Here is a 397,969-nt window from a genome sequence, read left to right as displayed (position 1 = left end):
TGTCATAGCCGCCGCCGACCTCCTCGTAGACGAGGTCGTCGCTGTCGGCGATGAGGATGTCGTTGCCGCCGAACCCGACCAGCTGGTCGATCCCGCCCCCGCCGCGAAGGACGTTCGCGCCATTGTTGCCGATCACGACCTGGCCGAACTCGTTGCCGGTCAGATTGATGTCCGCGGTGCCGCCATGGTTCGTCGTCGACAGAATCTCGACCGCGGCACCGGCGGTCAGGACGAGGCTCTCCAGCGCGAACACATTGTCATAGCCGCCGCCGACCTCCTCGTAGACGAGGTCGTCGCTGTCGGCGATGAGGATGTCGTTGCCGCCGAACCCGACCAGCTGGTCGATCCCGCCCCCGCCGCGAAGGACGTTCGCGCCGTTGTTGCCGATCACCGCCTGGTCGTAGTTGTTGCCGGTCAGATTGATGTTGTCGGTGCCGGAATGATCGGTGGTCGAAAGGAATTCGATCTGGGTGTCGGCGACGAGCACATAGTTCGTCCGTGCCAGGACGTTGTCGATTCCGCCTCCGGACCCAGCTCCAGGACGATGTCGTCGGCGTCGACGAAATAGAAGTCGTTGCCGGCCTGCCCCTTCAGCACGTCGGCGCCGCCACCCCCGTCGAGATAGTTGGCGCCGGTATTGCCGAAGATCTCCTGATCGTACTGATTGCCGGTGAGCCGGATGGTCATACCGTTCAGAGCGGTATAGTCGGCCGGTCCGAACCGTTCGACGACGGCATCGGCGCTGAGCACGAAATCAGTTCTAGCCAGCACCGTATCGATGCCACCGCCGGCCACTTCCACGACAATGTCCCCGGCCTGGACTGAATAGGTGTCATTGCCCTCAAGGCCAATAAGGATATCGCCCCCACCGCGACTATCGATGAAGTCGATGCTCCTGGCACCCGTGATCGTCTGGTGAAGCTCATTACCGGTCAGGAACGTGGTGCCGAAATTCGACGTCGGGTTCGGGTTGCGAATGATCTCGACATGCACGCCCGGCGCAAGCGTAAAGCTGGACGCGATGACCGTATCGATGCCGCCATCAGGTCCTTCGACGATGATGTCCGTGCTTCCAGCGCCGATATAGGTGTCATCTCCGCCGAGGCCGATGAGAGTGACCTGGACGAGGGAATCCGCCGTGAGGATATTGTTTCCGGCATTTCCGGTAATGACTTCAGTGTCATCGGACCCCGTCAGGTTGATCGGGTCCGTCCCTGCGTCGTCGGTCGTGGAGAGAAACTGGATACCACTAAACGGAAGGACATAAGAGACGCTGGCATAGACCCGATTGATACCCTGATTATTGCCCACCTCGACGGGCATATCGCCGGCGTTATCGACGAAGTAGATGTCATCGCCCTCTCCACCCCGCATCTCGTCGGCGCCTTCGCCACCGTCGAGCGTGTCATTGCCGGCGAGCCCCTCAAGGACATCATTGCCGCCGAGCCCGTAGATCGCGTCATTGCCATCCGTGCCCGTGAGAGTCTCGCCCGCCCCCGTGCCAATGATTTGCTCCAACCCGAGATTGAAGGCGGTCAGGTTGCTTGCCTGGATATTGAGCAGTTGCACATAGACGGTCTGAGTGGAGGTTTCGACGATCCAGGTATCGGCGCCCTCCTGTCGTGCCTCGAATCGGCCCGAACCAAAGGGATCGGGCCCGAACGCGCTGAAATCGAGTCGATCGCCTCCGGTTCCGGCAGTGAAATCGACAATTCTGGCGCCGGAGCCGATCATCCTGACGGTGTCCGAGCCGGCGCCAAGTGTGATCGGGGTGAACAGATCGTCGGGCGAATCGTAGGTAATCCGGTCGTCACCGTCGCCGGCGTCGATCGTGCCGGCGAGCGACTGGAAGGCGCCGCCCGAATAATAGATCGTGTCATTGCCGGCGCCGCCGCCGATCGTCGCGGCTGCGATCCTCGCCTGAATGACATCGTCGCCATCGCCTCCGTCCAGGAGGACCGCCGCAACGTCGCGCACCGTCATGATGAGGATGTCATTGCCGCCCTCGCCGTAGAGCTGGTCGCTGCCGCCGGTGGTGGACGTCAGCCGATCGTTGTCGTCACCGCCCCGGAGGATGTCATCGCCGCCTTCCCCGTCCAGAACATCCGCGCCCGTGCCGCCGTTGATCGTATCATTCCCGCCACGGCCCTGGATTTCGTCGTTGCCGCCGAGCCCGTCCATGATGTCGTTCTCGTTCGTTCCCGAAAGGAAGTCATCGCCCGAAGTGCCTTCGAACCGCGCCATATTTGGAAACTCCAGGATTGGGATTTGCGGGTTACACCCATCGCTGTGGGGCTTCAAGGAAAGGCTTGTGCCCGGGGGCTCGCCGAGCCGACCCTGGACCGGTGATGCCGGCGGCTAGGATTCGCAGCTGAGCCAATATGCTGCGGTGAGGTCCTGCACGATACTGCCGAGCGACTTGTAGGCGGTGACGTCGGCCGGGCCGAGGCGGCCGGGGAGGGTGCCGGCCATGACCGCGCCGATCTCGCCGAGGACATGGGCGTCATCGACCAGGCGGGCGGCCTTGGCGCTGAGGAATTCGGCGCCCTGGGCGAGAACCCCGTCGCGGTGGTCGGCGAAGAAGCGGGCGCGAGCGACGAGGACATTGTCGATCTCGGCAGGGCCGGCACGACTGGAGCCGACCAGGTTGAGATGGGTGCCGTCGGCGATCCAGTCGCTGAACAGGATGGGCTCGGCGGTGGCGGTGGTCGTGCAGACGATGTCGGCGCGCTCGACCGCGCCCTGCACGTCGGAGGCAGCCTCGGCGCCCAGCTCCGCGGCGAGCGCCGCCGCCTTGTCCGGATCGCGGCCCCAGATCGTCACCCGCGCGATCGGGCGGACGCGGCGGATCGCCTCGACATGGCGGCGCGCCTGCTCGCCGGTGCCGAGCACGGCGAGGATGCGGGCGTCGGGGCGGGCGAGGGTGTCGGTGGCGGCGGCCGAGGCGGCGGCGGTGCGGATCGCGGTGAGTTCGCCGGCGTCGATCACCGCGGTCGGGGCGCCGGTGTCGGGGTTGAAGAGCAGGACGAGGCCCTGGTGCGAGAGGCCGCCCGTCGCGACATTGCCGGGAAAGACGCTGACCAGCTTGGCGCCGAACGGTCCGTCGTCGAGCGATCCGGGCATGACGCCGAAGGCGTTGCCCCGATCGAGGTCGATGATGCCGCGCAGCAGCTGGCGGGTGCGGCCCTGCGACAGGGCGATCATCGCCTCGCGCATCAGCGGGATGCAGGCCTCGTAGGTCAGCCGCTCGGCGACCTCCGCCGCGCCGATGACCCGGAGGCTCACGCCGCCTCCGGCGCCTCGGCGGCGATCCGGGCGCGCCACCAGCGGATCAGCAGGGTGGCGTTGAGGATCATGAGGACGCCGTAGATGTTCTGGGTGACCGCGAGCGGCAGGCTGCCGAGGACGGTCAAGGTCAGGAACAGGGCGAGGGTGACGTTCTGGACGCCGGTCTCGATCCCCAGCGTCATCGCGTCGCGGTTCGACACGCCCATCAGCCGGCCGATGCCGAGGCCGAGCGCCATCGCGGCGACGTTCAGCGTCCAGATCGCCGGCGTCGCGGCGACGAGCCGCTCGAGCACCATTTCGATGCTGACCGCCACCGAGACGCCGATCACCGCGATCAGGATCACGAAGGAGGTCGGCCGCAGCCAGCGTGCCATCTTCTGCGCGGCCTCGGGGGCAAAGCGGCGGACCAGCATGCCGGCGGCGATCGGCAGGACGGTGATGCGCACGAGTTGCAGGATCGTGGTCGGGACGGAAAGGCTCGGCACCTCGCGCCCTTCGCTGCTCAGGAACCAGGGCACCGCCCAGCTCAGCAGCAGCGGGATGGTGAAGACGGTGACGAGGCTGGTGAGCGCGGTCAGGATCACTGCCAGCGCGACGTTGCCGCGGCCGACGAAGGTCAGCGCGTTGGAGGTCGTGCCCGCCGGACAGATCGAGATGATGAAGAGGCCGAGCGCCAGCTCCGGCGGCAGGCGGAAGAGGGCGCCGATCGCGAGGCCGAGCAGCGGCAGCAGGAACAGGTGCGTGCCGAAGCCGGCGGCGACCAGCTTGGGATCGCGCGCGACGAGGGCGAAGTCGCGCAGCGTCAGGGTCAGGCCCATGCTGAACATGATCAGCATCAGCCCGATCGGCACGAGCGTCGCGTTGAAGAAGGCGACCGATGCCTCGCTCATGCGCCCCAGACCTCCCGCGCGTACCGCACGAAGTTCAGGCCCATGATCTTCTCGCTCCGCCCGGTCGAATAGCCGTGTTGCCCCAGCAGCCGGATGAGGTCGCGGAACTGGTCCGGGCCGCTGAGGCGCTCGACGAAGGGCAATGTGTCGGGAGTCTCGCCGGCGGCGCCGATGCCGGCGGCACGGCGCTCGGCGATCTCCTCGCGGGTGCGGGCGCGATAGGCCGCCATGTCGTCGACGCCGGTGGTGCCGCCGTCGGTGCCGATGCCGACATGGTCCTCGCCGCAGACGTTCACCGCATGGTCGATATGGGCGACGACGTCCGCCGGCTCGGCGACGCTGTCGGGGCTGAGGAACGGCATGAAGTAGATGCCGACGAAGCCGCCGCGCTCGGCGACGCGGCGCAGCTCGGCGTCGGTCTTGTTGCGCGGCAGATCGGTGAGCGCGCGGCAACCGGTATGGTTGATCGAGATCGGCTGGCGCGAGATCCCGGCCGCCTCGAGGCAGGTGCGCTCGCCGCTGTGCGAGAGATCGACCATCACCCGGTTGCGGTTCAGCGCCGCGATCACCTCGCGGCCGAACGGCGTGACGCCGCGATTGCCCGGCGCCATCGATCCGTCGCCGATCTGGTTGGCGGGATTGTAGGTGAGCTGGATCACGCGCACGCCGAGATCGGCGAAGATGTCGGCGCGGCTGGCGTCCGTGCCCATCATCGCGGCGTTCTGGAAGCCGTAGATGACGCCGATCCGGCCCTCCTCACGGGCGCGCAGGATGTCCGCGGCGGTCAGCACCTGGATGAGGTCGGTCTGGTGACGACGCAGCCGCGCGTCCCACAGGCCGATCTCGCGGACGCTGTGCTCGAAGGGGTCCATGTCGCCCGAAACATAGCCCAGTGTCACGTTGACCGCGTTCATGCCCGACGCCTTGGCGTCGGCGATCATCCGCGCCTCGATCTCACGTCGGCGGGTGCCCTGGATCGCGCCCGGCTGGCGCACCGCATTGGGATTGCCGAAGCCGCCGAGCGCATTGACGATCAGCATGTCGGTCCCTTGGCCTTGCGCGGCGGCGGGGATCGCAAGCGTCACGGCGCCGAGCCCCGCCATCTGCAGGAAGAGGCGCCGGTCAGGTCGGTGGGTGTCGGTCATCACCGGGGCGTAACAGCTGCGCCCCGGCTGGGCCAGGGATCCTCAGCGCAGGCGCTTATCGGACTCGGGGGCCGCCGAACGGCAGGGGCGGCGGCGGCTTGCGGTCGCGGCGCGGCAGCTGCGCCTGATAGGCGACGCCGCAATGCTCGACGCAATAGGGGAAGCCCGGATTGGCCGGATTGCCGCAGAAGTGGAAATCGGGCTCGCCGGGATGGCCGATCGGCCATTTGCAGATCCGCTCGTTGAGATCGAGCAGGCTGGTCTTGTCGGCGATCTCCGGGCTCGGCTTGGCCGGCACCAGCCGGCGCGGCGGCGCCGGCGGGATCGGCGCCTGCTGGTCGCTCGGCCCCTGGCGGACGAAGCCGCCCGGGCCGATCGAGCGGACGATCGGCTGGGGCTTCTCGGCCGCGCCGTCCGCGGGGGCGGGGGCGGGCTGGGCCGGGCGGGCGACGGGTTCCGATCGGGGTTCCCGGACCGGGGCCTCCGCCCTGGGTGCCGCGGCGGGCTTCTCGGCCTTGGCCTTCGATGCAGGGGCCGGCGCGGGCTCGTTGGGCTTCACCGGCGACGGGCGCGACTGGAGGCCGAGGCGGTGCGCCTTGCCGATCACGGCGTTGCGGCTGACCCCGCCGAGTTCGTCGGCGATCTGGCTGGCGGTGACGCCCTGGCTCCACAATTCCCTGAGCCGGTCAATTCTCTCGTCGGTCCACGACATGCTTGCTTTGCTTCCTCAACAGGTTTCGCGGGTTTCCTGATTAGGGCGTTCATGTCCGAAGGCGGCGCCACCAGCGACGAGCCTTCGAATTGCGTCCGAATCAGCTTCCCTGCGCTCCAGCGGGGCTGGGAGCGTCAATCGGAGTGATCGTTCACTTATGTGAAGGAGGCCACGCTATTGTTCAAGGGGCGCCCCCTCTGGGCCCCCGTCCTTAATCACGCTTGCGTGCGAGATGGCAAGGGAAAGTCGGCAAAAGGGCGGTCCCGTCACAGCGGGACCGCCTCCAAAGTTGGAATCGCCATATTAATCTGTTCGGCATCAGGGATTAACCCAATCGCCCATTTCTCCAAGCCCCAAGACCTTGGTAAAGTGTTTTCCGGATACTCGTGACACGTCCTCGACAGTCAGTTCCCTGGCGAGAAGTCGAGATGCAATTCTAGATTCGCTCTTTGATTCGACGCCAAAGGAAACGCCAGATTCTGTCATGGCACGACTCCTTATGATGCGGCAGCATCGCCGCGATCAAAGAGTATCTCGCATAAATTACGTGTCAATGTACCTGGAGCCATTCCTTTCTGACAGATCATATCGAGATACTTCAATAAACATGGCCAACCGGGGTTTAGTTGATTGACACCCTGGATGCCTTATGGAATTGATTCGACTGACTTGTTGGAGCTGTAATGAGCATCTTGGTGATCTCTTCGGCGAACGATCAACATGCCACTCTTGCATATTTCGTGCTGTGCGAGCGGGGTTACCAGGTTTCCTTCTGGTGCCCTTCTGACATTCCGGTATTTGATCAGGCCTCGATTTACATCGAAAACAGCACAATAAAACTGCATTCTGGCCGAAGGCAGTTGAAACCATACAAGACCATTCTGTTTCGTAAATATGCCAAGCCGCAGCCACCTGACGGCTTGCACCCCACAGACAGGCTAATCGCTGAGCGGGAGTTCGGACATTTTTTTGACGGATTCCTCGATGCAATTCCAAAGGATACGTTCTGGGCCAATCAACCGATTAGCCTGCTTACCAGCAACAAGGTATCTCAACTCAGGGCAGCGATTGATGTCGGTCTAAAGATACCTCCGACTCTCATATCCTGCGACTCCAGAGATATAAGAGAATTTGTCGCAAGTGCGCGCGGGCGGGGCGTGATTCTAAAGTCTTTTGCGCCAGCGTTATGGGAAAATTCTCATGGGGGAAAAGTTGCCGCCATGACCGCCGAGGTCAACAAAGAGGTACTCGCAAATGACATTGCGTTGACAAGCTCTCCCGCCATCTATCAGCATCTTATTCCGAAATCGTACGAGATACGAGTTACGATATTTGGAAGCCATGCCACATTTGTGAAGCTGGACAGTCAGCACGATGATATCTCTTCACTCGATTGGCGAATGGGTGGATCTGACCTCCCGATCGAACCGATGGCACCCGATGAGCGCCTGAGGGAAGCGTGCGCGAGGGTGATGGAGCGACTGAACCTTGCCTTTGGATGTTTCGATTTTATCGTCGATAAGGAAGGACAGACGGTATTCCTTGAGGTGAATCCTGCCGGTCAATTCCTTTGGATGGAAGAGCTTAACCCAGACATCCGGCTGTTGGCGCCATTCTGCGAGTTCCTCGTCGGGGGCGCTTTCTTATTCACCCCGACCGGGAAGCTTGGATTTCCATCCTTGATCGACGTGGCCGATTCGCAGGAGTTACGTGAGTTCGAAACGGCGTTCGAGCAGGCACATGTAAGCCAGAGCTCGAGTTTCGTGTATCAAGAGTAGCAAGGTCAATGCGGACGGCAGCCGCCGAGGATGGCCACGTATGAATAGATTGCCGAGAAGCGCGCTTCGATCTCACAAAAGTGCCTTCATTCTTCTCGCGCTCTTCGTCTCCGCGCCGCAGGCCGCAGCACAAACTGCAATACCGCCGGATGCAGGCGGCGCGCCCCCGGCAGCTGCAAACGAGGCTGCGCCCAATGAGATTACGATAATCGGCAGGCGACAGGTGTCCGGCATTGATGTGAGCCAGTATTTGAACGCCATCCTCGCCGAGACGCGAAATGGGCGCGTGGCAAGGTGGGCCGATCGCATTTGCCTCAACGTCGTTGGTGTAGGTAACGACTACCGAAACTATCTGGTGGACCGCATGGAGGCCGTCGCGCAAAATCTCAGACTGGAGATCGTGCCTCAGCGGCCTTGTGAGCCTTCGGCCTATATCATCTTCACGCCCGATCCGACCGCCTTGCGGGCGCGGTTGGAGGATCAGCGCCCGGGATTTTTCGGTTCCCTCTCGGGCGCCGAACGTGAGGCATTCTGGGCGTCGGCGGCCCCTGTTCGATGGCTTTCGTCGGCCCAGTTGCGAGGAGCGCACGGGGAAACCCCCTTCAGCTTCTCCGTAGATCCGAAAACCGGCGGGGTGGAACGGCCCGTGCCGGGCATGCGAGGCACCGCCTCGCGACTTGCGACCGGCTCACGGATGGATTTGCAAACCATGTTGGTGCTCGTTGACACGTCGAAGATCGCGGGTCTCTCGAACCAGTCTTTGGCGGATTATCTCACCATGGTCGTGCTCGGGAACATCCGCCCTGAACATGACGTCATAGCCCGGGAGTCCATTCTTTCGATATTCGCCAGGGATCGCGTGGAGGGCGCTATCATTGCAGACGGGATGTCGGACTGGGACCGGGCATATTTGCGGTCGTTCTACTCGGGAGACTGGAGCGTCCCGCCCGAGCAGAGAGTCGATCGAATCCGCGACTCGATGGCGCGTAACCTCGACAGCGAGCACAGCGAAGGCCGCTAACGACTCCTTGCGGGCCACGGCGTCTGCGACTAGCGACGGCGCCTGTGAACGACCAGCCTTCGAATTGGGTTCGAACCGCCCCCGGCGTCCCCGTCATCCGGAACGTCAATTGGGGCGGCCTCAAGACCCTCTATGTGAAGGAGGTGAGGCGTTTCTTCAAGGTCCAGCTGCAGACCGTGTGGGCGCCGGCGGTCACGACCATGCTGTTCCTGATCATTTTCACCGTCGCCTTGGGCCGCGACGGGCGCACCGTGCCGCTGGGCGGGGCGCAGATCCGCTTCGCCGATTTCCTCGCCCCCGGCCTCATCGTCATGGGGATGATCCAGAACGCCTTCGCCAATTCCAGCTTCTCGCTGCTGGTCGGCAAGATCCAGGGAACGATCGTCGACTATCTGATGCCGCCGCTCTCGGTCGGCGAGCTGATCACCGGCCTGATCGGTGCGTCGGTGACCCGCGCCTTCCTGGTCGGCCTCGCGGTCTGGGCGGCGATGCTGCTCTGGCCCGGCGTCCATGTGATGCCGCAGCATATCTGGGCGGTGTTCTGGTTCGGGCTGATGGGCAGCATGATGCTCGGCTTCCTCGGCCTCGTCACCTCGATCTGGGCGGAGAAGTTCGATCATGCCGCCGCCGTCACCAATTTCGTGGTGGCGCCGCTGTCGCTGCTGTCGGGCACCTTCTATTCGATCGACTCGCTGTCGCCGACCTTCGCCGCGGTCAGCCACGCCAACCCGTTCTTCTTCGTGATCTCGGGCTTCCGCTACGGCTTCGTCGGCGAGGCCGATTCGCCGATCCTGTTCGGCGCGCTGCTCCTGCTCGGCATCAATGTCGCCTTGGGGCTGCTCTGCTTCGCGCTGCTCCGGACCGGCTGGAAGCTCAAGCCCTGAAGCCTTCCGCCTCGACCGGAGAGGCAATCCAGCAGCGCCGAATCAGCCCGAGGGTTCGACGTGCGTAAATTAGTTGACAACGGCAACTAATTTACGCACGTTTTCGCGCATGCTCGACGCCGTGCCCGCCGTTCGCGCCTTCAACCGCTTCTACATGCGCTTCGCCGGCGCGCTGGATGCGCATTACATGGACAGCGAGCTGTCGCTGGCCGAGGCGCGGCTGATCTACGAGATCGCCAATCGCGAGGCGCCGGTGGCGGCGGAGCTGCAGGCAGTGCTCGGGCTCGACGCCGGCTATGTCAGCCGCATGCTGCGCCGCTTCCAGACCAAGGGCTGGATCGCGCGCGGCCGCGGCAGCGATGCGCGGCGGCGGCCGATCTCGCTGACGCCGGCGGGCCGCACGATGTTCGATGCGCTTGACGCGCGCACCCGCGCCGCGACCGCCGCGCGGATCGAGGGGCTGGGCGCGGCCGATCGCGAGATGCTGGTCGAGGCGCTGAAGGCGGTCACCGGCCTGCTCGGCGGCGGCGAGGCGCCCTGGCACATCCGCACCTTCCGGACCGGCGATCTCGCCCTGATCGCCGCGCGCCAGTCGATCCTCTACGAGCCCTATGGCTGGAAGCGGCCGATGGAGGTGCTGCAGGGCGAGGTGACCACCGCCTTCCTCCGCGATTTCAAGCCGGGCCGCGAGCAGTGCTGGGTCGCCGAGCGCGGCGGCATGATGGCGGGCGCGATCATGCTGGTCGATGCGGGCGACGGTGTCGGGCAGCTGCGCCTGCTCCATGTCGAACCCTGGGCGCGCGGGCTCGGCATCGGCTCGGCGCTGGTGGCAGAATGCGTCAAATTCGCACGCGAGGCCGGCTATCACACCATCCGGCTGTGGACCCACACGGTCCTGACCAGCGCCCGGCGCATCTACGAAAGCCAGGGCTTCCGCATCGTCGCGACCGAGGAGCATCGCGAATTCGGCAAGGCCGAGACGGGCGAGACCTGGGAGCTTGCGCTGGGCTGATGCGGCGCTGGGACCTTTTTCGAGTTAAATTGAACCGCTCATCCTGGGTAGGGACCGCGCTTGTCCTTCGATACGCGGCTTCGACAAGCTCAGCCGCTACTCAGGATGAGCGGGGGTAGTTCAAATTCAATCAGACAGACTCTAAGTCCTACCCATGGCCGCTCCTACCACCATTGCCCTGATCGGTCCCGGTGCGATCGGCAGCACGGTCGCCGCGTGGCTGGCGCAGTCGCCGGCGCTGGCGGTCACGCTCTGCGCCCGCACCCCGGTCGCGCGGCTGGCGGTCGAAACGCCGGACGGGCCGATCGCGGCGGCGCCGGCGGTGCTGACCGATCCCGCCGCGGCGCGGCCGGTCGACTGGGTGCTGGTCTGCACCAAGACCTATGACGCGCCCGGCGCCGCGGGCTGGATCGAACGCCTGCTCGGACCCGAAACCCGCGTCGCGGTGCTGCAGAACGGGGTCGAGCATCTCGCCCGCTTCGCACCCTGGGTCCCGCTCGAGCGGATCGTGCCGGCGATGGTCGACATCCCCGCCGAGCGCGACGCGCCGGGACGGGTGCGGCAGCGGCGCGAGGGCGTGATCGTCGTCCCGGCCGGCGTGAACGGGGCCGCGTTCGTCGACCTGTTCCGGCACACGGCATTGAGGGTTTCCACCTCCGACGACTTCACCAGCGTCCTGTGGCGCAAGCTCGCGGTCAATTGCGCCGGGGCGGTGAGTGCGCTGACGCTGAAGCCGCACATCGTCACCCGCGATCCCGACATCGCTGAACTGATGTACGGGCTGCTCGCCGAATGCGTCGCGGTCGGGCGGGCCGAGGGCGCGGTGCTGGACGACGACACGGCGCGCCGCGTGGTCGAGGGCTATCAGGCTTCGCCGCCGGATTCGGTCAACTCGATCCACGCCGACCGGATGGCCGGCGGACGGATGGAATGGGACGCGCGCAACGGGGTGATCGCCCGGCTGGGGGAGACGCACGGCATATCGGCGCCGCTCAACCGGCTCGTCGCCACCATCCTGCGCGCTGCGGAGCCGGGGCCGGCTTGACGGACGCGAACGCGTGTGTGCTACATATGTAGCATAATTGCCAATGGAGACTTGCATGAAGATTTCTACCGCCCTCATCGCGGGCCTGCTTGCGGCTGTGCCGGCGGCTGCGCAGACGGGCGAGAAGCCCGCCCTGCTGATCGTCGGCACGCCGCATTTCGGCAATCCCGGGCGAGATGTGGTCAACATCCGCGTCCCCGACGTGCTTTCGCCCGAGCGGCAGCGCGAGATCGAAGCCGTCGTCGAGCGGCTGGCGGCCTTCAGGCCGACCCGCGTCGCCGTGGAATGGCCGGCAAGCGAGCAGGCCCGGCTCGACCGGCGCTATGCCGACTATCGTGCCGGGCACTTCGCATTGACGGCCAATGAGCGCGACCAGATCGGCCTCAGACTTGCGGCGCGGCTCGGCCTGCCCCGCGTCGATGCGGTGGACTGGAGCGAAAATGCGCCCGGAGCGGAGTCCGACTACGACTATCCCGCCTGGGCGGAGGCACACGGCCGGGGCGCGGCGTTCCGGACCTGGGTGAGCCAGTTCCAGGCCGAGGCCGATGCGAGCGCGCGGCTGATGGCCTGCACGCCCGTTTCGGCCTGGGTGCGCGCCGTCAACACATCCGCCTACCGGCTCGCCAACCACCGGACCTATTATTACGTCGCGCAGCTCGGCGAGCTCAATGGCGCCAATCCGGGCGCGGCCTGGGTCGGCACCTGGTACACGCGCAACCTGCGTATCCTGAACAACCTGCGCGCGCTCGCCAGCGGCCCGCACGAGCGCATCGTCGCGATCTATGGTGCCGGCCATGGCTACCTGCTCGAGCAGCAGAGCCGGGAATCGGAGGACTTTGCCGTGGCGGATGCGTTGCAATGGTTGCCGGCCTCGCCGCGCGACACATGGACGCGCTGCCCGGATTGACCCCCCTCGTCATTCCGGCGAAAGCCGGAATCTCATTTTCTTCCTCACCGAAGTTCAGGGAGATTCCAGCTTTCGCTGGAATGACGAGAGTTTGACCGAGCGTTTCGCCTTTTCAATCGCCGCCACCGACGGGCGCGCCCGCACCGGCACGATCCGGATGCGCCGCGGCGACATCCGCACGCCCGCGTTCATGCCGGTCGGCACCGCGGCGACGGTGAAGGCGATGAAGCCCGCCGACGTGCGCGCGTCGGGCGCCGACATCCTGCTCGGCAACACCTATCACCTGATGCTGCGCCCCGGCGCCGAGCGGGTGGCGAAGCTGGGCGGCCTGCACCGCTTCATGGGCTGGGAGCGGCCGATCCTGACCGACAGCGGCGGCTATCAGGTGATGAGCCTCAGCGAGCTCACCAAGGTCGGCGAGGACGGGGTCGCCTTCGCCAGTCATCTCGACGGCAGCCGGCACCTGCTCACCCCGGAGCGGTCGATGGAGATCCAGACCCTGCTCGGCTCGGACATCGTGATGGCCTTCGACCAGCTGGTGAAGACCACCGACGTCGAGAAGGCGCAGAAGGCGGCGATGGAGCGATCGATGCGCTGGGCGAAGCGCTCGCGCGACGCGTTCGACGCGCTCGGCAACGGGGGTGCGTTGTTCGGCATCCAGCAGGGCGGGCTGGACGAAGAGTTGCGCAAAGCATCGGCGGACGCGCTGGTCGACATCGGCTTCGATGGCTATGCGGTCGGCGGCCTGGCGGTCGGTGAAGGGCAGGACGCGATGTTCGGCTGCCTCGATTTCGCGCCGGGACAGCTTCCCGCCGACAAGCCGCGCTACCTGATGGGGGTCGGCAAGCCCGACGACATCGTCGGCGCGGTCGAGCGCGGCATCGACATGTTCGATTGCGTGCTGCCGACGCGCAGCGGGCGGACGGGGCAGGCCTTCACCCGGGACGGCCCGATCAACATCCGCAACGCGAAGTTCGCGGAGGATCCCGAGCCGCTCGATCCCGATTCGCCCGTGGCAGGCTGGTCGAAAGCCTATCTCCACCATCTCGTCCGTTCGAACGAGATCCTCGGCGCGATGCTGATGACCGAGCACAATCTCTGGTTCTACCAGCGGCTGATGCAGGAATTGCGCGCGGCGATCGCCGAGGCGCGGCTGGCCGCCTATGCCGCCGCGTTCCGCGCCCGCTACCGGAGTCGCTAGAGTCTCCGAACTGACCTTTTCCTGAAACCGCGCCGCCATCGCACGATCAGCGTCGTGTCACATCCTCCCGCCATAGCTGGGCGCGGGGCATGCGCGCCCCGCCTGATTCTTCCGACACAGCAGATGGGGCCTTGCGATGAACGATCATGCGCTTTCGGGCGGCTATACGGACGGCGACGTCGACACCAACCTTTCGGACAATCCGCACCTCTCCAGCCTGATCGAGGCCCGCTACTCGCGCCGCCAGGCGCTGCGCGGCGGCGTCGCGGCGCTCACCATGGCGACGCTCTCGTCCAGCCTGCTCGCGGCCTGCGACGACGATGACGGCGGGGACGCCGATCCGAGCGTCAACGCCGGCCAGAACGGCACGTCGCGGACCGGCAAGGTGGTGAGGCTGGTCGGCTCGGTGTCGGGCGGGCTCGAGGTGATCGGCTGGACCCAGACTTCGGGGCCGGCCGTGACGCTGACCAATGCCGGCACCACCGAGGCGAGCTTCATCGCGCCGGCGGTGTCCGGGCCGACCCCCCTGGGCTTCCTCTTCTCGGCGCGCGATTCGCGCGGCGGCAGCGTCGGCGCGAACACGACCGTCACGGTCGACGTCGCGACGCTCGATTTCACCGCGGTGGCCAAGAATCTGGACGACAGGGTCACCGTCCCGGAAGGCTATACGGTCAGCGTCCTCTACCGGCTCGGCGATCCGCTCGCAGCCGGCGTGCCGGCCTATGCCAATGACGGCACCGACACCAATTTCGCCCAGCGCGCCGGCGACCATTGCGACGGCATGTACTGGTACGGCCTCAATGCCGCCGGCACCGCCCGCGACGACAACAGCAGCGCGCGCGGCCTGCTCACCATGAATCACGAGAACATCAACCAGCCCTATCTCCATCCCAACGGGCCGACCGGCAACGGCACGACGACGCCCCGCCCGGAGGGCGAGGCGATCAAGGAGATCGAAGCGCACGGTGTCAGCGTGGTCGAGATCGCCAGGGGCACGAACGGCACCTGGGCCTACAACCAGAGTTCGGCCTTCAACCACCGCGTCACGCCGAACACGCCCGTCCAGTTCAACGGACCCGTGCGCGGCAATGCGCAGCTCAGGACCGCCTTCTCGACCGACGGCACACGCGGCCGCGGCACGATCAACAATTGCGCGCTCGGCTTCACCCTGTGGGGCACCTTCATCACCTGCGAGGAAAACTGGGCGGGGTATTTCCGCCGCGCGGCCGGCGACAATGCCAATCGCAGCGCCCGGGAGATCACCGCCTTCAACCGCTACGGCATCCCGCAGGGGGCCAATGGCAATTACGGCTGGGCCAGCGTCACGCCGGCCGCCGGCGCCAGCGACACCCGCTTCCGCCGCTGGAACATCACCGTCGACACCGCCCAGCCGGCCGACGGGACGGGCGACTATCGCAACGAGGCCAATCAGTTCGGCTGGGTCGTCGAGATCGATCCCTATGACAAGACCAGGGCGCCCCGCAAACGGACCGCGCTCGGCCGGCTCGGCCACGAGGGCGCGTGGCACGGCCAGTGGGTCTCGGGCCGAAAGGTCACGATCTATACCGGCGACGACGCCCGCAACGAATATTTCTACAAGTTCATCTCGGCCAATGCCTGGAACCCGGCCGACGCGCAGGCGGCCGACCGGCTCGCGATCGGCGACAAATATTTCGACAACGGCACACTCTACGTCGCCAGGTTCAACGCCGACGGGACCGGCAGCTGGATCCCGCTGGTGTTCGGCCAGAACGGCATCACGCCGGCCAGCCCGATCTTCCCGTTCCAGGATCAGGCCGACGTGCTGCTCTACACGCGCCTCGCCGCCGATGCCGTCGGCGCGACCAAGATGGACCGTCCGGAATGGACGGCAACCCAGTATCAGACCGGCGAAATCTATCTGACGCTGACCAACAACCGGACGAACGAGCGCCCGCTCAACGCCACCGATGCCGCCAATCCGCGGCATTATGCCGATCCCCGGACATCGGGCTCGGCCAATCCGCTCGGCAATCCCAATGGCCACATCCTGCGGCTGCGCGAGGCCAACGACAACAGCGAGTCGCTGACCTTCACCTGGGACATCTACCTGTTTGGCGCCAATGGCGATGCGGATCCCAACAACATCAACCTGTCCGGCCTCGATGCGACCAACGATTTCTCCAGCCCGGACGGCATCTGGTTCGCCCGGCCGACCAATCCGTCGGGCCTGATCAACCCGCTGCTGTGGATCCAGACCGACGACGGCGCCTTCACCGACGTCACCAACAACCAGATGCTGGTCGCCATTCCGGGCCGCACCGGCGACGGCGGGGCGAGAACGATCACCAACACCGGCGCGGGCGGCGCGACCGCCCAGCAGAGCACGTTCGTCGGCGCCAGTCCGGGCGTGAAGCTGAAGCGCTTCATGGTCGGCCCGAAGGAGTGCGAACTCACCGGCGTCGATACCACGCCGGACGGGCGCACGCTCTTCGTCAACATCCAGCATCCGGGCGAGAATGGCGGCCCGACCAACATCACCAGCAACTGGCCGCAGAGCCAGGGCGGCACCGCCAGCGGCCGGCCGCGCTCGGCGACGATCGTCGTCACCAAGAACGACGGGGGCATCGTCGCGCTCTGACGGCGGCCACGGGGCGATGGGGAGCGGGCGCAGATGTTCGCCCGCTCCCTTTTGTTTTCCTGCATTGCCTCTGGCCCGGATCGGCCGTCCCCTGCTAAGCAGCGTCCTGCTGCTCCGCGCTGGTTGGATTCGAACCGATGGTGTCGAAGATCGCGGGGCTTTGCGCGGCGGCGTTGCTCGCCGGCTGCACGACCAATCCCTACGGGCGGCTGGAGCCGCTGTCCGACGCAGAACGAACCGAACTCGACTGCGCCGCCATCGCGGCGGCGCTGTCGCGGGTTCAGGGCTTCGAGGGGCATGTCAGCGAGGTGGCGCGCGCTGCCGCGCTCGCCGGTCACCAGGCCGGGCGCGGCTATGGCGTCGCCGATTCGAAGACGCGCCGCCGCGCGGAACGCTCGGCCTCGGAGCGCCGCCGCCAGCTCTGGCGGCTCGAGGCCGAGCGCGGTTGCCGCTAGGACGGATCGACATTCGGTTTGTACCCTCTCCCTTGAGGGAGAGGGCAGGGTGAGGGTGTCGGGCATTTGGGACTATTCTCGGAGGCAGAACCCCCTCACCCCAACCCTCTCCCCGCTGGGGAGAGGGAGTTTCATGCTGAATGTCGATTGGTCCTAGCTGATCAGCTCCCTCGTCAGGGCAACTTCGCAGAATTCGAAGGCGAGCGTGGCGATATGGGCATCGTGGATGGCGCGCGCGGGAAGGGTGCCGCCCTGGCCGTCCGGCAGGTCGAAACAGTCGCAGGCGTCCGGCACCAGCAGCAGTGTCCAGCCCATGTTCGCGCCGGTGCGGATCGTGGTCGAGACGCACATGTCGGTCGAGATGCCGAAGGTGACGATCCTCTCCGCGCCGAGCCGGCGCAGGCGCAGGTCCAGGTCGGTGCCGATGAAGGCCGAGTTGACGCTCTTCGCGACGACCGGCTCGCCCGGCAGCGGTTCGAACCCGCCCCGAAAGCCGTTGCCGGGATGGCCGGGCGCGAGGGTCGATCCGGGCTGCACCGAATCGTGGCGGACGTGGATGATCGGCGCGCCCGCCGCCCGCCACCGGGCCAGCAATGCCCGGCCGTTCGCTTCCATGTCGGCGTTCCAGCGCCTGGGCCAAGCGGGATCGTCGAACCCCTGCTGGACGTCGATCGGCAGCAGTACGGTGCGGGAAAGATCGGGGGTCATGGGCTTCTCCTTCTCGCCGCCCCTTGCCCGCGCGTGCTGCCGGTTTCATTGAGCAATGCGACGGCGAGACCGGCAAAGTGCCGGCGGAGGTGCGATGGACGAGAAGGACCGGCTGCTGCTGACCCTGCTCCGGCGCGACGCGCGCCGGTCGGTGGTGGCGCTCGCCCGCGATCTCGGCCTGTCCCGCACCGCGACGCAGGACCGGTTGGCCAAGCTCCAGGCGTCGGGTGCGATCGCCGGATTCACCGTGGTGGAGGGAAGCGCAGCGGCGCGGGAGAGCGCCTATCTCACCATCAAGTTCGCGTCCGGCTATCGCTGTCCGCAGGTCGTGCCGATGCTGAAGCGCATCCCCGCGATCGAGATGATCCATTCGGTCACCGGCCCGGTCGACCTCATCGTCCGCGTCGCGGCGGAGACCGTTGCCGGCATCGAGGCGGCCCGCGCCGCGATCGCCGAGGTGCCGGGCATCGCGGAGGTGTCGACGCACGTGGTGCTGGAACGCCACCTCGGCTGATCAAGGTCCGCGTTCGCAATCCCCCTCCCTGGAAGGGAGGGGTAGGGGTGGGTGTGAGATGGGCGGCTCGATGCCGCTCATCTCACCTTATCCTGTTTCTGAAGGCTCGCTTCGCTCGCAACCCACCCTCGGCCCCTCCCGTCCAGGGAGGGGAGCTTGATCTGCGTGTATCGCAGCAAGCCGGGCGGCGGCATCGGCGACGATCTCGAGCTGGCGCGCGCGAGGCGCCGATGCCCATTCGGCGATCTCGTCGAGAGTGCGGCCGCAACCGGTGCAGGTGTCGGTGCCCGGATCGAGCGTGCAGACGAGGATGCAGGGGGAGGGCACCGCCTCCTTGGACATCGGCCTTAGCTACCGAAGCCCTGGCCGAGGAAGCTCGGGACCGGGCCGTTCCAGCCTTCGTCGGACATGTTGTCGTCCGGCTCGGGACGGCGTTCGCGGCGGGGTGCGCGTTCGGGCCTGGCGGCCGCGCGGTCCGGCTTCGGCCGGTCCTCCCGGGCCGCGGGTTTGTCGCTGCGGCGCGGTCGGCGCTCGCGGCCGCGCCTGGGCTTTTCATCTCCAGCGTCGGCCTCGGCCTCCCCGGCCGAGGGCGCTGACGCGGCCCTGCCTCCGTCCAGCTCCGGGATTTTGGTGCTCGTCAGCTTCTGGATGTTGTCGATCGCCTCGGCATCGGCGCGGGTCACCAGGGTGATCGCGATGCCGGTCTTGCCGGCGCGGCCGGTGCGGCCGATGCGGTGGACATAGTCGTCGGGATGCCAGGGCACGTCATAGTTGAAGACGTGGCTGACGCCCTTGATGTCGAGGCCTCGAGCCGCGACGTCGGAGGCGATCAGGATGTTGATCTCGTCCGCCTTGAAGCGCTCGAGCTCCTTGATCCGCTCGGACTGCTCCATGTCGCCATGGATCTGGCCAACGCTGAGGCCGCCGCGCTTCAGGCTGGTGGCGAGCTCGCGCACCGTCGTCTTGCGGTTGCAGAAGACGATCGCGGTGCGCACGTCGCCATGGCGCAGGATATCCGCCAGCGCGTCGCGCTTCTTGGCGGTGCTGACGCGCAGGATGCGCTGGTCGATGAGGCTGTTGGTCTGTGCCGGCCGCGCGACCTCGATCGACTTGGGGTTCGACAGGAACTTGTCGGCCAGCTTCTTGATCGGCGGCGGCATCGTCGCGGAGAAGAGCAGGGTCTGGCGGTTGGCCGGCAGCTTCGAGCAGATCTCCTCGATGTCCGGAATGAAGCCCATGTCGAGCATCCGGTCCGCCTCGTCGATGACGAGCAGGTTGCAGCCGGTGAGCAGGATCTTGCCGCGGCCGAACAGGTCCATCAGCCGGCCCGGCGTCGCGATCAGCACGTCGACGCCCTTTTCGAGCTTCTTGATCTGGTCGGCCATGTTGGTGCCGCCGATCAGCAGCGCCATGTTGAGCTTGTGATGCTTGCCGTACTTCTCGAAATTCTCCGAGACCTGCATGGCGAGCTCGCGGGTCGGCTCCAGGATCAGCGAGCGCGGCATGCGCGCGCGGCTCCGGCCCTGACCCAATATGTCGATCATCGGCAGGACGAAGGCGGCGGTCTTGCCGGTGCCGGTCTGGGCGATGCCGATCAGGTCGCGGCCCATCAGCACCGAGGGCACCGCCTGCTTCTGAATCGGCGTGGGCGTGTCGTAGCCCGCCTCGGCTACGGCGCGGAGCAATTCGTCGGAAAGGCCGAGATCGGCAAAGCTCATGCAAGGTCCGGGATTGGCGGATCGACGGAGACGGGCCGCTTCAAGGGAGGCGCTTGTGCGAAGCGGAGGGGCTTGTCAAGCAAGCGCCGCTCCGGCGGGCTCTATTCCGCCACCGGAGACAGCGTGCGGAACTGCTCGATCTCGCATTCGGCGCCGGCGCGCGAGCGGATCGCGTCGCGGTCGGCGCAGATCCGGCCGTCCTCGGTCGCGGTGATGTAGAAGCCCCGGTAGAAATCGAGCGCCGGGCAGCGGCCGCCGAGGCGGGCGCGAATACGGCGGTCGTCGTTGAGGATGAGGTCGACGCTGTTCTCGCCGACCAGGCCGACCCCCGCGACCCGGGTGGCCGGGATGCAGCGCGGCCCGCGGCCCTCCCGCCAGTTGGTGCGCCGGGCGGCGCTGCGCTGGGCGCCGCTCGTGCGGGGAATGCGGATGATGACCTGCTGGCGGATCGAGATGCTGCCGGCCTGGGCGTATTGCACGCGCACGTCACCGCCGCCGTCGCTCCATGCGACCAGTAACAGGGCGGCGGCACCCCACAGCATCTACCGGATTCCCTCCATCGCGCCGGCTGGCTTTTACGGGCCTTGTTGAACAGCCGATGAATTGCCGTGCCGCGAGCGCGTGATTATCTCGCCGCTATGGCTTTCGCGTCCCCCGTCCTGCTCGACCGACTCGCCGCCCTGCTGGGCCCCAAGGGCTTCACCGCCGATCCCGGGGCGATGGCGCCCTGGCTGACCGACTGGCGCGGACGATTCCATGGCGTGGCGGCCGCGATGCTGTCGCCGGCCGGCCGCGAGGAGGTGGCCGGGATCGTCCGGCTGTGCGCCGCCGAAGGCGTGCCGCTGGTGCCGCAGGGCGGCAACACCTCGATGGTGGGCGGCGCGACGCCCGACGGGTCCGGTGCGGCGCTGGTCGTCTCGCTCAGGCGGATGAACCGGATTCGCGAGCTGGACGCCGAGGCTGGCCTGGCGGTCTGCGACGCCGGCGTGGTGCTCGCCGACCTGCATGAGACGGCGCGGGCGGCGGGGCGCCGTTTCCCGCTCAGCCTTGCCGCCAAGGGCTCCGCGACGATCGGCGGATTGGTGTCGACCAATGCCGGCGGCACCCAGGTGCTGCGCTTCGGCACGATGCGCGGGCTCGTCCAGGGCATCGAGGCGGTGCTGCCCGACGGGTCGCTCTATGACGGGCTCACTGCGCTCAAGAAGGACAATCGCGGCTACGACCTGCGCCAGCTGCTGATCGGCGCGGAAGGAACGCTCGGCATCGTCACCGCGGCCAGCCTGCGGCTCGTGCCGGCGATCGGGGCGCGCGCGGTCGCCTGGATCGGCCTCGGGACCCCGGATACGGCCATGCGCCTGCTGCGCCACCTCGACGCGGCGCTCGGCGACGCGGTCGAGAGCTTCGAGCTGGTGCCGCGGCTGTCGCTCGACCTGGTCCTTGCCCACGTGCCGGGCACGCGCGATCCGCTCGATGCGCCGCATCCCTGGTATGCGCTGGTCGAGGCGGTGGCGCCGATGGGCGCGCCGGGGCCCGAGCCCTTGCTCTACGAGGCGCTGCGCGCCGCGTTCGAGACCGGGCTCGCGTCCGACGCGACGATCGCCGCCAGCGAGGCGCAGGCCGAGGCGCTGTGGCGCCTGCGCGAGAACATTGCCGAGGGGGAGAAGGCGGCGGGGCCGGCGGCGAAGCACGACATTTCGGTCGCGATTGCGGACATGCCGCGCTTCGTGACCGAGGGTGCTCGGACGGTGGAGGCGCGGTTTCCCGGGACGCGCGTCAACGCCTTCGGCCATCTCGGCGACGGCAACATCCATTTCAACGTGATGGCGCCCGCCGGCGCGGCGCCCGCCTGGCTGGAGGCCGAGGCGCCGGCGGTGAGCGCGCTGGTGCACGATCTCGTCACCGCCGCCGGCGGGTCGATCTCGGCCGAGCACGGCATCGGCCAGATGAAGCTCGCGGAATTTGCCCGGCTCGGCGGCGATGCGCGCCTCAACGCCTTGCGCGCGATCAAGCGGGCGCTGGACCCCGGGGGAATAATGAATCCCGGCAAGCTGGTCCCGCTTGCCTAAATCGCTCCGGGCCCATAGACCGATGGTCTGAAATTGCGGCCTGCCACCGGCATGCCGTGATCCAATCCCGAGATGGAGAACGTCATGGCGACCCAGCCGCCGCCCAACCTTCCAGTGATGTACAACGATCTGAGGCCGCTTTCGAGCAACGAGCACGGCGCCTATCACAGCCGGCCGAGCGACAAGGCGCCGTTCTTCGCCAGGATCCATGCGGTCCCGCTGACCATCGACGAGTTCATCCACGCGCAGCGCCACACGCCGATCGTCTTCTCGAGCGGCGAGAACAGCGTGCCGCTGGCGCTGTTCGGCCTCAACGAGGGGGTCAACACCTTCGTCGACGAGGAGGGCAAGCCGCACAATCCGTTCTACGTGCCCGCCTATGTGCGGCGCTATCCCTATCTGCTCGCGCGGCTGCGGCCCGAGGTGGACGAGCTGTCGCTGTGCTTCGATCCGACCACCGATCTGGTCGGCGCGTTCGACGAGGGGCAGGCGCTGTTCGACGACGAGAAGCCGAGCGAGCATCTGAACAATGTGCTCAAATTCTGCGAAGATTTCGAACTTGCCGGCCAACGCACCACCGCGTTCATGAACGAGCTCAAGGGCCTGGATCTGCTGATCGACGGCGAAGTCTCGATCCAGCCCGAAGGTTCCGACCAGCCGTTCGTCTATCGCGGCTTCCAGATGGTCTCGGAAGAGAAGTTCCGCGAGCTGCATGGCGACCAGTTGCGGAAGATCAACCAGAACGGCATTCTCGCGCTCATCGTCGCGCACCTGTTCTCGCTCTCGCTGGTCCGCGACATTTTCGCGCGGCAGATGTCGCAGGGCAAGGTGCCCGGCGCGCCGGAACTGACCCCGGTCAACGCCTGAAATCCTGAAAAAGCTGCGGTGAGCCATCACCGCGGCCTTTTCTGCTCCTGTCGTCTTCCCGCGTCGCCCGAGGCTCAAGTTCCGGGCGCGAGAAAATGTGCGTCTGTCATTGAAACGGAAAAAAACCCGCCTATTTTATGGTTCGCGTCGTCGTATTCCCCCCTTTGCGGCGGCGCGACGCACCTCCATCGCGAGGTGCTCCTCCCTGAACCTGGCCGCCTCACGGCAACGTGAGGCGGTCATTTTTTATTCAGCGGCCTTCTACTCCGCGGCGAGGGGCTGGGCGGTGCCGAGGATCCGGGCTTCCAGCGCTTCCGCGACGGCCGCGACCAGCCGGCAGATCGCGGCAAAGCCCGGCCCGGGGGCGCGCAGCTCGGTGTCGAGATAGGCCGACCGGTCGATCTCGATCTGAAGCGCATGGATGTTCCGGTCGGGCCGCCCGTGGCGCGCCACGACATGGCCGCCGGCATAGGGATCGTTGAGCGCCGAGCGATAGCCGAGCACGGCCGCCGCCGAAACGGCGGCGTCGAGCAGGCCCGGCGCGGCCGCGGTGCCGTGGCGATCGCCGAACACGATCGGCGGCTCGCCGTCGGGACGCGGCGGCATCGAATGGCAGTCGAGCAGCACTGCGGCGCCGAATCGCGCGCGCGCCGCCCGCAGCGCGGCGTCGATTGCAGCGTGATAGGGGCGGTGGATCTGGGTGATCCGCCGGGTCAACTCGTCGCGCGGGATCGGGCTGCGCCAGATCGCGCCGAAGCCGGTGATCCGGGTCGGGATCAGGCCGATCCCGCCGCGGATGCGCGCGGACTGGACGACATGGGCGGGCGGCAGCGGCGGCGCGATGATGGCCGGATCCAGTTCGCGCTCCTCGCGGTTGAGATCGATCTCGGCGCGCGGCGCCTGGGCGACGAAGGTGACGACGCCGGCCTCGGTGGCGCGCCAGACCAGCCGGTCGGCCAGCCGGTCCTCCAGAAGCTCGAGCGCCGATTGCGGCAGGCGGGATCCTCCCAGTAGCTGCGGTCCATAATTGCGGCCGGCATGGGGAACCGAGACGACCACCGGCGAATTGGGTTCATCGGGCCCGAGACGGATAAACGGCGGCGCGGCGTCGCTGGTCATGATCGGTCCACAAGTAGAACCAGGTTGGGACAGGCGCAATCTTGCGTTCAGTGCGACTGTTCAAAGCGGGGCGCAGGGCGCATACACCGCCCCATGGAGTCGCTTGATGACACTGCCGGTCGGGACGCGCGGATGCTGAAGATTCTTCTCGCCGAAGACGATGACTCGATGCGCATCTATCTTGCCCGCGCGCTGGAGCGCGTCGGCTATGCGGTGACCTCGGTCGACCGCGGCACCGCGGCGCTGCCGCTGCTGGAGAGCGAGCGCTTCGACCTCCTGCTCACCGACATCGTCATGCCGGAAATGGACGGCATCGAGCTCGCGCAGAAGGCGGCCGCGCTGGTTCCCGACATCCGCGTGATGTTCATCACCGGCTTCGCCGCGGTCGCGCTGAAGGCCGGCCGCAAGACGCCGGATGCCAAGGTCCTGTCGAAGCCCTTCCACCTCAAGGACCTGGTCGCCGAAGTGGAACGGATGTTCCAGAGCGAGGATCAGCACGGGCGGCTGTAGGCCCGCTCTCAGGCGAAGGTTGCCAGCCTAACCTTGGCCATTCGACCTACATTTGCGTAGACCCGGGCCTGGACGCACCGGCCACGACTTCGCGGAAAAGGCGCCTTGCGCCGCCGCAAGCGTGCCGCTACATGCGCCCCCCGGTATCTTGAATACGGGCCCGATGAATCGGGTCCGGTGGGCGTGTAGCTCAGTGGTAGAGCACTGTGTTGACATCGCAGGGGTCGCAAGTTCAATCCTTGCCACGCCCACCATTTACCCCGCCAAGGCCCTGCCGCGGCGGGGTTTTTCTTGACGGTCATTCGCCCGGGAAGCTCTCCCACGCATCGTTCGGCCAGCGGAAGTTGGTGTAGGTGAGCGTCACGCTGAAGTCGCGGGCGCGGACCTGGTGCCACCAGCCGACAGGGATGTAGACGACGTCGCCCGCCTGCAGCTCGACCGCATAGGAACGCACGTCACGCGCCAGCGGATGGGCCTCCAGCCGCGCCGCGTCGGCGAGGTCGTGGACGTCGCTGAACACGTGACGCCGATTGTACATGTTCGGCGTCTCGGACGGCGGGACGAGCAGCAGCTCCTTGGTGCCGACGATCTGCGCGATCAGATTGTTGGTGAGATCGAAATGGAGCGGCGTGAACGTGCCGCCCGGCCCGATCCAGATCATGCCCGGACCGCGCGTCAGATAGGCGTCGAGATGGCCGAGATCGCGCTCCAATGGCTTCAGCGCGGCGCGATTGGCGCTGCTGTTGTAGGCGGTGAGATAGGCGTCGTTGCCGGGGCGGCGGATGGCGTCGATGAAGGCGTCGAACGGCGCGCCGACCTTGTGCCGGTCCTTGTAGAGCTCGAAATCGGGATCGCCGTCGCGCCCGGCCTGATATTCGATCCGCGCCTTGCCGACCTTGCGCTTGAGATAGTCGGGGGTCCAACGGATGCGCGCCGGCCAGTCTTCCAGCGCGCCCTCGATCACCACCGGCCGGCTGGCGGCATAGTAGCGTGCCAGGAATTCATCGCCGGGGAGTCCCCGTTCCCGCGGCACGGCGCCGTTGCTGGCGAGGCCGCGCTGGCGCTCCATCGCGGCGAGCAACCAGTCGCGCCGTTTTTCGGCGAGTCCTCCGGCGGGCTTGGCCTGAACGGGAAGGGCGAGGGCAGGCGCCTGCGCCTGCGGCGCGGCATTGAAGCCGAGCCGGTCGAGGGTGAGCGCCAGCGCCGGATTCTGCAGCGGCGCGGCGGCCGCCAGGATCGCCGGCGCCGCAGCGGCCGGGACGGACTGGTGCGCGACCGGGCAGGCGGCTTTCGGCTCGGGCGGTTCCATCAGGCTGCCGTCGGGAGTGCGGAAGGGCTTGAGCCTCAGCTTCGACTTGTGATCCCCGGGGCCGGGCGACCCGTCCGGGCGCTGGCCGCGGAAATAGAGCTTCTGCCACTTGTCGGCCGAGGCTTCGGGCGGGTTCTCGGCGATCCACTTGTGGAAGTCGTCGCGCGACTTGCTCCACGCCTCGAACGCCTCCTTGAGCCCCGGCTCCTCGGTCATCGGCCGGATGCTCGGCTCGGTCTCGAGCAGCACCTCGCGCTGGACGGGAAAGAGGAAGCAGAACGGCTCGTTCTCCTCGAACCGCACCCAGTGGTTCGGCCGGGTGAAGCGCCAGTTCATCGTGAAGGTGTAGGGCGACCAGTCGGTCTCGATCACGCCGCCCAGCGCGGCGATCCCGTCCTTGGCGGCATTGGGCGGGCCGCCGGCCCACAGGTTCCAGCCCTCCGGCGTGCGGAAGATGCCCTCGACATGGAAGGTGATCGTGCCATGGCCGAACAGGGCGACCGGCTTCTGCTTGCCCTCATTGCCTGGATCGACGCGGATCTCGACGCCATCGGCGGCCAGGCTGCCGGTCCAGCGCGCCTCGAACCCGCAGGGCGAGAGCAGCTCCCAGCCATGGGCGTTGGCGATGGCGAGCGGCAGGCAGCGATAGGCGAAGCGCTCGGGCGTCTTCTCCATCCAGTCGCGCTTCGGCGAGGCGGGCCGGATGCGCGGCGCCCAACCCGGATAGGTGTAGCAGATGAGGTCCATGGAGCGCCGCATCCTGCGCGGCGATCGTGACAGTTTTGTTGCGATCAGGCGGCCTGGCGGCGGCGGCGTCCTTCGGCGAGGTGGCTGCTGAGCAACGCGTCGAGCTCGTCGAGGGTGAACGGCTTCTCCAGCACGCTCACATCCTCGCCCGCCGCGTTGCGCAACGCCCGCAGCGCCGCGTGGCCGGTCGAGAAGATGACCGGCAGATCGGCATCGATCCCGGCGATCGCCCGCGCCACCTCGGCCCCGTCCATGTCCGGCATGCGATAGTCGAGGATCACCAGCTCCGGCCGCTCCTCACCGAGCGCTGCAAGCGCGGCCGGCCCGTCCGCGGCCTCGCGGACCGGATAGCCGAGCTCGCCAAGCGCGCGGGCGATGGCGGTGCGGACCTCTTCATCGTCGTCGACGACCAGGATCATGGGTTTTTCCGTAACCTGTTCCGTCTCAACCGTGCATGAATGCCAGGGCGGATCATTCCGCCGCCTGATTCAGATAGCCTTCGTGGCTGACGCTTTGGCGGAGCAGCGGAAAGGCGTCCGGATAGCCATAGTCGACCACCGCGCGCAGCCGGTAGGACAAGGCGGCCGGCGCGCGCCGCTGCGGCGGCTCGACCGGCGGCAGGATCCGCGGCCGCGACTGCGGGCGGCGCACCACCATGTCCTTGTACCATTCGCCGACATAGGTGCCGTCGAAGCGGTGGACGCGCGAGCCGATGATGCGGGCCAGCGGCGTGCCTTCCAGATCGTAGATGTTCATTTCGAAAACGAAGCCGACGGGCTCGCCGTCGGTGCTGTAAACGTACATGGCCATTGAAGAAATCGCCCCGATACCAGGCGGGCCCCACGCATCCGCCTCGGTCCAGCCTGCGCAGGATTCGCTTCATCGCGCGAGGGACGCTGCGGCGGGTTGTTTTCCGGCGTCGGCGAGTGGATGATCGGGCCTGTCAAAATACCGTAATAACCACATAAGCCATTGAGAAAACAGGGAGTTGGAGGACGAGATGGGGCAGAGAATCGCCTTGCTCCTGGCCGCTGCGGCGACCGGATTCGCGGTGCCGCTGGCGGCGCAGAACACGACCGCGACGCAGCCGGCCTCGCCGCCGCCCGCAACGACGACTTCTCCGCCCGCGGGCACGGTGCCGGCACCCCCGGCGACCGGGACGGCGCCGCCGGTCGTGACGATCCCGCCATCGGAGGCGCCGCCCGCGCCGGCGCCGGTCGAGACCGCCCCCGAACCCACGCCCGCGCCGCCGCCGACCGTCACCATCTCGCCCGATGCGGCCTATCCCAACGGCTTCGCGGATCCCGAGGACCCCTTCGGCAACGACCTGTCGCTGGCGCGCCAGTCCGAAGGCGGCGGATTCAATTGGGGATTGCTGGGGCTGCTCGGCCTGCTCGGCCTCGTCCCGCTGTTCCGCAAGGGGAGCCGGACGACGCGCACCGTCTATGTCGATCGTGACGATCCAAGGCGCGTGATCCGCGAGGAGGTGGAAGAATAGTCGCTTTCGTCATTGCGAGCCCCGAAGGGGCGCGGCAATCCAGCCGCACTGGATTGCCACGGCGCTGACGCGCCTCGCAATGACGAAACAAGCTAGCGTGCGTCGACCAGGACGATCTCGGCGTCGTCGAGCGCCGTGATCGCGATCTTGGCCTCGCCGGTGACGGCAACGCCGTCGCGGGCATCGGCGCGCACGCCATTGACCTCGATCGCGCCGTGCGTCGCGACCAGATAGACGTGTCGGGCCGGATCGAGCTGAAGCTCGGCGCTTTCGCCGGCTTTGAGCGTCGCGCCGAGCACGCGGGCGGCCGAATTGATCTTCAGCGCCTCGCCGTCCTCGGCATAGCCGCTGGCCAGCGTCACGAACTTGCCCGAGCGGTCGGCCTTGGGGAATTTGGCCGCGCCCCAGCTGGGCTCGGCATTCGGCCGGTCGGTCAGTACCCAGATCTGGAAGAGCGTCGTCTGTTCGTCCTCCAGATTGTATTCGGCGTGGCGCACGCCGGTGCCGGCGCTCATCACCTGCACGTCGCCGGCCGCGGTGCGACCCTGGTTGCCGATCGAATCCTGATGGGTGATCGCGCCCTGCCGGACATAGGTGATGATCTCCATGTCGCGGTGGGGATGCGGCGGAAAGCCGGACTTGGCGGCGATCGCATCGTCGTTCCAGACGCGAATCGCGCCCCAGCCCATGCGGGCCGGATCGTGATAGTCGGCGAAGGAGAAATGGTGGCGCGCATCCAGCCAGCCATGGTCGGCATGGCCGAGCGACTCGAACTTGCGGACGTCGATCATGATGTCTCTCCCATCAAAAGCCCCTCCCGGACGGGGAGGGGCCATGGGTTGAAGCGGGGCGCCGCGGCGTCGGGGGACACACCGGGGCGCCCCGCCTCATATCGTCCCTCCGGGTGGGCGGTGGAGGGACGCGTTGAAGATCAGGCCGCGAGCTTGAGCTCCTCGCGGGCCAAGGTTTCCAGCACCTCGGTCGCCTCGGCAATCGCCGCGAATGCCGCTTCCTGGCCGAAGGCGAGCTTCTCGGCCCGGACATAGGTCACGTCGTCGAGGCCGACGAAGCCGAGCAGGGTGCGGATGTGCGGCTCCTGCCCGTCCATCGCGCCCGCCGGGCCGTCGCTGTAGAAGCCGGCGCGGCTTTCGATGACGATCGTCTTCTTGCCGGTGAGCAGCCCCTCGGGCCCGGCCTCGGTGTAGCGGAAGGTGACGCCGGCGCGCAGGACGTGGTCGAACCAGGCCTTGAGCGTCGAGCTCATGCCGAAATTGTACATCGGCGAGGCAATGACGATCACGTCGGCCTGCTGCAGCTCCGCGATCAGCGAGTCCGAGAGGGCGCGTGCCTCGTGCTCCGCCGGCGTGGCCGGCTCGCTTTTGATCGCCGCGACCGTCGCGGCAGTGAGGTGGGGCAGCGGATTGGCGCCGACGTCGCGCAGCACGATATGGGCGGCCGGATGGGCCGACTGGACGCTGTCGACGAAGCGGGTGACGAGGCCGTTGGAGACGGAGGCGTCGCCATTGGCGCTGCTGCTGACAACCAGGATGTTCATGTCTCTTCTCCCCTTGGGATGAATTTGCAGGGAGGGATCTAGTCCGGTAAGGGTGTTGCCAGAAGATCAGCAACAATCATCATGGTGTTTCGAAAAATGGAACGCTCATCCACCGATCTCGTCGATGTCCTGTCCTTCGTCCGCGTGGTGGAGACCGGCTCCTTTGCCCGCGCCGCGGAGCGGATGGGGCTCTCCAAGCCGGTCCTGTCGCGCCGCGTCGCGCGGCTCGAGGAGCAATTGGGCGCGCGCCTCCTCACCCGCACCGCGCGCGGCGCGCAGCCGACCGACATCGGCCAGGCCTATTATGCCCGCGCCGCCAATATCCTGACCGAGCTGGAAGCGGCCGAGGAGGTGGTCGCCGAGGCGGTGACACAGATTGCCGGTCCGATCCGGATCACCGCGCCGCTGACCTTCGGCGTGGCCCATCTTGCCCCCGCGCTCGCGGATTTCGTCAAGCTGCATCCCAAGGTTGAGCTCGACGTCGAGTTCGAGGACCGCACGGTCGACCTCGCCGGCGGCGGCTACGACCTCGCGGTCCGGATCGGCCGGTTGGCGGATTCGGCGCTGATCGCGCGACGGATCGCGCCTGTGCGCAAGCATGTGTTTGCGAGCCCCACCTATCTGGAAGCGCGCGGCCGCCCGTCCCGTCCCGCCGATTTCGCCGACCATGACATCCTTCTCTACGCGAACGAGCAGTGGCGCTTCCGGGTTGGCGAGCGCTGGGAGACGGTGCGGGTCGCGCCGCGGCTGCGCAGCAACAATGGCGACATGCTGCTCGCCGCCTGCGAGGCGGGTCTGGGCCTGTGCATGCTGCCGAGTTTCATCGCGGCGCCGGCGCTCGCCCGGCGGACGATCGAAGGGCTGGTGCTCGACTATCCGGCGGAGGAAGGCGCGCTGCACGCCGTGATGCCGCCGGGCCGCGCGACGACGGCGCGGGTACGGGCGCTGGTCGATTTCCTCGTCGCCCGCTTCGGGCCGGAGCCCAGCTGGGACCCGTGCTGGCACGTCCAGAAGGCGTACGAGAGAGGCGCGGTCGAGGCGGCCTGAACCGCCGGGCGCGACAAACTGCGACAAATTTTGCCTGGGGTTCGGGGCAGGATCGCCCTACCCAGGAACAGGTTTGTCCGAACTTCCGCCGCCCGCGCACCCCCAGCGATGAGGAGACGATGATGATCGACCGCCGTAGCCTGCTTGCCGGCCTTGCCTCCCTCCCCTTTGCCGCCAGCGCGGCCTGCGCCCAGTCCTCGGGCCAGCCGCCGGCGCCAGCCACCGGCGGCGCGCTGCGCACCGTCCGGATTCCCGGCGCCGATGTCGAGGTGCCGATCGTCGGCGTCGGCACGGCGCGGCGCTATGACGATCCGCAGGGCGCCGAGGCGCTGGCGCCGCTGCGCGACACGATCCGGCGCTTCGCCGAGCTGGGCGGACAGGTGATCGACACGGCGCCCTCCTACGGCCGGGCTGAGGAGGTGGTGGGCCAGCTCGTCGAGGAGCTCGGCGTGCGCGACCGGCTGTTCCTCGCCACCAAAGTCGGCGTCGACACCCGCGAGGAAGGCGTGGCGCAGATCGAGGAGTCGTTCCGCAAGCTGCGCACCGCGCGGATCGACCTCATCGCCGTCCACAACCTGCGCGACGTCGACAACCAGCTCGCCATCCTGCGCGACCTCAAGTCGGCCGGACGCATCCGCGCACTCGGCATCACCACCTCGTCCGACCGCCAGTATGAGCAATTCGAGGCGGTGATGCGCCGAGAGGCGCTCGACACGATCCAGGTCGATTATGCGCTCGACAACCGCAATGCCGCCGAGCGCATCCTGCCGCTCGCGCAGGAGCGGGGCTTCGCGGTGTTCATCAACCTGCCGTTCGGCCGCGATCGGCTGTTCGGCGCGACCCGCGACCGGCCGCTGCCCGACTGGGCGGCGGAGATCGGTGCGACCAGCTGGGCACAGGTCTTCCTCAAGTATGTGCTGTCGCATCCGTGCCGGCCGATCGCGATCCCGGGCATGGCGCAGGTCCGCTACGTCGAGGACAATCTCGGCGCAGCGCGCGCGCCGCTGCCGGATGCGGCGATGCGGACGCGGATGGAGCAGTTTATCGATGGCCTCTGAGGCGCCGGCGGACGGCGTCCTCGGCCGGCTCTTCGGGGCGCGCGGCCATGAGCTGCCGGCGGTGCTCGCCGGCTTCGCGCTCTTCTTCCTGCTGTTCGCCAGCTATTTCATGCTGCGGCCGGTGCGCGAGACGTTCGGCATCGCCAGCGGCGTCGAGAACCTCCACCTGCTCTGGACCGGCACCTTTGTCGCCGCGCTGATCGTCGTGCCGCTCTATGGCTGGCTGAGCCGCAAGGTGCCGCGACGCGCCCTGCTGCCGGCCACCTATATCGTCTCCGGTCTGGTGATGATCGGCTTCGCGATCAGCCTCGCGACCGATCCCGACAATATCTGGGCAGCGCGCGGCTTCTACGTCTGGCTGTCGGTGATGAACCTGTTTCTCATCTCGATCGCCTGGAGCCTGATGGCGGACGTGTTCGCGACCGACCAGGGCCGCCGCCTGTTCGGCCAGATCGCCGCCGGTGCGAGCCTTGGCGGGCTGGCCGGCCCGCTGATCAGCGGCCTGCTGGTGGCGCCGCTCGGGCATGCCGGCCTGCTTGTCCTGTCGGTCGTGCTGCTGCTCGCCACCTTGCCCTTCGCCTGGTGGCTGCTGCGCTGGCGCGAACGTCATGGCCGCCCGGACGACGCCCGTCCGTCTGATGAAATAATCGGCGGCTCGATCTGGGCGGGCCTGATCCTCATCTGGCGCACGCCCTGGCTGATGGCGATCTCGGCCTTCGTCATCCTGCTGACCTCGGCCACCACCTTCCTCTATTTCGAGCAGGCGCGGATCGTCGAGGCGACCTTCCCGGACCGCACGGCACAGACCCAGGTGTTCGCCGCGATCGACACGATCGTGCAGGCGCTGACCATCCTCCTCCAGATCTTCGCGACCGGCCAGCTCGCCCGCCGGCTCGGCGTCACTGTGCTGTTGACCGCAGTGCCGATCCTGATGGTCTTCGGCTTCGGCCTGCTCGCCCTCGCCGCGACCTTCCCGGTGCTCGCCGGGGTGATGATCGCGCGGCGGGTCGGCGAATATGCCTTCGTCCGGGTGGGCCGCGAGATGCTGTTCACCCGGGTCGATGCCGAGACCAAGTACAAGGCGAAGAATGCGATCGACACCTTCGTCTATCGCGGCGGCGACCTGATCAGCGGCTGGGCCAATGCCGGGTTGGTTGCGGTCGGATCGTCGGCGCTCGCGGCGCTTGGCGGCGTGGCGATCTCGGTCGCCTGGGCCGCGCTCGGCTTCGCGATCGGCCGGCGCGACGATCGGGTCGACGCGGCCAGTGGACGCGCCGCGATCAGCCGTTATTAAGCACTAACACACCGATAAGGGGGATCCTGCCTTGAAGCGCTACCTTCCGCTCGCCGCGTTGCTGCTCGCCACCACCGGCCTCGCCGGCGCCCAGCCCCAGGCCGCGTCGGGCCCGGCCGCCGGCGCGGTGCCGACGACCAGCGCCACCGCGACGCCGAACGCGGAGGACGCGCGCCTCACGACCTTTCTCGACGCCGCCTTCGACGAATCGATCGCCGACAGCCCGCAGACGCTGACCAGCCTGGGGTCGAAGGAGAAGTACGACCGCCTCAACGACTTTACCGATGGCTTCCGCGAGCGGCAGATGCAGCTGCGCGAGCGCCAGCTCGCGGCGATGCGCGCCCAGTTCAACCCGGAGCGGCTGAGCCCGGCCGGACGGCTCAGCTACCGTCTCTTCGAGGAGGATGTGGAGGACGACCGCGCCGCCTTCCGCTGGCGGTGGCACAGCTTCCCGGCGACCAATTTCAGCAGCCCGATGGGCAGCATCCCGGTCTTCATGATCAACAACCATCGCATCGACAATGTGTCGGACGCGGAGGCCTATGTGTCGCGCCTCGCCGACGTCGAGCGGGTGATGGGCGAGATCAGCGCCAACATGCGCCACCAGACCGGGCTCGGCATCGTGCCGCCGGCTTTCAACTTCGCGCCGGTGCTCGAGGACGGCCAGCGCATCCTGACCGGCGCGCCGTTCACCGAGGGTGCGGACGGCGCCCTGTTCGCCGACTTCAAGCGCAAGGTGAACGCGCTGGAGATTGCGCAGGGCGAGAAGGACCGGCTGATCGCGGCGGCGCGCGCGGCGCTCACCGGCCCGTTCCGGCGCGGCTACGAGACGATGCTGGAAACGGTGCGGGAGATCCAGCCGCGCGCCACCGGCAACAACGGCGCGTGGAGCCTGCCCGACGGCGCCGCCCTCTATGCCCAGCGCCTGCGCCAATCGACCACCACCGACCTCAGCGCCGAGCAGATCCACCAGATCGGCCTGCAGCAGGTCGCGCGCATCCATGGCGAGATGGAACGGATCAAGGCGCAGGTTGGCTTCACCGGCACGCTCACCCAGTTCTTCGCCCACATCAATGCGGGCGCCGAGTTCAAATATCCGAACACGGCGGACGGCCGCGAGCAGTATCTCGCCGACGCGCGCCGCTACATCGCGCAGGTGATGGAGGTGGCGCCGCGCTGGTTCCGCCGGCTGCCGCGCGCACCGCTGGAGGTCCGCGCGGTCGAGGCGTTCCGGCAGGAGACGGCCGCGGTCGCCTTCTACAACCGCCCGTCGCCGGACGGGTCGCGGCCGGGCATCTACTACGTCAACCTCGCCGACATGAACCAGGTGCTGAAGCCGCAGACCGAGGCGATCTCCTACCATGAGGGCGCGCCCGGCCACCATTTCCAGAGCGCGCTGGCGCAGGAGCTGCCCAACGTGCCCAAGTTCCGCCGGTTCGGCGGCAACAGCGCCTATGGCGAGGGCTGGGGACTCTATGCCGAGCAGCTCGGCCAGGAGATGGGCTTCTACCAGGATCCCATGTCCGAGTTCGGCATGCTCTCGACCCAGTTGTGGCGGGCGATCCGGCTGGTCGTCGACACCGGCATCCACCATCACCGCTGGACGCGCGAGCAGGCGATCGACTATTTCATGGAGAACGGTCTCCTGTCGCGGCGCGACGCGACCAAGGAGATCGAACGCTACTTCAACATCCCCGGCCAGGCGACCAGCTACATGATCGGCCGGCTGAAGATCCTGGAGCTGCGCGATCGGGCGCGGGCGGCTCTCGGCGACCGGTTCGATATCCGCGATTTCCACGCGGTGGTGCTCGAGAACGGCAATGTGCCGCTCGACGTGCTCGAAAGCCTGGTCGACGCGTGGATCGCCGAACGGAGGAATGGCTAATGGCGGAAACGCCCCCGGATCGCCTGTCGAACAACCCAAGGAGCCCGCATTTCGACATGGAGGCACTGCAGCGCGGCGTCGGCATCCGCTTCAAGGGGCGGGTGCGCGAGGATGTCGAGGAATATTGCGTCTCCGAAGGCTGGGTCCGCGTCGCCGCCGGCAAGGCGGTCGACCGCCACGGCCTGCCGGTGACGGTGAAGCTCAACGGCGAGATCGAGACCTGGTGGCGCGACGAGGGCGAGGCCGGGGACGAAGACGCCCGTTAACCCGGTCTTGGCGGACGTCATGCGATGGCGTCCGCCATGTCGGGCAACACTCTGTTCTGGGCGGGCGCGCTGCTGATCGGGGCAGTGCTGCTCTTGCCCGATGGATCGCGCGAAGCCGCCGGTCCGGCGCCCGAGGCGGGCGGGAAGCCGCCGGCGCCGGCACCCGTCGCGGCCCGCGGGTTCGCCAGCCATGAGCTGCGCCGCGGCCCGGACGGCCATTTCTATGCCGAGGCCGACGTCAACGGCGCGCGCATCCGCTTCCTCGTCGACACCGGCGCGAGCCTGGTCGCGTTGACCGCCGAAGACGCGCGGCGGGCAGGGATCCGGCCGGGCGACGCCCGCGCCTCGGCGATGGGGGCAGGCGGCGAGATCGAGATCGCGCCGGTGACGATCGACCGGATCGCGGTCGGCCCGATCGAGACACGGGGCGTCCGCGGCGCCGTCGTCGAGAAGCTGCCCGTCTCGCTGCTCGGCCAGAGCTTCCTGCAGGAGGCCGACGGGGTCGAGATCGCGGGCGACCGGATGGTGCTGCGCTAGGTTGTCCGACCGGGTCTCGCCGGACTAAGGCGCGGCGATGCCCGCGATGATCCTGGTCGATGCCGATGCCTGCCCGGTCAAGGACGAGGTCTACAAGGTCGCCTGGCGCCACGAGGTCGCGGTCCGCATCGTCAGCAATGCCTGGCTGCGCGTGCCGCAGCATCCGCTGATCGAGCGTGTCGTCGTGGACGCCGGCTTCGACGCGGCCGACGACTGGATCGCGGTGCATATCGATGCCGACACGGTGGTGGTGACTGGCGACATCCTGCTCGCCGACCGCTGCCTCAAGGCCGGCGCGGCGGCAGTGATCGCGCCCAACGGCAAGCCCTTCACGACGGCTTCGATCGGCGGCGCCATTGCCACCCGCGCGATCATGGCCGACCTGCGCGCCGGGGCGGATGGGGTTGGCGGCGGGCCGGCGCCCTTCGCCAAAGCCGACCGCTCGCGCTTCCTCTCGGCGCTGGACGAAGCGCTGGTGCGGTTGAAGCGGACGCGGCCCGCTTAGTGCTTCTTCTTCGCGGCGTGCAGGGCTGCGACAATGACGCCGCCGACGATCAGGCCGACGATGCCTGATCCGATCGCGCCCACGATCCATTGGACGGCGCCTTGGGCGACGGGGACGGCGTGGCCGGCGACCTCGGCAGCATGGTGAACCCAGTGCGGGATCGGGGTGAGATGGAAGACCTCGAGGCCATGGACGATGATGCCGCCGCCGACCCAGATCATCGCCGCGGTGCCGATGATCGACAAAGCCTTCAGCAGGATGGGCATGGTCCTGACCAGCCCGCGGCCGAGCGCCTGGGCGCTGCCGTTGGGCCGGCCGGCGAGGTGGAGGCCGACATCGTCCATCTTCACGATCAGCGCGACGACGCCGTAGACGCCGACCGTGATCGCGATCGCGACCGCGGCGAGGACGGCGGCCTGCATCACCGCCGACTGCTCGGGCAGCTCGGCGAGCGCGATCGCCATGATCTCGGCCGAGAGGATGAAATCGGTGCGGATCGCACCGGCGACCTGCCGATCCTCCAGCTCCCGGGGATCGGTGATCTCGACCACCTCGGCGCCATGATCCTCGCCGCGCGCCGCCTCGACCACCTTCTCGGTGCCCTCGAAGCAGAGATAGGCGCCGCCGACCATCAGGATCGGCACGATCGCCCAGGGCGCGAGCAGGCTGAGGCCGACTGCGGCCGGGAGCAGGAAGAGCAGCTTGTTCTTGAGCGAGCCGCGCGCGATCTTGGCGATGATCGGCAGCTCGCGCTCCGGCGAGAGGCCGACGACGTAGCGCGGCGTCACCGCCGTGTCGTCGATCACCACACCGGCCGCCTTGGCTCCGGCCTTGCCGGCCGCGCCGGCCACGTCGTCGAGCGACGAGGCCGCCAGTTTCGTGAGCGCCGCCACGTCGTCGAGCAGCGCGACCAATCCCCCGGGCATGCGAATCCTCTGATCGTAAGAGCTGAAGACTGGCTAGCGGGCTATGCGGCGCGGCGCATCCCAAAACTGCCTTGGCCTCTACCCATCAGGGCGTGATCTGCTGTATTGACACGGCAGGACAGCAAAATATAACAGCACTTATGTATTATACCCGACCAACCTTGGGTACACTTCTCCGACGGCTGATCGAGCATCTCGATGGCGCGGTCGAGGCCAGCTATACCGGTGACGGGCTGGACTACCGCCCCCGCTACACGCCGATCGTCCGCGCGCTGGTGCGGGACGGGCCGGCCACGATCCGCGATCTCGCCGCGCGAACCGGCGTTTCCCACTCGGCCGCGAGCCAGACCGTTGCCCAGATGGCGGAACATGCGCTGGTGACGCTGGTGCCGGGCGCCGACGCCCGCGAGCGTATCGTCGCCGCCGCACCGGCGCTCGAAGCGATGTTGCCGCAGCTTGAACGCCGCTGGGCCGCCACCGAAGCTGCCGCCCGCTCCATCGACACCGATCTCGGCCTTCCGCTCGCGGATGTCGTGGCGCAGGCGCTCGACGCTCTGGAATGCCAGCCTTTCGCCGACCGCATCCGCCAGTCCGAAGCCGTCCATCCGGAGACCTGACAATGATACCCAGGACCCTCGTCGCGGCGATCGCCGCATTGACCCCCCTCGCCCCGGCGCCCGCGCTCGCCCAGCGCGCCGCCCCGACCGCTGTCGCGCGGTCCGATGCACTGACCGCGCTCACCGTCGAGCAGCGAACCGCGGCGATCGAGGCGATCATCGCCGCCGTGCGAGAGAAATATGTGTTTCCCGACCGGGTGCCGGTGATCGAGGCGCGGCTGCGCGCGAGTCTTGCCAACGGTCGCTACACGACGGAGTCGCCCGGAAACTTCGCCGAGCGCGTGACCGAGGACCTGCGCGAGTCGAGTCAGGACCGCCACATGTACGTCAACGTGGATCCGGCTCAGTATCGGCTGGCCGTCGCGGCGACCGGCGCGCCGGAGGAAGATCCGGCGATGGCGGCCTACTGGCGCCGGCTGGCTGTGCGATCGAACCATGGCCTTCGGGACATGCGCATCCTCCCCGGCAACGTCCGCTACCTCAAGGTGGCCGGCTTCAACTGGGTCGATGACGAAAGCGGGGCCGCCTACGATGCGGCGGCGCGTTTCCTAAGAGACGGCGACGCGATCGTCATCGACCTGCGCGGCAATGGCGGCGGCTCGCACGGCGCGGTCAACTACCTGATCAGCCATTTCCTGGCACCCAACCGGCTGGAAATGACCTTCCTGCAGGGCGGCGAAACGCCGTCCCAGTCACGGAGTCTCGGATATCTCCCCGCAGGCCGGCTGACCGGACGGCCGCTCTACGTCCTGATCGATGGCCGCACCGGATCGGCGGCGGAGGCGTTCGCCTATGACGTGCAGCAGTTCCGGCTCGGCCGGCTGGTCGGGGCAAAGACCGGAGGTGCGGCCAACAACAACGGCTTCACCCCGATCGCCCCGGGCTTCATGCTGAGTGTCTCCTTCGGGCGACCGGTCCATGCGGTCAGCCAGTCGAACTGGGAAGGCGTCGGCGTCAGCCCCGACGTCGCGGTGGCGCCGCAGCAGGCGCTGGACACCGCCCTCTCGTTGGCGCTGGCCGATCTGGAAGGTCGCACCGGGGCCGATGCGGCGGACCGGGCCGACTGGGCCTGGGCGCGAAGCGGAATCGAGGCACGGTTGCATCCGGTTGCAGTCCCCGCCGATCGGCTGCGGCCACTCGCCGGCACATATGGTAGCAACCGCGTCGTATTCAGGGACGGCGCGCTCTGGCTGGAACGGGCGGATCGCCCGACGGCCCGGCTGATGCCAATGACCAGTGACGGCCTGTTCCTGGCGGAAGGCTATGACGATGCGCTCAGGCTGCGTCTCACCGGGCCGGCAATGGAGATCATGTGGATCGATGAACCGGCGTCGCGCACCGTTCCCCGGTCTGCCGACTGATCGTTCTGCAGCGCATGCCAGCCGAACAGCACATGGCTGGCCGAAGATCCTATGCCGATAGCACCGGCAGGTTGTCGATCAGCCGGGTGCGGCCCATTCGGGCGGCGGCGAGCAGGCGAGCCGGTCGGTCGAGGGTAGCCAGTGGCGCGAGACTTTCGGCGTCGCTCAGGGTGACATAGTCGATCGGATCGAAGCCGGCAGCGGCGAGGCGAGTGCGGGCGCGGTCCAGCACTTCGGCCACGTCGCCGCCCTCGATCATCGCCTGGGCGGCCTCGCCGAGCGACCGCGGCAGGGCGCGGGCGGCCTTGCGTTCCTCGTCCGAGAGATAGGCGTTGCGCGATGAGAGGGCGAGGCCGTCGGCGTCGCGCTGGGTGGGGACGCCGACGATCTCGATCGCGAGATCGAGGTCGCGGACCAGCCGGCGGATGACGCAGAGCTGCTGATAATCCTTCTCGCCGAACAGGGCGACGTCGGGGCGGACCTGGTTGAACAATTTGACGACGACGGTGGCGACGCCGTCGAAATGGCCGGGGCGGGCGGCACCGTCGAGCCCCTCGCTGACGCCGGCGACGCTGATGTTGGTCGCGAAGCCGTCCGGATACATGGCGGCCACGTCCGGCGCCCAGAGGATCGCGCAGCCCTCGTCCTCCAGCATCCGGGCATCGCCCGCCTCGCGGCGGGGATAGGTGGAGAGATCCTCGGTCGGCGCGAACTGCTTCGGATTGACGAAGATCGAGGCGACGACATGGGCGGCGCGGCGGCGGCCTTCGGCGACCAGCGCCATGTGGCCGGCATGGAGCGCGCCCATGGTCGGCACCATCGCCACCCGGCCGCCGTCGGCGCGCAGCGCCGTCACCGCCTCGCGGAGCGCCTCGGTCTCACGGATGATTTGCACGGCCCGACGGCCTCCGATAGAGGGACTGGAGCGCGGTTCCTTGGCCGTGCGACGGTTCAAGATCAAGTGTTGGGGCAGTGATCGACATGGCCGGCTCTGGCCCGCATTTTCTCGTCTTCGCCAACGAAAAGGGCGGCACCGGCAAGTCCACCACCGCGGTGCACAGCGCGGTCGCGCTTGCCGCGCAGGGGCGCAAGGTCGCGGCGCTCGACCTCGACACGCGCCAGCGCACGCTCGGCCGCTATCTCGACAACCGCGCAGCGACGGTGAAGCGGATCGGTGTCGCGCTGCCGATCCCGGTCCACGATACGTTCGACCCGGCGAAGGGCGAGAGCCTCGACGACGTGATCGCGCGGGTGTCGGAGGGCGCCGACGTGCTCGTCATCGACACGCCCGGGCGCGACGATCCGCATGCCCGCGCGGCGATGGTGCGCGCGGACACGCTGGTCACGCCGATCAACGACAGCTTCGTCGATCTCGACCTGATCGGCGAGGTCGATGCCGAGACCTACCGGGTGCGCCGGCCGAGCTTCTATGCCGAGCTGGTCTGGAACAGCCGCACCCAGCGCGCCAAGACGCAGGGGCAGAGCGTCGACTGGGTCGTGCTGAGGAACCGCATGCAGCATGTCGAGGCGAAGAACATGCGCCGCGTCGGCGAGGCGCTCGGCGAGCTCTCGCGCCGGGTCGGTTTCCGGATCATCCCGGGCCTCGGCGAGCGTGTCATCTACCGCGAGCTCTTCCCCAAGGGGCTGACCCTGCTCGACCTCAAGCAGATCGGCGAGGTTGGCATCGCCCATATCGCCGCGCGGCAGGAGCTGCGCGAGATGATCGCCGGTTTCGCGCTGCCCGAGGCGGACGGCGCGGGCGCCCCGCGTCAGGCGGTCGCCGGCTGATGTTGAAGCTGCTCCTGCTCCTCGCCCTTGTGGCGGGGGCCTGGTGGTGGTGGCAGAACGGCCGCAAGCGCCCTGCCATGCCGCCCGCCGAGGCACGCGCGCTGCTCGGCGTCGGCGAGGACGCGACGCTGGCGGACATCCGCGAGGCGCACCGGCGGCTGATCCAGAAGGTCCATCCGGATGCCGGCGGATCGGCTGAGCTTGCCACAAGGGTCAATATGGCGCGCGACGCGTTGGTGGCGGAGTTGCAGCGCAGTACATCGCGCATGCGCTGATTCGGCCGCATGAACGGAGTATCCATGACCCACCAGTTCCACCCCACGTCCCTGCGCGAGTACGACATTCGCGGCGTCGTCGGAAAAACGCTCGGGGAGATGGATGCTTATGCCCTGGGGCGCAGCTTCGGAACTTTGGTGCGGCGCGCGGGTGGCGCAAAGGTCGCGGTCGGGCGCGACGGGCGGCAGAGTTCTCCGGCCATGGAAACGGCGCTGGTGCGCGGCCTGAACGAGAGCGGCGTCGATGTCGTGCGCGTGGGCCTCGGCCCGACGCCGATGCTCTATTTCGCGGCGGCCGAACTGGACGTCGACGGCGGCATCATGATCACCGGCAGCCACAATCCGGCCGACTATAACGGCTTCAAGATGGTTCTCGGCGGCAACGCCTTCTTCGGCCAGGACATCCAGGGTGTCGGCAGGATGGCGGCCGCCGGCGACTGGGAGACGGGCGAGGGCGCGGTGTCTGACGAGGACGTGATGGACCGCTATGTCGACCGGCTGCTCCAGGGCTTCGACGGCCACGCGTTCCGGATCGGCTGGGACGCCGGCAACGGTGCCGCCGGCCCGGTCGTCGAGCGGCTCGTCCAGAAGCTGCCGGGCGAGCATCATGTGCTGTTCTCCGAGGTCGACGGGCGCTTCCCCAACCACCATCCCGATCCGACCGACGAGAAGAATCTCGCGGACCTGAAGCAGCTCGTCCACGCCCACGGGCTCGATTTCGGCATCGCCTTCGACGGCGACGGCGACCGGATCGGCGCGGTCGACGGGCTCGGCCGGGTCGTCTGGGGCGACCAGCTCCTCGCCATCCTCGCCGAGCCGGTGCTGAAGGCCGTGCCGGGCGCGACGATCATCGCCGACGTGAAGGCGAGCCAGGCGCTGTTCGATCGGATCGCCGAGCTGGGCGGCACACCCTGCATGTGGAAGACCGGCCACAGCCTGATCAAGTCGAAGATGAAGGAAACCGGCGCGCCGCTCGCCGGCGAGATGAGCGGCCACATCTTCTTCGCGCATGACTATTACGGCTTCGACGACGCGCCCTATGCCGCGGTGCGGCTGATCCGGGCGGTGTCCGAGCTCGGCGGCTCGCTGACCGCCTTGCGGTCTGCGATGCCGGACGTCGTGAACACCCCCGAGATGCGTTTCCAGGTCGACGAGACCCGCAAGTTCGCGGTGGTCGACGAGGTGCTGGACCGGCTCGCGGCGGACGGAGCGGACGTCAACCGCACCGACGGCGCGCGGGTGAGCACCGACGACGGCTGGTGGCTGCTGCGCGCGTCCAACACCCAGGACGTGCTCGTCGCCCGCGCCGAGGCGAAGGACGAAGCGGGGCTCGGCCGGCTTGTCGCGCAGATCGACGATCAGCTGGCGCGCTCAGGCCTGCAGCGCGGGCCGCAGGCAGCGCACTAGCAGGCGCTGCGCTCCAGGGCGCGGGTGACGGCCGCGGCGAAACCCCGAGGATCGTCCAGCCAGACGGCATGGCCGCCGTCGCGGATCGGCGTCACGTTAAGGCAGCGGACAAGCGGGCCGCCCTCCCCGGCCAGCGCCGACCAGCCGGCGGCCGACGGATCGACATAGTCCTGATCGCCCTGGATCACGCTGATCGGGATCCGGCGCGCGCCGAGCATGGCGGGCACGTCCCAGTCTCCGGTCAAGCTGTTGCCCAGGCGCCCGCCGGTCTCGCCGTTGTAGAAGGCGCGGCCGCCCTCCATGTCGCGCCAGCGCTCGACATGGACCATGTTCACGCCGGCGAAGCGAATCCGCCAGTTGAGCGTACGCTGCCGGTCCGTCGAGGCCTCGGTCAGCTCCGCCACCCCCTCGGCGGCGAGGACGGCGGCGACCTCCGGCCGGCTGGTCATCGCGGTGCCGCGCTGGTTGATCGCGTCGAACGACCCGCCGCCGCGCGGCGGGAAGGCGCCGACCAGGATCAGGCCCGCGACCCGATCGGGGAAGCGGCGCAGATATTCATAGGCGAGTCGTGATCCCATCGAATGGGCGAATAGCACGAGGCGCTCCTCGCCGAGCTGGACGCGGAGCCGCTCGAGATCGTCGACCAGGTTCTCGACCGACAGGGTGTCGAGCGCGGCGCGGTGCGGCGAGAGCAGGCTGCCGCGCTGATCGTAAAGGACGAACTCGCGCACGCCGAGATGTGGCTCGATCGCGCGGACCATATAATAGAGATTGGCGCCGAACCCGCCGTGCAGCACGACCACGCGCGGGCCCCGGCCGAGCGAGGTCACGTAAACCAACGAGGTCCGGTCGCCGGTGGTCAGGTACCAGGCGTTGGCCTGGAGCTGGTGGAACAGGTCGTCGGGCGCCGCCGGTGCGGCCGATGCCGCACCGAGCAGGATTGCCGCAAGGATCGCTTTCACCCGCATCGCCCGCCTCCGTCGAAACCTCTCCTCAAGGCTAAGAGCGGTCAGCCCCGGCATTCCGCCATTGCGCTGTGCGGGCATTCGGCTATCGGCAGGAACCGATGCCCAAGCTCAACACCGACGCCTTGCTCTTCGCGCTCGCCTGGGCGGCGCTGGCGATGGCGGGCGGCGTGTCTGGCGGCTTCTTCCTCGGCGGTGCGCTGGCGCTGGCACTGCTCATCGTGGTGATGCCGCTGAGCGGCCTCATCCTGTCGAAGACCGGCAATTTCACGCTGGAGCGGCAGGTGCGCTGGGCGATCCTCGCGGCCGCCGCTGTCGGTGTGGCCGCCATCGCGACGCTCTAGTCGTCCTCGTCCTCGTAGCCGACCAGGTTCAGCTCGCGCGCCTTGATCTGGCGGGTCATGCACCAATGCTTCAGCGCGTCCTCGCGACCGTGCGTGATCCAGACCTCGCGCGGGGCGAGCTCCCGGATCGTCTCGGTAAGCTCGTCCCAATCGGCATGGTCGGAGACGATGAGCGGCATTTCGACCAGCCGCTGGCGCGCGCGCTGGCGGATGCGCATCCAGCCCGAGGCCATGGCGGTGATCGGATCGGGCAGGCGCCGCGACCAGCGATCGTTGAGTGAGCCAGGTGGGGCAAGGATGATCCGGCCCTTCAGCTTCTCCTTGGACACGCCGGTGGCCGGACGGAGGTCGCCGAGCGGCACGCCGAATTGGGCGTAGAGATCGCACAATCGTTCGAGAGCGCCGTGGATATAGATCGGATCGTGGTGGCCGCGGCAGCGCATCTCGACGATCAGCCGCTGCGCCTTGCCGAGCGCATAGGCGCCGACGAGGATGCAGCGATCGGGATTGTCGTGGAGGCGCTGGAGCAGGCGATCGATCTCCTCGGCGGTCGCCGGATGGCGGAAGACGGGCAGGCCGAAGGTCGCCTCGGTGACGAACACGTCGCAGGGCACCGGCTCGAAGGGCGCGCAGGTCGGGTCCGGCCGGCGCTTGTAGTCGCCGGAGACGACGATCCGCTCGCCGCCATGGTCGAGCACGATCTGGGCCGATCCGAGGACGTGACCGGCGGGGATGAAGCGGATGTCGACCTCGCCGAGCCGGACGCTCTCGCCATAGGCCACCGGGTTCTCGGGTTGCGGCCCGTAGCGGCAGGCCATGATCGCCAGCGTCTCGGGCGTCGCCCAGACCTTGTCATGGCCGCCGCGGGCATGATCCGCATGACCGTGGGTGACCAGCGCCCTGGCCTTCGGCTGGGAGGGATCGATCCACGCATCGGCCGGACGGACATAGATGCCCTCGGGACGCGGCTCGATCCAGGCGCCGAGGCGGGCCATCAGCGCTTGCGCCCCACGATGGCGAAGGCACCGGGCGCCGCGAACGTGCGGACGTCGGTGAAGCCGCGCGCCTCCAATGAGCGCAGGACCGGTTCAGTCGATTTGGCAAGGTCCGCGTCATAGAGGATCCAAGCCTCGCCACCGGAGCGCAGGCTGGCGGCGAGGTTCGGGAGCGCGACCCCCGGTTTTGTCCAGAAGCTGTTCACCCGCAGCGCGAAGGTGCGATCGAAGTCGCGGGGCGGGATGGGCGCCGTGTCGATGTCGCCCGAACGGACCTCGGCCTGGCCGGCGGCGATGGCGCCGGCATTGACAATGCGCGCGCGCGCGACGGCGGTGTCGGACCGATCGATGGCGACGACTCGGGCGGAGGTCCGCGCGCAGATCAGCGCGGTGGCCTGGCCGGTGCCGCAGCCGATCTCGAGCAGGCGCTCGCCGTCCCGGGGCGCGAACAGGTCGATTGCCGCCACGATCCGGGCAGATACGGCGATCGGAAAGTGCTCGATCCGGGAACCCTGGAAGGCCATGAAACCTATATGACCGCGATGCCGCGAAGTTCCGAGTCCCCGGCCCTACCCGCCGTCCTCGCGGACTGGTTCGCCGGGCGCGGCTGGGCGCCGCGGCGGCACCAGCTGGAGATGCTGGCGGCGGCGCGGGCCGGGAAGAGCGCGATGCTGGTCGCGCCGACCGGGGCGGGCAAGACGATGGCGGGGTTCCTGCCGAGCCTCGTCGAGCTGATCGAGGCGCCGACCGAAGGCCTGCATACACTCTACGTGTCGCCGCTCAAGGCGCTCGCGGTCGACGTGCAGCGCAACCTCCTCGACCCGGTCCGGGAAATGGGCCTGGACATCCGGGTCGAGACCCGCACCGGCGATACGCCGTCCGACCGCAAGCAGCGCCAACGCGTCCGCCCGCCGCAGATGCTGCTGACCACGCCGGAATCGATGAGCCTGCTGCTGAGCCACGAGGACAGCCCGATGCTGTTCGCCGATCTGAGCACGGTCGTGGTCGACGAGATCCACGCCTTCGCCAGCGGCAAGCGTGGCGACCTCTTGAGCCTGGCGCTGGCGCGGCTGCAGAGGATCGTGCCGGGGCTGCGCCGGGTCGGCCTCTCCGCCACCGTCGCCGATTCCGAGGCCTATCAGGGCTGGCTTGCCCCCCATGGCGATGCCGAGGACGTGGCCCTGGTCTGGGGCGACCCAGGCGCGGAGCCGACGATCCGCATCATGCTGCCCGATGACGAGCGCATTCCCTGGTCCGGCCACAGCGGCAAATGGGCGGCGCTGCAGGTGATGAAGGAGATCGAGGCGCATCGAACGACACTCGTCTTCTGCAACACGCGCGGGCTCGCCGAGCTGATCTTCCAGGAATTGTGGAACGCGAACCCCGCGAATCTGCCGATCGGCATCCATCACGGCAGCCTCGCGGTGGAGGCGCGGCGCAAGGTCGAGGCGGCGGTGGCGGCGGGCAAGCTCCGGGCGCTGGTCTGCACCGCCAGCCTCGACCTCGGCGTCGACTGGGGCGACGTCGATCTCGTCATCCAGATGGGTGCGCCCAAAGGCGCCTCGCGCCTGATCCAGCGCATCGGCCGCGCCAATCATCGGCTCGACGAGCCCTCGGAGGCGATCCTCGTCCCCGGCAACCGCTTCGAATATCTGGAGGCGCGCGCGGCGTTCGACGCGATCGATGCGGGCGAACTCGACGCCGAGACCTTCCGGCCCGGCGCGCTGGACGTGCTCGCCCAGCATGTGATGGCGGTCGCCTGCGCCGGGCCGTTCCGCGAAGACGAATTGCTCGACGAGGTACGCGGCGCGGCACCCTATGCCGGGCTGGACGTGGAAACCTTCGCGCGCATCCTCGGCTTCATCGAGAGCGGCGGATATGCGCTGCGCGCCTACGACAAGTTCAAGCGGCTGACGCGCGAGCCGGACGGGACATGGCGGGTCAGCCATCCGCGCTTCATCCTCCAGCACCGGATGAACGCCGGCATCATCGTCGATGCGCCGGTGTTGTTGGTGCGGTTCAGGAACGGGCGCAAGCTCGGCACGGTCGAGGACTATTTCGCTTCGACGCTCAGCGTCGGCGACACCTTCTTCTTCTCCGGCCTCAGCCTCGAGGTCGAGCGGATGGACGCCGCCGAGATCGTGGTGCGCGCGACGACGAAATCGGCGCGCATCCCGACCTATGCCGGAACGCGGCTGGCGATGACGACGCGGCTCGCCGACCGGGTCCGCCAGTTCCTCGCCGATCCGGAGTCGTGGCGGCGCTTCCCGGACGATGTGCGCGAGTGGCTGGAGGTGCAGAAGTACCGCTCCGTCCTGCCCCGGCCCGACCAGCTGCTCGTCGAGACCTTCCCGCACGAGGGGCGGCACCACATGATCGCCTACAGCTTCGAGGGATGGAACGCACACCAGTCGCTCGGCATGCTGCTCACCCGGCGGATGGACACGGCCGGACTGAAGCCGCTCGGCTTCGTCGCCAACGATTATGCGCTGGCCTGCTACGGGCTGGAGCCGATCACCGATCCCGCCAGCCTGTTCGGCGCCGACCTGTTCGAACACGAATTCGTCGACTGGGTGCAGCAATCGAGCCTGCTGAAGCGCGCCTTCCGCGAGGTGGCGGTGATCGGCGGGCTGGTCGAGCGCCAGCATCCGGGCCAGCGCAAGTCGGGGCGGCAGGTCACCTTCTCGACCGACCTCATCTACGATGTGCTGCGGCGCTACGAGCCCGACCATCTCCTCCTGCGCGCCGCGTGGGACGACGCGCGCACGCGTCTCACCGACGTGGCGCGGCTCGGGGCGCTGCTCGACCGGGCGGCGGGGACGATGCTCCATGTCGATCTCGACCGCGTCTCGCCGCTCGCCGTGCCGACCCTGATCATGATCGGGCGCGAGACGGTGCCCGCCGGCGTGGCCGAGGACGAGCTCCTGATCCAGGCCGAGGAACTGGCTGCCGAAGCGATGCGGTTGACGGATGACGCGCGGACCCCTTGAATGGGCCGCCACCAAATCCGGAGACACCCCCGATGCGCTTCGCCCTTGCCCTGCCGCTTGCCGCCCTGTTCGCCATCCCCGCCTCCGCCCAGGGCGATCCGGACGTGACGCCCCAGATTCGCGAGCTGCACGAGCGGGCGATCGTGCTCGACACCCATCTCGACATCCCGTCGCGCTTCGACGACGGCCAGTGGGACTTCACCGAGCGCCACCATTTCGACTGGGACGGCAGTCAGGTCGACCTGCCCCGCATGATCGAGGGCGGGCTCGATGGTGGCGTCTTCGTCATCTACACCGGCCAGGGCGAGAACACGCCTGAGGGCTATCGTCAGGCGCGCGACCGGGCGCTGGTCCGCGCCGCCGCGATCCGCCGGGTGATCGGCGAGAATCGGGACCATATGGGCCTGGCGCTCACCGCCGACGATGCCGAGCGGCTCGCGCGCGAAGGCAAGCGCATCGCCTTCCTCTCGATCGAGAACAGCTGGCCGCTCGGCGAGGACCTGTCGCTGCTCACCACCTTCTACAATCTCGGCGTGCGGATGGCGGGACCGGTGCACAGCCGCGACAACCAGCTCGCCGATTCGACCACCGGCGAGGGGCGCTGGCGCGGCCTCAGCCCGCTCGGACGGCAATGGGTCGCCGAGATGAACCGGCTCGGCATCATCATCGACGGCAGCCATTCCTCGGACGCGGCAATCGACCAGATGCTGGAGCTGTCGCGCGTGCCGATCGTGCTCTCGCACCACGGCCCGCGCGATCTCTACAACCATCCGCGCAACACCACCGACGAGCGGCTGCGCCGCGTCGCGCAGGGCGGCGGCGTGATCTTCATGAACACCCTGTTCCTCGCGCCCGACGACCGGTCGCCGGAGCGCAGCCAGATCGAGGAACGGCAGGGGCGCTGGGCGAGCCTGAGCCCGGCGGAACGCCGTCAGCTGCTCGCCGACAAGGCCGCGCTCGACGCCCGCCAGCGCTTCACCCAGGTCGATTTCGACCTGTTCATGCGCAGCGTGATGCACGTCGTCCGGCTGGTTGGCGCGGACCATGTCGGCCTTGGCGCCGACTGGGACGGCGGCGGCGGCGTGATCGGCATGGAGGACATCGCGCTGCTGCCGCGCATCACCGCGCGCCTGAAGCGCGAGGGCCTCAGCGACGGCGATGTCGAGAAGATCCTGGGCGGCAACCTCCTGCGCGTGATGCGCCAGGTGCAGGCCGGTGCCGCAAGGCCCGCCGCTTAGGGCTTTTTTCATGCCGCTGAGGCAGTTAGGGTGGCGCACGAGCGTGGAAGGAGAGCCGCAAGCCTCCGATGAAATCGATCCTGCCCCAGCCGGGCGCGGCCGGCCTGCCGCTGCCGCCGGGCGGCAATGCCTCGGCGGCCTGGGCGCATGACTGGGCGGCGACGCCGCTGGGTCCGCCGGAGGATTGGCCGCAATCGCTAAAGACGGCGGCGAGCATCGTGCTTGGGTCGAACGTACCGATGTTCCTCGCCTGGGGGCCGGAACTCTCCGTTCTCCACAATGACAGTTACGGCGAGGTGCTGGGCGACCGCCGCCCGGCGCTGGGCAAGCCGCTGCCCGAGATCTGGTCGGACATCTGGGACCAGCTCGATCCGCTGAGGGCAAAGGTGCTGTCGGGCGAGACCGTGTTCGTCGAGGCGGCGCCGCGGCCGCGGCGCCGTGGTGGTGTCGCAGAGACGATCTGGGTCACCTCCTGCTACACGCCGGTCCGCGGCGAGGGCGGCGGGATCGAAGGCATCTTCGGCGTCGTCGCGGGCATCAGCGACGAAAGCGGCGAGCAGCGAATAAGGGAAAGCGAGGAGCGCTTCCGCCTGATCGCCGATTCCGCGCCGGTGCCGATGTGGGTGACCCGGCTCGACCGCAAGCGCAGCTTCGTCAACCGCGCCTATGTCGACTTCCTCGCCATCAGCTACGAGGAGGCGGTCGACTATGACTGGCGGCACATCATCCATCCCGAGGACGGGCCGCGCATCCTCGCCGAATCGCTCGCCGGCGAGGCTTCACTGGAGACCTTCATGCTGGAGGGGCGCTTCCGCCGCGGCGACGGCGAGTGGCGGTGGCTGCGCTCGATCTCGCAGCCGCGCTGGGGGCCGGGTGGCGAGCATATCGGCTTCATCGGCGTCGCTCACGACATCACCGAATGGAAGCTGGCCGAGGAGGCGATGCTCGGCGCCAACCGGACGCTGCAGCGCAGCGTCACCGAGCGCACCGCCGATCTCGGTGCGGCGCTGGCGCAATTGCGCGCCGAGCAGACCGAGCGCGAACGGGCCGAGGAGGCGCTGCGGCAGGCGCAAAAAATGGAGGCGGTCGGGCGTCTGACGGGCGGCATCGCGCACGATTTCAACAATCTGCTGACGCCGGTCATCGGCGGGCTGGAGATGATCGTCGGCAGGCTCGACGACCCGCGGCTGAAACGGATCGCCGAGGCGGCGCTCGAATCCGGTCGGCGCGGCGCAAAGCTCACCACCCAGCTCCTCGCCTTCTCGCGCATCCAGCGGCTCAGCATGGCCCCGGTGGCGGTGAACCAGGTGATCGGCAATCTCAGGCAGATCCTGGCCCACACGATCGGCCCGGACATCGACGTGCGCACCGTGTTGGACAGGGTCGCGGGCCATGCCCTGTGCGACGAGAACCAACTCGAGAACGCGATTCTCAACCTCGCGATCAACGCCCGCGACGCGATGCCGGACGGCGGCGTGCTCACCATCTCCACCGCCGCCGTCGACGAGCCCGGCGACGCGGAGCTGGCCGCCGGCACCTATGTCCGGGTCAGCGTCGCCGACACCGGACATGGCATGACCGCCGAGGTGGCGGCGCGCGCGACCGAGCCCTTCTTCTCCACCAAGCCGTTCGGCAAGGGTACCGGCCTCGGCCTCGCCCAGGTTCATGGCATCGCCCACCAGTCGGGCGGCACGCTCAGGATCGACAGTCGCGAAACCGCGGGCACGACGGTGCAGATCCTGCTGCCCCGGGTCGAGCCCGAGGGGGTCACGGCGACCCCGCCCGGTCCCCGCGAGACCAGGTCGGACGATGGCCCCGTCGCCGATATCCTGGTGGTCGATGACGATGCCGACGTGCGCGCCTTCATCGCGGCGGCACTGGGCGATCTCGGCCATCGGGGGGCAGTGGCGCCGAGCGGACAGGCCGCGCTCGCGGCGCTCGACGAGGCCGTGCCGGACCTGATGCTGGTCGATTTCGCGATGCCGGACATGAACGGCGCCGAGCTCGCCATGGCGGTGCGGGCGCGCCATCCGGACCTGCCGATCCTGTTCATCACCGGCTATGCCGAGAGCGGCCAGATCGAGCAGGCGCTGGGGCGGAGCGTCATGGTGCTGCGCAAGCCGTTCGGGATCGACGAGCTGGCACAGATAATCCGCGCCGCCTTACCCGCGCGAATCAGGCGCTGAGCGCCGCCTTCAGCCAGTCCGGCACCAGCGCATTGCCCAGATCGTCGACCCGGCGATGCTCGACCGCGAGGCCGAGCTCCGGATAGTGGATACGGGTACGTTCGCTCGCGGCCCCGGCGGGAACCACGACGAGGCGGCGGTTGACCTTGTTGCGCCAGTTCATCCGCGCCGTATTCTCCTGGCCGACATAGCAGCCCTTGGCGAAGCTGACGCCGTTCAACTCGGCGGCATTGCATTCGAGCCAGAGCGTCTTGTCCTGCCCCAGCTCCGCCGTCCCCTCGGTGACGCCGAGCGAGAGACGGTGTTTCAGCCAGCCCTCGGCCGGGTCGGCCGCCGGTCCGAGCCAGCGACGACCCAGCTCCGGCAATCGCGGGTCGGCCGGGTGATCCCCGTCCGGTGCCCATTGGACGGCGAGAGTCTCTTCGCGGGCAATCGTGACCGGACGGCGCAAACGGTAGAGCGTCAGGCGCTTCGCCAGTGCTTCAGCCTGATCGTCCTCGCAATCGATCAGCACGTCGTCGCCGTCGGCCCACAAGATGAAGTCGAACAGCGCCTTGCCCTGCGCGCTCAGCAGTCCGGCCCAGAGCGGCCGCTCCGGCGCGAGCTGGGCGACATCATTGGTGACGAGCCCCTGAAGGAAGCCGCGAACGTCTTCACCGGACAAACGGACGAGCGCGCGATCGATGAGGGTGGTCCCGGTCATGATCCGCAGTTAGGGAGGCCGGAGCCGAAAATGAAGAAGCCCCGATGACCGAACCGCAGCGCCTCACCCTCCGCCGCCCCGACGACTGGCACGTGCATCTGCGCGACGGCGAGATGCTGAAGGCGGTCGTGCCCTATACGGCGCGGCAGTTCGCGCGGGCGATCGTGATGCCGAACCTGGCGGCGCCGGTGACCGGCGTCGCGGCCGCCGGGGCCTATCGGGAGCGTATCCGCGCGGCGGTGCCCGAAGGCGTTGACTTCACGCCGCTGATGACCTGCTACCTGACCGACCAGGCCGATGCGGCGGAGATCGCGCTCGGCTTCGAGACCGGCGTCTGGGCGGCCGCCAAGCTTTACCCCGCCCACGCGACGACGAATTCCGCGCGTGGCGTCACCGATATCGGCAATCTCTATCCGGCGCTGGAGAGGATGCAGCGGATCGGCATGCCGCTCCTCGTCCACGGCGAGGTCACCGATCCGGAGATCGACATCTTCGACCGCGAGGCGGTGTTCATCGAACGCGTGTTCGCGCGGCTGGTGCGCGACTTTCCGGCGCTGAAGATCGTCTTCGAGCATATCACCACGGCCGACGCGGTGGATTTCGTGACCGGCGCCGGCCCGAACATCGGGGCGACGATCACGCCGCAGCATCTCGTCATCAACCGCAATGCGATCTTCGAGGGCGGACTCCGGCCCCACGCCTATTGCCTCCCGGTCGCCAAGCGCGAGGCGCACCGGCTCGCCGTGCGCCGCGCCGCCGTATCGGGCTCGCCGAAATTCTTCCTGGGCACCGACAGCGCACCGCATGCGGTGGAGAAGAAGGAGGCGGCCTGCGGCTGCGCCGGCATTTTCAACGCGCCGTTCGCGCTCGAATCCTATGCGAGCGTGTTCGACGAGGAAAGCGCGCTCGAGCGGCTGGAAGCGTTCGCGTCTGAGAACGGACCGCGTTTCTACGGCCTGCCGCTGAACGAGGCGCGGATCACACTGGAACGGTCACCGGTCGATGTGCCCGAAACCCTGCCGGCCGCTGGGACACGGATCGTGCCGTTCCACGCCGGCGAGATGCTTCCCTGGCGTCTGATCGCCTAGAAGGGCAGCCAGCGGTTGCGTTCGGAGAAGCGCATATAGCCGGCATTGACGCCGAGCCGGACGCCGACGCCGAGCCGGACCGGGATCAGCACCACGTCGCCGCGGCGCATATACTGGGCATTGAAGCCGCCGACGAAATAGGCATGGCCCTCGGCGCCCGGATAGCGACGGAACAGGTCCTGGCTGTCGTGGAGATTGTAGACGAGCACGAACACCTTGTTGGCGTCGGCGCCCACGTCGAAACCGATCGACGGACCGGTCCAGTAGACATTGCGCTCACCCTCGATCTGGTGGTGCATCACACCGGAGCCGTAGCGCACACCGATCACGAAGGCGCCGCTCGCCTCCTCGCCGGCGATATAAGCGCTGGGCTCGCCCTGATCGCGCAGGATGCTCTCGAGGATCTCGCCAAGTCCGCGCGCACCGCGGCCAAACACGCCCTCGGCGGCGGTGAACACGTCCTCGCGGGGAACGGTCGCGCGGGATTCATAGGGATTGGCCGGTGCCGCGTAGACATCACGCTGGCTGCCAGAGTTGTCGGGCGCTGCCACCGGAGGCTGCTGCTCGATCGGGGTCCAGGCCGAATCGGCGGGGGCGGCCTCGTTGTCGGCCGGCAGCGGATCGGACTGATAGGGTTCCGGTTCGGGATAAGCGGGTGCGGCGTCGGGGGCGGGCCGATATTCCTGATAGGCTTGGTTGGGGTCGACCGTCTCGACCTGCGCGAGCGCCGGCATCGTAGCCACGAACGCTGCTGCAGCGGCGAGATTCATGAAGAATTTCAACATCGCAATAACCCCCGAACGCTCCTGCCGCGAAATAGCGCGCGCGAAGCTTGCCCGTCCATGAACGGTCGGCGAGCCGAGTCGATCCTGCGGCCAAGCGAGTCGATTTCAGCCGGTTGAACCTTTGGAATCGCCCCTCTATAGCCACATCGGCCTTCCCGGAGACGTGGGTGAGCGGCTGAAACCAGCGGTTTGCTAAACCGCCGTAGGGGGATTACTCCTACCGAGGGTTCGAATCCCTCCGTCTCCGCCAGGGACAGAATGCGCCGAACCGCCCCTTTCGATGTTTGACTCTCGGCGAGATCGAACTAGCGTATTTTCCTTCCGGAAATACGCTGGCCGCGGGGGCGACATGATCCAGCAGACGTTCCAGCATCGCTCGGGGCGAGTCATCTCGCTCAGCCGCCTCGTGCTGGCTGCGGCCTTTCCGGTCGGGATCTGGCTCGATCCCAGCCAGCCGCTCCGTCACCCCGAGTTCGGCTATCCGATGCTCGCGAGCTATCTCGTCGCGGCATTCGTCTTTCTCCTGGTCACCTGGAATGACTGGCGGCTGGAGACACGGCTCGCGCTCCCTGCGTTGATCGTCGATCTGGCCCTTTTTGCGGCACTGGTCTTCCTGACCGAAGGCTATGCCAACCCGTTCTTCCCGATCTTCGTCTTCATCATCATGTCGGCCGCGCTGCGCTGGGGCTGGCGCGAGACCGCCGTCACCGCGGCAGTGCTGATCGTGCTGTTCTTCGCGGCGAGCGCGGCAGGGCTCATCTGGGATGCAGCGGATTTCAGTGCGCGGAGATTCTTCTTCCGCAGCATCTTCCTGGTGGTGCTGTCATTCATCCTGATCTGGTTCGGGCTCAACCAGTTGCGCCCCCGTATGCCGCGGTTCGAGCAGAGCAGGCTCTCCGATCCGTCGAGCGCAGCCCCTCCAGTCCGGGAAGTCGCCGCATTCGTTGCGGCCTATACCGGCGCCAAGCGGGTGATCCTGGCCTGGTGGAGCAATGAAGAACCGGGAACCGATGTCGTTTTCCTGGAAGACGGGAGGTTCGGCGAGGCGCGGCATGGTCCCGACGTTTTCGGTCCACTTGTCGACGGCAAGTTGAAGGGCGACGCCTTTCTGTTCGACGTCGATCATGGCTGGATTCTTCGATGCGATGGGCGTCGCAGACATTTGCTGGCGCTGGCGACCACGTTGGAGAGCAAATTCATCGAGCATTATCGCCTGACCAGCGGCCTTGCGGTACCGGTGGCCTCCAGCGGCTATGGTGGCGTGATCTTCGCGCTCGACGTACCTGGTCTCTGCTCGGACGACATCGCCCAAGGTGAGAGTCTCGGCGAGGAAATCTCGGCGGCGTTCGAGCGCGCCTCCGCGATGGCCTTGCTTGAGGAGGCGGCTTCGGTCCGTGTTCGTCTGTCGCTGTCACGCGACCTGCACGACAGCGTGCTTCAGCTGTTGGCGGGCACGACATTCCGGTTGGAAGGAGTCAAGAGGTCGGTGTTGAAGGGCGGAAACATCGACGAGGAAATCAGCATCCTCCAGACAGATCTCGTTGCCGAACAGCGCGACCTGCGAGCGCTCATCGAGCAGCTGCGTGGCCGCGGCCCTGACTGCACGGCCGATCTCCATCAGGGTCTTCGCGACCTTGCGGCACGTATGTCGCGGCAATGGGATGTCGCATGCAGCATCGATCACTGCCCGCCGGGTCTCGAGACATCGGCGCTGCTCGAGCGTGATTGCCATCAACTGATTCGGGAGGCGGTCGCGAACGCGGTCCGGCATGGCAAAGCGAGCAATGTCGCCATTCGGGTGGACAGCAATGACGATGCAATGGAACTCGTCGTGACCGATGACGGCTCGGGCTTCCCTGGAGATGGTCACTTCGCCACCGAGCGTGGCGGCAAGGCGCCCTGGTCGCTCAGCGAGCGCGTCCGCGCCCTTGGCGGGCATATGGCGCTCGTCTCCAGCACCGCGGGTTCTCAGATCACGATTTCCCTACCGATCGGTCGCGCGGCATGACACGTATCCTCATCGCGGATGACCACCCCATCATCCTGTCGGGTGTCGAGGCGGTTCTCAAAGACACCCCGTACGACATCGTTGGCAGTGCGCGCGACGGCGCGAGCGCCCTCAAGCTCGTCGACGAGAAGAGGCCGGATATCCTGGTTCTGGACGAGCGCATGCCCGAGCTGAGCGGCATCGAAGTCCTGCGCGCACTGCGCCAAAGAGGAGACCGCAGACCGGTCGTGTTGCTGACGGCCGATCTCAGCGATCGCAAGCTGCTCGACGCGGTCGAGCTTGGCGTGGAAGGCATCGTCCTGAAAGAAAATGCACATAGCCATTTGCTCTCATGCCTGGACGAGGTGGCGCGTGGCGGGCGCTGGCTTGAACCGGGCCTCGTTCAGCAGGCGCTGGATCTCAAATTGCGTGAAAGCATGGCCACGCCCAACAGCTTCTCGACGCTCAGCCCGCGAGAAGGCACGATCGTCGCACTTGTGGCGCAAGGCTTGCGCAACCGCGACATCGCTGCCCAACTCGGGCTGACCGAGGGAACGATCAAAGTCTATCTCAACCGTATTTACGAGAAGCTCCAGGTCACCAATCGGACCGAGCTCGCGATCCTGGTCCGCGAGAACAACGATCGGCTTATCAAGGATTGATCGGAAGCACCTGATGATCTGTTGCAGCGCTGCAACGCCAGCGACATATTCGTGTGCTTGCGGATGGCGCGCCTAGTTCCTTGTCTAAGACGCCATCGCGGGAAATCTGTCCAAAGTTAGCTCCCCCAATAACCTTCGACAAATCGTGGAGCCTGGGGCTTCCTGTTACGCCGCCTCATCCAACTGGCGCGAGAATCTATTCGAGAAAAGGCCGCCAGATGCTCCCGACCGCAAAGCGGCGGGGGTGGGGACCTATTGCAACCCAAGGGGGTAAGAATGACCTTGATTACGTCGAAGAGCGCTTTTCACGCCGCCCTGCTCAGCACGGCGGCGCTTGTCGTCGCCGCGCCCGCACAGGCGCAGGACAATCAGACGACCGTTGCGACTGGCGAGTCTGACACCGGCGAGGCGATCGTCATCACCGGTTCGCGCATCGCCCGGCGCGACCTCACGTCCGCCAGCCCGCTGGCGGTGGTGAACAGCGAGGAGTTCCAGCTGTCCGGTGCGGTCAACGTCGAGCAGGTGATCAACACCCTGCCGCAGGTGATCCCGGGCACGACCTCCTTCTCGAACAATCCGGGCGGCGGTTTCGCGACGCTGAACCTGCGCGGTCTCGGCTCGCAGCGCACCCTGGTGCTGGTCAACGGCCGGCGCTGGGTGTTCTTCTCGCCGACCCAGACGGTCGACCTCAACACGATCCCGCAGTTCCTGATCGACAGCGTCGACGTGGTCACCGGCGGTGCCTCGGCGGTCTACGGCTCGGACGCGCTCGCCGGCGTCGTCAACTTCCGCCTGCGCCAGGATCTCGACGGTCTGATTGCCGGCGCGCAGTACAACATCACCGAGGAAGGCGACGGCCGTCGTTACAACGCCTATATCGCGATGGGCACCCAGTTCGCCGACGGTCGCGGCCACGTCGCGGTGTTCGGCGAATATTACAATCGCGGCCAGATCATGCAGGCCGATCGCGACTGGTCCTTCTTCGCGCTTGGCGAAGGGACGGGCGCGGCGGCTGGCACGCTCGTGCCGGCAGGCTCGGCCAACACGCCGTTCGGCCGTATCGCCGTTCCGGGAACGGTTGCGGTCGGCCCGGGTGCGAGCTGCGGCGGCGCAGGGCAGCCTCCACGTAATGCCGGATGTCGGCCGATCGCCGAAGGGACCAACTATCAGGGCCTCGGCGCTTTCTTTGCGACCCCGGCGGTCAGCCGGCCGTACGTCAACAACGTCGATGCGTGGAACTACGCGCCTGAGAACTACCTAATGGTTCCGCAGGAGCGCTGGATGCTGGGCGGCTACGGCGAATATGCCGTGACCGACGACATCAACATCTATACCGAGGTCGCCTTCGTCAACAACACCGTTGCCAACGAGCTGGCGGCGACGCCGATCACGCAGACGGTCGACGTCAACCTGGCCGCCGTCGCGCCGTTCCTCTCGCCGGCCGACCGCACCGCGCTCGCGACGATTTCGACCAACCAGTTGGCGGCCAATGCTGCCGCTGCGGCCGCCGGTGTCGCCTTGCCGTTCGGTGCCTTCACCTTCAACACCGGTGGCAGCCTGGTCAACGTGGGGGCGCTTCAGCCCGGGTTTGCTCGCATCGAGGTCAACCAGCGCGTGACCCAGGTCGGTTCGCGCAACGCCGATTTCGAGCGCAACTCCTGGCGGGCCCTGGTTGGTACACGCGGGAACATCACCGACTCGCTGACCTACGACGTCTACTATCTGTATGCGCGCAACCGGAACTCCAACATCCAGGAAGGCAATATTTCGCGCCGGGCCTTCTACAACAACGTCGCGAACGGCACCTGCAACGTATTCGGCTTCGGGCAGCTCAGCTCGCAGTGCATCGCGAACATCACCATCGTCGCGCAGAACACCGAAATCTCGACGCTCCAGGTTGCTCAGGCGAGCATCTCCGGACCGCTCTTCACCTTCGGCACCGCGACCGATCCGGTGGCGTTCGCGGCCGGTGTCGAGTGGCGCAGCATGCGCGGCCAGTTCATCCCGGATACGGCCCTGGCCTCGGGCGACGTGGTCGGCTTCAACGCCGGCAGCCCGACCTTGGGATCCTATGACGTGAAGGAAGTGTTCGCCGAGCTTCGCGTCCCGATCATCCAGGACAATTTCATCCATCGCCTGGAGCTCAGCGGCGCCGGTCGTTATTCCGACTATTCGCTGGACAATGTCGGCGGCGTTTGGACCTATGCGGGCGGTGTCGAGCTGGCGCCGATCCGCGACATCACCTTCCGCGGTCAATATCAGCGTGCGGTGCGCGCCCCGAACGTCGGCGAGCTGTTCGGTGGCCAGTCGATCGGCTTCCCGCAGGCGACCGATCCGTGCGCCGTGCCGGCCAACGCCGGCCGATCCGATGCGGCGACCATTCGGGCCTTGTGCCAAGCCACGGGCGTGCCGGCGTCAGCGGTGTTCACCACCGCCCTGCAGCCGAATCCCCAGATCCAGGGAACGTTCGGCGGCAACCCGAACCTTCAGGAAGAAGTCTCCGATACCTGGACGGTCGGTGCGGTGATCCGGCCGAGGTTCATTCCGCGGCTCAACATCACGATCGACTATTTCGACATCGAGGTGCGCAATGCGATCGCGGCGGCGGCCGGCGGCGTCGCCAACATTCTGAACCTGTGCTACCTCACCATCCAGGATGCCGCCAATCCGCTCTGCCAGGCGATCATCCGCAACCCGCTGAACGGCGTCATCTCCGGCGGCCAGTTCGTCGTCCGGGCGAACAATGCCAACCTCGGTGCGCTGCTCACGGACGGCATCGACCTCGGCGTCGACTACAGCCTGCCGCTGGGCTTCAGCGCGCTTGGCTCCGGCAGTTCGCGCCTTGCGTTCAGCTTCCTCGGCACGTGGACGAACACCAGCGACTTCATTCCGGTCGTCGGTCTCGATACGGTCAACGTATGCGCCGGCGCGTTCGGCTCGACCTGCGGCGAGCCGACCCCGGTCTGGAAGTGGGCGACCCGCCTGACCTGGATCGACGGGCCGCTTACCGCCAGCCTCCGCTGGCGTCATGTGAGCGCGGTCGACGACGACGCCGCCGCGGTCCGCGTGACCGAGCGCATCCCGGCGTTCGATTATTTCGATCTCGCCTTCTCGTTCGACGTCAACGACAATCTGTCGATGACCGCGGGCGTGAACAACCTGTTCGATAAGAAGCCGCCGATCATGGGTGCCAACGCCCAGCAGGGGAACACCTGGCCGGGCACCTATGACGTGCTTGGTCGCGACTTCTTCATCTCGGCCGCCTTCCGCTTCTAGGGGTCGGCGTTCGTTCAAATGCGGTCTTTTTCCTGGGCGGTTCCCTAGCCCGTCCAGGAACTGACCGAAGAAATCATCTACCTGGGCCGGGAGCGACGCTTCCGGCCCTCTTCTTTGGCAGCGGCCACCTTTGTGTCCGCTTGCACAACTGCCAGGCTTCGCATCTTGCGAGCGCACCGGCATATCGGACATTTCCCAGGCTCCGATCCAAAGCTGTTGCACCTGAATTTCATTCTCAATAAGGCCCCCTGAGCAAGAACCAGCGGAAAAGGGGGAATGATGATTCTGCGAACGACGATGCTTGCCGGCGCGAGCCTGGCGGCCCTGGCAGCGCCTACTCATGCCCTGATCGCCGACGGCGCGGGCGACGAGATCGTCGTCACTGCAGAGCGGACCGACCGAACCCTCGCGCAGACCGCCGCCAGCGTGTCGGTCGCGACCCAGGCCGACGTCGACCGTCTCGGTGGCGCCTACAGCACCGACGACGTGATCGGCCGCACCCCTAACCTCGTCACCACCCGGCCGTCGAGCACCGCGCCGGCGATCCGCGGCATCGACGGCACCGGCCCGGCGATCGGCGGCGACGCCTTCTTCGGCGGCACCCGGCCGCGCGTGAACTTCCAGGTCGACAACCGGACGCTGAGCTTCAACGAGACGATCTATATCGACGGCCTGCTCTGGGACCTCCAGCAAATCGAGGTCTATCGCGGCCCGCAATCGACGCTGCAGGGGCGCAACGCGATCGGCGGGGTGGTCGCGGTCAAGACCGCGGATCCCGGCTTCGATTGGAGCGGCCGGGCGCGCGCGCTGATCGGCGAGCAACGCACCCGCCAGATCTCCGGCGCCGTCGGCGGCCCGATCGTGCCGGACATGCTCGCCTTCCGCGTCGCCGCCGACTGGCGCACCGATCGCTCGTTCATCGACTTCGCGCTGTTCACCGCCCGCCGCACCGGCTTGTCGATCGAGACGCGCGAGATCGAAGACCCGGAACTCTCGCGCTCCCTGACCCTGCGCGGCAAGCTCCTGTTCACGCCCTCGCCGGACGTGCGCGCGCTGCTCACGGTCTCGCACAACGACTCTTTCGCGCCGCAGGATGCCGGCCTCGTCCGTCCGTTCGAGGACCATGTCGCCTCCTTCCCGCCGATGCCGCGCTTCCGCACCCGTGCCAATGTGGCGATCGCCGACACCGAATTGCGGATTTCCGACCTCTTCACCTTGGCCTTCCTCGGCACCGTCTCGGACTTCCGCATCCAGCGTTTCGCCCAGCTCGGCGGCGGCAACGCGCTCATCGACGGCCGCGAATATACCGCCGAGCCACGGCTGCGCTTCGGGTCGGGCGACGATAGGGTCTCCGGCTTCATCGCTGGCCTGATCTACCGCGCAAGCCAGGACGAGGAGATCGACCTGTTCGACGGCGTCTTCGACGACAGCACCGAGACGAACGCGGTGTTCGGCGAGGTGCGCGTCCGCGCGACGCCGATTCTCGACGTGACTCTCGGCGCCCGCTACGAATCCGAGGAGCGCGACCGCACCGGCGGCGCCGGCCCGTTCGTCATCGATTTCCACCGCACCTTCGAAGCCTTCCTGCCGCGCATCACCGTCGCCGTGCAGGCGAGCGACCGGGTAACGGTCGGCGCCACCGTCGGACGCGGCTACAATGCCGGCGGCGCCGGCTTCAGCTTCGAGCCGCCGTTCCCGAGCTATACCTACGACAAGGAGACGGTGACCAATTACGAAGGCTTCGTCCGTGCGTCGCTCGCCGGCGGCCGGTTGAACCTGCGCGCCAATGTCTTTTTCAACGACTATGCCGGGCTGCAGCTGCCCTTCGACATCAATCCCGATCCGGCGATCTTCTCCTACGTCATCCGCAATGCCGAACGGGCGACCACCTACGGCGCCGAGATCGAGACCCGCTTTCGTGCGCTGGACGGCCTGACGCTCTTCGCCAATGCGGGCCTCCTCAAGACCAGGGTCAACCGCTATGCCGAGCCGGGCGTCGAGGGGAACGATCTGCCGCGCGCGCCGGCCTTCACGCTGAACGCCGGCCTGTTCGCCCAGCCGGTCGCGCCGCTCGAGCTGTCCTTCGATCTGCGCTACACCGACGCCTATTATTCCGACGCGTTCAACAACGCCCGGGGCCGCACCGATCCCTATCTGATCGCCAATGCCCAGATCGCCTGGCAGACCGGCCCGGCGCGGCTGTTCGTGGCCGCCTCCAACCTGTTCGACACGACCGATGCGGTGCTGCTGGCGCCGGGCGCGACCTATGCGCAGGACAATGGCAACATCATCCGCCCGCGGCGCGTGACGGCCGGCGTGGAGGTGAGCTTCTGACCTCCCGGTGGGCTGATGCACCGTCGCCTTGACTACTGCTCGTCATTGCGAGGAGCGAAGCGACGAAGCAATCCAGTGGGGTCTTCCAAGATCGTACTGGATTGCTTCGCAGCGCTCGCAATGACGACCAACGAGAAGGGGGAGCTAACTAGCCGCCCCAGACTTCGCCGAACAGCCGGACGAAATTGCCGCCGAGCACCTTCTCGACCCGCGCCGTGCTCCAGCCGCGGCGGCGAAGATCCGCGCCGATCCGGTCGTACCGGTCGGCGCTGTTATAGCCTTCGACCAGGTTGAGCACGTCCGCCGCCTCACCGGGGGCCGCGATGCCGCGGCGCTGCCGGTCCTCGAAGAAACGCCGCTGCTGCGCGCGCGTCTCGTCGTTGATCTCATAGCCCAGGAACGGGTTGTCGGTACCGATCCCGACATGGTCTTCGCCGCACACGTTCACCGCATGCTCGACATGCCTCAGCAGATCCTCGGTGCCCGGCTGGCCGCTCGTGCGCAGGAAGGGCATCAGGTAGACGCCGAACACGCCGCCCTTCCCGGCGAGCGCGCGCATTTCGGCGTCGTGGGTGTTGCGGGGAAGATCGGCCAGCGCCCGGCAGCCGCTGTGGGTGATCGCCGGCGGCGCGCTGCTCGCTGCGATGCCCTCAGCCTGGGTGCGCTGCCCGGCATGGCTGAGATCGAGCAGCACCTTGGCGGTATTGATCCTGGCGATCACCTCGCGGCCGAAATCGGAGAGGCCGGCATTGGCGCCCTCCAAGCAGCCGTCGCCGGCCAGGTTGCGCTTGTTGTAGGTGAGCTGGATCTGCTTCACGCCGAGCGTCGCGAAGGTATCGACCCGCGACGCATCGCCTTCGAGCGCGACCGTGTCCTGGAAATTGTAGAGGATGGCGAGCTTGCCGGCATTGTGGGCCGCCCGGATGTCGGCCGCGCTTTCGATCTTGTGCAGCAGGCTGGCGTTGGCGGCGATGATCCGGTCCCAGCTGGCGATCGCCTCGGTCGATTCGCGGAAGCGGTGGTCGCCATTGCCGACCGGCGCGACGGTGGCGCTGATCAGGTCGATGCGGCGCGCGCGCATCGCGTCGATCAGCCGCTGGTTCGGCACGTAGCGGCCGGGTTCCGGCTCGTCGAATCCGTCGGGCGCGCCCTGCGCGTCGACATAGATCGATCGGGCGCCGCGCGGCCGGGCCGGGGCGTCCTGCGCCGCGACCGGAAAGGCGAGGGTGGCGCCCGCGGCGCCGGCGGCGAGGAGAAAGCTGCGACGGTCCATCTGGTCTGCCCCCTTGCTGTGTTGGAACGGTAATACGGGAATGGCCGGGGCTCAAGGGCGATGACGGACGGCCACCGCGGCGGCCGTGGAGCAGCCCCGGCAGGCGTCCGGCACCTCGCCGGCGTTCAGCGCGGCGCGCAAGGCCGCGCGCCGCGCCGCGACGGCATCCGGCGCGGTCAGCGGCCCGAGCGCGTCGTCCTTCATGAAGCAGCAGCCGGTGACACGGCCGTCCTGCGCAAGATAGGCGCCGCGCTCCAGCCACGGGCAAGAGCTGCCGTCGAAGCCGGCGAACAGCGAGAAATAGAAGAAGTCCTCCGTCCGCCGGACCGGCGCGCGACGGGCGAGGGTGCGGCGCAGCTCGGCAAAGTGCGGCATCAGCGATGCCGGCAGCATCTGGGCGGCGATCCCCGCGCGATAATGGCGCCGGTAGGCGGGCATGGTCTGAAGCGGCTGGGCGACGATGCCGCCGTCGAGCCCGAGCGCGTCATAAAGGCGACAGATGCCGTCGACCGCCGCCAGCGTGTCGCGCAGCACGGTGACGGCAAGGCCGATCACCGGCTGCTCCAGCCCGAGGGCGCGGCGGGAGTCGATGAGCCGGACCAAGCCTTCGCACACCTTGGCGAACCTGCCGCCGCGGATCGCCTCGAATTGACCCGGGTCGCTGCTTTCCATCGAAACGTGGATCGACGTGAGGCCGGCACCGAGCAGCCGCGCGACCCGTTCCTCGCCCAGCAGGCTGCCGTTGGTGATGAGGCCGACCCGGATGCCGCGCGCCCGGCAGGCATCGACCATGTCGAAGAAGCGTGGATGCAACATCGGCTCGCCTTCGCCCTGCAACTCGACATGGGCGAGGTCCGGATGGATGTCGAGGAAGCGGGTGAAGTCGTTCCAGTCGAGGTCGCCCTGCGCCATCGCGCGGCCGGCGCAGAAGCCGCAGGTGAAGTTGCAGCGCGTCGTCGGCTCGATCTGGGCATGGGTGATCCCGGCCATGGCCGAGCATAGCGCGGAAATCCGCGCCGTCACGACCGTTGCCCGCCCTGAATCTGGCCCCTAAAGCAAAGGGCGTGGACCAGGACCGCCTCACTACCCCCGAACGCCGCCCGGAGGACCTGGACGCCGCCCTGCGTCCGAAGTCGTTGGACGAGTTCGTCGGACAGAAGGCGGCGCGGGAGAATCTGCGCGTGTTCATCGCGGCTGCCAAGGCCCGCGGCGACGCGCTCGACCACGTCCTCTTCTTCGGCCCGCCGGGGCTGGGCAAGACGACGCTGGCGCAGATCATCGCGCGCGAGCTCGGCGTCGGCTTTCGCGCCACCTCCGGGCCGGTGATCGCCAAGTCGGGCGATCTCGCCGCCTTGCTGACCAATCTCGAGGACGGCGACGTCCTGTTCATCGACGAGATCCACCGGCTCGCGCCGGCGGTCGAGGAAATCCTCTATCCAGCGATGGAGGACCGGGTGCTGGACCTGATGATCGGCGAGGGGCCGTCAGCCCGCTCGGTCCGGATCGACCTCCCCAAATTCACCCTGGTGGGGGCGACGACCCGGCAGGGGCTGATCACGACGCCGCTGCGCGACCGCTTCGGCATTCCGGTGCGGCTCAACTTCTACACCGTGGACGAGCTGGAGCAGGTCGTGCGCCGTGCGGCGCGGCTGCTCGGGCTTCACCTCACCGGGGACGGAGCGAAGGAGGTCGCGCGCCGCTCGCGCGGCACGCCGCGGATCGCCGGGCGGCTGCTCCGCCGGGTGCGCGACTTCGCCCAGGCCGCAGGCGACGGCGAGGTCGACGCGAAGGTCGCCGATGCCGCGCTCAACCGGATGGAGGTGGACCATCTCGGCCTCGACGCGATGGACCGCCGCTACCTCCACATGATCGCCGACATCTATCGCGGTGGCCCGGTCGGCGTGGAGACGCTCGCCGCCGGCCTCAGCGAGCCGCGCGACACGATCGAGGAAGTGATCGAGCCCTACCTCATCCAGCTGGGTCTCATTGCCCGCACCGCCCGGGGGCGGATGCTGAATGGCCCCGGCTGGACCCATCTCGGCCTGCCCCAGCCCAGCACCGGCCAGGCCGGCCTGTTCGATGCGAAGTGAAGGAGTGCCGATGAAGACGCTGCTCGCCGTTCTGGCTCTGGGTCTCGCCGTCCCTGCCGCGGCGCAGGCGCCGGCCGAGGCGCCGGCACAGGTCGACTATGCCAATCAGGCGAGCTGGCTCTGCCTGCCCGGCCGCGCCGACGCCTGCGGCGCGCCGCAGCAGGTGGCCGACCTCACGCCGGCCGGCTACGGGCCGGTGACGCGGAGCGCGCCGGCGGCCGATCCGCCGATCGACTGCTTCTACGTCTATCCGACCCTGTCGCGCGACAGCACGCTGAACAGCGACATGAATCCCGGGCCGGAGGAGCAGGCCGCCGCCGCGGTGCAGCTCGCGCGCTTCGGCAGCGTCTGCAAGACCTATGCGCCGCTCTACCGCCAGGCGACGCTCGCCAGCATCTTCGCGATGGCGCAGGGCACCGATGTCGCCCCGGTGATGGCGCTCGCCTATCGCGACGTGCTCGCCGCCTGGCGCCACTACATGGCGCACTACAATCGCGGCCGGCCCTATGTCCTGATCGGCCACAGCCAGGGCATGATCCACCTCCAGGGCCTGATCGCGCAGGAGATCGAGGGTAAGCCGGCGGCCGCGCAGATGGTGTCGGCGATCCTGCTCGGCTGGGCAGTCGAGGTGCCGGAGGGGCAGACGACCGGGGGGACCTTCCGCCAGACCCCGCTCTGCACCCGCGCCGGCCAGACCGGCTGCGTGGTGAGCTACATGACCTTCCGCGCCGATGCGCCGCCGCCGGACGGATCGATGTTCGGCCGCGCCGTGCGGCCGGGCATGACGGCGGCCTGCACCAACCCCGCCAACCTCGGAGGTGGCACCGGCCGGCTCGACTCCTACTGGTTCACCGCGGCGCCGCTGCAGCCGGGCGCCGAGCCGATTACCTGGTCGCGCACCGGCCCGCCGCCGGCGCAGTTCCTGCACACCGAAGGCCTGGTCTCCGGCAATTGCGTCCATAGCGGACAGGTCGGCTATCTCGCGCTCACCGTGAATGCCGATCCGGCCGACGCGCGGACCGACCGGATACCGGGCGACGTCTATCTGCTCGGGCAGCGCAATCCGGGCTGGGGCACCCACCTCATCGACATGGCGGTGGCGCAGGGCGACCTCGTCCGGCTGGTGGGCGCGCAGGCCGCCGCCTTCGCCCGGCGTTAGGGTCCAGACCCGCTATCCATGCGTCCCACCCCTTCGGGGCAGGGCTTTTCCGGGCGCCTGGCGGCGTCGGACCGCTCAAGCGGGCTGCACAGCCCGCTTTTCACGGTCCTCCTCCTTGCCATGCATCCCGGCCAAGCCCTGTCACGACCTCATGGATAGCGGGTCTGGACCCTCACCTATCGCGCGGAAGGCTCGGTTCGTCCCGCCCTGCCCTGTGGGGGTTGGACACTGAGTCACCCCCCGATAGAGCCTCGGACGTGACGGACCCGATCGATCAGCCCTATGCCGGCGCCTGGATGGGCGGCACCCACCATTTCGCGCTGCGGGTCTATTTCGAGGACACCGACACGGCCGGCATCGTCTATTATGCCAACTATCTGAAATTCATGGAAAGAGCGCGCTCGGACATGCTGCGCGCCGCGGGCATCGACCAGCGCGCGACGCTGGAGGCGGGGGAGGGCGTCTATGTCGTCGCCGAGGCCCACATCCGCTATCGCGCCTCGGCGCGGCTGGACGAAGATCTCCGGGTGCTGAGCGTGGTGCGCGCGGTGCGGGCCGCCTCCTGCCTCATTCATCAACGAGTCATGCGCGGGCGGGAACTTTTGGCCGACGCCGAGATTACGGCCGCTTTCCTGAAGCGCGGCCGTCCGGCGCGCCAGCCGCGTGCGTGGGTGGAACGGTTCGAGCGGCTGAAAGGGGAAGGAGTCGAGTGACGCATCTGGCAGTTTCGGGCGACGTGATGTCGCCGGTGGCGCTGTTCATGCAGGCCGACATCGTCGTGAAGACGGTGATGGTGGGCCTGCTCGTGGCGAGCATCTGGACCTGGGCGATCATCATCGGCCAGTGGCTGAAGATGCGCCGGCTCGGCAAGGAGAACGAGCGGTTCGAGCGCGATTTCTGGAAATCCGAGGACATCGACAGCTTCTACGAGAGCCGCGGCAAGGGCGAGTTGCCCGCCGCGAGGATCCTCGCCGCCGGCATCGCCGAGTGGCGCCGGTCCACCGCCGGGCGCGCCGTCGACAAGGAGGGGACGCGCTCGCGCCTCGCCATCGCGCTCCATTCCGCTGTGGGCGCCGAGACGGACAAGCTGGCGAACCGGCTGAACATCCTCGCCACCGTCGGCTCGGTCGCGCCGTTCGTCGGCCTGTTCGGCACGGTCTGGGGCATCATGCGCAGCTTCACCGACATCGCCGGGCAGCAGAGCACCAGCCTCGCCGTCGTCGCGCCGGGCATCGCCGAGGCGCTGTTCGCGACCGCGCTCGGCCTGTTCGCGGCGATCCCGGCGGTTATCGCCTACAACCGGTTCAGCTATGCCGTGAACCGTGCCGAGGCCAGGCTCCAGCGCTTCGCCGACGGCTTCCACGGCACGCTCAGCCGGGAACTGGAGATGGAGGGATGAGGATGGTGACCCATATCCTCCCCTCCCTGCAAGGGAGGGGCCGGGGGTGGGTAGCGCCGCAGGCGCTCCAAACGCCGTGCCCGCCGAAAGGCTCGCTTCGCTCGCACCCACCCCTCAATCCCCTCCCTGGAAGGGAGGGGAGGCGCTGATGGCCATGGGCCCCATCCTCGGTCCCGGCCGGCGCGGGCGCCGCGCGCCGATGGCGGAGATCAACGTCACGCCGATGGTCGACGTGATGCTGGTGCTGCTGATCATCTTCATGGTGACCGCGCCGCTGCTCGCCACCGGCGTCCAGGTCGACCTGCCGGACAGCAAGGCGGCGCCGCTCGATCAGGACAACGAGCCGGTGTCGATCTCGATCGACCGGACCGGCGCGATCTTCGTCGACGACACGCCGGTGGGAATGGAGGAACTGGGGCCGCGGCTCCAGTCGATCGCGGCCGGCTCCTCCGAGGAGGGCGGCCCCCGCATCTTCCTGCGCGCCGACACCAGCCTGGAATATGGCCGGGTCATGCAGGTGATGGGCGAGATCAACCGCGCCGGCCTTAGGCGGATGGCGATGGTCAGCACCGCGCAGGACGAGGCGCGCTAGGATGGAGCGCGCGGAGGCAACCGGCCTGGGCGTCGCGGTGGTGGGCCATGCGGCCCTGCTCGCCGCGCTCACTTTCGGCCTGTTCGCCGCCGGCAGCCCGCCGCCGATCTCCGACGCGGTCGAAGTGTCCTTCGTCGACGAGGTCGCGCTCGAATCGGCGTCGCCCACCCCTGCCGCCGAGCCGCCCGCCGCGGCTTCGGCGCCCGATCTCGGCCCGGCCGAGGAGGCCGCGCCCGCCCCGGCGCCACCCGCCCCCGCTCCCACCCCGCGCGAGGCGTCGCCCTCGCCCCAGCGCGCCCAGCCGAAGCAGCGCACCGCCCAGACCGACCCGCGCGACCGCCGCCGGCCCGAGGAGGCGCGCAACCGCGACGGCCATCGCAGCCGCGCGCCGCGCCTCGCCGATCTCGATCTCAGCAATCTCGGCCGCGATCCTTCGCGCGCGCGGACGCAGAACGCCGCGCCCGCCGCAACGATGAGCGCCGCCGCCGCGGCCAGCATCGGCCAGGCGATCCAGCGCCAGATCCAGCCCTGCGCCGACCGGCAGGTCTATCCCGGGCCCGGCGCCGAGCGGATCGTCACCCAGGTCAATCTTCGCCTCAATCGCGACGGCTCGCTCGCCGCCCGCCCGCGCGTCGGCCGCCAGTCCGGCGTGGACGACGAGAACCGCCGCTACGCCGATCGCGTCGCCGACCTCGCCATCGCCGCCTTCACCGGCTGCTCGCCGCTGCGCGGCCTGCCGCAGGAGCTGTATGACGTGCCGCGCGGCTGGAGCAATTTCACCATGAACTACCGCCTGCCAGGATGAGGAGCTGACCCGTGCGTATCCCCCTGATCATCGCCGCCGCCTGGAGCCTGGTCCTCGGCGCCGCCGCCTTCGCCCAGACCCCGCCGCCGCCGCCTCCGGCCCAGCAGGGCCAGGATCAGGTCGGCGAGGACGGGCAGCTCGTCGTCGACGTGACCGGCGGCCGCCGCGCCGCGCTGCCGATCGCCGTCCCCTACATGCCCACCCCGGCCCCCGCCGACACGCCGGCCGGCAACACCCAGGCGCTCGGCCGCCAGGTCGCCGAGATCGTCTCCACAGATTTGCGCAATTCCGGCCTGTTCACCCCGATCGGCCCCAATGGCCTGAGGCCGGTCGCCTATCCGCAGGTGACCGCGCCCGATTTCGGCTATTTCCAGACGACCGGCGCGCAGAATCTCGTCCAGGGCTTCGTCCAGGCCAACGGCAACGGCTCGATCACCGTCGGCTGCTACCTCTACGACGTCTCGGCGCGGAGCGAACTCGCCAGGCAGGGATATGTGGTCAATCCGCGTGACTGGCGCCGCGCCGCGCACCGCTGCGCCGACACGATCTATTCGCGCCTGACCGGCGAGGGCGCCTATTTCGACACCCGCATCGTCTATGTTTCGGAAACCGGCCCCGCGCGGCGGCGGATCAAGCGCCTCGCCATCATGGACTATGACGGCGCCAACCACCGCTTCCTCACAAACGGCCAGTTTACCGTGCTGACCCCGCGCTTCGCGCCGAACCAGCAAACGATCACCTTCATGACCTATGAGGGCGACCGGCCGCGCGTCATGCTCTACGAGCTCGATTCCGGGCAGACCCGGCCGCTCGTCCAGCAGCCGCACATGACCTTCGCGCCGCGCTACTCGCCGGATAGCCGCTACATCATCTTCTCGATGGCGATGAACGGGAACACCGACATCTACCGGATCCCGGTCGGGGGCGGCACGCCGCAGCGGCTCACCAACGCGCCCGGCATCGACACCGGCGGCTCCTACTCGCCGGACGGCAGCCAGATCGTGTTCGAAAGCGACCGCAGCGGCACGCAGCAGCTCTACGTCATGAACGCCAACGGCTCGAACCAGCGCCGGATCAGCTTCGGGGGCGGCGGCTATGCGACGCCGGTGTGGAGCCCGCGCGGCGACCTCATCGCCTTCACCCGCACCGGCAGCTTCGCGATCGGCGTGATGCCCCCGAGCGGCGGCGCCGGGCGCATCCTGACCAGCGGCGGCGCCGAGGGGCCGAGCTGGGCGCCCAACGGCCGCGCGATCATGTTCACCCGCGGCCTCGGCGCCGGCCAGCTCTGGTATGTCGACGTCGCTTCCGGGACGACGCGGCGGGTGCCGACGCCTTTGGGTGGATCCGATCCGGCCTGGTCGCCGTTACGCGACTGACACGAGTTTCACGACGAACGAAAAGGAGACAATCATGAAGATGCGAACGACGGGCCTCATCGCCATCGCCGCCGCTCTCACGCTGACCGCGGGCTGCGCCCGCCGCACCCAGGAGCTGCCGCCCGAGCCGCCGAGCTCGACCACGCCGGAGGACGCCACCCAGGACACCGGCGTCGGCACCACCGTCGTCCCGGGCTCGCGCGCCGACTTCCTGCAGAACGTGCCGTCCGACCGGGTCTTCTTCGCGCTCGATTCCTATTCGATCGACGCGGCGGCGCGCAGCACGCTCGACGCGCAGGCCGAATGGCTGAACCGCAACCAGAATACCCGAGTCACCATCGAGGGCCATGCCGACGAGCGCGGCACCCGCGAATACAATCTCGCGCTCGGCGACCGCCGCGCCAATGCGGCCCGTGACTATCTCCAGTCGCGCGGCGTCGCGGCGAACCGGATGCAGACGATCAGCTGGGGCAAGGAGCGCCCGGCGGTCGAAGGCGCGAACGAGAGCGCCTGGGCGCAGAATCGTCGCGCCGTGACGGTGGTGCCGGAATAAGGCCGGTCTCCTCCCCGGCTCCGCGCCGGGGAGGATCCCCTCGTGGACTGAATCGTTTCTCGCTAGCGCATCCGTCCGCGCCCGTCGTGCGTTCTCGTTTCGCCCCGGAAAGGGCCCGCAAAGGACGCCGCCATGTTCACCGCCCTTCTTGCCCTCGTCACTGCCGCCCTGTTCGCCGGCGGCGCCCTCTATGTCAGCGTCGCCGAGCATCCGGCCCGCATGCGCCTCGCCGAACCCGCCGCGCTGGCCCAGTGGCAGCCGAGCTATGCCCGCGCGGCGCCGCTCCAGGCCGGCCTCGCCCTGCTCTCCTTCCTGCTCGGGGCTTGGACCTGGTGGACGCTCGGCGATCCCTGGCTGCTCGCCGGCGCGCTGGCGATCGGCGCGAACATCCCGCTGACATTGCTCGTCATCATGCCGGCCAACCGTCGTCTCAAGGCGACCGACATCGAGGCCGCCGGCCCGGAGACGCGCGTCTTGCTCGCCCGCTGGGGCAGTCTCCACGCCTTGCGCACCCTGCTCGGCCTCGCCGCCGTCGCCCTCTATTTCATCGCCTTCCTGCAGCCCTGAGTGCGGGCGCTCAGACGATGCGGAGGCGCACCCGCACCGTCTCCCCGGCCACGATCCCCTCGCGCCGCCGGACCTCGGCCTTGACCGGCAGCAGGTAGCCGCCGGTCTCGCGGTGCGGGAAGAGCGAGGTGTGGAAGGCCATGCCGCCGATCGTCGCCGCGACGCGCACCGATCCGAAGCCCCGCGCCAGGCCCGCCGCCCGCGCCTCCATCGCTGCCGCGCGCACCTGATCCGCGGCGCCGCCGGTCACCCGGATGAAATGCCAGGATGCCGTCGCCGGCGGCTCGGGCGTCCACAGGAAGAGCGCGCTCTCGATGACGATGCCGTCGTCCACTGGTCTGCCTCCCGATCAGCCGTGCCGGAACGGCGGCGGCCCGAAAGTGTTGATGTCTTCAGGACCCAGTCGCTTTACGGGAAGGAGGCCGTCATGGCTCGCATCTTCCGCGCGTCCGCGCTCGCCGCCGCACTGCTCGTCGCCGCCTGCGCCACGCCCACACCCTATCAGCCGATCGGTGCGCCCGGCGCGCGCTCCTCCGGGGGCTTTGCCGAGCAGCGGATCGCCCGCAACCGCTGGCAGGTGAGCTTCGCCGGCAACAGCCTCACCTCGCGCCAGCGGGTCGAGACCTACCTCCTGTTCCGCGCTGCCGAGCTGACGCTGGAACAGGGCCATGACGGCTTCACCATTGTCGACCGCGTCACCGATCGCAATGTCGAGACCCGCGTCTACCGCGATCCGTTCCCGGGCGGCCCCTATGGCTGGTGGCGCCCGTCCTGGCGCTATCGCGGCGCCTGGGGCTGGCGGCGCTGGGACCCCTGGTTCGGCGATCCCTTCTGGGCCGACAATATCGACGTGCGCACCGTCCAGAGCTTCGAGGCGGTCGCCGAGATCCTGATGTATGACGGCCAGCGTCAGGGCCGCCGCGACTTCAACGCCCGCGAGGTCGTCGCCAATCTGGGGCCGACGATCGAGGTGCCGCGGGGTTGACCGCGCTCGTCACAAACTCCGTTCGCCCTGAGCTTGTCGAAGGGCTGCCTTTCTTGCTGGTGCAGGGGAAAAGGGCAAAGCTTCGACAAGCTCAGCCCGAACGGTGTTGAGATGAACCCCGCCTCGCCGCGCCGACACGGCTGTGGCACAAGCGGGCATGACCCAATCACCCGACGCCTCGACAATCCTTACCGGTGGCTGCCTCTGCGGCGCCGTCCGCTACCGCGCCACCGGTGCTCCCAACGCCACCTCGCTCTGCCATTGCGACTCCTGCCGTCGGGCGACCGGCGGACCGTCGCTCGCCTGGGCGATCTTCCCGGAGGAGGCGGTCGAGATCGTCGCCGGCACGCTCGCCATCTACGAATCGTCGCCCGGCGTCGAACGCGGCTTCTGCGCCCGCTGCGGCACGTCGCTCAGTTACACCCGCGCCAACCGCCCCGGCCTGTTCGATGTCACCACCGCTTCGCTCGATGACCCCGAGGCCTGCCCGCCGTCCAAGGAAATCTGGACCAGGGAGCGCCTCTCCTGGGAGGCGGCCAATCCCGCGCTCCCGCAATTCGCCCGCTTCAGCACGCCGGGGAGCTGACGCACATCCCCTCTCGCCGTCGCGGCGCACCGATGGCATGATCGGGTCATGCCGTTCCGCCGCCTGCGCCCCGCTTCCGCCCGGTCGATGCTCCGCGCTTTCCAGGCGATCCATCGCGGCGCGCCCGATCCCGGCTTCATGGCCGATCTCGCTTATGCGCAGCACAAGGATCTCGACCTGTCGGTCCGGATCGGCGCCCTGCTCGCCTTCGATGCGCTGCTCATTACCGCCGGCATCAACCCGCTCACCGCCTCGCCCGGCGCGCCCCTGAGCCTCGATGCGGCGAACCAGCCGTTCGAGGTCGTGCTGATCGGCCTCGGCGTGATCCTGCTCGCGGCCTCGTCGCTGCTCTGCGTGCGCGCGATCATGATCGGCGAGGAATTCTCGCCGGAAGGGATCGAGGACGATCCCGTCGCGCTCGCCCAGCGCCTGCTCGCCGCCTATGTCGCGTCGGTCGACGCCCAGAGCCGCCTCGTTGCCTGGGCGGCCCGCCTGACCGTGGCCGGCGGCGCCGTCACCATCCTCGGCTGCGCCTGGGTGCTGCTGCTCAAGATGGCGTGAGAGGGTGCCGACCAGCCCAAACTCCCCTTGATCTCCCGCCCGGAATCTCGTCCTCATCGGCATTGCTGGCCGCGCCCGCCGATCCTAGACCATCCGCCTCTGTCAGGAGGTCCACCATGACAACCACCGCCGCGATCGCCTACGCCGTCGCCTTGTTCATCGCCGCCGCCACGCCCGGCCCGGCGATGCTCGCCGTGCTCTCCACCGGCGTGGTCAGGGGCGCCCGTCCGGCGCTCGCCATGGGCCTTGGCGTCGCGATCGGCGACGTTGTCCTCGTCGGCCTCGCCATCCTCGGTCTCGCCGCCGCCGCCGCGGCGTTCGGCTGGCTGTTCGCCTTCGTCAAATATGCTGGTGCCGCCTGGCTCGTCTGGCTCGGCATCCGGATGTGGCGTGCGCCGGTCCAGCCGCTGGGCGACGCGGCGGCGCGCGAGCATCGCCTGTCGCGCCAGCTCTGGCTCGGCGGGGCGATCGCGCTCGGCAATCCCAAGGCGATCCTGTTCCATGCCAGCCTCATGCCGCTGCTGATGGACGTGACCCGGCTGACCCTCGCCGACGCGCTGGTGATCGCCGCCATAGTCTTTGCGGTGAACCTCCTGATCATGAGCGCTTATGCGCTGCTCGCCGGCCGCGCGGCGCGCTGGCTGCGCACGCCGGCGCGAATCCGGGCGGTGAACCGCGCCGCCGGCGGCACGATGGTCGGCGCCGGGGCCTTGATCGCGACGCGCTAGCGGCCGAGAAGGGCCGCATGGCCCTGAAACAGTTTGAGACCGCGGACAATGCAGTCGTCGCACGCCCGACCGGATTCGGCCGCTTCCAGGCGGAGATCGCAGTGCGCGGCGGCGTCATCCTCGCCGACGAGCCGGAGGCGGTCGGCGGTGGCGGCACGGGTCCGACGCCCTATGAGCTGCTCTCCGCCGCGCTCGCCGCCTGCACCGCGATGACGCTACGCCTCTATGCCGAGCGCAAGGGGTGGGAGCTGCCGCCCTTGAGCGTCGAGGTCGCCCACGTCCTGTTGCCGGGCACCGAGGGCGCGCCGCCGCGCGACCGCTTCAACCGGCTGATCGTGCTGGAGGGCGGCCTCGCGCCCGAACGGCGTGCGAAGCTGCTCGAGATCGCCGACAAATGCCCGGTCCACCGCACCTTCATGCGCGGCTTCGAGGTCGTGACCGACACCGGCTCGCCCGCCGAGCACATGCCCGGCGAGCCGGCCGAGCGTCACGAGCAGCAGATGCAGCAGGCGTTGACCTAGGCGCCCGCCGCCGCCCGCAGTCGCGCCACTGTCTCGTCCCTGCCGATCAGCGGCAACAGGGCCGCCATTTCCGGCCCGCTGTCCCGCCCGGTGAGCGCCCGGCGCAGCGGATGGAACAGGCTCTTGCCGGCGCGCCCGCTGGTGTCCTTGAGCCGTGCCACGAGCTGGGTCCAGGGCGCTGCCGCCCAGTCGATCGCCGCTGCGGCCTCTGCCGCTTCGGCGAGAAATGCGCGGTCCTCCGCGGGCGCCGCCTGCTCGACATGGCCGTGCAGGATCTCCCACCAGTCCGCTGCCTCGGCGACGGCCTTGAGGTTCGGCCGGAGCGCATCCCAGTCCGCCGCACCCATGCCCGCCGGAAGGCGCCCGGCGACACGTTCGAAGGGCAGCTGGTGCACGATCCGCGCACTCAGCGCCGCCAACTCGTCCATATCGAACCGCGCCGGCGCCCGCCCGAATGTCGCAAAATCGAACCCATCGATGAGCGGTCCCGCGTCGACGAACGCCTCGACCGGCAGCGACGTCCCGATCCGCGCCACTTTCGACACCATCGCCTCCGGCTCCACCCCCGCCTCGCGCATCGCGTCGACCCCGAGCGACCCCAGCCGCTTGGAAAGCTTGCCTTCCGATCCGGTCAGCAGCGCCTCGTGCGCGAAGACCGGGGGCGTCGCGCCGAGCGCCTCGAACATCTGGAGCTGGAGGCCGGTGTTGGTGACATGGTCCTCGCCGCGCACGACATGGGTCACCGCCATGTCGATGTCGTCGACGACGCTCGGCAGCATATAGAGCCAGCTCCCGTCCTCGCGCCGGATGACGGGATCGCTGAGCAGCGCCGGATCGAACTTCTGCGGCCCCCGGATCAGGTCGTCCCAGACAATCGGCGCTTCATGATCGAGCTTGAAGCGCCAGTGCGGCCGGCGCCCCTCGGCCTCCAGCTTTGCCCGCTCCGCCTCGGTCAGCGCCAGTGCCGCGCGATCATAGACTGGCGGCAGGCCGCGCCCGAGCAGCACCTTGCGCCTGAGATCCAGCTCCTGCGCCGTCTCATAGGCCGGATAGACCCGCCCGCTTGCGATCAGCTGCTGGAGCGCCGCCTCGTAGCGGCCGAAGCGGGCGGACTGGCGCTCCTCCGCGTCCGGCCTCAGCCCGAGCCAGGCGAGATCGGCCCGGATCGCCGCGACGAACGCCTCCTCGCTGCGTGCCCGGTCGGTGTCGTCGAGCCGGAGCAGGAAGCGCCCGCCGTTCTTCTTCGCCCACAGCCAGTTATGGACGGCCGCCCGGATGTTGCCGACATGGAGCCGGCCGGTCGGGGAGGGAGCGAAGCGGGTGACGACGGTCATCGCGCCCGCCTAGGCCCCCACCCGCAGGTCGACAAGCTTTCAGAGCTTCGGGGGTCCGGCACGCTCGAGATGTCCGCGCAGCGATATCAGCTGATCGGGCGGTAACGCCCGCTTCGGAATCCCGATATACAAGCGCTCGGACAGGAAGAGCATGAACAGCCTGTCATCCTCCAGCCAGCGATGGAATTCCGCCCAGTCCTGTCTGAAGCTGCCCCGTTCGGCGACGCTCTCAAAACCCTGGTCGTCCCAGGCGATCCGGTACTCGTCGGCGAGATTGCGCTGCTGGGCGAAGTTGCGGCGGGCGTAGCGAACGGCATAGAGCCGGTTCCCGAGCAGGATGAGGGCCAGGACCGCGAGCCCGATCACGAAGCCTCCCAGAGCGGACGGCCATATCGTCTTTCGATCGAGCATCGCCATCACCGCGCCCGTGCCCGCGCACCAGATGATCATGAACGTCGCGAAGAACAACGCCTTACGGCTGCGCAGCTGGGTGCGCTGAAAGGCGTGGTTCGCCGCGATGAGATCGGCCTCAGTGTATCGGAAGGTGGTTTGCCCCATGACCGGCACCCTAATTGGGACCGGGGCCCGAACAACACCCTTTTCGAGCGCGCCACGCCCGCCTAAGGGTGCGGCTTCACGAAACTGTCGCAGCCGGGGCTCTTGGCGCATGAAGTTGATGTCGGGCAATTCGAACGCGCCGCTGGTCCAGGCGATCGCCCAGTATCTCGAAATCCCGATCACCCAGGCGAGCGTGCGCCGCTTCGCCGACGAGGAGATTTTCGTCGAGATCCACGAGAATGTCCGCGGCGAAGACGTGTTCGTTGTCCAGTCGACCTCCTATCCCGCCAACGACAATCTCATGGAGCTTTTGATCTGCATCGATGCGCTGCGTCGCGCCTCGGCCAAGCGGATCACCGCGGTGATGCCCTATTTCGGCTATGCCCGGCAGGACCGGAAGCCCGGCCCGCGCACGCCGATCTCGGCCAAGCTGGTCGCCAACCTCCTGACCACCGCCGGCGCCAACCGCGTCCTCTCGGTCGACCTCCACGCCGGCCAGATCCAGGGCTTCTTCGACATCCCGACCGACAATCTCTACGGCGCTCCGGTCATGTCGGCGGATATCCAGGCGCGCTTCGCCGGCAAGCCGATCACCGTCGTGTCGCCGGACGTCGGCGGCGTGGTTCGCGCCCGCGCGCTCGCCAAGCGGCTCGACAACGCCCCGCTCGCCATCGTCGACAAGCGCCGCGAGCGGGCCGGCGAATCCGAGGTGATGAACATCATCGGCGACGTCGAGGGCCGCTTCTGCATCCTGATCGACGATATCGTCGATTCGGCCGGCACTTTGTCCAACGCCGCCGCGGCCCTCAAGGAAGGCGGCGCGACGGACGTGGTCGCCTATTGCACTCACGGCGTCCTCTCCGGCGCGGCGGTGACCCGGGTCGAGGGCTCGGTGCTGCACGAGCTCGTCATCACCGACTCGATCGCCGCCTACGAGGCCGCGGACGCCACCGACAAGATCCGCATCCTGACGATCGCGCCGCTGCTCGCCGAGGCGATCAAGCGGATCGCCGATGAAAGCTCCGTCTCCAGCCTGTTCGACTGAGCTCAGCGCTCAACCAGGCGGCGATCCTCGCGGCGCGAGCCGTATGAGCCGCCCGGCTGATGGATCGTCCCCGCCGCCGCCGTCTTCCAGGAGCCAGACCGCGCCGTCGGGCCCCTGTTCGACCTCGCGCAGGCGGGCGTTCAGGGGGAAGCGCTCGGCTTCGCAGATCGTGCGGAAGGCCAGGGTGCACTGGAAGGTGACGCGGATCAGGGCCTTGGAAGTCAGCCCGGCGAGCAGGGCCGAGCCGCGCCATTCGGGGAACAGGTCGCCGGAATAGAAGATCATGCTCGTGGGCGAAATGACGGGATTCCAATAGGCTTCGGGGGCGCGGAGATCGGGACGGGTGTCGTGGCCCGGGATGTCGCCGCCGCGATAGTTGTCGCCATAGGAGACGAGCGGCCAGCCATAGTTCAGGCCGGGCTCGATCCTCTGGAGCTCGTCACCGCCGGTGGGTCCCATTTCGGTCTCCCACAGCTCGCCTTGCGCGTTGAAGGCGATGCCGACCAGGCTGCGATGGCCGTAGGACCAGATCTCGGCGGTCGCGCCGCCCTGGCTGTACATCGGATTGCCGGGCGCGGCCCGACCGTCGGGGGTCAGGCGTAGCACAGCGCCAAGATTGTCGCTGTTGTCCTGGGCGGTCTCGGGCATCCAGCGATCGCCCGAGGTGACGAACAGATGCTGGCCGTCCGGCGAGAAGGCCATGCGATAGGAGTAATGACGCTCCTGCGCCACCTTGGGGGTCTGGCGCCACAGCACCTCGAAGCCCTCCAGCCGCAGCGTCTCCGGGTTCAGGCGGCCGCGGCCCATGGCGGCGCCGCTCGTGCCGCCTTCGCCGGCTTCGGCCCAGGTCAGATAGACCAAGCCGTTTTCCGCAAAGCTCGGGTGCAGCACCACGTCGCCCAAACCGCCATGAACGTTGTAGACGACCGGGGGCACGCCGCTGATCGCCCGCGAGACCTGACCCTCCCGGGTCACCAGATGCAGAGTCCCGCGCTTCTCCGTGACCAGCATCCGCCCGTCAGGCAGGAAGGTCATCGCCCAGGGTTCCGCCAGGTCGGCCACCAACTCGGCGTTGAATGGCGGGCCCACGTCGATGGCGCGGCCTCGTTGCTGGGCGGCGGCAGGAACGGCTAGGACGCCAACAGCGAGGGCGGTGGTCAGAACGCTGTAGAATCGCGTGCCGCGCATTGACGAGTCTCCCCTCAATATTTGCACGCCAGTCATAGACTGCGGGCCCGGCCCGGAAAGAGCCAAATTAAGCGCCGGGTTCGGCCCAGGGATCGTAGCTGCCGAAGTTCCAGACATAGCCTCCGGGATCGCGGGCATCGTAGCTGCGGCCGGGATAGCCGGGATTGTCGTGCGGGGCCGTGACGATCTCGGCGCCCGCCGCCCTGGCGCGGTCGTGGTGCGCGTCGGGATCGGCGACGAAAGCGGCGATGCAGGAAGTGATGCCGCCCGCCTCGGCCACCGTCTTCCAGCCGTAGCGTTCGACATATTCGCCCGGCCTTGCCGAACCCAGCATCACCATCGAGCTGCCGAGGGTGAGCTGGGCGTGGTGGACGATGCCGGGATCCTGTTCGTCGGTGTAGACCGCGTGGCGGGCAAAGCCGAAGGCCTCGCACAGGAAGTCGATCGCGGCCGGCGCGTCGTCGTAGCGCAGACAGGGGAAGATGACGGCATTGCTCATGGTCTTGCTCCTTTCGTCTGCCGGATAGGCGGATCGCGGGGCCGTTTCTTGTATCGTTGTTACCTCAATCGTGGCGCACGCCGCCGCCGCCGGGGATCAGCCGCGTGCGCAGCTCGCCGGGCGTCATGTCGGCGAAGGCGCGCACGTCGCGGGCGAGATGGGCCTGGTCGACGAAGCCGCAGTCCGCCGCCAGGCCGGCGAGGCCGTCGTCCGGCCTGGCGGCAATGGCGGCGGCGAATCGCTCGAACCGGGCGATGCGGCGATAGCGGTCGGGCGAGACGCCGGTCGCGTCGCGGAAGCGCTGGATGAAATGCTTGCGGCTCCAGCCGATCTCGGCGGCGAGCTTCGAAGTCAGCGGGCCGACCGCGGAGGCGAGGTGCGGCATCGCCCAGGGGACCGACCGGTCCGTCTCCTGCGCGTCCGCGAATCGCCGTGCAAAGAAGGCGTCGAGCAGGTCGAACCGGGCTTCGGCATTCACCGCGTCGCAAAGCGCATTGCCGAAATCGTCGGCGCCCCGGCCGATGAGGTCGCGCAGCGGCGCCACGCAGTTGGCAATCTCGGCCACCGGCGCGCCGGTTACTGTCGCCATGCTGGCGAGCGGCATGAAAACATGGATGCCGGCTTGCGGGCCGAGGCCGCGCGACAATGAAGTCGCATCGGAAATGCCGCCGACGAACGCCTCGCCGGCTCGGACCGTGACCACGCGGCCATCAGCGCCGGTAATCTCCAGCGGCGCGGCGAGCGCGTAGATCAGCACGACTTCGGTCGTGGCGAGCTCGCGCCGGGCGGCAAAGCTCGCAATCTCCTCCCAATAGTCGGAATAGCGGCCGATCCGTCCGCGCAGCTCAGGGGACGGCGCAGCATCGACCATCTCCCAGCGGTCGACGCCGTCATCGTGCCGTCGCACCGAGATCGGGCGCGGGTCCATCGGGCGGGTGTTCAGGCCTTGACCGGTGCGCCGATCGACCAGCGGAAGCCGAACGGGTCGCGGACCTGGCCGTAGCGGTCGCCCCAGAACTGGTCGTCGAGCGGCAGCACGATCTCGGCGCCCGCGTCCACCGCCCGGGCCCAGGCGGCGTCGGCATCCATTACCTGCAGATGCAGGGTGAGGCTGCCCGGCGCGGTCTCGCCGCCGCTATATTCGGGGAAGTCGTCATTGAGCATCAGGTGGCCGCCATTGAGCAGCAGATGGGCATGCATGATCCGCTCGCCGTCGTCGGCCTTGACCGGATCCATCGCCGTCTCGGCGCCGAACGCCGCTTTGTAGAATTCCACGGCCTCGGCGGCGCGCTTGTCGCGGATGGTGAGATGGGCGGTGACGCCGCCGGCTGGACCCTGTTCCTCGTGCGCCATCGACTTAGCTCCCTTGCAAGAATCGCCGGAGCCGCTTATAGGCGCGCGCTTTCCAGATTGGTGGAAAAACGAACCGCCTGGCGACAAGGGCTGCCATGGCTGTTCTCGAATGTCGGACAAGCGCCGAAAAAGGAGACGAAATGCCCAAGCTCAAGACCAAGAGCGGTGTGAAGAAGCGCTTCAAGCTCACCGCGACCGGCAAGATCAAGCACGGCGTCGCCGGCAAGCGGCACCGGCTGATCAGCCACAATGCCAAGTATATCCGCCAGAACCGCGGCACCGACGTGCTCGCCGACGCCGATACGGCGCGGGTGAAGCTCTGGGCGCCCTACGGCCTGAAATAAGGGAGTACTGAGGCATGTCACGCATCAAGCGCGGCGTCACGACGCGCGCCAAGCACAAGCGGATCCTGGAACAGGCGAAGGGCTATTACGGCCGCCGCAAGAACACGATCCGCATCGCCCGCCAGGCGGTCGAGAAGGCCGGCCAGTACGCCTATCGCGACCGCAAGGTGAAGAAGCGGACCTTCCGCGGCCTGTGGATCCAGCGCATCAACGCCGGCGTCCGGGCCGAGGGTCTGACCTACAGCCAGTTCATGCACGGCCTGAAGCTGGCCGGCGTCGAGCTGGACCGCAAGGTCCTCGCCGACATCGCGATGCACGAAGGCGACGCCTTCAAAGCGATCGTAGCGCAAGCGAAAGCGGCCCTGCCGGCCTGACCAGGTCATAGCCGCGACGAATCAGCGGGCGTGGGGCCAATTCCCCGCGCCCGTTTTCGTTTGGCCGCGGCTCGGGGCGCTTGACCGATACGACGCGCAGCGGGCGCGGCAGGTCGACCGCATCGTTGGGCGACAGGAACAGGCCGTGGCGGGCGAACCAGTCGCCGGCATCTCCGCGCGAGGTCGCCATGCAGATGAAGGGCGCCGCGACGAGCCCGATCGCGACCGGTGCGACCCAGCCGATCGACTGGCCGGCCGCGATCGCGGCGGTGGCGAGCAGGACGCCGACGAGGACGTGCGGTGCATAGAAGCGGGCCGCTTCGCCGAACGTGATCCCGTCCACCTGACGGCGCTGCGCCGACCAGCCCGAGCTGCGGCCGCGCAGGATATCGACCACCACGATCGTTTGGGTCATCATCACCATCGGCGCCAGCAGCATGGCGAGCGGGATCTCGATCGCGGTGCTCACCAGGACGCGGCGGGCGCCACCGAACGTGGCACGCCGCACGGGATCGGCGAGCGTCCAGGCGAGGCCGAGCAGCTTCGGCCCGAACAGCAGGACCAGGGTCACGAAGATCGTCACCTCGCCCACGGGCAAATGGTTCCAGTCCGAGCCGGTGCCGAGACTGGCGGCGATGCCGGCGATGAGCAGCAGCAGCCACATCGGCGAGGTGAAATAGGCCGAGCAACCCATCAACAGCTGCAGCCGGCTGACCCAGTGAAAGCCGCGGGCGTTGAGCAGCCGGACATGCTGGGCGTTGCCCTGGCACCAGCGCCGGTCGCGGATCGCGTGGTCGATCGTCGACGGTGGCGTCTCCTCGTAGCTCCCCGGGAGATCGACCATATGCACGGCCCAGCCCGACCGGCGCAGCATCGCGGCCTCGACCAGGTCGTGGCTGAGGATCGGGCCGCCGAGCGGTTCGGGTCCGGGCAGCGAAGGCAGGCCGCAGGATTCGGCGAAGGCGCGGGTGCGCACGATCGCATTGTGGCCCCAGAAGCCGGCTTCCGCCCCGGACCACCAGATGAGGCCGGCGGTGCCGATCGACCCGTAGAGGCTGGAGGTGAACTGCTGCCAACGCGCGAAGAGTGTCCGCGCGCCGACGATCCGCGGCACGGTCTGGATCAGGCCGACGCGGGGGCGCCGCTCCATCGTCGCCGCCAGCCGGACGATGGTGCGGCCATCGACCAGGCTGTCGGCGTCGAGCACGAACATATGCTCATAGGCGTCGCCGAACCGACCGATCCATTCGGCGATGTTGCCGGGCTTGCGCCCGACATTCTTCGGCCGGAGGCGGTAGTAGAGGCGGACCGGGAAGCGTTCGCGCATACGCAGATAGGCCGCGCGTTCCGCCTTGCGGGCCTCGGGCCGGGTGCTGTCGCTCAGGATGAACATGTCGAACATGGCGCCCTGGCCGGTCGCGGCGAGCTGATCGGCCATCCGCCGCAGGCGCGCCAGCACCTCCTCGATATCCTCGTTGTAGACCGGGCTGAGAACGGCTGTGCGGTGGCGCAGGCGCCCGATGGGCGAGATCGCGATCGTATCATGCTGCGCGGCGCCGATCATGCACAGGAAGCCGGCGACCGCGCTGACGAAGGACAATGCGATCCAGGCGAAGAGGGGCGTGAAGATCATGATCAGCAGCGTCTCGCGCAAGTCGATCCCGTCCATCGCCGCGAAGCCCGCCATGCGGGTGCTGGCGATGATCGTCACCAGCAGGGTGGTACCGATCATGATCGCGCGGCGGATGCCGATGTTGAGCGGCGAGGTGGGCAGCGGCGCGGTCCGGGGCGGACGCGCCCTGAAATCCTGCACCGGCATGTCGAGCGGCGCTTCAGGCGGCAGAACCTCGAGAATGTCGCCGTCGAGCTGGCTCCACGGCCCGGTCATGACGGCCACCGCATCAGCCAGGTCTCGCCGACCGGCGTGCCGCCGGGGGCGAGATTCAGGCGCAGGTCCGCAGTACCCGAGGCCGGTGGCGCGAAGGCGAAGCTGGCGCGCGCCAACCCACCGGGAATGATCTCGAGACGCGCATCGCTGATCGTGCCGGCGCTCGCCGAAACAACTGGGCTCAAGCTGTTCAACTCCCCCGCATTGCGGTCGGGCTCGTAATCGACCGCATAGAAACGGGTATTTTCGGTTTGGTTGCCGGCGAAACGAGCCCCGGTTCTGGTGGCTTTAACTCGCAACGGCGGATTTGGTGCCACGGCCGCATTGCCCCAGTGCAGACGGTAGGCGAGGCGAACCTCGCGGCGGGCCGGCCAGGGGGCCGCCGGACGCCAGAAGGCGGCGACATTGTCATGATATTCGTTCTCGGTCGGAATCTCGAGGAGTTGGACGCTGCCGCGACCCCAGTCGCCGAGCGGCTCGACCCAGAGATTGGGACGCTGGTGATAATGCGCCTCCGCGTCCTCGAAATCGGCGAAATCGCGCGACCGCTGCATCAGGCCGAAACCCTTCGGCGATTCGTCGGCAAAGGCGCTGATCGCCAGCGCTGTGGGGTTGCCGAGCGGCCGCCACAGCCGCTCGTCGCGCCCGGTCCAGATTTCGAGGCCGTCGGAATCGTGCACCGCGGGGCGGTAGTCGTCGAAGCGGCGCGCGCTGGCAGATCCGGAGCGGAACATGCTGCTCATCGGCGCCACGCAGGCGGCGCCGAGCGCGACGCGCGGATAGAGGCGCGCAGCGATGTCGAAACGCGTCATCTCTCCGGGGCGGATGTTCATATGATAGGCGCCGGCGACGCTCGGCCCGTCGAGCAAGGCATGGACGCGCAGGCTGCCGTCCGCTGCCGGGCGCTCGATCCAGAAGGCGCGGAAGACCGGGAATTCCTCCGCCGGGCCGCCGGTTCCGAGTGCGAGACCGCGGGCGGAGAGGCCGTAGAGGCTGCCCCGTCCGAGCGCGCGGAAATAGCTAGCGCCCTGGAACACCGCGATCTCGTCGATGAGGCCCGGGCGATTAAGCTCGCCCAGCAACCGAAAGCCCGAGAATCCGAACTCCGGATCGGTCGGCAGCCGCACGCCCGCCGGCACCTCGGCATAGGCGGCGGGATCGAACGGGATCGGCTGCGCCTGTCCGCCATCCACGGTCGAAAGCTCGATCCGGTCGCGGTAGAGCGGGCCGCCGCGCGGCATCGGTTCGAGCTGGATCGGGCTGTCGGGGAAGATCAGGCGGCTTCGCGCCGGCCTCAGGCCGCGATAGCCGTCATAGCCGATCCCGGCGAGATCGGCCGGCACATCGGTGCTGGGCGCCTGATAGGGCGCGCCGGCGAGGCGGCGCGCGATCCGGTCGACCTCCGCGGCCGAGAACGGCGTCGCCGCGCGGACGGCCTTGGCGGGCAGGCCGAGAACGGCCCCCACGGCCGCGCCGAGCAGGATATCGCGTCGTGCAAAAAGCATGGACGGCGCTTAGCCACGGGAAAGATGAACGCCGCCCGAAATGGGCCGCAAAGCCGATGGACGGCGCAAAAAGCGGGCCGAGCCGACATGCGGCCCGGCCCAGTGCTGCCACCCTCTCCTGGCTTTTAGTGCACGGTCTCCGCCGCGATCGAATAGCGGGTGTTGGCCGGGTCGGTGCCCGGGCTGTAGGTCAGGCGCATCCATTCGTTGCGGGCCTTGCCTTCGCAATCGAACGGGCCGGCCATCGTCTCGCTGCCGGGGATCAGGGTGCGGAAGTCCGGGTCCTCATATTCTCCCCCGACGATCCAGTAACGCATGGTCATCTCGGGCCTCCTCAAGCGGCTTCTTTGGTGAACTGGTCGGCCTCGGTCGATTCGGCGAGCGCCGTGGTCGACGAATTGCCGCCGGCAAGGGTGGTCGCGACGAGATCGAAATAGCCGGTGCCGACCTCGCGCTGGTGGCGCGTCGCGGTGTAACCCGCCGCCTCGCTGGCGAACTCGGCCTGCTGCAGCTCGGAATAGGCGGCCATGCCGCGATCCCGGTAACCGCGAGCCAGCTCGAACATGCCGTGGTTGAGCTGGTGGAAGCCGGCCAGGGTCACGAATTGGAACTTGTAGCCCATCGCGCCCAGCTCGCGCTGGAATCTGGCGATCGTCTCCTTGTCGAGCTTCGCCTCCCAGTTGAAGCTGGGCGAGCAATTATAGGCCATCATCTTGCCCGGATAGGCCTTCTGCACCGCCTCGGCGAAGCGCCTCGCATCCTCCAGATTCGGGTGGCTTGTTTCCCACCACAAGAGATCGGCGTGCTCCGCGAAGGCGATGCCGCGCTTGATGCAGTGATCGACGCCGGTACCCTCTTTCAAGCGGAAGAAGCCCTCTGGCGTGCGCTCGCCGGTCAGGAACTCGCGATCGCGCTCGTCGACGTCCGAGGTGATGAGCTTCGCGCTCTCCGCGTCGGTGCGGGCGACGAGGATCGTCGGCACGCCGCAAACGTCGGCGGCCAGGCGCGCGGCATCAAGATTGCGGATATGGGCCTGGGTCGGGATCAGCACCTTGCCGCCCAGATGGCCGCATTTCTTCTCGGAGGCGAGCTGGTCCTCGTAATGCACCCCGGCGACACCGGCCGCGATATAGGCCTTCATGATCTCGAAGCAGTTGAGCGGCCCGCCGAACCCGGCCTCGGCATCGGCGACGATCGGCGCCAGCCAGTCGCGGGTGACGCCGCCCTCGCTATGCTCGATCTGGTCGGCGCGCAGCAGCGCGTTGTTGATCTTGCGGGCGAGTTCCGGGCCGGCATTGGCCGGATAGAGCGATTGATCGGGATACATCGCGCCCGCCGTGTTGGCGTCGGCCGCGACCTGCCAGCCGGAGAGGTAGATGGCCTTCAGGCCGGCGCGGACCTGCTGCATCGCCTGATTGCCGCTCATCGCGCCCAGCGCGTTGATGTAGTCCTCGGTCTGGAGCAGCTCCCAGAGGCGGTTGGCGCCGCGGCGGGCGAGGCTGTGCTCGATCGGCACCGAGCCGCGAAGCCGCGCGACCTCGGCCGGGGTGTAGGGCCGGGTGATGCCGTCGAAACGGCCGGTCGGGGCGGGGACGAGATCGGCGAAATCGGTCATCGGTCGAATCCAAAAAGTCAGTCAAAGGTCAGGCCAAGAACCACGAAGGCGCCCGTCTGGCAGCAGGGAAAGAGGTCGTGAAGTCGTGTTACGACTTGCGACTTTTGTAAAATCATGACAATTCTACAGATATGGCGGAACGAAAGCTGTATCTGGGTGGGCGCCTGCGGCGACTGCGCCGCGAGCTGGGGCTGAACCAGAACGCGATGGCGGGCGAGATCGGCGTGTCGCCCTCCTATCTCAACCATATGGAGCGCAACCAGCGGCCGGTGACGGCGCAGGTGCTGCTGCGTTTGAGCGAGGCCTATGACCTCGACCTCAAAACCTTCGCCGCCGAGGGCGCGGACGGGACGGGGCCGGATGAGCTCGGCGAGATCTTCGCCGATCCGATGTTCGCCGATCTCGGCATCCCGCGCTACGAGCTGGTCGAGATCGCCAACAGCGCGCCCGCCGTGGCGGATGCCGTGTCACGGCTGTATGCGGCTTATGCCGAGCTGAGGCGGCGTCCGGCGGACGGCGACGTCGCAGCGCCGACCCTGACACCGGAAAGCTGGGTGCGCGATTTCATCCAGGCGCAGCGCAACCATTTCCCCTATATCGAGGACGCGGCGGAGACGCTGGCCGGGGCGCTTGGCGATCCGCTCGCCATCGCCGAGCCGTTGCGGCGGCGCCTCAGGGAGGCGTTCGGAATCGAGGCACGGGTGGTGCCGCCCGAGCTGCTCGACGGGGCGAGCCAGCATTACGATCTGCACCGCAAGCGCCTGATGCTCTCGGCGCTGCTGCGCGCCGAGAGCCGGACCTTCGCGATCGCCTACCAGCTGGCCCTGATCGAGTTCCGGCCGCTGCTCGAGCGGATGATCGAGGCCGCCGCGCCGCCGGACGCGCCGACCCGGCGGCTCTTGCACATGAGCCTCGCCAATTATGCGGCGGGCGCGATCATGATGCCCTATGCGCCCTTCCTGAAGGCGGCGGAGCAGCACCTTTACGATATCGACCGCCTCTGCGCCGAGTTCGGCGCGAGCGTCGAGCAGGTCGCGCACCGGCTGACCACGCTGAATCGCAGCGGCGCGCGCGGCATTCCCTTCTTCATGCTGCGCGTCGATGCGGCCGGCAACGTCTCGAAGCGCTTCGCCGGCGAAAGCTTCCCCTTCTCGCGTTTCGGCGGCACCTGTCCGCGCTGGAACCTGCATTCGGCCTTCCAGACGCCCGGCCGAGTGGTCACGCAAGTGGTCGAGACGCCGGACGGCCAGCGCTATTTCACCATCGGCTGCACCGTCGACCGCTCGGTCCGGCTCGACCCGCGCGAGGACAGCAAGCTCGCCATCGGCCTCGGCTGCGACCTCAGGCACGCGGCCCGCATCGCCTACGCCGCCGGCCTCGACCTCGCCGCCCCCTACGTCACCCCGATCGGCCCCGCCTGCACCCTCTGCCCCCGCGCCCGCTGCCCCCAGCGCGCCGCCGCGCCCGCCGGGCGGACCCTGACCGTGCAGGAGACGCGGAAGACGATCTCGCCCTATCCGTTTCTGGGGGGATAGCAGTCGGCATGACGCTTGGTCGCGAAAGCGAATTCAAAGTCTGGACCGAGGGAGATTCAGTCGTTTGCCTTTCGCCGGGTGGCGCAGCTCTTCGACTTCGGATCCCCGATCTCGAAGCAGTCTATTTCACCACTGGTGATGGCCCTTATGATCCAGATTGGTGGATACTCGAGGGAGCCTTGTCGGCTATCGATATCTGCTTCCCTCTCGGCTCGACCGGAGAAGCCGAGGTTTTAGCGCGTCTTGGTCAGCTTCCGGGCTTCGAAGTGCGAGGTATGAACGGCGTAGTTCCGGAACGGCATGCCTGCTGGCAGAAGCAGGCGCCTAATTCTCGATCGATTCGACGCTCATCACCTCGATCGCGTTCGCCTTCCCGTTGAAGCCGGCGAAATCGCCGGGGCCGGTACCGATCAGCGCCCGGGCGAGCGGGGCGGAGAAGGCGATCTTGCCCGCGGCAGGATCGGCCTCATCGTCGCCGACGACGTCGATAGTGCGCTGCTGCCCGTTCAGGCGGAAGGTGACGCGGCTGCCGAAGGCGACCTCATCCGCGGGCGGCGGTGGCGCGAGTTCGGCGGTGACGAGGCGGGTGCGCCAGTAGCGCAGGGTGCGCTGCTTGTCCGCCAGCGCGGCTTCGTCGGTTTCGGCGGCGACTTCGGCTTCGAGGGCCGCGACCATGTCTTCGGCCTGTCTGAGGCCGGAGGCGGTGACGAGATTGGGGCCTGGCGGGAGCGGCAGCTCAAACCGGGGTTCCTTATGCTCCTCGTCGCTCTCGCGGCGGAAGGCGACGCTCACCTGTCCATCTCCTTCATCCTGAAGCCATATTCGTCATGCTGACGAAAGTCAGCAGCCATGAACGCGACCGGTGCCGGTCCGTATCCCACGGTGTTCATGGATCCCGGATCAAGTCCGGGATGACGATGGTGGTTTCAGACGGCGCGGGGAATGCCGGGGTGGCCGGTGGCGCATTCGAGCGCGGCACGGTCCCAGCCGGCCAGGTCGGCAGCAGCGGCATAGGTGCTGTCGAGGAAGGCGAGCAGCGCCGCGTCGGGGTCCGGGGCAGTGCGGACGGCTTCATAGTCGAGGATGAACTCGCCCAAGGTCGTGTCGAACCGCGCGGCCTCGGGCGCAACCTTTGCCGCGGCGAAGCCGTCCGGGGTGGGATAGGCATAGGAATAGAAGAAGGGGCCGCCCGGGCCGCCGGCGCCGCCGGGCCAGAAGCCGGCGCTCGACACTTCGTGGCTGTAGGCCTCGCGGGTGACATCGTCGGGGAGGTTGGGGATGCCGCCGGGATGACGCGGCGCCGTCCGGCCGGAAAAGCGGGTCACGGCAAGATCGAAGCTGCCCCAGAAGAAATGGACCGGGCTGACCTTGCCGAGGAAGGACGAACGGAAGAGCCGGAAGACGCGGTCGGCCGAGAGCAGGGCGCCGAGCAGCCGGCGGGCGCTGGCCGGATCGTAGGTGCGTGGGGCGGTGTCCTCGTCGAAGGGGATGGCCGGATCAATCTCGTTGGGCGCGGCATGGATGGCGATGTCGTGGCCGGCCGCCTTCAGCAGATCGAACACGCTCCGGTGGAAGTCGGCGACGCTCATCGAGGCGAGCGGCGCCGTGGCGCGGCCGGAAGTGTCTTCGTAGACGATCTGATGACCGGCAAGGTCGAACGCCAGCGTGAACGTCCCGCCCTCGGCATGGACCGGCTCGGTCGAAAGGCCGCGCGGGCCGACATGGAGGGTGAGGTGCCAGCCATGGTTGCGCCAGGGCAGGACCGCGGTCGGCACCTTGCCGATCACCTGGCTGAACAGGTGCAGGGCGGCGATGGTCGGGCCGTCGCGTTCGGCCGACAGCGCCGGCCACCGGGGATCGTTCGCCATATGCGATTCCATGCGCTGTGAGCGCCCTTCGCTAGACGGCTTCAATCCGCGCGGAAAGTCCTCTAGGGCCGCCGGTCATGGCTGATCTCGAACAGATGACCGGGGACTGGCTCGCCCGGATCGGCGCCGCGGGCGACCTTGCCGCGCTGGAGACGGAGCGCGTCGCGGCGCTCGGCAAGCAGGGTGTGGTGACGGGCCTGCTCAAGACGTTGGGCGGCATGTCGCCGGAGGAACGGCAAAGCGAGGGGCCGCGCATCCACGCGCTGCGCGAGGCGGTGACGGCGGCGATCGCGGACCGCAAGGCGGCATTGGAGGGGGCCGAGCTGGAGCGGCGGCTGGCGACCGAGGGGCTGGACATGACGTTGCCGGTCGCCGGCGCAAGCGAGGGCAGCGTCCATCCGGTCAGCCAGGTGATGGACGAGCTCGCCGAGATTTTCGCCGATCTCGGCTTCGCGGTCGCGACCGGGCCGGAGATCGAGGACGACTGGCGCAACTTCACCGCGCTCAACATTCCCGAAAGCCATCCGGCGCGGGCGATGCACGACACCTTCTATTTCGACCGCAAGGACGGCGAGGGCCGTTCCATGCTGCTGCGTACCCACACCTCGCCGGTGCAGATCCGCACGATGCAGAGCCAGGAGCCGCCGATCTACGTGATCGCGCCGGGGCGGACCTACCGTTCGGACAGCGACGCGACGCACACGCCGATGTTCCATCAGGTCGAGGGGCTGGTGATCGACCGGGGGATCACGCTCGGCCATCTCAAATGGACGCTGGAGACCTTCCTCAAGGCCTATTTCGAGCGGGACGACATCGTGCTGCGGCTGCGACCGTCCTATTTCCCCTTCACCGAGCCCTCGGCGGAGGTCGATGTCGGCTACACCATCCAGAACGGCCGGCGCGTGCTCGGCGGGACCGATCACTGGATGGAGCTGCTGGGCTCCGGCATGGTCCATCCGCGCGTCATCGCCAATTGCGGGCTCGACCCCGACGATTGGCAGGGCTTTGCCTTCGGCTGCGGCATCGACCGGCTCGCGATGCTGAAATACGGTATGGACGATCTGCGCGCCTTCTTCGACGGCGATATGCGCTGGCTGCGCCACTACGGCTTCCGCGCGCTCGATGTGCCCACGCTCTCCGGGGGAGTCGGCGCATGAAGTTCACCTTGTCCTGGCTCAAGGAGCATCTCGACACGGGGGCGGACCTCCAGGCCGTGCTCGACACGCTGACGGCGATCGGGCTCGAGGTCGAGGGCGTCGAGAATCCGGCCGAGAAGCTCGCCGCCTTCCGCGTCGCCAGGGTGCTGACCGCGGCGCCGCATCCGCAGGCGGACAAATTGCAGGTGCTGACCGTCGATGCGGGCGATGGGCCGCTCCAGGTGGTGTGCGGGGCGCCCAATGCCCGCGCCGGCTTGGTCGGCGTGTTCGGCGCGCCGGGCGCGGTGGTGCCAGCCAACGGCATGGTGCTGAAGGTCGCGGCGATCCGCGGCGTCGAATCGAACGGCATGATGTGCTCGACCCGCGAGCTGGAGCTGGGCGAGGATCATGAGGGGATCATCGAGCTCGCGGCCGATGCGCCGGTGGGCGCGCGCTTCGCCGATTATGCCGGCCTCGACGATCCGGTGATCGACGTCTCGGTGACGCCGAACCGGCAGGACGCGATGGGCGTGCACGGCATCGCGCGCGATCTCGCCGCGGCGGGGCTGGGGACGCTGAAGGCCGTCGACGTGCCCGACATCGCCGGCACTTACCCCTGCCCGGTTCCGATCGCGATCGAGGACGCAGAAGGCTGTCCGGCCTTTTACGGCCGGGTCGTGCGCGGCGTGACCAATGGGCCGTCGCCGGACTGGCTGCAGCAGCGGCTGAAGGCGGTCGGCCAGCGGCCGATCAGCGCCTTGGTCGACATGACCAACTATATCTCGCTGAGCTATGGGCGGCCGTTGCACGTCTACGATCTCGCGAAGCTGAAGGGCGGCCTCACCGCCCGGCGTGGGCGCGAGGGCGAGGAGGTGCTAGCGCTCAACGGCAAGGTCTACGGGCTCGATCCCAGCATCACCGTCATCGCCAATGACGAAGGGCCGGACGGGATCGGCGGCATCATGGGCGGCGAGGAATCGAGCGTCTCGGAGACGACGACCAACGTCTTCATCGAATGCGCCTTCTTCGACCCGGAGCGCATCGCCCTGTCGGGCCAGAAGCTGGCGCTGACCTCGGATGCGCGCAGCCGCTTCGAGCGCGGCGTCGATCCGGCGTTTGTCGAGGCCGGATTGCAGCTCGGCACGGCGATGGTGCTGGAACTGGCCGGCGGCGAGCCGTCGCAGGTCACCCATGCCGGGACGTTGCCGATCCCGCACAGGCATGTCGACTATCGGCCGGAACGCTGCGCCGAACTGGCCGGGGTCGCGGTGCCGGGGGACCGGCAGGCACAGATCCTGCAGCGGCTCGGCTTCACCGTGACGCGGGACGATGTGTGGAAGATCGCGGTGCCCTCGTGGCGGCGCGATATCGACGGTGCCGCGGACATCGTCGAGGAGGTGATCCGGATCGAGGGGCTGGACAAGGTGCCGTCGACGCCGCTGCCGCGTGCACCGGGCGTGGCCAAGCCGACCGCGACCGCCGCACAGATGGCAGAGCGCTGGGTCCGCCGGACGGCGGCAGCGCGCGGGCTCAACGAAGCGGTGACATGGAGCTTCATCTCGGAAGAGGAAGCGGCCCCGTTCGGTGGCTCGGCCTGGGTGCTCGCCAATCCGATCAGCGAGGACATGAAGGCGATGCGTCCCTCGCTGTTGCCGGGCCTGCTCGCCGCAGCGCGGCGCAACCTCGCGCGCGGCGCCGAGGGTGTGAAATTGTTCGAGGTCGGCCGGCGCTATCTGGGCGACACCGAGCATCCGACGGTGGGCATCGTCCTCGCCGGTGCCGAGCCGCGCGACTGGCGCGGCGGCAAGCGCAGCTTCGATGCCTATGACGCCAAGGCGGAGGCGCTGGTCCTGCTCGCCGCGGCGGGCGCGCCGGTCGAGAACCTGCAGGTGCCGACGGCGGCGTCGGACGTCTACCATCCCGGCCGGTCGGGCAGGCTGACCCTGGGCCCGAAGACGGTGCTGGCCGAGTTCGGCGTGCTCCATCCGCGCGTCGCCAGGGCGTTCGATCTCGACGGACCGGTCGTCGCGGCGGAGGTCTATCTCGACGCGATCCCGCCGAAGCGCGGCGGGCAGGGGCGGATGCGCAGCGCCTATGCGCCACCGGCGCTCCAGCCGGTGCGGCGCGACTTCGCCTTCCTTGTGCCCGAAAGCCTTGCCGCCGACCAGCTGCTGCGCGCGGTCAAGGGGGCGGACAAGGCCGCGATCACCAGTGTGAGCCTGTTCGACGTCTTCACTGGCGCGGGCGTGCCCGAAGGGCAGAAGAGCCTGGCGATCGAGGTGGTGCTGCAGCCGACCGAGAAGAGCTTCACCGACGAGGAGCTGAAGGCGATTTCCGACCGGGTCGTCACGGCGGCAGCGAAGCTCGGGGCGAGCCTGCGCGCCTGACTCCCTACGTCATTGCGAGCGAAGCGAAGCAATCCAGTGCGGCGTTGAGGTCGATCTGGATTGCTTCGTCGCTACGCTCCTCGCAATGACGGCTGATTGTCTATTGCGTCTGCACCAGTTCGTCGGTCACGTTCCAGTGACCGTCGAGCCAGCTGACGATCTCGCGCGCGGCCGGGTGGTCGAAGGCGGCGTAGCGCTCGCGCAGGGCGGCGCGACGGTCGTCGCCGAGACGGTCGAGGCCGCGGTCCTGCAGGGTGAGAATGTCCCTGGCGAGGCGCGCGGCGAGCGTGCCGCCGAGTACTGTTTGCGCGGCCCGATCGAAAGCCGTGCCGTAATCATAGCCGTCGCCTTCGCGGTAGCTTTCAGAAAGGGTCAGGGCGGGGATACGGCTGAGCAACGGTTGCGAGGCGGGGTTGATGGCGTGGCCGGCGATCAGCCCGCCGATCGTTGCCGGGCGGCCGGTGAAGGCGCGCAAGTGCAGGTGCTGCGACATGCGGGCGCCGTCATTGACCGGATAATTGTCCCAGAGGATGGGCTTGCGCCGTATCTGGCCGGCGACGCGGGCGAGGTGGCCGGGCGTATATTCGCGCGAACAGACCTCCGGGCCGGTCCAGAACATGTCGATGGCGGGATCGAGCAGGCGGCCGAGTTGCTCGAGATAGAAAGGCGGGCGGACGCCGAACGCCACGTCGAGGATCGGATCGTCCGAATAGTAGGACGGGCACATCAGCACGCGGCGGCAGCCGCTCCGCTCGGCGGCGAAATGGACGATGGCGGCCTGCCGCTCGGCGAGGTCGGGGATGTCGCCGCGCATGTCGTCGAACAGGATGGCGAGATCGTCGGGCTTCAGTTGCGCCAGCTCGGCGAGCTTGGCGGCGAGCCGGTCCTGCCAGCCGCGCTCGGGGTGGAGGTGCAGCTCGAACGGACTGAGGCCGATGCCGAAGCGCACGCCCTCGGCGCGGCAGGTGTCGCGAAAGGCGGCGAGCTCGGTAAAGGTCGCCTCGGGCCAGGGCTCCTGCCAGCGCTTGCGCAGATGTGCATCGGCCTTGGGCGCATAGAAATAGAAGCTGTAGCCATGGGGGCGGAGGACGCGGATCGTTTCGGCGCGATCTGCCCAATTCCAGGGGCGGCCGAAAAAGCCCTCGATGATGCCAAGCTCCGGCATCACGCCTTCATCTCCAGCGCGTTGATCGCGGTGTGGACCTGCGCCTCCATCTCGCGCCGCGGCAGGCCCGGCGGGACGGGCGGGAGGAAGCGCATGGTGACGATCCCCGGACGCTTCACGAAGCTGTTGCGCGGCCACAGGCGGCCGCTGTCGAGCGCGATCGGGGCGACCGGCAGGCCGAGCGCGCGGTAGAGGCCGGCGAAGCCCGGTTGAAGCGGCGGCGTCTCGCCGACCGGGACGCGGGTGCCCTCAGGGAAGATCAGGATGGGGCGTCCTTCCGCGATCGCCGCCTCGGCAGCACGCATCATCCGCCTCAGCGCCGTCGCGCCGGCGCCGCGGTCGACCGGGATGACGCCATAACGCCGCACCACCCAGCCCCAGAGCGGGATGGCGGCGAGCTCGCGCTTCAGCACCACCGCCGGCTCGTTGAACATGAGGAGCAGTTCCAGCGTCTCGAACATCGACTGATGCTTGGCGGCGGCGAGGACTGCGCCTGCGGGTGGCGCTCCCTCAACGACGGTGCGGATGCCGAGCAGGTGGCGGGCGCAGGTACGGTGGAACCGGACCCACAAGTGCGCCCAGCCGCGGATTGCGCGCTGCCCGAACAGGCCGATCGGGAAGGACAGCAGCACAGCGATCACCGTCCATGCATAGAAGACGAGCGCGAACAGGGTCGAACGGAGGAGGTTCATCAGATGCCGATCAGATCCGCGGCTCGGCCGAGCAGATACTTGTTGTACTCGATGAAGATCGCCTCGAAGCTCGGGCTGGTCGGCACCGCGTCGGACACGATCCGGATATCATCGCCAATCCGCTTCCTCAGTTCATAGCCGGCGCGCGGCATGTGCAGGTCGTTGGTGACGAGGCGGAGCGAGCGGTAGCGCCGCCGCTCCATCCAGCGCGCGACCTCGTCGCCGTTGGACCGGGTGTCGAAGGATTCGCGGCCGAGCGCGATGCAGCACTCGAACAGGCCGGGCTCGACATGATAGGCCGCGGCAAGCTCCTGCGGGCGCACCGTGCGGGCGACGCCGGAGATCAGCATGCGCTGGGCGAGGCCGCGGCGGAGGATCTCGAAGCCCCGCTCCAGCCGGCCGCTGCCGCCGGTCAGCACCACGACCGCGTCGGTCCGCTCGTCGCCGGCCGGTTTGGGCAGGGTCACGGCGAAGATCGCGTAGCCGAGCGCGTAGATCAGCAGCAGGAAGGCGAAGAGGCGGACGAGGATTTTGATCACAGCATCCGCCCCAGTGCGCGCAGGATGGTGACGCGGGCAACCAGCATGGCGAGCGCCACGCCGAACAGCGGCAGCGCGACGAGCACCGCCCAGCCGAGAGGCGAGATCGCCGCCGAGCCGAGCAGCTCCGATCCCAGGGCCGCGACCCGGTCGCCGAGCGCGACCAGCACGGCGCCGGCGAGGAGGAAGCCGACAGCCCCGCCGAACAGGGCATCGAGCGCGATGCGGCGCTGGAAGAGGCGGGCGACCTGGACGTCGGTCGCGCCCATCATGTGGAGGATCTCGATCGTCTCGCGATGGGTGTCGAGCGCGGCGCGGGCGGCCAGCACCACGGTGGCCGCGGTCGCGCCGACCATCAGCACGACGAGGCCGGCGGAAAGCCATTTGAGCGCGCCGATCAGGGAGGCGAGCGGCGCCAGCCATTGCGCATTGTCGTCGACACGGGCTGCGGGGGCCGCCGCGGCCACGGCAGCGCGCAGGCGGTCGAGCGATCCGCGTCCTTCCTCGGTCAGGTCGACGTCGATCAGGGCCGGCACGGGGAGATCCGCCTCCAGGCCGCCCGCGCCGATCCATGGCTCGAGCAAGGCCGAGATTTCCGCGTCGGGGACGATCCGGACGGCGGCAACGCCCGGAATCGCTTGAGCAGCTTCTGCCGCGGCCGTGGCCTGTGCCCGCCGCGTGTCCGGGTTGGCCTCGACCACCTGAATGGTGACGCGCCCCCCGATCTGTCCGGCGAGCCGGGCCGCGGCGCCGGAAAGGCCGATCCCGGCCGCGGCGGCGAGCACGGTCAGGAACATCATGATCGCGATCACCCACGGCATCGGCCCGGCGAGCCGGCCCTCGGGGAGCAAACCGCGCTCGGCCGCGCCGAACTTGCGGACGCCGGCCTTCATTGGTCCGCCCGCTTCGGCGGGTGCCGGAGCGCCCCGGTGGGATCGGACACCTGGCCGCGGTCGAGCCGCAGCATCTCGGCGCGCTGGATGCGGGCGAGCAGATGCAGATCGTGGGTGGCGACGATCACTGTGGTGCCGAGCTTGTTCAGGGAATCGAACAGATGGAGCAGGCGCTGCGCCATCTCCGGATCGACATTGCCGGTCGGCTCGTCGGCGACCAGCAGCTCGGGCCGGCCGATCACCGCCCGTGCGATCGCGACGCGCTGCTGCTCGCCGCCAGAGAGGGTTGCAGGGCGGGCCGAGGCGCGATCGGCAAGGCCGACCCAGGCGAGCATTTCCCGGACCGGCGTCTCGAGATCGCTCTCCTCGACCCCGGCAACGCGCAGCGGCAGTGCGACATTGTCATAGGCGGAAAGGTGCGGAACGAGACGGAACTCCTGGAAGACGACACCGATCCGGCGGCGGAAGCCGGGCAGGCGGCCGCGCGGCATGGTGACGATGTCCTCGCCGAACAGCCGGATGAGGCCGCGGCTGGGACGAAGCGCCAGATAGAGCAGCTTGAGAAGCGACGTCTTGCCGGCGCCGGACGGCCCGGTGAGGAAGTAAAAACCCCCTTCCTTCAGCGAGAAGGTGAGATCGGACAGCGTCTCGGCGCCCGTGCCGTAGCGCAGGCCCACATTCTCGAACTGGACGATGGAACCGCTGCTGCTCAAAAACGTCTCCCGGCGAACCAGCAATGGCACGGGCGTGGGGGGCGCTTCAAGCGCGGCTTCATGCGAAACATCTCCCGAAAACCCGCGCATTTGCTTGCACGATGCGCCCGCGTGATGTTTAGAGTCCCATGAACGCAACGGGGGTGCGCCGCATCGATGATCCTGTCCTGTCCGTCCTGCCAGTCCCGCTACGTCGTGCCGGACAGCGCGATCGGGCCGACCGGAAGGAAGGTGCGCTGCGCGAAATGCCGGCACAGCTGGTTCCAGGAGCCTGCCCCGCTCGATCTCGCCTCGCCGGCCGCGGCGCCCATCCCTACACTTGCGCCCGCGCCTCCGCAGTCGTCGGAGCCCGCGCCGTGGCCTGAGGCGCCGGCCCCTGCTACGGCCGCGCCTGCGCAGCCGGAGAGCTACGACTACGATGAGGATCCCTATGCGCGGCCGCGGCGCAATCCGGCCAAGCTCTGGACGATCGCCGCGATCCTCGTCGCCGTACTGATGGCCGGTGCGGTGTTCGCGATCCAGTATTTCGGACTGCCGCAGATCGGCGAGCGGATCGGCCTTCCGGTCCAGTCAGGCGACGCGCTCAGCCTCGATGGTGACGCCGAGCGGCGGCGCCTCGCCAGCGGCAACGAGCTGCTCGAGGTGCGCGGCGAGATCGTCAACCGGACAGAGCAGGTCCAGCGCGTGCCACAGATCCGTGCCGATCTGAAGGACGCCCAGGGCCGCGTCGTCTACACTTGGTCGATCGCGCCGCCGGTCCGCGAGCTCCAGCCGAGCGGCCGCGTCGCTTTCACCAGCGCCAATGTCGATGTGCCGCGCGGCGGATCGACCGTCAGCCTGACCTTCGGCCCGGTGTCCTGACGTTTCCGGCCATTGCGGGACGGGCCCGCGGACCGTAGGGCGACGCCATGATTCCCGCGCTGGCCCATGTCGAGAACTGGATCTTCGACCTCGACAACAGCCTATACCCCGCTTCGTGCGACCTCTTCGCGCTCGTCGATCAACGGATCGGCGACTATGTGCAGCGGCTGCTCCGCCTCGATCCGGTCGAGGCGCGGCGGGTGCAGAAGGGTTATTTCGCGACCCACGGCACGACCCTTGCCGGGCTGATGGCAACGCACGGGATCGATCCGCACGACTTCCTCGATTTCGTCCACGACATCGACATGGCGCGCGTCGTCGCCGATCCCGATCTGGTCGCGGCGCTGGATCGGCTGCCGGGGCGCAAGTTCGTCTTCACCAATGCGGACGAGAGCTATGCCCGGCGCGTGCTCGACAAGCTCGGCCTCGCCAATGCGTTCGACGGTTTCCACGACATCCATAAGATGGGCTATGTGCCCAAGCCGAGTCCGTCCGCCTACCGGCTGATCTGCGACCGGCACGACATCGATCCGGCGCGCGCGCTCTTTGCCGACGACATGGCGCGCAACCTCGCGCCGGCCAAGGCGATCGGCATGGCGACGCTCTGGGTCGACAACGGCTCGGAGCAGGCGGGCGGGGTCGCGGCGCCGGACTATATCGACCATCGCACCGGCGACATCGCCGCCTGGCTGCACGAGATACTGGGGGAGGAAGTGGCATGACGCTTCAGCAGGTCATCGAGGACGCCTGGGAGCGTCGTGACAGCGTCGGGGCGGGCGACGTCGCGGTGGCGACCGCGGTCGCCGAGGCGATCGGGCTGCTCGATACGGGCGCGGCGCGAGTGGCTGAGAAGCGGGCCGACGGCTGGACCGTCAACCAGTGGCTCAAGAAGGCGGTTCTGCTCTCCTTCCGCCTCAATCCGATGGAGCCGATCTCCGGCGGGCCCGGCGGCTCGGTTTGGTGGGACAAGGTGCCGTCGAAGTTCCTCGGCTGGACGAGCGCCGAGTTCGAGGCGGCCGGCTTCCGCGCCGTGCCGGGCGCGATCGTGCGGCGCGGCGCCCATATCGCCAGGGGCGCGGTGCTGATGCCGAGCTTCGTCAATATCGGCGCCCATGTCGGCGAGGGAACGATGATCGACACCTGGGCAACGGTCGGGAGCTGCGCCCAGATCGGCCGCAACGTCCACATTTCCGGCGGCACCGGCATCGGCGGCGTGCTCGAGCCGCTGCAGGCCGGGCCGGTGATCATCGAGGACGACTGCTTCATCGGCGCGAGATCCGAAGTCGCGGAGGGCGTCGTCGTCGAGCAGGGCGCAGTGCTGTCGATGGGCGTGTTCATCGGCGCCTCGACCAGGATCGTCGACCGCGCGACCGGCGAGGTCTTCTTAGGGAGAGTGCCGAGCTATTCCGTGGTGGTCCCCGGCACCCTGCCCGGCAAGGATGGCGGCCCCGGCCTCGCCTGCGCCGTGATCGTGAAGCGCGTCGATGCCCAGACCCGGTCCAAGACGGCAATCAACGAGCTGCTCAGGGATTAGCCGTCGATAAGCCGAGTTTATCAGTTCGGCCGCAAGTTTCGTGACGCCCCACCCTTTCGAATGCCTATGTCCGTCGCATGGCGACCCAACCGACCAGCATGAGCGGCAGGGACTGGGCGATTCTGCTCGCGCTGTCCGTGCTGTGGGGTGGCTCCTTCTTCTTCATCGAGATCGCGGTGGAATCCGTGGCGCCGTTCAGCCTGGTGCTGGCGCGGCTGGTGCTCGCCGGCGCGGTGCTGTGGGGCGTGCTGCTGGCGAAGCGCGAGCGGCTGCCGCTGCCGCCCGGCGCGGCGAGCGCGTTCCTGATCCTGGCGCTGCTCAACAATGTCGTGCCCTTCATCCTGTTCGCCTGGGCGCAGGGGACGATCACCGGCGGGCTCGGCTCGATCCTCAACGCGACGACGCCGATCTGGGGCGTGATCGTCGCGCATATCGCCACCACGGATGAAAGGGCGACGCCGGGCAAGGTCGCGGGCGTGGTCCTCGGCTTCGGCGGCGTCGCCGTCATGATCGGGCCAAGCCTCCTCGGACAGATCGGTTCCGATGCGCTCGCCCAGCTCGCCTGCCTCGGCGCGACGCTCTGCTATGCGCTGGCCGGCGTCTATGCCCGCCGTTTCCGGCCGATGGGGATCGCGCCGATCTCGGTCGCGACCGGCCAGCTGACCGCGGGCGCGATCGTGATGTTGCCGCTGGTCCTGTTCTTCGAACCGCCCTGGACCTCGCCCGCCCCCCCGCCGGAGGCCTGGGTCGCACTCGTCGCGCTCGCGATCTTCTGCACCAGCCTTGCCTACATCCTCTATTTCCGCCTGCTCGCCTCTGCGGGCGCGACCAACTCGCTGCTCGTCACCTTCCTGATCCCGATCAGTGCGATCCTGCTCGGCGCCCTGTTTCTCGGCGAGCGGCTGGAGCCCCGCCAGTTCGCCGGCATGGCGCTGATCGGACTGGGCCTCGCGGCGATCGACGGGCGGCTGCTGCGGCTGCTCCGTCGGGAGCGACCTGCGGCGGTCTAAGCTATCCCGCCTCTGCCTCGTCGAGCAGCCGCGTCGTGCGCGTGTCGCCCCATTCGGCCATGCCGGTCATCCGCCAGACCTCCCGCCCTTCGGCGTCGTAGAGGATGGTGGTAGGCAGCGTGTCGACGCGCAGGCCCATCATGAAGTCGAGGCGCGAGTCGAGATAGGGCTGGAGCGCCGAAAAGCGGCGGGCCGCGAAGAAGTCGGTGACCTTCCGGCGGCCGTCCATGTCCTGGCTGATCGCGACCACCTGGAGATTTTCGCCCTCGCGTGCCGCAAGCGCGTCGAGCGCCGGCATCTCGACGACGCAGGGGCCACACCAGGTCGCCCAGAGATTGACCAGCACCGGCCGGCCGCGGAAGGCGGCCATGGTGGTCGGGCGGCCCTCGGGGTCCTCGAAATTGATCGTTGGAGCCGGCATGCCCGCATGGGAGCGGTCGAGCCGGCCGGTCGGGTAGCGCTGGCCCTGAGGCTCGGCGGCATTGGCCGTGGCGGTGTCGTTGCCTTGCGGGGCGGAGGCGTTTTGCCTATCGCATCCGGCCAGCGCGAGGCCCATAGACAGGGCAGGGAGAAGGGCGATTACGAGCCGCAAGGATCAAGACTCCAACACCATGTGGGGCGGGCGGTTCGCCGAAGGCCCTTCGGCGATCATGCGCGAGATAAATGCCTCGATCGGCTTCGACAAGCGATTGTGGCGGCAGGATATCGCCGCGAGCAAGGTCCATGTCGCGATGCTCGCCGCGCAGGGCATCGTCGCCGAGGAGGACGCCGATGCGATCGAGGAGGGGCTCGACCGGATCGCCGACGAATATGAGGCGGACGGCGTGCCGGAGGATGCGGCGCTTGAGGATATCCACATGCACGTCGAGAGCCGGCTGGCCGAGCTGATCGGGCCGGCGGCCGGGCGGCTGCACACGGCGCGCTCGCGCAACGACCAGGTGGCGACCGATTTCCGCCTCTGGGTGCGCGACGCGATGGACGGCGCTCTGGCGGGAATCTCGGCGCTGCAGCAGGCATTGGTGGCGCGGGCGGAGGAACAGGCTGGGGCGGTGATGCCGGGCTTCACCCACCTCCAGTCCGCCCAGCCGGTGACATTGGGCCATCACCTCATGGCCTATTACGAGATGCTGCGGCGCGACGCCTCGCGTTTCGCCGACGCGCGGGCGCGGATGAACCAGTGTCCGCTGGGGAGTGCGGCGCTGGCCGGCACCTCCTTCCCGATCGACCGCAAGGCGACCGCGGCGGCTTTGGGCTTCGACCGGCCCACCGCCAATTCGCTCGATGCAGTCTCGGACCGCGATTTCGCGCTCGATTACCTGATGGCGGCCGCCCAGTGCGCGCTTCACCTCTCGCGCCTTGCCGAGGAATTCGTGCTGTGGGCAAGTCAGCCCTTCGGCTTCATCGCGCTGTCCGACAGCTTCTCGACCGGCTCGTCGATCATGCCGCAGAAGCGCAACCCCGACGCGGCCGAGCTGGTGCGCGGCCACAGCGGACGGATCATGGGGACGCTCGTCGCCCTCTCGACGACGATGAAGGGCCTGCCGCTCGCTTATTCCAAGGACATGCAGGACGACAAGGAGCCGGTGTTCGAGGCGCACGACCTTCTGACGCTCTCACTCGCCGCGATGGCCGGGATGGTGGAGACGGTCGCCTTCCGCACCGATCGGATGCGGGCGCTCGCCGAATCCGGCCATGCCACCGCGACCGATCTCGCCGACTGGCTGGTGCGCGCCGCCGGCGTGCCGTTCCGTGAGGCGCATCACATCACCGGACGGGCGGTGCGGCTCGCCGACGAGCGCGGGGTGCCGCTCTGGGAATTGCCGCTGGACGCGCTCAAGGGCGTGGACGACCGAATCACGGGCGAGGTCTTCAATATCCTCTCGCCCGATGCGTCGGTCGACAGCCGGACGAGCTTCGGCGGCACCGCGCCGTCGGAGGTCCGGGCGCGCATTGCGGAGGCGAAGAGGATATTGGGGGCAAGGACATGAAGCGCACCGCCCTTCTGATTCTGCCGCTGGTCGCGGGGGCCTGCGGCCTGCGCGAGCCGCTGCAGCCGGTCGAAGGCGCCACCGCGGCGCCCGCGCCGGCGGCGATGGATCGTCCGCTCACCACCGACGAGCTGCTCGCCCAGCCCGTCATCGCGCGCCCCCAGCGGGTCGACGAATTGCTCCGGCGCTCCGAGGAGCGTGAGGACGATCACTTCGACCTGCCCCCGCCCGACGTGCCCGCCGGCACCATTCCCGTTCCTGAAGACAGTGAAGGCCCCCGATGAAGCCCTTGCGTAAGGCCGTGTTCCCGGTCGCCGGTCTCGGCACCCGCATCCTTCCCGCCACCAAGGCGATGCCGAAGGAGATGCTGACGATCGTCGACAAGCCGCTCATCCAATATGCGGTCGAGGAGGCGCGCGAGGCGGGCATCGAGCAGTTCATCTTCGTCAACGGCCGCGGCAAGGGTGCGCTCGAGGACCATTTCGACATTGGATACGAGCTGGAAGCGACGATGACGGCGCGCGGCAAGAGCCTGGCGCCGCTCGAGGGCACCCGCTTCCCGCCCGGCGCAGTCATGTCGGTGCGCCAGCAGTCGCCGCTGGGCCTCGGCCACGCTGTCTGGTGTGCGCGCGCCATCGTCGGCGACGAGCCGTTCGCGGTGCTGCTCCCCGACGATCTCATGGTGGGTCGTCCCGGCTGCCTCGCGCAGATGGTCGAGGCCTACAACAAGGTCGGCGGCAACATCGTCTGCGCCCAGGACGTGCCGCGTGCGCGCACCGCGAGCTACGGCATCATCACGCCCGGCGCGCAACACGGCGCGTTGACCGAAGTGAGGGGCCTGGTCGAGAAACCGAAGCCCGAGGAAGCACCGTCGACGCTCGGGATAGTCGGCCGCTACATCCTCCAGCCTGGAATCATGCCGATCCTGGAGACGATCGGCAAAGGCGCGGGCGGCGAGATCCAGCTCACCGACGGCATGGCCGCCTTGATCGGCAAGCAGCCGTTCCATGCGGTGACGTTCGATGGCGACCGGCATGATTGCGGCGACGCCAAGGGCTTCGTCATCGCCAATCTGGCGCTGGCCCTGGCGCGGGACGATGTCGGCCCGGCGGTGCGCGCGCATCTGGAGAGCATCGCCTGATGGAAGGGGCGGTCGTCGTCGGCGACGGGCCGCCCAAGCGCCTCGGCCTCGACGAAGCCGCCGCCTATCGCGGTCCCGGCTTCCTCTGGGTCCATTTCGAAGGGAAGGACGAGGACGATCTCGCGCGCCTCAAGACCCAGAAGGACATCCCCCATGTCGCGGCCGGCGCGCTCGTCGCGACCGAGACCCGGCCGCGCTGCGACGCGATCGACAATGGCGCGATCATCAACCTGCGCGGTCCCGGCGACTGCGATCCGCAGGATTCGGACCGATTGGTCTCGATCCGCCTCTGGGTCACCCACAACAAGGTGACGTCGCTCAGCCGCCGCACCCTCAGCGCCACGAACGCGGTGGTCGCCAAGATGGAGGCGGGCCACGTCCAGGATTCCGGCGATCTCGTCGCCGCCTACGCCTGGGCGATCAGCACCGAGCTCGATCCGCAGGTGGCGGGGCTCGGCGACACGCTCGACGAGGTGGAGAGCGACCTCGAATCGAGCCAGCTCTATGCGTTGCGCCGCAGGATCACGGCGGTGCGCTCCGACGCGATCGGCTTCCGCCGCTTCGTCGCGCCGGACCGGGACGCGCTGCGCACCCTCGCCACGCTCGATTTCGACTGGCTGGCGCAGGATGATCGGCTGCACATCGTCGAGGCCGCTGACCGCTTCGCGCGCATGGCCGAGGAGCTGGAGGCGGTGCGGGAGCGCGCCGCTTTGCTCCACGAGCAGATCACCGACCTGCGCGCCGAGCAGATCGACAACCGGGCGCTCTACATCTCGATCGTCGCCTTCATCTTCCTGCCACTGACCTTCATCACCGGTTTGTTCGGGATGAACGTGCAAGGCATTCCCTATGCGACCCACGCCTCCGCCTTCTGGGTGATGGTCGCGATCTGCGTCGCGATCGGGGTCGGCGTGTTCGGCTGGTTCTACTGGAGGCACTGGATCAACCGGTGAGCGACGCGCCATCGGACTGCTTCCTGCGCGGTCGTCCGCTCGGGCGCCGGATCGAATGGCACCATCCGTTGCCGAAGAGCCGCGGCGGGCGCGACACAGTGCCGATCCATCCGATCTGCCACCGCACCATCCACGCGGCGATCGACAACAAGGCGCTTGAGCGCGACTATGTCGATGCCGCGGCGCTGCGGGCACATCCCGAGATCGCAAGGTTCATCGCCTGGGTGCAGGACAAGGACCCGGATTTCCACGCGCCGACGCGACGGCGGCGCTGACGTTACGCCTCCAGCTCGACGTCCCAGTAGAGATAGTCGTGCCAGCTCTCGTGGAGATAGCCCGGCGGGAAGCTGCGGCCATGCTCCTGGAGCTGCCAGCTGGTCGGCCGGTAGGGATGGCGGAAGATGTGCATGTGCGCCTCTCTGGGCGTGCGGCCGCCTTTCTTGAGGTTGCACGGTGCGCAGGCGGTGGCGACATTCTCCCAGGTCGTCCGGCCGCCTTGGGCGCGAGGCACGACATGGTCGAAGGTGAGCTCCGAGAAGGTCCCGCAATATTGGCACTGGAAGCGGTCGCGCAGGAACAGGTTGAACCGGGTGAAGGCCGGATATTCGCTCGGGCGCACATATTGCCGAAGCGCGATCACGCTCGGCAAGCTCATCTCGAAGCTCGGGCTGTGCACCTTGCGCCGATATTGGGCGACGATGTCGACCCGCTCCAGGAACACCGCCTTGACCGCGGTCTGCCACGGCCACAGGCTCAGCGGATAGTAGCTCAGGGGGGTGTAGTCCGCGTTCAGGACGAGCGCGGGGCAGCTTTCGGGGTGGCGGAGGAGATCGGGATGGTACACGGTTCAAAAGGCTCCCGTTTCGCGGAGACTACTCCCGAAACGCCGCCCCCGATACCGTCGCACCCGAAACGAGGGAGAAAGCGGTCGGTCCGGCCGTCTTCTCCTGTCCGCCACGCCCATGGCTGGTGGACGTGACGCCATGATGACACCATAGGTTGCGACTCCCGGTCAAGCGCGGAATTTTACGAAGGCCATGCATCCCGTCACCCGCTTCGCTCCCTCGCCGACCGGCCGGCTCCATCTGGGGCACGCCTTCTCGGCGCTGGCAGCCCATGATTTCGCCCGGGAACGGGACGGGACCTTTCTGCTTCGGATCGAGGACATCGATCCCGGCCGGTCGCGCCTCGAGCATGTCGATGCGATCCTCGAGGACCTGATCTGGCTCGGGCTCGAATGGGACGGGGAGATGATCTACCAGTCCGAGCGGCTGGATCTGTACGCCGCAGCCTTGGACCAGCTGAAGGCTGCAGGTCTGGTCTATCCCTGCTTCTGCACCCGCGCGGACATTGCCGCGAGCGTGGCGGCGCCGCATGGGCCCGACGGTCCCGTCTATCCGGGGACGTGCCGCGGGCTCGTCGATCGCGATCTAAGCCGGCCCCATGCCTGGCGGCTCGACATGACGAAAGCCCTTCCCGTGTTCTCCCGCGGACGCGGGAGCATGCCGAATTGGATGGACGACGACAAAGAGATCATCGCCACCCCCGAAGCGTTCGGCGACATCGTGCTCGCCCGCAAGGACGCGCCGGCGAGCTATCATCTCGCCGTCACCGTCGACGATGCGGCGCAGGGCGTGACCGACATCGTGCGGGGGCAGGACCTGTTCGCCGCGACCCACGTCCACCGCCTGCTCCAGGCGCTGCTCGACCTGCCGACCCCGCGCTACCACCATCACGGCCTCCTCACCGGCGCCGACGGGTCGCGCCTCGCCAAGCGGCACGGCGCCCCGACCATCGCCAGCCTGCGCGAGGCGGGCGCCGATCCGGCGGCGCTGGTGGCGGCCATGCGTCGAGGGGAATATCCGGCTGGATATTCGCTCGTAGAAGCCGAGGGCCCAGACCCATGATCGGCAATGGTCGTAATCGCCCGGAGAAGGCGGGCATGGGCAGGTCGCCATGCCCCCGGCATGGCCGCGAATGTCCGCGGGACATTCGCACCTGCCCATTTTTCGCCAGGGCAGCGTCGCTCGTCGGTCACGATGCGCCAAGCATCGCTCCCTCCTCGCTCCTTGCCCTGACCCAAAATCCGCTCCGTCACGGCCGTTGCCGATCATGGGTCTGGGCCCTAGATAGGCGCCATGACCTGGCTTCTGGTGATCCTGCTCGTCCTCGCCGCCGGCGCGACCCTGTTCGTGCTGATCAAGGGCGTCATCAACATGGCGCAGCAGAAGGACCTCACTGGCCAGCGCTCGCAGGAGCTGATGCGCAAGCGCGTCCTCTTCCAGGCGGTCGCGATTCTGATCGCCGTCGTGCTGCTGCTCGTCGCGGGCGGCGGCCGCCGCTAGCGTCGACTCCGGGGCGGTGGTCAGGCTCAACAAGATCTATACCCGCACCGGCGATGCCGGCGAGACCGGGCTGGTCGACGGCTCGCGCGTCTCGAAGGCGGACCCGCGCATGGCGGCGATCGGCGACGTCGACGAGGCGAACAGCGCGATCGGGGTCGCACTGCTTCATGCGGACGCAGACGCTGCGGCGATGCTCGGGCGGATCCAGAACGAGCTGTTCGATCTCGGCGCCGATCTCGCGACCCCCGGCGAGACCTTCGCGCCGGGCGAGATGACGCTCCGGATCGTGGCCGAACAGATCGACCGGCTGGAGCGCGAGATCGACGCCATGAATGCCGACCTCGAACCGCTGCGCAGCTTCATCCTGCCGGGCGGCCCCAAGGCGGCCCATCTCCACCTCGCGCGCGCCGTGGTGCGCCGGGCGGAGCGCGCCGCGGTGGAGGCGGCGGCACGCGTGTCGCTCAATCCGCTGGCGCTCACCTACCTCAACCGCCTGTCGGACCATTTGTTCGTGCTCGCGCGTTGGGTGACGCGTGAGCATGGCGGGGACATTCTCTGGCAGCCTGGCGCAACACGTGGGGACGCGTAGATTGTTCTTGTTTTGTACCGTGTATTGCGGTAGCTGAAATCCGCCCGACAACGGGAGACGAAGGATGGCGACGCAGGCCCGGCCGGACACGAGCGACAGCTTTGCGTCGCGTTATGCGGCGGTACGGCAGCTCAGCCTCGCCATCGCGGCGCCGCTCTCAGACGCCGACGCGACGATCCAGCCGATGCCTGATGCTTCGCCGGCCAAATGGCACCTCGCCCACACGACCTGGTTCTTCGAGACCTTCCTGCTGCGCGACCATGTGCCGGGCTATCGTGCCCATGACGAGCGCTGGGCGTTCTTGTTCAATTCCTATTACGAAGCCGAGGGGGAGCGTCACGCCCGCCCGCGTCGCGGCATGCTGAGCCGGCCATCGCTCGATGAGGTACGCGCCTATCGCGGCGCGGTCGACGCCGTGATGATGGCGGCGCTGCCGGGCTTTTCGGCGGAGGCGTTGGCGCTGGTCGAGCTCGGGCTCAACCACGAGCAGCAGCATCAGGAACTGATGCTGATGGATCTGACCGCCGCGATGGCGGAAAATCCGCTGAAGCCGGCGGTGTGGCCGGCCGCGCCGTGGCGCCCGCGCCCCGATTATGACGCGCCGAGGATGCTCCACATCGAGGGCGGCGTGGTCGAGATCGGCCATGATGGCACCGGCCCTTCGACGTCGCTCAGGACAGGCTTCGCCTTCGACGCGGAGACGCCGCGCCACCAGCATGTCCTGCGTCCCTACCAGATCGCCGACCGGCCGGTGCTGGTGCAGGAATGGCTCCGGTTCATGGACGAGGGCGGCTATGCCGATCCTCTGCTCTGGCTGTCGGACGGCTGGGCCTGGGTGCAGGCCGAGGGCATCGAGGCGCCGCTCTACTGGGAAAAGGGCGAGACTGGCTGGCTGCGGTTCGGGCTCGACGGCCTGCAGCCGGTCAACCCAGCCGAACCGGTCTGCCACATCAGCTATTACGAGGCGGACGCCTATGCCCGCTGGGCCGGCGCCCGGCTGCCCACCGAGCAGGAATGGGAACATGCCGCACGAATGAGCGACCCTGACGCCGGCGATTTCTTTGACGCCGCTGGCCCGGTGCGGCCGAAGCCGCCGCTCGAGCCGCCCAGAATCGAGAAGTTCTTCGGCGGGGTCTGGGAATGGACGGCGAGCGCCTTCCTTCCCTATCCGGGCTTCCGACCGACCGAGGGCGCGGTCGGCGAATATAACGGCAAGTTCATGAGCGGGCAGATGGTGTTGCGCGGCGGCTCGTCCGGCACCCCGCGCGGCCACATGCGCGCCAGCTATCGAAACTTCTTCTATCCCCATCAGCGCTGGATGTTCTCCGGCCTCAGGCTCGCAAAGGATCTCTAGACCGTGGACGCCATCGCCATCCGGCCGCGGGTCGACCCTGCCTTCCGCAACGACGTGCTCGCCGGCCTTGCCGCACCGGTCCCGGCGGTGCCGGCGCGCTGGTTCTACGACCATCGCGGCTCCGAGCTGTTCGAGGCGATCACCGAGCTTCCCGAATATTATCCGACGCGGACGGAGGCCGATCTGCTCCGGCGGCACAGCCACGAATTTGCGCGTCTGCTCGGCCGTGGCGAGGCGGTGGTGGAGTTCGGCTCGGGTTCGTCGACCAAGACGCCGATCCTGCTGAGCGCGATCCGGCCCGGCGCCTATGTGCCGATCGACATCAGCGGCGATTTCCTGCGCGAATCCGCCGATGCGCTGCAGGCCCAGTTCCCCGGCCTCCCGATCCATCCCGTCGAGGCGGACTTCATGCGGCCGATCACCCTGCCGGCCGAGGTGACGTGGATGCAGAAGCTCGGCTTCTTTCCCGGCTCGACGATCGGCAATCTCGTCGCGCGCACCGCGGTCGATCTGTTGCGCGTGATGAAGGAGACGCTGGGCGAGGGTGCGCGCCTGCTGATCGGCATGGACCGGATCAAGGACGTCAACGTGCTCCTGAACGCCTATGACGATGCGGCGGGCGTGACGGCCGCGTTCAACCTCAACCTCCTCCACCGGATCAATGCCGAGCTCGTCGGCGACATCCCCGTCGACGCCTTCCGCCACCGCGCGATCTGGAACGATCCGCTGAGCCGCATCGAAATGCATCTGGAAGCGGTGCGCGACGTCAGCTTCACCGTCTCCGGTGAGCGCTTCTCCTTCCGCGAGGGCGCGACGATCCACACCGAGAACAGCCACAAATACGGCCATCGCGACAGCCGTATCCTGCTGCGCGCCGCCGGCTGGGGCGTGGTGCAGGAATGGACCGACGAGAAGGAATGGTTCTCGATCCTGCTCGCCGAAGCGGAGCCACCGAGATTTGCGCCATAGATGTGCAGAAGGGCGGCTGCATGAATCGTCATTGCGAGGAGTTTTGCGACGAAGCAATCCAGTGAGCTTATGACGCGTACTGGATTGCCTCGCGTCGCTCGCAGTGACGGAGAGGCAGTGCCTACCGCCCTCTGACGCGGGTCCGCCAGACCGTGATATAGTCGCGGGCGCCGCGGCATTCGCCCATGGCCGATTGACGCAGCAGCCGGAAGCGCTGGCCGTCCCAGCCGTAGAGGGAGCGTGTGCCGCAATCGCCGATGCCCCGGCCCAGCGACAGCTCGCTGATCGTCCGCGCCCCCGAATCCCATTCGGCGTTGATCAGCTCGGCGCGGCCTCCGTCCGCCTGGGCCCATTGCGCGTCGAACAGGGCGGGCGCGATCTCGGTGCGGCCGTCCTGCCCGGCGCTCGCGACGAACGGCATCCAGGTCACATTGTAGGCGCCGCTGCCGCAGGCGAGCAGGATCAGGGTCTTGCCCTCGTCCAGCGGTACGGCGCGATACTCGTCGGGCCCTCCGACGTCGCCGACGGTGCAGCCGATGTCCCGCCGCAGCCGCGCGATCCGTGCATCGTCCACCGATGGCGTCTCGCCACGCGGGAACGGCGCTATCCGTATCTCCGGCACGACCGGTGGCACCGGCACGGCGGAGGCGGGGCGGTCGCCGGGGCGGACCAGCGCGGTCACCGTCCCGGTCCGCAGCTGTGCCTCATCCATCGCCAGCAACGCAGCCGAGGCGCCGGCGAGCGAGACGCGGCCGAGATCGCTTCCATCCGCCGCGGTCACCGTGATCTGGGCGGCCGAGCGCAAGGCCCTCAGCAGGGCCGGCACATCGGCCGGATGAACGATCGTGCAGTCAGGCCCCTCGAGGATCCGTACCGGCAAGGGACGGCCGTCGGCGCTGACCTGCGCGCCGCACAAATCCTCATCGTCGTAGCGATAGAAGGAGAAGACCGGCTCCGCATCGGCGGCGGGATTGCGCCGTACACTCAGCGAACGCCCATCGTCGCTTCCCTCCGGCACCAGCGAGACCGCCTGGCAGTAGCGGCCATTGTCGCAGCCGACGGTCCAGTCCTGGAAAGTGCGCAGCTCGCCTGGCTGCGGCGCGGCGGCCTGAAGGGCGAGGGCGAGAAGGATCATGACGGCAGCGTATCCTTCTCCGGCCCCGAACGGAAGCTGGCAGCCGCCATTGCCCGCTCCCGCCGCCTCGCCTACATGCGTGGCTCGATTTCGAGCGGGAGACCTTGATGCTGTTGGCCTTGTTCGGCGTTGCCGATCTGTTGCTGCGGGTGGCGATGTACGTGATCATCGCCCAGGCGATCCTGTCGTGGCTCGTCGCCTTCAACGTGATCAACACCTATAACGACTTCGTGCGCTCCTTCCTGGGCGCGCTCGACCGGATCACCGAGCCGCTCTACCGGCCGATCCGCAAGATCCTGCCCGATTTCGGCGGGCTCGATTTCTCGCCGATGGTCGTGCTGCTGCTGATTTACGTGATCCGCATCCTGCTCTCCGGCGTCGCCGCCGACATCGCCATGGCGGGCTGAGCGGATGGCAGCATCGGTCATCGACGGCAAGGCGTTCGCCGAGGGGCTGCGGGCGCGGGTCGGCAAAGCCGGGGCCGCTTTCGAGGCACAGACCGGGCGCAAGGCGGGGCTGGCCGTGGTGCTGGTCGGCGAGGATCCGGCGAGTCAGGTCTATGTCCGCTCCAAGGGCAAGGCGACCGTGGCGGCCGGCCTGGAAAGCTTCGAGCACCGCCTGCCTGTCCACACCAGCCAGGCCGACCTGCTCGCGCTCGTGGCGCGGCTCAATGGCGACGAGGCGGTCGACGGCATCCTCGTCCAGCTGCCGCTGCCGCCGCAGATCGACGAGAAGGCGGTGATCGACGCGATCGACCCCGCCAAGGACGTCGACGGCTTCCACGTCGTCAATGCCGGCCGGCTCGCGATCGGCGAGGACGCGCTGGTGCCCTGCACCCCGCTCGGCTGCCTGATGCTGCTGAAGGATCGGCTCGGCGACCTCTCCGGTCTCGAGGCGGTGGTGATCGGCCGCTCCAACATCGTCGGCAAGCCGATGGCGCAGCTGCTGCTGCGCGAGAGCTGCACGGTGACGGTCGCGCACAGCCGCACCCGCGATCTGCCCGCGGTCGTCCGCCGCGCCGATATCGTCGTCGCCGCCGTCGGCCGGCCGGAGATGGTGACCGGCGACTGGCTGAAGCCCGGCGCGACGGTGATCGACGTCGGCATCAACCGCGTGCCCGCCGCCGATGAAGGCAGGACCCGGTTGGTCGGCGACGTCGATTTTGCCAGCGCCGCCGGGGTCGCGGGCGCGATCACGCCGGTGCCGGGCGGGGTCGGGCCGATGACCATCGCCGTCCTGCTGCGCAACACCCTCGTCGCGGCCCATGCCCGCGCCGGCCTGCCGCCGCCAGAGGACCTGTGACCGAGCTCTTCGTCTCGGCCTTCGTCACCTTCCTGGTGGTGATCGATCCGCCGGGCTGCGCGCCGATCTTCGCCAGCCTGACCCAGGGCGCGACGCCGCAGCATCGCCGGGCCATGGCGGTCCGCTCGGTGCTGGTCGCGACCGGCATCCTGCTGTTCTTCGCGGTGCTTGGCGAGGACCTGCTGCGCGCGCTCGGCATCTCGCTCTCGGCCTTCCGCATCGCCGGTGGCATCATGCTGTTCCTGATCGCGCTCGAAATGGTGTTCGAGAAGCGCACCGAGCGACGCGAGCACCGCGCCGAGGAGGTGAGCGCGGCGAAGGTCGAGGACATCTCGGTCTTCCCGATGGCGATCCCGATGATCGCCGGGCCCGGCTCGATCGCGTCGGTGATGCTGCTGACCGCGCGCGGCAACGGCCTCAATGAATCACTGATCGTGCTCGCCGCGCTCGGCGCGACGCTGGCTTTGACCCTGCTTGCCCTCCTCCTGGCCGGGCCGCTGATGCGGCTCCTGGGGCACAAGATGGAGGCGATGATCACCCGCCTGCTCGGCGTCATCCTCGCCGCGCTCGCCGCCCAGTTCGTGATCGACGGGATCGAGCGCAGCTTCAGCTGATCACGCGCCACATTTTGTAGGGCGAACCGGAGGGGAGCTGCACCGGCTGGAGCCAGCCTGGGACCCGGCCGCGGGCGAGTTGGGCATAGAGGCCTTCCGGCGCCTCCGACCGGTAGATCGTCGATTCCGACATGTTCGGGCAGATCAGCACATAGGCGACGCGATACTGGCGGATGGCCTGACGGGCATTCTCGGCCGTGCCGCGCCAGGCATGCATGACATCGAGGATCTGCTGCGCGTTGCGGTGGTAAGGACCGGCGATCGCGTCATGGTGGGTGACAGTGATCAGGCGCGGGCCCAGGTCGACGAAGGTGAGGACCGTGCCCTTCGGCTGCTGCGCCACCGGTCGCAGGGCGCGCAGCGTCGGGCAGGTCGCGTTGGCGATGTTGACGCTCTTGCGATAGGCGCTGACGCTGCTCGGAAAGAGGCTGTTTAGATAGCCGGTGACGGTGCCCGACACGATCAGGAAGACGACGAGGATGCCCGCGACGCGCAGGACGATTTGCCTGAGGCTGGCGAGCCACAGGATGGCCGCCCAGACCAAGGCGGTGGCGCCGGGAACGGACAGGAGCTGGGCCGCGGGCCCGGCGCGGGTCTGCCAGAACAGCAGCGCGAGCGCGAGGATTGCGGGAATGGCGACGGCGGCCCAGGGGAGCCAGCGCGCCGGATCGCGTCGATGCGTCCAGAGCATCAGCGCGTAGCCGATCAACCCGGCGATCGGCAGCGTCAGCGTTGCCGCCGCAGTCTGGAAGCCGTGCCGATAGATCGGCATCGCCTCGCGCACCCGGCTCAGCCACAGGCGGTCGAGCTCGGGGGGCGCCTGCTCCAGCCGGCCGAGGCAGCCCGGCCAGGTCAGCGCGAACGCGCCGGCGATGACGAGTCCGCCCGCGGCCGCCGCGGCGAGGCGCCAGTGGCGCGCGTGCGGGTTCGCCCAGGCGAGGCCGACGGCAATCGCGCCGGCCGCGGTCATGGCAGACAGCCAGACGGGAGAGAGAGCGTCGCAAACGGGCGCGCGGTTCGCATAGGAGGCGAAGGCCAGAAATCCGAACGCGCAGCCGCCGGCAAGCGACACGCCATAGGCGCCGAGCCGCCTGGCTTCCTCACCGTCCCACACCCAGCGCAGCACGGTGACGATGCCGGCCAGCGCCAGATAGAGCAGCATCTCGAGGCCGATTGTCAGCGAGGCGGCGGTGGCGAGGCCGAGAATGACGCCGCCGCGGCCGCGCTTCGGATCGGTCAGCGCCATCACCGCCAGCGCCAGCATGGCGAGCTGCCAGCCATGATGGTCGATCCTGAGCGGCGCCCACATGCCGCGCGCCGAGCCTGCGCAGGCGAGGAGCAGGATCGCGATGAGGAAGGCGCGGTTGTCGAGCAGCCGGCGGACCGCGACTGCAAGCGCGGCCATCGCGACCAGCATCGGCAGCAGGGGTGCGACCGCCACCGCGACCTGCTCGGCCCGCGCGCCACCGAGGATCGGCATGAGCAGCAGTTTGAGCCCGGCGATCGGCAGGTCGACGAGCCGGGACCAGTGGACGTCGGCGCCCATCGGCGGATTGAGCCGATATTGGCGGAGATCGTACCAGGCCTGCCCGCCGAGCCAGGCGCGCACCTGCATCATCCTCAGATTGTCGTCGGTGTCGCCGAGCCCGAAACCCTGGATCGCTGCCCAGCGCGCATAGATCGAATAGCCGGCGACGATCAGCCAGAAGGCGAGCAGCCACCAGCGCCAGTGCCGTTCGATCTGGTCCAGCGCCTTCATCGACTTTCGCCCCTTTTCAACCCCTTGCAAGGGCATTAGTCGCTCGGCGTCAAAGGGCAAGCGCGGCAGGAAAGGCAGGTGCCGACGAAAATGGAGCGAAGCGGCGCGATTCCCGCGATCATCGGACAGCTGGTCCGGTTCGGCCTGGTCGGCGGCTTCGTCACCGGGCTCTACGCGCTCGTCTATTCGCCGCTCGCGAGCCTGGAGATCACCTCGCCGCAAATTGCCAATCTCGCAGGCTATTTCGTCGCGATGGTGACCGGCTACATCCTCCACAGCCGCTGGAGCTTCCGCGGCCACGGCGTGCGCGACAACGCCGCGCGGACGACGAGCCGTTTCTTCATCGTCTCGCTGGTGAGCCTGGGGCTCAACGCGCTGTTCGTCTTCGTGCTGACCGACAGCACGATGCTCGACGGCCCCTGGTGGTGGCCGCTGATCCCGATCCTGTTCGTGACCCCGCTCGTCACCTTCGCGCTCAACCGCCAGTGGGTGTTCGGGTCATGATCTCGTTCGCACTCGCACTGCACCAGCGAGCTGGTGCCGCCCGGGAGACGAAAGCCTGATGGAACGCATCGTCTACGACCGGATGGCCGAGCTCGACGAGCAGCATTGGTGGTATCGTGCCCGCCGCGAAATCCTTTCCGATCTGATCGCGCGGCGGATCGCGCCACCGGTCGGCGCACGCATCCTTGAGATCGGCTGCGGCACCGGCCACAACCTGGCGATGCTCGGCGGTTTCGGCCGGGTGGACGCGATCGAGGTGGATGGCGCGGCGCGCGACATCGCGAGCAGGCGGCTCGGCCGCGTCGTGATGAATGCGCCGCTGCCCGCGCTCACCGGTGTCGAGGACGGCGCCTACGATCTCATCGCCATCCTCGACGTGCTGGAGCATGTCGAGGAGGATCGCGCCGCGCTGGAAGGCATGGCGCGCAAGCTGAAGCCCGGCGGGCGCATCCTGATCACCGTCCCGGCCCATCCCTGGATGTGGAGCGCGCATGACGTCGTCAACCACCACAAGCGGCGCTACACGCGCGCCACGCTGAGATCGGTGATCGGCGAGGCCGGCCTGAAGATCGAGATGCTGAGCTGGTTCAACAGCCTGCTGTTCCCGCTCGCCGCGGGCGCGCGCGTTGCGGGACGGATCACCGGCAAGGAAGACAGCGACGACAGCCTGCCGCCGAGACCGGTCAACAGCCTGTTCGAGAAGATTTTCGGCCTGGAGCGCTATGCGATCGGCCGGCTGCCGTTCCCGCCCGGCGTCTCGCTCGCGGCGATCGTCTCGCTGCCCTGAGCGCCGCCTTCGGCGACATGGCCGAGGCTCGGGCGGCCGCCGGCGCGGCCGGCGATCTCCGAGACGATGTACAGCGGCCGGCGCTTCGCCTCGATGTAGAGCCGTCCGAGATATTCGCCGATCATGCCGAGCACGAACATCTGCACGGCGCCGAGGACCACCACGACCAGCATCAGCGATGTCCAGCCCTGGATCGCGCTGCCCGTAAAGAAGCCGATCCCGATATAGATGAACAGGAGGATCGAGGCGGCGACGAGCCAGAGGCCGATGTGGCTGGCGAAGCGCAGCGGCGCGGTGGAGAAACCGGTCACCGCATCGAGCGCGAGGCGCATCATCTTGGCGAGCGGATAATTGGTCTCGCCGGCATGGCGCTCGGCCCGGTCATAGGCGATCGGCACCTGGCGGAAGCCGACCCACGCGACCATGCCGCGGATGAAACGCGCCTGCTCGGGCAGGCTGAGCAGCGCGTCCAGCGCCCGCCGGCTCATCAGGCGGAAATCGCCGGTGTCGACCGGAATCTCGATGTCGGCAAGGCGGGAGAGCAGGCGGTAGAAGGCTTTGGCAGTGCCGCGCTTGAACGCGGTCTCGCCGGCCCGGGCGCGACGCACCGCATAGACCACGTCGGCCTTTTGACGATCCATCTCGGCCATCATGTCCGGCAGCAATTCGGGCGGGTCCTGCAGGTCCGCGTCGATGACCAGGATCCGCTCGCCGGCGCACAGGTCGAGGCCGGCGGTGAGCGCGAGCTGGTGGCCGTGATTGCGCGACAGGTTGATCGCGACGAGATGCGGGTCGGTTCCGGCCAGCTCCTGCATGATCGCCCAGGTGCGGTCGCGTGAGCCGTCGTTGATCAGGACGATTTCGTAATCGTCGCCGGCAACGGCGGCGGCCGCCTTCGTCAAACGGGCATGCAGCTCGCCGAGGCAGCCTTCCTCGTTGTAGCAGGGAACGACGATCGAAAGCGGCAGCGGCACGCGAAGCATCCTTGTGGGGCAGCCTCAAAGGCTGCGGTCATCGACCCTATAGAGGACGCTGGTCCCATCGCGCCAGATCGGCGTGAGGCCCTCGGTCAGCGCTGGATCGTAACGGGGCGGATCGATCAGCCAGACATAGTCGAAGCCGTGACGCGGGAAGGTCTTGAGCGCGACGTCGATCGTCCGCCACACCTCGTTGCGGCAGCGCCAGTAGGTCACGACCTGGCTGGCGTCGCGGATGAACGGCCAGCCCGGCCGGTAACGGACCTGAAGGAGCTGCGCGCCGGCCATCGTCCACTGGTCGTTCGAGAAGGCCTCGCGCCGCACGATCGCCATCGCCGGCAGATGGAGCAGCCGGGTCATCGCCCAGCGCTCGGTGCACGGGCGGCCGACGAAGCTCACCATCCGCGCACCGTGCGGGACATGCGCCAGTGCGGCGAGTTCGCGGTCGTAGCGCTGATCGTAGATCCAGGTGCTCGCGGTCGTGGCGGCGGTCCGGACGAGGAAGAAGGACAGGCCGATGATGCCGATCGCCGTTACAGCGCTGTGGCGGAAGCGATACGGGAAGCGGATCGCGACGAGACCGATCGCGAACAGATAAGGCGCCAGACGCATATCGGCATAGGCCGAGCCGAACACGATCCGCGGCAACAGGATGAAGACGACTATTAGGAACAGCGTGGAGGCGAGCAGGTTGCGCGAATAGCTGCGCGGGAAAAGGATCGTGCCGGCGAGAATCAGGCTGACGAGGCCGACCGAAGCCAGATCGAACCATTCCCAGCGATCGCGCAGCGCCTGGGTCACCCATTCCCATTTGCGCTCCCAGTTGAACCAGTCGCCGGTCTGCCCGCCGGCCTCGCTACGCCAGAGCAGCATCAGCCCGAGTGGTGGCGCCAACGCGAGACAGTGGAGGCCGGCGAAGAAGCCCGCGGCGACGAAACATTGAACGCCGCCCAGCAGGTCTGGCGGGCAGGCGCTGCGACGCTGGTCGAACTGGCGGACCAGCTCGGCCGAGAAGGCGAGCACGCCGAGCGTGCCCCAGCCGAAGGCATGAACCACCCACAGGATCATCGAGATCGGCACGAACAGGATCGCGCGCAGCCCAGGTCGGCCCTTGCGGGCGAGCCGCAGCCACAGCGCGAAGGCGAGCAAGGCCAGCGCCATCGACAATGCGAAATTCGCAAAGCCGAAGAAGAAAGGAAAATTATACGCAAACGGCAACGCGAAAAGTGTTGTCGGCGGAATCCGTCCATGCACTTCGTGCGCGACCCAGAGCAGCCCGCCGGCCGTAAGCGGCGGGATCGCGAGAACGATGAGCCTGACCGCCAGCTCCAACCCGATCAACGGCGCGAGCAGCTCGACAAGGAGATCGACTCCGAGATTGCCAATCAGCCGCCAGTCGAACATGTAGAATTGCTGGAGCGCTGGCGAACTCGCGAGGTCGAGCTGGACCCGGTAGCGGCCCATATGTCCGGGAAGGTCGAGCAGGGGCGGCACGTTCGGCCAAACCATCGGCAAGGCGGTGAGGACGAGCAGCAGCACGAGCACGATCCGCCTTTCCCAGAAGGCGTCGCGTTCCTTGGCCGTCGGGAAAGGTTCTGAAGGATGCATCTCGTGGCTGGGTCCCCGCCACGATGCCTTCCGTCATTCGTCCGAAACTTCAACAGGAAAAGTGCACGCCCGCCAACGGCCTGCTCGTCAGGCAATTGCGGCGGCGGCCTCCATCGGCTTGGGCTGGCGTTCGAGACGTTCGGCGATTCGTCCCGCCACGGTCCAGATTCCCCAGGCCAATGCAATCGAGACGATGCCGTCGATCGCATAGTGCCAGCCGAGGTGGATCGAGCCGATCCAGATCAGCGCCGCGAATGCCGTCATTGTCCAGCCCGCCCAGCGGTTGAGCCGGAAGGCCGCAAAGGCGAAAAGAGCAGCCAGGCCATTGTGGACCGAAGGCATGGCGGAAATCCCGCCACCGACCCTCAGCGTATCGCTGCCGAATGAATCAAGGAGGCCGTTCTGAAAGGTCAGCGCGGAGAGCGGCGCGCCGAGTGTCGCCTGGTCTGCGGCCAATCGGTTCATGAGCGCCTGGAATTCGGGCGCTGGGCCGACGAAATGGGAATAGAAACAGGGGCCGGCCGCGGGAAGGAGGAAGGCGAGCACGCTTCCCACACCGATCCACATGGCAATATAGCTCAGCAGATACTGCGTGCGCAGCCGATAGCTGCTATCGGGCAGCCAGGCGCAGATCATGACCCCGAGCGCCATCGGTACAAACCAGCCATGATAGGCGGCGTTGATGAGCCCCGTCGCTGCCGGCGAGCTCAGCAAAGCGTGCGTGACACGCCACGGGTCGTGGCCAAGGAAGAGCGTCCGGTCCATCGCCGCAAACAGCGGATCGAAGCGAAAGCCGGCGAGGGGCAGCACCATTTGCTTGAAGGCGTTGAACGACGCCATCAGCGACGCGAAGAGAAGCGGCGGCCAGAAGAACGAAATGCCATGATCGCGTGCCCAGCGCGTTCGTCCCCATGCAAGCATGACCGCGAACGGCGATGGTGCCGGCCCGCTCCTCGGCCGGTTCTGGTAGAGCTTCCAGACCAGACCCAGCAGGCCGATCACCAGCCACAATCCGAAGCTGCCCTTGAGATAGGTCAGGAAGAGCCGCCCGAAATCCGTTGGGTCAACGCGCCCGGTCGCCAGGACGAGCGCCATATAGATCGCGACGGTGGCGATCCCGAGGCCTGCCGCGTGTGCTTCCCTGCGGTCCGTCATCTCCCCTCCGGGGCGCGCGCACGACAGGTGCGGCGCCTTGGCGAGGCGCTAGCGGAACAGGGTTAACAATGGGTTCGTCGGTCGCCTGGGTGCTCAGGCCAACGCCGCCTGTTTTTCCGCCGCGATTCGGTCCAGTTCGGCGCGGCTCTTCTTTTCCGCCGCGGATTTGAGCTGCCCGCAGGCGGCCATGATGTCGCGGCCCCGCGGGCGGCGGATCGGGGCGGAGATGCCGGCCTCGAAGACGATGTCGGAGAAACGCTGCACGCGTTCGTCCGACGAGCATTCGTAGTCGGCGCCGGGCCAGGGGTTGAACGGGATCAGGTTCACCTTGGCGGGCAGCTTGTACTTGCGGATCAGGCGGACCAGCTCGCGGGCATCTGCGTCGCTGTCGTTCTTGTCCTTCAGCATCACATATTCGAAGGTGATGCGCCGCGCATTGTTGGCGCCGGGATAGGCGGCGCAGGCCTCGAGCAGCTCGTCGATGCCGTATTTGCGGTTCAGAGGCACGATCTCGTCGCGGATTTCCTTGGTCACCGCATGGAGCGAGACGGCGAGGTTGACGCCGATCTCCTCCCCGGCGCGCGCCATCATCGGCACCACACCGGAGGTCGACAGCGTGATCCGCCGCCGCGACAGGCCGAGGCCGTCGCCGTCCATGACAATTTTCAAAGCATCGCGAACATTGTCAAAATTGTACAATGGCTCGCCCATGCCCATCATGACGATGTTGGAGAGCATCCGGCCCTCGGGCTGGCTCGGCCACTCCCCGAGCGAATCGCGCGCCAGCATCACCTGGCCGACGATCTCGCCGGCATCGAGGTTGCGCACCAGGCGCATCGTGCCGGTGTGGCAGAAGCGGCAGTTGAGCGTGCAGCCGACCTGGCTGGAGACGCAGAGCGTGCCGCGGTCCGCGTCGGGGATGAACACCATCTCGAAATCGTGGCCGTCGACGGTGCGCAGCAGCCACTTGCGCGTCCCGTCGGTCGAGACCTGCGCGACGACCACCTCCGGCCGGCCGATGGTGAAGCGCTCGGCGAGCCAAGCGCGCTGCGGCTTGGCGATGTCGCTCATCGCGGCAAAGCCGGTGGCGCCGCGATTGTAGATCTGGTGCCAGAGCTGCTTGGCGCGCAGCTTCGCCTGCTTGTCGTCGAGCCCGGCGGCCGCCAGCGCCTCGCGCATTTCGGCCTTGGACAGGCCGACCAGCTCGACGCGCGCATCCTCGCGCGCCGGCGCGGGGCGCGGCACGGTGACCGGGTCGATATGACCGGGAATGGGCATCGCTTGCGTCATGGGTGCGCGTATCTAGTGGGAAGAGCGCCGGTTTTCCAGTGCCCTGCCGGCAGCGCGCAGGTACGCCCGGTTCCGGGATCCGGCGGCTAGCCTTTCGGACCCCGCGGCGTCAGCATGCCGGGGACGACGAAGCCGATGCCGCCGGAGCCGATGCTGCGCGCCTCCTGCTTGAGGCTGGCCTGGATCTGCTCATAGTCGCGCTCCATCTCCTCGGTGACCGAGGGACGGGTGTCGTCGAGGGCGCGTTCGAACTCCGCCATCGTGACGGTGGCCGCCTCGATCCGCTCGCGCAGCGCGAACAGGCCGGCGCGGCGGACGAGATCCTCGAGGTCCGCGCCGGTAAAGCGCAGGGTGCGCTGGGCAAGCGAATCGAGATCGACGTCGTCGGCGAGCGGCATGTTCTTGGTGTGGATGCCGAGGATGTGGCGGCGGCCCTCCGCGTCGGGAACGGGGACATAGACGAGCTCGTCGAAACGGCCAGGGCGGAGCAGCGCCGGATCGATGAGGTTCGGCCGGTTGGTCGCGCCGATGACGACGACCGATTGCAGCTCCTCGAGGCCGTCCATCTCCGCGAGGATCGTATTGACCACGCGCTCGGTGACCTGCGGCTCGCCGAGGCCGCCGCCGCGCGCCGGAACCAAGCTGTCCAGCTCGTCGATGAAGATCACCGTCGGCGCGACCTGGCGGGCGCGGGCGAACAGGCGGGCGATCTGCTGCTCGCTCTCGCCATACCATTTGGAGAGGAGGTCGGAGGACTTGGTGGCGATGAAGTTCGCCTCCGCCTCACGCGCCGTCGCCTTGGCGAGGAGGGTCTTGCCGGTGCCGGGCGGACCATAGAGCAGGAAGCCCTTGGCCGGCCGGATGCCGAGCCGTCGGAAGGCGTCGGGGTGCTTCAGGGGCAGCTCGACGCCCTCGCGCAGCCGCTCGCGCGCGTCGTCGACGCCGCCGACATCGGCCCAGCCGATGTTCGGCGCCTGGACCATCACCTCACGCATCGCGGACGGCTGAACGCGCTTCAGCGCCTCCTCGAAATCCTTGCGGGTGACCGAGAGCGTGTCGAGCACCTCGGGCGGGATCGTCCCTTCCTCGAGATTGAGCTCCGGCATGATCCGCCGCACCGCCTCGATCGCCGCCTCGCGGGTGAGCGCGGCGAGGTCGGCGCCGACGAAGCCGTAGGTCTGGCGGGCGAGACCGCCCAGCTCGACGTCGGTGGCGAGCGGCATGCCGCGGGTGTGAATGGCGAGGATCTCGCGGCGGCCGCTCTCGTCGGGGACGCCGATCACGATCTCGCGGTCGAAGCGGCCGGGCCGCCTGAGGGCTTCATCGATCGCCTCGGGCCGGTTGGTCGCGGCGATGACGACGAGATTCTGCCTGGGCTCCAGGCCGTCGAGCAGGGTGAGGAGCTGGGCGACGAGCCGCTTCTCGGTCTCGCCGGTCACCTGCCCGCGCTTGGGGGCGATCGAATCGATCTCGTCGATGAAGATGATCGCCGGCGCATTGGCGGAGGCTTCCTCGAACAGGTCGCGCAGGCGCTTCTCGCTCTCGCCATAGGCCGATCCCATGATCTCCGGGCCGGCGATGTGGAAGAAGCTGGCATCGCTCTCGTTGGCGACGGCGCGCGCCAGGCGGGTCTTGCCGGTGCCGGGCGGGCCATGCAGCAGCACGCCCTTGGGCGGATCGACGCCCAGCCGCTCGAAGATCTCGGGATAGCGCAAGGGAAGCTCGACCATCTCGCGCAGCTGATCGATCGTGCTGCCGATGCCGCCGATATCGTCATAGGTGACGTCGGCGCGGCGCGTCTCCTTGGCCTCGGTATATTCGGGGCGAAGCTCGACCTCGGTATTGGCGTCGATGAGGACGATGCCCTTGGGCACGGTCGAGACGACGACGAGCCGGATCTCCTGGAGCGCATAGGCCGGCGCGGTCAGCATCTGCCGCAGCTCCGGCGGCAGATCGCCGCGCGGCATCTGCTGCTGGCCGGTGGTGGCGACGACGTCGCCGGCGGTGATCGGCTTCATGCCGAAGCTGCGCTTCAGCGCCTGGGCGGAGCCGTGCAGGCGGAGATTCTTTTGTGCAGGTGCGAAGACGACGCGCTGGGCCGGCTTGGCGTCGGCCTTGCGGACCTCGACGAAATCGCCGGTGCCGATCTCGGCATTGGCGCGCTGCAGGCCGTCGAGGCGGATGATCGCAAGCTCCTCGTCCTCGGGATAGGGGCCGACGGCGCGGGCCGGCGTGGTGCGCTTGCCCGCCAGCTCGATCACGTCGCCTTCCGCCAAACCCAGCTCGGTCATCGTTGCGCGCGGCAGGCGGGCGATGCCGCGACCGCTGTCGCCCGGCCGCATCGTCGCGACCTGCAAGCGCTTGGGTTGGCGTTCCTGATCGGCCATCGGCTCCAGTCTTTCCCTTATGAAGCACCCCACATAGGGACCGACAACGGATCGTACACCTTACGGTTCAAAATTTTGAAGCGCGTCATACCAGGACTGGTTTGCCGCCCCGTAACTCGATGTCTGGAAGAGCATAAGCGGCTGCATCGCGAAGCTTGGTGGCAGGCTTCCTTAGGCCGAAGGTATGGGTGCGGCCGCCTTGCGATGCCCCGGCTCTGCTGCCTTCGTATTTCCAGTCTTCCGTTTCCAGGAATGCTACGTCCACTCGCCAAATCACCACGGATCGATCGGGTCGAATCGTCTTTGTTTCGTCAACAAGATAGCGCCAAACGATATACCAACCGGGATGATTGTAATGGGACTGGATCGGCCAATCTCGCGAACTTCCCTTGGATTCCAACGCTTCCGAAGGGGACGGATTGAGCTTGCCCCCGAGCGACAAGTCCGGAAAGCGCTGTTGAGCGATATCCGGGTGTTTGTGCCGCTTATACGGACTGAACACGTCGAGGGCTCGAATCCCCAGTATCCCGATCACCGCGCTGAATATATTCGCCTGTTCCCAGTAGAGATCGACGAGTTCCGTCGCTCCCTTTTCGATATATTCGACGGCGCGCTCAATCTGGCTCTGCTGGAGATTCTTTGGCAGCGGCATAACTTCCCCCCGGGGCGACAATCGTTGCAGCTTGAAAAGCCGATTGGCAAGTCGGGAGGAATGGCGTTCATTCAGGCTCAACGGGGCGTGAGCGTGCTTAGCTTGGCGATTGCCTCGTCCGCCAAACGCACAAATTTCGGATCAGCTTCTACCCCTATGCTCTCGTAACCAAGTGCATTGGCGGCGGCTAACGTCGAACCCGATCCAGCGAAAGGATCAAGCACCACGCCCTCGCCGAGAGGTAATGAGCCTCGCACTATTCTTCTTAAAAAGCTCTGCGGCTTCAAAGAGGGATGAGGTGCAATGAGTCGCTCGGCCCTGGGGGTAGGGCTCGACTTAATTACATCTCCGAAAGGAAGATCGTCGGAAATTCTCCTGAAGCCGCCTGTTTTCCATTTTCTAAGATTGTCCTGAACACGTCCTTCTAAGGGCTTACGCAACACAACCCAAGGCTCCCACATGGAACGGGGCATCACGCTTACAGAGCTAAATTCATGATGGGCATTCTTCGGCCGATCACCTCCCCGCATCGTCATGCTGAGCCGAACGATCGTACCGCGCAGTTCAAGGCCGGCGTCGGACATTGCTGAGGCGACAAGATGTGACAATAATGGATTGCTTGCGACCACCACGTTCGCCCCTGGCACGAGCACCTTGCGCAGACGCTTTGCGAAGAGATTGAAGAAGGAATGGAGTTGCACCCGATCTTGTGCACTTAAAACGGTAAAGCGAGGTAAGGGTGCTCGGCGATGACCATCAAAGGCCGGCGGTATGCGCCAGATCCCGCCGTTCCCTTCTCTCAATTTAGTGAGTTCGCGTTCGCTATATTCGACGAGACCGTAGGGAGGATCGGTTACGACGGCATGGATCGAATTTGGGTCCCTGCTCCGTAGCCAGTCCATACAATTCGCATGATAAAGTGAGGCTTTGTCGACGGTCACGGCGGGCGCAAGAGCGACATGGCTGACATTGCCGTCATCGATGGCGGAAAGCGAGTACTTGCCTCGTTCCGTCCTGCTAAAGAGCGACGGGACATTCAGCGTCAAATATGATCGCACTGAGGAAGGGGAGACACGACCTAAGCTGGCCGAAACAGCGTCAAGTATCTCTTTGACCGAAGCGGGCTCGTCTCTCGTTTCAAGGAAGCCAATCACTGCGTCTCGTACGAGACCCGGTGCCACCGCCATGGTTGTCGCCCTTTCGCCTAGTTGCTTTGACTTTGACGTCTGGACGTCTTCCGGTCAAGACCATCTGAAGCGCGTGGGCAAAAAAAGGCCGACCCGAAGGCCGGCCTGGAAGTTTTAGGAGAGGATGCCTGAAAGGCAGGGCTCTTTTTGCGCTTGCGAAGAAATTGTGCAAGTGCGAAATGGGCAATCACGAGTGCAAAAAATGCACTCCAGATGCGCGGATTTCACAGGCTTGTAGCAAAAGCGCCGCAATGTGCGCTGCACAATAGGGATGCCCGAACACGGAAAGGCCCCGCATGAAGAGGTTGCCGCCGCTCACCGCCATCGAAGCCTTCGTCCAGACCGCGCGCCTGGGCTCGGTCAAGGCTGCCGCTGACGCGCTGGCCTTGTCGTCGCCGGCGCTGACCCGGCGAATCCAGGCGCTCGAGCGCCATGTGAACCGGCCCCTGTTCGAGCGGCGCCACCAGTCGATCCACCTCAACGAGGATGGCGAGCGGCTGCTCGCCGAGGTCGGCCCGGTGCTCGACGAGCTCGGCCAGGCGCTGGAGCGGGCGACCGGCGGCGGGGCGCATCTGCGTCTCAGGCTCGGCGTGCTGCCGCTCTTCGCCTCCTACCGGCTGATGCCGCGCCTGCCGGAGCTCAAGCAACTGCATCCCGAGCTGCATCTCGATCTCGACACCGGCGCGGGCGCCGTCGGCCGGCTCGAGGACGGACTCGACGCGGCGATCATCCTGGCGCGCGAGCCGGAGCCGGGCCTTTACGCCCACGAGCTCGGCCTCAACCGGGTGATCGCGATCGGCGCCAGCAAGTTCGCCGAAGGACCGGAGGCGCTCGCCGATCCGGGGCAGCTCGCCGGCATGACCGCGCTCATCCACCGCGACCTGCCGAACGCCTTCGACTATTGGCGCGAGGCGGCGGGCGTTCCGGATCTCCACATGGCCGAGACCGATATGTTCGATTCGGGCCAGCTCCTGCTCAACGCGGCGATCCAGGGGCTCGGCGTCGCCTTCATGTTCGAAATGCACCTGGAGGGCGCGCATGACGAGCGGCTGGCCCAATTGTTCGGCATCGCGGCCGAAAGCCCCTATGCCTATTGGTTCGTCTGCCGTCGCGCCGCGCTCAATCGTCGTGCCGTGCGGATTTTCCGGGACTGGCTGGTGGGCACGCCGGGATAGGGTCTGGACCCAAGGCTGCGCCAGTCATGATTGGACCGCGGCGGCCGGCCCGGCGTAGAATGTCGCCATGAGCTTCTTCGAGAGCCTGGTCGTCCTGCTGCTGGTGGCGATCGTGCTGCTGCAGGTGTCGCGGCGGACGGCGATCCCCTATCCGACGATGCTGGCCGGGGCGGGGGTGGTCGTGGCGCTGATTCCGGGCACGCCGGCGATCGGGCTGGAAGGGCATACCGCGCTCGCCCTGTTCCTCGCGCCGGTGCTGGCCGATGCGGCGTTCGATTTCCCGCTGGCGGCGATCCGGACGCTGTGGCGGCAATTGCTGGCGCTGGCCGTGGTCGCGGTGCTGCTGACGACGGCCGTGGTGGCCTGGATCGGCTGGGCCTTTGCCGGCCTGCCGATCGCGGCGGCGATCGCTCTCGGGGCGATCGTCGCGCCCCCGGATGCGGCGGCGGCGACCTCGATCCTGCGCTCGGCGACCCTGCCGCGGCGGACCGTCGAGGTGCTGACCGGCGAGAGCCTGCTCAACGACGCGTCGGCGCTGCTGATCTTCAGCGCCGCAGTCGCGATCCAGAGCCAGGGCGGCATCGGCGGCGGGCTGGGGCTGCAGCTGTCGCTCGCAGTGCCCGGCGGGATCGCACTGGGCCTCGCCTCGGGCTGGCTGTTCCGCCAGATCATGCCGTTCACGCGCAACTCGCTGGGCGGCAACCTGCTCGAGTTCGTCAACGCCTATCTGCTGTGGTTCATTGCCGAGCGGCTCCATCTGTCCGCGGTGCTCGCGGTGGTCGCGATGGCGATGTACATGGCGAACGTGCCGGCGGTGCAGCAGGCGCCGCGGCATCGCGTCCAGTCCTTCGCCGTGTGGAGCGCGGCGGTGTTCCTGCTGAATGTGCTCGCCTTCCTCCTGATGGGGATGCAGGCCCGCGAGATCGTCGGCGCGATGTCGCCGGGCGAGCTCGGCGAGGCGCTGCGCTTCGCCGGGATCGTGGTGGCCGCGGTGATCATGACGCGGCTCGGCTGGGTGCTCGCCTACAACCGGCTGGCCGCGCGGTTCGGCTGGCTGCGCGGCAAGGCCCCGGCGGCCAGCGTCAAACAGGGGCTGCTGGTCGGCTGGTGCGGGATGCGCGGGCTCGTGTCGCTCGCCGCCGCCTTCGCGCTGCCGGCGGATTTTCCCCAGCGCGACCTGATCGTGCTCGCCGCGTTCAGCGTGGTGCTGGCGACCCTGGTGTTCCAGGGGCTGACGCTGGCGCCGCTGATCCGCCTGCTCGGCATGCAGGACAGCAGCGAGCGCGCGCGCGAGTTCGTGGCGGCGCGCTGCGCGCTCGCCGACGTCGCGCTGGCGGCAGTGGCCGGCGCCAAGGGGCGGGTCGCGGACGAGACCCGGCGGCAGCTCGAGATCGACCGCGCCGCCGCCGACGAAGGGGAGGGGCACAAGGAGTTCGTCGCGCGCCGCCGGTTGAAGCTCGCTGCGATCGCCGCCCAGCGCGACAAGCTCCAGGCGCTGCGCGACGACGAGACGATCGGCGAGGACGTCTATCAGGCGCTGCAGGAGGAGCTCGACTGGCGCGAGCTCGCCATGCTGCCGGAAGGCGGCCGCACGATGGAGGAGGGATAGGGGCGGGTGGCCCTATACGGGCCGCGTGCCCTCCACGGCATATTCGGCAACCAGCGGCTCGAAAACGGGCAGGTCCGGTATGCCTCCGAAGCTGTGCTTCGCCGGAGTTGTCGCCCAGGGCAGCTTCTCGTCCGTACAGGTTTCGACATGGGGTTCGAACCAGTCGTGGTCGTCGAGCATGGTCGGCCGCAGATTCACGAACCCCGCCGCGCGCCCCGGACGGGTGAACATCCAGGTCATGCAGCTCGGGCAGAAATAATGCACGTCGCGGTTGAGGCCGCCGAGAACCGGCGCGCCGGCGGTGATTTCGAAGCCGTCGGCGGGGATCGCGAGCGAGAGCGAAAAGGCGCTGGCGCTCATCGACTGGCAGCCGGCGCAGTGGCAGGCCATGGCGAGCAGCGGCGGCTTCGTCACCCGGATCCGCACCTCGCCGCAGCGGCAGCCGCCGTCCCAGGGCAGTTTCCAGTCGTCCATCACCTCTCTCCCTTGTGGCGGCGATTGAACTACAACGCGGTTCGGGAATTGGGGAGCCATGGCGAGGCTCGATCGCGACAAGGTGTACCGGGAGTTCGGCGAGGCCGTGAACATGGCGCCGGCCGAGCTTGAACGCTGGCTGGACACCGAGGACAGCCGCAAGGTCGGCTGGAAGGGGTCGGACGGGAAAGGTGCAGGCGAAAGCATCGGCCACGCGTCCGGCCGGCGGATCTTGCAGATCCTGCGCCGGCGGAAGGCCGAGCTTGGCGACGACGACTATGCCCATATGCGCAAGGTGGTCGGCTATGTCCGCCGTCATCTCGCGCAGCGGCCGGAGAATGAGGTCACCTCGCGCTGGCGCTATTCGCTGATGAACTGGGGGCACGATCCCGTGAAGTGACCCGGCGCCGCCATGGACGGCTAGCGGTCGAGCTTCAGCGGATAGGCGGTGGTGCTCTTCACCCGCTCCATGGCGAAGCGGGAGGTGACGTTCTTCAAGGGCACGTCGGCGATGAGGCGTCTGTAGAAATCGTCGAACTCGGCCATGCTGCCGACGGCGACGCGCAACAGATAGTCGACGTCGCCGGCCATGCGGTAGACGTCCATGACCTCGGGCATGGCCGCGACGGATTCGGCGAAGCGGGCCAGCCATTCGGGCGAATGATCGGCCGCCTCGACCTCGACGAAGACAGAGATGCCGAGGCCGATCGAGACCGGATCGACCAGGGCGACGCGCTTTTCGATCACGCCCTGCGCCTCCAGCTTCTGGATGCGCCGCCAGCAGGGGGTCTGCGACAGGTTCACCCGGTTGGCGACTTCGGCCACGGGCAGCGATGCGTCCTCTTGGAGGATGGCGAGGATCTTGAGGTCGGTGCGGTCCATGTCGTGCTTTCAGAAGTGGAACGATCTTCCAATAACCGGCCCATGGAGTGGTTCAAGAGCAATAATCTTCTCCATGTGAACAATTCACCTTATCGATCGGGTGGGCTTTCGACCAAGCGCCACGGCTTTTCTGCCAGGCGCGGTGTCCCGGATCGCGCGTGGTTGGCGCCCGCCCCAGGATCGAATCGAAGTCGGTTTGCGAGGTGCGACATGCGACGAGCGACCCGGCGGTGCTCGACCGCCAGAGCCGGAGCCTCAGCAACGCCGAGCAGGCCTTTTCGGACAACGCGCAGCGGATCGGCATCGGCCCGGCCTTCCGCGAGGCCGGTGCGCCCGATGCGATGAACATGGGCGCCGGCGCCGGTTTCACGATCGGCAACGCGGCGATCGGAGAGCTGGTCGCCTCATCCGAACCCGGCAGCCCGGTCAGCGGGATGATCCGGTCCAACGGGCCGGTGCCGGAGGGGCGGCCGACGGCGGCGCCCATGTTCATCGCATCGGGCGCCGGGCTGCGCCGGACCGGCCGTGGCGCTATATTGCCGAGTGAGCGGCCAGAGCAGGCGGGTTGACTTGGGCGCCCCCCGCGACTAGGTGGGCGCCTCTTTTCAGCAACAGAATCGCAAGAAGACAGGCAGGCGTTCCGAGCCATGAAGATCCGCAACTCTCTGAAGTCCTTGAAGTCGCGCCACCGCGACTGCCGCGTGATCCGTCGCCGGGGCCGCACCTACGTCATCAACAAGACGAACCGCCGCTTCAAGGCGCGCCAGGGCTAAACAGCGCTTTCCGGCAAGAGCGGTTTCCGGTTTTGCGGCCGGAAAGCGCGCGCCCATGGCTCCGGCCGCAACGGCTGCCGGCTTCGACGCGGACCGCGTCTCCCCGCGCAGACATCGAGATGGAGGACCGTTGCAGAGACGGAGCCGAGCTGGAATGATGGCCGGCACCCGTTCTCGAAGGAGCCGCCGTGAAGAAAGCGCTTGGCCTCATTCTGCTGCTCGCGGCCTGCACCGCCGAGCCTTCGGCGCCTGATCATTCAGCCGACGAAGCGGCGATCCGGCAGGTGATCGCCGACATGGAGGCGGCGTGGAATCGCGGCGACTTCCGCGGCTATATGGCCGGCTTCAAGAATCCCGATGTCGTCTTCGTGTCGCGCGGCCGGTTCCAGCGCGACTGGCAAGGGACGCTCGATCATTATGTCCGCGATTATGGCGGCGATCCGGAACGGCGCGGCCGGCTTCATTTTTCTGACATCCGGATCGAGATGCTGTCGCCCGATGCCGCGCAACTGATCAGCCGTTACCGGCTCGAAGGCGGCGGGCAGCCGCAGGACGGCATCAACACCCGCCTGATGCGCAAGGTCGACGGCCGCTGGGTCATCGCGCTCAATCATGTGAGCTCGCGCGAGGCCACGGAGCCGTCGCCGGATTCGAACGTTCAGCAGGGACGATAGCATCTCCGTACCCGAAAGGAGGGAGAGATGGCGACCGTTCCCGAAGCCACGCCGCAGCGGGAGGTCCTGCTGCGCTACACCGACGGGGCAATCCTTCTGCACTGGCTGATGGCCGCTCTGGTGGTCGTCCAGGTCTGGATCGGCTTCACGTTCCACAACATGCCGAGGGGGCCGGAGCGTGCCGACATGTTCCTGTGGCACAAGACCGTCGGCGCCACGATCCTGATGCTCGCGATCATCCGGCTGATCTGGCGGCTCCTGCACAAGCCGCCGCCCTTTCCGGAGGACCTGCCGCATTGGGAGCGGATCGCCGCCGTCTGGAATCACCGGATCTTCTACGCGCTGCTCATCGTCATTCCGCTGACCGGCCTGTCCGCCGTTTCGGGCGGCGCCGAGGAGGCGATGACGCCGTTGAAGTTCGGCCTCGCCTTGCCGGTCATCCCGGGCCTTTCCGAGGCGGCGGGCGACCTGTTCGGCGGGGCGCACGAGGCGCTGGTCAAACTCACCATCGCGCTCCTCGTCATCCACGTCGCCGCGGCGCTGAAGCACCAGTTCATCGACCGCGCCCGCGTTGCCGGCCGCATGCCGCCGTTCCGGGCGCCAGGCGGCATCGAGGCACGCCCGCGCGACGATGTCTAGCGGCCGGTCCGCGCCAGCAGGTCGATCAACTCCTGTCGCCAGAAGCGCGCCCAGGTATGGGTGCCGTGGCCGCGGGTTTCGGCGCTTGCCGGGATGAGGACGTAGCGCGCACTCGGCATCCGCCGCGCCGCAGCCTCGGCGATGCCGTAGGCGGGCGGATTGATGAAATCGTCGGCGCTGTTCACCCAGGTCATCGGCACGCGGATGCGCTCAAGATCGGGCAGCGGATTGTAGGTCCGGGATGAATCGAGCTGGTAGATCAGATCGTTGGCATCGCGGCTAGCGATGTCGCGGGTGACACGCTCATCGATATAGGCCTCGGCCGCGTCGCGGGTCGGGTAGGCGACCTGGAGCTGGAGCGGGTTCATGCCGGCGATCTGGAGGATCGAGACGGCGGTGCGCAGGCCCTGGACCGGCTGGTTGGTGTAGTTGCCGTCGTTCCAGGCCGGATCCTGGCGGATGCCCTCGGCGGCCATGCGGCGCCACATCCGGTTGTGGCCGGCGATCTCGGTTGGCAGGCACGCCATCGGCATCGCGGCGCGGGCGAAATCGGGATGCGCCTCGGCCCAGACGAAGATGTGCATGCAGCCCATCGACGTGCCCATGACGAGCCTGAGCTGCCGTACGCCGAGCTCGGCCAGCATGCGCCGCTGCGCCTCGACCATGTCGTCATAGTCGTAGTGCGGGAAGCGGGTGCGCAGGCCGTCGCTCGGCTTGGACGAGCGGCCGTGACCGATATTGTCGGGCAGGATGATGAAGTAGCGGGTGATGTCGAGCGGCTGGCCGGGGCCGTAGAGCTGGTCGGCGAACTGGGGGCTGAGGAACTGTCGTCCGCTGCCGCCGGTGCCGTGCAGGACCATCACCGCATTGGTGACGTTGCCGGCGGCGTCGCGCTGCGGCGTGCCGAGCGTCGCGTAGTGCATCCGGAGTTCCGGCAACGTCTCGCCCGAGCGGAAGCGGAAATTGCGCAGCGTCACATCGCCTTCGGTCAGGCGCGCCGCCCAGTCGGTCTGCGCGGCAGCCGGCACGCCAAGCAGCAGCACGGCGAGGAAAATCAAAGCACGCATCTGAAACCCCTCAAGATCAGTCCGCGCGATCAAGCATATCCCGGATGCGCGCGGCAAGATCGGCATAGGCGAACGGCTTGGTGATCAGCTCGACGCCCGCGTCGAGGCGGCCGTGATGGACGATGGCGTTGCGGGCATAGCCGGTGGTGAACAGGACCCTGAGATCGGGCCGGAGCACGCGTGCCTCCTTCGCCAGGACCGCGCCCGTCATGCCGCCGGGCAGGACGACGTCGGTGAACAGCAGGTCGACGCGGCCTTCCTGCCGCTCGAGCAGGCGCAAGGCGGAGGGGCCGTCATGCGCCTCGAGCACGCGGTAGCCGAGCTCGCGCAGCGCTTCGACCGTATAGGCGCGGACATCGTCGTCGTCCTCGCAGACGAGGATGGTCTCCTCGCGCGAGCCTTCGGGCACCGGCGCGTCGAGCCGCTCCTCCTCGACCGCCGCATTGCCGGCCAGCCGCGGCAGATAGATCCGCACCGTCGTCCCCTGCTTCTCCTCCGAATAGATTTTGAGATGGCCGCCCGATTGCTTGACGAAGCCGTAGACCATCGAGAGGCCGAGGCCGGTGCCCTTGCCGACCTCCTTGGTGGTGAAGAAGGGCTCGAAGGCGCGGCTGCGCGTCTCCTCGTCCATGCCGCCGCCGATGTCCGACACGCAGATCGAGACATATTGGCCCGGCACGACGCCGGGATTGGCGCGGGCATAGTCGCGGTCGAAATGGGTGTTGGCGGTCTCGATCGTGAGCTTGCCGCCGTTCGGCATCGCGTCGCGGGCGTTGACCGCGAGGTTCAGGATCGCATTTTCGAGCTGGTGGGGATCGGCCTCGACTCGCCACAGGCCGGCCGCCAGAACCGTCTCCATCTCGACCGTCTCGCCGAGGGTGCGGTGGAGCAGCTCGGACATGCCGGTGACCAGCCGGTTGGCGTCGATCGGCTTGGGCGCGAGCGGCTGGCGGCGCGAGAAGGCGAGCAGCCGCTGGGTGAGCATCGCCGCCCGCTCGGCGCCGGTCAGCGCGCTGCCGAGCGCGCGCTGCACCCGCGCCTCGGCCTCAGGGCCGAGATGGCGGCGGGCGGCGTCGACATTGCCAGTGATGATGGTGAGCAGATTGTTGAAGTCGTGCGCGATGCCGCCGGTCAGCTGACCCACCGCTTCCATCTTCTGCGCCTGCCGGAGCGCCTCCTCGATCTGCTCGCGTTCGGCGACGGCAGCCGCGATCCGCGTCTCCAGCGAGCGATTGAGCTCCCCCATGGCTTCCTCGGCCCGGCGCCGCTCGGCGATCTCGCGCTGCGCGGCCTCGTAGAGCCGGGCATTGTCGATCGCGACGGCCGCCTGGCCGGCGATGCCGACGAGCAGCTCCTCGTGGCGCGCGGTGAAGCGGCCGGGTTCCGCATGGCCGAAGAACAGGCCGCCGATCACTTCGCCCGATCGCGAGACGACCGGGACGGCGAGATAGGAGGTGACCGGCAGATGCCCCTCCGGCATGCCTTGGCGCGGCGTGTTCCGGCCGTAGCGGGAGTCTTTCGTGATGTCGTCGGAACGGACCACGCCCTCGCCGTCGAAGGTCGGCGCGAAAATCGCCGTCTTGCGCGGCATCGGGAATTTCTCGAACTCGGCCCGGTCGGCGCCCGAGATCGTGAACAGCATGTAGCGGTCGCCCGCCGGGTCGATCACGTTGTAGAAGAAGGCGCCGAACTGCGCGCCGATCAGCGCGACGCCGGCATCGGTGACCTGCTGCACGACGCGCTGGACGTCGAGCTCGCCGGCCAGCGCCGCGCCCGTCCGGTTCAGCGTCTCGAGCCGCCGGGTCTCCTCGTGCAGCGCCGCTTCGGCCGCCTTGGCGGCGCTGATGTCCTGGACCAGCGCATAATAGCCCGCGACCGCCCCGTCGCCCTGCCGGTCCGGCACATATTCGATATGGACGAACCGCTCGCCGCCGTCCCTGTAGTGGAGGACGCGCTCGACCGTCAGCCGTCTGCCGGCCAGAACCTCCTCGACCGTCGGCTGGACCTCCTGATAGGCGGTCTCGCCGAGCACGTCGCGCAGATGCGCGCCGAACAGATCCTCGCGCCGGCAGCCGAACCACTCCTCATAGGCCTTGTTGTTGAAACGGTAGCGCTGACCGGAATCGACGTAGCAGATGAGAATGGACAGGGCATCTGCCAGCCTGCGGATCTGCGCCTCGTGCGACGACGCGGCGCCGAACCGTTCCAGCGCCGTCTCGCGCTCCGCCAGTGCGGCACGCAGGCGGGCATTCTCGGCCTCCAGCGCCGCAAGGCGGCCGTCGTCCGGCCGTGCCGCCATGCGTTCGCCGTCGGAAAGTTCGGACATGGCGCCCCCTTGAGCAACCCGGCTTGGTCGGTTCCCGGATCTCGAATCGCAGCGATTTCCGTCATCCTACCCCGTCCGGGCGGCGGGCATAGACGGTTTCAGTCGCCGATCGCGTCGCCGTACAAGTCGGGCTTGAACCCCAGCAGGCGCTGGTCGCCGAGGTCGAGCACCGGTCGCTTGATCATGGACGGCTGCGCCAGCATCAGTGCGACCGCCTTGTCCTCGTCGAGGCCCTGTTTTTCGGCATCCGGCAGCGCGCGAAAGGTCGTGCCCGCGCGGTTGAGCAGCTTGTCCCAGCCCAGCTCCTTCACCCAGCCGCGCAGGCGAGGTTCGTCGATGCCGGCGGTCTTGTAGTCGTGGAAGGCGTAAGGGATCCCCTGGGCGTCGAGCCAGGCGCGCGCCTTCTTGACCGTGTCGCAATTCTTGATGCCGTACATCGTGATCATGTCAGGAAGCGTCCCAGGGTTATGACGGACTGGCGCTCCAGGCCGAGCGCCTCGTAGAAGCCCAGGGCCGCGACATTGTCGTCGCGGACCATGAGCTGGATCTTCGGCACGCTGCGGGCCCGCAGCCAGGCTTCGGCGGCCGCCATCATCTCGCGGCCGAGGCCCGCCCGCCGCCGGTCCGGCGCCACCGCCAGGTAATAGACCCAGCCGCGATGGCCGTCATGACCGACCATGACGCTGGCGGTCAGGATGTCGCCTTCCCGGTCGAGCAGGATTGCAGAGGCCGCGCCGTCGACCGCACGCGCGAAATCCGCGGCGGGATCGTTCCAGGGGCGGGTGAGGCCGCAGGCATGCCAGAGCGCGATGACGTCCTCTGCGTCTTGCCGGCCAGCCACGATCATCGCGCTTCCCTTGCACAGGAGAGGCAGGTCTCGAAAGGCAAATATTCTTGACTCGATGTTATATATAACTAACATGATGTCATGTGGATTAAACCTAGGAGTGCCCGTATGACCTTTCACGAGAAGAGCCGCTGGATCGCGCTGCTCGCCAACCTCGCGGCGTGGAGCTGGTACTTCGTCGCCGTCGCGCGGCTCCATGCGGCGGGCGTGCCGAACGTGCCCTATATGATCGCGATGATGCTGCCGGTGATCGTCGCCATCACCGTCATCCACATTGTCGCCCATGTCGCCGTGGCATTGTGGAAGCCGGGCGAGGCGCGCAGCGAGACGGACGAGCGTGAACAAGCCATCGCCCGGCGAGCCGCCAGCATCGCCTACAATGTCCTGGCGGTCGGGCTCGTCCTCGCGGTCGGCGCGACCCTGTTCAACTGGACCGCCTTCTTCGCGGTCAACGCGGTGATGCTCGTCTTCATCCTGGCCGAGAGCGTCCGCTACACGCTCGAGATCGTCGCCTATCGCCGCATGGCCGCCTGACCATGGCGAAACGGCTCACCAACGCGATCCGCACCCTGCGCTTCCATGCCGGCGAGATGACGCAGGCGGAGCTGGGCGAGAAGATCGGCGTCACCCGCCAGACGGTCGCGGCGATCGAGCAGGGCAAATATTCGCCGACACTGGAAACCGCCTTCCGGATCGCCGACGTGTTCGGTGTCCGGCTGGACGAGGCGTTCCAGTGGGAGGAAGGCTAGCAGGCAGCCTCGACGGCGGCGGGCATCCGCCGCGGCCTCGCCCGCGTCGCCAGCACGAGCGCGAGACCGGCCGCCGCCATCGCCGCGCCGGCGATCGACACCGCCGGATAGCCGAGACCCAGCTCGATCACGCCGCCGCCGACGGCCGCGCCGATCGCATTGCCGAGGTTGAAGGCGCCGATGTTCATCGCCGAGGCGAGGTTGGGCGCATCGGCGGCGGTCGCCATCACCCGCATCTGGAGCGGCGGCACCAAAGCGAAGGTGGCGACGCCCCAGGCGAAGATCGACAGCGCCGCCGGGACCGGCCACCGCATCGTCACCGCGAAGAGCAGCAGGAGGGCGGTCAGGAGGGCGAGAGTGACGATCAGCGCCCGGTCGATCGACCGGTCGGCATAGCAGCCGCCGAGCCAGTTCCCGACCGTCAGGCCGACGCCGTAGATCACCAGCATGGCGGTCACGAACAGGGTGGAGGCCTGCGTCTCCTCGTGCAGGATCGGGGCGATGTAGGTGAAGACGGTGAACATCGCGCTGGAGCCGAGCACGGTGAGCAGCAGCGCGACCAACACCTCGCTGCGGCCGAGCACGCGCAGCTCCGCCATCGCGTCGCTGGGACCGTCCATCGCGATGCGCGGCAGGGCCAGCCAGAGCGAGGCCATCGCGACCGCGCCCAGCCCCGCAATCCCGGCGAACGCGATGCGCCAGCCGAGCTGTTCGCCGACCCATGACGCGAGCGGCACGCCGCCGATCGTCGCGACTGTGAGGCCCATGAACATCGCCGCGACCGCACCGGCGCGCTTGTCCGGCGGAACCAGCCCGGTCGCGACGACGGAGCCGACGCCGAAGAAGGCGCCGTGGTTCAGCGACGTGACGATCCGCGCGGCGAGCAGCATGGTGTAGCCGTCGGCCACGGCGGAGAGGAAGTTGCCGAGCGTGAAGATGCCCATGAGGCCGATCAGCAGCGTCTTGCGCGGCACCCGACCGGTGGTGAGCGTCATCAGCGGCGCGCCGAGCACCACACCGAGGGCATAGGCGCTGACCAGCAGGCCCGCGGTCGGGATCGAGACGCCGAGATCGCTGGCGAGCAGGGGCAGGATGCCCATCGGGGTGAATTCGGTGACGCCGATGCCGAACGCGCCGACGGCGAGCGCGACGAGGCCCAGGTTGAGCTTCATGGGATCAGACCTTCCTGACGGGGTGCGCGGATCAGACGGCCGGCGGATTGAGCCGGGCGAAGCCGTCCTGGGTGCGATAGGGATAATAGGGATAGGCGACCGGGCCGGCGCTGGCGGCGTCGAGCGCGGCGATCTGCTCGGGCGTCAGCGCCCAGCCGACCGCGCCGAGATTGTCCATGAGCTGCGACTCGTTGCGCGCGCCGATGATCACCGAGGAGACGGTCGGGCGCTGCAACAGCCAGCTGATGGCGATCTGCGGCACCGTTTTTCCGGTTTCGGCGGCGATCGCGTCGATCGCGTCGACGATGCGGTAGAGCCGCTCTTCCTCGACCGGCGGACCCCATTGCGCAGTGTCGTGGAGGCGGCTGCCTTCGGGCAGGGGTTGGCCGCGGCGGACCCTGCCGGTGAGCCGGCCCCAGCCGAGCGGGCTCCAGACCAGCGCGCCGAGGCCCTGGTCGAGGCCGAGCGGCATCAGCTCCCACTCATAGTCGCGGCCGACGAGGGAATAGTAGGTCTGCTGCGCGACATAGCGCGGCCAGCCGTGGCGGTCCGCGGCAGCGAGCGACTTCATGACCTGCCAGCCGGAGAAATTGGAGACGCCGGCATAGCGGACCTTGCCGTCGCGAACGAGCTGGTCGAGCGTCTGCAAGACTTCCTCGACGGGCGTTGCGGCGTCGAAGGCGTGGAGCTGCAGGAGGTCGACATAGTCGGTGCCGAGGCGGCGCAGCGCGTCCTCGACCGCGCGGATCAGGCGAAGGCGCGACGTGCCGGCGTCGTTCGGCCCGTCGCCCATCGGCAGGCCGGTCTTGGTGGAGATCAGCACCGCGTCGCGCCGGCCTTTGATCGCAGCGCCCAGCACCTCTTCCGAGGCGCCGCCGGAATAGACGTCGGCGGTGTCGAACAGGTTGACCCCGGCCTCCAGGCAGATGTCGACCAGCCTGCGTGCGTCGTCGGCATCGCTGGTGCCCCAGGCGCTGAACAATGGCCCCTTGCCGCCGAATGTGCCCGCACCGAAGCTCAGTGCCGGGACGATGAGGCCGGAATTTCCGAGACGACGATAGTCCATGACAAACCCCTTATCTGTGTTCTACGCACAGATGGCCGCCGCCCTGCGCGGCTTTTAGACACGATTTCGGTCAAACATCTGTGAGCAGGACGCAAAGATGACACGCGAGCGCGTCAACCGGGCAGCCGATATGGAGGTGTTCGCGACCGCGATCGAGCGCGGCAGCTTCTCGGCGGCGGCGCGGGTGCTCGGGCTCTCGCCGTCGGCGGTCAGCCGGACCGTCGCGGGGATCGAGGCGCGGCTTGGGGTGCGGCTCGTCATCAGGACCACCCGGCAGCTCGCGGTGACGCCGGAGGGCGAGGCCTATCACCGCGCCGCGCGCCGCATCCTCGAGGACCTGGCCGAGGCCGAGCATGCGATCTGCAACCAGGGATCTCCGCGCGGGCGGTTGCGGGTGAGCTCCACCCTGTCGCACGGGCGGCACGTCCTCATCCCGCTGCTGCCCGAGTTCCTCGAACGCTATCCGGCGATCAAGGTCGATCTCAGCCTCACCGATGCCCGGATCGATCTGGTCGAGGAGCGTGCCGATGTCGCGATCCGGATCGGGCCGCTGCCCGACAGCAATCTGATGGCGCGCCGGCTTGGCGACAGTGGCCGGACGGTTATCGCATCGCCCGCCTATCTCGCCCGTCACGGCACGCCGCGCGAGCCGGAGGACCTGCGCAATCACAATATCATCAACTTCAATTTCCGCCGCCACAACCCCGACTGGTCGTTCCGGCGCGACGGCGAGGATTTCGAGCTCGATGTCGCCGGCAATATCGAGGCGAACAACGGTGAGACGGTGGTGCAACTGGTCGAGGAGGGGATCGGCATCGCCCGGGTCGGCACCTTCCACGTCGCCCGGATGATCGAGGAGGGCCGGTTGGTGCCGCTGCTCGATGACTATAACCCCGGTGACCGCGAGCCGATCCACGCGCTCTTCATCGGCGGCACGACGATGCCGGCGCGGGTCCGCGTGTTCGTCGATTATCTGGTCGAGAAGCTGCGCTAGACCTGCGCACGCCGGAAGCAGGTCGCGGCATGATCGTTGACGATGCCGACCGCCTGCATCCAGGCATAGACGATCGTCGACCCGACGAACTTGAAACCGCGCCGCTTCAGTTCTTTCGAGACCGTTTCGGAGAGCGGCGTGGTGGCGGGAAAGGTCCTGCCGTCGCCCGTCACCACCTTGCCGTCGGTGAACGACCAGCAGAAGGCGGCGAAGTCCTCGCCGCGGTCGGCCATGTCGCAATAGAGGCGGGCAGCGTGGATCGTCGCTTCGATCTTGGCGCGTGAGCGGACGATGCCGGCATTACCGAGCAGGCGCGCCACATCGGCTTCGCCGAAGCGGGCGACCAGGTGCGGTTCGAAGCCAAGGAAGGCGGCGCGGAAGGCGTCGCGCTTGTAGAGGATGGTGCTCCACGAGAGGCCGGCCTGGAAGCCGTCGAGCATCAGTTTCTCCCAGAGCGCGCGGGAGTCGCGTTCGGGAACGCCCCATTCGGTGTCGTGATAGGCCTGCATGCGCGGATCGCTGCCGGCCCAGGCGCAGCGCCGGGGAATGGTCATCGGGCGAGCTTGAACCGGCGCTTCCGTCCGATCAAGCCGGTCCGACGACTATCGCCGATTTGATCGCCGCCGCCGCGGCCTCGCGGGCCTGCTCCGCCTCAGCGCCGAGCCAGTCGCGAAACCGGGCGAGCTTGGCGCTGTGCTGGCGGACGACCGGATAGACGAACCAGAAGGCGCGGCCATCCCCGGTCACGAGATCGTGCACCGGCACCAGTCGTCCCGCCTCGATCTCGCTGCGGAACAGGATCGGCGAGGCGATCGCGATGCCGTGCCCGGCAAGCGCCGCGGCGACATCGAGGTGCTCGGCGGAAAGGCTGGTGCCGAAGCGGTCCGCCGCCGGCGTCCGTTTCGCCCCCAGCGCACGATACCAGAGCGTCCACCAGTCTGGCCGGCCAAGCAACGGCACGTCGGGCAGCGCGTCAGGATCGACGAGCTTCGCCGCAGCTGATTTCAGGGCCGGCGCGCAGAGCGGCGTGAAGATGGCCGGGAAGAGGAAGGTCGTGCGCAGTCCCGGCCAGCGGCCATGGCCATTACGGATCGCGGCGTCGAAGCGGCCGGCGCCCAACTCCTCCGGCTCGGCGGACAGGTCGAGCGCGACGGTGATTTCCGGATGAAGCGCGCGGAAGCGGCCCAGACGGGGTGTCAGCCAACTCGTTCCGAGTGTCGGGAGTGTCGTGATCGACAGCCGCGCCTCGTCGAGATCGGCGGCACGGACGAAGCTGGCGCGCAGTGCCGCGAAGGCCTTGGTCGCCTCGCCTGCGATCAGCGAGCCAGCCTCGGTGAGCGCGACCCGCTGCGGATGGCGGATGAAGAGGACGAGGCCCAGCTGCCGCTCGAGCTGGCGCACATGATAGCTGACCGATGCCGCCGACATGTCGAGCTCGCGCGCGGCCCCCGCGAAATTGCCGAGCCGTGCCGCCGCCTCGAAGGCGCGGATGGAAGCCAGGGACGGGAAGCGTTGCGCGTCGACCATAAGTTTGCCTTAGCCTCTGCCGGCGATCTTTGCATGTCAATTCAGGGCGCCCGCGGCGAGACAGGTCGGACGGAAATCGCAGGGGTCCCCATGTTTCAAAGCTCGCCAAATCGGCGCGATCTTCTCGCCGGACTGATCGGCGCCGGTACCGGGATCGCGGCGCTTCCGAAGCTCGCGTTCGCCCAGTCGCCGCAGCGCGATCTGGCGGCGCGGGCGCGCGACTGGGAATGGCTGGTCGGCAACTGGGACGTCCACCACCGGCGCCTGAGGCGGCGGCTCGCCGGCAGCACCGACTGGGACACATTCGAAGGCACGAGCGCGATGTGGCTGACCATGGGCGGGCTCGGCACGATCGACGACAATATCCTCGACCTGCCGGGCGGCATCTATCGCGCCGCCGGCATCCGCGCCTACGATCCGGCAACGGACCGCTGGTCGATCTGGTGGCTGGACGGGCGCAATCCGACCCGGATCGATCCGCCGGTCATGGGCCGCTTCGACGGCGACGCCGGCACCTTCACCGGCACCGACACGTTCGAGGGCCGACCCATCGACGTGCGGTTCCACTGGCAGGCGATCCACGGGCGGCGGCCGCACTGGCAGCAGAGCTTCTCGCCCGACCGCGGTGCGACCTGGGAAATGAACTGGGAGAATTTCTTCACCCGCACCGCCGCACAGCCGACACCATTGCCGTTGCTCCCGGCGGGCGACCCCGAACGCGCGCCGGATGACTGGGCCTTTCTCGCCGGCCGCTGGCGGGTGCATCACCGCAAGCTGCGGCGGCGGCTCGCGGGCAGCAACGACTGGGACGAGTTCGGCGGGACCTTCGTCAACTGGCCGATCCTGGGCGGCAACGGCAATGCCGGCGACAATCTGATGGAGGCGCCGACCGGCACGTTCCGCGGCGTCGGTTTCCGTGCCTGGGATCCCACGACACGCGAATGGCTGAGCTGGTGGCTGGACGGACGCGACCCGACGCGAATCGGCACACCCTTGCGCGGACGCTTCGTCAACGGCGTCGGCCTCTACCTGTCCGACGACGTGCACGAGGGGCGCCCGGTCAAGGCGCGGGTCACCTGGTCGCGGATCAGCGGAGCGACGGCGCGCTGGGAGCAGGCCTTCTCCGCCGACGGCGGACAGAGCTGGGAGATCAACTGGACCTCCGATTTCACGAGGGTTGTATGATGCAGGCGGATCGTCGGATGTTGATGAAGGGCGCCGCCCTGACGCTTGCCGGCCTCGCCGCACCGGGGTTGGCTCAGGAGACGGCCGCGCCGCTTCCCGAAGGCACGGCGTCCCGAACGGATTTCGACTATTTTCTCGGCACCTGGCAGGTCGAGCATCGCCGCCTGCGTCAGCGTCTGGCCGGCAGCACCGACTGGGAGGAGTTTCCCGGCCGTACCCATTGCCAGCAGCTGTTCGGCGGGCTGGTCAACCTCAACGAGAGCATCTCGCAGCGCGGCGGTCGCACCTCCTACGGGATGGGCCTGCGCGCGCTCGACGAGCCGGGCGGGCGCTGGGTCGACTGGTATCTCGCGGCGAGCGACCTCAGCAAGATCGATCCGCCGCTCTACGGCCGCTTCGCGGGCGGCGTCGGCACCTTCTATTCGCGCGAAACCTATGAAGGACGGCCGGTGCTGGTGCGCGGGCAGTTCTCCTCCGTCAGCGATAGCGAAGCGCGCTGGGACCAGGCCTTCTCGACCGATGAGGGGGCGACCTGGGAGACCAACTGGGTGATGCGTTACTTGCGGACGGCCTAGCGGTCTGCCGTCTCAGCCATGTTCGTCGTCGGGGAGGTTCGCGGGATTCCAGACGACCTCCCAGAGATGGCCGTCGAGGTCCCGGAAATACGCGGCATAGCCGCCGTAGAAGGTATCCTGCGGCGACTTCACGATCTCGGCGCCGGCTTGACGCGCCTGCGCGATCACCTCGTCCACTTCTTCGCGGCGGGCGACATTGTGCCCGATCGAGAAGGATGTGGGGCTGATTGCAGCCTTGGGAAGGCCGCTGTCATGGGAGAGGTCGTCCTGCGCCCAGACGGCGAGCTTCAGCCCGCCGGAAAGATCGAAGAAGGCAACCGCGCCATGCTCGAACTCGCGGCCGACGATGCCCTCCGTCGGCAGGCCGAGGCCGTCGCGATAGAAGCCAACGGCGCGCTCGAGATCGGCGACGGCCAGGGTCAGGACGGATATCCGCGGCTTCATACTGCACGCAGGAATGTACGAGCGCAGACTCGGTTCCTGTCGACCCGCCGCCGCGACCGGTTTGGCGGCGAGCCGACCGATCTCACACGTTGCGCTGCGGATGGATCATCTCGCCGCGTTTCAGCATGTTGACGAAGGTCGCGATCTTCTTCTTCCGGCCGGCTTCGGTCTTGATGTTGTGGAGCCGGAAGGCGAGGGCGAAGCGATTTTTTGCGTTCAGCTTGGTCAGCATCGTCTTTGCCGCGGGCTCGGCGTCGATCGCGGCTTGCAGATCGGGCGGGATCGGCATCGTCTGGCTGCCGCCATAGGCGCGATCCCAGCGGCCGTCGGCCTTGGCCGCCTCGACCGCCTTGAGGCCGTGCGCGGTCATCCGGCCGTCGGCGATCAGCCGGGCGACATTCTCGACGTTGATGCGGCTCCAGACGCTCTTCGGCCCGCGTGGCGTGTAGCGCTGGAGAAAGCTCTTCTCGTCGAAGCCCTTGCGGATGGCGTCGATCCAGCCCCAGCAGAGCACGACCTGGATCGCCTCCTCGGGCGTGATCGACCTGAGGCCCGATTTCACCTTGTGGATCTTGATCCACACTTCACTTTCGGTGGCATGATGCACGCCGAGCCACGCGTAGAAGCTCGCCGCGTCGGCGAATTCATGGACCTTGTCGGGATCGACGTGGACGGGCGCCATCAGCGATCCCGCGCGTCGCCGCCCTCGTTGGGCTCAGAGAAGCGGATGCTGTTGCCGAAGGGGTCGTGCGCCGTCACCAGCCGCGCGTCCCATTCGGCCTGCTCGAGACCCGGGCGGTTGTAGCCATAGTTCTTCGCCATCAGGGCGCGGTGGAACTCCTCGATCCCCTGCATCCACACGAACACGGTGGAGCCCGGCGTCGCGTCGCCGTGATGCTCGCTGAGATGCAGGCGCAGCCCATCGCGCGAGACCTGCATGTAGAGCGGCATGCCGGGGCCGAAGCGATGCTCCCAGTCGATCGAGAAGCCGAGGAAATCGACATAGAATTCCCGCGCCTTCTCCTCGGAAAAGATGCGCAGGATCGGGATGGCGGTCCAGGCGGATCGACCGGGATTTTCTTCCGTCATGGCCTGGACCTCGTGCGTTGGCTTCGTCTCGCGATACGGCGGCAACCCGGATTCGTCGAGGGCCAGCAGGATCAGCGGCTGCCTTTGTGCAGGTCGTCGGAATGTCCGGCCTCCAGGCGGGGCCATTGGGAGAGGGGGCGGCCGTCGCGACGGAACGGATGGTTGGTTTCGCCCCAATATTGTGGCCAGCTGGCGGGCGAATCTTCCCAGTCTTCCTGCCGGCCGTAGACGGTCAGGTCGAGCAGGCGATAGCTGTTGTCCATCGCCTCGACGCCGCGCATCCACGTCCAGTAGGTCTCGAACACATCCGACCCCTGCCGCAGGTAGCAGACGAGGTGCATCATGCCGATCCGGCGACCGGCGAGAAGCGTGTCGAGCGACTCCTGGGCCGAGTACCAGGGCATCGTCCAGCCCATGAAGTCGCGATAGCGGACGCTTTCCTCGTAGGGACCCTGGCAGAACGTCGCGTAGGTCACGTCGCGGCTGTGGAGATGGGACAGCTCGCGGACCTGGGTCGTGAACCAAGTACATCCCTCGCACTGATTGGCGGCCGGACGGCCGGGGAACCACATGAAATAATAGGCGACGAGCAGCCGCCGGCCCTCGAAGGCATCGAGCAGCGTCAGCGGGCCTTGCGGGCCGACAAGGGGCGTCGCTCCGTCGACCGCCACCATGGGCAGCCGCCGGCGGGCGGCCGCGATGACGTCGCCTTCGCGCATGTGTTCCTTCTCCCGAATCCGCAATGCGTCCAGTTCAGCCTGGAAGGTGGCGCGATCGACCACCTCGGGGGCGGCGCGGTCGTTGGTCGTGACGTCGTTCATGCGTCTCTCCTCGAGGAATTGAAGCGGCTCGCACGCGGTTCGGCAATCCGTCCTACGTGACGTCCTGTTGCGGTGGCGGCGGCATCTTCTCGAACCGGGGCAGTGCCGGATCGATATGGTCCCAGGCATGGCCGGCCGCTGTCCACATGACGAGCTGCGGCTTGTAGCGGGCAGGATCGTCGAGACTCCCCGCGCTGGCGACAAACACCTCCGGCATGTCGGGGAAGGCGATAAAGACCGGCGCGCCGCACGTCGGGCAGAAGGCGCGGCTCTTGCGGGTTCCCTCCTCTCCGGCGGTCGTCCGCAGACTGGCCTCGCCGGTGACCTGCACGGGCGCGCCGACGAAGGTCAGATGGGAACTGTGGCCGGTTCCACTTTCGCGCTGGCAATTGCGGCACTGGCAGTCGTTCATCATCATCGGCTCGCCCGAAACTTCGTAGCGCACGGCGCCGCAGGCGCAGCCGCCGGTATAGGGTTCAGTCATCTGCTTTCCTTCGTCAGAATGCGGTGAGGCGACGATCGCGCCACCTGGAGATCAGCTTGAGCCAGGGCGGCGCATGGAAGACACTCATCAGGACATACATCGGCACCATGCCGCCGAACGGCGAGGAACCGTGCGCGGCCGAACACAGGATGTCCGCCGGGCCGCCGCCGTGCGTGGCCGTCACCAGCGCCATGGCCGCGAAGGCCGGTGCCGCCGCGAGGCTCAGCCAGGCGGCGGCCCGCTCGGCGATAGGATATTCGCTCATGCTCTTGCTCCCGTGGCTGTGCGTCGCCGCGGTGCCGGTACGCCGCCACGCCGGCCTCTCGATCTGTCACTCTCGGCCAGGATCCGTGTCGAGGTCGTCATGCCAGACCCACCAGCCGTAGGGGGGTGTCTGAGGATAGCCCTCCGGCGAGTCTTCCCACTCCTCCTGGCGTCCGAGCGCGGTCATATCGAGATAGTTCCAGGGGTTGCCCATCTGCTCGTCGCCGCGACCGTTGATGAAATAGGTGCGGAACACCTTGTCGCCCTCCCGGATGAAGGCGTTCGTGCCGTGCCATTCATCCACCCCGAAGTCGGCATCGAAATCGTCGGTCAGCGTGTACCAGGGGATGTGCTCCCAGCCCATCTGCGCTTTCATGCGACCGAGGTCCGCCTGCGCTACGCGCGAGACGAACGCGAGGCTCGTATCGCGGGCGTTGATATGCGCTGGGTGGGCGACCTGATCGGCAATCAGGGAGCAGCCGATGCAGCCATGCTCGGGCCATTTCCCTGTGCCGGGCTCCATGAATGCGCGGTAGACGATCAGCTGCCGGCGGCCGTCGAACAGATCGAGCAGGCTCATCTTGCCGTCGGGGCCGATGAACGCATAGTCCTTCTCGACGGCCAGCCATGGCATCCGCCGCCGCTCGGCGGCCAGCGCATCGCGTTCGCGCATCACGGCTTTTTCCTTCGCGCGCAACCGCTGGTACGCTGCCTCCCATTCCTCGGCCGATACGGTCGGTGGTCGATTCTTCAGCGCTTCGTCACGCGAGAGCGTATCATGTTCCATGGCTGTTGCTCCTGTCGTTCAAGAGACCCCACCGCATCACTCTGGATTCTTCGACCTCCCCGGTTCGCCGGCATCGCGCATGGGCTTTCCACTTCTGCCGGACCCGGCAACTAGGCTTGGTCGGGTTTCTCCCACGCCGCCTGTCCCGCCTCGGATATCTCGACCCATTTCGGGTCGGGTGTGGCGCCAGCGACATAGTTGTCGTGCCAGTTTATCCACTTGTACGGCGGGGTTTGCGGATAGCCTTCCGGCGAGTCCTCCCACGCCTCCTGGCGGCCGAGCGCGGTGATGTCGAGATAGGCCCAGGTGGGCCCCATCGTCTCGTCGCCGCGCCAGTTGACGAAATAGGTGCGGAACACGCGGTCGCCGTCGCGGATGAAGGCGTTCGTCCCATGCCATTCGTCCACGTCGAAATCGGCATCGAAATCGTCGGTCAGGGTGTACCAGGGGATATGCTCCCAGCCCATCCGCGCCTTCACCCGCGCGATGTCCGCCTGCGGCGCGCGCGAGACGAACGCGAAGCTGGTGTCGCGCGCGTTGAGATGAGCGGGGTGGCCCACCTGATCGGCGATCTGGGAGCAGCCCCGGCAGGCATGTTCGGGCCAGCCGAACACGCCGGGCTCGAAGAAGGCGCGGTAGACGATCAATTGACGGCGGCCGCCGAACAGATCGAGCAGGCTCAGCTTGCCGTCGAGGCCGATGAATTCGTAGTCCTTCTCCACTGCAAGCCATGGCATTCGCCGGCGCTCGGCGGCCAGGGCGTCGCCGGCGCGCGTGTGGGCCTTTTCCTTGACGAGCAGCTGGTCCCACGCGGCTTTCCATTCGTCCCGCGGGACGACGGGCGGGTGGTTCCCCAATGCTTCGTCGCGCAAATGCGTGTCTTTTCCCATAGCTATTGCTCCTGCCACTCACGTCCCCCGTCGCATCATTGGGATTTCGTCGAGGGGCCTGGTCGCGGTGATCGAAGCGCGTGAGGCCCTGATCCCAGAAAAGAAGAGACAATCGGGCGAGTCCCCTGACAGGCCATGTGTCCAAAATGGCGTCGAACCGCTGACTGACATATGCGCATGTTATGGAGGCAGGTGTGCGTTTGGTTCACAGCTTGCGGGCCGTCTCTCGACTTGCGCCAAGACCGACAGTCATTCAGAGCTGCGGTATGGTTGAACCACGGCGTCCGCCGGCGCTCAGTGGCCTGGACATAACCGGCACGGGTGTGGCTCTTTTCCTTCGCGAGTGATTGGCCCCCAGCGGCTTTCCACTCATCTCGCGAGACGACGGGCGGGTGGTGCTCCAGGGGTCCGCTTTCCTGCTCCATGGCGGCATCTCCGATTTCAACGTCCCCCGCATCAGTCGCCTCTAATCCTGTTCGTCCGTGAGCGTCCCGATGCGCGGAACGACCTGCGACCAGCCGCCGCTCATGTTCCGATAGGCCGTCTCGTTCCTCGGGAAGACGAAGCCAGAATGAAACAGGCGGACGCGTGTTCCCTCGGCAACTTTGGAAAGGGTGAACGTCACCACCGTATCGAGAAGCGAGCCGTAGCCGACATTGCCTTCGTGCCCGCCCTTCCAGGAATAAGCGAAGCGTTCGTTCGGGATAACTTCCAGCACTTCGCACCGGATGGTGCCGTCCCATTTGCCGGCGGGGTTGGTCCTGTAGGTGAAGCGGTTGCCGACCACCGGTTCGAATCCGGCCGGCGCCATGCCGAGCCACCGGCCCATCAGTTCGCCCGAGGTCAGCGTTTTCCAGATCGTCTCGGGCGCATGCGGGAAGACCTCGTCGACCACGATCTCCTCAGTACCGGAATGCATTGGACCGTGGTTCACGGATCGATCTCCTTCAGAAGCGTGCGCAGGTTGGCGAAGCGTTCACGCCAGAAGCCGTCATAATGGCTCAGCCAATCGAACAGCGGGGCGAGGCCCTCCGGCCTGGCGCGGTAATAGACGTTGCGGCCCGCCGGGCGCTCGGCGACCAGGCCGGCGCGCTTCAAGGCCTTGAGATGCTGGGATACGGCGCCCTGCGTCACGCCGCTGCCCCGCGTCAGCTCGACCACGGTGATCTCGTCGACCCGGGAAATCCGCTCGAACACCGCACGGCGCGTCGGATCGCCGAGGGCGCGCATGACGGTGTCGATGGGAATGCCTCCGATCATGAGACGAATCATTAGCAACGACTAATTCATTAGTCAACGCTAATCCTTAGGATGGTGATTTCGAGGTGCTCATTGGAAGATCTCGGTGGTTGGGGCCGAAATCAGTAGCCGCGGCCCGCTCTGGCGAAAATGACAAAAGATTGTCATTATCTGCCAATGCCCCACAAGATCGTGCTGTTGGCCCTGCCCGACTTCGAGCTGCTCGATGTGACCGGCCCGGCCTCGGTCTTTGCCTCCGCCAACTACGCCCTGGAGCTGACCGGCAGGAAGCCGGCCTATTCCGTCGAGCTGGCGTCTCCGGAGGGAGGCCCCTTGCAGAGCTGCAGCATCCTCCAGCTGCACTCACGCGCCGTCGCCGAGATTCCGCCCGATCGGATCGACACGCTCCTTGTGACAGGCGGTCATACGTCGGACCTCGCCCGGCTCGCGATCGCACCGGATGTCGCGCAATGGGTGATCCGTTGCGCCAGCGCCGCGGCGCGCTTCGGGTCCATCTGTACCGGCACGTTCATCCTCGCCGAACTGGGCCTGATCGACGGCCGGCGGGTGACCACGCATTGGGAAGCGTGCGACTTGCTGACGCGAAGCTTCCCTGCCGTCGATGTCGATCCGGATGCCCTGTTCGTGGTGGACGACAGTCTCTGGACGTCGGCCGGCGTCACCGCCGGGATCGATCTCGCGCTCGCCATGATTGCCCGTGACGTGGGCGTGGACATTGCCAATATGGTCGCGCGCGGGCTCGTCCTCTATGCCCGCCGTCCGGGGCACCAGTCGCAGTTCAGCCCGCTGCTGCGCGCCCAGGCGCGGGCCGATCATCCGTTCGGCGCCTTGGCCGACTGGATCCAGGCCAATCTGGACGGCGTCCTCGATGTTGCCACTCTCGCGGCGCAGGCGGGGCTGAGCGAGCGCAGCTTCCATCGCAAGTTCATGGCCGCGATGGGCATGTCGCCGGCACGCTATGTGGAGAATATCCGTCTCGATGCCGCGCGGATGCTGCTTTCACGCGGCCTGCCGATCAAGGCGGTGGCGGCCCAGGTGGGACTGTCCCCGACGGCGCGTTTCAGCAAGGTCTTCACGCGCCGGTTCGGAATGGCGCCGAACCTGTACCAGAAGATGCACGCGGAGCCGTGACGGCGACGGCCAGCAGAGGCTGACTTTCCGGTGATCAGGAACAATGCGGCGCCGAGCCGGTTCGAAGGCTGCAGGAACCGCCATGCCGAACCGCCGCTATGTCATTGTCGAGGCGCCCTCCACGCTTGGGCTGGCGACGGACGGCGTGGAGGGGTTGCCGCAGCGGCTGTTGGAACTCGGCCTCGCCGACCGGATCGGGGCGCGCCGCGCCGGGCGGCTCGCCACCCCTCCCAAGAATCCGACGCCTGATCCCGACACCCTGACGCTGAATGCCGGGGCGATCGCCGCCTGGTCGCCGGTGCTTGCCGATGCGGTGGAAGCGGTGCTCGATGCCGGCGAGTTCCCGGTGGTGCTGGGCGGCGACTGCACGATCGTGCTGGGCTCCATGCTCGCGCTGCGCCGGCGCGGCCGTTATGGCCTGCTCTTCATCGACGGCAACGCCGACTTCTTCCAGCCGGAGGCCGAGCCCAATGGCGAGGGCGCGTCGATGGATCTCGCGTTCGCGACCGGTTACGGGCCGCCGCTGCTCACCGATCTGGAGGGGCGTCGCCCCCTGGTGCGGGCGAGCGACAGCGTCGCGTTCGCCTTCCGTGACCATGAGGACCAGGCCGAGTTCGGCAGCCAGCCCTTGCCAGCCGAGCTGCGCAGCTATGATCTTCCCGCGATCCGTCGCTTGGGCGTGGAGGCTGCGGCGCACGCGGCGGTCGCCCATCTGACACGAGAAGAGCTCGACGGCTTCTTCATCCACGTCGATGCCGACTGCCTGGACGATGCGATCATGCCCGCCGTTGATTTCCGCGTGCCCTACGGTCTGTCCTGGGACGAGCTGGCAGCGGCGCTCGCGATCGCGCTGGCGAGCGAAGAGGCGGTCGGGATCGAGATCACGATCTACAACCCGAATCTCGACGCGGATGGCAGCGCCGGCCGCGGTCTCGTCGAGGTGCTGGCCTCTGCCCTCGCGGCGCCTGCGACCGTCCCGGTCTAGCCGGTCATTCCCACTCGATCGTGCCGGGCGGCTTCGACGTATAGTCGTAGACGACCCGGTTGATCCCCCGCACCTCGTTGACGATCCGTGTCGCCACTCGGCTCAGGAAGGCGGCGTCGAAGGGATAGATGTCGGCGGTCATGCCGTCGGTCGATGTGACGGCGCGCAGGGCGCAGACATGGTCGTAGGTGCGATGATCGCCCATCACGCCGACGGTGCGGACGGGGAGCAGCACGGCGAAGGCCTGCCAGATCGCGTCGTAGAGGCCGGCGTTGCGGATTTCCTCGAGATAGATCGTGTCGGCCCTCCTGAGGATGTCGCATTTCTCGCGCGTCACCTCGCCCGGAATGCGGATGGCGAGGCCGGGGCCGGGGAAGGGGTGGCGGGCGACGAAGGCTTCGGGGAGGCCGAGCTCGCGCCCGAGCGCACGGACCTCGTCCTTGAAGAGTTCGCGCAAGGGTTCGACGAGCTGCATGTTCATGCGCTCGGGGAGGCCGCCGACATTGTGGTGGCTCTTGATCGTCACGGACGGCCCGCCCGTGAAGCTGACGCTCTCGATCACGTCGGGATAGAGCGTGCCCTGGGCGAGGAAATCGGCGCCGCCGATCTTCTGCGCCTCCGCCTCGAACACGTCGATGAAGGTCTTGCCGATGAACTTTCGCTTGGCCTCGGGGTCGTCGACGCCCTTGAGGCCGGAGAGGAAGAGCTGCTCGGCTTCGACGTGGACGAGCGGAATGTTGTAGCTGTTGCGGAACAGGCTCACGACCTGCTCGGCCTCGTTGGCGCGCATCAGGCCGTGGTCGACGAAGACGCAGGTGAGCTGGCTGCCGATCGCCTCGTGGATCAGCACCGCGGCGACGGCGCTGTCGACGCCGCCGGACAGGCCGCAGATGACTCGCCCGTCGCCGACCTGCGCGCGGATGTCGGCGATCTTGGTCTGGCGATATTCGGCCATCGTCCAGTCGCCGGGCAGGCCGCAGACGTGGCGGACGAAATTGGCAAGCAGCTTGCCGCCGTCCGGTGTGTGGACCACCTCCGGGTGGAACATCAGGCTGAAGAAGCGGCGCTTTTCGTCGGTGGCAATGGCATAGGGCGCGCCTTCCGACGCAGCGACGACGCTGAAGCCCTCGGGCAGCGCCTCGACCCGGTCGCCGTGGCTCATCCAGACCTGGTGGACCTCGCCCTGTTTCCACAGGCCGTCGAACAGCATGCTCTCGCCGGTGATCTCGATGAAGGCGCGGCCGAACTCGCGATTGTCGGACGGCGCGACGCGACCGCCGAGCTGATGCGCCATCGTCTGCTGGCCGTAGCAGATCGCGAGGATCGGCAGGCCCGCGTCGAAGAAATGCTGCGGCGCGCGCGGGCTGTCGTCCCACATCACCGAGGAGGGGCCGCCGGAGAGGATGATGCCCTTCGGCCTGAGGCGCTCGAACGCCTCGGCGGCGTGGCTGAACGGGGCGATCTCGCTGTAGACGCCGGCCTCGCGCACGCGCCGCGCGATGAGCTGCGTCACCTGGCTTCCGAAGTCGACGATGAGGATGGAATCGGCGGGCTGGACTGTCATGGGCAGCCGATAGGCAGGGTCGTGGCATCTGGCAAGCGCACTTGAATCGTCACACGAACGTGGCAAAGGCGCCGTCAAGAGGTCCGGGAAGGGAGTCCATGAAGCTCAAGCTTTTCGCCGCCGCTTTGGTGTTGGCGGCCAGTGCCGCCGCCGTTGCCCAGGCGCCGCGGAACCCGCCGAAGCTGATCGTCGCCATTTCGGTGGATCAGTTTTCCGGCGATCTGTTCGCCGAGTACCGCCAGTATTTCACCGGTGGTCTCAGGCGGCTGAGCGAGGGGGCGGTGTTTCCCGCCGGCTTCCAGTCCCATGCCGCGACCGAGACCTGCCCGGGCCATTCGACGATCCTCACCGGCGCGCGGCCGGCGCGAACCGGGATCATCGCCAACAACTGGTTCGATCTCGGGACGGAGCGGCCCGACAAGCTCATTTACTGTGCCGAAGATGAGCGCGTACCGGGGAGCAATTCCGAGGATTACACGCCGTCGGGTGTCCACCTGCGCGTGCCCACCCTCGGCGATCTGATGCGCCGGCGCGATCCGCGCAGCCGCGTCGTCGCGGTCGCCGGCAAGGACCGCGCGGCGATCATGATGAGCGGGCACAACCCCACCCAGCGCTGGTTCCGCAGCGGCACCCGCTTCGTCAGCGACCGCGAAACCCCGGCCCCAGCCGCGGTGGCATCGGCGAATCAGGATATTGCGCGGCGGCTGGCCGAGACCGCGCCGCCCATGGCGCTGCCCGCGCCGTGCCAGCCGCGCAGCCGTGCCGTGCCGGTGGGCCCGGCCGGCCGGACCGTGGGCGACGGACGTTTCGGCCACGCCGCCGGCGATGGCGAGGCGTTGCTCGATTCGCCCGAATATGACGAGATCGTGCTCGGCCTCGCCGAAGGCATAAGCGGCGAGATGCGGCTCGGCCAGGGTGCGGGGACCGACCTGCTGATCGTCGGCCTCTCGGCGACCGACTATGTCGGCCATCGCTTCGGCACCCAGGGCAGCGAGATGTGCATCCAGCTGCTGGCGCTCGACCGGATGCTCGGCGGCTTCTTCGACCGGCTGGACACGCAAGGCATCGACTATGCCGTCGTGCTCACCGCCGATCATGGCGGGCATGACCTGCCGGAGCGGGTGCGCGAACAGGCAGGCGGGCAGGCGGAGCGTGCCGATGCGGACCTCAGGGCGCGGGTCATGGGCCCGGCGATCGGGCAACGGCTGGGGCTTCCCGGCCAGCTGATCTATGGCGACTCGGTGTTCGGCGATTTCTACGTCGATCGCGCGCTGGCCGAGGCCGATCGCCGGCGTGTGCTCGACGAGGCGGTTCAGGCCTATCGCGCCCATCCGCACGTCGCTGCGGTGTTCACCCGCGTGGAGATTGAAGCGGCCCCCGCGCCGGCCGGGCCGCCTGATACGTGGAGTGTGCTGCAGCGGATCCGCGCCTCGTTCGACGCCGAACGCTCGGGCGACTTCTATGTGGTGCTGAAGCCCCGGGTGACGCCGATCCCGACGGTGGGCGCGACCGGATCGATCGCCACGCACGGCAGCGTCTGGGACTATGACCGGCGGGTGCCGATCCTGTTCTGGCGGCGCGGCATGACCGCGTTCGAGCAGCCGCTCAGCGTCGAGACGGTCGACATCATGCCGACCCTCGCCGGGCTGATCGGCCTGCCGCTCGCGCCGGGTTCCGTCGACGGGCGCTGCCTGGATCTCGACCCGGGTCCGGCCACGACCTGCCCGCGCTAGCGCGACCACAATCCTACCCGAGCGGTAATTGCCGGTCGCCCCCTCGGCACGTAGCGGCATGCGAGGGGCTGTGAGCCAAAAGTTAAGCGACGGCTAAAGCTTTGTTGACAGGGTCGCCGACTCGCAATACTTAAGCTCATGCTTAACGATTCGGCCCTGCTCGACCGGACATTCCAGGCCCTCGCCGATCCGACCCGGCGCGGCATCCTGGCCCGGCTGAGCCGTGGCCCCGCATCGGTAAGCGATCTCGCCCGGCCTTTGCCGATGAGCCTTCCGGCCGTACTCCAGCACCTGCAGGCGCTGGAGGCGAGCGGACTGGTCAGCTCGGCAAAGCAAGGGAGGGTGCGCACAGTCTCGATCGAGCCCGCGGCGATGAATGCTGCCGAGAACTGGTTCACCGAGCAGCGTTCGAACTGGGAAGCCAGCGCCGACCGGCTCGAAGATTATCTCGCAACCCTGCAAGACGACGGAGAGAAACATGAGTGAGCAAATCGACCTGGTGCTGGAACGCACCCTCAACGCCCCGCGCGACTTGGTCTGGAAGGCCTGGACCGATCCGGAGCATCTCAAGCGCTGGTTCGCGCCGAAGCCCTACGAGATCAGCGAGATGGAGCTGGACCTGCGTCCGGGGGGCATCTTCCGCCTGCGCATGGTGGGCCCGGACGGCTTCGACACCGGCCACGGCAATCCCGGCTGCGTGCTCGAAGTGGTGGAGGGCGAGAAGCTCGTTTGGACGAACGCGCTTTCGCCCGAATATCGCCCGGCCGAGATGGGTGAGGGCTGCGAATCCTTTCCGATGACTGCGGTCATCACCTTCGCCGATGCGGGCGACGGCAAGACCTTCTACCGCGCCGTTGCACTGCACCGGAACGCGGCGGACCGCGAGACCCACGAGAAAATGGGCTTCCAGGAAGGCTGGGGCCTTTGCGCCGATCAGCTCGAGGAGCTTGCCGCCGGCCTGGGCGCCGACGCCTAGGACGGATCGACATTCAGTTTTGTACCCTCTCCCTTGAGGGAGAGGGCAGGGTGAGGGTGTCGGGCATTTGGGACTATTCTCGGAGGCAGAACCCCCTCACCCCAACCCTCTCCCCGCTGGGGAGAGGGAGTTTCATGCTGAATGTCGATTGGTCGTAGACTGTCCCGGCGAGCCGGAAGTCGCGTCGGCCATGGAGCCAACGCCTGGAAAAAGGGCCCGGCCGAGCAAATGCTCAGCCGGGCCTTTCTTTTGTCTAGACTAGAGGCTCAGCAGCCGCGGTCGATCTCGCGCCCGACGAGTGCGCCGACGGCACCGCCGATGATCGCGCCGGTCGTGCCGCTGCCGCCACGGCGGTAGCCGTAACGGCCATAGCGCCCGCCGCGTCCGATCTCGCGTCCGAGCAACGCCCCGGTGGCGCCGCCGATGATCGCGCCGGTCGTGCCGCTCCCGCAGCGATAGCGCCGGCCATAATAGCCGCGGTCATAATAGCCGTAGCCGCGGCCGTAATAGCCGCGATCGCGATAATAGCGCCGGCCGCGATAGCCGCGGTAGCCGCCATAATAGTCGCCGCGCCGGTAGCGGCGGGGGTAGTCGCGATAATAGCCGCGATCGTAGTAACCGCGGTCGTAGTAGCCACGACCGTAATAGCCGTCGCCATAATATTGGGCCTCGGCCGCCGCGGGCAGCGCGATCAGCGCCGTCACCGACGCTGCGGCGCCGAAGATGAGAGTCTTGAGCATGATACGGGCTCCTTGCGACATCGTGGCGGACTCAGCACGGAGTTCGCCCCAATCTCGCCATAATCCTTAAAGGCTGAGCCTGACATGAACCGGATCCCGGCCCCGTCCGGGGGGATTTATTGGACGGGGCCGGAAACGGACGGATCGCAATACAACGCGGCCCGACCGTCGGGGACGTGAAAGTCACGCGGCTGGACGCCGAGCCGTTTCGGCTCGAACACCCGTAGACGACGGTTGGCTGCGTCGTCATCCGGTTATCTTCGGTTAAGCCTGCAGGTTGGAGGATTCAGCCGGAGAGCGACCGGTGTCAGCCGGGCGCGACGAACGTCACAAATCCGGCAGCGCTCTGCCCTCGTCGGCAATGCCGCGTACCTTCGTCAGGAGCGCGCGCAGTCCGCTGACGTAGCGGCGGCCGACGGGCGCTTCACCGCCACTCACGAGCTGGACGGTCAAGGCGCCGGTCGCCTTGCGCCTGAGACCGGTGATCGCGCGCGTCCGGCAGATGGCGGAGCGATGGACGCGGATGAACTCGTTCGGGTCAAGCCGATCGGCCAGATGGGTCAGGGTCTCGCGCATCAGGCCGCCGCCATTGTCGGCATGGAGGCGCACATAGTCGCCCTCCGCCTCGATCCATTCGATTCCGCCGATCGGAACGCGAATGAACTCACCGCGCCGATGCACCCAGAGACTGTCCTGCGCGCCCAGTTTGTCGGCGCTTTCGGAGGCGACGGAGCGCCGGCCGCGCAACCAGGTACGCGCCTTCTCCAGTGCCGCGGCGAGTCGGTCGGGCGCGACCGGCTTCATCAGATAGTCGGCGGCGTCGGTGTCGAAGGCGCGTACCGCGTAGCGGTCATAGGCGGTGACGAAGATGATCGCGGGTCGGAGCCGTGCCGGGACACGCGCGGCGACGTCGAACCCGCCAAGACCCGGCATCGCGATATCGAGGAAGACGATATCGGGATTGTGCTCGTCGATGAGCTGCACGGCGCGGCGCGCGCTGGTCGTGCAATCGACCACCTCGATGTCGTCGAATGCGGCGAGGGAATGGGCGAGGCGCCGGACCGCGAGCGGCTCGTCGTCGACGATCAGCGCACGCAGCCGGCTCATGCCGCCAGCTCCAGCGGCAGCTCGATGGCAGCGCGATAGCCGGAAGGAGAGAGCGGGCCGGCGGTCAGTCGACCGTGATCGCCGAAATGGGCCTGGAGCCGCTCGCCGACATTCGCGAGGCCGAGGCCGGTGCCGCGGCGGGACGGCCCATCGCCCTCGCCATCGTCTTCCACCACAAGGCGAAGCTGGCCGCGATCCGCCGCCGCGACGATGCGGATCGTGGTGATCTGCTCGGACCGGTCGACGCCATGGCGCACCGCATTCTCGATCAGCGGTTGCAGGATCAGGGTCGGCACGCGGGCATGGGCCAGGGCTTCGGGCACCTCGATCGTCACCTTCATCCGCTCGGAGAATCGCGCCGCCTCGATGTCGAGATAGCGTCGCTGGAGAGCGATCTCCTCGTCGAGGCCGATCGTCCCCTCGCGATCGGCGGCAAGCGTGGAATGAAGAAAGGCGGCGAGGTTGAGCAGCATCACCTCCGCTTCCTCATTGCGCCGCTCCAGAACGAGAGAGGAGATCGAGTTCAATGCATTGAACAGGAAATGCGGGTTCACCTGGTAACGCAGGGCCGCGATCCGCGCTTCCTGGGCGAGCTCGCGCATCGCGGCGGTGCGCATCTGCTGGTCCTGCGCATCCCAGTGATAGGTGAGCGCGAGGTGGGTGCCGGTCCAGGCGAGGAAATAACCCAGCCAGACCACCATCCACTGCACGAAAATGCTGACGCTCATCGGTGCGATGCCCGGGATGGGAAACAGCTCTCGCACGATGACGTTGTTGAACAGCGACTGGACGACCGCCATCAGGATCGCGCCGGCAACGCCCCAGAGGACTCGCCGGGAAAAGGTGCTGCCATGCAACCGATCCAGGGCATAGACCATGCCGACGCACATCAGCGTGCCGAAGCAGGCGTAGACGAAGCGGCGCGGCGCCATCACCTCGAACGGTATCGTATCGACAAAGGCGGCGCGCAGCGACAGGACGACGAACGCGAACAGCCAGAACAGACCGATGAGGACCAAGGTCGCGCGTCGGCGCTCGGCAAGCAGCGTCTCGCGTTCCGCTACGATCGAGATGGGCGCGTTCATGCGCGTCTATGCCGACTTTGTCCGCTCACGGCGCAACGCCCGTAGCATCAAAGCCGACCGGAAGTCAGCGCCTTGTAAACGCCTTCGGTCCGATAGCCCTGGCCGGCCGGGTGCTTAGGGGGCGGTGGTGCTGCCTGCCGGCACGTTCAGCCCTGTGAAATGGGCGATGAACGCGTACATGTCGCTATATTCCTCGATCTGCTTGTCGGTCGGCTTGCCGGAGCCGTGGCCGGCGCGCGTCTCGATGCGGATGAGGTGCGGCTGCGGGCCGGCATCGGCGGCCTGGAGCGCGGCGATATATTTGAAGCTGTGCCCCGGCACGACGCGGTCGTCCGTGTCGGCGGTCGTGACCAGCACGGCCGGGTAGGGCGCGCCCGCGCGGATGTTGTGATAGGGCGAATAGGCGCGCAGGATCCGGAAGTCCGGCTCGCGGTCCGGATAGCCGTAATCGTCGACCCAGTAGCGGCCCGCGGTGAACCGGTCGAAGCGCAGCATGTCCATGACGCCGACGCCGGGCAGCGCCGCGGCGAACAGGTCCGGCCGCTGATTGACCACCGCGCCGACGAGAAGGCCGCCGTTCGAGCGGCCCTCGATCGCAAGATTGCGGTTCGAGGTGACGCCCTCGCGGATCAGATATTCGGCCGCGCCGATGAAGTCGTCGAACACGTTCTGCTTGTTGGCGCGCCGCCCGGCATCGTGCCAGGCCTGACCATATTCGCCGCCGCCGCGGATGTTGGCGACCGCGAGCACGCCGCCCATGTCGACCCAGGTCATCCAGCGCGGCTGGAAGGCCGGGGTCGAGGAGACGTTGAAGCCGCCATAGCCGTAGAGCAGGGTCGGCTGCGGCCGCGCCCGATCGAGATCCCTGCGGTGGACGAGGAACATCGGCACCCGTGTTCCGTCGCGCGAATTGAAGAAGACCTGGCGGACCTCGTAATTGTTCGGATCAAAGGCGAGCTCGGTCTGGGCGAAGACGCTGCTCTGGCCGGTCGCGCTGTCGTAGCGGTAGACGGTCGGCGGCCGGTTGTAGCTCGCAAACGCATAGAAGGTCTCGGTGCTGCTGCCATGGCCCTGGAAGCCCGTGGCGGTACCGATGCCGGGCAGGGCGACGGCGCCGGTGCGGCGGCCGTTCAGGTCAAAGGTCCGAACCTCGCTCTTCGCGTCGACGAGATATTCGGCGACGAGCTGGTCGCCGATGATCGAGGCGCCATCGAGCGTCGCCGCGTCCTCCGGCACGATCTCGCGGGCCTCGGCGACCGGACGGGTGATGTCGGCAGTGACGATGCGCTGGCGCGCCGCGCCGCTGTTCGTCCGCCAGTAGAAGGTGGTGCCGCGATTGCCGACATAGGTCCAGTCATGCTCGCGCCCGATGACGTAGGGCTGCGGCCGGGCATTGGGCACGGTGAGGTCGACGAGGGTGATGTCGTAGCGCGCGTCGGTGCCTTCCGACGTGTAGATCACCAGCCAGCGGCCGTCGTCCGAAACCTGCGCGTTGTGATTGTAGCGGGGATGATCCGGCGTGGCGTAGATCAGCCGGTCTGCGCTCTGCGGCGTGCCGAGACGGTGGAAGTAGACCGCCTGATTCTCGTTCAACGACTGGAACTGTGCGCCCTGGGCCGGCTCGGGAAAGCGGGAATAATAGAAGCCGGAGCCGTCCTTCGCCCAGTCGATGTTGGAGAATTTGACCCAGCGGATCTCGTCCTGGGTGGGCTGGCCGGTCGCGACATCGAGCACGCGCACGGTCCGCCAGTCGGTGCCGCCGTCCTGCACCGAATAGATGAGGTGGCGGCCGTCTTCCGAGGGCGACCATTCGGCGAGCGCGGTGGCGCCGTCCTGCGACCAGCCATTGGGGTCGATCAGCACCCGCGGCGTGCCATTGAGGCCATCGCGGACATAGAGGACCGACTGGTTCTGCAGACCGTCGTTGCGGGTGTAGAAATAATGGCCGCCGGCTTCCTCGGGCAAGCCGAACCGCTCGTAATCGTACATCTGCGTCATCCGCGCGCGGAAGGCGTCGCGGCCCGGCAGGGTGGCGAGATAGGCGTTGGTGACCTCGTTCTGCGACGTCACCCAGGCACGGACCTGCGCATCTTCGCGCACATCGTTCTCGAGCCAGCGATAGGGATCGGCGATCCGCTCGCCGAACTGCTCCTCGACCACGGTCCCGCGCGTCGTCTCGGGATAGGTGAGGGCGGGCCCGGCGGTCTGGGCCGGCGCGTTCATGGCCAAAGCGGCGAGGGAAATGGCGAGGAGGGCAGCGGGCAGACGCATGGATCGGCACCTTCGTTTCGGCAAGAGCGATGCGAGGTCTAACAGCCGATGATCGGCTGTCAATTTTCCGCCATCCGGCTTGCGCCGACCGCCAAAGCGGCCGATGAGCGCCGCCGGGTGAAGGAGGTGCGCATGCGGTGGATGGCAGTGGTGCTGGCGGGGCTTGCGGTGCTGGCGGCGCCGGCCGGTGCGACCGACCCCGCATCGCCCGAATCCTATGCGCCGATCGACCTGCAGCGCCTGTCCGACTGGACCCGCGCGCTCGCCTCCGACGAACTGCAGGGCCGCGCCCCCGGCACCGAGGGCGAGACGCGGACGATCGCGTATCTCACCGAGCAGTTCCGCGCGCTCGGCCTGGAGCCGGGCGGCGAGAATGGCGGCTGGACCCAGCGCGTGCCGCTCGTCCACACCCAGGTCCGGTCGCCCGCAAGCTTCACGGTGTCTTCGCATGGCGAGGCGCTGACGCTGCAATCGCCGCGCGACATCTACGTGAACACCGCCCGCGAGACGCAGAACGTGCGCATCGCCGACGCGCCGATGGTGTTCGTCGGCTACGGCATCACCGCGCCGGAGCGGAGCTGGGACGATTTCGGCGACGTCGACCTCAGCGGCAAGATCGCCGTCTTCCTGGTCAACGATCCCGATTTCGAGGCTGCCGAGGGTGATCCGGTCGCGGGCCGCTTCGGCGGACGGGCGATGACCTATTACGGCCGCTGGACCTACAAGTTCGAAGAGGCCGCCCGGCGCGGCGCGATCGGCGCGCTCGTCGTCCACGAGACCGAAGGCGCCGGCTATGGCTGGAACACCGTCCAGGCGCCCGCGGGCGAGAATTACAGCGTGGTGTTGGCCGAAGGCGCCCGCCCGCCGGTGCTGCTGCAGGGGTGGATCCAGCGCGAGATTGCTGCAGACCTGCTGCGCCGCGCGGGGCAGGATTTCGAAGCGGTCAAACGTCAGGCACGCTCCGGTAGCTTCCGGCCGATCGATCTCGGTGCGACCTTCTCCACCGACCTGCCGGTTACGGTCGAGCGGGTCGAGAGCCACAATGTCATCGCCCGCCTCCCCGGCGCGCGGCGGCCGAACGAGACGATCATGCTTGCCGGCCACTGGGACGCCTACGGCATCGGCCCGGCCGATGCGCGCGGCGACACGATCCGCAACGGCGCGCATGACGATGCGGTGGGGATCGCCGGCGTGCTGGAGATCGCCCGCCACTTCGCCGCCGGGCCGCGGCCGGACCGCACCTTGCTGTTCGCCGCCTGGACCGGCGAGGAGCGCGGACTGCTCGGCTCCGAATATTTCGCCGCCAACCCGATCTATCCCGCCGAGACGATGGTCGCGAGCCTCGCGCTCGACACGCTGCAGAGCGCCGGCGCGGCGCGCGACGTGATCCTGATCGGCCAGGGCCAGTCGAGCCTCGAGGACCTGATGGCGCGCTTCGCGCGGGAGCAGGGCCGGACGGTGACGCCGGATGCGCAGCCGCAGCGCGGCCTGTTCTACCGCGCCGACCATTTCCCCTTCGCCAAGCGCGGCGTGCCGGTGCTGCTGCTGATGGCCCTGGGCGGCGGCGCCGACCTGGTCAACGGCGGGCGCGCGGCGGGCGACCGCTGGGTCAGCGAGTTCACCGCCAATTGCTACCACCAGCCTTGCGACGAATGGCGACCCGACTGGGACTTGCGCGGCGCCGCGCAGGACGTGTCGCTCGCCTACCGCATCGCCCGCCACCTCGCGACCACGGCCGAATGGCCGCAATGGCGCGACGGCTCGGAATTCCGCGCGGTGCGCGAGACGTCCGCGGATCGCCGGCGCTAGAGGATCACGTTGCGCACGAAGCGCACCGTGCCGCCGCCGCCGTTGGCGAAGACATAGGGCTGTGCGCTGCTGAAGATCAGGAAGTCGCCGGCGCCGATTTCGTGCCGGCCGTCGGCGGCCTCGACGACGAGGACGCCTTCGATCACCAGCAGCATCTCGTGCCAGTTCTCGGAGTCCGCCTCGGACGGATAGCGTTCGCCCTCCGCCAGCGACCAGAGCCAGAGCTCCGCCTCGCGCGTTGCCGGGGCCGTGCCGAGCAGCACGCCCTTGCTCTCCGGATCGGCGCCGCGCCAGGCGATGCTGTCGATGCGGCGGTTGTCGGGCGCGTCGGGCGGACGGACCAGCTCCGAAAGGCTGCAGCCCAGGGCCGCGGCGAGGCGATCGAGCGTCGACAGGCTGACATTGGCCTCGTCGGTCTCGATCGCGATGACCATCCGGCGGCTGATGCCGGACAGTTCGGAGAGCCCGGCCTGGCTGAGACCCCGCGCCTGGCGTCGGGCGCGGACATTTTCGGCGACATGCGCCAGCACCTCGGGGCGCGCTTGACTGTGCAATATACTGCTCATATCGATTGCGCATTATGTTGCACAGACTCGCCCGTGCCAAGCTGGCCGCCGCCGCGCTCATGCTCCTCGTCCTGCTGCCCTCGCCCGGTCGGGCCCAGGCAACGCCCTCGCTTGCGCAGGTCATCGACTCCTTTGCCGGCGAGCATGAGTTCAGCGGCACGATCCTGCTGCGCGCCCGGGGCCGCACCCTCTATGCCCGCAGCTTCGGGCTCGCCGATCGCGCCTTCGACATCCCGGCCGCCGCCGACACCCGCTTCAGGATCGCGTCGATCACCAAGCTGTTTACCGCGGTCCTAGCGCTCCAGCTGGTCGAGGACGGGCGGCTTCGCCTCGACGCGCCGATCCGTACCTACCTTCCCGACTATCCCGGCCAGGGCGCCGACCGGGTCACCGTCCATCACCTGCTCAACCACACGTCGGGCCTTGTCCAATATGACCGAATATCGAGCTATCAAGAAGGGTTCGCGAACGGAATCGAGCAGTATCAGCGGCCGCTTTCGCCTGCCGCTATGCTGCAGCGTTGCTGCAGCGGGCCGCTGGCGCGCGCCCCGGGGACGGCGTTCGACTACAACAATGCGGACTATATCGTGCTCGGCCGGATCATCGAGCGGATTGCCGACAGGCCGTTCGAGGCGGTGCTGGCCGAGCGCATCCTGCGTCCGCTCGGGCTCGACGGGACCGGCATGTCGCACTGGGACCGGATCGTCCCGCGCCTGGCGCCGACCTATTTCTTCCGCGACGACACGCGCCGGCTCGTTCCGGACATGCCGGTCTATTTCGAGAATTGGGATGCCGCGGGCGGCATGTATTCGACCGCCGCGGACCTCGCGGATTTCGCCGATGCGCTCTATGGCGGGCGTCTGATCGGGCGCGACATGCTGGCCCGGATGCTGATGCCGGGCCTGGACGATTATGGCTACGGCCTCTGGTCCTACACGATCACCCGCGGCGGCCGTCCGCACCGTGTCGCCAAGCGTCCGGGCAGCGTGATGGGGGCGAACGCGGTCCTCTACCGGCTACTCGATCGCGACGCGACGGTGGTGCTCCTCGCCAACACGAACCGCGCGGATCTCGACGTCTTCGCCCAGCGGATCGGCGACGTGTTCGTCCGCTAGTGAACGGCGCGATTCTCGGTTTCGGCCTTGGTTGCCAGCGAGAAGCGGGGTTCGGGCGTCGCCAGCCGGCCGAGGACGAGGTCGGCGGCATAGCGGCCGACGGCCGGACCGTGCTTGAAGCCGTGACCCGAGCCGGCGCCGACGAGGACGACGTTGCGCCAGCGCGGATGACGGTCGATCAGCAGGTCGCCGTTCGAGCTGTTCTCATACTGGCAGACCCGCGCCTCGCTTAACGGGCGGTCGGCGAGGGCAGGAAAGCGGCGGGCCATGAAGGCGCGGACGTCGGCGAGGGCTGCCGCGGACGGCGTCCGGTCTCCGGTGTCCGGGTCCATCCGCGGGCCGTGCGCGTCATGGGCGATCTTGAAGCCACGCGCCTCGAGATCGGGGAAACCGTAATAGATGTCGCCGCCGTTGAAATCGGCCCAGCCGGGGAACCGGTCGGGCGCGAAGCGCCGGTCGCCGGGTGGGGGCGCGAAGAAGAAGACCTCCTGCCGCGTCGGGAAGATACGCGCGGCGAGCAGATCCGGGAAGACGCGCCCGAGCCACGGCCCGCAGGCAAAGACGAAGCGCTCGGCCGCAACGGTGGCGCCGTCCACGGTGCGGATCGCCGCCAGGGTGTCGGCGTCCGACCGGGGCGGCGCGACCGCGGCCTGCCGGTAGCCGCCGCCGGCACGGACGAAACCGGCGACCAGGGTCTGCACCGCGCGGCGGGCCATCAGCGCGCCGAAGCCGGGCTCGAACAAACCGGCCTCGATGCCGGCGAAGTCGATCTGCGGGAAGCGTCGGCGGAGCGCCGCGGCGTCGAGCAATTCGGTCGGCAGGCCGATCCGCCGATGCACCGCCATCGTCTGCTCGAGGAACGGCTCCACCCGCGGAAAGAAGAACAGCACGCCGGTGCGATGGAAGAGCGGGAGGCCGGCGCGGTCCGACAGCGCCTGCCAGTCGGACAGGGAGTCGGTCGCCATCCGCGTATAGACCTCGTCGGCGCCATAGGCACCGCGCGTCATGCGGGATTCTCCACCCGATGAGGCACGGGCATGGGCCGGTCCCCAGGCGTCGAGCAGCAGCACGCTGCGTCCCCCCTCCTGCAGCCGCTTCGCCGTCCAGGCGCCGAACACGCCGGCGCCGACCACGACGATGTCGGGCCGGCGCCGGGATTGTGCGCGGAGCGATTTCGGCAGCACGGCCGACCCGGCCGCGGCGGCGCTGGCGGTGAGCAGGAAGCGGCGCGTCAGTCCGGACATGCGGACATCATCCCGATCCTCCCCGCCGAGTCCAGCGGGGAGGAGGGAAGCGGGATCTACGACCCGAACGTCTTGCGCACAGTGATGCCGATCGTGCGCGGCTGCCCGATGTTGAAGCCGAGCCGGGCCCGCCCGCCACGCTCGCGGTCGAACGACAGCAAGGTATTCTCGTCGAGCAGATTGTTGACGTAGACACTGACGCCCAGGCCGTTGTCCCAATCGATGCCGGCGGTGAGGTTGACCAGCTGATAGCTGGGCAGCTGGAGGTTCACCACCGTCGCTTCGTTGCCGGTCGCGCCGCCGAACGGCAGGCCGGAGACGAAGGCGCGCGGATTGTTCTCCTGGTCGCTCGGCTGGGTGTAGCGCGTGCCGACATGCTGGAAGGTGAAGCCGAAGAAGCCTTCCGCGCGATCATTGACCGGGAAGCTGTAGTTGACGCTCGCCGCGATCTGGAAGTTCGGCACCGACGGCAGGCGGTTGCCGTCGCGGATGCCGCCGATCACGGTGCCGGTGCCGTCCACGACGGTCGAATCGAACTTCGCGTCGAGGACGCTTCCGGCGAGCGACACGTCGAGGCCGTCCAGCGGGGTGAAGCCCACCTCGAACTCGACGCCCGCAGTATGGGCCTTGGGCACGTTGAACACGATGCGCGACGAGCAGGACCCGGCATCGAGCGTGACCTGGAGATTGCTGATGTCGGTGTAGAATCCCGCGGCGGAGAAGCGGATTCCGCGACGCTGGCCGCGAAGGCCGACCTCATAGTTCCACAGCGTCTCGTCGTCATAATCCTGGAAGCCACCGAAGATCGCTTCGTCTTCGGGCGTGCACAATGGCAGGTTCAGCGGATCGTTGACACCGCCGAGACGGAAGCCCTTGGATGCCTGGGCATTCAGGAAGATGTTGTTGTCGACCTCGTACTGGGCGATCACGCGCGGGCTGAAGCCGTTCGACGAGGTCTCGTCGGTGCGGTTGTCGCCATTGGCGAAGAGGCCGCCGGAAATGAAGCTGCGCTCCTCCTTGAAGTCGTAGTAGCGGCCGCCGGCCGTGACGGTGAAGCGCTCCGTGATGTCGAGGCTCGCCTCGCCGAACACCGCGAACTGGCGGATGTCGTAGGGCAGATCCGAATTGTAGGGCGAATCGGCCGGGAATCCGTTCGCCACGGCCGCCGAGGTGCCGGCGCCCAAGGTGGCATCGGTGAACGCGTCATAGCCGGGGGTCGGCAGGCGCTGGCGATAGAAGCGGTCGACCTTGGAATAGAAGGCGCCGACCAGCCACTGGAACGGACCGCTGCGGCTAGAGCCCAGACGGACCTCCTGCGACCAGGTCTCGAGATCGGTGGTGTCGACCAGGTTCGACGGCAGCAGCACCGCGGCGGTCGGGAAGCCGAGGTCGACCGAGACGCTGCCGCTCAGTGCGCTGGCGTCGCGGCTGACGACGATATCGCGATTGATATAAGTGGTGACCGAAGTGAGCGTCACGGCACCGAAGTCGATGCTGGCATTGAGGTCGGCGAGCAGCGTGTCGTCGGCGAAGCTCTCGTCGAGCAGCAGGAACTGCTCCCGCTCGTCGAAGACGACGGGCGGGCGGGTGGTGGTGAAGGGATTGGCGTAGAGGTTGTAGACCTCTTGCCGGTTGAAGCCGTCGGCGCGGATTTCCTGGTAGAGGACACGCGGCGTGATCACGATGCCGTCGCTGGGTTCCCAGCGCAGCGAGATGCGGCCGCCGACGCGGTGGCCGTCATTGACATTCTGGTCGATTGTGCCGTCTTCGCGCAGCGCGTCCACGAAGCCGCCATATTGGGTGTAGTAGCCGACGGCGCGGATCGCGGCGGTGTCGCCGAGCGGCACGTTGATCGCGCCCTTGAGATGGCCGCCCCAGTCGTCCTCGGCGACCGTGTTGAGATTGGCCTCGACCACGCCTTCGAAGGCGCCGAGCACCGGCTGGTTGGTGATGTAGCGCAGGGTGCCGCCGACCGAGCCGGCGCCGAACAGGGTGCCCTGCGGCCCGCGCAGCGTCTCGACGCGGTTGAGGTCGAACAGATCGAGGTCCGGGGTGAACAGCGAGAGCGAGATCACCGAATCGTCGAGATAGACGCCGACCTGCTCCTTCACGCCTGGCTGGTCGCGCACGACCTGGCCGGCGGACACGCCGCGGACGGAAACCTGGCTCTGGCCCGGCCCGAGATTCTGCACGGTGAGGCCGGCGACGTTGCGCGAGAGATCCTCGATCGTGTTCGCATTGGCGCGCCGGATGTCCTCCTCCGTCTGCGCATTGATCGAGAACGGCACGTCGAGCAGCGAGGTCTCGCGCAAGGTGGCGGTGACGACGATCGTGCCTTCTTCGTCGACGGGTTGCGCCGTCTCCTGCGCCGCCGCTGGTGTTGCGGCGCCAATGGCGATCAGCGACGTGGCGGCAAGCATCGCGCACGCGCGCAAGGTTGCACGGTCAAGCATTCGGTCCCTCCCTGGGTTTATGTTTATGCTGCGCAAAATACAGGAGGGCGGGACGGGCGAACAGGTTGCCGCTACGTAAGCTCAAGCGAATGTGACAGCCATGTTGCGGGCCAGCCACAACTGCGGTTTTGCCGGTAAGGGGTTGGCGGCGGGGCCGGATCGGCTATCGTCGCGACAATACAGGAAAAAGGGGGTTCGAAATCATGCGCCTGGCTGCCGTGTTGCCATTTGTCGCCCTGATTCTCTCCGGCGCCGCGGCGGTTTCCGCGCAGCAACCGGCTTCGGCTCCTGCCGCAGATGTGGTGGTGATCCATGCGGGGACGTTGCTCGACCGGCCCGGCCGTGCGCCGCGCCGCAACGTGAGCATCGTCGTGCGGGGCGACCGGATCGAGTCCGTGCAGGACGGGTTCGTGCCGGCGCCGGAAGGGGCGCGGCTGATTGATCTCTCCGATCGCTTCGTGCTGCCCGGCCTCATCGACAGCCATGTCCATCTCGATTCGGACCGGGCGGGCGTGGAGGGCACGCTCGCCGCGGTCACGGACAATGTCGCACTGACCGCGCACGAGGCCGCATGGAATGCGCGCAAGACGCTGCGGGCGGGCTTCACCACGGTGCGCAATCTCGGCTCCAGCGACGGGGTTACCCTCGGCCTGCGCGATGCGATCAGCCGCGGCTGGGCGATCGGGCCGCGCATCGTCGATGCGGGCACCAGCCTGTCGGCGACCACCGGGCATATGGATCCGACCCTGGGCGTGCGCGAGGAGTTCCACGATGTGCTGCGCCATTCGGGCAGCACCTGCGATGGCCCCGACGATTGCCGCCGCGCGGTGCGCCGCCAGATCGCCCGCGGCGTCGACGTCATCAAGATCGCGACCACGGGCGGGGTGAACAGCCGCATCGGCCTCGGGCTCGGCGCCCAGATGTTCGAGGACGAGGCGCGGGCGATCGTCGAGACAGCGCACCTCTACGGGAAGCGCGTCGCGGTCCATGCGCACGGCGCCGACGGGATCAACCTGGCGCTGCGCGTCGGCGCGGATTCGATCGAGCACGGCACGCTGATCGACGACGAGAGCCTGCGGCTGTTCCGGCAGACCAACGCCTACTACGTGCCGACCCTGTCGACCGTGAACGGCTATATCGAGCGGATGCGCGCCAATCCCAATGCCTATACCGGCGAAGTGCGCGAGAAGATCGAATGGCGGATCTCGATCACCGGCCAGGCGCTCCGCCGCGCCGTGCCGGCCGGCGTCCGCATCGCGTTCGGCACCGATGCCGGGGTCTCGATGCACGGCCGCAATGCCGACGAGTTCCTGCTGATGGTCGAGCACGGCATGACGCCGATGAGCGCGATCCAGGCCGCGACGGTGAATGCCGCGGACTTGCTCGGCCTCGCCGATCAGGTCGGCACGATCGAGCCGGGCAAGTCCGCCGACATCGTGGCGGTGCGCGGCGATCCCTTGAGCGACGTCGGCGTGCTGAGGCAGATGAATTTCGTCATGGCGCGCGGCCGGGTCCACCGCCAGGAGCCATGACTCACGCGTCACCCTGAACTTGTTTCAGGGTCCAGATCGACATACGCCGAGGCGTCGGAGACCTGGATGCTGAAACAAGTTCAGCATGACAAAAAACGGGCACGGGATCACGCGCCGACGAAAGAGGAAGACTATGTCCATGACATTGGATCGCCGCCAGTTCCTGACGGGGTCGGCCGCTGCCGGTGCGCTGGCGCTCACCGGCTGCGCGGGCATGGCGCCGCGTTCGGAGACGGCCTCGGCGCGGGCGCTCTACGACAGCATCTTCGAAGGGATGTTGCGGACAGCGCCGGAAATGGCGACGAGCCTCGGCCTCGACACCGGCGAGCTGGCCTGGCTCAAGAGCCGGCTCGGCGATTCCGGACCATCCGGCAAGATGGGTGTCTACCGGCCGCTGCTCGATCATCTGGAGCGTCTCCGCCAGATTGATCGGTCGGCGCTGCAGGGGCAGGAGCGCGGCTGGCTCGACACCGTGCTCTGGCTCGGCGACCGGATGAGCGAGGTCGCGACCTTTCCCTATGGCGGGATCGGCGGCTATTCCTATCCGGTTCCCTATGCGCTGTCGCAGCTGACCGGCGCCTATCAGACCGTCCCCGATTTCCTCGACAGCCAGCACGGCATCGACACGCGCGAGGATTGCGACGCCTATCTCGCCCGGCTGGGGGCCTTTGCCGAGGCGGTCAACCAGGACGTCGACCATGCCCGCGCCGATGCCGGCCGCGCCGTCATCCCGCCGACCTACATCCTCGACAAGGCGCTGACCCAGACACGGGCCCTGAGGTCCGAACGGGGCGAGCGCTCCGGTCTGGTACGCTCGCTGGTGCGCCGGGCGCGGGAGAAGAACATAGCGGGCGACTGGGGCACCGCCGCGGCCGCGATCGTCGACGGCCGGCTCGCCGCCGCGCTCGACCGGCAGATCCAGATCCTGACGGCGATGCAGCACGACGCCGGCACCAACCCGGCGGTCAGCCACCTCCCGGACGGCGAGCGCTTCTACAATCTGTGCCTGCGCTATCACACCAGCACCGGCCTGACGCCCGACCAGGCGCATCAGATCGGCCTGACTCAGGTGGCGGAGCTCACCGCCGAGCTCGATCCGCTGCTGCGCCGCGAGGGCCTGACGCAGGGCAGCGTCGGCGCGCGTCTCCGCGCGTTGGGCCAAGAAGATCGCTATCTCTACCCCAACACCGATGCAGGCCGCGAGCAGCTGCTCGGCGACCTGCGCCGCCAGCTCGAGGCGATCCGGGCGCGGATGCCCGACTATTTCGGCGTGATCCCGACCACTGGCATGGAAATCCGTCGCGTGCCGCCGGCAATCGAAGTCGGTGCGCCGCGCGGCTATGCACAGGGCGGCAGCCTCGACGGCACCCGGCCTGGCACCTACTATATCAACCTCGTCGACACCCGGATCTGGCCGAAATGGGCGCTGCCGACACTCACCTATCACGAGAGCGTGCCGGGCCACCTCTGGCAGGGCGCGACCGTGCTCGGCAACCAAGCGATCCCGCTCCTCCACCGCAACATCGGCGTGTCGGCGTTCGGCGAGGGCTGGGGGCTCTATGCCGAGCAGCTCGCCGACGAGATCGGCATGTATGACGAATTCCCCCAAGGCCGGATCGGTCGCCTGCAGAGCTTCCTCTACCGCGCCGCCCGCATCGTCATGGACACCGGTATGCACGCCAGGGGCTGGAGCCGCGAACAGTCGATCCGCTATTTCACCGACGAGGTCGGGCTCGATCCCATTTCGGCGACCAGCGAGGTCGAGCGCTACATCGTCTGGCCGGGCCAGGCCTGCGCCTACAAGATCGGCCACACCGAGATCGTCCGCCTGCGTGAGCAGGCGCGGGCGGCGACCGGCGCCAACTTCGATCTCAAGTCGTTCCACGATACGGTGATCGGCAGCGGCGACATGCCGCTGGAGGTGCTGGCGACCGTCGTGGCGGAATGGACCGCGGCGCGGAGAGCCTGACATGACTTCGTCATCGCGAGGCGCGGAGCGCCGCGGCGATCCAGTCTCGGCATCCGGATCGCCGCGCCCTCTCGGGGCTCGCAATGACGAAAAGGGCCGATGACGGCGGCCGAGCATGTCGACGTCCTGATCGTCGGCGCCGGCATTTCCGGGATCGACGCGGCCTATCGCGTGAAGAGGCGCTGCCCCGGCAAGTCCTGGCTGGTCCTTGAAGCGCGCGACGCAATCGGCGGGACCTGGGACCTGTTCCGCTATCCCGGCATCCGGTCCGACAGCGACATGTACACGCTGGGGTTCCCGTTCCGGCCGTGGACAGGCGAGAAGGCGATCGCCGACGGCGCCTCGATCCGGGCCTATATCGAGGAGACGGCACAGGCGTTCGGAATCGATACCCATGTTCGCTTCGGTCATCGGGTGAGCAAGGCGAGCTGGTCGACCGGGGAGGCGCGCTGGACAGTGGAGACGCAAACGGCGGACGGACCCCGCCGTTTCACCTGCGCCCTCCTGTTCCTGGGCAGCGGCTATTACGATTATGAAAGGGGCTACCGCCCGGACTGGCCGGGCGAGGAGGCGTATCGGGGCCGGGTCGTCCATCCGCAATCCTGGCCGGACGATCTCGATCTTGCCGGCAAGCGGGTCGTCGTCATCGGCAGCGGCGCGACGGCGGTGACGCTGGTGCCGGCGCTGGCGGAGAGGGCGGCGCATGTGACCATGCTCCAGCGATCGCCCTCCTACATCGTCGCGCGCCCGTCCGAGGACGTCGTTGCACGCGGGCTCCAGAGGATGCTTCCGGCCGGTCTGTCGGCCAGGGCGATCCGGTGGAAGAACGTGCTGCTCGGCCTGTCCTTCTTCTCGCGGTCGCGCAAGAAGCCGGAGCGGGTGCGGGCCCTGCTCCTGAAGATGGTGGCCAACGAGCTGCCCGGCCATGACGTGGAGCGCGACTTCGGGCCGGCTTACAATCCGTGGGACCAGCGGGTCTGCCTGGTGCCCGACGGTGATCTCTTTCAGGCGATGCGAGAGGGCAAGGTCGAGGTCGTTACCGACACGATCGAGAGCTTCACCGAGATCGGCCTGCGCCTTGCCTCGGGCCGGGAGATCGCGGCGGACATCGTCGTCACCGCGACCGGGCTGGTGGTGAAGCTCTTCGGCGGCATCGCGCTGGAGGTGGACGGCGTGCCGGTCAACGTCGCCGATCGGATCAGCTACAAGGGCATGATGCTGAACGACGTGCCGAACCTGGTCCTGTCGTTCGGCTACACCAACGCCTCCTGGACGCTGAAGAGCGATCTCACCGCGCGCTATGCCTGCCGGCTGATCAATCATATGGACCGGCACGATCTCGCCCTCTGCGTGCCGCGGCTGCCGGCAGGTGGAGTCGCGCGGCAGCCGATGATCGACTTCAGCTCCGGCTACGTCCGGCGCGCCGCTGCGAGCCTGCCGGGACAGGGGCCGAAGCCGCCGTGGCGGGTCCACCAGAATTATCTCAAGGACCGGCTGATGCTGGGGCTCGGCACGATCACCGACGAGGCGATGGAATTCCGGCGCCGCCGATGAGGTGCCGGTTGACTCCTTGGCGCATGCGCGGCACTTGACGTTTACGTAAAGGAGAGGAGTCGGATGACCGACCTGGAGACGTTCCGCCAGGAAACGCGGGCATGGCTTGAAGCCAATTGCCCGCCCGAGATGCGCGAGCCCGTGCGCGACGAGACCGACATGTGCTGGGGTGGCCGCAATCCGGTCTTCAAGAACGACGCACAGAAGCAGTGGATGGAGGCGATGGCGGCGCGCGGCTGGACCGTGCCGGACTGGCCGACCGCCTATGGTGGCGGCGGACTCTCGCCGGAGGAGACCAAGATCCTGCGTCAGGAAATGGCCCGGATCGGGGCGCGCAATCCGCTCTACAGCTTCGGCATTTCGATGCTCGGGCCGGCGCTGCTGAAATATGGGACGGAAGCGCAGAAGACGCATTATCTGACCCGGATCGCCCGCGGCGAGATTCGCTGGTGCCAGGGCTATTCCGAGCCGGGCGCCGGCTCCGACCTCGCCAGCTTGCAGACCAAGTGTGAAGACAAGGGCGATCACTGGCTGGTCAATGGCCAGAAGGTCTGGACCTCCTATGCCGACAAGGCGGACTGGATTTTCTGCCTGGTCCGCACCGATCCCCAGGCGCCCAAGCATCAAGGGATCAGCTTCCTGCTGTTCGACATGGCTTCGCCCGGCGTCTCGACCAGGCCGATTCTGCTGATCTCCGGCTATTCGCCCTTCTGCGAAACCTTCTTCGACGATGTGCAGGTGCCGAAGGACCAGATCGTCGGCGAACTCAATAAGGGTTGGGACGTCGCCAAATACCTGCTCGGCCACGAGCGCGAGATGATCTCCGGCATGGGGCTGGGCGGCCAGTCGGGCACGCTCGGCGAAGCGCTGGGCGAGGCGGTCGCCGCCGATCCGCTGCTGCGTGGCGAGGTGGCGCGCTTCGACGTGGATTCGCTCGCCTTCCGGGCGATGAGCGAGAAGTTCATCGACGAGCTGAAGGCCGGCAAGGCGCATCCCGCTCAGCCCTCGATGATGAAATATGCCGGCACCGAGTTGAACAAGGCGCGGCACGAGCTGGTGATGGCGGCCGGCGGATCGAACACGCTCGAATGGGAAAGCGACCGTTCGAAGAAGGGCAAGGCGGCGCGCGAGTGGCTCCGCACAAAGGCCAATTCGATCGAAGGCGGCACCAGCGAAATCCAGCTGGGCATCATCGCCAAGCGCATCCTCGACCTGCCGGGCGCCTAGTTGTCGTCATGCCGGCGAAGGCCCGGCATCTCGGCGGGAAAAGACGCCGAGCCCTTCACCCCCTGAGACCCCGGCCTTCGCCGGGGCGACGGAGATAAGAATGCCGCTCTATCTGACCGACGACCAGACCATGCTGCGCGATACGGCGCGCGATTTCATGGCGGCCGAGGGCGCGATCGCGACGCAGCTGCGTCACTGGCGCGGGATCAACTGCAAGGACGGTTTCGGCCACGGCCTGTGGAAGCAGTTCGCCGAGATGGGGTTCACCGGCATCCTGATCGACGAGGCGGAGGGCGGGCTCGGCCTCGGCCATGTCGAGGCTGGCATCGTGCTGGAGGAGATCGGCCGCAACCTGACGCCCTCGCCCTTCCTGATGACCGCGCTCGCCTTCGTTGAGGCGGTGAAAGGCACCACCCATGCGGCGCGCTGGTATCCCGGCATCCTTGCCGGCGAGACGGTCGCGGCACTGGCGCTCGACGAAGGGGCGAAGCACCGGCCCGAGGCGATCGCAATGCGCGCCGAGCGCGCGGGCAATGGGTTCAAACTGTCGGGCGCCAAGCAGTTCGTGGTGCAGGGCGCGTCGGCCGACGTCACGCTCGTCGCCGCGCAGGCCGACGAAGGGCTCACCCTGTTCGCCGTCGAGAAGGGTATGGCCGGGCTGGAGGTCGAAGGCGTGCGCCTCGCCGACAGCAGCATCGGCGCGCGGCTGACCTTCGCCGATGTCGAGGTCGATGCGGACGCGGTGGTCGGTGAGATGGGCGGCGGCGCGGCGGTGCTGTCGCGCGTGCTGAAGGCCGGGCGCACGGGCGCCGCGGCGGAGTTGGTCGGCTTGGGCACGGCGGCAATGGACATGACCGTCGACTATCTCAAGCAGCGCAAGCAGTTCGGCCGCCTGATCGGCGAGTTCCAGGCGCTGCAATTCCGCTCCGCCCATCTCTATTCCGAGCTGGAGATCGCCCGCGCCGCGACCTTGAAGGCGCAGCAACTGCTCGACGAGGGGTCAGAGAACGCGGAGGCGATGGTCTCCGTCGCCAAGGCCAAGGCGGGCCGCGCCTCGCAGCTCGCAGTGCAGGAGGGCGTGCAAATGCACGGCGGCATCGGCATGACCGACGAATATGACATCGGCCTCTACATGAAGCGCGACCGTGTCCTGAACGAGCTGTTCGGCGACGCGAACTATCATGCGGACCGGCTGGCCAGGCTGAAGGGATACTGACGCCGGTCAAATTGACGAGTCCGGATACGGCCGCCATGGTCGCGCATCAACATAGGGGGCCGGAATGACGAAGATGCTTGTGCTGGCGATGCTCGCGTCCGGGATCGCGAGCGGTGCCAGCGCACAGGATTCGGCGCTGCGCGAGTCGGTCGCGGCCGACTATCGGGCCAATCTCGGCGCGCTGTTCGACCATTTCCACCGCAATCCGGAGCTGTCCGGCCGCGAGGTCCAGACGTCGGCGCGGATGGCGCAGGAGCTGCGCGCGCTCGGCTATGAGGTGACCACCGGTATCGGCGGCCATGGCGTGGTCGCATTGCTGCGCAACGGCGACGGGCCGACCGTATTGCTGCGCGCCGACATGGACGGGCTGCCACTCGAGGAGCGCTCGGGCCTGCCCAATGCCTCGCGGGCACGGCAGACGGATGCGAGCGGCGCCGAGCAGCCGGTCATGCATGCCTGCGGCCATGACGTGCACATCACCGCGCTGGTTGGCACCGCGCGGCAACTGATGGCGCGCCGGGCGAACTGGTCGGGCACCCTCGTCCTCATCGCCCAACCCGCGGAGGAGACCATTTCCGGCGCGCGCACGATGGTCGAGGACGGCCTCTACACCCGCTTTCCCAAACCCGACTACGCGGTGGCCTTCCATGTCGCGGCGGGCCTGCCGGCGGGCCGGATCAGCGTGCCATCGACCATCGCCTATTCCAGCGCGGATTCGGTCGAGATCGAGGTGCGCGGCACGGGCACCCATGGCGCCTATCCCCATCTCGGCGTCGATCCGGTGTTGGTTGCATCGCAGATCGTCGTGTCGCTCCAGTCGATGGTCGGGCGCGACATCGATCCGCTCCAGGGGGCGGTGATCAGCGTCGGCTCGATCCATGGCGGCGTGAAGAGCAACATCATTCCGGAGCGCGTCGTTCTCCAGATGACGGTGCGCGCGGACACGCCGGAGGTGCGCACCCGGCTGCTCGACGGGATCGACCGGGTGGCGCGCGGCACGGCACTGGCGCTGGGCGTGCCGGAGGACCGGCTGCCGGTCGTGACCCGCTCGCCGACCGAGACGACGCCGGCCACGATCAACGACAGTGCGACGGCCGATATCGTGCGCCGGGCGATCGCCACCCAAATGGGCGCGGACCGGCTGACCGATCAGCCGCGCGACGGCATGGGCGCGGAGGACTTCGCCTATTTCGTCACACCCGAAAGCGGCGTGAAAGGTGTCTATTTCGCCGTCGGCGGCACGCCGGCCGATCAGGTCGCGACCGCGCCCGGCCATCACTCGCCGCTGTTCCGTATCCAGCCGGAACCGTCGGTCACCACCGGCGTCGAGGCGATGGTGATCGCGGCCGAGACGCTGATGCCGCGGCGCTGACCGGGGTTCAGTGCGCGATCGCCATCAGCGCGATCAGCAGGACCAGGACGATCATCACGATCCCGACCAGACACCCGAGCACGCCGAAGGTGCCGAGGTCGTTGTCGAGCCGGATCCTCACCGCCGGATCAGCACGTTCATCTGCGCCGAGGCGATCGGCCGGACCCGGTCGTGCTGCCAGGCATGGGCCTCGACATTGGCGACGCGCTTGCCGAGGCGGGTGACGATCGCGCCGGCGAACGTGTCGTGATTGGTGCCGCCGCGCATATACTGGACGGTGACGTTGATCGGCTTGACGGTGACGCCGTCGCGGGTGCCGAGCGCATCGTAGAGCGCGCCCAGGGCGGCAAATTCGAGCAGGCCGGCGATCGCGCCGCCATGGAGGTAGCCGGGGCGGCCGAGCACGGCATCGCCGAACGGCATGACGAACTGCAGCGCGCCATCGTCGGCGCGGCGCTTCTCGATGCCGAGCAGGCGGGCATAGGGCGGCAACGGGTTCATGCCACCGCCTTGGAGCCTATCGAAATGATGCGCAAGGCATGGCCGGCGGGGCTTTCTGCGAAGCGGCGCGCGCGCTAGCACCGGTCTGTGGCAAGGCGGTGGACAGCGCGGCGGGCGGTTCGGGTCGCTCTCAAGGTCCTCCTCGGGATCGTCGCGGTGCCGCTCGCCTATTTTCTCTTCGCCCTGATCCTCGGCGCGATCCCGGCCAATGTCAGCTGGCGCGAGCCGTCGCAGGGGATCACGATCTTCGTGCGCACCAACGGCGTCCATACCTGGATCGTTATGCCCAAGACCAATCGCTACGTGGACTGGGCGACCTACGCGCCGGGCGCACACCTGCGCGATCCGCGCTGGGGCAACGGCAATTATGTCGCGATCGGCTACGGCAATCGGGAATTCTACCTGAACACGCCGACCTGGGGCGATCTGTCGCTGCGCACCGCCGCCGCGGCGCTGTTCGGGCGGGGGCCGACCCTCCTCCATGTCGAGCACGATCACAATCCGCATCCCGACCGATGGCAGCGCGCGATCAAGGTGACGCCGGCGCAATATCAACGGCTGACCGCCTTCATTCGCGGCCGATTCCGGCTGGACGCGCAGGGGCGGACCATTCCGGTGCTCGGCCGCGGCTACAATACCAACGACATGTTTTACGAAGCCAATGGCGGATACAGCTTCATTCTCACTTGTAATGAGTGGACCGGCCGCGCGCTGCGCACCGCCGGCATCCGGATGGGCCTGTGGACGCCGCTGGAGCAGAGCATCATGTGGCGTCTCGATTGAGTCGGGGAGTTGCGTTACAGCGGTGGAACGAACGGACAGGGGAGAGAAAAATGGCGAAGATTCTCGGCAACTTCCACCTGGCGCTCGGCATCGGCGTGGTGCTGCTCGTGCTCGCGATGTTCGGGCTGCACGGCGACGCGATCGGGCAGCCGGGCTATTGGGCGCAGTGGCTGCGTTACCTCCACGTCTTCGCCGGCATCCTGTGGATCGGGCTGCTCTACTATTTCAACTTCGTGCAGATCCCGACCATGCCGAAGGTGCCGGCCGAGCTGAAGCCGGGCGTCACCAAATATATCGCGCCGGCGGCGCTCTTCTGGTTCCGCTGGGCGGCGCTGGTCACGGTCGTGCTCGGCTTCCTCGTCGCCGAGCTGCAGCAGGGCGGCTATGCCGCGCGGGCGCTGGGGCTGGAGACGGGCTATCGGACGATCGGCATCGGCATGTGGCTCGGGCTCATCATGGCGGCGAACGTCTGGTTCGTCATCTGGCCGAACCAGAAGAAGGCGCTCGGCATCGTGGCGGCAGAGGACGACGTGAAGGCGAAGGCCGCCTCGACCGCGATGATGGCCTCGCGCACCAACCTCATCCTCTCGATCCCGATGCTCTACTGCATGGTCGCGCAGACGCACATCGGGGGCTGACGCGCGACCGGGGAACCGTAACGGAGCCGCGACATTCTGATACAATGTCGCGGCCCGACGGGGATAGTTGCGCGACACCGGTCGGGGAGTAGGGGCGGGTGATGCGTCGTATAGTGATCCCCGTAAGCGCGCTGGCCCTCGCGGCCTGCACCACCGTCGGCCCCGATTACCGGGCACCCGAGGCGGCGTCGCTGGCGGTGCCGGAAGCCTATGCCGGCCCGGCCGGCGCCCTGCCCGCGCAGGACCTGTCGCTGTGGTGGGAGCAGTTCGACGATCCCCTGCTCACCCGGCTGATCGACGAGGCGAGCGCCGGCAATCTCGATCTGGCGGTTTCGAGCGCCCGGCTGACCCAGGCGCGCGAGGCGCTGGTGCAGGCCCGCGCCGGGCTGGTGCCGCAGGTCGGCGCGTCGGCCGGTGCGGGACGCAATTTCGGCCCCGGCGACGACAACAGCAATTTCAACATCGGCGCCGACGCCTCCTGGGAGATCGACCTGTTCGGCCGCCTCCGCCGGGGCGTCGAGGCCGCAGGCGCGGATGCGGAAGGCGCCTGGTACGACCGCGAGGCGCTGCGCACGTCGATCGCGGCCGAGGTCGCGGCCAATTATATCATCGCGCGTCTCACGCAGGACCGGCTCGCCATCGCCCGTGATACGTTGGCGATCGCCGACGATAATCTGCAGATCGCGCAATGGCGGGTGCAGGCGGGGCTCGCCTCGTCGCTCGATTCCGAGCAGGCGCGTTCGGCGCGGGCGAGTGCGGCCGCGTCCATCCCGGCGCTCGAGACCAGCTTCGCCAGCGCCACCTATCGCCTCGCCGTGCTGACCGGGCGGGCGCCCGGCACGCTCACCGCCGAGCTGACGCAAGCGCAGCCGATCCCGGAAGGGCCGGAGCAGATCGCGACCGGCATTCCGGCGGACACGCTGCGCCAGCGCCCCGACGTGCGCAGCGCCGAGCGCAACCTCGCCGCCGCGACGGCGCGGGTCGGCGTGGCCGAGGCCCAGCTCTATCCGGGTTTCAGGCTCTCCGGCAGCATCGGCACGTCGGCCTTCTCGCTGGGCGGGCTGTTCGAGGCGATCACCGGATCGATCCTCGGCGGCATCGATCAGACCCTGTTCGACGGCGGGCGGCTGCGCTCGCAGCTCCGCTCCCAGCAGGCGGCGACGGAAGGCGCGCTGGCGAGCTATCGCCAGTCCGTGCTGGCCGCGCTCGAGGAGGTCGAGAATGCGCTGGTCGACCTGCAGTCGGCGCGCCAGCGCCAGCAGCAGTTCGCGATCGCGCTCGATGCCGCCAACAACAGCGCCATCCTGGCCCGCATCCAGTACCGCTCGGGCCTCACCGATTTCCAGACCCTGCTGACGGCAGAGCGTACGTTCCTGTCCGCGCGCGACGGCATGGCCGGCAGCCGCGGCGATGAGGCGCAGGCGCTTGTCCAGCTTTATCGTGCCCTCGGCGGCGGCTGGGATGCCAGCGCGCCGCCGGCGACCGGAGTCAGTTCATGAGCGACACCACCCAGCCGGCCGACAAGCAGAACCTCGACGATTTCCTCGGCGCGCCCGCGACGCGGCCGTGGTGGCGGCGGCCGACCTTCATTGTCGGCGCGGTCATCCTCGTCGTGCTCGTGCTGCTCCTGTCGCGCTGCTTCGCCGGCGAGGCGGAGGGCGGCTATGCGACCCAGTCGGTGCGCCGCGGCGACCTCCAGGTCACCGTCTCGGCGACCGGCAACCTCCAGCCGACCAACCAGGTCGAGGTCGGTTCGGAGCAGTCCGGCCTGATCACCGAGGTCTATGTCGACAACAACGACCGGGTGACCCAGGGCCAGCCCCTCGCCCGGCTCGATCCGGCACGGCTCCAGGATGCGGTGACCCAGGCGCAGGCGGGACTGAGTTCCGCCCAGGCGCAGGTGGCGACCGCGCAAGCGTCCGCAGCGCTGGCGCGCGCCAACCTCGCCCGGCAGGAAGAAGTCTATCGCGTTTCCGGCGGTCGTGTGCCTTCGGAAACCGAACTTGATTCAGCCCGTGCCGAGAATCGGCAGGCACAGGCTGGGGTCCGCTCGGCCGATGCGCAGGTTTCCCAGGCCCGCGCCCAGCTCTCCTCCGCCCAGTTCAACCTGTCGCGCGCGACGATATTCTCGCCTGTGACGGGCGTCGTCCTGTCGCGCTCGATCGATCCCGGCCAGACGGTCGCCGCCTCGTTCAATGCGCCGATCCTGTTCATCATTGCGGAGGACCTGTCGGAGATGAAGCTCGAGGTGCGCGTCGACGAAGCCGATGTCGGACAGGTTCGTGAAGGCCAGCGCGCCAGCTTCAACGTCGATGCCTATCCGGGCCGCACCTTCGAGGCGCGGGTGAGCCGCGTCGATGTCGGCGCGAACGCCTCGGGCTCCACCAGTTCGTCCTCGTCGAGCAGCTCAACTGCCGCCTCCGGGACTGGCAGCGTCGTCGCCTATACGGCGGTGCTCCTGGTCGACAATCCGGACTTGCTGCTGCGCCCGGGCATGACTGCGACCGCGGACATCATCACCAGCGAGCGGCAGAACGTCCTGCTCGTTCCCAATGCGGCGCTGCGCTTCAATCCGAACCAGGATGCGCAGGCCGGCCAGCAGGGCGGCATCACCAGCGTCCTCGTCCCGCGCGGGCCGCGGCGCGGGGGGCGGGGCGGCCGCGCCCAGCGCGAGGTCGGCATCGGCGCCGGCAGCCGCCAGACGGTCTATGTCCTCGGCGAGGACGGCAATCCGCGCCCCGTCCAGGTCGTCGTCGGCCAGAGTGACGGATCGCGCACCGAGATCACCGGCGGCGAGCTCCAGGAAGGCATGCAGGTGATCACCGCCCGCCTCGCGCCGGGCCAGGTCCAGGAAGACAAGAACGGCGATGGCCAGCGCGGCCAGGGCCGCCAGCGCGAGGGCCAGCGCGGGGGCGGTGGCGAGGACGGCAATGCGGCGGCGACCAACGCGACCGCGCCGGCACCGGCTGCCGGTACGCCGCCCTCCTCGCAGCCGCCACGCCAGCCCTCGCCGGAGGCACCGCCGGTCGGGCCGCAGCCCTCGCCGGACGCCCGTCCCGCCCCCGGTGCCGCAGGCGGCGGCGGAGAGCGGCAGCGGATGCGCGACATGACGCCGGAGCAGCGCAAGGCCTATCTCGAGAGCCTGACGCCCGAACAGCGTGCCGCGATGAACGAGCGGCGGCGTCAGCGGCGCGAGGCGCGCCCGGATGGCGGAGAGGCGAGCCCGCCCGATGGCGAATGAGCCGATCATCTCGCTGCGCGGCGTCACCAAGACCTATGGCAGCGGCGCAACCGCCTTCCAGGCGCTGAAGGGCATCGACCTCGACGTCGCCGCCGGGGACTTCATGGCGGTGATGGGTCCGTCGGGATCGGGCAAGTCGACCGCGATGAACATCCTCGGCTGTCTCGACGTGCCGACCGACGGTTCCTTCCGGTTCAAGGGCCTGCCGGTCGAATCGCTCGACCGCGACCAGCGGGCGCTGCTCCGGCGCCGCTATCTCGGCTTCGTCTTCCAGGGCTTCAACCTGCTCGCCCGCACCGACGCGCTCGAGAATGTCGAGCTGCCGTTGCTCTATCGCGGCGAGGACCGCGCCAAACGCCGCGAGGCCGGCATGGCCGCGCTGGAGAAGGTCGGCCTCCGGGACTGGTGGGATCATACGCCCGCGGAGCTGTCCGGCGGCCAGCAGCAGCGCGTCGCCATCGCCCGCGCGATCGTCACCAATCCGGACGTGCTGCTCGCCGACGAGCCGACGGGCAATCTCGATTCCAGGACCTCGGTCGAGATCATGGAGTTGCTCACCGGTCTCAACCGCGATGTCGGCATCACCGTCCTGATGGTGACGCACGAACCGGACATGGCGAAATATGCCCGTACCATCGTCCATTTCCGCGACGGGCTGGTGGAGCGGGTCGACCGGAACGGGACCGCGGCATGAGGGGATTTGCGCAAGAGACTCCGTTCGCCCTGAGCTTGTCGAAGGGCTGTCCTCTTCTTTGCGGCCGAAGAGAAGGGCAGGGCTTCGACAATGGCCGGGTGCGAATGTCCCCCGGACATCCGCAGCCAAGCCGGGGGCTTGGCGACCCGACCATCAGCCCGAACGGGTTCGGAATGGGATTGGCCTGACATGTTCTTCACCACCATCCTGCTCGCGGTGCGCGAGATCCGGCGGCACCTGCTGCGCTCCTTCCTGACCACGCTCGGCATCGTCATCGGCGTTGCCGCGGTGGTGACGATGGTCACCCTGGGCAATGGCGCGACCGAAGCGGTGGCGCAGCAGATTTCCAGCCTTGGCGCCAACATCCTCCAGATCCGTCCCGGTCAGGGCTTTGGCCGCGGTGGCGGCGGGCCGCAACCGCCCGATTTCGAGATGGCGGACGTGGAGGCGATCGCCGAGCAGATCCCGGGGGTGCGCGCCGTCGCGCCGCAGGCCCAGAGTTCGGGCCTCGCCGTCTACAATGCCGCCAACTGGCAGACGACGATCAACGGCACCACCAGCCAGTTCTTCACCGCCCAGCAATGGGCGCTGAGCGAGGGGCGGATCTGGAATGACGCCGAAGAGCAGGCTGGCAAGGCGGTGTGCGTCATCGGCCACACGGTGCAGCAGAACCTGTTCCGGGACGTCGATCCGATCGGCAAGCGTTTCCGCCTGCGCGACCTCTCCTGCGAGGTGATCGGCACGCTCGCCGCGCGCGGGCAGGGCGGCTTCCAGGACCAGGACGATGTCGTGCTGATGCCGATCAAGGCGGTGCAGCGGCGCTTCACCGGCAATCGCGACATCCGCTTCATCATGGTCGCGGTCGACGACGCCTATGACACGACTTCGGTCCAGTCCTCGATCCAGTCGCTGCTGCGCGAGCGGCGCCGTATCACGCGCGGGCAGGACGATAATTTCAACATCTTCGACACCCGCCAGATCGCCGATACGCTGCAGGGGACGACGCGCATCCTCACCATGGTGATGGGCGCGGTCGCGGCGGTGAGCCTGATCGTCGGCGGCATCGGCATCATGAACATCATGCTGGTCTCGGTGACCGAGCGGACGCGCGAGATCGGCATCCGCCTCGCCATCGGCGCGGTGGCGAGCGAGGTCCTGATGCAGTTCCTGGTCGAGGCGGTGGTGCTCGCCTGCCTGGGCGGCCTGATCGGCCTGGTCCTCGCCCTCATCGCGACCGTGATTGTCGCGCCGCTCATCCAGGTGCCGTTCCTGTTCGACCCGCAGATCAACCTGGTCGCGTTCAGCGTCTCGGCGCTGATCGGGATCGTGTTCGGCTACTTCCCGGCCCGACGCGCGGCCGCGCTCAACCCGATCGACGCATTGAGGCACGAGTAACCATACTCGTCATTGCGAGGAGCTTAGCGACGAAGCAATCCAACGGGCCTCTGAAGCCGCACTGGATTGCTTCGCTTCGCTCGCAATGACGGCTAATTTTGTGCAGGCGACCTCACGTTCGCCTCCGCCGTCACCACCTCGCGCTGCCAGCCGCCGCCGAGCGCCCGGAACAGGTCGATCTGCGCGCTGGTGATGCGCGCCTCGGACTGGACCAGCACCGCCTCCGCCTCCGCCAGCGTGCGCTCGGCGTCGAGCACCTCGAGCGAGTTGGCGCGGCCGGCACGCAGGCGTGCGCGCTCGATCTCGGCGGCGCGCTGGGCGGCATTGCGGGCGTCGGCGAGGGCGACGCGGCGGTCGAGCTCGTGGCGGTAGGCGGAGAGCGCCGTCTCGGTCTCCTGCAGCGCGCGCAGCACCGTCCCGTCGAAATTCGCCAGAGCCCCTTCCGCCGAGGCCTCGGCGGCGCGGATGCGGGCGCGAATCGCCTCCTGGTTGGGGAAGGACCAGCTGATCAGCGGTCCCAAGAGGAAGCGGAACGGCCCGCCGGTGAAGAGGTCGCCGAGCGACGGGCCGGTCGCCCCGACCGAGCCGCCAAGCGTGATGCGGGGATAGAGGTCCGCGGTCGCGACGCCGACCCGCGCCGTCTCGGCGGCGAGCCGCCGCTCGGCCTCGCGCACGTCCGGACGGCGGGCGAGCAGGGTCGCGCCGTCGCCGACGGGGATCGCCTGATCGAGCTGCACGATGGTCCGGCGCGCGCCCGCCGAGGGGGGGAGTTCGGCGGGCGCGCGGCCGGTGAGCGTGGCGAGGCGAAACAATGCCCCGTCCCGCTCGGCCCGAAGCGGAGGCAGCTCGGCACGCTGTTGGTCGCGTAGGGACGTCACGCGAACAACGTCCAGCCGCGTGCCGAGACCCGCTTCGAAGCGTCGGGTGGTGACTCGCAATGTCTGATCGATGAGGGCGAGGCTGCGCTCGGCAACCTCCAACCGCTCGCCTGCCGCGGCGGCATCGGTATAGGCGCGCACCGTATCGGCGACGACCGCGACCTGGACGGCGCGGCGCAGCGCGTCGACCGCTTCCGCGTCGGCACGGGCGGCCTCGATCGTGCGGCTCACCCGGCCGAACAGGTCGACCTCGTAGGAGATGTCGAGGCCGGCGTCGAAGCTCCAGTCCTCGCGGTCGATATTGGCCGGCACCTGGTTTTCGGGCAGGCGGCCGTAGGTTGCGCCGGCGCCGATGCCGGTCTGCGGCAGCCGCCCGGCGCGGCTCTCGCGCAGCAGCGCGCGGGCGCGCCGCAGGTTGGCGGTGGCGACGCGCAGATCGGTGTTCGCCCGGAAGGCGTCCTCGATCAGGCTGTCGAGGACGGGATCCTGATAGAGCCGCCACCAATCCTCGCGGATCTCCTGCGCGGTGAAGACCGGCCGGTCGGCGCCGATGAAGGCGCCGGCCGCTGCACTCGGCGTGACAGGCGCGGCATGGTCCGGCCCGACCGTGCAGGCGGCAAGCGCGAGCAGGCTGGCAAGAAGCGGAACGCGGAAACGTGACATTGTCAGAAACTCCTCACTCGGCCGGCTGCAGGACGGGCGCCGGCTCCGGGTCCCGGCGGCGCCAGGGGAGCCGGTCGGCCAGCGTGCGGCAGGCGACGTAGAAGGTCGGCGTGAAGACGAGGCCGAAGAAGGTCACGCCGATCATGCCGAAGAAGACGGCGGTGCCGAGGGCCTGGCGGTGCTCCGCGCCCGCGCCGGTCGCGGTGACCAGCGGCAGCACGCCCAGGATGAAGGCGAAGCTGGTCATCAGGATCGGGCGAAGCCGGATCCGCGCGGCCTCGATCGCCGCGTCGATCGGGCCGAGGCCGCGATCTTCCGCCTGCTTGGCGAACTCGACGATCAGGATCGCGTTCTTGGCGGCGAGGCCGATCAGCACGATGAGGCCGATCTGGGTCAGGATGTTGTTGTCCATGCCCCGGAGGTTGACGCCCGCCATCGCGGCGAGCAGCGTCATCGGCACGATCAGGATCACCGACAGCGGCAGCATCAGGCTCTCGAACTGGGCGGCGAGCACCAGGAAGACGAACACCACCGCCATGCCGAAGGCGATCGCGGCGACATTGCCGGCGGCCTTCTGCTGGAAGGCGATGTCGGTCCATTCGCCGCGGAAACCCTGCGGCAGATCGGCCGCGAGCCGCTCCATCGCCGCCACGGACTGGCCGCTGGAATAGCCCGGCGCCGTCTCGCCATCGACCTCGATCGCACGGAAGAGGTTGTAGCGGGTGACGCGATAGGGGCCGGTCCGGTCCTCGAAGTTCGCGACCGCGCCGATCGGCACCATCCGGCCGGAATTGGAGCGGGTCTCGAGCTGGCGGATGTCGGCGAGATCGTCGCGGAACCGGGTGTCGGCCTGGGCGGTCACCCGGAAGGTGCGGCCCAGCAGGTTGAAGTCGTTCACATAGGCCGAGCCCAGATAGACCTGCAGCGCCTCGAACACGCGGGCCGGGGGCACGCCGAGCATGTCGGCCTTCACCCGGTCGATGTCGGCATAGATGCGTGGCGTCGCGGTGTTGAACAGGGTGTAGATCTGGGTGAGGCCCGGCGTCTGGTTGGCGGCGCCGATCAGGCCGCCCGCGGCCTGCTCCAGCTCGTGCGGGCTCTGGCCGGCGAGGCCCTGGACCATCATCCGGTAGCCCGAGCCGTTGCCGATGCCCTGGATGACCGGCGGGCCGATCACCAGCACCATCGCCTCGTCGATGTCGGCGACCGCGGCGCGCATGTCGGCGATGATCGCCTGCTCGGTGCGGCCGTTGCCGGCGCGCTCCTCATAGGGATCGAAGGTGACGTAGGCCGCGCCGGCGTTCGACGCCTGGGTCTGCGAGGCGCCGTCGAAGCCGGCGAACATCACCGCCTCGTTGATGCCGGGCACTTCCCTCAGCCGCGCGCTCACCTCGCGCAGCACCCGATCGGTCCGATCGATCGCCGATCCGGGCGGGAGCTGGACGACGGCCAGCGCATAATTCTGGTCCTGCGGCGGAATGAAGCCGGTCGGGGTCGACCAGAACAGCACGCCGGTGGCGATGATCAGGCCGGCATAGGCGGCGAGCGTCCGCTTCGGGCGGGCCAGCAGCACGCGGGTCACCCGGCCGTACCAGGCGCTCAGCGCCTCGAAGCCGCGGTTGAACCGCTCGGCGCCGGCATGGATGAGCCGCCGCCAGCCGCGGGTCGGCACTGCGGTGCTCTTGGGCCGCAGCAGCAGGGCGGCGAGCGCCGGCGACAGGGTGAGCGAGAGCAGCAGCGAGATCAGGGTCGCGGCCGAAATCGTCACCGCGAACTGGCGGTAGAATTCGCCGGAGATGCCGGTCAGGAACATGGTCGGCACGAACACGGCGCAGAGCACCAACACGATCGCGACCAGCGCGACCGACACCTCGTCCATCGACCGGAACGCCGCCTCACGCGGGGTGAGGCCATGCTCCAGGTTCCGCTCGACATTCTCGACGACGACGATCGCGTCGTCGACGACGATGCCGATCGCCAGCACCATGCCGAACAGCGACAGGGTGTTGAGCGAATAGCCGAGGCCGGCGAGCACCGCGAAGGTGCCGATCAGCGACACGGGAATCGCGACGATCGGGATGATCGCGGCGCGCCAGCTCTGCAGGAAGACGAGGATCACGATCACGACCAGCGCGATTGCCTCGATCACCGTCATCCTGACCGCGCTGATCGAGTCGCTGATGAACTGGGTCGGGTTCCAGATGACGCGATAGTCGAGGCCGCGTGGGAAGCTCGCCCTGGCCGCCTCCAACTCGTCGAGCACGCCCTGCATCGCGGCGAGCGCGTTGGTGCCCGGCCGCTGGGTGATGCCCATGATGATCGAATCCTGGCCGGAGAGATAGGCGTTGACGCCGTAATCCTCCGCGCCGAGCTCGACCCGGGCGACGTCGGAAAGACGCGTCACCCGCCCGTCCGGGCTGGTCTTGATGACGATACGCGCGAACTCCTCGGGCTGGTCGAAGCGGCCCTGGGTCTCGACGTTGAGCTGATAGGCGCCGCCGCTGTCATAAGGCGGCTGGTTGATCGTGCCGGCGGCGACCTGGACGTTCTGGGCGCGCAGCGCCTGGACGATCTCGCCGGCGGTGAGGCCGAGCTGGGAGGCGCGGGTCGGATCGATCCACACCCGCATCGCATAGTCGCGGCCGCCGAAGATCTGGACGTCGCCGATGCCGTCGACGCGGGTCAGCCGGTCGCGGATCTGGGTCAGCGTGTAGTTGGAGACATAGGCGCGATCGAGCGAGTTGTCGGGCGACAGCACGTTGACCGCCATCAGCCAGGACGGCGAGGTCTTGCGCACGACGACGCCCTGGCGCCGGACTTCCTCGGGGAGGCGCGGCGTGGCGAGCGCGACGCGGTTCTGGACCAGCACCTGCGCGGTATCGAGATCGGTGCCGAGGCGGAAAGTGACGGTGATGGTGAGCCGCCCGTCGCCGGTCGACTGGCTCGACATGTAGAGCATGTCGTCGACGCCGTTGATCTCCTGCTCGATCGGCGCTGCGACGGTGTCGGCGACGGTCTCCGCCGAGGCACCCGGATAGGTGGCGCTGACCGTCACGGTCGGCGGCACCACGTCCGGATATTGCGAGATCGGCAGGGTGAAATAGGCGAAGGCGCCGACGATCGTGATCACGATCGCGATGACCGCGGCAAAGATCGGCCGCCGGATGAAGATGTGGCTGAGGCGCATCGTTCTGTCTTTCGTTGCGGCCGCCTCTCCCGGGGTGGGGCGGAAGGGAGAGGCGGCCGCTAGGGGTTAGTTGGCAAGCGTCGCCTGTGAGGCGGCGGGCGCCAGATCGGGCGTGGCCGCGGCCTGGGCGGCCTGCTGCGCCGGGGCCTGGACCCGGGTCATGCGGATGTTCACGCGGGCGCCGGGCTGGGCCATCTGCACGCCCTCGACCACCACCCGGTCGCTGGGCCTGAGGCCCGAGCGGATAGTGCGCAGCGTGCCGATGCGGGCGCCGATCTGGACCGGGCGGGCCTCGACGGTGCCGTTGGCGGCGACCACCAGCACGATCTTGCGCGCCTGATCGGTCATCACCGCGGCGTCGGGGACGAGCAGCGCCGGCCGTTCCCCGCCGGAGGCGAGGCGCATGTTGCCGAACATGCCGGGGGCGAGGAAGCCGTTCGGGTTGGCGATCACCGCGCGGCCGCGCATCGTGCCGGAATCGGCGGCGATTGCATTGTCGGTGAAGTCGACCCGGCCACGCCAGTTATAGTCGGCCTCGTCCTGCAGGCGGATCTCGACCTCCTGTGCGCCGCTGCCATTGGCGTCGCGGTTGCGCAGCGAGCGCAGGTACAGCGCCTCCGATCCGTCGAACACGAAATGGATCGGATCCAGCGACATGACGGTGGTCAGCATCGACTCGTTGGCAACGACGAGATTGCCCGGGTGGACGCGGCGGTCCGAAATGCGCCCGGTCAGCGGCGCGCGGATGCGGGTGAAGTCGAGGTCGAGCGCGCGCTGCTGGACGACCGCGTCGGCCGCGGCGACCTGGGCCTGGGCCGAGGCGACGGCGGCGCGGCGGGTATCGACCTCCTCGCGCGACACCGCCTCGTCGTCGGTGAGCGCCGAGGCGCGGGCGAACTCGCTCTGCGCCAGCGTGAGCGCGGTGCGCGCCGCCTGGGCGCGGGCGCGAGCCTCGTTCAATGCGGCGAGGAACGGCCGCTGATCGATGGTGAAGAGCAGCTGGCCGGCACGCACCGTCTCGCCGTCGCGGAAATGGACGGACTGGAGCTGGCCGGAGACGCGCGGCCTGATCTCGACCGACTGCACCGCCTCGAACCGGCCGGAATAATCGTCCCATTCGACGACGTTGCGCTGGATCGGCTGGGCGACGGTGACGGTCGGGGTCGGCGGCGCATCGGCCTTGGCCTCGTTGCCGCCGAAGACCTGCAGCCCGACATAGGCGAGCAGGGCGGCGACGAGGATCGCGGCGATCCCGCCGACGCGCGGCGATCGGCGCCAGAAGGGCAGGGCGACGGCCGCGTCCGCCGGCGGATCGATCGGCGTGCTCCGCTGGTCCTGGGGAGAAGAGAGATACATGGGGCTGGCTCCGTCAACGGGCGGAAAGGGGAAGGGCGCGGCGCAGCAGCGTCACCGCCTGAAAGGTGGAGAAACCGGCGGCGAGGAAGCGCTCGGTCTCGGCGACCGGCGGCCGTCCGCCGGTCTGCCTCGCAAGCAGGGCGAAGCGGCGCAGTGCCTCGAGCCGGGAATTGGCGAGCGGTGTCGCGACACGGAATCCGAACCAGCGCGCGAGGAACCGCCCCAGCCGGTTGGGCTGAAGCAGCCGACGCTCGGCTTCGATGACGGCGAGCGCGATGACCTGAAGCTCGGATGATTCGAATGGAGCTTGGTTTTCGTCCCCCGAACGCGACTCGATGTCCAGCGCGGGCACGAACGGCTCCGCGAAATCGCGGTATGCCATGGCTTTCCTCCTTGAATTCAGTACATACCGCATCACATAAATGTAACAGACCGGTACGTCTCTTGCGTGTTACGTACCGTTCAGTTACATTTAGTCAAGAGCCATTCAGGAAAATTTTTTGCAATGCGGCAGAAAAAGCAGGTTTCAGAGGCGGAAGAGGGTTGCTGTGAACCCAAGAAGAATGCGGCGACTCGCATCTTCGAGACCGCCCAGCAGCTGTTCTACCAGCGCGGCATCCGCGCGGTCGGGGTGGACGAGATCGTCTGCACGGCCGGCGTGACCAAGCCGAGCCTCTATCGTAGTTTCGCGTCGAAGGACGATCTCGTCGCGGCCTGCCTCGAATCCTATGCCGAGGAAGGCAAGGACGCGCTGATGGTGCGGATCGCGCGGGCCGGCGGGCAGCCGCTCGACGAGCTGCGTGCGATCATCGGCCATTATGCCGACGAGATGAGCGAGCCGGGTTTCCGCGGCTGTCCGATGTCCAACACCGCCGTCGAGTTCCCCGAGGAGGACAATCCCGGCCGCGCGATTGCGGAAAGCTGCAAGGCGGAGCTGCGCGAGCTGATCGTCGGCATCACCCGCCGGCTCGACATCGACGATCCCGAGGGCCTGGGCGACGGCCTGCTGCTCCTGATCGAGGGCGCCTACAGCGCCCACCAGATTTTCGGCTCGCAGGGGCCGAGCCATACCTTCATCAAATCGGCCGAGCGCCTGATCGGCGCTTACGTGGGGCAAGGCGCTCGCCCGGCGGATCTCGCCCGGCAAAAGACGGGCTGATCGCCGCCGATCCTCTGGTCGGGCGAATGCGACCGGTCGTGCTTCACGCGTCCCGCCCGTTCCGCTACATCCCCACCAATGAATGCCGATCTTTCGAGTGAGCGTATCACCCTGACCCGCAGTGCCGGTCGGTTCGGCCGTTTCGGCGAAGCGGTCTCTTCCGCATGGCGAAAGCGCTGGGTGAAGGTGCTCGCGGTGCTGCTGGCGCTGCCGATCCTCGGCTATTTCGCGCTCTGGGCGATCTTCGCGCGCGACCTGCCGTCGGCCGAATCGCTGCTCAACTACGAGCCGGCCCTGCCCACCTATGTGCGCGACGTGAGCGGCCAGCCGGTCCAGACCTTTGCGCGCGAGCGGCGCGTGCAGCTCACCTATGAGGAATATCCGCAGCAGCTCATCGATGCCTTCACCTCGGCGGAAGACCGCACCTTCTTCAGCCATCCGGGCGTGGACATCCCCGGGATCATCACCGCGATGTTCACCAATCTCACCAGCGACGGCCGGCCGGTCGGCGCCTCGACGATCACACAGCAAGTCGCCAAGAATCTGCTGCTGACCAACGAGGTGACCTACACCCGCAAGATTCGCGAACTCTTTCTTGCGCGCCGCATCGAATCGACGCTGACAAAGGAACAGATCCTCGAACTTTATCTGAACCAGATTTTCCTGGGTCGGAACGCTTATGGCGTGCAGGCGGCGGCACGGGCCTATTTCAACAAGGACGTCGACGAACTCACACTACCTGAAGTGGCCTATCTGGCCGTGCTGCCCAAGGCACCGAGCAACTATGATCCCGTCCGGCATCCCGAGCGCGCGGTGGAACGACGCAATTGGGTGCTGGGCGAAATGGCCCGCAACGGTCGGATCACCGCGGCCCAGCGCGACGCGGCGATGCGCGAGCCGTTGGGCACGGTGCGCGGTGGCCAGGAGGCAGTGAGCAATGTCGGCGGCTATTTCATGGAGGAGATCCGCCGCCAGCTGATCGAGCGGTTCGGCGCCACCGCCGATCCGGAGCATCCGAACAGCGTCTATGCCGGCGGCCTGTGGGTGCGCAGCTCCTACGACCCCCGGATGCAGCAGGCGGCCGAGGAGGCGCTGCGCGACGGCCTCGTCCGCTACGAGCGCGGCCGCGGCTGGCGCGATCCGGGCCTCAGCGTCGACCTGTCGGGCGACTGGCGTTCGCAGCTTGCCGCAGCGCAGTTCGGCGCCGGATATCCCAACTGGCGTGCCGCGGTGGTCCTGTCCAAGTCCGGCGACAGCGCCGAGATCGGCTTCGCCGACGGCCGGACCGGAACGCTGCCCGCCAATCTTGCCTCGATGCCGCGGCGCGGTACCGGCGAGCCGGCGTTCAGCGCGCTTCGCCCCGGCGCCATCGTCGCGGTCGAGCAGGAGGGCAGTGCCTGGGCGTTGCGCTCGATCCCCGAAATCTCCGGCGCCATCGTTGCCGAAGAGGTCGGCACCGGCCGCGTGCTCGCCATGCAGGGCGGCTTCGATTCGCGACTCAGCGACTTCAACCGCGCCACTCAGGCGCAGCGGCAGCCCGGCTCGACCTTCAAGCCGATCGTCTATGCCGCCGCGCTCGACGGCGGTATGACGCCTGCCTCGATCATCATCGACGGCCCGTTCTGCGTGAACCAGGGCCGGCCGGGCCAATATTGTTTCCGTAACTTCTCGGGCGGCTATGCCGGTCCGCAGACGATGCGCTGGGGCCTCGAACAGTCGCGCAACCTGATGACGGTGCGCGCCGCCAACCAGGTCGGCATGGACCGGGTGATCCGCACCTCCCGCCAGCTCGGCGTCGGCGATTATTCGCGCACGCCCTATCTGCCGATCTCGCTCGGCGCCGGCGACACCACGGCGCTCAGGCTCACCAACGCCTATGCGATCCTCGCCAATCAGGGCCGGGCGGTGACGCCGACCGTGATCGACTATGTCCAGGACCGTCGCGGCCAGGTGATCTGGCGGGCCGATACGCGGCCCTGCGAAGGCTGCAACGCGGCCGACTGGAACGGCCGGCCGATGCCGCGTCCGCCCCTTCGCACCCGCCAGGTGATCGACGCGATGACCGCCTATCAGGTCGTCCACATGCTCGAAGGCGTCGTCCAGCGGGGCACCGCGACGATCCTGCGCGATCTCGATCGGCCGCTGTTCGGCAAGACCGGCACCACCTCCGGCCCGACCAACGTCTGGTTCGTCGGCGGTTCGCAGCAGGTCGTCGCCGGCGTCTATATGGGTTTCGATCGGCCGCGGCCGATGGGCGGCTATGCCCAGGGCGGCACGCTCGCCGCGCCGATCTTCCGTCAGTTCGCGAGGCAAGCCTTCGAGGGCATGCCGGTGATCCCCTTCCGTGCGCCGCAGGGCATCCGCATGGTGCCGATCGATCGGCGCAGCGGCCGGCGCGCCTTCGGCCTGTGGCCCGGCACCGATCCGCGCGCGGCCGTGATCTGGGAGGCCTTCAAGCCGGAAAGCGAGCCGCGGCGCACCGCGACACGCGAGGACATCGACCGCGGCGCCCGTCGCGAAGCCGCCCGCCAGAACGCGGTCCGCACCGACCGCCGCGACAGCGACTTCTTGCAAAGTCAGGGCGGGATTTACTAGGTCGCAATTCAGGTTGCGACCGTGTCTCCGCGAAAGCGGGGATCCAGTCATGAAGAAACGCCTGGGCTCCCGCCGTCGCGTGAGCACAGTCAACTGAGGATTCAATATGCGCGCCGAAGCGCAAGCGTCCATCGACCAGATCAACTCCGCCCTCGACCTGCTGCGCCGTTTCCTCGACTGGGATCGGGCGCTGAAGCGGCTCGACGAGCTCAATGCGCGCGTCGAGGACCCCACCCTCTGGGACGATGCGAAAGGGGCGCAGGAGGTCATGCGCGAGCGCCGGCGCCTCGACGAGGCGATCGGCGCGACGCGGGCGATCGAGCGTGAGCTGACGGATACGGTCGAGCTGATCGAGATGGCCGAGGCCGAGGGCGACGAGGCGCTCGTCAATGACGGCGTCACTGCGCTCGCCGAATTGGCCGAGCGGGCGGAGCGCGACAAGGTGGCCGCGCTCCTCGCCGGCGAGGCCGACGCCAACGACACCTATATCGAGATCAACGCCGGCGCCGGCGGCACCGAGAGCCAGGACTGGGCCGAGATGCTGCAGCGCATGTACACGCGCTGGGCCGAGCGCCACCGGATGAAGGTCGAGCTGGTCGACTATCATGCCGGCGAGCAGGCGGGGATCAAGTCGGCGACGCTGATGGTCAGGGGCGAGAATGCCTATGGCTACGCCAAGACCGAGAGCGGCGTGCACCGGCTGGTGCGGATCAGCCCCTACGATTCCAACGCCCGGCGCCACACCAGCTTCTCGAGCGTCTGGGTCTATCCGGTGGTCGACGACGACATCGACATCGACATCAACGAGGGCGATCTCAAGATCGATACCTACCGCGCGTCGGGCGCGGGCGGGCAGCATGTGAACACGACCGATTCGGCGGTGCGCATCACCCATCTGCCGACCGGGATCATCGTCGCCTGCCAGAACCAGCGCAGCCAGCACAAGAACCGCGCCGAGGCGATGAAGCAATTGAAGGCCCGGATTTACGAGGCCGAGCTGCAGAAGCGCGAGGCGGAGGCGAGCGCCCAGCACGCCGCCAAGACCGACATCGGCTGGGGCCACCAGATCCGCTCCTACGTCCTCCAGCCCTATCAGCTGGTGAAGGACCTCAGGACCGGCGTCACCTCGACCGCGCCGGGCGACGTTCTCGACGGCGATCTCGACCGGTTCATGGCCGCTGCGCTCTCGCAGCGCGTCACCGGCGAGAAGGTCGAGGTGGAGGATGTCGACTAGGATGCGTGGCGCGGCCGCCTTCCTCGTCCTCGCGCTGCTCGGCGGCTGCCGCCAGCAGGAGGAGAAGGCGACCTTTCCCGCGCCGCAGCGTCCGGTCGCGCCGATCACCTCGTCGGCCTATCGCGACGAGGATGCCCGCGACAGCGTCGGCGAGTTCGAGACGGTGACGCGCCTCGCCGAGGTCCGCCCCGGCATGTCGATCGCCGACATCGGCGCGGGCGAAGGCTATTACACCGTCCGCCTCTCGCCGATGGTCGGCCGCCAAGGGCGGGTGCTCGCCGAGGACATCGTGCCGGAGACGATCCGGGCGCTCGGCCAGCGCGTCCAGAACGAGCGGCTCGACAATGTCGCGCTGAAGCTCGGGCAGCCCAACGATCCGCAGCTCCCCGACCGTTCGTTCGACCGGATCCTGATGATCCACATGTATCACGAGATCGCACAGCCCTTCGAATTCCTCTGGCATCTGCGGGACGATCTCAAGAACGGCGGCAGCATCGTCGTCGTCGACGCCGACCGCTCGACCGACCGCCACGGCACCCCGCCGCGCCTGCTCGTCTGCGAGTTCAACGCGGTCGGCTACGAGCTGAAGCGGTTCGAGCGTCTGCCGGACAGCGAATCCTATTTCGCCTGGTTCGAGGCCCAGGGACCGCGGCCGGAGCCCGGAGCGATCCCGTCCTGCGCCACCTGAATCTTCCGTTTATCCCGTCCGCAGGAACCTTCGTGCGAAATGAGCCTCGATCGCGCGGCGCATGCCGTCGGCGATCTGGCTGCGGCCTTCCCCGGATTGGAGATAGGCGGCGTCGCGCGCGTTGGTGAGATAGCCGGCTTCGAACAGGATCGACGGGATGTCGGGCGCCTTCAATACGATGAAGGCGGCGAAACGGTGCCAATTGGGCCGAAACGGGAAGACCGGCCCGGCCTCGCGGTAGAGCAGGCGGGCGAATTCGGCCGAGCGATCCATGCTCTCGCGCTGTGCGAGGTCGATCAGGATCAGGTTGACATTGGGATCGGCGCTGAGCCGTGCGCCGGGGATCAGGCCGGCCGCATTCTCCTGGGCGGCGAGCTGGGCCGCCTCACGGTCGGAGGCGACCTCGGAGAGCGTGTAGATGGTGGCGCCATGCGCCTGGTCGTTCGACGGCGCGGCATCGGCGTGAATCGAGATGAAGAGATCGGCCCCGAGCCGGCGGGCAATGCCGTAGCGATCCTCCAGCACCAGGAATTGGTCATCGGACCGGGTCAGGGCGACGCGCACGCGGCCCGTCTCGGCGAGCGCGTCGCGGATCGCGACCGCCAGCGCAAGGGTCACGTCCTTCTCGGGCCGGGTGCTGAACTCGGAAGCGGCGCCCGGATCGCGTCCGCCGTGACCGGCGTCGATCACCACCAAGGGGGCGTCAGGGCTGCGGGCGCGCGTCACCGCCGGCAGCGGGTCGCCCGCATCCGCGGCTTCCTGTGCCGGCGCGAGCGCGATGGTGACGCCGCGCCCCGCCGCATTGCCGCCGCCGCCCGTCAGCGGCAGGATTGCGGCAACCAGCGTCAGTAACCATGTCATGCTTCTGTCTTGCCGCCTCTGACCCCTCGGGGCCAGATGAAAAACGGGCCGGACCGGTTGCCGCCCGCCCCGGGGGGTGCTAGCAGCCTGTCATCGCGCCGAAACAGTCGGATATCCTGGCCAGGCGGCGCGACGGAAGTTTGCCGGCGCCCTGCCGGCCATCAAGGTTGACGCTGCATGTGGCATGTTTCCTCCAGCTCGATGCGCCGCCCTGCGGGCGGCCGCATGGCTGAAGGCACGCGCGGCCCGGCATATATGACCGGCATGTCACAGGCGGCAGACGCGACATTTCATCTTTCAACCCGGACATATGACGCGCGGCACACAAGCCCCGCGCGGCCGTCCATATTCGAGCGCCCACACGGCAGGCCTTTCAGGGCCGCGCTGCGGGCGTGGAGTGACATCAATGACCATGCGCATGTTGATCGACGCGCGCCACCAGGAAGAGACCCGGGTGGCCGTGATCAAGGGAAATCGGATCGAGGAATTTGATTTCGAATCCGCCGAGCACAAGCAGCTCAAGGGGAATATCTATCTCGCCAAAGTAACCAGGGTTGAACCGTCGCTGCAGGCGGCGTTCGTCGACTATGGCGGCAACCGCCACGGTTTCCTGGCCTTCAGCGAAATCCACCCGGACTATTACCAGATCCCCAAGGAGGATCGCGAGGCGCTGCTGCGCGAGGAGGCGGAGCACGCCGCCGAGGAAGAGCGGCTGCGCGCCGCCGAGTTCGAGCGTGAGGACGAGGGCGAGGTCGTCGAGGCCGAGGACGAACCGATCGAGGCCGAGACGGTGACCGCCGACGAGGTCGAGGGCGAGGCCGAGGAGGGCGAGGAAGAAGCCGCACCGCCGCCCGCCGCCGAGGAGGCCGAGAGCGCCTCCGAGGAGAGCGCTGCCGAGACGCTGCGGCGCAAGCGCCAGAATCTGCGCCGCCGCTACAAGATCCAGGACGTGATCCGCCGCCGCCAGGTGCTGCTCGTCCAGGTCGTCAAGGAAGAGCGCGGCAACAAGGGCGCGGCGCTCACCACCTATCTCAGCCTCGCCGGCCGCTATTGCGTGCTGATGCCGAACACGTCGCACGGCGGCGGGATCAGCCGGAAGATTTCCAACGGGTCCGACCGCAAGCGGCTGAAGCAGATCATGGCGGACCTCAATCTGCCGACGACGATGGGCCTCATCGTCCGCACCGCGGGCCTCCAGCGCACCAAGGTCGAGATCAAGCGGGACTTCGACTATCTCGCCCGCCTCTGGGACGAGATCCGCGAGAACACGCTGAAGAGCTCGGCGCCGGCGTTGATCTACCAGGACAGCGACCTCATCAAGCGCGCGATCCGGGACATCTACAACAAGGACATCGACGAGGTGATCGTCGAGGGCGACGGCGGCTACAGGGACGCCCGCAGCTTCATGAAGCTGCTGATGCCGAGCCACGTCCGGCGGGTGAAGCAATATGTCGATCCGGTGCCGCTCTTCCAGCGCTTCGGCGCCGAGGACCAGCTGTCGGCGATGTACCAGCCGGTCGTGCAGCTGAAGTCGGGCGGCTACATCGTCATCAACCCGACCGAGGCTTTGGTCTCGATCGACATCAACTCGGGCCGCTCGACCCGCGAGCACAATATCGAGCAGACCGCCTACGCGACCAACATCGAGGCGGCGCACGAGATCGCGCGGCAACTCCGGCTGCGCGACATGGCGGGCCTGGTCGTCATCGACTTCATCGACATGGAATCGAACGGCCACATCCGCAAGGTCGAGAAGGCGATGAAGGAGTCGCTGAAGAACGATCGCGCGCGTATCCAGGTCGGCCGGATCAGCTCGTTCGGCCTGATGGAGATGAGCCGCCAGCGGCTGCGCACCGGCGTGCTCGAAGCCTCGACCAAGCCCTGCCCGCATTGCGAGGGCACCGGGCTGATGCGCACCGCCTCGTCGGCGGGCCTTTCGGCGCTGCGCATGCTGGAGGACGAGGCGGCGCGGGGCCGCGGATCGATCATTCGCCTCCGCGCCGGGCGCGAGGCGGCGATCTACGTGCTCAACCGCAAGCGTGACGAGATCGTCGAGATCGAGCGGCGCTACGGCGTCGCCATCGAGATCGTGATCGAGGAGGCGTTCGAGGGCGCCCGCATGGCGGTCGAATCGATGGGTCCGCCGCCGGCCGAGCGGCCGCGCCCGGCGCCGGTAGCGCTGATCGAGGCCGAGGACGAAGACGAGGAGATCGTCGAGGAAGAGGCCGAGGACGAAGAGGAAGAGGAGGCCGAAGCCGCCGCCGACCGCCCCCGCGAAGACCGCGAAGAGCGCGGCGATGCGCGCCGTCGCCGTCGCCGTCGCGGTCGTCGCGGTGGCCGTCGCCGCGACCGGGAGGGCGAGGGCGACGCCTCGGCCGAACCGGTGGAGGCGGAGGACGCTGCCGAAGAGGCCGTCGCCGAAGCGGCGCCGGCCCCGGTGCCGGCCGAGGATGTGACCGAGGAAGCGCCGCGCAAGAGCCGTCGCCGGCCCCGCGCGCGCAAGCGCGACGAAGCGGCCGAGACCGCAGAGCCGGTCGAGGACGTGCCGGCCGCTCCCGAGCCGGTCGTGGCGGCGCCCGAGCCGGCGCCCGAGAAGCCGAAGCGCAGCCGCCGCAAGAAAGCCGAGCCCGCCGTCGAAGCGGCGCCGGTCGAGGCGGAAGCGGCTCCGGCCGAGCCGGTCCCGGCGGCCGCCAACGACAGCGGCCCGCCGCCGCGTCGCCGCCGCACCAAGGCGGCCGCGGCCGCCCCGACTGCGTCCGAAGCACCGGATTCTGACACTGCGCCACCCGAATCCGCTGACGAGGAGGGAAGTCAATCGCCTCGTCGCGGCTGGTGGCAGAGGACCTTTGGCGCCTGAGCGTTCGGCGCCAGCATCTTCGGGAGTTCAGCTTTCATCCGGAGTTCAGGCGATGGGAGGGATAGCGACGCAATGGCCGAAGCGTCCCTGATGCGGCGCCGGAGGGTGGGGACCCTGCTTGCCCGGCTGCTCATGCTCGTCGCGCTGGGCTTCGCGGTGATGGCCCGCCCGGCTGCCGCCCAGTCGATCCTGCGCGACGCCGAGACCGAGGCGCTGCTGCGCGACATGTCGCGCCCGCTGATCGAGGCGGCGGGCCTGCGCCCCGACAATGTCCAGGTCGTCCTGCTCAACAATTCGGAGATCAACGCCTTCGTCGCCGGGGGCCAGATCGTCTATCTGCATTCGGGCCTGATCACCAACGCCGACAATGCCAATGAAGTGCAGGGCGTGATCGCGCACGAGCTCGGCCACGTCACCGGCGGCCATATCATCCGCCTCCAGGAAGGCGCGACGCAGGCCACCGGGATCATGATCCTGTCCCTGATCCTCGCCGGTGCGGCGATGGCGGCCGGCGCGGGCGAGGCGGGCATGGCCGGGCTGATGGCGGGGCAGCAGGCGGCGATGGGCCGCTTCCTCGCCTTCAGCCGCATCCAGGAGAACAGCGCCGACCAGGCCGGCGCGACCTACTTGACCCGCGCCGGCATCAGCGGGCGCGGCAGCCTCGCTTTCTTCCGTCGTCTGCAGAATCTGGAATTCCGGCTGAACATCCCGCAGGACAATGGCTATGCGCGCACCCACCCGCTGAATGCGGAGCGCATCGCCCGGCTCGAGAACATCTACGAGAACGACCCGGCCTGGAACCGCCCGACCGATCCGGCGCTGGAGGCGCGCTTCCAGCGGGTGAAGGCGAAGCTCGCCGGCTATGTCGATCCGACGCAGCAGGTGTTCAGCCGCTATCCCGAGAGCGACCGATCGGTGCCGGCGCGCTATGCCCGCGCCTATGCGTGGCACCGCACTGCCCATCCGGATCGCGCGCTCGGCGAGGTCCAGAGCCTGCTGACCGACAACCCGCACGATCCCTATTTCCTGGAGCTGCTCGGCCAGATCCAGCTGGAGTCCGGCCATCCGCAGGAGGCGCTGACCGCGCTGCGCGAGGCGGTGTCGCGCGCTCCGGATCAGCCGCTGATCGGGGCGCTGCTCGGCCATGCGCTGATCGCGACCGAGGACCCGGGCAATTTCGAGGAGGCCAAACGGGTGCTGCGCATCGCCGTCCAGCGCGACAATTCCAATCCCTTCGCCTGGTATCAGCTCGGCATCGTCTACGACCGCGAAGGCGATCAGCCGCGCGCCGCGCTCGCCACTGCCGAGCGCTACAGCCTCACCGGCCAGCCGCAGCTCGCTTTGCCCAATGCCGAGCAGGCGATGATGGGGCTCCAGGTCGGCACACCCGATTGGCTGCGCGCGCAGGACATCGCGATGGCCTCGCGCGCCGCGGTCGAGCAATCGCGGCGGCGGAACCGCTGATGGCCGAGCCGACGCGCGCCGCCGCGCCCGGCTGGAAGACGGGTGCGATCGCCGGCCTCGCCGGCATCCTGGTCGGTGCCGCGGCCGTGGGCGCCTGGTACGGCTTCCGTGCCCCGGACCGCGCGGCGACCGAGCAGATCGTGCGCGACTATATCCTGAACAACGGCGAGATCCTGCCCGAGGCGATGGAGCGGCTGCGCACCCGCCAGGCGAGCGCCGCGGTCGGCCAGTATCGCAGCGCGCTGGAACGGCCGTTCCACGGCGCCTGGGCGGGGGCAGAGGATGGCGACGTCGTGCTGGTCGAGTTCTTCGACTATGCCTGCCCCTATTGCCGCGCCTCCAATGCCGACGTCGCGCGGCTCCTGCGCGAGGATCCGCGGCTGAAGCTGGTCTGGCGCGACTATCCGGTGCTGGGGCCGGCGAGCGAGCAGGCGGCGGTCGCCAGCCTCGCCGCCGCCCGGGCCGGCCGCTACAAGGATTTCCACGACCGTCTCTATGCCGCCGGCCGCCCGACCGAAGCGACGATCGCGGCGACCGTGCAGGCGACCGGGCTCGGCGCGCCGGCCCTCACCGACGAGGTTCGCACCGAGCTCCAGCGCAATTTCGAGCTCGCCCGCAATCTCGGCATCAACGGCACGCCGACCTTCGTCGTCGGCGACCGCATCCTCTCGGGCGCGGTCGGCTACGACGCGCTGCGGGAAGCGGTCGCCGCGGCCAGGGCGGCCCGCCGCTAGCCCTTGAACCCCTGGGCCACGACATACCATTCCGACGAGCCCTTGCGGCTCGCCGGCGGCTTGGCATGCTTGACGGTGGCGAAGCGGCGCTTGAGCTCGGCGACCAGATTGGCATCGGCGCCACCGGCCAGCACCTTGGCGACGAACGCGCCGCCGGGCTTCAGCACCCCGGTCGCGAACTCCAGCCCCGCCTCGACCAGGCCCATGGTGCGCAGATGGTCAGTCTGGGGGTGGCCGACCGTGTTGGCGGCCATGTCGGAGAGGACGAGATCGGCCATGCCGCCGAGCGCCGCCTTCAGCTGGCCCGGCGCGGCATCGTCCATGAAGTCCATCTGGAGGATGGTCGCGCCGTCGATCGGGTCGGTGGGCAGGAGATCGATGCCGACGACGGCGGATTTCGGCAGCCGCTGGCGGACGACCTGCGTCCACCCGCCCGGCGCGATGCCGAGATCGATGACCCGCTCCGCGCCCTTCAGGAAGCCGAACCGCTCGTCCAGCTCGATCAGCTTGTAGGCGGCGCGCGAGCGATAGCCCTCAGCCTTGGCGCGTTTCACATAGGGATCGTTGAGCTGCCGCTCGAGCCAGCGGGTCGAGCTCACCCGGCGCCCCTTGGCGGTGCGGACCCGCGTGCGCGGCCCGCTGCCGCTGCGGCTCATATGCCGTGTCCGTCGCGCGCCATCAGCGAGCGCAGGATCCCTTCGCGGATGCCGCGGTCGGCGACGCCCAGCGTCTGGGCCGGCCAGATGTCCATGATCGCTTCCAGGATCGCGCAGCCGGCGACGACCAGGTCGGCGCGCTCATGGCCGATGCAGGGGAACTGGGAACGCTCGTTGCGGTCCATGCGCGACATCATCGTGCTGATCTCGCGCATCGAATCGGTCGGCACCATCAGGCCGTCGATCGCGCGCCGGTCGTAGCTCGGCAGGGCGAGGTGGACGCTGGCGAGCGTGGTGACGGTCCCGCTCGTCCCCATCAGCCGGATGCCCTCGCGTGTCTCCGGCAGCAGCTCGGAGAAACGGCGGAAGGCGTGGCGGACGCGCTCGCGCATCCGGCCATAGGCGGCCAGCCGCTCGTCGGCGCTGGCGAAGGTCCGGCCCTCGCTCTCGGTGAGCGAATAGACGCCCCAGGGCGCGCTCCACCAGCAGCGGATCTTCGGCTCGCCCTCGTCGGTGTCGATCAGCACCAGCTCGGTCGAGCCGCCGCCGATGTCGAAGATCAGCGCCGGCCCGTCGCCCGGCTCGAGCAGCCGGTGGCAGCCGAGCATGGCGAGCCGCGCCTCCTCCTCCGGCGCGATGATCTCGAGGCGGATGCCGGTCTCGCGGCGCACCCGCTCGACGAAGTGACGGCCGTTGACGGCGCGGCGGCAGGCCTCGGTCGCGACCGAACGGGCAAGGCTGACGCGCCGCCGGCGCAGCTTGTCGGCGCAGATCGAGAGCGCCGCGACCGCGCGGTCCATCGAGGCATCGCTGAGCTTGCCGCTCGTCGCCATGCCCTCGCCGAGGCGGACGATGCGGGAGAAGGCGTCGATGACGGTGAAGCCCTCGTCGGTCGGCCGGGCGATCAGCAGCCGGCAATTGTTGGTGCCGAGATCGATCGCCCCATAGGTGTGTCGGGAGGCCCAGCGCCGCGGCGGCGGGCCGGCGGAAACCATCTCTGGGGTTTCCAGGGGGGCCGGTTCCGGGGCCGGCGCTCTGTGAGCCTGGGCGGCTGGCTGCGGCATCGAACGGGTTACTCGTTATGTTTTCATTTCGGAGACGTGGCTTGGTCCGCCGTCTCCTGACCTGAGGCCGTTGTACACAAAGCCGGTTTTGGCGGCAAGGCGAGGCCGATCCGGCGTTGACAGCCCCGCGCGGTCTGCCTATTTCGCCCGCCTCCGATTGCCCGATCGTCTAACGGTAAGACTACGGACTCTGACTCCGTCAATCGTGGTTCGAATCCACGTCGGGCATCCATCTCTCGCTGTCGGATAAGTGCCGCCCACTCCCGCGGAGAAGCGCAGCCTGTTGACCTTGCCGGGCCAATCCCTCAACCTGGCTTGAGGTTCAGTATTGCGAGGTGCCATGCCCCGGACCGACCTGCTCCCGATCGGCCACCTCGCCGAGCGCACCGGCCTCTCCGTCTCGGCGATCCGCTTCTACGAGGCGCGCGGACTGGTGAGCGCGCTGCGCAACCGCGGCGGCCAGCGCCGCTTCCTGCGCTCGGACATCCGGCGCCTCTCCTTCATCCGCATCGCCCAGCAGCTCGGCCTCAGCATCGAGGAGATCCAGGCCGAGCTCGCCGCCCTGCCGCAGGGCCGCACGCCGACCCAAGCGGATTGGACGCGGATCAGCCGCAGCATCCGCGCCACGCTCGACCGGCGGATCGCGATGCTGGAGCGGATGCGCGACCGGCTCGACGGCTGCATCGGCTGCGGCTGCCTCTCCCTGCCGAAGTGCGCGCTCTACAACCCGCAAGATCGCGTGCACGCCCGCGGCCCGGGCCCGCGCCTCATCATCGACGACGAGGTCCAACCGCTCTAGGCTCGCGGCGAGGGAGGGGCGCCATGGAGGAGATTCTCGCCGAAGCGCTGGCGGTCGCCGCGCCGCAGCGCGCGGCCGGGCGGGTCGCCGACTATATTCCGGCGCTGGCCCGGGTCGATCCGGACAAGCTCGGCATCGCCTTCGCCGGCGCGGATGGCACCGTGCATGGCGCGGGCGACTGCGACGAGCCCTTCTCGATCCAGTCCATCTCCAAGGTGTTCATGCTGGCGCTCGCGCTGGAGAAGGTCGGCGTGAAGCTGTGGGACAAGGTCGGGCGCGAGCCCTCGGGCGATCCGTTCAACTCGATCGTCCAGCTCGAGCACGAGCGGGGCAAGCCGCGCAACCCGCTGATCAATGCCGGCGCGGTGGTGGTCACCGACGCGCTGATCGGCGACGGGCCCGCCGAGGCGGCGATCGACGCGCTGCTCGCCTTGCTCCGCGGCCAGGCAGGCAGCGGGAACATCGCGGTGGACGAGGAGGTCGCAGCTTCCGAATCGCAGACCGGCGCGCGCAACCGCAGCCTCGGCTGGTTCATGCGCAGCTTCGGCAACCTCTCCAATCCGGTCGAGGAGGTGCTCGGCATCTATTTCCGGCAATGCGCGGTGGCGATGAGCTGCCGCCAGCTCGCCCGCGCCGGCTTGTTCCTCGCCTTCGACGGCCGCGATCCGGTGACGGGGCGGGCGGTGTGCCCCTGGCACCGCGCCCGGCGGATCAACAGCGTGATGATGCTGTGCGGCCACTACGACAACAGCGGCGAGTTCGCCTTCCGCGTCGGCCTGCCGGGCAAGAGCGGCGTGGGTGGCGGGATCCTTGCCATCGCGCCCGGCCATGGGGCGATCGCCGCCTGGTCGCCGGCCCTCAACGCCGCCGGCACCAGCGCGGCCGGCGCCGCGGCGCTGGAGGCCCTGGTCGAGCGGACGGGGTGGTCCGTCTTCGTCTGACCCGATTCTTCGTCGCCGCGACGGGCGCTTTCGTCGTTCCGCGCCGCCCTCGTCGAACATCCTGCCACCGCCGTCTCATCCTGCGCGCAAGCCGGCGCCCGGCGGCGTAACCGCTCGCCAACGGCAACCGGGCCGTTTGGACAAGGGAAGAAAGACGATGATCGCGGACAAGTTCCGGACCTTTTCCACCTGCTTCGCGGCGATGTTCGTCAGCGCGATGCTGGTGGTTGCGTCCACCTCGACCGCCCCGATTCTGGGCTGATCGCGGTGTCGCAAGGCTGGAGGCCGGGGAACGCCTGACGGACCTACCCCATGAGGTTCCGTCGGGGATCCCCGGTCTTCTTCATTTGTCCTTGTCGTCCAGCCCGAGCGCGTCCTTGATCGCTTCCGTATAGCTCGGGCCGACCTGGACCTCCGCGCCGTCGGCGAGGATCAGGCTCAGCGAGCGCCCCGCGCGCCGCACTTCCGTCACCTTGTCCGGCCGCACGAAGGCCGATCGGTGCGCCCGCACCAGCGGCGAGCCCTTCAGCCGTTCCTCCAGCGCCGACATCGTGATCCTGAGCAAATGGCTGCGCAGGCTCGTGTGGAGCAGCACATAGTCGCGCGCCGCCTCGATCCAGTCGATGGTTTCGATCGGCACGCGCCGCTGGCCGTGCCGTTCCGGCACCCAGAAGCCGTCCTCGCCCAGCGGACCGGCGCTCTCCCTGAGCTTCTCGACCTCGGCTTCCAGCGTGGCCGCGCGGGCGGCGTCGGACCGGATCGCCCGCCGCCGCCGGGCCCGGTCCACCGCCTGGCGCAGCCGGTCGAAGCGCACCGGCTTCAGCAGATAGTCGGCCGCGTCGACCTCGAACGCATCGGGGGCATAATGTTCGTGCGCGGTGACGAAGATCAGCTCCGGCCGCGGCTCGACGTCCATCTCGGCGGCGGCGCGCAGGCCCGTGCGGCCCGGCATCTGGATGTCCATGACGACGAGGTCGGGCGTCAACGCGGAAATCTGCGCCAGCGCCTCGTTGCCGTCGGACGCCTCGCCGACGACCTCGACGCCCTCGATGTCGTCGAAGAAGGCACGCAGCCGGGCAAGCGCAAGCGGTTCGTCGTCGACCAGCAGGATGCGCATGGACTCTTCCCCCTCGACGTGCCGAAGCACCAAGGGGGTTCTTGCCGCCAGCCGGGCGGCAAAGTCAATTTGCGAGCTGCGCCTCGGGGATCGCGATGGTCACGACGAACCGATTGCCGGCCACGCCGGCGGTCAGCGCCACGCGTTGCCCGTAGACCGCCTCGATCCGGCGGCGGACATTGTCGAGGCCTTCCCCGTCGCCGTCCGCCAGATCTTCCGCGTTCGATCCCGGCGGCGCCAGATCGTTGGCGACCGTGATCCTGAGCGCGCCGTCGGAGATCGCCGCGCCGATGTCGATCGCCACCGGCTGCCGAGAGGGGGAAACGCCGTGCTTGATCGCATTCTCGACCAGCGGCTGGACGAGGAAGCTCGGCACCAGCACCCGGCAGGCGGCATCGGCGCAGTCGACGGACACGATCAGGCGGTCGCCGAAGCGCACGCTTTCGATGTCGAGATAATCCTCGGTGAGGGCGAACTCCTCCTCGAGCGGGATCAGCTCGGCGGGGTCGGCATTGAGCGAGCGGCGCAGGAAGCGCGACAGCTTCTCGGTCATCGCTTCGGCGTCGTCGTTGCGCTTGGTGACGATCAGGGCGGAGACCGAGTTCAGTGCGTTGAACAGGAAATGCGGGTTGAGCTGGTAGCGCAGGGCCGCAAGCTGGGCGCCCTGGGCCGCGCTGTTCGCCGCGGCGAGACGGCGTTCCCGGGCGATGCCGGCGCGCCGGGTGTAGTTGAGGTGGAACAGGATCATGTTCACGCTGAACACGAGCATGTAGTTGAACGTGGAGGAATAGGCGCGGCCGAAGTCGGTCGGCAGCGACGCCCAGGCGGCAGCCACATGGTCGGCGACCCAGCCCTGAAAGATGAGATCCATCGTGGTGTTGAGCGCGGCCAGCGCGATCACCGTCCCGGCGCGGACCAGGACGCGGGCCGGCGACGGCACCGTGATGGTGGCGCGATAAATGGCGAACATGCCGAGCGCGAGGGCAATCGAATAGAGGATGGTCGAGCAATCGAGCGCGACCCCGGTCCACGGCTCCTTGCCGTGCCGCTGGATGATGATCGGCAGGAAGATCATGAGGACGAACAGCCACAGCGCCACGGTGGCGCGGATCGCTTCCCCCCAGCGCGCATGGCTCAGCTGCGACGCCATCTTCTTCGTCCGTCCCCCCGGCAAGGCCCCGGCAAAATCCAGCCCCAGGGCGAGAAGGGTATTATGAGCAACGGTGCTCAAGGCAAGCTCCACAACATGAGATGGCCATGGCGGCTCTCCGAAGCAGGGGCCAGCCCGGTGTGACGAAAACGCGCCGCCCTGCGACGAAGGTTACGGTTCGCGGATCAGCGCGCCGCCCTTCATCACCAGCCGCACGCGCCGCAGCGCAGCGAGGTCGCGGGTCGGGTCGCCCTCGACCGCGATCAGGTCGGCGAGGAGGCCGGGGCGGATCGCGCCCAGCCGATCGGCAAGGCGGAAGATGCGTGCGTTGCCGGACGTTGCCGCGACCAGCACCTCAGGCAACGGCATGCCGTAATCAGCCATGAGCTCCATTTCGCGGACATTTTCACCATGGGCGTAGACGCCGGCATCGCCGCCCATGCAGATCGCGACCCCGGCCGCGCGGGCCGCGGCGAAGCTGGCGCGCTTGTCGCGCACCCCCTGCGGCTCCGGCGCCGCGCCGTTCCACCCACCATAGCGCGAGATCGCGTCGGTCGCGGCGAGGGTGGGGCAGAGCGCGACTCCGCGTTGGCGCATCAGCCGGAAGATCTCGGCCGTTCCGGCATTGCCATGCTCGATCGTGTCGACCCCGGCGAGGATGGCGCGGTGCATGCCCTCGGGGGTCGAGGCATGGGCGGCGACGGTGCGGCCGGCGGCATGGGCGATTTCGGTCGCGGCGCGCATCTCCTCCATGGTGAAGGTCGGCCGGCTCGGCTCGCCGGGGCGCCAGCGATAGTCGGCATAGAATTTGATCACGTCGGCGCCGCCGCCGATCTGGCGGCGCACTGCGGCGACGAGGTTTGCGCCGTCCGCCTCCTCGGCGCCGAGCAGCGGCGCTTGCGGGTCGGGCGTGCGCGGGCCGTAGCTGCCGGTGGCGACGAGCGCGCGGGTCGCGACCAGCATGCGCGGCCCCGGCACGATGCCCTGGTCGATCGCATCCTTGAGGCCGACATCGGCATAGCCGGCGCCCTCGGTGCCGAGGTCGCGCACCGTGGTGACTCCGGCCATCAGCGTGGCGCGGGCATGGGCAACGGCGCGGGCGGTGCGCAGCGCCAGCGGCTCGCCGAGCACCTGATCGTCCCAGCTCGTCTCGTTGTACGGATGCAGGAAGAGGTGCGAATGACCCTCGATCAGGCCGGGCATCAGCGTCATGCCCGGCAGGTCGATCACCCGCGCGTCGGCCGGGGCCGCGACGTCGGGGCCCGCCGCCGCGATCCGGTCCCCGCGCACCAGCACCTGCCAGCCTGCGTGCGCGGTCCGGCTTTCACCGTCGAACACCCGGTCGGGGCGGAGCAGCAGGACTGGCGCCTGCGCCATGGCGGGCAGGGCGAGGGCGAACAGCAGCAGAGCGGTCAGGATGCGCATGAGCAAGGCTTAGCGCGGCCGGTATGGCGAGGGGAGAGTGGATGCAAAAAATGCACTCCATCATGGTGTCTTTGCACCGTCACGGGGGTGAAATCTTCCCGGCATTGGGCTAGGGGAGAGCGCGAAGGGATGGGCGAAGGTGACTGACGCCGAGACCGCATTGCTGCTGGCGCGACTGCAGTTCGCGTTCACCGTCTCGTTCCACTTCATCTTTCCCGCCTTCTCGATCGGCCTCGCCTCCTATCTCGCGGTGCTCGAGGGGCTGTGGCTGAAGACGGGCAAGGACGCCTATCTCAACCTCTTCAGATACTGGCTGAAGATCTTTGCCGTCACCTTCGCGATGGGCGTCGTCTCGGGCATCGTCATGTCCTACCAGTTCGGCACCAACTGGTCGGTCTTCTCCGATCGCGCCGGGCCGGTGATCGGCCCGCTGATGGCCTATGAGGTGCTGACCGCCTTCTTCCTCGAGGCAGGCTTCCTCGGCGTCATGCTGTTCGGCATGAACCGGGTGGGAAGGGGCCTGCACTTCACCGCGACCCTGATGGTCGCGATCGGCACCGCGATCTCCGCCTTCTGGATCCTCTCGGTCAATTCGTGGATGCAGACGCCGGTCGGCTGGGCCTACAACGAGGTCGGGCAGTTCGTGCCGGCCGGCAGCTGGCTCGACATCATCTTCAATCCGAGCTTCCCCTATCGCCTCGTCCATACCGTGATCGCGGCCTATCTCACCACGGCGCTCGTCGTGGGCGGCGTCGGCGCCTGGCACCTGCTGGGTCGCCGCGACACGCCCGAGGTCCGCAAGATGTTCTCGATGGCGATGTGGATGCTGGCCCTCGTCGCGCCGGTCCAGGTGTTCGTCGGCGACCTCCACGGCCTCAACACGCTGGAGCACCAGCCGGCGAAGGTCATGGCGATGGAGGGGCATTACCAGAGCCATCCGGACGGCGCGCCGCTGATCCTGTTCGGCATCCCCGATTCCGATGCGCAGACGATGCGCTGGTCGGTCGAGATCCCCAAGCTCTCCTCGCTGATCCTGAAGCACGACCTCAACGCGCCGCTCGCCGGCCTCGACACGGTGCCGCGCGAGGATCAGCCGCCGGTCGGCATCGTCTTCTGGTCGTTCCGGATCATGGTCGGCATGGGCGTGCTCATGCTGACCCTCGGCCTCGTCAGCCTGCTCGCGCGCACCCGGCGCAAGCTCTACGACTGGCGCTGGCTGCACCGCTTCGCCCTGGTCATGGGCCCGGCCGGCTTCGTCGCGGTGATCGCCGGCTGGGTGACGACCGAGGTCGGCCGCCAGCCCTGGGTGATCTACGGCCTGCTGCGCACCGCCGACGCCGTCTCGCCGATCGCGACCCCGGCCGTCACCGGCTCGCTGATCGCCTTCGTCATCGTCTACTTCACCTGCTTCGCCGCCGGCACCTGGTACATCCTGAAGCTGATGAGCCACGCGCCGGCGGAGGGCGAATCCGATGTGGAGAAGGAAGGCCCGATCCGTACCGCGGGCATTACCCCGGCGCCGTCGGTGGAAAGGTGAGGTGCCGATGAATAGCTATCTCGTCATCCCGGCGCAGGCCGGGATCTCAGGACAGGAAGTCGCGGCCCGTCTCCGCGAGGCCCCGGCCTGCGCCGGGGCGACGGTCAGATCATGATCGATCTGACCGTCATCTGGGCCGTCATCATCGCCGTCGCGGTCGCGATGTACGTGCTGATGGACGGCTTCGATCTCGGCATCGGCATCCTCTTCCCCGGCTTCAGGGTCGGCAAGGAGCGCGACCAGGCGATGAACGCGATCGCGCCGGTCTGGGACGGCAACGAGACCTGGCTGGTGCTCGGCGGTGGCGGCCTCCTCGCCGCCTTCCCGCTCGCTTATGCGATCATCCTGCCGGCGCTCTATGCGCCGCTGATCGCGATGCTGCTCGGCCTCGTCTTCCGCGGCGTCGCCTTCGAGTTCCGCTGGCGCGATCCGGCGCACCGCAGATATTGGGACGCCGCCTTCTGCCTCGGCTCGCTGGTCGCGACCTTCGCGCAGGGAATCACGCTCGGCGCGCTGCTGCAGGGCATCACGATCGAGGGCCGCGCCTATGCCGGCAGCTGGTGGGAATGGCTGAGCGGGTTCAGCCTGCTGACCGGATTCGCGCTCGTCGTCGCCTATGCCCTGCTCGGGGCCGCCTGGCTGATCTGGAAGACGGAGGGGCAGCTCCATGACGACGCCCGCCGCTACGCTACCTGGCTGCTCCCCGCCTTCCTCCTCGTCGTCGGCGCGGTCAGCTTGGCGACGCCGTTCCTCGAGGAGCAGTATCACCAGCGCTGGTTCCAGTGGCCGGGCCTGCTCGTCACCGCGATCATGCCGCTGCTGTTCGGCGGCATCGCGCTGACCGCCTGGGAAGGGATCCGCCGCGGCCGCGACTGGCTGCCGTTCGCCGCGGCGCTCGGCCTGTTCGCGCTCACGCTCATCGGCCTCGGCATCTCGATCTGGCCGGACGTGATCCCCGGCCGGGTGACGATCTGGGAGGCGGCGGCGCCCTATTCGAGCCAGCTCTTCATGCTGGTCGGTGCCGCGGTGCTGGTGCCGGTCATCCTCGCCTACACCGCCTGGGCCTATTGGGTGTTCCGCGGCAAGGTGGGCGAGGAAGGCTATCATTGATCCGCGCGAAGCAGCTCGCCTGGTTCGTCGGCCTGTGGCTCGCCGGCGTCGCGGTCATCGGCAGCATCGCCTACCTGCTGCGCTGGTGGCTGCATCCTTGAGGGGGTCGCTCAACCGTCATGCTGAACTTGTTTCAGCATCCAGGTGCCCACCTCCCGGGAGGCGTCCGGCTGGACCCTGAGACAGGTTCAGGGTGACGCGCCCCGGTGGCGACAGCCCTCAGGCCGCTTCCCAGGCCCTGACCCGCCGCTCCAGAACGGTGAGCGGCATCGCGCCGCCGAGCAGCACGACGTCGTGGAACGCCTTGATGTCGAAGCGCGATCCCATCCGCCGCTCCGCCTCGGTGCGCAGGTTGGCGATCACCGTCTGGCCGATCTTGTAGGCGCAGGCCTGGCCCGGCCAGACGGCATAGCGCTCGATCTCGCGTACCGCGCTGCCCTCGGGCTCGGCGGCGTTCTCCATCATATACTGGATCGCCCGCTCGCGGCTCCAGCGATGGTGGTGCATGCCGGAATCGACGACGAGGCGCACCGCGCGGAACAGGTAGGACTGGAGATAGCCGATCTTGCCCCACGGATCGTCCGCGTAGACGCCGAGCTCGTCCGCCACCCGCTCGGCATAGAGCGCCCAGCCCTCGCTATAGGCCGAAAAGCCGCCGGTGCGCCGATAGAGCGGCAGCGACCCCGCCTCGCGCGCGACCGTGACCTGGAAGTGATGGCCCGGCACCGCCTCGTGATAGGAGAGCGTGGGCAGGCCGAGGCTCGGTCGCTCATGGGTGTCGCGCAGGTTGATATAGTAGGCGCCGGGGCGTGACCCGTCGAGCGAGGCGCCCTGATAATAGCCGCCGGGCGCGCCGATCTCGATCTCGATCGGCACGCGCCGGATCTCGACGCTGGCACGCGGCAGGGTGCTGAAGACGCGCGGCAGCAGCGGCGTGATCTCCTCGACCTGGCGGTTCAACGAGGCGAGCAGCTCGGCGCGCCCGGCATCGGTGTTCGGGAAGAGGAAACGCTCCTCGGTGTTGGTGCGGTTGAGCCGCTCGCCGACCGTGCCCTCAGTCCAGCCCTGCGCCTTCAACAGCTCGTCCAGCCGGGCGTTGAGCTCCGCCACCTGCTCGAGGCCGGTGCGGTGGATGTCCTCGCCGGTCATGTCGGTGGTGGTGTTCGATCGGATGCCGAGCCGGTAATAGGCCTCGCCCTCGGGCAGCCGCCAGCAGCCGGCATCGTGCACCGCATTGGCGCGGATCGCCCGCAGCGCCTCGATCTGCCGGCCGAGCGCAGCGTTGACCGGGCCGGAGACGATCGCCGTCGCCCGCGCACTCCAGTCGCCGGCGATGTTCTGCTCGCCGGTGCGGCGGACGATCGAGCGCACGAGCGTCGCCTCCGCCGCCGGCGTGGCGCGGAAGCGCTCGAGGCTCCCGATCGTCTTGTCGATGATGAAATCGGGCGGCGTCACCCCGATCGAGGCGTCGTGACGGACGCGCTCGACCTCCTGATCGAGGTTGCGGGCGAAGTCGTCCAGCCGCGAAAGATAATAGTCCGCATCCTGCGCGTTGCGGATCGGATGCTGGGTGTCGAGGAAGTCCGGCACGCCGTAATAGGCGCCGCCGAGCTGGCTCAGCACATAGGGCGCCGGCCGCCCGCCGGCACCGCCATAGGTGAAGCCGGCGCCCTGGTTCGCCACCGACCAGCGGAATTCGGCGATGTCGTAGTTGAGCTGGCCGTCGGGCGAGAGGCCGTCGCGGCTGAAGCCCTGGATTGCCCGGTAACGCTCGCGCGCCTTGGCGCGGTCGCGCTCGACTTCGGCCAGCGAGGCCTCGCCGAGCTTTCCGCGCAGGGCGGCGCGTTCGCCGGTGTCGAGGCCGAGATTGGTGGCGAAGGCCGGATTCTCGATCAGGTCCGCGTCGAACCAGCCGGTCAGGATCCGGTCGAGCTCGGCGTCGCGGGCGTTCGCCGCCGGCGCCTGCGCGCCGGCGGGCAGGGCGGTCAGCGCCAGTGCGGCGGTGGAGCTGGCGAGAAAGGTGCGGCGATCGAGCAACATCAGGCGGTCTCCCAAATCGTATACGGAAAGCTGCCTAATCCTGCTGCCGTATCGGCGCAACACGCTTGAGCGGGGTCAGACCGATTCCTGCTCGCTCATCAGGCCGACCAGATTGCCTTCGCTGTCGCGGCAGATGGCGAGCCAGATGTCGCGGTCCGCGACGCGCGCGATGAAATGTGCGCCCTGCTCGAACGTCACGCCCGCGGCCGTGAGCTCGGCTTCGGCGGCCCGGGCGTCCGGCACCGCATAATAGAGGATCGAGGCGGCGGCGGTCTCCGGGCCCTCCGGCGGGCTCAGCATCAGGCGGGTCTGGCCGCACTGGAAGAAGGCGAGGCCGGGCGGCGCATCGAAGAGATGGGCGAGCCCCAGCGTGTCGCGATAGAAGGTCCGGGCGCGGTCGGTGTCGCGAACGGGAATGGCGACCTGGGCGATATGCGAGGGAGTCAGCGGCATGGCTCTGATATCCATCCTATGCTAACAATTCATCTGAACTAATTATTAGCATAGCTAACTGTAGGTGTAAACACGATCGAGGACGAGCTGAGGGATATCGCGGGCCGGCTGCATTCCGCATCGATCCGGCTGCTGCGCACGTTGCGGCGGGAGGACGACGGCAGCGGCCTGTCGGCACCGCGCCTGTCGGCGCTGTCGGTGGTGGTGTTCGCCGGCCCGCTCTCGCTCGGCGACCTGGCCGCGGCGGAGCAGGTCCGGCCGCCGACGATGAGCCGGATCGTCGACGCGCTGGTGGGCAAGGGACTGGTCAGTCGCGAGACCGATCCGGCCAACCGGCGCAGCGTTCGCATCTCCGCGACTGGGGCCGGTCGTCAGTTGCTGGAGGAGGGGCGCGAGCGCCGCGTGCGCGCGCTGGTCGACCGCCTCCATGCGCTCACCGACTATGAGCGCCGCGCCCTGGCGCGGGGCACCGAAATCCTGGAGCGCGTGACACGGTAACGTCCTTGCCGCACACTGTCTCGAAACGGGAAAGTCAAGATTTGCCGGGCTGTTAACTTTGCTTTGACAAGGCCGGAATTCCGTTTCAGTCTCGTTCTCTCGGGCTGGATTCGAGCGCGTCCGCGCCAACCGGATTCATCTCTGAAAAACAAAAATGACGGGGCGAAGGCCTCACACGGGGAAGGCATTTCTTGCTGGGTGGGCTGGCTCGCATTGCACCGAAGGCGATTCTGCCGCTGGCCGCGGCGGGCGCGGGCGTGAGCCCTGCGGCCGCCGCCACTCCGCTCCAGATCTGGCAGGATGTGTCGCGGATCGGCGTGCAATGCGTCGTCGCCGCCGCGCAGAGCGACCTGCGGCAGGCCCTCCAGGCGTCGATCTGCGATCGCGTGCGCTCGCTGGCGATGCCCGGCGCACCGGCCCCGCTCGACATCATTCCGATCGGCGATCCCGCGATCCTGGCGCCGGGCACGGTGACGCTGCTCGTCCATGCCTCGGCCGAGCCCGTGCCCGGCGGCCAACTCGTCGCCTTCACCATCCGTCCGTTCCGCGCCGCCGCGGAGCAGACGACCGTGCTTTACGGCGCCGCCCCGCGCGCGGCGACGCTTCAGAATTCAGGCGCCTTGAACGAGGCCCTGGACGCGGCCCTGGGGACCGCATTGTCCGAGACCCTGCCATGGCTCGGGAGGCGGCGTTCGCGGCCGCTCGATCCGGCAGGCTCATGAACTTGGGGGAGACGGTGAATGCCAAGTTATTACGCAACCGAATTTGAAGGCGCCGACGACGATTTTCCGGGGATCAGCCTCGACGAGATCAGTCTTGCTGGCGACGTCCATCATCTGCTCGGCCTCGATCCGCTTTCGGCCAATGTCGACGGGCAGGGTGGCACGATCAATGGCAAGCCGGTGTGGACTCTCGATCAGGTCATCTCGAACCTCAATCGTTCGAACCAGGCTCCCAATCCGGGCGTGGACATCCGGCCGGGCTGGCAGGACGGCAGCTTGGACAGCTACAAGGAAATCCTGAAGAGCGGCGACGCGATGGAGTTCCGCTTCGGCTTCCACACCCAGGAGTCGATCAACGCCATTCCGTTCTTCCTGCCGGGCGGCGGCGGCCGCGGCGAGGCGGCCCAGTTCGCCGCTTTCACCGATGCGCAGCGTGCCGCGGCCCGCGAAGCCGTCGACTTTTGGGATGACCTGATGGCGCCGACCTTCGTCGAGACCGCGCCTGGGGACGCGGACATCAACTTTGCGAACCTGACGGCGTCGCCCAACACTCAGGCCTATGCCTATCTGCCGTACAATTATGCTCCGCCGTTCGACGAGCTGACCGGCGACGTGTTCGTCGGTGCGTCGCAGGCGAGCAATTTCCAGTTCCTGCCCAACGGCTATGGCATGAATACGCTGACCCACGAGATCGGGCACGCGCTCGGCCTCAGCCATCCGGGTGCCTATAATTTCGGCCCGGGATTCTCGGTCACCTACGCCAACGGCGCGGAATATTTCCAGGACGCGCGCAACTATTCGATCATGTCCTACTGGAATCCGCGCGACGTCGGCGCCCGCGACTTCAACTGGGATCTGGGCGCGATCGCCTATGGCGGTACGCCGATGATCCACGATATCGCCACCATCCAGTGGATGTACGGCGCGGATCCCACGACGCGGACCGGCAACACGACTTACGGCTTCAACAGCAATGCCGGCAAGGACGTGTTTGACTTCACCAAGAATGCCTGGCCGACCATCGCCATCTATGACGCCGGCGGCAACGACACGCTCGACGCCTCGGGCTACAAGGTCAATCAGCTGATCGACCTGACGCCGGGCGCGCTCAGCAGCATCGGCGGTATCCTCTACGAGGACCGGCCGACGTTCGAACAGGTGAACGCCAACCGCGCGGCGTTCGGCTATGCGCCGGTCTCGCTCGCCACCTACACCGCCAACATGAACGCGTTCGCGAACAACCCGACCTTCCTCGGCCGGCTCACCGACAATGTCGGCATCGCCTACGGCACCTATATCGAGAATGCCGTCGGCGGTTCGGGCAACGACGTGCTGGTCAGCAACTCGGTCGCCAACGTGCTGAACGGCGGCGACGGCGTCGACACGGCCAGCTACCGCTCGGCCCTGTCCGGCGTGACCGCGTCGCTCGCCAGCAAGTCGGGCACCGGCGGCGAGGCCGCGGGCGACCGCTACATCAGCATCGAGCAGCTCGAAGGCAGCAAGTTCGCCGACACGCTCCTCGGCGGCAATGCCAATGACGGGCTGTGGGGCCTCGACGGCAACGACACGCTGTCCGGCGGCAACGGCAACGACACGCTCGACGGCGGTCTCGGCGACGACACGCTCGACGGCGGCAACGGCGCCGACACGCTGGCCGGCGGCGACGGCGCCGATCTGCTGCGCGGCGGCAACGAAGCCGACGTGCTGAACGGCGGCGCCGGCATCGACCGCCTCGAGGGCGGCAATGGCGACGACAAGCTGAACGGCGGGACGGGCAACGACACGCTGCTCGGCGGCAACGGCAACGACATCTTCATCATCGCCGATCAGGGCGGCCTCGATGTCATCGCCGATTTCCGCCGCGGCGCCGACAAGATCGACGTGAGCGCGCTGGGCGACTTCACCTGGGTCGGGTCGGGCGCGTTCAGCGGGACGGGCGGCGCGGAGCTGCGCGGCTACTCGCAGTTCGGCGACTTCTACCTGTCCGGCGACGTCAACGGCGACGGCATCAGCGACTTCATGATCGAGGTCAACACCAGCCTGACCAGCGCCGACATCATCCTCACCTAGCCGGCGGGGATCGTCTCACGGAAAGCGCCCCGGCCCCACGCCGGGGCGCTTTTCTTTGGCCCGCATCCGCCGCACGCCCTTGTTGCAGCGCAGCACTTCCGCTATGGGCGCGGGCACATTTCACCTCCCGCGCGAGTTATACGAAGATGAGCCTTCGCAACGTGGCGATCATCGCCCACGTCGATCACGGCAAGACGACCCTTGTCGACCAGCTGTTTCGCCAGTCCGGCACCTTCCGCGACAACCAGCGCGTGGAGGAGCGGGCGATGGATTCGAACGACCTCGAAAAGGAGCGCGGGATCACCATCCTTGCCAAGTGCACCTCGGTCGAGTGGCAGGATTACCGGATCAACATCGTCGACACGCCCGGCCACGCCGATTTCGGCGCCGAGGTGGAGCGCATTCTCTCGATGGTCGACGGCGTCATCCTGCTCGTCGACGCCGCCGAAGGCCCGATGCCGCAGACCAAGTTCGTCACCGGCAAGGCGCTCGCGCTCGGCCTCAAGCCCATCGTCGTCGTCAACAAGATCGACCGGCCCGACGCCCGCCCCGCCGAGGTGCTCGACGAATGTTTCGAGCTCTTCCTCAGCCTCGACGCCAATGACGAGCAGCTCGATTTCCCGACCCTCTACGCCAGCGGCCGCGCCGGCTATGCGGGCCGCACCGACGACGTCCGCGCGGGCGACCTGACGCCTTTGTTCGAGACCATCGTCAGCCACATCCCCGAGCCGGGCCTCGACACCGAGGGCGAGTTCAGGATGCTCGCCACCCTGCTCGACCGCGATCCGTTCCTCGGCCGCATCCTCACCGGCCGCGTGGAAAGCGGCCGCCTCGACGTCAACGCCCCGATCCACGCCATCGACGTCGACGGCAACCCGGTCGAGGCCGGCCGCGCGACCAAGATGTTCGCCTTCCGCGGCCTCGAGCGCGTCCCCGTCGACAGCGCCCAGGCGGGCGACATCATCGCCATAGCCGGCCTGACGAAAGCCACCGTCTCCAACACCATCGCCGCGCCCGGCGTCACCACCCCGGTCGCCGCCCGCCCGATCGATCCGCCGACGCTGGCGATGAGCTTCGCGGTCAACGACAGCCCTTATGCCGGCAAGGACGGCGACAAGGTGCAGAGCCGCGTCATCCGCGACCGGCTGGAGCGCGAGGCGGAGACCAATGTCGCGATCCGCGTCACCGCCGCCCACGACAATGACGCGTTCGAGGTCGCCGGCCGCGGCGAGCTCCAGCTCGGCGTGCTGATCGAGACGATGCGTCGCGAAGGCTTCGAGCTCTCGATCAGCCGCCCCCGCGTCCTCTTCCGCGACGGCCCGTCAGGGCGCGAGGAGCCCTATGAGACGGTCGTCATCGACGTCGACGACGAGCATTCGGGCACGGTGGTCGAGAAGATGGCGCTCCGCAAGGCGGAGATGACCGACATGCGCCCCTCGGGCGGCGGCAAGACCCGCCTCACCTTCAGCGCCCCCTCGCGCGGCCTGATCGGCTATCATGGCGAGTTCCTGTCCGACACGCGCGGCACCGGCATCATGAACCGGCTGTTCGAGAAATACGGGCCGTACAAGGGCCCGATCACCGGCCGCCAGAACGGCGTCCTCATCTCGATGGAGCAGGGCGAGGCCGTCGCCTACGCGCTGAACGCGCTGGAGGAGCGCGGCATCCTGTTCATCTCGCCGGGCGACAGGCTCTACGAAGGCATGGTCATCGGCGAGAACGCCAAGCCCCAGGACCTCGAGGTGAACCCGCTCAAGTCCAAACAGCTCACCAACTTCCGCGCCAGCGGCAAGGACGAAGGCATCCGCCTCACCCCGCCCAAGCGCATGACCTTGGAACAGGCGATCGCCTACATCCAGGACGACGAGCTGGTCGAGGTGACGCCGAAGGTGGTGCGAATCAGGAAGCGGTATCTCGACCCGCACGAGCGGAAGAGACAGAGCCGGAAGGCGGAAGCGGCCTAGAGACGCGGTACTTGAAAGCCGCTGCAGGCCGCCCCAGAAGGGCCTATGTCATTTTCTGAATGTCGGGCTTCTGCGGGCCTCTCGGTCGAAGAAATTGCACGGGAGTTTCGCGTCTCTCAGCAAACCGTCCGCGTTTGGGAGCAGGGGCTTGCGACGCCACCCTCCCACGTGCTCAACTCGCTGAAAATGCTTGGAACCTACGCGCCACTCGCCAACAACGCTCTTCAAACGCACGAGCCCCAACTGCCTCTGGGAGATCGTACTGCGATCCTGCTGACACCTGGCGCTAAACCAACGGCTCTGGAGGACGCAGGCTTTCCATTCGAGCGCATAAGCGAGATTGCTGAGGTCGAGAGCTGGCGTAAGGAGATTAATCGCCCAATCTATCACATACACAAGTGGTGGGCTCAGAGACTAGGGACGGTCTTTCGAGCGATCATTATCGGAGCGTTCGCGCCCAAGGGGAGTGACGTCCTGAGGTTGTTCTACGAACCTGTCCGCATTCCTGATGCGATGATCTTTGACCCATTCATGGGGTCCGGCACAACCATAGGGGAGGCGCTGAAGCTGGGGGCTCGCGCGATCGGGCGTGACATCAATCCGGTCGCATACTTCCTGGTGCGCAACGCGATGGCGGTGCATGATCGAGCCGCCGTCCTACGGACTTTTGATGAGGTTAAACGCGACGTCTGGCAGTCACTTCGCCATTACTATCGGACCACCCTCCCCGGGGGCGGGCAGGGCGAGGTGTTGTACTACTTCTGGGTGAAGACCGTTGGCTGCCCTTCCTGCTCGCAGCACGTTGATCTGTTCTCCACATATGTGTTCGCGCGTCATGCTTATCCAAAGCGTCATCCGGATGCGCAGGCAGTCTGTCCGGGATGTGGCGGCATCAGTGCCACACGCTATGATGCTACTGAAACGACCTGTGAGACTTGTCGCCTGACTTTCAATCCTCAGGACGGACCTGCAAAGGGTCAGCACGCGCGCTGCAATAGCTGCCAGCACGAGTTCTCAATAGCTAAAGAGGTGCGCCAGAGCGACCTACCGCCGAGCCATCGGCTGTACGCAAAGTTGGCCCTGACGCCGCAAGGCCGCAAAATTTACCTTCCTGCGACAGCGGAGGATGTGGCGATCTTTAAAGAGGCGGAAGAGGCGTTGGCCGCAAGACCGCACGCCTACCCGCTCGATAGCATTGAGCCCGGCTACAACACCAACCAGGCGCTCGGATACAATTACCGGCATTGGTATCAGATGTTCAATGCCCGGCAGTTGCTTTGCATATCGATGCTGAGTGCGCGTGTCGGGACGATAGATGACCCGGTGCTGCGGGACCTTTTTACGTGCCTTCTTTCTGGTACGCTTGAGTTCAACAACATGTTCGCTTCCTATAAGGGTGAGGGCACGGGCGCAGTCCGCCATATGTTCGCTCACCACATTCTTAAGCCCGAAAGAGTGCCGCTCGAGGCAAATCTTTGGGGAACGCCCAAGAGCTCAGGGTCCTTTTCGACACTCTTTGAGGGTCGCCTTCGCCGAGCGTTGGACTACGCTGATGAGCCATTTGAGTTAAGGCTTGAGAAGGAGAAAGGGAGGACAGTCGCGAAGAAGATCTACGGTCTATCTGAACCGCTAGGTCACACCGTCTCCACTTCCTATGCCGACTTTCAGCCGCGCCGGCGAGTATATCTTTCCTGCGGTAACTCTGCCGATACGGACTTGCTCACAGGGAGCGTGGACGCAGTTATCACAGATCCTCCTTTTTTCGACAATGTACACTATTCGGAGTTGGCTGATTTCTTCCATGTCTGGCAGCGGCACACCCTTGGACATGGACCGAACGTCAGCCAAGGCTCGACCCGGTCAGCTAGTGAGGTTCAGGACAGCGACGTTCAAGCTTTCACGACCAAGCTTGGGAAGGTCTTTGCCGAGGCCCATAGGGTGCTGAAAGATGATGGGCTCTTGGCCTTCTCGTATCACCACTCGCGGCAGGATGGGTGGCGGTCGATCTTGGCAGCAATCATGGAGGCTGGTTTTTGGGTTTCCGCCGTGCAACCGATCAAGTCAGAGATGTCGGTCGCCATGCCAAAGAACCAAGCGAAGGAGCCTATCGATCTGGACGTTATCATGGTCTGCCGAAAGCGGACTGCCGTTAGTCAGGTCGACCCCGAAGGCGACCTGTGGAGCCTCGTATCACCGGATGTTATCGCACAGGTAGATAGGTTTACGAGGGCTGGCCGAAGGCTGAGTCGCAACGACATTCGAGTGGTCGCTATGGCTCAAACGCTTCGTCACCTGTCATATTACAGCTCGACAGCATCAGCTTTGGAACGCTTGGAAGACGCCTTTGGGAAGATTGACGAAGGTATCGAGCACCTTCATGCCAATCATCAAGCAAGGATTTGATGTGAGTATCGCGCCAACCATCTTTAGGCACTGTGTTGAGGCCATCCGTGACGGTGAGCTGATCCGGCGCGAGGGTGTCGCCGACAAGGAGTTTCATTTTCAAAACTGGTTCAAGCGTCAGCTTGAGAAGGTTGGCCTCAACTTCGACGCGCCCGGACGCAACACTTATTCTGACTTCCGCCTGGTTCAGGCCCACGAGGGATATGAACTCAAAGGACTTGCGTATCCCGGCCGCGAGGCAAACTATGACTGTAACAGCCAAGTGCCTAGCGGCGAGCACAATGGTCGGCAGGTGTACTATGTTTTCGGTCGCTACCCTGCGAAGCCTGATGGCAACTCCTATCCTGTGCTGGACCTAGTGCTTTGCCACGGCAGCTTGCTCAATGCCGACAACGCCTACGTGCACCTGAATAAAAGCTTTCGCGGATTTGGCAGCTACGGTGACATCCTCGTGCGGGACAGGAAGATGTATGTCGCGCCCACGCCTTTTGCCCTTGTCCAAGGCACTGCCCATCGCCGTACCTTGATTGTGCCAGCAGACGAGGACGTAGGGGCCGACTTTGTCCAAGTAGGTGCATTCACCCGCCAAGAGGTTGACGAGGTCGTAGTCGCTTACAGCTTCGACCTGCGGACCAACACGCTTGAGACGCGTAAACTGCCAAACCCGGGAGCAGGCACCCAGCATCATTTTCGGGCGTATCGCCTCTCTGGAGACCCTGAGGAACAGGTAACATTGCGGCCCGCCGATCAGATCGTAGCCGACTTGGTCGCTTCGGCCGGAAACGAGGACGAATAGAGCCTACTGTCGTGTCTAGCTTTCGGATCGACTGCCCGACGGCTGAACTATACGGATGGGTGTATCGCGGACGAGGTGACATCACGGGCGTGAATCCCGTGACGTCATCCCTGTGTCGCCCCCTCGCTTCGCTCAGGCCGCAGGCTGGCCGGCTCTCGCGTTCTCTTCACGCTACTCCGGTGGCTACTTCGCAGCTGGCGTCGCTGCGCTCGGGCGCTCGGTACAAACCAGGAACAAAACCCTTTCCTACAGCCCCCCTTTTGAGACATAAGCTGATCGATTCACCTCGGCTCAAGGAGGCCAGCTCATGCGCAAGAAAGGTGCCGCGCTGCGCGCGGTTCAGGAGGAGCGACTTCATCCTTCCGGTGCTCGCCATGCCCCCGGCATGGCTGCGCTCGGAAGCCCGGCGGTACCGGCGCAGGGAGGGGAGGTCGCTACGCGCCCACCCCTGCCAGAATTTGCGCCGGTACCTCGCCGCTATCGCCATGACGGCTGGACGCCGGAGCGGCAGAAGGCGTTCATCGAGGCGCTGGCCGATACCGGGTGCGTCACGCGCGCGGCGGCCATGGTCAATATGAGCCAGGCCAATTGCTATGCGCTGCGGCGGGCGCCGGGGGCGGAGGAATTCCGGCGGGCGTGGGACGCGGCGCTCGATTTCGGGCTGAAGCGATTGAAGGACATCGCCTTCGAGCGGGCGATCGAGGGGCAGCTCGTGCCCGTCTTCGTCGCCGGCAAGCTGATGGGGTTCCGCAGGAAACGCAACGACGCGCTGCTGATGTTCTGCCTGCGCCACTACGGGCAGGATGCGGAGGGCAAGCGGACGACGATCAATTATTTTTCGACGCGGGCGAGCGCGGGGGCTGTTGCGGCACCTTCGGAAGGGGCCCCTCCACCGCCTTCGGCGGTCCCCCTCCCCCAGAAATCTGGGGGAGGATTGGTTGGCGCCGAAGCTTCGACGATGACGGTGCGGACTGTGATCAGCGGTGTGCCGGGCGGCGGCGATATGGCGGCACGGGACGATGCGACGGCGGGGGTGCTGAACGGCTTTGCGGGGGTGGCGCTCGATGCCGAGGCCGAGGCGGCGATCGCGGCGGCGCTGGAGGCGTGCGCGGCGCGGGCGCGGGCGGCCGAGGCGGCTTATGCCGAAGGCGGGTTGGCGGCAGCGGATGCCGCAGCGGACGATCCGGACGAGAGCTTCGTGCGCTCGGAGGATTATCGCGGCGAGCTGGTGCCGGCGGTGACGCTTGAGGAGTTCGTGCCGTTCGTCGAGGGCGAGCCGCACTGGAGCTTGGCCGGGGCTGAGAAGCCGGCAGCGCTGGTACAGTGGGAGGGCGAGCGGGCAAAGGGCGAGAAGGGCTGAAACTTCACCCCGACGCCAAAGGCATACCCCGCCCAACTTTTGCGCCTCGCGCCGGGTGATCCGGGCGGCTAGCGTGGCGGCGGAAGTGGAGAGGGAGGAGAGCAAACCATGACGCGCCGGTTCGTCGCCCTCATCGCCGCCGTGCTGGCCGCCGGCCCTGCGGTCGCCGCGCAGGATGCACAGGAGCCCGCCTTCGACGCCGCGCTCGCCGAATTCCGCCAGCTTCACCGCGCCGAGGTGCGCCGCGCGAATATCGCCGGGAGCAGCTTCACGTTCGTCCGCGACGGCCGCACCGTCGCCGCCGATCATTTCGGGCTTCAGGACGTCGACGCGAACGTCCCGGTCGATGCCGATACCATTTACCACTGGGCGTCGATCACCAAGACGATGACGGGCATCGCGATCCTGCAGCTGCGCGACCGCGGCCTGCTCTCGCTCGACGATCCCGTCGTCCGCTACGTCCCCGAGCTCGCCCGGGTGCACAATCCGTTCGGCCCGATGGAGGCGATCACGATCCGCCAGCTGATGAGCCACAGCGCCGGCTTTCGCGGCGGCACCTGGCCGTGGCGGGACCAGGAATGGCAGCCGTTCGAGCCGCCGGGCTGGGAGCAGCTGGCGGCGATGCTGCCTTACACGGAGGTGCAGTTCGCGCCGGGCTCGCGCTACAGCTATTCCAATCCCGGCATCGTCTATCTGGGGCAGGTGATCGAGCGGCTGAGCGGCGAGGATTTCGAGGTCTATGTCGACAAGAACATCCTGCGCCCGCTCGGCATGCACGCCAGCTATTTCGACCGGACCCCGCCGCACCTGCTGCGGCACCGTGCGCACAGCTACTATATCCGCGATGGCCGGCGGACGGCGGCGCCGTTCGACGTCGATACCGGCGTCACCGTCTCGAACGGCGGCCTCAACGCGCCGATGACCGACATGGCGCGCTACCTCGCCTTCCTGATCGGCGATCCGGCCCGGGCGGCGGACTACGACCTCGTGCTCCGGCGGTCCTCGCTCGAGGAGATGTGGCGGCCGGTGATCGCGCTCGAAGGCGACTCGACCGAGGGGCGGCGGCCGGGCGCCACGCACAGCGGGCTCAATTTCTTCGTCGGCCAGCGCGGACCGGTCCGGCTGGTCGGCCACAGCGGCGACCAGAACGGCTTTCGCGCCTATCTCAGCCTCTGTCCGGACCAGCGCGCCGGCAGCCTGCTCGCCTTCAACACCGAACCCGCGCGGGAACGCGGCGGCGAGAGCGCCGACGCCCGGATCGCGCGGGCGACGGACGCGCTGTGCGAAGCGCTGGCGCGGTGACGGATCACGAGCTCCACGCGCACCTGATCGGGCAGCAGGGCTCGCGCGCGGCGCTCAACACGCCGGTGCTGGTGCTCGATCTCGACGCGCTCGACCGCAACATCGCGGCGATGGCGGCGCTGATGGCGGCGCACGATGTGGCGCTCCGGCCGCATGCCAAGACCCACAAGAGCGTCGACATCGCCCGCCGCCAGGTCGCCGCCGGCGCGGTGGGCCTGTGCTGTGCGAAGATCGGCGAGGCGGAGGCGCTGGCCGACGGCGGCATCGCGAACCTGCTGATCACCTCGCCGGTCGCCGCGCCTGTTGCGATCGAGCGGTTGGCGGCGCTGGCGGCGCGTTCGCCGGGGCTGATGACGGTGGTCGATCATCCCGCCGTGGTCGCGGCGATCGACCGCGCGCTGGCCGGGGCCGGGGCGACGCTCGACGTCCTCATCGACGTGGATCCCGGCGCGCACCGGACCGGCGTCGCTTCCGCCACCGAGGCCGTGGCGCTGGCCCGCGCGATCGAAGCGGCGCCGCGCCTCCGCTATCGCGGCGTCCAATATTATTGCGGGTCGCAGCAGCATATTGCCGGCTTCGCCGACCGCCGCGCCGCGATCGGGGAGCGCACCCGCTACCTCGGGGAGGTGATCGCCGCGCTGGCCGATACCGGCTTCGTGCCGGACATCGTGACCGGCGGCGGGACGGGCACGCACCGCATCGATCTGGCGCTGGGCGTGTTCACCGAGCTGCAGGCCGGCTCCTACATCTTCATGGACACGCAGTATCTCGACTGCGACCTCGCCGACGGCCCGTCGCCGCCGTTCGAGACCGCGCTCGGCGTCGACGCGCGGGTGGTGAGCGCCAACCATGCCGGGCAGGTGACGATCGATGCCGGCTACAAGTCGCTCTCCACCGATGGCGGGACCGCGATCGTCCGGCGCGGGACGCCGCCCGATGCGCAGTTCCGGTTTATGGGCGACGAACATGGCGCGCTGGTCAGCCCCGGCATCGGCGACGCGCTGGCCCCGGGCGATCCGGTGACGCTGACCGTCCCGCACTGCGATCCGACGGTCAATCTCTACGACACCTACCATGTCGTGCGCGGCGAGACGCTGGTCGACCTGTGGCCGGTCAGCGCGCGGGGACGGGCGCGGTGAGGTCAGCTTGCCGGGTTGAGGACAGTGCGGCCCGTCGCCCGGGCGTCGACCGCGGCCCGGCTGAACAGCAGCGGCTGCATCGCGCCGTTGATCCATGGGGCATAGAGGTCGCGGTAATGGGGTGAGCGGGGGTCGTTGGCATTGCCGGGGAGGTTCAGGAACACCGAATTGTCCCACCCGCCGACGTCGATCACCTGCAGGTAGCTCGCCCCGCCGCTGACGCTCCACCCGCCGCCGCGGACCCAGCGGGCCATCGGGGTGTAGGAATCGCCGCCCGATCCCTCGCCCTCGATAGGCGGGAAGGCGGCGGCGATGGCCGGGATGCGGTGCAGCGGATGGCGGATGTTGACCCGGTGCAGCGTCCCCCAGCGCCAGGCGGTGGGGTTCGGCCCGAGCGCTTCCTGTGCCTGGGTCCAGGCAGCGACGAGGGCGGCGTCGACCATCGCGTCGCGCGCCGCGGCGGGGTTGGGACCGAGCCGCGTGTCGGGCGTGGCGAGCAGGCCGAGCAGCACCGACGGCGCGATCTCGTCGACCAGTTCGCGCGCCCGCTCCGGCACGATCACGGCCAGCATGCGCCTGCCGAGTTCCCGCCAGAGCAGCTGGAAGAGCGCCGCCGGCCCGCTGTCGGCATCGAGCCGCCCGTCCCAGCCGCGCAGCATCGCCAGCGCCGGCGCCGCCTCCGCCGAGGCCCGCTCAGGGAGCAGCGCGACCAGCTGCCGCGCCGGCGTCGAGAGCGTGTCGTGGATCAGCGAGATGCTGTCGGCGAGCGTGTGGCGCGGCTGGGCGGAAAGCACATCGACGATCCGCTCGTAGCGATAGGGATCGCGGAACGAGAAGGCCGGGATGCGGTCGCGCGGCCAATCCGGCGGCAGGTTGTTCTGGTTGGCCGAGGCGAACCAGCCCCTGGCAGGATTGTATTCGCTGGGCAGCGACCGGAAGTCGCGCATCCCGGTCCAGTCGTAGCGCCCGTCGCCCGGCACCGGCATCAGCCCGTCGCCGGCGCGCCGGACCGGCGCGAAGCCGATCACCTGCCAGCCATGGTTCCCGTCGACGTCGGCATAGTGGAAGTTGGTCGGCGAGGGGTGGAAGCGGAACGCGGCCTCCCGCAGGCTCTCCCAGTCCCGCGCCAGATTGATCGCGATCATCGCGAAGGCGCCGCTCGCGCCCGGCTGCAGCTCGATCGCGGCCAGCGCGGTGGCCCGGCGCCGTGCGGGATCGTGGGAGATCACCGGTCCCTGCACGCTGTAGCGAAGCGTGGCGGCATGCGGCGCCGCGTCCTTGATCGGGATCGACACCTCGGCCCGCTCGAACGCCCGCCACCCGTCGCCGTGGCGGTAGCGTTCCGGATCATCCGGATGCAGCTCCAGGACGAACAGGTCCTCCTGGTCGATATGGAAATTGGTGCGGCCGAAGGCGAAGCGGTCGGTGTGGCCCTGCATGATCCCCGGCAGCCCGGGCGAGCCGCCGCCGATCACGTCCAGCCCCGGCGCGGTGAGGTGCGCGACATGGCGCGGGCCGAAGCCGCCGATGCCGAGATGCGGATCGTTGGCGAGGATCGGCCGCCCCGTCGCGCTGCGCGACGGCGCGACGGTCCAGGCGTTGCTGCCGGCCTCGCCGCGGTCGTTGGTGGGAGGCGGGGAGGGGGCGAGAGAGGCAAACGGCAGGCTGCCGAGGCGCAGGACGCCAAGGTCGGCCTCCGACACCGCCGCCGCGTCGAGCCCTTCGGGCACGCGCAGATCCCAGGCCGGACGGAGCGGTGCCATCACTGCGTCGAGCTCGAGCAGGCCCAAGCCGGCGAGGCGGGCGCGGCGCACCGCGTCCCCGACGTTGCCGAACCCGCTGCCGCGCGCCAGCACCATGTCCCTGAGGTCCCATTTCAACGGGCTGACGCCGAGGATGCCATATTCCAGCGGCAACAGGGTCGGGTCGGCCGTCACCTCGTCGATCCGGGCGTTGATTCCCGCCACATACGCACGGGCGCAGGCGAGGATGTTGTCGGGGATACGGGCCAGCTCCGCGTCGAGATCCCCCCGGAACAGGAACAGCCGCGCCACGGCGTCATGCTCGGCGAATCCGGCGCCGAAGGCTTCGGCCAGCCGTCCGAGCTCGCGACGGTGATCGAGGTCGATCTGGAACAGCCGGTCGCGCGCGACGACATAGCCCTGGCCGAAATAGGCATCGGGGATCGACTGCGCCCGGATGTGCGGGACGCCATAGGGGTCGTCGACGATCTCGATCGGCGCCGACAGACCTGTGGCGCCTACCTGCTGCGTGCGCGACATGATCGCCGGTTGCGCGCGGCCGGCGGCGGAGAGGAGCGCCATCGTCGCGGTCGAGCCAAGCAGGAACGAGCGGCGGTTGAGCATCGGCGACAGTCTCCCGGCATGACGCATCAGCTTAGCGGCGGTCTGGCCCGCGCGTCGCATCACAAGCGCGCGGGCGACCATAGGGACAAGCTATGGGCCGGTGGAAGCCGCCGGTGCCGCAAGGGCCGGGAAAGCGGTCAGGAATCCCGCCTGTGGACCTGGCGCCGCGGGCAGGGCCGGGCGCCACCCCGCTCGCCTGCGTTCATCAGCCTTGGGGCGGGCTCCAGTCGGCCGACGGGATGGTGTTGACCATCCAGGGCACGCCGAACCTGTCGACCAGGGCGCCATAGCCGGGCGACCAGAATGTCTCCGAGAACGGCATGACGGCACGCCCACCCTCTGACAGGGCATCGAACCAGCGCTGGGCTTCAGCCTTGTCGTCGGTGTGCAGGGTCACGTCGAAGCCGTTCTTGGGCTTGTCGATGTTCGGCGCCCAGGCGACGTCCATGTCGGCCCCCATGATCGCCTGGTCGCCGACCTCCAGCCAGCAATGCATCAGCCAATCCTTGTATTTGGGATCGCTGATCGGCATGTCCGGCGGCGCGTCGCCATAGGAATGCGCGGCGGTGATCTTGCCGCCCAAAACCCTGGCGTAGAACTCGAACGCCTCGCGGCACTGGCCTTGGAAACTCAGGCTCGTCACGATCTTCATTGCAGCCTCCCTTGTTTTCAGTGCGAGTCCATCCGAGTCTAAGGACGCCGCGCGAGGCTGTCATCCATACCGAAGCCCTGCCGATGCTGTGTCTTGGAGTGCCCGTTGCGAACGGAAATGCAGTTCTGCGAGTCACCATCATTGATTCAGGTGACGACATCATGACTGTGGTCACTGGCCGGGACCGATCCCGGGAGGCAATCTTCGTGCGACCGTCCGATCTGCGGCAGTCAAATTCGCAAGGCTCGGGAGAGACGCATGCGGAATTTCGTGACGGCCATGGCCTTGCTTGGTGCGGGGCTCCTGCAGATGAGCGGAGACAGCGAGACCGCTTCATCGAGGATGGAGTCTGTTGCGGTCACCGGTGAACAGCGCGCGGAACTCCTCGTCGCCCGCGAAACCGCGTGGCGCAGCTTCTTCAGCGATGATCCGGCTCGGCTGGAACGGTTGCTGGGCCCGGAAGTGATCGCGATCCAGCCGCATCAGGAAAACTGGGAGAATCGGGATCAGCTGATCGCCCTGGCGCGCGGCATGCAGCGGCAAGGGACGCGAATCACGCGACTGGAGTTCCCGCGAACCGAGATTCAGATCTTCGGGGACGTGGCCATACTCTACTTCACCTATGTCTTCGGAACCGCCACCGCCGAGAGGTCCGGGACGTTTTCGGGGCGCGGCACCGAAATATTCGTCCGCCGCGACGGGCGATGGATCGACGTGGGCTGGCACACCGACAACGGCGCGTTTGTTCGGCGCGACGGCACATGGACTCGGGTCGGCGCGGACCCGTCATCGCCGTCCTGATCATAGCGAGAGTCGCTCGAAGGCACTTCAGGCAAGGCGGCGCTCAAGCGCCACCAGCACGGCTTTGGTCCGATCGCCGACGCCCAGCTTCGAGAGAATGTTGGACACATGGTTGCGAACCGTCCCCTCCCGCAGCGAAAGCGCCCGGGCGATCTCGGCGTTGGAGATTCCGCTCGTCATCAGCGTCAGCACGTCGCGCTCGCGTGTGGTGAGCGGGTCGGGGCAATCGAGCATGTCATCGCGCCAGCTCGCCTTGCCGTCGGGCGCCGGGGCCGCCGCCAGCGGCGCGAACAGATAGGTACCGCCGGTGGCGAGCGTCCTGATGGCATCGACCAGGATCTCGGCCGTGACCCCCTTGAGCAGGAAGCCGCGGGCCCCGGCCCGGATTCCGGCCACCAGCACCGCATCGTCCTGAAACGTCGTCAGGAGGAGGGTGGGGGGCAACGCATCGCGCCCCGCGAGCACGTCGATCACTTGCAGCCCGTTTTTGCCCGGCATGCGGATGTCGAGAAGGAGAACGTCGCACGAATGGCGCAGCACGGCCTCGATCGCAGCATCGCCATCCTCGGCCTCGGCGACGACATCGATGTCATCGAAGAATCTAAGCAGGGCGCCGATGCCGTTGCGCACGAGCGCCTGATCGTCGGCCAGGCAGACGCGGATCATGCCCGGCTCCCAAGGGACGGAACGGCGGCATAGATGCCGAAGCCCTTGCCCGGCACGGTGACGTGGCGGAACCGACCGCCCAGAAGCTCGAAGCGCTCGCGCATCCCGGTCAATCCCCGACCCTCGACGACCTCGCCACCGCGACCATTGTCTCTGGCGGCGACCTGGAGCTCGCTGCCGGCCTGGCTGATGTCGATGACGAGCTCGCTGGCCCCGGCATGGCGCTAGGCGTTGGTGATCAGCTCCTGAACGCAGCGGATGATCACATCGGCCCTCGAACCGTCGACCGCGCTCAATGCGCCAGAAAAGTTGAGGCGCACGTCGAGCGTATCGACCGCCGCGACGATCGCAACGAGACGGGCCTTGAGGTCGACCGGCGCGACGCGTGCGTTTGCGACCACGTCACGAACGTCGTCGAGGAGACCGGAGGCGAGACGGCGTGCCGTGCGGATATGATCTCCCGCCTCGCCGCGCGCCATGCGGCCCGCGACGTCGAGGCGGATGGCGAGGCTGGTAAGGTTGTGGCCAAGTGCATCATGGAGGTCGCGCGACAGGCGCAGGCGCTCGGCCATCTGCGCGTTCTCGGTGAGGAAGGCCTGGGTCGTGCGGAGCTGCGCATTGGTCCGCTCCAGCTGCTCCTTCGCCACGGTCTCGTTCCGGGCGAGATGGGCGACGCTGACCGCGAACAGCTCGAATGCGCCGGTGGTCACCAGGACGAGCGGCGACATCTCCTGAGCCGGTCCCAGATATTTGAGGCCGGCAAGAACAGCGGATTGGACCGCGATCGCGCCCAATGCGGGGCCAAGGGGGAGCGTCCAGGCGATCCGCCAGGCGGTGACCACGAACAGAACCGTGACGATGAAATTGGGATAGAGCCACAGAAGATAGGTCGCCGACAGGCTCTGGATGAGGAGCAGGGCGATGCGTGTCCCCGCCCCGGCGGCGCGCAGATGAGAGCCCGAATAAGCGGCGATGAAGACCAGGTAGCCAGCCGTCCAGTTGAGCGCCCAGTTCGGAGCTTGCGTGAGCGGCGCGTGGTCGATCGCGCCCGCGCAATAGGCCCGCAAGCCCGCGGCGGCGATCAGCATCGTGCAGCCGATCTGCACGAGCAATGTTCCCCGGGCCGGTGGGTCCGACATGCGCACCGATCGTTCGCTCCTGAGCCCGGACATTACGCGGCAACGGGGTCGCTGTCACATGACTCTCGTCATGATCGGCCGGCTGACGCATCTCGCTGGCATGTGCGCCAGCGAAGCGGAATAGTCCTAGGCGCAGCCCTCGATATATTGGATGGCGGAGATGCGGGTGAGGCGCCGCGCCTCGAACATGAAGCTGAGGCCGGGAAAACCGCGCACGGCGGACATCTGGATGCAGGCGTCCGGACCCTCCTCCAGCGGCGTGCCGCGCAGGCGCACGGCGAGCGCCCGCTCGACCTGGGCGCGGGTCATGCCGATCCTGACCGGGCCGTAACCGTCCGGTGTCAGATGCCAGCGCGCCGGCCGCGATTGGGACAGGACAGGCGCCGCGGCGGCCACAGCCAGCGCCGCAACGAGAGCGAGGCGGCCGAGCCCGCCCACGCTCAGGCTCCGGCCATCTTCAGCACCAGCGCCCATTCCTCGTCGCGCACCGGCGAGACGGAGAGACGGGACTGGCGGACCAGCTCCATCTCAGCAAGCTTCGGCTCGGCCTTGATGTCCTTGAGGGTGACGGGATTGAGCGGCTTCACCGGCGCGACCGGGACCTTGACCCAGGCGCCGTCCTCGCCGTCCGGCTTGCCCGCGCCGGTGACCTTCATGATCCCGACCACCGCCTTCACGTCGCCCGAATGGTAGAAGAACGCCTGGTCGCCGGGCTTCATCGCGCGCAGATGCAGGCGGGCGGCATTGTTGCGGACCCCGTCCCAGTCGGTCGCTTTGTCCCGACTGAGGTCGTCCCAGCTGTAAACCTCGGGTTCGGACTTCATCAGCCATTTGGCCATCGCATCGGCTCCCACTCGCGTTCGCTCGGGCGATTGACTAGACCAGAGGCGATGAAGGCTCAACTTGGACTCGTGGCGGCCTTGCTGCTCGCCGGGTGCGGCGAGCGGGCGCCGGATCCGAACGTGCAGGGATCGACCACCCCGCCCTATGTCCGCGCCGCCGACAATGAGACGGTGCTGCGCGATACGGTGATGCCGGTCCGGATCGGCGAACTCGGCCCGAACTTCGCCGCCTGCAACGCGCGGGGCGCGGTACGTGAGCGCAGCAGCGCGGAGGCGGTGCCGGTCCGCGCCGCGCCGTTCGAGGCCAATGAGGAGATCGACTATCTCGAAGCCGGCGCCGAATTCTTCATCTGCGCGCGCAGCCAGGACCAGCGCTGGTTCGGCATCGTCTACGATTCGGGCGGTGAGGCGGCGGCGCGCTGCGGCGTCTCGGCGCCGGTGCCGCGCCGGCGCGCCTATCCGGGGCCGTGCGCGGCCGGCTGGGTTCCGAGCGCGCGGGTCCGGCTGGTCTCCGGCGTGACGCATCAGGTCCCTGCGGAGGGCAACACGCTACCGTAGTTCCACGGTTCGCCCCGGCCCTGGCTCGATTCATCGTTGCACTGCAGCATAACATTTGACTCTGCGGACACCGGTGGACAGGTCCACGCCAACAGTTTCAACGAGCGGGTGCCGCTGACGCAGTGCGGAGTGGCCGGTGCAAGTCGGCGAGCGTATGGACCGGGTGCGTGGAGCGCATCCGAATGGGGACCGCCCGCCGCACTGGATGCGGATATAATGCAGCGATCGTTTCGCGCCGCGGGGCTTGCCGCGGCGGCGTTCGGCCTTGCGGCCCTGCTCTGGGGCGGGCCATTGAGCGCCTGGCAGGGCGATGCCCCGCCGGCCGCGGTCACCTCCTATCTCGCCCATGCGACGACGGGCGCGGACATCACCGAGCTCGGACTCAACGACGAGACGCCGGCCGACCCGGCGGGCGACGATGCCCGTCTCGCCGTCCATCTCTCGCAGGTACCGGACGAGCTGCCGGCGCCGCCGCTCCCCGAACTGGTGGAGGAGCATGAGGGCGTCGAAACTGCCAATGCCGAGCAGGACTGCCTTGCCAGCGCCGTCTATTTCGAAGCGCAGGGCGAACCGCTCGAAGGCCAACTCGCCGTCGCCGAGGTGGTGCTGAACCGCACCCGGTCCGGCCTCTATCCGATCACCATCTGCGCCGTCGTCACCCAGCCCTGGCAATTCTCCTTCGTGCGCCGCGGCGTCATTCCCCGCGCCGACCGGCGGACCTCCGCGTGGCGCCGCGCGGTCGCAGTGGCGCGGATCGCGCAGGCCGGCGAGTTGCGGCTGCTGCCGCGCGACGTGCTCTGGTACCATGCCAATTATGTGGCGCCCGGCTGGGGCCGGCGGCTGGAGCGCAACACGCAGATCGGGCTGCATATTTTCTATTCCTGATTGTCCTTGACGATCGTTGTGCATTGCAGCAAGGTTTCGCGGAACCCGCTCCCGAGACGCTTCGTTCTTTCCCGGTGGCGAGCCGCCCGGCTCCCGTCAGGCGCGTTTCGAAGGAGGGTCTTGTGCGCATCGCCCATATCGCGCCGCTGGCGGAAGCCGTACCGCCGAAGCTCTATGGCGGCACCGAGCGGGTCATCTGGTGGCTCACCGAGGCTTTGGTCGACCAGGGCCATGACGTCACATTGTTCGCCGCCGGCGATTCGGTCACCTCGGCCCGGCTCGTTCCCTGCGCCCCGACTGGCCTGAGGCTGAGCGGAATCAACGATCACCTGGCCAGCCTGCTCGCGATGCTCGATCGCGTCCTCGTCCGCGCCGACGATTTCGACATCCTCCATTTCCACATCGATTTCCTCCACTTCCCGACGTTCCGGCACATGACGGGCAAATGCCTCACCACGCTGCACGGGCGGCAGGACTTTCCCGATTTCTGGCCGGCCTACCGGACCTTTCCCGAGATGAACCTGGTGTCGATCTCGGACAACCAGCGCCTCCCCATCGCCCATGCGAACTTCGTCAGCACGGTGCACCACGGCATGCCCCGGAACCTGATCCCGTTCGGCGAGGGCGCCGGCGACTATCTCGCCTTCATCGGGCGCATATCGCCCGAGAAGCGCCCCGACCGCGCCATCGAGATCGCGCGCCGTGCGGGCATGAAGCTGAAGATCGCCGCCAAGGTCGATCGCGCGGACACCGCCTATTTCGAGGAGCGGATCAAGCCGCTGCTGGACGATCCGGCGGTCGAATTCATCGGCGAGATCGGCGATGCGGAGAAACCGGACTTCCTCGGCAATGCGCGCGCGCTGCTTTTCCCGATCGACTGGCCGGAGCCGTTCGGGCTGGTGATGATCGAGGCGATGGCGGCGGGGACGCCGGTCATCGCCTGGCGCAACGGCTCCACGCCCGAGGTGATCGAGCATGGCCGCAGCGGCTTCCTGGTCGAGAGCATCGACGAGGCGGTGGCTGCGGTCGATGCGGCGGCCTCGCTGTCGCGCAGGCTCGTGCGGACCGCGTTCGAGGAACGCTTCACCGCCGATCGCATGGCGCGAGACTATGTCGCGCTCTATCAGGCTCTCGGTGCCGACACGCGCGGCGCCCTGTTCGGAGACTCGATGACCGTGGCGGCATGAACGAGATCGCCCTCAAGGCCGGCTGGACCGGCGCGCCGCCGGCCCTCGAGAGCTATCATATCGAGGCGACCAAATCGCTCGTCGAGCGGACGCTGAGGACCCTGAAGCAGGGCGACCTGTTCGGCGTGTTCGACAAGCAGGGCGATTGCCGTGGCGGCGAGGGTGGGCCGGACGGCCTGTTCTATCGGGACACGCGGTTCCTCTCGCACCTCCAGGTGAAGCTCGGCGGGATGGACCCGCTGCTGCTCGGCTCGGTCGTGCTCGACGACAATGGCGCGCTGGTCGTCGACCTCGCAAATGCCGACCTGCATGACGCCGAGGGCCATGTTCGGCTGCAGCGCGATAGCATCCATCTGGGGCGCCTGAAGTTCCTGCACGACTGCACCTGCTACGAGCGCTTCCGGCTGCGGCGGTTCAACCCGATCCCGCACCCGATCCCGTTCGAGATCGCCTTCGGTTCGGACTTCGCCGACCTGTTCGAGGTGCGCGGCGAGATCCGCGCGCGGCGCGGGAGCCTCACCACCGAGCGGCTGGACGACCGCCGCGTCCGCTTCACCTATTACGGCCTCGATGCGGTGATACGCACTGCCACCGTCCAGTTCGATCCGCCGCCGGAAGAGCTGACCGCGCGGGGTGCCCGATGGGACCTCGATTTCTCAGAAACCGAGCGGCTCCACGTGGTGATGAAGACCATCTGCGGCCTGGATGGCGAGGATCAGCTCGACCTGCCCGAGCTCATTCCCGCCTATCGCGCGGTGCGGCAGGCGAGCCGCGACCGGGTCGAGCGGCAGGGCGGGGTGGCCAGCTCCAACGAACTCTTCGACACGGTGATCGACCGCTCGGTCTCCGACATCGACATGCTGCTGACCGAGACGCCCTACGGCTTGTACCCCTATGCGGGTGTTCCCTGGTACAGCACCATCTTCGGCCGCGACGGACTGATCACCGCGATCGAGCTGCTGTGGATCGCGCCGGACATCGCCAAGGGCGTGCTGAAGGCGCTCGCGCTGACCCAGGCGACCGAGGTGGACGAGGCGGCGGACGCGCAGCCCGGCAAGATCCTCCACGAGATGCGCGGCGGCGAGATGGCGATGCTCGGCGAGGTGCCGTTCCGCCGCTATTACGGCTCGGTCGATTCGACGCCGCTTTTCGTCCTGCTCGCCGGGCTCTACTTGGACCGTTCGGGCGACCTGGCGACGATCCGCGAGATCTGGCCGAACCTGCACGCGGCCCTGGGCTGGATCGACCGATGGGGCGACATCGACGGCGACGGCTTCATCGAATATGCCCGGATGACCGACCGGGGTCTTGCCAACCAGGGCTGGAAGGACAGCTTCGATTCGGTCTTCCATGCCGACGGCCGCGCCGCCGAAGGGCCGATCGCGCTTTGCGAGGTGCAGGCCTATGTGTTTGCCGCCAAGCGCGGCGCGGCGGGAATCGCCCAAGCGCTCGGCGAGGCGGACCTGGCGCACAGCCTGGCGGAAGAGGCCGAGGTGCTGCAGCAGCGCTTCGAGGACCGGTTCTGGGTCGATGAGCTGGGCTGCTATGCGCTGGCGCTCGACGGGCGCAAGCAGCCCTGTCGCGTGCGCTCCTCCAATGCCGGTCACGCGCTGTTCGCCGGGATCGCCGATCCGGAGCGCGCAGCGCGGATGGCGCGGCTGTTCACCGGGCGGGACTTCTTCTCGGGCTGGGGCGTGCGCACGATCGCGCAGGGCGAGGCGCGCTACAATCCGATGTCCTATCACAACGGTTCGGTCTGGCCGCACGACAACGCGCTGATCGCGCTCGGCCTGGCGCGTTACGGTCACAAGGACGCGGTGCTGAGGATCTTCCAGGGGCTGATCGAGGCGGCGATCTATGACGAGTTCCGGCGCCTGCCGGAGCTGTTCTGCGGCTTTACCCGGCGGCGCAAGCGCGGCCCGACCGCCTATCCGGTCGCCTGCTCGCCCCAGGCCTGGGCCGCCGCGGCGCCCTTCGCGCTGGTCGCCGCGGCGACCGGCCTGACGCTCGACGACGCCAACAATTGCGTGCTGCTCCACAATCCCAGCCTGCCCGCCTTCATCGACCATCTGTCGCTCGGCGGCGTGCGGGTGGCGGGCTCGCGGCTGGACCTGTCGCTGTCGCGGGTCGGTGCGGACGTGACCACCGCCGTCGTCCACCGCGAAGGCGATGCGCAGCTCCTGATCGTGAAATAGGGTTGACGCGGCGCAGTGAAATCGGAAATCATAAGGGCATGAACGCGACCGCGTCCCGTTTCGGTGACCTGACCGCCCGTCCGGCGGCTGCGGCGGCGCATGCATGGCGTTGGTGGTGGAGCGATCCCGCCGCGGCGCGCCTGTATCGATGGTGACGGCTCTCTAAGAGCCCCAAGTCCCCACTCGAAGACCACAGAGCCCGCCGCTTCCGGCGGGCTTTTTCTTGCGCCCAACCCCAGCCTGACAGGACCACGCCATGTACATGACCGCCGCCCCCGCGCTCCAGATCGACCCGCTTCCCGCCGCCGATCCGGTCGAGGAGGCGCTCAGTAGCCTCTTCGCCGGCCGCTCGCTCTCGCAAGGCGAGGCCGAGCAGCTGTTCGGCGCGCTTGTCGCCGGCCAGCTCTCCGAACCGTCGATCGCGGCGTTGCTGGTCGCGCTCAAGGTGAAGGGCGAGACCGCCGACGAGCTGATCGGCGCGGCCCGCGCGCTGCGCGCCGCCGACCTGCCGTTCGCGCGGCCGGACTATCTCTTCGCCGACAGCTGCGGCACCGGCGGCGACGGTTCGGGCACGATCAACCTGTCGACGGCGGTCGCCTTCGTATCAGCGGCGGCGGGGCTGCCGGTGGCGAAGCATGGCAACCGATCGGTCACCTCGCGCTGCGGTTCGGCCGACGTGCTGGAGTTTCTGGGCGTGCAACTGAGCGTGCCGGCCGAAACCTCGCGCCGCGCGCTCGACGAGGCGGGCGTCTGCTTCCTGTTCGCGCCGGACTATCATCCGGGCCTGCGCCATGCCGGGCCGGTGCGGCGCGCGCTCAAGGTGCGCACGATCATGAACGTGCTCGGCCCCTGCGTGAACCCGGCCGAGCCGCCGGTGCAGCTGCTCGGCGTCGCCGATGGCGGGTTGCTGCAGCCGGTCGCCGAGGTGCTGGTGGCGCTCGGCGTCCGGCGGGCGATGGTCGTCCATGGCGGCGGCCTCGACGAGGTGGCGCTGCACGAGGCGACCGAGGCGGTGCGGGTCGATGACGGCCGGTTGGAGCGTTTCACCTTCGCGCCGGAGGACGCCAATCTACGACGGGCGCCGCTTTCGGCGCTCAGCGGCGGCGGGCCCGAGGAGAATGCAGCACGGTTGACGGCGCTGCTCACCGGGCGCGGGGAGGTTGCGGAAACCCATGCGGTCGCGCTCAATGCCGGCGCGTTGCTGATGACGGCGGGTCTGGCCGAGGATTTGCGCAGTGGCGTCGCGCTGGCGCTGCGCACGATCGCGTCCGGCGCGCCGTTCGAGCGGCTCAAGCGTCTCGCCGAAGTCACGACCCATGCGTGAACCCGGCGGCGTTCTCGGCGAGATTCTCGCCCTCAAGCGGCGTGATGTCGCCGCCCGGCTCGGTGCGGCCTTGATCGGCGACCTGCGCGGCCGAGCGGAGCCGACGCGGCGGAGCCTGAAGCAGGTGCTTGGACAGAAGGGTGCCCGTTTCGTCATGGAGGTCAAGAAGGCATCGCCCTCCGGCGGGGCGATCCGGCCGGATGCCGATCCGGCAGGGATCGCGTGCGCCTATGCCGGCGCCGCCTCGGCGATCAGCGTGCTCACCGACGCGCCGTTCTTCGGCGGCTCGCTCGACGACCTTCGCGCGGTGCGGCGGGTGTTCGACGGACCGATCCTTGCCAAGGATTTCGTGATCGATCCGCGCCAGGTGGTCGAGGCGCGGCTGGCCGGCGCCGATGCGGTGCTGGTGATGCTCTCGGTGCTCGACGACGCAGAGGCGGCCGAGGTGCTGCGCGAGGCTGAAGTCCTGGGGATGGATGCGCTGGTCGAGGCGCATGACGAGACCGAACTGCGCCGCGCGGTCGCGCTCGGCGCGCCGGTCATCGGCATCAACAACCGGGATTTGCGGACGCTCGAGGTCGATCTCGCCACCACCGAGCGGCTTGCCCATCTGGTACCCGGGGACCGTGTGCTCGTCGCCGAATCGGGGATCGCCGACCGCGCCGATGTCGAGCGGCTGGCGCCTTTTGCCGATGCTTTCCTGGTCGGTTCGTCGCTGATGCGTGCGCCCAGCCCGGCGCAGGCCGCACGGGCGCTCGCCTTCGGGCGGGTGAAGGTCTGCGGGCTGCGCGACACGGCGAGCGTCGAGGCGGCGGCGAAGGCGGGCGCGAGCTATGCCGGTGCCATCCTGGTGCCCGGCACGCCGCGCGCGGTGACAACGGCTGAGGCCGAGCCGGCGGTTGCGGCGGCGAAGGCGCGCGGGTTGGAGACGGTCGGCGTGTTCCGGAACGAGAAGCTGATGCAGGTGGCACGGACGGCGCGGGTGCTCGAACTCGATACGGTCCAGCTCCATGGCGAGGAGGATGGCGACTATATCGCCGGGCTCAAGAATTCGCTGCCGGAGGGCGTCGAGGTGTGGGCGGCTGGCGCGGTGGGTCGGGACGTGCCGGCGCCGCGGATGAATGCCGATCGGACGATCTTCGACACCCAAGTGGCGGGCCGCTCCGGCGGGACCGGCGTCGCGTTCGATTGGGCGCGCGTGCATGGACGTGAGGACCTGGAATCGGGCCTTCTGGCCGGCGGTCTCAATCCGGACAATGCCGCCGCAGCGTCGAAGGTCGGCGCCTGGGCGCTGGATGTCAGCTCGGGTGTCGAAAGCGCGCCGGGCGTCAAGGACGCGGGCAAGCTCGCAGCCTTTTTCGGGGCGCTGCGGCCGGCGGTGCGCGGGGAGATCGCGCCATGCTGAATCGCGGCCGGTTCGGCGCCTATGGCGGCGCCTATGTGCCGGAAATCCTGGTGCCCGCGCTGGAGGAGCTCGATGCGGCCTTCATCGACGCGCAGGACGATCCCGGCTTCCGCGTCGAACTCGACACGCTGCTGCGCAAATATGCCGGACGGCCGACGCCGCTGACCCGTTGCCGCAACCTCGGTACGGGCAGGGCGTGCATCTACCTGAAGCGCGAGGACCTGCTTCATGGTGGGGCGCACAAGACCAATCAGGTGCTGGGGCAGGCACTGCTCGCCCGGCGGATGGGCAAGACCCGGCTGATCGCCGAGACTGGCGCCGGCCAGCATGGCGTGGCGACGGCGCTCGCCGGGGCGTTGTTCGGGCTCAGGACCTGCATCTACATGGGCGCGCATGACGTCGAGCGGCAGAAGCTCAACGTGTTCCGGATGCGGCTGATGGGCGCCGAGGTGGTTCCCGTGGAAAGCGGGCAGCGCGGGCTCAAGGATGCGATCAACGAGGCGTTGCGCGACTGGACGGCGAGCTTCGCCGACACCCACTATCTGCTCGGCACCGTAGCAGGACCGCATCCGTTCCCGACGATCGTGCGCGATTTCCAGCGGGTGATCGGCGAGGAGGCGCGGGCGCAGATTCTGGACGAGGAAGGCCGGTTGCCAGACGCGGTGATCGCCTGCGTCGGCGGCGGCTCGAACGCGATGGGCATCTTCGCGGATTTCGCGCCCGACGCCGAGGTGAAGCTGATCGGAGTCGAGCCGGCCGGCAAGGGGTTGGACGGCGACCAGCACGGCGCGACCCTGCTGCGCGGCCGGCCCGGTATCCTGCACGGGGCGGAGACCTACGTACTGCAGGATGCGGACGGGCAGATCAGCGAGAGTTGGTCGGTATCGGCGGGCCTCGACTATCCCGCGGTCGGGCCGGAGCACGCCCATCTCAGGGACAGCGGCCGCGCGGAATATGTCGGCGCGACGGATGCGGAGGCGCTCGCCGCCTTCCAGGCGCTCGCCGCGGGCGAGGGGATCATCTGCGCCTTCGAATCGGCCCATGCGCTGGCGCACGCACTGAAGCTGGCCGAGGCGGCGACCGACAATCCGGTGCTGGTCGTCAACCTCTCCGGGCGCGGGGACAAGGACATGGAACAGGCGCAGCGCCTGCTGGAGTTGCCGTAATGAGCCGCTACGCGACGATGTTCGACCGGCTAAGCGGGGAGGGGGCGTTCGGCGCCTTCATCATGCTCGGCGATCCGGATCTTGCCCGGTCCGCAGCGATCCTCGATGCGCTGGTCGAGGGCGGGGCGGACATGATCGAGGTCGGCATTCCCTTCTCCGATCCCGTCGCCGACGGGCCGGTCATCCAGGCGGCGGCGACCCGTGCGCTCGCCAAGGGCGTGACGCCGGCGGATTGCTTCGATCTCATCGCCGGCTTCCGGGCGCGCCACCCGAACGTGCCAGTGGGCATCCTCACCTACGCCAATCTCGTCGTCGCACGCGGCCGCGACGCCTTCTATGCGAGGGCCGCGGCGGCGGGCGCCGACAGCGTGCTGGTCGCCGACGTGCCGCTGCTGGAGGCGGAGCCCTTCGCATCTTCGGCCCGGCTGCACGGGCTCGATCCGGTGCTGATCGCCGCCGCCAACACCCCGCCCGAGCGGCTGGCGGCGATCGCGCGGCGGGGCGGCGGCTACACCTATTGCGTGGCGCGGGCCGGGGTGACCGGCGCCGACCGCGCGGCGGAGTTCGATCATGCCGATATGCTGGATGCGCTCCTGACGAACAATGCGCCGCCGCCGGTCTTCGGTTTCGGCATCTCGCGGCCGGAGCATGTCCGCGCGGCGCTGGCGGCAGGCGCCGCGGGGGTGATCTGCGGTTCGGCGATCGTCGACCTGCTCGCCAAGCACGCCGATCCGCTTCCCGCGCTGCGGGCGTTCATCGCGGCGATGAAGGAAGCGACGCGGATCAGGGAGGCGGCATAGCTTTGCCAGCTTGCGCCGGATCGACTAAGCCTCGCCTTCATGTCCACCTATACGATCGACACCGCGACGAGCCGCGCGACGCCGAGCCCGGCGCCGATGAAGCGGCTCACCGTGCCGGCGCTCCGCGACCGCAAGGGCAAGGAGCCGATCGTCGCGCTCACCGCCTACACGATGCGGATGGCGCAATTGCTCGATCCGCATTGCGACCTGCTGCTCGTCGGCGACAGCCTGGGGCAGGTGATCTACGGCCTGCCGTCGACCATCCCGGTCAGCCTCGACATGATGTGCGCGCATGGCGCGGCGGTGGTGCGCGGCTCATGGCACGCGCTGGTCGCGGTCGACATGCCGTTCGGCGCCTACGAGGCGAGCCCGGCCCAGGCGTTCGAGAGCGCGTCGCGCGTGCTCAAGGAAACCGGCTGCGCGGCGGTAAAGCTGGAGGGCGGCGAAGCGATGGCGGAGACGGTCGCCTTCCTCACCGCGCGCGGCATCCCGGTGATCGGCCATGTCGGGCTGACGCCGCAGGCGGTGAACGCGCTCGGCGGCTATGGCGCGCGCGGCAAGGGCAATGCCGAGCATGCCCAGATCATCGACGACGCCAGGGCGATCGCCGCCGCCGGCGCCTTCTCGATCGTCGTCGAGGGCGTGATCGAGACCGTGGCCAACGAAGTGACGGCCGCGGTCTCCTGCCCGGTGATCGGCATCGGCGCCTCGGCCGAGTGCGACGGGCAGATCCTGGTGATCGACGACATGCTGGGCATGTTCGAGCGCACGCCGCGCTTCGTGAAGCGTTATGACGACCTCGCGACGCGGGTCGGCGCCGCGGCCGCAGCCTATGCCGACGAGGTGCGCCGCCGTGCCTTTCCGACCGCCGACCAGACCTACCGCGCCAAGTGAGGGGTCTTTCCCTTCGCGGCGGGCATCGGTAAGGAGCGCCATGGCGATGCGCCGGCCGGCGCGTCCGGCGGGCGTCGTTCAGGCAGGGTTAGGACGGGCGCCGCAAGGTACCCTCGAACAGTGGAGACTTGAGGTTGGCGATCAAGCCGAGTGATGGCGAGACATTCGTCCGGGAAGTGGACGAGGAACTTCGCAAGGAGCGGATCAACACGTTCGTCACCCGCTACGGCTGGGCGATCATCGCCGGGGTCGTGCTGTTCCTGGGCGCGATCGGCGGCTGGATCTGGTGGCAGCACCGCCAGGCCGAGCAGGCCGGCAAGCAGGGCGAGACCCTGCTCGAGGCGCTCAATGCGGCCGAGAGCGGCAACCGCAACGCCGCCCAGCCCAAGATCGAAGAGCTCGCGAAGAGCGACATCGAGGGCTACCGCGTCGCCGCCCTGTTCGCGCGGGCCAATGCCGAGATCGGCGCCAACAACAATCGTGCGGCGATCGCGACGCTGAAGAGCATCGCGGACAACCAGGATTTCGACGAGACCTACCGGCAGGCCGCCCTGGTCCGCCAGACCGCGCTCGAATTCGATTCGCTGCAGCCGCAGGTGGTCATCCAGCGCCTCCAGCCACTGGCCCGGCCGGGCCAGCCCTGGTTCGGCACGGCCGGCGAGATGGTCGGCATCGCCTATATGAAGATGAACCAGCCGAACCGGGCCGGTCCGCTGTTCGGCCAGATCGCGCAGGACGATACCGTGCCGCCGTCGATCCGCACCCGCACGGCGCAGATGGCCGGCTCGCTCGGCGTCAACGCGCTGCCCGAGCCGGCGGCCGGACCTGCCGGCGCCCCGTCAGCGCCCACCGCCGCCCCGGCGTCCGCGCCTGCCGCGCCTCCGCCCACCACCAATTCGCCCGCAACGAGGGAAAAAGCCGAATGAAGCGTCTTGTCGTCGCGTTGACCGCCGCCAGCCTGCTCGCCGGCTGCGGCATGCTGGGGGGAAGAGAACGCGGGCCGACCACGCCGACGGTGGGCGAACGCATTCCGGTGCTGGGCCGCGAAGGCCAGGTCGAGGCCGATCCGAGCCTCGCCGACGTGCCGGTCACCGTGCCGATGGCGGTCGCCAACACGGATTGGCCGCAGCCGGGCGGCAATGCCGCCCATGTGATGATCCATGTCGCGCTGCCGGATACGATCAGCCAGGCATGGAGCGTCAGCATCGGTGACGGCAGCAGCAACCGGGCGCGCCTGGCCGCCGAGCCCGTGGTCGCCGAGGGGCGCGTCTATACGATCGACACCCGTGCGATGGTGCGCGCCTTCAGTGCCGATACCGGCGCGCAAATTTGGGAACGTCAGGTTCGCGGCGAGAACTCCCCGCGCGAGACCTTGTTCGGCGGCGGCGTCGCCTTCGACAATGGTCGCGTTTATGTGACGAACGGCGCCGGTGACGCGGCGGCGCTCAATGCGGCCACTGGCGAGGTCGCCTGGATCAAGAAGCCGGGCGGCCCGCTGCGCGGCGCCCCTTCGATCGGTGCCGATGCCATCTATGTCATCAGCCAGGACAACCAGCTCTACGCGCTCAACCCGGAGAATGGCGATACGCGCTGGACCGGATCGGGTTCGTTCGAGCTTGCCGGCGTGTTCGGCACCGCGGCGCCGGCCGTGGCGCAGAGCACCGTCGTCGCTGGTTTCTCCTCGGGCGAGCTGACCGCCTATCGCTACGAGAACGGCCAGGTGGTGTGGCAGGACGCGCTGTCGCGCACCGGCGTCTCCACCACGGTCGGCACCCTGTCCGACGTCGATGCCGATCCGGTGATCGACAATGGCCGGGTGTTCGCGGTCGGCCAGGGCGGCCGCATGGTCGCGGTCGAGCTGATCACCGGCCAGCGCGCCTGGGAGCTCAACATCGCCGGCCTCTCGACGCCCTGGGTGGCCGGCGAGTGGGTGTTCGTCGTGACCGACCGCGCCCAGCTGCTCGCCGTCGCCCGCTCCTCGGGCCGCATCCGCTGGATCGCGCAGCTTCCCGCCTTCCGCAGGCCGGAGCGTCGCAGCGATCCGGACCGCCGGACCGGCGAGGTCCGGGTGCGGCCGGGTCAGGACCAGATCTTCTGGCGCGGCCCGATCCTGGCCGGCAACCGGCTGCTACTGGTGAACTCGCTCGGCCAGATGGTGAATGTGTCGCCCACAGACGGCTCTGTCATTTCGACGACGGAAATGCAGCCGCAGAGCGGGCTCGGCGCGTTCTTCTCGACCGGCGGTCCGCGGACGCTGATCTCCTTGCCGCCAGTTGTGGCGAACAACACGCTCTACATCCTCGACGACACCGGCCGGTTGACCGCCTGGAGGTAACGGGGCAAGGGCAGCGGCTTATGGCCAGGCTGCCCACCATCGCGATCGTCGGCCGGCCGAATGTCGGCAAGTCGACCCTTTTCAACCGGCTGGTTGGGAGGAAGCTCGCGCTCGTCGACGATCGGCCGGGGGTGACGCGCGACCGGCGCGAGGGCGACGCGACGTTGCTCGGCCTCGAATTCCGGGTGATCGACACCGCCGGCTACGAGGACGAGGATGCCGAGACGCTGCCCGGCCGGATGCGCGCGCAGACGATCGCGGCGGTGCGCGAGGCGGATGCCGCGCTCTTCCTGATCGACGCGCGCGCCGGCACGACCCCGCTCGACGAGGAGATCGCCCGCTGGCTGCGCTCCGAGACGACGCCGGTCATCCTCGCCGGCAACAAGGCCGAGGGACGCGCCGGCGAGGCCGGGCTGCTGGAAGCCTACAGCCTGGGGCTTGGCGAGCCGATCGCGATCAGCGCCGAGCATGGCGAGGGCGTCGTCGATCTGTTCGAGCATCTGCGCCCGTTCGTGGAGCGCGAGGAGATCGACGACGAGGAGACGCCGGAGGGCGATGCGCCGCTCAAGCTCGCCATCGTCGGCCGGCCCAATGCGGGCAAGTCGACGCTGATCAACCGGATGCTGGGGCAGGACCGGCTGATCACCGGGCCGGAGGCCGGGATCACCCGCGATTCGATCGCGATCGACTGGTCCTGGCCGGCCGGGGACGGGACGGCGCGCGCGGTGCGCCTGATCGACACGGCCGGCATGCGCAAGAAGGCGAAGGTCGAGGACAAGCTGGAGAAGCTTTCCGTCGCCGACGCCCGTCGTGCGGTCGACTTCGCCGAGGTGGTCGTGCTGCTGCTCGACGGAACACGCGGGCTGGAGGCGCAGGACCTCAGGATCGCCGACAACGTGATCCAGGAAGGCCGCGCGCTGATCATCGCGATCAGCAAATGGGACGTGGCGGAAAATGCCAGCGCCCTGTTCAACGGCATCAAGGCGGCGCTCGACGAGGGCCTGTCCCAGGCGCGGGGCGTGCCGGTGCTCACCGTCTCGGGCAAGACCGGCAAGGGGATCGACCAACTCGTCGCCGCCGCGTTCGAGATGCGCGAGATCTGGTCGAAGCGGGTGTCGACGGGCCAGCTCAACCGCTGGTTCGAGGAGGTGGTCGAGAAGAACCCGCCGCCGGCGCCCGGCGGCAAGCGGATCAAGCTCAGATACATCACCCAGGTAAACACCCGGCCGCCGAGCTTCGTCCTGTTCGGCAACCGGGTCGATCAGCTGCCGGACTCCTACCTGCGCTATCTGGTGAACGGGATCCGGCGCGAGCTCGGCTTTGGCGCCGTGCCGGTGCGCCTTGCCGCCCGGGCGTCCCGCAACCCGTTCCGCCAGTAACCGCCAAGTCGCGGCCTTTCGTCGGCTGCGCGTCAACCGCATGTTTACTTGGCGCCACTAAAGCTCCGCTTCACGTGGACGAAGAAGGAATATCGGCGTTGCAGGGCGCATCCGATCAGCTCGTGGACTGGGCGGAGTTCCAGCGCGTACGCGCGGAGCTCGGCGCCAATTTCGTGCGCATCCTCGGCTATTTTCGCGAGGACGGCGAAAAGGCCGTGGCAAGGATCGAGGCGGCGATGCACGACCGTGACGCGACCGCCCTGGTGCTTCCGGCCCATACGATGAAGTCGGAGGCGCGTCAGTTCGGCGCGGAGATGCTGAGCCGGCTCGCCGAGGAGATCGAGGTCGCGGCACGCCGCGCGGTCGAGGCGCAGCTGTTCCCCGACCATATCGTGCCGGAGGTCGCGAAGCTCAGGCCGATGTATCTGCGCACCATCGATCTTCTGGAGCGCGAGACCAATCCGCTCGCCCAGCGCCGCCGCACCTTCGGCCGCGGGCCCAGCAACCAGGAATTTGGCCGGCTCTAGGGTCGGTACCCTAAGTCGGCGCCCGGCGCATCGGCTGGAACTCCCAGCGGGCGAGGCTGCGCCACAGCCATTCGAACGGGCCGTAGCGGAAGCGTTCGAGCCAGGGCTTCGACCAGAGCAGCATCAGTGCCCAGGTCGCGATCACCGGGATCCACAGCGCGATCCGGCTCAGCGAGCCATAGAGGCCGAGGCCGTAGCCGTAGAACAGGGTCGTCATCAGGAGCGACGTGCCGAGATAGTTGGTGAACGCCGCGCGTCCGGCCGCCGCAATCCGCTCGACCAGTGCGCCGCCGTTGCGGGTCAGGAGGATGATCAGCGCGGCATAGGCGTAGATCATCACCGGGCGGAACGGGACGGTCGCGGCGAAGGCGACGGCGATCACCCAGCCCACGTCGAAATCGTGCGAGGCGACCAGCCAGGCCATGGCGGCATAGACCGGGACGGCGATAGCGAGGCCGACCAGCGCGATCTTGCGGTACCGGGCGGGCTGCCATTCGCCCCGGAAGAAGCCGCTCTTCAGCGCGGCCATGCCGAACAGCATGTAGGCGATCGTCTCGGCGCCGAAGAACAGGACCTGGATGAATGGGTTCGCACCTTGCTCGAAGAGCCGGTGGTGGACGAGGCCGGCCCATGGTCCGAGGTGCAGTGCCAGATTGTCGGCAAGGTGGGTCCCGCGCTGCGGGCCGAATTGCTGTTGCAGCTCCTGCCATTGTCTCGCCGTCTCGGCGTCGAGCGTGGCGGCATGGGTGCTCATGTAGAGGGCACTGGCCCCGAAGCTGCCGAGGAACAGCATTTGCACCACCAGCAGGCCGATGCCCCAGAGCACCAGCCCCCGCGGCGCCAGATCGCGGAAGAGGAACAGGACCATGCCGCACAGCGCATAGGCGACGAGGATGTCGCCGAACCAGATCAGGTAGAAATGGGCCAGGCCGAACAGCAGCAGCCAGAACATCCGCCGGTAATGGATCGAGGCCGCCGACGCACCGGACGCCGTGGCCCGCTCGATCACCAGCAAGGTGCTGGCCCCGAACAGGAAGGAGAAGAGGCCGCGCATCTTCCCGTCGATGAAGATGAAGCTGAGCAGCCAGGAGGCGAGGTCGGCGTCGCTCGGCGTGCCATAAGCGAGCGGGTTCATATAGGCCGCGAACGGCATCCCGAAGCCGACGATGTTCATCGCCAGGATGCCCATCACCGCCACGCCGCGAACGATGTCCAGCGCGGCGATGCGCCCCGGCGTGTCGCGTTCCGCGGCGTCGACGTCCGGGAGAGGGATGGCGGCCATGCTGGCAGGGGTCATCGCGCGTCGGTCTCCCGGCGGTTTTGCGCTGGATAGCCGAACCGGCCTCGCGCGCACCATCGGAAAATGGGCGAAACGCGGGTTCGGGCGGCTGCGCGGCGGGCCCTATTCCTCCGGCGGGCGCGAGTTGAGCTGAATGTAGTTCTGCAGGCCCATCCGGTCGATCATCTCGAACTGGGTCTCGAGAAAGTCGATATGCTCCTCCTCGCTCTCTAGGATGTCCTCGAACAGCTCGCGGCTCTTGTAGTCGCGAACCTGCTCGCAATGCTCGATCGCATTCTTGAGCTGGCCGACCGCCTCCCGCTCGAGCTCGAGGTCGGCGCGCAGGCACTCCTCGACGGTCTCGCCGATGCGCAGGCGGCCGAGCATCTGGAAATTGGGCAGGCCTTCGAGGAACAGGATGCGCTCGGCGAGCCGGTCGGCATGCTTCATCTCGTCGATCGATTCGTGCCGCTCGTAATCGGCAAGCCGCTTCACGCCCCAATTGTCGAGCATGCGGTAGTGCAACCAGTACTGGTTGATCGCGGTCAGCTCGTTCTTGAGCGTCTCATTCAGGAACTCGATGACCTTGTCGTCGCCCTTCATGGGTGCAGCCTCCGATTGGGTATGCCCGGTTATAACGCAAGGTGATCCGAAAAGGCACCAGAAAAATGGCGGAAAACTGCGAAAAATGCTCGTTCTTGCTAAGCATTTGCGTTCTGATCTGAAGGCGGAATCCGGCACTCATGCGCGAACGCAAGTCATTCCTGATTGTGCGAAAACCGCCGCTCAGGCGGCGGCGCGTTCGGAGTCGATGATCTCGCGCGCAAAGGTGAAGCACTGGCCGCAGCGCGGCTTGCGGCCGAAGCAGCGATAGGCGCTGGTCGGGCAGGACGCACCATCGCGGGCGGCCTGGCGGACCTCGGTTTCCCGAATCGCGTTGCAGACACAAACGATCATCACGATCGGAAGTAGCGATAATGCGACACGTTCGCAATATCTCCCGCGACTGATTTTCACTCCTGCCGGAGCGCGCGGCGGACGACGAGCTTGAGGCCGGACCAGATGTCGTCGACCGCGCAGACCTTCACGTCGACCAGGCCGGTCGGCAGGGCGACCTCGCGAATCGCGTCCTCGGTGACGTCGGTCGGGACCTTCGAGGCCTGCTTGGGCCAGGAGACCCAGAGGAAGCCGTCCGGGGCCAGCAGGGGATGGAGGCGGGCGATCGCCGATTCCAGCTCCTCGCGGCCGGTGACGAAGACATGGGCGGCGTCGATCGGCGCCTCGTGCCAGATCAAATGCTGGAGATCGAGGCCATGGCTTTCGATCTCCGCGCGCACGCTGGACGGCATCTCCTCCCACCAGACGCGCATGCCGTCCTTGAGCGACAGCTTCCGCGCCAAGGGCGTACCGGAATAGCCAGCAGTCATGATCCTCTCCCCCGCCGTCATCATACCGTCATTTCGGCGGCGGCGGGAGGAGGGTCGTTCAGGCGGGGAGGGCGGCGGCGACGCGGCTCCTGAGCATGCTGGCCGTGATCCAGGCGATGGGCAGGCCGACCAGGACGATATGGGCGAAGAGCTGGGTCGCGATCGACATGGCCGACGGCGGGAAGGCGGCCGGCCAGCGCATCGGCACGACGACGAGGTTCATCAGGGCATAGGTGACGAGGCCGTAGATCACGCCCCATTTCAGCGGCTGGGCGGTGAGCGCCGGCATCCGCGTCGCGGCGAAGACATAGGCGGCGACCATGACCGCCATCAGCGTGAAGTGGACGGCAAGGCCGAGCGCGGCGCCGGCGGCGCCCCATTCGGTCGCCGGCGGGAACGGGCCGGAGGCGACGTAGCGGAGCATGTTCGCGGGCGCGCGGCCATAGGCCAGGGTCAGGATGGCCGCGAACAGGATGTCGAGCGTGCCGGCCGCGAGCGTGCCGGCGAGAAACGGTTTCAGCATTCTTCCCCCTTGCGTCATGGCGGACGAAGAGGCGATCCGGCACCGCGTGGGCACTGACCGGACGGACCGCCTCGCCGCCTCAGCGGTCCACCATGGCTACGGGGTCAGGCGAGCGCAGCGTCCTTGCCCATGAGCGTCGGAAAAAAGCCCTCGTGCGCACGGCTGATGTCGGCGAGGGGGACCTGGGCGAAGTTCGTGATGTCGTCACCGACAGTGATATCTGCGCCGCCTGTCCGACCGATCCATATGACCGGGACTTCCGCAGCTTCAGCCAAGCGAACCAGGTCTTCGCTCTTGCTCGTGCCAATCACATAGCGCCCCTGATCCTCACCAAACATTTGAGCGGCCAGAGGTACCTCGCTCTCCCAATTGGGATTCACCACGCAGCCCACATTGCCAGCTAACGCCATCTCGGCAATTGCCACGAGCAAGCCGCCATCGGACACGTCGTGGACGGCCGACACGAAGCCCTCCCGTATCAGGTTCCGGATCAGTTGCGCTGTCTTGCGTTCAGCTATGAGATCGACCGGGGGTGGCGGGCCGCCTTCCTTTCCCTGAATTTCTCGAAGCCAGAGCGACTGGCCCAAATGGTTGCCACCGTGCGTCTTCGAGCCAACCACCCAGACATCCTGAAATTCCCTGAACGCGATCGTCGCGCTCTTCTCCCAATCCGGCATCAGGCCGACGCCGCCGATGGCGGGGGTGGGGAGGATGGCGCTGCCGCCGCCGGTGGCCTTGCTCTCGTTGTAGAGGGAGACGTTGCCACTCACGATCGGGAAGTCGAGGGCGCGGCAGGCTTCGCTCATGCCTTCGAGGCAGCCGACGATCTGGGCCATGATCTCGGGGCGCTGCGGATTGGCGAAGTTGAGGCAGTTGGTGACCGCGAGCGGCGTGGCGCCGACCGCCGAGAGGTTGCGATACGCCTCGGCGATCGCCTGCTTGCCGCCTTCATAGGGATCGGCATAGCAATAGCGCGGGGTGCAGTCAGTGGTGATGGCGAGCGCCTTGTTCGTGCCGTGGACGCGCACCACGGCGGCGTCGCCGCCCGATTTCTGGACGGTGTCGGCGCCGACCTGGCTGTCATACTGCTCCCAGATCCAGCGGCGGCTGGCGATGTCCGGCGAGGCCATCAGCTTCAGGAGATCGGCATCCGGGGTCAGGGTGTCCAGGCCCTCCTCGAGCGGCTTCACGCCGGCCCAGACCTTGTACTCTTCGCGGCTCACGTGTGGCCGGTCGTAGAGCGGCGCCTCGTCGGCGAGCGGGGCGAGCGGGATGTCGCAGACCGTCTCGCCGTTGAACTTCAGCACCATGCGGCCGGTGTCGGTGACGGTGCCGATGACCGCGAAATCCAGCTCCCACTTGCGGAAGATCGCCTCCGCCTCGGCCTCGCGGCCGGGCTTCAGCACCATCAGCATCCGCTCCTGCGATTCCGAGAGCATCATCTCGTAGGGCGTCATGCCGGTCTCGCGCTGCGGGACCTTGTTCATGTCGAGCTCGATGCCGACGCCGCCCTTCGACGCCATCTCGACCGAGGAGGAGGTGAGGCCGGCGGCGCCCATGTCCTGGATGGCGACGATCGCGTCCGAGGCCATCAGCTCGAGGCACGCCTCGATCAGCAGCTTCTCGGTGAAGGGATCGCCGACCTGGACGGTGGGGCGCTTCTCCTCGCTGTCCTCGCCGAAGTCGGCCGACGCCATCGTCGCGCCGTGGATGCCGTCGCGGCCGGTCTTCGAACCGACATAGACGATCGGATTGCCGACGCCGGAGGCCGCCGAATAGAAGATCTTGTCGGTTTCGGCGACGCCAACGGTCATCGCGTTGACCAGGATATTGCCGTCATAGGCCTTGTGGAAATTGACCTCGCCGCCGACCGTGGGGACGCCGACGCAATTGCCGTAGCCGCCGATGCCGCCGACGACGCCGGCGATCAGGTGGCGCATCTTGGGATGGTCCGGCCGGCCGAAGCGCAGCGCATTGAGATTCGCGACCGGGCGCGCGCCCATCGTAAACACGTCGCGCAATATGCCGCCGACCCCGGTCGCGGCGCCCTGATAGGGCTCGATGTAGCTCGGGTGGTTGTGGCTCTCCATCTTGAAGATCGCGGCCTGACCGTCACCGATGTCGATCACGCCGGCATTCTCGCCCGGACCGCAGATCACCCAAGGCGCCTCGGTCGGCAGCTTCTTCAAGTGGATACGCGAGGACTTGTAGGAGCAGTGCTCCGACCACATCACCGAGAAGATGCCGAGCTCGACCAGATTGGGCTCGCGGCCGAGCGCGTGGAGGACGCGCTCATATTCTTCCGGAGAGAGACCGTGCTCGGCGACGACTTGCGGCGTGATCGGGGATTCGCTCATGGCGCGCTCCCTAGCGGGGGAGGCGCCGCGCGCCTAGCCCGCGGCGGGCCGGGCGCGAATGTTCCCAATGTTCGCGGTCACCAAGGAGACGCCCTCCCGACGTTGTCAGACTGCGCGGAGCGTCGAAACGAACAAATCAAAGAGCCGCCGACCCGGGAGCAGGCCCGAGTCGCGGGCGAGCATGTCGGACGAAATCCTATTTGTATCCAACAATCGAGAACAGCGGCTCTCGACCCATTGCGGACAAAAAAGCCCCCGCCGAAGCGGGAGCAGATTGCTCTCGAACTAGCTGCGTTTCTTTCCGCGCTGCAGCTTGGCTCAGGGCGCGGCGGTGTAGGCGATGCTCCCTTCGATGTAGGACCCACTCGCCCATGGGCCGGGCACGCTTCCGGTCGCCGGTGTAACGGTTGACTGGTTGAGCTGGATGTATGCGTCGTCATCCGAGGCCCCTATGTTCAGGAGCAAGTTATAGTGGGTTCCAGCGACGTCGGCGAAAGCCCTGCCGATAACTCGTGCGACAGATGCGAACGGCAGCTGGACGCGCGCATTGCCTGACCCGAAGTTCATTCCGGTACCGAATGCGATCCGAAAGTCGACAAACACATCGTAACCGGCGCGCGAATAGAAGCCAATGCGCGATCCTGAACCAACTGACGGGCTGCCACTCGCAAGAAACTGTGGTGTGAACGCGATACGCGGGTGCCAGATCGCATTGTCCCGGGAGTTGATCGTGACCGTCGCTCCCTGCGTTCCATAAACCTGATGAAGGTAGAAACTGGATCTCGAGACAAGCGCGGATATTGTGAAGTTGGTATCGTTCGCGACGATGTTCGTCGGGCCCCAGCGGATGCCGGAAATGCCGTTGGTCCCGTCGCCGATCGTGATCGATGTGTCGGCGAAGTTGTTGCCGTCGAATGATGCAAACGAGCCATAGATCGTGACCGCCCCACCGATGCGGTTTCCGGTGCATCTGATTCCGCCATCGGTGCGTGTCGCGAGCTTGCCGAACTGGCTGTCGGAAACCGCGAGACTTGCGCCGCCACTGACCAAGATCCCGCCCGATGGCTGAGATGTACCGATGCCGATCAATACATTATACTGGTTTCCCGATCCGTCGAACTCGAACTCGTATCCGGCTGAGGCATAGGCGGTCGACACCTGCCAGAGGCCTCCAAAAACCGCCGTTGCCGTCCCCGAGCCCTTGAGTGCACGGTAGCGAGCGTCCAGAGAATCGCAGCCGACAAACTGAGCCTCATCGCCAGAACAGACGATGTTGTCGCCCGAGTAGGTAGTGCCTTCGCCATCGAAAGTAATCCCGATGCACTTGTTGCCGCGCTTCTTGAGTTCGATCAGGGTACCGTTCGCGTTCTTGATGATCTGGACCTTGCCGAGACCGATCAGGCACTGATAATCTGTATCAACCTCAATGCCTTGGCAACGATAATTGCCGTCGGGAAATACAACATTCCTGCCGGTCGCTAAGGCATCCTGCAGAGCAGTTGTGCTATCCATGCCTCCGGTCGGATCAGCGCCGTAGTCGGTCGCAAGAACGGCATCCCTGAGACGATCTTCGACTGAGCGCACAACAGCGCCCATGCCAGTTTGAAAAAAGCCGACGAGAGACGAACCGTCGGATGCGGCAAGCTGTGCTTCTGTAACGTACATGACTGCCTCCTGAGTTAGAGGCGATCCGAGTTACGCACGCAAATCCTACATATATCCAACAATCGGACGTCCGCTTTCCACCCAAAGCAGACTCTCGAACTATGAAGAGGCCCCGTCGGCGACGCGCCGCTGCCGCAGCAGTCGGCCGCATAAAGGGAATTCGCAGCCGCGCCGGCTTGCGCTAAGCGCGTCGACATGGCCGATCCGCCGCCGCAGCCCGTACGACCCCGCCCGATCATCCCGGTGACGGGGCTGGTGCTGGCGGCCGGCACCGCGGTCGTCGCGCTCTGGTTCCTCTACCAGATTTCCGGCGCGATCCTGCTGCTGTTCTTCGCCGCGGTGGTCGGCATCGCGCTCTCCGCGCCGGTGCAATGGTTCAAGCGGCGCGGCCTGTCCCACCGCATGGCGGGGACGGTCACCCTGCTGCTGTTCTTCGGGACGATCCTCTTGCTCGGCTGGCTGGTGATCCCGCGGCTGATCGCGCAGATCGTGTCGCTGGTGAACGGGCTGCCGCGATTCATCGTGCAGATCGAGAATCAGGTCGCCGAGCTTCTCTCAAACTATCCCGACCTCCAGCATTTCGTCCGCCTCGGCGGGGCGGGCGGCGACTTCGCGGCCACCGCGGTCAACCTGTTCGCCGGCGTGGGTGCCGCCTCGCTCTCCCTCCTGGGCTTCATCGCGCTGATGCTGATCTTCTTCAGCACCATCGCCTATATCGTGCTCGATCCCAAGCCGATCGTGCAGGGCTATATCGGCAGCCTTCCCTACGAGCACCGCGCCGCCGGCGTGCGTGCCTATCGCCGCGCCGCGCGCTCGGTGATCGGCTGGGCGCGGGCCAGCCTCGTCGTGGGGGCGCTGCAGGCGATCGCCGTGTTCGTCTTCCTGACGCTGATGGAGGTGCCGGGCGCGCTGGTCTGGGCGGCGCTCGCCTTCTTCGCCGATTTCATCCCGCGCATCGGCGGCTACGTGATGGCCTTTCCGCCGGTCGTGCTGGCGCTCGGCCAGAGCCCGATGACGGCGGTCTGGATCGCGGTCTTCTACGCGGTCAGCAACGAGATCCTGGGCAGCGTCGTCGCGCCCAAGATCCGCGGTGCGACGATGCAGCTCCATCCGGTGCTGATCATCTTCTTCACGCTTGCATTTGCCCTGGCTTTCGGCCTTTTGGGCGCCATCGTCGCGGTCCCCGCGGCGGCCTTCGCCTCGGCCTATTACAGCGAGTTCTACATGAAGCGGCCGCCAGCCCGATAACGAACGAAACAGGGAGAGTCTCTTGTCGAAGCGCAGCCTTGCCATTGTTGCCGCACTCGCCGTCGCCACCAGCCTTGCCGGCGCCGTGACCGCCCAGGAGCGCCCGAATACCGAGAGGGCGACGCCCAAGGGGCCGCCGGCGGACCGCGAGCCGGTCGTCTCGGTCACCCGTCACACCGGCACCTTCGGCGGGCAGCGCATCACCTATACGGCCACCGCCGGCGAAACCTTCCTGCGCGCCGAGGACGGGACGCCGCGCGCCGCGATCTTCTCGACCGCCTATGTGCGCGAGCCGCGCGATCCCAATCGCCCGGTCACCTTCCTGTTCAACGGCGGCCCGGGCTCGGGATCGGTCTGGCTGCACATGGGCGCTTTCGGCCCGAAGCGCGTCGCCATTCCCTCCGACGGCACCGACGACGGCGCGCCGCCCTTCCCGATCGTCGACAATCCCGACAGCCTGCTCGACGTCACCGACATCGTCTTCATCGATCCGGTCGGCACCGGCTTCTCCCACGCGCTCGGCGACACCAACCCGCAGGACTTCTGGGGCGTGACCAAGGATGCGGAGTCGGTCGCGCAGTTCATCCGCCTTTGGCTCAACGAGAATGACCGCTGGAACGCGCCCAAGTTCCTGGGCGGCGAGAGCTACGGCACGACCCGCTCGGCGGCCGTGCTGAACCAGCTCGAGGGGCGATTCAACGACGTGTCGCTGAACGGCGTCATCCTGATCTCGACCATCCTCGATTTCGCCGCGGGTGCCGACACGCCGGGCAACGAGCTCACCTACATGCTGAACCTGCCGTCGATGGCTGCGACCGCGCTCTATCACGGCAAGGCGCAGGCGGCCTCGGTCGAGGAGTTCACCGCCGAAGCGCGCCGCTTCGCGATGGGGCCCTACGCCCACGCCCTGCTGCAGGGCAGCGCGCTGCCCGCCGAGGAACGCGCCTCGGTGCGCCGCGAGCTCGCCCGCTTCACCGGCCTGTCCGAGGACTATCTGGAGCGGGCCGACCTGCGCGTGCTGCCGGGGCGGTTCTACAAGGAGCTGCTGCGCGACCGCGGCCTCACCGTCGGCCGGCTCGACAGCCGCTACACCGGCCGCGACTATGACAATGCCGGCGAGGAGCCGGACAACGATCCCAGCTTCTACGGCATCGACGGCGGCTATACCGCCGCGATCAACCAGTATCTGCGCGAGGACCTGCGCTTCCGCACCGACCGCGCCTATGTGACGATCGGCCAGGTGAGCCCGTGGGACTGGCGGCTCGGCCAGGGCCGGGACAGCGACGCCTATCTCAACGTCGCGCCCTATATCGGCCGGGGCCTGCGCGAGAACAGCGGCCTCAGGATCTTCGTCGGCCAGGGCTATTACGATTTCGCCACGCCCTTCTTCGCCGCCGAATATTCGCTGTCGCGCACCGGCATCCCGACCGACCGGATCCGCTACGAATATTACGGCTCCGGCCATATGATGTACGTGCGCGACGAGGACCGGGTGAAGCTCAGCCAGGACATCCGCGACTTCATCCGGGCGCGCTGACCCCATGGACCTCGGCCTCGCCGGCAGGAACGCGCTGGTCTGCGCCTCGAGCCGCGGTCTCGGGCGCGCCTGCGCGACGGCGCTGGCCGGGGCCGGGGCGCGGGTGGTGATCAACGGGCAGGACGAGGAGCGGCTTGCCCGCGTCCGCGACGAGATCGCGGCGGAAACCGGCGCCGAGGTGATCGCGGTGGCGGCCGACGTGTCGAGCCCCGTTGGGCGGGCGGCGCTGGTCGCGGCGCTCCCGCAGGTCGACATCCTGGTCAACAACAATGGCGGCCCGCCGCCGCGCGATTTCCGGGCGATCGACCATGACGGCCTGATTGCCGGGGTCGAGGCCAACATGATCGCGCCGATCCAGCTCATCCAGGCGGTGATCGACGGGATGATCGAACGGCGCTTCGGCCGGATCGTCAACGTCACCTCGGCCTCGGTGAAGGCGCCGCGGGCCGGGCTCGACCTGTCGAGTGGCGCCCGCGCCGGCCTCACCGGCTTCGTCGCCGGCGTGGCGCGGTCGGTGGCGCACGCCAATGTGACGATCAACAACCTGCTGCCGGGCTCGTTCGACACCGATCGGATCACGGCCCTGGTCGCGAATACGGCGAAGCAGAGCGGGCGCGATCCGGCCGAAGTCCGACGCGCCAGCGAAGAGGCGATCCCGGCCAAACGGTTCGGCAGCCCGGCCGAATTCGGTGCCGCCTGCGCCTTTCTCTGCTCGGCGCAGGCCGGCTACATCACGGGTCAGAGCCTGTTAATCGACGGGGGCGCTTTCCCGGGCGTGATGTAGCGAAAGGCGACCGGTGCTCCTCTTCCTCGTGGCCTATCTCGGCGGGGTGCTGACCATCGTCAGCCCCTGCATCCTGCCCGTCCTTCCCTTCGTCTTCGCCCGCGCCAACCGTTCCTTCCTGAGAAGCGGCCTGCCGCTGCTCGCCGGCATGGCGGTGACCTTCGCGGGTGTGGCGACGCTGGCTGCGGTGGGCGGCGGCTGGGCGGTGCAGGCCAATCAGGCGGGGCGCTGGGCGGCGATCCTGCTGCTCGGCCTCTTCGGGCTTACCCTGCTGTTTCCCGCCATCGCCGACCGCGCGATGCAGCCGCTGGTCCGGCTCGGCGCGCGCCTGTCGAACCGCGCCGACGAAGGGCGGGAGAGCATCGGCGGCGCGCTGTTGCTCGGCGTCGCGACCGGCCTGCTCTGGGCGCCCTGCGCCGGGCCGATCCTCGGCCTGATCCTGACCGGCGCGGCGCTCAACGGCGCCAGCGTCAGCACCACCGTGCTGCTCTTCGCCTACGCATTGGGCGCGGCGACATCTCTGGCGCTGGCGCTGCTTATCGGCGGGCGGGTGTTGGCCTTCATGAAGCGCTCGCTCGGCGCCGGCGAATGGGTGCGGCGCGGGCTCGGGTTGCTGGTGCTGATCGGCGTCGGCGCCATCGCGCTCGGGCTCGACACCACCTATCTCGCCCGTCTCTCGACGGCCCAGACCGAGGCGATCGAGCACAGCCTCGCCGGCCGGCTCGGCATGGACATGCCGCGCGGCTCGACTGAACTCGCCGAGCGAGGCGGGCGGCTGGACCTGCCGGTGGAAGGCCATCTGCCGTCGTTCGACGGCATCACCGAATGGCTCAACTCGAACCCGCTGACCCGCGAGCAGCTGCGCGGCAAGGTCGTGCTGATCGATTTCTGGACCTATTCCTGCATCAACTGCCTGCGCGCCATTCCCTATGTGAAAGCGTGGGACGAGCGCTACCGCGACGACGGGCTGGTGATCATCGGCGTCCACGCCCCCGAATTCGCGTTCGAGCGCGACGTCGCCAACGTCCGCCGCGCGATCGCCGATCTCGGCATCCGCTACCCGGTCGCGATCGACAACGATTATGCGGTCTGGCGCGCGTTCGACAATCGCTACTGGCCGGCCCACTACTTCATCGATGCCCGGGGCCGGGTGCGCTACCATCATTTCGGCGAGGGCAATTACGATCAATCGGAGCGGGTTATCCGGCAACTCCTTGAGGAGGCCGGCCGCACGCCTGCGCCGATGGCCGGAGCGGTGGCGGCCCAGGGTGTGGGTATGCAGGCGGCGCGCGAGACCCTACGTTCGCCCGAAACCTATCTCGGCTATGTCCGGGCCGAGCATTTCGTCTCGCCCGGCGGCCTGGTCCGCGACCGGCCGACCACCTACCTGCCCGGCACGATGGCGCTGAACCAGTGGTCGCTGGCCGGCAACTGGACGGTGCAGCGGCAGAATTCCCGGTCGAACGCTGCGGGCGGCGGGATCGCCTTCCGCTTCCATGCCCGCGATCTCCATCTCGTGCTCGGCAGCGCCACCGGCCGGCCGGTCCGCTTCCGGATCACGATCGACGGGCAGGCGCCCGGTGCGGCCGCGGGCATGGACGTCGACGCGGCGGGCAACGGCACCGTCACCAACCAGCGGCTCTATCAGCTCGTTCGCCAGCAGGGGGCGATCGGCGAGCGCCTGTTCGAGATCGAGTTCCTCGATCCGGGCGTCGAAGCCTTCGCCTTCACCTTCGGCTAGGAGCGGGCTAGGAGGCCCGTCATGGACCTCCTCGTTTCCACCGACTGGCTTGCGGCCGAACTCGGCGCGCCGGATCTGCGCGTGCTCGACGCGACCGGCTTCCTGCCCGCCTCGGGCCGCGATGTCCGCGCCGAATATGCGGCCGCGCACATTCCCGGCGCCGCCCGTTTCGACATCGACGCGATTTCCGATCCGGAGAGCCCGCTGCCGCACATGCTGCCGGGCGAGCATCTGTTCGCGAGCCGCGTCCGCGCGCTCGGGATCGGCGATTCGAGCCGGATCGTCGTCTACGACAATTCGCCGCTGCACAGCGCCTTTCGCGCCTGGTGGATGCTGAAGACCTTCGGCGCGCGCCATGTCGCAGTGCTCGATGGCGGCTTCCAGAAATGGACGGCGGAAGGTCGCCCGGTCGAGAGCGGCGTGCCTGAGCCCGCCCGCGGGCACTTCACGCCGGTGCGCGACGAAGCGGCGGTGGCAAACAAGGCGCTCGTCGCCAGCCTCGTCGGCGATCCCCGTCACCAGATCCTCGACGCGCGCTCGGCGGCGCGCTTCGCCGGCGAGGAGGCCGAGCCCCGCGCCGGTCTCGCCTCCGGCCATATCCCCGGCTCGCGCAACCTGCCGCAGGGCCAGCTCTTCAACCCTGACAACAGGATGAAGCGCGGCGACGATCTGCGCGCCGTGTTCGAAGGCGCAGGTGTGGATCTGGATCGGCCGCTCATCACCACCTGCGGGTCGGGCGTGACGGCGGCGGTGCTGCTGTTCGGCGCGCGACTGCTCGGCAAAACGGACGTGCGCCTGTATGACGGGAGCTGGTCCGAATGGGGTGCCGATCCCGAAACCCCCAAGGCGAAGGGAGCGGCATGAGCGAGCACAAGCCCGAGACGCGGCTGATCGAGGCCGGGCGCCGCCGGGAATGGACCCATCTCGAAAACGGGGGCGGCATCGTCAATCCGCCGGTCTGGCGTGCCTCCACGATCCTGTTCGACAGCGTCGCGGACATGCAAGCCGCCGAGCCGCCGCGCATGGGCACGCTCCAATATGGCCGCAGCGGCACGCCGACGAGCTGGGCGCTGCGCGAGGCGCTGACCGAACTGGAGCCCGGCGCCGCGGCGACGCACCTCTATCCGTCCGGCTCGGGCGCGGTCGCCGCCGCCCTGCTCGCGGTGCTGGAGGCGGGCGACGAGCTGCTGATGGTCGACAGCACCTACGGGCCGACCCGCGCGCTCTGCAACACCCTGCTCAAGCGTTTCGGCGTCACGACCCGCTATTACGATCCACTGATTGGCGCCGACATCGCGAGCCTGATCGGCGACAAGACCAAGGCGATCTTCCTCGAAAGCCCCGGCTCGCTCACTTTCGAGGTGCAGGACGTGCCCGCGATCTGCGCGGTGGCGAAGGAACGCGGCCTGGCCACCCTGATCGACAACACCTGGGCGACACCGCTCTTCTTTCCCGCGATTCCCGCCGGGGTGGACCTCTCGATCCTCGCCTGCACCAAATATATCGGTGGCCATGCCGACCTGATGCTGGGTTCCGTCACCTGCACTGAACCCTTTGCCCAGCGGCTGCAGCAGGCGAGCAAGGTGCTCGGCCAGACGGCGAGCCCGGACGATGCCTGGCTGGCGCTGAGGGGCCTGCGCACCCTCGACGTGCGCCTGCGGCGGCACGAGGAGAACGGCCTCAAGGTCGCGCGCTGGCTGAAGGACCAGCCGCAGGTCGCTCAGGTGCTGCATCCGGCGCTGCCGGATTGCCCCGGCCACGAACATTGGACACGCGACTTCAAGGGCGCGACCGGGCTGTTCGCGTTCGTGCTGGACGGCGGTGACGACGCGGCAGCTGCCCGCCTGATCGACTCTCTCGAACTGTTCGGCATCGGCTACAGCTGGGGCGGCTTCGAAAGCCTCGTTTGCCCGGCCGCCCCGACCCGCACCGCCAGCACCCGCGACTGGGCCGGCCCGATCGTGCGGCTCCACATCGGGCTGGAGCACCCGGACGATCTGATTGTCGACCTGGCGGCCGGCTTGGCTCGCTACGACTAGGTTTTTGCGTCAAATCAAGATCGTCATTGCGAGGAGCATAGCGACGAAGCAATCCAGTCTGACTCGACGGCTGCGCTGGATTGCTTCGCTTCGCTCGCAATGACAAATTTCTTTAGTATCGGGGGCGATCCTAGCAGAGCAGTTCCGACAGGTCGGCCAGTGCGGCCTCGATCGAAATGGCGAGCCGCTCCGCGGCGGCGCGCGGCGGTGTCGCCTCTCCGGCGGCCAGCAAGGCCTCGACCCCCGCCGCGGCCCACGCCGCTGCCTCAGCCGCGCGGGCGTCGAACCGGCGCTGGGCGATCGGCGCAGCGCAGTCATAGGCGATGCTGAGGCGGGCGGCCTCGTCGAGCGCCGCATCTCCGCGTGCGCTCGTCCGTCCGGCGATTCGCTCGACCAGCCGCAGCACTTCGCACAATTGCGCGGCCTGCCGGCCCGGATCGGCGCCGAACGGGGCGGGGGAGGGGGGCGCCTGATGCGTCATGGCGCGCGAGGCTAACCGGGCAGCGCTAAGGAAACGCTAAGAGATCGTTCGTGAATGCTACTGGCGCGGCCGTCTGGCGGCGGTTTCTGCGCTTCCGGTGTTCACGGACATTCATGTCCGCTGCGCGCCGGTTCTCGAAACCACCACCAGTCGACTCACGCCAGCGCATTTCCAAACGATCTCTAACGGCGGTTGCGCCCGCCGCCGTGCTCGGGCACGCCCCTGGTGATGTTCAGGACCATCGCTGCTCTCACCCTGCTCTGCATTGCCGTGCCCGCCATCGCCCAGGAACCGGCCAGCGTCGATCTGTCGGCGGAGGCGGTGTTTCTCACCGACTATCGCTTCCGCGGCGTCTCGCGCTCCGACGAGGATCCGGCGGGGCAGGCGGCACTCACCCTCTCGCACGGCAGCGGAGTCTATGCCGGCCTGCGGGCGACGACGCTCAAGGGCACCGAGTCCTTCCGCGCCCGCGATCCCGGTTTCGGCGACCTCGGTGACGCCGAATTCGATCTCTATGCCGGCTGGCGGACCAATCTCGGCGGCGGCTTCGATCTCGACGCGGGCCTCACCTATTATGTCTTCGCGGGCGGCGAGGGCGCCACCGACTATGTCGAGCCCTATGCCTCGCTCGGCTATCTGATCGGCCCGGTGACGCTGAGCGCCGGCGCCCGCTACGCCCCGGCGCAACGGGCGACCGGCGACGAGGACATGCTCTACCTGTTCGGACAGGTGGAGGTCGCGGTGCCGTTCCGGCCGTGGAGCTTCACCGCGCAGGCGGGGCATCAGGACTGGGGCGCCTATGGCAGCTACTGGATCTGGTCGCTGGGCGCCGATTACCACGTCCAGATCGAAGGGATTCCGGCGACCTACTTGGGTCTGCGCTACATCGACACCGATCTGGCCGCGCCCGGCGCCGATGCCGGGCTCGCCGCGTCGCTGACGGTGCGGTTCTAGAGCGCGATCATCTTAAGCTGCATCGTCATTGCGAGCGCAGCGAAGCAATCCAGTGCGGCCTTTGAGTCAGGCTGGATTGCTTCGTCGCTTCGCTCCTCGCAATGACGAGATGTTTCAGGCTAAGCTGATCATGCTCTAGCTATCCAGTAGCCAACCCAGTCCGTCATACCGGCGAAGGCCGGTATCCAGTCCCAATCTGGACCCCGGCCCCTTCGACGCCGCCTGCGGCGTCGCTCAGGACATGCTTCGCCGGGGTGACGGCTTGAAGCCAGCCGGGCGCTATTGCGGGGTCTGGACCGAGGCTTCCTGGCCGTCGCCCTGCGGCAGCTGAAGCATGGTCTGGACGAGCTGGCCGCGGTTGACCACCGCCGTCTGCGGGTCGCCGGCGACCGAGCGGGCGCCCAAGGCCGCGCGCTCCGATCCGGCCTGCTGGAGCAGGTTGCTCTCGACCGCGCTGCGCGGCTGCGGGCCGCCGAACAGGGCCTGGAGCGCCGCGGCGCGCGGATCGGCGCCGACATCGGCCTCGCCCGGGCGCGGCGGAGTCAGCGAAAATTCCGGCGGCACGACGAGCTGCGGGTTGCGGGCGACGGCGAACTCGTCGGGGCGGTTGCGGTTGAACGGACCGCCGCCGCTGGCGCAGCCGGCGAGGAGGGCGGCGGCGCTTGCCGTCAGGACGAGGGGGGACAGACGCATGGATTAGGCTTCCTTCTTCTTGTCCTTGCCATCGCGCATCAGGAGCGCGCGGACAAGCAGCAACAGCACGCCGATGGTAATCGCGGCGTCGGCGACATTGAAGACCAAAAAGGGCCGCCATTCGCCGAAGTGAAGGTCTGCGAAGTCGACCACATAGCCGAAGCGGACCCGATCGAGGATATTGCCGAGCGCGCCGCCCAGAATCATCGCCAGCGCGATCGAATCGTCGCGCCGCCGCTCCCGCCACAGCCAGATCGCGACGAACAGGGCGATTCCCGCGGTCATCGCGACCAGCAGCCAGCGCCCGCCCTCGCTCCCTGCGGAGAGCAGGCCGAGCGACACGCCGGTATTCTCGACCCAGTGCAGGTCGAAGAAGGAGGTGATCGAGATCGTCTGCCCCGGCTGGTTCTCGAGGTTCAGCGGATAGGTGACGACCCATTTCGTCGCCTGGTCGAAGACGAAGATCAGGAAGGCGATGACGAAGGCGACCGAGCGGTTGCGCTTCAGCTTCCAGTCGTCCGGCGTGGCCACTGGCGGCGTCGGGGGCGCGGCCTCCACGGCCTCCGGCGTGGTTTCGACTTCAGCCATTCACCACCTCGTCGCACCTTTTGCAGAGATCGCCGTCTTCCTCGACCTCCGGCAGATAGCGCCAGCACCGGCCGCATTTGTTGTTCTCGGTCGGCGTCACCGCGATCGTGTCTCCGGAGCCATTCGTCACCTCCGACACAATGTAGATTTCGGTGAGTTCGGCAAGGTCGGCATCGGGGACGTCCCGTTCCAAACCGGGATAGGACACCTGCGCCTCCAGGCTGGAGCCGATCACCTTTTCGCGGCGCAGCGGCTCGATCGCTTCAGTGACACGCACGCGGCTCGACCGGATCCGGTCCCATTTCGCGGCCAGCGCCTCGTCCCGCCAGCCGGCATCCACCTCCGGCCAATCGAGCATATGGACCGATCCGCCGGCGGGATAGCGGGCCTGCCAGACCTCCTCGGCGGTGAAGCAGAGGATCGGGTTCACCCAGCGGACCAGCGCCTCGAACACATGGTGGAGCACGGTGCGGTAGGCGCGGCGCTTCAGCGTGCCCTCGGGCAGCTTCGGGCCGACGTCGCAGTAGAGGCTGTCCTTGCGGATATCGAAGAAGAAGGCCGACAAGTCGTCATTGGCGAAGGCCTGGAGCGCCCGCGTGTAGCGGTTGAACTCGTAGCCCTCGGCCGCCTCCTTCAGCTCCGCGTCGAGCATGGTGAGGCGGTGCAGCACCCAGCGCTCCAGCTCCGGCATCTCCGCGACCGGCACGGCTTCGGCGTCCGTGTACCCGTCGAGCGCGCCGAGCAGGTAGCGGAACGTGTTGCGGAGCTTGCGGTAGGCGTCGGACGTGCCGGCGAGCACCTCCTTGCCGATCCGCACGTCCTCGAAATAGTCGGTCGAGGCGACCCACAGGCGCAATATGTCGGCGCCGTTGTCGCGGATGATCGCGAGCGGATCGACCACGTTGCCGACCGACTTGGACATCTTGCGGCCTTGGCCGTCCAGTGCGAACCCGTGGGTGAGCACGCCGTGATAGGGCGCGACGCCGCGCGTGCCGCTCGACTCCAGCAGCGAGGACTGGAACCAGCCGCGATGCTGGTCGGAGCCTTCGAGATAGAGGTCGGCGCGCGCGCCCGTGCCGTAACGCGCCTCGATCACATAAGCGTGGGTCGAGCCGCTATCGAACCAGACGTCGAGGATGTCGTTCTGCGGCTCGTACTCGTCGAGCTTGTAGCCGTTGCCGAGCAATGCCTGATGGTCCGCCTGGAACCAGGCGTCGGCGCCGCCCTCGCGGAAGGCCGCGACGATGCGGGCGTTGACGTCCGCGTCCCTGAGGTACGCGCCGGTCTGCTTGTGGAGATAGAGCGCGATCGGCACGCCCCAGGCGCGCTGGCGGCTGATCACCCAGTCCGGGCGCCCCTCGACCATGGACCGGATGCGGTTCCTCGATTTCTCCGGCACCCAGCGCGTGTCGTCGATCGCCTTGAGGGCGGTTTTCCGCAGCGTAAAGCCCTCTCCCCCGGGGGGAGGGGGTTGGGTGAGGGGGTTCTGCGGATCGAGATTGAGCTCGGACGCCGGACGCTCGCCTGCGGCTCGCTCCCCCTCACCCCATCCCTCTCCCCGCAGGGGAGAGGGAGCAGGCTTGTCCATCGGAATGAACCATTGCGGCGTGCAGCGGAAGATGACCTTCGCCTTGGAGCGCCAGCTGTGCGGATAGCTGTGCCGGAAGTCCGCGCTGGCGGCGAGCAGGCCGCCGACCTCGCGCAGGTCCGTGCAGATCGGGCCGTCGGGCGCGTTGAACTTGGTGTTGATGACGCTGCCCTGGCCGCCCAGCCAGAGCCAGTCGGCGCGATACTTGCCATCGCCCTCGACCGCGAAGACGGGATCGATGCCGTGCGCCTTGCACAGCTCGAAATCGTCCTCGCCATGGTCCGGCGACATATGGACGAGGCCCGTGCCCGCATCGGTGGTGACGAACTCGCCCGGCAGGAACGGGCGGGCCTTCGCGAAGAACCCGCCGAGATGGTGCATGGGGTGGCGGGCGACGGTTCCGGCGAGGTCGGAGCCTTTGAAGCCGGTGTACTCATCGTCCCAATCGTCCGCCAAGACGATCCCGGAGCGTTTATGAAATGCCCCCACTAGGTCAGTTGCGACCAAGTAGCGCTTCCCTGCCATCCACGATCTGCTGCCGTCCGGCGGCAGGTCTTTCTCACGAACGTGGAGCACTTCGTACTCAACCTCAGGCCCATAGGCGATCGCCTGGTTGACCGGGATCGTCCACGGCGTTGTCGTCCACACCACCGCATGGGCGCCGACCAGCTCCGGGATCGGGCTCTCGACGATCTCGAACGCCACGTCGATCTGGGTCGACGTGATGTCCTCATATTCCACCTCGGCGTCGGCCAGGGCGGTCTTCTCGACCGGGGACCACATCACCGGCTTGGCGCCGCGGTAGAGCTGGCCGCTCTCGGCGAACTTGAGCAATTCGCCGGCGATCGTCGCCTCGGCCTCGTACTTCATGGTGAGATAGGGATCGTCCCACTCGCCCATCACGCCGAGGCGCTGGAACTGCTCCATCTGCACGCCGACCCATTTGTCGGCATAGGCGCGGCATTCGGCGCGGAACCGGGCGACCGGCACCTCGTCCTTGTCGAGCTTCTTCTTGCGATACTCCTCCTCGACCTTCCATTCGATCGGCAGGCCGTGGCAGTCCCAGCCCGGGATGTAGGGCGCATCGAAGCCGCGGAGCGTCGCCGAACGGACGATGATGTCCTTCAGGATCTTGTTCATCGCATGGCCCATATGGATGTCGCCATTGGCGTAGGGCGGGCCGTCGTGGAGGATGAAGCGCTTGCGGTCCTTCCGCGCGTCGCGGAGCCGCTCGTAGAGCTGCTCCTGCGTCCAGCGCGCAAGGATGGCCGGCTCCTTCTGCGCGAGGCCGGCCTTCATCGGGAAGTCCGTCTTCGGCAGGAAGACGGTGTCTCTGTAATCGGGTTTTTCGGACATTGCGGGGCGACTTAGGCGAGGGGGCCGGCGGCGGCAAGCGCGGCCTTCGCGGCGAGAACATCGCGGGCGATCTGCGCGGTCAGCGCGTCCAGCCCGTCGAAGCTTGCCTCGTCGCGCAGGAAGGCGATGAGCCGGACCTCGATCCGCTGGCCATAGAGGTCGCCGGAGAAGTCGAAGAAGAAAGGCTCAAGCAGCTCCTTCGCGTCGAACATCGGCCGGGTACCGAGATTGGCGACCCCGTCGAGCACGCGCCCGTCCGGCAGCGTCCCCCGCACCGCATAGACGCCGAAGCGCGGGCGAAGATACTGGCCGAGGCCCAGGTTCGCGGTGGGATAGCCGAGCTCGCGTCCGCGCTTGTCGCCATGCTCGACCACGCCCTCGATTGCGAAGGGCCGGGTGAGGAGGGCGGTCGCTGTGGCACAGTCGCCGGCCTGCAGCGCCTCGCGGATGCGGCTGGAGGAGACCGGCTCCCCGCCGTCCGCGACCGGCGCGACGGCGTCGACCGAAATGCGGTTGGCCTGGCCGAGCAATTTCAGCACCTCGACATTGCCGCCGCGGCCCTTGCCGAAGGTGAAGTCCTCGCCGGTGACGACGCCGGCCGCGCCGATCCGGCCGATCAGATGGTCGGCGACGAATTCGGGCGCGGGCACCGCGGCGAGGGTCGCGTCGAAATGGAACACCAGCATCGCATCCGCCCCCGCTCCGGCGAACAGCCGCTCGCGCTGGTCGAGCGTGGTGAGGCGAAAGGGCGGCACGTCCGGCTTGAAGAAGCGCACCGGATGCGGATCGAAGGTGGCGACCAAAGCCGGCCGCCCCTCGGCGCGGGCGCGGCTGACGGCGCGGCCCACCACCGCCTGGTGGCCCTTGTGAAACCCGTCGAAATTGCCGAGCGCGACGATGCCGCCGCGCAGATGGGCCGGAACCGCCGAGCCCCCGTCCAGACGCTCCATGGCGTCTCTATAGGAAGCGCCGGACGCCCTGCCTAGCTATGCGCGTTCGAGCCGGACGAAGCTGTAGGCGGGGCGCCCGTCGGCGGCCGGATGGTCCTCGCGCGACACTTCGCGCCAGTGTGGGCCGAACGGCGGCATCACCGTGTCGCCCTCCGCATCGAGATGCACTTCGGTCAGCTCGACCGCATCAGCGAGCGGCTCGAACAGCGCGAAAATCTCCGCGCCGCCGATGATCGACACCTGCTCCGCGTTGGCGAGGGCCATCGCCTCCTCCGGCGTTCGCGCCACCTCGGCGGCGTCCGCCTGCCAGACGGGATCGCGGGTCAGCACGATATGGCGCCGGCCGGGCAGCAGGCCGGGCAGGCTCTCGAACGTCTTGCGGCCCATGACCATCGGCGTGCCCATGGTGACCTGCTTGAAATGCCTGAGGTCGGCCGGAAGGTGCCAGGGAAGCGCCCCGTCCTTGCCGATCACCCCGTTGTCCGCCCGCGCGACGACCAGGGTGATTTCGGGCCGGCTCAACATCTGTCTCTCGTCGTCCCGGCGAAGGCCGGGATCTCGGGTCGGAAGGGCGCGGTGGGTCTCGACGAGACCCCGGCCTTCGCCGGGGTGACGCCTCGCGTCAAACCGCCACCTCGGCCTTGATGTGCGGATGCGGGTCGTAGCCGGTGATCTCGAAATCCTCGTAGCGATATTCGTCGATCGCGCCGGGGCGACGCAGGATGGTGAGCTTCGGCAGCGGGCGCGGGGCGCGGGTCAGCTGCTCGCGGGCCTGGTCGAGATGGTTGGAATAAAGGTGGCAGTCGCCGCCGGTCCAGACGAACGTGCCGGGCTCCAGCCCGCATTGCTGGGCAAGCATGTGGGTGAGGAGCGCGTAGCTCGCGATGTTGAAGGGGACACCCAGGAACACGTCGGCGCTGCGCTGGTAGAGCTGCAGGTGGAGCTTGCCGCCCGCGACCTGGGTCTGGAACAGGCAGTGGCAGGGCGACAGCGCCATCCTGTGCAGGTCGGCCGGGTTCCAGGCCGTGACAATCTGGCGGCGCGAGCCGGGGTCGCGCCTGATGAGGTCGATCAGGCCGGCGATCTGGTCGATCTCGCGCCCGTCCGGTGTCTCCCAATGGCGCCACTGCTTGCCATAGACCGGGCCGAGATCGCCGTCTTCGGACGCCCATTCGTCCCAGATGCTGACCTTCTGCTCCTGCAGCCAGCGCACATTGGTGTCGCCCTTCAGGAACCAGAGCAGCTCGATGATGATCGAGCGCAGGTGCAGCTTCTTGGTGGTGAGCAAGGGGAAACCCTTCGCAAGGTCGAAGCGCATCTGGTGACCGAAGACCGAGCGGGTGCCGACGCCGGTGCGGTCCTCCTGTGCGACGCCCTCGTCGAGGATCAGCTGGAGCAGGTTGAGATAGGGCTGCATTGCGCCAAGTTTATGGCTTGTTAAGCCGTCGGACGCCACCCGGTTTCCTCCGAAATGGACCTCGAATCAACCGAAGCCGATGTAGTTGCTTGCTGCACCGAGTGCCTGCGATGGCAGTGAGCAGGCGTGATCGTCGACAATGCCCGCATAGCGGCCGAGTTGCTTCGGCCGCTCTTCGTCGACGCCGGCGGAGAGAAGCTCGTCGTGCTTCATCTGGACGTCGAGCGGCGGATGATCGGACTCGATGAAGGGCCGGTGGACAACGAGGATTCGGTCCTGTTTCCGATGCGCGCAATCATCGGGGCGGCTCTTGCGCTCGACGCGCGCGGACTGGTGATCGCACATAACCATCCGAGCGGCGATCCGCGCCCGAGCCGCGCCGACATCCGGGCGACGCGCCGGCTGGCCGAGACCGCCGGCGCGCTCGATATCCGGCTGCACGATCACCTGATCTTCGCCGGCGCGGACTGCCGCAGCTTTCGCGAGTTGGGACTGCTCTGACGGGGCTCCGCCCTCACCGGCTGGCGAGGGCGGGCTGGGCGGCCTGGCGCTGGGCCAGCGCGATGAGCGCGGCCCGCTGCGGCGCGGCGGCAGCGGTCACGTCCGCGACGCAGGCGTCGCTCCGGGCGCGGCCCCGGGCATTGGCCGGCGACGGCGTGCCGCAGGCGGTGCGCGCGGCGTGGAGGAGGCGCAGGTCCAGCGCCGCCTGACCCGCCGCGGCGGCGAGGTCGAGATCGGCATGCTGGATCGCGATCCGGCGGTCGGCGCCGTCCTGCGCGAAGACAGGGACGGCGGAGAGGGCGGCCGCAAGCGTGGCGGCAAAGGCGAGGGTCTTCATGGCTGTCTCCCTTGGGTTGGTCGGTATCGGGGAATCAACCAGCGCTGGCATTGCCTGCCTTCTACATAAGTTGCATATCGAAACGCAATCAGCGATATTGCACGACCATTCTGCGAAAGTGCAGAATGACGGGGCGCAGCACCCGGCGCAGGGGAAAGGCCATGGCCGCCGCATCGCTCGACTGGGACGATCTCAAATATTTCCTCGCCGTAGCGCGGACCGGCAGCACGCTGGGCGCGGGCAGGGCGCTGAGGGTCAGCCAGACGACGGTGGCGCGGCGAATCGCTGCGTTCGAGGAGAAGCTGGGCCTGATCCTCTTCGAGCGGCGGCAGGCCGGCTATGCGCCGACTCCGGCCGGCGAGGCGCTGGTCGCGCGGGCCGAGGCGATGGAGGCGGCCGCCGCCGCTTTCGCCGAGGCGGCCGGCGCCCAGTCGCGCGACGCGAGCGGCAGCGTCTGCGTCACCATGCTGGAGCTCTACGCGGTCACCATCGCGCCGCCGATCCTCCGCGACCTGCACGCCGCCCATCCGGGCCTGCGCGTCCAGCTCGACACCGCGGACCTGCCGCGCGACCTCGGCGCCGGCGAGGCGGACGTGGCGCTGCGCGGCGTCTACGGCATGCCGGAGGACAGGAGCCTGGTCGGCCGGCGGATCGCGCCCGATCCGTGGACGCTCTACTGCAGCCGCGACTATGCCGCCGCCCATGCGCGCCCCCGCAGCGCGGCGGACCTGCGCCAGCATCCGATCATCGGCGGCGGCGGCGAGAAGATCTGGCCGATGTACCGCGCCTGGCTGCGGCGGCACCGGCTCGAGGAGGCGGTGACGATCCAGCACAGCTCCGGCACCGGCCTGCTCGCCGCGGTGCGCGCCGGCGCGGGCCTCGCGGTGCTGCCGAGCTTCCTTGCCGACCGCGACCCCGAACTGGTCCGCTGCCTGGAGCCGATCGCCGGCGATCCGGCGGAGCTGTGGCTGCTGACCACGGAGCGGCTGCGTCACACGCCGCGTGTCCGGGTGGTGATGGACTTCCTCGCCGATCGGCTGACCCGTCTCGCGCGCGTGGCACGCACCGAGCAGGACGAGGGTTGGGCGGCCTGACCGGCCCCGCCTCAGCCGTTCGCGATTCTCAGACCTCGGGGGCGCTGGCATGGCAGTGTCAGCGGCCGGCGGGACGGGGCGTGCCCGGGCGGAAGCAGCCCTCGTTCCGCTCAGCCGTCTTTCTGAACCTTCGCTCGAGCACGCGCGAGGACGGTGCCAATGAAGGGCAGCCCGCGGCCTCCAGAATAGTCCTTTATTCCGCGATCGAGCCAGTCCTCATACCAATCGAAGAATCCAAACAGGTTGCCCGGTTCAATTATCACCTCGCGACGATTGGATGTCCGGACGTATACGCCTTCTGGCCACAGCGCGCACAGCGCCGTGCGGGGTTCAGCAACCTCGCAGCTTGTCGTGAACACCTTGCCGCGTAGCGGACCGGCAACAATCATGCCGGCATAGCCGCCACAGCCGACATCCGAGACGGCGAGGAAGTGGTCGACACTGTCAGCCGAGATATGAGCATAGGATGCGTACTGATAGTCGGGTACGTCGCTGCGCTTCGGGTGAATTGCGGCCACATGGGCCAGAGTGATGTCCTCGACGCGGGCGACATCACCACCATGCGCGCGCGGATTCGCGTCATGCCAATCAACCGGGCCGGCATCGTCGAGCGGCATCAGGCCGTAGCCCGGGCCGGCGCCACATCCGACCTGCAACAGCCAGTCGCGATATTCAGCGGGGAAGCTGTAGCCGAGCGCCGCCTCCCGTGCAGTCACCGCGCCCGGATCGACCGGAACAATCTCGTACCCATGTCCCGCTCGCCCGCCCGCGCCGAAATAGTCGCGCCGGCGATCCAATCGGCGAAGCCGCTCAAGCTTCTCCAGCAGGCGGTTTATGGCGGCTGCGCTGGAGACCATTGCCTCGTCTAGTCCACCAACTCCACCGCCACCGCCGTCGCCTCGCCGCCGCCGATGCAGAGGCTCGCCACGCCCTTCCTGCCGCCGCGGTTCTGGAGGGCGGCGATCAGGGTGGCGAGGATGCGGGCGCCGGACGCGCCGATCGGGTGTCCCAAAGCGGTGGCGCCGCCGTTCACGTTGATCCTGTCGTGGGGAATATTGAGGTCGCGCATCGCGATCATGGCGACGGCGGCGAAGGCCTCGTTGACCTCGAACAGCTCGACGTCGGCGACGCTCCAGCCCGCCTTGTCGAGGACCTTCTGCATGGCGTTCACGGGGGCGGTGGTGAACTTGGCGGGCAGGTGGGCGTGGGCGGCGGTCGCGACGATGCGGGCGACGGGCTTCAGGCCGGCCGCGTCCGCGACGCTCTGGCGGGTGAGGACGAGGGCGGCGGCGCCGTCGCTGATCGAGCTGGCATTGGCCGCGGTGATCGTGCCGTCTTTCGCGAAAGCGGGCTTCAGGGTCGGGATCTTCTCGGCATTGCCCTTGGGCGGCTGCTCGTCCTGCGCGACCGTTTCGCTGCCCTTGCGGGTCGCGACCTCGACGGCGACGATCTCGCGGTCGAAGGCGCCGGAGGTCTGGGCGGCCTGGGCGCGGGTCAGCGAGGCGATGGCGTAATCGTCCTGCGCCGCGCGGGTGAACTGGTATTCCTGGGCGGTGTCCTCGGCGAAGGTGCCCATGGCGCGGCCGGGTTCGTAGGCGTCCTCGAGGCCGTCGAGGAACATGTGGTCCATGACCCGGTCGTGGCCCATGCGGGCGCCGCCCCGATGCTTCTGCAGGATGTAGGGGGCGTTGGTCATGCTCTCCATGCCGCCCGCGACGATATAGTCGACGCTGCCGGCGGCGAGCGCCTCGGCGCCCATGATGACGGTCTGCATGCCCGAGCCGCACATCTTGTTGACGGTGGTCGCCTCGACCGAATTGGGCAGGCCCGCCTTGAGCGCGGCTTGACGCGCCGGAGCCTGGCCGAGGCCGGCGGGGAGGACGCAGCCCATGTAGATGCGTTCGATGTCGTCTCCGTTCACACCGGCGCGCTCGACGGCTGCCTTCACCGCGGTGGCGCCGAGATCGATCGCCGAGGCGCCGGCGAGGCTGCCCTGAAAGCTGCCCATCGGGGTGCGGGCGTAGGAGAGGATGACGACGGGATCGGATGCGGCGGTCATGGCGGGCTCCAGCGATGTGCGTCCTTCGATACGCCGGTTCGACAAGCTCACCGGCTACTCAGGATGAGCGGGTTTGGGTCTTTCCCGCTCATCCTGAGTAGGGACTGAGCCAGGCGAAGGCCCGTATCGAAGGACGCACATAGGCAGCGACGGCGGCTTGTTCAAATCCTAGCGACGTTGCCTTCCGCTGCGGAGCGGAACGCTTGCGCCAGTGGATGGTCCCTCGGCCAATTCGGCGCGTGAAGCAGGCCGATGGTGCGCATGAGTGGGAAGCCGGCGAGCGCCGGGGTGGCGAGGCCGGGGCCGGCGAGGCTGGCGGGGATGACGGTGATGCCCTGGCCGGCGCGGACCATGGCGAGCGCGCGGTCGTCATTGGGCGAGCGGAAGCTGAAGGGTGGGCGCACGCCGCGCTCGGTGAAGAAGCGGCTGGTCTCGGCGAGCGCTTCGCAGGACCGGCGGGCGATCATCGTGTCGCCGGCGACCTCCTCGGGCGCCACCTCGGCGCGGCCGGCGAGGCGATGGGTGAGGGGCAAGGCGAGGCAATAGCCCTCCTGCCAGAGCGGCTCGGCCGGCCGGGTCTCGCCGGGGCGGATCAGGGTGAGGGCGAGATCGAGGCGGCCGGCGGCGATCGCGCTGGAAAGCTCGCGCTCGCTGCCTTCGGTGATCTCGGCGGGCTCGGGGCCGGCACAGGCGCCGAGCCCGGTTTCGAGGAAGGCAGTGGAGACGGTGGCGAGCACGCCGAGGCGGACAGCGCGGAGCGGCGGGGCGATGCCGGTGACGCTCTCCTCGGCGAGATGGAACTCGCGCTCGATCGCCCGGGCGTGAGCGAGCAGGCGATTGCCGGCCTCGGTCAGCTGGACGCGGCGGTTGGAGCGGGCGAAGAGTCGGGTGCCGAGTCGCTTTTCCAGCTCGGCGATGCCGGCGGAGAGGGTCGGCTGGGCGACGTTGATCTGCAGCGCCGCGCGTGTGAAGTTGCCGGCGTCGACCACGGCGAGGAACTGGCGGAGGTGGGTGCGGCTGATCATAGGATCATCCTATGATAATGCCATCGATCTTTCAATTTTTACGATGATGCCGGTTGCGCTATGGGCGCGAGGATATCGGGTCCGAAAACCGCTTCGCCATACCGGCGAAGGCCGGTACCCAGACCCGAACAAAAGATCCCTGTCAGGGCTGGACCCCGGCCTTCGCCGGGGTGACGATCCGGAACGGGATGCGCACCGGACGGAACAGGGAGAGGAAGATGTCCGAACTGGGCCTCGATTTTGCGCTCGGCGAGATGGCCGACACGATCCGCGACACGACGCAGCGTTTTGCCAGCGAGCGGATCGCGCCGCTGGCCGCGCGGATCGACGCGGAGGACTGGTTCCCGACCGAGCTGTGGCCCGAGATGGGCGCGCTCGGGCTGCACGGGATCACCGTGGCGGAGGAGGATGGCGGGCTCGGGCTCGGCTATCTCGAGCATGTCGTGGCGCAGGAGGAGGTGGCGCGGGCGTCGGCCTCGATCGGGCTGAGCTACGGCGCGCATTCGAACCTCTGCGTCAACCAGATCCGCCGCTGGGCCAATGCCGAGCAGAAGGCGAAATATCTCCCCAAGCTGATTTCGGGCGAGCATGTCGGCAGCCTCGCGATGTCGGAAGCCGGGGCGGGCAGCGACGTCGTCTCGATGAAGCTGAAGGCCGAGAAGAAGGGCGACCGCTACGTCCTCAACGGCACCAAGTTCTGGATCACCAACGCGGCCTATGCGGACACTTTGGTGGTCTATGCGAAGACCGGCGAGGGATCGCGCGGGATCACCACCTTCCTCATCGAGAAGGACATGCCCGGCTTCGCGATCGGCCAGAAGCTCGACAAGATGGGGATGCGCGGGTCACCGACCGCCGAGCTGATCTTCGACGACTGCGAGGTGCCGGAAGAGAATGTGATGGGGCCGCTGAACGGCGGGGTCGGCGTGCTGATGAGCGGGCTCGACTATGAGCGGACCGTGCTCGCCGGCATCCAGCTCGGCATCATGCAGGCCTGCCTCGACGTCGTGCTGCCCTATGTGCGCGAGAGGAAACAGTTCGGGCAGGCGATCGGATCGTTCCAGCTGATGCAGGCCAAGGTCGCCGACATGTATGTCGCGCTGAACTCGGCGCGCGCCTATGTCTACCAGGTCGCCAGGGCGTGCGACGCGGGCAAGACGACCCGCTTCGACGCGGCCGGCGCGATCCTCTACGCGAGCGAGAATGCGCTGAAGGTTGCCGGCGAGGCGATCCAGGCGCTGGGCGGTGCGGGCTATACCAAAGACTGGCCGGTCGAGCGCTATTTCCGCGACGCGAAGCTGCTCGACATTGGCGCGGGCACGAACGAGATCCGGCGGATGCTGATCGGGCGCGAGCTGATCGGGGCCGGGGCGTGACCCAGCTCACGTCGAAGCTGGACGAAAACGGCGAGACCTTCCGCGCCTACGCCGCGCACAATCGGGGGCTTGCGGAAGAGCTGCGCGCCAGGGTCGCCGAGACGGCGCTGGGCGGGAACGAGAAGTCTCGCGAGCGGCATGTGAGCCGGGGCAAGCTGCTGCCGCGTGAACGGGTGGAGCGGCTGCTCGATCCGGGTTCGCCCTTTCTCGAGATCGGGCAGCTGGCGGCCTGCGACCTCTATGGCGGCGAAGTGCCGGCGGCCGGGATGATCGCCGGGATCGGCCGGGTGTCGGGGCGCGAGACGATGATCGTCTGCAACGACGCGACGGTGAAGGGCGGCACCTATTATCCGATGACGGTGAAGAAGCATCTGCGTGCGCAGGAGATTGCGCTGCAGAACCGGCTGCCGTCGGCCTATCTCGTCGACTCGGGCGGCGCGAACCTGCCGCACCAGGCCGAAGTCTTCCCCGACCGCGAGCATTTCGGGCGCATCTTCTACAACCAGGCGCAGATGTCGGCCGCGGGGCTGGCGCAGATCGCCTGCGTGATGGGGAGCTGCACCGCGGGCGGCGCCTATGTGCCGGCGATGAGCGACGAGACGGTGATCGTCCGCAATCAGGGCACGATCTTCCTTGGCGGCCCGCCGCTGGTGAAGGCGGCGACGGGCGAGGTGATTTCGGCCGAGGATCTGGGCGGCGGCGACCTGCATGCACGCAAGAGCGGCGTGGTCGATCATCTCGCCGAGAATGACGAGCATGCGCTCAGCATCGTGCGCGACATCGTGGCGCGGCTGAACACGGTGAAGGAGGTCGACATCGACCTCGCCGAGCCGGTGGCGCCGAAGCTCGATCCCGAAGGGCTGTACGGGGTGATCCCGGATGACGTCCGCACGCCCTACGATGTGCACGAGATCATCGCGCGGATCGTCGACGGCAGCGAATTTCACGAGTTCAAGCCGCTCTACGGGAGCACGCTCGTCTGCGGCTTCGCGCGCATCTGGGGCATCCCGGTCGCGATCCTGGCGAACAACGGCATCCTGTTTTCGGAAAGCGCACTGAAGGGCGCGCATTTCATCGAGCTGGCGTGCCAGCGCCGCGTGCCCCTGCTGTTCCTCCAGAACATCTCGGGCTTCATGGTCGGCGGGAAGTATGAGGCGGAGGGGATCGCCAAGAACGGCGCCAAGCTGGTGACCGCGGTGGCGACGGCGAGCGTGCCGAAGATCACCGTCCTGATCGGCGGCAGCTTCGGCGCCGGCAATTACGGCATGTGCGGGCGGGCCTATTCGCCGCGGTTCCTGTTCACCTGGCCGAACAGCCGGATCAGCGTGATGGGCGGCGAGCAGGCGGCCAGCGTGCTGGCGACGGTGCACAAGGATGCCGACAGCTGGACGCCGGAGCAGGCCGAGGCGTTCAAGGCCCCGGTCCGTCAGCGCTACGAGGACGAGGGCAATCCCTATCACGCCACCGCGCGGCTGTGGGACGACGGCATCATCGATCCGGCCCAGACGCGGGATGTGCTGGGGCTGGCTTTCTCCGCGACTTTGAATGCGCCTATTCCGGAGCGGGCGAAGTTCGGCGTGTTCAGGATGTAGGAGGACGACAATGCGGTCTTTGCTTTTTGCACTCGCTCTGTTTGTCGCTCCGGCGGCGGCTGTCGCCCAGAGCGACGAAGCCGCGGTGATGGCGCCGATCGATGCGATGTTCGCCGGGCTCACCGCGCGTGACGGGCAGGCGATCCTGGCCCAGGTGCGCGGCGATGGCGCGGCGGCGGTGGTCGTCGAGCGGCCGGACGGCACGCGCAGCTTTCGCCGGATGAGTTGGGCCGACTTCGCCGGCGGCATCCGCCCAGGCGCCGAGCGGCTGGAGGAGCGGATGCCCGATCCGCTCGTCCGGATCGATGGCGACATCGCGATGGTGTGGGGACAGTATGACTTCCTGGTGGACGGCCGGCGCCGGCACTGCGGGGTCAACCATTTCGATCTGGTCCGCGAGAATGGCGCCTGGAAGGTGCAGAACGTGACCTGGACGCAAAGGACGGAAGGGTGCGGGGAATGATCGATCGGTCGCGGACGGCGTCATGCTGACATCCCTGCTCATCGCCAACCGGGGCGAGATTGCCTGCCGGGTGATCCGCACCGCGCGGCGACTCGGGATCCGGACTGTGGCGGTCTATTCCGATGCCGACGCCAAGGCGCTGCATGTGCGCGAAGCGGACGAAGCGGTGCATATCGGACCCTCGCCGGCACGGGAAAGCTATCTCGTCGGGGAGAAGATTATTGTAGCGGCCAAGGCCACTGGCGCTGAAGCGATCCATCCGGGTTACGGCTTCCTGAGCGAAAATGCGGCCTTCGCGCAGGCCGTCATCGACGCCGGGCTGATCTGGGTGGGGCCGAAGCCGGCCTCGATCACCGCCATGGGCCTCAAGGACGCGGCGAAGAAATTGATGGCGGATGCCGGCGTGCCGGTGACGCCGGGCTATCTCGGCGAGAATCAGGACCCGGCACGCCTCAAGGCGGAGGCGGACGCGATCGTCTATCCGGTGCTGATCAAGGCGGTCGCGGGCGGCGGCGGCAAGGGGATGCGGCGGGTCGATGCGGCGAGGGACTTCGCCGACGCGCTTCTCTCGTGCAAACGCGAGGCGGCGTCCTCGTTCGGCGACGACCGGGTGCTGATCGAGAAATATATCCTGCGTCCGCGCCATATCGAAGTGCAGGTGTTCGGCGACACGCACGGTAACGTCGTCCACCTGTTCGAGCGCGATTGCTCGCTCCAGCGCCGTCACCAAAAGGTGATCGAGGAGGCGCCGGCACCGGGTTTCGACTGGGCGCTGCGCGAGGTTGTCTGCGGTGCAGCGGTACGCGCAGCGAAGGCGGTGGACTATGTCGGTGCGGGGACGATCGAGTTCATCGCCGACGCCAGCGAGGGCCTACGCGGCGATCGGGTGTGGTTCATGGAAATGAACACGCGCCTCCAGGTCGAGCATCCGGTGACGGAGGAGATCACCGGGCAGGACCTGGTCGAATGGCAGCTTCGCGTGGCGAGCGGGGAGCCCGTGCCGAAGCGTCAGGAGGAGCTGTCGATCGACGGCTGGGCGATGGAGGCGCGGCTTTATGCCGAGGATCCGGCCAGCGGCTTTCTGCCCTCCACGGGAACGCTCGAGCAGTTCCTGCTGGACGATCGGGCGCGGATCGACACGGGCGTGGAGCAGGGAGACCGCATCTCTCCCTTCTACGACCCGATGATCGCCAAGCTGATCGCCTGGGGCCATGACCGCGAGGCCGCGCGGGAGCGGTTGCTCGGCGCCTTGGCCGGTAGTCACGTTGCGCCGGTGAAGACCAATGGTGGCTTCCTCTACGAATGCCTCGAAGCGGAGGCCTTTCGAATGGGAGACGTAGATACCGGCCTGATCGCACGTAGCGGCGATGAGCTGATGCCGTTGGCGGAGCCGTCGCAGGCGGTGCTCGATGCGGCGGCTGCCGGCGAGAAAGACCGCAAGGCGCTGCGGGAGTGGGCCGATCCCGATCTCATTCAGCCTGGCCCCTGGGGCTTTCGACTCAATGCCGATCCGCAGACGGTGGTCGATTTCTCGCTAAATGGTTGTCGATTGAGCGGGCGCATCGACCGGGCGATCGAGGGCGTCGGGTATCATTGGCAGCGGGTTGGTGGCGACATCCCGCACCTGATCCTCACTGAGCGCGGGCAGACGTTCCGGCTCGGCTATGGCCCGTCCCGCGCCGAAGGTGGCGCCGCGGCCGGCGACGGCGCGATCGTCTCCCCCATGCCTGGCAAGATCATCGCGCTGGAGGTGGCGGCGGGGAATGTCGTGACCAAGGGGCAGAAGCTGCTGACGCTCGAGGCGATGAAGATGGAGCATAGCCTCGCCGCGCCGTTCGATGGCAAGGTGGCGGAGCTCAATGCCGAGGCCGGCGCACAGGTGAGCGAAGGCGCGCTACTGGTGCGGATCGAGAAGGAGGGCGGGTGATGGCATTTCTCGTCATCCCGGCGAAGGCCGGGCTCTCAGGTCAAAACGTCGCGGCCCTTCTCCACGAGACCCCGGCGTTCGCCGGGGCGACGGTGTAACCGTCGTGCCCGGCCGCTATTACGAGCAGTGGACGCTGGGTGACACGCTCCGCCACCAGCCGCACCGGACCGTCACCGAAACGGACAACCTGCTGATCTCGACGCTCACCCACAATCCGCAGCCGCTCCATCTCGACGAGACCTATGCCGAGGCGACCGAGTTCGGGAGGATCGTCGTCAATGGCACCTTCACCTTCGCCTTGCTCGTCGGCCTGTCGGTCGGCGACACCACGTTGGGGACGCTCGTCGCAAATCTGGGCTACGACAAGGTACGGATGCCCAAGCCGGTCTTCATCGGCGACACGCTGCGCGCCGAGACCGAGGTGGTTGCGCTCAAGGACTCCAATTCGCGGCCGGACGCGGGCATCGTCACCTTCGAGCATCGCATGTTCAACCAGCGGGACGAACTGATATGCGTGATGGAGCGCACCGCGCTGATGCAGCGCCAGCCCGGCTGAGGCGGGCGGGGATCGCCCTGTTGCTGTTCGCCGGGCTCGGCGCCCAGGACATGAACGAGGGTGGGGAACCCAAGATCGGGCCGACCGAGGATCGGGTCGGGCTGCCGGCCGACTACCGCACCAGCTTTACCCGTCTGCGCACCACGCCGGTGAACGCGGCGCAGGTTCTGGTCGTCTATGCGAACGAACAGGCGGCTTCGGTGACCGACCGCGCCAACCTGCCCTATCCCTATGGCTCCGTGTTCGTCGCGGAGTGGCGGTACGCCGAGGGGCAGCCGCGGGCCGGCGAGCTCTTCCAGATCGACGTGATGCGGCGCGGCGAAGGGTTCGGCGCCGCCTATGGCGACGTGCGCAGCGGCGAATGGGAATATGTGCGCTACCGCACCGACCGCAGCCATCTCGTCCCGCCCGGCCATTCCGGCTGGTGCGCGGCCTGCCATCGCAATGCGGGCGAGGCGCGCGACTTCGTGTTCCGCGGGCGCTTCTAGCGAGCCTGGCAGAATCGGCTTGCCCTCGGGGCGCGCTGCATGGAGGGTGCGCGGCCATGAAGCTGCGATCGATGCTCTTCGTGCCCGGCGACCGGCCGGACCGGATGGAAAAGGCGCTGGGTCTCGGCGCCGACGCGCTGATCCTCGACCTCGAGGATGCGGTGGCGCCGGCGGCGAAGCCGGAAGCGCGACTGGCGGTCGCGGCTTTCCTCGCCGCGCATCCGGCGGCGAACCTCTGGGTGCGGGTGAATCCGCTCGACGGCGCGGGGAATGAGAAGGACCTCGACGCCATCCTTTCCGGGCGACCCGACGGGATCGTGCTGCCCAAGTCGGAAGGCGGGGCGAGCGTGGCCGAGCTGGCGCGGCGGCTGACCGAGCGCGGCGATGCGACCGCCAAGGTGATGGCGATCGCGACCGAGACGCCGGCGGCGATCTTCGGGCTCGGTTCCTATGGCGGGGCGAAGCGGCTGGCGGCGCTGACCTGGGGAGCAGAGGACCTGCCGGCGGCGATCGGCGCGGCAACGAGCCGGGAACCGGACGGGCGTTTCACGCCGCCCTATGAAGTCGCCCGTTCGCTCACGCTGTTCGGCGCGGCGGCGGCCAATGTGGCGCCGATCGAGACGGTCTACCCGGCGTTCAAGGATTTGGAGGGCCTCGCCGCCTATGCGGCGCGGGCGCGGCGGGACGGCTTCACCGGCATGATGGCGATTCACCCAGCACAGGTCGAGGTGATCAACGCCGCTTTCACCCCCAGCGCGGCCGAGATCGCCCATGCCGAGTCGGTCGTCGCTGCGTTCGCAGCCAATCCCGGCGCCGGGGCGCTGTCGCTCGACGGCAGGATGATCGATCGCCCGCATCTCGTGCAGGCGCAGCGAATCTTAAGCGTCGTTCAGAGCTAAACAACTACAGAATCTAGCAATTTCAGCTCGTCGGCGCGGCGGGTGATGCGTCGTCGTGCGTGCAAACGTAACAACTGCGAAACATGATTGTCATCTTTGCAACCCGAAATCGTCATAAAAGTTTGCGCCAAGAGTCACGGAACTGTAATTTTCCGGGCAAGCAAGAATTCGGGATTGGAGGGTGACATGAAGGGATTTGCAGTTCTCGCCGCGGCGCTGGCCATGGTGCCGGCGGCGGCGTCCGCCCAGGCGGTCGAGGAGGGATTTCCGCGCGGCAGCCTGGCCGTCGCGGCGATCGACCGGGGCGACTGGAACCGGGCCGAGGCGCTGCTCAGGACCTCGCAGCTTGAGGCGGACGATCCGGCCCGGCTGATCAACCTCGGCGCCGTCTACATGCAGACCGGCCGCACCAGCGAGGCGCTGACCGCCTGGCGGGCGGCGCTCGCGTCGAACCGGCACAGCCAGGTCGAGACGATCGGCGGCCGCTGGGTCTCGACCCGGGACCTCGCCCGTGAGGCGCTGGCACGGTACGAGACCGCGCAGGTGCGGAACTGAATTCACTCGTCATCCCGCCTGCGACGGGATGACGGCTGGAACGTTGAACCCCGCCCCGGCCCCTTCTAAGCGGGGGTCGTGGCGGGGTTTTTCGCAGACTTGGGACCGTGGGCCGCCGATCCGCTGGTACGCGGCGCGGCGGGGCTTGTGCTCGGCGCGATTGCCGGGAGCTTTCTCGCCACCATCCTGATCCGCTGGCCGCAGGGGCGCGGCGCGATGACCGGGCGGTCGCATTGCGACGCCTGCGATGCGGCGCTGGGGCCGGCCGAGCTCGTGCCGGTCCTGTCCTATCTGCTTGCACGCGGGCGTTGCCGGCGCTGCGCGGCGCGGATCGATCCCCGGCATCTCGCCGTGGAGCTGGCGGCGGCGCTGATCGGTGTCGTCTCCTTCCTGGCCCACTCGCTGCCGCTCGGACTGGTCAGTGCCCTGCTCGGCTGGTGGCTGCTGCTCGTCGCCCTGCTCGACCTCGAGCATCACTGGTTGCCCGACCGGCTGACGCTGCCGCTGATCCCGCTCGGACTGGTCGTGGCTTGGACGGGGCTGGGACCGCTTTTGGTCGAACGACTCGCCGGGGCGGCGATCGGCTGGGGCGGACTCGCGCTGATCGCGCTCGGCTACCGGTCGCTCAGAGGGCGCGAGGGGCTGGGCGGCGGCGATCCCAAGCTGTTCGGCGCCCTCGGTGCCTGGGTTGGCGCGTTTCACCTGCCGTTCGTGCTGCTCGGCGCAGGGCTGATCGGACTCGCGTCGGTGTTGCTGATGCGGGCGCGGGGCGAAGCCGTGGGGGCAACGACGCGGTTGCCGCTCGGCACTTTCCTGGCGCTGGCCGGCTGGCCGATCTGGCTGATCGTGGCCACGAGGCCGCTCTTCGGAATCCAGTAGCCAGCATTCAGGCTCCGTCCATCTTGCCTGTGCTACCGGCTGACGCTTGAGGGCGGCGTTTTTCCCCTAGAGGCGTCGCCCCGACCTTTTCCTCCCCCTTGCGCCCCTTCCGAAAAGCTGTGAACGTCCCGCCGGCACGACTCCGGGCGTGAGAGGGGCGCGTTTCCCGCATCCATTTCAAGGCGATGGGGCGTCGCTGCGCTGTCTTATTTGAGTCACAGGGCGGACATAGTGGCCGCTTCTGGCTTGTTCGGGGAGGGACTCGGTTCGTTACATGCGCTGGCAGGTGAATCCGCGCGCGGAGCGGCTGCTTGCCCGGCTGCCCCGGGTCACCGTCTTCACGGCGCTCGAGCTGATCCTGCTCGCGCTCCTGGCGGTGCAAGCAGCGCGGCTGGTCTGGGCACTGGTGACGCCGGTCGGCCCGATCGGCGACTGGAAGCCGCCGAGCACCCTCGCCGCGGCGCCGGCAGCTGGCGCGCTGGGCGATTTCGATCCCTTCTTCCGGCTGACCGATACCGCGCCCGCGGTGGTGACCGGGCTCAACCTCCAGCTGTTCGGCGTGCGCGAGGACCGGGCGACCGGGCGCGGCTCGGCGATCATCGCGCTTCCCGACGGCAGCCAGCGCAGCTTCCTGGTCGGCGAGGAGATCATGCCGGGCGTGACCCTCGCCGAGGTCGGCTTCGACAGCGTCACCATCGACCGCACCGGCACCCGCGAGCAGATCTTCCTCGATCAATCTCAGCCCGTACCGACGGGCGCTGGCGGTCAGCCGACCCAGCCGGCCCCGCCCCCGCAGTCCAATGCGCCGGTTCAGCCGGTGCCGACCGTCAACGCGGCACCCACCGCTTCCGTGCCGCTGAACTTCGATCCGCGCGTCGGCGAGAGCGGGGTGACCGGGCTCATCGTCACGCCGGGCGGCGACGGCGGGCGGGCGTTCCGCGCCGCCGGCCTCCAGCCCGGCGACGTCATCGTCTCGGTTAACGGCCAGCGCGTCGTCTCGGCCGAGCAGGCGCAATCGATCATCGCCCAGTCGGGCGGCAACGCGACCGTGATGGTCGACCGCGGCGGCCGCGCCGTCCCGATCCGTATGAGGTTCTAGACAGGTGAAGCGTTTCCTCATTGCCCTGGCGCTCTCCGCCGCTGCCGTCACACCCGTCGCCCCGGCCTCGGCGCAATATGTGCTGAACCTGCGCGAGGCGGACGTGCGCGCCTTCATCCAGGACGCCTCGCGCGTCACTGGCCGGACGATGATCATCGATCCGGCGGTGCAGGGCCGCGTCTCGGTGGTGACGGAACGGCCCTTGAGCCGCTCCGAATATTTCGAGCTGTTCCTCTCGACGCTGCGCGCCAGCGGCTATGTCGCGGTGCCGTCCGCGGGCGGCGCGCTGCGCATCCAGCCGGTCGCCGGCGCCTCGGCCTCGGCGCCGCTCGGCGGCTCGGGCCGGGCGAGCCCGTCGGGCTTCGTCACCGAAATCCTGCGCGTCCGGCGGATCGAGGCGGCGCAGGCGATCGAGGCGCTGCGGCCGCTGGTCAGCCGCGACGGATCGATCACCGCCAGCCGCAACTCCATCATCGTCTCCGACTTCGCCGACAACGTCCGCCGGGTGCGCCAGGCGCTGGCCCAGATCGACGTCGACAGCGGCGTCACCCGCGTCGTCGGTCTCGACAATGCCGGCGCGCGCGAGATCGCCGCGGCGCTCGCCGATCTGGCGCCGGAAGGCGTGTCGGTGGTGCCGATCGACAGCGCCAACTCGATCGCGCTGCGCGGCGATGCCGCTTCGGTGAGCCAGCTCGCCGGCATCGCCCAGGACCTCGATCGGCGTGCCGCCAGCGGCAGCGAGATCCGCGTCGTCTTCCTCGAACATGCCGATGCCGAGCAGCTGCTGCCGGTGCTGCAGACCCTGCTCGGCCAGACGCCGACCGAGCCGGCGCCGACACCGCAGCGGCGCGGCCGCTCGCCTTCGACCATGATCGGCGGGACCAACGGCACCGGCGGCGGCAACCGGACGATGACCGGCGACAGCTCGACCGCCACCCCCGCACCGGCCGCGAGCGGCGGCGCGCCGACCGGCCAGGCGCCGATCGTCGCACGCAACGCGGTTGTCACCCGCTTCGCCGGCGCCAATGCGATCGTGATCGCGGCGACGCCGGACGTGCAACGGACCCTGGGCGAGGTCGTCCGCCAGCTCGACGTGCGGCGCCAGCAGGTGCTGGTCGAGGCGGTGATCGCCGAGATTTCGGAAGGCGCCGCCCGCCAGCTCGGCGTCCAGCTCTTCCTTGCGGGCCTGCGCGGATCGAACATCCCGTTCGCGGTGACCAATTATTCGAACATTGCGCCGAACATGAACGCCGTCGCCGGCGCGATCGCGGCCAACGAGCTGATCCGTGACAACAACAATGACGACGATGACGATGACGATGACGACACGCCCGGTGGGCTGGAAGGCGTCGCCCAGTCGCTGACCGAGGCGGCGGTCAACTCGCTGGTCGGCGCGCGCGGCATCCTCGGCGGTGGCGCGATCCGCAGCGGCAATGCGATCTTCGGGGCGATCGTCAATGCGGTGCAGGCCGACAATCAGTCGAACCTGCTCTCGACCCCGTCGATCATGACGCTCGACAATGAGGAGGCCTATTTCCTGGTCGGCCAGGAAATCCCGATCACCACCGGTGAATCGCTCTCCCAGAATTTCGACAATGCGTTCCGCACGGTGCAACGGCAGAATGTCGGCATCACGCTCGAGGTGCGGCCGCAGATCAATGCCGGCGGCTCGATCAAGCTCGATCTCCGCCAGGAGGTGAGCTCGATCGCCGGCACCGTCTCCAGCGCCAATCCCGAGATCATCCTCAACAAGCGCGAGATCGAGACGACGATCACCGTCGACGACGGCGAGATCGTCGGCATCGGCGGCCTGCTGGACGAGAACGACCGGCGGACGCTGGAGCGGGTGCCCTTGCTCGGTGACATCCCGCTGATCGGCGAGCTGTTCCGCGCGCGTAGCCGCGACCGGAGCCGCACCAACCTGATGGTGTTCATCCGTCCGACCATCATCCGCACCGCGGCGGAAGCGCGGGCGATGAGCGCCCGGCGCTACGACTATATCCGCGGCCGGCAGATGCTCGCCCATCCCGACCGCGAGCCTTCGATCGACGAGCTGGTGCGCGACTATATGGGCGCGACGCCGCCAAGCGTGACGCCGCCCCAGCCGCAGGACCAGGTGGTGACGCCGACCGACGTGCCGCCGAGCGCGGCGGCGCCGACGGAGCCGCAATGAAGATCGCCCGCGGCGAAGACCCTGCCCCGGCCGAGGCGCTGGTCTCCGTACCTTATGCGTTCGCGCGGCGGCATGGCTTCGTCGCGACCGGCGAGACCGACGGCCGGCTCGACGTCGCGATGCGCGAAGGCGCCGATCCGAAGGCGTTGATCGAGCTGCGACGCTTCCTGGCGCGGCCGTTCGGAGTGACGAAGGTCGACGCACCAGCCTTCGACAGGCTGCTCTCCGATCATTATGGCGCCGGGGCGGGGACAGCGGCCCATGCGGCGGATTCGCTGGGCTTCGATGACGATCTCGGCCATCTGGCCGCGGCCGTGCAGGGCGCGGACGACCTGCTCGACACGTCGGACGATGCGCCGGCCATTCGCCTGATCAACGGCATCATCGCCGACGCCGCGCGTCAGGGCGTCTCGGACATCCATATCGAGCCCTACGAGACGGGGCTGGTCGTCCGGATGCGTATGGACGGCGTGCTGCGCGAGACGCTGCGGATGCCGCCCCACGTCGCGCCGGTGGTGGTTAGCCGGGTCAAGGTCATGGCGCGCCTCGACATCGCCGAGCGGCGGCTGCCGCAGGACGGGCGCATCGGCCTGACGCTGGGCGGCAAGCTGATCGACGTGCGCGTCTCGACCCTGCCGAGCCGGGCGGGCGAGCGGGTGGTGCTGCGCATCCTCGACAAGGAGAATGCCGGGATCGACCTCGACCAGCTCGGCATGGACGCGGCAGTGAAGCGGCTGTTCACCGACGCGCTCAGCGAACCGAACGGAATCGTGCTGGTCACCGGGCCGACCGGATCGGGCAAGACGACGACGCTTTACGCGGGCCTGAAGCTGCTCAACGACGGCAGCCGCAACATCCTGACCGTCGAAGACCCGGTCGAATATGCGGTCGACGGGGTTGGCCAGACCCAGATCAATCCGCAGGTCGGCCTCACCTTCGCCGCGGGGCTGCGCGCGATCCTGCGCCAGGATCCCGACACGGTGATGGTCGGCGAAATTCGCGACCGCGAGACGGCGGACATCGCCGTGCAATCGGCGCTGACCGGGCATCTCGTGCTCTCGACCGTCCACACCAACGATTCGATCGGCGCGATCACGCGCCTGCGCGACATGAAGGTCGAGCCGTTCCTGATTGCCTCGACGCTGCGCGCGGTGATGGCGCAGCGGCTGGTGCGGCGGCTGTGTCCGGAATGCCGGACACCGGTCGAGGCCGCGGGATCGCTCGCCGGGCTGCTCGGCATCAAGGCCGGGACGATCGTCTGGGAGCCGCGCGGCTGTGCGGCCTGCGGCAACAGCGGCTATAAGGGGCGGATCGGCCTGTTCGAGGCGGTGCGCGTGGACGAGACGATTCGGCAGCTGATCAACGCGGGCGGCGAGGAAGCCGCGATCGCTGCGCACGCCTTCCGCGCCTCCTCGACCCTGGCCGGATCGGCGCGGGCGCTGGTGCTGGAGGGCATGACCAGCCCGGAGGAGGCCGTGCGCGTGTCGCGGCACGAGGCCGTCGATGCCTGACTTCGCCTATGTCGGCATCGACAAGGCCGGCCGTGAGCGGCGCGGCTCGGTGCAGGCCAGCTCGGAAAGCGATGCGACCACCTTGTTGCTGGCGCGCGGAATTTACCCCGTCGGCATGGGTCCGGGCGCGGGCGCATCTTCCCCGTCTCTGCTGTCACGAGGGCTGCTCGCGCGCAGGAAGCTCGGGGCCAAGCAGCTCACCCTGTTCACGCGCCAGCTCGCGACCCTGGTGCAGGTGGCGCCGCTCGAGGAGGCGCTCCGGACGCTCTCGCGCCAGTCCGAGCGCGAAGAGGTGCAGCGCATCCTGACCAACGTCCATTCGGGCGTGGTCGAAGGACGGCGGCTCGCCGACGCGATGGGGCGCGAGCCGAAGAGCTTCCCGCCGCTCTACCGCGCGATGGTCGCAGCGGGCGAGGGCTCGGGGACGCTGCCGTCGATCCTGGAACGGCTCGCCAATCTGCTCGAGCGGCAGGCGCAGGTGCGCGGCAAGGTGCTTTCGACACTGGCTTACCCGATCATCCTGGCCTTCGTGGCGGCCTTCGTCGTGTTCGCGCTGATGATCTTCGTCGTGCCCAAGGTGGTCGAGCAGTTCCAGGACGTGGGGCAGCAATTGCCGCTGCTCACCCGGATCGTCATCGGGATTTCGAACTTCCTCTCCAACTGGTGGTGGGCGCTGCTGATCGCGCTCGCCGGCGCCGTCTTCCTCGGATCGCGCGCGCTCAAGGAGGAGGGGATCCGGATGAAGTTCGACGCCTTCCTGCTCAAGCTGCCGATCATCGGGCGGCTGATCCGCGACCTCCATGCGGCACGGCTGGCGCGCACGCTCTCGACGATGATCGCAAGCCGGCTGCCGCTGCTGGAAGGCCTGAAGCTGACCACGAGCACGGTGCACAACCGCGTGCTGCGCGCCGCCAGCGCCGATATTGCCGAGACGGTGCGCACCGGCGGCAGCCTGTCGGGCGCGCTCCGGAAGGCGGGCGTGTTTCCGCCCTTGCTCGTCTACCTTGCCGCCAGCGGCGAGGCCTCGGGACGGCTCGACATGATGCTGGAACGCGCCGCCGACTATCTGGAGCGCGAGTTCGACGCCTTTACCTCGACCGCCTTGGCGCTGCTCGAGCCCGCGATCATCATCGTGATGGGCGTGGTCGTCGCGGTCATCGTCCTGTCGATCCTGCTTCCCATCTTGCAACTCGATACGCTCGCCGGAGGAATGTGATGCTGTCCCGCCTAGACCCCTTCCGTCATCCCGGAGCAGGCCGGGATCTCAGACCGGAAAGGCGCCGAGCGAAGCCGCGCCGAGACCCCGGCCTTCGCCGGGGTGACGAGACGTGGCGCGAGCGGGAAGGCGGCTTCACCCTCGTCGAGATGATGGTCGTCATCGTCATCATCGGCCTGCTCGCGACCATCGTCATCATCAACGTGATGCCGGCCGCCGATCGGGCCGCAGTAACGAAAGCGCGGGCGGACATCGCGACGCTCGAGCAGGGCATCGACATGTACCGGCTCGACAATCTCAGGTTTCCGACGACCGACGAGGGACTGCAGGCCCTGATGGCGGGCAATTATCTGAGGCGCCTACCGAACGATCCGTGGAACCGGCCGTATCAATATGCGGCACCGGGACCTGACGGGAAGCCGTTCCTGATCTCCTCGCTCGGCGCCGATGGCCGCGCGGGCGGCGACGGCGAAAATGCCGACATCACCAACTGACGAGACAGCGACCGGCGAGCGGCTGCTCGTCTTCGCCGACGGCTGGTCGTGGCGCCGGATCGGCGCGACGGGTGTCGTCGCGCATGGCGAGGCGGATGCCCTGCCGGCCGGACCAGCGGCGCTGGCCGTGCCGGGGACGGCGGCGACAGTGCACTGGCTGGAGCTGCCGGACGGGCTTGCCCCTGCGCAGGCGGCCGCGGCGGCGCGGCTGATGCTGGCCGACGCCAGCGCAACCCCGCTCACCGACATGCATGTCGCTGTCGGCCGGCCGGAATCGAGACAGACGCCGGTGGCGCTGGTGCCGGCCGCGCGGATGGTCGAGTGGCTCGCGGAAGCGGAGGCGCGGGGTGTCGATCCCGTCACGATCGTGCCGGAGCCGCTGCTGATCGTCCCGCCCGAGACCGGCTATCTCAGGCGCGACCATGACGGGCTTGCCGATTTTCGCGCCCCGGCCGCCGCCTTCACGCTCGAGCCGGATCTGGCCGAGGCGGTGACCGGTGACATGCCGGTCGTGCCGCTGGATCCGCGTCGTTTTGCCGACGGATTGCCCGCGGTGCTTGCCGCGCCGCCCGTCGACCTGCGCCAGGGCGCGTTCGCACGACGCCGGCAGTGGAAGGTCGATACCGGGTGGAAGCGGCGCGTCGTCGCCCTTGCCGCGCTGCTCGTGATCCTGACCCTCGCGGTGCAGATCTTGGCGATCCTGCGCTATACCTTCGCCGCCAATCGATTGGAGACGGAGCTCGCCACGCTGGAGGCGCCGGGGCAGCGCCGGACCGCCAATCCCGGCTTCGGCCCCGTCGCGACGCGATTGTTCGAGGCGGTGCGCGCGACGCCGAACCTGGAGCTGGCGCGGATCGAGTACCGGTCCGACGGCAGCCTCAACGCCAGTGTGACGATGGACAATGCCGCGACCTTCGCAGCGTTCCGCACGCGCGCCGAGGCGAGCGGCCTGACGGTCGAGGGCGGCGAGCCGACCGCGGCGGGCGGGCGGCCGACCGCCGAGCTGACGGTGCGGCCGTCATGAGCGAGCGCTTCAAGCTCTGGTGGCGGGGACGCTCGACCCGCGAGCAGCGGATGCTGCTCGTCATGTTCGCGCTGATCGCGATCGTGCTGGTCTGGCTCGCGGTGCTGCGCCCGCTCTCCGATCTGCGCGCCGATGCGGAGCGGCGGCACGGCGAGGCGGTGGTGGCGCTCGCGGAGGCCAAGGCGCGCGCCGTGGCCGCCGGTCAGGTGGCGCGGCCGGGCGCGCCGTTGCCGTTGCCGATCGACAGCCTGCTGGCGCGCACCGCTGCCGATGCGGGCTTCCCCAATGCGCGCATCGTGACGCAGAGTCCGACGCAGGCGACGATCACGATCGAGGCGGGGCGGCCGCAGGCGGTGCTGGGCTGGGTGCGCGGGCTCGAGGCGCAAGGCGTGGCGGTCGGGAGCCTGCGCGCCCGCATCAACCAGGACCGGACGATCTTCGTCGAGGCCGGTTTCAATGCGGGGCCGCGGCCATGAGGATCCGCCTGCCGATGGGCCGGACGGCCTTCTTCCTCGGCGCCTTCGCCTTCGCCTTGCTCGCTTTGCTGCCGCTCCGGCTTGCCGCCGACTGGTTCGGCTTCGCGGCGCGCGGGCTGGTAGCGCGCGAGGCGACCGGGAGCATCTGGTTCGGCGGCCTCAGGGAGGCGCAGCTCGGTCCGGTGCCGGTCGGCGACGTCACCGCGCGCCTCAACAGCCTGCCACTTCTTCTCGGCCGGGCCCGGGTCTCGCTCCGCCGCGACGACGAGGCCAACCCGTTCCGCGGCGCCATCACCCTGTCGCGCCATGCCTTCGGCGTCGACGACGCGACCGGGCAGCTGCGCGTCGGCGCGCTGTTCGCGCCGCTGCCGGTCGCGATGATCGAGGCGGACGACGTGTCCGCCGGCTTCGCCAACGGCCAGTGCGCCCGCGCCGAGGGCAATGTGCGGGCAACCCTGGCAGGCGAAGTGGCGGGGATCGGCCTGCCCTCCGGCTTCGCCGGCACCGCCTCGTGCGCGGGTGATGCCGTGCTGCTGCCGCTCGCCAGCCAGACCGGCATGGAGCGGCTGGAGCTGAGGCTCTTCGCCGACGGCCGCTTTCGCGCCGACCTGTCGATCCGGCCGACCGACGAGGCGCTGCGCGGTCGCCTGGTGGCCGCGGGATTCCAGGAGGCGAACGGCCTCGCGCTGCGCCGAATCGACGGCCGCTTCTGACCGCCCGAGCGCGCGGAGGGAGAAAAACCGGCGTTCGGCCGTTCATCGCATACACTGCACTTCTCACCAGTGCGGGCGTGGGGGCTTTCGCCCGGTGGCCTTTGAGGGGCGCGCCGGAAAGGTATGGAGGCCAAAATGAACAGGTTGAAGATCGGGGCTGCGGCCCTGCTGCTCGGCTCGTCGGCGCTTGCGGGCGTCGCGCTCGCGCAGGATCCTTATGGCGCGGACGTGGATGCCGCAAAGCCATATGACGCGACCGTGAACGAAGGCTTCGGCCCGGTGCTCGCCAAGGATGCGGCACCCCTGTCCGAGGCAGACAGCTATACCGACTGGTACGGCGAAGACCCCGGCAAGATGGACGGCGCTGTCGGCGACAGCTATGCCTCTGCCGATCCGCAGGCGACTCCGCCGGCGGACCCGATGCCGCCGCAGCCGACGATCCCGGTCGACCAGACCGATCCGGTCGCGACGGACGATCCGGCAGGCACCGGCGCGCCGGTCGACACGATGGACACCACCACCACGGTGGGCGAGGCGACGACGACCGCTGCGCCGGTCCAGACGGCGGCGCTCGATCTGACGCCGCGTCCGGCGACGCAGAACTATCCGGCCTGCGATCCGGGACCGGGCGACGACAGCTGCATCCAGCTCTATGAGCGCGGCGTGCGTACCGCGCTGGCGAGCTGGAATCAGCCGACCGGCGGCCATGGCGACAGCGCGGTGCAGACCGCGATGGGCGGGCCCGAAGAGCCCGGCCTCGATGCGCACCAGCCGGACACGATGACGGCGGAGAGTGCGTCGCATGGGGCGCCCGCCCAGGCGCCGATCGAGACGGCAACGGCCGACGATCCGGACCCGGCGGTCCCGGCTGCGGGCAGCGCGCCGGCTTACACCGGCATGGGCGGCCCGGTCGCCGAGACCAACTATCCGCCCTGCCAGCCCGGGCCGGGCGACGACCGTTGCATCCAGCTCTACGAGCGCGGTGTCACCGGCGAAGGCAACTGACACTCAGGCATCCTTGTTCGCGGGAGGTGTGGCTTTGGCTGCGCCTCCCGCTTCTTTCCCGGCGAGCCAGGCATTGATCCTGGCGATGCTGCGCTCCAGCGCCCGTACGACGGCGCGGGCCAGCTCGGGGTCGTCGTCGATCGTCGCGATGTCCGATACCCAATAGGTGTCCGCCAGCCATTCGGCGCCGCTGTCGCGGTCGGCCACCGAAATGCCGAGGAACGCCTCCTCCGCATCGACCCACGCGTCGCCGTCTGCCTGCACCGTGTGGAAGCGGATGCTGGCGCTTTCGGCGAAGTCGGCGCGGCACATGTCGCGCGCCGTCTCGAGGAAGGGCCGGATCGCCTCCCACGGCATCTTCGCCTGGGCGAGCGTGTCGTGCACCGCGTTCAGGATCTGCTTCTGGGTGACGTTGTGGAAGTCGCTGCTGGTGAACGGCGCGTCGGGGGCGAACTTTTCGTCGGACATGGGACGGACTCCGGGTTTCGTGCCAGCGCTGGCCCGTGCCGGCCGCCGGGTCAAGCTGCTTCCCGACCCGGGAGCGGGGTGCTAGGCACCCGGCATGAGCGGCCCCGGCTGGACCTTCTCGATCGACCGCGGCGGCACCTTCACCGACATCGTCGCGCGCGCCCCGGACGGGCGGCAGGTGGTGCGGAAACTCCTCTCCGAAAATCCCGAGCGCTACGACGATGCGGCGGTGGCCGGTATCCGCCAGATCCTGGACGAGGCTGGCGGCGGTATGGTCGCAACCGTGAAGATGGGCACGACCGTAGCCACCAATGCGCTGCTCGAGCGCAAGGGCGAGGCGGTGGCGCTGGCGATCACCGCCGGGTTCGGGGATGCGCTGCGGATCGGCTATCAGGCGCGGCCCGACATCTTCGCGCTCGACATCCAGCTGCCCGAACCGCTCTACGGCCATGTCGTCGAGATCGACGAGCGGGTGATGGCCGACGGGACGGTGCTCAGGCCGCTCGACGCCGGGGCCGCGCGGCTCGGGCTGCAGGGGGCCTATGACGTGGGCTACCGGGCGCTGGCGATCGTGCTGGTCCATGGCTGGCGCTGGACGGCGCACGAGGCGGCGCTGGCGGCGATGGCACGGGAGATCGGCTTCACCCAGGTCTCGGCGAGCCACGAGGTCGAGCCGCTGATCAAGCTGATCGGGCGCGGCGACACCAGCGTCGTCGATGCTTATCTGTCGCCGGTCCTGCGCCGCTATGTCGATCGGGTGGTGGCGGGGCTCGGCGGCGACGCGCGGCTGTTCTTCATGCAGTCGAACGGCGGGTTGACCGATGCCGCGACGTTTCGGGGCAAGGACGCGATCCTGTCCGGCCCGGCGGGCGGGATCGTCGGCATGGCGAAGACCGCGGCACAGGCCGGGTTCGATCACATCATCGGCTTCGACATGGGCGGGACCTCGACCGACGTGTCGCATTATGCCGGCGTCTACGAGCGGACCAGTGAACGGGCGGTGGCGGGCGTCCGGGTGCGGGCGCCGATGCTGGAGATTCACACTGTGGCGGCCGGCGGCGGATCGGTCTGTTCCTATGACGGCAGCCGCTTCCGGGTCGGGCCGGACAGTGCCGGGGCAGTGCCCGGGCCGGCCTGCTACCGGCGTGGCGGTCCGCTGACGGTAACCGACTGTAATGTCGTGCTCGGCAAGATCCGGCCCGAGCATTTCCCGCATGTGTTCGGGCCGAATGGCGACCTGCCGATCGACGCCGGGGCTGCGCTGGCGCGCTGCGAGAAGATCGCCAGCCGGGTGGGCATGGACGCCCGAGCCGTAGCCGAGGGGTTCGTCCGCATCGCGGTCGACAACATGGCCAATGCGATCAAGCAGATCTCGATCGCGCGGGGCCATGACGTGACCCGCTACACGCTGCAATGCTTCGGCGGGGCGGGCGGGCAGCATGCCTGCCTTGTGGCGGACGCGCTGGGCATCGAGCGGGTGATGATCCATCCGCTGGCCGGGGTGCTCAGCGCCTATGGCATGGGGCTGGCCGACATGGTCGAGCTCAGGCAGCGGACACTGGCCGGGGCCGATCTGGAGGCGACGCTGGCCGAACTGGAAGGCGAGGCCGTGGCGGCGCTCCGTGCGCAGGGTGTCGAGGCGCCGGAGGTGCGGCGGCGGGCGGCGTTGCGCTACGAGGGGAGCGACACCGCGCTCGAGGTGGCGGTCGGCGACGCCATGACGGCGGATTTCGCGGCGGCGCACCGGACGCGGTTTGGGTTCGTGTCCGATGCTGCGGTGGTGGTCGAGACGGCGATCGTCGAGGCGGTAGGGAAGGGTGAAGGGCTGACTGCAGCGTTCGCGTTCGAAGCCGGCGAGGCGTTGATCGCGGACGCGCTGTACGATCGCCAGAAGCTCGGTGCCGGTGCGTCGATCGATGGTCCCGCGTTGATCATCGACCCGTCCGCCACCACTGTGGTCGAGCCGGGTTGGCGGGCCGAGGTGGATGTGCACGGCAACCTCCTTCTCACGCGCGCCGTGCCGCGGGCGGGGGCGCCGGCAATGGGGACGGACGTCGATCCTGTGATGCTCGAAGTGATGGGCAATCTCTTCATGGCGATCGCCGAGGAGATGGGCGTTGCGCTGCAGAACACCGCCTCGTCGGTCAACATCAAGGAACGGCTCGATTTCTCCTGCGCGGTGTTCGATCGGGAGGGGAGCCTGATCGCCAATGCGCCGCACATCCCGGTGCACCTCGGGTCGATGGGCGATTCGATCCGCACCGTGATCGAGGCAAGGGGCGACGGCCGCGACGGGCGCGGGATGAAACCTGGCGACGTCTATGTGCTGAACGCGCCCTATCGCGGCGGCACGCACCTGCCGGACATCACGGTCATCCTGCCTGTCTTCGTCGCCGAAAATGAGGGGGACGACGCGGCGCCGGCCTGGTTCGTCGCGGCGCGCGGACATCATTCGGACATCGGCGGGATCGCGCCGGGATCGATGCCGCCGGACAGCCGGACGGTTGACGAGGAAGGCGTGCTGATCGACAATGTCCTGCTCGTCGACGCCGGGCATTTCCGCGAGGCGGAGATGCGCGCGCTCCTCGCCGAAGGACGGTGGCCGGCGCGCAATCCGGACCGGAATATCGCGGACCTCAAGGCCCAGGTCGCCGCCTGCGCGCGGGGCGCGAGCGAGTTGAAGCGGATCGCCGGGAGCTACGGCCGCGACGTGATCGACGCCTATATGGCGCATGTCATGGACTATGCGGAAGAGGCGGTAAGGCGCTTGATCGGAAGACTTTCCGATGGATGTTTTAACTATGAAATGGATGGCGGGGCGACGGTTTCGGTCGCGGTGACGGTGGATCGCGCGGCGCGGACCGCAGTGATCGACTTTGCCGGCACCAGCAACCAGCTGACCAGCAACTTCAACGCCCCTTATTCGATCTGCCGGGCGGCGACGCTCTATGCGTTCCGCACGATGGTCGACGATCACATTCCCCTGAACGACGGCTGCCTGCGGCCGATCGAGCTGCGCGTGCCGGAAGGCTCGATGCTCAATCCCCGCTATCCGGCGGCGGTGGTGGCGGGGAATGTCGAGACCAGCCAGGTCGTGACCGATTGCCTGCTCGCCGCCTGCGGGGCGCTGGCGCCGAGCCAGGGGACGATGAACAACTTCACCTTCGGCAACGCGCGCCACCAATATTACGAGACGATCGCGGGTGGCGCCGGGGCGGGGCCGGACTTCGACGGGGCGAGCGCGGTGCAGACCCACATGACCAATTCGCGGCTCACCGATCCGGAAATCCTGGAAACGCGTTATCCGGTGGTGCTGGAACGCTTCGCGATCCGGCGCGGTTCGGGCGGCGTCGGTGCCCATCATGGCGGTGATGGGGTAGAACGGCGCGTGAAGTTCCTCGAGCCGATGCACGCCGCCATCCTCTCCAACCGCCGGCGGGTGGCGCCCAAAGGCGTGGCGGGCGGCGGGGATGCCGCGGCCGGGGTCAACAAGGTGGTGCGCGCCGACGGCCGCGAGGAGGTGCTGACCGCCACCGATGGCGCCGAGATGGCGGCGGGCGACGCGTTCGTGATTCTGACGCCGGGCGGCGGGGGCTTCGGCCGCGCATGAGCGCCCTCGGGCCCTATGCCGCCTATCTGCCGCTCGCCGGCATATTGATCGTCGTCGTCGGCTTCTGGTTGAAGCTCAATCCGATGCTGGTCGTCACTGTCGCGGCGCTGGCGACCGGACTGCTCGGCGGGATGGACATCGTCCCGGTCATCTCCGCCTTCGGCAAGGCGTTCAACGACAACCGGATCATCGCGGTCGTGTGGATCGTGCTTCCGATCGTCGGCCTGCTCGAACGCTATGGCCTGCAGGAACGGGCCTCGGCGGTGATCCGCAAGATCAAGGCGGCGACGGCCGGGCGGCTGCTGCTCATTTACCTCCTCTTCCGCCAGTGCACGGCGGCGCTCGGCCTGATTTCGATCGCGGGCCATGCCCAGACGGTGCGGCCGCTGGTCGCGCCGATGGCGCTCGCGGCGGGCGAGACCGACAAGGGTGGCGAGCTCGACGAGGACAGCGAGGAGCGGGTGAAGGCGATGTCGGCCGGCACCGACAATGTCGGTGTCTTCTTCGGCGAGGACATCTTCATCGCGATCGGCTCGATTGTGCTCATTCAGGCGACGCTGGCCGGTTACGGCTACGACCTGCGGCCGCTCGATCTCGCCATCTGGGCGATCCCGACCGCCATTGCCGCCTTCCTCATCCACGGCTTCCGGCTGCTGCGCTTCGACCGTAGCCTCAGGAGGCGGCGGAAATGATCACGCTGCAATGGGCCTACGCGCTCGTCGGCGCGATGTTCGCGGCCTTCGCGATCCTGAGCGCATTCGACCGGAGCAACGGCAAGCGTCTCGGCAACGCCGCCTTCTGGGGCCTGATGGCGACGAGCCTGATCTTCGGGAGCTGGCTGGGCGACTTCGTCAACGGCCTGCTGGTGCTGGCGCTGGCCGGACTGGCCGGGTTCGGCGCGCTCGGGCGCAGCAATCCGCCGACGACCACGATCGGCGAGCGGCAAACCTGGTCCTATCATCTCGGCAACAAATTGTTCCTTCCGGCGCTGATCATTCCGGCGACGGCGCTGCTTGGCACGCTCGCCTATATGTACACCCCGCTGGGGAGCCTCGGCTGGATCGAGGAACGGCGCGAGACCTACGTCTTCCTCTGCCTCGGCGCGCTGGTCGCGCTCGTCACGCTGTACGTCTGGCTGAAGCCACCCAGGCTGGCGCCGCTGCAGGAAGGGCGGCGGCTGATCGACGCGATCGGCTGGGCGGCGGTGCTGCCGCAGATGCTGGCGGCGCTCGGCGTCGTCTTCGCCGCGGCCGGCGTCGGCACGGTGATCGGCGATGCGACGCGGGCCGTGATTCCCGGCGGCAATGTGTTCCTGACCGTGCTCGTGTTCGGGATCGGCATGGCCTTGTTCACGATGATCATGGGCAACGCCTTCGCCGCCTTTCCGGTGATGGCGGCGGCGATCGGCGTGCCGCTCCTCATCCAGGGCTATGGCGGCGATCCGGCGATCATCGGCGCGATCGGCATGCTGGCCGGCTTCTGCGGGACGCTGATGACGCCGATGGCGGCCAACTTCAACATCGTGCCAGCGGCGCTGCTGGAACTGAAGGACCGCAACGGCGTCATCAAGATGCAGGTCGGCACCGCGCTCCCGCTGCTCGCTGTCAACATCCTCCTCATCTACTTCCTGGCTTTCCGATGAAACGTCACCTCACCGCCGAGACCGCCACCCGCTTCGCCGAAATCGCGCTCGGCCATGTGACCCGCGAATATCCCCACAAGCTCGACCATGTGATGGAGGGGCCGGAGGACGTGCTGGGGCCGCGCCAGCTCCATCCGATCTTCTTCGGCAGCTTCGACTGGCACAGCTGCGTGCACGGCTATTGGCTGCTGATGCGCACGCTCCGGCTCTATCCGGACATGCCGGTCGGCCCACGCGTCAGGACGCTGGTCGACGAGATGCTGACGGAGGAGCATGTCGCCGGCGAGCTCGCCTATCTCGACCGTGCCTATACGGGCGGGTTCGAGCGGCCCTATGGCTGGGCCTGGCTTCTCGCGCTCCATGCCGAGGCGCAGCGGCACGAGGGCGATTGGGCGGGCAATCTGGCGCCGCTCGCAAGGGCGTTCGCGGACCGTTTCCACGCCTTCCTGCCCAAGCTCACCTACCCGATCCGTGTCGGCGCGCATTACAACACCGCCTTCGCGCTCGCGCTGATCATCGAATGGGCGGCGCGCAATGATCGCGCGCTGCTGACGCTGATCCGGGAGCGCGCCCATTACTATTATTCCGGTGACCGCGACTGCCCGGGCTGGGAGCCGGGCGGCGACGAGTTCATCTCGCCGGCGCTGACCGAGGCGCTGCTGATGCGGCGTGTGCTGGACGCGGGAGCGTTTGCCGACTGGTTCGCCCTGTTCCTGCCGGACGTCGCGGCGGGCGCGCCGGCGGCCCTGTTCAAGCCGGCATTCGTCTCCGACCGGTCGGACGGCAAGATCGCCCATCTCGACGGGGTAAACCTCTCACGCGCCTGGTGCTGGCGCGGGATCGCGGATGCGCTGCCGCCGGAGCTGGCGGCGCTGGCGCGCGCGACGGCGGACGTGCATCTCGACGCCAGCCTGCCGCATGTCGCGGGCGACTATATGGGCGAGCACTGGCTGGCGACCTTCGCGTTGCTGGCGCTGGAAACGGATGGGAGCGAAGCGACGTGAACGACAAATATCTCCGGCTGGGCCGGGCGATCGCCGGACAATGTCCGGTCGGATTCGAGCAGGCGAAGCTCAGCGGACGGATCGAGGAGGGCAAGGCCGAGGTCAACATCGCCGCGGTGATGGCGGACGGGACCGAATTCGAGCCGGGCCTGGACGATGCGGCGCGCGCCGAGATCGAAGCCGCGCTCCACGACGTCCGCGATGCGCAGGCGGCGGAGGACGGCAAGACCTGGCGGACCTGCACCGTCACCCTGATCAAGGGTGGCGGCTTCACCATGGATGTCGGGGACTGACCGGCGCCGCGGGCACATGTGTCTGTCGGTATGGTTTACAAATCGTTAAGACCCGGTCGGCGGAAATGGCGGATTTCCGGCATTGGCCCGGTTTTTGCTCCGCGCTGGACATGTTGCGGCGTATCGGCCGATTGTTCGTGATCAAGACCCGCTTCGAGGCGATGGCGGTGATCTATGCGCTCGCCCTTGGCGCGGTCGAGCGGGGCCAGCACTATCTCGAAACCTGGCCGGGCATCGGCGGCTGGCTGCTCGCCGGCGCCTGCACCGGCGCAGTGTTCCTGGCGGGCGCGCGGCTCATGGAACTGACCCGCAAGGACAGCGGCGAACGGCGCCGGAGATCCGACCTCGATACACCACGCCAAGAGTTGGCGTAATTTCCCAAGTCGAGGTGATGGCGTGTCGCTGTTGCGCCTCCCGTATCGATCCGAAAATGTCGGAAATCCGCCAGAAAATCCGTTTGGCACGGCTCTTGTTATCCTTTGGGCAACACTTTCACCAAGGCTCAAAGGGAGCAAGACAATGACCAGCATCACCCACACGATCGTCGCCGCCGTCGCTGCTCTGGCGCTGTCCACCGGCTTCGTCGCCGCCGCCGTCGGCCCCGCCGCCGCCAGCTCCGGCCCCGCGATCGCCCAGATTTCCGCTTCGGCCCAGGCCAGCGCCTGAGCCACGGGCGGCCGGATCGTCGCCCACCCCCCTCAACGCCCCGGCCGCCCCTCTCACCCGCCCTCGGGCATCACTCGAAGGTCAGTCGTACATGAGCATTTTCTCCCGCACCCGCGACATCATCGCCGCCAACGTCATCGACCTGCTCGAACGGTCGGACGATCCGGCGAAGACGATCCGCGTCATGATCCTCGAAATGGAGGAGACACTGGTCGAGGTGCGCGCCTCTGCGGCGCGCAGCATCGCGGACCAGAAGGAAAAGCGCCGCCAGGTCGCCCAGCTCGGCGAGCTGCAGGCGAACTGGACCGAGCGTGCCGAGCTGGCCCTCTCGAAGGGCCGCGAGGACCTCGCCCGCGCTGCGCTGGTCGAGAAGGAGAAGCTCACCGACCTCGCCGGGGAACTGATCGCCGAGGTCGCCGAGATCGACGCGGCGCTGCGCGTTTCCGAAGCCGACATCGCCAAGCTCCAGGCGAAGCTGCGCGAGGCCCGTGCCCGTCAGAACGCGATCCAGACCCGGATGGAAAGCGCGCACAACCGGATGCGGATGCGCGAAATGTATGCCGGCGGGAAGGTCGAGGACGCCTTCGCCAATTTCGACCTGCTCGAGCGGCAGGCGGACTATGCGGAAGGGCAGGCGGAAGCGCTGCTCCTCGCCGCCCCCGCCAAGACGCTCGAGGAAGAAATTGCTGAACTCAAGGTCGCGGAGCGGGTCGAGGCCGAGCTCGCGGCGATGAAGGCCCGGAAGGAAGCGGCATGACCCTGTCGATCAACGGCAACGACATCGGGCAGGCGATCGAGATCGCCCTCACGGTCGGCACGATCGTGATGCTGGTGATCGGGGCCTTCCTGGTCTGGCTGATGGTGCGGCCGTCGAAGCGGTCCGCCCCGCCGCGCCGGCGCGGAATGGACGAGGTCGAGATGGCCGAGATGCTCCAGCTGCTGGACCGGATGGAGGATCGGCTGGCCGCGCTCGAACGGATCGTGGCGCACGAGAGCGAGACGCCGTCGCCCCGGATCGCCGAACGGCGCGAGGGGCAAGAGGACAGGTTTCTGAAGGCGGGCGAGGAAAGCCCGGAGACGAGGAGGACGAAATGAGGATGCGTGGCATGAGGTTCGAACTGGATCGCGAGAACGGCAAGTTCCTGGGCGTCTGTGCCGGCATCGCCCGGTCGACCGGGATCGACGCCACCATCGTCCGGGTCGGTGTCGTGCTGCTCGCCCTCTTCGTGAGCTTCACCTGGACGGTGGTCGGCTACGGCGCGCTGGCCGTGCTCGGCCATATACGCCGCCGCAACGAAGAAGACGGCTCATTCCGCTTCGGCCGGCGCGAGGTGGAACCTGCGCCCGAGCGAGTGCGCAGTCATGAGCTGAGGATGCGGGCGATCGAGACCTACGCGACCAGCGCAAACAGCCGCCTCGCCCGCGAGATCGAAGAGCTGCGGTAGGCAGTAAGGCAAATTCCAGGGAGAAGAGATATGGAGCCGGAACCCGCCTTTGTGATGGGAATGATGTTCGGAGCGCTGCTGCTCTGGTTTGCCCAAAGCCTGTTTCGCTCGCACCGGCTGCGCAAGGAATCCGCTGCGAAGCTCATTGCGCGGGAGCATCCCGACGAACAGCGTCGACTGCGTGAGATAGACGAGCTGCACAAACGTCTTGCCGTCCTGGAGCGGCTTGCCACCGACCCCGCGGAACGCACCGCAGCGGAAATCGAAAGACTGCGCTGACCCGCAAACGACAGCGTCTCGGATTCAAAGGAGGAAGAGATGAGCGAAGCGATGATCACCCTGACGATGGCGAGCTTCGGCCTGACCGCCCTCTGCATCACCGTCGTGGCCGGCCTCAAGGGCTGGCAGGGCTGGCTGGAGGTGAAGCGCCTCGAGCTCAGCGGCCGGGCCCGGCACGAGCCGCGCGGCGCGGCGGCCGATCTCATCGAGATGGCGGACCTCAGGGAACGCGTCCGCAAGCTCGAATCGATCGCCGCCTGCATCGATCCTTAAGGCCGATTCCCGGATTTGCTCCCCGACCCTCATCGGGGAGCAAACGGGGTGGGCGGATCACTGCAAACCCGCTGCCAGCGGCGATCCGCCCATCCCTCTCCCCTCCCCGGCGACGGGGAGGGGCTTTTTATTGGGCGATCCGGGCGCGGGCGGTGGCGCCGTCGGGCGTCACCCGCCAGATCTCGCCGAAATCCTCATGGACCAGCGCCGCCGGCCGGGTGCCGCCGAGCGCGGCGACGATGTCCGGCACCGTGTTGCTGTGGCCGACGATCAGCACCGGCCCGCGCTCCGCCTGGACGCGGGCGACCAAAGCCGGCGTGTCGGCGGGGTCGTAGACGACCGGCGTGAGACCGAGCCGCGCGGCGAGCGGCGCAGCCGTCTGCCGGGTGCGCTTGAAATCGCTGACGTAGATCACGGTGGGTTGGGCATCGGCCGGAAACCAGGCGGCGAGCGCCTCGGCAGTCTCCCGGCCTTCCGGCAGCAGGTCCGGATCGCGCTCGCCGGCCGGCGTGTTGAGATGGCGCATGACATAGATCAGCGGCTGGGTGGAGGTTTCGGCCGGCGCCGCGGCCGGGATGAGCGCAAGGAAGAGGGCGGCGAGGAACCTTGCGAGCATCAACCGATTTTCCTTCGGCACGACGTGGCGGATCGATGACGCTTGTAGCTCAATTCGCAAGGGGTGCATCGGTCGAAAAAATCGACTAGAGGCCGCGCTTCGAAGAGTCTCGGCGGGGGCGAGCGCCTTCCCGCCCACAGGAACGCAGGTGAGGATGGCCAGCAAGACCGACCGCCGCAACCGTCCGGCGAGAGGCGGGCCGCCTGGTCCGCCGGACCAGGCTTCGGTTCGCGGGGCGAACCGAACCCGCCTCTCGCTTCATGTCCCGGAGCCCGACGGGCGGCCCGGCGACGAGCCCGATTTCAGCAAGCTGGTGATCCCCGCCGCCGGCAGCGTCGCGCGGCCCGATATTTCCGCGGCCGCCGCCGACACCCACCCCTTGTGCTTCACCCTGGTGCGCGTCCTGGACGAGGACGGCCAGGCGGTCGGACCATGGGACCCGCGGCTCGACGCCGAGACGCTGAAGCGGATGCTGAAGGACATGATGACCGTCCGGGCGTTCGACGAGCGGATGTTCCGAGCCCAGCGCCAGGGCAAGACCAGCTTCTACATGAAGTCGCTGGGCGAGGAGGCGGTGGCGGTGGCCGCGGCCTATGCGCTCGACGGCGAGGACATGTGCTTCCCGACCTATCGCCAGCAGGGGCTGCTCGTCGCGCGCGGCTATCCGATGGTCGAGATGATGAACCAGATCTACTCGAACCGCGGCGACCGGCTGAAGGGGCGGCAGCTCCCGGTCATGTATTCGGACAAGAAGAAGGGCTTCTTCTCCATCTCCGGCAATCTCGCCACCCAATATCCGCAGGCGGTGGGCTGGGCGATGGGGAGCGCGGTCAAGGGCGACAGCCGGATCGCCGCCGCCTGGATCGGCGACGGTTCGACGGCCGAGGGCGACTTCCACAGCGCAGTATTGTTCGCCGGCATCTACCGCGCGCCGGTGATCCTCAACGTGGTCAACAACCAGTGGGCGATCTCGTCCTTCTCCGGCATCGCCGGCGGCGAGCTCACCACCTTCGCGGCGCGCGCGGTGGGCTATGGCATTGCGGGCCTCAGGGTCGACGGCAACGATCCGCTGGCCGTCTATGCCGCGACCCAATGGGCGGCGGACCGGGCGCGCTCCAACCTCGGGCCGACTTTGATCGAGATGTTCACCTATCGGGTCGAGGGCCATTCCACCTCTGACGATCCCAGCGCCTACCGGCCGCAGGGCGCGGGCAAGAAATGGCCTTTGGGCGATCCGATCGAGCGGCTGAAGGCGCATCTCGTATCGCTCGGCGAATGGGATGACGGGCGGCACGAGGAGCTGGCCAAGGAGGTCGATACCGAGGTCCGCGCGGCGCAGAAGGAAGCCGAGAAGCTCGGCACCCTGGTCGCCTCGACGATCGATTTCCCGCAGGACGTTTCGACCATGTTCGAGGACGTGTTCGAAGAGATGCCCTGGCATTTGAAGGAGCAGCAGGCCCAGATGATCGCCGAGCTGGAGGCGAAGAAGAAATGACCGTCATGAACATGATCCAGGCGATCAACAGCGCCCATCATGTGATGATGGAAGCCGACGACAACGTCGTCGCGCTGGGGGAGGACGTCGGCTATTTCGGCGGCGTCTTCCGCGCGACCGAGGGGCTGCAGCGCAAGTACGGGCGCAGCCGCGTGTTCGATACGCCAATCTCCGAAGGCGGCATCATGGGCGTCGCGATCGGCATGGCGACCTATGGGCTGAGGCCCGTCGCCGAGATCCAGTTCGCCGATTACATCTATCCGGGCTTCGACCAGATCGTGTCGGAAGCCGCGCGCATCCGCTATCGCACCGCGGGCGAATGGTGCGTGCCGCTCACCATCCGTTCGCCCTACGGCGGCGGCATCTTCGGCGGGCAGACGCACAGCCAGAGCCCCGAGGCCTTGTTCGCGCACATCGCCGGCATCACCACCGTCATTCCGTCCAATCCCTATGACGCCAAGGGGCTGCTGATCTCTGCGATCGAGAGCAACGATCCGGTCGTCTTCTTCGAACCCAAGCGCATCTACAACGGGCCGTTCGACGGTTTCTTCGACCGACCGGTCACCCCGTGGGCAAAACATGTGGCCTCGGAAGTGCCGGATGGGCACTATACGGTGCCGATCGGCAAGGCGCAGGTGGTGCGCGAGGGCGAGGCGCTGACCGTCGTCGCCTACGGCACGATGGTCCATGTGGTGCTCGCCGCGGTGGAGGCCGCGGGGATCGATGCCGAGGTGATCGACCTCAGGACCATCGTTCCCGTCGACATCGAGACGATCGAGGAATCGGTGAAGAAGACCGGGCGCTGCGCCATCGTCCACGAGGCGACGCGGACGGCCGGCTTCGGCGCGGAGCTGGCGGCGCTCGTCCAGGAGCGCTGCTTCTATCATCTGGAAGCGCCGGTGCAGCGCGCGACAGGCTGGGACACGCCCTATCCGCACAGCCTGGAATGGGCCTATTTCCCCGGCCCGATCCGGCTCGGCACCGCGTTCAAAAAGGCTTTGGAGGACTGAGGACGCCATGGCGCGCTACCAATTCAAGCTGCCCGACATCGGCGAAGGCATCGCCGAGGCCGAGATCGTCGCCTGGCACGTCAAGGTCGGCGACATGGTCGCGGAAGACCAGCAGATCGCCGACATGATGACCGACAAGGCGACGGTGGAGATGGAATCTCCGGTGGCCGGCAAGGTCGTGAGAGTCGCGGGCGAGGTCGGCGATCAGATCCCGATCGGATCGGTGCTGGTCGAGTTCGAGGTCGAGGGCGACGCGCCGGCAGAAGAGGCGCCAGCACCTGCCGAGGAAGCGTCGCGCGCGGACACGGTCGCGCTGTCCGACGGGCTGATCGATCCGACGCCCGCGCAGGAGGAAGAGATTCCGTCCCTGGATGAAACCCGTGCTCCTGCGAAGGCAGGAGCCCAGGAGTCCAGCGAGCAAAAGGAAGAAGCTGGGCTCCCGCCTTCGCGGGAGCACAAGTCCGGGCAGGTTCAGGCCTCGCCGGCGGTGCGCCAGCGCGCGCGCGATCTCGGCATCGATCTGGCGCAGGTGAAATATGCGGGCGACCGCATCCGCCATGCCGATCTCGATGCCTATCTGCTCTACAATAGCGGCGGCGTTTCCGGTGGGCCGCGCACGCGGCGGGCGGACGAGACGGTCAAGGTCGTCGGCCTCAGGCGCAAGATCGCGGAGAACATGCAGGAGGCCAAGCGCCGCATCCCGCATTTCACCCTGGTCGAGGAATATGACGTCACCGCGCTGGAGCAGACCCGCGCGATGATGAACCAGGATCGCGGCGGCAATCCCAAGCTCACCATGCTGCCCTTCCTGATCACCGCCTTCTCGCGGATGCTTGCGCAATATCCGCAGATCAACGCGACCTATGATGACGATGCGCAGGTCATCACCCGCCACGGCGCGGTCCATATGGGCATGGCGACGCAGACCCCGAACGGGCTGATGGTCGCGGTCATCCGCGACGCGCAGAACCGCGATCTGTGGAACCTCGCCGCCGAGGTTGCCCGGCTGGCCGAGGCGGCGCGGACCGGGAAGGCGAGCCGCGAGGAATTGTCGGGCTCGACCTTCACCATCTCCAGTCTCGGCCCGATGGGCGGTATCACCTCGACGCCGGTGATCAACCGGCCGGAGGTCGGCATCGTCGCGGTCAACAAGGTGCGCGAGACGCCGGTGGTGATCGACGACGAGCTCGAGGTCCGCAAGATGATGAACCTCTCGCTCTCCTGCGACCACCGGGTGGTGGACGGCTGGGACGCGGCCGAATTCATGCGAGACCTGAGGGGCCTGATCGAGAATCCGCTGAAGCTGCTGTCGGCGCGCTAGGCGCACCGACAGCCAGTTTCTTTCGATTTAGAGCAAGGTCACCTTGAGCCGCTGGCCGCGGTCACTCTGCACGACCTGCTCGACGCCGCGCTGGCCGATCACATTCTGATAGGGCCAGCATTCGCGGCCACGCGGTTCCCATTCCATGCAGACCCGGTCGCCACGGACGAACCAGGTACCACTGACCCGCTCGCCCAGCGATTCCTCGATGATCTGCAGGCGGCCGCCTTCATCGAGATAGACGGTATTCACGACCGCGCCGCCGATCGTCTCGACCCGCAGCGTCTGGTTGCTGAGATCGGGCGGTGTCGTATCCGCCTGGGCGATGCCGGCAAACGCCGTCATCCCGCCGAGCGCGGCGGTCAAGCCAATCCTGAGCATCTTCACTCTCCTCAAATTGCGAGGCTGGCATCAAGAACGAGCCGCGGCGGCCGAGGCGGCTCGATTCCTCGCGCGGACCGCCCGGTTCGTCCCGTCATCGGCGCGTCACGATCCTCTGGAAGGGGGCGATGGACTGCTGCTGGGGGATGCTTCCATGCCATATTTTCCGCTGTTGGGCGCCGCCAGCGCGCTCGCCTTTGCCGCCGCGCCCGCCTTTGCCCAGGACATTGCCACTGCGGAGGAGGATACCATCCTCGTCACCGCTCAGCTCCGGGAGCAGAGCCTGATCGACGTGCCGATGGCGGTGACAGCCTATGACGGCGCCTTCCTCGACGAATTCGGCCTCAACGAGTTCGACGAGCTCTCGCGCTTCATTCCGGGTTTCGAGGTGCAGAACCAGTCGCCGAACAATCCCGGCTTCGTGATCCGCGGCATCACCTCCGATTCGGGCAGCGCCTTCACCGAGCCGCGCGTGTCGGTGTTCCAGGACGGAGTCTCGATCTCCAAGTCGCGCGGCTCCTATGTCGAACTGTTCGACATGGAGCGGGTCGAAGTCGCGCGCGGGCCGCAGTCGACGCTCTACGGCCGCGGCGCGCTGATCGGCGCGGTCAATCTCATCCAGAACAAGGCGGATCCCAGCGGCTTCGCCGGCATGGTAAGGGGCAGCTACGGCAATTACGACAGCTGGATGGCCGAGGGGATGGTCAATCTCCCGCTCGGCCAGCGCGCCGCGGTCCGGGTCGCCGGCCGCTACCGTCAGCGCGACGGTTTCATCGAGAATCTGCTGGGCGGCGGGGACTTCAATTCGGCCGAGACCGGCGCGATCCGCGGTGCGCTGCGCGTCGAGCCGACCGACCGGATCTCGATCGATGTGATCGGCAATTATCAGGAAGATCATCCGGCCGGGACGTCGTTCAAGTCGCTGTCCTTCAACCCGACCGATCCGGCCACCGGCGCGGTGCTCGGCGACAGCCGGCCGTGGACCGGCGCGGCGCTGGCGCCGGGGGCAGGCTTCGAGAACGGCCGGGAATTGGGCCTCGACCGCGAGGTGTGGGGCGTGACCGGGATCATCCGGGCCGGGCTCACCGATAATTTCTCCCTGACTTCGATCACCGCCTACCGCGAGTTTGACAGCCTTGAAATCTTCGATGCCGACGGCATCTCGCTCCCCGCGCTGACCGCGACCGAGGATGCGCAGGGGGAGCAGTTCAGCCAGGAGCTGCGGCTCACCTACGAGAACGATTTCGTCACCGCCTTCATCGGCGCGTCCTATTTCCATGAAGAGGGGTCGCAGCGCACGCCCTCTCAATTCGACGAGCGGGTTCTCCTGGCGCGGCTCACCGGCCTGCTCAACGGACCGATTCCGGGACGACCGGCGAGCGACCCGGCCCCAGCCGCGGTGTTCGCCAACACCGCCTTCACCAGCCAGCTCCTGCAGGGCGTGGCGGCGGCATCGGGCGTGGCGCTGCCCGGGCCGCTGGCGCTGGGAATCGCCTCCAACCTGAAGGCCGGCCATCAGGAGACGTCGACCAATTTTTCCGAGACCGACTCGTTCGACATTTTCGGCGATGTGACCTTTCGGGTGACCGACCGGCTCGAGCTCGGCGTGGGTCTGCGCTACAGCCATGACGACAAGACCTCGGGAACCAGCGCCGCCGTCCTCAACGGTCGCTCGATCCTCGGCGGTTTCATCGGTGCCCTGAGTCTGCCGGCCGCGCAGCGCACGGCGCTGCTGACCGCGCTGGCGGCGCCGGGCGCGGCGAACATTCCGCCATCCGCCCAGTTTCCCGTGCCGCTGTTCGGTCTCGGCTCGCAGCCCACTCTCAACAATGGCGACGTGATCGAGGCGGACCTCAAGGACAGCGGCTTCACCTGGCGCGCGGTTGCCCGCTACGAGCTAACGCCGACCAGCAGCCTCTATGCCAGCTATGCCCGCGGCCGCCGGCCGGAGCTGCTCTCGGCCGCCACGCCGGCCGCGCCGTTCGGCGCCGCCCGCTTCGACGCGATCGATGCCGAGACGGTGGACAGCTTCGAGATCGGCGCGCGCAGCGAGACCCGCAATCTCTATCTCGACGGTTCGGTCTTCTACTACCGCTACGACAATTTCCAGACGACGGTGCAGCAGGGCGTGCTCTTCGTCACCACCAATGCCGGGGAGGCCGAGGCCTATGGCTTCGAAGGGCAGGCGCGGTGGCGGGCGAGCCCGAACGTCACCCTGCTCGCGACCTATGCGTACAATCACAGCCGCTTCCGGACCGGCGTGCGCGATGGCAATAGGTTCCGGCTGTCGCCCGATCACAGCCTGTCGCTGGGCGCGGTGTTCGGCGTCGACGTGGGGCCCGGGCGCCTCAGCTTCACGCCGAGCCTGACCTGGCAATCGCGCGTCTTCTTCGACGACGACAATGACCGGCCCGACCTGCAGGCGCCGCCCAACGCGCTGATTGCCGATCTCCTCCAGGACGAGACGCAGGACGGCTATGCGCTGGTCAATGCGCGGCTCGGCTACACGCTCAACGACCGGTTCGAGGTCGAGCTGTTCGCCAACAACCTGCTCGACGAGAATTATATCAAGGATGCGGGCAATACCGGCGATGCGATCGGCTTTCCGACCTTCATCGCCGGTGAGCCGCGCTTCTACGGCGTCCAGGCCACTGTGAGGTTCTGACCATGCTGACGATCGACCGCCGCTCGCTCCTCCGCCTCGGCACGTTCGGGCTCGGCGCGCTTGCCATGCCTGGCGCCGCGCAGATGATGGCCGCGCGGGGCTTCACCCACAATGTTGCGAGCGGCGAACCGCGTGCGGACGGTGTGATGCTGTGGACGCGCTATGTGCCGGCGGGCGGCGCGGGGCGGCTGGACTGGCAGGTTTCGGAAACCGAGGATTTCGCGCGCGTCGCCGCGGGCGGCAGCGTCACCGCCGAGGCCGAGCATGATTTTTGCGTGAAGCCGGTGGCGGGCGGCCTCGCGCCGGGCCGGCGCTATTTCTACCGCTTCGTCGATTCGAGCGGGCGCTTCTCGCCGGTCGGGCGCACGCGGACGCTGCCGGAGGGATCGACCGAGCGGTTCAAGCTCGGGGTCTTCTCCTGCTCGAACCTGCCGTTCGGCTGGTTCAATGCCTATGCCCACGCCGCGGCGCGCGACGATATCGACCTCATGGTCCATCTCGGCGACTATCTCTACGAATATGGCCGCAGCACCTATCCCAGTGCGGAGCAGGCATTGGCCGGGCGCGTGATCGAGCCGGCGGGCGAGATCGTTCAGCTCGCCGACTATCGCCTGCGCTATGCCGCCTATCGCGCCGACCCGGACCTGCAGCGGCTGCACCAGATGTTCCCGATGGTGATGATGTGGGACGACCATGAGCTCACCAACAACGCCTGGCAGAACGGCGCGGAGAACCATCAGCCGAACGAGGGCGACTGGGCGGTGCGCAAGGCGACCGCCGAGCGCGTCTATCGCGAGTGGATGCCCATCACCGACAATGCCTGGGAGAGCTACGAGATCGGCGATCTGGCGACGATCTTCCGGCCCGAGACGCGGGCGACCGGGCGCAGTGAACAGCTCGACCTCAGCGCCGCTTTGGCCGGGCAGCAGGATCTCGGCGCGGCGCTGGTCGCCTTCCGCGACGGCCCCTGGCAGGATCCCGCGCGCACCATTCTCGGGGCCGCGCAGGAGCGCTGGCTCGGCGAGGGCTTCGCCCGCTCGACCCGTGCCGGCAAGAAATGGCAGGTGCTGGCCCAGCAGGTGATCATGGGCTCGGTGCGGCTCGCGCCGGAAATCGGCGGCATGCTGACGCCCGAGGCGAGCGAGCAGACCCGCCGCACCGTCGGCGCCGGCATCGCCGCGTCGCGCGCCGGCCTGCCGTTCAACTTCGATATGTGGGACGGCTATCCGGCCGCCCGGGCCCGGCTGCTGCGCTCTGCACTCGACGCCAATGCCAATCTCGTCGTGCTCTCCGGCGACAGCCACAATGCCTGGGCGTTCGATCTCGATCTCGACGGCACACCTGCGGGTGTCGAATTCGCCGGCCAGAGCGTCACCTCGCCGGGCTATGAAAGCTACATGACCTGGGTGCCGCCGGCCGATCTCGTCCGCGTCACCATCGGTGCCAACCCGCAGCTCAAATGGGCCGATTTCAGCCGGCGCGGCTATCTGACCGTGGAGCTGACGCCGGAGCGCGCGACCGGCGAGTTCCTGTTCCTGGACACGATCCGCGACCGCTCGACGACGATCGCCGGGCGGCACGCGATGAGCGTGACGCGGGGAACGAACCGGCTGGCCTAGCTCGTCATTCCAGCGAAAGCTGGAATCTCCCTCCTTTCGGCCTCGCCGCCTGGCGGTCGATCGGAAAGAGAAAAAGAGATTCCAGCTTTCGCTGGAATGACGGTAGAGCGCGGGACATGCTGAAGAAGACCCAGGGGCCTGATCTCGACGCCCTGAAACTGATCGACGACCGGCTGCGTTGGCTGTCGGCGTGGACGATCCACAATGCCAACCATCTGCGCGACAGCGCGGACGGGCTGAAGGTCGGCGGGCACCAGGCGTCCTGCGCGTCGATGACCGCGATCATGGCGGCGCTCTATTTCCATGCGCTGGGGCCGAACGACAAGGTGGCGGTAAAGCCCCATGCCGGGCCGGTGCTGCACGCGGCTCACTATCTGCTTGGCTCGCAGACGCGCGCGCAGCTCGAGGCGTTTCGCGGCTTCGGCGGGATGCAATCCTATCCGAGCCGGACCAAGGACCAGATCCCCGTCGACTTCTCGACCGGGTCGGTGGGCCTCGGCGTCGCGATCACGGCCTTTGCCAGCCTCGTGCAGGACTATCTGGTCGCGCACGGCATGATGGCGTCGGCCGACATGGGCCGGATGGTCGCGCTGATGGGCGATGCCGAGCTCGACGAGGGCAATATCTACGAATGCCTGATCGAGGCGGCGAAGCACGACATCCGCAATTGCTGGTGGATCGTCGACTATAACCGCCAGAGCCTCGACGCGACGACGGCGGACCGGATGTTCAGCCGCTTCGACGAGATTTTCGCGAGCTGCGGCTGGCGGGTGGTGACGCTAAAATATGGCAAGGCGCAGGATTCGGCCTTCGCCGAAAAAGGCGGCGAAAAGCTGCGCGACTGGATCGCGGCCTGCCCCAATGCCGACTATGCGGCGCTCACCTATCTCGGCGGCGCGGCCTGGCGCGAGCGGCTGACGAAGGACCTCGGCAAGGCGGTGAAGCCGATCCTCGATGCCCGCGACGACGATGCGCTCGCCAGCCTGATGACCAATCTCGGCGGCCACTGCTTGGAGACGCTGACGGACGCGTTCGACGCGGCGCAGGACGACGTGCCGACCCTGTTCATCGCCTACACGATCAAGGGCTTCGGCCTGCCCTTCGCGGGACACAAGGACAATCATGCCGGGCTGATGAACCCGGGCCAGATCATGGCGCTGCGCGACGCGATGGGCATCTCCGAGGGCGAGGAATGGGCGCCGTTCGCAGGGCTCGGGGGCAACAGCGCCGAGGCGGCGCGGACGCTGGTCGAGCGCAGCCGCATCGTCCGCGAGAAACGCGGGCGGCCCTGGAACGTGGCCGAGGTGCCGGCGATCGTCCCGCCGGAGGGCGCCGAGCAATCGACCCAGGCGGCGTTCGGCAAGATCCTGCTCGATCTGTCGCGTGGCGGCGGCGCGCTGGCCGACCGGATCGTGACCACCTCGCCCGATGTCACCGTGTCGACCAATCTCGGCCCGTGGGTGAACCAGCGCGGCCTGTTCAGGCGGCAGGAGCTCGCCGACATCTTCGCAGCCGCGAAGATTCCGAGCCCGCAGAAATGGGCGGGCCACCAGGCCGGCCAGCATATCGAGCTGGGCATTGCCGAGAACAACCTGTTCCTGATGCTCGCCGCGCTTGGGCTGGCCGGCGACCTGTTCGGCGGGCGGCTGTTCCCGATCGGCACGGTCTACGACCCGTTCATCGCCCGCGGCCTCGATGCGCTCAACTATGCTTGCTACCAGGACGCCCGCTTCCTGCTGGTCGCGACTCCGTCGGGCCTGACGCTCGGGCCGGAAGGCGGCGCCCACCAGTCGATCAATCCGCCGCTGATCGCGATGGGCCAGCCGGGCCTCCGGCACTATGAGCCCGCTTATGTCGACGAGCTGGCGCTGCTGATGGAAGAAGGCTTCCGCCTGATGCAGGTCGAGGGCGGCGAGAGCGTGTACCTGCGCCTCACCACCCGCAGCATTCCGCAGGTCGCGCGCGAGGGCGACGGCTGGCAGGCCGGCGCGATCGCTGGCGGCTACTGGCTGCGTGAGCCGGCGCCGGGCGCGGAGGCGGCCCTGGTCTATTCCGGCGCGCTGGCCCCCGAGGCGCTGGCCGCCTGGGAGGCGCTGCAGGATGACCTGCCGGGCCTCGGCCTGCTCGCCGTCACCTCGCCCGATCTGCTGCACCGTGGCTGGAGCCAGCGCTGCGCCGGACGTTGGCGCGGCGGCGGAGCGGAGCCCAGCCATGTCGAAACCCTGCTCGCACCATTGTCGCGCGACGCCGGCCTCGTCACCCTGATCGACGGATCGCCGGCCGCGCTCTCCTGGCTCGGCGGCGTGGCCGGACACAAGGTGAGTCCGCTCGGCGTCGAGCGGTTCGGCCAGACCGGCAATCTCGCCGATCTCTACCGCGCCTACCGGCTCGACACCGACGCGATCATCGAGGCTGCAGCCGAGCTGTTCCTCGGCTGAGTGCCCGCTTCGCAGCGCCAGCGGCGAGCGCGACCAGCATCGTCGCGCCGGTCAGCGGGAAGAGCAGTCCGACCGTCAGCAGGATCGCCGCAACGCCGCGGGCGCGGCCGGGATCGTCCGGCTGGGGCGGGGCGCGGAAGCGGCGCTTCCACCACATCACCGGCGCGCTCGCCGCGAGCAGCAGCAGGGCGAGGCAGCCGGCGAGCATGACGAGCCGGTTCGCCTCGCCATATTGGCCGCCCTGATGGGTGTAGATGCCCCATTCGAACGCCTGCGCGCCCGGACCGAAATCGGCGAACCGGAGGTCCTGCAGCACCGCGCCGGTGCCGGGATCGATCGAGACGAGGCGCACCCGATCGGTGCGCTCCACCGCCGAGGACAGGTGGTAGGGCTTGTCCGGCGTGGTCGGCAGATCGAGATTCCACGGCGTGTCCAGCCCGCGGTCCATGGCGATCGTCACGACGCGGTCCGGGCCGATGTCGCCATGGCCGGACGTTTCTGGCTGCGCCTGTCCGCGCAGTGACCAGGGGAGATGCGCGTCACGCGCATCATGCGCGCCATGATCGTCGCCGGCGAGACCCGGTGCTTTCGGCCGGCCGATTTGCTGACTGGCGATGACGGCATGGAAATTGGCGCCCCAGAAGATCGTCCAGGGCATCCCGGTCACCGCCAGGAACAGGATGACCGCGCCGGCGAGCGCGCCGGCCGAGGCATGGAGATTGCGCCAGAAGCGCCGCTCCCCGACCCCGCCGGCGAGCGACAGGGCGCGGCTTCCGGCACGGGGCCACCAGAGATAGAAGCCGGTCAGCACCAGCACGATCGCCCAGCCGGCGACGATCTCGACGAGGACGTTGCCGACCGGCCCGGCGACGGTGAGGCTGTGGAGATGCTTGACCAGCTCCATCGGGCCGCCGCCGCGCGTGGTGCCGAGGACGAGGCCGACATCGGGGCGAACGAAGGCGAGCCGCTCCTCGCCGTCCGCGGCGGTGAAGGCCATGCGCCAGCTCTCGTCGGTTCCGGCGGGGCGTATCACCTGCGTGACCTCCCCGCCGGTCTGGCTTTCGACCCGCTGGATCATGTCGCCGAGCGGCAGCGGCGGGGCGATCGACCGGGCGACAATCCAGTCCCGGTAGAGCCAGCGCTCGATCTCGCTCTTGTAGAGATAGAGGCTGCCGGTGACCGCCATCCAGGCGAGCACCGGCAAGACGATGAGGCCTGCATAGAAATGCCAATGCCAGACGGCGCGGTAGAGGTTGGTCCGGTCCATCGCCGCCCCTCAGCCCCGCACCAGGCGGCGGAGCTTGTCGAGGCTCGGCCCTTCGCTCTCGTGCGCATCCAGCGTCGTCACGAACTCGCCGGCGCGGCCCATCAGGAAGACGGTGGCGGTGTGGTCCATCGTGTAGCCGCCGCCCTCCAGCGGGACGCGCTGGTAATAGACCGCATAGGCGCGGGCCGTGGCGGCAATCTGCGCCGGGGTGCCGGTGAGACCGATGATCGGCGTGTCGAACAGGGTGAGATAGCGGCCGATCTGCGCCGGCGTGTCCGACTCGGGATCGACCGAGACGAACACGATGTTGAGCGTGTCGGCGTCGCTGCCGAGCCGGGCGCGCAGCTGTGCCATCCGACTGAGCGTGGTCGGGCAGACGTCGGGGCAGCGGGTGAAGCCGAAGAAGATCGCGAAGGGCTTGCCGCGAAGCTGGTCGTTGCCGAACGGCCGGCCGTTCACGTCGGTGAGCGTGAACGGGCCGCCGACCGCGGCGGCATAGCTGGCGGCGGGATCGACAGGCGCTTCCGGACGGTAGACCGCCCAGCCGATGCCGCCGGCCGCGATCAGGGCGGCCGAGACGAGCAGGCCACGCTTGAGGCCGCGACGGACGGGGCCGGTCATTGGCCGCCTCCCTGCGCTGCCTGGGCGGCGTTGCGCACCTCGAAGCTGGCCGTGACGGGCGCGCCGGTGCCGAAGCGGAAGGTGACCGGGATGCGCTCGCCGCCGCGGAGCGGGCGGTTGAGGTCGAGCAGCATCAGATGGTAGCTGCCGGGCCTCAATTCGACCGTCTCGCCGGCCGGGATGTCGATCCCCTCCGGCAGCGGACGCATCCGCATCACGCCGTCGTCGTCGGTGACATTGTGAATCTCGACGCGGCCGGCGACCGGCGTGTCGGCGCCGGTCATGCGCACGTCCTGGCCGGTGCCGTTCTCGATCCGGCCATAACCGGCGCTGACGATGACTCCGGCGGTCGTCTCACGCGCCCAGCCGTCGTGGACGGCGACCATGCCGGAGGGCGGGCGGCCGCCGCAGGCGGCGAGCGCCGCGAGCGCGGCGAGCAAAGAGAAATGCTTCATCTCATTGGTCCTTTCAGAATTGGGCGCGCAGACCGCCGAACAGGGCGCGGCGCTCGACGGGGTAGAAAATGACGGACGCGGGATTGGCCGCGACGACGGCCGAGATGTCGCCGACCGCGTCCGTTCCGGTGAGGTTGCGGGCATCGACGAACAGGCTGAGACCGTCGCGGAGCGCCGCTTCGGCGGTCAACCCGAGCGTGGCGTAGCCGTCGACCCGCAAGGTGTTGGCATAGTCGGCCCATGCCCCCTGCGGCACCCATTCCACCGCGGGCGCGAGGTTGAGCGCGTCGGTGCCGAGCCGGAGCTCGGCGCGATAGAGATGCTTCGGCGCGACCGGCAGGCGGTTGTCCCCATATTGCGCATCATCGCGGAAGCGGAAGTCGTTATACTGGTAGATCTGCCGCAGCCGGGCCCAGGGGGCGAGATCGAGGTCGAGGCCGGCCTCGATGCCTTGATGGCGGGTGCGGTCCGCATTGAAGGTCGAGGCCGGGATGTCCGGGCCGACGGTGAACTGGAGCAATTCGCCCTTCAACGTCGCACGGTAGAGGCTGAGGTCGAAGCGGGCGATGCCGATCCGGCCGCGCGCGCCCAGCTCCGCCGTCCAGGCGCGCTGGGTGTCGAGCGGCACGAAGGCGGCGACCTGCGCCAGCTCGATGAAGCCGGGCATTTCATGGGAGCGGCTGTAATTGGCGTAGAGCTGGATCGCCTCGCACGGCTCCCAGAGGAGGCCGAAGCGGGGCGAGAACTGGTCGTCCTCGAACCCGCCGTTCACCGAAGTGGGCAGGATCTGGTCCTGCTCGCGCGATCCATGGCTGTAGACGCCGCCGGCGATCAGGCTGACCCGGCCGAGCCGGTAGCGGCCCTCGCCATAGACGTCGATCGTCCGGGCGCGCTGGTCGGCCTCGAACGTGCGGGCGCCCCGTTCGCCGCTCAAGTTGACGTAGCGCCGAGAACGGACCGTGCCGAAGCGGGCGGTCGAACCCAACGTGAAGTCGAACGGCCCATGCGCGAGGTCTAGGCGGGAGAACAGGCCCCAGTCGGTCGAGCTCTGGTCCACCAGCTGGAAGATCGGGTGATAGAGCTCCTTGAGGTTGGCAAAGCCGCCGACCTCCAGCTCGCCGCCGCCCAGCGTGATGCGGGTGCGGTTCTGGAGGCGGAGCGAATCGATGTCGCGCGCCTGGTCGCCGGTGAAGTTGCCGGTGCGCGGGCGCTCGATCGCGTCGGCGAGGTTGAGCGCGCCGGGCAACTCCTGCCGGAGCGTCTGGGCACTCGCGTAGAAGCGGGTCTCGACGGTCCCCGAGAGTCTGAGACCGACATTGCCATGGAAGCGCAGCGACCTGCGGCGGGCATGGTCGCGATCGCCGTCCGATGCGTCGCCGGTCAGCGCGACCCAGGCGTCGCCGACCTCATTGGCGAAGCCGTAGCCGACGAGGCCGCGCAGCGTATCGAAGCTCCCGCCGTCCAAGCGGAAGGCGAAGCCGGGTGCCGAGCGGCCGGTGGGCGTGACGCCGTTGATACCGCCGCCGAGCGTGGTGCCGCCGAAGCGCAGGGCATTGGCGCCACGATAGACCTCGATATGCTGGAAGACGGTTGGGTCCAGCTCCTGAAAGTCGCCATTGTCGTCGGCGAGGTTGATGGGGACGCCGTCCTCCAGCAGCGTCAGGCCGCGCATATGATAGCCGCGGCTGAGGCCCGAGCCACGGATCGAGAGGCGCACCTCCTGCCCGAAGCGTGGCTGGGCATAGACGCCGGGCGAGAAGGCGAGAGCATCGCGCAACGAGACGGCGACGCGGTTTTCGTAGTCGGTCGCGGGGACGATGTCGGCTCCGCCGGGTCGGCGGTCGGCATCCGCCTCGGCCTCGGCGATGTGCTGGCCGGTGACGACGATGGCATTGTCGTCGGGTGCCGCCTCGACAGCGGCTGTAGAGGCGAATACGTATAGCGACGCACCCGCGGCGAGTGAAATCAACATGATGGCTTTTCCTGAAGATCGGTGCGGCCGCGCTGGGCGCAGCTGATTGCGCCGGGTGGAACCCGGCGGGCGTCGATGTCAGGTGCGAAGTGGTGGGCCCGTGGACGGCGGCGGCGGAGCCGGGAGGCCGCGGCCGACGGCGGCGACCAGTGCGATCGGACGAATGTCGGCGGGCCCGGGTGCGGGAATGAGTCCTACCGGCTGGTCGGGTGCCACCCACGACAGAGCGAGACCCGCGAACGTACAGGGCTGATCGTTCGGCGATGACGGCGTCTCGTCGTGGTCCTGTTCCGTCCCCGCCAGCGCTGCATCGAGCAGCTGGCGCGCTGCCTGCGCCTGCGTAGAATCGCCGCCCGGCATGCGGCCGGAGCAGAGCTCGATGACGAACCCTTCGGTGGTCCGGACCGGCATCCAGCCGGCCGGGATCAGCGCGCGCAGAAACAGCGCTCCGCCCAGCAGGGCGAGCATCCAGGCGCCCATGCGCTGTGGCGCGAGCCGACTCACATCGCCCGCCTAATGATTGACCACGCAATCGGCAATGCGATCGGCTAGCCTGATCTCTCGAACTCGATATCTATGAGACGATCTTCGCGAGACCTTTCGAGAGCTGCAGCGCGCCATTGAGGCGCTGTTGGGCGGTTGGCCAGTCGCGGGCGATGACGAGCTTGCTGTCGGGGCGCAGGCGCGCGGTGCCTTTGAGGCGTTCGACATAGGCGAGGAGGCCGGGCAGGTCCGGGAAGCTGTCATTGTGGAAATGGACCAGCGCGCCTCTCGGGCTGACATCGAGCTTGGCGATCGTCGCGGCACGGCAATTGAGCTTGATCTCGATCACCTTCAACAGATTTGCGGTTTCCTCGGGGAGCTTGCCAAAACGATCGATCAGCTCGGCTGCGAAGCTTTCGATTTCGGGTGCGTCGGCGAGCTCGTTCAGGCGGCGATAGAGGCCCATCCTGAGGTCGAGATCGGGGACATAGGCGTCGGAGATGAGAATGGGCGCGTCGACGGTGATTTGCGGCGAGAATTGCTCGGGCCGGCGCTCCAGCCCGCCGGCCTTGGCGTCCAGGATCGCCTCCTCGAGCATCGACTGGTAGAGTTCGAAGCCGACCTCCTTGATGTGGCCGGACTGTTCGTCACCGAGCAGATTGCCGGCGCCGCGGATGTCGAGATCATGGGTGGCGAGCTGGAAGCCGGCGCCGAGGCTTTCGAGGCTGGCCAGCACCTTCAGGCGCTTGTCGGCGGTCTCGGTGGTGAGCCGGTCGGCCGGCGTGGTGAAATAGGAATAGGCGCGGGTCTTGGCCCGTCCGACGCGGCCGCGCAGCTGGTAGAGCTGGGCGAGGCCGAAGCGGTCGGCGCGGTGGACGATCAGCGTGTTGGCGGTCGGGATGTCGAGGCCGCTTTCGACGATCGTTGTTGACAGCAGCACTTCGTATTTCCGGTCGTAGAAGGCGGAAATCCGCTCCTCGACCTCGGTCGGCGCCATCTGGCCGTGCGCGACGACGTAGCGCACCTCCGGCACCTCCTCGCGCAGGAATTGCTCGATGTCGGGCAGGTCGGCGATGTGCGGCACGACGAAGAAGCTCTGCCCGCCGCGATAATGTTCGCGCAGCAAAGCCTCGCGGACCACCACAGGGTCCCAGGGCATGACGTAGGTACGCACAGCCAAGCGATCGACCGGAGGGGTTTGGATCACCGACAGTTCGCGTAGCCCGGACATCGCCATCTGCAGCGTGCGCGGGATCGGTGTGGCGGTGAGCGTCAGGACATGCACGTCGGCGCGCATCGCCTTCAGTTTCTCCTTGTGGGTGACGCCGAAGCGCTGCTCCTCGTCGACGATGACGAGGCCGAGATTCCGGAATTCGACGCCCTTGGCGAGCAGCGCGTGGGTGCCGATGGCGATGTCGACCTTGCCGGCCTTGAGCCGCTCCTTCGTCTCCGCCGCCTCTCGCGCGGGGACGAGACGGGAGAGCCGGCCGATCTCGATCGGGAAGCCCTGGAAGCGTTCCTTGAAGGTGTTGAAATGCTGGCGGGCGAGCAGGGTGGTCGGCGCGACGAGGGCGACCTGCAGGCCGGACATCGCCGCGATGAACGCGGCGCGCAGCGCCACTTCGGTCTTGCCGAAGCCGACATCGCCGCAGACCAGCCGGTCCATCGGCTTGCCCGCGCCGAGATCGCCGATCGTGTCGGCAATGGCGCGGTCCTGGTCCTCGGTCTCCTCGAACGGGAAGCGGTCGGCGAAGGCGGCATAGCCGGTGTCGGGCTCGGCCACCGCGCCGGGACGCAGCGCGCGCTCGGCCGCGACCTTGATGAGCTCGCCGGCGATCTCGTGGATCCGCTCCTTCATGCGGCTCTTGCGCCGTTGCCACGCCTCGCCGCCGAGCCGGTCGAGCGCGACGCCCTCGCTCTCGCTGCCGTAGCGCGAGAGGATGTCGATGTTCTCGACCGGCACGTAGAGCTTGTCGCCGCCGGCATAGGTCAGCGCGACGCAGTCGTGCGGCGCCTTCTGCACCGGAATCTGGGTGAGCCCGTCATAGCGGCCGATGCCGTGATCGGCGTGGACGACGAGATCGCCGGGCGTCAGCGTCGCCAGCTCGTCGAGGAAGGCCTGGGTGCTCTTCTTGCGTCGGCGGCGGACCAGGCGGTCGCCGAGCATGTCCTGCTCGGTGAGCAGGGCGACGTCCCTGGTCGTGAAGCCGTGATCGAGCTGGATGACGGCGAGCGCGACCTGCCCCTTGGCCGCGACGCCGAGTGCTTCCTGCCAGCTCTCCGCCTCGGCGACCTTGGCGAGGCCGTGATCGGCAAGCAGGCCTTTCAGTCGCTCGCGCGACCCGTTCGAATAGCTGGCGAGAACGATCCTGTGCTTCGTCCGCCGGAGCGCGGCAACATGGGCGGCGACCGCCTCGTAGACGTTGGTGCCTTGCGTCCGTTCGGGCGCGAAGTCGCGCGGCGGCTCGACCTCGAAATCGAGGACGCGGGCGCTTTCCGGTTCTAGGAAGGGGGTAACGAGGTGGAGCGGGCGATCTGTGACCAACGTCTCCCATTTGTCGCGGGCGAGATAGAGCGTCTCGGGCGCGAGCGGGCGATAGCTACCGGGGTCGGACGACTGCGCGCGCTGGCGATTCTCGTAATAGTCGGCGATTGCCTCGAACCGCCCTTCGGCCGCGCCGCTGTCGCCGGGGTCGCGGACGACGAGGTCGTCCTCGCCGAGATGATCGAACAAAGTCGCCAGCCGCTCCTCGAACAGCGGCAGCCAGTGGTCGAGCCCGGCGATCCGCCGCCCCTCCGACACCGCCTGATAGACCGGATCGCCGGTCGCGGTGGCGCCGAACAGCTCGCGGTAGCGCGACCGAAAGCGCTTGATGCTGTCCTCGTCGAGCAGCGTCTCCGCGGCGGGAAGCAGGGTGAATCCCTCGATTCGCGCGACGCTGCGCTGGGTGGCCGCGTCGAAGCGCCGCACGCTCTCGATCTCGTCGCCGAAGAAGTCGAGGCGCAGCGCATCCTCCTCGCCGGCCGGAAACAGGTCGACGAGGCCGCCGCGCACCGCGAACTCGCCCGGATCACGCACCGTCTCGGTCCGGCTGTAGCCGTTGGCGGCGAGCAGGGCGGTCAGCCGATCCAGATCGATCCGCTCGCCCGGCGCGAGGCGCGCGACGAGCTGGCGGACGCGGAACGGGGTCAGCGTGCGTTGCAGCGCCGCGTTGACCGTCGTGACGAGAAGCTGTGGCTTTGCGGCCTCGCGCTGGAGCGCATGCAGCGTCGCCAGCCGCTCCGAGGTCGAGCGCAGCGACGGCGAGGAGCGGTCATAGGGCAGGCAGTCCCAGGCCGGGAAGACGAGCGTCTCCAGCTCCGGCGCGAAATAATGGGCCGCATCAGCGAGCGCCCGCATCGCCGCCTCATCCGGCGCGATGAACACCGCACGGCCTTTCGCGGCACGGGCGAGATCGGCGGCAAGCCAGGGCAGGAAGCCCGCCGGCACGCCCGCCAGCGTCATCGGCTTGTCGGCCGAGAGGATTTTCTGGATATCGGTCACGTCAGGGCAGCTTGATATAGTCGTGGGTCTGGAGGCGGTTCATCATCTCCCCCCGCCAGCGCTCCGGCACGGCGGCGGTTCCCATCGCCCAGGCGAGAATGTCGACGTCCTGCTCCTCGAGCAGCGCCTCGAACGCATCGAGTTCCGCCTCCGACCAGCCGGCATGATGCGCGTCGAAGAAGCCGCCGACCAGCATGTCCGCCTCGCGCACGCCGCGATGCCAGGCACGGAACTTCAGGCGTTTGAGGCGGGCGGTGCGGTTCATGGCTTCCCAAGCAGAAAAGGCCGCTCCGGGGTTCCGGGCGGCTTCGATCATGGCCATGTAGGCAACACCCGCCCGTCATTCCAGCGAAAGCTGGAATCTTCCTGCCTTCATGGCCGTCGGGCAAGAAAAGCGGGATTCCAGCTTTCGCTGGAATGACGAAATGGGGCACAGAAGCGACACGTCATGCGCCCCGATATTCTCAATCCGCTGTTCGCCGAGGTGGAGGTGCTGAAGGGCATCGGACCGCAGCTCGCCAAGCCGCTGCACCGGCTGAAGCTCGACCGGGTGATCGACATCCTCTTCCATCTCCCGGTGAGCTGGATCGACCGCAAGCGGGTGACCCGGCTCGACGAGGCCGATGTCGGGCGGGTGATCACCATCGAGCTGACCGCGCGCGACTATCGGCAGGCCGGGGGCAGGGGACCGTTCCGCGTCTATGCGGCCGATGGGGGCGGCGACTATGTGACGCTCACCTATTTCAACAATCCCGGCTGGGCGAAGAAGCAGCTGCCGCTCGGCGAGCCGCGGCTCGTCTCCGGCAAGCTCGATCGCTATGGGCAGGAATTGCAGATGGTCCATCCGGACTATGTGCTGGCGCCCGGCGAGGACGCCGATATTCCCGAACGCGAGCCGGTCTATCCTCTGTCCGAAGGCCTCACCAACCATCGCCTCGGCGACCTCGCCGGCCAGGCGCTGGCGCGGCGGCCGGACCTTGGCGAGTGGATCGAGCCGAGCCTCAAGGCGCGGCACGGCTGGCCGGACTGGGCGGAGGCGCTGGATACCGCGCACCGCGATCCTGCCGCCGCTAAGGCGCGCGAGCGGTTGGCCTATGATGAGGTGTTCGCCAACCAGCTCGCGCTGATGCTGGTGCGGGCCTCGTCGCGGAGGCGCAAGGGCGTCCCACTCCTCGGCGACGGTCGTCTGCGTGACCAGCTCAGGCTGCCCTACACGCCGACCGGGGCGCAGCAGCGGTCGGTGCGCGAGATCGAGGGCGATCTGCAGCAGGAGACGCCGATGCTGCGCCTGCTGCAGGGCGACGTCGGCTCGGGCAAGACGCTCGTCGCGTTGATGGCGATGCTGGTGGCGGTCGAAGCGGGCGCGCAGGCGGCCCTGCTCGCGCCGACCGAGATTCTTGCCCGCCAGCATCACGACAATCTCTCGCGCCTGCTCGCCGGCCTGCCGGTCAACGTCGCGATCCTGACCAGCCGCGAGAAGGGACGCGCTCGCGAATCCTGCCTGATGGGCCTCGCCGACGGCTCGATCCACATCCTGATCGGCACCCACGCCATCTTCCAGGAGAAGGTCGCCTACAAAAGGCTCGGCCTTGCGGTGGTGGACGAGCAGCACCGCTTCGGCGTCGCCCAGCGGATGATGCTGGCGAGCAAGGCGGAGCGACCACCGCATCTGCTCGTCATGACCGCAACGCCGATCCCGCGCACGCTGACGCTGACCCATTATGGCGAGATGGATGTGAGCCGCCTCGACGAGATGCCGCCCGGCCGCCAGCCGATCGAGACGCGGGTGATTAGCGAGGACCGGATGGCCGAGGTGATCGACGGCCTCGGCCGCCATATTGCGGCGGGCCGGCAGGCCTATTGGGTCTGTCCCCTGGTCGAGGAAAGTGAGACTTCGGACCTTGCGGCCGCCGAAGAGCGGGCACGAGTGCTGGGCCAGCGCTTCCCCGGGCAGATCGGAGTCGTCCACGGCCGGATGAAGGGGCCGGAGAAGGACGCGGTCATGGAGGCGTTTGTGGGCGGGCGGATCGCCGTTCTCGTCGCGACGACGGTGATCGAGGTCGGCGTCGACGTGCCCAATGCCAGCCTGATGATCGTCGAGCACGCTGACCGCTTCGGCCTTGCCCAGCTCCACCAGCTCCGCGGCCGGGTCGGGCGCGGTGACCAGCACAGCGTCTGCCTGTTGCTGCGTGGGGGGAGCCTCAGCGAGACCGCGCGCGCAAGGCTCGGCCTGATGCGCGAGACCAATGACGGCTTCCGCATCGCCGAGGAGGACCTGCGGTTGCGCGGCGCCGGCGAGATCCTCGGCACCCGCCAGTCGGGCGAAGCGGAGTTCCGCCTGGCCAGCCCCGAACAGGTCGCCGAGCTGGCGCCGATCGCGATGGACGATGCCCGCCTGCTCGTGGATCGCGACGGCGGCCTCGACAGCGAACGGGGGAAAGCGGCGCGAACTCTCCTCTATCTGATGGAGCGCGATGCGGCCGTGGGATTGCTGCGGGGTGGCTGACCTCCCAACCGTCACCCTGAACTTGTTTCAGGGTCCAGGTCTCCATCCGCTGCGAGGCTCGAAGTTGGATGCTGAAACAAGTTCAGCATGATGGTTATAGGCGAGCTCACGCAACCTCCACGACAAGGACCGCCACGATGCCCGCCTCGCTTCTCCTGCCCATCGTGCTCGTCCTCGCTGCCGGATCGATGATGGCGATCCAGCCGCCCACCAACGCCTATCTCGCCCGGGCAAGCGGTTCGGTGATGTTCGCCGCACTCCTGTCCTTTGTGGTCGGCACCGTCGTGCTGTCCGCGCTCACGCTGGCGACCCAGCGCCCGGCGCTGGCGCCGCTGCGCGACGTGCCGTGGTATGCCTGGGCGGGCGGCCTCTACGGCGCCTTCTTTGTCACGGTCGCGACCTATGCCGCGCCGCGCCTCGGCATAGCCTCGATGCTCACCATCGCGATCGCCGGCCAGATGATCGCCGCGCTCGTCATCGATCATTACGGGGCGCTCGGCCTCGACCGCTCGCCTGTCACCCCTGGCCGCATCGCCGGCGCGCTGCTTGTGATCGGCGGCGTGCTGCTCGTGCGGCGGGGTTAACACTCCACGTCACCCCGGCGAAGGCCGGGGTCCATGCGGATTCAGTATGGATTCCAGCCTTCGCTGGAATGACGATTACAGGGTTATCAGCCCGTGCTTTTTCTTACCCAAGCTTATCTTTCTGGGTGTGGGGCCGAAATAGAATCGGTGTTCCGGGTCAGTAATCTGCGTTCCGTCCAACCGGACGGCACCTTCCGCAATCTTACGACGCGCTTCGGCTTTGGACGGCACAAACCCGACTCCGATAAGAGCATCAACAATACCAACTTCGCCGCTCGGCACGGAAAAGGTTGGCAGATCCCCGCCGGCCGCCCCTTCCTCGAAAGTCCGGCGCGCCGTCTCGGCCGCGGACTGCGCAGCCTCAACCCCGTGCAGCATCGCGGTGGCGGCGTCGGCGAGGGCCTTCTTGGCATCGTTGATCCCGGCGCCCTCCAACGCCTCCAACCGGGCGATCTCGTCCAGCGGCACGTCGGTGAACAGCCGCAGGAATCTGCCCACGTCTGCGTCCTGCGTGTTCCGCCAGAACTGCCAGTAATCGTAGGCCGAAAGCTGGTCGGCGTTGAGCCACACCGCGCCGGAGACGGTCTTGCCCATCTTGCCGCCGTCGGCGGTGGTGATGAGCGGGGTGGTCAGGCCGAACACCTCGACGCCGTCCATGCGGCGGGTGAGCTCGACGCCGTTGACGATATTGCCCCACTGGTCGGAGCCGCCCATCTGCAGCCGGCAGCCGGCCCGGCGCGAGAGCTCGCGGAAGTCGTAGCCTTGCAGGATCATGTAGTTGAACTCGAGGAAGGACAGCGACTGCTCGCGGTCGAGGCGGAGCTTCACGGAATCGAAGCTCAGCATCCGGTTGACCGAGAAATGCTGGCCGACCTCGCGCAGGAAGGGGATATATTCCAGCTTGTCGAGCCATTCGGCATTGTCGACCATGATGGCATCGGTCGGCCCGTCCCCGAAGGTCAGGAAAGGCTCGAACACGCGGCGGATCGAGGCGATGTTGGCGCTGATCGTCTCGACCGTGAGCAGCCGCCGCGCCTCGTCCTTGAAGCTCGGATCGCCGATCTTGGAGGTGCCGCCGCCCATCAGCACGATCGGCTTGTGCCCCGCCTGCTGGAGCCGGCGCAGCATCATGATCTGCACCAAAGAGCCGACATGGAGCGACGGCGCGGTCGCGTCGAAACCGATATAAGCGGGGATGATCTCCTTCGCCGCCAGCGCATCGAGCGCCGCCGCGTCGGTCACCTGATGGATATAGCCGCGCGAGGACAGCAGGGTTAGGATATCGGACTGATATTCGGTCATGGCGTGGCGCGGTTAGCACGCGTTTACAATATTGCTAAGCCTGTTCAGGCTTGGACTCACGCGCTCGCGACAATGACTGGAGAATCATGACTGGCAAGTCGACCCCCGGTGGATTCATGTGCCTGCGGCCTTTCCCGGACCTCCCGCACCCTGATATCGAAGTGATCGCCGAGGCCTCTCGGCTGCGGGCGGATGTCCTGCAGCTCTGGCTTACGCTGCGAGGCGACCTTTCCGGGATTGTCATTCCGGAGTTCAGTGAACCGGCGCGGGCGGACGATTTGTGGCAGCATACCTGCTCAGAAGCCTTCCTGCTCGCCGGAAGCGGGTCGGGCTATTGTGAGTTCAATATCTCACCTTCTCGCCACTGGGCTGCCTATAGCTTCACGCGATATCGCGAAGGGAGAGAAAATCTCGACATCGAAGCGCCCGATGTGACCGTAGCGGAAATGGGGAGCAATTTCTCGATTGGCGCGGTGCTGAAACTTGGCCCGTCTCTGGCCGATAAGCCCTGGATGCTCGGCCTGTCGGCGGTGATCGAGGAAGCCGACGGCACCAAGTCCTACTGGGCGCTGAAACACCCGCCGGGGAAGCCGGATTTCCATCATCCGGATTGCTTTGCGCTCGAATTGCCGGTCATCTGAACCCGATCCGTCACCCCGGACTTGATCCGGGGTCCACCTTCTTTACGAACACTGCGAAAGAAGATGGATGCCGGATCAAGTCCGGCATGACGAAGAGAGTTCGAGAATGAAATTCGGCATCGACCGGCTGCTCGCCGACCCTGACCTGCGCAGGCCCCTCGAAGGCAGGCGCGTCGCTTTGCTCGCCCATCCCGCCTCGGTGACGGCGGACCTCACCCACAGCCTCGACGCCCTCGTTGCGGCGGGGCTCAACGTGTCGGCGGTGTTCGGCCCGCAGCACGGCGTGCGCGGCGATCTCCAGGACAATATGATGGAATCGCCGGACTATACCGATCCGACCTACGGCATGCCGGTGTTCAGCCTCTATGGCGAGGTGCGGCGGCCGAGCGGCCAGTCGATGGGGACGTTCGACACGATCCTCGTCGACCTGCAGGACGTCGGTTGCCGCATCTACACCTTCGTCACGACCCTGCTCTACGTGCTCGAAGCCGCCGCGCAGCACGGCAAGTCGGTCTGGGTGCTGGACCGCCCCAATCCCGCCGGCCGCCCGGTCGAGGGACTGACGCTCCGCCCCGGCTGGGAGAGCTTCGTCGGCGCCGGGCCGATGCCGATGCGCCATGGCCTCACCTTGGGCGAGATGGGCCTGTGGTTCGTCGATCAGTTCAAGCTCGATGTCGATTACCGCGTGATCGAGATGGAGGGCTGGCAGCCCGAGGCGGCGCCCGGCTTCGGTTGGCCGCCGGAGCGGGTGTGGATCAATCCCAGCCCCAATGCCGCCAACGTGAACATGGCCCGCGCCTATGCCGGCACGGTGATGCTGGAGGGCACGACGCTGAGCGAGGGCAGGGGCACCACCCGCCCGCTCGAGCTGTTCGGCGCGCCGGACATCGACGCGAAGCAGGTGATCGCCGAGATGCACCGCATCGGCCCGCAATGGCTGGACGGCTGCACGCTGCGCGACATCTGGTTTCAGCCGACCTTCCACAAGCATGTCGGCCAGCTGTGCAGGGGCGTCTTCATCCACGCCGAAGGCCATGCTTACGACCACGACGCCTTCCGCCCGTGGCGCCTGCAGGCGCTCGGCTTCAAGGCGATCCGGGCGCTCTATCCGGACTATGATCTCTGGCGCGATTTCCCGTACGAGTATGAGTTCGACAAGCTCGCGATCGACGTGATCAATGGCGGCCCGGCCTTGCGCGAGTGGGTCGACGATCCGGCGGCCGTGCCGGGCGATCTCGACGTGCTCGCGCTGCCCGACGAGGATGCATGGGCGGAAGAACGAGGGGCGTTCCTGCGCTACTAAAAAGGGGGAAGAGGATGCTGCACAGGATGGTGCTGGCCGCGACGCTGGCTGTCACGGCGCCGGCCTTCGGTCAGGCGGCGCTGAACACGCAGGAGCAGGCCGCGCCGGCGCTGCCCCGCATCCTGCCCCTGCGCGAGCAGGCCCGCCTCCGTGACGCGTGGCTCGCCGAGCGGCTCGATACCGTCGTCCCCGCATTGATGCGCGAGCATGGCTTCGACATGTGGGTGCTCATCGCCCGCGAATATCTCGAAGACCCGGTGATGACGACGATGCTGAACGCGACCAGCATGCGCGCGCGGCGGCGGACGATCCTGATCTTCTTCGATTCCGGCGAAGGGCAGCCGGTCGAGCGGCTGACGGTCAGCCGCTATGGCCTCGGCGGCCTGTTCGCGCCGTCCTGGGATCCAACCGCGCAACCCGACCAGTGGGCGCGGCTCGGCGAGCTGATCGCCGCGCGCAATCCGCGCCGCATCGCGGTCAACGTCTCGCCCAGCACCGCCTTCGCCGACGGCCTGACCCGCAGCCAGCATGACGGCCTGATGGCGGCGCTCTCCGAAGCACTCCGCAGCCGCGTCGTCCCGACCGTCGAGCTCGCCGTCGGCTGGCTGGAAACCCGCATTCCGGCCGAGATGGAACGCTATCCGGAGATCGTCCGCCTTGCCCATGCGATCATCGCCGAGGGCTTCTCGCGCCGCGCGGTGACGCCGGGGACGACCACGGTCGACGACCTCGTCTGGTGGTATCGCGAGCGGATCAACGCGCTCGGCCTCGACACCTGGTTCCAGCCCAACGTCAACATCTTCCGCCGCGGCGCCGCGGCGCCGCTCGAGGGGGATACGGTGATCCAGCCGGGTGACATGCTCTGGCTCGATTTCGGTATCACCTATCTCGGCCTCAACACCGACACCCAGCACCTCGCTTATGTGCTGCGCCCGGGCGAGACCGAGGCGCCCGCCGGCCTGCGCGCCGGCCTCGCCGCTGCCAATGCGACCCAGGATGCGGTGACCGCGAGCTTCCGCACCGGTCTGTCCGGTAACGAAATTCTTGCGGCCGCGCGGACCCGCGCGATCGCGGCGGGCCTCCGGCCGACCATCTATTCCCACCCGATCGGCTATCACGGCCACGGCGCCGGCGCCTCGGTCGGCTTCTGGGACAATCAGGAAGCCGATCCGCGCGGCGAGCACCGCCTTCGCCCGAACACCGCCTGGTCGATCGAACTCAATGCCCGCCACACGGTCCCCGAGTGGGGCGGGCAGGAGGTCGACTTCCGACTGGAGGAGGACGCGTTCTTCGACGGCCGCCAGGTCCGCTATCTCGACGGCCGGCAGGACCGCTTCCACCTGATCGCGAACAACTAGCGCCTGCGCTCTGCCTGGCGCACCGGACCGGGCTATAGACTGGATCAAGGACAAGGTCCGCGGCCCGTACGGGCCGCGGCCTTCGGCGGGCTACAGCCCCGTCATTGCGGACTTGCCTGCCGTGCGCCGGCTTCCGCACCGCTGATCTCGCCATTCCCGTCGGTGTCGGCGCGCTGGAACGCAGCGGCGATATCTGCCTCGCTTGCCTGCGCGCCCTGCGCTCGGGCGCGCACCATCGCGGTGAACTCGGCCCGGCTGAGGCTGCCATTGTGATCGGTGTCGTGGACGCCGAACGGGCTGCTGTGGCTGCCGGCGCCGGTGCTGGGTTCAGAAGCGGGCGGCTGCGACTGGCTGGGCGTCGGTTCGCTCGGCGGCGGCTGCGTGTCCTGGGCCAAGAGCGGGGCGGCAAGAAGGAGGGCCGAGGCGAAAAGAACTGGACGGTACATAGGAAGCTCCATTGCGAGATGTGCGGGGTTCGAAAAAATGCGGGCGGCTGGCCCCGCAATTCCTGCCGCAGGCGTCGAACCGGCCTCGCCAAGCTCTTGTTCCTCTTTCACTTTCGTCTCGGCGCGCGATGCCGTCGCCGCAAGCACGAGTCGTTGCACTGGGGCGTCCGCCCGCGCCTCCGCGAGTCTGTGAGGCGCCTCTTCTACGCGCCCCTGCCGGCGCGGCGCCGGTCGAATCCGACCAGGGCGAAGCCGCCGATCAGGAAGCCGACGGCGATGAGCAGGGCGTTGAGGCCGGTGCGCGCCCAGCCGATCTCGCTCACATCCATGAACGGATAGGGATAGCGCCCGTCGATCGCGCCGCGCGCCAGGGCATAGAGGAAATAGGCGAGCGGCAGCAGCGTCCAGAGCCACGGGTCGCGCGGGCTGAGGACACCCCGCGGGGCGAAGGCCAGCCAGTAGAGCGGCACCAGCACCGGCGTCACCTGGTGCAGCAGCACATTGGCCAGAACCGCGCCGCCGCTGAGCTCGACAAGGCCGCGCAGCAGAAGGCCGTACACGATGCCGACCAGCAGGATGGCGAGCGTGGTTCCGCCAAGCAGCGACGGCGCCGTCGCGGCCCGTCGCCCCAACGCGATCGCTGTGAAGAGCAGCGCAACGATGAGGTTGGTGATGATGGTGAAGAAGCGCAGCATCCCCCACAGCGTCGCGCCGACGGTGCGGTTGATCTCGAGGCTGGCATCGAACTGGACGGCGAGGCCGACCCAGGCGACCAGCGCAATCAGGGCGGCGGCGAGGCGGGAGAGGCGTCCGTCAGCCATCCTGGGCTCTCCGGTCGATCACCTCGAAATGGGCGGCGCGCTGGTCGAAGCGCGACAGGACGGCCTGCGCCGCGGCGGGGACATGGCTCACCGCATAATCCTCGCCCATGAAGGCACGGATCGCCGCGAGGCTCTCGAACCACATCAGGGTCTGGAACTCGACCTCGTCGCCGTCGGCGCGGCGCATCAGATCGATGTGGAGGAAGCCGGGAATGCGCCGCGCCTCGATACCGGGGATGACCTCGCCACGCACCACCTTCTCATAGGCTTCAGCATTGTCCGGCGTCGTCCATCCGCGCCAGAGCCGGCAGATCATGGTGTTGCCCCCTGGTCCTCCACATCGCGTTCGGCCGGCGCCGTCGGCAGGATCTCGATGATGCAGTCGCCAGGGACAAGCGACTGCGCTTCCGGCTCCCAGAAGCCGTAGGGCTTGCCGTCGCGGTACAGGCGCACGCCGAGCCCGTTGGCAATCGCCGAGATCGGCTTGCCGCACTCCTCCGGCGTCACGTTGCGCTCGTGGAGCTGGACCCGGCCGCTCGAACTGGCGAGGTCGGCGAGATAGTCGGCGATATGCTCGCCATGGGTCGAGCCGGCGAGCAGCAGCCCGGCGAAGCTCACCGGATTGATGACGGTGGTCGCGCCGGCCTGCCGGGCGAGCAGTTCGTTGTCCTGGTTGCGCACCGCGACGCTGATCGGGATGCGCGGCGCGAGGTGACGCGCGGTGAGCACCATCAGGATGGAGGTGTCGTCGCGCCCGGCCGAGATCATCATCGCCTTCGCACGGTCGATATGGACGTCCTTCAGCGTCGTGTCGCGGGTGGCATCGGCGCAGAGCACCGCGCAGCCCAGGGATTCCGCGCGTTCCAGCGCCACGGGCTCGGCGTCGATGACGACGATCTCTGCGGCAGGAGTGCCACGCGCGATCAGCTCGTCGACGGCCTCCGAGCTGCTCGTGCCGAAGCCCGCGACGACGATATGACCGCTAAGGCGGCTCTGAAGCCTGGCCATCTGCCATCTCTCCCATGTCCGGCGGAAAACGAAATTGTAGGCGGTGCCGATGAAGATCAGCACGAAGAAGACGCGGATCGGCGTCACCACCAGCGCGTCGAACATGCGCGTGTTGTCGGCGATCGGAACGACGTCGCCGTAGCCGGTCGTGGTGATCGAGATCATGGTGAAATAGATCACGTCGAGGAAGCTGACGTGATTGTCGAGATTGTCCCTGAGGCCGTCGCGCTCCAGCCAGTGGACGAGCACCGCGAAGACGAGCAGGCCGAGGACCAGGGCGACGCGCCAGCCGATCTGCACCCAGACGGGCAGCGGGCTCTTGCGCCGCAGGGTGACGTGGTCGGGCCCCCGGCGCAGCGCCATCAGGGATAGAGCGCCTTGAGGCGATCCAGCGACGGATCGTGGGTGAGGTCGAGATGGAGCGGCGTCACCGTCACATAGCCGTCGGCGATCGCCTCCAGATCGGTCGCGTGGCCGGGCGTGTGCAGCACCGGGCCGAGCCCGAACCAGTAATAATTGTAGCCGCGCGGATCGGTGCGTTCGACGATGCGGGTGCGGCCATAGTCGCGCAGGCCCTGACGCACGACACGGATGCCCTTCACCTCGGTGGGCGGTCGCGCCGGGAAGTTGACGTTGGCCAGCGTGCGCGGCGCCATCGGCTCGGCGATCAGCGGCCGCAGCACCTCGTCGGCCCAGGCCTCGGCCGTGGCGAAGGGCACGGTATCGCCCATGCCTTCGCGCGCGTAGTTCTGGCTGAGCGCGACCGATGGGATGCCGGCCAGCGCGCCTTCCATCGCCGCCGAGACGGTCCCCGAATAGGTGACGTCCTCGCCGAGGTTCGCGCCGCGGTTGACGCCGGAGAGGATGAGGTCCGGCTGCATGTCCTTGAGGACATGGGCGAGGCCCATCATCACCGCGTCGGTCGGGGTGCCGGTGACGCAGAAGCGGCGCTCGCCGAGCTTCCTCAGGCGAACGGGAACCGTGAGGGTGAGCGAATGGCCGGCGCCCGACTGCTCCTCGGCGGGCGCGACGATCCAGATGTCGTCCGAAAATTCGCGGGCGATCTTCTCCAGCACCTTGAGCCCCGTCGCATTCACGCCGTCGTCGTTGGTGAGGAGAATCCGCATGGCCCCGCTATGCCGGGGCGCGCGGCGTGCGGCAACCATCCGCGCCGGATTCGCGTTGGTCGGGCAACCGGATCAACGATGGAGCGAGCGATGCGGGTCCCCAACAACAGCGTCGTGCTGGTCGCCGACGGCCGCAAGTCCCTGTTCTTCCGCAACGAAGGCGACGCAGCCTTCCCGAACCTCGTCGTCGAGGACAAGGTCGTCCAGGACAATCCCGACCATCACGAGCAGGCGACCGATCTCGCGGGCCGCGCGGCGACGCCGGTCGCCGGGATCGGCGGCTCGATGGAGGAGGTCGATTTCCATCAGCAGGAGGAGGACCGCTTCGCCGCCGGGATGGCCGAGACGCTGAAGGCGCGGGCTCTGGGCGGCGACTATGAAGCGCTGATCGTCGTCGCCCCGCCCAGGACGCTCGGCGAGCTTCGCAAACATTATCACAAGGAGGTCGAGCGCCGGCTGGTCGGCGAGGTGCCGAAGGACCTGACCAGGATGCCGGTGGACGAGATCGAACGGGTTCTGCAGGCGCAGTAGCGCGATCAGTCCAGCGTCGTCCGATACCTCGCCAGGGCCAATGCGGCGACCGCGCAGACGAAGACGGCCAGCGCGAGCAGGCTCGGCCCCATGTCGGCGAAGCCCTGACCCTTGAGCAATGCGCCGCGCACGATCCTCAGGAAATGGGTCACCGGGATCAGCGTGCCCAGCCATTGCGCCCAGTCCGGCATGCCGCGGAACGGGAACATGAAGCCGGAGAGCAGGATCGAGGGCAGGAGGTAGAAGACCGAAAGCTGCATCGCCTGGAGCTGGGTGCGGGTCAGCGTCGAGATCAGGAAGCCCAAGCCCAGCGAGCCGATGATGAACAGGGTCGTGCCGAGGATGAGCCCCGGCCAGCCGCCCGCCATCGGCACGCCGAACAGGACCCGTCCGATGATGAGGATCAGCGCCGTCTGGATCATCCCGACGATCACAAACGGCGCGAGCTTGCCGATCATCACCTCGAGCGGCTGGACCGGCGTCGCGAGCAGGCTTTCCATCGTCCCGCGCTCCTGTTCGCGCGTGACGCCGATCGCGGTCATCATCACCAGGGTCAGCGTCAGCACGATGCCGAGCAGGCCGGGGACGATGTTGTAGGCGGTGATGTTCTCCGGATTGTAGCGGCGGTGGACGACGATCTCGAACGGCTGCTCGGGATCGGCCGGCGGCGCCACCGCGCCGGTGAGGTCGCGCCGCAGCGCCTCCCGCGGCAGCTGGGCGAGCGCGGCGAGCGCGCTCCCCGTCGCGGTGGGATCAGTGGCGTCGGCCTCGACCAGGATCTGTGCCCGGTCGCCGCGCACGACCCGCCGGGTGAAGTCGCCGGGAATGGTGATCGCGAACTGGACCTGGCCGGTGCGGACCAGTTCGTCGAGCTCCGCGGCGTTCCGGACCTGATGATTGATGTCGAAATAGGAGGAGTTGGCGATCCCCGACACGACCGAGCGGGCAAAGACGCTGTTCTCCTGCACCAGAATTGCGGTCGGCAGGTGGCGGGGATCGGTGTTGATCGCATAGCCGAACAGCAGCATCTGGATCACGGGCACGGCGAGGATCAGCGCATAGGTGATCCGGTCGCGAGTGAGCTGGATGAACTCCTTGATGAGCACGGCGCCCGTCCGTTCGAGGGAGAAGGCCTGGTTCGGCTGACGGGGCTCCGCGCTCATTGGAAGTTGTCCGGGACGCGGCTCATCAGGTGGATGAACACGTCCTCCAGCGTGGGCTCGGTGCGCGCCCATCTGAACGGGGACCGTTGATAGGGGGCCAGCGCTCTTTCGAGCCTATCCGCGTCGCCGCCGCTTACGTGGAGCGCGAGGCCGAACGGCGCCGCCATCTCGACCGCCGGGTCCCTGAGCAGTTCGCCCGCGAGCCGGTCGACGCCCGGGCCTTCGCCGCGCCAGGTCGCGAGCTTCGCGCCCGCGATCACCTCCTCGGCAGTGCCGCGGGCGAGCAGCTCGCCATAGGCGATATAGGCGATGTCGTGGCAGCGCTCGGCCTCGTCCATATAATGGGTCGAGACCAGCACGGTGAGGCCGCGGGCGGCGAGCGTGTGGATTTCGTCCCAGAAGGTCCGCCGTGCCTGCGGGTCGACGCCCGCAGTGGGTTCGTCGAGGAGGAGCAGCTGCGGCTCGTGCAGGGTCGCGACCGCGAGCGCCAGGCGCTGCTTCCAGCCGCCCGAAAGCGTGCCCGCAAGCTGCTTGCGGCGCTCGGCGAGGCCGAGCTGCTCCAGCGCATCCGCCACCCGCTCTCCGATCCGGTCGAGGCTGCGGATGCGGGCGGAGAACTGGAGGTTCTCCTCGACGGTCAGGTCCTCATAGAGCGAGAATTTCTGGGTCATGTAGCCGGTGCGGCGCTTGATCTCCCAGCTTTCCGAGATGATGTCGAAGCCGAGCGCGGTCCCGGTGCCGCTGTCCGGCGTCAGCAGGCCGCAGAGCATGCGCAGCGTGGTCGTCTTGCCGGAGCCGTTGGGGCCGAGGAACCCGGTGATCCGCCCCTCGTCCACCCGGATCGAGAAGTCCTTCACCACCCGGCGGCCGCCGAACGACTTGTTGAGACCCTGGGCGTCGATCGCGACGGTCATTCGACCCGCTCCACATCGACCGGCAGGCCGGGGATCAGCGCCGCGCCGTTCGCCGGCCGCGCCTCGACCATGAACACCAGCCGGTCGCGCGCCTCGCGGCTGTAGATGACCGGCGGGGTGAATTCGGGGCGCGGGCTCACATAGGAGATGGTCGCGGCGAGGTTCGTGGCGCAGCCGTCGCAAGAGAAGTGGACCTGACGGCCGGGACGGTAGGCGGCGACTTCCGTCTCCGGCACGAAGAAGCGCACGAACACGCGGTCGTCGGGGATCAAGGCGATCACCGCCTGATTCGCCGCCACCCACTCGCCGCGCTGGAAGAAGACGTCCTCGATCCGCCCGGCCGACGGCGCGATCGGCGACAGGGTCGCGAGGCGGGCGCTGGTTTCGGTGACTCGACCCTGCGCCTGCGCGACCCGGGCGTCGGCGGCGCGGATCTGGTCCTCGCGCTGGCCCAGTTCGGCGACCTCGATCCGCTGCCGCGCCGCATCGAGCTGTGCCGCGGCGTTCTGATAGGCCGCCCGTGCTTCGTCGAGCCGTACCCTTGCATAGATGCCACGCCGCACGAGCTCCTGGGCGCGATTGAGGGCGATCCGCGTCTCGCGCACCGAGGCCTCGGCGGCATTGCGGTCCGCTTCGAGCACGGCGATTTCCGGCGGACGCTGGCCGCGCCGGGCGTCTTCGGCCTGGGCACGTGCCGCGGCAAGCTCGGCTGTTGCCTGGTCGGCCTGGGCCGCCTGCTGGTCGGGTTCGACCTGGAAGAGGCGTGCGCCGCCGTCCACGCGCTGGCCGCGCCGGACGCCGAGCCGGGTCACCGTTCCGGGCACCGCAGCGGAGAGATAGAGCGTCTCGCCCTCAATGTAACCGGAAAGGGTCGGCGCTGGCCGGAACTGTGGCGCAAGCAGCAGCCAGGCAAGGAACAGGACCGCGAGGCCGGCAAGGACCAGGACGACGGCGCGCTGCGGCTTCATGGCCGGGCCTCCTCGGTGAGCAACCCGCCGAGCACCGTCTCGGCATGCTGGCGGGCGATGGTGGGAAGATCGGGATCGGCACCGCCGATCGGCGTGAACGTCTCGCGCCAGATCGCGCCGAGCATCATCGGGCCGACGATCGAGAAGGCGTGGATGCGGGGATTGCCGGGCCGGACCTCGCCCCTTGCCTGCGCGCGCGCAATCAGCTCGGAAATGACGCCGACCGCCTTCTGGACCACGTCGTCGTGCCAGACCTTGGCGAGCTCGGGGAAATTGCGCGATTCGCCGACCACCATCTTGGCGACGGCGCCGATCGGCACGTTGATGATGATCTCGGCCAAGCGCGGCAGGAATGTGCGGATCAGGGCGGGGAAAGGGAGGTCGGCGGTAAGGATCGCGGCGCGCACCGCATCCACGTTCGGCACGACCACCTCACGCACGACCGCGCGGAACACATCCTCCTTGGTCTCGAAATAGAGATAGAGCGTGCCCTTCGACACGCCCGCGCGCCGCGCGATCTCCTCCATCCTGGCGCCGGCGAATCCCTTTTCCGCGAATACGCCGAGGCCTGCGGCGACGATGTCGCCCGGCCGTGCTTCCTTGCGGCGTCGCCATCTCGGCTGGCTGGTCACGCTTCTTCCTAATAACTGACCAGTCAGTCATTAGTGTGTGTTTTAGGCTATGTCCAGTCGAATTTTGGGAGTTTGAAGACCGATATGAGGCTGCAGAGGAGTGAACGCCTTCTTAACCAAGCCCGTCCCATAAGTCCGCGGCGCGCAGGTGAGGGGCCATGGACGACCTGATCAACGACTTTCTCGCGGAAACCCGCGACATGCTGCAATCGCTTTCCGGCGCGATCGTCGCCTGGGAGGCCGAGCCGGGCGACCGCGAACGGCTCGACGAGATTTTCCGCTTCGTCCACACCGTCAAGGGCAATTGCGGCTTCTTCGATCTGCCGCGTCTCCAGCAACTGAGTCATGCCGCTGAAGATGTGCTGGCGGATGTGCGCGCGGGCCGCCGCACCGCCGATTCGAGGCTGGTGAGCGCGGTGCTCGCGGTCATCGACCGGATCGGCGAGCTTGTGAACGCCCTCGAAACGGGGGACTCGTTGGCCAGCGAGGATGACGAGCAGCTTATTGCCGCGCTGAGCGAGGACGAGGAGGAGGACGTCGAGACCGCTCCGACCGCAACGCCGGAGCCCGACGCGCCGGTCATCGATCTCGAGCGCCGCAAGAATGTCCGCTCGATCCGTCTCTCCGTCGACCTGCTTGACCGGATGATGAGCGGCGTTTCCGACGCGGTGCTCGCCCGCAACGAGCTGGCCCGGCGCCTGCGCGACGCCGAGCGCGACGTCGCCGTCGAAGCGGCCTTCGAACGTGTGTCCGGCTGCATCGCCGAGATCCGCGACGCCATCACCCGCACCCGCATGCAGCGGATCGACAACCTGTTCGCCGCGCTGCCGCGGATGGTCCGCGACCTCTCGTCCGAACTCGGCAAGCAGGTCCGGCTGGAGGTGGACGGCGGCGACGTCGAGCTCGATCGCGAGATGATCGAGATGATCCGCGATCCGCTGAGTCACATCGTCCGCAACGCGATCGACCATGGCATCGAATCCTCCGCCGACCGGGCGAAGGCCGGCAAGGAAGCGATCGGCGTGCTGCGCGTGTCCGCGCGCCAGGCGGGCAACCAGATCCTGATCGAGGTCGCCGACGACGGCCGCGGAATCGACGCCGACAAGCTGGTCGCCAAGGCGATCGCCGCCGGCATCGTCACGTCCGACCGTGCGGAACGCATGTCGCATGTCGAGCGCATTCAGCTGATCTTCGCGGCCGGCCTCTCGACCGCCGGCCAGGTGACCGCGATTTCCGGCCGCGGCGTCGGCATGGACGTGGTGCGCGCGAATATCGAGCGGATCGGTGGCGTCGTCGATCTCGACTCGCGGCTCGGCCATGGCGTGAAGCTCGTTATCCGCGTGCCGCTGACGCTCACGATCATTCCCGCGCTCACGGTCAGCGCGGGCGGCCAGATCTTCGCCATTCCGCGCTCGGCGATCGAGGAGATCCTGCGTGCCCGCGGCGCGGCGGTGCGGGTCGACCGGCTCGGCGACGCCAATGTCGCGACGATCCGCGGCCGCCGCGTGCCGCTGGTCGGCCTCTCCGGCCTGCTCGGCGTCGACACCGCGGTCGCCGACGACGAGCAGAAGCTGATCCTTCTCAAGCCCGCCGGCGGTGACGTCTACGCGCTGGCGGTCGATGCGGTGCATGACCATGAGGAGCTGGTCGTGAAGCCCGCCGCGCCGCTGGTGATGGCCGCCGGCCTCTATGCGGGCACGACGCTGGCCGATGACGGCCGGCCGATCCTGCTGCTCGATCCGTCGGGCATGGCGAGTCGGGCAGGCGTAGGATCGGGCGAGCAGGAGGTGGAGCATCGCCCTGCGGCCGACGCCATGACAGAGCAAACGCGCGAAAGCACATTGCTGCTGTTCCGCGGTCTCGACGGTGGCCTGCGCGCGGTTCCCGTGCCGGTGGTCGAGCGGATCGAGGATGTTCCGGCCGACAGTATCAGCTTCACCGCGGGCCGGCTGCGGGTGCCGGTGGGCGAGCGAATTCTGCCGCTGGCGGGCTGTGCCGAAGCGCCGGCCGAGGGCCTGCTGCGTATCCTCCGCCTCACCGACGGGGCGGCCGAGATCGCCTACGGCTTTGCCGAAGTCGTCGATATCCGCGCGGTCGCGATCGACCTTCAGCCGGCGCTCGTCCCTGGCGAGGTTTCCGGCGTCGCCCTGATCGACGGCAACCAGGTCGAGATCGTCGACCCCTATTGGCTGTTCGCCGCTTTTGCCGGCGAGGCGGCCGACGGCGCGGAGCAGCCGACCTGCGCCTTGCCCGCGGATGATCCCTGGATGGCCAATATTCTGCGCCCGTTGATCGAGAGCCTCGGCTATCGCGTCGTCCCGGCAGGCGAGGAGGTTTTGGCGGATATCGTCATCGCCAGTGCAGAGGCAGGCGGCGCGGCGCAGTCCACCGCCGGCGAAGTGTTGCGTATTCGGGCACGGCCTGAGCCGGACGAGGGCGATAACAGCATCTATCGTTACGACCGCGCGGCATTGATCAGCGCGCTTTCGCGCCACGGCAAGGATCGCAAGCATGGCTGAGCTCGTCCTCATCGTTCGCATGGCCGGACGCCGCGTCGCCATTCCTGCCTCGGAAGTCGAGGCGGTGGTCGAACTGGAAGGCCTGACGCCGGCGCCGCGCGCCGCCGCTCATGTCGCGGGCCTCTCGGCCCTTCGCAGCCGGGTGCTGACCGTGATCGACGCGATGGCATCGCTCGAACTCGGCTGTTCGTTCGGCGAGGGCCTGATCGAGGCCGTCGTCGTCAATTCGGGAGGGCATCCCTATGCGCTCCTCGTCGACGAGGTCGAGGACGTGATCGAGACGGACGGCGCACCACTCGCGGTGCGGGCGCCGATCGGCGCGGGCTGGGATCGGGTTGCGATCGGCATGATCGATGCCGGCAGCGATCTGCTGCTGCTCGTTGATCCGCACCTCGTCATTGCGGGGCCTGCGGCCCAGGCGGCGTAAGCCTTTAAAGTTGTGCTTACTTCTTGCCGTTAATGGTCTGGACGCCGTCACGGAGCATGAAGAATGAAGAGCTGTCTTGTCGTCGATGATAGCAAGGTGATCCGCAAGGTCGCCCGGCACATCCTTGAAACCCTGAACTTTTCCGTCGACGAGGCAGAAGATGGCCGTCAGGCGCTGAACCGCTGCGAGGAGGCCATGCCCGACGTCATCCTGCTCGACTGGAATATGCCGGTGATGAGCGGCATGGAATTCCTGCGCGCGCTCCGCGGTTCGGACCAGCCGACGCAGCCCAAGGTCGTGTTCTGCACGACCGAGAACGACATCGGCCATATCCGCGCGGCGATCGCGGCCGGCGCGGACGAATATGTGATGAAGCCGTTCGACCGCGAGACGATCCACAGCAAGCTCCAGATCGTCGGCCTGGCGTGAACGCGCTTCCGGCGCCTGAACGGCGGCGGAGGCCTGACGGGCCGACCGAGGCGCCCATCCGCCTGATGATCGTCGACGACTCGACGGTTGCCCGGGCGGTGCTGTCGCGGATGCTGGCGTCGGATCCCGATTTCGAGGTCGTGGCGCTGGCCGGCAATTCGGTCGAGGCGGTCGATGCGTTGAAGTCCGTGGCGGTCGACATCGTCCTGCTCGACGTCGAGATGCCGGGAACGAGCGGCCTCGAGGCCCTGCCGCTGATCATTCGAGCCGGCGGCGGCGCACGCGTGCTGGTCGTCTCGTCGATGGCCGAGGACGGCGCGGAGGTTGCGGTGCGTGCGCTGGCACAGGGCGCGGCCGATACGCTGCCCAAGCCCGGTGCCAGCTCCCCGTTCAACGGCCGTTTCGCGCAGGTGCTCGGCGACCGGCTCAGACGGATCGGTCGCGCCGGGCGCGAGCGGGAAGTCGCGGTCGCCGCAACGCCCCATCCGTCGCGGCCGATTCACCTGCGCGACACACCGGACCGGCCGCTCGGCTGCGTCGCGCTCGGCGCATCGACCGGCGGGCTTCATGCCCTGATCGGGTTTCTAGGCGCGCTGCCGCCGCGGATCGGCGCGCCGATCCTGGTGACGCAGCATCTGCCGGCGATCTTCATGTCCTATTTCGCCCGCCAGCTCGAAGCGGCGTGCAACCGCAAGGTGCTGGTCGCCGAGGACGGGCGCCGGGTCGCGCCCGACGTCGTTCTGGTCGCGCCCGGCGACGCGCATCTGGAGCTCGATCGCAGCGGTGGCGAGGTCAGGGTGCGTCTCAATCGCCGCCGGGCGCCGTCGGGGTGTTGCCCCTCGGTCGATCCGATGCTGGCGGCGGTGGCCGAGGTCTATGGCGACACCGGCGCCGGCGTGATGCTGAGCGGCATGGGCCGCGACGGGGTGATCGGTGCCGGCAAGCTCGTCGAGGCTGGCGGGATCATGCTCGCCCAGGACGAGTTCTCGTCTGCGATCTGGGGCATGCCGCGCTGCGTCGCCGAGGCGGGGCTTGCCTCGGCGGTTCTGCCGCCGCGCGAGCTTGCCCGGCGGATCGCTTTGCGTGCGGAGATGGCGTGATGGAATTGAGCAGTGCTTCCCAGCGCATCCTCGCCAGCCTGCTCGAGGCGCGCAGCGGCCAGCAGCTGACGTTCAGCCGCCGCTGGCGGATCGACAGTGCGCTCTCCTCGATCCTGCGCGAGCACGGCTTCGCCAGCCTCGACCAGCTCGTCGCCCGGCTCGTTTCGAGCCGCGACAAGGCGCTGACCGATCAGGTGGTCGAAGCGCTGCTCAACAACGAGACCTATTTCTTCCGCGACAAGCTGCCGTTCGATCTGCTGCTCGGCGGCCCGCTCGCCAAGCTGGAGAAGGCCCGCGCCCGCGAGCGGCGGATCACGATCTGGTGCGCCGGCTGCTCGACCGGACAGGAAGCCTATTCGCTGGCGATGAGCTTCGCCGACGAGCCGAACCGCTGGCTCGGCTGGCGGATCGAGATCGTCGCGACCGATCTCTCGCGCTCGGCGGTCGAGCGTGCCCGTTCGGGCACCTATTCCCAGTTCGAAGTGCAGCGCGGCCTGCCGGTTATGCAGATGGTGCGCTGGTTCGAGGAGCTGGGCGGCGGCGAATGGCAGATCGCGAAGAAGCTGCGCGAGGCTGTCCGCTTCGAGGTCGGCAACATCATCGAGCCGCCGCCGTCGCCGGGCCGGTTCGACATCATCCTGTGCCGCAACGTCCTGCTCTACTTCGCGCCGGAGATGCGGCGGATGGCATTCAACCGCATGGCCGCGGCGATCGCGCCGGACGGCGCGCTGATGCTCGGCGCCGGCGAAACGGTGCTCGGGCAGACCGACAAGTTCGTTTCCGATTCGCAGCATCGCGGACTCTATGTTCCCGCGCCCGCCAGGTCGGCCGCCACCGCCCGGGTCGCCTGAACCGCTTGACGCGCGCGCGCTTTCGCGCGGTAAATGCCGAGTGGACGCGATCATCGATTGCCTGTCGCCCAATTTCGACGAGCGGGATCGGCCGATCTCGGTCATCGTGCTCCATTATACCGGCATGGAAAGCGCCGAGGCGGCGATCGAACGCCTGTGCGATCCCGAGGCGCGGGTCTCCTGCCACTATCTCGTCGACGAGGACGGCCGGGTGCTGCGCATGGTGCCGGAGGACAAGTGCGCCTGGCATGCCGGCAAATCCTACTGGCGGGGGGTGACCGCGCTCAACGGCTGCTCGATCGGGATCGAGATCGTCAATCCCGGCCACGAATTCGGCTACCGCCCGTTCCCGGAAGCGCAGATCGAGGCGCTGATCCCGCTCGTCTCCGACATCAAGGACCGCCACGGCGTCACCCGCGGCAACATCGTCGGCCACTCCGACATCGCGCCCGCGCGCAAGCAGGATCCGGGCGAGCTCTTCCCCTGGGGGCGGCTCGCGCGCCTGCGGCTCGCGCTGCCACGGCCGACGAAGAACCTCATGGACCCGAACTGGACCGACGGTGGCTTCCTGCTCGCGCTCGAACGGTTCGGCTATGACGTCGCCGATCCGCTCGCCGCCACCGTCGCCTTCCAGCGCCGCTTCCGCCCCGAACTGATCGACGGCACGATCGACGGCGAATGCCGCGCGCTGCTGCTCGCGTTGCTGCTGCCCCAGCCGCGCGGGGAGGATTGAGTGGCGACCGGGCGCGGAAACTTCATAAGTTTCAGCTTCCCTGGGCAAGAAAATCGGGCCGGCGATCCGAATGCGCGGGGTAGTGGATCGAAGCCGACAAAGGCGGGCGTTTCCACACCGGTCGTGCTAATGTCGTCGGACAAGCAAATTTCGGGGGACGCGGCATGCTCTTGTCCCGACGCCAGCTTCTCGGTCATTTCGCGGGCGCCGTGGTCGCGGCGCCTGCCTTCTCGCAAGATCCCCGCAACCGGCTCGAGCCGACCCCGCAAGAGATTGTGGGCCCGTTCTATCCGATCGCCAAGCCGGTAGACCACGATGCGGATCTGACGAGAATTGTCGGTCGCCGGGAGCGTGCCGCCGGCCAGGTCATCGAGGTCTCGGGGCGGGTCATGGACTTGGCGGGGCGCCCGGTTCCCGACGCCGAACTGGAAATCTGGCAGGCGAACGCGGCCGGGCGCTACGCGCATCCGAGCGACGACAATCCGGCGCCGCTCGATCCCAATTTTCAGGGCTATGCCCGAGTCACCACCGACACTGCCGGAGAATATCGCATCGTCACCATCAAGCCCGGCGCCTATCCAGGCGGACGCCGGGGCATGCGCACACCGCATATCCACTTCGATCTGAGCGGCCGCGTCGATCGGCTCGTAGCGCAGATGTACTTCCCCGGGGAGCCGCTCAATGCCACCGATGCGTTGCTGAGCACGAACATCCGTCCCGCGATGGTGCTCGCCACTGACATCGGCCCGGCGGCCTCGGGCATTCCCCGCTATCGCTGGGATATGATTGTGCGCCGTGGGTAGTCGCCGCGCGGGCGTCGATTTCGGAAAGCTGACGCTGGGTGCGACCGGGGGTTACGCCTGCACCGGATGATCGCTATATTCCTCCCGCCAGAGGGCCGGGCGGCCGCGGGCGGCGTGAGCCGCGCGAGGAAAGTCCGGGCTCCATGGAACGACGGTGCCGGGTAACGCCCGGCGGGGGTGACCCCAGGGACAGTGCCACAGAAAGCAATCCGCCGGCCTTCGGGCCGGTCAGGTCGAAAGGGTGGGGTAAGAGCCCACCGCGCGCCCGGCAACGGGAGCGGCATGGTAAACCCCACCGGGAGCAAGACCGAATAGGGGCGGCACATGGGCTTCGTTCCAGCCCGTCGCCCGGGTTGGTTGCTTGAGCGGCGGAGCGATCCGTCGCCTAGAGGAATGGTCGCACAGGCGGTTTCGGCCGCCGGACAGAACCCGGCTTACAGGCCCTCTGGCTCTTTCGACATTGCGGCGGCGGCAGGCGCCGCCGCCGCATTTCTCTCAGACCAGCACACGGTCCGGGCGGCCGACCTCGGCGAGGTCGGTCTCCGCGTCGATCTCCATCAGCGGATGGATGAGGCCGTCGCGCATGCCGTAGACCCAGCCATGCAGATAGAGCTCCTGCCCTTCCGCGAAGGCGTTCTGGACGATCTCCGTGCGGGCGAGATGGACGAGCTGGTCGCGCACGTTGCATTCGACCAGGCGGTTCACCTTGGCGGCCTCGCCCTCCATCGCCTCGATCTCGTCTTCATGGTCGCGGTAGACCGCACGAGCGTTGGCGAGCCAGGTATCGACCGGCCCGGTCGTGCCGCCTTTCAGCGCCGCCTGCACGCCGCCGCAGCCATAATGGCCGCAGACGATGATGTGGCGCACCTTCAGCACCGTCACCGCATATTGCAGCACCGAGACCAGGTTGAGGTCGTTCTCGTCGACCAGGTTGGCGACGTTGCGGTGGATGAACATGCCGCCCGGGGGCGTCATCGTCATCTGCTCCGGCGCGACCCGACTGTCCGAGCAACCGATCCACAGGAATTGCGGCTTCTGCCCCTGGGTCTGCTGCGCGAAATAATCCTCGCGTTCCTCGAGATGTTCGGCCGCCCAGGCGCGGTTGGCGAGGAGGAGCTGGCGATAGTCTCTCATGCGAACACAACCTCCTTGCGGGGCGCCTCGATCCGGGGCGCGGTGCGGTTGGCGAGGTCGCCGCGCACCACGACGTGGATGCCGCGATATTCGCCGCCGCGGATGAAATCATTGATGATCTCGATATTGTCGAGATCGACATATTCGGTGCTGGAGAGGTCGATCAGCACGTCGCTGCCGTCCGGCACCCTGGCGAGGGCGTTCTGCAATTCCACCTTGTGGATGAAGTAGAGATTGCGCCGCGCCCGGACGAGCACGTCCTTGCCGTCATGGACGAAGCTGATCGCCGGGCGGAAGTTGCGCGCGATCACGAACGCGAAGCCGATGCCGAGGCCGATGACGATGCCGGTCAGGAGGTCGGTCACCAGGATCGCGAGGATGGTCGCGACGAACGGCACGAACTGGCTCCAGCCCTGGGCGTAGCGCTCGACGAACAAAGCCGGCTTGGTGAGCTTGTAGCCGGTGGCGATCAGCACCGCGGCGAGCGCCGCGAGCGGGATCAGGTTGAGCACGGTGGGGATCAGCAGCACGCTGAGCAGCAGCCAGAAGCCGTGCAGGACGGTCGAGAAGCGGCTGTTGGCGCCGGCATCGACATTGGCCGAGCTGCGCACGATCACCGAGGTGACCGGCAGGCCGCCGAGCATGCCGGAGACGACATTGCCGCCGCCCTGGGCGAGCAATTCGCGATTCTTGTCGGTGACGCGGCGCTCAGGGTCGAGCTCGTCGATCGCCTTGACCGCGAGCAGGGATTCGAGGCTGGCGACGAGGGCGAGGGTCAGCGCGGTCGTCCAGACGATCGGCTCGGCGATCGCGCCGAAGTCGGGCAGGCTGAACAGGCCGACGAAGCCGGCGAGATCGTCCGGCACCGGCACCTGGACGAGGTGGCTCGGCGCGATGTGGAGCGACGGGGCGACCTCGCCGAACAGCGCGTTGGCGACGACGGCGAAGAGGACGACGACGAGCGGGCCCGGGAGGAGCTTCAGTGGCCCGTCCTTGGGTTTGGCCTTGTCCCACCAGAACAGGAAGGCGACCGAGGCGACGGCGATCACCACGGCGCCCGGCACGATCTGCTCCTGCAGCACATGCCAGATCGTCGAGAAGGTGTTGCGGCCATCCGGCTGGAGGAAGGCGAAGCTGCCTTCATAGTCGCCGTCATAGCCGATCGCGTGCGGGATCTGCTTGAGGATCAGGATGAGGCCGATCGCGGCCAGCATCCCGGTGATGACCGAGGAGGGCACGAACTCGCTGAGGATGCCCGAACGGGCCGAGGCGAAGGCCATCTGCAGGACGCCGGCGAGCACCACCGCGAGCAGGAAGGCGCCGTAGCTCGGCATCGACGTGATCGCGGCGAGCACGATGACGGTGAGGCCGGCGGCCGGGCCGCTGACCGACAGCGGCGAGCGGCTCAGCAGGCCGACGACGATGCCGCCGACGATGCCGGCGATCAGGCCGGAGAAGAGTGGCGCGCCGGAGGCCAGCGCGATGCCGAGGCAGAGGGGAAGCGCCACGAGGGCGACGACGATCGAGGACGGCAGGTCCTGCCGCCAGCTCGAGAGGAGGGGGGTCGAGGATGGCACGCAAAGCTCCACGATTGGTCGACACTGGCTGCCGCCATGCGGCGACTGCGAACGGACCAAGCATAGAGATGCCGCATTGCAGCAAACTGACATGAACCTGACAAAGCTGTCCTCGTCCGCATGCTGACGAAACTGTCATTTTCATGTCAGCGTAAAGACCTGTCGGCGCGACTAACCCGGCCCGATGGCCAATTTCGCGGCGCCGGGAAAGTGATGCGCGATCTCGTGCGGTGCGGGGATTGGCCTGAGGCGGAGGTCCGTCTCTTTCCCTCCCGGCGTGCGCGAATGCGTCGCTGCAACACCTTGTTTTCAGGGGCAGTCATGCCGCTGGAACTGCAGTCGACGCTGCCGACGGGTGGATTTCTCCGGCGCGTGGCGGTCGAATCCCGGCCCCGCGGGGCTCGAGGCGGTCACCGGCATCCGTAGCTTGGTGTCGTGACCCGAAGCGCAGTGCGGCGTGTGTGTCCGTCCCTGGCCCACCCGCCTGCACCGCCACCGTCGGGGTTTTCGCACATGCGAGATGAAGCGAGACAAATGTCGGGGTGTTCCCCGCGGTTGGAGGTTCTCGCATCCGTTTCCAGACGCTATCAGCCGCGCAGATTGCGCGCGTAAATCATTGGCACGGCCTGGGCGGAGCATTGTGAAGATACTGATCGTCGAAGACGAGCCGAAAACCGTCCAATATCTGCGCCGCGGACTTGGCGAGCAGGGCTACAGCGTCGACCATGCGCGTGACGGGGTGGACGGCCTGCATCTGGCGCTGACCGGCGCCTATGATGCGATCATTCTCGACGTGATGCTGCCCGGTCTCGACGGAGTCGGCCTGCTCAAGGGCCTGCGCGCCGCGCCCAACGACACGCCGGTCATCATGCTGACCGCTCGCGACACGGTCGAGGACCGCCTGAACGGGCTCGGCGCAGGCGCCGACGATTATCTGGTGAAGCCGTTCTCGTTCCTCGAACTGCTGGCGCGCCTGCAGGCGATCCTGCGGCGCGGGCGGGCGCAGCAGGTTCCCCATGTCGAGGTCGCGGACCTGCGCGTCGATCTCGTCGCCCGCCGCGCCACACGGGGCAAGCGCAAGCTCAACCTCACCGCCAAGGAGTTCGCGCTGCTGGCGCTGCTCGCGCGGCGGCAATCGGAGATCCTGTCGAAGACGGTCATCACCGAGCTCGTCTGGGACATCAATTTCGACACCGACACCAATGTCGTCGAGGTCGCGGTCAAGCGGCTGCGCGCCAAGCTCGAGGCGCCGGGGGAGGAGAAGCTGCTCCATACCGTGCGTGGCATGGGCTATGTGCTCGAACAGCGCGACGAGACGCCGGCATGAGGGCGACGTCGGTCGCGGGGCGGGTCGCGCTCATGTTCGGGCTGGCGGTGACGCTCGTCACCGCGCTTGGCGGCGCGGCTTTCTATCTGGTCGAATCGCGCGAGCTGCGCCGGCACAAGCAGGAAGAGATGGCGGCCAGCTTCGCCATCGTCGAGCAGCTCGTGCGCCATTCGGACACGCCGGCGAAGTGGCGGCAGCTGGTCGACAAGCTCGACGATCTCGCCGAGGCCGACGTCAGTCTCCATTTCGTGATCGACAGTCCGGATCCCGCCTATCGCGTCGACGCCGACTTTTTGAGCCGCGACCAATGGGTCGGTCTCCAGGACGGCTTCGACGCGATCGCGGTCGAGAATCGGCGCTATTTCACTCTGGCCCGGACCATTGCCCGCGAGGACGAACGGCCCGAGGTGCGCCTCGCCGTCGCCTCCAGCACCAAATATGTCGACATGAGCGCCGCCGGCCTGGCGTTCGGCATCTTCGTCTTTTCGCTGCTCGGGGTCGGTAGCGTCTCTGCGCTCGGCTGGCTGATCGCGCGGCGCAGCCTGGCGCCGGTCGATCGGTTGTCTGATCACGCCCGCCTGCTCGGCGCCAAGGACCTGTCGCGGCGGCTGCCCACCGAGAAGCTGCCGGACGAGCTGGCGGGTCTGGTGCTGTCGCTCAACGACGCGCTCGACCGGCTGGAGGACAGCTACCAGCGGATGTCCACCTTCAGCGCCGACGCGGCCCATGAACTCAGGACGCCGCTCGCCAACCTGATCGGAGAGACCGAGGTCGCCCTCTCTCGCCACCGCGCGCCGGCGGAACTCGAGGAAGTCCTGTACTCGAATCTCGAGGAGCTCGAGCGGCTGCGGCGGATCGTCGCCGACATGCTGTTCCTCGCGCGCGCCGACCAGGGGGAGATGGCGGCGGGCTTCACCGACGCGTCGCTGGCGGAGGAGACCTGCAAGAGCGCCGAATTCATGGAGATGGTGTTCGAGGAAGCCGAAATCTCCGTCGAGGTCGAGGGCGATGCGCGTGTGCCGATCGAACGGGCGCTCTTCGGCCGCGCGATCACCAATCTCCTCGACAATGCGGTGCGCCACGGCCGGACTCCGGGGCGGGTGACCGTACGGATCGCGGAGGAGAAGGACCGCGTCACGGTGAGCGTCTCCAATCCCGGCGCGCCGCTCGCGCCCGAGCATCTGGAGCGGATTTTCGACCGCTTCTACCGGGTCGATCCGGCGCGTCCCAACAGCCATGACAGCCACGGCTTCGGCCTGGCGATCGTGCGGGCGGTCGCGCGCATCCACGGCGGGTCGGTCTTCGCCCGCAACGAGCCGGACGGCATCTGCGTCGGATTCAGCATCGCACGTCGACCGACCGGCAGCGACGCCGGGCTGGCTTCGCCTGAGACCCGCGCGCCCAGACTGACGCCCGCCCCCGCCGCGTGAGCCGCGCGCTTGCGTGGCCGGACCGAAGGGCTATTTGGGGGATATGGCACGATCGCGCCGATCGAACGACTGGGGCTTTCCGCGCTGGCGGGGCTACGGCTCCACGCGCCAGGCCGAGCCGGTGCGCACCTGCGACCGCGAAGGCTGCGACCTACCCGGCGACCGGCCCGCGCCCAAATCGCCGAACAGCCCCGAACGCTGGTATTTCTGCGAGGCGCATGCCGCCGAGTACAACCGCAGCTGGAACTATTTCGAAGGGCTGAGCGCGGAGGATGCGGCGGCGCGCGAAGCCGACGAGCGGCGCGACGCGCGCGGTTTCTCCCAGGCCAACCACTATGCATGGGGCGGCCCCGGCGATGGCAGCCGCAGCCGCGACGAGATGCGGGCGTTCGATGTGCTGGAGCTGGACTCCGACGCCGGCTTCGAGGACGTGCGCGCCGCCTGGCGGCGCCTCGCCAAGGCCAACCATCCCGACGTCAAGCCGGGCGACGCCGAGGCCGCGGCGCGCTTCCAGGCGATCCAGGCCGCCTATGAGGTGCTGAGGAAGGCCGAGGAGCGGCGGGCGACGGCCTAATCCGTCGCCATGAAGGCGGCGCTGACATGGGCGACCGGATCGGCGGCGTCGCCGTCATGGGCGAGGCCGCGGGCGAAGCTGACGCTGCGGGTGACGCCGTAGCATTCCGCCCGGCCCACGATCGTGCGACCGGGGACGGCGGGCCGCAGATAGTCGACCCTGAGATCGAGCGTTGCCTGCGGGCGGAACCGCCCGAGGCGGATCCAGATCGACAGGCTGGTCGCCATGTCCATCAGGCTGATGATCGGCCCCGAGGCGATGATCCCGCTCTCCGGCATGCCGACGAGCTCATCGCTGTAGGGGAGGGCGAGCTCGATCCAGTCCTCGCCATGATTCCGATAGGCGATGCCGAGCGCGCCGCCATGGCCGAGGCGGCTGACATAGGACATGAACCGCGCGGGATCGAATGGCGCCCCCGCGCCCCGCGGATCGCTCATGCCACCAGCCGCCCGGCGGTCTCGCGAACGAGGGCGATCATGTTGGGGATACCCTGGGTGCGGTTGGAACTGAGCTGGTTCCGGAGATCGAACGGGAGGAGCGCGTTCTCGATATCGGTGGCCAGGATTTCCTCGGGGCTGCGATCCTGCACCGCGAGCAGCACCAGCGCGACGATTCCCTTGGTGATCGCCGCATTGCTGTCGGCGAGGAAATGCAGCCGTCCGTCCGCCTGCGGCACCGGATAGACCCAGACTGCCGCCGAGCAGCCGCGCACCAGCGTCGCATCGGTCTTCAGCGCCTCCGGCATGGGCTCCAGCGCGCGGCCCAGATCGATCAGCAGCCGATAGCGGTCGTCCGCGTCGAGCAGCGCGTAATCGGCATAGGCGTCGTCGAGGGATTGTAAGGACATGGGCGTCAGATAGGCACGCGCCCGCGGCAAGTCACGCCGGAACGGCGCTAGGTGTCCGTCCCGCTGGCGATCGCCTCCAAGCGGCGCACGCGATCCTTGAGGTCCGCCATTTCGAGACGGGCCGGCACGGCGCTGCGCCGGCCGTGGCTGCGTTCGATCTCCAGCCGCCTGAGCTCGAGCCAATCCTGCCACCCCTTCAGCGCGGCGCCGGCGGCGATCGCGACCGCCAGCGTGCCGGCGGCGGCCAGGGCGAACAGGGTGGCGGGATCGGCCATGTCTGCGTCCTATCGGTCCCTGAGATTCTCGATCTCGCGCTCGAGGCTGTTTTCCTTCTCGACCGTGATCCGCTCCAGCACCTGGAGCCGCTCGCGCAGCTGCTTCACCTCGTCGCGCAGCTGCCGGGTCTCGGCAGTCTCGACGGCGCCCTGGCCGCCCCGGCCCTGGCGCCGGTCATGGTGGTATTTCGCTCTGAACACGCTGGCGATCATCACGATCAGGATGATCATGATCACCATGATGTGGCTGCTCTGCATTCCTTCTTCTCCCTCGCGCCCGCGCCGCCCTAGTTGGGACGGTCTTCGCGCAAATCCTCGATCTCGGCGGCGATGTGCGTGCCCTTGTCGGTCGCGATCCGCTCGAGCACCCGCACGCGCTGCTCCAGCCGCTCGACATGGGCGGCATATTGCGCGGCCTTCTCGGCGGCGAGCTTCGATTGCAACTCAAGCATCTTGCGCCGGTGTTTCATCCAGGTCTCGGCGAGGCTGTAGAAGATGCCGCCCAGTACCGGAATGCCGATCACCACGAAGACGATCGCGAACTTCCAGAAACCGTCCATGTGACAGCCCCCTCAGTTCTTCGGGATGCGCAGGGCTTCGATCTCCTGCGTCAGGCGGTGGCTGTCGTCGGTCACGATCCGCTCGACATTGGCGAGCCGGTCCTTGACCGATCCCAACTCGGCGCGCAGCTGCGCATTCTCCTGGCTCAGCAGCTTCACCCGCTCGATCACCTCCTCGTTCTTCTTCGGATACACCGCCTGGCCCCAGGCGCCGTCGAGCGGATAGCCGTTCTTGATCCGGAGCCAGGTGGTGAGAACCCAGCCGGCGATCGACACGCTGACGATGATCGCGATGAACGGGAAAAGCTGGGAAACGAACTGCAGTTTCTCGGGCGTATTGGCGGTCATGCTGGTATTCCCTGATTGAAGTCAGCGCAGGCTGTCGATCTCGCGGGCGGTGCGCTCGGCAGGGTCGGTGGCGATCCGTTCGAGTACCGCGAGCCGCTCCTCGAGCCGGCCGATCTGGCCCTTGAGCTGGGCGTTCTCGTCGGAGAGCAACTCGATCTGGCGGTTCTTCGCCGGCTCGCCGTCGCGATAGGTCATGCCCGACCATTCGTTCTCGAGCGGATAGCCGTGGCGCGCGCGGATCCAGTTGTTGATCACCCATCCGGCCGTGCAGATCGCGATGATCGCAATGACGAAGGAAGGTCCTGCGAAATCCATCTCAAAATCCCCTGCTGGTCAGCTCAGCGCAGCTCTTCGATCTCGCGGGCGAGGCGGCTGTTCGAGCTGGTGACGTAGGTCTCCATGTCGGCGAGGCGGCGGTCGATGTCCCGGAAGCGCGAGCGGACGTCGCGGGCGGTGCGGCGCGGATTGGCGCGCACGCCCTGCCAGAACTTCTGCTCCTCGCGGCTGCTCTCGTAGAGCTCCGTCGGCTTCCTCGGCGCCATCCAGGCGGTGAGGAAATAGGCGGGAATGGTCCAGGGCCCGGTCAGGAAGGTGAGGCCGATGACGGCGACGCGCACCAGGGTCACGTCCATCCCGGTATAGTCCGCAATGCCAGCACAGACCCCCGACCATTTGGCGTTCATCTTGTCGAGGTAGAAGCGGGTGCGGGGCGAAGCCATCAGTTCCTCCTTGAGGTCGCGCGGTTGGTGCGCTGGCCCAGCAGCCGCTCGGAGCGGTCCTCCAGCGCGTCTTCGACGGGGTCGTAGGCGACCGACCGCCAGTTCGGGTTGTCGGCCTGGACGATCCGCTCGATCGTCATCATCCGCTCGTCGAGGCGGCGGGCGAGATCGTGCAGCTCGTCGAGCAGGTTCTCGTCTTCGGTGGTCAGGGTCGCGGAGGTCTTCCACTTGCTGACATAGTGCAGGATGATCCAGGGCAGGCCGACGAAGAGCATGCCGCAGACGAGGATGGGTACGAGCACGTCTTCCATCTGATCAGCCTTCCTTAGTCTCGGCGGTGCCGCCGTTGGTGCGCTTGGCAAGGCTGGCCTTCAGCGCCTCCAGCTCGGCATCGACCTTGTCGGCATTGCGGAGCTCGGCGATCTCCTCGTCGAGCGTCTTGGGCGGCCCCCCCAGGCTCAGCGCGTCGGCATGGCCCTCGGCGAGGTCGGCATGGCGCTCCAGCACGTCGAAGCGCGAGAAGGCCTCGTCGACCTTCGGGCCGGAATGCAGCTCGCGCAGGCGCGCCCGGTTGTTGGCGCTCTCCATGCGGGTCATGATCGCGTTCTGGCGGGCGCGCGCCTCCCGGAGCTTGGTCTGGAGCTTGGCGATGTCGGCCTCAGAGGCACGCAGCGCGTCGTCGAGCACCTCGATCTCGGCCTTGAGCTGATCGGCCATGTCGGCGGCCTTCTGCTTCTCGAACAAAGCGGCCTTGGCGAGATCCTCGCGGCCCTTGGAGAGGGCGAGCTCGGCCTTCTCGATCCAGCCGTCCTGCAGCCGGCCGAGCTTGTCGATCTGACGGCGCATCTCCTTTTGGTCGGCGATGGTACGGGCGGCCGAGGCGCGGACCTCGACCAGGGTCTCCTCCATCTCGAGGATGATCATGCGGATCATCTTGGCCGGGTCTTCGGCCTTGTCGAGCAGATCGGTGACGTTGGCGGCAATGATATCGCGCGTCCGCGAAAAGATTCCCATGGGAAAGAACTCCTTGGCTGTAACGTAAGGCCGTTCCGGGCGGGTTCCGGCGTCGCGGTTCGGGGAGCTCATCCGGATAAGCTCCTCGGCCGCGACCACCACCCGCTTCGGCTCAGCCATGCGCCACGGTCCCGTTGTGCACGGAAGCGTAGACCGGCTGGGCGGTCTCCGCCACCCGTGCCGGGCCGACCGCGGCGGCAATCGTGAGGGTCGAGAGGACGAGCGCGCCAACCGCGGCGGTGGCGACCCGGGTGAAGCCTTCGAAATTGAACATGTCCGGTCTCCTGAAACCTTGGTCTTCGGTCCCGTCCCGCCGACCATCCGGCGGTGACAGCTTCTGTTAAGCAGAGCCCGTGCCAGGTCAGGAAAACTCCGGAAAAGTGCCAAAAGTGCCGCGGACAAGAGTGTCGTGAGCCACTCTCCTCTTGCCAAGAGTTGGTGAGATACGCCAAGTAGCGGGAATGGATCGCAATACCCATCTGGTCGGCCAATCCTCGTCCTTCCTCGACGCCGTGGAGCGGGCGAGCCGCGCCGCGCCGCTCGACCGGCCGGTGCTGGTGATCGGCGAGCGCGGCACCGGCAAGGAGCTGATCGCCGAGCGGCTTCATCGCCTCTCCTCGCGCTGGGACGGCCCCCTCATTATCATGAATTGCGCCGCGCTGCCCGAGACTTTGATCGAGGCCGAGCTGTTCGGCCATGAGGCCGGCGCGTTCACGGGCGCGACCAAGGCGCGGCCCGGCCGGTTCGAGGAGGCCAATGGCGGCACGCTGTTTCTCGACGAGTTGGGCACGCTCTCCAGCCCGGCGCAGGACCGGCTGCTCCGCGCGATCGAATATGGCGAGGTCACCCGCATCGGTGCGTCGAAGCCGATGCAGGTCGACGTGCGGATCGTCGCGGCGACCAACGAGCATCTGCCGCGCATGGTCGAGCAGAGTCGTTTCCGCGCCGACCTGCTCGACCGCCTGAGCTTCGAGGTGGTGACGCTGCCGCCACTCCGCCACCGCCACAGCGACATTCCCGTCCTCGCCGACCATTTCGGCCGGCGAATGGGACTGGAGCTGGAATGGGACGTCTGGCCCGGCTTCAGCGAGGAGGCGATGGCCAGGCTGCTGGCGCACGCCTGGCCCGGCAACGTCCGCGAGCTCAGGAACGTCATCGAGCGCGCGGTCTATCGCTGGGAGGACCAGAGCAGCCCGATCGGCGACATCCAGTTCGATCCGTTCGAAAGCCCGTGGGCGCCGGCGGCGGCCAAGGCGATCGCTGCACCTGCTCCGCCCGTGGCCGAAGCGCCCGCCGCGGGCGGCCTGGCCGCTGCGGCCGCGTCCGTCAGCTGGGATCCCGCCACCTGCGCCGACTATCGGCTCGCCATTGCCGAATATGAAAAGGCGATCCTCATTGCGGCGCTGGAGAAATGCCGCTGGAACCAGCGGGCGGCGGCGGCGGCGCTCAGCCTTACCTACGACCAGCTCCGTCACGCGATGCGGCGGCACAAGCTGCAGGAAGCCTAGAGCCTGCACCCCATAACCGGATCAGCCATAGATTCGGCTGAGGATCAACGCCGCGCCGCCGATGGCGATGAGACAGAGCGGCGCGCCCACGCGGGCATAATCGGTGAAGCGGTAATTGCCCGGCCGCATCACGAGCAGGTTGTTCTGGTGTCCGATCGGAGTCAGGAAGTCGCACGAGCAGCCGATCAGCACGGTGATCAGCGCGGCGTCGACCGGGATGCCGAGCGTGGTCGCGACGGCGATGCCGACCTGGCCCATGACGATCGCGGTCGCGACATTGTTGAGGAAGATGGTCAGGATCATCGTCGCGAGGCCGAGCGCGAACAGGGTTACCGAGAGGGGCATGCCGGACAGCGCGGCGGCGAAGGCCTGGGCGATGGCGTCGCTGCCGCCGGCCTGGTTGAACTCGCGGCCGACCGGGATCAGCGCGGCGAGGAGGACGATGACGGGCAGGTCGATCGCCCGATAGGCTTCGTCCGCCGGAATCAGCCGCAACAGGCAGATCGCCACCGCCGCCGTCAGGAAGGCGGCGGTCGTCGGCACGGCGAACAAGGTCGCGGCCAAAACCGCGAGCGCGTAGATGCCGACGGTCAGCATCGCATGCCGCCCCGGCCGGACCGGCCCGGTCTCGCGGTCGATCTCGAGCAGGCGGGCGGAACGGACCAGCCGGGCCAGGGCTTCCGGGCTGCCGCGGAGATAAAGTTGGTCGCCCGACTCGATCCGGTTGGTGTCGAGCGCCTCACGCAGCCGCGCCGCGCGCGGGCCGGCGGCGACGAACGCGACCTCATCGCCCGAGCGCGCCTCGACCGCCGCATAAGGCTCGCCGATCAGCGGCGATCCGAACATCACCGAGACATGGGCGAGCTGGGTGCGCGAATCATGCGATGCCAAGTCGGAGAACAGCCGGGCACGCGGCGCCACTTCCCAGGGTGGCGTCCGGCTCATCACCAGGATCCGGTCGTCATGGTGGATGCGCGCATCCGTCTCCAGCCTGGTCCGCACGCCGTCGCGGATGACGGCAAGCAGCGAGGCGCCGGCGGAACGCAAGGCCCGGCGGGCATCGCTCAGCAGCAGCGCTCCCTGGAACGCGGCCATCGGCGGGTTCAGCTCGAACACGAACAATCGCTGGTCCGGCGCCGCATCGCCGGCCCCGGCACGACGCGGGGTGATCCGCCAGCCGATGATGGCGAGGTAGAGCACGCCGGCGAGCGCCACCGCGGCGGCGGCCGGCGTCATGTCGAACATGCCGAACCCTTCGCCCAGCCGGTCCTCGCGCACCGAGGAGATGATGAGGTTGGCCGGCGTGCCGACCAGGGTCGTGATGCCGCCGAGGATGGTCGCGAAGGCGAGCGCCATCAGCACGGCACCGTCTGGCAGCTTGTGCTCGCGCGCCACCGTCACCGCGACCGGCATGGTGATGGCGAGCGCGGCGATGTTGTTCATGAAGGCGGAGAGCAGGGCGCCCATCAGCAGCACGCCGCCGATCCGGATCGAGACGAAGCGGGTGCGCGGCACGAACCAGCTCGTCATCACCCGTGCCGCGCCAGTCAGCTCGACCGCGCGGCCGACCACGAGCACCGCCGCGACGATGATCACCGCCGGCGCGGCGAAGCCCGCCAGCGCCTCCTCGAACGACACCAGGCCGGTGACCCAGGCCAGCAGCAGCACGATCAGCGCAACCGCGTCGGGCCGGATCCGGTCGCTGATGAACAGGATCAAAGCGAGGGCCATGATCGCGGAGCTGAGGATGGCCGGGCTCATCCGGCCCTTGAAGCCCAATTCCCCGCCCGATCCAAGGGCCAGCCGAACGCCATGATCCTTCCTGCCATATCGCCGCGACACGTCGCGAAATAGCATCGGTTCATCGCGCCCAAGCCCGTCATGGCGGTCGCGGAGCCACCCGGTTCGTCACAGGGCCGGAACCTTTGTTAACGCTTCTGGTTGGGGGGATGCTGCTTGCGGGCTGTATCCGCCGTGTACCGATGCGAAGGGTCTGCCCGCCGGCGTTCTGACTTGCCAGGGAGGCTCATATGAAGAAGCCGATGCTCGCCGTGCTGATGGCCGGCGCCGTATCGTTGGGTGCCTGCACCACCTATGAAGGAGATCGCGACACGCTCGCCAGCGCCGGCACCGGTGCGGCGATCGGCGCCGCGGCCGGCGCGGGCGCCGGTGCGCTGATCGGCGGGCTGAGCCCGATCGAGGGCGCGCTGATCGGCGCCGCGGTCGGCGGCATCGCCGGTGCGGTTTGGGCGGACAGCGACAATGACGGCTATGCCGACGGCTATTATCACAACGGCCAATATTATCAGGGCCGTCCGCCGGCGCCGCCGCCCCCGCCGCCCGTCTACGAGGCGCCGGTCCAGAGCGGCGAACGCGGCTGATCCCATCCGCGTGCCGATGCTGACACGACATGCGGCCGGCCGGGTCCTCCGGCCGGCGCGCATTCTTGCCTTCGCAAGCTTCGTCCTGGTTGTCGCGCTGTCGCCGGCGTCCGTCGCCACGCAGCCGGTTCCCGGACCCGTCCAGGCCGAGCTCAACTCGGTCCGCATCTCGGACCGCGAGATGCGCGCCTTCTATCAGGCGCGCCGCTTCCGGCCGCTCTGGATCCGCGGCGGCACGATCGGGCCCGAGGCCGACACGCTGCTGCGCCTGCTCGAGACGGCGGAGCTCGACGACCTCGACTCGGGCGATTATCGCACCCGCTCGCTCGTCCGCGCCATCGACCGCGCCCGCGAAGGCCATCCCGAGGAGCTTGCCGAGACCGAGATCCTGCTCTCGCGCCGCTTCGTGGAATATGTCCGTGACATGCGCCGACCGCCGCGCGAGACCGGCACCTTCTATGTCGACCGTGAGCTGGCGCCGAGCGCGCCTACCGTTCGCGCCGTGCTCGAACGCGCCGCCGCGGCGCCGTCGTTCGGCCAGTATCTCGAGCGGATCGGCTGGATGCATCCCTATTATGGCCAGCTGCGCGCGGCCTATGCCGCGACCGGCGGGTCGGAGCGCGTCGTGCGCGTCCGCCTGCCCGAGGGGCCGCTGCTGCGCGAAGGCAGCCTCGATCCGCGCGTGCCGATGCTGCGCGCCCGGCTCGGCATCGAGCCGGAGGAGGGCGCCTTCGACCGCGAGGTCGCCAATGCCGTGCGCGCCTTTCAGCGCTCCCACGGCCTGCCGGACGACGGCCGGGTCGGCCCGCGCACGCTCGCCGCGCTCAACGGCGGCGTCGACCGGCGGCGGGTGCTCGGCCTCAACCTGGCCCGCGCCCGTCTGCTGCCAGTCGATCTCGACCGCTACATCCTGGTCGATGCCGCTGCCGCGCGCCTCTGGGTCTACGAGGACGGCCGGGTGCGCGACACGATGCGCGTCGTCGTCGGCCGCGTCACCGATCCGACGCCGGTCATGGCCGGCCTGATCCGCTACGCCGCGGTCAATCCCTACTGGAACATCCCGCCCGATCTCGTTCCCTCGCGCGTCGCCGAAGGGGTGCTGCGCGACGGGCCCGGCTTCCTGCGCCAGCGCCGCTTCGAGGTGCTGTCGGACTGGACGTCCAATGCCCGTGTGCTCGAGGCCTCGGAGGTCGACTGGCAGGCGGTCCTCGCCGGCCAGCGGCAGCTGCGCGTGCGCCAGCTGCCCGGGCCGGAAAATGCGATGGGGCGGATGAAGTTCATGTTTCCCAACACGCTCGGCGTCTATCTCCACGACACGCCGGAGCGCGATCTGCTGCGCGAGGCCGCCCGGCAGTTCAGCGCCGGCTGCGTCCGGGTCGAGGACGCGCCGCGGCTCGCGCGCTGGCTGTTCGGCCGCCCGATCCGCGTTCCGCAGGGCGGCCGCGAGCAGAATGTCGATCTGCCGACGCCGGTGCCGGTCTATATCACCTACTTTACCGCCGCGCCGGACGGCGACGGCGGCATCGCCTATCGCACGGACGTCTACAACCGCGACGCCGAAGCGCTGGGCGGCGGCCGTCGCCGGGCCAGCCGCTAGGGACGTCTGCGGTCAACGGAGAAAATCGCCGGTCGAGGCATTGATGCCTGAAAGGATCGGTGCCGCCATGTTCATCGCCTTCCAGGTGCTGACGCTCCTGCTCGTCGCGGTCGCGATGGCGACGGCGCTCGCCCATGCGCTCGAATGGCCGGGCAAGGCCCGGCTCGACCGTGAGACCTACATCGCCGTGCAGCCGATCTACTATCCGGGCTTCACCCTGGGCGGCCTCATCGGCGAGTTCGGCGGCATGGTCGCGACGCTCCTCCTCGTGCTGTTGACACCGCGGGACACCCCTGCTTTCTGGCTGACCCTTGCCGCCCTCACGATACTGGTCGTCATGCACCTGCTCTACTGGATGCTGACCGCGCCGGTGAACAAGTTCTGGCTCAAGGACACCGCGCTCTCCGCGTCAGCCAATCGCTTCTTTGGCCGCCCCCGCGACGGTGATGCGCTCGGCGCAGACTGGACCGTCCTTCGCGACCGATGGGAGGCGTCCCATGCGTGGCGAGCCCTGCTCGGCGTGACGGCGCTGGTGCTGCTCGCGACCGCGCTCGCGCACTAGCCGGTCAGGGCAGCTGCGCCTTCGGGAAGCCGCCCCAGGCCGCATCATAATCGCTCTGGGCACGGTCGAGCGCGAATTGCGTCGGCCGGTAGGGCCAGCAGGTCTCGACCATGAAGGCCAGCGTGCCGTCGATCTTGTGCGGCTTCAGCTCCGCCGCGCTTGCCGCCTGCCAGCTGGCGACGTCCGGTCCGTGGCCGGCCATCAGATTGTGCAAGCTCATGCCGCCGGGCTGGAAGCCTTCCGCCTTGGCGTCGTAGGCGCCGTAGATGAGGCCCATGCACTCGCTCATCACGTTGCGGTGGAACCAGGGTGGACGGAACGTGTCCTCGGCGACCATCCAGCGCGGCGGGAATACGACGAAATCGGCATTGGCGCGGCCGGGCGTCTCGGAGGGCGAGGTCAGCACGGTGAAGATCGACGGATCGGGATGGTCGAAGCTCACCGTTCCCATCGTGTTGAAGCGCCTGAGGTCATATTTGCACGGCGCGAGATTGCCGTGCCAGGCGACGACGTCGAGCGGGGAGTGGTCGAGCGTCGTCGTCCAGAGCGATCCCAAGTTCTTCTGGACGAGCTGGACCGGGCCGTCTTCGTCCTCATAGGCGGCGACCGGGGTCAGGAAGTCACGCGCCGCGGCGAGGCCGTTGGAGCCGAGCGGGCCCAGTTCGGGCAGGCGGAAGAGGGTGCCGTGATTCTCGGCGACATAACCACGTGCCGTGCCGTCGGGCAGGGCGACCCGGAAGCGAAGCCCACGCGGGATCAGCGCGATCTCGCCGGGCTCCAGCGCGATCCGGCCCATTTCGGTGGCGAGATCGAGCCGGCCCTGCTCAGGGATGATCAGGAGCTCGCCGTCGGCATCGAAGAAGACGCGGTCCATGTCCTTCGTCGCGCGATAGACGTGGACGGCTACGCCCTCGAGGCTCGCCGGATCGCGATTGGCCATCATCGTTACCAGCCCGTCGACGAAGTCGGTCGGCGTCTCGGGCATGGTCAGCGGGTCCCAGCGCAGGCGGTTGGGTGCGAGCGGCGTCTCGACCGGCCCCGGGGCGAACAAGGCCGCGCCTTCGTAGCGTTGATAGGGGCGATGGTCGGCGGTCGGCCGCATCCGGTAGAGCCAGGAGCGGCGGTTCTCGTGCCGCGGCGCGGTGAAGGCGGTGCCGGAAAGCTGCTCGGCATAGAGGCCGAAGGCCGGCCGCTGCGGCGAGTTGCGTCCCTCGGGCAGCGCGCCCGCCACCGTCTCCGTCTCGAAATGGCCGCCGAAGCCGGACATGTAACCGCACGCCATTCCCTCTCCTCGCATTGCGCATTCTGGTGCGCCAGCGGCCCTACACCGATCCCCGCCCGGCTGCCAGCGCTGCGCGTTTCACCGAATCGCTTGCATCTCCGGACCCGGCCCGTTAGTGGTCCGTTTGTTACAGCGTGATAACACAATATAACGAGCCGATGACTACGACGACCACCATCAAGCCCACTCGCGACAGCGCCGCGCTGAGCGCCGATCTGTGCCGTGCGCTGCTGGCGCCCGACGACGCGGCGGAGATGGAGCGCCTGCTCGCGGACCTGTGTACGCCCGCCGAGGTCCGCACCCTCGCCGAACGCTGGCACGTCGCCCGGCTGCTCGACGAGACCGACCTCACCTATCGCGAGATCCATGACGCGACCGGGGTGAGCACGACGACGATCGTCCGGGTCGCCCGCTTCCTGAAGCAGGAGCGGCATCTCGGCTACCGCGCCGCGCTCGACCGTTTGGGGGGCGGCGATGTTCGTTGACAGCCAGCGCCTCCACATCGCAGTGCAGAAGTCCGGCCGGCTCGCGGATTACAGCCGCGGCCTGCTGCGCGATGCCGGCCTCAAGATCCAGAACGGCAAGAATGCGCTGACCGCCCGAGTCGACAATTTCCCGATCGACCTGATGTTCGTGCGCGACGACGACATCCCGACCTTTGTCGCCGACGGCGTCTGCGAGTTCGGCATGGTCGGCCTGAACGTGCTGGAGGAGTTCGCGCTCGACCAGCCCGAGGCGCGCTTCGACGTGGTCGCGCCGCTGGGCTTTGGCCGTTGCGCGCTCAGAATCGCGGCGCCGGAAGCCTTTGCTTATTCGGGGCCTGAGGTGCTGGCCGGAGAGCGGATCGCCACCTCCTATCCGCGTCTCCTCAAGCGCTTCCTCGACGATCGCGGCATCGACGCGACGGTGGTCAAGATGACCGGCGCGGTCGAGCTGGCGCCGCGGCTCGGCATCGCCCGCTTCGTCTGCGACCTCGTCTCCACCGGCGCGACGCTCGAGGCCAACGGCCTGGTACCGGTCGAGACGGTGATGGAGAGCGAGGCAGTGCTGGTGCGCACCCGCAGGGCGCTCAATCCGGAAAAGCAGGAGCTGAGCGAGAACCTGCTGCGCCGGATCGAGGGCGTGCTCGCCACCCAGGAATCCAAATATATCATGCTGAACGCGCCGGAGGCGGCGCTGGGCCAGATCTCCGCGATCCTGCCAGGCGCGGAGGCGCCCACGATCATTCCACTCGCCGGCACGCCGGGCCATTTCGCGGTTCATGCGGTCTGCAAGGAATCGGTCTTCTGGGAGACGCTGCAGAAGCTGAAAGCCGCCGGCGCCTCGGCGATCCTGGTCATGCCCATTGAAAAGATGATGATGTGATGCGGCGCTTCGACTGGAACACCCTCGATGAGGCGGCCCGCATCGCCGCGGTCGCCCGACCTGCGGGGCGAAGCGACCCGGCGTTGCGCACGGCGGTCGCGGCGATCGTCGAGGATGTGCGCGCCGGTGGCTGGGAGGCGCTGGTCGCGCAGGCGCTGCGGATCGACGGCGCGACGCCGGAGCGGGTGCCGGTCGCTGCCGCTGCCGAGGAGGCGCGCCGCATCCTTTCCACCGAGCAGCTTCGCGCTATCGAGCTCGCGCGCCGGAACATCGTGCGGTTTCACGAGAAGAGCCTGCCGGCCGAACATGCGGTGGAGACCGTGCCGGGCCTCAGCGTCCGCAAGGTCTGGCGCCCGATCGACCGGATCGGCCTCTATGTGCCGGGTGGGGTCGCGCCGCTCTTCTCGACCTTGATGATGCTGGCGCTGCCGGCGCGCGCCGCGGGGGTGAGGGAGATCGTCGTCGCGACGCCGCCGCGTGCCGGGGGCGGGCTCGATCCCGTCATCGCGCTCGCGGCGGACATGTGCGGCATTCCGGCGATCTGGACGGCGGGCGGTGCGCAGGCGATCGCCGCGCTGGCCTTCGGCGCTGGCGACATTCCCCGCGTCGCCAAGATTTGCGGGCCCGGCAATGCCTGGGTAGCGGAGGCCAAGGCCTGTGTCGCAGGGCTGCCCGGCGGCCCGGCGATCGACATGCCCGCCGGTCCGAGCGAGCTGCTGGTGATCGCGGATGGGGGAGCGAACCCCGCGGTCGTTGCCGCCGACCTGCTCAGCCAGGCCGAGCATGATCGGCAGGCGCAGGTGCTGCTGGTCACCACCTCGGCCGAGCTGGCCGACGCCGTCGAAGCCGAGCTGAACGCCCAACTCGCGAGCCTTCCGCGCGCCGAGGTGGCCGAAGCCGCGCTGGCGTCGGCCCGGCTGATCCTCGCCGAGACGACGGAACAGGCCGTCGAGATTGCCAATCTCTATGCGCCCGAGCACCTCTCGCTGGCCGTCGCCGATCACCTCGCGCTGGTCGAGCTGGTCCGCAATGCAGGTGCGGTCTTCGCCGGCTATGCCGCGGCCGAGACATTTGGTGACTATCTCGCCGGATCGAGCCACGTCCTGCCGACCGACGGCGCGGCGCGCGCGTGGAGCGGCGTCTCGGTTTACTCCTTTCTGAAGGCGATCAGCATCCAGCAGGCGACGCCCGAAGCGGCGCGCCAGCTTGCTGCGCCTGCGGCCGCGCTCGCCCGCCTGGAAGGCCTGGAAGCCCATGCCCGCGCCGCCGAGACGCGCCAGTTGGAAGTGGTGGCATGACGTCGCTCGCCGCCCGTCTTGCGCGCCCCGAAATCCTGTCGCTGCCGCCGGTCGATATCGCCGCCCAGGCGAACGACGCGTTCGGCGCCGACGCGATCAAGCTCGACGCCAACGAGAATCCCTATGCGCCGCTGGTCGAGGGATCGCTCGCGGCCACCGTCAACCGCTATCCCGAGCCGCAGCCGGCGTCGCTGCGCCGGGCCATGGCCGCGCTCTACGGCGTCGCGCCGGAGAGCCTTGTCGTCACCCGCGGCGCGGACGATGCGATCGACATCCTGGTGCGCACCTTCTGCCGCGAGGGACGGGACGCCGTCTCGATCTGTCCGCCCACCTTCTCGGCCTATGCCCAGTTCGCCCGTCTGCAGGGGGCCCGCGTCGTCGAGGCGCCGCTGACTGCAACCTTCGATTTCGACGCCGACGCATTCCTCGCGGCCATGGGAGAGGTGGCCGATCTCAAGCTGGCCTTTCTCTGCTCGCCCAACAACCCGACCGGCAACCCGATCGCTCCGGCCGACGTGATCCGGGTCGCCGAAGCGCTGCCGGACGCGATCGTCGTCCTGGACGAGGCCTATATCGAGTTCTCGGAACTGGAGAGCCTCGCGGCGGAGGCCGCGCGGCGCGACAATCTCGTCGTTCTGCGCACCCTTTCCAAGGCCTATGGTCTCGCCGGGGCGCGGGTGGGATGCGCGATCGGAACGGCCGAGTTGATCCAGCTCATCGCCCGCGCGCTGCCGCCCTATCCGCTGCCGACCCTGTCGATCCAGGCGGCGCTCGCCAGCCTGTCGCCCTCGCGCCGGTCGGTCCATGCCGAGCGGATCGAGCGGCTGAAGCGGGAGCGGGCGCGGGTCGCCGGCCTGCTCGCAACTTCGCCGATCGCCCGCAACGTGCGGTCCGGCGGCGGCAATTTCCTGTTTTTCGAGGTGGACGATCCGGCGGATCTGGAGGCGAAGCTGACCGCGCTCGGCATCCGGGTCCGCTTCCGCCCGAACGCCGCGCCCGGAGGAGTCAGGCTCAGCATCGGCACCGAGGCCGAGAATGCGGTCGCGCTGGCGGCGCTCGGCGTAACGACCGGCGATCAGCCCGCGCGGCGCGGCGAGGTGGTTCGCGACACGAAGGAGACGCAGGTCGCGGTCGCGGTTAATCTCGACGCCGCGGGCCCGCGCCGGATCGACACCGGCATCCCCTTCTATGATCACATGCTCGATCAGGTCGCCGCGCATGGCGGCTTCGCCCTGACGCTCGCTTGCCAGGGCGACCTCGACATCGATGGCCACCACAGCGTCGAGGATTGCGCCATCGCCCTTGGCCAGACGCTCCGTCAGGCGTTGGCCGACAGGCGCGGCATCGGTCGCTTCGGGTTCGCGCTGCCGATGGACGAGGCCGAGGCGCAGGTGCTGATCGACCTGTCGGGTCGCCCCTACAGCGTCTTCGAGGGCGATTTCGCCGCCAGCCATATCGGCGCCTATCCGACCGAGATGACGCCGCACGTCTTCCGCTCGCTGGCGGATTCTTTGGGTGCGGCGATCCATGTGAAGGTCAGCGGCGCGAACGATCATCACAAGACCGAAGCCTGCTTCAAGGCCTTCGGGCGGGCACTCCGTCAGGCGGTGGCGCGGGACGGCGAGGCCTTGCCGAGCACCAAGGGCGTGCTGTGACGCGCCCGATTCCCCTGGCCATCGTCGATCTCGGCTACGGAAATATCGGCTCGATCCGCATCGCCTTCGAGCGGCTCGGCGCCATGCCGCGCCTCACCGCCGACCCGAACGAGATCGCTGCGGCGGATCGTGTTGTGCTGCCTGGCGTGGGTGCAGCCGGCTTCGCGATGACGCGGATTGCCGAGCACGGCCTTGGTGATGTGTTGCGCGCATTGACCCGCCCGCTGCTCGGCATCTGTCTCGGCATGCAGATTTTGTTCGAGCGATCCGAGGAAGAAGACACCGAATGCCTCGGCCTGTTCGAGGGTGTCGTCCGCCGACTTGAGCCCGGTCCTGATCGCCCGGTCCCCCACATGGGCTGGAGCCGTCTCGCCGTCGCCGATCCCGCCTGCGGTCTGGCCGACGGCGACTACGTGTATTTCGCGCACAGCTATGCGTGCGACGATGGACCCGCCAGTCTTGCCAGGGCGGATTATGGTCGCCCGATTCCCGCGCTGGTGGGCAAGGACAACATGATCGGCGCCCAGTTCCACCCCGAGCGGTCGGGCGATGCCGGAGCGCGCTTCCTTCAAGCGTTTCTCGCGTCATGATCGTCTATCCCGCCGTCGACCTGATGGAGGGTCGCTGCGTCCGGCTGGCGCAGGGGCGCTTCGACGACGCGACCGTCTATTCGGACGATCCCGCCGACGCGCTCGCCCGGTTCGCCGACGCCGGCGCGAGCTGGGTCCATATGGTCGATCTCGACGGCGCCAAGGCGGGACGCCCGGTTCAGCACGACCTCCTCGCGCGGCTGACCGCGAGAGCGCCGGTCAAGCTCCAGGTCGCCGGTGGCTTCCGCGACGCCGCTTCGGTCGCGGCGGCGCTGGAGGCTGGCGCATCGCGTGTCGTCATCGGCAGCCTCGCCGTGCGCGATCCCAACGCCGTCCGTGCGATCATCGCCGACCATGGCGGCGACCGTGTCGTGCTGGCGCTCGACGTCCACATCGTCGGCGGCATGCCGATGGTCGCGACCGCCGGCTGGACGCAGACTTCCGGCCGCACACTCTACGACATCGCATCGGAATATGCCGACGGGCGACATCTGCTCGTCACCGACATTTCGCGCGACGGGATGATGCTGGGGCCGAACCTGCCGCTGGTCCGCGAGGCGGCCGGGCGGGTGCGGCGGATGGGGTTGCAGGCGTCCGGCGGCGTCGCCAGCACGGCCGACATCGTCGCGCTGGCCCAGGCGGGCGCGGGCGGCGTGGTGATCGGAAAGGCGCTGTGGGAAGGCCGGATCGACCTTGCGGAGGCGATCTCCCTTGCCGGCGCGTAGGATCATCCCCTGTCTCGACGTGCGGGACGGCCGCGTGGTGAAAGGCGTCAAGTTCCGCGACCATCGCGATGTCGGCGACATCGTCGCACATGCGCTGCGCTACCGCGACGAGGGCGCCGACGAGCTGGTCTTCTACGACATCACCGCAAGCGCCGAGGGCCGGGGGCTCGACATCGGCTGGATCGAACGGATCGCCGAGGTGATCGACATTCCGTTTGCGGTCGCCGGGGGGATCCGCTCGGTCGATCAGGCGGCGGCCTGTCTCGAGGCCGGCGCCGATAAGATCTCGATCAACTCACCGGCGCTGGAGCGGCCGGAGTTGATCGGGGAGATCGCCCGTGCGTTCGGCTGCCAGTGCGTCGTCCTCGGCGTGGACAGCTTCGCCGACGGCGCCGCCTATCGGGTCCAGCAATATACCGGCAGCGTGGCGGCCACCCGTGATTCCGGCCGCCTGACCCTCGATTGGGTCCGCGAAGCGACCGGACGCGGGGCCGGGGAGATCGTGCTCAACTGCATGAACAATGACGGCGTTCGCTCCGGTTACGACATCGCCCACACCGCGGCCGTGATCGCGGCGGTCACCGTCCCCGTCATCGCCTCGGGCGGTGCCGGTGCGCCGGCGCATTTCCGCGCCGCCTTCGAGGCCGGCGCGAGCGGCGCGCTCGCCGCCACCGTCTTCCATGACCGGATCCTCCCGATCCCCGACCTCAAGGAGTATCTCGCCTCATGCGGGATCGAAATGCGCCGCTGACGCCGGCCGACATCGCCGGCCTCGCCTGGGCGAAGGGCGACGGGCTGATCCCGGCCGTCGTGCAGGATTCCGCAACCGCGCAGGTGCTGATGCTCGGCTATATGAACGCCGAAGCGCTCGCTACGACGCTGGAGAGCGGCTTCGTCACCTTCTTCAGCCGGTCGAAGGATCGCCTGTGGCGCAAGGGCGAGACGTCCGGCAACACGCTCGCCCTCGTCGCCGTCCGCGCCGATTGCGATGAGGATGCGTTGCTGGTCCTCGCCGAGCCGGCCGGATCGACCTGCCATTTGGGCACATTGAGCTGCTTCAGCGAGACCGGGCCAAATGGCGTCGGCTGGCTGGGCTTGCTCGCGCGGATCGTCGAGGCGCGCCGGGGAGCGCCGGCGGAGTCGAGCTATACCGCGCGGTTGCTGGCTGAGGGACCGGACCGCATCGCCCAGAAGGTGGGCGAGGAGGGAGTGGAGGTCGCGCTCGCCGCGGTGTCGCGGGACCGCGCCGCCTGCATCTCGGAAACCGCGGATCTCGTCTATCACCTGACCGTGCTGATGGAAGCGCGGGCGTTCGGCTGGGAGGATGTCGCCAAGGTGCTGGCGGAGCGACACGAGGGCTGACCCCTTTCGTCACCCCGGACTTGATCCGGGGTCCACCTTTTTTCTGCGAGCCTCCGACAAGAACAGGTGGATGCCGGATCAAGTCCGGCATGACGATCAGTCTTGCAACAAAGCCACAGCGTCCTCGAAGAGCCGCTCGGATGCGGCCGCGACCACCCGACCGGCGGACAGGTCGTCGCCGCCTTCCCAATTGCCGAAAAAGCCGCCCGCGCCGCGGACCACCGGGCCCAGCGCGTTGTAGTCGTGCGGCTTCAGCCCGGATTCCACCACCAGGTCGAGCCCGCCCGCCGCCACGCGTGCATAGGCATAGGCATCGAGCCCATAGCGCGCGACGCGGGTGGCGCGGCGGAGCCGCTCGAACCCCTCCGCTTCGGCGCCGGCGAAGAGATAGGGGTCGGTGGTCGAGAAGCGGGCCTCTGCCAGCGTCGCGCAGCCGCTCGTCGCCAGCGCCTCGCCGTTGAGCCGCGCCATCCGGCCGAAGCCGGAATAGCGTTCATCGAGTGCCGGCGCGTCGATCAGGCCGACCGTCGCGGCACCTTCCTCGACCAGGGCGATCAGGGTCGTCCAGCTCGGCAGGCCGCAGATGAAGGACCGGGTGCCGTCGATCGGATCGAGGCTCCAGACGAAGCGCGCGTCGCCGCGCACCACGCCATATTCCTCGCCGGCAATGCCATGGTCCGGATAGCGCGCCCCGATCAGCGCGCGCATCGCCCGCTCCGCCGCCCGGTCGGCCTCCGTAACGGGGTCGAAGGCGCCGCCGCCCTTGTCGTCCGCGTCGCGCGAGGCGACGGCGATCGCCGCGCGCGCGGCATCCGCCAGCTCGGCGGCGAAGGCGGCATAGTCGGAAAGGGAATCGCTCGACATTCACGGATGACTAAAGCGCCGCTCCCGATGACGAAACCCGTCATTCCAGCGAAAGCCGGAATCTCCCTGCCTTTCGGCCGCCAGTTTCAAGAAAAGCGAGATTCCAGCTTTCGCTGGAATGACGGCTAGGGCGCGACGGCCAACCGCACGATATTGTGCAGCAGGTGATCGCCATGCGGGGTCAGGATCGATTCCGGGTGGAACTGGACGCCATATTGCCGGGCCTCGGGGTCGCTGATCGCCATCGCCATGCCGTCGATTTCGCCATGGACGCGGAAGCGGGCGGGCGGGCTCGGCGTGCAGAGCGAGTGGTAGCGTCCGACGCGCAGGGGATTGGGTAGCCCCTCGAACGGTCCGGTTCCGTCATGGGTGATCACCGAGGCTTTGCCGTGGACGATGGCGTGGGCGCCAACCACGGTACCGCCCGCTTCGTGAACGATCGCCTGATGGCCGAGACAGACGCCAAGCACCGGGGCGCGGCCTTTCGCCCTGGCGATCAGCTCGAGGCAGCAGCCGGCATCTTCCGGCCGCCCCGGTCCGGGCGACAGCACGATCAGTGCGTTTTCCGCCTCCGCCCGTATCAGCGCGGCATCGACGCCGATGCTGTTGCGGAGCACCGTCACGGTCTCGCCGAGCCGTTCGAACGCCTCGACCAGGTTGAAGGTGAAGCTGTCGCGATTGTCGATCATCAGGATCATTCCGCCGCCTCCTGTCGTGCTGGGATCGCCGCTTCGGCTGCCGCGATGGCGGACAGGACGGCCGAGGCCTTGCGCCGCGATTCGTCCGCCTCCTTCATCGGATCGGAATCGAAGACCACACCAGCTCCGGCACGGACATAAGCGGTGCCGTCCTTGACCACGGCGGAGCGGATGACGACGCCGGTGTCCATTTCGCCATTGCCCGAGATCCAGCCGATCGCGCCGCCATAGGCGCCGCGGCGGGTTGCCTCGAGCGTGCGCAGCAATTCGGTGGCCCTGAGCTTCGGCGCGCCCGATAGCGTGCCGACGTTGAGGCCGGCCTGGAGCGCCGTGAGGGCGTCGAAACCGTCGGCCAGCCGCCCCTGCACCGACGAAACGAGATGCATCACCCGCGCATAGCGCTCGACGCTGAGCAGGCGGGCCACTCGCCGCGTGCCGGGCGCGCTGACACGGGCGACATCGTTCCGCGCCAGATCGACGAGCATCATGTGCTCGGCCATCTCCTTGTCGTCGAGGCGCAGATCGACCTCCAGCTTGTCGTCGATGTCGGCATGGGCGCCGCGCGGGCGGGTCCCGGCGATCGGCTTGATCTCGACGACGGGTGCGCCGTCCTTCTTCAGCACCCGCACCGAGGTTTCGGGTGAGGCGCCGAACAGCAACTGGTCCTCGGCCGAGACGAAGAACATGTAGGGGCTGGGGTCGATCCGCCGCGCTCGCGCGAAGGCGCCGAGTGGATCGGAACAGGGCACCCGGAAGGTACGCGACGGGACGATCTGGTAGACGTCACCCGCGACGATATGCGCCTTCGCCCGCTCGATGACCGCGGCATAGGCGGTGTCGGAGAGGTCGGTTTCGGGGTCGACGGTCACATCCGCCGGCGCCGGATCGGCGATCCGGGCCGGGCGTCGGCAGCGCTCGACGAGGTCGGAAAGGCGTTGCATCGCGGTGCCGTGCGAGCGCCGCGCCTCGGCCGGATCGTCCGACCCGAAGGCCGCGCAGACGATCCGCGCTTCGCCGCCCGGCTGGACGACGACCAGCGATTCAGCGAGCCAGAACAGATAGTTCGGGAAACCGAGCGGGTCCTCCTGCCCGTCAGGGAGCGACTCGAACATCTCGACATGGTCGAAGGCGATGATGCCGGCGGCGAGCAGGGCGAAGGGCTCCTCCGGGGACAGGGACATCCGGCGAACGCTGAGCGCGCGCAGCACGTCAAGCGGGGAGGGGGCGGCGAGGCGCACCGCATCGTCGTCGTCGGTGCAGCGCTCGAACCGCAAAACGACCTCATCGTTCGATGCCGTGTCGACATGGTCCGCCAGCTCTCCCGCGATCGTCGCCAGCACCTGCCGGCCGCCATGGGTGAGGGCGGTGACCGTCACCTCCAGGCCGCGGCATTCGGCACGCAGCGCCGCGCGCTCCAGGATCAGCGCCTGGCCGCGCGTCTCGAACAGCATGGTGTCGGCGCGCCCGCCGCCGTCGGTCAGCGCGGCATAAAGGTCGAGCGGATCATATTTGCCGGGCAGGCTGCGCTGCAGGGTCAGCGCCTCGCCGGCTTTCGGAAGGGTCGGGATCATGCGACCTCCCGGCCGACGGCGGTGGCGACGCGGCGGAGCTGCCCCATCAGATCCTCGAACTGGTCGGGATAGAGCGACTGGGCGCCGTCGGAGAGCGCGGCGGCCGGGTTCTCGTGGACCTCGACGAGGATGCCATCCGCCCCGCAGGCGGCCGCCGCGAGCGCCATCGGCGTGACGAGGTCGCGGATGCCGGTGCCGTGGCTGGGATCGACGACCACCGGCAGATGGGTCTTCTGCTTGATATAGGGGATGGCGTTGAGATCGAGCGTGTTGCGGGTCGCGGTCTCGAAGGTGCGGATGCCGCGCTCGCAGAGCACGACCTGGTCGTTGCCCTCAGCGAGGAGATATTCGGCCGCCAGCAGCAGTTCCTCGATCTTGGCGGAGAGCCCGCGCTTCAGCAGCACCGGCTTGCCCGCCCGCCCGACCACGCGGAGCAGCGCGAAATTCTGCATGTTGCGCGCGCCGATCTGGAGCGCGTCGGCATGTTCGGCGACGATGTCGACGTCAGCGGTGTCCATCACCTCGGTGACGACCGGCAGGCCGAGTTCGTCGCCGACCTCGCGCAGGATCTTCAGCCCCTCCGGGCCGTGGCCGCGAAAGCCGTAGGGGCTGGTGCGCGGCTTGTAGGCGCCGGCCCGCAGCGCCTGCGCGCCCGCGGCCTTCACCGCCTCGGCGGTATTGCGCATCTGCTCGGGCGTCTCGACCGCGCAGGGGCCGGCGATGACGGCGAAGCCGCGCCCGCCGATGGCGAGATTGCCGATCTTCACGATCGTGTCGTGCGGGTGCAGCTCGCGGCTGACCAGTTTGTAGGGCTGGAGGATCGGCTTCACCGACTCGACATGCGGATGGCTTTCCAGCCGCAGCTCGGCGAGCACCCGCTCGTCGCCGAGCGCGCCGAGCACGACACGCTCCGTGCCAGGCAAATGAAGGGGTTGCAGGCCCTTGTCGGCAATCTGTTTGAGCAGAGCGTCGGCGGTTTCGGCCGGGGCGTCGGGCTTGAGGACGATGATCATCGGAACATGGCTTTCAGGTGCGGTGGGCAAAAAAAGACCCGCCAGAAGGCGGGCCCGTCGGGTCTGTTTGAAGGGGAGTCTCGCCTAGAGCGAGCTCGACCATCGCCAGACGGGCGCGCATATCGCCTGCCAGCGCCACCATGCGGCCGCGTGCGAGGAGGTCGGCAGGGAAAACCCGTCGGTCATCGATCCTGTTTAGGCGGCCTCACCCGACGGCGTCAATCCACCGAAGAACAGCCGGAAGGCGCGCCGGCCCTGGCCCTCCAGCATGACGAGGCCGCCGACGGTGCGAAGCCCGCGGGCGCGGGCGGCGGCGAGGAGGGCGGTTTCCTCGGGGTGGTAGACCATGTCGAAGACGAGTGCGCCGGGCGCGGCGGCGTCCAACGCGGCCAGCAGGTCGTCGGGCATGGGATCGGCCTGGGCCATGCCGAGCGTGGAGGCGTTCACGATCGCCGCCGCGCCGGCCATCGCCTCATATGCCCCATCGAAGGGGAAGGTGTCGACGTTGCCCAGCGCTCGCGCCTTGTCGGGACTGCGCGCGAGAATGCGCACCTGCGCGCCAAACTCCGTCAGAGCGTAGAAACCGGCGCGAGCCGCGCCGCCGGAGCCGATCATCGTCGCAATCTCGCCCCGAAGGTCGACGCCTTCCAGCGCCGCGAACACGCCGTCCACATCGGTGTTGTAGCCGGTGAGGCCAGCTGTTCCGGGAACGATGCAATTCACCGCGCCGATCCGCTCCACCGCCGGGTCGAGATGGTTGAGAAAAGGTACGACCGCCTGCTTCAGCGGCGCGGTCACGTTGCAGCCGCGCCAGAACGGGTTGTCGCGGCGGCTGGCGAAGAAGTCGGCCAGTTCGTCCGGCTTCACCTGCGTCGCGTGATAGGCGGCGTCGATCCGCGCTTCGGCCAGCCAGGCGCCGTGGATGGCGGGCGAGCGGGACTGGGCGACCGGATCGCCGATCACCTCGGCCCAGGGCTTCATGGCTGCCGGTCGAGGAAGGCCGCGACGTCGGCGAGGTCGACACTCTTGTCGACAAACGCCCGGCCGATGCCGCGCGCGAGGATGAAGGGCAGGGTGCCGCCCGACGCCTTCTTGTCGTGGAGCATGTGCGCGGTCAGCCGCGCGCCGTCGGCTGCCACTCCGGCCCCGGCGAGCGTGGTCGGCAGCCCGGCTTCGGCCAGCACATTCGCCGTCCGGTCGGCATCTTCGGGCGGGCACAGCCCGCGTTCGGCGGAGAAGCGGAAGGCGAGGGCCATGCCGGCCGCCACGCCCTCGCCATGGAGCAGCCGGTCCGAGAATCCGGTTTCCGCCTCCAACGCATGGCCGAAGGTATGGCCGAGATTGAGCAAAGCGCGACGCCCGCTGGTCTCGCGTTCGTCCTCGCCGACGATGGCCGCCTTGGCCGCGACGCTGACGGCGATGGCTTGGGTGCGCGCCGCGGCGTCGCCGGCGAGCAGGGCCGCGCCGTTCGCCTCGCACCAGTCGAAGAAACCGGGGTCGCCGATCAGGCCGTATTTCACCACCTCGGCATAGCCGGCGCGCACCTCGCGCGGCGGTAGCGTGTCGAGGCAATCGGGGTCGATCAGCACCAGCGACGGCTGGTGGAAAGCGCCGACGAGGTTCTTGCCGGCGGGGACATTGATCGCGGTCTTGCCGCCGACCGAACTGTCGACCTGGGCGAGCAGGGTGGTCGGGATCTGCACGAAGCCACAGCCGCGCTTCAGGATCGCGGCGGCGAAACCGACCAGATCGCCGATCACACCGCCGCCGAAAGCGACGATATGGTCGGAGCGTTCGACAGCTAGTTCCAACAGCTTGTCGAGCAAAGCTGCAAGCTGACCCCAGCTCTTGGTCGCCTCGCCAGCGGGCAGGACGATCGGCACGATCTCCGCGCCGGCATCGAGCTTTGCGCCTCGGGCGGCCCAGACATTCTCGTCGGTCACGACCACGATCCGGTCGCCGCGCACGAAAGGTCCGAGCACCTCGTCGGCGCGGCCGAGCAGGCCCGATTCGATCAGGATCGGATAGGAGCGGTCGCCGAGCGCGACGTCGATCCGTCGCATCATCCGTCCCCGCACTGGGCGCGGTGGAGCAGTTTGTGGTCGGCCAGCACAAGCGCCATCATCGCCTCGACCACCGGCACGCCGCGAATGCCGACGCAGGGATCGTGGCGCCCTTTCGTGAGGATCTCCGTCTCGTTGCCGTCGCGATCGATCGTCCGCCGCGGCGTCAGGATCGACGAGGTCGGTTTGAAGGCGACCCGCAGCAACACCGGCTGCCCGCTCGAAATGCCGCCGAGGATGCCGCCGGCATGGTTGCTGAGGAAGACCGGCCTGCCGTCCGGGCCGGCGCGCATCTCGTCGGCATTGGCCTCCCCGGACAGGCGCGCGGCCGCGAAGCCGTCGCCGATCTCGACGCCCTTCGCGGCGTTGATCGACATCATCGCTGCCGCGAGATCCGCGTCGAGCTTGCCGTAGACCGGGGCACCCCAGCCGGCGGGAACACCGGTCGCGACGCATTCGACGACGGCGCCCAGCGAACTGCCGGCCTTGCGCGCGTTGTCGACCAGCCCCTCCCAGCGTGCCGCCGCGATCGGGTCCGGACAGAAAAAGGGATTGGCGTCGATTGCCGCGTTGTCGAAGGACATCGGGTCGACAGCATCGCCTCCAATCTCAACGACATAGGCACTTATATTGACATCTGGTATGATCAGCCGTGCCACCGCTCCGGCCGCGACTCGCGCCGCCGTCTCGCGCGCCGAGCTGCGCCCGCCTCCGCGCCAGTCGCGCAGGCCGTATTTGGCGTCATAGGTGTAGTCGGCATGGCCCGGCCGGTAGGCCTGGCTGACCTCCGAATAGTCCTTGGAGCGCTGGTCGACATTGTCGATCATCAGGCTGACCGGCGTGCCGGTCGTCCGCCCCTCGAAGGTACCGGAGAGGATGCGCACCTCGTCCGGCTCGCGGCGCTGGGTGGTGAAGCGTGACTGGCCGGGCCGCCTTTTGTCGAGCCACGGTTGGATGTCCGCTTCGCTCAGGGTAAGCGCGGGCGGGCAGCCATCAACGAGGGCGCCGATCGCCGGCCCGTGGCTCTCACCCCAAGTCGAAAAGCGCAGCACCCGTCCGAAGCTGTTGACGCTCACGGCTGTTCCCCGTCATCGCGCGCGACCACGCAGAAGGTGGTGGCATTGTCCTCGCGATCCTGAATATCGCGCTTGAGGATGCGAAGGCCATAGGCCTCCGCCGCCACTTCCGAGGCGATGACGCCGATCGCCGGATCGCCGGATTCGGCCAGAGCCTCGGCCGCCATCGCGGTGTTCGGCGCGTCCTCGGCCGTCACACCGGCCTCCTCCCGCCAGCGTACGCATTGCGCGAGGGCCATCGGATGGCTGGTGACGCGCACGATGCCTTCCAACTCGGCGTCCGGCAGGCCGAGCAGGTGGAGCCGGATCGGCAGGCGGTGGCGGCCGACGATGAGCAGGCCGCTCTCGCGGATCAGGTCCTCGACGCCCGGCACCGGGCCGGCGGTGGAATTGCGCACCGGCAGCATGCCGCGGCCGGCCGCGCCGGCCTGTACCGCCTTGATGACATTGGCGAAGGTGGCGCGGGGGACTGGCGTCCATTCGGGGAGGAAGGTGCGGCACGCCTCCCAACTGAACGCCCCGGGCACGCCCTGATAGGCGACCTTCATGCGATCCGCGCTCCCAGGCCCTGCATCAGCGGCACGAAGCCGGGAAAGCTGGTCGCGATCATGTGCGGTTCGTCGACGGTGGCGGCGTCGCGTGCCGCGAGGCCGAGCATGAGGAAGCTCATTGCGATGCGATGATCGCCATGGGTGGTGACCAGTCCGCCGCCGGCCGGCGCACCGCCTGTGACGACCAGCGTGTCGCCGTCGGCGCGAGCATCCACGCCGCAGGCGGCGAGGCCGGCGAGGATCGCCGCCAGCCGATCGCTTTCCTTTACCCGCAACTCGCCGAGCCCGTGCATCACGGTCTCGCCCTCGGCAAAGGCGGCTGCGACGGCCAGGATCGGATATTCATCGATCATCGAGGGCGCGCGATCGGCCGGGACGGTGACGCCATACAGTCGCGAGGCACGGGCGGTCAGGTCCGCCACCGCTTCGCCGTTGACGGCCCGGCGGTTCTCGATCCTGAGGTCTGCGCCCATTTCGATCAGCGTTTCATAGAGCCCGGCGCGGAGCGGGTTGACCAGCATCCCTTCGACCGTGACCTCCGATCCCCGAACGATCAGGCCGGCGACCAGCGGGAAGGCGGCAGAGGACGGGTCGGCGGGGACGACGACATCGGTGCCCCTGAGGCCACGCTGCGCGCCGAGCCGGACGGTGCCGCCGTCGCGCGTCAGTTCGCAGCCGAATGCGGCAAGCATGTTCTCGCTGTGATCGCGGCTGGGGCGCGGCTCGCGCACGATCACATCGGCCGCGCTGCCGAGGCCGGCGAGCAGGATCGCCGATTTGACCTGCGCCGACGCGGTGGCGTTCTCGAAATCGATGCCGCCGAGCCCGCCGCCATGGACGGTGATCGGCAGCCTGTCGCCGCCTTCGAAACGCGTGCCCATCTCGCCCAATGGCCCCGTCACCCGCTTCATCGGCCGGCTGCGCAGCGACTCGTCTCCGGTGAAGGTGGCAGTGATCGGACGGCCGGCGACGGCGCCCATCAGCAGCCTCGCGCCGGTGCCGGAATTGCCGCAGTCGATGGGCGCTTCGGGCGAGGTCCAGGGGCCGCCGCGCACGCGCCAGGCGCCTTCGCCCGTCCGCTCGACCTCGGCGCCGAGCGCGCGCACCGCCGCGGCTGTGGCGAGCACATCGTCGCCTTCCAGCAGCCCTTCGATCCGCGTCTCGCCCTCGGCCAGCCCGCCGAGGATCAGCGCGCGGTGCGAGATCGACTTGTCGCCGGGGACCTTGATCCGGCCCCGGAGTGGTCCCGAGGCCGTCGCTTGGAGGGTCATGCCCGCGGCTCCCGGGCGATGCAGAGCCTGAGATGCCCGCAGGCGGCGAGCGGGCGGATGTCCGCGCCGGCGATGGTGCGCTGCTGGAGGGTCACGTCGCTGACGATCGGGTAGGTAACGCCGCCGAGCAGGCTGTCGCCGGTGAGCCGGCCGATGGTCAGCGCCAGCGTCTCCTCCCCGGCCATCACCCGGTCGAAGATGACGAGATCGGGGTCCTGGAACAGTTCGGCCCACCAGCGGCTCTGGGCGTCGAGCTCGACCACGGCGATCGCCTCGCGGGAGCGCGCGGCCTCAAGCGCCTCGTGCGCCTCGGTCGCGATGACGATCGGCGCGGCGCAGCCGAAACGCTGGCGGGTCGCGTCGGTGACGCGGATCGGCTGGCGCGCGGCGTGGAGGACGAGCTCGGTGCGCCGCTGCGCCTGCAGGCTGACGCCCATCAGCTCGCGCCAGAGCACGGCGATCGTGTCGTGGCGCAGCGCCGCGGCGCGGTCGGCGAGACGGTTCAGCACCGCCTCCTCGCGGTCCGGGCGGAGCAGCAGGGCGGTGGCGGCGGCGCTGCGCTTCACCTCGGCGACAGCGAGGACGTGGGAGAGGCGGCGCTCGATCAACTCGAGCAACGTATCGTCGATTCGGTCGATCTCGGCGCGGATTTCGGCCAGATCGCGGGCGCCCGCGGCGGGCGTATCGGTGTCGGTCTGAGGCATTTCGGTCCTCGTCGCTGCGCCCGGCCTGTTCGGGGCGTCGGCAGCGGATCAGCTCGGATGGTCGGGAAGGTTGAATCGGGTCTCCGGCACGCCTCAATAGGCGTACCGGCCGATAAACGAGCCGATAAAATAGGAGCGGCCGACCAGCGCGGAGGGGGTGCGGATGCAAAGCCCTGTGCTCATGGTGATGCTCCTGCCGACGGACCTGTCGCCGTCGCTTTTAGGCTGACAAGGGCGCCCCACGCTGTCAAGAGCCGCCCCCGCGCCGGGTTCGTTGCGGCGCCAGACCGAGGTTCGCATGGCGATGGAGCGAGGGACAGCCGCCGCGTCTGAGCCCGCGCGGCTGCTGAAGGCCGCGCGGCGAATCGTCGTGAAGATCGGGTCCTCGCTGCTGATCGGCGACAGCGGCGATGCCGCGCGGGTGGGCTGGCTGGCGAGCGTCGGGGCGGACATCGCGGCGCTGAGGGCCGAGGGCAAGCAGGTGATCGTCGTTTCCTCGGGCGCCGTGGCACTGGGGCGGGGGAAGCTCGGGCTCAGGCGCTCGGCGCGGCTCGACCACAAGCAGGCGGCCGCAGCAGCGGGTCAGACGATGCTGATGCAGGCCTGGGACGCGGCAATGGCGCCGCACGATGTTCCGACGGCACAGCTGCTGCTCACGCTCGAGGACAGCGAGAAGCGCCGCCGCTGGCTCAACGCCCGCGCCACCATGGAGGTGCTGCTCGCCCAGAGTGCGCTGCCGGTGATCAACGAGAATGACAGCGTCGCCACCGACGAGCTGCGCTATGGCGACAATGACCGGCTCTCGGCACGCGTCGCCCAGATGCTGCGCGCCGATCTGCTGGTGCTGCTCTCCGATGTCGACGGCCTCTACACCGGCGACCCGCGCCACGATCCCGCGGCCGTCCATATCCCGCATGTCGCCGATGTGACGGGTGCGATCGAGGCCCATGCCGGCGGGGCTGCCGCGGCCGGGGTCGGATCGGGCGGGATGCGCACCAAGATCGTCGCCGCGCGGATCGCGGGCGGTGCCGGCTGCGCCACCCTCATCGCGGCCGGGCATGAGCATCATCCGCTCCGGCTGCTGGCCGAAGGCGCCCGGGCCACTGCGTTCGGGGCGCACGGATCGCCGGCGCGGGCCTACAAGCAGTGGATCGCCGGCACGCTGGAGACGGCGGGCACACTCGTCGTCGACGATGGCGCGGCGCGGGCGCTGGCCGGCGGCAAGAGCCTGCTTCCGGCCGGCGTGACGGCAGTCGAGGGCGCGTTCGAGCGCGGCTCCTGCCTGACCGTCCGCACCCTCGCCGGCGCCGAGATCGCGCGCGGCATCTGCGCCTATACGGCTGACGAAGTGCGGACGATCGCCGGGGCGTCGAGCAAGGGGATCGAAGCCCGCCTCGGCTATGCGGGGCCGGACGCGTTGATCCATCGCGACGATCTGGTGATGCTGGGATCATGACGCTGGACACAGACATGCTGGCGATGGGCGCCGCCACGCGGACTGCGGCGGCCGTGTTGCGCGATGCTTCCGCCGAGACGCGGACCGAGGCGATTCGGGCCGCCGCCCGGCATATTCGTGCGCAAGCCGCAGCGATCCTGGCCGCCAATGCCGAGGATGTCGCGAAAGCGAGCGGGCTGGTCGATCGCCTGCGACTCGACCCCGGGCGGCTGGAGGGCGTCGCCGCCGGCGTCGAGGCGGTGGCCGGCTTGCCCGATCCGGTCGGGCGGGAGCTGGCGCGCTGGCGGCGGCCCAACGGGCTCGACATTGCGCGGGTCGCAACGCCGATCGGCGTCATCGGCATGATCTTCGAAAGCCGGCCCAACGTTGCTGCCGACGCCGCCGCGATCTGTCTGCGCGCCGGCAATGCGGTGATCCTGCGCAGCGGATCGGACGCGCTCGGCACCTGCCTCGCCCTCCACGCCGCGATCGCCGCCGGTCTCGCCGAGGCAGGGCTGCCGGCGGCGAGTGTGCAGCTCGTTCCGACCGAGGACCGGGCGGCGGTCGGGCTGATGCTGCAGGGCCTCGGCGGCGTGATCGACCTCATCATCCCGCGCGGCGGCAGGGCGCTGGTCGAGCGGGTGGAACGCGAGGCGCGGGTCGCGGTGCTCGGCCATCTCGAGGGCATCTGCCACACCTATCTGCACGCCTCGGCCGACCCGGCGATGGCGCTGGACGTGGTCGTCAATGCGAAGCTCCGGCGCACCTCGGTCTGCGGCGCGACCGAATGTTTGCTGGTCGATCACGCCGCGGCCGCTGCTCTACTGCCCCCCATCGCCGGAGCCTTGCAGGCCGGCGGCTGCGAGTTGCGCGGGGACGATGCGGCGCGGAGAATCGTGCCGGACATGGCCGCGGCGAACGCGGACGACTGGGGCCGGGAATATCTCGCGCCGATCCTCGCCGTGCGCGTCGTCGACGGCCTCGACGCGGCGATGGCGCACATCGCGCGCTATGGTTCGGGCCACACCGAGGCGATCGTCGCGGCCGATGATGCGGCCGCCGAACGCTTCCTCAGAGAAGTCGACAGCGCGATCGTCATCCGCAACGCCTCGACCCAGTTCGCGGACGGCGGCGAGTTCGGATTCGGCGCCGAAATCGGCATTGCCACGGGCCGCCTCCACGCCCGCGGACCGGTCGGCCCGGAACAGCTCACGACGTTCAAATATGTTGTACGGGGCGCCGGGCAGACCCGGCCGTGAACATTTGACGTAGGAAGATCTTCCAAAGATTAGCCACTCAGCGTGCGAATCTTGCCGAAACCGTCAGGCTCCCGTCGTCATCCCGGCAAAGGCCGGGATCCAGTTTTTCTTCTTCTAGATCAGCGGATTGAAGGAAGGTGGATTCCGGCCTTCGCCGGAATGACGAGAGGCGGCAGTCACGCGATCATCGTGAACCGTCCCGACACCGAAAATTAAGGCGGTTGACGGATAGCCGTTCTCGTCTCCATGCTTAAGGGCAAGCGAACCGGCCACGCGGGCCGGCTTGCGGCGATGAGGGAAATGGCACCGATGTTGACGGCTGCACAGTTCCGGGACCTTGGCCTTGCCGGCAACGGCGAGGGCCTTGTCGCGCGCCTCGCCACCACGATCATTACCATTACCACCACCCGAAAGCGGGGCGGTAGCGGCTGATCTTGAGGCCCAGAAACCTGAGAGTTTCACCGACCCGCTCCCCGACACCGGCGAGCGGGTTTTTTCATGCCTGCCGCCCAGGACACGAAAGCGACACGACGATGGATGGACAGGATCAAAGCGAACCGGAGCGCAAGCTCTGCGTCCTCAAATTCGGCAGCTCGGTGCTCGAATGCGAGGACGATTACCGGACCTGCGCGCAGGAAGTGTACCGCCACATCCGCGACGGCGAGAAGGTCGTCGCCGTCGTTTCCGCGATCGCCGGCGAGACCGATGCGCTGCTCGCCCAAGCCAACCGGGTCGGCGGCGATCCGGCGCCCGCCTTCGTCGCCCGGCTGGCGCGGGTCGGCGAACTCCATTCGGCGGCTTTGATGGGGCTGGCGCTCAACCGCATGGGGGTACGCACCTGGGTGCTCGATCCCGACGAGATGGGGCTGGTGGCCGAGGGCGCGCCGCTCGATTCCAACCTGACCGGCCTCGACGCCGATGCGGTCAACGCGAAGCTCAGCGATCATGACGTGGTCGTGGTGCCGGGCTTCACCGCGGGCCATGCCGAGTATGGCGTGGTGACGCTGGGCCGCGGCGGGACCGATTTGTCCGCCGTCTTCTTCGCCGGCCGGCTGGGCTCGAAGCGGGTGCGGCTACTGAAGGATGTGGACGGCGTCTACGCGCAGGATCCGGCGGTCCATCCCAATGCCGAGCGCTACGGCGCGCTCTCCTACGAGCTCGCCGCCGGGGCCAGCAAGGGGCTGATCCAGCCCAAGGCGATCGATGCGGCCAGGGCGGAGGGGATCACGATCGAGATCGCCGCGATCGGCCATCACGAGGCGACGGTGATCGCCGCGCTGCCGGCGCGGCGCGAGGTGCCGCTCCAGTTCCCGAAGCTGCGCGTCGCCCTGCTGGGCTGCGGTGCGGTCGGGGCAGGGGTGCTGTCTTATCTCCAGCAGCGGCCGGACCTGTTCGAGGTCGGCCCGGTGCTGGTCCGCAATCCCGACGGGCGGGAGCGCTATGGCGACGAGGCCTATACCGACGATCTCGCCGTCGCGCTGCGCGCGGAGCCGGACCTGCTGGTCGAGGCGATCGGCGGCGCCGACTATCCGGCCGACATCATGTGCAGGGCGCTGAAACGCGGCGTCCATGTCGTGACGGCGAACAAGGCGGCGCTCGCCGGCCATTACGACGCGCTCCATGCCTGCGCCGAAGCGGGCGAGGCGAGCCTCGCTTACTCTTCGGCGGTGGGCGGCGGGACGCCGGTTCTGGAGACGCTCGAGCGGCTCCGGGGCGAGGGCGTGGTCGCCGTCGAGAGTGTGATGAATGGCACGTGCAATTTCCTGCTGAGCCAATTGGCCCAAGGCGTCGCCTTCGATGATGCCGTGGCCGAGGCGCAGCGGTTGGGTTTCGCCGAAGCGGACCCCTCGACCGACGTCGACGGACATGATGCGGCCGACAAGCTGTCGCTGCTCGTGCGCCGCGCCTTCGGCGTCGCGCTGCCGCCGTCAAAGATCGCGAAGGACTCGCTGCGGCAGGTCGATGCCGAAGCGGTGCGCGCCGCGCTTGCCGAGGGCAAGGTGCTGAAGCAGGTCGGGCGCTGCGTGCTCAAGGCCGACGGCTCGGTGGAGGCCTCGGTACGCGTCGAGGCGCTGCCGGCGGATCATCCGCTGGCCGGCGCGGTCAACGAGGAGAACCGCTTCCTGGTCCGCCAGGGCGATGGCCGGGTCCATGCCGTCTATGGTAAGGGCGCGGGGCGCTGGCCGACGGCGGCGGCCGTGTTCGGCGACGTCATGGACCTGCAGCGGCGGCTTGCCGCCGAGGCGCAGGCCGCGCCGTTGAAGCTCAGCGCGTGAGGAGCGGCGTGATGCGTGAACGATCCATGGCGAGCGCGCCGGCGAGCATCGGCAATGTCGGTGTCGGCTTCGACGTGCTGGGCCAGGCCTTCGATGCCGTCCGCGACCGCGTGACCGCGGCGCGCGAGGCGCGGCCCGGCGTCCGGCTCGGCGCCGTCTCCGGTCTCGTGTCCAGCCTGCCGGCCGAGGTCGAGCGCAACACCGCGCTCGCCGCCTCGCAGGCGCTTCTCGACGCGGCGGGCGCCGATTTCGGCGTGCGACTCGACATCGACAAGGGCGTGCCGGTGAGCGCCGGCATGGGTGGATCGGCCGCCTCGGCGGTCGCTGCAGCGGTCGCGGTCAACGCGCTTCTGCCTCGGCCCTATGCGCATGAGGAGCTGCTGCCCTTCGCGCTGGAGGGGGAGCGGGTGTCCTCCGATCCGCCGCCCTGGGACAATGTGATGGCGAGCCTGCTCGGCGGCCTCGTCCTCGCCGCGCGCGAGGAGCCAGACTTCGTCCAGCGCCTGCCCGCCCCCTCCGGTCTCGTTGCCGTGCTGCTTCATCCTTCTGCGAAGGTGGAGACGCGCGCGGCGCGCAAGCTGCTGAAGGGCGAGGTGCCGATGCGCGTCGCGGTCGAGCATTCGCGGCGGCTCGCGGCCTTCGTCGCCGGCTGCGTCGGCAACGACATGGGCCTCATTCGCGCCGGCCTCGAGGATGTGCTGGTCGAGCCGCAGCGCCAGCATCTGCTGCCGGCGCTGCCGCAGGTGAAGGCGGCGGCGCTGGGCGCCGGCGCGCTCGGCTGCTCCTTCTCGGGCTCGGGGCCTTCGGTATTCGCGTGGGCGCTCGCCGCCGATGCGGACCGGGTGGAAGCCGCGATGGCCGCGGCGTTCCGCGAGGCCGGCCTCGACGCGCGCGCCTATCGCGCCCCGGTCGATTCGCCGGGCGCGCGGCTGGAGCGCACCGTCCCGGTTTCGGCGGCGGCATGAGCATGCGCTATGTCAGCACGGGCGGGCGGGCACCGGCGGTCGGGATCGGCGCAGCGATCCGCGCCGGCGCCGCGCCGGATGGCGGGCTCTACCTGCCGGAAACTATGCCGCAAGCGATCGACGCGGATCTGCCGCTGTCGGAATTTGCGGCGGCGATCCTCGCGCCGTTCTTTGCGGGTGATGCGCTCGCGAAGGAATTGCCGAGCATCTGCGCCGAGGCACTGGATTTCCCCGCGCCGCTGGTCCCGGTCGCATCGGGCTTGCACGCGCTGGAACTGTTCCATGGGCCGACCGGGGCCTTCAAGGATTTCGGCGCCCGCTTCCTGCTCGCCTGTTTCGACCGGATCGGCGATCCGGCGGATCCGCTTACCGTGCTGGTCGCGACCTCCGGCGACACCGGTGGCGCCGTCGGTTGTGCGGCGGAGGGACGGAGCGCTGTCAGGGCCGTGATTCTCTATCCCAAGGGGCGGGTCTCGCCGTTTCAGGCGCTGCAGCTCTCGTGTTGGGACGATCCGGTGCGGGCGCTGGAGGTCGAGGGCGATTTCGACGACTGCCAGCGGCTGGTGAAGGCCGCCTTCGCCGATGCCGATCTGACCGAGGCTCACAACCTGACTTCGGCCAATTCGATCAATATCGGCCGTCTGCTGCCGCAGATCGCTTATCTGGCCCACGCTGCGGTCCAGGCGAAGCGGGCAACTGGCAAGGATGTCGGCTTCATCATCCCGAGCGGCAATCTCGGCCACGGTTTCGCGGCGCTCTACGCCCGGGCGATGGGCTTTCCGATCCGCCCGATCCTGCTCGCGACCAACGCCAATCGCACGCTCGCGGACTGGAAGGCGACGGGCGTCTACGCGCCGCGCGCTTCAATCGCGACCATTGCCAATGCGATGGACGTCGGTGCGCCGAGCAATTTCGAGCGGGTCGCCGCTTTGCCGCCCGAGCAGCGCAAGCTCGGCGTCGAGCTGGTGACGGACGATCAGATCCGGGATCGCATCCGCGCCGAATATGAGACCAGCGGCTATGTTTGGTGCCCGCATGGCGCGACGGCGGCCGAGGCCTATGCGCGGCTCTCCGATCGATTGCGCGACGAGGTCACTTGGATCGCCGCGGCGACGGCGCATCCCTATAAGTTCGCGGAAACCGTCGAGCCGTTGATCGGCCGGCCGATCGCGCCGCCGCCGGCGCTTGCCGCGATACTGGATCGCGCCGCGTCGAGCATCTCCATCCCGGCAAGCCTTGACGCGCTTGCCCATGCCCTCCAACCGCACCACGAACCCACGGCTGCCTGAGTAAACCGACATGTCCCAAGATCATTTGCCTTCCGACGAGATGAAGGGCGGCCCGGCGCGTGCCGCCGCCCGCGCGATGCTGCGCGCCACCGGGCTCGACGACGAAGCGATGGCGAAGCCGATGGTGGCGATCGTCAACACCTGGTCAAACGTCACGCCCTGCAACATGCACCTGCGCGACCTTGCCGGACATGCCCGCCGCGGCATCATCGAAGCGGGGGCGACGCCGTTCGATTTCAACACGATCGTCGTCACCGACGGCATCTCGATGGGCACGCGCGGTATGCGCGCCTCGCTGATGAGCCGCGAGGCCATCGCCGATTCGGCCGAGCTCGCGGTGCGCGGCCATTCGCTCGACGCGGTGCTGTTCATCGTCGGCTGCGACAAGACCATTCCCGCCGCGGCGATGGCGGCGGCGCGGCTCGATGTGCCGAGCGTCATCCTTTACGGCGGCTCGATCATGCAGGGGCGGCTGGGCGAGAAGAAGCTCACCATCCAGGACGTGTTCGAGGCGATCGGGGCGCACAGCGCCGGCACGCTCGACGATGCCGGCCTGCTCGCGGTCGAGAAGGCGGCCTGCCCGGGCGCAGGCGCCTGCGGCGGCCAGTTCACCGCCAACACGATGGCGCTGGCGATGACCTTCCTCGGCCTCTCGCCCGCCGGCCTCAACGACATCCCGGCGACCCATCCCGACAAGCCGAAGGCGGCCGAAGAAGCCGGGCGCATTCTGGTCGAGGCGCTCAACGCCGGCCGCAATGCGCGCAGCCTGATCACGCCGGAAAGCCTGCGCAACGCGGCCGTGGCGGGCACCGCGACGGCAGGGTCGACCAATCTCGTCCTTCATCTCCTCGCCATCGCGCGGGAAGCGGGAATCCCCTCGGACCAGTTCAACATCGACCTGTTCGACGAGGTCAGCCGCGCCACGCCGGTGATCGCCGACCTGAAGCCCGGCGGCCGCTTCATGGCACCCGACATGAGCGAAGCGGGTGGCTCGGCCTTGCTCGGCCGGCGGCTGATCGACGGCGGGCTCATTACCGACACGCCGACCGTGACCGGCCGGAGCCTGTTCGAGCTGTTTGCGGGCGCGGCGGAAACGCCGGGGCAGGAGGTGATCCTCTCCGCCGAGAGGCCGCGGAAAGCGCGCGGCGGTTTCGGCATCCTCTACGGCAACATCGCGCCGGACGGCTGCGTGGTGAAGCTCGCCGGCCACGAGCGGCTGCGGCACGAAGGGCCGGCCAGGGTCTATGAGGGGGAGGAGGCCTGTTTCGACGCGGTCACCCATGGCGAGATCGACCATGGCGATGTCGTCGTGATCCGCGGCGAGGGGCCGGTCGGCGGCCCCGGCATGCGCGAGATGCTGGCGATCACCGCCGCGATCCAGGGGCGCGGGCTCGGCGACACCGTCGCGCTCGTCACCGACGGGCGATTCTCGGGCGCGACCTACGGCTTCATGGTCGGCCATATCGCGCCGGAAGCGGCGAAAGGCGGGCCGATCGCGCGGCTCAAGACCGGCGACCGGATCGTCATCGACGTCGAGGCGCGGGTTATCGAAACCGACGCGGATCTCGCCTCGCGCGATCCGGCGCCGCTTCGGGAAACCGGTGAAAGCACAGGTGCTTACGCCAAATACGCCCGCCTCGTCGGCTCGGCCTCGCAGGGGGCGGTGACGAGCGGGGCGGATACGGCTTGTTAACCATCCGGCCTGTATCGGGACGATGGAATTTTGGACGGGGGCGATTTTTGGGGTTGCCAGGATTCCGCGCGTCCGTATCCTAAGCGCGATTTTTCGACGGAGCTTTTGGTGAACCTGAACGCGATCCGCGTTGAGACCCTGACGGTGGCCCTCCCGGCCGCCGCGCTCCTTATTACCCTTATCGTACTTATTAGCTTCCCGATGGGAGCGGTAACCGGCTGACGGTCCTGGACGAGATAGGACCAGAAACACGGAACCCCCGCTCCCCACCGGAGCGGGGGTTTTTCTTTGTGCTTTGCGAAGGAGAACCCAGGTGGAACGGATCTACACGGACGACGATGCCAATCCCGCGGCCTTGAGCGGCAAGGTCGCGATCATCGGCTATGGCAGCCAGGGCCGGGCCCATGCCCGCAACCTGCGCGACAGCGGCTTCGACGTGGTCGTCGGCGCCCGCCCCGGCGGCGGCGCGGAGAAGCGTGCCAAGGCCGACGGTTTCGCACCGGTCACCCCGGCCGAGGCGGCAGCGCAGGCCAGCCTGGTGGCGCTGCTCAGTCCCGACATGAGCCACAAGGAAGCTTATAGCGAGGCGATCGCGCCGAACCTCCAGCCCGGCGCGGCCTTGCTCGTCGCCCATGGCTTCTCCGTCCACTATGGCGAGATCGACCCGCGCCGCGACGTCGACATCGTCCTCGTCGCGCCGAAGGGTCCCGGCGATCTCGTCCGTCGCGAGTTCGAGATCGGCCGGGGCGTCCCCTGCCTGTTCGCCGTCCAGCAGGACGCGAGCGGCAATGCCCGTGACAAGGCGCTGGCCTATGCGCAGGGCATCGGCGGCACCAAGGGCGGCGCGATCGAGACGACGTTCGCCGAAGAGACCGAGACCGATCTGTTCGGCGAGCAGGCGGTGTTGTGCGGCGGCGCGAGCGAGCTGGTCGTCGCCGGTTTCCAGACCCTGGTCGAGGCGGGCTACAAGCCCGAGGTCGCCTATTTCGAGTGCCTGCACGAGCTGAAGCTGATCGTCGACCTGATGTACGAGGGCGGCCTCGCCAAGATGCTGCACTTCGTCTCGGAGACGGCCAAGTACGGCGACTTCGTCTCCGGCCCGCGCGTCATCAACCACGAGACCAGGGCGCGGATGCGCGAGGTGCTGGCCGACATCCGCAACGGCAAGTTCGCCAATCAGTGGATCGAGGAGAACCAGGCCGGCAAGCCCAAATACCAGCAGATGTACGACGCCGATCTCGAGCAGCCGATCGAGAAGGTCGGCGCGCGTCTGCGCAACCAGATGGCCTGGCTGCAGAGTCAGCCGGCTTCGAAGGCGGCCTAGCGCATGTCCCGAAGCGCTTCAGCCGTCTCACCGTCCCCCACGCAACGGGCGAACCCGGCCGCCGAACTGGTGTCCGGGGCCCGCCTGGTTGTGGAGGCGCTGGAGCGCGAGGGCGTGCGCCATGTCTTCGGCTATCCCGGTGGCGCGATCATGCCTGTGTATGACGCGCTGCCGGGATCAGGCCTGCAGCATATCCTGGTCCGCCACGAGCAGGCGGCGGCGCTGGCCGCCGATGCCTACGGTCGCGTCACCGGCCGGCCGGGCGTGTGCCTCGCGACCTCCGGTCCCGGCGCGACCAACCTCGTCACCGGCATCGCCAACGCCTTCCTGGACAGCGTGCCAATGGTCGCGATCACCGGCCAGGTCGCTTCGCCGCTGATGGGCACGGACGCCTTTCAGGAAGTCGACATCTTCGGGATCACGCTGCCGATCGTGAAGCACAGCTACCTGATCCGTAGCGTCGAGGAGATCCCCGAAATCTTCGCCGAAGCCTTCATGCTCGCCCGGTCCGGCCGGCCCGGTCCGGTGCTGATCGATCTGCCCAAGGACATGGGCCAGAAGCGGATCGCGGTCTCCGGCGATCATCCGACGGTTTCCGCGCCGGTCTGGCCCGCGCCGAATGGCGAGGCGATCGAGCGCGCGAACGCGCTGATCGCGGCGGCGCGCAGCCCCGTCCTCTATTTCGGCGGCGGCGTTTCCATCGCACGCGCCGAGCGCGCGCTGCGCGACTTCGCCGCCCGCACCGGCATCCCCTCGGTCGCCACCCTGAAGGGGCTGGGCGGCCTGCCGACCGATACGCCGGGTTTCCTCGGCATGCTCGGCATGCACGGCACCCGCGCCGCCAACATGGCGGTCGACGAGAGCGATCTGCTGATCTGCGTCGGCGCCCGTTTCGACGACCGCGCGACGGGCAAGCTCGACACCTTCGCCGCCAAGGCGAAGGTCATCCATCTCGACGGCGATCCGGCCGAGATCGGCAAGCTGCGCCGGCCCGAGGTCGCGATCCCCGGCGACATCGCGCGCGCGCTGGACCTGCTGACCGCGGTCTCCGCCGATATCGCCGCATGGCAGGCCAAATGCGCCGCCAATGCCGAGCGCTGGGCCTTCGCTTATGACGCGCCCGGCAATGGCATCTACGCGCCGGCCATGCTCAAGCAGTTGAGCGAGGCCGCGGGCGACAAGCTGATCATGACCTGCGACGTCGGCCAGCATCAGATGTGGGTGGCGCAGCATTGCCGCTTCACCCGGCCGCAGGCGCATCTCACCAGTGCCGGCCTCGGCACGATGGGCTACGGCATCCCGGCCGGGATTGGCGCCTTGTTTGCCGAGCCGGATGCGACCGTCGTCACCGTTTCGGGCGACGGCTCGATCATGATGAACATCCACGAGCTGGCGACGATCCGCCGCTACCGGATCCCGCTCAAGATCGTGCTGCTCGACAACGGCACGCTCGGCATGGTCCGCCAGTGGCAGGAGCTGTTCTTCGACGAGAATTTTTCGGAGGTCGACCTCAGCGACAATCCCGACTTCGCCGAGGTCGCCCGCGCCTTCGGCATCGAGGCGTTCACGATCGACCACCGCAGCGAGGTGCCGGGCGCGATCGACCGGCTGCTCCGCACGGAGGGGCCGATCTTCTGCCACGTCCGGATCGATCCGCGCGAGAATGTCTGGCCTTTGGTGCCGCCCAACAGCGCAAACACGCAAATGATGGAGAAGTCCCGATGACCCCAAGCGCTTACAACCAGAGCGCCCGTCTCTTCATCGAGTTCGCGACCGCGGAGGGTGCCGTCGTGCGGATGATTGGCCTCGTCGAGCGGCGCGGCTTCCTCGTCCGCCGCGTCGCCATGGCCGAGCAGCCCTGCGGCCGCCGCGCGACGCTCACCCTCATGGTCGAGGGCCGCGATCTCGGCCGTTCCGCCGACACGCTCGCCCTCCAGCTCGGTCGTCTTCACGGCGTCGGCCGGGTCGAGACCGAAACCGCCCTCATTCAGGATCAGGCCGCATGAACCGGGTACGCATTTTCGACACCACCTTGCGCGACGGCGAGCAGGCGCCGGGCTTCTCGATGACCGAGGAAGGCAAGCTCAAGATGGCCCGCACGTTGGCGGCGCTGAACGTCGACGTGATCGAGGCCGGCTTCGCCGCCGCCTCGCCCGGCGACTTCCGCGCCGTCCAGGCGATTTCGCGCGAGATCGAGGGGCCGGTGATCTGCTCGCTCGCCCGCGCCCATCGCGGCGATATCCAGGCATCGGCCGACGCCTTGGCGCCGGCGGCCAGGAAGCGCATCCACATCTTCCTCGGCACCAGCCCGATCCACCGCGACTTCAAGCTCCACATGAGCCGCGAGCAGGTGATCGCGTCGATCCATGAGTCGGTCGCCTTCGCGCGCCAGTTCACCGACGATGTCGAATTCTCGGCCGAGGACGCGATCCGCACCGAACGCGACTTCCTCGTCGAGGCGCTGTCGGTCGCGGCGGCGGCGGGAGCGGGGACGCTCAACGTCCCCGACACCGTCGGCTACACCACGCCCGAAGAGATTTACGACCTGTTCCGTTATCTCGGCGACCATGTCGTGCGCGATCCGGACGTGGTGTTCTCCGCCCATTGCCACGACGATCTCGGCATGGCGGTCGCCAACTCGCTGGCCGCGGTACGCGGCGGGGCGCGGCAGGTAGAATGCGCCGTCAACGGCATCGGTGAAAGGGCGGGCAATTGCGCGCTCGAGGATGTCGTGATGGCGCTGAAAACCCGTAGCGACACGTTCGGCGTCTCCACCCGCGTCGACACCACCAAGATCATGGCCGCCAGCCGGATGCTCGCCCAGGTCACCAACGTCTCGCCGCCCAGGAACAAGGCGATCGTCGGGGCCAACGCCTTCGCGCACGAGGCGGGCATCCATCAGCACGGCGTGCTGCAGAACCGGGAAACCTACGAGATCATGAAACCGGAAGACATTGGGCTTGCGACGGACGGCATCGTCCTCGGCAAGCATAGCGGGCGCCACGCGCTCGCCTCGCGCGCGGAGGAACTCGGCTATCTCCTCGAAGGCGAGAAGCTCGACCGCGCCTTCGCCGCATTCAAGGATGTGGCGGACGAGGTCGGCATCGTCGATACGGCGCGTCTCGCTGCGTTGCTGGCGTCGCTGGACGGCGACAGCGACGAGAAATTGTGGACCCTGTCGCGGGTCGAGATCCGCGCGCCCGCGACACCCAATGCGTGGCCGGTGGCCCGGGTCGAGCTGGAACATGGCGACCGTGGCCGCCTGACCGATCTCGCTTCCGCTCCGGGCGCGCTGGATGCGGCGTTCCAGGCGGTGAGCCAGATCATGGGTCTTCCCGCCCGGGTCGACGGGCTCGACATGCAATATGTCGCCGCCGAGGAGGGTGATGAAGGCGGGCAGGGCGCCAACGTGCTGGTCGAGATCCGCATCGCCGTCGAGGGCGAGGTCTTCGCCGGCCGTGCCCGCGCGCGCGACATCCTGCCCTGCTGCGTCTCGGCCTATATCGACGCCGCCGGCAATGCCGCCGCCGTCCGCCGCGTCCGCGCGGCGATGCCGGCCGCGCGTGCGGCCGCATAGGGAGAGCGAGACATGACACGTATCGTTCTCCTGCCCGGCGACGGCATCGGGCCCGAGGTGATCGAGGAAGGCCGCGCCTGCCTCGAGCTGATCTCCGACGCCGCCGGCCTCGGCTTCGAATTCGAGAGCCATGACTTCGGCGGCATCGCGATCGACCGGCACGGCATGCCGCTCCCCGACGCGACGCTGGCCGCCTGCAAGGACGCCGACGCCGTGCTGATGGGCGCCGTGGGCGGTCCCAGGTGGGACGACGCGCCGGCGCGGCCGGAAGCGGGCCTGCTCAAGCTGCGTGCGGGCCTCGGCCTGTTCGCCAACTTGAGACCCGCGCGCGTCATGGCGGGAATGGAGGCCCTGTCGCCGCTCAAGGCCGAGGTGGCGGCGGGCGCCGACATCCTGGTGGTGCGCGAGCTCACCGGCGGCGCCTATTTCGGCGAGAAGAGCTACAGCGACGATTTCGCGTCGGACACCTGCGTCTACACGCGGGACGAAATCGAGCGCGTCGCCCATGTCGCCTTCGGCGTCGCCCGGCAGCGGCGAGGGAAGCTGACCTCGATCGACAAGGCCAATGTACTGGCGACCTCCAAGCTCTGGCGCCGCGTCGTCAACGAGGTCGCGGCGGACTATCCCGACGTGGCGGTCGATCATCTCTATGTCGATGCGGCCGCCATGGCGCTGGTCACCAATCCGCGCCGCTTCGATGTGATCCTGACCGAGAACATGTTCGGCGACATTCTGTCCGATGAAATGTCGGTGATCAGCGGCTCGATCGGCCTCCTCGGCTCCGCGAGCACCGGTGGCGCCGGCCCCGGTCTGTTCGAACCGATCCACGGCTCCGCGCCCGACATCGCCGGTTGCGACATCGCCAACCCGGCCGGAATGATCGCCAGCGCCGCGATGCTGCTCGACCACCTCGGCCATCACGATCTCGCGCGGCTGCTCGATGCCGTGGTGGAGGAGGTGCTGGCGGAGGGCTGTCGCACCGCCGACCTGGGCGGCGACGCACGCTGTTCAACCTTCGGCGCGGCGGTGCGGACGAAGCTAGAGACCGGCCTTGTGAAGATGGAAGCGCTGCGCGATCTTGTCGCAATGAATCGAGGCTGCTGCGGATGAGCGCAACATCGCGCACGCTTTACGAGAAGATCTGGGATGCACATGTCGTCGAGAAACGCGACGACGGCACCTGCCTGATCTACATCGACCGCCATCTCGTCCATGAGGTGACGAGCCCGCAGGCGTTTGAAGGTCTGCGCGCCGCCGGCCGCAAGGTCCGCCGGCCGGACCTGACTCTGGCCGTCCCCGACCACAACCTGCCGACCACCGCGCGCGTCGGCGCAGACGGGCAGCGTCTGCCGATCGCCGATCCGGCCAGCGCCGGCCAGCTCGCCGCGCTGGAGCGCAACGTCGCCGAGTTCGGCGTGCCCTATATCGGCGCGACCGACGCGCACCAGGGCATCGTCCACGTCGTCGGGCCGGAACTCGGTTTCACGTTGCCGGGGACCACCCTCGTCTGCGGCGACAGCCACACGGCGGCGCACGGTGCCTTGGGCTCGCTCGCCTTCGGCATCGGCACCAGCGAGGTCGAGCATGTGCTGGCGACCCAGACCCTGCTGCTCAAACCCTCGAAGACGATGGAGGTCCGCGTTGATGGTGCGCTCGGTTTCGGTGTCACGCCCAAGGACCTGATTCTCGCCATCATCGGCAAGATCGGTGCCGCCGGCGGCACGGGCTATGTCATCGAATATAGCGGCGTCGCTTTCCGCGAGATGAGCATCGAGGGCCGCCTCACCGTCGCCAACATGTCGATCGAGGCGGGCGCCCGCTCTGGCCTGTTCGCGCCGGACGAGAAGACCTTCGCCTATCTCCAGGGCCGCCCGATGGCGCCGGCCGGCGAGGACTGGGAGCGCCTGGTCGCCTGGTGGAAGACCCTGCCGACCGACGACGGGGCGGTTTTCGACGCCAGCGTCACCCTCGACGCCGGAACGATCGCCCCCAACGTCACCTGGGGCACGTCTCCCGAGGACGTCGTCCCGATCACCGGCGCCGTCCCCGATCCCGAGAGCTTCGACGATCCGGCCAAACGCGAAGCCGCGCGCAAGTCGCTGGCCTATATGGGCCTCGCCCCGGGCACCGCGATGCGCGACGTGCCGGTCGAGCATATCTTCATCGGTTCCTGCACCAACAGCCGGATCGAGGATCTGCGCGCTGCCGCCGACGTCGTGCGTGGCCGGCGGGTCAGCGGCGGCGTCCGTCAGGCGTTGATCGTCCCCGGATCGGGGCTGGTGAAACGTCAGGCGGAGGCCGAAGGGCTCGATCGCATCTTCACCGAGGCCGGCTTCGAATGGCGCGAGCCGGGTTGTTCGATGTGCCTGGCGATGAACCCGGACAAGGTGCCGGCGGGCGAGCGCTGCGCCTCCACCTCCAATCGCAACTTCGTCGGCCGGCAGGGGCCGGGCGCGCGCACCCATCTGATGTCTCCGGCCATGGCCGCCGCCGCGGCGGTGAGCGGCCGCCTCGCCGACGTGCGCGATCTGGTGCCGGCATGAGCGGCCGCGAGCGCATCGAGGGCCGCGCCTATCCGTTCGGCCGCCGCAACGTCGACACCGACGTCATCATACCGGCCGCGCACTTGAAGACGATCACCCGCGCCGGCCTCGGCCAGCACGCCTTCGAGACGGTCCGCGCCGAGCCGGGCAACGTCTTCGACGATCCGGTCTATGCCGGCGCGCCGGTCCTGATCGCCGGCGACAATTTCGGCTGCGGCTCCAGCCGCGAGCACGCCGCCTGGGCGCTCGTCGACATGGGCGTCCGCGTAGTGATCGCGCCGAGCTTCTCCGACATCTTCTCCGGCAATGCTTTCAAGAACGGCATCGCGGCGGTCGTCCTGCCGCAGGCTGCGGTCGATCGCCTGCTCGAGGTCGCCTGCGCCCAGCCGGTGACCGTCGACCTCGAGACGATGAGCGTCACCACCCCGCTCCAGGACCGTTTCGTCTTCGAGATGGATCCGTTTCGTCGCGAATGCCTGCTGAAGGGGCTCGACGAGATCGGCCTCACCCTGGCGAGCGAGGCGGCGATTGCGGCATATGAAGCCGCGACGCCATCCCTGAACTGGGGCCGGCCCCTCAGTCTTTCCACCGCCTAGCGCGGCGGTCCGAAAATCACCTGATCGGGCAGCCGCGCGGTGTCGACGATCCGCCCGCGTGCGATCACCATGTCGAGCGCGCGGATGTTGCGGATGTCGGCGCTCGGATCGGCGCGGAGCAGGATCAGGTCGGCGATCCTGCCGGGCGCGATCGTCCCAAGCTCGTCCGCCATGCCGGCCGCCGCGGCGCCGTTGCGGGTCGCCGCGCTGATCGCCTGCAACGGCGTCATGCCGAGCTCGACCAGGCCTTCGATCGCCCGCAGGCTGCCTTCGCCTGGCTCCTGTTCGGGCGGCTTGGGTGTGCGGCGGAACTCCGGTGCGTCGCCGAGATAATTGTCGGTGGCGATGGTGACGCGGCATCCGGCGCGGATCAGCCGCTCGGCATTGCGCCGCTGAATCTCCTCTTCCTCGCCGAGCCGCTCGACGCGCCGGTTGCGTTCGGCGGAGGTGGTTGCCGGCGGCTCAGCCGCGATCTCCGCTTGGGCGGCGGTCCGCGCAGCGATCTGGCGCTGCCGGATGTCGCCGGTCACGACGTTCGCACGGATCGCGCACAAGGTGCCGCGACGCACGATCAGCTCGATGAGATCCTGCGGCAGGTCGCGGCTCATCAGCTCGGGATGCTGGATGAGATCGATCCCCGCCTCGACCGCGATACGCAGCGCTTCCGAACTGGTGGCATGGGTCTCGACCATCCGGCCGCGGCGGTGCGTCTCCTCGATGATCACCCGCTGCGCGCGGGGCGAGAAGCCGATCAGCGACGGACGCATGAAATGGCTGGTGCCGCCATATTTGACGAAGTCGACGCCGAGATCGAGGTAGCGGTTCATCGCGCCGCGCAATTCTTCGGGCGTCATGTCGAGCAATTCCTCGCCCATGCCCTGGGCGAGAATGTCGTTCCACTGCTCCTGGAAGGCCGAGAGCTCGGAATCATCGGTCAGCGAATAGGTGCGGGAGAAAGGGCCGCCCCAGCCCAGGATGTTGCCGGCGACGAGCAGGCGCGGGCCTATCGCCTCGCCGCGCGCGATTCGGTCACGAACCGCGAGCAGGGGCGGTAGCACGCCATAGCTGTCGCGGATCGTCGTCACGCCGACCCTGAGGTGACGCTGGGCGAACTCCAGCGCCAGCTCCTCGTTGCGATTGGCATAGCGCACCGACGTGTCCCGCCGGGCCGGATTGCCGTAGACCGTGCCGTGGACGTTGCTGTCAACGAAGCCGGG

Annotated in this window: 393 protein-coding genes, 3 tRNA genes and 1 other RNA gene (1 of these 397 only partly in view); 230 read left to right on the top strand and 167 right to left on the bottom strand. The window is 68.2% G+C overall.

Annotated features, from left to right (window positions below; all coding sequences use genetic code 11):
* The 6 genes from RCO27_RS06855 to RCO27_RS06830 form a co-directional block, all read right to left on the bottom strand.
* Positions 1–487, bottom strand: a 487-nt coding sequence (locus tag RCO27_RS06855; RefSeq protein ID WP_374990358.1) for a calcium-binding protein, incomplete at its 3' end; no start/stop codon positions are given.
* Complete coding sequence (locus tag RCO27_RS06850; RefSeq protein WP_309001882.1) at positions 415–2,244, bottom strand: calcium-binding protein; 1,830 nt, start codon at positions 2,242–2,244, stop codon at positions 415–417. The genes RCO27_RS06850 and RCO27_RS06855, both read right to left, overlap by 73 nt.
* 114 nt (positions 2,245–2,358) lie before the next feature.
* Positions 2,359–3,285: an ornithine cyclodeaminase family protein gene (locus tag RCO27_RS06845; RefSeq protein ID WP_309001881.1), complete on the bottom strand. Its 927-nt coding sequence runs from the start codon at positions 3,283–3,285 to the stop codon at positions 2,359–2,361.
* The gene (locus RCO27_RS06840) at positions 3,282–4,178 is read right to left on the bottom strand and encodes a bile acid:sodium symporter family protein (protein ID WP_309001880.1); all 897 of its coding nucleotides are present in this window, start codon (positions 4,176–4,178) and stop codon (positions 3,282–3,284) included. The genes RCO27_RS06845 and RCO27_RS06840 overlap by 4 nt, the downstream gene beginning before the upstream one ends.
* A complete protein-coding gene (locus RCO27_RS06835) occupies positions 4,175–5,323 on the bottom strand; it encodes a membrane dipeptidase (protein ID WP_309001879.1) in 1,149 nt (382 codons plus the stop codon). The genes RCO27_RS06840 and RCO27_RS06835 overlap by 4 nt, the downstream gene beginning before the upstream one ends.
* A 55-nt stretch (positions 5,324–5,378) precedes the next feature.
* Entirely contained in the window at positions 5,379–6,035 is a 657-nt protein-coding gene (locus RCO27_RS06830) for a GcrA family cell cycle regulator (protein ID WP_309001878.1), read from the bottom strand.
* 683 nt (positions 6,036–6,718) lie between these two features.
* On the opposite strand from RCO27_RS06830, the gene RCO27_RS06825 reads away from it, so the two are divergent.
* From RCO27_RS06825 to RCO27_RS06785, 9 genes are all read left to right on the top strand, one after another.
* Complete coding sequence (locus RCO27_RS06825; RefSeq protein WP_309001877.1) at positions 6,719–7,813, top strand: hypothetical protein; 1,095 nt, start codon at positions 6,719–6,721, stop codon at positions 7,811–7,813.
* Positions 7,814–7,853: 40 nt separating this feature from the next.
* Positions 7,854–8,834 carry a hypothetical protein gene (locus RCO27_RS06820; protein ID WP_309001876.1) on the top strand — a complete coding sequence of 327 codons (981 nt, stop codon included), beginning with the start codon at positions 7,854–7,856 and terminating at the stop codon, positions 8,832–8,834.
* Positions 8,835–8,878: 44 nt separating this feature from the next.
* A complete protein-coding gene (locus RCO27_RS06815; protein WP_309001875.1) occupies positions 8,879–9,718 on the top strand; it encodes an ABC transporter permease in 840 nt (279 codons plus the stop codon).
* Between the two features lie 109 nt (positions 9,719–9,827).
* Positions 9,828–10,730, top strand: coding sequence for a helix-turn-helix domain-containing GNAT family N-acetyltransferase (locus RCO27_RS06810; RefSeq protein WP_309001874.1), 903 nt, complete (start codon positions 9,828–9,830; stop codon positions 10,728–10,730).
* 154 nt (positions 10,731–10,884) lie between these two features.
* The gene (locus tag RCO27_RS06805) at positions 10,885–11,775 is read left to right on the top strand and encodes a 2-dehydropantoate 2-reductase (protein WP_309001873.1); all 891 of its coding nucleotides are present in this window, start codon (positions 10,885–10,887) and stop codon (positions 11,773–11,775) included.
* Positions 11,776–11,830: 55 nt separating this feature from the next.
* Positions 11,831–12,682 carry a DUF5694 domain-containing protein gene (locus RCO27_RS06800; protein WP_309001872.1) on the top strand — a complete coding sequence of 284 codons (852 nt, stop codon included), beginning with the start codon at positions 11,831–11,833 and terminating at the stop codon, positions 12,680–12,682.
* 91 nt (positions 12,683–12,773) lie between these two features.
* The gene (gene tgt / locus RCO27_RS06795; protein ID WP_309001871.1) at positions 12,774–13,883 is read left to right on the top strand and encodes a tRNA guanosine(34) transglycosylase Tgt; all 1,110 of its coding nucleotides are present in this window, start codon (positions 12,774–12,776) and stop codon (positions 13,881–13,883) included.
* Between the two features lie 136 nt (positions 13,884–14,019).
* A complete protein-coding gene (locus RCO27_RS06790) occupies positions 14,020–16,503 on the top strand; it encodes an alkaline phosphatase PhoX (protein ID WP_309001870.1) in 2,484 nt (827 codons plus the stop codon).
* A gap of 137 nt (positions 16,504–16,640) precedes the next feature.
* A complete protein-coding gene (locus RCO27_RS06785) occupies positions 16,641–16,958 on the top strand; it encodes a hypothetical protein (protein ID WP_309001869.1) in 318 nt (105 codons plus the stop codon).
* Between the two features lie 153 nt (positions 16,959–17,111).
* On the opposite strand, the gene RCO27_RS06780 is transcribed toward RCO27_RS06785, so the two are convergent.
* Positions 17,112–17,666: a cysteine hydrolase family protein gene (locus RCO27_RS06780; protein ID WP_309001868.1), complete on the bottom strand. Its 555-nt coding sequence runs from the start codon at positions 17,664–17,666 to the stop codon at positions 17,112–17,114.
* A gap of 94 nt (positions 17,667–17,760) precedes the next feature.
* On the opposite strand from RCO27_RS06780, the gene RCO27_RS06775 reads away from it, so the two are divergent.
* The gene (locus RCO27_RS06775) at positions 17,761–18,180 is read left to right on the top strand and encodes an Lrp/AsnC family transcriptional regulator (protein WP_309001867.1); all 420 of its coding nucleotides are present in this window, start codon (positions 17,761–17,763) and stop codon (positions 18,178–18,180) included.
* A gap of 87 nt (positions 18,181–18,267) precedes the next feature.
* Here RCO27_RS06775 and RCO27_RS06770 read toward each other — a convergent pair whose 3' ends face one another.
* From RCO27_RS06770 to RCO27_RS06760, 3 genes are all read right to left on the bottom strand, one after another.
* Positions 18,268–18,522, bottom strand: coding sequence for a DUF1289 domain-containing protein (locus tag RCO27_RS06770; RefSeq protein WP_309001866.1), 255 nt, complete (start codon positions 18,520–18,522; stop codon positions 18,268–18,270).
* Between the two features lie 5 nt (positions 18,523–18,527).
* The gene (locus tag RCO27_RS06765) at positions 18,528–19,898 is read right to left on the bottom strand and encodes a DEAD/DEAH box helicase (protein ID WP_309001865.1); all 1,371 of its coding nucleotides are present in this window, start codon (positions 19,896–19,898) and stop codon (positions 18,528–18,530) included.
* A 101-nt stretch (positions 19,899–19,999) separates the two neighbouring features.
* Positions 20,000–20,440, bottom strand: a complete 441-nt coding sequence (locus RCO27_RS06760) for a hypothetical protein (RefSeq protein WP_309001864.1) — start codon at positions 20,438–20,440, stop codon at positions 20,000–20,002.
* A gap of 96 nt (positions 20,441–20,536) precedes the next feature.
* On the opposite strand from RCO27_RS06760, the gene RCO27_RS06755 reads away from it, so the two are divergent.
* Positions 20,537–21,964 carry an FAD-binding oxidoreductase gene (locus RCO27_RS06755; protein ID WP_309001863.1) on the top strand — a complete coding sequence of 476 codons (1,428 nt, stop codon included), beginning with the start codon at positions 20,537–20,539 and terminating at the stop codon, positions 21,962–21,964.
* Positions 21,965–22,048: 84 nt separating this feature from the next.
* A complete protein-coding gene (locus RCO27_RS06750; RefSeq protein ID WP_309001862.1) occupies positions 22,049–22,831 on the top strand; it encodes a SapC family protein in 783 nt (260 codons plus the stop codon).
* Between the two features lie 261 nt (positions 22,832–23,092).
* Here the strand turns inward: RCO27_RS06750 and RCO27_RS06745 are convergent, their stop codons facing one another.
* A complete protein-coding gene (locus tag RCO27_RS06745; RefSeq protein WP_309001861.1) occupies positions 23,093–23,950 on the bottom strand; it encodes an N-formylglutamate amidohydrolase in 858 nt (285 codons plus the stop codon).
* A gap of 132 nt (positions 23,951–24,082) precedes the next feature.
* On the opposite strand from RCO27_RS06745, the gene cpdR reads away from it, so the two are divergent.
* A complete protein-coding gene (cpdR, locus tag RCO27_RS06740; protein ID WP_309001860.1) occupies positions 24,083–24,460 on the top strand; it encodes a cell cycle two-component system response regulator CpdR in 378 nt (125 codons plus the stop codon).
* 179 nt (positions 24,461–24,639) lie between these two features.
* Positions 24,640–24,714 (top strand) — tRNA-Val (locus tag RCO27_RS06735).
* A gap of 44 nt (positions 24,715–24,758) precedes the next feature.
* Here RCO27_RS06735 and RCO27_RS06730 read toward each other — a convergent pair.
* From RCO27_RS06730 to RCO27_RS06720, 3 genes are read right to left on the bottom strand one after another with little or no spacing between them, the layout of a single operon-like run.
* The gene (locus tag RCO27_RS06730; protein ID WP_309001859.1) at positions 24,759–26,528 is read right to left on the bottom strand and encodes a DUF6065 family protein; all 1,770 of its coding nucleotides are present in this window, start codon (positions 26,526–26,528) and stop codon (positions 24,759–24,761) included.
* Between the two features lie 32 nt (positions 26,529–26,560).
* Positions 26,561–26,935, bottom strand: coding sequence for a response regulator (locus RCO27_RS06725; protein WP_309001858.1), 375 nt, complete (start codon positions 26,933–26,935; stop codon positions 26,561–26,563).
* A gap of 52 nt (positions 26,936–26,987) precedes the next feature.
* On the bottom strand, positions 26,988–27,320 hold the full coding sequence (locus RCO27_RS06720) for a 4-fold beta flower protein (RefSeq protein ID WP_309001857.1): 333 nt from the start codon (positions 27,318–27,320) through the stop codon (positions 26,988–26,990).
* Positions 27,321–27,516: 196 nt separating this feature from the next.
* Between RCO27_RS06720 and RCO27_RS06715 the strand changes: the two genes are divergently transcribed.
* Entirely contained in the window at positions 27,517–28,014 is a 498-nt protein-coding gene (locus RCO27_RS06715; RefSeq protein WP_309001856.1) for a hypothetical protein, read from the top strand.
* Positions 28,015–28,106: 92 nt separating this feature from the next.
* Here RCO27_RS06715 and RCO27_RS06710 read toward each other — a convergent pair whose 3' ends face one another.
* Both RCO27_RS06710 and RCO27_RS06705 read right to left on the bottom strand, forming a co-directional pair.
* The gene (locus tag RCO27_RS06710; RefSeq protein WP_309001855.1) at positions 28,107–28,805 is read right to left on the bottom strand and encodes a pirin family protein; all 699 of its coding nucleotides are present in this window, start codon (positions 28,803–28,805) and stop codon (positions 28,107–28,109) included.
* A gap of 140 nt (positions 28,806–28,945) precedes the next feature.
* The gene (locus RCO27_RS06705; RefSeq protein ID WP_309001854.1) at positions 28,946–29,569 is read right to left on the bottom strand and encodes an NAD(P)H-dependent oxidoreductase; all 624 of its coding nucleotides are present in this window, start codon (positions 29,567–29,569) and stop codon (positions 28,946–28,948) included.
* Positions 29,570–29,665: 96 nt separating this feature from the next.
* Here RCO27_RS06705 and RCO27_RS06700 point away from each other — a divergent pair, with 96 nt between their 5' ends.
* From RCO27_RS06700 to RCO27_RS06670, 7 genes are all read left to right on the top strand, one after another.
* On the top strand, positions 29,666–30,616 hold the full coding sequence (locus tag RCO27_RS06700; RefSeq protein ID WP_309001853.1) for a LysR family transcriptional regulator: 951 nt from the start codon (positions 29,666–29,668) through the stop codon (positions 30,614–30,616).
* Positions 30,617–30,738: 122 nt separating this feature from the next.
* Positions 30,739–31,674, top strand: coding sequence for an aldo/keto reductase (locus tag RCO27_RS06695; protein ID WP_309001852.1), 936 nt, complete (start codon positions 30,739–30,741; stop codon positions 31,672–31,674).
* Complete coding sequence (locus tag RCO27_RS06690; RefSeq protein ID WP_309001851.1) at positions 31,664–32,968, top strand: MFS transporter; 1,305 nt, start codon at positions 31,664–31,666, stop codon at positions 32,966–32,968. Before RCO27_RS06695 ends, RCO27_RS06690 begins: the two co-directional genes overlap by 11 nt.
* A 31-nt stretch (positions 32,969–32,999) precedes the next feature.
* Entirely contained in the window at positions 33,000–34,853 is a 1,854-nt protein-coding gene (locus RCO27_RS06685) for a DUF885 domain-containing protein (RefSeq protein WP_309001850.1), read from the top strand.
* On the top strand, positions 34,853–35,119 hold the full coding sequence (locus tag RCO27_RS06680) for a DUF3297 family protein (RefSeq protein WP_309001849.1): 267 nt from the start codon (positions 34,853–34,855) through the stop codon (positions 35,117–35,119). Before RCO27_RS06685 ends, RCO27_RS06680 begins: the two co-directional genes overlap by 1 nt.
* A 36-nt stretch (positions 35,120–35,155) precedes the next feature.
* Entirely contained in the window at positions 35,156–35,656 is a 501-nt protein-coding gene (locus RCO27_RS06675) for a TIGR02281 family clan AA aspartic protease (protein WP_309001848.1), read from the top strand.
* 37 nt (positions 35,657–35,693) lie between these two features.
* Positions 35,694–36,161: a YaiI/YqxD family protein gene (locus RCO27_RS06670; RefSeq protein ID WP_309001847.1), complete on the top strand. Its 468-nt coding sequence runs from the start codon at positions 35,694–35,696 to the stop codon at positions 36,159–36,161.
* Here RCO27_RS06670 and RCO27_RS06665 read toward each other — a convergent pair.
* On the bottom strand, positions 36,158–37,087 hold the full coding sequence (locus RCO27_RS06665; protein ID WP_309001846.1) for a DUF808 domain-containing protein: 930 nt from the start codon (positions 37,085–37,087) through the stop codon (positions 36,158–36,160). The genes RCO27_RS06670 and RCO27_RS06665 overlap by 4 nt on opposite strands.
* A gap of 161 nt (positions 37,088–37,248) precedes the next feature.
* Here RCO27_RS06665 and RCO27_RS06660 point away from each other — a divergent pair, with 161 nt between their 5' ends.
* A complete protein-coding gene (locus RCO27_RS06660) occupies positions 37,249–37,704 on the top strand; it encodes a helix-turn-helix domain-containing protein (protein WP_309001845.1) in 456 nt (151 codons plus the stop codon).
* Positions 37,705–37,706: 2 nt separating this feature from the next.
* A complete protein-coding gene (locus RCO27_RS06655; RefSeq protein ID WP_309001844.1) occupies positions 37,707–39,065 on the top strand; it encodes a S41 family peptidase in 1,359 nt (452 codons plus the stop codon).
* 49 nt (positions 39,066–39,114) lie between these two features.
* On the opposite strand, the gene panC is transcribed toward RCO27_RS06655, so the two are convergent.
* On the bottom strand, positions 39,115–39,960 hold the full coding sequence (panC, locus tag RCO27_RS06650; RefSeq protein WP_309001843.1) for a pantoate--beta-alanine ligase: 846 nt from the start codon (positions 39,958–39,960) through the stop codon (positions 39,115–39,117).
* 86 nt (positions 39,961–40,046) lie between these two features.
* Here panC and RCO27_RS06645 point away from each other — a divergent pair, with 86 nt between their 5' ends.
* From RCO27_RS06645 to pgmG, 3 genes are read left to right on the top strand one after another with little or no spacing between them, the layout of a single operon-like run.
* Positions 40,047–40,853 carry a division plane positioning ATPase MipZ gene (locus RCO27_RS06645; protein ID WP_309001842.1) on the top strand — a complete coding sequence of 269 codons (807 nt, stop codon included), beginning with the start codon at positions 40,047–40,049 and terminating at the stop codon, positions 40,851–40,853.
* A complete protein-coding gene (locus tag RCO27_RS06640; protein WP_309001841.1) occupies positions 40,853–41,128 on the top strand; it encodes a DnaJ domain-containing protein in 276 nt (91 codons plus the stop codon). Before RCO27_RS06645 ends, RCO27_RS06640 begins: the two co-directional genes overlap by 1 nt.
* A 24-nt stretch (positions 41,129–41,152) precedes the next feature.
* Positions 41,153–42,535, top strand: a complete 1,383-nt coding sequence (pgmG, locus tag RCO27_RS06635) for a phosphoglucomutase/phosphomannomutase PgmG (protein WP_309001840.1) — start codon at positions 41,153–41,155, stop codon at positions 42,533–42,535.
* Here the strand turns inward: pgmG and RCO27_RS06630 are convergent.
* Positions 42,532–43,497 carry an alpha/beta hydrolase gene (locus RCO27_RS06630; protein ID WP_309001839.1) on the bottom strand — a complete coding sequence of 322 codons (966 nt, stop codon included), beginning with the start codon at positions 43,495–43,497 and terminating at the stop codon, positions 42,532–42,534. The two genes, pgmG and RCO27_RS06630, sit on opposite strands and share 4 nt — an antisense overlap.
* Before the next feature lie 104 nt (positions 43,498–43,601).
* Between RCO27_RS06630 and RCO27_RS06625 the strand changes: the two genes are divergently transcribed.
* Positions 43,602–43,844, top strand: coding sequence for a hypothetical protein (locus RCO27_RS06625; RefSeq protein ID WP_309001838.1), 243 nt, complete (start codon positions 43,602–43,604; stop codon positions 43,842–43,844).
* On the opposite strand, the gene RCO27_RS06620 is transcribed toward RCO27_RS06625, so the two are convergent.
* Positions 43,841–44,839, bottom strand: a complete 999-nt coding sequence (locus tag RCO27_RS06620; RefSeq protein WP_309001837.1) for a ligase-associated DNA damage response exonuclease — start codon at positions 44,837–44,839, stop codon at positions 43,841–43,843. The two genes, RCO27_RS06625 and RCO27_RS06620, sit on opposite strands and share 4 nt — an antisense overlap.
* On the bottom strand, positions 44,839–45,363 hold the full coding sequence (locus RCO27_RS06615; RefSeq protein WP_309001836.1) for a methyltransferase domain-containing protein: 525 nt from the start codon (positions 45,361–45,363) through the stop codon (positions 44,839–44,841). Before RCO27_RS06615 ends, RCO27_RS06620 begins: the two co-directional genes overlap by 1 nt.
* Before the next feature lie 9 nt (positions 45,364–45,372).
* Between RCO27_RS06615 and RCO27_RS06610 the strand changes: the two genes are divergently transcribed.
* From RCO27_RS06610 to RCO27_RS06600, 3 genes are all read left to right on the top strand, one after another.
* Positions 45,373–47,829 carry a ligase-associated DNA damage response DEXH box helicase gene (locus RCO27_RS06610; RefSeq protein WP_309001835.1) on the top strand — a complete coding sequence of 819 codons (2,457 nt, stop codon included), beginning with the start codon at positions 45,373–45,375 and terminating at the stop codon, positions 47,827–47,829.
* Positions 47,830–47,861: 32 nt separating this feature from the next.
* Positions 47,862–49,067 (top strand): dipeptidase, encoded by a 1,206-nt coding sequence (locus RCO27_RS06605; protein ID WP_309001834.1) that lies wholly within the window; start codon positions 47,862–47,864, stop codon positions 49,065–49,067.
* Positions 49,068–49,135: 68 nt separating this feature from the next.
* Complete coding sequence (locus RCO27_RS06600; protein WP_309001833.1) at positions 49,136–51,253, top strand: response regulator; 2,118 nt, start codon at positions 49,136–49,138, stop codon at positions 51,251–51,253.
* Here the strand turns inward: RCO27_RS06600 and RCO27_RS06595 are convergent.
* Positions 51,243–51,956, bottom strand: coding sequence for a folate-binding protein (locus tag RCO27_RS06595; protein ID WP_309001832.1), 714 nt, complete (start codon positions 51,954–51,956; stop codon positions 51,243–51,245). The genes RCO27_RS06600 and RCO27_RS06595 overlap by 11 nt on opposite strands.
* A gap of 44 nt (positions 51,957–52,000) precedes the next feature.
* Here RCO27_RS06595 and pyrC point away from each other — a divergent pair, with 44 nt between their 5' ends.
* Positions 52,001–53,044 carry a dihydroorotase gene (pyrC, locus tag RCO27_RS06590; protein ID WP_309001831.1) on the top strand — a complete coding sequence of 348 codons (1,044 nt, stop codon included), beginning with the start codon at positions 52,001–52,003 and terminating at the stop codon, positions 53,042–53,044.
* On the opposite strand, the gene RCO27_RS06585 is transcribed toward pyrC, so the two are convergent.
* Positions 53,041–53,814, bottom strand: a complete 774-nt coding sequence (locus tag RCO27_RS06585; protein WP_309001830.1) for a DUF1134 domain-containing protein — start codon at positions 53,812–53,814, stop codon at positions 53,041–53,043. The genes pyrC and RCO27_RS06585 overlap by 4 nt on opposite strands.
* Positions 53,815–53,986: 172 nt before the next feature.
* Between RCO27_RS06585 and RCO27_RS06580 the strand changes: the two genes are divergently transcribed.
* The 5 genes from RCO27_RS06580 to RCO27_RS06560 all read left to right on the top strand — a co-directional run bounded on the left by RCO27_RS06580 (position 53,987) and on the right by RCO27_RS06560 (position 62,088).
* A tRNA-Ser gene (locus RCO27_RS06580) sits at positions 53,987–54,079 on the top strand.
* Positions 54,080–54,178: 99 nt separating this feature from the next.
* A complete protein-coding gene (locus RCO27_RS06575; RefSeq protein ID WP_309001829.1) occupies positions 54,179–55,837 on the top strand; it encodes an ATP-binding protein in 1,659 nt (552 codons plus the stop codon).
* Positions 55,834–56,478 (top strand): response regulator transcription factor, encoded by a 645-nt coding sequence (locus RCO27_RS06570; RefSeq protein ID WP_309001828.1) that lies wholly within the window; start codon positions 55,834–55,836, stop codon positions 56,476–56,478. Before RCO27_RS06575 ends, RCO27_RS06570 begins: the two co-directional genes overlap by 4 nt.
* Positions 56,479–56,754: 276 nt before the next feature.
* The gene (locus RCO27_RS06565; RefSeq protein WP_309001827.1) at positions 56,755–59,754 is read left to right on the top strand and encodes a TonB-dependent receptor domain-containing protein; all 3,000 of its coding nucleotides are present in this window, start codon (positions 56,755–56,757) and stop codon (positions 59,752–59,754) included.
* Between the two features lie 276 nt (positions 59,755–60,030).
* Entirely contained in the window at positions 60,031–62,088 is a 2,058-nt protein-coding gene (locus RCO27_RS06560; RefSeq protein WP_309001826.1) for a TonB-dependent receptor domain-containing protein, read from the top strand.
* Between the two features lie 148 nt (positions 62,089–62,236).
* Here RCO27_RS06560 and RCO27_RS06555 read toward each other — a convergent pair whose 3' ends face one another.
* Both RCO27_RS06555 and RCO27_RS06550 read right to left on the bottom strand, forming a co-directional pair.
* The gene (locus RCO27_RS06555) at positions 62,237–63,361 is read right to left on the bottom strand and encodes a membrane dipeptidase (RefSeq protein WP_309001825.1); all 1,125 of its coding nucleotides are present in this window, start codon (positions 63,359–63,361) and stop codon (positions 62,237–62,239) included.
* Between the two features lie 51 nt (positions 63,362–63,412).
* Positions 63,413–64,351, bottom strand: a complete 939-nt coding sequence (locus RCO27_RS06550) for a radical SAM protein (protein ID WP_309001824.1) — start codon at positions 64,349–64,351, stop codon at positions 63,413–63,415.
* Positions 64,352–64,425: 74 nt separating this feature from the next.
* On the opposite strand from RCO27_RS06550, the gene ruvB reads away from it, so the two are divergent.
* From ruvB to RCO27_RS06505, 9 genes are all read left to right on the top strand, one after another.
* Positions 64,426–65,451: a Holliday junction branch migration DNA helicase RuvB gene (gene ruvB, locus RCO27_RS06545; protein ID WP_309001823.1), complete on the top strand. Its 1,026-nt coding sequence runs from the start codon at positions 64,426–64,428 to the stop codon at positions 65,449–65,451.
* Positions 65,452–65,461: 10 nt separating this feature from the next.
* Positions 65,462–66,610, top strand: a complete 1,149-nt coding sequence (locus tag RCO27_RS06540) for a DUF3089 domain-containing protein (RefSeq protein WP_309001822.1) — start codon at positions 65,462–65,464, stop codon at positions 66,608–66,610.
* 296 nt (positions 66,611–66,906) lie between these two features.
* Positions 66,907–67,323, top strand: a complete 417-nt coding sequence (locus tag RCO27_RS06535) for a YbgC/FadM family acyl-CoA thioesterase (RefSeq protein WP_309001926.1) — start codon at positions 66,907–66,909, stop codon at positions 67,321–67,323.
* Positions 67,324–67,349: 26 nt separating this feature from the next.
* Positions 67,350–68,009 (top strand): protein TolQ, encoded by a 660-nt coding sequence (gene tolQ / locus RCO27_RS06530; protein WP_309001925.1) that lies wholly within the window; start codon positions 67,350–67,352, stop codon positions 68,007–68,009.
* 148 nt (positions 68,010–68,157) lie between these two features.
* Positions 68,158–68,601: a biopolymer transporter ExbD gene (locus RCO27_RS06525; RefSeq protein ID WP_309001821.1), complete on the top strand. Its 444-nt coding sequence runs from the start codon at positions 68,158–68,160 to the stop codon at positions 68,599–68,601.
* Between the two features lies 1 nt (position 68,602).
* On the top strand, positions 68,603–69,406 hold the full coding sequence (locus RCO27_RS06520) for a cell envelope biogenesis protein TolA (protein WP_309001820.1): 804 nt from the start codon (positions 68,603–68,605) through the stop codon (positions 69,404–69,406).
* 11 nt (positions 69,407–69,417) lie between these two features.
* Positions 69,418–70,782, top strand: coding sequence for a Tol-Pal system beta propeller repeat protein TolB (tolB, locus tag RCO27_RS06515; RefSeq protein ID WP_309001819.1), 1,365 nt, complete (start codon positions 69,418–69,420; stop codon positions 70,780–70,782).
* Between the two features lie 34 nt (positions 70,783–70,816).
* Entirely contained in the window at positions 70,817–71,335 is a 519-nt protein-coding gene (pal, locus tag RCO27_RS06510; protein ID WP_309001818.1) for a peptidoglycan-associated lipoprotein Pal, read from the top strand.
* A 132-nt stretch (positions 71,336–71,467) separates the two neighbouring features.
* Positions 71,468–71,902: a DUF1772 domain-containing protein gene (locus RCO27_RS06505; RefSeq protein ID WP_309001817.1), complete on the top strand. Its 435-nt coding sequence runs from the start codon at positions 71,468–71,470 to the stop codon at positions 71,900–71,902.
* A 10-nt stretch (positions 71,903–71,912) separates the two neighbouring features.
* Here RCO27_RS06505 and RCO27_RS06500 read toward each other — a convergent pair whose 3' ends face one another.
* Positions 71,913–72,236, bottom strand: coding sequence for a DUF1905 domain-containing protein (locus RCO27_RS06500; protein WP_309001816.1), 324 nt, complete (start codon positions 72,234–72,236; stop codon positions 71,913–71,915).
* A 93-nt stretch (positions 72,237–72,329) separates the two neighbouring features.
* On the opposite strand from RCO27_RS06500, the gene RCO27_RS06495 reads away from it, so the two are divergent.
* The 5 genes from RCO27_RS06495 to RCO27_RS06475 all read left to right on the top strand — a co-directional run bounded on the left by RCO27_RS06495 (position 72,330) and on the right by RCO27_RS06475 (position 75,283).
* Positions 72,330–72,887, top strand: coding sequence for a hypothetical protein (locus tag RCO27_RS06495; RefSeq protein WP_309001815.1), 558 nt, complete (start codon positions 72,330–72,332; stop codon positions 72,885–72,887).
* Positions 72,888–73,044: 157 nt separating this feature from the next.
* Complete coding sequence (locus RCO27_RS06490) at positions 73,045–73,473, top strand: GFA family protein (protein WP_309001814.1); 429 nt, start codon at positions 73,045–73,047, stop codon at positions 73,471–73,473.
* Positions 73,474–73,521: 48 nt separating this feature from the next.
* Entirely contained in the window at positions 73,522–74,034 is a 513-nt protein-coding gene (locus RCO27_RS06485; protein WP_309001813.1) for a hypothetical protein, read from the top strand.
* A 116-nt stretch (positions 74,035–74,150) separates the two neighbouring features.
* Positions 74,151–74,762, top strand: coding sequence for a LysE family translocator (locus RCO27_RS06480; RefSeq protein WP_309001812.1), 612 nt, complete (start codon positions 74,151–74,153; stop codon positions 74,760–74,762).
* Between the two features lie 17 nt (positions 74,763–74,779).
* Positions 74,780–75,283 (top strand): OsmC family protein, encoded by a 504-nt coding sequence (locus RCO27_RS06475; RefSeq protein ID WP_309001811.1) that lies wholly within the window; start codon positions 74,780–74,782, stop codon positions 75,281–75,283.
* Here the strand turns inward: RCO27_RS06475 and gltX are convergent.
* Both gltX and RCO27_RS06465 read right to left on the bottom strand, forming a co-directional pair.
* Complete coding sequence (gene gltX, locus RCO27_RS06470; RefSeq protein WP_309001810.1) at positions 75,280–76,617, bottom strand: glutamate--tRNA ligase; 1,338 nt, start codon at positions 76,615–76,617, stop codon at positions 75,280–75,282. The genes RCO27_RS06475 and gltX overlap by 4 nt on opposite strands.
* Before the next feature lie 39 nt (positions 76,618–76,656).
* Complete coding sequence (locus RCO27_RS06465) at positions 76,657–77,175, bottom strand: YcxB family protein (RefSeq protein WP_309001809.1); 519 nt, start codon at positions 77,173–77,175, stop codon at positions 76,657–76,659.
* A gap of 109 nt (positions 77,176–77,284) precedes the next feature.
* Here RCO27_RS06465 and RCO27_RS06460 point away from each other — a divergent pair, with 109 nt between their 5' ends.
* A complete protein-coding gene (locus tag RCO27_RS06460; RefSeq protein ID WP_309001808.1) occupies positions 77,285–78,220 on the top strand; it encodes a ribose-phosphate pyrophosphokinase in 936 nt (311 codons plus the stop codon).
* 9 nt (positions 78,221–78,229) lie between these two features.
* Here RCO27_RS06460 and RCO27_RS06455 read toward each other — a convergent pair whose 3' ends face one another.
* From RCO27_RS06455 to RCO27_RS06440, 4 genes are all read right to left on the bottom strand, one after another.
* Positions 78,230–79,408: a PQQ-dependent sugar dehydrogenase gene (locus tag RCO27_RS06455; protein WP_309001807.1), complete on the bottom strand. Its 1,179-nt coding sequence runs from the start codon at positions 79,406–79,408 to the stop codon at positions 78,230–78,232.
* 67 nt (positions 79,409–79,475) lie between these two features.
* The gene (locus RCO27_RS06450) at positions 79,476–79,907 is read right to left on the bottom strand and encodes a VOC family protein (RefSeq protein ID WP_309001806.1); all 432 of its coding nucleotides are present in this window, start codon (positions 79,905–79,907) and stop codon (positions 79,476–79,478) included.
* 64 nt (positions 79,908–79,971) lie between these two features.
* Entirely contained in the window at positions 79,972–80,835 is an 864-nt protein-coding gene (locus RCO27_RS06445; protein WP_309001805.1) for a helix-turn-helix domain-containing protein, read from the bottom strand.
* Positions 80,836–80,846: 11 nt separating this feature from the next.
* Complete coding sequence (locus RCO27_RS06440) at positions 80,847–81,260, bottom strand: glyoxalase/bleomycin resistance/extradiol dioxygenase family protein (RefSeq protein WP_309001804.1); 414 nt, start codon at positions 81,258–81,260, stop codon at positions 80,847–80,849.
* 140 nt (positions 81,261–81,400) lie between these two features.
* Between RCO27_RS06440 and rpmI the strand changes: the two genes are divergently transcribed.
* Entirely contained in the window at positions 81,401–81,604 is a 204-nt protein-coding gene (rpmI, locus tag RCO27_RS06435; RefSeq protein ID WP_187715526.1) for a 50S ribosomal protein L35, read from the top strand.
* Between the two features lie 14 nt (positions 81,605–81,618).
* Positions 81,619–81,978, top strand: coding sequence for a 50S ribosomal protein L20 (gene rplT, locus RCO27_RS06430; RefSeq protein ID WP_309001803.1), 360 nt, complete (start codon positions 81,619–81,621; stop codon positions 81,976–81,978).
* Here rplT and mdoH read toward each other — a convergent pair.
* From mdoH to aceA, 4 genes are all read right to left on the bottom strand, one after another.
* Positions 81,935–83,866 carry a glucans biosynthesis glucosyltransferase MdoH gene (mdoH, locus tag RCO27_RS06425; protein ID WP_309001802.1) on the bottom strand — a complete coding sequence of 644 codons (1,932 nt, stop codon included), beginning with the start codon at positions 83,864–83,866 and terminating at the stop codon, positions 81,935–81,937. The two genes, rplT and mdoH, sit on opposite strands and share 44 nt — an antisense overlap.
* On the bottom strand, positions 83,863–85,371 hold the full coding sequence (locus RCO27_RS06420; RefSeq protein ID WP_309001801.1) for a glucan biosynthesis protein G: 1,509 nt from the start codon (positions 85,369–85,371) through the stop codon (positions 83,863–83,865). The genes mdoH and RCO27_RS06420 overlap by 4 nt, the downstream gene beginning before the upstream one ends.
* A 125-nt stretch (positions 85,372–85,496) precedes the next feature.
* Positions 85,497–85,694: a hypothetical protein gene (locus RCO27_RS06415; protein WP_309001800.1), complete on the bottom strand. Its 198-nt coding sequence runs from the start codon at positions 85,692–85,694 to the stop codon at positions 85,497–85,499.
* Positions 85,695–85,705: 11 nt separating this feature from the next.
* A complete protein-coding gene (aceA, locus tag RCO27_RS06410; protein WP_309001799.1) occupies positions 85,706–86,986 on the bottom strand; it encodes an isocitrate lyase in 1,281 nt (426 codons plus the stop codon).
* A 131-nt stretch (positions 86,987–87,117) separates the two neighbouring features.
* Here aceA and RCO27_RS06405 point away from each other — a divergent pair, with 131 nt between their 5' ends.
* A complete protein-coding gene (locus RCO27_RS06405; protein ID WP_309001798.1) occupies positions 87,118–88,521 on the top strand; it encodes a short-chain fatty acyl-CoA regulator family protein in 1,404 nt (467 codons plus the stop codon).
* 324 nt (positions 88,522–88,845) lie between these two features.
* On the opposite strand, the gene RCO27_RS06400 is transcribed toward RCO27_RS06405, so the two are convergent.
* Both RCO27_RS06400 and RCO27_RS06395 read right to left on the bottom strand, forming a co-directional pair.
* Positions 88,846–89,313, bottom strand: a complete 468-nt coding sequence (locus RCO27_RS06400; protein ID WP_309001797.1) for a GreA/GreB family elongation factor — start codon at positions 89,311–89,313, stop codon at positions 88,846–88,848.
* A gap of 134 nt (positions 89,314–89,447) precedes the next feature.
* Positions 89,448–90,389 carry a DUF5996 family protein gene (locus RCO27_RS06395; protein WP_309001796.1) on the bottom strand — a complete coding sequence of 314 codons (942 nt, stop codon included), beginning with the start codon at positions 90,387–90,389 and terminating at the stop codon, positions 89,448–89,450.
* A 77-nt stretch (positions 90,390–90,466) separates the two neighbouring features.
* Between RCO27_RS06395 and pheS the strand changes: the two genes are divergently transcribed.
* Positions 90,467–91,546 carry a phenylalanine--tRNA ligase subunit alpha gene (gene pheS / locus RCO27_RS06390; protein ID WP_309001795.1) on the top strand — a complete coding sequence of 360 codons (1,080 nt, stop codon included), beginning with the start codon at positions 90,467–90,469 and terminating at the stop codon, positions 91,544–91,546.
* Positions 91,543–93,912 carry a phenylalanine--tRNA ligase subunit beta gene (gene pheT, locus RCO27_RS06385; protein WP_309001794.1) on the top strand — a complete coding sequence of 790 codons (2,370 nt, stop codon included), beginning with the start codon at positions 91,543–91,545 and terminating at the stop codon, positions 93,910–93,912. The genes pheS and pheT overlap by 4 nt, the downstream gene beginning before the upstream one ends.
* 100 nt (positions 93,913–94,012) lie before the next feature.
* Here the strand turns inward: pheT and RCO27_RS06380 are convergent, their stop codons facing one another.
* Genes RCO27_RS06380 through ftsE form a run of 5 tightly spaced genes read right to left on the bottom strand, consistent with a single transcriptional unit; the run spans position 94,013 to position 97,914 of the window.
* Positions 94,013–95,077, bottom strand: a complete 1,065-nt coding sequence (locus RCO27_RS06380) for a beta-N-acetylglucosaminidase domain-containing protein (protein WP_309001924.1) — start codon at positions 95,075–95,077, stop codon at positions 94,013–94,015.
* Positions 95,077–95,769: a lysophospholipid acyltransferase family protein gene (locus RCO27_RS06375; protein ID WP_309001793.1), complete on the bottom strand. Its 693-nt coding sequence runs from the start codon at positions 95,767–95,769 to the stop codon at positions 95,077–95,079. The genes RCO27_RS06380 and RCO27_RS06375 overlap by 1 nt, the downstream gene beginning before the upstream one ends.
* Positions 95,769–96,299 (bottom strand): YdcF family protein, encoded by a 531-nt coding sequence (locus RCO27_RS06370; RefSeq protein ID WP_309001923.1) that lies wholly within the window; start codon positions 96,297–96,299, stop codon positions 95,769–95,771. The genes RCO27_RS06375 and RCO27_RS06370 overlap by 1 nt, the downstream gene beginning before the upstream one ends.
* Before the next feature lie 5 nt (positions 96,300–96,304).
* Positions 96,305–97,201, bottom strand: a complete 897-nt coding sequence (locus tag RCO27_RS06365; protein ID WP_309001792.1) for an FtsX-like permease family protein — start codon at positions 97,199–97,201, stop codon at positions 96,305–96,307.
* Positions 97,198–97,914 carry a cell division ATP-binding protein FtsE gene (gene ftsE, locus RCO27_RS06360; protein WP_309001791.1) on the bottom strand — a complete coding sequence of 239 codons (717 nt, stop codon included), beginning with the start codon at positions 97,912–97,914 and terminating at the stop codon, positions 97,198–97,200. The genes RCO27_RS06365 and ftsE overlap by 4 nt, the downstream gene beginning before the upstream one ends.
* Before the next feature lie 156 nt (positions 97,915–98,070).
* Here ftsE and RCO27_RS06355 point away from each other — a divergent pair, with 156 nt between their 5' ends.
* The 4 genes from RCO27_RS06355 to RCO27_RS06340 all read left to right on the top strand — a co-directional run bounded on the left by RCO27_RS06355 (position 98,071) and on the right by RCO27_RS06340 (position 101,319).
* Positions 98,071–98,775 (top strand): zinc-ribbon domain-containing protein, encoded by a 705-nt coding sequence (locus RCO27_RS06355; protein WP_309001790.1) that lies wholly within the window; start codon positions 98,071–98,073, stop codon positions 98,773–98,775.
* Positions 98,776–98,822: 47 nt separating this feature from the next.
* The gene (locus tag RCO27_RS06350; protein ID WP_309001789.1) at positions 98,823–99,497 is read left to right on the top strand and encodes a pyrimidine 5'-nucleotidase; all 675 of its coding nucleotides are present in this window, start codon (positions 98,823–98,825) and stop codon (positions 99,495–99,497) included.
* Positions 99,494–100,309: a 2,3,4,5-tetrahydropyridine-2,6-dicarboxylate N-succinyltransferase gene (dapD, locus tag RCO27_RS06345; protein ID WP_309001788.1), complete on the top strand. Its 816-nt coding sequence runs from the start codon at positions 99,494–99,496 to the stop codon at positions 100,307–100,309. The genes RCO27_RS06350 and dapD overlap by 4 nt, the downstream gene beginning before the upstream one ends.
* Positions 100,310–100,386: 77 nt before the next feature.
* A complete protein-coding gene (locus RCO27_RS06340; protein ID WP_309001787.1) occupies positions 100,387–101,319 on the top strand; it encodes a DMT family transporter in 933 nt (310 codons plus the stop codon).
* Position 101,320: 1 nt separating this feature from the next.
* Here RCO27_RS06340 and RCO27_RS06335 read toward each other — a convergent pair whose 3' ends face one another.
* A complete protein-coding gene (locus tag RCO27_RS06335; RefSeq protein WP_309001786.1) occupies positions 101,321–101,875 on the bottom strand; it encodes a TlpA disulfide reductase family protein in 555 nt (184 codons plus the stop codon).
* 55 nt (positions 101,876–101,930) lie between these two features.
* Here RCO27_RS06335 and argH point away from each other — a divergent pair, with 55 nt between their 5' ends.
* From argH to RCO27_RS06310, 5 genes are read left to right on the top strand one after another with little or no spacing between them, the layout of a single operon-like run.
* The gene (gene argH / locus RCO27_RS06330) at positions 101,931–103,307 is read left to right on the top strand and encodes an argininosuccinate lyase (RefSeq protein ID WP_309001785.1); all 1,377 of its coding nucleotides are present in this window, start codon (positions 101,931–101,933) and stop codon (positions 103,305–103,307) included.
* Positions 103,304–103,591, top strand: coding sequence for a hypothetical protein (locus RCO27_RS06325; protein WP_309001784.1), 288 nt, complete (start codon positions 103,304–103,306; stop codon positions 103,589–103,591). Before argH ends, RCO27_RS06325 begins: the two co-directional genes overlap by 4 nt.
* Positions 103,588–104,448 carry a UTP--glucose-1-phosphate uridylyltransferase gene (locus RCO27_RS06320; RefSeq protein WP_309001783.1) on the top strand — a complete coding sequence of 287 codons (861 nt, stop codon included), beginning with the start codon at positions 103,588–103,590 and terminating at the stop codon, positions 104,446–104,448. Before RCO27_RS06325 ends, RCO27_RS06320 begins: the two co-directional genes overlap by 4 nt.
* Positions 104,448–105,401, top strand: coding sequence for a zinc transporter ZntB (locus RCO27_RS06315; protein WP_309001782.1), 954 nt, complete (start codon positions 104,448–104,450; stop codon positions 105,399–105,401). The genes RCO27_RS06320 and RCO27_RS06315 overlap by 1 nt, the downstream gene beginning before the upstream one ends.
* Positions 105,398–105,676: an HNH endonuclease gene (locus RCO27_RS06310; protein WP_309001781.1), complete on the top strand. Its 279-nt coding sequence runs from the start codon at positions 105,398–105,400 to the stop codon at positions 105,674–105,676. Before RCO27_RS06315 ends, RCO27_RS06310 begins: the two co-directional genes overlap by 4 nt.
* Before the next feature lie 2 nt (positions 105,677–105,678).
* Here RCO27_RS06310 and RCO27_RS06305 read toward each other — a convergent pair whose 3' ends face one another.
* Positions 105,679–106,245 carry an HNH endonuclease gene (locus RCO27_RS06305; protein WP_309001780.1) on the bottom strand — a complete coding sequence of 189 codons (567 nt, stop codon included), beginning with the start codon at positions 106,243–106,245 and terminating at the stop codon, positions 105,679–105,681.
* Between the two features lie 193 nt (positions 106,246–106,438).
* On the opposite strand from RCO27_RS06305, the gene gluQRS reads away from it, so the two are divergent.
* The 5 genes from gluQRS (at position 106,439) to egtD (ending at position 110,658) form a co-directional block, all read left to right on the top strand.
* Positions 106,439–107,308 carry a tRNA glutamyl-Q(34) synthetase GluQRS gene (gene gluQRS / locus RCO27_RS06300; RefSeq protein WP_309001779.1) on the top strand — a complete coding sequence of 290 codons (870 nt, stop codon included), beginning with the start codon at positions 106,439–106,441 and terminating at the stop codon, positions 107,306–107,308.
* Positions 107,309–107,539: 231 nt separating this feature from the next.
* Complete coding sequence (locus tag RCO27_RS06295; protein WP_309001778.1) at positions 107,540–107,746, top strand: HIG1 domain-containing protein; 207 nt, start codon at positions 107,540–107,542, stop codon at positions 107,744–107,746.
* A 16-nt stretch (positions 107,747–107,762) separates the two neighbouring features.
* On the top strand, positions 107,763–108,335 hold the full coding sequence (locus RCO27_RS06290) for a cob(I)yrinic acid a,c-diamide adenosyltransferase (protein ID WP_309001777.1): 573 nt from the start codon (positions 107,763–107,765) through the stop codon (positions 108,333–108,335).
* A gap of 64 nt (positions 108,336–108,399) precedes the next feature.
* The gene (gene egtB, locus RCO27_RS06285; RefSeq protein ID WP_309001776.1) at positions 108,400–109,689 is read left to right on the top strand and encodes an ergothioneine biosynthesis protein EgtB; all 1,290 of its coding nucleotides are present in this window, start codon (positions 108,400–108,402) and stop codon (positions 109,687–109,689) included.
* 3 nt (positions 109,690–109,692) lie between these two features.
* The gene (egtD, locus tag RCO27_RS06280) at positions 109,693–110,658 is read left to right on the top strand and encodes an L-histidine N(alpha)-methyltransferase (protein ID WP_309001775.1); all 966 of its coding nucleotides are present in this window, start codon (positions 109,693–109,695) and stop codon (positions 110,656–110,658) included.
* Positions 110,659–110,779: 121 nt separating this feature from the next.
* On the opposite strand, the gene RCO27_RS06275 is transcribed toward egtD, so the two are convergent.
* Positions 110,780–111,793, bottom strand: a complete 1,014-nt coding sequence (locus RCO27_RS06275) for a DUF1176 domain-containing protein (protein WP_309001774.1) — start codon at positions 111,791–111,793, stop codon at positions 110,780–110,782.
* 107 nt (positions 111,794–111,900) lie between these two features.
* Between RCO27_RS06275 and RCO27_RS06270 the strand changes: the two genes are divergently transcribed.
* The 3 genes from RCO27_RS06270 to RCO27_RS06260 are packed head-to-tail and all read left to right on the top strand — an operon-like array spanning position 111,901 to position 113,709.
* On the top strand, positions 111,901–112,200 hold the full coding sequence (locus RCO27_RS06270) for a YggT family protein (RefSeq protein WP_309001773.1): 300 nt from the start codon (positions 111,901–111,903) through the stop codon (positions 112,198–112,200).
* 4 nt (positions 112,201–112,204) lie between these two features.
* Positions 112,205–113,095, top strand: coding sequence for a bifunctional methylenetetrahydrofolate dehydrogenase/methenyltetrahydrofolate cyclohydrolase FolD (gene folD / locus RCO27_RS06265; protein WP_309001772.1), 891 nt, complete (start codon positions 112,205–112,207; stop codon positions 113,093–113,095).
* Positions 113,092–113,709, top strand: coding sequence for a MarC family protein (locus tag RCO27_RS06260; RefSeq protein WP_309001771.1), 618 nt, complete (start codon positions 113,092–113,094; stop codon positions 113,707–113,709). The genes folD and RCO27_RS06260 overlap by 4 nt, the downstream gene beginning before the upstream one ends.
* Here RCO27_RS06260 and RCO27_RS06255 read toward each other — a convergent pair.
* Complete coding sequence (locus RCO27_RS06255; protein WP_309001770.1) at positions 113,702–115,468, bottom strand: AcrB/AcrD/AcrF family protein; 1,767 nt, start codon at positions 115,466–115,468, stop codon at positions 113,702–113,704. The genes RCO27_RS06260 and RCO27_RS06255 overlap by 8 nt on opposite strands.
* A 78-nt stretch (positions 115,469–115,546) precedes the next feature.
* On the opposite strand from RCO27_RS06255, the gene RCO27_RS06250 reads away from it, so the two are divergent.
* Positions 115,547–115,972 (top strand): GtrA family protein, encoded by a 426-nt coding sequence (locus tag RCO27_RS06250; protein ID WP_309001769.1) that lies wholly within the window; start codon positions 115,547–115,549, stop codon positions 115,970–115,972.
* A gap of 58 nt (positions 115,973–116,030) precedes the next feature.
* Positions 116,031–116,759 (top strand): class I SAM-dependent methyltransferase, encoded by a 729-nt coding sequence (locus RCO27_RS06245; protein WP_309001768.1) that lies wholly within the window; start codon positions 116,031–116,033, stop codon positions 116,757–116,759.
* Here the strand turns inward: RCO27_RS06245 and RCO27_RS06240 are convergent.
* From RCO27_RS06240 to RCO27_RS06210, 7 genes are all read right to left on the bottom strand, one after another.
* Positions 116,693–117,733, bottom strand: coding sequence for a glycosyltransferase family 2 protein (locus tag RCO27_RS06240; protein WP_374990357.1), 1,041 nt, complete (start codon positions 117,731–117,733; stop codon positions 116,693–116,695). The two genes, RCO27_RS06245 and RCO27_RS06240, sit on opposite strands and share 67 nt — an antisense overlap.
* A 24-nt stretch (positions 117,734–117,757) precedes the next feature.
* Positions 117,758–119,344: a hypothetical protein gene (locus RCO27_RS06235; RefSeq protein ID WP_309001766.1), complete on the bottom strand. Its 1,587-nt coding sequence runs from the start codon at positions 119,342–119,344 to the stop codon at positions 117,758–117,760.
* Positions 119,345–119,431: 87 nt separating this feature from the next.
* On the bottom strand, positions 119,432–120,499 hold the full coding sequence (locus RCO27_RS06230) for a phosphatase PAP2 family protein (RefSeq protein WP_309001765.1): 1,068 nt from the start codon (positions 120,497–120,499) through the stop codon (positions 119,432–119,434).
* A 93-nt stretch (positions 120,500–120,592) separates the two neighbouring features.
* The gene (rlmN, locus tag RCO27_RS06225) at positions 120,593–121,777 is read right to left on the bottom strand and encodes a 23S rRNA (adenine(2503)-C(2))-methyltransferase RlmN (RefSeq protein ID WP_309001764.1); all 1,185 of its coding nucleotides are present in this window, start codon (positions 121,775–121,777) and stop codon (positions 120,593–120,595) included.
* Between the two features lie 98 nt (positions 121,778–121,875).
* Positions 121,876–124,176, bottom strand: a complete 2,301-nt coding sequence (locus RCO27_RS06220; protein WP_309001763.1) for a CDC48 family AAA ATPase — start codon at positions 124,174–124,176, stop codon at positions 121,876–121,878.
* Positions 124,177–124,261: 85 nt separating this feature from the next.
* Positions 124,262–124,909: a hypothetical protein gene (locus RCO27_RS06215; RefSeq protein WP_309001762.1), complete on the bottom strand. Its 648-nt coding sequence runs from the start codon at positions 124,907–124,909 to the stop codon at positions 124,262–124,264.
* On the bottom strand, positions 124,906–126,015 hold the full coding sequence (locus RCO27_RS06210; protein WP_309001761.1) for a DNA methyltransferase: 1,110 nt from the start codon (positions 126,013–126,015) through the stop codon (positions 124,906–124,908). Before RCO27_RS06210 ends, RCO27_RS06215 begins: the two co-directional genes overlap by 4 nt.
* Before the next feature lie 296 nt (positions 126,016–126,311).
* On the opposite strand from RCO27_RS06210, the gene RCO27_RS06205 reads away from it, so the two are divergent.
* Together RCO27_RS06205 and RCO27_RS06200 are read left to right on the top strand one after the other, a co-directional pair.
* Positions 126,312–127,190 carry a LysR substrate-binding domain-containing protein gene (locus tag RCO27_RS06205; RefSeq protein ID WP_309001760.1) on the top strand — a complete coding sequence of 293 codons (879 nt, stop codon included), beginning with the start codon at positions 126,312–126,314 and terminating at the stop codon, positions 127,188–127,190.
* Between the two features lie 67 nt (positions 127,191–127,257).
* Positions 127,258–128,799, top strand: coding sequence for a cation:proton antiporter (locus RCO27_RS06200; protein ID WP_309001759.1), 1,542 nt, complete (start codon positions 127,258–127,260; stop codon positions 128,797–128,799).
* Positions 128,800–128,811: 12 nt separating this feature from the next.
* Here RCO27_RS06200 and RCO27_RS06195 read toward each other — a convergent pair whose 3' ends face one another.
* Positions 128,812–129,273, bottom strand: coding sequence for a GFA family protein (locus RCO27_RS06195; RefSeq protein ID WP_309001758.1), 462 nt, complete (start codon positions 129,271–129,273; stop codon positions 128,812–128,814).
* A gap of 58 nt (positions 129,274–129,331) precedes the next feature.
* Here RCO27_RS06195 and RCO27_RS06190 point away from each other — a divergent pair, with 58 nt between their 5' ends.
* Positions 129,332–129,673, top strand: coding sequence for a DUF3140 domain-containing protein (locus RCO27_RS06190; RefSeq protein ID WP_309001757.1), 342 nt, complete (start codon positions 129,332–129,334; stop codon positions 129,671–129,673).
* A gap of 20 nt (positions 129,674–129,693) precedes the next feature.
* Here RCO27_RS06190 and RCO27_RS06185 read toward each other — a convergent pair whose 3' ends face one another.
* Entirely contained in the window at positions 129,694–130,155 is a 462-nt protein-coding gene (locus tag RCO27_RS06185) for an Lrp/AsnC family transcriptional regulator (RefSeq protein ID WP_309001756.1), read from the bottom strand.
* A 203-nt stretch (positions 130,156–130,358) separates the two neighbouring features.
* Here RCO27_RS06185 and RCO27_RS06180 point away from each other — a divergent pair, with 203 nt between their 5' ends.
* The 4 genes from RCO27_RS06180 to RCO27_RS06165 all read left to right on the top strand — a co-directional run bounded on the left by RCO27_RS06180 (position 130,359) and on the right by RCO27_RS06165 (position 132,241).
* Positions 130,359–130,724: a hypothetical protein gene (locus RCO27_RS06180; protein ID WP_309001755.1), complete on the top strand. Its 366-nt coding sequence runs from the start codon at positions 130,359–130,361 to the stop codon at positions 130,722–130,724.
* Between the two features lie 78 nt (positions 130,725–130,802).
* Complete coding sequence (ykgO, locus tag RCO27_RS06175; protein ID WP_006833921.1) at positions 130,803–130,928, top strand: type B 50S ribosomal protein L36; 126 nt, start codon at positions 130,803–130,805, stop codon at positions 130,926–130,928.
* 209 nt (positions 130,929–131,137) lie between these two features.
* The gene (locus RCO27_RS06170) at positions 131,138–131,602 is read left to right on the top strand and encodes a nuclear transport factor 2 family protein (RefSeq protein ID WP_309001922.1); all 465 of its coding nucleotides are present in this window, start codon (positions 131,138–131,140) and stop codon (positions 131,600–131,602) included.
* A gap of 27 nt (positions 131,603–131,629) precedes the next feature.
* Complete coding sequence (locus RCO27_RS06165) at positions 131,630–132,241, top strand: cytochrome b (RefSeq protein WP_309001754.1); 612 nt, start codon at positions 131,630–131,632, stop codon at positions 132,239–132,241.
* On the opposite strand, the gene RCO27_RS06160 is transcribed toward RCO27_RS06165, so the two are convergent.
* From RCO27_RS06160 to RCO27_RS06145, 4 genes are all read right to left on the bottom strand, one after another.
* On the bottom strand, positions 132,238–133,308 hold the full coding sequence (locus RCO27_RS06160) for an alpha/beta fold hydrolase (protein ID WP_309001753.1): 1,071 nt from the start codon (positions 133,306–133,308) through the stop codon (positions 132,238–132,240). The genes RCO27_RS06165 and RCO27_RS06160 overlap by 4 nt on opposite strands.
* A gap of 16 nt (positions 133,309–133,324) precedes the next feature.
* Positions 133,325–135,634 carry an ATP-binding protein gene (locus tag RCO27_RS06155; RefSeq protein WP_309001752.1) on the bottom strand — a complete coding sequence of 770 codons (2,310 nt, stop codon included), beginning with the start codon at positions 135,632–135,634 and terminating at the stop codon, positions 133,325–133,327.
* A 98-nt stretch (positions 135,635–135,732) separates the two neighbouring features.
* The gene (locus RCO27_RS06150) at positions 135,733–136,080 is read right to left on the bottom strand and encodes an ArsC family reductase (RefSeq protein WP_309001751.1); all 348 of its coding nucleotides are present in this window, start codon (positions 136,078–136,080) and stop codon (positions 135,733–135,735) included.
* Positions 136,077–136,481: a GNAT family acetyltransferase gene (locus RCO27_RS06145; RefSeq protein WP_309001750.1), complete on the bottom strand. Its 405-nt coding sequence runs from the start codon at positions 136,479–136,481 to the stop codon at positions 136,077–136,079. Before RCO27_RS06145 ends, RCO27_RS06150 begins: the two co-directional genes overlap by 4 nt.
* 108 nt (positions 136,482–136,589) lie before the next feature.
* On the opposite strand from RCO27_RS06145, the gene RCO27_RS06140 reads away from it, so the two are divergent.
* Positions 136,590–137,015, top strand: coding sequence for a hypothetical protein (locus RCO27_RS06140; RefSeq protein WP_309001749.1), 426 nt, complete (start codon positions 136,590–136,592; stop codon positions 137,013–137,015).
* A 2-nt stretch (positions 137,016–137,017) separates the two neighbouring features.
* Positions 137,018–137,230 (top strand): helix-turn-helix transcriptional regulator, encoded by a 213-nt coding sequence (locus tag RCO27_RS06135; protein WP_309001748.1) that lies wholly within the window; start codon positions 137,018–137,020, stop codon positions 137,228–137,230.
* On the opposite strand, the gene RCO27_RS06130 is transcribed toward RCO27_RS06135, so the two are convergent.
* Positions 137,227–138,402 (bottom strand): MFS transporter, encoded by a 1,176-nt coding sequence (locus RCO27_RS06130; protein ID WP_309001747.1) that lies wholly within the window; start codon positions 138,400–138,402, stop codon positions 137,227–137,229. The two genes, RCO27_RS06135 and RCO27_RS06130, sit on opposite strands and share 4 nt — an antisense overlap.
* Positions 138,403–138,433: 31 nt before the next feature.
* The gene (locus RCO27_RS06125) at positions 138,434–139,468 is read right to left on the bottom strand and encodes an aldo/keto reductase (RefSeq protein ID WP_309001746.1); all 1,035 of its coding nucleotides are present in this window, start codon (positions 139,466–139,468) and stop codon (positions 138,434–138,436) included.
* A gap of 97 nt (positions 139,469–139,565) precedes the next feature.
* Between RCO27_RS06125 and RCO27_RS06120 the strand changes: the two genes are divergently transcribed.
* On the top strand, positions 139,566–140,462 hold the full coding sequence (locus RCO27_RS06120) for a LysR family transcriptional regulator (RefSeq protein WP_309001745.1): 897 nt from the start codon (positions 139,566–139,568) through the stop codon (positions 140,460–140,462).
* Here the strand turns inward: RCO27_RS06120 and RCO27_RS06115 are convergent.
* Positions 140,459–141,016: a DNA-3-methyladenine glycosylase I gene (locus tag RCO27_RS06115; protein WP_309001744.1), complete on the bottom strand. Its 558-nt coding sequence runs from the start codon at positions 141,014–141,016 to the stop codon at positions 140,459–140,461. The genes RCO27_RS06120 and RCO27_RS06115 overlap by 4 nt on opposite strands.
* Before the next feature lie 31 nt (positions 141,017–141,047).
* Positions 141,048–141,989, bottom strand: a complete 942-nt coding sequence (locus tag RCO27_RS06110) for a LysR substrate-binding domain-containing protein (RefSeq protein WP_309001743.1) — start codon at positions 141,987–141,989, stop codon at positions 141,048–141,050.
* Between the two features lie 90 nt (positions 141,990–142,079).
* Between RCO27_RS06110 and RCO27_RS06105 the strand changes: the two genes are divergently transcribed.
* Positions 142,080–143,174 (top strand): hypothetical protein, encoded by a 1,095-nt coding sequence (locus RCO27_RS06105; protein ID WP_309001742.1) that lies wholly within the window; start codon positions 142,080–142,082, stop codon positions 143,172–143,174.
* A 17-nt stretch (positions 143,175–143,191) separates the two neighbouring features.
* Positions 143,192–143,749 (top strand): hypothetical protein, encoded by a 558-nt coding sequence (locus RCO27_RS06100; RefSeq protein ID WP_309001741.1) that lies wholly within the window; start codon positions 143,192–143,194, stop codon positions 143,747–143,749.
* A 12-nt stretch (positions 143,750–143,761) separates the two neighbouring features.
* Here the strand turns inward: RCO27_RS06100 and RCO27_RS06095 are convergent, their stop codons facing one another.
* The 10 genes from RCO27_RS06095 to RCO27_RS06050 all read right to left on the bottom strand — a co-directional run bounded on the left by RCO27_RS06095 (position 143,762) and on the right by RCO27_RS06050 (position 149,788).
* Positions 143,762–144,193, bottom strand: coding sequence for a VOC family protein (locus tag RCO27_RS06095; protein ID WP_309001740.1), 432 nt, complete (start codon positions 144,191–144,193; stop codon positions 143,762–143,764).
* 82 nt (positions 144,194–144,275) lie between these two features.
* Complete coding sequence (locus RCO27_RS06090) at positions 144,276–144,875, bottom strand: YdeI/OmpD-associated family protein (protein ID WP_309001739.1); 600 nt, start codon at positions 144,873–144,875, stop codon at positions 144,276–144,278.
* Positions 144,875–145,282 carry a glyoxalase superfamily protein gene (locus tag RCO27_RS06085; protein WP_309001738.1) on the bottom strand — a complete coding sequence of 136 codons (408 nt, stop codon included), beginning with the start codon at positions 145,280–145,282 and terminating at the stop codon, positions 144,875–144,877. Before RCO27_RS06085 ends, RCO27_RS06090 begins: the two co-directional genes overlap by 1 nt.
* A gap of 71 nt (positions 145,283–145,353) precedes the next feature.
* On the bottom strand, positions 145,354–146,103 hold the full coding sequence (locus RCO27_RS06080; protein ID WP_309001737.1) for a DUF899 family protein: 750 nt from the start codon (positions 146,101–146,103) through the stop codon (positions 145,354–145,356).
* A gap of 52 nt (positions 146,104–146,155) precedes the next feature.
* On the bottom strand, positions 146,156–146,587 hold the full coding sequence (locus RCO27_RS06075) for a GFA family protein (protein ID WP_309001736.1): 432 nt from the start codon (positions 146,585–146,587) through the stop codon (positions 146,156–146,158).
* A gap of 13 nt (positions 146,588–146,600) precedes the next feature.
* Positions 146,601–146,852 (bottom strand): hypothetical protein, encoded by a 252-nt coding sequence (locus RCO27_RS06070; protein ID WP_309001735.1) that lies wholly within the window; start codon positions 146,850–146,852, stop codon positions 146,601–146,603.
* A 66-nt stretch (positions 146,853–146,918) separates the two neighbouring features.
* Positions 146,919–147,638 (bottom strand): DUF899 domain-containing protein, encoded by a 720-nt coding sequence (locus RCO27_RS06065; protein WP_309001734.1) that lies wholly within the window; start codon positions 147,636–147,638, stop codon positions 146,919–146,921.
* 110 nt (positions 147,639–147,748) lie between these two features.
* Positions 147,749–148,528, bottom strand: a complete 780-nt coding sequence (locus tag RCO27_RS06060) for a DUF899 domain-containing protein (RefSeq protein WP_309001733.1) — start codon at positions 148,526–148,528, stop codon at positions 147,749–147,751.
* A gap of 466 nt (positions 148,529–148,994) precedes the next feature.
* Positions 148,995–149,423 (bottom strand): SRPBCC domain-containing protein, encoded by a 429-nt coding sequence (locus tag RCO27_RS06055; protein WP_309001732.1) that lies wholly within the window; start codon positions 149,421–149,423, stop codon positions 148,995–148,997.
* A 35-nt stretch (positions 149,424–149,458) separates the two neighbouring features.
* The gene (locus tag RCO27_RS06050) at positions 149,459–149,788 is read right to left on the bottom strand and encodes a metalloregulator ArsR/SmtB family transcription factor (protein ID WP_309001731.1); all 330 of its coding nucleotides are present in this window, start codon (positions 149,786–149,788) and stop codon (positions 149,459–149,461) included.
* Between the two features lie 156 nt (positions 149,789–149,944).
* On the opposite strand from RCO27_RS06050, the gene RCO27_RS06045 reads away from it, so the two are divergent.
* A complete protein-coding gene (locus RCO27_RS06045) occupies positions 149,945–150,919 on the top strand; it encodes a helix-turn-helix domain-containing protein (RefSeq protein ID WP_309001730.1) in 975 nt (324 codons plus the stop codon).
* 82 nt (positions 150,920–151,001) lie between these two features.
* Positions 151,002–151,904 carry an arginase family protein gene (locus tag RCO27_RS06040; protein ID WP_309001729.1) on the top strand — a complete coding sequence of 301 codons (903 nt, stop codon included), beginning with the start codon at positions 151,002–151,004 and terminating at the stop codon, positions 151,902–151,904.
* Between the two features lie 4 nt (positions 151,905–151,908).
* Here the strand turns inward: RCO27_RS06040 and guaA are convergent, their stop codons facing one another.
* Positions 151,909–153,468 (bottom strand): glutamine-hydrolyzing GMP synthase, encoded by a 1,560-nt coding sequence (gene guaA / locus RCO27_RS06035; protein ID WP_309001728.1) that lies wholly within the window; start codon positions 153,466–153,468, stop codon positions 151,909–151,911.
* Between the two features lie 98 nt (positions 153,469–153,566).
* On the opposite strand from guaA, the gene RCO27_RS06030 reads away from it, so the two are divergent.
* The 3 genes from RCO27_RS06030 (at position 153,567) to RCO27_RS06020 (ending at position 156,177) form a co-directional block, all read left to right on the top strand.
* A complete protein-coding gene (locus tag RCO27_RS06030; protein WP_309001727.1) occupies positions 153,567–155,201 on the top strand; it encodes an alkaline phosphatase family protein in 1,635 nt (544 codons plus the stop codon).
* Positions 155,202–155,339: 138 nt separating this feature from the next.
* Positions 155,340–155,687, top strand: a complete 348-nt coding sequence (locus tag RCO27_RS06025; protein ID WP_309001726.1) for a metalloregulator ArsR/SmtB family transcription factor — start codon at positions 155,340–155,342, stop codon at positions 155,685–155,687.
* Positions 155,680–156,177 (top strand): SRPBCC family protein, encoded by a 498-nt coding sequence (locus RCO27_RS06020; RefSeq protein WP_309001725.1) that lies wholly within the window; start codon positions 155,680–155,682, stop codon positions 156,175–156,177. The genes RCO27_RS06025 and RCO27_RS06020 overlap by 8 nt, the downstream gene beginning before the upstream one ends.
* Positions 156,178–156,443: 266 nt before the next feature.
* On the opposite strand, the gene RCO27_RS06015 is transcribed toward RCO27_RS06020, so the two are convergent.
* From RCO27_RS06015 to RCO27_RS06000, 4 genes are all read right to left on the bottom strand, one after another.
* A complete protein-coding gene (locus RCO27_RS06015; RefSeq protein WP_309001724.1) occupies positions 156,444–156,917 on the bottom strand; it encodes a glycine zipper 2TM domain-containing protein in 474 nt (157 codons plus the stop codon).
* A 327-nt stretch (positions 156,918–157,244) separates the two neighbouring features.
* Positions 157,245–158,024 carry a LytTR family DNA-binding domain-containing protein gene (locus tag RCO27_RS06010; protein ID WP_309001723.1) on the bottom strand — a complete coding sequence of 260 codons (780 nt, stop codon included), beginning with the start codon at positions 158,022–158,024 and terminating at the stop codon, positions 157,245–157,247.
* Positions 158,021–159,109 (bottom strand): histidine kinase, encoded by a 1,089-nt coding sequence (locus RCO27_RS06005; protein ID WP_309001722.1) that lies wholly within the window; start codon positions 159,107–159,109, stop codon positions 158,021–158,023. Before RCO27_RS06005 ends, RCO27_RS06010 begins: the two co-directional genes overlap by 4 nt.
* Positions 159,110–159,223: 114 nt before the next feature.
* Positions 159,224–161,380, bottom strand: a complete 2,157-nt coding sequence (locus RCO27_RS06000; RefSeq protein ID WP_309001721.1) for a prolyl oligopeptidase family serine peptidase — start codon at positions 161,378–161,380, stop codon at positions 159,224–159,226.
* Positions 161,381–161,512: 132 nt separating this feature from the next.
* Between RCO27_RS06000 and RCO27_RS05995 the strand changes: the two genes are divergently transcribed.
* Positions 161,513–163,189 carry a M28 family metallopeptidase gene (locus RCO27_RS05995; protein WP_309001720.1) on the top strand — a complete coding sequence of 559 codons (1,677 nt, stop codon included), beginning with the start codon at positions 161,513–161,515 and terminating at the stop codon, positions 163,187–163,189.
* Here the strand turns inward: RCO27_RS05995 and RCO27_RS05990 are convergent.
* Entirely contained in the window at positions 163,186–163,755 is a 570-nt protein-coding gene (locus RCO27_RS05990; protein ID WP_309001719.1) for an XRE family transcriptional regulator, read from the bottom strand. The genes RCO27_RS05995 and RCO27_RS05990 overlap by 4 nt on opposite strands.
* Before the next feature lie 14 nt (positions 163,756–163,769).
* Here RCO27_RS05990 and RCO27_RS05985 point away from each other — a divergent pair, with 14 nt between their 5' ends.
* Positions 163,770–164,870, top strand: coding sequence for a serine hydrolase domain-containing protein (locus RCO27_RS05985; protein ID WP_309001718.1), 1,101 nt, complete (start codon positions 163,770–163,772; stop codon positions 164,868–164,870).
* Here RCO27_RS05985 and RCO27_RS05980 read toward each other — a convergent pair.
* Together RCO27_RS05980 and RCO27_RS05975 are read right to left on the bottom strand one after the other, a co-directional pair.
* On the bottom strand, positions 164,867–166,114 hold the full coding sequence (locus RCO27_RS05980) for an FAD-dependent oxidoreductase (protein WP_309001717.1): 1,248 nt from the start codon (positions 166,112–166,114) through the stop codon (positions 164,867–164,869). The genes RCO27_RS05985 and RCO27_RS05980 overlap by 4 nt on opposite strands.
* Before the next feature lie 56 nt (positions 166,115–166,170).
* Entirely contained in the window at positions 166,171–168,567 is a 2,397-nt protein-coding gene (locus RCO27_RS05975; protein ID WP_309001716.1) for a TonB-dependent receptor, read from the bottom strand.
* 203 nt (positions 168,568–168,770) lie between these two features.
* On the opposite strand from RCO27_RS05975, the gene RCO27_RS05970 reads away from it, so the two are divergent.
* The 6 genes from RCO27_RS05970 to RCO27_RS05945 all read left to right on the top strand — a co-directional run bounded on the left by RCO27_RS05970 (position 168,771) and on the right by RCO27_RS05945 (position 177,437).
* Complete coding sequence (locus tag RCO27_RS05970; protein ID WP_309001715.1) at positions 168,771–170,099, top strand: amidohydrolase family protein; 1,329 nt, start codon at positions 168,771–168,773, stop codon at positions 170,097–170,099.
* 133 nt (positions 170,100–170,232) lie between these two features.
* Positions 170,233–172,068 (top strand): DUF885 family protein, encoded by a 1,836-nt coding sequence (locus tag RCO27_RS05965; RefSeq protein WP_309001714.1) that lies wholly within the window; start codon positions 170,233–170,235, stop codon positions 172,066–172,068.
* A 99-nt stretch (positions 172,069–172,167) separates the two neighbouring features.
* The gene (locus RCO27_RS05960) at positions 172,168–173,622 is read left to right on the top strand and encodes an NAD(P)/FAD-dependent oxidoreductase (protein ID WP_309001713.1); all 1,455 of its coding nucleotides are present in this window, start codon (positions 172,168–172,170) and stop codon (positions 173,620–173,622) included.
* A gap of 63 nt (positions 173,623–173,685) precedes the next feature.
* On the top strand, positions 173,686–174,849 hold the full coding sequence (locus RCO27_RS05955) for an acyl-CoA dehydrogenase family protein (RefSeq protein ID WP_309001712.1): 1,164 nt from the start codon (positions 173,686–173,688) through the stop codon (positions 174,847–174,849).
* A gap of 100 nt (positions 174,850–174,949) precedes the next feature.
* A complete protein-coding gene (locus RCO27_RS05950; protein WP_309001711.1) occupies positions 174,950–176,065 on the top strand; it encodes an acyl-CoA dehydrogenase in 1,116 nt (371 codons plus the stop codon).
* A gap of 64 nt (positions 176,066–176,129) precedes the next feature.
* Positions 176,130–177,437, top strand: coding sequence for an amidohydrolase (locus tag RCO27_RS05945; RefSeq protein ID WP_309001710.1), 1,308 nt, complete (start codon positions 176,130–176,132; stop codon positions 177,435–177,437).
* 117 nt (positions 177,438–177,554) lie between these two features.
* On the opposite strand, the gene RCO27_RS05940 is transcribed toward RCO27_RS05945, so the two are convergent.
* Positions 177,555–177,938, bottom strand: a complete 384-nt coding sequence (locus RCO27_RS05940) for a PaaI family thioesterase (protein ID WP_309001709.1) — start codon at positions 177,936–177,938, stop codon at positions 177,555–177,557.
* A gap of 87 nt (positions 177,939–178,025) precedes the next feature.
* Between RCO27_RS05940 and RCO27_RS05935 the strand changes: the two genes are divergently transcribed.
* From RCO27_RS05935 to RCO27_RS05910, 6 genes are all read left to right on the top strand, one after another.
* Positions 178,026–178,721 (top strand): TIGR02117 family protein, encoded by a 696-nt coding sequence (locus tag RCO27_RS05935; protein WP_309001708.1) that lies wholly within the window; start codon positions 178,026–178,028, stop codon positions 178,719–178,721.
* 50 nt (positions 178,722–178,771) lie between these two features.
* Complete coding sequence (locus RCO27_RS05930) at positions 178,772–179,359, top strand: urate hydroxylase PuuD (RefSeq protein ID WP_309001707.1); 588 nt, start codon at positions 178,772–178,774, stop codon at positions 179,357–179,359.
* 101 nt (positions 179,360–179,460) lie between these two features.
* Positions 179,461–180,858 carry an efflux transporter outer membrane subunit gene (locus tag RCO27_RS05925; RefSeq protein ID WP_309001706.1) on the top strand — a complete coding sequence of 466 codons (1,398 nt, stop codon included), beginning with the start codon at positions 179,461–179,463 and terminating at the stop codon, positions 180,856–180,858.
* Positions 180,855–182,600 carry an efflux RND transporter periplasmic adaptor subunit gene (locus tag RCO27_RS05920; protein WP_309001705.1) on the top strand — a complete coding sequence of 582 codons (1,746 nt, stop codon included), beginning with the start codon at positions 180,855–180,857 and terminating at the stop codon, positions 182,598–182,600. Before RCO27_RS05925 ends, RCO27_RS05920 begins: the two co-directional genes overlap by 4 nt.
* On the top strand, positions 182,590–183,294 hold the full coding sequence (locus RCO27_RS05915) for an ABC transporter ATP-binding protein (RefSeq protein ID WP_309001704.1): 705 nt from the start codon (positions 182,590–182,592) through the stop codon (positions 183,292–183,294). The genes RCO27_RS05920 and RCO27_RS05915 overlap by 11 nt, the downstream gene beginning before the upstream one ends.
* A gap of 189 nt (positions 183,295–183,483) precedes the next feature.
* Entirely contained in the window at positions 183,484–184,689 is a 1,206-nt protein-coding gene (locus RCO27_RS05910) for an ABC transporter permease (protein WP_309001703.1), read from the top strand.
* 92 nt (positions 184,690–184,781) lie between these two features.
* Here RCO27_RS05910 and RCO27_RS05905 read toward each other — a convergent pair whose 3' ends face one another.
* From RCO27_RS05905 to RCO27_RS05890, 4 genes are all read right to left on the bottom strand, one after another.
* A complete protein-coding gene (locus tag RCO27_RS05905) occupies positions 184,782–186,230 on the bottom strand; it encodes an efflux transporter outer membrane subunit (protein ID WP_309001702.1) in 1,449 nt (482 codons plus the stop codon).
* 13 nt (positions 186,231–186,243) lie between these two features.
* The gene (locus tag RCO27_RS05900; protein WP_309001701.1) at positions 186,244–189,417 is read right to left on the bottom strand and encodes a multidrug efflux RND transporter permease subunit; all 3,174 of its coding nucleotides are present in this window, start codon (positions 189,415–189,417) and stop codon (positions 186,244–186,246) included.
* A 66-nt stretch (positions 189,418–189,483) separates the two neighbouring features.
* Entirely contained in the window at positions 189,484–190,773 is a 1,290-nt protein-coding gene (locus tag RCO27_RS05895) for an efflux RND transporter periplasmic adaptor subunit (protein WP_309001700.1), read from the bottom strand.
* 13 nt (positions 190,774–190,786) lie between these two features.
* Entirely contained in the window at positions 190,787–191,155 is a 369-nt protein-coding gene (locus tag RCO27_RS05890) for a hypothetical protein (protein ID WP_309001699.1), read from the bottom strand.
* Positions 191,156–191,278: 123 nt separating this feature from the next.
* On the opposite strand from RCO27_RS05890, the gene RCO27_RS05885 reads away from it, so the two are divergent.
* From RCO27_RS05885 to RCO27_RS05870, 4 genes are all read left to right on the top strand, one after another.
* Positions 191,279–191,932, top strand: a complete 654-nt coding sequence (locus RCO27_RS05885) for a TetR/AcrR family transcriptional regulator (protein ID WP_309001698.1) — start codon at positions 191,279–191,281, stop codon at positions 191,930–191,932.
* Between the two features lie 78 nt (positions 191,933–192,010).
* A complete protein-coding gene (locus tag RCO27_RS05880) occupies positions 192,011–194,527 on the top strand; it encodes a PBP1A family penicillin-binding protein (RefSeq protein ID WP_309001697.1) in 2,517 nt (838 codons plus the stop codon).
* 106 nt (positions 194,528–194,633) lie between these two features.
* Positions 194,634–195,761: a peptide chain release factor 2 gene (gene prfB / locus RCO27_RS05875; RefSeq protein WP_309001696.1), complete on the top strand. Its 1,128-nt coding sequence runs from the start codon at positions 194,634–194,636 to the stop codon at positions 195,759–195,761.
* Between the two features lies 1 nt (position 195,762).
* Entirely contained in the window at positions 195,763–196,449 is a 687-nt protein-coding gene (locus RCO27_RS05870) for a methyltransferase domain-containing protein (RefSeq protein ID WP_309001695.1), read from the top strand.
* Positions 196,450–196,458: 9 nt separating this feature from the next.
* Here the strand turns inward: RCO27_RS05870 and RCO27_RS05865 are convergent, their stop codons facing one another.
* Positions 196,459–197,310, bottom strand: a complete 852-nt coding sequence (locus RCO27_RS05865; RefSeq protein ID WP_374990356.1) for an N-acetylmuramoyl-L-alanine amidase — start codon at positions 197,308–197,310, stop codon at positions 196,459–196,461.
* A gap of 406 nt (positions 197,311–197,716) precedes the next feature.
* On the opposite strand from RCO27_RS05865, the gene RCO27_RS05860 reads away from it, so the two are divergent.
* The 3 genes from RCO27_RS05860 to RCO27_RS05850 all read left to right on the top strand — a co-directional run bounded on the left by RCO27_RS05860 (position 197,717) and on the right by RCO27_RS05850 (position 202,365).
* A complete protein-coding gene (locus RCO27_RS05860) occupies positions 197,717–200,167 on the top strand; it encodes a ribonuclease E/G (RefSeq protein WP_309001694.1) in 2,451 nt (816 codons plus the stop codon).
* Positions 200,168–200,239: 72 nt separating this feature from the next.
* On the top strand, positions 200,240–201,631 hold the full coding sequence (locus RCO27_RS05855) for a M48 family metalloprotease (protein ID WP_374990355.1): 1,392 nt from the start codon (positions 200,240–200,242) through the stop codon (positions 201,629–201,631).
* On the top strand, positions 201,631–202,365 hold the full coding sequence (locus RCO27_RS05850; protein WP_309001693.1) for a DsbA family protein: 735 nt from the start codon (positions 201,631–201,633) through the stop codon (positions 202,363–202,365). The genes RCO27_RS05855 and RCO27_RS05850 overlap by 1 nt, the downstream gene beginning before the upstream one ends.
* Here RCO27_RS05850 and RCO27_RS05845 read toward each other — a convergent pair.
* Together RCO27_RS05845 and RCO27_RS05840 are read right to left on the bottom strand one after the other, a co-directional pair.
* A complete protein-coding gene (locus RCO27_RS05845) occupies positions 202,362–203,021 on the bottom strand; it encodes an RlmE family RNA methyltransferase (protein ID WP_309001692.1) in 660 nt (219 codons plus the stop codon). The two genes, RCO27_RS05850 and RCO27_RS05845, sit on opposite strands and share 4 nt — an antisense overlap.
* Positions 203,018–204,016 (bottom strand): Ppx/GppA phosphatase family protein, encoded by a 999-nt coding sequence (locus RCO27_RS05840; protein ID WP_309001691.1) that lies wholly within the window; start codon positions 204,014–204,016, stop codon positions 203,018–203,020. The genes RCO27_RS05845 and RCO27_RS05840 overlap by 4 nt, the downstream gene beginning before the upstream one ends.
* 227 nt (positions 204,017–204,243) lie before the next feature.
* Here RCO27_RS05840 and RCO27_RS05835 point away from each other — a divergent pair.
* From RCO27_RS05835 to RCO27_RS05825, 3 genes are all read left to right on the top strand, one after another.
* Positions 204,244–204,317: transfer RNA gene (locus RCO27_RS05835), tRNA-Gln, on the top strand.
* A 108-nt stretch (positions 204,318–204,425) separates the two neighbouring features.
* Positions 204,426–204,884: a redox-sensitive transcriptional activator SoxR gene (gene soxR / locus RCO27_RS05830; RefSeq protein WP_309001690.1), complete on the top strand. Its 459-nt coding sequence runs from the start codon at positions 204,426–204,428 to the stop codon at positions 204,882–204,884.
* Between the two features lie 23 nt (positions 204,885–204,907).
* Complete coding sequence (locus tag RCO27_RS05825) at positions 204,908–205,825, top strand: glutaminase (RefSeq protein ID WP_309001689.1); 918 nt, start codon at positions 204,908–204,910, stop codon at positions 205,823–205,825.
* Positions 205,826–206,168: 343 nt separating this feature from the next.
* On the opposite strand, the gene RCO27_RS05820 is transcribed toward RCO27_RS05825, so the two are convergent.
* From RCO27_RS05820 to RCO27_RS05810, 3 genes are all read right to left on the bottom strand, one after another.
* Positions 206,169–206,972, bottom strand: coding sequence for a LytTR family DNA-binding domain-containing protein (locus tag RCO27_RS05820; RefSeq protein WP_309001920.1), 804 nt, complete (start codon positions 206,970–206,972; stop codon positions 206,169–206,171).
* A 34-nt stretch (positions 206,973–207,006) separates the two neighbouring features.
* Complete coding sequence (locus tag RCO27_RS05815) at positions 207,007–208,092, bottom strand: histidine kinase (protein WP_309001688.1); 1,086 nt, start codon at positions 208,090–208,092, stop codon at positions 207,007–207,009.
* A 171-nt stretch (positions 208,093–208,263) separates the two neighbouring features.
* Positions 208,264–209,517 carry an amidohydrolase family protein gene (locus tag RCO27_RS05810; protein WP_309001687.1) on the bottom strand — a complete coding sequence of 418 codons (1,254 nt, stop codon included), beginning with the start codon at positions 209,515–209,517 and terminating at the stop codon, positions 208,264–208,266.
* 139 nt (positions 209,518–209,656) lie between these two features.
* Here RCO27_RS05810 and RCO27_RS05805 point away from each other — a divergent pair, with 139 nt between their 5' ends.
* From RCO27_RS05805 to RCO27_RS05795, 3 genes are all read left to right on the top strand, one after another.
* Complete coding sequence (locus RCO27_RS05805; protein ID WP_309001686.1) at positions 209,657–211,054, top strand: cytochrome ubiquinol oxidase subunit I; 1,398 nt, start codon at positions 209,657–209,659, stop codon at positions 211,052–211,054.
* A gap of 111 nt (positions 211,055–211,165) precedes the next feature.
* Positions 211,166–212,164: a cytochrome d ubiquinol oxidase subunit II gene (gene cydB / locus RCO27_RS05800; protein WP_309001685.1), complete on the top strand. Its 999-nt coding sequence runs from the start codon at positions 211,166–211,168 to the stop codon at positions 212,162–212,164.
* Positions 212,161–212,265, top strand: a complete 105-nt coding sequence (locus tag RCO27_RS05795; RefSeq protein WP_309001684.1) for a DUF2474 domain-containing protein — start codon at positions 212,161–212,163, stop codon at positions 212,263–212,265. The genes cydB and RCO27_RS05795 overlap by 4 nt, the downstream gene beginning before the upstream one ends.
* A gap of 118 nt (positions 212,266–212,383) precedes the next feature.
* Here the strand turns inward: RCO27_RS05795 and RCO27_RS05790 are convergent, their stop codons facing one another.
* Together RCO27_RS05790 and RCO27_RS05785 are read right to left on the bottom strand one after the other, a co-directional pair.
* Positions 212,384–214,204 carry a DUF885 family protein gene (locus tag RCO27_RS05790; RefSeq protein ID WP_309001683.1) on the bottom strand — a complete coding sequence of 607 codons (1,821 nt, stop codon included), beginning with the start codon at positions 214,202–214,204 and terminating at the stop codon, positions 212,384–212,386.
* Positions 214,205–214,279: 75 nt separating this feature from the next.
* A complete protein-coding gene (locus tag RCO27_RS05785; RefSeq protein ID WP_309001682.1) occupies positions 214,280–214,657 on the bottom strand; it encodes a VOC family protein in 378 nt (125 codons plus the stop codon).
* Between the two features lie 141 nt (positions 214,658–214,798).
* Here RCO27_RS05785 and RCO27_RS05780 point away from each other — a divergent pair, with 141 nt between their 5' ends.
* From RCO27_RS05780 to RCO27_RS05740, 9 genes are all read left to right on the top strand, one after another.
* Positions 214,799–215,155, top strand: a complete 357-nt coding sequence (locus RCO27_RS05780; protein ID WP_309001681.1) for a MarR family transcriptional regulator — start codon at positions 214,799–214,801, stop codon at positions 215,153–215,155.
* Positions 215,156–215,412: 257 nt separating this feature from the next.
* Positions 215,413–215,877: a hypothetical protein gene (locus RCO27_RS05775; protein ID WP_309001680.1), complete on the top strand. Its 465-nt coding sequence runs from the start codon at positions 215,413–215,415 to the stop codon at positions 215,875–215,877.
* An 18-nt stretch (positions 215,878–215,895) separates the two neighbouring features.
* Positions 215,896–217,947: a M10 family metallopeptidase C-terminal domain-containing protein gene (locus RCO27_RS05770; RefSeq protein WP_309001679.1), complete on the top strand. Its 2,052-nt coding sequence runs from the start codon at positions 215,896–215,898 to the stop codon at positions 217,945–217,947.
* Positions 217,948–218,093: 146 nt separating this feature from the next.
* Entirely contained in the window at positions 218,094–219,911 is a 1,818-nt protein-coding gene (gene typA, locus RCO27_RS05765) for a translational GTPase TypA (protein WP_309001678.1), read from the top strand.
* A gap of 45 nt (positions 219,912–219,956) precedes the next feature.
* Positions 219,957–222,314, top strand: coding sequence for a DNA methyltransferase (locus tag RCO27_RS05760; RefSeq protein WP_309001677.1), 2,358 nt, complete (start codon positions 219,957–219,959; stop codon positions 222,312–222,314).
* Entirely contained in the window at positions 222,289–223,110 is an 822-nt protein-coding gene (locus tag RCO27_RS05755; protein ID WP_309001676.1) for a hypothetical protein, read from the top strand. The genes RCO27_RS05760 and RCO27_RS05755 overlap by 26 nt, the downstream gene beginning before the upstream one ends.
* A 307-nt stretch (positions 223,111–223,417) precedes the next feature.
* Positions 223,418–224,470: a hypothetical protein gene (locus RCO27_RS05750; RefSeq protein ID WP_309001675.1), complete on the top strand. Its 1,053-nt coding sequence runs from the start codon at positions 223,418–223,420 to the stop codon at positions 224,468–224,470.
* Positions 224,471–224,578: 108 nt separating this feature from the next.
* Positions 224,579–225,772 carry a serine hydrolase domain-containing protein gene (locus RCO27_RS05745; protein WP_309001674.1) on the top strand — a complete coding sequence of 398 codons (1,194 nt, stop codon included), beginning with the start codon at positions 224,579–224,581 and terminating at the stop codon, positions 225,770–225,772.
* Positions 225,769–226,911: a DSD1 family PLP-dependent enzyme gene (locus RCO27_RS05740; protein WP_309001673.1), complete on the top strand. Its 1,143-nt coding sequence runs from the start codon at positions 225,769–225,771 to the stop codon at positions 226,909–226,911. Before RCO27_RS05745 ends, RCO27_RS05740 begins: the two co-directional genes overlap by 4 nt.
* Positions 226,912–226,913: 2 nt before the next feature.
* Here RCO27_RS05740 and RCO27_RS05735 read toward each other — a convergent pair whose 3' ends face one another.
* Positions 226,914–229,277 carry a penicillin acylase family protein gene (locus RCO27_RS05735; protein ID WP_309001919.1) on the bottom strand — a complete coding sequence of 788 codons (2,364 nt, stop codon included), beginning with the start codon at positions 229,275–229,277 and terminating at the stop codon, positions 226,914–226,916.
* Positions 229,278–229,482: 205 nt separating this feature from the next.
* Complete coding sequence (locus tag RCO27_RS05730) at positions 229,483–229,929, bottom strand: VOC family protein (RefSeq protein ID WP_309001672.1); 447 nt, start codon at positions 229,927–229,929, stop codon at positions 229,483–229,485.
* Between the two features lie 258 nt (positions 229,930–230,187).
* On the opposite strand from RCO27_RS05730, the gene RCO27_RS05725 reads away from it, so the two are divergent.
* The gene (locus tag RCO27_RS05725; protein ID WP_309001671.1) at positions 230,188–230,730 is read left to right on the top strand and encodes a nuclear transport factor 2 family protein; all 543 of its coding nucleotides are present in this window, start codon (positions 230,188–230,190) and stop codon (positions 230,728–230,730) included.
* 27 nt (positions 230,731–230,757) lie between these two features.
* Here the strand turns inward: RCO27_RS05725 and RCO27_RS05720 are convergent, their stop codons facing one another.
* From RCO27_RS05720 to RCO27_RS05705, 4 genes are all read right to left on the bottom strand, one after another.
* A complete protein-coding gene (locus RCO27_RS05720; protein WP_309001670.1) occupies positions 230,758–231,396 on the bottom strand; it encodes a response regulator transcription factor in 639 nt (212 codons plus the stop codon).
* A 224-nt stretch (positions 231,397–231,620) separates the two neighbouring features.
* Complete coding sequence (locus tag RCO27_RS05715; RefSeq protein ID WP_309001669.1) at positions 231,621–232,535, bottom strand: histidine kinase; 915 nt, start codon at positions 232,533–232,535, stop codon at positions 231,621–231,623.
* Between the two features lie 126 nt (positions 232,536–232,661).
* Positions 232,662–232,973 carry a hypothetical protein gene (locus RCO27_RS05710; RefSeq protein WP_309001668.1) on the bottom strand — a complete coding sequence of 104 codons (312 nt, stop codon included), beginning with the start codon at positions 232,971–232,973 and terminating at the stop codon, positions 232,662–232,664.
* Between the two features lie 2 nt (positions 232,974–232,975).
* The gene (locus RCO27_RS05705) at positions 232,976–233,374 is read right to left on the bottom strand and encodes an EVE domain-containing protein (RefSeq protein WP_309001667.1); all 399 of its coding nucleotides are present in this window, start codon (positions 233,372–233,374) and stop codon (positions 232,976–232,978) included.
* Between the two features lie 51 nt (positions 233,375–233,425).
* On the opposite strand from RCO27_RS05705, the gene RCO27_RS05700 reads away from it, so the two are divergent.
* The 13 genes from RCO27_RS05700 (at position 233,426) to RCO27_RS05640 (ending at position 248,032) form a co-directional block, all read left to right on the top strand.
* Complete coding sequence (locus tag RCO27_RS05700; RefSeq protein ID WP_309001666.1) at positions 233,426–233,935, top strand: hypothetical protein; 510 nt, start codon at positions 233,426–233,428, stop codon at positions 233,933–233,935.
* Positions 233,936–234,151: 216 nt separating this feature from the next.
* On the top strand, positions 234,152–234,820 hold the full coding sequence (locus tag RCO27_RS05695) for a cell wall hydrolase (protein WP_309001665.1): 669 nt from the start codon (positions 234,152–234,154) through the stop codon (positions 234,818–234,820).
* 122 nt (positions 234,821–234,942) lie between these two features.
* Complete coding sequence (locus tag RCO27_RS05690; RefSeq protein WP_309001664.1) at positions 234,943–236,007, top strand: glycosyltransferase family 4 protein; 1,065 nt, start codon at positions 234,943–234,945, stop codon at positions 236,005–236,007.
* Complete coding sequence (locus RCO27_RS05685; RefSeq protein ID WP_309001663.1) at positions 236,004–238,202, top strand: glycogen debranching N-terminal domain-containing protein; 2,199 nt, start codon at positions 236,004–236,006, stop codon at positions 238,200–238,202. Before RCO27_RS05690 ends, RCO27_RS05685 begins: the two co-directional genes overlap by 4 nt.
* A 256-nt stretch (positions 238,203–238,458) precedes the next feature.
* A complete protein-coding gene (gene trpD, locus RCO27_RS05680; RefSeq protein ID WP_309001662.1) occupies positions 238,459–239,526 on the top strand; it encodes an anthranilate phosphoribosyltransferase in 1,068 nt (355 codons plus the stop codon).
* Positions 239,519–240,931 carry a bifunctional indole-3-glycerol-phosphate synthase TrpC/phosphoribosylanthranilate isomerase TrpF gene (gene trpCF / locus RCO27_RS05675; RefSeq protein WP_309001661.1) on the top strand — a complete coding sequence of 471 codons (1,413 nt, stop codon included), beginning with the start codon at positions 239,519–239,521 and terminating at the stop codon, positions 240,929–240,931. The genes trpD and trpCF overlap by 8 nt, the downstream gene beginning before the upstream one ends.
* On the top strand, positions 240,925–242,097 hold the full coding sequence (gene trpB, locus RCO27_RS05670) for a tryptophan synthase subunit beta (RefSeq protein ID WP_309001660.1): 1,173 nt from the start codon (positions 240,925–240,927) through the stop codon (positions 242,095–242,097). Before trpCF ends, trpB begins: the two co-directional genes overlap by 7 nt.
* Positions 242,097–242,897 (top strand): tryptophan synthase subunit alpha, encoded by an 801-nt coding sequence (gene trpA, locus RCO27_RS05665; RefSeq protein WP_309001659.1) that lies wholly within the window; start codon positions 242,097–242,099, stop codon positions 242,895–242,897. Before trpB ends, trpA begins: the two co-directional genes overlap by 1 nt.
* A 39-nt stretch (positions 242,898–242,936) precedes the next feature.
* On the top strand, positions 242,937–243,791 hold the full coding sequence (panB, locus tag RCO27_RS05660) for a 3-methyl-2-oxobutanoate hydroxymethyltransferase (RefSeq protein WP_309001658.1): 855 nt from the start codon (positions 242,937–242,939) through the stop codon (positions 243,789–243,791).
* Between the two features lie 134 nt (positions 243,792–243,925).
* Positions 243,926–244,717, top strand: coding sequence for a tetratricopeptide repeat protein (locus RCO27_RS05655; protein WP_309001657.1), 792 nt, complete (start codon positions 243,926–243,928; stop codon positions 244,715–244,717).
* Positions 244,714–246,126 (top strand): PQQ-binding-like beta-propeller repeat protein, encoded by a 1,413-nt coding sequence (locus RCO27_RS05650; protein WP_309001656.1) that lies wholly within the window; start codon positions 244,714–244,716, stop codon positions 246,124–246,126. The genes RCO27_RS05655 and RCO27_RS05650 overlap by 4 nt, the downstream gene beginning before the upstream one ends.
* Positions 246,127–246,146: 20 nt before the next feature.
* Positions 246,147–247,505: a ribosome biogenesis GTPase Der gene (gene der, locus RCO27_RS05645; RefSeq protein ID WP_309001655.1), complete on the top strand. Its 1,359-nt coding sequence runs from the start codon at positions 246,147–246,149 to the stop codon at positions 247,503–247,505.
* A gap of 98 nt (positions 247,506–247,603) precedes the next feature.
* The gene (locus RCO27_RS05640; protein ID WP_309001654.1) at positions 247,604–248,032 is read left to right on the top strand and encodes an Hpt domain-containing protein; all 429 of its coding nucleotides are present in this window, start codon (positions 247,604–247,606) and stop codon (positions 248,030–248,032) included.
* A gap of 10 nt (positions 248,033–248,042) precedes the next feature.
* Here RCO27_RS05640 and RCO27_RS05635 read toward each other — a convergent pair whose 3' ends face one another.
* From RCO27_RS05635 to RCO27_RS05605, 7 genes are all read right to left on the bottom strand, one after another.
* Entirely contained in the window at positions 248,043–249,329 is a 1,287-nt protein-coding gene (locus RCO27_RS05635) for a DUF418 domain-containing protein (RefSeq protein ID WP_309001653.1), read from the bottom strand.
* A gap of 105 nt (positions 249,330–249,434) precedes the next feature.
* Positions 249,435–249,914, bottom strand: a complete 480-nt coding sequence (gene bfr, locus RCO27_RS05630; RefSeq protein ID WP_309001652.1) for a bacterioferritin — start codon at positions 249,912–249,914, stop codon at positions 249,435–249,437.
* 183 nt (positions 249,915–250,097) lie between these two features.
* Positions 250,098–250,268, bottom strand: a complete 171-nt coding sequence (locus RCO27_RS05625; RefSeq protein ID WP_309001918.1) for a (2Fe-2S)-binding protein — start codon at positions 250,266–250,268, stop codon at positions 250,098–250,100.
* A 56-nt stretch (positions 250,269–250,324) separates the two neighbouring features.
* Positions 250,325–250,738: a DUF3052 family protein gene (locus tag RCO27_RS05620; protein ID WP_309001651.1), complete on the bottom strand. Its 414-nt coding sequence runs from the start codon at positions 250,736–250,738 to the stop codon at positions 250,325–250,327.
* A gap of 58 nt (positions 250,739–250,796) precedes the next feature.
* Complete coding sequence (locus RCO27_RS05615; RefSeq protein WP_309001650.1) at positions 250,797–251,261, bottom strand: hypothetical protein; 465 nt, start codon at positions 251,259–251,261, stop codon at positions 250,797–250,799.
* 104 nt (positions 251,262–251,365) lie between these two features.
* Complete coding sequence (purL, locus tag RCO27_RS05610; RefSeq protein WP_309001649.1) at positions 251,366–253,618, bottom strand: phosphoribosylformylglycinamidine synthase subunit PurL; 2,253 nt, start codon at positions 253,616–253,618, stop codon at positions 251,366–251,368.
* A gap of 318 nt (positions 253,619–253,936) precedes the next feature.
* The gene (locus RCO27_RS05605; protein ID WP_309001648.1) at positions 253,937–255,283 is read right to left on the bottom strand and encodes a glycosyl hydrolase family 28-related protein; all 1,347 of its coding nucleotides are present in this window, start codon (positions 255,281–255,283) and stop codon (positions 253,937–253,939) included.
* Positions 255,284–255,478: 195 nt separating this feature from the next.
* Here RCO27_RS05605 and RCO27_RS05600 point away from each other — a divergent pair, with 195 nt between their 5' ends.
* From RCO27_RS05600 to metC, 6 genes are read left to right on the top strand one after another with little or no spacing between them, the layout of a single operon-like run.
* Positions 255,479–256,531, top strand: a complete 1,053-nt coding sequence (locus RCO27_RS05600; RefSeq protein ID WP_309001647.1) for an AI-2E family transporter — start codon at positions 255,479–255,481, stop codon at positions 256,529–256,531.
* 22 nt (positions 256,532–256,553) lie between these two features.
* A complete protein-coding gene (locus RCO27_RS05595) occupies positions 256,554–258,068 on the top strand; it encodes a peptidase S10 (protein ID WP_309001646.1) in 1,515 nt (504 codons plus the stop codon).
* Positions 258,069–258,072: 4 nt separating this feature from the next.
* A complete protein-coding gene (locus RCO27_RS05590) occupies positions 258,073–258,852 on the top strand; it encodes an SDR family oxidoreductase (RefSeq protein WP_309001645.1) in 780 nt (259 codons plus the stop codon).
* A gap of 13 nt (positions 258,853–258,865) precedes the next feature.
* Complete coding sequence (locus RCO27_RS05585) at positions 258,866–260,593, top strand: cytochrome c biogenesis protein DipZ (RefSeq protein WP_309001644.1); 1,728 nt, start codon at positions 258,866–258,868, stop codon at positions 260,591–260,593.
* 21 nt (positions 260,594–260,614) lie between these two features.
* Positions 260,615–261,457: a 3-mercaptopyruvate sulfurtransferase gene (gene sseA, locus RCO27_RS05580; protein ID WP_309001643.1), complete on the top strand. Its 843-nt coding sequence runs from the start codon at positions 260,615–260,617 to the stop codon at positions 261,455–261,457.
* The gene (metC, locus tag RCO27_RS05575) at positions 261,454–262,632 is read left to right on the top strand and encodes a cystathionine beta-lyase (protein ID WP_309001642.1); all 1,179 of its coding nucleotides are present in this window, start codon (positions 261,454–261,456) and stop codon (positions 262,630–262,632) included. Before sseA ends, metC begins: the two co-directional genes overlap by 4 nt.
* A gap of 130 nt (positions 262,633–262,762) precedes the next feature.
* Here metC and RCO27_RS05570 read toward each other — a convergent pair whose 3' ends face one another.
* The gene (locus tag RCO27_RS05570) at positions 262,763–263,113 is read right to left on the bottom strand and encodes a hypothetical protein (RefSeq protein ID WP_309001641.1); all 351 of its coding nucleotides are present in this window, start codon (positions 263,111–263,113) and stop codon (positions 262,763–262,765) included.
* A 228-nt stretch (positions 263,114–263,341) separates the two neighbouring features.
* On the opposite strand from RCO27_RS05570, the gene RCO27_RS05565 reads away from it, so the two are divergent.
* Entirely contained in the window at positions 263,342–264,067 is a 726-nt protein-coding gene (locus RCO27_RS05565) for a TorF family putative porin (protein ID WP_309001640.1), read from the top strand.
* Between the two features lie 279 nt (positions 264,068–264,346).
* Here the strand turns inward: RCO27_RS05565 and RCO27_RS05560 are convergent, their stop codons facing one another.
* From RCO27_RS05560 to RCO27_RS05530, 7 genes are all read right to left on the bottom strand, one after another.
* A complete protein-coding gene (locus RCO27_RS05560) occupies positions 264,347–264,760 on the bottom strand; it encodes a DUF3035 domain-containing protein (RefSeq protein ID WP_309001639.1) in 414 nt (137 codons plus the stop codon).
* Positions 264,761–264,763: 3 nt separating this feature from the next.
* Positions 264,764–265,348: a signal peptidase II gene (gene lspA / locus RCO27_RS05555; protein WP_309001638.1), complete on the bottom strand. Its 585-nt coding sequence runs from the start codon at positions 265,346–265,348 to the stop codon at positions 264,764–264,766.
* Positions 265,341–268,292 (bottom strand): isoleucine--tRNA ligase, encoded by a 2,952-nt coding sequence (gene ileS / locus RCO27_RS05550; protein ID WP_309001637.1) that lies wholly within the window; start codon positions 268,290–268,292, stop codon positions 265,341–265,343. Before ileS ends, lspA begins: the two co-directional genes overlap by 8 nt.
* 11 nt (positions 268,293–268,303) lie before the next feature.
* Positions 268,304–269,242, bottom strand: a complete 939-nt coding sequence (locus RCO27_RS05545; RefSeq protein WP_309001636.1) for a bifunctional riboflavin kinase/FAD synthetase — start codon at positions 269,240–269,242, stop codon at positions 268,304–268,306.
* 36 nt (positions 269,243–269,278) lie between these two features.
* Positions 269,279–269,767: a dihydrofolate reductase gene (locus RCO27_RS05540; protein WP_309001635.1), complete on the bottom strand. Its 489-nt coding sequence runs from the start codon at positions 269,765–269,767 to the stop codon at positions 269,279–269,281.
* Between the two features lie 97 nt (positions 269,768–269,864).
* Positions 269,865–270,659: a thymidylate synthase gene (locus tag RCO27_RS05535; protein WP_309001634.1), complete on the bottom strand. Its 795-nt coding sequence runs from the start codon at positions 270,657–270,659 to the stop codon at positions 269,865–269,867.
* Positions 270,660–270,725: 66 nt separating this feature from the next.
* Positions 270,726–270,872 carry a hypothetical protein gene (locus RCO27_RS05530; RefSeq protein ID WP_309001928.1) on the bottom strand — a complete coding sequence of 49 codons (147 nt, stop codon included), beginning with the start codon at positions 270,870–270,872 and terminating at the stop codon, positions 270,726–270,728.
* Here RCO27_RS05530 and RCO27_RS05525 point away from each other — a divergent pair.
* Positions 270,819–271,160, top strand: coding sequence for a JAB domain-containing protein (locus RCO27_RS05525; RefSeq protein ID WP_309001917.1), 342 nt, complete (start codon positions 270,819–270,821; stop codon positions 271,158–271,160). The two genes, RCO27_RS05530 and RCO27_RS05525, sit on opposite strands and share 54 nt — an antisense overlap.
* Positions 271,161–271,173: 13 nt before the next feature.
* Here the strand turns inward: RCO27_RS05525 and RCO27_RS05520 are convergent, their stop codons facing one another.
* Complete coding sequence (locus RCO27_RS05520; RefSeq protein ID WP_309001633.1) at positions 271,174–271,497, bottom strand: UrcA family protein; 324 nt, start codon at positions 271,495–271,497, stop codon at positions 271,174–271,176.
* A gap of 161 nt (positions 271,498–271,658) precedes the next feature.
* On the opposite strand from RCO27_RS05520, the gene RCO27_RS05515 reads away from it, so the two are divergent.
* A complete protein-coding gene (locus RCO27_RS05515; protein ID WP_309001632.1) occupies positions 271,659–272,591 on the top strand; it encodes a LysR family transcriptional regulator in 933 nt (310 codons plus the stop codon).
* Positions 272,592–272,701: 110 nt separating this feature from the next.
* Here the strand turns inward: RCO27_RS05515 and RCO27_RS05510 are convergent, their stop codons facing one another.
* The 3 genes from RCO27_RS05510 to RCO27_RS05500 all read right to left on the bottom strand — a co-directional run bounded on the left by RCO27_RS05510 (position 272,702) and on the right by RCO27_RS05500 (position 275,675).
* Positions 272,702–273,448, bottom strand: a complete 747-nt coding sequence (locus RCO27_RS05510; RefSeq protein WP_309001631.1) for an SMI1/KNR4 family protein — start codon at positions 273,446–273,448, stop codon at positions 272,702–272,704.
* 8 nt (positions 273,449–273,456) lie between these two features.
* Complete coding sequence (locus RCO27_RS05505; RefSeq protein WP_309001630.1) at positions 273,457–274,650, bottom strand: acetyl-CoA C-acyltransferase; 1,194 nt, start codon at positions 274,648–274,650, stop codon at positions 273,457–273,459.
* Positions 274,651–274,811: 161 nt separating this feature from the next.
* Complete coding sequence (locus RCO27_RS05500) at positions 274,812–275,675, bottom strand: LysR family transcriptional regulator (RefSeq protein WP_309001629.1); 864 nt, start codon at positions 275,673–275,675, stop codon at positions 274,812–274,814.
* A 218-nt stretch (positions 275,676–275,893) separates the two neighbouring features.
* On the opposite strand from RCO27_RS05500, the gene RCO27_RS05495 reads away from it, so the two are divergent.
* From RCO27_RS05495 to RCO27_RS05410, 18 genes are all read left to right on the top strand, one after another.
* Positions 275,894–277,051, top strand: coding sequence for an isovaleryl-CoA dehydrogenase (locus RCO27_RS05495; RefSeq protein WP_309001628.1), 1,158 nt, complete (start codon positions 275,894–275,896; stop codon positions 277,049–277,051).
* Entirely contained in the window at positions 277,048–278,643 is a 1,596-nt protein-coding gene (locus tag RCO27_RS05490; RefSeq protein WP_309001627.1) for a carboxyl transferase domain-containing protein, read from the top strand. Before RCO27_RS05495 ends, RCO27_RS05490 begins: the two co-directional genes overlap by 4 nt.
* Positions 278,644–278,653: 10 nt before the next feature.
* Positions 278,654–279,106, top strand: coding sequence for a hypothetical protein (locus RCO27_RS05485; RefSeq protein WP_309001626.1), 453 nt, complete (start codon positions 278,654–278,656; stop codon positions 279,104–279,106).
* Positions 279,107–279,128: 22 nt separating this feature from the next.
* The gene (locus tag RCO27_RS05480) at positions 279,129–281,033 is read left to right on the top strand and encodes an acetyl/propionyl/methylcrotonyl-CoA carboxylase subunit alpha (RefSeq protein WP_309001625.1); all 1,905 of its coding nucleotides are present in this window, start codon (positions 279,129–279,131) and stop codon (positions 281,031–281,033) included.
* A gap of 103 nt (positions 281,034–281,136) precedes the next feature.
* Positions 281,137–281,589 carry a MaoC family dehydratase gene (locus tag RCO27_RS05475; RefSeq protein ID WP_309001624.1) on the top strand — a complete coding sequence of 151 codons (453 nt, stop codon included), beginning with the start codon at positions 281,137–281,139 and terminating at the stop codon, positions 281,587–281,589.
* Positions 281,544–282,077 (top strand): cytochrome P460 family protein, encoded by a 534-nt coding sequence (locus tag RCO27_RS05470; protein ID WP_309001623.1) that lies wholly within the window; start codon positions 281,544–281,546, stop codon positions 282,075–282,077. The genes RCO27_RS05475 and RCO27_RS05470 overlap by 46 nt, the downstream gene beginning before the upstream one ends.
* A gap of 56 nt (positions 282,078–282,133) precedes the next feature.
* Complete coding sequence (locus tag RCO27_RS05465) at positions 282,134–282,976, top strand: CoA ester lyase (RefSeq protein WP_309001622.1); 843 nt, start codon at positions 282,134–282,136, stop codon at positions 282,974–282,976.
* A gap of 186 nt (positions 282,977–283,162) precedes the next feature.
* The gene (locus RCO27_RS05460; protein WP_309001621.1) at positions 283,163–283,531 is read left to right on the top strand and encodes a tetratricopeptide repeat protein; all 369 of its coding nucleotides are present in this window, start codon (positions 283,163–283,165) and stop codon (positions 283,529–283,531) included.
* A 78-nt stretch (positions 283,532–283,609) separates the two neighbouring features.
* A complete protein-coding gene (locus tag RCO27_RS05455; RefSeq protein ID WP_374990354.1) occupies positions 283,610–284,410 on the top strand; it encodes a prepilin peptidase in 801 nt (266 codons plus the stop codon).
* 274 nt (positions 284,411–284,684) lie between these two features.
* Positions 284,685–285,509, top strand: a complete 825-nt coding sequence (locus tag RCO27_RS05450; protein WP_309001620.1) for a type II secretion system protein N — start codon at positions 284,685–284,687, stop codon at positions 285,507–285,509.
* 4 nt (positions 285,510–285,513) lie between these two features.
* The gene (gene gspD / locus RCO27_RS05445; RefSeq protein WP_309001619.1) at positions 285,514–287,682 is read left to right on the top strand and encodes a type II secretion system secretin GspD; all 2,169 of its coding nucleotides are present in this window, start codon (positions 285,514–285,516) and stop codon (positions 287,680–287,682) included.
* The gene (locus tag RCO27_RS05440) at positions 287,679–289,193 is read left to right on the top strand and encodes an ATPase, T2SS/T4P/T4SS family (RefSeq protein WP_309001618.1); all 1,515 of its coding nucleotides are present in this window, start codon (positions 287,679–287,681) and stop codon (positions 289,191–289,193) included. Before gspD ends, RCO27_RS05440 begins: the two co-directional genes overlap by 4 nt.
* Positions 289,186–290,409: a type II secretion system inner membrane protein GspF gene (gspF, locus tag RCO27_RS05435; protein WP_309001617.1), complete on the top strand. Its 1,224-nt coding sequence runs from the start codon at positions 289,186–289,188 to the stop codon at positions 290,407–290,409. The genes RCO27_RS05440 and gspF overlap by 8 nt, the downstream gene beginning before the upstream one ends.
* A complete protein-coding gene (gene gspG, locus RCO27_RS05430; RefSeq protein ID WP_309001616.1) occupies positions 290,409–290,903 on the top strand; it encodes a type II secretion system major pseudopilin GspG in 495 nt (164 codons plus the stop codon). The genes gspF and gspG overlap by 1 nt, the downstream gene beginning before the upstream one ends.
* A complete protein-coding gene (gene gspL / locus RCO27_RS05425) occupies positions 290,884–291,927 on the top strand; it encodes a type II secretion system protein GspL (RefSeq protein ID WP_309001615.1) in 1,044 nt (347 codons plus the stop codon). Before gspG ends, gspL begins: the two co-directional genes overlap by 20 nt.
* Positions 291,924–292,403 carry a type II secretion system protein GspM gene (gene gspM / locus RCO27_RS05420; RefSeq protein ID WP_309001614.1) on the top strand — a complete coding sequence of 160 codons (480 nt, stop codon included), beginning with the start codon at positions 291,924–291,926 and terminating at the stop codon, positions 292,401–292,403. The genes gspL and gspM overlap by 4 nt, the downstream gene beginning before the upstream one ends.
* Positions 292,400–293,116, top strand: a complete 717-nt coding sequence (gene gspN / locus RCO27_RS05415) for a type II secretion system protein N (protein WP_309001613.1) — start codon at positions 292,400–292,402, stop codon at positions 293,114–293,116. Before gspM ends, gspN begins: the two co-directional genes overlap by 4 nt.
* Positions 293,117–293,251: 135 nt before the next feature.
* Positions 293,252–294,121, top strand: coding sequence for a hypothetical protein (locus RCO27_RS05410; protein WP_309001612.1), 870 nt, complete (start codon positions 293,252–293,254; stop codon positions 294,119–294,121).
* 3 nt (positions 294,122–294,124) lie between these two features.
* On the opposite strand, the gene RCO27_RS05405 is transcribed toward RCO27_RS05410, so the two are convergent.
* Positions 294,125–294,589, bottom strand: coding sequence for a hypothetical protein (locus tag RCO27_RS05405; protein ID WP_309001611.1), 465 nt, complete (start codon positions 294,587–294,589; stop codon positions 294,125–294,127).
* A gap of 94 nt (positions 294,590–294,683) precedes the next feature.
* Here RCO27_RS05405 and RCO27_RS05400 point away from each other — a divergent pair, with 94 nt between their 5' ends.
* The 12 genes from RCO27_RS05400 (at position 294,684) to RCO27_RS05345 (ending at position 303,801) form a co-directional block, all read left to right on the top strand.
* Positions 294,684–298,199 (top strand): hydantoinase B/oxoprolinase family protein, encoded by a 3,516-nt coding sequence (locus RCO27_RS05400; RefSeq protein ID WP_309001610.1) that lies wholly within the window; start codon positions 294,684–294,686, stop codon positions 298,197–298,199.
* Complete coding sequence (locus RCO27_RS05395; protein ID WP_309001609.1) at positions 298,196–298,891, top strand: DUF969 domain-containing protein; 696 nt, start codon at positions 298,196–298,198, stop codon at positions 298,889–298,891. The genes RCO27_RS05400 and RCO27_RS05395 overlap by 4 nt, the downstream gene beginning before the upstream one ends.
* Positions 298,888–299,841 (top strand): DUF979 domain-containing protein, encoded by a 954-nt coding sequence (locus RCO27_RS05390; RefSeq protein ID WP_309001608.1) that lies wholly within the window; start codon positions 298,888–298,890, stop codon positions 299,839–299,841. Before RCO27_RS05395 ends, RCO27_RS05390 begins: the two co-directional genes overlap by 4 nt.
* Complete coding sequence (locus RCO27_RS05385; protein ID WP_309001607.1) at positions 299,838–300,845, top strand: DUF2891 domain-containing protein; 1,008 nt, start codon at positions 299,838–299,840, stop codon at positions 300,843–300,845. The genes RCO27_RS05390 and RCO27_RS05385 overlap by 4 nt, the downstream gene beginning before the upstream one ends.
* Positions 300,842–301,138 carry a hypothetical protein gene (locus tag RCO27_RS05380; protein ID WP_309001606.1) on the top strand — a complete coding sequence of 99 codons (297 nt, stop codon included), beginning with the start codon at positions 300,842–300,844 and terminating at the stop codon, positions 301,136–301,138. The genes RCO27_RS05385 and RCO27_RS05380 overlap by 4 nt, the downstream gene beginning before the upstream one ends.
* Before the next feature lie 65 nt (positions 301,139–301,203).
* Complete coding sequence (locus tag RCO27_RS05375; RefSeq protein ID WP_309001605.1) at positions 301,204–301,512, top strand: hypothetical protein; 309 nt, start codon at positions 301,204–301,206, stop codon at positions 301,510–301,512.
* 145 nt (positions 301,513–301,657) lie between these two features.
* Positions 301,658–301,804: a hypothetical protein gene (locus tag RCO27_RS05370; RefSeq protein ID WP_309001604.1), complete on the top strand. Its 147-nt coding sequence runs from the start codon at positions 301,658–301,660 to the stop codon at positions 301,802–301,804.
* Between the two features lie 91 nt (positions 301,805–301,895).
* Positions 301,896–302,561, top strand: coding sequence for a PspA/IM30 family protein (locus RCO27_RS05365; RefSeq protein ID WP_309001603.1), 666 nt, complete (start codon positions 301,896–301,898; stop codon positions 302,559–302,561).
* On the top strand, positions 302,558–302,899 hold the full coding sequence (locus RCO27_RS05360) for a hypothetical protein (RefSeq protein ID WP_309001602.1): 342 nt from the start codon (positions 302,558–302,560) through the stop codon (positions 302,897–302,899). The genes RCO27_RS05365 and RCO27_RS05360 overlap by 4 nt, the downstream gene beginning before the upstream one ends.
* An 11-nt stretch (positions 302,900–302,910) precedes the next feature.
* Positions 302,911–303,249: a PspC domain-containing protein gene (locus RCO27_RS05355; protein WP_309001601.1), complete on the top strand. Its 339-nt coding sequence runs from the start codon at positions 302,911–302,913 to the stop codon at positions 303,247–303,249.
* Between the two features lie 30 nt (positions 303,250–303,279).
* A complete protein-coding gene (locus RCO27_RS05350; RefSeq protein ID WP_309001600.1) occupies positions 303,280–303,528 on the top strand; it encodes a hypothetical protein in 249 nt (82 codons plus the stop codon).
* A gap of 39 nt (positions 303,529–303,567) precedes the next feature.
* The gene (locus RCO27_RS05345; protein ID WP_309001599.1) at positions 303,568–303,801 is read left to right on the top strand and encodes a hypothetical protein; all 234 of its coding nucleotides are present in this window, start codon (positions 303,568–303,570) and stop codon (positions 303,799–303,801) included.
* A gap of 127 nt (positions 303,802–303,928) precedes the next feature.
* On the opposite strand, the gene RCO27_RS05340 is transcribed toward RCO27_RS05345, so the two are convergent.
* Positions 303,929–304,417 carry a phosphoglycerate mutase family protein gene (locus tag RCO27_RS05340; RefSeq protein ID WP_309001598.1) on the bottom strand — a complete coding sequence of 163 codons (489 nt, stop codon included), beginning with the start codon at positions 304,415–304,417 and terminating at the stop codon, positions 303,929–303,931.
* Positions 304,418–304,571: 154 nt separating this feature from the next.
* On the opposite strand from RCO27_RS05340, the gene RCO27_RS05335 reads away from it, so the two are divergent.
* The 3 genes from RCO27_RS05335 to RCO27_RS05325 are packed head-to-tail and all read left to right on the top strand — an operon-like array spanning position 304,572 to position 308,243.
* Positions 304,572–305,912, top strand: coding sequence for a 3-methyl-2-oxobutanoate dehydrogenase (2-methylpropanoyl-transferring) subunit alpha (locus RCO27_RS05335; protein ID WP_309001597.1), 1,341 nt, complete (start codon positions 304,572–304,574; stop codon positions 305,910–305,912).
* Between the two features lie 5 nt (positions 305,913–305,917).
* Positions 305,918–306,922: an alpha-ketoacid dehydrogenase subunit beta gene (locus RCO27_RS05330; RefSeq protein WP_309001915.1), complete on the top strand. Its 1,005-nt coding sequence runs from the start codon at positions 305,918–305,920 to the stop codon at positions 306,920–306,922.
* A gap of 7 nt (positions 306,923–306,929) precedes the next feature.
* Entirely contained in the window at positions 306,930–308,243 is a 1,314-nt protein-coding gene (locus RCO27_RS05325) for a dihydrolipoamide acetyltransferase family protein (RefSeq protein WP_309001596.1), read from the top strand.
* Between the two features lie 27 nt (positions 308,244–308,270).
* Here RCO27_RS05325 and RCO27_RS05320 read toward each other — a convergent pair whose 3' ends face one another.
* Entirely contained in the window at positions 308,271–308,624 is a 354-nt protein-coding gene (locus RCO27_RS05320; protein ID WP_309001595.1) for a hypothetical protein, read from the bottom strand.
* Between the two features lie 154 nt (positions 308,625–308,778).
* On the opposite strand from RCO27_RS05320, the gene RCO27_RS05315 reads away from it, so the two are divergent.
* The 3 genes from RCO27_RS05315 (at position 308,779) to RCO27_RS05305 (ending at position 315,346) form a co-directional block, all read left to right on the top strand.
* Entirely contained in the window at positions 308,779–311,289 is a 2,511-nt protein-coding gene (locus RCO27_RS05315; RefSeq protein ID WP_309001594.1) for a TonB-dependent receptor domain-containing protein, read from the top strand.
* Positions 311,290–311,291: 2 nt separating this feature from the next.
* Positions 311,292–312,908: an alkaline phosphatase D family protein gene (locus RCO27_RS05310; RefSeq protein WP_309001593.1), complete on the top strand. Its 1,617-nt coding sequence runs from the start codon at positions 311,292–311,294 to the stop codon at positions 312,906–312,908.
* Positions 312,909–313,024: 116 nt separating this feature from the next.
* Positions 313,025–315,346, top strand: coding sequence for a transketolase (locus RCO27_RS05305; protein WP_309001592.1), 2,322 nt, complete (start codon positions 313,025–313,027; stop codon positions 315,344–315,346).
* On the opposite strand, the gene RCO27_RS05300 is transcribed toward RCO27_RS05305, so the two are convergent.
* From RCO27_RS05300 to RCO27_RS05270, 7 genes are all read right to left on the bottom strand, one after another.
* Positions 315,312–316,613 (bottom strand): PepSY domain-containing protein, encoded by a 1,302-nt coding sequence (locus RCO27_RS05300; RefSeq protein ID WP_309001591.1) that lies wholly within the window; start codon positions 316,611–316,613, stop codon positions 315,312–315,314. The genes RCO27_RS05305 and RCO27_RS05300 overlap by 35 nt on opposite strands.
* 9 nt (positions 316,614–316,622) lie before the next feature.
* Positions 316,623–317,234: an SCO family protein gene (locus RCO27_RS05295; RefSeq protein WP_309001590.1), complete on the bottom strand. Its 612-nt coding sequence runs from the start codon at positions 317,232–317,234 to the stop codon at positions 316,623–316,625.
* Entirely contained in the window at positions 317,231–317,689 is a 459-nt protein-coding gene (locus RCO27_RS05290; protein WP_309001589.1) for a copper chaperone PCu(A)C, read from the bottom strand. Before RCO27_RS05290 ends, RCO27_RS05295 begins: the two co-directional genes overlap by 4 nt.
* 13 nt (positions 317,690–317,702) lie before the next feature.
* Positions 317,703–319,661 (bottom strand): TonB-dependent receptor domain-containing protein, encoded by a 1,959-nt coding sequence (locus RCO27_RS05285; RefSeq protein ID WP_309001588.1) that lies wholly within the window; start codon positions 319,659–319,661, stop codon positions 317,703–317,705.
* 78 nt (positions 319,662–319,739) lie between these two features.
* Entirely contained in the window at positions 319,740–320,165 is a 426-nt protein-coding gene (locus RCO27_RS05280) for a hypothetical protein (protein WP_309001587.1), read from the bottom strand.
* Between the two features lie 70 nt (positions 320,166–320,235).
* On the bottom strand, positions 320,236–323,688 hold the full coding sequence (mfd, locus tag RCO27_RS05275; RefSeq protein ID WP_309001586.1) for a transcription-repair coupling factor: 3,453 nt from the start codon (positions 323,686–323,688) through the stop codon (positions 320,236–320,238).
* A 1-nt stretch (position 323,689) separates the two neighbouring features.
* Positions 323,690–323,953, bottom strand: coding sequence for a succinate dehydrogenase assembly factor 2 (locus RCO27_RS05270; RefSeq protein WP_309001585.1), 264 nt, complete (start codon positions 323,951–323,953; stop codon positions 323,690–323,692).
* 183 nt (positions 323,954–324,136) lie between these two features.
* Between RCO27_RS05270 and recG the strand changes: the two genes are divergently transcribed.
* Together recG and RCO27_RS05260 are read left to right on the top strand one after the other, a co-directional pair.
* Positions 324,137–326,194 (top strand): ATP-dependent DNA helicase RecG, encoded by a 2,058-nt coding sequence (recG, locus tag RCO27_RS05265; RefSeq protein ID WP_309001584.1) that lies wholly within the window; start codon positions 324,137–324,139, stop codon positions 326,192–326,194.
* A gap of 137 nt (positions 326,195–326,331) precedes the next feature.
* Complete coding sequence (locus tag RCO27_RS05260) at positions 326,332–326,778, top strand: DMT family transporter (RefSeq protein WP_309001583.1); 447 nt, start codon at positions 326,332–326,334, stop codon at positions 326,776–326,778.
* Positions 326,779–326,853: 75 nt separating this feature from the next.
* On the opposite strand, the gene tyrS is transcribed toward RCO27_RS05260, so the two are convergent.
* On the bottom strand, positions 326,854–328,080 hold the full coding sequence (tyrS, locus tag RCO27_RS05255) for a tyrosine--tRNA ligase (RefSeq protein WP_309001582.1): 1,227 nt from the start codon (positions 328,078–328,080) through the stop codon (positions 326,854–326,856).
* 86 nt (positions 328,081–328,166) lie between these two features.
* Here tyrS and RCO27_RS05250 point away from each other — a divergent pair, with 86 nt between their 5' ends.
* The 3 genes from RCO27_RS05250 to RCO27_RS05240 all read left to right on the top strand — a co-directional run bounded on the left by RCO27_RS05250 (position 328,167) and on the right by RCO27_RS05240 (position 331,382).
* A complete protein-coding gene (locus tag RCO27_RS05250; protein ID WP_309001581.1) occupies positions 328,167–328,721 on the top strand; it encodes a DOMON-like domain-containing protein in 555 nt (184 codons plus the stop codon).
* A 106-nt stretch (positions 328,722–328,827) separates the two neighbouring features.
* Entirely contained in the window at positions 328,828–330,024 is a 1,197-nt protein-coding gene (locus RCO27_RS05245; RefSeq protein WP_309001580.1) for a DUF1343 domain-containing protein, read from the top strand.
* Between the two features lie 14 nt (positions 330,025–330,038).
* On the top strand, positions 330,039–331,382 hold the full coding sequence (locus RCO27_RS05240; protein ID WP_309001579.1) for a M24 family metallopeptidase: 1,344 nt from the start codon (positions 330,039–330,041) through the stop codon (positions 331,380–331,382).
* A 101-nt stretch (positions 331,383–331,483) separates the two neighbouring features.
* On the opposite strand, the gene RCO27_RS05235 is transcribed toward RCO27_RS05240, so the two are convergent.
* The 5 genes from RCO27_RS05235 to surE form a co-directional block, all read right to left on the bottom strand.
* Positions 331,484–331,828: an EF-hand domain-containing protein gene (locus RCO27_RS05235; protein WP_309001578.1), complete on the bottom strand. Its 345-nt coding sequence runs from the start codon at positions 331,826–331,828 to the stop codon at positions 331,484–331,486.
* Positions 331,829–332,031: 203 nt separating this feature from the next.
* Entirely contained in the window at positions 332,032–332,649 is a 618-nt protein-coding gene (locus RCO27_RS05230) for a Pr6Pr family membrane protein (protein ID WP_309001577.1), read from the bottom strand.
* On the bottom strand, positions 332,642–332,965 hold the full coding sequence (locus RCO27_RS05225) for an antibiotic biosynthesis monooxygenase (protein ID WP_309001576.1): 324 nt from the start codon (positions 332,963–332,965) through the stop codon (positions 332,642–332,644). The genes RCO27_RS05230 and RCO27_RS05225 overlap by 8 nt, the downstream gene beginning before the upstream one ends.
* Positions 332,962–334,020, bottom strand: a complete 1,059-nt coding sequence (locus RCO27_RS05220) for a potassium channel family protein (protein WP_309001575.1) — start codon at positions 334,018–334,020, stop codon at positions 332,962–332,964. Before RCO27_RS05220 ends, RCO27_RS05225 begins: the two co-directional genes overlap by 4 nt.
* Positions 334,020–334,784, bottom strand: coding sequence for a 5'/3'-nucleotidase SurE (surE, locus tag RCO27_RS05215; RefSeq protein WP_309001574.1), 765 nt, complete (start codon positions 334,782–334,784; stop codon positions 334,020–334,022). The genes RCO27_RS05220 and surE overlap by 1 nt, the downstream gene beginning before the upstream one ends.
* 90 nt (positions 334,785–334,874) lie before the next feature.
* On the opposite strand from surE, the gene RCO27_RS05210 reads away from it, so the two are divergent.
* Positions 334,875–335,315 carry a host attachment family protein gene (locus RCO27_RS05210; protein WP_309001573.1) on the top strand — a complete coding sequence of 147 codons (441 nt, stop codon included), beginning with the start codon at positions 334,875–334,877 and terminating at the stop codon, positions 335,313–335,315.
* 5 nt (positions 335,316–335,320) lie between these two features.
* On the opposite strand, the gene RCO27_RS05205 is transcribed toward RCO27_RS05210, so the two are convergent.
* From RCO27_RS05205 to RCO27_RS05190, 4 genes are read right to left on the bottom strand one after another with little or no spacing between them, the layout of a single operon-like run.
* A complete protein-coding gene (locus RCO27_RS05205; protein WP_309001572.1) occupies positions 335,321–336,478 on the bottom strand; it encodes an ABC transporter permease in 1,158 nt (385 codons plus the stop codon).
* A complete protein-coding gene (locus RCO27_RS05200) occupies positions 336,475–337,392 on the bottom strand; it encodes an ABC transporter ATP-binding protein (protein WP_309001571.1) in 918 nt (305 codons plus the stop codon). Before RCO27_RS05200 ends, RCO27_RS05205 begins: the two co-directional genes overlap by 4 nt.
* The gene (locus RCO27_RS05195; protein WP_309001570.1) at positions 337,389–338,360 is read right to left on the bottom strand and encodes an HlyD family efflux transporter periplasmic adaptor subunit; all 972 of its coding nucleotides are present in this window, start codon (positions 338,358–338,360) and stop codon (positions 337,389–337,391) included. The genes RCO27_RS05200 and RCO27_RS05195 overlap by 4 nt, the downstream gene beginning before the upstream one ends.
* On the bottom strand, positions 338,357–338,992 hold the full coding sequence (locus tag RCO27_RS05190; RefSeq protein ID WP_309001569.1) for a TetR/AcrR family transcriptional regulator: 636 nt from the start codon (positions 338,990–338,992) through the stop codon (positions 338,357–338,359). The genes RCO27_RS05195 and RCO27_RS05190 overlap by 4 nt, the downstream gene beginning before the upstream one ends.
* 158 nt (positions 338,993–339,150) lie before the next feature.
* Here RCO27_RS05190 and RCO27_RS05185 point away from each other — a divergent pair, with 158 nt between their 5' ends.
* The 8 genes from RCO27_RS05185 (at position 339,151) to rnpB (ending at position 346,307) form a co-directional block, all read left to right on the top strand.
* Positions 339,151–341,511 (top strand): chemotaxis protein CheA, encoded by a 2,361-nt coding sequence (locus RCO27_RS05185; RefSeq protein WP_309001568.1) that lies wholly within the window; start codon positions 339,151–339,153, stop codon positions 341,509–341,511.
* A complete protein-coding gene (locus tag RCO27_RS05180; protein WP_309001567.1) occupies positions 341,504–341,938 on the top strand; it encodes a chemotaxis protein CheW in 435 nt (144 codons plus the stop codon). Before RCO27_RS05185 ends, RCO27_RS05180 begins: the two co-directional genes overlap by 8 nt.
* A gap of 63 nt (positions 341,939–342,001) precedes the next feature.
* Positions 342,002–342,367, top strand: a complete 366-nt coding sequence (locus tag RCO27_RS05175; protein WP_309001566.1) for a response regulator — start codon at positions 342,002–342,004, stop codon at positions 342,365–342,367.
* A 65-nt stretch (positions 342,368–342,432) separates the two neighbouring features.
* Positions 342,433–343,467 (top strand): chemotaxis-specific protein-glutamate methyltransferase CheB, encoded by a 1,035-nt coding sequence (cheB, locus tag RCO27_RS05170; protein WP_309001565.1) that lies wholly within the window; start codon positions 342,433–342,435, stop codon positions 343,465–343,467.
* Entirely contained in the window at positions 343,467–344,318 is an 852-nt protein-coding gene (locus tag RCO27_RS05165; protein WP_309001564.1) for a protein-glutamate O-methyltransferase CheR, read from the top strand. The genes cheB and RCO27_RS05165 overlap by 1 nt, the downstream gene beginning before the upstream one ends.
* Before the next feature lie 49 nt (positions 344,319–344,367).
* A complete protein-coding gene (locus tag RCO27_RS05160) occupies positions 344,368–345,051 on the top strand; it encodes an N-acetylmuramoyl-L-alanine amidase (RefSeq protein ID WP_374990366.1) in 684 nt (227 codons plus the stop codon).
* A 170-nt stretch (positions 345,052–345,221) separates the two neighbouring features.
* Positions 345,222–345,854, top strand: a complete 633-nt coding sequence (locus RCO27_RS05155; protein WP_309001562.1) for a protocatechuate 3,4-dioxygenase — start codon at positions 345,222–345,224, stop codon at positions 345,852–345,854.
* Positions 345,855–345,941: 87 nt separating this feature from the next.
* Positions 345,942–346,307, top strand: an RNA gene (rnpB, locus tag RCO27_RS05150) — RNase P RNA component class A.
* Between the two features lie 42 nt (positions 346,308–346,349).
* Here rnpB and RCO27_RS05145 read toward each other — a convergent pair.
* The gene (locus RCO27_RS05145; RefSeq protein ID WP_309001561.1) at positions 346,350–346,988 is read right to left on the bottom strand and encodes a carbonic anhydrase; all 639 of its coding nucleotides are present in this window, start codon (positions 346,986–346,988) and stop codon (positions 346,350–346,352) included.
* Positions 346,985–348,565 (bottom strand): SulP family inorganic anion transporter, encoded by a 1,581-nt coding sequence (locus RCO27_RS05140; protein ID WP_309001560.1) that lies wholly within the window; start codon positions 348,563–348,565, stop codon positions 346,985–346,987. The genes RCO27_RS05145 and RCO27_RS05140 overlap by 4 nt, the downstream gene beginning before the upstream one ends.
* 640 nt (positions 348,566–349,205) lie before the next feature.
* On the opposite strand from RCO27_RS05140, the gene RCO27_RS05135 reads away from it, so the two are divergent.
* From RCO27_RS05135 to RCO27_RS05125, 3 genes are read left to right on the top strand one after another with little or no spacing between them, the layout of a single operon-like run.
* Positions 349,206–349,892 carry a heavy metal response regulator transcription factor gene (locus tag RCO27_RS05135; RefSeq protein WP_309001559.1) on the top strand — a complete coding sequence of 229 codons (687 nt, stop codon included), beginning with the start codon at positions 349,206–349,208 and terminating at the stop codon, positions 349,890–349,892.
* Positions 349,889–351,322 carry a heavy metal sensor histidine kinase gene (locus RCO27_RS05130; protein WP_309001558.1) on the top strand — a complete coding sequence of 478 codons (1,434 nt, stop codon included), beginning with the start codon at positions 349,889–349,891 and terminating at the stop codon, positions 351,320–351,322. Before RCO27_RS05135 ends, RCO27_RS05130 begins: the two co-directional genes overlap by 4 nt.
* 43 nt (positions 351,323–351,365) lie before the next feature.
* Complete coding sequence (locus RCO27_RS05125; protein ID WP_309001557.1) at positions 351,366–351,896, top strand: J domain-containing protein; 531 nt, start codon at positions 351,366–351,368, stop codon at positions 351,894–351,896.
* Here RCO27_RS05125 and RCO27_RS05120 read toward each other — a convergent pair.
* The 11 genes from RCO27_RS05120 to RCO27_RS05070 all read right to left on the bottom strand — a co-directional run bounded on the left by RCO27_RS05120 (position 351,893) and on the right by RCO27_RS05070 (position 355,933).
* Positions 351,893–352,333, bottom strand: a complete 441-nt coding sequence (locus RCO27_RS05120; protein WP_309001556.1) for a PaaI family thioesterase — start codon at positions 352,331–352,333, stop codon at positions 351,893–351,895. The two genes, RCO27_RS05125 and RCO27_RS05120, sit on opposite strands and share 4 nt — an antisense overlap.
* Positions 352,330–352,743: a SufE family protein gene (locus RCO27_RS05115; RefSeq protein ID WP_309001555.1), complete on the bottom strand. Its 414-nt coding sequence runs from the start codon at positions 352,741–352,743 to the stop codon at positions 352,330–352,332. Before RCO27_RS05115 ends, RCO27_RS05120 begins: the two co-directional genes overlap by 4 nt.
* A gap of 47 nt (positions 352,744–352,790) precedes the next feature.
* A complete protein-coding gene (locus RCO27_RS05110; RefSeq protein ID WP_309001554.1) occupies positions 352,791–353,018 on the bottom strand; it encodes a hypothetical protein in 228 nt (75 codons plus the stop codon).
* A gap of 9 nt (positions 353,019–353,027) precedes the next feature.
* Positions 353,028–353,276: a hypothetical protein gene (locus tag RCO27_RS05105; protein WP_309001553.1), complete on the bottom strand. Its 249-nt coding sequence runs from the start codon at positions 353,274–353,276 to the stop codon at positions 353,028–353,030.
* A gap of 29 nt (positions 353,277–353,305) precedes the next feature.
* Positions 353,306–353,578, bottom strand: a complete 273-nt coding sequence (locus tag RCO27_RS05100; protein WP_309001552.1) for a hypothetical protein — start codon at positions 353,576–353,578, stop codon at positions 353,306–353,308.
* A 12-nt stretch (positions 353,579–353,590) separates the two neighbouring features.
* Positions 353,591–353,926, bottom strand: coding sequence for a hypothetical protein (locus RCO27_RS05095; protein ID WP_309001551.1), 336 nt, complete (start codon positions 353,924–353,926; stop codon positions 353,591–353,593).
* A 21-nt stretch (positions 353,927–353,947) separates the two neighbouring features.
* Positions 353,948–354,241, bottom strand: coding sequence for a hypothetical protein (locus RCO27_RS05090; RefSeq protein WP_309001550.1), 294 nt, complete (start codon positions 354,239–354,241; stop codon positions 353,948–353,950).
* A 23-nt stretch (positions 354,242–354,264) separates the two neighbouring features.
* Positions 354,265–354,645 (bottom strand): envelope stress response membrane protein PspC, encoded by a 381-nt coding sequence (pspC, locus tag RCO27_RS05085; protein ID WP_309001549.1) that lies wholly within the window; start codon positions 354,643–354,645, stop codon positions 354,265–354,267.
* The gene (gene pspB / locus RCO27_RS05080; protein WP_309001548.1) at positions 354,645–354,956 is read right to left on the bottom strand and encodes an envelope stress response membrane protein PspB; all 312 of its coding nucleotides are present in this window, start codon (positions 354,954–354,956) and stop codon (positions 354,645–354,647) included. Before pspB ends, pspC begins: the two co-directional genes overlap by 1 nt.
* Before the next feature lie 4 nt (positions 354,957–354,960).
* Positions 354,961–355,659 carry a phage shock protein PspA gene (gene pspA / locus RCO27_RS05075; RefSeq protein WP_309001547.1) on the bottom strand — a complete coding sequence of 233 codons (699 nt, stop codon included), beginning with the start codon at positions 355,657–355,659 and terminating at the stop codon, positions 354,961–354,963.
* 112 nt (positions 355,660–355,771) lie between these two features.
* Positions 355,772–355,933: a hypothetical protein gene (locus tag RCO27_RS05070; protein WP_309001546.1), complete on the bottom strand. Its 162-nt coding sequence runs from the start codon at positions 355,931–355,933 to the stop codon at positions 355,772–355,774.
* Between the two features lie 187 nt (positions 355,934–356,120).
* On the opposite strand from RCO27_RS05070, the gene pspF reads away from it, so the two are divergent.
* Positions 356,121–357,167, top strand: coding sequence for a phage shock protein operon transcriptional activator (gene pspF / locus RCO27_RS05065; RefSeq protein ID WP_309001545.1), 1,047 nt, complete (start codon positions 356,121–356,123; stop codon positions 357,165–357,167).
* Positions 357,168–357,188: 21 nt separating this feature from the next.
* On the opposite strand, the gene RCO27_RS05060 is transcribed toward pspF, so the two are convergent.
* On the bottom strand, positions 357,189–358,928 hold the full coding sequence (locus tag RCO27_RS05060; RefSeq protein WP_309001544.1) for an SLC13 family permease: 1,740 nt from the start codon (positions 358,926–358,928) through the stop codon (positions 357,189–357,191).
* A gap of 269 nt (positions 358,929–359,197) precedes the next feature.
* On the opposite strand from RCO27_RS05060, the gene RCO27_RS05055 reads away from it, so the two are divergent.
* Genes RCO27_RS05055 through RCO27_RS05045 form a run of 3 tightly spaced genes read left to right on the top strand, consistent with a single transcriptional unit; the run spans position 359,198 to position 361,707 of the window.
* Positions 359,198–359,548: a YMGG-like glycine zipper-containing protein gene (locus RCO27_RS05055; protein WP_309001543.1), complete on the top strand. Its 351-nt coding sequence runs from the start codon at positions 359,198–359,200 to the stop codon at positions 359,546–359,548.
* 16 nt (positions 359,549–359,564) lie between these two features.
* The gene (locus RCO27_RS05050) at positions 359,565–361,145 is read left to right on the top strand and encodes a L,D-transpeptidase family protein (RefSeq protein ID WP_309001542.1); all 1,581 of its coding nucleotides are present in this window, start codon (positions 359,565–359,567) and stop codon (positions 361,143–361,145) included.
* Between the two features lie 43 nt (positions 361,146–361,188).
* Positions 361,189–361,707, top strand: a complete 519-nt coding sequence (locus RCO27_RS05045) for a hypothetical protein (RefSeq protein ID WP_309001541.1) — start codon at positions 361,189–361,191, stop codon at positions 361,705–361,707.
* Positions 361,708–361,711: 4 nt separating this feature from the next.
* On the opposite strand, the gene hmgA is transcribed toward RCO27_RS05045, so the two are convergent.
* On the bottom strand, positions 361,712–362,989 hold the full coding sequence (gene hmgA / locus RCO27_RS05040) for a homogentisate 1,2-dioxygenase (RefSeq protein ID WP_309001540.1): 1,278 nt from the start codon (positions 362,987–362,989) through the stop codon (positions 361,712–361,714).
* Positions 362,990–363,147: 158 nt separating this feature from the next.
* Here hmgA and RCO27_RS05035 point away from each other — a divergent pair, with 158 nt between their 5' ends.
* From RCO27_RS05035 to hisIE, 8 genes are read left to right on the top strand one after another with little or no spacing between them, the layout of a single operon-like run.
* The gene (locus RCO27_RS05035; RefSeq protein ID WP_309001539.1) at positions 363,148–363,474 is read left to right on the top strand and encodes a YerC/YecD family TrpR-related protein; all 327 of its coding nucleotides are present in this window, start codon (positions 363,148–363,150) and stop codon (positions 363,472–363,474) included.
* Positions 363,464–364,354, top strand: coding sequence for an ATP phosphoribosyltransferase (gene hisG, locus RCO27_RS05030; protein WP_309001538.1), 891 nt, complete (start codon positions 363,464–363,466; stop codon positions 364,352–364,354). Before RCO27_RS05035 ends, hisG begins: the two co-directional genes overlap by 11 nt.
* Positions 364,354–365,652, top strand: a complete 1,299-nt coding sequence (gene hisD, locus RCO27_RS05025; protein ID WP_309001537.1) for a histidinol dehydrogenase — start codon at positions 364,354–364,356, stop codon at positions 365,650–365,652. The genes hisG and hisD overlap by 1 nt, the downstream gene beginning before the upstream one ends.
* Positions 365,649–367,307, top strand: a complete 1,659-nt coding sequence (gene hisC, locus RCO27_RS05020; RefSeq protein ID WP_309001536.1) for a histidinol-phosphate transaminase — start codon at positions 365,649–365,651, stop codon at positions 367,305–367,307. The genes hisD and hisC overlap by 4 nt, the downstream gene beginning before the upstream one ends.
* Entirely contained in the window at positions 367,304–367,897 is a 594-nt protein-coding gene (gene hisH / locus RCO27_RS05015; RefSeq protein ID WP_309001535.1) for an imidazole glycerol phosphate synthase subunit HisH, read from the top strand. Before hisC ends, hisH begins: the two co-directional genes overlap by 4 nt.
* Complete coding sequence (locus RCO27_RS05010; protein ID WP_309001534.1) at positions 367,894–368,622, top strand: 1-(5-phosphoribosyl)-5-[(5-phosphoribosylamino)methylideneamino] imidazole-4-carboxamide isomerase; 729 nt, start codon at positions 367,894–367,896, stop codon at positions 368,620–368,622. Before hisH ends, RCO27_RS05010 begins: the two co-directional genes overlap by 4 nt.
* Positions 368,609–369,373: an imidazole glycerol phosphate synthase subunit HisF gene (gene hisF, locus RCO27_RS05005; RefSeq protein WP_309001533.1), complete on the top strand. Its 765-nt coding sequence runs from the start codon at positions 368,609–368,611 to the stop codon at positions 369,371–369,373. The genes RCO27_RS05010 and hisF overlap by 14 nt, the downstream gene beginning before the upstream one ends.
* A complete protein-coding gene (gene hisIE / locus RCO27_RS05000) occupies positions 369,349–369,984 on the top strand; it encodes a bifunctional phosphoribosyl-AMP cyclohydrolase/phosphoribosyl-ATP diphosphatase HisIE (protein WP_309001532.1) in 636 nt (211 codons plus the stop codon). Before hisF ends, hisIE begins: the two co-directional genes overlap by 25 nt.
* A gap of 96 nt (positions 369,985–370,080) precedes the next feature.
* Here the strand turns inward: hisIE and RCO27_RS04995 are convergent, their stop codons facing one another.
* From RCO27_RS04995 to RCO27_RS04950, 10 genes are all read right to left on the bottom strand, one after another.
* A complete protein-coding gene (locus RCO27_RS04995; RefSeq protein WP_309001531.1) occupies positions 370,081–370,848 on the bottom strand; it encodes an inositol monophosphatase family protein in 768 nt (255 codons plus the stop codon).
* A gap of 125 nt (positions 370,849–370,973) precedes the next feature.
* On the bottom strand, positions 370,974–371,546 hold the full coding sequence (locus RCO27_RS04990) for an aminodeoxychorismate/anthranilate synthase component II (protein ID WP_309001530.1): 573 nt from the start codon (positions 371,544–371,546) through the stop codon (positions 370,974–370,976).
* On the bottom strand, positions 371,543–373,117 hold the full coding sequence (locus RCO27_RS04985) for an anthranilate synthase component 1 (protein WP_309001529.1): 1,575 nt from the start codon (positions 373,115–373,117) through the stop codon (positions 371,543–371,545). The genes RCO27_RS04990 and RCO27_RS04985 overlap by 4 nt, the downstream gene beginning before the upstream one ends.
* The gene (gene aroF, locus RCO27_RS04980; protein WP_309001528.1) at positions 373,114–374,130 is read right to left on the bottom strand and encodes a 3-deoxy-7-phosphoheptulonate synthase; all 1,017 of its coding nucleotides are present in this window, start codon (positions 374,128–374,130) and stop codon (positions 373,114–373,116) included. The genes RCO27_RS04985 and aroF overlap by 4 nt, the downstream gene beginning before the upstream one ends.
* 195 nt (positions 374,131–374,325) lie before the next feature.
* On the bottom strand, positions 374,326–375,111 hold the full coding sequence (locus RCO27_RS04975; protein ID WP_309001527.1) for a shikimate dehydrogenase: 786 nt from the start codon (positions 375,109–375,111) through the stop codon (positions 374,326–374,328).
* A complete protein-coding gene (gene aroB, locus RCO27_RS04970) occupies positions 375,108–376,193 on the bottom strand; it encodes a 3-dehydroquinate synthase (protein WP_309001914.1) in 1,086 nt (361 codons plus the stop codon). Before aroB ends, RCO27_RS04975 begins: the two co-directional genes overlap by 4 nt.
* Positions 376,193–377,269, bottom strand: coding sequence for a chorismate synthase (gene aroC / locus RCO27_RS04965; RefSeq protein WP_309001526.1), 1,077 nt, complete (start codon positions 377,267–377,269; stop codon positions 376,193–376,195). Before aroC ends, aroB begins: the two co-directional genes overlap by 1 nt.
* A complete protein-coding gene (locus tag RCO27_RS04960; protein ID WP_309001525.1) occupies positions 377,266–377,817 on the bottom strand; it encodes a prephenate dehydratase domain-containing protein in 552 nt (183 codons plus the stop codon). Before RCO27_RS04960 ends, aroC begins: the two co-directional genes overlap by 4 nt.
* The gene (aroA, locus tag RCO27_RS04955) at positions 377,814–379,091 is read right to left on the bottom strand and encodes a 3-phosphoshikimate 1-carboxyvinyltransferase (protein WP_309001524.1); all 1,278 of its coding nucleotides are present in this window, start codon (positions 379,089–379,091) and stop codon (positions 377,814–377,816) included. The genes RCO27_RS04960 and aroA overlap by 4 nt, the downstream gene beginning before the upstream one ends.
* Positions 379,088–379,795, bottom strand: a complete 708-nt coding sequence (locus tag RCO27_RS04950) for a chorismate mutase (protein WP_309001523.1) — start codon at positions 379,793–379,795, stop codon at positions 379,088–379,090. The genes aroA and RCO27_RS04950 overlap by 4 nt, the downstream gene beginning before the upstream one ends.
* Positions 379,796–380,093: 298 nt before the next feature.
* Between RCO27_RS04950 and proB the strand changes: the two genes are divergently transcribed.
* Both proB and RCO27_RS04940 read left to right on the top strand, forming a co-directional pair.
* A complete protein-coding gene (gene proB, locus RCO27_RS04945; protein ID WP_309001522.1) occupies positions 380,094–381,251 on the top strand; it encodes a glutamate 5-kinase in 1,158 nt (385 codons plus the stop codon).
* The gene (locus RCO27_RS04940; RefSeq protein ID WP_309001521.1) at positions 381,248–382,489 is read left to right on the top strand and encodes a glutamate-5-semialdehyde dehydrogenase; all 1,242 of its coding nucleotides are present in this window, start codon (positions 381,248–381,250) and stop codon (positions 382,487–382,489) included. The genes proB and RCO27_RS04940 overlap by 4 nt, the downstream gene beginning before the upstream one ends.
* Before the next feature lie 114 nt (positions 382,490–382,603).
* Here the strand turns inward: RCO27_RS04940 and RCO27_RS04935 are convergent, their stop codons facing one another.
* On the bottom strand, positions 382,604–382,951 hold the full coding sequence (locus RCO27_RS04935) for a hypothetical protein (protein ID WP_309001520.1): 348 nt from the start codon (positions 382,949–382,951) through the stop codon (positions 382,604–382,606).
* Between the two features lie 71 nt (positions 382,952–383,022).
* Between RCO27_RS04935 and RCO27_RS04930 the strand changes: the two genes are divergently transcribed.
* The 11 genes from RCO27_RS04930 to leuD all read left to right on the top strand — a co-directional run bounded on the left by RCO27_RS04930 (position 383,023) and on the right by leuD (position 396,752).
* The gene (locus RCO27_RS04930) at positions 383,023–384,765 is read left to right on the top strand and encodes a homoserine dehydrogenase (RefSeq protein ID WP_309001519.1); all 1,743 of its coding nucleotides are present in this window, start codon (positions 383,023–383,025) and stop codon (positions 384,763–384,765) included.
* A gap of 11 nt (positions 384,766–384,776) precedes the next feature.
* On the top strand, positions 384,777–385,730 hold the full coding sequence (locus tag RCO27_RS04925; protein ID WP_309001518.1) for a homoserine kinase: 954 nt from the start codon (positions 384,777–384,779) through the stop codon (positions 385,728–385,730).
* Positions 385,727–387,019 carry a threonine synthase gene (gene thrC, locus RCO27_RS04920; protein ID WP_309001517.1) on the top strand — a complete coding sequence of 431 codons (1,293 nt, stop codon included), beginning with the start codon at positions 385,727–385,729 and terminating at the stop codon, positions 387,017–387,019. The genes RCO27_RS04925 and thrC overlap by 4 nt, the downstream gene beginning before the upstream one ends.
* A 10-nt stretch (positions 387,020–387,029) precedes the next feature.
* Positions 387,030–388,712, top strand: coding sequence for a dihydroxy-acid dehydratase (locus RCO27_RS04915; RefSeq protein ID WP_309001516.1), 1,683 nt, complete (start codon positions 387,030–387,032; stop codon positions 388,710–388,712).
* Between the two features lie 313 nt (positions 388,713–389,025).
* Complete coding sequence (ilvC, locus tag RCO27_RS04910; protein WP_309001515.1) at positions 389,026–390,036, top strand: ketol-acid reductoisomerase; 1,011 nt, start codon at positions 389,026–389,028, stop codon at positions 390,034–390,036.
* Between the two features lie 69 nt (positions 390,037–390,105).
* The gene (gene ilvG, locus RCO27_RS04905; protein WP_309001514.1) at positions 390,106–391,761 is read left to right on the top strand and encodes an acetolactate synthase 2 catalytic subunit; all 1,656 of its coding nucleotides are present in this window, start codon (positions 390,106–390,108) and stop codon (positions 391,759–391,761) included.
* On the top strand, positions 391,758–392,042 hold the full coding sequence (locus tag RCO27_RS04900; RefSeq protein ID WP_309001513.1) for an ACT domain-containing protein: 285 nt from the start codon (positions 391,758–391,760) through the stop codon (positions 392,040–392,042). The genes ilvG and RCO27_RS04900 overlap by 4 nt, the downstream gene beginning before the upstream one ends.
* Positions 392,039–393,613: a 2-isopropylmalate synthase gene (locus RCO27_RS04895; RefSeq protein WP_309001512.1), complete on the top strand. Its 1,575-nt coding sequence runs from the start codon at positions 392,039–392,041 to the stop codon at positions 393,611–393,613. The genes RCO27_RS04900 and RCO27_RS04895 overlap by 4 nt, the downstream gene beginning before the upstream one ends.
* A 12-nt stretch (positions 393,614–393,625) precedes the next feature.
* Entirely contained in the window at positions 393,626–394,723 is a 1,098-nt protein-coding gene (gene leuB / locus RCO27_RS04890) for a 3-isopropylmalate dehydrogenase (protein WP_309001511.1), read from the top strand.
* Positions 394,720–396,156, top strand: coding sequence for a 3-isopropylmalate dehydratase large subunit (gene leuC, locus RCO27_RS04885; protein WP_309001510.1), 1,437 nt, complete (start codon positions 394,720–394,722; stop codon positions 396,154–396,156). The genes leuB and leuC overlap by 4 nt, the downstream gene beginning before the upstream one ends.
* A complete protein-coding gene (leuD, locus tag RCO27_RS04880; RefSeq protein WP_309001509.1) occupies positions 396,153–396,752 on the top strand; it encodes a 3-isopropylmalate dehydratase small subunit in 600 nt (199 codons plus the stop codon). Before leuC ends, leuD begins: the two co-directional genes overlap by 4 nt.
* On the opposite strand, the gene RCO27_RS04875 is transcribed toward leuD, so the two are convergent.
* Positions 396,749–397,969, bottom strand: the 3' portion of a protein-coding gene (locus RCO27_RS04875; protein WP_309001508.1) for an amidohydrolase family protein. The gene runs 243 nt beyond the window's last position; 1,221 of the gene's 1,464 nt are visible here — the last part of the coding sequence; the start codon falls outside the window, past its right edge; it ends in the stop codon at positions 396,749–396,751. The two genes, leuD and RCO27_RS04875, sit on opposite strands and share 4 nt — an antisense overlap.

This window comes from Sphingosinicella sp. LHD-64 (assembly GCF_031157375.1).
Taxonomy (GTDB): Bacteria; Pseudomonadota; Alphaproteobacteria; order Sphingomonadales; family Sphingomonadaceae; genus Allosphingosinicella.
The sequence above is the reverse complement of the archived record's forward strand: the minus strand, read 5'-3'. Positions and strand labels throughout refer to the sequence as shown.

What these genes read in the sequence shown, in the direction of transcription:
- RCO27_RS06850 (WP_309001882.1), bottom strand. Translation starts at nt 2,244, where the DNA reads ATGGCGCGGTTCGAAGGCACTTCGGGCGATGACTTCCTTTCGGGAACG.
- RCO27_RS06840 (WP_309001880.1), bottom strand. Translation starts at nt 4,178, where the DNA reads ATGAGCGAGGCATCGGTCGCCTTCTTCAACGCGACGCTCGTGCCGATC.
- RCO27_RS06835 (WP_309001879.1), bottom strand. Translation starts at nt 5,323, where the DNA reads ATGACCGACACCCACCGACCTGACCGGCGCCTCTTCCTGCAGATGGCG.
- RCO27_RS06830 (WP_309001878.1), bottom strand. Translation starts at nt 6,035, where the DNA reads ATGTCGTGGACCGACGAGAGAATTGACCGGCTCAGGGAATTGTGGAGC.
- RCO27_RS06825 (WP_309001877.1), top strand. Translation starts at nt 6,719, where the DNA reads ATGAGCATCTTGGTGATCTCTTCGGCGAACGATCAACATGCCACTCTT.
- RCO27_RS06820 (WP_309001876.1), top strand. Translation starts at nt 7,854, where the DNA reads ATGAATAGATTGCCGAGAAGCGCGCTTCGATCTCACAAAAGTGCCTTC.
- RCO27_RS06810 (WP_309001874.1), top strand. Translation starts at nt 9,828, where the DNA reads ATGCTCGACGCCGTGCCCGCCGTTCGCGCCTTCAACCGCTTCTACATG.
- RCO27_RS06805 (WP_309001873.1), top strand. Translation starts at nt 10,885, where the DNA reads ATGGCCGCTCCTACCACCATTGCCCTGATCGGTCCCGGTGCGATCGGC.
- RCO27_RS06800 (WP_309001872.1), top strand. Translation starts at nt 11,831, where the DNA reads ATGAAGATTTCTACCGCCCTCATCGCGGGCCTGCTTGCGGCTGTGCCG.
- RCO27_RS06790 (WP_309001870.1), top strand. Translation starts at nt 14,020, where the DNA reads ATGAACGATCATGCGCTTTCGGGCGGCTATACGGACGGCGACGTCGAC.
- RCO27_RS06785 (WP_309001869.1), top strand. Translation starts at nt 16,641, where the DNA reads ATGGTGTCGAAGATCGCGGGGCTTTGCGCGGCGGCGTTGCTCGCCGGC.
- RCO27_RS06780 (WP_309001868.1), bottom strand. Translation starts at nt 17,666, where the DNA reads ATGACCCCCGATCTTTCCCGCACCGTACTGCTGCCGATCGACGTCCAG.
- RCO27_RS06775 (WP_309001867.1), top strand. Translation starts at nt 17,761, where the DNA reads ATGGACGAGAAGGACCGGCTGCTGCTGACCCTGCTCCGGCGCGACGCG.
- RCO27_RS06770 (WP_309001866.1), bottom strand. Translation starts at nt 18,522, where the DNA reads ATGTCCAAGGAGGCGGTGCCCTCCCCCTGCATCCTCGTCTGCACGCTC.
- RCO27_RS06765 (WP_309001865.1), bottom strand. Translation starts at nt 19,898, where the DNA reads ATGAGCTTTGCCGATCTCGGCCTTTCCGACGAATTGCTCCGCGCCGTA.
- RCO27_RS06760 (WP_309001864.1), bottom strand. Translation starts at nt 20,440, where the DNA reads ATGCTGTGGGGTGCCGCCGCCCTGTTACTGGTCGCATGGAGCGACGGC.
- RCO27_RS06755 (WP_309001863.1), top strand. Translation starts at nt 20,537, where the DNA reads ATGGCTTTCGCGTCCCCCGTCCTGCTCGACCGACTCGCCGCCCTGCTG.
- RCO27_RS06750 (WP_309001862.1), top strand. Translation starts at nt 22,049, where the DNA reads ATGGCGACCCAGCCGCCGCCCAACCTTCCAGTGATGTACAACGATCTG.
- RCO27_RS06745 (WP_309001861.1), bottom strand. Translation starts at nt 23,950, where the DNA reads ATGACCAGCGACGCCGCGCCGCCGTTTATCCGTCTCGGGCCCGATGAA.
- cpdR (WP_309001860.1), top strand. Translation starts at nt 24,083, where the DNA reads ATGCTGAAGATTCTTCTCGCCGAAGACGATGACTCGATGCGCATCTAT.
- RCO27_RS06730 (WP_309001859.1), bottom strand. Translation starts at nt 26,528, where the DNA reads ATGCGGCGCTCCATGGACCTCATCTGCTACACCTATCCGGGTTGGGCG.
- RCO27_RS06725 (WP_309001858.1), bottom strand. Translation starts at nt 26,935, where the DNA reads ATGATCCTGGTCGTCGACGACGATGAAGAGGTCCGCACCGCCATCGCC.
- RCO27_RS06720 (WP_309001857.1), bottom strand. Translation starts at nt 27,320, where the DNA reads ATGTACGTTTACAGCACCGACGGCGAGCCCGTCGGCTTCGTTTTCGAA.
- RCO27_RS06715 (WP_309001856.1), top strand. Translation starts at nt 27,517, where the DNA reads ATGGGGCAGAGAATCGCCTTGCTCCTGGCCGCTGCGGCGACCGGATTC.
- RCO27_RS06710 (WP_309001855.1), bottom strand. Translation starts at nt 28,805, where the DNA reads ATGATCGACGTCCGCAAGTTCGAGTCGCTCGGCCATGCCGACCATGGC.
- RCO27_RS06705 (WP_309001854.1), bottom strand. Translation starts at nt 29,569, where the DNA reads ATGAACATCCTGGTTGTCAGCAGCAGCGCCAATGGCGACGCCTCCGTC.
- RCO27_RS06700 (WP_309001853.1), top strand. Translation starts at nt 29,666, where the DNA reads ATGGAACGCTCATCCACCGATCTCGTCGATGTCCTGTCCTTCGTCCGC.
- RCO27_RS06695 (WP_309001852.1), top strand. Translation starts at nt 30,739, where the DNA reads ATGATCGACCGCCGTAGCCTGCTTGCCGGCCTTGCCTCCCTCCCCTTT.
- RCO27_RS06690 (WP_309001851.1), top strand. Translation starts at nt 31,664, where the DNA reads ATGGCCTCTGAGGCGCCGGCGGACGGCGTCCTCGGCCGGCTCTTCGGG.
- RCO27_RS06680 (WP_309001849.1), top strand. Translation starts at nt 34,853, where the DNA reads ATGGCGGAAACGCCCCCGGATCGCCTGTCGAACAACCCAAGGAGCCCG.
- RCO27_RS06675 (WP_309001848.1), top strand. Translation starts at nt 35,156, where the DNA reads ATGTCGGGCAACACTCTGTTCTGGGCGGGCGCGCTGCTGATCGGGGCA.
- RCO27_RS06670 (WP_309001847.1), top strand. Translation starts at nt 35,694, where the DNA reads ATGCCCGCGATGATCCTGGTCGATGCCGATGCCTGCCCGGTCAAGGAC.
- RCO27_RS06665 (WP_309001846.1), bottom strand. Translation starts at nt 37,087, where the DNA reads ATGCCCGGGGGATTGGTCGCGCTGCTCGACGACGTGGCGGCGCTCACG.
- RCO27_RS06655 (WP_309001844.1), top strand. Translation starts at nt 37,707, where the DNA reads ATGATACCCAGGACCCTCGTCGCGGCGATCGCCGCATTGACCCCCCTC.
- RCO27_RS06645 (WP_309001842.1), top strand. Translation starts at nt 40,047, where the DNA reads ATGGCCGGCTCTGGCCCGCATTTTCTCGTCTTCGCCAACGAAAAGGGC.
- RCO27_RS06640 (WP_309001841.1), top strand. Translation starts at nt 40,853, where the DNA reads ATGTTGAAGCTGCTCCTGCTCCTCGCCCTTGTGGCGGGGGCCTGGTGG.
- pgmG (WP_309001840.1), top strand. Translation starts at nt 41,153, where the DNA reads ATGACCCACCAGTTCCACCCCACGTCCCTGCGCGAGTACGACATTCGC.
- RCO27_RS06625 (WP_309001838.1), top strand. Translation starts at nt 43,602, where the DNA reads ATGCCCAAGCTCAACACCGACGCCTTGCTCTTCGCGCTCGCCTGGGCG.
- RCO27_RS06620 (WP_309001837.1), bottom strand. Translation starts at nt 44,839, where the DNA reads ATGGCCCGCCTCGGCGCCTGGATCGAGCCGCGTCCCGAGGGCATCTAT.
- RCO27_RS06615 (WP_309001836.1), bottom strand. Translation starts at nt 45,363, where the DNA reads ATGGCCTTCCAGGGTTCCCGGATCGAGCACTTTCCGATCGCCGTATCT.
- RCO27_RS06610 (WP_309001835.1), top strand. Translation starts at nt 45,373, where the DNA reads ATGACCGCGATGCCGCGAAGTTCCGAGTCCCCGGCCCTACCCGCCGTC.
- RCO27_RS06605 (WP_309001834.1), top strand. Translation starts at nt 47,862, where the DNA reads ATGCGCTTCGCCCTTGCCCTGCCGCTTGCCGCCCTGTTCGCCATCCCC.
- RCO27_RS06600 (WP_309001833.1), top strand. Translation starts at nt 49,136, where the DNA reads ATGAAATCGATCCTGCCCCAGCCGGGCGCGGCCGGCCTGCCGCTGCCG.
- RCO27_RS06595 (WP_309001832.1), bottom strand. Translation starts at nt 51,956, where the DNA reads ATGACCGGGACCACCCTCATCGATCGCGCGCTCGTCCGTTTGTCCGGT.
- pyrC (WP_309001831.1), top strand. Translation starts at nt 52,001, where the DNA reads ATGACCGAACCGCAGCGCCTCACCCTCCGCCGCCCCGACGACTGGCAC.
- RCO27_RS06585 (WP_309001830.1), bottom strand. Translation starts at nt 53,814, where the DNA reads ATGAATCTCGCCGCTGCAGCAGCGTTCGTGGCTACGATGCCGGCGCTC.
- RCO27_RS06575 (WP_309001829.1), top strand. Translation starts at nt 54,179, where the DNA reads ATGATCCAGCAGACGTTCCAGCATCGCTCGGGGCGAGTCATCTCGCTC.
- RCO27_RS06570 (WP_309001828.1), top strand. Translation starts at nt 55,834, where the DNA reads ATGACACGTATCCTCATCGCGGATGACCACCCCATCATCCTGTCGGGT.
- RCO27_RS06565 (WP_309001827.1), top strand. Translation starts at nt 56,755, where the DNA reads ATGACCTTGATTACGTCGAAGAGCGCTTTTCACGCCGCCCTGCTCAGC.
- RCO27_RS06560 (WP_309001826.1), top strand. Translation starts at nt 60,031, where the DNA reads ATGATGATTCTGCGAACGACGATGCTTGCCGGCGCGAGCCTGGCGGCC.
- RCO27_RS06555 (WP_309001825.1), bottom strand. Translation starts at nt 63,361, where the DNA reads ATGGACCGTCGCAGCTTTCTCCTCGCCGCCGGCGCCGCGGGCGCCACC.
- RCO27_RS06550 (WP_309001824.1), bottom strand. Translation starts at nt 64,351, where the DNA reads ATGGCCGGGATCACCCATGCCCAGATCGAGCCGACGACGCGCTGCAAC.
- RCO27_RS06540 (WP_309001822.1), top strand. Translation starts at nt 65,462, where the DNA reads ATGAAGACGCTGCTCGCCGTTCTGGCTCTGGGTCTCGCCGTCCCTGCC.
- RCO27_RS06535 (WP_309001926.1), top strand. Translation starts at nt 66,907, where the DNA reads ATGGGCGGCACCCACCATTTCGCGCTGCGGGTCTATTTCGAGGACACC.
- tolQ (WP_309001925.1), top strand. Translation starts at nt 67,350, where the DNA reads ATGTCGCCGGTGGCGCTGTTCATGCAGGCCGACATCGTCGTGAAGACG.
- RCO27_RS06525 (WP_309001821.1), top strand. Translation starts at nt 68,158, where the DNA reads ATGGCCATGGGCCCCATCCTCGGTCCCGGCCGGCGCGGGCGCCGCGCG.
- RCO27_RS06520 (WP_309001820.1), top strand. Translation starts at nt 68,603, where the DNA reads ATGGAGCGCGCGGAGGCAACCGGCCTGGGCGTCGCGGTGGTGGGCCAT.
- pal (WP_309001818.1), top strand. Translation starts at nt 70,817, where the DNA reads ATGAAGATGCGAACGACGGGCCTCATCGCCATCGCCGCCGCTCTCACG.
- RCO27_RS06505 (WP_309001817.1), top strand. Translation starts at nt 71,468, where the DNA reads ATGTTCACCGCCCTTCTTGCCCTCGTCACTGCCGCCCTGTTCGCCGGC.
- RCO27_RS06495 (WP_309001815.1), top strand. Translation starts at nt 72,330, where the DNA reads ATGGCTCGCATCTTCCGCGCGTCCGCGCTCGCCGCCGCACTGCTCGTC.
- RCO27_RS06490 (WP_309001814.1), top strand. Translation starts at nt 73,045, where the DNA reads ATGACCCAATCACCCGACGCCTCGACAATCCTTACCGGTGGCTGCCTC.
- RCO27_RS06485 (WP_309001813.1), top strand. Translation starts at nt 73,522, where the DNA reads ATGCCGTTCCGCCGCCTGCGCCCCGCTTCCGCCCGGTCGATGCTCCGC.
- RCO27_RS06480 (WP_309001812.1), top strand. Translation starts at nt 74,151, where the DNA reads ATGACAACCACCGCCGCGATCGCCTACGCCGTCGCCTTGTTCATCGCC.
- RCO27_RS06475 (WP_309001811.1), top strand. Translation starts at nt 74,780, where the DNA reads ATGGCCCTGAAACAGTTTGAGACCGCGGACAATGCAGTCGTCGCACGC.
- gltX (WP_309001810.1), bottom strand. Translation starts at nt 76,617, where the DNA reads ATGACCGTCGTCACCCGCTTCGCTCCCTCCCCGACCGGCCGGCTCCAT.
- RCO27_RS06465 (WP_309001809.1), bottom strand. Translation starts at nt 77,175, where the DNA reads ATGGGGCAAACCACCTTCCGATACACTGAGGCCGATCTCATCGCGGCG.
- RCO27_RS06460 (WP_309001808.1), top strand. Translation starts at nt 77,285, where the DNA reads ATGAAGTTGATGTCGGGCAATTCGAACGCGCCGCTGGTCCAGGCGATC.
- RCO27_RS06455 (WP_309001807.1), bottom strand. Translation starts at nt 79,408, where the DNA reads ATGCGCGGCACGCGATTCTACAGCGTTCTGACCACCGCCCTCGCTGTT.
- RCO27_RS06450 (WP_309001806.1), bottom strand. Translation starts at nt 79,907, where the DNA reads ATGAGCAATGCCGTCATCTTCCCCTGTCTGCGCTACGACGACGCGCCG.
- RCO27_RS06445 (WP_309001805.1), bottom strand. Translation starts at nt 80,835, where the DNA reads ATGGACCCGCGCCCGATCTCGGTGCGACGGCACGATGACGGCGTCGAC.
- RCO27_RS06440 (WP_309001804.1), bottom strand. Translation starts at nt 81,260, where the DNA reads ATGGCGCACGAGGAACAGGGTCCAGCCGGCGGCGTCACCGCCCATCTC.
- rpmI (WP_187715526.1), top strand. Translation starts at nt 81,401, where the DNA reads ATGCCCAAGCTCAAGACCAAGAGCGGTGTGAAGAAGCGCTTCAAGCTC.
- rplT (WP_309001803.1), top strand. Translation starts at nt 81,619, where the DNA reads ATGTCACGCATCAAGCGCGGCGTCACGACGCGCGCCAAGCACAAGCGG.
- mdoH (WP_309001802.1), bottom strand. Translation starts at nt 83,866, where the DNA reads ATGACCGGGCCGTGGAGCCAGCTCGACGGCGACATTCTCGAGGTTCTG.
- RCO27_RS06420 (WP_309001801.1), bottom strand. Translation starts at nt 85,371, where the DNA reads ATGCTTTTTGCACGACGCGATATCCTGCTCGGCGCGGCCGTGGGGGCC.
- RCO27_RS06415 (WP_309001800.1), bottom strand. Translation starts at nt 85,694, where the DNA reads ATGACCATGCGTTACTGGATCGTCGGGGGAGAATATGAGGACCCGGAC.
- aceA (WP_309001799.1), bottom strand. Translation starts at nt 86,986, where the DNA reads ATGACCGATTTCGCCGATCTCGTCCCCGCCCCGACCGGCCGTTTCGAC.
- RCO27_RS06405 (WP_309001798.1), top strand. Translation starts at nt 87,118, where the DNA reads ATGGCGGAACGAAAGCTGTATCTGGGTGGGCGCCTGCGGCGACTGCGC.
- RCO27_RS06395 (WP_309001796.1), bottom strand. Translation starts at nt 90,389, where the DNA reads ATGGCGAACGATCCCCGGTGGCCGGCGCTGTCGGCCGAACGCGACGGC.
- pheS (WP_309001795.1), top strand. Translation starts at nt 90,467, where the DNA reads ATGGCTGATCTCGAACAGATGACCGGGGACTGGCTCGCCCGGATCGGC.
- pheT (WP_309001794.1), top strand. Translation starts at nt 91,543, where the DNA reads ATGAAGTTCACCTTGTCCTGGCTCAAGGAGCATCTCGACACGGGGGCG.
- RCO27_RS06380 (WP_309001924.1), bottom strand. Translation starts at nt 95,077, where the DNA reads ATGCCGGAGCTTGGCATCATCGAGGGCTTTTTCGGCCGCCCCTGGAAT.
- RCO27_RS06375 (WP_309001793.1), bottom strand. Translation starts at nt 95,769, where the DNA reads ATGAACCTCCTCCGTTCGACCCTGTTCGCGCTCGTCTTCTATGCATGG.
- RCO27_RS06365 (WP_309001792.1), bottom strand. Translation starts at nt 97,201, where the DNA reads ATGAAGGCCGGCGTCCGCAAGTTCGGCGCGGCCGAGCGCGGTTTGCTC.
- RCO27_RS06355 (WP_309001790.1), top strand. Translation starts at nt 98,071, where the DNA reads ATGATCCTGTCCTGTCCGTCCTGCCAGTCCCGCTACGTCGTGCCGGAC.
- RCO27_RS06350 (WP_309001789.1), top strand. Translation starts at nt 98,823, where the DNA reads ATGATTCCCGCGCTGGCCCATGTCGAGAACTGGATCTTCGACCTCGAC.
- dapD (WP_309001788.1), top strand. Translation starts at nt 99,494, where the DNA reads ATGACGCTTCAGCAGGTCATCGAGGACGCCTGGGAGCGTCGTGACAGC.
- RCO27_RS06340 (WP_309001787.1), top strand. Translation starts at nt 100,387, where the DNA reads ATGGCGACCCAACCGACCAGCATGAGCGGCAGGGACTGGGCGATTCTG.
- RCO27_RS06335 (WP_309001786.1), bottom strand. Translation starts at nt 101,875, where the DNA reads ATGGGCCTCGCGCTGGCCGGATGCGATAGGCAAAACGCCTCCGCCCCG.
- argH (WP_309001785.1), top strand. Translation starts at nt 101,931, where the DNA reads ATGTGGGGCGGGCGGTTCGCCGAAGGCCCTTCGGCGATCATGCGCGAG.
- RCO27_RS06325 (WP_309001784.1), top strand. Translation starts at nt 103,304, where the DNA reads ATGAAGCGCACCGCCCTTCTGATTCTGCCGCTGGTCGCGGGGGCCTGC.
- RCO27_RS06320 (WP_309001783.1), top strand. Translation starts at nt 103,588, where the DNA reads ATGAAGCCCTTGCGTAAGGCCGTGTTCCCGGTCGCCGGTCTCGGCACC.
- RCO27_RS06315 (WP_309001782.1), top strand. Translation starts at nt 104,448, where the DNA reads ATGGAAGGGGCGGTCGTCGTCGGCGACGGGCCGCCCAAGCGCCTCGGC.
- gluQRS (WP_309001779.1), top strand. Translation starts at nt 106,439, where the DNA reads ATGCATCCCGTCACCCGCTTCGCTCCCTCGCCGACCGGCCGGCTCCAT.
- RCO27_RS06295 (WP_309001778.1), top strand. Translation starts at nt 107,540, where the DNA reads ATGACCTGGCTTCTGGTGATCCTGCTCGTCCTCGCCGCCGGCGCGACC.
- egtB (WP_309001776.1), top strand. Translation starts at nt 108,400, where the DNA reads ATGGCGACGCAGGCCCGGCCGGACACGAGCGACAGCTTTGCGTCGCGT.
- RCO27_RS06275 (WP_309001774.1), bottom strand. Translation starts at nt 111,793, where the DNA reads ATGATCCTTCTCGCCCTCGCCCTTCAGGCCGCCGCGCCGCAGCCAGGC.
- RCO27_RS06270 (WP_309001773.1), top strand. Translation starts at nt 111,901, where the DNA reads ATGCTGTTGGCCTTGTTCGGCGTTGCCGATCTGTTGCTGCGGGTGGCG.
- folD (WP_309001772.1), top strand. Translation starts at nt 112,205, where the DNA reads ATGGCAGCATCGGTCATCGACGGCAAGGCGTTCGCCGAGGGGCTGCGG.
- RCO27_RS06255 (WP_309001770.1), bottom strand. Translation starts at nt 115,468, where the DNA reads ATGAAGGCGCTGGACCAGATCGAACGGCACTGGCGCTGGTGGCTGCTC.
- RCO27_RS06245 (WP_309001768.1), top strand. Translation starts at nt 116,031, where the DNA reads ATGGAACGCATCGTCTACGACCGGATGGCCGAGCTCGACGAGCAGCAT.
- RCO27_RS06235 (WP_309001766.1), bottom strand. Translation starts at nt 119,344, where the DNA reads ATGCATCCTTCAGAACCTTTCCCGACGGCCAAGGAACGCGACGCCTTC.
- RCO27_RS06230 (WP_309001765.1), bottom strand. Translation starts at nt 120,499, where the DNA reads ATGACGGACCGCAGGGAAGCACACGCGGCAGGCCTCGGGATCGCCACC.
- rlmN (WP_309001764.1), bottom strand. Translation starts at nt 121,777, where the DNA reads ATGCCCATTCCCGGTCATATCGACCCGGTCACCGTGCCGCGCCCCGCG.
- RCO27_RS06220 (WP_309001763.1), bottom strand. Translation starts at nt 124,176, where the DNA reads ATGGCCGATCAGGAACGCCAACCCAAGCGCTTGCAGGTCGCGACGATG.
- RCO27_RS06210 (WP_309001761.1), bottom strand. Translation starts at nt 126,015, where the DNA reads ATGGCGGTGGCACCGGGTCTCGTACGAGACGCAGTGATTGGCTTCCTT.
- RCO27_RS06205 (WP_309001760.1), top strand. Translation starts at nt 126,312, where the DNA reads ATGAAGAGGTTGCCGCCGCTCACCGCCATCGAAGCCTTCGTCCAGACC.
- RCO27_RS06200 (WP_309001759.1), top strand. Translation starts at nt 127,258, where the DNA reads ATGAGCTTCTTCGAGAGCCTGGTCGTCCTGCTGCTGGTGGCGATCGTG.
- RCO27_RS06195 (WP_309001758.1), bottom strand. Translation starts at nt 129,273, where the DNA reads ATGGACGACTGGAAACTGCCCTGGGACGGCGGCTGCCGCTGCGGCGAG.
- RCO27_RS06190 (WP_309001757.1), top strand. Translation starts at nt 129,332, where the DNA reads ATGGCGAGGCTCGATCGCGACAAGGTGTACCGGGAGTTCGGCGAGGCC.
- RCO27_RS06185 (WP_309001756.1), bottom strand. Translation starts at nt 130,155, where the DNA reads ATGGACCGCACCGACCTCAAGATCCTCGCCATCCTCCAAGAGGACGCA.
- ykgO (WP_006833921.1), top strand. Translation starts at nt 130,803, where the DNA reads ATGAAGATCCGCAACTCTCTGAAGTCCTTGAAGTCGCGCCACCGCGAC.
- RCO27_RS06165 (WP_309001754.1), top strand. Translation starts at nt 131,630, where the DNA reads ATGGCGACCGTTCCCGAAGCCACGCCGCAGCGGGAGGTCCTGCTGCGC.
- RCO27_RS06160 (WP_309001753.1), bottom strand. Translation starts at nt 133,308, where the DNA reads ATGCGTGCTTTGATTTTCCTCGCCGTGCTGCTGCTTGGCGTGCCGGCT.
- RCO27_RS06155 (WP_309001752.1), bottom strand. Translation starts at nt 135,634, where the DNA reads ATGTCCGAACTTTCCGACGGCGAACGCATGGCGGCACGGCCGGACGAC.
- RCO27_RS06150 (WP_309001751.1), bottom strand. Translation starts at nt 136,080, where the DNA reads ATGATCACGATGTACGGCATCAAGAATTGCGACACGGTCAAGAAGGCG.
- RCO27_RS06145 (WP_309001750.1), bottom strand. Translation starts at nt 136,481, where the DNA reads ATGATCGTGGCTGGCCGGCAAGACGCAGAGGACGTCATCGCGCTCTGG.
- RCO27_RS06140 (WP_309001749.1), top strand. Translation starts at nt 136,590, where the DNA reads ATGACCTTTCACGAGAAGAGCCGCTGGATCGCGCTGCTCGCCAACCTC.
- RCO27_RS06135 (WP_309001748.1), top strand. Translation starts at nt 137,018, where the DNA reads ATGGCGAAACGGCTCACCAACGCGATCCGCACCCTGCGCTTCCATGCC.
- RCO27_RS06130 (WP_309001747.1), bottom strand. Translation starts at nt 138,402, where the DNA reads ATGAAGCTCAACCTGGGCCTCGTCGCGCTCGCCGTCGGCGCGTTCGGC.
- RCO27_RS06125 (WP_309001746.1), bottom strand. Translation starts at nt 139,468, where the DNA reads ATGGACTATCGTCGTCTCGGAAATTCCGGCCTCATCGTCCCGGCACTG.
- RCO27_RS06120 (WP_309001745.1), top strand. Translation starts at nt 139,566, where the DNA reads ATGACACGCGAGCGCGTCAACCGGGCAGCCGATATGGAGGTGTTCGCG.
- RCO27_RS06115 (WP_309001744.1), bottom strand. Translation starts at nt 141,016, where the DNA reads ATGACCATTCCCCGGCGCTGCGCCTGGGCCGGCAGCGATCCGCGCATG.
- RCO27_RS06110 (WP_309001743.1), bottom strand. Translation starts at nt 141,989, where the DNA reads ATGGTCGACGCGCAACGCTTCCCGTCCCTGGCTTCCATCCGCGCCTTC.
- RCO27_RS06105 (WP_309001742.1), top strand. Translation starts at nt 142,080, where the DNA reads ATGTTTCAAAGCTCGCCAAATCGGCGCGATCTTCTCGCCGGACTGATC.
- RCO27_RS06100 (WP_309001741.1), top strand. Translation starts at nt 143,192, where the DNA reads ATGTTGATGAAGGGCGCCGCCCTGACGCTTGCCGGCCTCGCCGCACCG.
- RCO27_RS06095 (WP_309001740.1), bottom strand. Translation starts at nt 144,193, where the DNA reads ATGAAGCCGCGGATATCCGTCCTGACCCTGGCCGTCGCCGATCTCGAG.
- RCO27_RS06090 (WP_309001739.1), bottom strand. Translation starts at nt 144,875, where the DNA reads ATGGCGCCCGTCCACGTCGATCCCGACAAGGTCCATGAATTCGCCGAC.
- RCO27_RS06085 (WP_309001738.1), bottom strand. Translation starts at nt 145,282, where the DNA reads ATGACGGAAGAAAATCCCGGTCGATCCGCCTGGACCGCCATCCCGATC.
- RCO27_RS06080 (WP_309001737.1), bottom strand. Translation starts at nt 146,103, where the DNA reads ATGAACGACGTCACGACCAACGACCGCGCCGCCCCCGAGGTGGTCGAT.
- RCO27_RS06075 (WP_309001736.1), bottom strand. Translation starts at nt 146,587, where the DNA reads ATGACTGAACCCTATACCGGCGGCTGCGCCTGCGGCGCCGTGCGCTAC.
- RCO27_RS06070 (WP_309001735.1), bottom strand. Translation starts at nt 146,852, where the DNA reads ATGAGCGAATATCCTATCGCCGAGCGGGCCGCCGCCTGGCTGAGCCTC.
- RCO27_RS06065 (WP_309001734.1), bottom strand. Translation starts at nt 147,638, where the DNA reads ATGGAACATGATACGCTCTCGCGTGACGAAGCGCTGAAGAATCGACCA.
- RCO27_RS06060 (WP_309001733.1), bottom strand. Translation starts at nt 148,528, where the DNA reads ATGGGAAAAGACACGCATTTGCGCGACGAAGCATTGGGGAACCACCCG.
- RCO27_RS06050 (WP_309001731.1), bottom strand. Translation starts at nt 149,788, where the DNA reads ATGATCGGAGGCATTCCCATCGACACCGTCATGCGCGCCCTCGGCGAT.
- RCO27_RS06045 (WP_309001730.1), top strand. Translation starts at nt 149,945, where the DNA reads ATGCCCCACAAGATCGTGCTGTTGGCCCTGCCCGACTTCGAGCTGCTC.
- RCO27_RS06040 (WP_309001729.1), top strand. Translation starts at nt 151,002, where the DNA reads ATGCCGAACCGCCGCTATGTCATTGTCGAGGCGCCCTCCACGCTTGGG.
- guaA (WP_309001728.1), bottom strand. Translation starts at nt 153,468, where the DNA reads ATGACAGTCCAGCCCGCCGATTCCATCCTCATCGTCGACTTCGGAAGC.
- RCO27_RS06030 (WP_309001727.1), top strand. Translation starts at nt 153,567, where the DNA reads ATGAAGCTCAAGCTTTTCGCCGCCGCTTTGGTGTTGGCGGCCAGTGCC.
- RCO27_RS06025 (WP_309001726.1), top strand. Translation starts at nt 155,340, where the DNA reads ATGCTTAACGATTCGGCCCTGCTCGACCGGACATTCCAGGCCCTCGCC.
- RCO27_RS06020 (WP_309001725.1), top strand. Translation starts at nt 155,680, where the DNA reads ATGAGTGAGCAAATCGACCTGGTGCTGGAACGCACCCTCAACGCCCCG.
- RCO27_RS06015 (WP_309001724.1), bottom strand. Translation starts at nt 156,917, where the DNA reads ATGCTCAAGACTCTCATCTTCGGCGCCGCAGCGTCGGTGACGGCGCTG.
- RCO27_RS06010 (WP_309001723.1), bottom strand. Translation starts at nt 158,024, where the DNA reads ATGAGCCGGCTGCGTGCGCTGATCGTCGACGACGAGCCGCTCGCGGTC.
- RCO27_RS06005 (WP_309001722.1), bottom strand. Translation starts at nt 159,109, where the DNA reads ATGAACGCGCCCATCTCGATCGTAGCGGAACGCGAGACGCTGCTTGCC.
- RCO27_RS06000 (WP_309001721.1), bottom strand. Translation starts at nt 161,380, where the DNA reads ATGCGTCTGCCCGCTGCCCTCCTCGCCATTTCCCTCGCCGCTTTGGCC.
- RCO27_RS05995 (WP_309001720.1), top strand. Translation starts at nt 161,513, where the DNA reads ATGCGGTGGATGGCAGTGGTGCTGGCGGGGCTTGCGGTGCTGGCGGCG.
- RCO27_RS05990 (WP_309001719.1), bottom strand. Translation starts at nt 163,755, where the DNA reads ATGAGCAGTATATTGCACAGTCAAGCGCGCCCCGAGGTGCTGGCGCAT.
- RCO27_RS05985 (WP_309001718.1), top strand. Translation starts at nt 163,770, where the DNA reads ATGTTGCACAGACTCGCCCGTGCCAAGCTGGCCGCCGCCGCGCTCATG.
- RCO27_RS05980 (WP_309001717.1), bottom strand. Translation starts at nt 166,114, where the DNA reads ATGTCCGGACTGACGCGCCGCTTCCTGCTCACCGCCAGCGCCGCCGCG.
- RCO27_RS05975 (WP_309001716.1), bottom strand. Translation starts at nt 168,567, where the DNA reads ATGCTTGACCGTGCAACCTTGCGCGCGTGCGCGATGCTTGCCGCCACG.
- RCO27_RS05970 (WP_309001715.1), top strand. Translation starts at nt 168,771, where the DNA reads ATGCGCCTGGCTGCCGTGTTGCCATTTGTCGCCCTGATTCTCTCCGGC.
- RCO27_RS05965 (WP_309001714.1), top strand. Translation starts at nt 170,233, where the DNA reads ATGTCCATGACATTGGATCGCCGCCAGTTCCTGACGGGGTCGGCCGCT.
- RCO27_RS05960 (WP_309001713.1), top strand. Translation starts at nt 172,168, where the DNA reads ATGACGGCGGCCGAGCATGTCGACGTCCTGATCGTCGGCGCCGGCATT.
- RCO27_RS05955 (WP_309001712.1), top strand. Translation starts at nt 173,686, where the DNA reads ATGACCGACCTGGAGACGTTCCGCCAGGAAACGCGGGCATGGCTTGAA.
- RCO27_RS05950 (WP_309001711.1), top strand. Translation starts at nt 174,950, where the DNA reads ATGCCGCTCTATCTGACCGACGACCAGACCATGCTGCGCGATACGGCG.
- RCO27_RS05945 (WP_309001710.1), top strand. Translation starts at nt 176,130, where the DNA reads ATGACGAAGATGCTTGTGCTGGCGATGCTCGCGTCCGGGATCGCGAGC.
- RCO27_RS05940 (WP_309001709.1), bottom strand. Translation starts at nt 177,938, where the DNA reads ATGAACCCGTTGCCGCCCTATGCCCGCCTGCTCGGCATCGAGAAGCGC.
- RCO27_RS05930 (WP_309001707.1), top strand. Translation starts at nt 178,772, where the DNA reads ATGGCGAAGATTCTCGGCAACTTCCACCTGGCGCTCGGCATCGGCGTG.
- RCO27_RS05925 (WP_309001706.1), top strand. Translation starts at nt 179,461, where the DNA reads ATGCGTCGTATAGTGATCCCCGTAAGCGCGCTGGCCCTCGCGGCCTGC.
- RCO27_RS05920 (WP_309001705.1), top strand. Translation starts at nt 180,855, where the DNA reads ATGAGCGACACCACCCAGCCGGCCGACAAGCAGAACCTCGACGATTTC.
- RCO27_RS05915 (WP_309001704.1), top strand. Translation starts at nt 182,590, where the DNA reads ATGGCGAATGAGCCGATCATCTCGCTGCGCGGCGTCACCAAGACCTAT.
- RCO27_RS05910 (WP_309001703.1), top strand. Translation starts at nt 183,484, where the DNA reads ATGTTCTTCACCACCATCCTGCTCGCGGTGCGCGAGATCCGGCGGCAC.
- RCO27_RS05905 (WP_309001702.1), bottom strand. Translation starts at nt 186,230, where the DNA reads ATGTCACGTTTCCGCGTTCCGCTTCTTGCCAGCCTGCTCGCGCTTGCC.
- RCO27_RS05900 (WP_309001701.1), bottom strand. Translation starts at nt 189,417, where the DNA reads ATGCGCCTCAGCCACATCTTCATCCGGCGGCCGATCTTTGCCGCGGTC.
- RCO27_RS05895 (WP_309001700.1), bottom strand. Translation starts at nt 190,773, where the DNA reads ATGTATCTCTCTTCTCCCCAGGACCAGCGGAGCACGCCGATCGATCCG.
- RCO27_RS05890 (WP_309001699.1), bottom strand. Translation starts at nt 191,155, where the DNA reads ATGGCATACCGCGATTTCGCGGAGCCGTTCGTGCCCGCGCTGGACATC.
- RCO27_RS05885 (WP_309001698.1), top strand. Translation starts at nt 191,279, where the DNA reads ATGCGGCAGAAAAAGCAGGTTTCAGAGGCGGAAGAGGGTTGCTGTGAA.
- RCO27_RS05880 (WP_309001697.1), top strand. Translation starts at nt 192,011, where the DNA reads ATGAATGCCGATCTTTCGAGTGAGCGTATCACCCTGACCCGCAGTGCC.
- prfB (WP_309001696.1), top strand. Translation starts at nt 194,634, where the DNA reads ATGCGCGCCGAAGCGCAAGCGTCCATCGACCAGATCAACTCCGCCCTC.
- RCO27_RS05870 (WP_309001695.1), top strand. Translation starts at nt 195,763, where the DNA reads ATGCGTGGCGCGGCCGCCTTCCTCGTCCTCGCGCTGCTCGGCGGCTGC.
- RCO27_RS05865 (WP_374990356.1), bottom strand. Translation starts at nt 197,310, where the DNA reads ATGACATGGTTACTGACGCTGGTTGCCGCAATCCTGCCGCTGACGGGC.
- RCO27_RS05860 (WP_309001694.1), top strand. Translation starts at nt 197,717, where the DNA reads ATGACCATGCGCATGTTGATCGACGCGCGCCACCAGGAAGAGACCCGG.
- RCO27_RS05855 (WP_374990355.1), top strand. Translation starts at nt 200,240, where the DNA reads ATGGCCGAAGCGTCCCTGATGCGGCGCCGGAGGGTGGGGACCCTGCTT.
- RCO27_RS05850 (WP_309001693.1), top strand. Translation starts at nt 201,631, where the DNA reads ATGGCCGAGCCGACGCGCGCCGCCGCGCCCGGCTGGAAGACGGGTGCG.
- RCO27_RS05845 (WP_309001692.1), bottom strand. Translation starts at nt 203,021, where the DNA reads ATGAGCCGCAGCGGCAGCGGGCCGCGCACGCGGGTCCGCACCGCCAAG.
- RCO27_RS05840 (WP_309001691.1), bottom strand. Translation starts at nt 204,016, where the DNA reads ATGGTTTCCGCCGGCCCGCCGCCGCGGCGCTGGGCCTCCCGACACACC.
- soxR (WP_309001690.1), top strand. Translation starts at nt 204,426, where the DNA reads ATGCCCCGGACCGACCTGCTCCCGATCGGCCACCTCGCCGAGCGCACC.
- RCO27_RS05825 (WP_309001689.1), top strand. Translation starts at nt 204,908, where the DNA reads ATGGAGGAGATTCTCGCCGAAGCGCTGGCGGTCGCCGCGCCGCAGCGC.
- RCO27_RS05815 (WP_309001688.1), bottom strand. Translation starts at nt 208,092, where the DNA reads ATGGCGTCGCAGCTGAGCCATGCGCGCTGGGGGGAAGCGATCCGCGCC.
- RCO27_RS05810 (WP_309001687.1), bottom strand. Translation starts at nt 209,517, where the DNA reads ATGCGCATCCTGACCGCTCTGCTGCTGTTCGCCCTCGCCCTGCCCGCC.
- cydB (WP_309001685.1), top strand. Translation starts at nt 211,166, where the DNA reads ATGATCGATCTGACCGTCATCTGGGCCGTCATCATCGCCGTCGCGGTC.
- RCO27_RS05790 (WP_309001683.1), bottom strand. Translation starts at nt 214,204, where the DNA reads ATGTTGCTCGATCGCCGCACCTTTCTCGCCAGCTCCACCGCCGCACTG.
- RCO27_RS05785 (WP_309001682.1), bottom strand. Translation starts at nt 214,657, where the DNA reads ATGCCGCTGACTCCCTCGCATATCGCCCAGGTCGCCATTCCCGTTCGC.
- RCO27_RS05770 (WP_309001679.1), top strand. Translation starts at nt 215,896, where the DNA reads ATGCCAAGTTATTACGCAACCGAATTTGAAGGCGCCGACGACGATTTT.
- typA (WP_309001678.1), top strand. Translation starts at nt 218,094, where the DNA reads ATGAGCCTTCGCAACGTGGCGATCATCGCCCACGTCGATCACGGCAAG.
- RCO27_RS05760 (WP_309001677.1), top strand. Translation starts at nt 219,957, where the DNA reads ATGTCATTTTCTGAATGTCGGGCTTCTGCGGGCCTCTCGGTCGAAGAA.
- RCO27_RS05755 (WP_309001676.1), top strand. Translation starts at nt 222,289, where the DNA reads ATGCCAATCATCAAGCAAGGATTTGATGTGAGTATCGCGCCAACCATC.
- RCO27_RS05750 (WP_309001675.1), top strand. Translation starts at nt 223,418, where the DNA reads ATGCGCAAGAAAGGTGCCGCGCTGCGCGCGGTTCAGGAGGAGCGACTT.
- RCO27_RS05745 (WP_309001674.1), top strand. Translation starts at nt 224,579, where the DNA reads ATGACGCGCCGGTTCGTCGCCCTCATCGCCGCCGTGCTGGCCGCCGGC.
- RCO27_RS05735 (WP_309001919.1), bottom strand. Translation starts at nt 229,277, where the DNA reads ATGCTCAACCGCCGCTCGTTCCTGCTTGGCTCGACCGCGACGATGGCG.
- RCO27_RS05730 (WP_309001672.1), bottom strand. Translation starts at nt 229,929, where the DNA reads ATGAAGATCGTGACGAGCCTGAGTTTCCAAGGCCAGTGCCGCGAGGCG.
- RCO27_RS05725 (WP_309001671.1), top strand. Translation starts at nt 230,188, where the DNA reads ATGCGGAATTTCGTGACGGCCATGGCCTTGCTTGGTGCGGGGCTCCTG.
- RCO27_RS05720 (WP_309001670.1), bottom strand. Translation starts at nt 231,396, where the DNA reads ATGATCCGCGTCTGCCTGGCCGACGATCAGGCGCTCGTGCGCAACGGC.
- RCO27_RS05715 (WP_309001669.1), bottom strand. Translation starts at nt 232,535, where the DNA reads ATGTCGGACCCACCGGCCCGGGGAACATTGCTCGTGCAGATCGGCTGC.
- RCO27_RS05705 (WP_309001667.1), bottom strand. Translation starts at nt 233,374, where the DNA reads ATGGCCAAATGGCTGATGAAGTCCGAACCCGAGGTTTACAGCTGGGAC.
- RCO27_RS05700 (WP_309001666.1), top strand. Translation starts at nt 233,426, where the DNA reads ATGAAGGCTCAACTTGGACTCGTGGCGGCCTTGCTGCTCGCCGGGTGC.
- RCO27_RS05695 (WP_309001665.1), top strand. Translation starts at nt 234,152, where the DNA reads ATGCAGCGATCGTTTCGCGCCGCGGGGCTTGCCGCGGCGGCGTTCGGC.
- RCO27_RS05685 (WP_309001663.1), top strand. Translation starts at nt 236,004, where the DNA reads ATGAACGAGATCGCCCTCAAGGCCGGCTGGACCGGCGCGCCGCCGGCC.
- trpD (WP_309001662.1), top strand. Translation starts at nt 238,459, where the DNA reads ATGTACATGACCGCCGCCCCCGCGCTCCAGATCGACCCGCTTCCCGCC.
- trpCF (WP_309001661.1), top strand. Translation starts at nt 239,519, where the DNA reads ATGCGTGAACCCGGCGGCGTTCTCGGCGAGATTCTCGCCCTCAAGCGG.
- trpB (WP_309001660.1), top strand. Translation starts at nt 240,925, where the DNA reads ATGCTGAATCGCGGCCGGTTCGGCGCCTATGGCGGCGCCTATGTGCCG.
- trpA (WP_309001659.1), top strand. Translation starts at nt 242,097, where the DNA reads ATGAGCCGCTACGCGACGATGTTCGACCGGCTAAGCGGGGAGGGGGCG.
- panB (WP_309001658.1), top strand. Translation starts at nt 242,937, where the DNA reads ATGTCCACCTATACGATCGACACCGCGACGAGCCGCGCGACGCCGAGC.
- RCO27_RS05650 (WP_309001656.1), top strand. Translation starts at nt 244,714, where the DNA reads ATGAAGCGTCTTGTCGTCGCGTTGACCGCCGCCAGCCTGCTCGCCGGC.
- der (WP_309001655.1), top strand. Translation starts at nt 246,147, where the DNA reads ATGGCCAGGCTGCCCACCATCGCGATCGTCGGCCGGCCGAATGTCGGC.
- RCO27_RS05635 (WP_309001653.1), bottom strand. Translation starts at nt 249,329, where the DNA reads ATGACCCCTGCCAGCATGGCCGCCATCCCTCTCCCGGACGTCGACGCC.
- bfr (WP_309001652.1), bottom strand. Translation starts at nt 249,914, where the DNA reads ATGAAGGGCGACGACAAGGTCATCGAGTTCCTGAATGAGACGCTCAAG.
- RCO27_RS05625 (WP_309001918.1), bottom strand. Translation starts at nt 250,268, where the DNA reads ATGATCGTTTGTGTCTGCAACGCGATTCGGGAAACCGAGGTCCGCCAG.
- RCO27_RS05620 (WP_309001651.1), bottom strand. Translation starts at nt 250,738, where the DNA reads ATGACTGCTGGCTATTCCGGTACGCCCTTGGCGCGGAAGCTGTCGCTC.
- RCO27_RS05615 (WP_309001650.1), bottom strand. Translation starts at nt 251,261, where the DNA reads ATGCTGAAACCGTTTCTCGCCGGCACGCTCGCGGCCGGCACGCTCGAC.
- purL (WP_309001649.1), bottom strand. Translation starts at nt 253,618, where the DNA reads ATGAGCGAATCCCCGATCACGCCGCAAGTCGTCGCCGAGCACGGTCTC.
- RCO27_RS05605 (WP_309001648.1), bottom strand. Translation starts at nt 255,283, where the DNA reads ATGTACGTTACAGAAGCACAGCTTGCCGCATCCGACGGTTCGTCTCTC.
- RCO27_RS05600 (WP_309001647.1), top strand. Translation starts at nt 255,479, where the DNA reads ATGGCCGATCCGCCGCCGCAGCCCGTACGACCCCGCCCGATCATCCCG.
- RCO27_RS05590 (WP_309001645.1), top strand. Translation starts at nt 258,073, where the DNA reads ATGGACCTCGGCCTCGCCGGCAGGAACGCGCTGGTCTGCGCCTCGAGC.
- sseA (WP_309001643.1), top strand. Translation starts at nt 260,615, where the DNA reads ATGGACCTCCTCGTTTCCACCGACTGGCTTGCGGCCGAACTCGGCGCG.
- metC (WP_309001642.1), top strand. Translation starts at nt 261,454, where the DNA reads ATGAGCGAGCACAAGCCCGAGACGCGGCTGATCGAGGCCGGGCGCCGC.
- RCO27_RS05570 (WP_309001641.1), bottom strand. Translation starts at nt 263,113, where the DNA reads ATGACGCATCAGGCGCCCCCCTCCCCCGCCCCGTTCGGCGCCGATCCG.
- RCO27_RS05565 (WP_309001640.1), top strand. Translation starts at nt 263,342, where the DNA reads ATGTTCAGGACCATCGCTGCTCTCACCCTGCTCTGCATTGCCGTGCCC.
- RCO27_RS05560 (WP_309001639.1), bottom strand. Translation starts at nt 264,760, where the DNA reads ATGCGTCTGTCCCCCCTCGTCCTGACGGCAAGCGCCGCCGCCCTCCTC.
- lspA (WP_309001638.1), bottom strand. Translation starts at nt 265,348, where the DNA reads ATGGCTGAAGTCGAAACCACGCCGGAGGCCGTGGAGGCCGCGCCCCCG.
- ileS (WP_309001637.1), bottom strand. Translation starts at nt 268,292, where the DNA reads ATGTCCGAAAAACCCGATTACAGAGACACCGTCTTCCTGCCGAAGACG.
- RCO27_RS05545 (WP_309001636.1), bottom strand. Translation starts at nt 269,242, where the DNA reads ATGGAGCGTCTGGACGGGGGCTCGGCGGTTCCGGCCCATCTGCGCGGC.
- RCO27_RS05540 (WP_309001635.1), bottom strand. Translation starts at nt 269,767, where the DNA reads ATGTTGAGCCGGCCCGAAATCACCCTGGTCGTCGCGCGGGCGGACAAC.
- RCO27_RS05535 (WP_309001634.1), bottom strand. Translation starts at nt 270,659, where the DNA reads ATGCAGCCCTATCTCAACCTGCTCCAGCTGATCCTCGACGAGGGCGTC.
- RCO27_RS05530 (WP_309001928.1), bottom strand. Translation starts at nt 270,872, where the DNA reads ATGAAGCACGACGAGCTTCTCTCCGCCGGCGTCGACGAAGAGCGGCCG.
- RCO27_RS05520 (WP_309001633.1), bottom strand. Translation starts at nt 271,497, where the DNA reads ATGAAGACCCTCGCCTTTGCCGCCACGCTTGCGGCCGCCCTCTCCGCC.
- RCO27_RS05515 (WP_309001632.1), top strand. Translation starts at nt 271,659, where the DNA reads ATGGCCGCCGCATCGCTCGACTGGGACGATCTCAAATATTTCCTCGCC.
- RCO27_RS05510 (WP_309001631.1), bottom strand. Translation starts at nt 273,448, where the DNA reads ATGGTCTCCAGCGCAGCCGCCATAAACCGCCTGCTGGAGAAGCTTGAG.
- RCO27_RS05505 (WP_309001630.1), bottom strand. Translation starts at nt 274,650, where the DNA reads ATGACCGCCGCATCCGATCCCGTCGTCATCCTCTCCTACGCCCGCACC.
- RCO27_RS05500 (WP_309001629.1), bottom strand. Translation starts at nt 275,675, where the DNA reads ATGATCAGCCGCACCCACCTCCGCCAGTTCCTCGCCGTGGTCGACGCC.
- RCO27_RS05495 (WP_309001628.1), top strand. Translation starts at nt 275,894, where the DNA reads ATGTCCGAACTGGGCCTCGATTTTGCGCTCGGCGAGATGGCCGACACG.
- RCO27_RS05485 (WP_309001626.1), top strand. Translation starts at nt 278,654, where the DNA reads ATGCGGTCTTTGCTTTTTGCACTCGCTCTGTTTGTCGCTCCGGCGGCG.
- RCO27_RS05480 (WP_309001625.1), top strand. Translation starts at nt 279,129, where the DNA reads ATGCTGACATCCCTGCTCATCGCCAACCGGGGCGAGATTGCCTGCCGG.
- RCO27_RS05470 (WP_309001623.1), top strand. Translation starts at nt 281,544, where the DNA reads ATGCGTGATGGAGCGCACCGCGCTGATGCAGCGCCAGCCCGGCTGAGG.
- RCO27_RS05465 (WP_309001622.1), top strand. Translation starts at nt 282,134, where the DNA reads ATGAAGCTGCGATCGATGCTCTTCGTGCCCGGCGACCGGCCGGACCGG.
- RCO27_RS05460 (WP_309001621.1), top strand. Translation starts at nt 283,163, where the DNA reads ATGAAGGGATTTGCAGTTCTCGCCGCGGCGCTGGCCATGGTGCCGGCG.
- RCO27_RS05450 (WP_309001620.1), top strand. Translation starts at nt 284,685, where the DNA reads ATGCGCTGGCAGGTGAATCCGCGCGCGGAGCGGCTGCTTGCCCGGCTG.
- RCO27_RS05440 (WP_309001618.1), top strand. Translation starts at nt 287,679, where the DNA reads ATGAAGATCGCCCGCGGCGAAGACCCTGCCCCGGCCGAGGCGCTGGTC.
- gspF (WP_309001617.1), top strand. Translation starts at nt 289,186, where the DNA reads ATGCCTGACTTCGCCTATGTCGGCATCGACAAGGCCGGCCGTGAGCGG.
- gspG (WP_309001616.1), top strand. Translation starts at nt 290,409, where the DNA reads ATGCTGTCCCGCCTAGACCCCTTCCGTCATCCCGGAGCAGGCCGGGAT.
- gspL (WP_309001615.1), top strand. Translation starts at nt 290,884, where the DNA reads ATGCCGACATCACCAACTGACGAGACAGCGACCGGCGAGCGGCTGCTC.
- gspM (WP_309001614.1), top strand. Translation starts at nt 291,924, where the DNA reads ATGAGCGAGCGCTTCAAGCTCTGGTGGCGGGGACGCTCGACCCGCGAG.
- gspN (WP_309001613.1), top strand. Translation starts at nt 292,400, where the DNA reads ATGAGGATCCGCCTGCCGATGGGCCGGACGGCCTTCTTCCTCGGCGCC.
- RCO27_RS05410 (WP_309001612.1), top strand. Translation starts at nt 293,252, where the DNA reads ATGAACAGGTTGAAGATCGGGGCTGCGGCCCTGCTGCTCGGCTCGTCG.
- RCO27_RS05405 (WP_309001611.1), bottom strand. Translation starts at nt 294,589, where the DNA reads ATGTCCGACGAAAAGTTCGCCCCCGACGCGCCGTTCACCAGCAGCGAC.
- RCO27_RS05400 (WP_309001610.1), top strand. Translation starts at nt 294,684, where the DNA reads ATGAGCGGCCCCGGCTGGACCTTCTCGATCGACCGCGGCGGCACCTTC.
- RCO27_RS05395 (WP_309001609.1), top strand. Translation starts at nt 298,196, where the DNA reads ATGAGCGCCCTCGGGCCCTATGCCGCCTATCTGCCGCTCGCCGGCATA.
- RCO27_RS05390 (WP_309001608.1), top strand. Translation starts at nt 298,888, where the DNA reads ATGATCACGCTGCAATGGGCCTACGCGCTCGTCGGCGCGATGTTCGCG.
- RCO27_RS05385 (WP_309001607.1), top strand. Translation starts at nt 299,838, where the DNA reads ATGAAACGTCACCTCACCGCCGAGACCGCCACCCGCTTCGCCGAAATC.
- RCO27_RS05375 (WP_309001605.1), top strand. Translation starts at nt 301,204, where the DNA reads ATGGCGGATTTCCGGCATTGGCCCGGTTTTTGCTCCGCGCTGGACATG.
- RCO27_RS05370 (WP_309001604.1), top strand. Translation starts at nt 301,658, where the DNA reads ATGACCAGCATCACCCACACGATCGTCGCCGCCGTCGCTGCTCTGGCG.
- RCO27_RS05365 (WP_309001603.1), top strand. Translation starts at nt 301,896, where the DNA reads ATGAGCATTTTCTCCCGCACCCGCGACATCATCGCCGCCAACGTCATC.
- RCO27_RS05360 (WP_309001602.1), top strand. Translation starts at nt 302,558, where the DNA reads ATGACCCTGTCGATCAACGGCAACGACATCGGGCAGGCGATCGAGATC.
- RCO27_RS05355 (WP_309001601.1), top strand. Translation starts at nt 302,911, where the DNA reads ATGAGGTTCGAACTGGATCGCGAGAACGGCAAGTTCCTGGGCGTCTGT.
- RCO27_RS05350 (WP_309001600.1), top strand. Translation starts at nt 303,280, where the DNA reads ATGGAGCCGGAACCCGCCTTTGTGATGGGAATGATGTTCGGAGCGCTG.
- RCO27_RS05345 (WP_309001599.1), top strand. Translation starts at nt 303,568, where the DNA reads ATGAGCGAAGCGATGATCACCCTGACGATGGCGAGCTTCGGCCTGACC.
- RCO27_RS05340 (WP_309001598.1), bottom strand. Translation starts at nt 304,417, where the DNA reads ATGCTCGCAAGGTTCCTCGCCGCCCTCTTCCTTGCGCTCATCCCGGCC.
- RCO27_RS05335 (WP_309001597.1), top strand. Translation starts at nt 304,572, where the DNA reads ATGGCCAGCAAGACCGACCGCCGCAACCGTCCGGCGAGAGGCGGGCCG.
- RCO27_RS05330 (WP_309001915.1), top strand. Translation starts at nt 305,918, where the DNA reads ATGAACATGATCCAGGCGATCAACAGCGCCCATCATGTGATGATGGAA.
- RCO27_RS05325 (WP_309001596.1), top strand. Translation starts at nt 306,930, where the DNA reads ATGGCGCGCTACCAATTCAAGCTGCCCGACATCGGCGAAGGCATCGCC.
- RCO27_RS05320 (WP_309001595.1), bottom strand. Translation starts at nt 308,624, where the DNA reads ATGCTCAGGATTGGCTTGACCGCCGCGCTCGGCGGGATGACGGCGTTT.
- RCO27_RS05315 (WP_309001594.1), top strand. Translation starts at nt 308,779, where the DNA reads ATGCCATATTTTCCGCTGTTGGGCGCCGCCAGCGCGCTCGCCTTTGCC.
- RCO27_RS05310 (WP_309001593.1), top strand. Translation starts at nt 311,292, where the DNA reads ATGCTGACGATCGACCGCCGCTCGCTCCTCCGCCTCGGCACGTTCGGG.
- RCO27_RS05305 (WP_309001592.1), top strand. Translation starts at nt 313,025, where the DNA reads ATGCTGAAGAAGACCCAGGGGCCTGATCTCGACGCCCTGAAACTGATC.
- RCO27_RS05300 (WP_309001591.1), bottom strand. Translation starts at nt 316,613, where the DNA reads ATGGACCGGACCAACCTCTACCGCGCCGTCTGGCATTGGCATTTCTAT.
- RCO27_RS05295 (WP_309001590.1), bottom strand. Translation starts at nt 317,234, where the DNA reads ATGACCGGCCCCGTCCGTCGCGGCCTCAAGCGTGGCCTGCTCGTCTCG.
- RCO27_RS05290 (WP_309001589.1), bottom strand. Translation starts at nt 317,689, where the DNA reads ATGAAGCATTTCTCTTTGCTCGCCGCGCTCGCGGCGCTCGCCGCCTGC.
- RCO27_RS05285 (WP_309001588.1), bottom strand. Translation starts at nt 319,661, where the DNA reads ATGTTGATTTCACTCGCCGCGGGTGCGTCGCTATACGTATTCGCCTCT.
- RCO27_RS05270 (WP_309001585.1), bottom strand. Translation starts at nt 323,953, where the DNA reads ATGAACCGCACCGCCCGCCTCAAACGCCTGAAGTTCCGTGCCTGGCAT.
- recG (WP_309001584.1), top strand. Translation starts at nt 324,137, where the DNA reads ATGCGCCCCGATATTCTCAATCCGCTGTTCGCCGAGGTGGAGGTGCTG.
- RCO27_RS05260 (WP_309001583.1), top strand. Translation starts at nt 326,332, where the DNA reads ATGCCCGCCTCGCTTCTCCTGCCCATCGTGCTCGTCCTCGCTGCCGGA.
- tyrS (WP_309001582.1), bottom strand. Translation starts at nt 328,080, where the DNA reads ATGACCGAATATCAGTCCGATATCCTAACCCTGCTGTCCTCGCGCGGC.
- RCO27_RS05250 (WP_309001581.1), top strand. Translation starts at nt 328,167, where the DNA reads ATGACTGGCAAGTCGACCCCCGGTGGATTCATGTGCCTGCGGCCTTTC.
- RCO27_RS05245 (WP_309001580.1), top strand. Translation starts at nt 328,828, where the DNA reads ATGAAATTCGGCATCGACCGGCTGCTCGCCGACCCTGACCTGCGCAGG.
- RCO27_RS05240 (WP_309001579.1), top strand. Translation starts at nt 330,039, where the DNA reads ATGCTGCACAGGATGGTGCTGGCCGCGACGCTGGCTGTCACGGCGCCG.
- RCO27_RS05235 (WP_309001578.1), bottom strand. Translation starts at nt 331,828, where the DNA reads ATGTACCGTCCAGTTCTTTTCGCCTCGGCCCTCCTTCTTGCCGCCCCG.
- RCO27_RS05230 (WP_309001577.1), bottom strand. Translation starts at nt 332,649, where the DNA reads ATGGCTGACGGACGCCTCTCCCGCCTCGCCGCCGCCCTGATTGCGCTG.
- RCO27_RS05225 (WP_309001576.1), bottom strand. Translation starts at nt 332,965, where the DNA reads ATGATCTGCCGGCTCTGGCGCGGATGGACGACGCCGGACAATGCTGAA.
- RCO27_RS05220 (WP_309001575.1), bottom strand. Translation starts at nt 334,020, where the DNA reads ATGGCGCTGCGCCGGGGGCCCGACCACGTCACCCTGCGGCGCAAGAGC.
- surE (WP_309001574.1), bottom strand. Translation starts at nt 334,784, where the DNA reads ATGCGGATTCTCCTCACCAACGACGACGGCGTGAATGCGACGGGGCTC.
- RCO27_RS05210 (WP_309001573.1), top strand. Translation starts at nt 334,875, where the DNA reads ATGCGGGTCCCCAACAACAGCGTCGTGCTGGTCGCCGACGGCCGCAAG.
- RCO27_RS05205 (WP_309001572.1), bottom strand. Translation starts at nt 336,478, where the DNA reads ATGAGCGCGGAGCCCCGTCAGCCGAACCAGGCCTTCTCCCTCGAACGG.
- RCO27_RS05200 (WP_309001571.1), bottom strand. Translation starts at nt 337,392, where the DNA reads ATGACCGTCGCGATCGACGCCCAGGGTCTCAACAAGTCGTTCGGCGGC.
- RCO27_RS05195 (WP_309001570.1), bottom strand. Translation starts at nt 338,360, where the DNA reads ATGAAGCCGCAGCGCGCCGTCGTCCTGGTCCTTGCCGGCCTCGCGGTC.
- RCO27_RS05185 (WP_309001568.1), top strand. Translation starts at nt 339,151, where the DNA reads ATGGACGACCTGATCAACGACTTTCTCGCGGAAACCCGCGACATGCTG.
- RCO27_RS05180 (WP_309001567.1), top strand. Translation starts at nt 341,504, where the DNA reads ATGGCTGAGCTCGTCCTCATCGTTCGCATGGCCGGACGCCGCGTCGCC.
- RCO27_RS05175 (WP_309001566.1), top strand. Translation starts at nt 342,002, where the DNA reads ATGAAGAGCTGTCTTGTCGTCGATGATAGCAAGGTGATCCGCAAGGTC.
- cheB (WP_309001565.1), top strand. Translation starts at nt 342,433, where the DNA reads ATGATCGTCGACGACTCGACGGTTGCCCGGGCGGTGCTGTCGCGGATG.
- RCO27_RS05165 (WP_309001564.1), top strand. Translation starts at nt 343,467, where the DNA reads ATGGAATTGAGCAGTGCTTCCCAGCGCATCCTCGCCAGCCTGCTCGAG.
- RCO27_RS05145 (WP_309001561.1), bottom strand. Translation starts at nt 346,988, where the DNA reads ATGAGAGACTATCGCCAGCTCCTCCTCGCCAACCGCGCCTGGGCGGCC.
- RCO27_RS05130 (WP_309001558.1), top strand. Translation starts at nt 349,889, where the DNA reads ATGAGGGCGACGTCGGTCGCGGGGCGGGTCGCGCTCATGTTCGGGCTG.
- RCO27_RS05125 (WP_309001557.1), top strand. Translation starts at nt 351,366, where the DNA reads ATGGCACGATCGCGCCGATCGAACGACTGGGGCTTTCCGCGCTGGCGG.
- RCO27_RS05120 (WP_309001556.1), bottom strand. Translation starts at nt 352,333, where the DNA reads ATGAGCGATCCGCGGGGCGCGGGGGCGCCATTCGATCCCGCGCGGTTC.
- RCO27_RS05115 (WP_309001555.1), bottom strand. Translation starts at nt 352,743, where the DNA reads ATGTCCTTACAATCCCTCGACGACGCCTATGCCGATTACGCGCTGCTC.
- RCO27_RS05110 (WP_309001554.1), bottom strand. Translation starts at nt 353,018, where the DNA reads ATGGCCGATCCCGCCACCCTGTTCGCCCTGGCCGCCGCCGGCACGCTG.
- RCO27_RS05105 (WP_309001553.1), bottom strand. Translation starts at nt 353,276, where the DNA reads ATGCAGAGCAGCCACATCATGGTGATCATGATCATCCTGATCGTGATG.
- RCO27_RS05100 (WP_309001552.1), bottom strand. Translation starts at nt 353,578, where the DNA reads ATGGACGGTTTCTGGAAGTTCGCGATCGTCTTCGTGGTGATCGGCATT.
- RCO27_RS05095 (WP_309001551.1), bottom strand. Translation starts at nt 353,926, where the DNA reads ATGACCGCCAATACGCCCGAGAAACTGCAGTTCGTTTCCCAGCTTTTC.
- RCO27_RS05090 (WP_309001550.1), bottom strand. Translation starts at nt 354,241, where the DNA reads ATGGATTTCGCAGGACCTTCCTTCGTCATTGCGATCATCGCGATCTGC.
- pspC (WP_309001549.1), bottom strand. Translation starts at nt 354,645, where the DNA reads ATGGCTTCGCCCCGCACCCGCTTCTACCTCGACAAGATGAACGCCAAA.
- pspB (WP_309001548.1), bottom strand. Translation starts at nt 354,956, where the DNA reads ATGGAAGACGTGCTCGTACCCATCCTCGTCTGCGGCATGCTCTTCGTC.
- pspA (WP_309001547.1), bottom strand. Translation starts at nt 355,659, where the DNA reads ATGGGAATCTTTTCGCGGACGCGCGATATCATTGCCGCCAACGTCACC.
- RCO27_RS05070 (WP_309001546.1), bottom strand. Translation starts at nt 355,933, where the DNA reads ATGTTCAATTTCGAAGGCTTCACCCGGGTCGCCACCGCCGCGGTTGGC.
- pspF (WP_309001545.1), top strand. Translation starts at nt 356,121, where the DNA reads ATGGATCGCAATACCCATCTGGTCGGCCAATCCTCGTCCTTCCTCGAC.
- RCO27_RS05060 (WP_309001544.1), bottom strand. Translation starts at nt 358,928, where the DNA reads ATGAGCCCGGCCATCCTCAGCTCCGCGATCATGGCCCTCGCTTTGATC.
- RCO27_RS05055 (WP_309001543.1), top strand. Translation starts at nt 359,198, where the DNA reads ATGAAGAAGCCGATGCTCGCCGTGCTGATGGCCGGCGCCGTATCGTTG.
- RCO27_RS05050 (WP_309001542.1), top strand. Translation starts at nt 359,565, where the DNA reads ATGCTGACACGACATGCGGCCGGCCGGGTCCTCCGGCCGGCGCGCATT.
- RCO27_RS05045 (WP_309001541.1), top strand. Translation starts at nt 361,189, where the DNA reads ATGCCTGAAAGGATCGGTGCCGCCATGTTCATCGCCTTCCAGGTGCTG.
- hmgA (WP_309001540.1), bottom strand. Translation starts at nt 362,989, where the DNA reads ATGGCGTGCGGTTACATGTCCGGCTTCGGCGGCCATTTCGAGACGGAG.
- RCO27_RS05035 (WP_309001539.1), top strand. Translation starts at nt 363,148, where the DNA reads ATGACTACGACGACCACCATCAAGCCCACTCGCGACAGCGCCGCGCTG.
- hisG (WP_309001538.1), top strand. Translation starts at nt 363,464, where the DNA reads ATGTTCGTTGACAGCCAGCGCCTCCACATCGCAGTGCAGAAGTCCGGC.
- hisD (WP_309001537.1), top strand. Translation starts at nt 364,354, where the DNA reads ATGCGGCGCTTCGACTGGAACACCCTCGATGAGGCGGCCCGCATCGCC.
- hisC (WP_309001536.1), top strand. Translation starts at nt 365,649, where the DNA reads ATGACGTCGCTCGCCGCCCGTCTTGCGCGCCCCGAAATCCTGTCGCTG.
- RCO27_RS05010 (WP_309001534.1), top strand. Translation starts at nt 367,894, where the DNA reads ATGATCGTCTATCCCGCCGTCGACCTGATGGAGGGTCGCTGCGTCCGG.
- hisIE (WP_309001532.1), top strand. Translation starts at nt 369,349, where the DNA reads ATGCGGGATCGAAATGCGCCGCTGACGCCGGCCGACATCGCCGGCCTC.
- RCO27_RS04995 (WP_309001531.1), bottom strand. Translation starts at nt 370,848, where the DNA reads ATGTCGAGCGATTCCCTTTCCGACTATGCCGCCTTCGCCGCCGAGCTG.
- RCO27_RS04990 (WP_309001530.1), bottom strand. Translation starts at nt 371,546, where the DNA reads ATGATCCTGATGATCGACAATCGCGACAGCTTCACCTTCAACCTGGTC.
- RCO27_RS04985 (WP_309001529.1), bottom strand. Translation starts at nt 373,117, where the DNA reads ATGATCCCGACCCTTCCGAAAGCCGGCGAGGCGCTGACCCTGCAGCGC.
- aroF (WP_309001528.1), bottom strand. Translation starts at nt 374,130, where the DNA reads ATGATCATCGTCCTCAAGCCCGACGCCCCGGCCGAAACCGCCGACGCT.
- RCO27_RS04975 (WP_309001527.1), bottom strand. Translation starts at nt 375,111, where the DNA reads ATGAAGCCCTGGGCCGAGGTGATCGGCGATCCGGTCGCCCAGTCCCGC.
- aroB (WP_309001914.1), bottom strand. Translation starts at nt 376,193, where the DNA reads ATGCGACGGATCGACGTCGCGCTCGGCGACCGCTCCTATCCGATCCTG.
- RCO27_RS04960 (WP_309001525.1), bottom strand. Translation starts at nt 377,817, where the DNA reads ATGAAGGTCGCCTATCAGGGCGTGCCCGGGGCGTTCAGTTGGGAGGCG.
- aroA (WP_309001524.1), bottom strand. Translation starts at nt 379,091, where the DNA reads ATGACCCTCCAAGCGACGGCCTCGGGACCACTCCGGGGCCGGATCAAG.
- RCO27_RS04950 (WP_309001523.1), bottom strand. Translation starts at nt 379,795, where the DNA reads ATGCCTCAGACCGACACCGATACGCCCGCCGCGGGCGCCCGCGATCTG.
- proB (WP_309001522.1), top strand. Translation starts at nt 380,094, where the DNA reads ATGGCGATGGAGCGAGGGACAGCCGCCGCGTCTGAGCCCGCGCGGCTG.
- RCO27_RS04940 (WP_309001521.1), top strand. Translation starts at nt 381,248, where the DNA reads ATGACGCTGGACACAGACATGCTGGCGATGGGCGCCGCCACGCGGACT.
- RCO27_RS04930 (WP_309001519.1), top strand. Translation starts at nt 383,023, where the DNA reads ATGGATGGACAGGATCAAAGCGAACCGGAGCGCAAGCTCTGCGTCCTC.
- RCO27_RS04925 (WP_309001518.1), top strand. Translation starts at nt 384,777, where the DNA reads ATGCGTGAACGATCCATGGCGAGCGCGCCGGCGAGCATCGGCAATGTC.
- thrC (WP_309001517.1), top strand. Translation starts at nt 385,727, where the DNA reads ATGAGCATGCGCTATGTCAGCACGGGCGGGCGGGCACCGGCGGTCGGG.
- RCO27_RS04915 (WP_309001516.1), top strand. Translation starts at nt 387,030, where the DNA reads ATGTCCCAAGATCATTTGCCTTCCGACGAGATGAAGGGCGGCCCGGCG.
- RCO27_RS04900 (WP_309001513.1), top strand. Translation starts at nt 391,758, where the DNA reads ATGACCCCAAGCGCTTACAACCAGAGCGCCCGTCTCTTCATCGAGTTC.
- RCO27_RS04895 (WP_309001512.1), top strand. Translation starts at nt 392,039, where the DNA reads ATGAACCGGGTACGCATTTTCGACACCACCTTGCGCGACGGCGAGCAG.
- leuB (WP_309001511.1), top strand. Translation starts at nt 393,626, where the DNA reads ATGACACGTATCGTTCTCCTGCCCGGCGACGGCATCGGGCCCGAGGTG.
- leuC (WP_309001510.1), top strand. Translation starts at nt 394,720, where the DNA reads ATGAGCGCAACATCGCGCACGCTTTACGAGAAGATCTGGGATGCACAT.
- leuD (WP_309001509.1), top strand. Translation starts at nt 396,153, where the DNA reads ATGAGCGGCCGCGAGCGCATCGAGGGCCGCGCCTATCCGTTCGGCCGC.